The organism is Enterobacter sp. 01-M-02-SI-ECC, assembly GCF_047530595.1.
Classification (GTDB): Bacteria; Pseudomonadota; Gammaproteobacteria; order Enterobacterales; family Enterobacteriaceae; genus Enterobacter; species Enterobacter cloacae_M.
On sequence record NZ_JBLKCZ010000001.1, the window covers coordinates 1 to 364,760 of the forward strand.

Annotated in this window: 340 protein-coding genes, 2 tRNA genes, 8 pseudogenes and 2 riboswitches; of the genes and pseudogenes, 201 read left to right on the plus strand and 149 right to left on the minus strand. The window is 56.2% G+C overall.

The features are described from left to right. Positions 1 to 98: 98 nt before the first annotated feature. Both ACMWLG_RS00005 and ACMWLG_RS00010 read right to left on the minus strand, forming a co-directional pair. Positions 99 to 350 (minus strand): annotated as a pseudogene (locus ACMWLG_RS00005) (HAD-IIB family hydrolase); the annotation flags it as partial. Between the two features lie 160 nt (positions 351 to 510). Further along, positions 511 to 723 (minus strand): annotated as a pseudogene (locus ACMWLG_RS00010) (HAD-IIB family hydrolase); the annotation flags it as partial. A 140-nt stretch (positions 724 to 863) separates the two neighbouring features. Here ACMWLG_RS00010 and pgl point away from each other — a divergent pair. After that, positions 864 to 1,859, plus strand: coding sequence for a 6-phosphogluconolactonase (gene pgl, locus ACMWLG_RS00015; protein ID WP_023310837.1), 996 nt, complete (start codon positions 864 to 866; stop codon positions 1,857 to 1,859). Positions 1,860 to 1,936: 77 nt separating this feature from the next. Here pgl and ACMWLG_RS00020 read toward each other — a convergent pair whose 3' ends face one another. Further along, positions 1,937 to 3,220 (minus strand): putative acyl-CoA thioester hydrolase, encoded by a 1,284-nt coding sequence (locus ACMWLG_RS00020; RefSeq protein ID WP_045403801.1) that lies wholly within the window; start codon positions 3,218 to 3,220, stop codon positions 1,937 to 1,939. 226 nt (positions 3,221 to 3,446) lie between these two features. Between ACMWLG_RS00020 and hutI the strand changes: the two genes are divergently transcribed. From hutI to hutH, 5 genes are all read left to right on the plus strand, one after another. Next, a complete protein-coding gene (gene hutI / locus ACMWLG_RS00025) occupies positions 3,447 to 4,670 on the plus strand; it encodes an imidazolonepropionase (RefSeq protein WP_045403798.1) in 1,224 nt (407 codons plus the stop codon). After that, positions 4,667 to 5,605, plus strand: coding sequence for a formimidoylglutamase (hutG, locus tag ACMWLG_RS00030; RefSeq protein ID WP_045403796.1), 939 nt, complete (start codon positions 4,667 to 4,669; stop codon positions 5,603 to 5,605). The genes hutI and hutG overlap by 4 nt, the downstream gene beginning before the upstream one ends. Before the next feature lie 19 nt (positions 5,606 to 5,624). Then, positions 5,625 to 6,359 (plus strand): histidine utilization repressor, encoded by a 735-nt coding sequence (locus ACMWLG_RS00035; protein ID WP_023310841.1) that lies wholly within the window; start codon positions 5,625 to 5,627, stop codon positions 6,357 to 6,359. Positions 6,360 to 6,486: 127 nt separating this feature from the next. Then, positions 6,487 to 8,172: a urocanate hydratase gene (gene hutU, locus ACMWLG_RS00040; RefSeq protein ID WP_045355747.1), complete on the plus strand. Its 1,686-nt coding sequence runs from the start codon at positions 6,487 to 6,489 to the stop codon at positions 8,170 to 8,172. After that, the gene (gene hutH / locus ACMWLG_RS00045; RefSeq protein WP_023310843.1) at positions 8,172 to 9,692 is read left to right on the plus strand and encodes a histidine ammonia-lyase; all 1,521 of its coding nucleotides are present in this window, start codon (positions 8,172 to 8,174) and stop codon (positions 9,690 to 9,692) included. The genes hutU and hutH overlap by 1 nt, the downstream gene beginning before the upstream one ends. 98 nt (positions 9,693 to 9,790) lie before the next feature. Here hutH and ACMWLG_RS00050 read toward each other — a convergent pair whose 3' ends face one another. Both ACMWLG_RS00050 and bioA read right to left on the minus strand, forming a co-directional pair. Then, complete coding sequence (locus ACMWLG_RS00050) at positions 9,791 to 10,267, minus strand: kinase inhibitor (protein WP_008501131.1); 477 nt, start codon at positions 10,265 to 10,267, stop codon at positions 9,791 to 9,793. 48 nt (positions 10,268 to 10,315) lie between these two features. Further along, positions 10,316 to 11,605 carry an adenosylmethionine--8-amino-7-oxononanoate transaminase gene (gene bioA, locus ACMWLG_RS00055; protein WP_072254530.1) on the minus strand — a complete coding sequence of 430 codons (1,290 nt, stop codon included), beginning with the start codon at positions 11,603 to 11,605 and terminating at the stop codon, positions 10,316 to 10,318. Between the two features lie 86 nt (positions 11,606 to 11,691). On the opposite strand from bioA, the gene bioB reads away from it, so the two are divergent. The 4 genes from bioB to bioD are packed head-to-tail and all read left to right on the plus strand — an operon-like array spanning position 11,692 to position 15,319. Beyond that, positions 11,692 to 12,732 (plus strand): biotin synthase BioB, encoded by a 1,041-nt coding sequence (bioB, locus tag ACMWLG_RS00060; RefSeq protein ID WP_033144975.1) that lies wholly within the window; start codon positions 11,692 to 11,694, stop codon positions 12,730 to 12,732. Further along, entirely contained in the window at positions 12,729 to 13,886 is a 1,158-nt protein-coding gene (gene bioF, locus ACMWLG_RS00065) for an 8-amino-7-oxononanoate synthase (RefSeq protein ID WP_045403790.1), read from the plus strand. The genes bioB and bioF overlap by 4 nt, the downstream gene beginning before the upstream one ends. After that, entirely contained in the window at positions 13,870 to 14,625 is a 756-nt protein-coding gene (gene bioC, locus ACMWLG_RS00070) for a malonyl-ACP O-methyltransferase BioC (protein WP_045403788.1), read from the plus strand. Before bioF ends, bioC begins: the two co-directional genes overlap by 17 nt. Beyond that, positions 14,618 to 15,319, plus strand: coding sequence for a dethiobiotin synthase (gene bioD / locus ACMWLG_RS00075; protein ID WP_045403786.1), 702 nt, complete (start codon positions 14,618 to 14,620; stop codon positions 15,317 to 15,319). Before bioC ends, bioD begins: the two co-directional genes overlap by 8 nt. Here the strand turns inward: bioD and ACMWLG_RS00080 are convergent. Continuing rightward, on the minus strand, positions 15,282 to 16,004 hold the full coding sequence (locus ACMWLG_RS00080; protein WP_023310849.1) for an ABC transporter ATP-binding protein: 723 nt from the start codon (positions 16,002 to 16,004) through the stop codon (positions 15,282 to 15,284). The genes bioD and ACMWLG_RS00080 overlap by 38 nt on opposite strands. A 752-nt stretch (positions 16,005 to 16,756) precedes the next feature. Here ACMWLG_RS00080 and uvrB point away from each other — a divergent pair. After that, positions 16,757 to 18,772 carry an excinuclease ABC subunit UvrB gene (gene uvrB, locus ACMWLG_RS00085; RefSeq protein WP_045403784.1) on the plus strand — a complete coding sequence of 672 codons (2,016 nt, stop codon included), beginning with the start codon at positions 16,757 to 16,759 and terminating at the stop codon, positions 18,770 to 18,772. Between the two features lie 72 nt (positions 18,773 to 18,844). Here the strand turns inward: uvrB and yvcK are convergent, their stop codons facing one another. Then, positions 18,845 to 19,753 carry a uridine diphosphate-N-acetylglucosamine-binding protein YvcK gene (gene yvcK, locus ACMWLG_RS00090; RefSeq protein WP_023310851.1) on the minus strand — a complete coding sequence of 303 codons (909 nt, stop codon included), beginning with the start codon at positions 19,751 to 19,753 and terminating at the stop codon, positions 18,845 to 18,847. 225 nt (positions 19,754 to 19,978) lie between these two features. After that, positions 19,979 to 20,112: riboswitch (molybdenum cofactor riboswitch) on the plus strand. Between yvcK and moaA the strand changes: the two genes are divergently transcribed. The 6 genes from moaA (at position 20,100) to ACMWLG_RS00120 (ending at position 23,579) form a co-directional block, all read left to right on the plus strand. Beyond that, the gene (gene moaA, locus ACMWLG_RS00095; protein WP_045619210.1) at positions 20,100 to 21,089 is read left to right on the plus strand and encodes a GTP 3',8-cyclase MoaA; all 990 of its coding nucleotides are present in this window, start codon (positions 20,100 to 20,102) and stop codon (positions 21,087 to 21,089) included. Its footprint overlaps the riboswitch before it by 13 nt. Before the next feature lie 24 nt (positions 21,090 to 21,113). Beyond that, entirely contained in the window at positions 21,114 to 21,626 is a 513-nt protein-coding gene (gene moaB, locus ACMWLG_RS00100) for a molybdenum cofactor biosynthesis protein B (RefSeq protein ID WP_045403780.1), read from the plus strand. A gap of 3 nt (positions 21,627 to 21,629) precedes the next feature. After that, positions 21,630 to 22,115 (plus strand): cyclic pyranopterin monophosphate synthase MoaC, encoded by a 486-nt coding sequence (gene moaC / locus ACMWLG_RS00105; RefSeq protein WP_023292962.1) that lies wholly within the window; start codon positions 21,630 to 21,632, stop codon positions 22,113 to 22,115. Continuing rightward, entirely contained in the window at positions 22,108 to 22,353 is a 246-nt protein-coding gene (gene moaD, locus ACMWLG_RS00110) for a molybdopterin synthase sulfur carrier subunit (RefSeq protein WP_008501143.1), read from the plus strand. The genes moaC and moaD overlap by 8 nt, the downstream gene beginning before the upstream one ends. Before the next feature lies 1 nt (position 22,354). Further along, positions 22,355 to 22,807 (plus strand): molybdopterin synthase catalytic subunit MoaE, encoded by a 453-nt coding sequence (gene moaE, locus ACMWLG_RS00115; RefSeq protein ID WP_045403777.1) that lies wholly within the window; start codon positions 22,355 to 22,357, stop codon positions 22,805 to 22,807. A gap of 64 nt (positions 22,808 to 22,871) precedes the next feature. Further along, positions 22,872 to 23,579, plus strand: a complete 708-nt coding sequence (locus tag ACMWLG_RS00120) for a Bax inhibitor-1 family protein (protein WP_008501145.1) — start codon at positions 22,872 to 22,874, stop codon at positions 23,577 to 23,579. 105 nt (positions 23,580 to 23,684) lie between these two features. On the opposite strand, the gene ACMWLG_RS00125 is transcribed toward ACMWLG_RS00120, so the two are convergent. Genes ACMWLG_RS00125 through ACMWLG_RS00135 form a run of 3 tightly spaced genes read right to left on the minus strand, consistent with a single transcriptional unit; the run spans position 23,685 to position 26,643 of the window. Then, positions 23,685 to 24,647 (minus strand): lysylphosphatidylglycerol synthase transmembrane domain-containing protein, encoded by a 963-nt coding sequence (locus ACMWLG_RS00125; protein ID WP_033144983.1) that lies wholly within the window; start codon positions 24,645 to 24,647, stop codon positions 23,685 to 23,687. Beyond that, positions 24,647 to 25,885, minus strand: coding sequence for a cardiolipin synthase ClsB (gene clsB, locus ACMWLG_RS00130; protein WP_045403774.1), 1,239 nt, complete (start codon positions 25,883 to 25,885; stop codon positions 24,647 to 24,649). Before clsB ends, ACMWLG_RS00125 begins: the two co-directional genes overlap by 1 nt. Then, positions 25,882 to 26,643 (minus strand): endonuclease/exonuclease/phosphatase family protein, encoded by a 762-nt coding sequence (locus ACMWLG_RS00135; RefSeq protein ID WP_023334979.1) that lies wholly within the window; start codon positions 26,641 to 26,643, stop codon positions 25,882 to 25,884. The genes clsB and ACMWLG_RS00135 overlap by 4 nt, the downstream gene beginning before the upstream one ends. A gap of 133 nt (positions 26,644 to 26,776) precedes the next feature. On the opposite strand from ACMWLG_RS00135, the gene ACMWLG_RS00140 reads away from it, so the two are divergent. Next, a complete protein-coding gene (locus ACMWLG_RS00140; RefSeq protein WP_014883088.1) occupies positions 26,777 to 27,187 on the plus strand; it encodes a YbhQ family protein in 411 nt (136 codons plus the stop codon). Here ACMWLG_RS00140 and ACMWLG_RS00145 read toward each other — a convergent pair. The 5 genes from ACMWLG_RS00145 to cecR are packed head-to-tail and all read right to left on the minus strand — an operon-like array spanning position 27,149 to position 32,789. Next, entirely contained in the window at positions 27,149 to 28,255 is a 1,107-nt protein-coding gene (locus tag ACMWLG_RS00145) for an ABC transporter permease (RefSeq protein ID WP_045403772.1), read from the minus strand. The two genes, ACMWLG_RS00140 and ACMWLG_RS00145, sit on opposite strands and share 39 nt — an antisense overlap. A gap of 9 nt (positions 28,256 to 28,264) precedes the next feature. Then, positions 28,265 to 29,398, minus strand: coding sequence for an ABC transporter permease (locus ACMWLG_RS00150; protein WP_023310861.1), 1,134 nt, complete (start codon positions 29,396 to 29,398; stop codon positions 28,265 to 28,267). After that, a complete protein-coding gene (locus ACMWLG_RS00155) occupies positions 29,388 to 31,127 on the minus strand; it encodes an ATP-binding cassette domain-containing protein (RefSeq protein WP_045403770.1) in 1,740 nt (579 codons plus the stop codon). The genes ACMWLG_RS00150 and ACMWLG_RS00155 overlap by 11 nt, the downstream gene beginning before the upstream one ends. Further along, positions 31,120 to 32,115 (minus strand): secretion protein HlyD, encoded by a 996-nt coding sequence (gene hlyD / locus ACMWLG_RS00160; RefSeq protein WP_045355736.1) that lies wholly within the window; start codon positions 32,113 to 32,115, stop codon positions 31,120 to 31,122. Before hlyD ends, ACMWLG_RS00155 begins: the two co-directional genes overlap by 8 nt. Then, entirely contained in the window at positions 32,112 to 32,789 is a 678-nt protein-coding gene (cecR, locus tag ACMWLG_RS00165) for a transcriptional regulator CecR (protein WP_045403768.1), read from the minus strand. The genes hlyD and cecR overlap by 4 nt, the downstream gene beginning before the upstream one ends. A gap of 207 nt (positions 32,790 to 32,996) precedes the next feature. On the opposite strand from cecR, the gene rhlE reads away from it, so the two are divergent. Next, positions 32,997 to 34,382, plus strand: a complete 1,386-nt coding sequence (gene rhlE / locus ACMWLG_RS00170; RefSeq protein WP_023334986.1) for an ATP-dependent RNA helicase RhlE — start codon at positions 32,997 to 32,999, stop codon at positions 34,380 to 34,382. A 97-nt stretch (positions 34,383 to 34,479) separates the two neighbouring features. Next, on the plus strand, positions 34,480 to 36,657 hold the full coding sequence (gene dinG, locus ACMWLG_RS00175) for an ATP-dependent DNA helicase DinG (RefSeq protein WP_045403767.1): 2,178 nt from the start codon (positions 34,480 to 34,482) through the stop codon (positions 36,655 to 36,657). On the opposite strand, the gene ACMWLG_RS00180 is transcribed toward dinG, so the two are convergent. From ACMWLG_RS00180 to ACMWLG_RS00200, 5 genes are all read right to left on the minus strand, one after another. Then, complete coding sequence (locus ACMWLG_RS00180) at positions 36,644 to 37,147, minus strand: fimbrial protein (RefSeq protein ID WP_045403764.1); 504 nt, start codon at positions 37,145 to 37,147, stop codon at positions 36,644 to 36,646. The two genes, dinG and ACMWLG_RS00180, sit on opposite strands and share 14 nt — an antisense overlap. Then, the gene (locus tag ACMWLG_RS00185; RefSeq protein ID WP_045403826.1) at positions 37,144 to 38,136 is read right to left on the minus strand and encodes a fimbrial protein; all 993 of its coding nucleotides are present in this window, start codon (positions 38,134 to 38,136) and stop codon (positions 37,144 to 37,146) included. Before ACMWLG_RS00185 ends, ACMWLG_RS00180 begins: the two co-directional genes overlap by 4 nt. A 20-nt stretch (positions 38,137 to 38,156) precedes the next feature. Beyond that, on the minus strand, positions 38,157 to 40,700 hold the full coding sequence (locus ACMWLG_RS00190; RefSeq protein ID WP_080298631.1) for a fimbria/pilus outer membrane usher protein: 2,544 nt from the start codon (positions 40,698 to 40,700) through the stop codon (positions 38,157 to 38,159). 25 nt (positions 40,701 to 40,725) lie between these two features. After that, a complete protein-coding gene (locus tag ACMWLG_RS00195) occupies positions 40,726 to 41,400 on the minus strand; it encodes a molecular chaperone (RefSeq protein ID WP_045403762.1) in 675 nt (224 codons plus the stop codon). Between the two features lie 68 nt (positions 41,401 to 41,468). Next, the gene (locus tag ACMWLG_RS00200) at positions 41,469 to 42,005 is read right to left on the minus strand and encodes a fimbrial protein (RefSeq protein WP_023310872.1); all 537 of its coding nucleotides are present in this window, start codon (positions 42,003 to 42,005) and stop codon (positions 41,469 to 41,471) included. A 265-nt stretch (positions 42,006 to 42,270) separates the two neighbouring features. Here ACMWLG_RS00200 and ybiB point away from each other — a divergent pair, with 265 nt between their 5' ends. Further along, positions 42,271 to 43,233 (plus strand): DNA-binding protein YbiB, encoded by a 963-nt coding sequence (gene ybiB / locus ACMWLG_RS00205; RefSeq protein ID WP_045403759.1) that lies wholly within the window; start codon positions 42,271 to 42,273, stop codon positions 43,231 to 43,233. A gap of 115 nt (positions 43,234 to 43,348) precedes the next feature. Here ybiB and ybiJ read toward each other — a convergent pair whose 3' ends face one another. The 3 genes from ybiJ to mcbA form a co-directional block, all read right to left on the minus strand. Beyond that, positions 43,349 to 43,609, minus strand: coding sequence for a DUF1471 family protein YbiJ (gene ybiJ, locus ACMWLG_RS00210; RefSeq protein WP_023310874.1), 261 nt, complete (start codon positions 43,607 to 43,609; stop codon positions 43,349 to 43,351). Between the two features lie 285 nt (positions 43,610 to 43,894). After that, on the minus strand, positions 43,895 to 44,161 hold the full coding sequence (locus ACMWLG_RS00215; RefSeq protein WP_029739810.1) for a DksA/TraR family C4-type zinc finger protein: 267 nt from the start codon (positions 44,159 to 44,161) through the stop codon (positions 43,895 to 43,897). Between the two features lie 122 nt (positions 44,162 to 44,283). Then, positions 44,284 to 44,550 carry a DUF1471 family periplasmic protein McbA gene (gene mcbA, locus ACMWLG_RS00220; protein ID WP_023310876.1) on the minus strand — a complete coding sequence of 89 codons (267 nt, stop codon included), beginning with the start codon at positions 44,548 to 44,550 and terminating at the stop codon, positions 44,284 to 44,286. A gap of 243 nt (positions 44,551 to 44,793) precedes the next feature. Between mcbA and rlmF the strand changes: the two genes are divergently transcribed. Continuing rightward, complete coding sequence (gene rlmF / locus ACMWLG_RS00225) at positions 44,794 to 45,705, plus strand: 23S rRNA (adenine(1618)-N(6))-methyltransferase RlmF (protein WP_023310877.1); 912 nt, start codon at positions 44,794 to 44,796, stop codon at positions 45,703 to 45,705. A gap of 48 nt (positions 45,706 to 45,753) precedes the next feature. On the opposite strand, the gene ybiO is transcribed toward rlmF, so the two are convergent. The 5 genes from ybiO to ACMWLG_RS00250 form a co-directional block, all read right to left on the minus strand. Beyond that, complete coding sequence (gene ybiO, locus ACMWLG_RS00230; RefSeq protein WP_414762933.1) at positions 45,754 to 47,967, minus strand: mechanosensitive channel protein; 2,214 nt, start codon at positions 47,965 to 47,967, stop codon at positions 45,754 to 45,756. Positions 47,968 to 48,091: 124 nt separating this feature from the next. Then, positions 48,092 to 48,814 (minus strand): glutamine ABC transporter ATP-binding protein GlnQ, encoded by a 723-nt coding sequence (glnQ, locus tag ACMWLG_RS00235; protein ID WP_023310879.1) that lies wholly within the window; start codon positions 48,812 to 48,814, stop codon positions 48,092 to 48,094. After that, positions 48,811 to 49,470 (minus strand): glutamine ABC transporter permease GlnP, encoded by a 660-nt coding sequence (gene glnP, locus ACMWLG_RS00240; RefSeq protein ID WP_014169254.1) that lies wholly within the window; start codon positions 49,468 to 49,470, stop codon positions 48,811 to 48,813. The genes glnQ and glnP overlap by 4 nt, the downstream gene beginning before the upstream one ends. An 83-nt stretch (positions 49,471 to 49,553) precedes the next feature. Then, positions 49,554 to 50,297 carry a glutamine ABC transporter substrate-binding protein GlnH gene (gene glnH / locus ACMWLG_RS00245; protein WP_013097464.1) on the minus strand — a complete coding sequence of 248 codons (744 nt, stop codon included), beginning with the start codon at positions 50,295 to 50,297 and terminating at the stop codon, positions 49,554 to 49,556. Between the two features lie 609 nt (positions 50,298 to 50,906). Continuing rightward, positions 50,907 to 51,647, minus strand: coding sequence for an SHOCT domain-containing protein (locus ACMWLG_RS00250; RefSeq protein ID WP_226855144.1), 741 nt, complete (start codon positions 51,645 to 51,647; stop codon positions 50,907 to 50,909). 87 nt (positions 51,648 to 51,734) lie between these two features. Between ACMWLG_RS00250 and ACMWLG_RS00255 the strand changes: the two genes are divergently transcribed. Both ACMWLG_RS00255 and ACMWLG_RS00260 read left to right on the plus strand, forming a co-directional pair. Beyond that, a complete protein-coding gene (locus ACMWLG_RS00255; RefSeq protein WP_045403751.1) occupies positions 51,735 to 52,466 on the plus strand; it encodes a hypothetical protein in 732 nt (243 codons plus the stop codon). Positions 52,467 to 52,666: 200 nt separating this feature from the next. Further along, positions 52,667 to 52,871 (plus strand): annotated as a pseudogene (locus ACMWLG_RS00260) (IS4 family transposase); the annotation flags it as partial. 45 nt (positions 52,872 to 52,916) lie between these two features. On the opposite strand, the gene dps reads toward ACMWLG_RS00260, so the two are convergent. After that, on the minus strand, positions 52,917 to 53,420 hold the full coding sequence (gene dps / locus ACMWLG_RS00265; RefSeq protein WP_010428924.1) for a DNA starvation/stationary phase protection protein Dps: 504 nt from the start codon (positions 53,418 to 53,420) through the stop codon (positions 52,917 to 52,919). A gap of 299 nt (positions 53,421 to 53,719) precedes the next feature. Beyond that, entirely contained in the window at positions 53,720 to 54,607 is an 888-nt protein-coding gene (gene rhtA, locus ACMWLG_RS00270) for a threonine/homoserine exporter RhtA (protein WP_023310883.1), read from the minus strand. Between the two features lie 354 nt (positions 54,608 to 54,961). Between rhtA and ompX the strand changes: the two genes are divergently transcribed. Then, the gene (ompX, locus tag ACMWLG_RS00275; protein ID WP_023310884.1) at positions 54,962 to 55,480 is read left to right on the plus strand and encodes an outer membrane protein OmpX; all 519 of its coding nucleotides are present in this window, start codon (positions 54,962 to 54,964) and stop codon (positions 55,478 to 55,480) included. 145 nt (positions 55,481 to 55,625) lie between these two features. Here the strand turns inward: ompX and ACMWLG_RS00280 are convergent, their stop codons facing one another. Together ACMWLG_RS00280 and mntS are read right to left on the minus strand one after the other, a co-directional pair. Beyond that, complete coding sequence (locus ACMWLG_RS00280; protein WP_045403749.1) at positions 55,626 to 57,209, minus strand: phosphoethanolamine transferase; 1,584 nt, start codon at positions 57,207 to 57,209, stop codon at positions 55,626 to 55,628. Between the two features lie 283 nt (positions 57,210 to 57,492). Continuing rightward, positions 57,493 to 57,621 carry a manganase accumulation protein MntS gene (gene mntS, locus ACMWLG_RS00285; protein WP_014831181.1) on the minus strand — a complete coding sequence of 43 codons (129 nt, stop codon included), beginning with the start codon at positions 57,619 to 57,621 and terminating at the stop codon, positions 57,493 to 57,495. Between the two features lie 183 nt (positions 57,622 to 57,804). On the opposite strand from mntS, the gene mntR reads away from it, so the two are divergent. The 9 genes from mntR (at position 57,805) to ACMWLG_RS00330 (ending at position 68,445) form a co-directional block, all read left to right on the plus strand. Further along, a complete protein-coding gene (mntR, locus tag ACMWLG_RS00290; protein ID WP_045355726.1) occupies positions 57,805 to 58,278 on the plus strand; it encodes a manganese-binding transcriptional regulator MntR in 474 nt (157 codons plus the stop codon). Continuing rightward, positions 58,275 to 59,384, plus strand: a complete 1,110-nt coding sequence (locus tag ACMWLG_RS00295) for an anion transporter (protein ID WP_045403747.1) — start codon at positions 58,275 to 58,277, stop codon at positions 59,382 to 59,384. Before mntR ends, ACMWLG_RS00295 begins: the two co-directional genes overlap by 4 nt. A gap of 101 nt (positions 59,385 to 59,485) precedes the next feature. After that, positions 59,486 to 60,580, plus strand: a complete 1,095-nt coding sequence (locus tag ACMWLG_RS00300) for an HlyD family secretion protein (RefSeq protein ID WP_045403745.1) — start codon at positions 59,486 to 59,488, stop codon at positions 60,578 to 60,580. Continuing rightward, positions 60,577 to 62,148 (plus strand): DHA2 family efflux MFS transporter permease subunit, encoded by a 1,572-nt coding sequence (locus ACMWLG_RS00305; RefSeq protein WP_033145003.1) that lies wholly within the window; start codon positions 60,577 to 60,579, stop codon positions 62,146 to 62,148. Before ACMWLG_RS00300 ends, ACMWLG_RS00305 begins: the two co-directional genes overlap by 4 nt. Beyond that, positions 62,148 to 63,671 (plus strand): efflux transporter outer membrane subunit, encoded by a 1,524-nt coding sequence (locus ACMWLG_RS00310; RefSeq protein WP_045403743.1) that lies wholly within the window; start codon positions 62,148 to 62,150, stop codon positions 63,669 to 63,671. The genes ACMWLG_RS00305 and ACMWLG_RS00310 overlap by 1 nt, the downstream gene beginning before the upstream one ends. A gap of 102 nt (positions 63,672 to 63,773) precedes the next feature. After that, a complete protein-coding gene (locus ACMWLG_RS00315) occupies positions 63,774 to 64,814 on the plus strand; it encodes an aldo/keto reductase (RefSeq protein WP_045619664.1) in 1,041 nt (346 codons plus the stop codon). Between the two features lie 148 nt (positions 64,815 to 64,962). After that, complete coding sequence (locus tag ACMWLG_RS00320; protein WP_045403741.1) at positions 64,963 to 66,339, plus strand: glycoside hydrolase family 1 protein; 1,377 nt, start codon at positions 64,963 to 64,965, stop codon at positions 66,337 to 66,339. A gap of 51 nt (positions 66,340 to 66,390) precedes the next feature. After that, positions 66,391 to 67,713 (plus strand): PTS sugar transporter subunit IIC, encoded by a 1,323-nt coding sequence (locus ACMWLG_RS00325; RefSeq protein WP_045619667.1) that lies wholly within the window; start codon positions 66,391 to 66,393, stop codon positions 67,711 to 67,713. Positions 67,714 to 67,728: 15 nt separating this feature from the next. After that, positions 67,729 to 68,445: a GntR family transcriptional regulator gene (locus ACMWLG_RS00330; protein WP_045403739.1), complete on the plus strand. Its 717-nt coding sequence runs from the start codon at positions 67,729 to 67,731 to the stop codon at positions 68,443 to 68,445. Between the two features lie 42 nt (positions 68,446 to 68,487). Here the strand turns inward: ACMWLG_RS00330 and ldtB are convergent, their stop codons facing one another. Further along, the gene (ldtB, locus tag ACMWLG_RS00335; protein WP_045403737.1) at positions 68,488 to 69,408 is read right to left on the minus strand and encodes a L,D-transpeptidase; all 921 of its coding nucleotides are present in this window, start codon (positions 69,406 to 69,408) and stop codon (positions 68,488 to 68,490) included. Between the two features lie 222 nt (positions 69,409 to 69,630). Here ldtB and ACMWLG_RS00340 point away from each other — a divergent pair, with 222 nt between their 5' ends. After that, positions 69,631 to 71,226 (plus strand): ABC-F family ATPase, encoded by a 1,596-nt coding sequence (locus ACMWLG_RS00340; protein ID WP_045403734.1) that lies wholly within the window; start codon positions 69,631 to 69,633, stop codon positions 71,224 to 71,226. 91 nt (positions 71,227 to 71,317) lie between these two features. On the opposite strand, the gene ACMWLG_RS00345 is transcribed toward ACMWLG_RS00340, so the two are convergent. Further along, positions 71,318 to 73,681 carry a glycoside hydrolase family 31 protein gene (locus tag ACMWLG_RS00345; RefSeq protein WP_045403732.1) on the minus strand — a complete coding sequence of 788 codons (2,364 nt, stop codon included), beginning with the start codon at positions 73,679 to 73,681 and terminating at the stop codon, positions 71,318 to 71,320. Between the two features lie 17 nt (positions 73,682 to 73,698). After that, the gene (locus ACMWLG_RS00350) at positions 73,699 to 75,000 is read right to left on the minus strand and encodes an MFS transporter (RefSeq protein WP_045355718.1); all 1,302 of its coding nucleotides are present in this window, start codon (positions 74,998 to 75,000) and stop codon (positions 73,699 to 73,701) included. A 288-nt stretch (positions 75,001 to 75,288) separates the two neighbouring features. Between ACMWLG_RS00350 and ACMWLG_RS00355 the strand changes: the two genes are divergently transcribed. After that, on the plus strand, positions 75,289 to 76,362 hold the full coding sequence (locus tag ACMWLG_RS00355) for a LacI family DNA-binding transcriptional regulator (protein WP_045403730.1): 1,074 nt from the start codon (positions 75,289 to 75,291) through the stop codon (positions 76,360 to 76,362). On the opposite strand, the gene ACMWLG_RS00360 is transcribed toward ACMWLG_RS00355, so the two are convergent. The 4 genes from ACMWLG_RS00360 to ACMWLG_RS00375 form a co-directional block, all read right to left on the minus strand. Beyond that, positions 76,359 to 77,615 carry a DUF1479 domain-containing protein gene (locus ACMWLG_RS00360; RefSeq protein WP_045403728.1) on the minus strand — a complete coding sequence of 419 codons (1,257 nt, stop codon included), beginning with the start codon at positions 77,613 to 77,615 and terminating at the stop codon, positions 76,359 to 76,361. The genes ACMWLG_RS00355 and ACMWLG_RS00360 overlap by 4 nt on opposite strands. 149 nt (positions 77,616 to 77,764) lie before the next feature. Further along, positions 77,765 to 78,580 (minus strand): Cof-type HAD-IIB family hydrolase, encoded by an 816-nt coding sequence (locus ACMWLG_RS00365; RefSeq protein WP_045403726.1) that lies wholly within the window; start codon positions 78,578 to 78,580, stop codon positions 77,765 to 77,767. 206 nt (positions 78,581 to 78,786) lie between these two features. Then, a complete protein-coding gene (locus tag ACMWLG_RS00370) occupies positions 78,787 to 81,219 on the minus strand; it encodes a formate C-acetyltransferase/glycerol dehydratase family glycyl radical enzyme (protein ID WP_045403723.1) in 2,433 nt (810 codons plus the stop codon). A gap of 4 nt (positions 81,220 to 81,223) precedes the next feature. Beyond that, a complete protein-coding gene (locus ACMWLG_RS00375) occupies positions 81,224 to 82,123 on the minus strand; it encodes a glycyl-radical enzyme activating protein (protein ID WP_045619669.1) in 900 nt (299 codons plus the stop codon). A gap of 128 nt (positions 82,124 to 82,251) precedes the next feature. Between ACMWLG_RS00375 and fsa the strand changes: the two genes are divergently transcribed. Then, positions 82,252 to 82,914: a fructose-6-phosphate aldolase gene (fsa, locus tag ACMWLG_RS00380; protein ID WP_045403718.1), complete on the plus strand. Its 663-nt coding sequence runs from the start codon at positions 82,252 to 82,254 to the stop codon at positions 82,912 to 82,914. An 89-nt stretch (positions 82,915 to 83,003) separates the two neighbouring features. Here the strand turns inward: fsa and moeB are convergent, their stop codons facing one another. Both moeB and moeA read right to left on the minus strand, forming a co-directional pair. Next, a complete protein-coding gene (gene moeB / locus ACMWLG_RS00385) occupies positions 83,004 to 83,756 on the minus strand; it encodes a molybdopterin-synthase adenylyltransferase MoeB (protein WP_045403717.1) in 753 nt (250 codons plus the stop codon). Between the two features lies 1 nt (position 83,757). Then, entirely contained in the window at positions 83,758 to 84,990 is a 1,233-nt protein-coding gene (moeA, locus tag ACMWLG_RS00390; protein ID WP_045403716.1) for a molybdopterin molybdotransferase MoeA, read from the minus strand. Positions 84,991 to 85,178: 188 nt separating this feature from the next. Here moeA and iaaA point away from each other — a divergent pair, with 188 nt between their 5' ends. From iaaA to gsiD, 5 genes are read left to right on the plus strand one after another with little or no spacing between them, the layout of a single operon-like run. Continuing rightward, positions 85,179 to 86,117: a beta-aspartyl-peptidase gene (gene iaaA, locus ACMWLG_RS00395; protein WP_045403822.1), complete on the plus strand. Its 939-nt coding sequence runs from the start codon at positions 85,179 to 85,181 to the stop codon at positions 86,115 to 86,117. An 11-nt stretch (positions 86,118 to 86,128) separates the two neighbouring features. After that, positions 86,129 to 88,000 (plus strand): glutathione ABC transporter ATP-binding protein GsiA, encoded by a 1,872-nt coding sequence (gene gsiA / locus ACMWLG_RS00400; protein WP_045355710.1) that lies wholly within the window; start codon positions 86,129 to 86,131, stop codon positions 87,998 to 88,000. Positions 88,001 to 88,023: 23 nt separating this feature from the next. Then, positions 88,024 to 89,562 (plus strand): glutathione ABC transporter substrate-binding protein GsiB, encoded by a 1,539-nt coding sequence (gene gsiB, locus ACMWLG_RS00405; protein ID WP_045403713.1) that lies wholly within the window; start codon positions 88,024 to 88,026, stop codon positions 89,560 to 89,562. Positions 89,563 to 89,567: 5 nt separating this feature from the next. Continuing rightward, positions 89,568 to 90,488 carry a glutathione ABC transporter permease GsiC gene (gsiC, locus tag ACMWLG_RS00410; RefSeq protein ID WP_045619672.1) on the plus strand — a complete coding sequence of 307 codons (921 nt, stop codon included), beginning with the start codon at positions 89,568 to 89,570 and terminating at the stop codon, positions 90,486 to 90,488. A gap of 1 nt (position 90,489) precedes the next feature. Next, positions 90,490 to 91,401: a glutathione ABC transporter permease GsiD gene (gene gsiD, locus ACMWLG_RS00415; protein WP_024908682.1), complete on the plus strand. Its 912-nt coding sequence runs from the start codon at positions 90,490 to 90,492 to the stop codon at positions 91,399 to 91,401. Positions 91,402 to 91,464: 63 nt separating this feature from the next. On the opposite strand, the gene rimO is transcribed toward gsiD, so the two are convergent. Continuing rightward, positions 91,465 to 92,790, minus strand: coding sequence for a 30S ribosomal protein S12 methylthiotransferase RimO (gene rimO / locus ACMWLG_RS00420; RefSeq protein ID WP_045403707.1), 1,326 nt, complete (start codon positions 92,788 to 92,790; stop codon positions 91,465 to 91,467). Positions 92,791 to 93,006: 216 nt separating this feature from the next. Here rimO and bssR point away from each other — a divergent pair, with 216 nt between their 5' ends. Beyond that, on the plus strand, positions 93,007 to 93,390 hold the full coding sequence (gene bssR, locus ACMWLG_RS00425) for a biofilm formation regulator BssR (RefSeq protein ID WP_045355708.1): 384 nt from the start codon (positions 93,007 to 93,009) through the stop codon (positions 93,388 to 93,390). Between the two features lie 106 nt (positions 93,391 to 93,496). Next, positions 93,497 to 94,615, plus strand: coding sequence for a PQQ-dependent sugar dehydrogenase (locus ACMWLG_RS00430; protein WP_045403706.1), 1,119 nt, complete (start codon positions 93,497 to 93,499; stop codon positions 94,613 to 94,615). On the opposite strand, the gene ACMWLG_RS00435 is transcribed toward ACMWLG_RS00430, so the two are convergent. Continuing rightward, a complete protein-coding gene (locus ACMWLG_RS00435; protein ID WP_045403705.1) occupies positions 94,616 to 95,242 on the minus strand; it encodes a glutathione S-transferase family protein in 627 nt (208 codons plus the stop codon). Positions 95,243 to 95,482: 240 nt separating this feature from the next. On the opposite strand from ACMWLG_RS00435, the gene dacC reads away from it, so the two are divergent. Further along, on the plus strand, positions 95,483 to 96,688 hold the full coding sequence (gene dacC, locus ACMWLG_RS00440) for a serine-type D-Ala-D-Ala carboxypeptidase (RefSeq protein WP_023310917.1): 1,206 nt from the start codon (positions 95,483 to 95,485) through the stop codon (positions 96,686 to 96,688). A 97-nt stretch (positions 96,689 to 96,785) separates the two neighbouring features. On the opposite strand, the gene deoR is transcribed toward dacC, so the two are convergent. From deoR to ACMWLG_RS00455, 3 genes are all read right to left on the minus strand, one after another. Next, positions 96,786 to 97,544, minus strand: a complete 759-nt coding sequence (deoR, locus tag ACMWLG_RS00445) for a DNA-binding transcriptional repressor DeoR (protein WP_008503427.1) — start codon at positions 97,542 to 97,544, stop codon at positions 96,786 to 96,788. A gap of 67 nt (positions 97,545 to 97,611) precedes the next feature. Further along, the gene (gene ybjG, locus ACMWLG_RS00450) at positions 97,612 to 98,220 is read right to left on the minus strand and encodes an undecaprenyl-diphosphate phosphatase (protein WP_023310918.1); all 609 of its coding nucleotides are present in this window, start codon (positions 98,218 to 98,220) and stop codon (positions 97,612 to 97,614) included. Between the two features lie 7 nt (positions 98,221 to 98,227). After that, positions 98,228 to 98,956 (minus strand): phosphatase PAP2 family protein, encoded by a 729-nt coding sequence (locus ACMWLG_RS00455; RefSeq protein WP_045403704.1) that lies wholly within the window; start codon positions 98,954 to 98,956, stop codon positions 98,228 to 98,230. Positions 98,957 to 99,124: 168 nt separating this feature from the next. Between ACMWLG_RS00455 and ACMWLG_RS00460 the strand changes: the two genes are divergently transcribed. Next, positions 99,125 to 100,357, plus strand: a complete 1,233-nt coding sequence (locus ACMWLG_RS00460; protein WP_045355703.1) for an MFS transporter — start codon at positions 99,125 to 99,127, stop codon at positions 100,355 to 100,357. A gap of 90 nt (positions 100,358 to 100,447) precedes the next feature. Here the strand turns inward: ACMWLG_RS00460 and ACMWLG_RS00465 are convergent, their stop codons facing one another. Both ACMWLG_RS00465 and ACMWLG_RS00470 read right to left on the minus strand, forming a co-directional pair. Beyond that, the gene (locus ACMWLG_RS00465) at positions 100,448 to 101,260 is read right to left on the minus strand and encodes a Cof-type HAD-IIB family hydrolase (RefSeq protein ID WP_045403703.1); all 813 of its coding nucleotides are present in this window, start codon (positions 101,258 to 101,260) and stop codon (positions 100,448 to 100,450) included. Then, positions 101,250 to 102,464 (minus strand): MFS transporter, encoded by a 1,215-nt coding sequence (locus tag ACMWLG_RS00470; RefSeq protein WP_023310922.1) that lies wholly within the window; start codon positions 102,462 to 102,464, stop codon positions 101,250 to 101,252. The genes ACMWLG_RS00465 and ACMWLG_RS00470 overlap by 11 nt, the downstream gene beginning before the upstream one ends. Positions 102,465 to 102,545: 81 nt before the next feature. On the opposite strand from ACMWLG_RS00470, the gene ACMWLG_RS00475 reads away from it, so the two are divergent. Then, a complete protein-coding gene (locus tag ACMWLG_RS00475; RefSeq protein ID WP_414762934.1) occupies positions 102,546 to 103,097 on the plus strand; it encodes a TetR/AcrR family transcriptional regulator in 552 nt (183 codons plus the stop codon). A 21-nt stretch (positions 103,098 to 103,118) separates the two neighbouring features. Here ACMWLG_RS00475 and arsC read toward each other — a convergent pair whose 3' ends face one another. The 4 genes from arsC to ACMWLG_RS00495 form a co-directional block, all read right to left on the minus strand. After that, on the minus strand, positions 103,119 to 103,550 hold the full coding sequence (arsC, locus tag ACMWLG_RS00480) for a glutaredoxin-dependent arsenate reductase (protein WP_023310924.1): 432 nt from the start codon (positions 103,548 to 103,550) through the stop codon (positions 103,119 to 103,121). 12 nt (positions 103,551 to 103,562) lie between these two features. Then, positions 103,563 to 104,852, minus strand: coding sequence for an arsenic transporter (locus ACMWLG_RS00485; RefSeq protein WP_045403700.1), 1,290 nt, complete (start codon positions 104,850 to 104,852; stop codon positions 103,563 to 103,565). Between the two features lie 40 nt (positions 104,853 to 104,892). Further along, entirely contained in the window at positions 104,893 to 105,213 is a 321-nt protein-coding gene (locus ACMWLG_RS00490) for a metalloregulator ArsR/SmtB family transcription factor (RefSeq protein ID WP_045403696.1), read from the minus strand. A gap of 251 nt (positions 105,214 to 105,464) precedes the next feature. Then, positions 105,465 to 107,150: an aspartate:alanine antiporter gene (locus tag ACMWLG_RS00495; protein ID WP_045403694.1), complete on the minus strand. Its 1,686-nt coding sequence runs from the start codon at positions 107,148 to 107,150 to the stop codon at positions 105,465 to 105,467. 273 nt (positions 107,151 to 107,423) lie between these two features. Between ACMWLG_RS00495 and ACMWLG_RS00500 the strand changes: the two genes are divergently transcribed. Continuing rightward, positions 107,424 to 107,798 carry an inner membrane protein YbjM gene (locus tag ACMWLG_RS00500; protein ID WP_023310928.1) on the plus strand — a complete coding sequence of 125 codons (375 nt, stop codon included), beginning with the start codon at positions 107,424 to 107,426 and terminating at the stop codon, positions 107,796 to 107,798. Between the two features lie 30 nt (positions 107,799 to 107,828). Here ACMWLG_RS00500 and ACMWLG_RS00505 read toward each other — a convergent pair whose 3' ends face one another. Next, positions 107,829 to 108,098 (minus strand): GrxA family glutaredoxin, encoded by a 270-nt coding sequence (locus ACMWLG_RS00505; protein WP_006809455.1) that lies wholly within the window; start codon positions 108,096 to 108,098, stop codon positions 107,829 to 107,831. Positions 108,099 to 108,282: 184 nt separating this feature from the next. Here ACMWLG_RS00505 and nfsA point away from each other — a divergent pair, with 184 nt between their 5' ends. The 13 genes from nfsA to ACMWLG_RS00570 all read left to right on the plus strand — a co-directional run bounded on the left by nfsA (position 108,283) and on the right by ACMWLG_RS00570 (position 122,199). Further along, complete coding sequence (gene nfsA, locus ACMWLG_RS00510; RefSeq protein WP_045403691.1) at positions 108,283 to 109,005, plus strand: nitroreductase NfsA; 723 nt, start codon at positions 108,283 to 108,285, stop codon at positions 109,003 to 109,005. Positions 109,006 to 109,074: 69 nt separating this feature from the next. Further along, on the plus strand, positions 109,075 to 109,977 hold the full coding sequence (gene rimK / locus ACMWLG_RS00515) for a 30S ribosomal protein S6--L-glutamate ligase (RefSeq protein WP_024907857.1): 903 nt from the start codon (positions 109,075 to 109,077) through the stop codon (positions 109,975 to 109,977). Between the two features lie 63 nt (positions 109,978 to 110,040). Then, entirely contained in the window at positions 110,041 to 110,517 is a 477-nt protein-coding gene (locus tag ACMWLG_RS00520) for a YbjN domain-containing protein (RefSeq protein WP_014169308.1), read from the plus strand. Between the two features lie 351 nt (positions 110,518 to 110,868). After that, a complete protein-coding gene (gene potF, locus ACMWLG_RS00525) occupies positions 110,869 to 111,981 on the plus strand; it encodes a spermidine/putrescine ABC transporter substrate-binding protein PotF (protein WP_045403683.1) in 1,113 nt (370 codons plus the stop codon). Positions 111,982 to 112,124: 143 nt separating this feature from the next. Further along, positions 112,125 to 113,258: a putrescine ABC transporter ATP-binding subunit PotG gene (gene potG, locus ACMWLG_RS00530; protein ID WP_024907855.1), complete on the plus strand. Its 1,134-nt coding sequence runs from the start codon at positions 112,125 to 112,127 to the stop codon at positions 113,256 to 113,258. Positions 113,259 to 113,268: 10 nt separating this feature from the next. Next, entirely contained in the window at positions 113,269 to 114,222 is a 954-nt protein-coding gene (potH, locus tag ACMWLG_RS00535) for a putrescine ABC transporter permease PotH (protein ID WP_045403679.1), read from the plus strand. After that, positions 114,219 to 115,064, plus strand: a complete 846-nt coding sequence (gene potI, locus ACMWLG_RS00540) for a putrescine ABC transporter permease PotI (protein WP_023310934.1) — start codon at positions 114,219 to 114,221, stop codon at positions 115,062 to 115,064. The genes potH and potI overlap by 4 nt, the downstream gene beginning before the upstream one ends. 65 nt (positions 115,065 to 115,129) lie before the next feature. Continuing rightward, the gene (locus tag ACMWLG_RS00545; protein ID WP_045403675.1) at positions 115,130 to 115,603 is read left to right on the plus strand and encodes a YbjO family protein; all 474 of its coding nucleotides are present in this window, start codon (positions 115,130 to 115,132) and stop codon (positions 115,601 to 115,603) included. Positions 115,604 to 115,643: 40 nt separating this feature from the next. Further along, positions 115,644 to 116,771 (plus strand): 23S rRNA (uracil(747)-C(5))-methyltransferase RlmC, encoded by a 1,128-nt coding sequence (gene rlmC / locus ACMWLG_RS00550; protein WP_045403672.1) that lies wholly within the window; start codon positions 115,644 to 115,646, stop codon positions 116,769 to 116,771. A 72-nt stretch (positions 116,772 to 116,843) separates the two neighbouring features. Further along, positions 116,844 to 117,551, plus strand: a complete 708-nt coding sequence (locus ACMWLG_RS00555) for a response regulator transcription factor (protein ID WP_023310937.1) — start codon at positions 116,844 to 116,846, stop codon at positions 117,549 to 117,551. After that, the gene (locus ACMWLG_RS00560) at positions 117,535 to 119,004 is read left to right on the plus strand and encodes an ATP-binding protein (protein WP_045403670.1); all 1,470 of its coding nucleotides are present in this window, start codon (positions 117,535 to 117,537) and stop codon (positions 119,002 to 119,004) included. The genes ACMWLG_RS00555 and ACMWLG_RS00560 overlap by 17 nt, the downstream gene beginning before the upstream one ends. Before the next feature lie 61 nt (positions 119,005 to 119,065). Further along, positions 119,066 to 121,321: a hypothetical protein gene (locus ACMWLG_RS00565; protein WP_052135642.1), complete on the plus strand. Its 2,256-nt coding sequence runs from the start codon at positions 119,066 to 119,068 to the stop codon at positions 121,319 to 121,321. After that, positions 121,318 to 122,199 carry a formylglycine-generating enzyme family protein gene (locus tag ACMWLG_RS00570; protein ID WP_045403668.1) on the plus strand — a complete coding sequence of 294 codons (882 nt, stop codon included), beginning with the start codon at positions 121,318 to 121,320 and terminating at the stop codon, positions 122,197 to 122,199. The genes ACMWLG_RS00565 and ACMWLG_RS00570 overlap by 4 nt, the downstream gene beginning before the upstream one ends. A 58-nt stretch (positions 122,200 to 122,257) precedes the next feature. Here the strand turns inward: ACMWLG_RS00570 and artJ are convergent, their stop codons facing one another. The 6 genes from artJ to ACMWLG_RS00600 all read right to left on the minus strand — a co-directional run bounded on the left by artJ (position 122,258) and on the right by ACMWLG_RS00600 (position 126,779). Continuing rightward, positions 122,258 to 122,989, minus strand: coding sequence for an arginine ABC transporter substrate-binding protein ArtJ (gene artJ / locus ACMWLG_RS00575; protein ID WP_021240923.1), 732 nt, complete (start codon positions 122,987 to 122,989; stop codon positions 122,258 to 122,260). A 174-nt stretch (positions 122,990 to 123,163) separates the two neighbouring features. Then, positions 123,164 to 123,832: an arginine ABC transporter permease ArtM gene (gene artM, locus ACMWLG_RS00580; RefSeq protein ID WP_023310940.1), complete on the minus strand. Its 669-nt coding sequence runs from the start codon at positions 123,830 to 123,832 to the stop codon at positions 123,164 to 123,166. After that, the gene (gene artQ, locus ACMWLG_RS00585) at positions 123,832 to 124,548 is read right to left on the minus strand and encodes an arginine ABC transporter permease ArtQ (protein ID WP_025756069.1); all 717 of its coding nucleotides are present in this window, start codon (positions 124,546 to 124,548) and stop codon (positions 123,832 to 123,834) included. The genes artM and artQ overlap by 1 nt, the downstream gene beginning before the upstream one ends. A gap of 6 nt (positions 124,549 to 124,554) precedes the next feature. Further along, positions 124,555 to 125,286, minus strand: coding sequence for an arginine ABC transporter substrate-binding protein ArtI (gene artI, locus ACMWLG_RS00590; protein WP_008500032.1), 732 nt, complete (start codon positions 125,284 to 125,286; stop codon positions 124,555 to 124,557). A gap of 19 nt (positions 125,287 to 125,305) precedes the next feature. Further along, complete coding sequence (gene artP, locus ACMWLG_RS00595; RefSeq protein ID WP_023310942.1) at positions 125,306 to 126,034, minus strand: arginine ABC transporter ATP-binding protein ArtP; 729 nt, start codon at positions 126,032 to 126,034, stop codon at positions 125,306 to 125,308. Positions 126,035 to 126,260: 226 nt separating this feature from the next. After that, positions 126,261 to 126,779 (minus strand): lipoprotein, encoded by a 519-nt coding sequence (locus tag ACMWLG_RS00600; protein WP_045403666.1) that lies wholly within the window; start codon positions 126,777 to 126,779, stop codon positions 126,261 to 126,263. A 97-nt stretch (positions 126,780 to 126,876) separates the two neighbouring features. On the opposite strand from ACMWLG_RS00600, the gene ACMWLG_RS00605 reads away from it, so the two are divergent. The 3 genes from ACMWLG_RS00605 (at position 126,877) to ACMWLG_RS00615 (ending at position 128,908) form a co-directional block, all read left to right on the plus strand. Then, entirely contained in the window at positions 126,877 to 127,200 is a 324-nt protein-coding gene (locus ACMWLG_RS00605; protein WP_023310944.1) for a heavy metal-binding domain-containing protein, read from the plus strand. Further along, entirely contained in the window at positions 127,197 to 128,027 is an 831-nt protein-coding gene (locus tag ACMWLG_RS00610; RefSeq protein ID WP_045403664.1) for an N-acetylmuramoyl-L-alanine amidase, read from the plus strand. Before ACMWLG_RS00605 ends, ACMWLG_RS00610 begins: the two co-directional genes overlap by 4 nt. A gap of 257 nt (positions 128,028 to 128,284) precedes the next feature. Beyond that, on the plus strand, positions 128,285 to 128,908 hold the full coding sequence (locus ACMWLG_RS00615; RefSeq protein ID WP_045403662.1) for a helix-turn-helix domain-containing protein: 624 nt from the start codon (positions 128,285 to 128,287) through the stop codon (positions 128,906 to 128,908). A gap of 18 nt (positions 128,909 to 128,926) precedes the next feature. Here the strand turns inward: ACMWLG_RS00615 and ACMWLG_RS00620 are convergent, their stop codons facing one another. Next, a complete protein-coding gene (locus ACMWLG_RS00620; protein WP_045403660.1) occupies positions 128,927 to 129,541 on the minus strand; it encodes a hypothetical protein in 615 nt (204 codons plus the stop codon). Continuing rightward, positions 129,541 to 131,115 (minus strand): ExeA family protein, encoded by a 1,575-nt coding sequence (locus tag ACMWLG_RS00625; RefSeq protein WP_045403657.1) that lies wholly within the window; start codon positions 131,113 to 131,115, stop codon positions 129,541 to 129,543. The genes ACMWLG_RS00620 and ACMWLG_RS00625 overlap by 1 nt, the downstream gene beginning before the upstream one ends. A 300-nt stretch (positions 131,116 to 131,415) precedes the next feature. Here ACMWLG_RS00625 and gspC point away from each other — a divergent pair. From gspC to ACMWLG_RS00700, 15 genes and pseudogenes are all read left to right on the plus strand, one after another. After that, positions 131,416 to 132,147 (plus strand): annotated as a pseudogene (gene gspC, locus ACMWLG_RS00630) (type II secretion system protein GspC). A gap of 13 nt (positions 132,148 to 132,160) precedes the next feature. Further along, positions 132,161 to 134,086, plus strand: coding sequence for a type II secretion system secretin GspD (gene gspD, locus ACMWLG_RS00635; RefSeq protein ID WP_045403651.1), 1,926 nt, complete (start codon positions 132,161 to 132,163; stop codon positions 134,084 to 134,086). A 12-nt stretch (positions 134,087 to 134,098) separates the two neighbouring features. Beyond that, positions 134,099 to 135,577 carry a type II secretion system ATPase GspE gene (gene gspE / locus ACMWLG_RS00640; RefSeq protein WP_045403648.1) on the plus strand — a complete coding sequence of 493 codons (1,479 nt, stop codon included), beginning with the start codon at positions 134,099 to 134,101 and terminating at the stop codon, positions 135,575 to 135,577. Continuing rightward, on the plus strand, positions 135,577 to 136,785 hold the full coding sequence (gene gspF / locus ACMWLG_RS00645) for a type II secretion system inner membrane protein GspF (RefSeq protein ID WP_023310952.1): 1,209 nt from the start codon (positions 135,577 to 135,579) through the stop codon (positions 136,783 to 136,785). Before gspE ends, gspF begins: the two co-directional genes overlap by 1 nt. A 2-nt stretch (positions 136,786 to 136,787) precedes the next feature. Next, a pseudogene (gene gspG, locus ACMWLG_RS00650) lies at positions 136,788 to 137,236 on the plus strand (type II secretion system major pseudopilin GspG). Further along, entirely contained in the window at positions 137,236 to 137,721 is a 486-nt protein-coding gene (gene gspH / locus ACMWLG_RS00655; RefSeq protein ID WP_045403644.1) for a type II secretion system minor pseudopilin GspH, read from the plus strand. Before gspG ends, gspH begins: the two are co-directional and overlap by 1 nt. Then, positions 137,714 to 138,097 (plus strand): type II secretion system minor pseudopilin GspI, encoded by a 384-nt coding sequence (gene gspI, locus ACMWLG_RS00660; protein ID WP_045403643.1) that lies wholly within the window; start codon positions 137,714 to 137,716, stop codon positions 138,095 to 138,097. Before gspH ends, gspI begins: the two co-directional genes overlap by 8 nt. Continuing rightward, positions 138,090 to 138,770 carry a type II secretion system minor pseudopilin GspJ gene (gspJ, locus tag ACMWLG_RS00665; protein ID WP_045403642.1) on the plus strand — a complete coding sequence of 227 codons (681 nt, stop codon included), beginning with the start codon at positions 138,090 to 138,092 and terminating at the stop codon, positions 138,768 to 138,770. The genes gspI and gspJ overlap by 8 nt, the downstream gene beginning before the upstream one ends. After that, on the plus strand, positions 138,767 to 139,786 hold the full coding sequence (gene gspK, locus ACMWLG_RS00670; RefSeq protein WP_045403639.1) for a type II secretion system minor pseudopilin GspK: 1,020 nt from the start codon (positions 138,767 to 138,769) through the stop codon (positions 139,784 to 139,786). Before gspJ ends, gspK begins: the two co-directional genes overlap by 4 nt. Positions 139,787 to 139,801: 15 nt before the next feature. Beyond that, positions 139,802 to 140,947 carry a type II secretion system protein GspL gene (gene gspL, locus ACMWLG_RS00675; RefSeq protein WP_045403817.1) on the plus strand — a complete coding sequence of 382 codons (1,146 nt, stop codon included), beginning with the start codon at positions 139,802 to 139,804 and terminating at the stop codon, positions 140,945 to 140,947. After that, positions 140,944 to 141,429 (plus strand): type II secretion system protein GspM, encoded by a 486-nt coding sequence (gspM, locus tag ACMWLG_RS00680; protein ID WP_045403637.1) that lies wholly within the window; start codon positions 140,944 to 140,946, stop codon positions 141,427 to 141,429. The genes gspL and gspM overlap by 4 nt, the downstream gene beginning before the upstream one ends. After that, the gene (locus ACMWLG_RS00685) at positions 141,426 to 142,223 is read left to right on the plus strand and encodes a prepilin peptidase (protein WP_045403635.1); all 798 of its coding nucleotides are present in this window, start codon (positions 141,426 to 141,428) and stop codon (positions 142,221 to 142,223) included. The genes gspM and ACMWLG_RS00685 overlap by 4 nt, the downstream gene beginning before the upstream one ends. A 259-nt stretch (positions 142,224 to 142,482) precedes the next feature. Further along, a complete protein-coding gene (locus tag ACMWLG_RS00690; protein ID WP_045403632.1) occupies positions 142,483 to 145,251 on the plus strand; it encodes a glycosyl hydrolase family 18 protein in 2,769 nt (922 codons plus the stop codon). Positions 145,252 to 145,383: 132 nt separating this feature from the next. Next, the gene (iagB, locus tag ACMWLG_RS00695; RefSeq protein ID WP_045403629.1) at positions 145,384 to 145,836 is read left to right on the plus strand and encodes a type III secretion system invasion protein IagB; all 453 of its coding nucleotides are present in this window, start codon (positions 145,384 to 145,386) and stop codon (positions 145,834 to 145,836) included. A 140-nt stretch (positions 145,837 to 145,976) separates the two neighbouring features. Beyond that, positions 145,977 to 147,800 (plus strand): chitinase, encoded by a 1,824-nt coding sequence (locus ACMWLG_RS00700; protein ID WP_045403626.1) that lies wholly within the window; start codon positions 145,977 to 145,979, stop codon positions 147,798 to 147,800. A 69-nt stretch (positions 147,801 to 147,869) separates the two neighbouring features. On the opposite strand, the gene ACMWLG_RS00705 is transcribed toward ACMWLG_RS00700, so the two are convergent. The 4 genes from ACMWLG_RS00705 to poxB form a co-directional block, all read right to left on the minus strand. Next, complete coding sequence (locus tag ACMWLG_RS00705; protein WP_045354430.1) at positions 147,870 to 148,883, minus strand: NAD-dependent epimerase/dehydratase family protein; 1,014 nt, start codon at positions 148,881 to 148,883, stop codon at positions 147,870 to 147,872. A gap of 92 nt (positions 148,884 to 148,975) precedes the next feature. Further along, positions 148,976 to 150,412 (minus strand): SDR family oxidoreductase, encoded by a 1,437-nt coding sequence (locus ACMWLG_RS00710; protein ID WP_045403622.1) that lies wholly within the window; start codon positions 150,410 to 150,412, stop codon positions 148,976 to 148,978. 10 nt (positions 150,413 to 150,422) lie between these two features. Next, the gene (ltaE, locus tag ACMWLG_RS00715; RefSeq protein ID WP_045403619.1) at positions 150,423 to 151,424 is read right to left on the minus strand and encodes a low-specificity L-threonine aldolase; all 1,002 of its coding nucleotides are present in this window, start codon (positions 151,422 to 151,424) and stop codon (positions 150,423 to 150,425) included. Positions 151,425 to 151,462: 38 nt separating this feature from the next. Further along, positions 151,463 to 153,181: a ubiquinone-dependent pyruvate dehydrogenase gene (poxB, locus tag ACMWLG_RS00720; protein WP_023310968.1), complete on the minus strand. Its 1,719-nt coding sequence runs from the start codon at positions 153,179 to 153,181 to the stop codon at positions 151,463 to 151,465. Between the two features lie 151 nt (positions 153,182 to 153,332). Between poxB and ACMWLG_RS00725 the strand changes: the two genes are divergently transcribed. Continuing rightward, complete coding sequence (locus ACMWLG_RS00725; RefSeq protein WP_045403617.1) at positions 153,333 to 153,767, plus strand: DoxX family protein; 435 nt, start codon at positions 153,333 to 153,335, stop codon at positions 153,765 to 153,767. A gap of 90 nt (positions 153,768 to 153,857) precedes the next feature. Here the strand turns inward: ACMWLG_RS00725 and hcr are convergent, their stop codons facing one another. From hcr to aqpZ, 4 genes are all read right to left on the minus strand, one after another. Beyond that, positions 153,858 to 154,826 carry an NADH oxidoreductase gene (gene hcr, locus ACMWLG_RS00730; protein WP_045403614.1) on the minus strand — a complete coding sequence of 323 codons (969 nt, stop codon included), beginning with the start codon at positions 154,824 to 154,826 and terminating at the stop codon, positions 153,858 to 153,860. Between the two features lie 10 nt (positions 154,827 to 154,836). Beyond that, on the minus strand, positions 154,837 to 156,489 hold the full coding sequence (gene hcp / locus ACMWLG_RS00735; RefSeq protein WP_045403612.1) for a hydroxylamine reductase: 1,653 nt from the start codon (positions 156,487 to 156,489) through the stop codon (positions 154,837 to 154,839). Between the two features lie 144 nt (positions 156,490 to 156,633). Further along, positions 156,634 to 157,533, minus strand: a complete 900-nt coding sequence (locus ACMWLG_RS00740; RefSeq protein ID WP_045403610.1) for a lysine exporter LysO family protein — start codon at positions 157,531 to 157,533, stop codon at positions 156,634 to 156,636. A gap of 181 nt (positions 157,534 to 157,714) precedes the next feature. Beyond that, the gene (aqpZ, locus tag ACMWLG_RS00745; RefSeq protein ID WP_014883193.1) at positions 157,715 to 158,410 is read right to left on the minus strand and encodes an aquaporin Z; all 696 of its coding nucleotides are present in this window, start codon (positions 158,408 to 158,410) and stop codon (positions 157,715 to 157,717) included. A gap of 372 nt (positions 158,411 to 158,782) precedes the next feature. Between aqpZ and ACMWLG_RS00750 the strand changes: the two genes are divergently transcribed. Then, complete coding sequence (locus ACMWLG_RS00750) at positions 158,783 to 160,441, plus strand: ATP-dependent endonuclease (protein WP_029739481.1); 1,659 nt, start codon at positions 158,783 to 158,785, stop codon at positions 160,439 to 160,441. Here the strand turns inward: ACMWLG_RS00750 and ACMWLG_RS00755 are convergent. After that, a pseudogene (locus tag ACMWLG_RS00755) lies at positions 160,438 to 161,394 on the minus strand (VirK/YbjX family protein). The gene ACMWLG_RS00750 and the pseudogene ACMWLG_RS00755 overlap by 4 nt on opposite strands. A 159-nt stretch (positions 161,395 to 161,553) precedes the next feature. Between ACMWLG_RS00755 and macA the strand changes: the two are divergent. Together macA and macB are read left to right on the plus strand one after the other, a co-directional pair. Continuing rightward, a complete protein-coding gene (gene macA / locus ACMWLG_RS00760) occupies positions 161,554 to 162,669 on the plus strand; it encodes a macrolide transporter subunit MacA (RefSeq protein ID WP_045619541.1) in 1,116 nt (371 codons plus the stop codon). Continuing rightward, positions 162,666 to 164,606, plus strand: a complete 1,941-nt coding sequence (gene macB, locus ACMWLG_RS00765) for a macrolide ABC transporter ATP-binding protein/permease MacB (RefSeq protein WP_045403603.1) — start codon at positions 162,666 to 162,668, stop codon at positions 164,604 to 164,606. Before macA ends, macB begins: the two co-directional genes overlap by 4 nt. Positions 164,607 to 164,676: 70 nt before the next feature. Here the strand turns inward: macB and cspD are convergent, their stop codons facing one another. Then, positions 164,677 to 164,898, minus strand: coding sequence for a cold shock-like protein CspD (cspD, locus tag ACMWLG_RS00770; RefSeq protein ID WP_006809408.1), 222 nt, complete (start codon positions 164,896 to 164,898; stop codon positions 164,677 to 164,679). Between the two features lie 267 nt (positions 164,899 to 165,165). Between cspD and clpS the strand changes: the two genes are divergently transcribed. The 3 genes from clpS (at position 165,166) to ACMWLG_RS00785 (ending at position 168,715) form a co-directional block, all read left to right on the plus strand. Beyond that, a complete protein-coding gene (gene clpS / locus ACMWLG_RS00775) occupies positions 165,166 to 165,486 on the plus strand; it encodes an ATP-dependent Clp protease adapter ClpS (RefSeq protein ID WP_006174393.1) in 321 nt (106 codons plus the stop codon). A gap of 27 nt (positions 165,487 to 165,513) precedes the next feature. After that, positions 165,514 to 167,793, plus strand: a complete 2,280-nt coding sequence (gene clpA, locus ACMWLG_RS00780; RefSeq protein ID WP_008499992.1) for an ATP-dependent Clp protease ATP-binding subunit ClpA — start codon at positions 165,514 to 165,516, stop codon at positions 167,791 to 167,793. Positions 167,794 to 168,277: 484 nt separating this feature from the next. Next, on the plus strand, positions 168,278 to 168,715 hold the full coding sequence (locus tag ACMWLG_RS00785; RefSeq protein ID WP_045403601.1) for a hypothetical protein: 438 nt from the start codon (positions 168,278 to 168,280) through the stop codon (positions 168,713 to 168,715). Positions 168,716 to 168,861: 146 nt separating this feature from the next. On the opposite strand, the gene ACMWLG_RS00790 is transcribed toward ACMWLG_RS00785, so the two are convergent. Then, positions 168,862 to 170,127 carry a hypothetical protein gene (locus tag ACMWLG_RS00790; RefSeq protein WP_157844809.1) on the minus strand — a complete coding sequence of 422 codons (1,266 nt, stop codon included), beginning with the start codon at positions 170,125 to 170,127 and terminating at the stop codon, positions 168,862 to 168,864. A 130-nt stretch (positions 170,128 to 170,257) separates the two neighbouring features. Between ACMWLG_RS00790 and ACMWLG_RS00795 the strand changes: the two genes are divergently transcribed. Further along, positions 170,258 to 171,811: a bifunctional metallophosphatase/5'-nucleotidase gene (locus ACMWLG_RS00795; RefSeq protein WP_045404105.1), complete on the plus strand. Its 1,554-nt coding sequence runs from the start codon at positions 170,258 to 170,260 to the stop codon at positions 171,809 to 171,811. Between the two features lie 22 nt (positions 171,812 to 171,833). Continuing rightward, positions 171,834 to 173,360 carry an aryl-sulfate sulfotransferase gene (locus ACMWLG_RS00800; RefSeq protein ID WP_045404107.1) on the plus strand — a complete coding sequence of 509 codons (1,527 nt, stop codon included), beginning with the start codon at positions 171,834 to 171,836 and terminating at the stop codon, positions 173,358 to 173,360. A gap of 208 nt (positions 173,361 to 173,568) precedes the next feature. On the opposite strand, the gene infA is transcribed toward ACMWLG_RS00800, so the two are convergent. From infA to trxB, 5 genes are all read right to left on the minus strand, one after another. Beyond that, positions 173,569 to 173,787: a translation initiation factor IF-1 gene (infA, locus tag ACMWLG_RS00805; RefSeq protein ID WP_002211347.1), complete on the minus strand. Its 219-nt coding sequence runs from the start codon at positions 173,785 to 173,787 to the stop codon at positions 173,569 to 173,571. A gap of 284 nt (positions 173,788 to 174,071) precedes the next feature. After that, positions 174,072 to 174,776: a leucyl/phenylalanyl-tRNA--protein transferase gene (gene aat, locus ACMWLG_RS00810; RefSeq protein WP_045354452.1), complete on the minus strand. Its 705-nt coding sequence runs from the start codon at positions 174,774 to 174,776 to the stop codon at positions 174,072 to 174,074. A gap of 45 nt (positions 174,777 to 174,821) precedes the next feature. Next, positions 174,822 to 176,543 carry a heme ABC transporter ATP-binding protein/permease CydC gene (gene cydC / locus ACMWLG_RS00815; RefSeq protein ID WP_045404109.1) on the minus strand — a complete coding sequence of 574 codons (1,722 nt, stop codon included), beginning with the start codon at positions 176,541 to 176,543 and terminating at the stop codon, positions 174,822 to 174,824. Further along, positions 176,543 to 178,309 carry a heme ABC transporter permease/ATP-binding protein CydD gene (gene cydD, locus ACMWLG_RS00820; protein WP_045354456.1) on the minus strand — a complete coding sequence of 589 codons (1,767 nt, stop codon included), beginning with the start codon at positions 178,307 to 178,309 and terminating at the stop codon, positions 176,543 to 176,545. The genes cydC and cydD overlap by 1 nt, the downstream gene beginning before the upstream one ends. Positions 178,310 to 178,423: 114 nt before the next feature. After that, the gene (gene trxB / locus ACMWLG_RS00825) at positions 178,424 to 179,392 is read right to left on the minus strand and encodes a thioredoxin-disulfide reductase (protein ID WP_023616696.1); all 969 of its coding nucleotides are present in this window, start codon (positions 179,390 to 179,392) and stop codon (positions 178,424 to 178,426) included. Positions 179,393 to 179,936: 544 nt separating this feature from the next. Here trxB and lrp point away from each other — a divergent pair. From lrp to ACMWLG_RS00875, 10 genes are all read left to right on the plus strand, one after another. Next, positions 179,937 to 180,431 carry a leucine-responsive transcriptional regulator Lrp gene (lrp, locus tag ACMWLG_RS00830; RefSeq protein ID WP_000228469.1) on the plus strand — a complete coding sequence of 165 codons (495 nt, stop codon included), beginning with the start codon at positions 179,937 to 179,939 and terminating at the stop codon, positions 180,429 to 180,431. 135 nt (positions 180,432 to 180,566) lie between these two features. Then, entirely contained in the window at positions 180,567 to 184,277 is a 3,711-nt protein-coding gene (gene ftsK / locus ACMWLG_RS00835; protein ID WP_414762935.1) for a DNA translocase FtsK, read from the plus strand. A 128-nt stretch (positions 184,278 to 184,405) separates the two neighbouring features. Continuing rightward, entirely contained in the window at positions 184,406 to 185,020 is a 615-nt protein-coding gene (lolA, locus tag ACMWLG_RS00840; protein ID WP_023310983.1) for an outer membrane lipoprotein chaperone LolA, read from the plus strand. A 9-nt stretch (positions 185,021 to 185,029) separates the two neighbouring features. Continuing rightward, positions 185,030 to 186,373: a replication-associated recombination protein RarA gene (gene rarA / locus ACMWLG_RS00845; protein ID WP_045404113.1), complete on the plus strand. Its 1,344-nt coding sequence runs from the start codon at positions 185,030 to 185,032 to the stop codon at positions 186,371 to 186,373. 92 nt (positions 186,374 to 186,465) lie between these two features. Continuing rightward, on the plus strand, positions 186,466 to 187,758 hold the full coding sequence (gene serS, locus ACMWLG_RS00850) for a serine--tRNA ligase (protein ID WP_045404115.1): 1,293 nt from the start codon (positions 186,466 to 186,468) through the stop codon (positions 187,756 to 187,758). 212 nt (positions 187,759 to 187,970) lie between these two features. Continuing rightward, positions 187,971 to 190,415: a dimethylsulfoxide reductase subunit A gene (dmsA, locus tag ACMWLG_RS00855; RefSeq protein WP_045404117.1), complete on the plus strand. Its 2,445-nt coding sequence runs from the start codon at positions 187,971 to 187,973 to the stop codon at positions 190,413 to 190,415. Between the two features lie 10 nt (positions 190,416 to 190,425). After that, a complete protein-coding gene (locus ACMWLG_RS00860) occupies positions 190,426 to 191,043 on the plus strand; it encodes a DMSO/selenate family reductase complex B subunit (RefSeq protein WP_023310987.1) in 618 nt (205 codons plus the stop codon). A 1-nt stretch (position 191,044) separates the two neighbouring features. Further along, positions 191,045 to 191,908 carry a dimethyl sulfoxide reductase anchor subunit family protein gene (locus ACMWLG_RS00865; protein ID WP_045404119.1) on the plus strand — a complete coding sequence of 288 codons (864 nt, stop codon included), beginning with the start codon at positions 191,045 to 191,047 and terminating at the stop codon, positions 191,906 to 191,908. A 274-nt stretch (positions 191,909 to 192,182) separates the two neighbouring features. After that, complete coding sequence (locus ACMWLG_RS00870; RefSeq protein ID WP_045404121.1) at positions 192,183 to 193,331, plus strand: MFS transporter; 1,149 nt, start codon at positions 192,183 to 192,185, stop codon at positions 193,329 to 193,331. Between the two features lie 123 nt (positions 193,332 to 193,454). Beyond that, positions 193,455 to 193,976: an anti-virulence regulator CigR family protein gene (locus ACMWLG_RS00875; protein ID WP_045404123.1), complete on the plus strand. Its 522-nt coding sequence runs from the start codon at positions 193,455 to 193,457 to the stop codon at positions 193,974 to 193,976. 36 nt (positions 193,977 to 194,012) lie between these two features. Here the strand turns inward: ACMWLG_RS00875 and pflA are convergent, their stop codons facing one another. The 4 genes from pflA to ycaO form a co-directional block, all read right to left on the minus strand. After that, a complete protein-coding gene (gene pflA, locus ACMWLG_RS00880; protein WP_023310991.1) occupies positions 194,013 to 194,753 on the minus strand; it encodes a pyruvate formate lyase 1-activating protein in 741 nt (246 codons plus the stop codon). 203 nt (positions 194,754 to 194,956) lie between these two features. After that, on the minus strand, positions 194,957 to 197,239 hold the full coding sequence (gene pflB, locus ACMWLG_RS00885) for a formate C-acetyltransferase (RefSeq protein WP_023310992.1): 2,283 nt from the start codon (positions 197,237 to 197,239) through the stop codon (positions 194,957 to 194,959). A gap of 51 nt (positions 197,240 to 197,290) precedes the next feature. Further along, a complete protein-coding gene (gene focA, locus ACMWLG_RS00890) occupies positions 197,291 to 198,148 on the minus strand; it encodes a formate transporter FocA (RefSeq protein ID WP_045404125.1) in 858 nt (285 codons plus the stop codon). Between the two features lie 406 nt (positions 198,149 to 198,554). Next, positions 198,555 to 200,315 carry a 30S ribosomal protein S12 methylthiotransferase accessory factor YcaO gene (ycaO, locus tag ACMWLG_RS00895; RefSeq protein WP_045619534.1) on the minus strand — a complete coding sequence of 587 codons (1,761 nt, stop codon included), beginning with the start codon at positions 200,313 to 200,315 and terminating at the stop codon, positions 198,555 to 198,557. Positions 200,316 to 200,442: 127 nt separating this feature from the next. Between ycaO and ACMWLG_RS00900 the strand changes: the two genes are divergently transcribed. From ACMWLG_RS00900 to ACMWLG_RS00960, 13 genes are all read left to right on the plus strand, one after another. After that, on the plus strand, positions 200,443 to 201,135 hold the full coding sequence (locus ACMWLG_RS00900; protein ID WP_045404129.1) for a DUF421 domain-containing protein: 693 nt from the start codon (positions 200,443 to 200,445) through the stop codon (positions 201,133 to 201,135). Positions 201,136 to 201,297: 162 nt separating this feature from the next. Further along, positions 201,298 to 202,386 (plus strand): 3-phosphoserine/phosphohydroxythreonine transaminase, encoded by a 1,089-nt coding sequence (gene serC, locus ACMWLG_RS00905; RefSeq protein WP_029739497.1) that lies wholly within the window; start codon positions 201,298 to 201,300, stop codon positions 202,384 to 202,386. A 69-nt stretch (positions 202,387 to 202,455) separates the two neighbouring features. Continuing rightward, positions 202,456 to 203,739: a 3-phosphoshikimate 1-carboxyvinyltransferase gene (aroA, locus tag ACMWLG_RS00910; RefSeq protein WP_045404130.1), complete on the plus strand. Its 1,284-nt coding sequence runs from the start codon at positions 202,456 to 202,458 to the stop codon at positions 203,737 to 203,739. 185 nt (positions 203,740 to 203,924) lie between these two features. Continuing rightward, the gene (gene cmk, locus ACMWLG_RS00915; RefSeq protein ID WP_013097305.1) at positions 203,925 to 204,608 is read left to right on the plus strand and encodes a (d)CMP kinase; all 684 of its coding nucleotides are present in this window, start codon (positions 203,925 to 203,927) and stop codon (positions 204,606 to 204,608) included. Between the two features lie 111 nt (positions 204,609 to 204,719). Then, positions 204,720 to 206,393: a 30S ribosomal protein S1 gene (gene rpsA, locus ACMWLG_RS00920; RefSeq protein WP_008499966.1), complete on the plus strand. Its 1,674-nt coding sequence runs from the start codon at positions 204,720 to 204,722 to the stop codon at positions 206,391 to 206,393. Positions 206,394 to 206,563: 170 nt separating this feature from the next. Beyond that, positions 206,564 to 206,851 (plus strand): integration host factor subunit beta, encoded by a 288-nt coding sequence (gene ihfB, locus ACMWLG_RS00925; protein ID WP_008499965.1) that lies wholly within the window; start codon positions 206,564 to 206,566, stop codon positions 206,849 to 206,851. A 215-nt stretch (positions 206,852 to 207,066) separates the two neighbouring features. Next, the gene (locus tag ACMWLG_RS00930; RefSeq protein WP_045404132.1) at positions 207,067 to 209,331 is read left to right on the plus strand and encodes a ComEC family protein; all 2,265 of its coding nucleotides are present in this window, start codon (positions 207,067 to 207,069) and stop codon (positions 209,329 to 209,331) included. A gap of 36 nt (positions 209,332 to 209,367) precedes the next feature. Continuing rightward, the gene (gene msbA, locus ACMWLG_RS00935) at positions 209,368 to 211,116 is read left to right on the plus strand and encodes a lipid A ABC transporter ATP-binding protein/permease MsbA (RefSeq protein ID WP_023310998.1); all 1,749 of its coding nucleotides are present in this window, start codon (positions 209,368 to 209,370) and stop codon (positions 211,114 to 211,116) included. After that, positions 211,113 to 212,090 carry a tetraacyldisaccharide 4'-kinase gene (gene lpxK, locus ACMWLG_RS00940; RefSeq protein WP_045404133.1) on the plus strand — a complete coding sequence of 326 codons (978 nt, stop codon included), beginning with the start codon at positions 211,113 to 211,115 and terminating at the stop codon, positions 212,088 to 212,090. Before msbA ends, lpxK begins: the two co-directional genes overlap by 4 nt. A 44-nt stretch (positions 212,091 to 212,134) precedes the next feature. After that, positions 212,135 to 213,364: a winged helix-turn-helix domain-containing protein gene (locus tag ACMWLG_RS00945; protein WP_414762936.1), complete on the plus strand. Its 1,230-nt coding sequence runs from the start codon at positions 212,135 to 212,137 to the stop codon at positions 213,362 to 213,364. Positions 213,365 to 213,409: 45 nt separating this feature from the next. Beyond that, positions 213,410 to 213,592, plus strand: coding sequence for a protein YcaR (ycaR, locus tag ACMWLG_RS00950; protein ID WP_006174474.1), 183 nt, complete (start codon positions 213,410 to 213,412; stop codon positions 213,590 to 213,592). Continuing rightward, the gene (gene kdsB, locus ACMWLG_RS00955) at positions 213,589 to 214,335 is read left to right on the plus strand and encodes a 3-deoxy-manno-octulosonate cytidylyltransferase (RefSeq protein ID WP_045404136.1); all 747 of its coding nucleotides are present in this window, start codon (positions 213,589 to 213,591) and stop codon (positions 214,333 to 214,335) included. The genes ycaR and kdsB overlap by 4 nt, the downstream gene beginning before the upstream one ends. 142 nt (positions 214,336 to 214,477) lie before the next feature. After that, complete coding sequence (locus ACMWLG_RS00960) at positions 214,478 to 215,371, plus strand: YcbJ family phosphotransferase (RefSeq protein ID WP_023311002.1); 894 nt, start codon at positions 214,478 to 214,480, stop codon at positions 215,369 to 215,371. Here ACMWLG_RS00960 and elyC read toward each other — a convergent pair. Then, entirely contained in the window at positions 215,348 to 216,127 is a 780-nt protein-coding gene (gene elyC, locus ACMWLG_RS00965; protein ID WP_032658191.1) for an envelope biogenesis factor ElyC, read from the minus strand. The genes ACMWLG_RS00960 and elyC overlap by 24 nt on opposite strands. Before the next feature lie 124 nt (positions 216,128 to 216,251). On the opposite strand from elyC, the gene cmoM reads away from it, so the two are divergent. From cmoM to ACMWLG_RS01000, 7 genes are all read left to right on the plus strand, one after another. Continuing rightward, on the plus strand, positions 216,252 to 217,031 hold the full coding sequence (gene cmoM / locus ACMWLG_RS00970) for a tRNA uridine 5-oxyacetic acid(34) methyltransferase CmoM (protein ID WP_023311004.1): 780 nt from the start codon (positions 216,252 to 216,254) through the stop codon (positions 217,029 to 217,031). Between the two features lie 3 nt (positions 217,032 to 217,034). Continuing rightward, a complete protein-coding gene (mukF, locus tag ACMWLG_RS00975; RefSeq protein ID WP_045404137.1) occupies positions 217,035 to 218,357 on the plus strand; it encodes a chromosome partition protein MukF in 1,323 nt (440 codons plus the stop codon). Next, the gene (gene mukE / locus ACMWLG_RS00980; RefSeq protein WP_008499954.1) at positions 218,338 to 219,042 is read left to right on the plus strand and encodes a chromosome partition protein MukE; all 705 of its coding nucleotides are present in this window, start codon (positions 218,338 to 218,340) and stop codon (positions 219,040 to 219,042) included. The genes mukF and mukE overlap by 20 nt, the downstream gene beginning before the upstream one ends. After that, positions 219,042 to 223,493: a chromosome partition protein MukB gene (gene mukB / locus ACMWLG_RS00985; protein ID WP_045404138.1), complete on the plus strand. Its 4,452-nt coding sequence runs from the start codon at positions 219,042 to 219,044 to the stop codon at positions 223,491 to 223,493. Before mukE ends, mukB begins: the two co-directional genes overlap by 1 nt. A gap of 178 nt (positions 223,494 to 223,671) precedes the next feature. Further along, a complete protein-coding gene (gene ldtD / locus ACMWLG_RS00990; protein ID WP_045404140.1) occupies positions 223,672 to 225,495 on the plus strand; it encodes a L,D-transpeptidase in 1,824 nt (607 codons plus the stop codon). A gap of 174 nt (positions 225,496 to 225,669) precedes the next feature. Beyond that, a complete protein-coding gene (locus ACMWLG_RS00995) occupies positions 225,670 to 226,221 on the plus strand; it encodes a YcbK family protein (RefSeq protein WP_023311008.1) in 552 nt (183 codons plus the stop codon). Positions 226,222 to 226,241: 20 nt separating this feature from the next. Next, positions 226,242 to 226,889 (plus strand): MBL fold metallo-hydrolase, encoded by a 648-nt coding sequence (locus ACMWLG_RS01000; protein ID WP_045404141.1) that lies wholly within the window; start codon positions 226,242 to 226,244, stop codon positions 226,887 to 226,889. Positions 226,890 to 226,937: 48 nt separating this feature from the next. Here ACMWLG_RS01000 and aspC read toward each other — a convergent pair whose 3' ends face one another. The 18 genes from aspC to ACMWLG_RS01090 form a co-directional block, all read right to left on the minus strand. After that, positions 226,938 to 228,128 carry an aspartate transaminase gene (gene aspC, locus ACMWLG_RS01005; RefSeq protein ID WP_045404142.1) on the minus strand — a complete coding sequence of 397 codons (1,191 nt, stop codon included), beginning with the start codon at positions 228,126 to 228,128 and terminating at the stop codon, positions 226,938 to 226,940. A gap of 184 nt (positions 228,129 to 228,312) precedes the next feature. Beyond that, entirely contained in the window at positions 228,313 to 229,419 is a 1,107-nt protein-coding gene (locus ACMWLG_RS01010; protein WP_023311011.1) for a porin, read from the minus strand. Positions 229,420 to 230,024: 605 nt separating this feature from the next. Then, positions 230,025 to 231,425, minus strand: a complete 1,401-nt coding sequence (gene asnS, locus ACMWLG_RS01015) for an asparagine--tRNA ligase (RefSeq protein WP_029739509.1) — start codon at positions 231,423 to 231,425, stop codon at positions 230,025 to 230,027. A 166-nt stretch (positions 231,426 to 231,591) separates the two neighbouring features. Further along, the gene (gene pncB / locus ACMWLG_RS01020) at positions 231,592 to 232,794 is read right to left on the minus strand and encodes a nicotinate phosphoribosyltransferase (protein ID WP_045404143.1); all 1,203 of its coding nucleotides are present in this window, start codon (positions 232,792 to 232,794) and stop codon (positions 231,592 to 231,594) included. A gap of 184 nt (positions 232,795 to 232,978) precedes the next feature. Next, a complete protein-coding gene (locus ACMWLG_RS01025; RefSeq protein WP_045619524.1) occupies positions 232,979 to 234,271 on the minus strand; it encodes a tyrosine-type recombinase/integrase in 1,293 nt (430 codons plus the stop codon). A gap of 44 nt (positions 234,272 to 234,315) precedes the next feature. Then, on the minus strand, positions 234,316 to 234,564 hold the full coding sequence (locus ACMWLG_RS01030; protein ID WP_044901828.1) for an excisionase family protein: 249 nt from the start codon (positions 234,562 to 234,564) through the stop codon (positions 234,316 to 234,318). A 62-nt stretch (positions 234,565 to 234,626) separates the two neighbouring features. Next, complete coding sequence (locus tag ACMWLG_RS01035; protein ID WP_023337025.1) at positions 234,627 to 234,959, minus strand: hypothetical protein; 333 nt, start codon at positions 234,957 to 234,959, stop codon at positions 234,627 to 234,629. Continuing rightward, positions 234,952 to 235,308 (minus strand): hypothetical protein, encoded by a 357-nt coding sequence (locus tag ACMWLG_RS01040; RefSeq protein WP_045619521.1) that lies wholly within the window; start codon positions 235,306 to 235,308, stop codon positions 234,952 to 234,954. The genes ACMWLG_RS01035 and ACMWLG_RS01040 overlap by 8 nt, the downstream gene beginning before the upstream one ends. A gap of 118 nt (positions 235,309 to 235,426) precedes the next feature. After that, positions 235,427 to 235,849 carry a hypothetical protein gene (locus ACMWLG_RS01045; protein ID WP_044901830.1) on the minus strand — a complete coding sequence of 141 codons (423 nt, stop codon included), beginning with the start codon at positions 235,847 to 235,849 and terminating at the stop codon, positions 235,427 to 235,429. Between the two features lies 1 nt (position 235,850). Continuing rightward, positions 235,851 to 236,102, minus strand: coding sequence for a Lar family restriction alleviation protein (locus ACMWLG_RS01050; RefSeq protein ID WP_045619517.1), 252 nt, complete (start codon positions 236,100 to 236,102; stop codon positions 235,851 to 235,853). Beyond that, positions 236,102 to 236,962: an ORF6N domain-containing protein gene (locus ACMWLG_RS01055; RefSeq protein ID WP_045619515.1), complete on the minus strand. Its 861-nt coding sequence runs from the start codon at positions 236,960 to 236,962 to the stop codon at positions 236,102 to 236,104. Before ACMWLG_RS01055 ends, ACMWLG_RS01050 begins: the two co-directional genes overlap by 1 nt. Positions 236,963 to 236,974: 12 nt before the next feature. Then, positions 236,975 to 237,481 carry a hypothetical protein gene (locus ACMWLG_RS01060; RefSeq protein WP_006811082.1) on the minus strand — a complete coding sequence of 169 codons (507 nt, stop codon included), beginning with the start codon at positions 237,479 to 237,481 and terminating at the stop codon, positions 236,975 to 236,977. Beyond that, the gene (locus tag ACMWLG_RS01065) at positions 237,478 to 237,696 is read right to left on the minus strand and encodes a hypothetical protein (protein WP_045619513.1); all 219 of its coding nucleotides are present in this window, start codon (positions 237,694 to 237,696) and stop codon (positions 237,478 to 237,480) included. Before ACMWLG_RS01065 ends, ACMWLG_RS01060 begins: the two co-directional genes overlap by 4 nt. Further along, complete coding sequence (locus tag ACMWLG_RS01070; protein ID WP_045619511.1) at positions 237,696 to 238,049, minus strand: hypothetical protein; 354 nt, start codon at positions 238,047 to 238,049, stop codon at positions 237,696 to 237,698. Before ACMWLG_RS01070 ends, ACMWLG_RS01065 begins: the two co-directional genes overlap by 1 nt. After that, entirely contained in the window at positions 238,042 to 238,263 is a 222-nt protein-coding gene (locus ACMWLG_RS01075; RefSeq protein WP_045619509.1) for a hypothetical protein, read from the minus strand. The genes ACMWLG_RS01070 and ACMWLG_RS01075 overlap by 8 nt, the downstream gene beginning before the upstream one ends. A 106-nt stretch (positions 238,264 to 238,369) precedes the next feature. Further along, positions 238,370 to 238,756, minus strand: a complete 387-nt coding sequence (locus ACMWLG_RS01080) for a helix-turn-helix transcriptional regulator (RefSeq protein WP_045619508.1) — start codon at positions 238,754 to 238,756, stop codon at positions 238,370 to 238,372. Positions 238,757 to 238,822: 66 nt separating this feature from the next. After that, positions 238,823 to 239,254 carry a helix-turn-helix domain-containing protein gene (locus ACMWLG_RS01085; RefSeq protein ID WP_006811077.1) on the minus strand — a complete coding sequence of 144 codons (432 nt, stop codon included), beginning with the start codon at positions 239,252 to 239,254 and terminating at the stop codon, positions 238,823 to 238,825. 175 nt (positions 239,255 to 239,429) lie between these two features. Next, on the minus strand, positions 239,430 to 240,215 hold the full coding sequence (locus tag ACMWLG_RS01090; protein WP_006811075.1) for a helix-turn-helix transcriptional regulator: 786 nt from the start codon (positions 240,213 to 240,215) through the stop codon (positions 239,430 to 239,432). Between the two features lie 49 nt (positions 240,216 to 240,264). Between ACMWLG_RS01090 and ACMWLG_RS01095 the strand changes: the two genes are divergently transcribed. From ACMWLG_RS01095 to ACMWLG_RS01275, 37 genes and pseudogenes are all read left to right on the plus strand, one after another. Continuing rightward, positions 240,265 to 240,495, plus strand: coding sequence for a transcriptional regulator (locus ACMWLG_RS01095; RefSeq protein WP_072051414.1), 231 nt, complete (start codon positions 240,265 to 240,267; stop codon positions 240,493 to 240,495). A 1-nt stretch (position 240,496) separates the two neighbouring features. After that, entirely contained in the window at positions 240,497 to 240,706 is a 210-nt protein-coding gene (locus ACMWLG_RS01100; protein ID WP_045404153.1) for a DUF4222 domain-containing protein, read from the plus strand. Then, the gene (locus ACMWLG_RS01105; protein ID WP_414762937.1) at positions 240,699 to 241,064 is read left to right on the plus strand and encodes an HNH endonuclease; all 366 of its coding nucleotides are present in this window, start codon (positions 240,699 to 240,701) and stop codon (positions 241,062 to 241,064) included. The genes ACMWLG_RS01100 and ACMWLG_RS01105 overlap by 8 nt, the downstream gene beginning before the upstream one ends. Continuing rightward, the gene (locus ACMWLG_RS01110) at positions 241,051 to 242,061 is read left to right on the plus strand and encodes a hypothetical protein (RefSeq protein ID WP_023150201.1); all 1,011 of its coding nucleotides are present in this window, start codon (positions 241,051 to 241,053) and stop codon (positions 242,059 to 242,061) included. Before ACMWLG_RS01105 ends, ACMWLG_RS01110 begins: the two co-directional genes overlap by 14 nt. Before the next feature lie 103 nt (positions 242,062 to 242,164). After that, positions 242,165 to 244,036, plus strand: a complete 1,872-nt coding sequence (locus ACMWLG_RS01115; protein WP_045619506.1) for an AAA family ATPase — start codon at positions 242,165 to 242,167, stop codon at positions 244,034 to 244,036. Between the two features lies 1 nt (position 244,037). Next, a complete protein-coding gene (locus ACMWLG_RS01120; protein WP_045619504.1) occupies positions 244,038 to 244,349 on the plus strand; it encodes a hypothetical protein in 312 nt (103 codons plus the stop codon). Next, the gene (locus tag ACMWLG_RS01125; protein ID WP_045619502.1) at positions 244,346 to 245,128 is read left to right on the plus strand and encodes an antitermination protein; all 783 of its coding nucleotides are present in this window, start codon (positions 244,346 to 244,348) and stop codon (positions 245,126 to 245,128) included. Before ACMWLG_RS01120 ends, ACMWLG_RS01125 begins: the two co-directional genes overlap by 4 nt. A 700-nt stretch (positions 245,129 to 245,828) precedes the next feature. Next, the gene (locus tag ACMWLG_RS01130; RefSeq protein ID WP_023622516.1) at positions 245,829 to 246,053 is read left to right on the plus strand and encodes a class II holin family protein; all 225 of its coding nucleotides are present in this window, start codon (positions 245,829 to 245,831) and stop codon (positions 246,051 to 246,053) included. Further along, positions 246,031 to 246,525: a lysozyme gene (locus ACMWLG_RS01135; RefSeq protein WP_045619499.1), complete on the plus strand. Its 495-nt coding sequence runs from the start codon at positions 246,031 to 246,033 to the stop codon at positions 246,523 to 246,525. Before ACMWLG_RS01130 ends, ACMWLG_RS01135 begins: the two co-directional genes overlap by 23 nt. Further along, positions 246,522 to 246,983: a lysis protein gene (locus tag ACMWLG_RS01140; RefSeq protein WP_045619497.1), complete on the plus strand. Its 462-nt coding sequence runs from the start codon at positions 246,522 to 246,524 to the stop codon at positions 246,981 to 246,983. Before ACMWLG_RS01135 ends, ACMWLG_RS01140 begins: the two co-directional genes overlap by 4 nt. A gap of 233 nt (positions 246,984 to 247,216) precedes the next feature. After that, the gene (locus tag ACMWLG_RS01145) at positions 247,217 to 248,149 is read left to right on the plus strand and encodes a phage tail tip fiber protein (protein WP_045619495.1); all 933 of its coding nucleotides are present in this window, start codon (positions 247,217 to 247,219) and stop codon (positions 248,147 to 248,149) included. Then, a complete protein-coding gene (locus ACMWLG_RS01150) occupies positions 248,149 to 248,505 on the plus strand; it encodes an HNH endonuclease (protein ID WP_045619493.1) in 357 nt (118 codons plus the stop codon). The genes ACMWLG_RS01145 and ACMWLG_RS01150 overlap by 1 nt, the downstream gene beginning before the upstream one ends. Positions 248,506 to 248,519: 14 nt before the next feature. Further along, positions 248,520 to 249,170: an HNH endonuclease gene (locus ACMWLG_RS01155; protein ID WP_052952341.1), complete on the plus strand. Its 651-nt coding sequence runs from the start codon at positions 248,520 to 248,522 to the stop codon at positions 249,168 to 249,170. Positions 249,171 to 249,325: 155 nt separating this feature from the next. Further along, on the plus strand, positions 249,326 to 249,799 hold the full coding sequence (locus ACMWLG_RS01160) for a phage terminase small subunit P27 family (protein ID WP_032636952.1): 474 nt from the start codon (positions 249,326 to 249,328) through the stop codon (positions 249,797 to 249,799). Then, positions 249,799 to 251,535, plus strand: a complete 1,737-nt coding sequence (locus ACMWLG_RS01165; RefSeq protein ID WP_042889604.1) for a terminase large subunit — start codon at positions 249,799 to 249,801, stop codon at positions 251,533 to 251,535. The genes ACMWLG_RS01160 and ACMWLG_RS01165 overlap by 1 nt, the downstream gene beginning before the upstream one ends. Continuing rightward, entirely contained in the window at positions 251,535 to 252,839 is a 1,305-nt protein-coding gene (locus tag ACMWLG_RS01170; RefSeq protein WP_045619491.1) for a phage portal protein, read from the plus strand. The genes ACMWLG_RS01165 and ACMWLG_RS01170 overlap by 1 nt, the downstream gene beginning before the upstream one ends. A 13-nt stretch (positions 252,840 to 252,852) precedes the next feature. Beyond that, on the plus strand, positions 252,853 to 253,701 hold the full coding sequence (locus ACMWLG_RS01175) for a head maturation protease, ClpP-related (protein ID WP_045619490.1): 849 nt from the start codon (positions 252,853 to 252,855) through the stop codon (positions 253,699 to 253,701). A 9-nt stretch (positions 253,702 to 253,710) separates the two neighbouring features. Further along, positions 253,711 to 254,922, plus strand: a complete 1,212-nt coding sequence (locus tag ACMWLG_RS01180; RefSeq protein ID WP_045619488.1) for a phage major capsid protein — start codon at positions 253,711 to 253,713, stop codon at positions 254,920 to 254,922. A 39-nt stretch (positions 254,923 to 254,961) separates the two neighbouring features. Further along, complete coding sequence (locus tag ACMWLG_RS01185) at positions 254,962 to 255,198, plus strand: hypothetical protein (RefSeq protein ID WP_045286828.1); 237 nt, start codon at positions 254,962 to 254,964, stop codon at positions 255,196 to 255,198. Beyond that, entirely contained in the window at positions 255,198 to 255,524 is a 327-nt protein-coding gene (locus ACMWLG_RS01190) for a head-tail connector protein (RefSeq protein ID WP_045286829.1), read from the plus strand. Before ACMWLG_RS01185 ends, ACMWLG_RS01190 begins: the two co-directional genes overlap by 1 nt. Before the next feature lie 9 nt (positions 255,525 to 255,533). Then, on the plus strand, positions 255,534 to 255,872 hold the full coding sequence (locus ACMWLG_RS01195) for a phage head closure protein (RefSeq protein ID WP_045286830.1): 339 nt from the start codon (positions 255,534 to 255,536) through the stop codon (positions 255,870 to 255,872). Beyond that, entirely contained in the window at positions 255,869 to 256,318 is a 450-nt protein-coding gene (locus ACMWLG_RS01200; protein ID WP_045619484.1) for an HK97-gp10 family putative phage morphogenesis protein, read from the plus strand. Before ACMWLG_RS01195 ends, ACMWLG_RS01200 begins: the two co-directional genes overlap by 4 nt. After that, entirely contained in the window at positions 256,315 to 256,662 is a 348-nt protein-coding gene (locus tag ACMWLG_RS01205; protein WP_045619482.1) for a DUF3168 domain-containing protein, read from the plus strand. Before ACMWLG_RS01200 ends, ACMWLG_RS01205 begins: the two co-directional genes overlap by 4 nt. 59 nt (positions 256,663 to 256,721) lie before the next feature. After that, positions 256,722 to 257,141, plus strand: a pseudogene (locus ACMWLG_RS01210) (phage tail tube protein); the annotation flags it as partial. A 32-nt stretch (positions 257,142 to 257,173) separates the two neighbouring features. Beyond that, entirely contained in the window at positions 257,174 to 257,557 is a 384-nt protein-coding gene (locus tag ACMWLG_RS01215; protein ID WP_001549114.1) for a phage tail assembly chaperone, read from the plus strand. An 8-nt stretch (positions 257,558 to 257,565) separates the two neighbouring features. Beyond that, positions 257,566 to 257,844: a DUF4035 domain-containing protein gene (locus tag ACMWLG_RS01220; RefSeq protein WP_032624421.1), complete on the plus strand. Its 279-nt coding sequence runs from the start codon at positions 257,566 to 257,568 to the stop codon at positions 257,842 to 257,844. 54 nt (positions 257,845 to 257,898) lie between these two features. Then, positions 257,899 to 258,234: a zinc ribbon domain-containing protein gene (locus tag ACMWLG_RS01225; protein WP_016240210.1), complete on the plus strand. Its 336-nt coding sequence runs from the start codon at positions 257,899 to 257,901 to the stop codon at positions 258,232 to 258,234. 46 nt (positions 258,235 to 258,280) lie between these two features. Continuing rightward, the gene (locus ACMWLG_RS01230; RefSeq protein ID WP_045619478.1) at positions 258,281 to 261,772 is read left to right on the plus strand and encodes a phage tail tape measure protein; all 3,492 of its coding nucleotides are present in this window, start codon (positions 258,281 to 258,283) and stop codon (positions 261,770 to 261,772) included. A 2-nt stretch (positions 261,773 to 261,774) separates the two neighbouring features. Next, positions 261,775 to 262,113, plus strand: a complete 339-nt coding sequence (locus tag ACMWLG_RS01235) for a phage tail protein (protein ID WP_022648745.1) — start codon at positions 261,775 to 261,777, stop codon at positions 262,111 to 262,113. After that, positions 262,110 to 262,868, plus strand: coding sequence for a phage minor tail protein L (locus ACMWLG_RS01240; protein WP_006809150.1), 759 nt, complete (start codon positions 262,110 to 262,112; stop codon positions 262,866 to 262,868). The genes ACMWLG_RS01235 and ACMWLG_RS01240 overlap by 4 nt, the downstream gene beginning before the upstream one ends. Before the next feature lie 2 nt (positions 262,869 to 262,870). Then, positions 262,871 to 263,581 (plus strand): C40 family peptidase, encoded by a 711-nt coding sequence (locus tag ACMWLG_RS01245; protein WP_022648744.1) that lies wholly within the window; start codon positions 262,871 to 262,873, stop codon positions 263,579 to 263,581. Further along, positions 263,581 to 264,168, plus strand: a complete 588-nt coding sequence (locus ACMWLG_RS01250; protein WP_001549121.1) for a tail assembly protein — start codon at positions 263,581 to 263,583, stop codon at positions 264,166 to 264,168. Before ACMWLG_RS01245 ends, ACMWLG_RS01250 begins: the two co-directional genes overlap by 1 nt. A 53-nt stretch (positions 264,169 to 264,221) precedes the next feature. Then, a complete protein-coding gene (locus tag ACMWLG_RS01255) occupies positions 264,222 to 267,680 on the plus strand; it encodes a host specificity protein J (protein WP_414762938.1) in 3,459 nt (1,152 codons plus the stop codon). After that, the gene (locus ACMWLG_RS01260) at positions 267,680 to 267,982 is read left to right on the plus strand and encodes a hypothetical protein (RefSeq protein ID WP_022648742.1); all 303 of its coding nucleotides are present in this window, start codon (positions 267,680 to 267,682) and stop codon (positions 267,980 to 267,982) included. Before ACMWLG_RS01255 ends, ACMWLG_RS01260 begins: the two co-directional genes overlap by 1 nt. Then, entirely contained in the window at positions 267,982 to 268,656 is a 675-nt protein-coding gene (locus tag ACMWLG_RS01265; RefSeq protein WP_022648741.1) for a hypothetical protein, read from the plus strand. Before ACMWLG_RS01260 ends, ACMWLG_RS01265 begins: the two co-directional genes overlap by 1 nt. A gap of 111 nt (positions 268,657 to 268,767) precedes the next feature. Next, positions 268,768 to 269,001 carry a phage exclusion lipoprotein Cor gene (gene cor, locus ACMWLG_RS01270; protein ID WP_022648740.1) on the plus strand — a complete coding sequence of 78 codons (234 nt, stop codon included), beginning with the start codon at positions 268,768 to 268,770 and terminating at the stop codon, positions 268,999 to 269,001. A 58-nt stretch (positions 269,002 to 269,059) separates the two neighbouring features. Beyond that, complete coding sequence (locus ACMWLG_RS01275; RefSeq protein ID WP_045619475.1) at positions 269,060 to 270,370, plus strand: tail fiber domain-containing protein; 1,311 nt, start codon at positions 269,060 to 269,062, stop codon at positions 270,368 to 270,370. Positions 270,371 to 270,488: 118 nt separating this feature from the next. On the opposite strand, the gene ACMWLG_RS01280 is transcribed toward ACMWLG_RS01275, so the two are convergent. Then, positions 270,489 to 270,755: a DinI family protein gene (locus tag ACMWLG_RS01280; RefSeq protein WP_045619473.1), complete on the minus strand. Its 267-nt coding sequence runs from the start codon at positions 270,753 to 270,755 to the stop codon at positions 270,489 to 270,491. A gap of 424 nt (positions 270,756 to 271,179) precedes the next feature. On the opposite strand from ACMWLG_RS01280, the gene pepN reads away from it, so the two are divergent. Beyond that, positions 271,180 to 273,792 carry an aminopeptidase N gene (gene pepN / locus ACMWLG_RS01285; RefSeq protein ID WP_045619471.1) on the plus strand — a complete coding sequence of 871 codons (2,613 nt, stop codon included), beginning with the start codon at positions 271,180 to 271,182 and terminating at the stop codon, positions 273,790 to 273,792. 96 nt (positions 273,793 to 273,888) lie between these two features. On the opposite strand, the gene ssuB is transcribed toward pepN, so the two are convergent. Genes ssuB through ssuE form a run of 5 tightly spaced genes read right to left on the minus strand, consistent with a single transcriptional unit; the run spans position 273,889 to position 278,129 of the window. After that, a complete protein-coding gene (ssuB, locus tag ACMWLG_RS01290; RefSeq protein WP_045401640.1) occupies positions 273,889 to 274,659 on the minus strand; it encodes an aliphatic sulfonates ABC transporter ATP-binding protein in 771 nt (256 codons plus the stop codon). After that, a complete protein-coding gene (ssuC, locus tag ACMWLG_RS01295; RefSeq protein WP_023311016.1) occupies positions 274,656 to 275,447 on the minus strand; it encodes an aliphatic sulfonate ABC transporter permease SsuC in 792 nt (263 codons plus the stop codon). Before ssuC ends, ssuB begins: the two co-directional genes overlap by 4 nt. A 9-nt stretch (positions 275,448 to 275,456) precedes the next feature. Continuing rightward, positions 275,457 to 276,602 (minus strand): FMNH2-dependent alkanesulfonate monooxygenase, encoded by a 1,146-nt coding sequence (gene ssuD / locus ACMWLG_RS01300; protein ID WP_045619469.1) that lies wholly within the window; start codon positions 276,600 to 276,602, stop codon positions 275,457 to 275,459. Then, positions 276,599 to 277,561 carry a sulfonate ABC transporter substrate-binding protein gene (locus tag ACMWLG_RS01305; protein WP_045401648.1) on the minus strand — a complete coding sequence of 321 codons (963 nt, stop codon included), beginning with the start codon at positions 277,559 to 277,561 and terminating at the stop codon, positions 276,599 to 276,601. Before ACMWLG_RS01305 ends, ssuD begins: the two co-directional genes overlap by 4 nt. After that, on the minus strand, positions 277,554 to 278,129 hold the full coding sequence (gene ssuE / locus ACMWLG_RS01310; RefSeq protein ID WP_008499940.1) for an NADPH-dependent FMN reductase: 576 nt from the start codon (positions 278,127 to 278,129) through the stop codon (positions 277,554 to 277,556). The genes ACMWLG_RS01305 and ssuE overlap by 8 nt, the downstream gene beginning before the upstream one ends. A gap of 248 nt (positions 278,130 to 278,377) precedes the next feature. Here ssuE and pyrD point away from each other — a divergent pair, with 248 nt between their 5' ends. Together pyrD and zapC are read left to right on the plus strand one after the other, a co-directional pair. Continuing rightward, complete coding sequence (pyrD, locus tag ACMWLG_RS01315; RefSeq protein ID WP_023311019.1) at positions 278,378 to 279,388, plus strand: quinone-dependent dihydroorotate dehydrogenase; 1,011 nt, start codon at positions 278,378 to 278,380, stop codon at positions 279,386 to 279,388. A 165-nt stretch (positions 279,389 to 279,553) separates the two neighbouring features. Next, positions 279,554 to 280,096, plus strand: coding sequence for a cell division protein ZapC (gene zapC / locus ACMWLG_RS01320; RefSeq protein WP_023311020.1), 543 nt, complete (start codon positions 279,554 to 279,556; stop codon positions 280,094 to 280,096). Here zapC and ACMWLG_RS01325 read toward each other — a convergent pair. Further along, positions 280,093 to 281,202 (minus strand): YcbX family protein, encoded by a 1,110-nt coding sequence (locus tag ACMWLG_RS01325; protein ID WP_045401653.1) that lies wholly within the window; start codon positions 281,200 to 281,202, stop codon positions 280,093 to 280,095. The genes zapC and ACMWLG_RS01325 overlap by 4 nt on opposite strands. Before the next feature lie 98 nt (positions 281,203 to 281,300). On the opposite strand from ACMWLG_RS01325, the gene rlmKL reads away from it, so the two are divergent. From rlmKL to rmf, 6 genes are all read left to right on the plus strand, one after another. After that, on the plus strand, positions 281,301 to 283,409 hold the full coding sequence (gene rlmKL, locus ACMWLG_RS01330) for a bifunctional 23S rRNA (guanine(2069)-N(7))-methyltransferase RlmK/23S rRNA (guanine(2445)-N(2))-methyltransferase RlmL (protein WP_045619460.1): 2,109 nt from the start codon (positions 281,301 to 281,303) through the stop codon (positions 283,407 to 283,409). A gap of 12 nt (positions 283,410 to 283,421) precedes the next feature. After that, positions 283,422 to 285,329: an ABC transporter ATP-binding protein gene (locus tag ACMWLG_RS01335; protein ID WP_045619459.1), complete on the plus strand. Its 1,908-nt coding sequence runs from the start codon at positions 283,422 to 283,424 to the stop codon at positions 285,327 to 285,329. 13 nt (positions 285,330 to 285,342) lie between these two features. Continuing rightward, positions 285,343 to 286,596, plus strand: a complete 1,254-nt coding sequence (pqiA, locus tag ACMWLG_RS01340) for a membrane integrity-associated transporter subunit PqiA (protein WP_023311024.1) — start codon at positions 285,343 to 285,345, stop codon at positions 286,594 to 286,596. 4 nt (positions 286,597 to 286,600) lie between these two features. Further along, positions 286,601 to 288,241, plus strand: a complete 1,641-nt coding sequence (gene pqiB, locus ACMWLG_RS01345; protein ID WP_023311025.1) for an intermembrane transport protein PqiB — start codon at positions 286,601 to 286,603, stop codon at positions 288,239 to 288,241. Continuing rightward, the gene (gene pqiC, locus ACMWLG_RS01350) at positions 288,238 to 288,804 is read left to right on the plus strand and encodes a membrane integrity-associated transporter subunit PqiC (RefSeq protein WP_024907767.1); all 567 of its coding nucleotides are present in this window, start codon (positions 288,238 to 288,240) and stop codon (positions 288,802 to 288,804) included. Before pqiB ends, pqiC begins: the two co-directional genes overlap by 4 nt. 255 nt (positions 288,805 to 289,059) lie before the next feature. Further along, positions 289,060 to 289,227 (plus strand): ribosome modulation factor, encoded by a 168-nt coding sequence (rmf, locus tag ACMWLG_RS01355; protein WP_013097261.1) that lies wholly within the window; start codon positions 289,060 to 289,062, stop codon positions 289,225 to 289,227. Between the two features lie 71 nt (positions 289,228 to 289,298). On the opposite strand, the gene fabA is transcribed toward rmf, so the two are convergent. Further along, a complete protein-coding gene (fabA, locus tag ACMWLG_RS01360; RefSeq protein WP_008499931.1) occupies positions 289,299 to 289,817 on the minus strand; it encodes a 3-hydroxyacyl-[acyl-carrier-protein] dehydratase FabA in 519 nt (172 codons plus the stop codon). A gap of 68 nt (positions 289,818 to 289,885) precedes the next feature. Continuing rightward, the gene (locus ACMWLG_RS01365) at positions 289,886 to 291,646 is read right to left on the minus strand and encodes an AAA family ATPase (protein ID WP_045401666.1); all 1,761 of its coding nucleotides are present in this window, start codon (positions 291,644 to 291,646) and stop codon (positions 289,886 to 289,888) included. Positions 291,647 to 291,832: 186 nt separating this feature from the next. Between ACMWLG_RS01365 and matP the strand changes: the two genes are divergently transcribed. Beyond that, complete coding sequence (gene matP / locus ACMWLG_RS01370) at positions 291,833 to 292,285, plus strand: macrodomain Ter protein MatP (protein ID WP_008499929.1); 453 nt, start codon at positions 291,833 to 291,835, stop codon at positions 292,283 to 292,285. A gap of 63 nt (positions 292,286 to 292,348) precedes the next feature. Here the strand turns inward: matP and ompA are convergent, their stop codons facing one another. Next, a complete protein-coding gene (gene ompA, locus ACMWLG_RS01375) occupies positions 292,349 to 293,404 on the minus strand; it encodes a porin OmpA (RefSeq protein ID WP_023311028.1) in 1,056 nt (351 codons plus the stop codon). 354 nt (positions 293,405 to 293,758) lie between these two features. Continuing rightward, positions 293,759 to 294,268, minus strand: coding sequence for an SOS-induced cell division inhibitor SulA (sulA, locus tag ACMWLG_RS01380; RefSeq protein ID WP_032668147.1), 510 nt, complete (start codon positions 294,266 to 294,268; stop codon positions 293,759 to 293,761). 217 nt (positions 294,269 to 294,485) lie between these two features. On the opposite strand from sulA, the gene ACMWLG_RS01385 reads away from it, so the two are divergent. Beyond that, on the plus strand, positions 294,486 to 295,112 hold the full coding sequence (locus ACMWLG_RS01385; RefSeq protein WP_023311030.1) for a TfoX/Sxy family DNA transformation protein: 627 nt from the start codon (positions 294,486 to 294,488) through the stop codon (positions 295,110 to 295,112). Here the strand turns inward: ACMWLG_RS01385 and yccS are convergent. Continuing rightward, positions 295,069 to 297,231, minus strand: a complete 2,163-nt coding sequence (gene yccS / locus ACMWLG_RS01390) for a YccS family putative transporter (RefSeq protein ID WP_045401669.1) — start codon at positions 297,229 to 297,231, stop codon at positions 295,069 to 295,071. The two genes, ACMWLG_RS01385 and yccS, sit on opposite strands and share 44 nt — an antisense overlap. Before the next feature lie 19 nt (positions 297,232 to 297,250). Continuing rightward, positions 297,251 to 297,697: a YccF domain-containing protein gene (locus tag ACMWLG_RS01395; RefSeq protein WP_023311032.1), complete on the minus strand. Its 447-nt coding sequence runs from the start codon at positions 297,695 to 297,697 to the stop codon at positions 297,251 to 297,253. A gap of 123 nt (positions 297,698 to 297,820) precedes the next feature. Here ACMWLG_RS01395 and helD point away from each other — a divergent pair, with 123 nt between their 5' ends. Continuing rightward, positions 297,821 to 299,875 (plus strand): DNA helicase IV, encoded by a 2,055-nt coding sequence (helD, locus tag ACMWLG_RS01400; protein ID WP_045401671.1) that lies wholly within the window; start codon positions 297,821 to 297,823, stop codon positions 299,873 to 299,875. A gap of 58 nt (positions 299,876 to 299,933) precedes the next feature. Here helD and mgsA read toward each other — a convergent pair whose 3' ends face one another. Continuing rightward, positions 299,934 to 300,392, minus strand: coding sequence for a methylglyoxal synthase (gene mgsA / locus ACMWLG_RS01405; protein WP_023311034.1), 459 nt, complete (start codon positions 300,390 to 300,392; stop codon positions 299,934 to 299,936). An 80-nt stretch (positions 300,393 to 300,472) separates the two neighbouring features. Further along, positions 300,473 to 301,135: a curli synthesis inhibitor gene (csgI, locus tag ACMWLG_RS01410; protein WP_023311035.1), complete on the minus strand. Its 663-nt coding sequence runs from the start codon at positions 301,133 to 301,135 to the stop codon at positions 300,473 to 300,475. A gap of 173 nt (positions 301,136 to 301,308) precedes the next feature. On the opposite strand from csgI, the gene ACMWLG_RS01415 reads away from it, so the two are divergent. Next, positions 301,309 to 301,722, plus strand: a complete 414-nt coding sequence (locus ACMWLG_RS01415) for a CoA-binding protein (RefSeq protein WP_023311036.1) — start codon at positions 301,309 to 301,311, stop codon at positions 301,720 to 301,722. Positions 301,723 to 301,756: 34 nt separating this feature from the next. Here the strand turns inward: ACMWLG_RS01415 and hspQ are convergent, their stop codons facing one another. Both hspQ and rlmI read right to left on the minus strand, forming a co-directional pair. Continuing rightward, on the minus strand, positions 301,757 to 302,074 hold the full coding sequence (gene hspQ / locus ACMWLG_RS01420) for a heat shock protein HspQ (RefSeq protein WP_008499919.1): 318 nt from the start codon (positions 302,072 to 302,074) through the stop codon (positions 301,757 to 301,759). Positions 302,075 to 302,134: 60 nt separating this feature from the next. Continuing rightward, entirely contained in the window at positions 302,135 to 303,325 is a 1,191-nt protein-coding gene (rlmI, locus tag ACMWLG_RS01425) for a 23S rRNA (cytosine(1962)-C(5))-methyltransferase RlmI (RefSeq protein ID WP_032668149.1), read from the minus strand. 173 nt (positions 303,326 to 303,498) lie between these two features. On the opposite strand from rlmI, the gene ACMWLG_RS01430 reads away from it, so the two are divergent. Genes ACMWLG_RS01430 through yccX form a run of 3 tightly spaced genes read left to right on the plus strand, consistent with a single transcriptional unit; the run spans position 303,499 to position 305,148 of the window. Continuing rightward, positions 303,499 to 304,056 (plus strand): kinase inhibitor, encoded by a 558-nt coding sequence (locus ACMWLG_RS01430; protein WP_023311038.1) that lies wholly within the window; start codon positions 303,499 to 303,501, stop codon positions 304,054 to 304,056. Positions 304,057 to 304,066: 10 nt separating this feature from the next. Beyond that, positions 304,067 to 304,855 (plus strand): AraC family transcriptional regulator, encoded by a 789-nt coding sequence (locus ACMWLG_RS01435; protein WP_045401676.1) that lies wholly within the window; start codon positions 304,067 to 304,069, stop codon positions 304,853 to 304,855. Positions 304,856 to 304,866: 11 nt separating this feature from the next. Then, a complete protein-coding gene (gene yccX, locus ACMWLG_RS01440; protein WP_029739909.1) occupies positions 304,867 to 305,148 on the plus strand; it encodes an acylphosphatase in 282 nt (93 codons plus the stop codon). Here yccX and tusE read toward each other — a convergent pair. Next, on the minus strand, positions 305,145 to 305,474 hold the full coding sequence (gene tusE / locus ACMWLG_RS01445) for a sulfurtransferase TusE (protein ID WP_045401679.1): 330 nt from the start codon (positions 305,472 to 305,474) through the stop codon (positions 305,145 to 305,147). The genes yccX and tusE overlap by 4 nt on opposite strands. Before the next feature lie 87 nt (positions 305,475 to 305,561). Further along, positions 305,562 to 306,221, minus strand: coding sequence for an FtsH protease modulator YccA (gene yccA / locus ACMWLG_RS01450; RefSeq protein ID WP_045401684.1), 660 nt, complete (start codon positions 306,219 to 306,221; stop codon positions 305,562 to 305,564). 270 nt (positions 306,222 to 306,491) lie between these two features. On the opposite strand from yccA, the gene ACMWLG_RS01455 reads away from it, so the two are divergent. The 4 genes from ACMWLG_RS01455 to ACMWLG_RS01470 all read left to right on the plus strand — a co-directional run bounded on the left by ACMWLG_RS01455 (position 306,492) and on the right by ACMWLG_RS01470 (position 309,612). Further along, positions 306,492 to 308,120, plus strand: a complete 1,629-nt coding sequence (locus ACMWLG_RS01455; protein WP_045401691.1) for an ABC transporter substrate-binding protein — start codon at positions 306,492 to 306,494, stop codon at positions 308,118 to 308,120. Positions 308,121 to 308,250: 130 nt separating this feature from the next. Further along, positions 308,251 to 308,338, plus strand: a tRNA-Ser gene (locus ACMWLG_RS01460). A gap of 290 nt (positions 308,339 to 308,628) precedes the next feature. Continuing rightward, entirely contained in the window at positions 308,629 to 308,886 is a 258-nt protein-coding gene (locus tag ACMWLG_RS01465; protein ID WP_045401694.1) for a YjhX family toxin, read from the plus strand. A 9-nt stretch (positions 308,887 to 308,895) separates the two neighbouring features. After that, on the plus strand, positions 308,896 to 309,612 hold the full coding sequence (locus ACMWLG_RS01470; RefSeq protein WP_045401697.1) for an SAM-dependent methyltransferase: 717 nt from the start codon (positions 308,896 to 308,898) through the stop codon (positions 309,610 to 309,612). Positions 309,613 to 309,647: 35 nt separating this feature from the next. Here ACMWLG_RS01470 and ACMWLG_RS01475 read toward each other — a convergent pair whose 3' ends face one another. From ACMWLG_RS01475 to ACMWLG_RS01495, 5 genes are all read right to left on the minus strand, one after another. Further along, positions 309,648 to 310,484, minus strand: a complete 837-nt coding sequence (locus ACMWLG_RS01475; RefSeq protein ID WP_023311045.1) for an alpha/beta fold hydrolase — start codon at positions 310,482 to 310,484, stop codon at positions 309,648 to 309,650. A 251-nt stretch (positions 310,485 to 310,735) separates the two neighbouring features. Continuing rightward, positions 310,736 to 310,954 (minus strand): acyl carrier protein, encoded by a 219-nt coding sequence (locus tag ACMWLG_RS01480; protein WP_008499867.1) that lies wholly within the window; start codon positions 310,952 to 310,954, stop codon positions 310,736 to 310,738. Between the two features lie 17 nt (positions 310,955 to 310,971). Then, entirely contained in the window at positions 310,972 to 312,405 is a 1,434-nt protein-coding gene (locus tag ACMWLG_RS01485) for an AMP-binding protein (RefSeq protein ID WP_045401701.1), read from the minus strand. Continuing rightward, on the minus strand, positions 312,402 to 313,520 hold the full coding sequence (locus ACMWLG_RS01490; protein WP_045401704.1) for an MBOAT family O-acyltransferase: 1,119 nt from the start codon (positions 313,518 to 313,520) through the stop codon (positions 312,402 to 312,404). The genes ACMWLG_RS01485 and ACMWLG_RS01490 overlap by 4 nt, the downstream gene beginning before the upstream one ends. A 128-nt stretch (positions 313,521 to 313,648) precedes the next feature. After that, entirely contained in the window at positions 313,649 to 314,785 is a 1,137-nt protein-coding gene (locus tag ACMWLG_RS01495; RefSeq protein ID WP_045619454.1) for a D-alanyl-lipoteichoic acid biosynthesis protein DltD, read from the minus strand. 277 nt (positions 314,786 to 315,062) lie between these two features. Here ACMWLG_RS01495 and ACMWLG_RS01500 point away from each other — a divergent pair. Further along, positions 315,063 to 315,150, plus strand: a tRNA-Ser gene (locus tag ACMWLG_RS01500). Positions 315,151 to 315,193: 43 nt separating this feature from the next. Here ACMWLG_RS01500 and ACMWLG_RS01505 read toward each other — a convergent pair. From ACMWLG_RS01505 to hpxO, 3 genes are read right to left on the minus strand one after another with little or no spacing between them, the layout of a single operon-like run. Next, positions 315,194 to 316,129, minus strand: a complete 936-nt coding sequence (locus ACMWLG_RS01505; RefSeq protein ID WP_045401931.1) for a PDR/VanB family oxidoreductase — start codon at positions 316,127 to 316,129, stop codon at positions 315,194 to 315,196. Positions 316,130 to 316,140: 11 nt separating this feature from the next. After that, entirely contained in the window at positions 316,141 to 317,175 is a 1,035-nt protein-coding gene (gene hpxD, locus ACMWLG_RS01510) for a molybdenum cofactor-independent xanthine hydroxylase subunit HpxD (RefSeq protein WP_045401711.1), read from the minus strand. Positions 317,176 to 317,192: 17 nt separating this feature from the next. Then, complete coding sequence (gene hpxO, locus ACMWLG_RS01515; protein WP_045401715.1) at positions 317,193 to 318,347, minus strand: FAD-dependent urate hydroxylase HpxO; 1,155 nt, start codon at positions 318,345 to 318,347, stop codon at positions 317,193 to 317,195. Between the two features lie 238 nt (positions 318,348 to 318,585). Between hpxO and uraD the strand changes: the two genes are divergently transcribed. Both uraD and uraH read left to right on the plus strand, forming a co-directional pair. Next, the gene (gene uraD, locus ACMWLG_RS01520) at positions 318,586 to 319,086 is read left to right on the plus strand and encodes a 2-oxo-4-hydroxy-4-carboxy-5-ureidoimidazoline decarboxylase (protein WP_045401719.1); all 501 of its coding nucleotides are present in this window, start codon (positions 318,586 to 318,588) and stop codon (positions 319,084 to 319,086) included. After that, entirely contained in the window at positions 319,083 to 319,406 is a 324-nt protein-coding gene (gene uraH / locus ACMWLG_RS01525; protein WP_045401724.1) for a hydroxyisourate hydrolase, read from the plus strand. Before uraD ends, uraH begins: the two co-directional genes overlap by 4 nt. Here uraH and guaD read toward each other — a convergent pair. Both guaD and ACMWLG_RS01535 read right to left on the minus strand, forming a co-directional pair. Then, complete coding sequence (guaD, locus tag ACMWLG_RS01530; RefSeq protein WP_045401729.1) at positions 319,386 to 320,702, minus strand: guanine deaminase; 1,317 nt, start codon at positions 320,700 to 320,702, stop codon at positions 319,386 to 319,388. The two genes, uraH and guaD, sit on opposite strands and share 21 nt — an antisense overlap. A gap of 102 nt (positions 320,703 to 320,804) precedes the next feature. Continuing rightward, entirely contained in the window at positions 320,805 to 322,301 is a 1,497-nt protein-coding gene (locus ACMWLG_RS01535) for an NCS1 family nucleobase:cation symporter-1 (protein WP_045401732.1), read from the minus strand. A gap of 144 nt (positions 322,302 to 322,445) precedes the next feature. Between ACMWLG_RS01535 and ACMWLG_RS01540 the strand changes: the two genes are divergently transcribed. From ACMWLG_RS01540 to puuE, 3 genes and pseudogenes are all read left to right on the plus strand, one after another. Next, positions 322,446 to 323,162 carry a GntR family transcriptional regulator gene (locus ACMWLG_RS01540; RefSeq protein ID WP_045401736.1) on the plus strand — a complete coding sequence of 239 codons (717 nt, stop codon included), beginning with the start codon at positions 322,446 to 322,448 and terminating at the stop codon, positions 323,160 to 323,162. Then, a pseudogene (gene hpxA, locus ACMWLG_RS01545) lies at positions 323,162 to 324,036 on the plus strand (allantoin racemase). Before ACMWLG_RS01540 ends, hpxA begins: the two are co-directional and overlap by 1 nt. Further along, positions 323,954 to 324,853 (plus strand): allantoinase PuuE, encoded by a 900-nt coding sequence (gene puuE, locus ACMWLG_RS01550; protein WP_226855263.1) that lies wholly within the window; start codon positions 323,954 to 323,956, stop codon positions 324,851 to 324,853. The pseudogene hpxA and the gene puuE overlap by 83 nt, the downstream one beginning before the upstream one ends. Positions 324,854 to 324,968: 115 nt before the next feature. Here the strand turns inward: puuE and hpxZ are convergent, their stop codons facing one another. Genes hpxZ through hpxW form a run of 4 tightly spaced genes read right to left on the minus strand, consistent with a single transcriptional unit; the run spans position 324,969 to position 328,528 of the window. Next, positions 324,969 to 325,355 carry an oxalurate catabolism protein HpxZ gene (gene hpxZ, locus ACMWLG_RS01555; protein ID WP_045401744.1) on the minus strand — a complete coding sequence of 129 codons (387 nt, stop codon included), beginning with the start codon at positions 325,353 to 325,355 and terminating at the stop codon, positions 324,969 to 324,971. Then, positions 325,352 to 326,749, minus strand: a complete 1,398-nt coding sequence (locus ACMWLG_RS01560) for an AtzE family amidohydrolase (protein WP_047633697.1) — start codon at positions 326,747 to 326,749, stop codon at positions 325,352 to 325,354. The genes hpxZ and ACMWLG_RS01560 overlap by 4 nt, the downstream gene beginning before the upstream one ends. Next, positions 326,746 to 326,934: an oxalurate catabolism protein HpxX gene (gene hpxX / locus ACMWLG_RS01565; protein ID WP_028012637.1), complete on the minus strand. Its 189-nt coding sequence runs from the start codon at positions 326,932 to 326,934 to the stop codon at positions 326,746 to 326,748. Before hpxX ends, ACMWLG_RS01560 begins: the two co-directional genes overlap by 4 nt. 10 nt (positions 326,935 to 326,944) lie before the next feature. Next, positions 326,945 to 328,528, minus strand: coding sequence for an oxamate amidohydrolase (gene hpxW / locus ACMWLG_RS01570; protein ID WP_045401752.1), 1,584 nt, complete (start codon positions 328,526 to 328,528; stop codon positions 326,945 to 326,947). Positions 328,529 to 328,671: 143 nt separating this feature from the next. Here hpxW and hpxU point away from each other — a divergent pair, with 143 nt between their 5' ends. The 7 genes from hpxU (at position 328,672) to hpxK (ending at position 335,043) form a co-directional block, all read left to right on the plus strand. Then, complete coding sequence (gene hpxU, locus ACMWLG_RS01575; RefSeq protein ID WP_045401756.1) at positions 328,672 to 329,511, plus strand: MurR/RpiR family transcriptional regulator HpxU; 840 nt, start codon at positions 328,672 to 328,674, stop codon at positions 329,509 to 329,511. Between the two features lie 191 nt (positions 329,512 to 329,702). After that, positions 329,703 to 330,485, plus strand: a complete 783-nt coding sequence (locus ACMWLG_RS01580; RefSeq protein ID WP_023311064.1) for a transporter substrate-binding domain-containing protein — start codon at positions 329,703 to 329,705, stop codon at positions 330,483 to 330,485. A 4-nt stretch (positions 330,486 to 330,489) separates the two neighbouring features. Beyond that, complete coding sequence (locus ACMWLG_RS01585) at positions 330,490 to 331,155, plus strand: amino acid ABC transporter permease (protein WP_045401934.1); 666 nt, start codon at positions 330,490 to 330,492, stop codon at positions 331,153 to 331,155. Beyond that, positions 331,155 to 331,811 carry an amino acid ABC transporter permease gene (locus tag ACMWLG_RS01590; protein WP_049008460.1) on the plus strand — a complete coding sequence of 219 codons (657 nt, stop codon included), beginning with the start codon at positions 331,155 to 331,157 and terminating at the stop codon, positions 331,809 to 331,811. Before ACMWLG_RS01585 ends, ACMWLG_RS01590 begins: the two co-directional genes overlap by 1 nt. Next, positions 331,792 to 332,529 (plus strand): amino acid ABC transporter ATP-binding protein, encoded by a 738-nt coding sequence (locus ACMWLG_RS01595; RefSeq protein ID WP_045354547.1) that lies wholly within the window; start codon positions 331,792 to 331,794, stop codon positions 332,527 to 332,529. The genes ACMWLG_RS01590 and ACMWLG_RS01595 overlap by 20 nt, the downstream gene beginning before the upstream one ends. A 13-nt stretch (positions 332,530 to 332,542) precedes the next feature. Beyond that, a complete protein-coding gene (locus ACMWLG_RS01600) occupies positions 332,543 to 333,784 on the plus strand; it encodes a pyridoxal-phosphate-dependent aminotransferase family protein (RefSeq protein WP_045401763.1) in 1,242 nt (413 codons plus the stop codon). Continuing rightward, positions 333,781 to 335,043 (plus strand): allantoate amidohydrolase, encoded by a 1,263-nt coding sequence (gene hpxK / locus ACMWLG_RS01605; RefSeq protein WP_023311068.1) that lies wholly within the window; start codon positions 333,781 to 333,783, stop codon positions 335,041 to 335,043. The genes ACMWLG_RS01600 and hpxK overlap by 4 nt, the downstream gene beginning before the upstream one ends. Here hpxK and ACMWLG_RS01610 read toward each other — a convergent pair. After that, on the minus strand, positions 335,009 to 336,010 hold the full coding sequence (locus ACMWLG_RS01610) for a magnesium transporter (protein ID WP_023311069.1): 1,002 nt from the start codon (positions 336,008 to 336,010) through the stop codon (positions 335,009 to 335,011). The genes hpxK and ACMWLG_RS01610 overlap by 35 nt on opposite strands. A gap of 60 nt (positions 336,011 to 336,070) precedes the next feature. After that, positions 336,071 to 336,240, minus strand: a riboswitch (M-box (ykoK) riboswitch). A 159-nt stretch (positions 336,241 to 336,399) separates the two neighbouring features. Here ACMWLG_RS01610 and ACMWLG_RS01615 point away from each other — a divergent pair. Further along, positions 336,400 to 336,903, plus strand: a complete 504-nt coding sequence (locus tag ACMWLG_RS01615) for a DedA family protein (protein ID WP_045401766.1) — start codon at positions 336,400 to 336,402, stop codon at positions 336,901 to 336,903. A gap of 1 nt (position 336,904) precedes the next feature. Here the strand turns inward: ACMWLG_RS01615 and ACMWLG_RS01620 are convergent, their stop codons facing one another. Continuing rightward, positions 336,905 to 337,654, minus strand: a complete 750-nt coding sequence (locus ACMWLG_RS01620; protein WP_414762939.1) for an SDR family oxidoreductase — start codon at positions 337,652 to 337,654, stop codon at positions 336,905 to 336,907. A gap of 100 nt (positions 337,655 to 337,754) precedes the next feature. Between ACMWLG_RS01620 and ACMWLG_RS01625 the strand changes: the two genes are divergently transcribed. Further along, positions 337,755 to 338,114, plus strand: a complete 360-nt coding sequence (locus ACMWLG_RS01625; protein WP_033145157.1) for a winged helix-turn-helix transcriptional regulator — start codon at positions 337,755 to 337,757, stop codon at positions 338,112 to 338,114. Position 338,115: 1 nt separating this feature from the next. Here ACMWLG_RS01625 and ACMWLG_RS01630 read toward each other — a convergent pair whose 3' ends face one another. Both ACMWLG_RS01630 and ACMWLG_RS01635 read right to left on the minus strand, forming a co-directional pair. Beyond that, entirely contained in the window at positions 338,116 to 338,910 is a 795-nt protein-coding gene (locus tag ACMWLG_RS01630; protein WP_023311073.1) for an SDR family NAD(P)-dependent oxidoreductase, read from the minus strand. A gap of 122 nt (positions 338,911 to 339,032) precedes the next feature. Continuing rightward, positions 339,033 to 339,479 (minus strand): winged helix-turn-helix transcriptional regulator, encoded by a 447-nt coding sequence (locus tag ACMWLG_RS01635; RefSeq protein ID WP_045401772.1) that lies wholly within the window; start codon positions 339,477 to 339,479, stop codon positions 339,033 to 339,035. Between the two features lie 152 nt (positions 339,480 to 339,631). Here ACMWLG_RS01635 and agp point away from each other — a divergent pair, with 152 nt between their 5' ends. Then, positions 339,632 to 340,873 carry a bifunctional glucose-1-phosphatase/inositol phosphatase gene (gene agp / locus ACMWLG_RS01640; protein WP_045401775.1) on the plus strand — a complete coding sequence of 414 codons (1,242 nt, stop codon included), beginning with the start codon at positions 339,632 to 339,634 and terminating at the stop codon, positions 340,871 to 340,873. Positions 340,874 to 340,906: 33 nt separating this feature from the next. On the opposite strand, the gene ACMWLG_RS01645 is transcribed toward agp, so the two are convergent. Continuing rightward, positions 340,907 to 341,134, minus strand: coding sequence for a YccJ family protein (locus ACMWLG_RS01645; RefSeq protein WP_008499832.1), 228 nt, complete (start codon positions 341,132 to 341,134; stop codon positions 340,907 to 340,909). Positions 341,135 to 341,154: 20 nt separating this feature from the next. Next, complete coding sequence (gene wrbA / locus ACMWLG_RS01650) at positions 341,155 to 341,751, minus strand: NAD(P)H:quinone oxidoreductase (protein WP_023311076.1); 597 nt, start codon at positions 341,749 to 341,751, stop codon at positions 341,155 to 341,157. A gap of 391 nt (positions 341,752 to 342,142) precedes the next feature. On the opposite strand from wrbA, the gene ACMWLG_RS01655 reads away from it, so the two are divergent. Beyond that, positions 342,143 to 342,313 carry a general stress protein gene (locus ACMWLG_RS01655; RefSeq protein WP_023311077.1) on the plus strand — a complete coding sequence of 57 codons (171 nt, stop codon included), beginning with the start codon at positions 342,143 to 342,145 and terminating at the stop codon, positions 342,311 to 342,313. A gap of 117 nt (positions 342,314 to 342,430) precedes the next feature. Continuing rightward, positions 342,431 to 343,354 carry a DMT family transporter gene (locus ACMWLG_RS01660; protein WP_045401780.1) on the plus strand — a complete coding sequence of 308 codons (924 nt, stop codon included), beginning with the start codon at positions 342,431 to 342,433 and terminating at the stop codon, positions 343,352 to 343,354. Here ACMWLG_RS01660 and rutG read toward each other — a convergent pair. Genes rutG through rutA form a run of 7 tightly spaced genes read right to left on the minus strand, consistent with a single transcriptional unit; the run spans position 343,342 to position 348,776 of the window. Continuing rightward, positions 343,342 to 344,664 (minus strand): pyrimidine utilization transport protein G, encoded by a 1,323-nt coding sequence (gene rutG, locus ACMWLG_RS01665; RefSeq protein ID WP_023311081.1) that lies wholly within the window; start codon positions 344,662 to 344,664, stop codon positions 343,342 to 343,344. The genes ACMWLG_RS01660 and rutG overlap by 13 nt on opposite strands. 21 nt (positions 344,665 to 344,685) lie before the next feature. Continuing rightward, entirely contained in the window at positions 344,686 to 345,180 is a 495-nt protein-coding gene (rutF, locus tag ACMWLG_RS01670; protein ID WP_045401783.1) for an NADH-dependent FMN reductase RutF, read from the minus strand. A 9-nt stretch (positions 345,181 to 345,189) separates the two neighbouring features. Next, the gene (locus ACMWLG_RS01675; RefSeq protein ID WP_045401786.1) at positions 345,190 to 345,780 is read right to left on the minus strand and encodes a malonic semialdehyde reductase; all 591 of its coding nucleotides are present in this window, start codon (positions 345,778 to 345,780) and stop codon (positions 345,190 to 345,192) included. A 9-nt stretch (positions 345,781 to 345,789) separates the two neighbouring features. Further along, entirely contained in the window at positions 345,790 to 346,590 is an 801-nt protein-coding gene (gene rutD / locus ACMWLG_RS01680; RefSeq protein WP_045401789.1) for a pyrimidine utilization protein D, read from the minus strand. A gap of 7 nt (positions 346,591 to 346,597) precedes the next feature. Then, a complete protein-coding gene (gene rutC / locus ACMWLG_RS01685) occupies positions 346,598 to 346,984 on the minus strand; it encodes a pyrimidine utilization protein C (RefSeq protein WP_045401792.1) in 387 nt (128 codons plus the stop codon). A gap of 11 nt (positions 346,985 to 346,995) precedes the next feature. After that, complete coding sequence (gene rutB / locus ACMWLG_RS01690; protein ID WP_045401795.1) at positions 346,996 to 347,685, minus strand: pyrimidine utilization protein B; 690 nt, start codon at positions 347,683 to 347,685, stop codon at positions 346,996 to 346,998. Continuing rightward, entirely contained in the window at positions 347,685 to 348,776 is a 1,092-nt protein-coding gene (rutA, locus tag ACMWLG_RS01695) for a pyrimidine utilization protein A (protein ID WP_023617762.1), read from the minus strand. The genes rutB and rutA overlap by 1 nt, the downstream gene beginning before the upstream one ends. 245 nt (positions 348,777 to 349,021) lie before the next feature. Between rutA and rutR the strand changes: the two genes are divergently transcribed. After that, a complete protein-coding gene (gene rutR / locus ACMWLG_RS01700; RefSeq protein WP_023311087.1) occupies positions 349,022 to 349,660 on the plus strand; it encodes an HTH-type transcriptional regulator RutR in 639 nt (212 codons plus the stop codon). Here rutR and ACMWLG_RS01705 read toward each other — a convergent pair. Together ACMWLG_RS01705 and putA are read right to left on the minus strand one after the other, a co-directional pair. Continuing rightward, the gene (locus ACMWLG_RS01705) at positions 349,657 to 350,052 is read right to left on the minus strand and encodes a lysozyme inhibitor LprI family protein (RefSeq protein WP_045401798.1); all 396 of its coding nucleotides are present in this window, start codon (positions 350,050 to 350,052) and stop codon (positions 349,657 to 349,659) included. The two genes, rutR and ACMWLG_RS01705, sit on opposite strands and share 4 nt — an antisense overlap. Positions 350,053 to 350,103: 51 nt before the next feature. After that, positions 350,104 to 354,066 (minus strand): trifunctional transcriptional regulator/proline dehydrogenase/L-glutamate gamma-semialdehyde dehydrogenase, encoded by a 3,963-nt coding sequence (putA, locus tag ACMWLG_RS01710; protein WP_045401802.1) that lies wholly within the window; start codon positions 354,064 to 354,066, stop codon positions 350,104 to 350,106. Between the two features lie 422 nt (positions 354,067 to 354,488). Between putA and putP the strand changes: the two genes are divergently transcribed. Both putP and ACMWLG_RS01720 read left to right on the plus strand, forming a co-directional pair. Beyond that, positions 354,489 to 355,997, plus strand: a complete 1,509-nt coding sequence (gene putP, locus ACMWLG_RS01715) for a sodium/proline symporter PutP (RefSeq protein ID WP_045401805.1) — start codon at positions 354,489 to 354,491, stop codon at positions 355,995 to 355,997. A gap of 116 nt (positions 355,998 to 356,113) precedes the next feature. After that, the gene (locus ACMWLG_RS01720; protein ID WP_045354576.1) at positions 356,114 to 356,533 is read left to right on the plus strand and encodes a DUF3574 domain-containing protein; all 420 of its coding nucleotides are present in this window, start codon (positions 356,114 to 356,116) and stop codon (positions 356,531 to 356,533) included. Positions 356,534 to 356,606: 73 nt separating this feature from the next. Here the strand turns inward: ACMWLG_RS01720 and ACMWLG_RS01725 are convergent, their stop codons facing one another. Then, the gene (locus ACMWLG_RS01725; RefSeq protein WP_045354577.1) at positions 356,607 to 357,791 is read right to left on the minus strand and encodes a NupC/NupG family nucleoside CNT transporter; all 1,185 of its coding nucleotides are present in this window, start codon (positions 357,789 to 357,791) and stop codon (positions 356,607 to 356,609) included. A 251-nt stretch (positions 357,792 to 358,042) separates the two neighbouring features. On the opposite strand from ACMWLG_RS01725, the gene efeU reads away from it, so the two are divergent. The 5 genes from efeU (at position 358,043) to ACMWLG_RS01750 (ending at position 364,524) form a co-directional block, all read left to right on the plus strand. Further along, entirely contained in the window at positions 358,043 to 358,876 is an 834-nt protein-coding gene (gene efeU, locus ACMWLG_RS01730) for an iron uptake transporter permease EfeU (protein ID WP_045401808.1), read from the plus strand. Between the two features lie 40 nt (positions 358,877 to 358,916). Further along, a complete protein-coding gene (efeO, locus tag ACMWLG_RS01735) occupies positions 358,917 to 360,044 on the plus strand; it encodes an iron uptake system protein EfeO (protein ID WP_045401811.1) in 1,128 nt (375 codons plus the stop codon). Positions 360,045 to 360,049: 5 nt separating this feature from the next. Then, a complete protein-coding gene (gene efeB, locus ACMWLG_RS01740) occupies positions 360,050 to 361,333 on the plus strand; it encodes an iron uptake transporter deferrochelatase/peroxidase subunit (RefSeq protein ID WP_045401815.1) in 1,284 nt (427 codons plus the stop codon). Between the two features lie 500 nt (positions 361,334 to 361,833). Next, positions 361,834 to 362,625, plus strand: a complete 792-nt coding sequence (phoH, locus tag ACMWLG_RS01745) for a phosphate starvation-inducible protein PhoH (RefSeq protein ID WP_029740192.1) — start codon at positions 361,834 to 361,836, stop codon at positions 362,623 to 362,625. A 393-nt stretch (positions 362,626 to 363,018) separates the two neighbouring features. After that, on the plus strand, positions 363,019 to 364,524 hold the full coding sequence (locus ACMWLG_RS01750; protein ID WP_045354582.1) for an alanine/glycine:cation symporter family protein: 1,506 nt from the start codon (positions 363,019 to 363,021) through the stop codon (positions 364,522 to 364,524). The last annotated feature ends 236 nt before the right edge of the window (positions 364,525 to 364,760 follow it).

Consider the following 364,760-nt stretch of genomic DNA (forward strand, 5'->3'; position numbering starts at 1 on the left):
ACCGTCTGAATTTGCAGCGGGCTGGAGAAAGGGTCATTCTGAGAATGAAGATTCCGACGTTACTAACTGAGTGTTGTATCTAATCGTGGGGGCAGGTCAGGGTCTGAGGCAATAACTCTTTTTTCGGCGTAATCGTACAATAAAGCACCGTTACAACATATAGCTGGTGTATTCAGTGCTAATGCCTGATAAAAAGGATGGATGGCTACAAAGTGCCGTCCGGTAACTATGACAACCTTTGCCCCTGATTTACGGGCATTCTGTAGGGCAGTTAATGAGGCTGGTAAAATAGTTTTTTCTGGCGTCAATAAAGTGCCGTCCAGATCAAGGGCGATTACCTGATAGTCCATGTAGAGATTCACCTGATTTTGGTATGTAGTTTTTCCGATAGTACACCGCTTTGCGGGTACGACGAAACAAGGTGAAGAGTCTTGTTGAGCACTGGAACAGCGTTGGATACTGGCGTATTGCCCTGGATGGGTAAAAATGTTGTAATAAGCGTCACACACTCAAATAAGTGCCATTACAACAAATTGCAGGTGTATCTAACGCCAGTGCCTGATAAAAAGGGTGAATGGCAACGTGATGTCGACCCGTTACGATAAGGAGTTGATATCCCGCTTCCTGCGCGCGTTTTAGCGCCTCAAGGGAGGAGGGGAGAAGGGTTTTTTGCGGCGTCAGTAAGGTACCGTCTAAATCCAGAGCAATCACACGCGAGGTCATCTGTTTTCCCGGGTTAATATTGAATTTACGTTTTGATGGGATGGTACACCGAGAGGCGAACGCTTCAAAACTCCTGTCGACAATTCAGCATTCACCGTCAAAAGTTAACTACTTTCATGCGCAGTGAGGAGTGAATATTCATGAAACAAACCGTTTATACCGCCAGTCCTGAAAGCCAGCAGATCCACGTCTGGCGTTTAAATACCGAAGGGACACTCACGCTGGTTCAGGTTGTAGATGTGCCAGGCCAGGTGCAACCGATGGTCATCAGCCCGGATAAACGTTTCTTGTACGTGGGTGTGCGCCCGGAGTTTCGCGTGCTGGCCTATCGCATTTCTCCGGACGATGGCGCGCTGACGTACACTGCCGAAGCCCCGTTGCCGGGCAGCCCAACCCATATCTCGACCGATCGTAAAGGCAACTTTGTCTTCAGCGGCTCTTATAATGCGGGCTGCGTCAGCGTAACGCGTCTGGAAGAGGGCATTCCGGTCGAAACCGTGGATGTGGTGGAAGGGCTTGAAGGCTGCCACTCGGCGAATATCTCTCCGGATAACCGCACGCTGTGGGTGCCTGCGCTGAAGCAGGATCGTATCTGCCTGTTCACCCTGAGCGACGATGGTCACCTGGTGGCGCAGAATCCTGCCGAAGTGACTACCGTTGAAGGTGCCGGCCCGCGCCATATGGTCTTCCATCCGAACCAGCAGTACGCCTATGTGGTTAATGAACTGAACAGCTCGGTGGACGTATGGGAGCTGAAAGATCCTAACGGCCAGATCGAGTGCGTGCAGACGCTGGACATGATGCCGTCTGATTTCTCCGATACCCGCTGGGCGGCGGATATCCACATTACGCCAAATGGTCGCCATCTGTACGCCTGTGACCGTACCTCCAGCCTCATTACCGTGTTTAGCGTCTCTGAAGACGGCAGCGTGCTGGCGATTGAAGGGTTCCAGCCAACGGAAACCCAGCCGCGCGGCTTTAATATCGATCACAGCGGTAAATACCTGATTGCGGCGGGGCAGAAATCCCACCACATCGCGCTGTATGAAATTAAAGGCGAGCAGGGGCTATTGGAAGAGAAAGGACGTTACGCCGTAGGCCAGGGGCCAATGTGGGTCGTGGTAAACGCTCACTAAGCGGCTACAAACAAAAAACCTCGCGAATGCGAGGTTTTTTTATGCCCGGTAAACGCAGCGCCACCCGGCAAAACAGCTTACTGCTTCGGCTCAGCAACCACTTTGCTACCCAGACCGCGGTTGTTGTATTCCCACATGCGGTTGAAGTTAGCGTCGTTCAGGTTGCGCTGCACGTTCCCTTTATCATCCACCGCACCGGTATTACCGGAGAATGGACGTTTGGAGATCGCGGCATCAGCCCACGGCTTCGCCATGTTGAAGCCTTCGTTGATCACGCTGTCGCGGATCACGACCTGACCGTTGGTCGCAGAGTCCACGTCCAGGGAGCGTCCCAGCTGCGCCACGCCGTCACCGGCAGCGTTAAAGCGGCTATTCACGGCCAGGAAGCCGTAGAAGAGGTTAGACTGGGTTGCCGGAGCAAACACGTAACCTTCCTGCTGAGTACGTGAGTTCACCACGCGGAAATCGGTATTATCAAACACCACCGCGCCGCGACCGGACACCAGATCCACGTCACCTTCAACGTAGCTGTTGGTCACCAGGGTACGGGTCAGGCGGTTATTCTGCAGGGTGTTCTGCACGCCGCTGTTGGTCACGAAGAAGGTGTTCTGACGGCCAAGAAGGTTGACGTTGTTAATCTGCACCTTATCGCCATCGCTACGCAGCGCAACGGCCTGGTGGCTGCCGGCATCAACGCTGTCGCCCAGGGTATTCTGAATGGTCAGGTTCTGCAGCTGCAGACCGTTATTCTGAGACCAGAACACCGCCGAGCACATCACGCCAATGGTGGCGGAACGCTTGCTCTGGCAGTTATCAAACATATACCACGCCGGTTTGCCCGGCATATATTTACCGGCCGGGTTCACCAGGTGACGCCAGGTGTTGCTGTCGATTTCGGAATCAATCGCCAGGCCAATTTTTACGTCGATCGCTTTTTCGCCCAGACCATAAAGCGTAATGCTGCCCGGTGCCGCCGGAACATACACGGTGCCTTCATATTCACCCGGCAGGATCGCGATGTACTGGCGAGACGCGCTGTGTTTAGTGATGGCAGCATCAACCGCAGCCTGAATAGAGGTGTGCGTTACGCCCTGCGCACCCGCCGGGCCAACCACGAAGTCAGGCTGTTTAGGCAGGTTGATAGAAGACGGTGTCCACGGCGCAGCGTTAGGATCCATCGCCGAGAAGTAGTGCGCACGATCGAAGTTCTTCGCTTCATCAGCGGACAAAATCGGGCGGGAGGCGGTACCGGGCGCAACCTGCTCAGAAGGGCGCTGATCCGGTGGTGTTGAACTGCATGCGGATAAGGTCACGCCAAAGGCGAGTGCTAACGCCAGACGGGAAATCCTGGAAATGTTCAAGGTAGAGCTCCTGGGTATGCAAGTCTTAAACGGGATAGACGAAATAGCCTGCTTTTTTATACTAAGTTGAGCGAAACGGGAAGATAAAAAGGGTAAAAGTTGCATTTTTAGCCCCGGAGCGGCAGGTAAGTGATCACAAATAAATAACATTTTCAGTCAAGGCGGTTGACAGTAGACGGTGGATGCAAATAAATGTCTATACAACCTAAGACAAGTGGAATGCCCCATGCAGCAGATTCATCCCGACGATGTAATATGGCGAAATGCGCGACTGGCTACGATGGCTCCGGACGTACCTGCGCCTTATGGACTGAAAGAGCAACATGCCCTGGTCGTGCGCGGCCACACTATTCTGGCCGCGATCCCTGAATCTGACATTCCTTCCGGACTCCGTCACTGTGTCGATCTTCAGGGTCGTCTGGTCACGCCTGGCCTGATTGACTGCCATACCCACCTGGTATTTGGCGGCGATCGCGCGGCGGAATGGGAGCAGCGTCTGAACGGTGTCTCTTATCAAACCATCAGCGCCCAGGGGGGCGGGATTAACGCGACCGTGACGGCGACGCGCAGCAGTTCAGCCGAAACCTTGCTGAAACTGGCGCAGCAGCGGCTCCAGCGTCTCATGAATGAAGGCGTGACGACCGTTGAAATCAAATCGGGATACGGGCTCAACGCCGAGGCCGAAGAGAAGATGCTGCAGGTTGCCCGCCAGCTGCGCCTCAATAATCCGATCGATATCAGCCCAACGCTACTTGCGGCCCATGCGGTTCCGCCGGAATACCGGCAGGATCCTGATGCGTACCTCACGCTGGTCTGTGAGCAGATACTGCCCACGCTGTGGCAAAAAGAGTTATATGAAGCAGTCGACGTGTTTTGTGAAAACGTCGGCTTTACCCCGTCGCAAACCGAGCGACTCTTCAAGGCCGCCGCCGCGCTGGGTATCCCGGTGAAAGGGCATGTCGAACAGCTGTCGAATCAGGGCGGCGCGTCGCTGGTCAGCCAGTATAAGGGCCTTTCCGCCGATCATATTGAGTATCTCGATGACGCAGGCGTTCAGGCGATGGCGCAAAGCGGCACGGTTGCCGTCCTGTTGCCGGGTGCGTTCTATTTTCTTCAGGAGCGCCAGCGTCCACCGGTTGAACAGCTCAGAAAACGGGGCGTGCCGATGGCGGTCGCCACCGACTATAACCCCGGCACCAGCCCATTTGCGAGCCTGCACCTGGCGATGAACATGGCCTGCGTCCAGTTTGGCCTGACCCCGGAAGAAGCCTGGGCTGGCGTCACGCGCCATGCCGCGCAGGCGCTGGGCCGCGGGGAAACTCACGGACAGCTGCGGGCTGGGTTTGTCGCCGATTTTATCGTCTGGGATGCGCATCATCCGGTAGAGATGGTCTACGAGCCGGGACGCAACCCGCTGTATCAACGTATTTTCCGTGGGGAGGCAGTATGAGGTTATGGCGGCCCGTAGCCGAAACCGTCTGGCAGGGGCGCGATGACAGCGCCGAGGCCAGCAGCGCAAAGCGCATTTTCCAGACGATAAAGCAGCAGGGCCAGTTCACGCCGCTTTCATCCGGCATCGCGCTGATAGGCTTTGAATGTGATGAAGGGGTAAAACGCAATCAGGGCAGGCCCGGCGCCGTGCAGGCGCCTGATGTGCTGCGTAAGGCGCTGGCAAATATGGCAAGCCATCTGGGACACGAGCGGCTGGCGGATATGGGCTCGGTGTACGTTGAAGGCGGCGAGCTGGAAGCGGCACAGCAGGCGTTAAGCGATGCCGTCACGGCCTGTCAGCAGTCCGGGATGCGGACGCTGGTGTTTGGCGGCGGGCACGAAACCGCGTGGGCGCACGGTCGCGGCGTGCTGGACGCCTTCCCGAGCGAGCGGGTTGTCATTATCAACCTTGATGCCCATCTCGATCTGCGCAAGGCCGACCGGGCCACATCCGGCACCCCGTTTCGCCAGCTGGCGCGCTACTGCGATGAGCGCGGGCGGGAATTTCACTACGCCTGCCTTGGCGTGAGCCGGGCGGCGAACACGCAGGCTTTGTGGGATGAGGCCGAACGCCTGAACGTCACGCTGGTGGAAGATCTCCATTTCAGGCGCGATGCGCTATCCGCCCTGGAAAGGGTGCTGGCGCAGGCCGATCGTATCTATCTGACAATCGACCTGGACGTCCTGCCCGCCAGCGAAATGCCTGCCGTGTCCGCACCGGCTGCGTTAGGCATACCGGCGCTGGATCTTCTCCCGGTTATCGAACAAATCTGCCGCAGCGGTAAGCTACAGGCCGCCGATCTGGTAGAGTTTAACCCGCAGTACGATCGGGACGGGCAGGGCGCTAAGCTCGCCGCCCGCCTGGCCTGGCAAATTGCTCACTGGTGGGCATAACACTATTCAAGGAGTCACGATGTTTTCACGCTCACCTCTGCCGCAGTCGAGCCCTCCCGCGCCTTTCTATGAAAAGGTGAAGCAGGCAATTAGCGAAAAAATCGCTACCGGCGTCTGGCGCCCGCACGATCGCATTCCTTCCGAGGCCGAGCTGGTGGCGCAGTTTGGTTTTAGCCGGATGACCGTCAACCGGGCGCTGCGCGAGCTGACCGACGAAGGGCTTCTGGTGCGCCTGCAGGGCGTGGGGACGTTTGTGGCGGAACCGAAAGGACAGTCGGCGCTGTTTGAAATCCGCAGCATTGCGGACGAGATAGCCGCGCGTAATCATCAGCACCGCTGCGAGGTGCTGGTGCTCGAAGAGACCCAGGCCAGCGCCGAGCAGGCCACAGAGCTTAACGTCAAGGAGGGAAGCCGCATCTTCCACTCCGTGATGGTGCATTTCGAAAACGACATTCCGGTGCAGATTGAAGATCGCTGCGTTAACGCTGAGCGGATACCGGACTATCTGAACCAGGATTACACCCAGACCACGCCGCATGCCTATCTCTCGCTCGTCGCACCGCTGACTGAAGGGGAGCACATTGTGGAGGCCGTGCGCGCCACGCCGCAGGAGTGCGAAAGGCTGCGCATTAAAGAGCACGATCCGTGCCTGCTGATCCGCCGCCGTACCTGGTCCTCGTCGCACATTGTGTCGCATGCCCGGCTGCTTTTCCCGGGGAATCGCTACCGGCTGCAGGGCCACTTCATGTCATAAGTTTTATAAGCGTGATCGCTAACGCAATATAACAAAATTGTATCTTTTTTGTTAAATCTGACCTTGTGTGTGCTTGTCTATACAAGTATATCTAAATGCATCATCTGTCCCCTATGAGGAGCACACAATGTCGTCAGGTAAATACCGCCAGCAGGACGTCCGCGCCGCGCGCGGCACCACGCTTACCGCCAAAAGCTGGCTCACCGAAGCCCCGCTGCGCATGTTGATGAACAACCTCGACCCTGAGGTGGCGGAGAACCCCCACGAGCTGGTGGTCTACGGCGGCATAGGCCGCGCCGCGCGCAACTGGGAATGCTATGACGCGATTGTAAAATCTCTGACCGAACTCGAACACGACGAAACCCTGCTGGTGCAGTCCGGCAAGCCGGTTGGCGTGTTTAAAACGCACAAAAACGCGCCGCGCGTGCTGATCGCTAACTCTAACCTCGTGCCGCACTGGGCCACGTGGGAACACTTCAACGAACTGGATGCGAAAGGGCTGGCGATGTATGGCCAGATGACCGCCGGGAGCTGGATCTACATCGGCAGCCAGGGGATCGTGCAGGGCACCTACGAAACCTTCGTGGAAGCCGGTCGCCAGCACTATAACGGCTCGCTCAAAGGTCGCTGGGTGCTGACCGCGGGTCTCGGCGGCATGGGCGGCGCGCAGCCGCTGGCCGCCACGCTTGCCGGCGCGTGCTCGCTCAACATTGAGTGCCAGCAGAGCCGCATTGATTTCCGTCTGCGCACCCGCTACGTCGATGAGCAGGCAACCGATCTGGACGATGCGCTGGCGCGCATCAAAAAATACACCTCCGAAGGCAAAGCGGTGTCGATTGCCCTGTGCGGCAACGCGGCGGACATTCTTCCTGAACTCGTCGCCCGCGGCGTGCGCCCGGATCTGGTCACCGACCAGACCAGCGCCCATGACCCGCTGCACGGCTATCTGCCAAAAGGCTGGACGTGGGAAGAATATCAGCAAAAAGCGGAAACCGACCCGGAAGGCACGGTGCTTGCCGCGAAACGCTCTATGGCGGAACACGTCTCAGCGATGCTGGCCTTCAGCCAGATGGGCATTCCGACCTTTGACTACGGCAACAACATTCGCCAGATGGCGAAAGAGATGGGCGTGAATAACGCCTTTGACTTCCCGGGCTTCGTTCCTGCCTATATTCGCCCGCTGTTCTGCCGCGGTATCGGTCCGTTCCGCTGGGTTGCCCTGTCCGGTGACCCGGAGGATATCTACAAAACCGACGCCAAAGTGAAGGAGATCGTCGCTGATGACGAACATCTTCACCACTGGCTGGATATGGCCCGCGAGCGCATTAACTTCCAGGGCCTGCCGGCGCGTATCTGCTGGGTAGGGCTGGAGTGGCGTCAAAAACTCGGCCTCGCCTTCAACGAAATGGTGCGCAGCGGTGAAGTCTCCGCGCCGATCGTCATCGGCCGCGACCACCTGGACTCCGGCTCCGTCGCCAGCCCGAACCGCGAAACCGAAGCCATGCGCGACGGCTCGGATGCGGTCTCCGACTGGCCGTTGCTGAACGCTCTGCTGAATACCGCCAGCGGCGCGACCTGGGTGTCGCTGCACCACGGCGGCGGCGTGGGGATGGGCTTCTCCCAGCATTCCGGGATGGTCATCGTCTGCGACGGAACCGATGAAGCCGCCGCGCGTATCGCTCGCGTACTGCACAACGACCCGGCAACCGGCGTGATGCGTCACGCGGATGCGGGTTACGAAATTGCCATTGACTGTGCCAAAGAGCAGGGCCTTAACCTGCCGATGATCCCTGCCACACAAGGAAAGCATTAATGAACGCATTAACACTCACTCCCGGCTCGCTGACGCTCAAGCAGCTGCGTAACGTCTGGCGCAAGCCGGTCACCCTTTCGCTGGATGCAAGTGCCCATGCCGCCATTAACGACAGCGTCGCCTGCGTCGAAGCCATCGTTGCCGAAGGGCGCACCGCCTACGGGATTAACACCGGCTTTGGCCTGCTGGCGCAGACCCGCATCGCGACACACGATCTGGAAAACTTACAGCGTTCGCTGGTGCTGTCACACGCGGCGGGCGTGGGTCAGCCGCTGGATGATGAGATTGTCCGTCTGATGATGGTGCTCAAAATCAACAGCCTGGCCCGCGGCTTCTCCGGCATTCGACTGAGCGTGATTCAGGCGCTGATGGCGCTGGTCAATGCGGAAGTCTATCCGTGGATCCCGGCAAAAGGTTCCGTCGGTGCCTCCGGCGATCTTGCGCCGCTGGCGCACATGTCGCTGCTGCTGCTGGGGGAAGGCAAAGCGCGCTGGCAGGGCGAGTGGCTTCCTGCGAAAGAGGCGCTGAAAAAAGCCGGGTTAAACCCGATCACCCTGGCGGCGAAAGAGGGGCTGGCGCTGCTGAACGGCACGCAGGCATCGACCGCTTTCGCGCTGCGCGGCCTGTTTGAAGCGGAAGATCTGTTTGCCTCAGCGGTGGTGTGCGGTGCGCTGACCACCGAAGCCGTGCTGGGCTCGCGTCGCCCGTTCGATGCCCGCATCCACGAGGTGCGCGGTCAGCGCGGGCAGATTGATGTCGCCGCGATGTACCGTCACGTGCTTACCGACACCAGCGAGATCGCGGATTCACACCACAACTGCGAGAAGGTTCAGGATCCCTATTCCCTGCGCTGCCAGCCGCAGGTGATGGGCGCGTGCCTGACGCAGCTGCGCCAGGCGGCAGAAGTGCTGCTGGTGGAGGCCAACGCGGTGTCCGATAACCCGCTGGTGTTCGCCCAGGAAAACGAGGTGGTCTCCGGGGGCAACTTCCATGCCGAGCCGGTGGCAATGGCGGCGGATAATATCGCCCTGGCGATTGCCGAAGTCGGCGCGTTGTCCGAGCGCCGCATCGCGCTGATGATGGATAAACATATGTCCCAGCTGCCGCCGTTCCTGGTGCGTAACGGCGGGGTCAACTCGGGCTTTATGATTGCCCAGGTGACCGCGGCGGCGCTGGCGAGCGAGAACAAAGCCCTGTCGCACCCGCACAGCGTGGACAGCCTGCCAACGTCAGCGAACCAGGAAGATCACGTTTCGATGGCGCCGGCTGCCGGGCGTCGTCTGTGGGAAATGGCCTCCAACACCCGCGGCGTGCTGGCGGTGGAGTGGCTGGCGGCATGTCAGGGTGTCGATCTGCGTGAAGGGCTAAAATCCAGCCCGCTGCTGGAGCAGGCGCGTCATGTGCTGCGCGAGCACGTATCGCACTACGATGATGACCGCTTCTTTGCGCCGGATATTGATAAGGCGATGCAGCTTCTGGAAGAGGGAAGCCTTGTAGGACTGTTACCTTCGGTGCTGTGATTTTTTGCCCTCACCCTCTCCCACAGGGAGAGGGAATTGCCCGGTTTTCACCCTCTCCCTGTGGGAGAGGGCTGGGGTGAGGGCATCAGCCCGCACTATTATGAATACATCGCCGTAATCGACGCGCTGCCCAGCGAATGGAAATGCACGTTAAACCCTACCATCGCGCCGCTCGCCCCTTCATCGACCTCAATCTTCTCCACATCCAGCGCGTGCACCGTGAAGATATAGCGGTGGGTTTCCCCTTTTGGCGGCGCCGCGCCGCCGTAGCCCGCTTTACCAAAATCGGTGCGCGTCTGAATGGCGCCTTCAGGCAGGGCAACCAGGTCTGAACCTGAACCCTGCGGCAGGACGCGCGTGTCGGCAGGCAGGTTCGCCACAATCCAGTGCCACCAGCCGGAGCCGGTCGGCGCATCCGGGTCGTAGCAGGTCACGACAAAGCTTTTTGTTCCGGCCGGAACCTCATCCCACGCCAGGTGCGGGGAGATGTTGTCTCCCTGATACCCCATGCCGTTGAATACGTGGCGTTCCGGCAGTTTTTCACCGTCGCGCAGATCTTTACTGATGATTTTCATACGGTTTACCCTTGTTGATCGCTCGTTCAGCAAGTGTAATGCATAGGGTTACATCGTGAAATGCGCGGGAATGTTAACGGCTGTTACAACCGCGTCGGTTAATTTACGCAGCTGCTCTGGCGTAATGCTGTACGGCGGCATCAGGTAGATAAGCTTGCCGAAAGGCCGCACCCAGACGCCCTGCTCAACGAAGAAGCGCTGCAGCGCCGCCATATTCACAGGATGGGTGGTTTCAATCACGCCGATGGCGCCCAGCACGCGCACGTCTGCCACGAAATTTGCGCCAGAGGCGGCGCTCAGCTCCTCTTTCAGCTGCGCCTCAATCGCCGCCACCTGCGTCTGCCACTCGCCGCTCTCCAGAATGGCGAGGCTTTCGCTTGCGACGGCGCAGGCCAGCGGGTTGCCCATAAACGTCGGGCCGTGCATAAAGCAGCCGGCCTCGCCGTCGCTGATGGTGTCGGCCACCTGGCGGGTCGTGAGCGTGGCGGAGAGCGTCATGGTGCCGCCGGTCAGCGCCTTGCCCAGACACAGTATATCCGGCGCAATGCCCGCATGTTCGCAGGCAAACAGCTTGCCGGTGCGGCCAAAGCCGGTGGCGATCTCATCGGCAATCAGCAGAATGCCCTCGCGGTCGCACATCTTGCGAATACGCCTCAGCCATTCCGGATGGTACATCCGCATTCCGCCTGCGCCCTGCACAATCGGCTCCAGGATCACGGCGGCGATTTCATGGCGATGCGCCGCCATCAGCCGCGCGAAGCCGACCATGTCCATCTCGTTCCACTCGCCGTCGAAACGGCTCTGCGGGGCAGGGGCAAACAGGTTTTCCGGCAGATAGCCTTTCCACAGGCTGTGCATCGAGTTGTCCGGATCGCACACCGACATCGCCCCGAAGGTATCCCCATGATAGCCGTTGCGGAAGGTGAGGAAGCGCTGGCGCGTTTCACCCTTCGCGTGCCAGTACTGCAGCGCCATTTTCATCGCCACTTCCACCGCCACGGAGCCGGAATCGGCCAGGAACACGCACTCCAGCGATTCAGGCGTCATCGCCACCAGGCGACGGCATAAATCCACCGCGGGCTGATGGGTGATTCCGCCAAACATCACGTGCGACATCTGGTCAATCTGGGCCTTCATCGCCGCATTCAGGCGCGGGTGGTTGTACCCGTGAATGGCCGCCCACCACGAAGACATCCCGTCAACGAGCTGTTCGCCGCTGGCGAGGTGCAGCTCGCAGCCGTGGGCCGAGGCCACCGGATAAACGGGAAGAGGGCGGGTAGTGGAAGTGTAAGGGTGCCAGATATGCTGCTTGTCGAAGGCGAGATCGTCCTGGGTCATAATCGACTTGTAAACCATTTTGAAAAGTTTTAGGTTTACGAGTATAAACCGAACCGAAAATTAACAAAACCCTTTGGAGAAGCCCGATGGCTCACCACGCACGCTGGACGATGTCGCAAGTCACTGAATTATTCAACAAACCTTTCCTTGAGCTGATGTTCGAAGCCCAACAGGTGCATCGTCAGCACTTCGATCCGCGCCATGTTCAGGTCAGCACGCTGCTGTCGATCAAAACCGGTGCCTGTCCTGAAGACTGCAAATATTGCCCGCAGAGCGCGCGCTACAAAACCGGTCTCGAATCCGAACGGCTGATGGAAGTGGAGCAGGTGCTCGACTCCGCTCGCAAGGCGAAAAACGCCGGCTCGACCCGCTTCTGCATGGGCGCGGCGTGGAAGAACCCGCACGACCGCGACATGCCGTATCTGGAGCAGATGGTGAAGGGCGTGAAGGAGATGGGCCTCGAAGCCTGTATGACGCTCGGCACATTAAACGAGGAGCAGGCGCAGCGCCTCTCCGCCGCAGGGCTGGACTACTACAACCACAACCTCGACACCTCGCCGGAGTTTTACGGCAACATCATCACCACGAGGACCTATCAGGAGCGTCTGGACACGCTGGATAAAGTGCGTGACGCGGGGATCAAGGTCTGCTCGGGCGGTATTGTCGGCTTAGGCGAAACGGTGAAAGACCGCGCGGGCCTGCTGCTGCAGCTGGCAAACCTGCCGACCCCGCCGGAAAGCGTGCCGATCAACATGCTGGTGAAGGTTAAGGGAACGCCGCTGGCGGACAACGACGACGTGGATGCGTTTGATTTTATTCGCACCATCGCGGTGGCGCGCATCATGATGCCGACCTCTTTCGTGCGCCTCTCTGCCGGTCGCGAGCAGATGAACGAGCAGACCCAGGCGATGTGCTTTATGGCCGGAGCCAACTCCATCTTCTACGGCTGCAAGCTGCTGACCACGCCGAACCCGGAAGAGGACAAAGACGTTCAGCTGTTCCGCAAACTGGGGCTTAACCCGCATCAGACCGAGGTGCTGACGGGCGATAACGAGCAACAGCAGCAGCTGGAGCAGCAGATTTTCAACGCCGACACCGACCAGTTCTACAACGCGGCAGCCGTATGACCTGGCAGGCACGCATTAATACCGCGCTGGACGAACGCCGGGCGGCAGAGGCGTTTCGCATTCGCAGGGTGGTGGAAAACGGCGCGGGCCGTTTTCTTACCCGCGAGGGGCGGCAGTTTTGTAATTTCTCCAGCAACGACTATCTCGGGCTGAGCCAGCATCCTGCCATCATCCGCGCCTGGCAGCAGGGTGCGGAGCGGTTTGGCGTGGGCAGCGGCGGCTCGGGACACGTCAGCGGCTACACCACGGCGCATCAGGCGCTGGAAGAGGCGCTTGCCGACTGGCTCGGCTACCCGCGCGCGCTGCTGTTCATCTCCGGCTTTGCCGCCAACCAGGCGGTCATTACCGCCCTGATGGGAAAAGAGGACCGTATTGTCGCTGACCGCCTGAGCCACGCCTCGCTGCTGGAGGCGGCAAATTTAAGCCCGGCGCAGCTGCGCCGCTTTACCCATAACGATGCGGGGCAACTCGCCGCGCTGCTGGATAAACCCTGCGACGGACAGCAGCTGGCGGTCACCGAAGGGGTGTTCAGCATGGACGGCGACAGCGCGCCGCTTGCCGCGCTGCACGAGGCCGCAAAGCGGCAAAACGCCTGGCTGCTGGTTGACGATGCCCACGGCATTGGCGTAATGGGTGGCGAAGGTCGCGGCAGCGCGCATCAGCAAAACGTAAAGCCGGAGCTGCTGATCGTCACCTTCGGCAAAGGCTTTGGCGTCAGCGGCGCCGCCGTGCTGTGCAGCGAGTCCGTCGCCGACTATCTGCTGCAGTTTGCCCGACACCTGATCTACAGCACCAGCATGCCTCCGGCGCAGGCCGTGGCGCTGTCTGCGTCGCTGGCGGTGATCCGCAGCGCGGAAGGGGATGTACGTCGTCAGCGGCTGGCAGAGCATATCTCCCGCTTCCGCAAGGGGCTAGCGGCGCTGCCCTTCCACAGCCCCGATTCGCAGAGCGCCATCCAGCCGGTGATCGTCGGCGAAAACGGCCGCGCGCTGGCGCTGGCACAGGCGCTGCGCGAGCGCGGCATGTGGGTTACAGCCATTCGCCCGCCAACGGTCCCGCCGGGTACCGCGCGGCTGCGTTTAACCCTGACGGCGGCGCATGACGCTCGGGATATCCAGACGCTGCTGGAGGCGCTCCATGACGCAGGTGAATAAGCAGGCCGTCGCGGCAGCATTTGGCCGGGCCGCGCAGAGCTATTCGCAGCACGATGAGCTGCAGCGTCAGAGCGCGCAGGGGCTTCTGGCCGCGCTTGGCGAGAACCGTTTTCCGCAGGTGCTGGACGCCGGCTGTGGTCCCGGCGGCAACAGCCGCTACTGGCGCGGGGCGGGAAGCCAAGTCACGGCTATCGACCTCTCAGAGCAGATGCTCGACGAGGCGCGTCAGAGGCAGGCAGCGGATCGCTATCTGCTGGCGGATATCGAGGCGATCCCGCTGGCGGATGCGCAGTTCGATCTGGTCTGGAGTCATCTGGCGGTCCAGTGGTGCAGCAGCCTGCCGCAGGCCTTGCGAGAGCTTTATCGCGTTGCGCGACCGGGCGGGAAGGTGGCCTTTACCACCCTGCTGGAAAGTTCGCTGCCGGAGCTGAATCAGGCGTGGAAAGCGGTGGATGAGCAGCCGCACGCTAACCGATTTTTATCGCATGAGCAGGTGACGCAGGCGCTGGCAGGCTGGCGCTATTGCAGCACGGTGCAGACCATCACCCTCAATTTTAGCGATGCGTTGAGCGCGATGCGCTCGCTGAAGGGCATCGGGGCCACGCACCTGCATACCGGACGCGAGAAAAAACCGTTGACCCGGGGACAGCTGCAGCGTCTGGAGCTGGCCTGGCCGCAGCAGCGGGGACATTTCCCGCTCTCTTATCAACTTTTTCATGGGATTATCGAACGTGAGTGAACGTTATTTTGTCACCGGAACGGATACGGAAGTGGGAAAAACGGTGGCCAGCTCGGCGCTGCTGCAGGCGGCGCGAAAGCTTGGGAAAAACACCGCCGGATATAAGCCGGTTGCTTCCGGCAGCGAGATGACGGCGGAAGGGTTACGCAATACCGACGCGCTGGCGCTCCAGCGTAACAGCACGCGTGAGCTTGCCTATTCAGCGGTGAATCCGTACACCTTTGCCGAGCCGACCTCGCCGCACATCATCAGCGCTGACGAAGGTCGTCCGATTGATTTCACCGTGCTGTCAGCCGGGTTACGGACGCTGGAAAGCCAGGCCGACTGGGTGCTGGTGGAAGGCGCAGGCGGCTGGTTTACGCCGCTTTCGGACACGCAGACGTTTGCTGACTGGGTGCAGGCCGAGCAGCTTCCCGTCATTCTGGTCGTCGGCGTCAGGCTGGGCTGCATCAATCACGCCATGTTGACCGCGCAGGCCGTACAGCAGGCCGGGCTGACGCTGGCGGGCTGGATAGCCAACGACGTGGTTGCGCCGGGGAAACGACACCAGGAGTATCTGGCGACGCTCAGGCGAGTACTTCCCGCCCCGTGCCTCGGGGAAATTCCCTGGCTTGCTGACGGCGTGGAAAATGCCGACACCGGGCGTTATCTCGATCTCAGCGTCTTGCTTCCCGCGACATCCAGTGCGCGATAAGCTCGTCATCCAGCTCGTTAACGTGGCCCTGCGCCACGTTACGCCCGCGATAGAGCATGCAGAAGCGGTCCGCAACCCGGCGGATAAACGACAGCTGCTGCTCCGCTAATAGCACCGTCATACCAAACTCCCGGTTTAAGCGCACCAGCAGCTGCCCCAGCTTCTGGGCGAAGCTGTGTCCTGCGCCGTGCAGAGGCTCATCGAGGATCAGCAGGTGCGGACGGTTCACCAGCGCATTAGCCAGCGCCAGCTGGTACTGGTCGTCCGGAGAGAGCGTGTTCGCACGGGCCAGTCGCAATGCGTAGAGCGCCGGAAACAGGTCGTAAACGTCATTTTTCGCCTCCGGGTTGGGTTTCCCCATCGCCCGCATGGCAATATGCAGATTCTCCTCAATCGTTAACTGGGAGAAGATCCGCCTGTCCTGCGGGACATAGCCTATCCCCGGTCCTGAGCGCTGTTCTGGCGGCAGGTTAAGCAAGTCGCGCGGCGGTGCGCCCGCCTCGTGCCAGATGATGCTACCGCTTTCAACGGGCACTCTCCCGGCGATGCAATTCATGAGGGTGGTTTTCCCCATCCCCGGCAGGCCAACGACGCCTGTACACATCCCTTGCGGAAAATCCAAATTCACGTTCCATAGCGTATGTTGGCTTCCGTAAAACTGATTCACAGCACGCAGACTCAACATCTTTTTCTCCTTAAAAATGTGTGTAGGTGAGGCTCGCGTTTGAATCTGCAAAACCCCTGCCAGAAACCGAAAAGTGTTCAAAAAAACGGCTTTTTTAGGAATAAGTCACCAGAGAGGGGCTGAGATAAAAGGGAATTGCACATCGACGGTGCTGGAGGTGGTGAGTTGTGGTGCAGAACCCGAAATGATGAAAATGTGAGCAAGATCCCATCGGTTGGTTATGAATGACGCAACTGTTAATCATCAAAAAATAGCTATAAAATTTTTTTACTGCCGTCTCGTGGGAAAAACCGGGAATTTGCCGAGCGCCAGTCTGCATGGGCTGGAAGCAGTTATCCACTATTCCTGTGGATAACCATGTGCATTAGAGTTAGAAAACACGCGATAAGCGAGAGAAGACGCGGCTTACGCCCAAATTGGCGCGAAACGCGGCTTTAGAAAATATCGTTTATTATTTAATTGCTTAGATAAAAGCAATTCCCGTCATGAAAGTGTCACCCGTTGCCACAAAACTATCATTACCTGGCTTGACAAATGTTAAAAAAGAAAAAGTTCTGGGGATAACCTGACCTGACTGGTGTTTTATATTGTCACAGTCCAAATTTTGGCCGCTATCGCGCTAATCATTCAGGCGCTATGCTAAATATCCTGACATGCCACTGGTTTTTCATCCAGTGTTTTTTACTGGCATTCCTGGCAACAACGAGTAAAATTACTCACCTGCCGCTTATAACGTCATCAGGTTGTCGCCCATGAGTAAACCGTTCAAATTGAATTCTGCTTTCCGTCCATCTGGCGATCAGCCTGAGGCGATCCGTCGTCTGGAAGAGGGGCTGGAAGACGGGCTGGCGCACCAGACGCTGCTGGGGGTAACCGGCTCGGGTAAAACGTTCACCATCGCCAACGTGATTGCGGATCTCCAGCGCCCAACGATGGTGCTGGCACCCAACAAAACCCTGGCCGCGCAGCTTTACGGCGAGATGAAAGAGTTCTTCCCGGAAAACGCGGTGGAGTATTTCGTCTCCTACTACGATTACTACCAGCCTGAAGCCTACGTACCGAGCTCTGACACCTTCATCGAGAAGGATGCCTCGGTGAACGAGCACATCGAGCAGATGCGTCTGTCGGCCACGAAGGCGCTTCTGGAGCGTCGCGATGTGGTCGTCGTCGCGTCGGTTTCCGCGATCTACGGTCTGGGCGATCCGGATCTCTATCTCAAGATGATGCTGCACCTGACGCAGGGGATGATTATCGACCAGCGCGCCATCGTTCGCCGTCTGGCGGAGCTGCAGTATGCCCGTAACGATCAGGCGTTCCAGCGCGGCACCTTCCGCGTACGCGGTGAGGTGATCGACATCTTCCCGGCGGAATCGGACGATATGGCGCTACGCGTCGAGCTGTTTGACGAAGAGGTTGAACGCCTGTCGCTCTTCGACCCGCTAACCGGACACATTGAATCGGTGATCCAGCGCTTCACCATCTACCCGAAAACGCACTACGTGACGCCGCGCGAGCGTATCGTGCAGGCGATGGAAGAGATCAAAGTGGAGCTGGCCGAGCGCCGTAAGGTGCTGCTGGCGAACAATAAGCTGCTCGAAGAGCAGCGCCTGAGCCAGCGTACCCAGTTTGACCTTGAGATGATGAACGAGCTGGGCTATTGCTCCGGCATTGAAAACTACTCGCGCTTCCTCTCCGGGCGCGGGCCGGGCGAGCCGCCGCCGACGCTGTTTGACTACCTTCCGGCAGACGGTTTGCTGGTGATCGACGAATCCCACGTCACGATCCCGCAGATCGGCGGGATGTACCGCGGTGATCGGGCGCGTAAAGAGACGCTGGTAGAGTACGGGTTCCGCCTGCCGTCAGCGCTGGATAACCGTCCGATGAAGTTTGAAGAGTTTGAGGCATTAGCGCCGCAAACCATTTACGTCTCGGCCACGCCGGGCAACTACGAGCTGGAGAAATCCGGTGAAGACGTTGTCGATCAGGTTGTGCGTCCGACCGGGTTGCTCGACCCGATTATTGAAGTTCGTCCAGTGGCTACGCAGGTGGACGATCTGCTCTCAGAGATCCGCGCCCGTTCCGCCATCAACGAGCGCGTGCTGGTGACCACGCTCACCAAGCGTATGGCGGAAGACCTCACCGAGTATCTCGAAGAGCACGGCGAGAAGGTGCGCTATCTGCATTCGGATATCGACACCGTGGAGCGCATGGAGATTATCCGCGATCTGCGTCTGGGCGAGTTTGACGTGCTGGTGGGGATCAACCTGCTGCGAGAAGGTCTGGATATGCCGGAAGTCTCGCTGGTGGCGATTCTGGATGCGGACAAAGAGGGTTTCCTGCGTTCTGAACGCTCCCTGATCCAGACCATCGGCCGCGCCGCGCGTAACGTCAACGGGAAAGCGATTCTGTACGGTGACAAAATCACCCCGTCGATGGCGAAAGCGATTGGCGAAACGGAGCGCCGCCGCGAGAAACAGCAGCGCTACAACGAAGAGCACGGCATTATCCCGCAGGGGCTGAACAAGAAGGTGGTGGATATTCTGGCGCTGGGTCAGAACATTGCCAAAACCAAAGCGAAAGGTCGCGGCAAGGCGCGTTCAGTGGTGGAAGAGGATGCCGTCGTGCTGACGCCGAAAGCGCTGCAGCAGAAAATCCACGAGCTGGAAGGGCAGATGATGCAGCACGCGCAGAACCTGGAGTTCGAAGAAGCGGCGCAGATCCGCGACCAGCTTCATCAGCTGCGGGATCTTTTCATCGCGGCATCGTGAGTAAAGCGTTGTTTTCTCCCTCTCCCTGAGGGAGAGGGCCGGGGTGAGGGCATCAGGCCGCACAAAACGAATCTAGCCCAGCGCCTGAATCGCCTTCTCCAGCGCCTCGCGCAGCAGGTGACGGTCATGGCGATACTTAATGTCACTCGCTTCCAGCGGCTCCTGCACCACCACGCGGTCGCCAATACCCGACACATCCACCTTCGGCCCGACCACGACGCCGTCGATAATTTTTTTGCCGACGTACTGCTCCATTAATTCAAGCTTATCTGCCAGCGACAGGCTCGCCGCCGCCGGACTCAGTTCACGTCCCAGGTTACCGATGTAAACCATCGGGGCAGGGGTGCGGCGCAGCGCCTGCGCCAGCTCTTTCACCAGCAGAATGGGCATCAGGCTGGTATAAAAACTGCCCGGACCGATCAGGATAAGATCCGCTTCTCCGATGGCCTCCACCGCTTCTCGCGTGGCGGGTACGCTCGGATAGGTCATTAACTCCGTGGGCGGCAGAATGAGCTGGTCGATATTCACCTCGCCGTAAACTTCATGCCCTTCGGCGTCGATGGCCATCAAGTCAACCGGTTGTTCAGACATGGGGATCAGGAATGCGTCCACTTTGAGCAGATTACGGATTAAGTTGATGGCTTCCAGAGGCCTTACGCTCAGGTGATCGAGCGCCTTTAACATCAAATTTCCGAGGTTATGTCCGGAAAGTTCGCCATTACCGCCAAAACGGTACTCAAACATCGCCGACGCGACGCTTGGCTCGGTAATTAACTGGTTCAGGCAGTTGCGCATGTCTCCCCAGGCAATACCGCCTTCGGCACGACGAATGCGTCCGGTTGAGCCGCCGTTGTCGGTGGTGGTCACTATCCCTGTCAGCCTTGAGCCGAGTGACGACAAAGAGGACATAACCCGGCCTAAGCCGTGTCCTCCGCCAAGAGCGACCACTCGGTCAAGATCCGCAAAAGTGCGATTGCGCATACGTATTCCTTATCACGTTCGATCGCGTAACAGTAACCTAACTACCCCTAAAAGACGATGCCTCACCCGACGCAAAATGACGTATATCAATGTGAAAATGCGGTTTTTAGGTATTCTGTAGCGAAAATGCAGGATTGATTCGCTATATACGTAACTATATAGCGAAAGGCGATAATGGCGTCGTGAGAATTTCCGCGCTACTATCGCCCTAACCACGTTTTCAAAATTGAAAACATACACTCTAGCCCTTGTGCCTGTGTCGAAAGATATGGCGCTCTGGCCGTGGCGAATTTGCCACCAGGGTACAGAAAGAAATGACTGTGCCTCCCGATCTGGAAAGGTGTACATGGCTTCACAACTTACTGATGCTTTCGCGCGTAAGTTTTATTACTTACGTCTGTCGATTACCGAAGTGTGCAACTTCCGTTGCACCTACTGCCTGCCCGATGGCTACAAACCGGGCAGCGTCACCAATAACGGCTTTCTCTCCGTGGATGAAGTGCGCCGCGTCACGCGCGCCTTCTCTGAGCTCGGCACCGAAAAAGTGCGCCTTACCGGCGGTGAACCCTCGCTGCGCCGCGATTTCCCCGACATCATTGCCGCCGTGCGTGAAAACGAACGTATCCGCCAGATTGCGGTAACCACCAACGGTTACCGTATGGCGCGCGACGTAGCCACCTGGCGCGATGCGGGCTTAACCGCCATTAACGTCAGCGTGGACAGTCTGGACGCCCGCCAGTTTCACGCCATTACCGGCCAGGATAAATTCCAGCAGGTCATGGACGGTATCGATGCGGCATTTGCGGCCGGCTTCGAAAAAGTCAAAGTCAACACGGTGCTGATGCGTGATGTAAACCATCACCAGCTCGATACTTTCCTGGCGTGGATCAAAACCCGCCCCATTCAGCTGCGTTTTATTGAGCTGATGGAAACCGGCGAGGGCAGCGAGCTGTTTCGCCGCCATCACATCTCCGGCATGGTGCTGCGCGACGAGCTGCTCAGGCGCGGCTGGATCCACCAGATCCGCCAGCGCAGCGACGGTCCGGCGCAGGTCTTCTGCCATCCTGATTATGAAGGCGAGATCGGGCTTATCATGCCTTACGAGAAAGACTTCTGCGCCAGCTGCAACCGCCTGCGCGTCTCTTCCGTGGGCAAACTCCATCTCTGCCTGTTCGGCGACGGCGGCGTGGACCTTCGCGATCTGCTGGAAGACGATGCGCAGCAGGAGGCGCTTGAAGCGCGCATTTCTGAAGCACTGACGCATAAAAAACAGACCCACTTCCTGCATCAGGGCAATACCGGCATTACTCAGAACCTGTCTTACATTGGCGGGTAACCAGTCTTAAGAAGGAATCAGAAGATGAGTCAGGTCAGTGCAGAATTTATCCCGACACGCATTGCGATCCTTACCGTTTCCGACCGCCGTGGCGAAGAGGATGATACTTCCGGCCACTGGCTGCGCGAGGCGGCCCATGACGCGGGGCATAACATTGTTGATAAAGCGATCGTGAAGGAGAACCGCTACGCCATTCGCGCGCAGGTCTCGCAGTGGATCGCCAGTGATGAGGTGCAGGTGGTGCTGATCACCGGCGGCACCGGCTTTACCGCGGGCGATCAGGCGCCTGAAGCGCTGCTCCCGCTGTTCGACCGCGAGGTGGAAGGCTTCGGCGAGGTGTTCCGCATGCTCTCCTTTGAAGAGATTGGCACCTCCACGCTGCAGTCGCGCGCCGTTGCCGGGGTGGCGAACAAAACCCTGATTTTCGCCATGCCGGGCTCGACGAAAGCCTGCCGCACCGCGTGGGAAAACATCATCGCCCCGCAGCTGGACGCCCGTACCCGTCCGTGTAATTTCCATCCCCATTTAAAGAAATAAGCTATGTCACAACTGACCCACATTAACGCCGCTGGCGAAGCGCATATGGTGGACGTCTCCGCCAAAGCGGAAACGGTGCGCGAGGCGCGCGCCGAAGCGTTCGTCACCATGCTGCCGGAAACGCTGGCGATGATTATCGACGGCAGCCATCACAAGGGTGATGTCTTTGCGACCGCGCGCATCGCGGGTATTCAGGCCGCCAAGCGCACCTGGGATCTCATCCCGCTGTGCCATCCGCTGATGCTGAGCAAGGTGGAGGTGAACCTGCAGGCGCAGCCGGAGCAGAGTCGCGTGCGCATTGAGTCACTCTGCCGCTTAACCGGCAAAACCGGCGTGGAGATGGAGGCGCTGACGGCGGCCTCCGTTGCCGCGCTGACCATCTACGACATGTGCAAAGCGGTGCAGAAAGATATGGTGATTGGCCCGGTTCGCCTGCTGGCAAAAAGCGGCGGCAAATCCGGTGATTTTAAGGTGGACAGCCATGATTAAGGTGCTCTTTTTTGCGCAGGTGCGCGAGCTGGTGAATACCGACAGCCTGACGCTGGATGCCTCTTTTGAAAACGTTGCGGCCCTGCGCGCGCATCTGGCGGCACAGAGCGACCGCTGGGCGCTGGCGCTCGACGAAGGCAAGCTGCTGGCCGCCGTTAACCAGACGCTGGTGGAGCTTACCCATCCGCTGAAGGCCGGGGATGAAGTGGCCTTCTTCCCGCCGGTCACAGGGGGCTAAGATGGCTGAAACCCGAATTCTGGTGAGTCCTGAGCGTTTTAACGTAGGGACCGAATACGGCTGGCTGGCGGAACGCGATGAAGACGGCGCGGTCGTGACCTTTACCGGCAAGGTGCGCAATCACAACCTCGGTGACAGCGTGAAGGCGCTGACGCTGGAGCACTATCCCGGCATGACGGAGAAATCGCTGGCGGAGATTGTCGACGAGGCGCGAGGCCGCTGGCCGCTCGGGCGCGTCACGGTTATTCACCGTATCGGCGAGATGTGGCCCGGCGAGGAGATTGTCTTCGTCGGCGTGACCAGCGCCCACCGCGGCAGCGCGTTTGCGGCAGGGGAGTTCATTATGGATTTCCTCAAAACCAAAGCCCCGTTCTGGAAGCGCGAAGCCACGCCGGAAGGGGATCGCTGGGTAGAATCTCGCGACAGCGATAAGCAGGCCGCCAGCCGTTGGTAGTTGGTTTACGTGGATGTGTTACTCTTAACGAGTGTGTCTACTTAATCTTAATCAGGAGTGAATCATGGACCGATTTCCGCGTTCCGATTCAATAGTACAGCAGACCCGTAGCGGCCTGCAGACGTATATGGCTCAGGTGTACGGCTGGATGACGGTTGGCCTGCTGCTTACCGCGTTTATCGCGTGGTATGCAGCGAACACGCCGGAGCTGATGATGTTTATCTTCTCCAGCAAAATCACCTTCTTTGGGCTGATTATTGCGCAGCTGGCGCTGGTGTTTGTGCTTTCTGGTCTGGTGCACAAGCTGAGTGCCGGCATGGCAACGACCCTGTTTATGCTCTATTCGGCGCTAACGGGCCTGACGCTTTCCAGCATTTTCATCGTTTACACCTATTCATCCATCGCCAGCACCTTCGTGGTGACCGGCGGGATGTTTGGTGCGATGAGCCTGTACGGTTACACCACGAAGCGCGATCTGAGCGGCTTCGGCAGCATGCTGTTTATGGGGCTGATCGGGATTGTGCTGGCGTCGCTGGTGAACCTGTGGCTGAAGAGCGACGCGCTGATGTGGGCTGTGACCTATATCGGGGTGGTGCTCTTCGTGGGGTTAACGGCCTATGACACCCAGAAGCTGAAAAACATCGGTGAGCAGATCGACGTGCGCGACAGTTCCAACCTGCGCAAATACTCCATTCTGGGCGCGCTGACGCTGTATCTGGACTTCATCAACCTGTTCCTGATGCTGCTGCGAATTTTAGGCAACCGTCGTTAAGGTTGTTTTGCCGGGTGGCGGTGTGGTCTGGTGCCCTCACCCTGACCCTCTCCCACGGGAGAGGGAACAAACATCAAAAACGGCAACAAGGTTGCCGTTTTGCTTTTATTTCGCCAACGCCTTCTCGTTCTTCGCTCTCAGCTTCTTCGCCCGACTCTCCAGCACCAGATAACAGACCGTTGCCAGCGCCAGCGGCAGGAAATAATACAGCATGCGGTACGCCAGCAGGGCGGCGATAATCGTTCCCTGAGAGACATGCTCCCCGGCCAGCAACGCGATAAATACCGCCTCCAGCACGCCGATCCCGGCAGGAATATGCACAATTACGCCCGCAATACTGCTCACCAGCAGCACGCCCAGCACGAAGAAGTAGTTCACGTCCTCGCCAATCAGCAGCCAGATAATGGCCCCCATTGCCATCCAGTTGGCGCTGGAGACCGCCATCTGCAGCACCGCAAACTTCCACGAGGGCAGAACCAGCTTTTGCCCCTTGATGGTCATATGGCGGCGTCTGGCAAACGCGCAGGCCCACAGATAAACGGCGATAATCAGTAGCAGCACGATGCCCAGAATGCGCAGCGTCGCCTCATCGATATACCAGTGCGCGGGCAGTTGCACCACGCCGATGGTGAAGATCACCCCGCCGAGCAGAATATAGCCCAGCCAGTTGGTGGTGATGCTTAACGAGAAAATGCGCGTGATGGTCCCGCCCGGCAGTCCGAGCCGCGAGTAAAGGCGATAGCGCATGCCAATGCCGCCGACCCAGGTGCTCAGCGTCAGGTTAAAGGCGTAGCAGATAAACGACACCAGCATAACCTGACGTTTGGCCAGCTTGTGGCCGCAGTAAGCGCGGCCCAGCAGGTCATAGCAGCCGTACATCAGGTAGCTGACAATAACCAGCCCCACAGCGCCCAGCAGCACCATCCGGTTATAGTTGCGGATGACTTTCCACACCTCTTCCCAGTCAACTTTCTGCGCGTAGACCACCAGCAGAACCGCGACCGCAATAAAAAACAGCCAGGTCAGGATCTTTTTTGCCAGCCGCCAGCGCGGATGCGATTTCGACATCAGGGTTTGCCTCCATCTTCCGCTTCAATACGGTCCTGGGTTTCCATTTCCGGTTGTACCGGCGGGTCCACCTGCGCCAGCTTAGGCGTATGCGCCGGAAGCCAGCCGACCATCGCCGGGAAATGGCGCAGGAAGTGGAACACCACCACGCTGATGCCCAGGTTCCACCAGGTACGTTTGGGGACCATGGACTCGTCCACGCGCACGCTGTCGTTAACGATTAGCGCCTGCAGGTTATCCCGCAGGGTCTGGTTAAACTGGCGATCGTGAATGATCAGATTAGCCTCGAGATTGAGCGATAAGCTCAGCGGATCGAGATTACTCGAACCCACGGTGGCCCAGTGATCGTCCATCAGCGCCACTTTGCCGTGCAGCGGTCGGCGGCGATATTCGTAGATCTGTACGCCGCCCTTCACCAGGTAGTTATACAGCAGGCGTGCGCCCACTTTGACAATCGGCATATCCGGCTCGCCCTGCACAATTAGCTTCACGCGTACCCCGCGTCGGGCCGCATTGCGCATGGCGTGCAGCAGACGATAGCCCGGGAAAAAGTAGGCGTTAGCAATAATCACTTCGCGCTTCGCGTTGGCGAGCATCTTGAGATAATGACGTTCTATGTCGTCCCGGTGCTCGCCGTTATCCCGCCAGACGAAAAGGGCCTGCGCTTCGCCGGGCTTCCGGTTCTCTTCCGGGCGATGGCGGCGTCTCCACCAGCGGCGAACGGCCTCTTTACCCGGCAGGTTCTCCAGCTCAAACAGTAAGATGTCCTGCACCACCGGGCCTTCAATGCGAATGGCGTAGTCCTGCTTCGCCTCCGGGCCGTAGTCGGACATATGCTCAGCGGAGTAGTTAATGCCGCCGACAAACGCCACCGTCTCATCCACCACCACAATTTTGCGGTGCATCCGGCGGAAAAGGTTGGTCCGCATGCCGAACAGGCGAGGGCCGGGATCGTAGTAGCGAAACACCACGCCCGCGGAGGTCAATTCATTCACAAACGCATCGCTGAGATCCGGCGAGCCATAGCCATCAAGCAGCACTTCAATTTTGACGCCGCGCCGGGCGACGCGCAGCAGCACGCTATGCAACTGCTTGCCCACGTCGTCTTCGAACCAGATAAAGGTTTCGAGGATCACCTTCTGCTGTGCATGGTCAATCGCTTTAAATACGGCCGGATAATACTCGTCCCCGTTGACCAGCAGCGTGATCCGGTTGCCTTCCTGCCAGGAACATTTCATAGGTGGATCTCCGCGCTGAGCGGGGCGTGGTCGGAAAGATGTCGCCAGTTAAGGAGCGCCAGGGCGGTCGGGCTGCTGGCGTGGGCATTTTTCACGTAGATGCGGTCAAGCCGAAGCAGCGGGAAACGGACCGGGAAGGTACGCGCAGGCCTGCCGTTGGCGCGAGTAAAAATCTCTTCCAGCCCGGCATCCACCTTCAGCGGATGGTTTGCCCGCTGTCGCCAGTCGTTGAAATCGCCCGCCACCACCACCGGTTCACCTTCGGGAAGCGCGTTGGCCCATTCGGCCAGCATTTTCAGCTGCGCCTGACGATGGGCTTCGCGAAGGCCCAGGTGAACACAGCCGACATGGACAGGTCGCTCGAGGTCTGGCGGCGTAATGCGACAGTAAAGCAGGCCGCGTTTTTCGCTTTCCCCGACGGAAACGTCGCGGTTTTCGTAATGTTCAATGGGGTAACGGGACAGTACCGCGTTTCCGTGATGTCCTTCCGGATAGACCGCGTTGCGGCCGTAGGCGTAATCACTCCACATGGTGTCGGCCAGAAATTCATAGTGCGGGGTGTCGGGCCAGTTCTCAAAGTGGAGCGGATGCACTTCGTGTGCGCCCATCACCTCCTGCAGGCAGACAATATCCGCGCTGACTGTGCGTACCGCGTCGCGCAGCTCCGGTAAAATGAAGCGGCGATTAAATGCTGTGAAGCCCTTATGAATGTTTATCGTCAGCACCTTAAGCGAGAAATGCTGCATTTTTTGAGTCATAAGCTCCTTCCTGAGTGACTATCCCAATGAAAATAAAGTGTAGTCGTCGTCACAAAAAGATGCGGCGTTACGGAATTTTCCGTAAAGTGCGGTAGTCTGATTAAGCAGAGAAAAATCCTTCAGGAGAGAAGCCATGAAGTGGCAACAACGTGTTCGTGTCGCAACTGGCCTGAGTTGCTGGCAGATAATGTTGCATTTACTGGTCGTGGCCGTACTGGTGATGGGCTGGATGAGCGGCACGCTGGTGCGTGTTGGCCTGGGGCTATGCGTCCTTTATGGCGTCACCGTGCTGTCGATGCTGTTCCTACAGCGCCACCATGAAGCGCGCTGGCGCGAGGTGGGTGATGTGCTCGAAGAGCTCACCACCACCTGGTATTTTGGCGCGGCGATGATCGTGCTTTGGCTGCTGTCGCGCGTGCTGCAAAACAACCTGCTGCTGGCCCTGGCGGGTCTGGCTATCCTCGCTGGGCCTGCGGTGGTCTCGCTGCTGACCAAAGAGAAAAAGCTACGCAATGTTGCGTCTAAACATCGCGTACGCCACTGAGCCCGTCGTGGCCGCTATGACCAGTAGCGGCCACAAACTTCCCCAGACAATATCCAGACTCGCATCCTTCAGATAGATTTGCTTGGTGATGTCCGTAAAGTGCCGAATCGGGTTTACCCACGTCAGATCCTGTAGCCACACCGGCATGTTCTCGACGGGTGAAACATAACCCGAGAGCAAAATCGCGGGCATCATAAAGACGAACACCCCGATAAACGCCTGCTGCTGCGTCGAGCAGAGCGCCGAGATCAGCAGTCCAAACCCCACCAGCGACAGCCCGTAAATCACCATAGTGAAGTAAAACAGCGCCAGCGAACCGGCGAACGGGATCTGATAGGCCCAAATTCCCACCCCCAGCACGATGGTGGCCTGGAACGTCGCGACGATCAGTGCCGGGACCGCTTTGCCGACGAAAATTTGCCAGGTGGCGAGCGGGGAGACCAGCAGCTGGTCCAGCGTGCCCTGTTCGCGCTCGCGGGCGACGGAAAGGGAAGTCACGATCATCACCCCAATAGTGGTAATCATGGCGATCAGCGACGGCACCACGAACCACTTGTAGTCCAGGTTCGGGTTGTACCAGTTACGCACCACCAGCTCGCTGTTGTTGGGCTTCGGTTTGCCCTCCATCAGCTCCTGCTGGTAATCCTTCACCACCTGCTGCAGGTAGTTGGCGGCAATCTGGGCGCTGTTGGAGTTACGCCCGTCGAGGATCAGCTGCATCGGCGCGGTCTGGAAGGTATCCAGATTGCGGGAGAAATCCGCCGGGAACCGCACCAGCAGTAGCGCTTTTTGCGTGTCGATGGTGGGCGGGATCTCCTGCGGGCTTTTCAGCAGCAGGATGTGGGTAAAGGCTTTCGCACGGGCAAAGCGCTGCGTCAGCTCGACGGAATGTTTGCCGTTATCTTCGTTGTAAATGGCAATGGTGGCGTTGGTCACCTCAAGGGTGGCGGCAAACGGGAACAGTAAAACCTGGATCAGTACCGGCAAGACCAGAATGGCGCGGGTTTGCGGCTCGCGCAGCAGGGATTGCAGCTCTTTGCGTATCAACGTCCATAATCGGTGAAACATGTTCGCTCCTTAATCCAGTCGCCGTTTGGTTTTCATCCACGTCAACCCAATAAACATCGCCGCTGACGCCATTAAAAACAGCGTGTTGACGATCAGCACCACCGGAATATTCCCCGCCAGGAACAGGCTTTGCAGCGTGCTCACAAAGTAGCGTGCCGGGATGATGTAGGTCACGGCGCGGATCACCGCAGGCATACTGTCAATCTGGAAGATAAACCCGGACAGCATAATCGACGGTAAAAAGGCGGCATTGAGGGCCACCTGCGCGGCGTTGAACTGGTTGCGGGTGATGGTGGAGATGAGCAGCCCCATGCCCAGCGTACTGAGTAAAAACAGGCTGGTGATAAAAAACAGCACCACCAGCGAGCCGCGATACGGCACGCCGAGGATAAAGACTGACACCAGCATACAGAGCAACATTGCCAGCATGCCGAGGAAGTAGTAGGGAATGAGCTTGCACAGCAGCAGCTCGACGCGCGTCACTTCGGTTGAAAGCAGCGCCTCCATGGTGCCGCGCTCCCACTCGCGGGCGATCACCAGCGAGGTCAGGATCGCGCCAATCACCGTCATGATAATCGTCACCGCGCCCGGAATAATAAAGTGCTGGCTGATGGCAGCGGGGTTAAACCAGTAGCGGGTCTGTACGTCGATCAGCGGTTTAAATTCTTCACCCCGATCTTCCGCCCGCTGCATCTGCCACAGCTGCCAGATCCCCTCCGCGTAGCCCTGCACGAAGTTCGCGGTGTTTGGCTCGCTGCCGTCGGTAATCACCTGGATCGGCGCATCGGTATTTGCCCGCGCCATGTTGGCGGCAAAATCCACCGGAATGACGATCAGGCCGCGAATTTTCCCGGCCTGCATTTTCTGGATCAACTCCTGCCTGTTATCGCTGATGGTGGCGTCAATGTAGGGCGATCCGGTCATGGCGTGAGTAAAGTCCAGCGCATCTTCACTCTGCTGCTCCAGCAAAATCCCGACCCGCAGCTTGCTGGAGTCCAGGTTAATGCCGTAGCCAAAGATAAACAGCAGCAGCAGGGGGATCACCACCGCAATCAGCCAGCTGCTGGGGTCACGCACGATCTGCCGCGTCTCTTTAATGCACAGCGCGCGCACCCTGCGCCAGGAAATGGCATTACTGCGCATGGGCATTCTCCTTATCCCAGTCGTGGATGAGGGTGATAAACGCCTGCTCCATGGTCGGGTCCGGAACTTCATCATCGGCGGCCTGGTTTTTCAGGTCGTCCGGGGTGCCGTGGGCAATCAGCTTGCCGCGATACACCAGCCCGATGCGGTCGCAGTACTCCGCCTCGTCCATGAAGTGGGTGGTCACCATCACGGTCACCCCTTTTTCCACCATGCTGTTGATATGCAGCCAGAACTCGCGGCGGGTAATGGGATCAACGCCAGACGTGGGTTCATCCAGAAACAGAATATCCGGCTCGTGCATCAGCGAGCAGGCCAGCGCCAGCCGCTGTTTAAAGCCGAGCGGCAGCTCGTCGGTGGCGTGTGAAGCAATGTTCGTTAACCCGAAGGCATCGCTCATGCGGCGGATTTTGTCGTTCTGCGCCCGCCCGCGTAGGCCATACACGCCGGAGAAAAAGCGCAGATTCTGCTCGACCGTCAGGTTGCCATACAGGGAGAACTTCTGCGCCATGTAGCCCAGGTGCTGGCGCGCCTTGCCGGAGCTGACCTTCAGGTCCATGTCCAGCACCAGCGCCTTGCCGGACGTCGGCACCAGCAGGCCGCACATCATCTTAAATGTGGTCGATTTTCCCGCACCGTTCGGCCCGAGCAGACCAAAAATCTCGCCGCGCTTCACGGCAAAATTCACGTTATCGGTGGCGGCGAAATCCCCGAACTTTTTGGTGAGGGATTTGGCTTCGATCACCGTTTCGCCCGGCGTGCCTTCCACCGTGTGCAGAATCGCCCCAAGCGGCGATTCTGACGTGCCCGCGCCGCCCAGCAGGTCGATAAACGCGTCCTCAAAGCGCGGCGCGGTCTCTTCCATCTCTATCGTCGGCATGCCGGGCGCATGGCGAATATCGTCGACTGTGGTCTCTTTTTTGAGGATCACCCGTACCGAGCGGCCCTGAATCATCCCGTCGCTGACCTGCGGCAGCCTGAGCACCCGCTGCAGCAGCCTGCGGTTGGACTCCTGCGGGCTGTGCAGCAGGAAGCTGCGCCCGGCCATGCTCTGCGTCAGCGTCGTCGGCTCGCCCTGATACAGCAGTTCGCCTTCGTTCATCAGCAGCACGTCCCGGCACTGTTCCGCTTCGTCGAGGTAGGAGGTGCTCCAGAGGATCAGCATCCCGTCGCCCGCCAGCTCGTGCACCATCTGCCACAGTTCGCGGCGCGAAATCGGATCTACGCCGACGCCGGGCTCGTCCAGCAGCAGCACTTTCGGCTCGCCGACCAGCGTGCATGCCAGCCCCAGCTTCTGCTTCATCCCGCCGGAGAGCTTGCCTGCCAGCCGGTCGGTGAACGGGCCGAGGGAGGTAAACTCCAGCAGGCGCGCGAAGGTTTTCTGCCGCGTTTCGCCGGTGACGCTGCGCAGGTCGGCGTACAGGTTGAGGTTTTCCATCACCGTCAGGTCTTCGTACAGGCCAAACTTCTGCGGCATATAGCCGAGCATGGCGTGAAGGGCTCCGTCATCCTCGATCGGGTCAAGACCGAGCACGCGGGCCGATCCTTCATCCGGCTTCAGCAGCCCGGCCAGCATCCGCATCAGCGTAGTTTTCCCCGCGCCGTCCGGGCCGACCAGCCCGGTCACATAGCCTTTCTGGATAGTGCAGTTCAGCGGCGCGACGGCCGGTTTGTCCATTCCCGCGAAGCGTTTAACCAGATTATTGAGCTGAATAACCGCGTCATTCATGTCGTTCCCCGTTGTCTACTTTTACGGTGACGGGCATGCCCTGACGCAGCGCGTCGTCCGCATCGGTCACGATGATGCGCAGGCGATACACGAGGTCGGTACGCAGGTCCGGTGTTTCAACGGTTTTCGGTGTGAATTCGGCGGTAGGGGAGACAAAGCCCACTTTGCCGTGATACGGCTTGTCCGGGCGGCCGTCGGTATAGAGCAGCAGCTCGCGGCCCGGCTGCATCTGGCCGAGGTTTGGCTCATCAACGTAGGCGCGTACCCAGACCGGGCGGGTCAGGGAGAGCGTTAAGACGGTGCTGCCGGCGCTGAGCATGCTTCCCGGCTCCACGGCGCGGGTCATCAGCATGCCGTCAGACGGCGCGATTAAGGTGGTGTCGTGCAGATCCAGCTCTGCCTGGGCCAGCTGCGCCTGCGCCTGTTCAAGGCTGGCCTTCGCCTGGGCGATGTCCTGCGGTCGGTTACCGGTGTGGTACTGGCTTAATTTATCCTGCGCGGACTTCAGCGTGGCCTGCGCCTGGTCGCGGGACGAGCGTGCATTTTCCAGATCGTTGGCGGAAATGGTGCGGCTTTTCCACAGCCCCTGCTGGCGCGCGTAGAAGTTCTGCGCGTAGTCATAGGCGGCTTGCGCCTGCTTAACGGCTGCGGCGGCCTGGGCGATCTCTTCGTCGCGATAGCCTGCCAGCATCAGGTCATACTGCGCCTGGGCGACGGACACGCCCGCTTTGGCCTGCAGCAGCGCATTTTCATAGGGCGCTTTATCCAGCATCCCCAGCGTCTGCCCGCTTTTAATGGCATCACCTTCGTCCACGCTCAGCGAGGCGAGACGTCCGCCCACGCGGAAGCTCATATTCACCGTACGAATATCCACGTTACCGTACAGCGTCAGGCCTTTATCCTGATGGCTCTGATACCACAGCCATCCACCGACTCCGGCGGCAAGCAAAACAACAACCACCAGAATGATGGCGACAGGTTTTTTCATGACTTCAGGCTCCTTTGCGTTAAGCCTTGCAGGATCAGATCGACGTGACAGGCGATCACCTTGCTAATCTGCGCGACTTTATCCTCATCAAATTGTGTCCAGCCGGTGCGTAACAGGATGGTTTCCCTGCCCAGACGGAAGGCAAGGATTTCACCCAGCAGGGCGTGGGTATGCAAAACTGTCTCGGTATCACTGGCGTCCCGCCCGGTATAGGCGGCGATCAGCCGGGTCAGGTGCGAGTGCATTGGCTCAATCACCCGATCGTGTACCCGCTGGTAGGCGACGGTCGGGGAGAGCTGCTCCCGGGAGATAAACTTGCTCAGGTTGAGCGTATCGTCGTGCGTCAGCAGGCGGATCATATCGTGACAGGCATTGAGAATAAGCTGGCGAACGGCGGCGCGATCCGGCGACGGCTGGCCGAGCAGCGCGGTGGCTTCCTCAACGTGCGGGTGAAACTGCGTGCCGATAAAATCGGCGATCCACTCGGCGCAGGCGAGGTATAAATCCTCTTTTGAGCCAAAATAGTAGGTAATCGCCGCAATGTTCTGCCCGGCCAGCGCGGCAATATCGCGCGTGGTTGCATGCAGCCCGTACTCACCAAACTGCGCCAGCGCGGCGGCGATAAGCTGATTTTTGGCCTGTTCACCTTTGGTTGTTGTGGGTGTCGTATTCATGGCGGCATTAAGAATTAATCAATCGATTGATTAATATTATGCCTGATTGCCGCTAACGTCGAGGGAACGCTGAGGGATATTTTATGCGCTACGTCACAAAAGCTGCTACACTCCGCTCCTTCGCGACATTGTGGTTTTTGTCCTCCCCTATTCGTTATATCTCCCTGAAAACTACACCTGTGATGGTCGGGGCGGTTCGGAGTTTTTATGTCTTTTGATTCCCTTGGCCTGAACCCGGAAATTCTGCGCGCGATCGCAGAGCAGGGCTACGTTGAGCCAACCCCAATCCAGCAGCAGGCGATCCCCGCCGTTCTTCAGGGCCGTGACCTGATGGCGAGCGCCCAGACCGGTACCGGCAAAACCGCGGGCTTTACCCTGCCGCTGCTGGAACTGCTGGTAAAAAATCAGCCGCACGCCAAAGGCCGTCGTCCTGTCCGCGCCCTGATCCTGACCCCAACCCGCGAGCTGGCGGCGCAGATTGGTGAGAACGTGCGTGACTATAGCCGCTATCTCAACATCCGCTCGCTGGTGGTTTTCGGTGGCGTCAGCATTAACCCGCAGATGATGAAGCTGCGCGGCGGCGTGGACGTGCTGATAGCAACGCCGGGCCGTCTGCTGGATCTCGAACACCAGAACGCGGTGAAGCTCGATAGCATTGAAATTCTGGTGCTGGACGAAGCCGACCGCATGCTCGACATGGGCTTCATCCATGATATTCGTCGCGTGCTGGCCAAGCTGCCCGCGCGTCGTCAGAACCTGCTCTTCTCTGCGACCTTCTCCGACGAGATCAAGGCGCTGGCGGAAAAGCTGCTGCATAACCCGCTGGAAGTGGAAGTGGCGCGCCGCAACACCGCCTCCGAGCAGGTGACGCAGCACGTTCACTTTGTGGATAAAAAGCGCAAGCGGGAACTGCTCTCCCAGATGATAGGCCAGGGTAACTGGCAGCAGGTGCTGGTCTTTACCCGCACCAAGCACGGTGCCAACCACCTGGCTGAACAGCTGAACAAAGACGGCATCCGCAGTGCGGCGATCCACGGTAACAAGAGCCAGGGCGCGCGGACCCGTGCGCTGGCGGACTTCAAGTCCGGCGACATCCGCGTGCTGGTGGCCACCGACATCGCTGCCCGTGGTCTCGACATTGAAGAGCTGCCGCACGTGGTGAACTACGAGCTGCCGAACGTGCCGGAAGATTACGTTCACCGTATCGGCCGTACCGGCCGCGCGGCGGCAACCGGTGAAGCGCTCTCTCTGGTCTGCGTGGACGAACACAAGCTGCTGCGCGACATCGAGCGCCTGCTGAAGAAAGAGATCCCGCGCATCGAAACCCCGGGTTACGAAGTGGATCCGTCGATCAAAGCCGAGCCGATTCAGAACGGTCGTCAGGGCGGCGGTGGACGCGGTCAGGGCGGCGGCGGTCGCGGTCAGCAGCCGCGTCGTGCCGAAGGCGGTGCGCCGAAATCATCCGGCAAACCGCCGCGTCGTAACAACGACAGCAAACCGGCGGGTGAAAACCCGTGGCGCAGCGGCGAAGGGAAACCGGCAGGAGAAGGGCAGCGTCGACGTCGCCCGCGCAAGCCTGCTAACCCGCAGTAATCTGGAAGCCCGGTCGTAAAGCCGGGCTTTTCTTTTTGCGGCAGCGAAGAGAAAGTGCCACAATAGTGGCTGTTTATACAGTGTTTCAGGTTTTCCAATGGCTTTAACCGCTGCGCTCAAGGCGCAAATTGGCGCATGGTATAAGGCGCTACAACAGCAGATCCCCGATTTTATCCCCCGAGCGCCGCAGCGGCAGATGATTGCTGACGTGGCAAAAACGCTCGCCGGGGACGACGGGCGACATCTGGCGATTGAAGCCCCGACCGGCGTCGGGAAAACCCTGTCGTATCTCATTCCCGGCATCGCGATTGCGCGGGAAGAGGACAAAACGCTGGTGGTCAGCACCGCCAACGTGGCGCTGCAGGACCAGATCTTCAGCAAGGATTTACCCCTGCTGCGCAAAATTATCCCCGACCTGCGGTTTACGGCAGCCTTTGGGCGCGGGCGTTACGTGTGTCCGCGTAACCTGGCGGCGCTGGCCAGCAGCGAGCCGAATCAGCAGGATCTGCTCGCGTTTCTGGATGACGAGCTGACGCCAAACAATAAAGCCGAGCAGGAGCAGTGTGCAAAACTCAAAGCCGAGCTCGACGGCTATAAGTGGGACGGCCTGCGGGATCACACCAGTCAGGCCATCAGCGATGACCTGTGGCGCAGGCTCAGCACCGACAAAGCCAGCTGCCTGAACCGCAACTGCCACTACTACCGCGAATGCCCGTTCTTTGTCGCCCGGCGCGAAATTCAGGAAGCCGAAGTGGTGGTGGCTAACCACGCCCTGGTAATGGCGGCGCTGGAGAGCGAAGCGGTGCTGCCGGAGCCGAAAAACCTGCTGCTGGTGCTTGATGAAGGTCATCATCTGCCGGACGTGGCGCGTGACGCGCTGGAGATGAGCGCCGAAATCACCGCGCCCTGGTTCCGCCTGCAGCTGGATCTCTTCTGCAAGCTGGTGGCGACCTGCATGGAGCAGTTCCGCCCGAAAACCACGCCGCCGCTGGCGGTGCCGGAGCGGCTGAGCGACCACTGTGAAGAGGTCTATAGCCTCATTTCATCCCTGAACAACATCCTGAATCTTTATCTTCCGGCAACCCAGGAAGCTGAACACCGCTTTGCGATGGGTGAGCTGCCGGAAGAGGTGATGGAGATTTGCCAGCAGCTGGCGAAGCATCTGGAAAAGCTGCGCGGGCTGGCGGAGATGTTCTTAAACGATCTCAGCGAGAAAACCGGCTCGCATGACGTGGTACGTCTGCACCGCGTTCTGCTGCAGATGAACCGCGCGCTGGGGATGTTCGAAGCGCAAAGCAAGCTCTGGCGGCTGGCCTCGATGGCGCAGGCGTCCGGCGCGCCGGTCACCAAATGGGCCACTCGCGAAGTGCGGGACGGGCAGGTTCATCTCTTTTTCCACTGCGTGGGCATCCGCGTGGCCGATCAGCTGGAAAAGCTGATCTGGCGCAGCGTGCCGCATGTGGTTGTCACCTCTGCCACGCTGCGCTCCCTGAACAGTTTTTCAAGGCTGCAGGAGATGAGCGGGCTAAAAGAGAAAGCGGGCGACCGCTTTGTGGCGCTGGACTCGCCGTTTAACCACTGCGAGCAGGGCAAGCTGGTCATTCCGCGCATGAAATTCGAGCCGCTTATTGATAACGAAGAGCAGCACATCGCTGAAATGGCGGCCTACTTCCGCGAGCAGGTCGAGAGTAAAAAGTACCCCGGTATGCTGGTGCTGTTTGCCAGCGGGCGGGCGATGCAGCGCTTCCTCGAACACATCACCGATCTGCGTTTACTCTTGCTGGTGCAGGGGGATCAGCCGCGCTACCGGCTGGTGGAAACCCACCGTAAGCGTATTGATAGCGGCGAGCGCAGCGTGCTGGTGGGGTTGCAGTCGTTTGCTGAAGGTCTGGATTTGAAAGGCGATTACCTGACGCAGGTGCATATCCATAAAATAGCCTTCCCGCCTATCGACAGCCCGGTGGTGATTACCGAGGGGGAGTGGCTGAAAAGCCTCAACCGCTATCCGTTTGAGGTGCAGAGTTTACCTGCGGCGTCGTTTAATCTGATTCAGCAGGTCGGCCGCTTGATACGTAGCCACGGCTGCTGGGGCGAGGTGGTGATTTATGACAAACGCCTGCTCACCAAAAATTACGGCCAACGGCTCCTGAACGCCCTGCCGATCTTCCCGATCGAACAGCCAGAGGTGCCCGAGGTAAAAAAACGCCCGGCAAAACCAGCCGCCGGGCGCAAGAAAAGCATCCGTGCTAAGGGGCGCAGTCCTACTGGTAAATGAAGGTCACCTGTACCACGCTGCTGAACGTTCCTGCCGTGACCGGCAATGAGGTGGCGTAATAGCGGGCGGCCAGCGGGAAATCCGCCGTGTGATTGTTCTGGTTGATCAGCACGCTGAAGCTGGCGTCCGGGGCAAGCGAGATCTGATCCTGCGGGTCGGCAAGCTCCAGCGCCAGTCCTTTCGCGGTTCCGGTGCTGGCGAATTTAGTCGGATGAAGGCTGTCTGGTTGACCGAGAAAGGTGGCCGTGGCCAGCACGGAAGTGGTTGGGCATTTCGACAGGGTTAAGTCGAATGATTTCCATTGTCCGGTATCGCCCACATCCTTAAAATCGCTGGTATTCGCTTTGCCCATATTGACCGTCAGGTTCTGGCTGGCGCTGTCCACCTGGCAGGCGTTGGCATAAATGTTTCCGCGAACATCGAGTTGAATTTCTTCCGCCAGGCTCTGGCTGGCCACACCAAGCAGTAAAAGGGTTAATAACGTTTTCATTTGTAGGCTACCGTAATGGTTGCGACGGCATTCGCCGTTCCGGGCGTCACCTCCGAACTGGTTTGTTCGTAAGAGACGCTGAAGGGATATTGCGACTGGACATTGGCATAGGCGGTAAAGGTATTCATATATTGCCCGAAAACAGGTATCTGACCGTCAAAGAGCATTTTCACCCCCACGCCGGTGGCGACGCCGCTTTCCGGCGTTAATTTGATCACGCCGGGAAAATTCGTTTCATAGCCATTGGCGCTGGTGATCATCATTTCCGGCTGTACATCCCGATCGCAGAGCATGCCGATATTGAATACCGACTGTGAGACCAGGGTTCCCGGACCGGTAAAACGGCTCACCGGAAAATCACCCAGCGTGACGGTCAGGGATTTAGGTGACACCGAACAGGTCACTGCTTTTACCTGAACATTGCCTGAGTAAGAGAGGGTATTAGGGTCACCCAGGGCCTCAACGCGTCCCACTGCAAGGTTGAATTGCGTATTGCTCATTGTCAGTGCGCCCGAAGCCACGGTTTCGCTGGTTTTTACCAGTTCCAGCATCACGTCAAAGCTAAAGGGGATGGTAGAGTCACTGTTTATCGTACCGGAGACCTGGCCTACGGGCATGTTCGCCGAACAAATCTGGTCCGCAGCGCCGGTCACGCGCTGTCCTTTATCATTTTTTAGCGAGATACCGATACCAGCAACGCCTGTTTCATAGACGCCAGGGAGCCCGGGGATCTCTTTGCCGAAGCCGTTGTAGCACGCGATGATTGGCTGACCCGCATCCGGCGCGTAGTAACAGTTTCCCGATATGTGCACGGTGCGTTCAGTTCCCGGAATGGTCGAACCCACGGGCAGGCTGGTGGAGACCGAAATCGACGTTAATGATAGTAGCGCGGGCAGGCTCGGCGATTGGCAAGAAGCTTTTGCGTGCGGCATAAAGAGTGCTGCCGTCGCCAGAACTAAAAGTAAGAAAAATGATTTTGCTATCTGCATCATGATCGGTCCGGTGTTAATCAGTGACACTGCGCCGCAGCATTAATAATGTTGGTGTTATCCTTCTCTTGCATCAGGGCGTAATCGGCGACGCAATGCTCGCTCCCCTCCTTGCCCCAGGAAACGAAAAGGCGTCCGTGCTGCGGCAGTCCGGTGAGATACACCAGGCCGTCGTTACCGACGATAAATTCACTGCTCTTATCTTCCGTGGTAACCGTTGCGCCGAAGGGCAGCGGTTTATCATTCCAGGCGAGGGTCATTAAGACGCGGTTGCCCACGCGAGTATCGAAGCTGGCGCGAACTACCGCGCCGCGTGATGGTGTTACCGTCTGCGAGGCGTGCGTGACGTCGGCATCGTCTGGCAGTGTCTCCGTGTCCAGTGAAATGGGGTTGTGACGCCACGGCGTGACAAAGGGCACCAGCGTATAGCCGCGAGAGTCCGTTTCCACGCCCGTCTGGTTGGCAACGTGCGTGCCGTGTGTTCCCGGCGCTTTAATCAGCACCACGGTTTCGCCCAGGGTCTGACCGAAGGTGACGCCGTCAGAGTGGGCGACGATGCCGCCCTGGATCCCGGCGCTCACGGTGTGCTGATGGCTGTCCTGGCTGACGCCCCCGCGTATTTCACCGTAGGTACCTTTGTAATCCGCATTCATACTGGTAGAAGTGTTGTTATTGGCGCTGTCCAGTCCCTGCTGAACGTTCCAGCTCAGCTTGTCTCCCTCCAGCGCGGTACCATTCAGGCCCAGATTGTGGGTGGTGCCGTCTTTACCGTTGTTCAGGCTGTAGTTTGCCCAGGTGTCAGGCAGCCAGCGGTCGAGCGGAACCGACACGTTGAGGCCGATTTGTCGGTCATCGCTGATGGATTTACCGTCCTCGTCCGTGTCGTCGCTGTTTTTATTGACGCTGTAGCTCAGGCTATAGCTCACGCCGTGCCAGCTGTTGTTGTAGCTCACGCTCAGGGAGGTCATATCCTGACTCTGGCTCCAGTAACGCTCTTTCACCAGGCTTAGCGTCACCGAACCCCACTTATCGCCCAGCGTCTGGTCGATGGTGGCCTCCGCTCGTGCGCGGCGCTGCTGTGGAGCGGACCAGTCGTTTGCACGAGTCCAGGACTCCATAGTGTCCTGCAGGGTGTAAAAGCCTTTGCTGTTGTAGCGATAACCCGCCAGCGAGAAGCTAGTGCCGGTCGCGGTAAAATTTTTGCTATAGCGCAGACGAAGGGATTGCCCTTTGCTGGTTTTGCGCTTTTTCAGTAACGCTTTGGCGCGGGTAACGTCTAAGGAGAACGCGCCGAGGTCGCCAAGGTTTTTCCCTGCGCCGAGCGCGGCGGAGTGGTAATGCGAACTCTGCTGCGTACCGCCGTAAAGGGTGACCCCGTGTGACAGGCCATAGATGGCGCTGCCCTGGGCGAAAGGGGTCTTCTCAACCTCTTTATCGTATGAACGGTAACGCCCTGCCGCGACGCTGTATTTCAGGTGTTTTTCCCGCTGCAGCACCGGCACGGAGGCAAACGGCACCACGAAATGACTCTCGCTGCCGTCGGTCTCTTTTACCGTGACGTTCAGATCGCCGCTGCTGCCGGTGGGGTAGAGATCGTTAATCTCAAACGCGCCGGGGGCCACGGTGTTTTGATAGATAACGTAGCCATTCTGGCGAACCACCACCTGGGCATTACTGTGCGCCGTGCCGCGTACCACCGGGGCATAACCGCGCTCGCTGTCCGGCAGCATGTCGCTTTCGGTAGCCAGCTGTGCGCCAGTGTAAGAGACGCTGTCGAAAACGTCGGCCTGGGTGCTGCTCTGCCCCACGGTCAATTCGCTCTTCAGCCCCACGATATCGCGCTGGGCATAGGTATAGACCGGGGTCAGCTTGCCGTCGTCCTGACCCCCGTCCGAATTGTGGTTCCAGGTACTGTAATTACGCACGCGCCAGGCACCGGCGTTAAAGCCGGGGCGCAGATTAATAAACTGGCTGCTGTTGTCCGCTTTCCCCTGCTGGCGGGCGCGGCTTTGGCTGGCGTTAACGCTATAGTTCAGGATGCCCGCGGTGATCCCTTCGTCATACTCTTTCGGATCGATGTAGCCGCGAGGCACCTGGCCCAGCGCCGACTGGGGAATACTCAGCAGTAGTTGCTGGTTTTTGATGCGGAAAGTCGCCGAGGCCGAAGGGATGGCGCTGAGATCCGCGCATTCCCCTTTTGCCGCCAGCTTTGGATAATCTTTTGTTTTGATGCCCAGATGCGTTAATTCATCCAGACTCAGGCAGGGCTGCATGGAATCATCTCCCTGCGCATCTTTTTGTAATGTAAAAAGGACGTCACGGGTGTCGATTTTATTGTTATTGACGAACATCGTTACCTGATATTTGCCTGGCGCCTGACCGGGACCTTTTTCATAAACAGAGAGATCGGTCTTTGCCTGCTCTGGATTATCAATATCCAGCAGGGCAGGGTTAAAATAATCATCAGCGTGGGCCTGGAGCGCGCAGCATGTCACCGCTATCCCACAAAAAGTGGGCAGCATTTCACGCAGTCGACGTAATAGCGGCTTAGTTGTGCTGTACATGATTATCCAGGCGTCGAATAGAGTATTAACGAACGGATGCAGACCAGGTTTTACTGATGCTTCCGTAATCGTTAATGACCGACCAGCTCACGGTGTTACCGCTCATATTTGACGGAAGGGCAAAGCGGGTAGCGGTATTTGGCACAGCCCAGGTCGCTTTTGTTACTTTTTGGCCGTTCAGCGTTACGCTCTGGAAATTCATATAAAAAGGAGTAGGGTTGTTGACCACCAGATCGTTGCCTTCGCGGTGCCATTCCAGTTTATCAGCCACCGCTTCGGGTTTGCCTTTAATCGAAGTAGGGCGATACAGCAATTTAATACGGGTATTAATGGCGATTTGTAATGTATTAACGCCCTCTTCATGGCTTGAAGAAGGAATGGCTTTAATATTTAACCAGTACAACGACTCGCGATCTTCCGGCATATTTCCGCCGGTGCGTACCACGCGCAGCACGTTATCTTCTTTAGCATTCAGACGGAACAGCGGCGGGGTAATCAGAAACGGTGCTTTACCGCCTTTTTTCAAACCGGTATCCACCCAGGATTGTACCAGATAGTTAATATCATCCGGATTGGAAACCCCAATCGAAGACTCTTTTTTCTCTCCCTGATAAACCAGTCGGGTGCCATTAATGATCACACCTGCATGGGCTGTTACTGCGGTCAGTAAAAGCGCGCTTAATAAATAACTGTGTCGCATAAATATGTCTCAAAGAAAGAGGAGATAGTAACCTTTGCGTGAAGGCGAATATCTCCTCATTAAACGTATCAGTTATAAATAACGGTAAAAGTAGAGGCTGAGTTAGCCTGCCCGGCCGTGATCGCAGCCTGAGTCTGAATATAACGTGCGCCAAACTCCAGATTAGTTACCGTCGTTCCAGGAGTTAAAGGATACTGCTTTGAAGGCGTATACAGACTGACGGGCTGTTCGGATGAATCAACCAGCTGAATCGCCACGCCGGTTGCAGTTGTCGCACCCGGGGTTAAGGCCAGCGTGGTATTATTATCCGCATCGGGCGTACCACCGAAGTTGATGGCTGCAGACGTGACCGTTTCCGGGCAGTCTTTTAACTGAATATCAAATTTCGTTAAGGTGCTGGTAGAGCCTGCGCCGGTAAATGTTGTTTTGGATACTTTGCCCAGCGCAACATTCAGCGGACTGCTTAAACCGTTCACCACCTGACAGGCGGAATCGATAATTTCACCCGTGAAGTTAATTTGCCCTTCGCCGGTGGATGCCGCGAAAGAAGATGCAGAGCATCCCAAAGCTGCAGCAATGAATAAACCTAAAATGACTTTTTTCATATTTAAACCTGTATGTTTCTCCTTTCGACCTCTGCGTCCCGCATTATTCGAAGTTATGTCTCAACTACTCACCGCTGGCTATTTAATCAGAAAATTCAGGCCGGGAAAGATCCCGCGAAGCTTCCAAATAATTCAATTAATTCTTGCAAAATAATTTTTTTACTAAAACAATTGATTATAAAAATCCGCAGGGCGGGCAAAAAAACTAACAGCGGAGTCATCATCAGGGCTATATTGTTGATAACCTGCTGTAAGGAGAAATGTCGTGGATTATCGCAAAATTATCAAAGAGGTAGGGCGCGGGAAAAATCATGCCCGCGATCTGGACCATGAAACCGCGCGTGCGCTTTATACCCGCATGCTGGAGGGCGACGTCCCAGACCTGGAGATGGGGGGCATTCTGATCGCGCTGCGTATCAAAGGCGAAGGTGAAGCGGAGATGCGCGGGTTCTATGAAGCCATGCAGGCGCAAACGCTGTGCTTAACGCCGCCGGTGGCAAAACCCATGCCGATCGTGATCCCGAGCTACAACGGCGCGCGCAAGCAGGCAAATTTAACTCCATTGCTCGCAATCTTATTACACAAGCTGGGATTTCCGGTGGTGGTGCACGGCGTAAGCGAAGATCCCACCCGCGTGCTGACGGAAACCATTTTCGGGATGTTGGGCATCGAGCCAACGCGTCATGCCGGTCAGGCGCAGGCGAAGCTGGATGGCCATCAGCCTGTTTATATCCCGGTCGGCACGCTCTGTCCGCCGCTGGAAAAGCAGCTCGATATGCGCTGGCGCATGGGCGTGCGCAACAGCGCGCACACGCTGGCGAAACTGGCCACGCCGTTTGGCGAAGATGCCGCCCTGCGTCTCTCCAGCGTTTCGCACCCTGAATACGTGGCGCGCGTGGGGCAGTTCTTTGAGGCAATTGGCGCAAGGGCGTTACTGATGCACGGCACGGAAGGCGAGGTTTATGCGAACCCGCAGCGCTGTCCGCAGGTGATGCTGATCGATTCTGCCGGAACGCGCGCCGTTCTGGAACGCGGGGAAGAGAATAGCGGTGTGATATTGCCTGAGGCAAAAGATCCCCATACCACAGCCCACTGGATTGAGCAGTGCCTCGCCGGAAATGTTCCTGTTCCGCATTCCATAAAGCTGCAGATGGCCTGCTGTTTGCTGGCAACCGGAGAAGTGGAATCCGTCCAGGCCGGCCTTGAACGCGTGGCGCAGGCGTTTTAGACAAAAAAAGCCCGTCCAGTGGCGGACGGGCAAGCAAGGGTAACAACAACAGGGTCAATGAGGGTGGAGCAGCTCACCAGAGGGTATGGCGAGGGTACAGCATTCGTTCAGTCGATTATTTGTAGATAACCGCGGTACCGCTCAGCTTGTTATTGCCGTTAGCGGAGGTAATGGTGTATCCGCTTGCACCGGCAGCAGCGGCTTTCTCAGCCAGTTTGGCTTCCAGACCGTCCAGGGTGGTTGCGCCATCAGCACTCACCACACCGACTTTGTTCATGTTCTGTGCCTGAGTAGAAGAGACAGGCTCGACGGCGAAAGCGCCGAAAGACAGAGCGGACAGGGCAACAGCAGCTACAGCATATTTGATGGTTTTCATAATTAATCTCTCGCAGGTGTTTCTGTTAAGGGGACGATGTTCCGTCGATGTGATAAGTATCACGGTTTTTTGCGAGTGATAAAATCGAAGAGAATTGACGTGGTTGCTCAAAAAAATTGAATGACAAATAACTTATTGAATATTAATAAATTCAAAGCACCACTTTACACTTCTTGCGGATGCGCTTTACAGAAGCGATACGAAGGGCACGTTTTGCTACGCGTCTGGCTAAAAACCGTGAGCGTAAAGGAACGCGCGCGCTCGGTTAGCTTTGGTAAAGCAAAGTCAACGTAACTGGCTATCTTTCGAACCTCTGCGATTATATCCCGAGTGTGATGCATTTTTTGAATCTTTATGCTGCTGGCACGTAATGCAAAGCCGCACGCCGGGAATGGCTTTTCGGCGCGCCTCCGGAATGGGTTCTCCGCATTCTTCGCATTCCGTTAGGCTTTCACCGCGCGGAATTTCACCGCGGGCACGCGCAACCGCATCTTCAATAGTACTGTTGATCTGTTCGTTAACAGCGTCGTCATTTGCCCAGCCGGAAGCCATAGCGTCCTCCTGAAATCGGTTTAGGCCATATGTTTACTATGGGGTTAAAAAATGAACAATCAAGGCGAAGAGAGAAGTGAACTGCACCCGTTGAGCAGATGCAGTCTTGTGGAAGAGACAGATTATTTATAAATGGTCGCAGTGCCGTACATATGGTTATCTCCGCCAGCGGAGTTCACCACGAATCCTTTTGCACCTTCCTGACGGGCTTTTTCGGCGAGCTTATCCTGTAGATCGTCAAGGTTACTGGCACGGCTTACCGAAACGGTGCCCGCAGCACGTAGCTGGCTCGTATCGGTACTTTGGGTCAGTGACTGAACGGCCATGGCAGAGAAGGACGCGGTCGCCAGGGCGGCTGCGATAACAGCAAGGGTCAGGTACTTTTTCATAATCACATCCTCATGAGGAAACAACAGGTGATTCCCTTTAAGTTTAGAAGCCTGACGAGTGTGACTTAGCGCAAATATTTGATGATGATCTGCTTATTTTTTGAACAATGTAAATTGACAATTCGCTGACGGATCATAGACATAAAGGTGTTTGATTTATGGCGGGTTTTTGAGTGTAGCAGAGAAAGATTTACCGTTGGGCCAGCAAAGAGTATCTTACGCCGCTGTTTAAAGGAGAATGCCATGACTGCCCAAAAGCCGGGATTGCACCCGCGAAATCGCCACCGCAGCCGCTACGACATGAACGCGTTATGCCTGAGCTGCCCGCCGCTGCAGGACTATCTTGTTCAGACCCCTGCGGGTGAATCCTCGGTCAACTTTGCTGACCCGCAGGCGGTTAAAATGCTGAACAAAGCCCTGCTGGCGCATTTTTACGGTGTAGCTCACTGGGATATCCCGGAAGGCTTTCTCTGTCCACCTGTGCCGGGCCGCGCTGACTACGTACATCACCTTGCCGACCTCCTTGCCGAAGGCAATGAGGGTGTCGTTCCACAGCAGGCCACCATCCTGGATATTGGCACCGGTGCGAACCTGATTTACCCGCTGATAGGGGCGCATGAATATCAGTGGCGCTTTACCGGAAGCGAAATCGGTGACGAGGCCTTTGCCAGCGCCCAGGCGATTATCAGCGCTAACCCGGGATTGAGCCGCGCCATTCGCCTGCGTCGTCAGAAAGACGCGGCGTCGATATTCAACGGCATTATTCACAAAAACGAAAGCTATGACGCCACGATGTGCAACCCGCCGTTCCATGATTCGGCGGCATCGGCCCGTGCGGGCAGCGAGCGCAAGCGCCGTAACCTGGGTCAGGCTGAAGATGCCGCGCTGAACTTCGGCGGACAGCAGCAGGAGCTCTGGTGTGAAGGGGGCGAAGTGGCGTTTATCCTGCGCATGATTGCGGAAAGCAAACAGTTTAGCCGTCAGGTGAAGTGGTTTACGACGCTGGTTTCCCGGGGGGATAACCTGCCGCCGCTCTACCGCGCGCTGACCGAAGCGGGCGCCGTAAAAGTGGTGAAAAAAGAGATGGCGCAGGGCCAGAAACAGAGCCGCTTTATCGCCTGGACGTTTATGGACAACAACAAACGTCGCAAATAGCACTCCGTCGTAGGCCGGGTAAGGCGAAGCCGCCACCCGGCAACCAGGTCACAGCGTCGGCTCCTGCGGAGGGAGCGGCGATGCGGGCGGCGGCAATACCTGATACGTCTGCACGGGCATCCGCACGTTCGCCAGATCAAAGTGTTTTTTCACCATGCTGTCGAGCGCAAAGCGCACCGTCCACTGCTTCAGCGGCTGGGTGGTGAACGACACGCGCAGGGTAAAGGCTGTGTTCGTCAGCCCGACGATGCCGGCAAATGACGGCTCTCCGATCACCAGCCCGCGAATATCCTCCATCTCCATCAGTTCTTCTACCGCATCGCGCAGTGCCTGCTTCGCTTTGTCCGCATCCTCGTGGCGATCCACATCGTAGTTCGCCACAACGGAACCAATGCCGCGCACAAAGTTGGCGAAGGTGGTGATCGAAGACCAGGGAATGATGTGGTACGCCCCGGTGTCCTGACGCACGCCAACCGAGCGGATGGACATCCTCTCCACGGTGCCGGTTAACGGCCCGATGGTCACCAGATCGCCCGTGTTCATCCCGTTTTCAAACTGAATGAAGATACCGGTAATAATATCCTTCACCAGCGTTTGAGAGCCGAAGGAGATGGCCAGCCCCAGGGCACCGGCACCCGCCAGCAGCGGGGCGATATTCACGCCGATTTCCGACAGCACGATCATGATGGTGATGGTGCTGATAATCACCGCCAGCGCGTTGCGGAACAGGGTTAACAGCGTTCTTGCCCGTGCGCTGGGCAGGGGCCTGCCGTGAATATCCGATACCAGGCGGTTCTCAATAAGGCTCGCCAGCAGCGTCCAGCCGACGGCGGAGAAGAATAAAATCAGCGCGATGCGAATCAGGATATCGACCGTTTTTTCACCCGCACCGTTGTGCAGCCAGTTCCAGAAATCAAACAGGCTCCATGCATTCAGGAGCAGCATAATCGCCACGCAGACGGTGAGAATGCGCGCCACCTTGAGCGATACCGACATCCAGCCGTTTACCCGCTTTTGCAGTTCCGGGTAATTACGCTGGACCTGCGGCGACAGGGTGATGGTTTTCGAGATCCAGCGCGACAGCAGCCCTGACACAAACGCCGCGATGCCGATAATGGCCAGGCTTTTGAACGTCGCTCCCATCATAAACTTCAGGCTATTGCCCGGGTCGAACAGCGAGAAGAAGCACAGCACGATGAAGTAATCGCTTGCCAGCCAGTGCCACACCAGGGCGAACGCGCGGATAAAGAGGCTAAAGAACGAGAGGGAACGATCGGCCAGATTCAACAGGCTTTGGGTAATGGTTTTTTTATTGTGGAAGATAAGGTACAGCGACCAGACGGTAATGCAGATCATGATTAGAACGTTTGCCAGCGCGCCAAACTGGACGTTCACCTGGTTGGAGATGATCGGCACGGCAACCAGCAGGCCGTAGCCAATCAGCCCGCTGAGCACGCTCAGGCGCAGCGCCCAGTACTTCGCGCTCGCATCCCGAATGGAGAAAGGCCGCAGCTCCGGCACGTGCGGACAAAAGAGTAACCGCAGCAGCGCCTTGAAGAACTCAATCAGGGCAAAGGCATTCAGGAAAAGCGACTGCTGGAAGGCGATGGTTTTGTTGCCGGCATTCAGCGTGTCGGCCAGCATCTGGCCTAAAAACAGCGTCAACGCCAGCAGCAGTAAATCGATGATGAACGCGGAGGCGATCATCAACGGCAGGTGCAGCCAGCTGCTTTTATGCTGATTCTTTCTGCGTCCCCATTGCCCCATTTTGCGGTACAGCGGCCACGCGCACAGGCGCACCAGCCAGTAAAAAAGAAACACCGCCCCCGCCAGCATCAGGAACTGCGTGGCGGCGGCGGTAAACGTTTGCGGGTTAAACGGCTTATGCGGGGAGCCAATCAGGTTGCGGTAAAGCTGAGCGAAGCGCGAGGAGAGCGCTTCCCCATAGTGACGGCTCACGTCGGTGACGTTTTCCAGCACCGTTTTTTGCTCCTCAGCCTGCGGAGGGGTGAGGGTTGGCACCGACTCCTGCGGCGGCGTGGCGGCGGCTTTGCGCAGCTGGCCAATGAGCTCCTGCCGGGAGGTGTCGTTTTCAAGGACGTCGGCAAGCGCGCCGTAGGCGGCTTTTTTCTGTTCAACATCGGGTTCCGGAGGCGGCGTACTTTGCTGGGTAGCGGTGTTCCCGGTGGTCACTCCAGGGATCGCGACGGCGAACGATGGCGCACTAAACAGGCTAATCAACAGCAGCAGGATCCACGGCACGGCGTCCTCCGGTGAAAATGTCGAACAAAATGATAAGTATAGAAGTCGGGACGCGGAGGGGGATTTTTGGGAACAATCTGGCGTAAAAAAGCCGGGCTTGCCCGGCTTAGCGTAAAGCGATGGATCAGGAGACGTGCTGCAGGAACTCCTGCAAACGCTGGCTCGGCGGGTTCGCAATCAATTCCTGCGGGTTACCGTCTTCCGCGATACGGCCTTTATCAATAAAGATCAGGCGGGACGCCACTTTTTCAGCAAAGCCGATTTCGTGGGTCACGATAACCATCGTCATCCCTTCTTCCGCCAGATCCTGCATGACTTTCAGCACCTCGTGGCGCAGCTCCGGGTCGAGTGCGGACGTAGGCTCATCAAACAGCATCATTTTCGGTTTGACCGCCAGGGCGCGAGCAATCGCCACACGCTGCTGTTGGCCACCTGACAGCTCGGAAGGGTAGTGGTGCGCACGTTCTGCCAGGCCGACTTTCGCCAGCAGATCTTTTGCCAGCGCTTCCGCCGCCGCTTTGCTGGCACCGCGCACGCGCAGTGGGCCAAACATCACGTTTTCCAGCGCCGTGAGGTGCGGGAACAGGTAGAACTGCTGGAACACCATGCCCGCTTCCTGACGAATCAGACGGTCGTCCACTTTTGGGTCGTTTACCTTCAGGCCGTCGACGATCAGATCGCCGCTGGTGATCTCTTCCAGCTTGTTGATGCAGCGCAGCAGGGTGGATTTACCGGAGCCGGATGGCCCAATAATCACCACCACTTCACCCTGTTTGATGTTCAGATCGATATTGTGCAGCACCTGGGTTGGGCCAAAGTGCTTGGAAACGTTTTTAAATTCAATCACAGGATTTTCATCCTTCTTTCAAGACGACGCAGAACGAAGCTCAGAACCAGAGTAATGATCAGGTAGACAACGGCTACCGCACTCCAGATTTCCAGCGCGCGGAAGTTGCCTGCAATGATCTCCTGCCCCTGACGGGTCAGCTCGGCCACGCCGATAACAATGAACAGCGACGTATCTTTAATGCTGATGATCCACTGGTTACCGAGCGGCGGCAGCATGCGACGCAGCGCCAGCGGCAGAATAACGTGGCGGATCGTTTCGCGACGAGAAAGACCTAGCGCCAGACCGGCTTCACTGAAACCTTTATGAATCGACAGCACCGCACCGCGGGTGATTTCCGCAATATAGGCACCTGAGTTGATCATAATGGTGACAACGGCCGCGCTGAACGGGTCGATGCGCAGGTCGGTGAATGCCATTGGCAGGGCGAAGTAGATGAACATGACCTGCACGACAATAGGCGTGCCGCGGATCACTTCGATGAAAACCAGTGCGATGTGGTTTGCGATCCAGCCGCCGTAGGTGCGGGCGAAACCGGCGACAAGACCGATAATCAACCCACCAACCAGACCCAGGACCGAAATCCACAGGGTCATTTTAGCGCCTTCAAGCAAGATAGGAATGGCAGGCCAGATGGCGCTCCAGTCAAACTGCATGATAATTTCCTGTTACTGTTACCGTGTTTCAAAAATAGCAGGGGCGAAAGGTCGCCCCCGAGTGAACGTGATTTTACGTCTTATTATTTAGGCTCGGTGCCGAACCATTTTTTGTAGATTTCGTTATAGGTGCCGTTCTCTTTCAGCGTTTTCAGCGCGCCGTTAACTTTCGTGCGCAGGTCGTCGCTGCCTTTCGGGAATGCGATACCGTACTGCTGCGCTTCCAGAGACTCGCCAACGGCTTTGAACTTGCCGTTACCGGCTGTCTTAATGAAGTACAGGATGTTAGGCGTGTCGTGCAGAACAGCGTCAGCACGGTTGGTGCCGAGTTCCATGTACGCGTTGTCGATGTTCGGGAACTGACGCAGGTCTTTGGTTTTGATATTTGCTTTCGCGTAATCAACAGAACCGGTGCCGCTCTTCACTGCCACCACTTTGCCGTCGAGATCTTTCACGCTTTTTACGTCGTTATTATCGGCTTTGACCATGACCAGCAGGCCGCTTTTGTAGTAGCCGTCAGAGAAGTCGATCGCTTTTTTACGTTCATCGGTAATGGTGATGCCTGCCAGTGCCAGATCAACGTTTTTGGTTTGCAGTGCCGGGATGATGCCGCTGAAGTCCATAGGCTTCAGGGTGTAATCCAGCTTGAGTTCTTTTGCGATAGCGGCCCACAGATCCACATCAAAACCAACGTATTTATCACCCTGTTTGAATTCAAACGGAACGAACGCCGTGTCGGTCGCCACAACCAGTTTGTCGGCAGCCTGAGAGGACACTGCAAAAGCCAGGGTAAGTGCAGCCAGTGAAACTTTTAATACAGACTTCATAGCATTTCCTTTTATATCCACGGGGCGATCCCCTGCGAGAACAGGTGGCACAATGAAAAAATCGTGCCAACTTTACAAGCTATTGTTTTGCAAAGGGGATGATGTCATGCATTGCACAATAAATGGGGCAATGAGGTGTTATTGCACCATACTGGAGCACCGTTTTGGTGCGCTTCGTTTGGCTCAACTGACGGGGAGATATTTAGCGTAAATTCTGACGAAAAAACAATCTTCCGTTAACGGTTGTGTGAGGTGATTATTACATTTCGTTCACTTTTGCAGGTGTGCAGGCAAAAAGTGTGCACCATAGATGTGCAAAACCCTCACCAATGGCACAGGTGACAGGCAGCTGAAACTGAAAGTGTCAAAACAGGCACGGAAAGAGAAACCTTCACTGCCAGAGTACTGATATGTCTGAGGGATATCTTGTGAGGTGCACGGCGTGGAGAAAATGGTGCTGACATCGCTGCCGCGGACCGCTATTACGGCGTGAGGCAACAAACGCCCCCGACCAGCAAGGCCGAGGGCGATTAAGATAGCAAAAACCGTTATCCGGTGAATTGGCTGCGGAATCCAATAATTTCCCCAGTTAACCCGGAGGAAGGAACGTTAAATCAGCTCCATTAATTTGCTTTTTTTGGCCTGGAATTCTTCTTCCGAAATGATCCCGCTCTCTTTGAGTTCGGAAAGCTTTTTGAGCTGCTCATAGGGATCCTGATGGGTCATAGCCGGTTCGGCTATTGGTGTTTCCGTCTTTACTCCGCGGCCAGCTTCAATCGCCTCAATCAGGGCGAGTTCTGCATCCTTGCTGAACATCTTAAATTCCAGATCGTCGTGGGAAGTATGGATCCGAATGACCCGGTGACCCAGCGTGGACTTGCGTTCAATCGACGTAATGGATTTTAACGGGATAGTCTCAATCACCTCGCCGAGAAAACCTTTACGGTAGAATGCCACTCGCTGGCCCGTAACGATCAGTGCACCGTTGTGCTGTTTGTCCTTACCCTGTCCCATCACTTTGCCGATATAACCTTCTCCCCACTGCAGAACGGCTTCACCAGGATTGAGATGGTTTGCTTCGAATTTGCTGACGTGCTTATTTTCTTTCATCAAAAAACTCCCTTTAAGAAGACCGATGCATTTGGCCTGCATCGGATTGAAGTCACTGCAAAATGAATCATCTATCATATTGCATACCCGGGATAACTGCACTTCTTGAAAGGCGATTTTGTACACGGTATTTACCGGATGATCTGCTTCAGACGCGGAGGGGTCAGCGAGCGGATGCGAAGAAAGAATCCTGCCGGCAGAATGAAGACGACCGCCACGTCTCTTCCGGTGCTGGCGCATAAGAGTGAATTACTCCCTAATTAGATCTTATTTTTCTGATAATATGACATTGTTTTTTAATGGATATATACAGTCAAAAGGATAACGATGAGCACTTTTCTTTCTTTAATCGCATTTATTCTGTTTGTAGCCTTTATTATTGGCCTGATTAAACCTTCGCTGGTCAAAATGCCCGGTCGTAAGCAAGTCAGTGCCATTTATCTGGGCGGTTTTCTGGGCCTCTGCGTAATCAGTGCCATCCTGCTACCGGCCGACCGCAGTCCGGCCGTCGTGAAAAAACAGGATCAGCCGCAGAATGCGGACGTCTCCCCGCCGCCTTTCAAATATGCCGATAAAACCCTTACCGAGTATCGTAGGGAGCGTAAGGATACGCGACACAAGATTGTGGCTGCTTATATGGCATATCGTCAGGTGCCCGTCGCGTCAGAAGAGGGGTTTTATGCCTGCGTGAGCCAGAACAGCTACACCACGCAGGGTGACACACCGTTTGCCGTGATAGCGAACTGGTGTTTCACTGAATACCGTTCCAGTCCTGAGATGCTGGCAAAACGCATCAACTTCGATACATTTCAGGATAATTTTAGCGGTTGGAACGGGGCTTATCGTCCGTTAGAGGCCATGATCAAAGCCGACATGCATGATGATTCCTCCTACAAACACCTCTCCACACGGTATCATCTGGTTCTGACCGACGATCCGCATGCCACGATAGATACCACATTCCGTGGCACCAACGCCTTTGGTGGCGTAGTCAAAGAGACTGTCTCTGCGCGGGTAGATCTGCGAACCGGGAATGTTATTTCGATCGTTGAACAGTAAGGGCAGCAAGCTTCCTCGTCTGTTCGTGCGAGTGAAGGGCCAACAGCGAGGCTGCTTTTTTAACATTCATTGAAAATATGATTTGTATCATATGTCTTGCTCTCTTTTTTCGCCGAAAAATTAAGCATTAGCGTTTGGCGGCAGAGCGATTATGCGCTCTGCCGTTTTTTTATCCTCGACCCGACGTTAACACCTTGCTCAAGATCGCGTCCTGGCTTATAGCGACGGACATGCCAGTGCTGGAAATAGAGCGTCACCAGGAACCGTCTCGAAAAAGCTGGAACATCTGCGTGGAAATCTGGAAGCGTTGTTCATAATAAAACGCCCCCGACCATGAAGGCCGCGGGCGGTTAAGATATCAAAACCATTTATTCAGTGAAACACAGTGCCGCTCCGCTTATGTGAACGGCATCGCGTCATGGCGAGGGTTTAATAGAGCAATTATATGAATTACTCGATGTTAGATTCGATAAACCACAGGAATTGATCAAGGTCGCGTGACGCGGCGGTGAAAATGTCTGCGGTATCTTCGTCTTTGGCTTCGCCAATCGCTTTGCGCACGTCATTGGCCACAATCGCATAGCGGTCCGCCAGCTCTTTAAGGTGATCCTGAACGGTATGGATATCCAGCGGATAACTCTTCAGTGGCGTTTTGCTGTTGATCACCTGTGTGGTACCAAGCGCCACGCCGCCCAGCTGAACGGCACGTTCAGCCATCGTATCGAGGTGGGTTACCAGTGCTGTGCGGAAGCCATCCAGCATTTCATGAACGGCAATAAAGTTTGCACCGCGCATATTCCAGTGGGCCTGTTTGGTGATCAGCGAAAGATCGATGAACTGGATCACCTGGCGATTCAGCAACTCAATGGTCGCCTTCTTGTCGCTATCCGATACATCGTTACGGGTATAAAGCAGATTAGACGCTTTCGTTTTCACCAGTTTAGCGGTACTCATAATCTCATATCCTCTTGATGTTTATGTCCCAGGTAATTACGGAACTAAGTATAGCACCGGATTTTTTCTCTGCGGTTTGGCTATGCCTATCGGTTTAATAGCGAGAAGTGGCTTGAGAATTTAATTTATTGAAATCAATGGGTAATTTTTAAATTGATACAGATCAATCTTAATTGCTGATTGGGGATGTAAACGCAGAGGGATATTTCGAAAATAGCGCAAAGTGTGTAAGAAATTATAACGTCTGTCTTTCTGGCCTTTATTCTGCATGGCGTGGAAGCCATGCAGAATATATGGCCTTAGCTGATATCCACTTTCTCAACTTTAGGCTCCGGGCGCATGGTGAGCGTCGAGCCCATTGATGCCGCGATAATCGAGCAGAGCGCCAGCGTCTGGGTCAACGTGAGGGTTTCGCCGAGAAACACCATTCCGGAAATGGCGGCTAGCGCAGGCTCCATGCTCATCAGCGTGCCAAATATGCGCGTCGGCAGACGCGTAAGGGCAATCATCTCCAGAGAGTAGGGGAGTGCGGTAGAAAGAATCGCGACCGCCAGCCCGATGGGCATGACGGACCATTGCCAGATAGATTCGGTTGCCTGCGCCATGCCGATAGGCACGAAGACGATGGCTGCGATCAGGGAACCTAAGGCGACGGTCGCCGGACCGTGCTCTTCTCCTGCACGCTGGCCCGTAAGTATATAGACGGCCCAGCAGGCGCCTGCACCCAGCGCCAGGGCTGCACCCGTCAGATCGATCTCAGCGACGCTCTGGCCCAGCGGCAGCAGGAACCATAAACCCAGAACGGCTAACACGACCCAGATAAAATCGACCGGACGTCGCGAGGAGAACAGCGCCACCGCCAGCGGGCCGGTAAACTCCAGCGCGACGGCGATCCCCAGCGGTATCGTCTGAATAGAGAGGTAGAACAGATAGTTCATTGCCCCAAGGGAGAGTCCATAAAACAGCAGGGGTAAACGCTGCTCCTTTTTGAAGCGCAGACGCCAGGGTTTGAAAATGACCACCAGTATCACCGTGCCCAGCACGATACGCAGGGCAGTCACCCCAGGCGCACCGACCAGCGGAAAAAGTGATTTTGCAAGCGAAGCACCGCTTTGAATGGACAACATGGCAATGAGTATGACTGCTACCGGCAACCAGACCGACGACGTGCGGGATAACCCAGGCATCCTTTCTCCTGTCAGCTTATGTCAAATGAGGTAAAGGTTGCAGTGTAAAGGAAATAAGCGGCAACGGTTGAGGTGCTGTTGAAAAAAAACCTCGTGAAATCCGTAAAATGGTTAAGCGCTGGTGGATTTATCGCCTGATAGATTAGGAATAATCTGGATGAATGTAACGGCGCTTGCGCGCACTATGCGCATTTAGTAGTGAAAATTGCATGTGATTTGAAAGAGATAGCTGACGCTGGAAACGTTCTGTTACAGGAAAGGTTTCATTAGACATCACGAATCACAAAGAGTTTCGCAAATTTTTTTGATATATTTAAAACTTACGGACTTACTTGAAGCACATTTGAGGTGGTTATGAAAAAAATTGCATGTCTTTCAGCACTGGCCGCTGTACTGGCTGTTTCCGCAGGTACCGCTGTAGCTGCTACTTCTACTGTTACTGGTGGTTACGCTCAGAGCGACTATCAGGGCGTGATGAACAAAGCTAACGGTTTCAACCTGAAGTATCGCTACGAGCAGGATAACAATCCACTGGGCGTGATCGGTTCTTTCACCTACACCGAGAAAGATCGTTCTGAAAACGGCGCATACAACAAAGGCCAGTATTACGGTATCACCGCTGGTCCAGCTTACCGTCTGAATGACTGGGCGAGCATCTACGGTGTTGTAGGTGTTGGCTACGGTAAATTCCAGCAGACTGAAAACCAGAGCGAAAGCCGCACTGCAAGCAACAGCGACTATGGCTTCTCCTATGGCGCAGGCCTGCAGTTCAACCCAATCCAGGACGTTGCTCTGGACTTCTCCTATGAGCAGAGCCGTATCCGCAACGTTGACGTTGGCACCTGGATCGCGGGCGTAGGTTACCGCTTCTAATCACTCCGGTGAGCTAATAAAAAATCCGCCCAATGTGGCGGATTTTTTTTGTGGAAAGTAAAAGCAAAACGGCAACCCCAGGTTGCCGTTTTTAGTGTTGTTCCCTCTCCCCGTGGGAGAGGGTCAGGGTGAGGGTATCGGACCGCTACTTACTCTTAATATCGAAAATATCCGTACCCAGATGGTTGTAGTCAACTTTCTGTAACTTGAAGTTGGTAACGTACACTGGGGGAGCTTTCTTGTTAGAGACAAACGGGTAAGCCGTTTTTATCTGCCCGGCTGTAATTCCCGTCCACTGCGAGAAGAACTGCAGGAAATCATTTGCCGAACGGCGCGCTTTAATCACGCGATGCGTTTTATCATCACTCGACAGCACCATAAACGGCACCTGGAAGTTCTGCTGGAACTTGTCATCGTGCGCCAGGTACTGCACCTCTTTACCACGCTCTTTAAACGCCAGCCCATGATCCGAGAAATAGACCATGGAGAAGCTGTCGCCCGTATTGCGTAGCTGATCGTACAGCTTGCTCAGCAGGTCGTCGGTTTGCGTCATGGTGTAGAGATAGCAAGAGGTCTCTTTGGACTGCACGAACTCCGCGTACTTCCCGCCGGTCCGATCGCAGGCCTGCGGGTGCGACCCCATCAGGTGCAGGACGATCAGCTGAGGCTGGGTGCGCGGAGTGGCGAAGACCTGTGCCGTCATTTTCAACAGCGCTTCGTCTTTGGTATTTTTGTCGGCTTCAAAGTCGCCGTTCTTCAGGAACTGCACTTCGTCGGCACGTTTGGCGATACTGGCGATGGCCGTATCGTATTCGCCAATTTGCCCCTGATTGGAGAACCACCAGGTCTGATAACCCGCGCGGTTTGCCAGGGTGACAAAATTATCCTGATACTGAGGTTTGCCGTCGACGACCCGGTTAAGCGTCAGGCCGAGCGATTTCTGCGTCGAGCCGCTGGCCGCAACATAATCGGTAAACAGCGTGCCTTTGACCGAACTGGCAAACGGTGTGTTATCCCAGTGTCCGCCGAAGGCTCCCATTGCATCGCGACGGGCACTTTCCCCAATCACCACCACATAGGTGTGATACTTCGGCTTAACGGCCAGCACGTTCCAGGTGTCTTTCATATTGGAAAGCTCAGCCATGCGCGCCTGTTCGTCGAGAACCTCTTTATTATTGACAACGACGTCCTTCACGAAGCGAAAAACCGGATAGCCGATATTGGTGAGCCTGAGCTTACCGTCCCAGGGAATATTCTGGATGGGGGCGACAAACGCCACGGCAACGCTGAACACCAGACAGAGTATTTCGATCTTACCCCAGGATTTTTTCTCGCCCGGCTGACGGCGGATGGCGATAACGCCCAACGCGAAGATAAAGATCCCGACCACGTAGCTGTACCACGGGAAGATCGTCAGGATCTCCGTTGACTCTTCCATATTGGTCGAGTGCAGCGCCAGCAGGGTATTAAAGTTTGGCGCGCCGTAAGCCTGGCCAAACGGGAAATAGAGTGCAGCGACCAGCGAGCAGATCCCGATTAACGCTTTTTGCACGCGCGGTGCGGTTCGCCACAGCACATGCAGAACGCAGGTGAAAGCCACCGCGTAGAGCAGACTAAAGGGATAACCCAGCGCAAAGTTAATCAGCAATGACTGCAAAAAGTAAAAACCCGTCCACGGGCTTAAGGCCCGGCTGCGGGTCACAACGGTATCTATCAGGGTTACATTCATAGGTCACTATCATGGATGAAAACGCCATGTGCTCACCCTGGCGTCAAGGGTCATAACCTGCCTGACAGTGCGTGGAGAGGGAATGAGGGTCCGCTTCAGCGAGCCGCAAATTGTGCAGGGCTGCAAGAAGATAGTGCGAGCGCTAAATAATATCAACAGTTGCTAAGCAGATGTTTTGCGAAGGGGATTGCAAATCCGCAAAAAAGATCGGGAATAAGGCGGCTGGAAGCCAGTTTACAGCGTGATTGTGACGGGAAAATGAAGCGGCGTACCGCAACGCCGCTTAGTGGGAAGGTTTGTCGTCCTGATGCGGTTTGTTGTTAAACATATCGCACAGCATGTTCAACAGCATTAAGCGCACTTTAAAGGGAGAGTGGGTAAACACGGTCATGCACCTCTTGAATTCGTTCATAAGACCTCCTGAGTTTTGATCCCTTCGATCCGTGAAGGGTGACTGCATTACATACAGATATAGCACAGGCTATATTGTATAGCTATGGCTATTTCGTTAATTTTTTGTGCTTGCGGAGCTATGGTTTACAATGTGCGCTCTCGAAACCGGGCGCTGGAAGCGTCACCCCACTGAGGAAGTACAATGAACCGTCGCGCAGGTCATCCGACAATCAGGAAAACGACGCAACTGGTGAATGTTGAAGAACATGTCGAAGGTTTTCGCCAGGTCCGTGAAGCGCACCGGCGTGAACTGATTGATGACTATGTTGAACTCATTTCCGATCTGATCCGTGAGGTTGGTGAAGCGCGCCAGGTCGATATGGCCGCCAGGCTGGGGGTTTCACAGCCAACTGTCGCTAAAATGTTAAAACGCCTGGCCTCCGTGGGCTTAATTGAAATGATCCCCTGGCGCGGTGTTTTTCTGACGCCGGAAGGGGAGAAGCTCGCGCAGGAGAGCCGCGAGCGCCACCAGCTTGTCGAGAATTTTTTACTGGTGCTGGGCGTCAGCCCGGAGATCGCCCGCCGGGATGCGGAAGGCATGGAACACCACGTCAGCGAAGAGACGCTGGTGAAGTTTCGCGAATTTACCCTTAAATATGGTCCCTCCGCTGAATGAAAATCCCTGGACTGCAGGCCCTGGCACGCGATCGTTTCTTCCATCTCTTATTACTCATTGGCGCAGGGTTAAGCCTTTTTGTGCCGTTTGCGCCACACGCTTGGCCCGCCGCGATTGACTGGCGAACCATCATTACCCTGAGCGGCCTGATGATGCTCACCAAAGGGGTCGAGCTGAGCGGCTATTTTGACGTTCTGGGCCGTAAAATGGTGCGCCGCTTTGCCACCGAGCGCAGGCTGTCCCTGTTTATGGTGTTCTCCGCCGCGGTGCTGTCGACGTTTCTGACCAACGATGTGGCGCTGTTTATCATCGTGCCCCTCACGCTCACGCTGCGTAAGCTGTGCGAGATCCCGGTCAGCCGGCTGATCATCTTTGAAGCGCTGGCCGTCAATGCGGGCTCGCTTCTGACGCCTATCGGCAACCCGCAAAATATCCTTCTGTGGGGACGGTCCGGTCTGTCGTTTGCCGCCTTTACCTGGCAGATGGCCCCTCTGGCGCTGGTGATGATGCTTTCGCTGATGGCGGTGTGCTGGTTCGCGTTTCCGGATAAAAAGCTGCAGTACCACAGCGGCACAACCGGCCCGCAGTGGCAGCCGCGTCTGGTGTGGAGCTGCCTTGGGTTATATATCGTCTTTCTGTTCGCGCTGGAGCTGAAGTATGAGCTGGCGGGCGTCCTGCTCGTTGCCGCGGGGTTTGTCGTCCTGGCGCGTCGCGTGCTGGTGAGCGTGGACTGGACGCTGCTGCTGGTCTTTATGGCGATGTTCATCGACGTGCATCTGCTTATTCAGCTCCCGGTGCTGCAAACCGTTCTGCACAGCGTCAGCAGTCTGCCGCAGGCAGGGCTGTGGCTGACGGCGATTGGCCTGTCGCAGTTTATCAGCAACGTGCCTTCCACCATTCTGCTGCTCAACTACGTTCCGCCGGACACGCTTCTGGCCTGGGCGGTGAACATCGGCGGGTTTGGGCTGCTGCCCGGCTCGCTGGCAAACCTGATAGCCCTGCGCATGGCCAACGATCGTCGTATCTGGTGGCGTTTCCACATCTGGTCGATTCCGATGCTGGTTTGGGCCGCGGCGATCGGTTTCGGAATATTCCTTCTCATATAGTGCGCAATTTGTCAGTTTTTCCTGGCAAACGTATAGCAACGTCCTAGCTTTAGTGAACGGCATAGTGTGATGCCGCTCACTGACAGGACCGTTGCTGAACTATGGCTGAAGATCAAAACTCGCCTGCTGACGAGCAGGACAAAAACAATAATGAGCGTAAGCGCCCGGGCAAGAAACCGTTAATTATCCTCGGCATTGTCGTCGTGGTAATGGTCGTCGTGGCGCTGGTCTGGTGGTTTTTAACCCGTAACGAAGAGACGACCGACGACGCCTTTACCGACGGCGACGTGGTGACGATTGCCCCCAAAACGGCGGGCTACGTTACCGAGCTGCGCGTGCGCGATAACCAGCGCGTGAAAAAGGGCGATCTGCTGGTGGTTATCGATCCGCGGGACACCACCGCGCAGCGCGATCAGGCTCAGGCCCAGCTTGGGCTGGCTATCGCGCAGCTGCATCAGGCCCAGGCGCAGCTGGCGCTTTCAAAAGTCCAGTATCCCGCCCAGCGTGACGAAGCCAAAGCGCAGGTGCTGAAAGCGCAGGCCGATCTGGCGAACGCGCAGGCGGAGTACCGTCGTCAGCGCGGCGTCGACCCGCGTGCGACCACCCAGCAAAGTATTGATTCCGCGAATGCTCAACTGCGCAGCGCGCAGGCAGGGCTGGCCAGCGCTCAGGCGCAGCTGGAAGTGGCAGAGCAGGTACAGCTGCAAATCCGCCAGCAGGAAACCAACGTTGAAGCGCGCGAGCGTCAGGTCGATCAGGCTAAAGCGCAGCTGGAAACCGCCAACCTTAATCTCTCCTATACCGAAGTCCGCGCCCCGTTCGACGGTTTTGTCACCAAACGCAACGTGCAGCCCGGCACGCTGGTGCAGGCGGGAACGGCGCTGTTCTCGCTGGTTTCCCCGAACGTGTGGGTGGTCGCGAACTTTAAAGAGTCGCAGCTTGAACGCATGAAGCCGGGCGATAAGGTCACCGTGTCCGTGGACGCGTGGCCGGATATGGAGCTTGAGGGCCACGTAGACAGTATCCAGCAGGGCAGCGGCTCGCGCTTCTCCGTCTTCCCGGCTGAAAATGCCACCGGTAACTTCGTCAAAATTGTGCAGCGCGTGCCGGTCAAAATCGTGATTGATAAGGGCCTGGATCCAAACAAACCGCTGCCGCTGGGGCTGTCGGTTGCACCGAAGGTGACGGTGGAATGACGGATCACAGCCACGACAGCTGGAAACCCGCCAGCAATCCGTGGGCGGTGGCGATTGTCGTCACCCTGGCGGTGTTTATGGAAATTCTGGACACCACCATCGTCAACGTGGCGCTCCCCCACGTGGCAGGCTCGCTCTCGTCCAGCTATGACGAATCGACCTGGGTGTTAACCAGCTACCTGGTCGCGAACGGCATCGTGCTGCCCATCTCGGCGTTTCTGAGCCGGGTGTTTGGCCGCAAGCAGTTCTTCCTGATCTGCATCGTCATGTTTACCGTCTGCTCGTTCCTGTGCGGGATTGCCACCGAGCTGTGGCAGATCATCCTGTTCCGCGTGATGCAGGGCTTTTTTGGCGGCGGGCTGCAGCCCACGCAGCAGTCGGTACTGCTCGACTACTTCAAACCCGAAGACCGGGGCAAAGCGTTTGGTCTGTCCTCCATTGCGATTATCGTTGCGCCGGTGCTCGGCCCGACGCTGGGCGGTTGGATCACCGACAACTATTCCTGGCGCTGGGTGTTCTTTATCAATATTCCGGTGGGGATTGTTACGGTGCTGGCGATCTACCAACTGCTGGAAGATCCGCCGTGGGAGAGCAAGTCTAAAGAGAAGCTGACTATCGACTGGACGGGGATCGGCCTGATCGCCTTAGGGCTTGGCTGTCTGCAGGTGATGCTCGACCGGGGAGAAGATGAGGACTGGTTCTACTCGAACTTTATCCGCACCTTCGGCGTGTTGACGCTTGTCGGCATTATCGGCGCCATCTACTGGCTGGTATATGCCAGAAAGCCGGTGGTGGATCTGCACTGCATGAAGGACCGCAACTTTGCCATCTCCAGCCTGCTGATGGCGGGGATGGCGATGATTTTGTACGGCAGCTCGGTTGTTATCCCGCAGCTGGCGCAGCAGGACCTGGGCTACACCGCTACCTGGTCGGGGCTGGTGCTGTCGCCCGGCGCGGTGCTGATTGTGTTAACCATTCCGCTGGTGCTGAAGCTGATGCCGGTGGTGCAGACGCGCTGGATTATCGCCTTTGGCTTTACCTGTCTGGCGGTGTCGTTCTTCTGGTCGCGAACGCTGACGCCGGATATCGACTTCGAAACGCTGGTGCTGTTCCGCAGCGCCCAGTCGATAGGGCTGGGGTTCCTGTTTGTGCCGCTCACGACTATTGCGTTTATCTCGATACCGAGGCGGCTGAATGCCGATGCGGCGGCGCTGTTTACCATGTTCCGCAACGTAGCGGGTTCGATTGGCATATCCCTTTCGACGGCGGCCATCACCGAACGCGCGCAGGCGCACAGCGCGCATCTGGCGTACCACGCCTCGCCGCTTAACGAGCAGTTCCAGCAGGCGATACGCGAAAGCGCCCAGGCGATCCAGAACTTCACCACCCAGGTGGGCGACCCCACCGGCATCGCCACCGGACGCATGTACCAGACGATGATCGAGCAGTCGCGCTTCCTGGCCTACATCGACGTCTTTACCATTCTGAGCGCGGTGGCCTTGTTACTGATTCCGTTTTGTTTGTTGCTCTCGCCGGTTAAGAGCGAGGGGAGTGCAGGAGCACATTGATGATACACAGACGTTTACACCCCCTGATGATAATGATGCTGCTGGCGGGCTGCGCCGTCGGGCCGGACTACCAGCAGCCTGCGCCGCCCGCCGTTACGCACTGGAACGATAAGGGCGACAGCGCGGTGAAATCGCAAACTACCTCCGCCGCGACCAACCCGCGCTGGTGGAAGACCTTCGGCTCGCCGCAGCTCGACAGCCTGGTTGAACGTGCGATCGCCGGAAACCTGACGCTGCAGCAGACGGTGCTGCGCATCGCCGGGGCACGAGAGCAGATTCACCAGGCGGGCGGGGCGTTTTATCCGTCGGTCAACGGCAATCTGCAGGCGACGCGCCAGCAGCTTGGCCTGGAAGGAGAGCTGAAATCTCACGGCGTGTACGACCAGGTGGATAGCATCGATCCCAACCTGAAAGGCGCGCTGGGGCCGCTGACGCAGCCGATTAACCTCTACCAGGGCAGCTTCGACGCCCAGTGGGAAATTGACCTGTGGGGCAAGGTGCGTCGTCAGGTGGAAGCCGCCGAAGCGCAGCAGAAAGCCGCCATCGAGCAGCGTAACGACGCGCTGGTGTCGCTGGAGGCCGAAGTGGCGCGCGCGTGGCTCCAGCTGCGCGGGGCGCAGAGCATTATCGCCACGCTGAACACCCAGATTAAAAGCGCGCAGCAGACGCTGGATCTGACGGAAAGCCGCCAGCGCGGCGGTCTGTCGCCGCAGATGGATGTGGAAAATGCCCGGGCGCAGTTAGGCAACCTTGAGGCCCAGCTTCCGCAATATCAGGCGCAGGAGCGGCAGGCGATGAACGGCCTGGCGATCCTGCTCGGTAAGCCGCCGGGGGCGCTGGATGCGGAATTGCAAAGCGTGCAGCCGATGCCGGCCCTGCCGGATATCGTGCAGACCGGCATTCCATCCACGCTGGCGCGACGCCGTCCGGACGTGCGCGAAGCGGAGGCGAACCTCCACGCCGCCACGGCGCAAATCGGCGTCTCGGTGGCGGAGCTGTTCCCGAGCTTTACGCTCTCCGGGCAGTTTGGCCTGCGTAACAGCGAAACCAACTGGCTGACCGACTGGAGCAGCCACTTCTACAGCTTCGGCCCGCAGGTCTCCATTCCCATCTTCCAGGGCGGTCGACTGGTCTCCAGCGTCAAGGTGGCGCGCGCGCAGCAGGGAGCGGCGGTGCTGGACTATCGGCAGACGGTGCTGACCGCGCTCGGGGATGTGGAAAACGCGCTGGTGAGCTATCGCACCGACCAGCAGCGTGAAGCGGGTCTCGCAAAAACGATCGACGCCCTGCAAAACGCCTTTGACCTGGCAAGCGACAGCTACCGGCAGGGGATTGCCAGCTTTATCGACGTGCTGGACGCCCAGCGTCAGCTGGCGCAGGCCCAGCAGCAGCGCGCACAGGCGCAGGTGCAGAGCGCGCTCGATCTGGTGGCGCTCTACAAGGCCCTCGGCGGCGGCTGGGAGCCGTATCAGCAGGTGCAGTTACCGGACTACAGCGTCTTTGGCGACGCCCCGCGCGGATAAATTCAGAGGATTGGGCAAGAAACGGACAGGAACACCACATTCGCGATGGCTGAGCGGCGGGTATAACTATCGGATACCCAATCGACATGCGAGGAATAAGTTATGCGTTATCAAAAACTGGGCAACACCGGTCTGTTTGTTTCTGAACTATGCCTCGGCACCATGACCTTCGGCGGCGAGGGCGGCATGTGGGGCAAGATTGGCCAGCTCCAGCAAAGTGAAGCCGAGCAGCTGGTGGGCCGCGCGCTGGATGCCGGGATCAACTTTATCGACACCGCGGACGTTTACTCGGAAGGACGCTCGGAGGAGATCACCGGTCAGGCGCTGAAAAACCTGAAGATCCCGCGCGAGAACGTGGTGGTCGCCACGAAAGTGTTCGGCGAAACGGGAACGGCCGGGGTGAACTCGCGCGGCAGCTCGCGCTATCACATCATCAGCAGCGTGAAGGAGAGCCTGCGCCGCATGCAGCTCGATCATATCGATCTCTACCAGCTGCACGGCTTCGACCCGGCCACGCCGATTGAAGAGACGTTGTATGCGCTGGATAACCTGGTGCAGCACGGCCACGTGCGCTACATCGGCGTATCGAACTGGGCGGCGTGGCAGATTGCCAAAGCGCTCGGTATTTCTGAACGTCTTGGGCTGGCGCGCTTCGCATCCCTCCAGGCCTATTACACCATCGCCGGACGCGATCTTGAGCGCGAGCTGGTGCCGATGATGCAGAGCGAAGGCGTCGGGCTGATGGTCTGGAGCCCGCTGGCGGGCGGCCTGCTGAGCGGAAAATATGGCCGCGACGGGCAGAGCGAAGCCGGTGGTCGCCGTCTGGAGTTCGACTTCCCGCCGGTGAATAAAGACCGCGCCTTCGACTGCGTGGACGTAATGCGCACTATCGCCGAAAGCAAGGGTGTCTCCGTCGCGCAAATCGCGCTGGCGTGGCTGCTGCACCAGAAAGCGGTGACCAGCGTCATCATTGGCGCGAAACGCGTTGAACAGCTGGACGACAACATTGCCGCCACCGGGATCCGCCTGAGCGAAGACGAGCTTAAGCAGCTTGATGCGGTGAGCGCGCTGCCGCGCGAATACCCGGGCTGGATGCTGGAGCGGCAGGGTGAATATCGCCGCAATCAGCTCGCGCAACAATAACCTTCCTTGCCCCGGTAGTGCATCGCTAACCGGGGCTTTTTTTCCCGCATTGCTCACAAAAAACGCTCCTCCTCTTTGATCGTCCTTTCATCTTCGCCTATATGACTAGTCATTATATTTTAAATGACTAGTCATATAGGGAGGAAACATGAACAATCAGCTGCCGGCCAATTTTTTATGGGGCAACTCGGTGTCAAGCATGCAGACGGAAGGTGCCTGGAATGAGGGCGGGAAGGGGATGTCGGTGTATGACATTCGCGAAGCCGGGGAGAACGTCTCCGACTGGAAAGTCGCGACCGACTCCTATCACCGCTACCGGGAAGATTTCGACCTGATGCAGGATCTGGGCATGAACTGCTACCGCTTCCAGATCTCCTGGAGCCGCGTCTGCCCGCAGGGCGACGGCGCGTTCAACGACGAAGGCATCGCGTTTTACGACCGTTTTATCGACGATCTGATCGCCCGCGGCATCGAGCCGATGATCTGCCTGTACCATTTCGATATGCCGCTGGCGCTGGCGCAGGAGTACAACGGCTTCAACGACCGCCGCGTGATGGAGGCCTTTATCCGCTACGGCAAAAAGATGATCGACTGCTATGGCGACCGCGTGAAGTACTGGCTGACCTTCAACGAGCAGAACATCTTCCATATGCCGGAAGCGTTCCGCATTTCCGGCTATATGAAAGGCGAGAAAACCCTGCGCGAGCTGTACGAGCTGCAGCACCATACGATGGTGGCGCACATGGCGCTGACCGAGTATCTGCACCAGACCAGACCGGGCCAGCTGATGGGCGGCATGCTGGCGCACCAGCTGATCTACCCGGCCACCTGCAAACCGCGCGATATCTTCTGCGCCCAGCAGTACGACGAGTTCCTCAACCAGAACCTGCTGCGCGTATTCGCAGGGCAGGGCTACAGCCCGGCGGTGATGGCGGTGGTGGAGCAGGAGGGCTTTGGCGATATCTACCGCGCCGAGGATTTAGCGCTGCTGGCGCGCACCAGAAACGACTATATGGCCTTCAGCTACTACGCCAGCAAAACGCTGGACAGCGATGCGATCCCGGAAGGCACGCCGGTGAACTATTACCTGCTGCACGGCGAGAAAAACAACCCGTACCTGAAGGCCACCGAGTGGAACTGGCAGATCGATCCGCTGGGCTTTCGCACCATCATCACCCGCTACGCCAACGACTGGCGGATGCCGGTCTTCCCGATCGAAAACGGCATCGGGGTGATTGAGTCCTGGGACGGCGTCAATCCGATCGAGGACACCTACCGCATCGACTACCACCGGGCGCATATCAATGCCATGAAGGAGGCGATGTTCGAGGACGGGGCAGAGGTGATCGGCTACCTCGGCTGGGGGTTAATCGACATTCTCAGCTCCCAGGGCGACATGCGTAAGCGTTACGGCGTGGTCTATGTCAACCGGGAAAACCACGACCTGAAAGACCTGAAGCGCGTGCCGAAGAAGAGCTACGCGTGGTTAAAACAGGTTATCCATACCAACGGACGCGAGATGTAAGCCGTACGCTGCCGGGCCGTTTTTGTGACTGATTGATGGGAACTATCCGCTATGTCTGAAACAAAAATAACACCGCACATGCAGTCTTTTGTCGATAAGTTTGTTGAGTTCTCGGCGCGCCTGGCAAACCAGGTGCACCTTCGCTCCCTGCGCGACGCTTTCGCCACGGTGATGCCCATTTTCATCCTCGCCGGTCTGGCGGTGCTGGTAAACAACGTGGTATTTCCGTGGATTTTTCACGGCGACACGCTCGCGCAGTTTAAGGTGTGGGGCGAGGCGATTATCAACGGCACGCTGAACATCGCCGCGCTGCTGCTGGCCCCGATGATTGCCTGGTCGCTGGCGCGCAACAAAGATTTCGACAATCCGGTCTCGGCAGTGGTTATCGCCGTCAGCAGCTTTATCATCATGATGCCGATGCGCCTGCAGATTACGCCCGTCGGCAGCGATGCCGCGGTGAACGTCACCCAGGTGCTGACGTTCGCCAATATCGGCTCAACCGGGATTTTCGCCGGGGTGCTGATCGGGCTGCTCTCAACGGAAGTGTTTATCGCCATTTCGCGGCTGAAGGCGCTGCACATTTCCCTCGGGGAAAACGTGCCTCCGGCGGTGAGCAAATCCTTTACCGCGCTGATCCCGACCATCCTCACGCTCTCCCTGTTCGCGGTGCTGGCGGCGATACTGGCAAACGTGCTGCACACGGACCTGATCCATCTTATTACGACCTTTATCCAGCAGCCGCTGCGGCTGATCAACACCAGTCTGCCGGGGACGATTTTCATCTACAGCTTCGGTAACTTCCTGTTCACGCTCGGTATTCATCAATCTGTCGTTAACAGCGTGGTGCTGGAGCCGTTCCTGCTGATCAACACCAACGAGAACATGCTGGCTTTCGCCAACGGCCAGCCCATCCCGCATATCATCAACAACATCTTCGTGCCGACGTTTGGCATGGTGGGCGGCACGGGCAGCACGATCTCGCTGCTGATTGCCATCTTTATCTTCTCCAGACAAAAATCGGCGAAGCAGGTGGCGCGTCTGTCGCTGGCGCCGGGCCTGTTTAACATCAACGAGCCGGTGATTTTTGGCCTGCCGATCGTGTTTAACCTGCCGCTGATGATCCCGTTCATGCTGCTGCCCGCCATCGGCATTTACTTCGCCTGGCTCTGTACCACGCTGGGGTTAATGTCGCGCTGCGTGGTGATGATCCCGTGGACCACGCCGCCCATTCTCAGCGCCTGGCTTGCCACGGCGGGGGACTGGCGGGCGGTGGTGGTGCAGTTGGCAATCATCGTATTTGGTGTATTCTTCTACCTGCCTTTCCTCAAGATTGCCGAGAGAGTGGCGTTGAAAAACAGCGGGATAGAAAACTAACTGAAAGGAAGGACGATGGCGGCGAAGTACATCACCATAGCGCGGGAAATTAAGAAACGCATTATCAGCCAGCAGTACGCCGCCAATGAACCGCTGCCGGACCAGTTTGCGCTGGCGGCGGAGTTCAACTCCAGCCGGATGACCATTCAGCAGGCGATGCGCCAGCTGATCGTCGAAGGTCTGGTCTATACCCGCCAGGGGCAGGGCACGTTCATCCGTAAAAACTTCCTTCAGCTCTCGCAGTGGGATCTCTCCGGCAGCGACTACTTTGGTGCGACCAAAACCTGGGAACATCTGGGCACGGTGACCAGCCGGGTGGTGCATTTCGAGCTGCGCTTCCCGAACGAAAAAGAGCAGGCGTCGCTGATGATTAACGCCGATGCGCCGATCTATGACTTCATTCGACTCCGCCTGCTGAACGGCGAACCGATGTCGCTGGATTCCACGGTGATGCCGATGAATCTGGTGCCGGGCCTGACGAAAAACCATCTTGAAGGGTCGGTGTTTCAGTACGTTCAGGAGACCCTGGCGCTGAAAATTATGGGGTCGTATCGGGTGGTGCGGGCGCTTAAGCCCAACGCGCTGGACAGGGAGCATCTGGTCTGCGAGCAGACCGATCCGGTGCTGGAAGTGGAGCAGGTGATTTATCTGGAGGACGGCACGCCGCTGGAGTATGCCCACTGCCACTATCGGTACGACCACGGTGGGATCGTGATCGTGAATAACGGATAAAAAAAAGCGGGCAACGAGGCCCGCTTTTTTAATGCTTCTCTGTCAGTTCAGACGCACCGGCATACCGGAGCGGTTCTGCACGGCCTGGTCAACAATCGCTGTTTCAACGTCTGGCTGAGACGTTACCGCCTGTACCGCGCTGTTCAGCGTAACAGGAACGACTTCGTTGTTGTTGATCTGGTCTTCGCTGGTGGACAGCGGGTTGTGCACTTCGATGTAGCGGCTGCCGTCTGGCTCAGAGGTCGCTTTCACCGGTTCGTTGATGAACTGCACGCGCGTACCGACCGGCACGTTTTCAAACAGGAATTTGATGTCGTCGTTACGCAGGCGCACGCAGCCGTGGCTTACGCGCAGGCCGATACCGAAGTTGGCGTTGGTACCGTGGATAGCGTACAGGCGGCCAATGTACAGCGCGTACAGACCCATTGGGTTATCCGGGCCTGCCGGTACAACGGCTGGCAGCGGTTCGCCCGCAGCGATGTATTCCGCGTGCATTTTGGCAGTCGGCGTCCAGGTTGGGCCCGCTTTCTTACGCTCAACTTTGGTGGTCCAGTTCATTGGGGTGTCTTTACCCAGCTGGCCGATACCGATTGGCAGCACGATAACGGTGTTGGTGCCTTTCGGGTAGTAATACAGACGCATTTCGGCGCTGTTAATCACGATACCTTCATGAACGGTATCCGGCAGGATCAGCTGCTGCGGAATATTCAGCACGGTACCCGCTTTCGGCAGATACGGGTCAACGCCCGGGTTCGCTTCCAGCATGTTAGACAGGCCCAGCTGGTACTGCGCAGCGAAATACTCCAGCGGCTGAGAGTTACCTTCTGGTACCGTCACAACCTGGTTCTGGCCTACCAGACGGCTACCGTCTGTTGGCAGGGGATACGTCACCGCAGACGCGGTCTTACAAAAACCTACTACGGCTAACGCCGCCGCTAAAAGCGTTGTTAATTTCATGTTCATGTTGTGCGAGGTATCTAAGCCATTCTGGCGATGAGTTGATAAGTCTGAATCTGTGATGGGAGCGCATTATATGTGCATTCCCGCTAACAGGGAATTCAGATGTGTACGAAATCACATTTTTTTCGATTTTGTTAAAGTTTAGTGGATTGCCGCAACACGGGATCTCAATTCGGAATTGTGGCATAATGCCGTGTTTATCACACTTTTCGCAGGAATCTCCCCGTGTTAGTTACCAGCAACGTCACTATGCAGTTTGGCAGTAAGCCGCTGTTCGAAAACATTTCCGTCAAATTTGGCGGCGGCAACCGTTACGGCCTGATTGGTGCCAACGGTAGCGGAAAATCCACCTTTATGAAGATCCTCGGCGGTGACCTGGAGCCGACGCTCGGCAACGTATCGCTCGACCCTAACGAGCGTATCGGTAAGCTGCGTCAGGATCAGTTCGCCTTCGAAGAGTTCACCGTGCTGGACACCGTGATCATGGGGCATGGGGAACTGTGGGAAGTGAAGCAGGAGCGCGATCGCATATACGCGCTGGCCGAAATGAGCGAAGAAGACGGCTATAAAGTGGCCGATCTGGAAACGCAGTACGGTGAGATGGACGGGTACTCTGCGGAAGCGCGCGCGGGCGAGCTGCTGCTGGGCGTAGGCATTCCCGTTGAACAGCATTACGGCCCGATGAGCGAAGTTGCGCCAGGCTGGAAGCTGCGTGTGCTGCTGGCACAGGCGCTGTTCTCTAACCCGGACATCCTGCTGCTCGACGAACCGACGAACAACCTGGACATCGACACCATCCGCTGGCTGGAGCAGACGCTGAACGATCGCGACAGCACCATGATCATCATTTCGCACGACCGTCACTTCCTGAACATGGTCTGTACGCACATGGCGGATCTGGACTACGGCGAGCTGCGCGTTTACCCGGGCAACTACGACGAGTACATGACGGCGGCTACCCAGGCGCGTGAACGTCTGCTGGCGGATAACGCCAAGAAGAAAGCGCAGATTGCTGACCTGCAGTCCTTCGTCAGCCGCTTTAGCGCCAACGCCTCTAAGTCGCGTCAGGCGACCTCGCGCGCGCGTCAGATTGATAAAATCAAGTTGGAAGAGGTTAAAGCCTCCAGCCGTCAGAACCCGTTCATCCGCTTCGAGCAGGACAAGAAGCTGTTCCGTAACGCGCTGGAAGTGGAAGCCCTTACCAAAGGCTTCGATGAAGGCCCGCTGTTTAAAAACTTCAACCTGCTGCTGGAAGTGGGCGAGAAGATTGCCATCCTCGGTGCCAACGGCGTGGGTAAATCCACCATGCTGAAAACCCTGGTCGGCGAACTGCAGCCGGACAACGGCACCGTGAAGTGGTCTGAAAACGCGCAGATTGGTTATTACGCGCAGGACCATGAGTACGAGTTCGAAAATGACCTGACTGTCTTCGACTGGATGAGCCAGTGGAAGCAGGAAGGCGACGACGAGCAGGCGGTGCGCAGCATTCTGGGTCGTCTGCTGTTCAGCCAGGACGACATTAAAAAGCCGGCTAAGGTGCTCTCCGGTGGTGAGAAGGGCCGCATGCTGTTCGGCAAGCTGATGATGGAAAAACCAAACATCCTGGTGATGGACGAACCGACTAACCACCTGGACATGGAATCTATCGAATCCCTGAACATGGCGCTGGAGATGTATCAGGGTACCCTGATCTTCGTCTCTCACGACCGTGAGTTCGTCAGCTCGCTGGCGACCCGCGTGATCGAAATTACGCCAGAGCGCGTGGTGGACTTCACCGGTAACTATGAAGATTACCTGCGCAGTAAAGGTATCGAGAACTAAAAAAAAGCCGGGTGGCGGCTTCGCCTTACCCGGCCTACGTTCTGTTCCCTCTCCCTGTGGGAGAGGGTCAGGGTGAGGGCATCAGGCCGTACTAGATCACCCACTCGCCCCCTTCAACCCCGTTCACCAGCAGCGTACGTTTTTCCCCTGCAGGCAGCGACACCTTAAGCGATTTCCACGCCGGACGATAATCCCCGCGCGCGTTGACCTTCAGGTTGATGGTTGCGCCGTCGCACACCATTTCCCACTCCACCCACAGCGCGTTGCCGTCCTGGTAGCCCCAGCTTTCGCCGTCGTCTTCAAACAGCATTCCGGAGGTTGTCCCGACGCCTTTTACCGGGAACAGCTTCAGCTCGCGTGCCGTATCTTTTTCGGCATTCACATGCGTGATGCGCTCGCTCAGCGGCAGACCGGCACCGGCGCGCACCAGCAACGGCAGTTTTTCCAGCGGCGCGTCGAGGACGATTGACTGGCCGCCCGCATACCACGCGTGGGTGTAAAAATCATACCAGCCGGTGGCGTTATCCGGCAGCCAGACGCGGCGCTCGCGCTGCTCGGCTTCGACGACGCTGGCCACCAGCAGGTCGCGGCCCAGCAGGAAGTCATCGCACTCCTCAAACGTCTGCGCATCATGCTCGTGGTCGAGGAAGGTCGGGCGTAGCATCGGCTCGTCGTCGGCGTGCGCCTGCCAGAGCAGGGTATAAAGGTACGGCAGCAGGCGGTAGCGCAGCTCAACCGCGCCGCGAACGGCTGGCGTGACGCCCGGGTACATCCACGGCTCGTTCACGGTGTGGTCATCGTTCCACGAGTGAATGGTAAAGCGCGGGTGCATCACGCCGTTCTGCACCCAGCGTACGAACAGCTCGGCGTCAGGCTTGTCGCCGGAGAAACCGCCGACGTCGTGGCCGACGTTGAACAGGCCGGACAGGCTCATGCCCAGCCCCATGCGGATGTTATAGCGCAGGGTGTCCCAGCTGGTGCGGTTGTCGCCGCTCCAGGTCTGAACGTAGCGCTGCATCCCGGCGCAGCCGGAGCGGGAGATGAGATACGGACGTTTTTCCGGCGCGAAACGCTGCTGCGCTTCCAGCGAGGCGCGCATCATCAGCAGCGGCATCACCGGGCGAATGTGCTTGATGGCGATCTCCTTGCCAAAGCCAAAGCAGCGCGCTTCTCCGTCCCACACTTCATATTCGTTGTTGTCGTTCCAGGTAGAGTCGATGCCCATCTCCAGCAGCTGCGTGGTCACGCCGTTCTGCCACCACTGCACCGTCTGCGGGTTGGTAAAGTCGAGGTGCGAGCCTTCGTCATCCCAGAAGCTGGAACGTTCCGGTGCATCGGTTTCTGAATCGCGAATGAACAGGCCGCTCTCCGCCACTTCGTTATAGCGCGGATGGTCCTGCAGCAGGCACGGCTTGATGTTTGCCGCCAGCTTCAGCCCCGCGTCGTGGAACGCCTGACTCATCACCTTCGGCTGCGGCACCTTGTCATAGTTCCAGTTAAAGACGTAGCGCTTGCCGTTGATAGAGGTATAGCCGGAGGAGAGCTGGAACGAGTCGCACGGGATGGCGTGCTCTTCGCACAGGCGGATGAAGTTCATCAGCTGGTTCTGGGCGTCCGGCGCGTCGGTGTAGTGCATGGTCGAGCCGCTGTAGCCCAGACTCCATTTCGGTCCGAACAGCGTTTTCCCGGTCAGGCGCACGAAGGCTTTGGTGACGTCCAGCACGCGCTTGCCGGTAAAGATGTAGTAATCGATATCGCCCGCTTCCGCCTGCCAGCGACGATAGGCGGTGTGGTAGTTGTCGATTTCGTTACCCAGATCCAGCCAGCAGCTGCTCAGGTTGTCGTAGAACAGGCCGTAGCTGACGTCGTCGCGGCGGGCGATAGTGAACGGAATATGCTTGTAGAGCGGGTCGGTGCTGGCCGCGTTGTACCCCATTGCGTCGAGGTTGCGCATCTCATAGCGCTTGCCGTTGCGCTGCAGATCGCCCGCTTTTTCGCCCAGGCCATAGAAACGCTCGTCCTTGCGGCGGCTGAGGTAGTGCGCCACGCCGTCGCCGTGGGCGTTCAGCAGGTAGGCGCTGGTTGGACGGTCGTTGACCAGCGGCTGCCACTCGCCCGCCTCATTGCGGTAGTGCCACTCCAGCCACAGCGGCTGGTGGACCGTCACGCGCAGCTGTTCGGTTGCCACGGTGAGCGTCTCATCCTGCTGCGTCAGGGTCCAGGCCGGGCAGGAGAAGCCGCTTATATCGTCACGACGGCGGCCTTCCCACGGCACGTCTTTTTCCGGCGCGATGCTCCAGGTGCGGTCCAGCGCCAGCTCGCCTTTGCGTTTGATCAGTACGCGGAACAGGTTCTCTTCCAGCACATACAGGCACAGGCGGTGCTGGTTATCGACCAGCAGTTCCAGATGGTTTGCCGACTGCGTATCAAGGGTCCAGTTTTTCAGGGTTTTCATATGCAATACATCCACTATCAGGCGCGCTTGGCGCGACGTTCAGCAATAAATGCTACCAGGAAGAGAGCGCCAATCAGGTCAAAGAAGCCCATGGCAATAAAGAGCGGGTTAAAGCCGATTTTGTCGGCGGTCACGCCGATTAACAGCGAGAACAGGAAGCTGGCGATCCACGCCGCAGAGCCGCGCATGCCGTTTACGGTCGCCATCTGGCCTTTGTCGAACGACTCAACGACCAGGGCGCTCAGCATGCAGGAGATAATCTGGTGCCCGAAGCCGCCGATGGAGATCAGCACGATGGTGATATACGGGTCGCGGGTAATGGCCACGATGCCCAGCGAGATCATCAGGAACGCGCCCGTCACGGAGCTGGCAACGACCGAGTTAACGCGCGAGCAGCCGAACAGACGGGTGTACAGACGCGTCAGGTAGCCACTCGCCACGCTGCCGAGGTCGGCGGCGAGGAACGGCAGCCAGGCAAACATCGCAATCTGCTTCAGGTCCATGCCGTGCTCTTTGGCGAGGTACAGCGGCACCCAGAAGCTCAGCACCGCCCAGGCCGGTTCCGCCATAAAGGCCGGGATGGCGATCCCGTAGAAGCGTTTGTTTTTCGAGACGGTTTTCAGCGCGGTCAGGAAGGGCAGTTTCACCGCAGGCGGTTCGTTATCCTGCTTGATGAACGCCAGTTCGTCCTTGCTCAGGTTCGGGTGCTGCTCCGGGTTGTGGTAGAACGCCCACCAGAGGATCACCCACAGCAGCGCCAGCACGCCGGTAAACATAAACGCGCCCTGCCAGCCGAACGATGCGTGAGCAAAGTAGATGATAGGCGGAGCCAGCATTGCGCCGATGGAGAAGCCCACGCCAGCCCAGCCGGCGGCAACGGGTCGCTCTGATTTCGGGAACCATTCGCCGATGGTTTTGGCGTTCGCCGGAGTAGCGGCGGCCTCAGAGGCACCCATAAAGAAGCGCAGAATAGCGAGGTGCAGCCAGCTTCCGGCACCCGCGTGGAAGATACACATCAGCGCCCAGATCCCGGCGCAGACCATAAAGCCAATCTTCAGGCCGATGACGTCAATCAGCCAGCCGCACAGGGGCTGGAAAATGGTATAGGCGATCTGGAACGCGCCGACGATCCAGGAGTATTGCTCGGTGGTGATCCCGAGGCTCTCTTTCAGTTCCGGGGCGAGGATCCCGAGTGAGTTTCGGGTGATGTAGTTAACGGTGACGCCAAGTAAGAACAGCACCAGCACGTACCAGCGCAGGTTCTTGATGACGCGACGGGTTTTGCTTGTCGCTACGGTGTTATTGATGTCCTGACTCATTTTACTCTCCACAAGACGGACGGTAAGGGAACGGAGGTTCAGGTGTCACACGGATTTTTATGCCTTTGATTTCTATCCGTTTAAACTACTTAAGTTGGTATACAACTAGTATGGAAGTTGTGTGACAAGTTCACCTTAAGGAAGAAAATGAGTGGGCAAAAGTGGATTTTGTGCAAAATTTCTCATAACTGACGTAAACCCTCTGGCATGATGGCTTTTATGTCAGCTATTACCTGACCAATACGCTATGAAAATTTTTTCATTTCGCAAATGGAGCCAGATCACAAAATGGACAAAAGGCTAAAAATCACCGAAATCGCGGCCCGGACGCAGCTCTCGATCAGCACCGTATCGCGGGTGCTGGCGGGAAAAGCGAATACCAGTGAAAAAGCGCGCGCGAAGGTGCTGGCGTGCGCGCGGGAGCTGGGGGTGATGGACGGCATGGCGGCAGGGCGTCTGCTGCTTAATAGCCTGGTGGTTTTTGCCCCGCAGCGGGCGTTTGACGAACGGTCCGATATCTTTTACTACCGCGTGATCCAGAGCGTGAGTAAAGGCCTGGCGTCCCACGATGTGCGCCTTCGCTACTGCGCGCTGGAGGAGAACGACAGCGACGCCCAGCTGTTTCTGGCACGCATGAACGAAGCGGACACTCAGGCGGCAATCCTTCTTGGCATCGACGATCCCCATATCCACGATCTGGCGGTGGACGTGGGTAAACCCTGCATGCTGATTAACTGCCGCGACCGGCACATGCGTCTGCCTGCCGTCGCGCCGGACCATCGCGCCATCGGCGAGCGGGCGGCGGAGTACCTGTTCGAGATGGGGCACCGCGAGGTGATGAACGTGCTGTGCCTGCGTCGCTACACCATGGAGCTGCGCCTGTCGGGGATCCGCGACGCGTGGCAGTCTCACAACCTGAAATTCAACGATAAACGCGATCTGCTGGTGGTGCCCAGCTTCAGCGCGCGCGAAACGGAACAGATGGTCAGCAGCTGGCTCAGTGAAGTGCAGGGGAAGGATTTACCTACCGCGTTCCTGGTCGGCGGCGACTTTATGGCGGCGGGCACCATTAGCGCCTTACAAAACCACGGCCTGCGCGTGCCGCAGGACGTGTCGGTGATGAGCATTGACGGCTTTAACCTGGCCGCAATCCAGGATGTGCCTCTGACGGCCGTGCATGTCCCCCGCGATGAGCTGGGAACCGAAGCGGTATATATGCTCCAGCAGCGGCTGATGCGCCCGGACGCGCCGGTCGGGACGTTACTGCTTAACGGCACGCTGGCCGTGCGGGAATCGGTACGGCGGATACGTCAGGGGAAACGACGCACCGCCGTGGAGCGGGAAGGGCTGTACGACAATTAAACCATGCCCAGCGCGCGCTTGCCGTGGATGTTGAGATCGTTCACGGTAAAGCGGTTCTGCCAGCTTTTTTCATAATCCTCGCGCGGGAAGTCTCCCGGCGACGCGCCGGTTTCCAGCGCTTCTTTGACCTTCTTAGCGTAGGCGAGGTTTTTCTCGCACATCGGCGCGGCAGGGATGTACATCACGTTGCCCCAGCCCTGCTGATTTTCCACCGGCGCCACGGAGTGGATCACATCGCAGTGCCACCACACGGAATCACCCGCCTCGAGTGCCGGTATGCTGCTTAATGCCTCGATCAGCAGCGGGTGCCACTTCTCGGAAACCGGCAGCACGCGCCCCGGAGCTACGCCGCACAGCTCGTCTTCCGGCACGTCGTCCAGCAGCGGCCGCAGCAGAATGTAGGCCATCGCTTCCGGGATCGGCACCACGTGCAGCAGCCCCTGACCTGGGATCATGTCCGACAGCGCCGTCCAGCCCTGGAAGGTGCGGAATACCGAGCATTTAGTGGTGTTATCGACGGTGTACTCTTCCACTTCGGTACGGTGCGCGGCGTTCCACGGATCGTATTTCTCGACGTTGCCCTCAAACACGCGGGCAAACACCTGTTGATAAGCAGGAAGCAGCCAGCGCTCCAGCGCGCCGGAGTCGGTATGCGCCCCAAGCCCTTTTGAGGTCGTTCCCGGCGGGCGGCGGCGGATACGGTCCGGGTAAATCACGCTCACGTCCGGGTTGAACCACTGCTTGCCGTTGCTCTCGAATGTCCATAAACGGTTCAGGAACGACTGCACCTGCGCCATCTCTTCGCTCTGGCGCGCCTGCATTTGCGCCTGAGACCAGTAAATCGGGTAAATCTCCGGACGAGAGGCCGTCAGGGTGCCGAAGAAGTTATCGCCCGGGCCTTTGTAGACCTCATCAAACTTATTCAGATCGAGGTAGTCGAGCATCGACTGATCCCACGCCAGCGCCTGCTCGCGCGGGAAATGACCTTTAATCACCGCGCAGCCGCGGCGTTTAACGGCCTCGCGCTGTGCGTCGGTAATCGTGCCGTTTGTCACATCCGCAAACGGAATTACCGGCCAGACGGATTCGCCTTTGTTCTTAAGCGCGTTGATTTCCGCCACGCGGGTGGCAATTTTGTCGCTGAGCTTATTAAACACCGCCTGCACGTCGCCGATCTGCGCGCGCAGCTCACGTTTTAACTGACGGATTGCCGCTTTGTGGTCCGCTGGTAAGGTTTCACTGGTAAAGGTCATAACTGCCTCGCATCTTTCATTCGAAAGTAAAAATGTCTACAAGTGATACTTTAAGTTAAAATTAAGTTAATGCAAGTTTAAAAACTTGACGCAAGCCACAGGTCGGAAAAAGAGTGAGAGGCCGGAGCAAGGCTCCGGCGAGGAAAGGTTCAGAGATCGAACGGGGAATGGTTGTCGAGCACGGCCTGAATGACGTTCAGCGCGCCCTGATGGTTGTTGTCGTCTGTGCCGTAGCGGCTGATTTCTTTGATGCTCTCTGCCGCGTTGCCCATCGCAAAGGAATATTTCACCAGCTTCAGCATCTCGGTATCGTTGCCGCTGTCCCCAATGGCCACGCACTCCTGCGGGGAGATTTTCCAGCGTTTCAGCAGACGACTGATGCCGTTGGCCTTGTGGAGGCCGGGGATAATCAAATCGACAAAACCAAAGCCGCTGGTGACCGGCTTCATAATGCCGTCCAGGGAGACGTGCAGTTTATCCACCAGATTAGGGATATCGCTGTCCGGCAGGTTCAGGGAGAACTTAAACAGTACGTCGTCAATTTCGCGGTAATCGCTGATGCGCTTTAAGCGGTGATAGTGCTTTGACATCAGCGCCACGAACGCGTCCGGGGCTTTATCGCTCACGTACGCGCTCTCCAGCCCGCAGGCCACAAAGTTCAGCCCTTTATCTTTCAGCAGCTCGCCAATCACGATTTGCGATTCATGCCGCGTCAGCTCGCCGTGGAAAATCTGTTCGCCGCGATCGAACACCAGCGCGCCGTTTTCCGCGACGAAGGAGATCCGATCTGTGAGCTCCGGAAAGAAGGAGATGAGCTGGTAATACTGATTGCCGCTGGCGACAACGAATTCAATGTCGCGGGCTTTAAGCTGTTCAAACTGTGCCTGGAAGCGGTCACGATCGTACTGCTTGGCATCATCAAGGAAAGTTCCGTCCATATCGGTGACGATAACTTTAACGGTCATACTGTGCTCCTGGGTCACTGCGTTTTGAAACATTCTAATAACAAGGTGACGGGGAGCACAAATTTAATTTCATTCGAAAGTAAAAGCAAAACGGCAACCGAGGTTGCCGTTTTTAGTGTTTTCTCCCTCTCCCCGTGGGAGAGGGCCGGGGTGAGGGCATCAGCGTGCGCATATCCTCTCACCATCAAGAGTGAGGGGATATGCCGTTACAGCGTATGCTCAGTACGGGCGATAATATCGTCCTGCGCATCCGGCGACAGGGCGGTGAAGAACGCCGAGTAGCCCGCGACGCGCACCACGAGATCGCGATACTGGTTAGGATGTTTCTTCGCTTCCAGCAGCGTTTCGCGCGAGACGATGTTGTACTGAATATGCCAGCCCTTATGCACCTCGAAGAAGGTGCGCAGCAGCACCATCAGCTTCTGGCGATCGCTGTCGTTTTCCAGCGTCGACGGGTTCAGCTTCTGGTTAAGGAGCACGCCGCCGAGAATCGCTTCCGTCGGCAGTTTACCCACCGAGCCAATTACCGCCGTCGGGCCGAGGTGGTCCGTACCGGAAGCCGGGCTTGCTCCTTCCGCCAGCGGGGTATGCGCCTTACGTCCGTCCGGCGTGGCCATCGTTGCCGCGCCAAACGGCACGTTTGCGGAGATGGAAGAGGTGCCCGCGTAGTAGTTACCGCCAATCGGGCCGCGGCCGTGGCGCGGGTTGTGGTACTGCTTAAGCTCTTCGATGTAGGTCTGATAGGCGCGCGTCAGCAGCATGTCCACGCTGTCGTCGTCGTTGCCGTACTTCGGCGCGCCGTTGATCAGGCGCTGACGCAACTGCTCGTGGGTCAGCCCGTCGAAGTCATCCGCCAGCGCCGCCGCCAGCTGCTGCTGACCGATAGTGCCCTGTTCGAACACCAGCTTCTTCACCGCCGCCAGGCTGTTGCCGAGGTTGGCGATGCCCACCTGCAGGCCGGAGACCCAGTCGTACTTCGCGCCGCCCTGCTTGATGCTTTTCGCGCGTTCGATGCAGTCGTCCACCAGCGCCGAGCAGAGAATATCGTGGACGTTCTCTTCCAGCATGGTGTCCACCACGTACTCAATCTCGATGGACTTGCGGGTGTAGTAGCGGATCTGGCTATCCCACGCCGCCATCACTTCGTCGAAGTTGTCGAAGTTACCAGCGGAGAGCGCTTTTTCCTGCGGCAGGAACACCTTGCCGCTGGTGGCGTCGCGGCCGCCTTCCAGCGCGGCCAGCATCACGCGGGCGAAGTTGATAAAGCTCATGCCGGTACAGCGGTAGCCCCACTTGCCGCCCACCGCGGTTTCGATGCAGCCGATGGCCGCGTAGTCGTAGGCGTCGTTTCGTTCAACGCCGAGCTTGATGAATTCCGGAATGACGATTTCATCGTTGTTGAACGCGGGCATCCCGAAGCCGCAGCGGATCACCTGCACGCAGGCGTCGAGGAAGTCATTGCTCATGCCCGCGTGGTAGCGCACGCTCAGGTTCGGCTGGGTGGAGCGCAGGCGACCGCAGGATTCCAGAATCGCGTAGGAGAGCGGGTTCACCGCGTCCATCGGCTCGCCGTTGACCAGCTTCTGGCCGCCGATGGTGACGTTCTGGTACAGCGGGCTGCCGGCGGAGGCTTTGGAGTGCGAGCCGGAGCGGATCTTATTCACTTCAAGCAATTTCAGCCAGCAGCTGTGCAGCAGCTCAATGGCGTGCTCGCGGTCCAGGCTCTGGTTCAGCTCCACGTCGCGGCGGTAGTACGGATACAGGTACTGGTCCATACGCGCGAAGGAGACGGAGTGGCCGTTGGACTCAATCTGCAGGATCAGCTGAATGAAGTAGCACAGCTGCAGCGCCTGCCAGAAGGTTTTTGGCGGCTCGTGGGCAATGATGTCGCAGTTTTCCGCCATCGCCAGCAGCTCGTCGCGGCGGCTTTCGCGGGTTTCCGTAGATGCCATCTCGCGCGCCAGGTCGGCGAAGCGTTTGATGTGCAGGCTTACCGCTTCCAGCACGATATCAATCGCCTTCAGGAACTGCTCACCGTGCAGGTCTTCCAGCACCGTCAGGTTGATGCGCGAGCGGCGTTCGGCCACTTTGGCGCGCAGGCCGTCGAGGCCTTTCTCCAGCACCAGCGGGAAGTTGACCGCCAGGTGCGCGTCGCCGGAGGTCATGTTGCCTTCGGCTTTGATAATGCCGGTTTCCAGCAGGCCTTTCTGCTCGTCGGTGAACATGCCGTAGCAGCGATCCTGCACCGTCTGGCCGCGCCACCACGGGCAGATGTCGTGCAGCACGCGCTTGTTCTCTTCGCTCACCGCAAAGCCCGCGCCCGGGCGGTCCGCCAGATCGTCGATCTCTTTCTCAATCCAGGAGACGGTGTATTCCGGGAAAATCGGCGCGGCGCGCACTTCGCTTGCCTGGTTACCGATAATTAGCTCATCGTGTTTGATCCAGATGGTGCGCTCGGCCAGGTGATGCGCCAGCGCGAGGGCGCGGCGCACCGGGATCGGCTTGTCCATGTGCTGCTGGTACATTTCGGTGTAATGCTGCGCGCGCTCGGTACAGACCGGCGGCTTGACGATATGCACCAGCGCCGTTTTGTGCGCCTTAATGCGCTCGCTGAGGGTGTTGAGATTCAGGGTCGTCATAGGTTTATCCTCGTAAGGTCGCGGTTAACCCTTTCTGGCAGGCGTACTGCTGCGCGAAGTCCAGCAGGTCAGGGTTATCCAGCGGTTTGTCAGGGGCAGAGTAGGATTGGCCGAGCAGGGTGTATTTGTTCATGCCCAGCGTGTGATACGGCAGAAAATGAATATCGTCGACGCCGAGCTCGTCGGCAGCGAAGTTGGTAATGGCGGTTATGGACGCTTCGTCAGCGTTAAAGCCCTGGATCAGCGGCACGCGAATGGTGATTTTTTTCCCGGCGGCGGCAAGGCGCTTCAGGTTGTCCAGGATTCGCTTAGCCGAACCGTCCGTCCACCGCTTAAATACCTCACCGTCAACATGCTTCAGGTCGGCGAGGAACAGATCGACGTAGGGTAATGACGGCTCGATGTAATGCCACGGCACGTGGAGGCAGGTTTCCACGGCAGTGTGGATCCCCTGTTCGTGGCTGGCTTTAAACAGGGCCTGTGCCAGTTCGGGGTTCATAAACGGCTCGCCGCCGGAGAGGGTGATCCCGCCGCCGCTGCGGTCGTAAAAGGGCTTGTCGCGCAGTACGGTTGCCATGATCTCCGAGACCTGCTGTTCTTCACCGCAGACGGTCAGCGCCTGCGTCGGGCAACAGTTAGTAAGGGCGTTGAGCGCGGCTTCATCAAGCTTCTCGCGGTGGATAACCAGACCGTTCAGCGCGCGTTCGATGTAGCCCGGCGCCGCCTGCTGGCACAGGTCGCAGCCGTCCAGGCACAGGCGCGCATCAAACAGCACGTCCCGGCTGCGGGAGCGGCTTTCCGGGTTCTGACACCAGCGACAGCCCAGCGAGCAGCCTTTCAGGAACACCACGGTTCGAATACCGGGGCCGTCGTGGGTAGAGTAACGCTGAATATTGAAGATCATGATTTCGCCTCTCGTATTGCATATGAAGATTAAATTACTTTCGAATGAAAGTTATCTTGATACAGGTCAACTCCTGAGCAGGTTTTGTCGTGATAGGGTAAGTGCAGGCTAATTTTGAGGGTGACATCATGGAACTTTATCTCGACACATCTGACGTTGCGGCAGTCAAAAAGCTGGCGCGTATCTTCCCGCTGGCGGGCGTAACCACCAACCCAAGCATTGTGGGGGCAGGTAAAACGCCGCTGGACGAGCTGCTGCCGGCGCTGCACGACGCGCTGGGCGGTAAAGGCCGTCTGTTCGCCCAGGTGATGGCTACCACCGCCGAAGGGATGGTGGAGGACGCGCGTAAGCTGCGCGCCATCATTAACGACCTGGTAGTAAAAGTGCCGGTGACCGCCGAAGGGCTGGCGGCGATCAAGATGCTGAAAGCGGAAGGGATCCCGACGCTGGGTACGGCGGTTTACGGTGCCGCACAGGGGATGCTCTCGGCGCTGGCGGGGGCGGAGTATGTGGCGCCTTACGTTAACCGCGTGGACGCGCAGGGCGGGGACGGGATCCAGACCGTGGTTGAACTGCAACAGCTGCTGACGCTGCACGCCCCGCAGTCAAAGGTGCTGGCCGCGAGCTTCAAAACGCCGCGTCAGGCGCTGGACTGCCTGCTGGCAGGCTGCGCGTCAATCACGCTGCCGCTGGACGTGGCGCAGCAGTTTATTACCTCTCCGGCCGTGGATGCGGCGATTGTGAAGTTTGAGCAGGACTGGCAGGGGGCGTTTGGACGGACGTCGATCTGACGGGTGCAGCCTGATGCCCTCACCCCAACCCTCTCCCACAGGGAGAGGGAGCAAACACTAAAACGGCAACCTGAAGGTTGCCGTTTGCTTTAACCTCCGCAAACCTCACACCCCGGGTTACGCATCAGCTTCATCTCGCGGAACTGGCAGGTCATCGCGTCATACATCACGATTTTCCCCGCCGCAGGCGTGCCGTAGCGCGCCAGCACTTTGATCGCTTCCATCGCCTGCAGGGAGCCAATCACGCCGACGAGCGGCGCCATCACGCCCGCCTCAACGCAGGTCAGCGCGTTCTCGCCGAACAGGCGGCTCAGGCAGCGGTAGCAGGGTTCGCCTTCCGCGTACGTGAAGACGCTGATTTGCCCCTCCATGCGGATCGCCGCGCCGGAGACCAGCGGGATTTTGTGGGCAAAACAGCCCGCGTTCAGCTGGTTACGGACGGCGACGTTATCGGTGCAGTCCAGCACCAGGTCATGCTGCGCAATCTGCGCCGACAGCGCGCCGTCATCCAGCATCGCGTCAATCAGGGTGAACTGAACGTTGGGGTTGATGCGCGCCAGCACCGAGCGGGCAGAGTCCACTTTCGGCTGGCCAACCGTCGCGTCGCTGTGCAGCGTCTGGCGCTGGAGATTTGACACCGACACGGTATCGAAATCCAGCAGCGTCATCCTGCCCACGCCTGCCGCGGCAAGATACTGCGCGGCGGCGCAGCCAAGACCGCCCAGACCGACAACCAGCACGCTTGCTGCTTTAAGCGCTTCCTGGCCCTCGAAGTCAAACCCGCGCAGCACAATCTGGCGGTTGTAGCGCATCATCTCCGGGTCGCTCAGCTCCACCGTCATGTCAGCCTCCGAACAGGTGGTTAAAACGCTCGATCTCAACCCACTCGCCGGCTTCCACATTGCCGCGCTCGCGCTCCAGGACGATAAAGCAGTTGCCCTGGCTGAAGGAGCTGAAAATGTGTGAGCCCTGGTGCCCGGTGGTGCTCACTTCCTGCTCGCCGTCCGCGTTGCGCGCCAGAATGCCGCGCTGGAAATCGAGACGACCCGGCGATTTTTTCAGGCGCGTGGCGGCGCGCACGCGCTGGCGTTCCGGTAGCGGGCTGGCGCTGTTGCCGGAAAGCTTCGCCAGCAGCGGGATCACCAGCTGGTAGAAGGTGAGTGCCGCAGAGACCGGATTACCCGGCAGGCCGCAGAACCAGCCGTGCGTGAGCTTGCCAAACGCGAACGGTTTGCCCGGCTTGATGGCCAGCTTCCAGAAGGCGATTTCCCCCAGCTCTTCAAGGATGGTTTTGGTGTAATCCGCTTCGCCCACGGAGACGCCGCCAGAGCTGATAACCACGTCGGCGGCGTTATCCGCCTCGATAAACGCGGCGCGCAGTTTTTCCGGATCGTCAGGAATAATGCCGAGGTTAATCACCTCGCAGCCCAGCTGCTCCAGCATCAGGTGTACCGCCAGGCGGTTGGTGTCGTAAATCTGACCGTCCTGCAGCGGCTGGCCCGGAAGCTGCAGCTCGTCACCGGTGGAGAAAACGGCAACGCGCACTTTACGGATAACGTCGATTTCAGCCACGCCGAGCGACGCCAGCACCGGCAGCTCACCTGCCGTCAGCTTCTGCCCGGCAGAAAAGACCGTCGCGCCAAGGGTGATATCTTCGCCCGTGCGGCGGATGTTCTGGCCCGCTTTAACGTTCGCGGTAAAACGCACGCCGCCGTCGGTCTGTTCTGTCTCTTCCTGCATCACAACGGCGTCGCAGCCGGCCGGAACCGGCGCGCCGGTCATGATGCGCACGCAGGTGCCCGCAGGCCATTCACCGCTAAACGGCTGGCCCGCAAAGGCTTTACCCGCCACCGGCAGGGCGTCACCCGTCTGGAGATCCGCCAGGCGTACCGCGTAACCGTCCATCGCGGAATTATCAAACCCCGGCACGTTGAGCGGAGAGACGATATCGCGTGCGGCAATACGGCCAAAACAGCGCACGAGGGGCAGCGTCTCAACGTCATGCAGCGGGGAAACTCGGTCAAGCATCTGCGTGAGTGCCGTCTCAAGCGGCATCAGTCCTGCGGTAAAATCCATGGTGGGCTCCTGCGGAGTAACAACGAAAGCGCTCATTATGGCAGAAAAGTGCGGCTAACTGTATGACCCGATGGGTGTACGCTTTACATCACAGTTACGTCTTTCTATATTCAAAAATCATCTGAAGTTTCGTCGACGATAATGATATTTATAGAAAAAGCCGCAAATCAGGCTAACGGGTGATGCGAATGGTTAATGCGGTAATCGCAATTCATGGTGGCGCCGGGGCAATCACCCGAGCACAGCTCAGTCCCGAGCAGGAAAAGCGCTATATCGACGCGCTGTACGCCATTGTGGAAACGGGCCAGAGAATGCTGGAAGCGGGCGAAAGCGCGCTGGACGTGGTCACCGAGGCGGTGCGCCTGCTGGAAGAGTGTCCGTTATTTAATGCCGGGATCGGTTCGGTCTTTACCCGGGATGAAACGCACGAGTTGGATGCCTGCGTGATGGACGGCGTCACCCTGAAAGCGGGCGCCGTGGCGGGCGTGAGCCATCTGCGTAATCCGGTGCTGGCGGCGCGTCTGGTGATGGAGGCGAGTTCGCACGTGCTGCTGACGGGGGCCGGGGCGGAGGCGTTTGCCTTCGAGCACGGGATGGAACCGGTATCGCCGGATCTGTTTTCCACGGAGGAGCGCTACCAGCAGCTGCTGGAGGCCCGTTCGGCGGGCATGACGCAGCTTGACCATACAGCGCCGCTGGATGAAACCACTAAAATGGGCACGGTCGGCGCGGTGGCGCTGGATAAGGCCGGAAACCTCGCGGCGGCAACGTCAACGGGCGGGATGACCAACAAGCTGCCCGGGCGCGTCGGCGATAGCCCGCTGCCGGGCGCCGGCTGCTACGCCAATAATGCGACGGCGGCGGTGTCGTGTACCGGAACCGGGGAAGTGTTTATCCGCGCCCTTGCGGCCTATGACATTACCGCGCTGATGGATTACGGCGGCTTAAGCCTGAGCGAGGCCTGCGAGCGCGTGGTGATGGAAAAACTGCCCGCCCTGGGCGGCGTCGGCGGGCTCATTGCGGTGGATCGTGAGGGCAACGTGGCCCTGCCGTTCAACAGCGAAGGCATGTACCGCGCCTGGGGCTATGCCGGTGATGAACCGAGCACGGGGATCTATCGTGAATAAGGGGGCAGCGCGTGCCGCACAGTGAAGAACTGGACAACCGCGAAGTGCTGGCTGTCCATCAGCTCAATATTGCGTTTCAGGAAGAGCGGCAGTTCATCCCCGCAGTACAGAATTTATCGTTCACGCTCAGGCGCGGCGAGACGCTGGCGATTGTTGGCGAGTCCGGTTCCGGGAAATCGGTCACCGCGCTGGCGCTGATGCGCCTGCTGGAACAGACGGGCGGGCAAATCAGCAGCGAGAAAATGCTCCTGCGCCGCCGCAACCGTCAGGTCATTGATTTAAACGAGCTGAGCGGCGCGCAGATGCAGGGCGTGCGCGGGGCGGATATTGCGATGATCTTCCAGGAGCCGATGACCTCCCTGAACCCGGTTTTTCCGGTCGGGGAACAAATCGCCGAGTCCATCCGCCTGCATCAGGGGCTGAGCGGCGATGAAGCGCTCAAAGAGGCCCGGCGGATGCTGGAGCTGGTGCGCATTCCGGAGGCGCAGGCCATTCTGGGTCGCTACCCGCATCAGCTTTCCGGCGGTATGCGCCAGCGGGTGATGATTGCCATGGCGCTCTCGTGCCGTCCGGCGGTGCTGATTGCCGATGAACCGACGACGGCGCTGGACGTGACGATTCAGGCGCAGATCCTGCAGCTCATCAAAGTGCTGCAGCAGGAGATGGAGATGGGGGTGATCTTTATCACCCACGATATGGGCGTGGTCGCCGATATCGCCGATCGGGTGCTGGTGATGCACAAAGGCAGCGCGGTGGAAACCGGCCCGGTCGAGCAGATTTTTCACGCGCCGGTTCATCCTTACACCAAAGCGCTGCTGGCGGCGGTTCCGCGCCTGGGGGCGATGAACGGCAGCGATTTGCCGCGCCGCTTCCCCCTGATTTCTCTTGAGGCATCTGAGCAGCAGGAGGATGAGCGCGAGCAGGACACCGTGGTGCCGGGCAAGCCCATTCTGGAAGTGCGCGATCTGGTCACCCGTTTTCCGCTGCGCAGCGGCATACTGAACCGCGTTAAGCGCGAAGTGCACGCGGTGGAAAACGTCAGCTTCGATCTCTGGCCGGGCGAAACGCTGGCGCTGGTGGGGGAGTCCGGCTGCGGTAAATCCACCACCGGGCGCGCGTTGCTCCGTCTGGTGGAATCTCAGGAAGGCAGCATCACCTTTAACGGCGAGCGCATTGATACCCTTCCGGACAGCAGGCTGCAGGCGGTGCGGCGGGATATTCAGTTTATTTTCCAGGATCCGTATGCCTCCCTCGATCCGCGCCATACGGTGGGGTATTCGATCATGGAGCCGCTGCGGGTGCATAACCTGCTCGACGGCGAAGCGGCCCAGCGCCGCGTGGCCTGGCTGCTGGAGCGCGTCGGCCTGAAGCCGGAGCACGCCTGGCGTTATCCGCACGAGTTTTCCGGCGGACAGCGACAGCGTATCTGCATCGCCCGCGCGCTGGCGCTGAACCCGAAAGTGGTGATTGCCGATGAGTCCGTCTCGGCGCTGGATGTCTCTATCCGGGCGCAAATCATCAACTTACTGCTGGATTTACAGCGGGATATGGGCATTGCCTTCCTGTTTATCTCGCACGATATGGCGGTGGTCGAGCGCATCAGCCATCGCGTGGCGGTGATGTTTATGGGGCAGATCGTGGAGATTGGTCCACGAAGGGCGGTGTTTGAAAACCCGCAGCATCCGTACACCCGCAAGCTTATCGCGGCGGTCCCTGTAGCCGATCCCGCGCATCGTCACGGCCAGCGCGTGCTGCTGCAGGATGAAATGCCGGGCAATATTCATAAACGCGGCGAGGCCGTGGAGCGCGTGACGCTGCGCGAGGTCGAGCCGGGTCATTTCGTCGCTCCCCCGCGTCAGGACAACGCTTTTTCGCGGTTATAACTTACAACAGGCAGGAGAACACAATGGTTACATTTGTAGCGCGTAGATGGTTGTTAGCCGCGAGCGTGACGGCAGCCCTGGCCGCTGCCCCCGCGTTCGCTGCCAAAGACGTGGTGGTTGCCGTCGGCTCGAATTTCACCACGCTCGATCCGTATGACGCTAACGACACGCTCTCTCAGGCGGTGGCGAAATCGTTCTATCAGGGCCTGTTTGGCCTCGATAAAGAGATGAAGCTCAAAAACGTGCTGGCGGAGGGGTACACCGTTTCGGATGACGGGCTGGTGTACACCATTAAGCTCAAAACTGGGGTGAAGTTCCAGGACGGCACCGACTTTAATGCGGACGCGGTGAAAGTAAACCTCGACCGCGCCAGCAATCCTGAGAACAGCCTCAAGCGTTACAACCTCTATAAAAACATCGCCAAAACCGAGGTGGTCGACCCGGCGACGGTTAAAATCACCCTGAAAGAGCCGTTCTCCGCGTTTATCAATATTCTGGCGCATCCGGCAACGGCGATGATTTCCCCTGCCGCGCTGAAGAAATACGGCAAGGAGATCGGTTTCCACCCTGTTGGCACCGGCCCTTATGAACTGCTTACCTGGAACCAGACCGATTTTGTGAAGGTGAAGAAATTCGCCGGATACTGGCAGCAGGGGCTGCCGAAGCTCGACACCATCACCTGGCGTCCGGTGGTGGACAACAACACCCGCGCGGCGATGCTGCAAACCGGCGAGGCGCAGTTTGCCTTCCCGATCCCGTACGAGCAGGCCGCCATTTTGCAGAAAAACAGCAAGCTGGAGCTGGTCGCCAGCCCGTCGATCATGCAGCGCTACATCAGCATGAACGTCACGCAAAAGCCGTTCGATAACCCTAAGGTGCGTGAGGCCATCAACTACGCCATTAACCGTCAGGCGCTGGTGAAGGTCGCCTTTGCCGGATATGCCACTCCGGCCACCGGCGTGCTGCCACCGGCGATCGCCTATGCGCAAAGCTATCAGCCGTGGCCGTACGATCCGGCTAAAGCGCGCGAGCTGCTGAAAGAGGCGGGCTTCCCGAACGGTTTCAGCACCACGCTGTGGTCCTCGCATAATCACAGTACCGCCCAGAAGGTGCTGCAGTTTACCCAGCAGCAGCTGGCGCAGGTGGGTATCAAGGTACAGGTGACCGCGATGGATGCCGGACAGCGTGCGGCAGAAGTTGAGGGGAAAGGGCAAAAAGAGAGCGGCGTGCGGATGTTCTACACCGGCTGGTCAGCCTCGACCGGTGAAGCCGACTGGGCGCTGTCGCCGCTGTTTGCCTCGCAAAACTGGCCGCCAACCCTGTTCAACACCGCGTTTTACAGCAACCCGCAGGTGGACAAAGACCTGGCCGATGCCCTGAAAACCACCAAACCGGAAGAGAAGGCGCGCCTCTACAAAGACGCGCAGGATATTATCTGGAAAGAGTCACCGTGGGTGCCGCTGGTGGTTGAGAAACTGGTGTCAGCCCATAACAAAGCGTTGACCGGGTTCTACATCATGCCGGACACGGGCTTTAGCTTTGACGATGCGGATTTAAAATAAACCTCATGCTGAATTATGTTTGTAAACGCCTGCTGGGGCTTATTCCGACGCTGCTGATTGTGGCGGTCCTGGTGTTTTTGTTTGTCCATATGCTGCCGGGCGATCCGGCGCGTCTGGTCGCCGGGCCTGAGGCGGATGCCACCGTTATTGACCTGGTGCGTAAGCAGCTTGGCCTCGACCAGCCGCTATATATGCAGTTTATCCACTATGTCTGTAACGTTCTGCAGGGCGATTTTGGTATTTCGATGGTGTCGCGCCGTCCGGTGTCGGAGGAGATTGCCAGTCGCTTTATGCCGACGTTCTGGTTAACGATAGCCAGCATGAGCTGGGCGGTCGTGTTTGGGCTTGGCGCCGGAATTATCGCGGCCGTCTGGCGCAACCGCTGGCCGGACAAGCTCGGCATGGCGCTGGCGGTGACCGGCATCTCCTTCCCGGCGTTCGCGCTGGGAATGCTGCTGATGCAGATCTTCTCCGTCGAACTGGGCTGGCTGCCGACCGTCGGGGCCGATACCTGGAAGCATTACATCCTGCCTTCCATGACGCTGGGGGCTGCCGTTTCGGCGGTAATGGCGCGCTTTACCCGCGCCTCGTTCGTTGACGTGCTGAGCGAAGATTATATTCGCACCGCGCGGGCGAAAGGGGTCAGCGAGAAGTGGGTCATTCTCAAGCACGGGTTTCGCAATGCGATGATCCCGGTGGTGACGATGATGGGGCTGCAGTTTGGCTTCCTACTCGGCGGCTCGATCGTGGTGGAAAAGGTCTTCAACTGGCCGGGGCTGGGACGCCTGCTGGTCGATTCCGTCGAGATGCGCGACTACCCGGTGATCCAGGCGGAAGTCCTGCTTTTTTCGCTGGAGTTTATTCTTATCAACTTAGTGGTGGACGTGCTCTACGCCGCCATTAACCCGGCCATCAGGTATAAGTAAGATGCGATTGTTGAACTGGCGACGTCAGGCCGTTTTAAACGCGATGCCGGGGCTAAAACCGGACCACGTCCGCACCCCGTGGTCTGAATTCTGGCGGCGTTTTCGCCGTCAGCCGGTCGCGATGACCGCGGGGCTGTTTGTGCTGCTGCTTATTGCAGTGGCGGTGATTGCGCCGTGGGTGGCGCCATTTGATGCGGAAAACTATTTTGACTACGACCGTCTGAACGACGGACCGTCGATGCTGCACTGGTTCGGCGTGGACTCCCTCGGGCGCGATATCTTTAGCCGCGTGCTGGTCGGGGCGCAAATCTCGCTTGCCGCCGGGGTGTTCGCGGTGCTGATCGGCGCGGCTATCGGTACCGTGCTGGGGCTCGTTGCCGGATATTACGAAGGCTGGTGGGACCGCATCATCATGCGCATCTGCGACGTGCTGTTTGCTTTTCCCGGCATTCTGCTGGCGATTGCCGTGGTGGCGATCATGGGCAGCGGCATGGCCAACGTCATCATAGCGGTCGCGGTGTTTTCGATTCCGGCGTTTGCGCGCCTGGTGCGCGGCAACACGCTGGTGCTGAAACAGCAGACCTTTATAGAATCTGCCCGCAGCATGGGGGCCAGCGACGCCACCATCCTGTTCAGCCATATTCTGCCGGGTACGGTGTCGTCCATCGTGGTCTATTTCACCATGCGCATCGGCGTGTCGATTATCTCGGCGGCCAGCCTGTCGTTTTTAGGGTTGGGGGCTCAGCCTCCAACGCCGGAGTGGGGCGCGATGCTGAACGAGGCGAGGGCGGATATGGTGATTGCACCGCACGTGGCGATCTTCCCGAGCCTGGCGATTTTTCTGACCGTGCTGGCGTTTAACCTGCTGGGTGACGGTCTGCGCGACGCGCTGGATCCGAGGATTAAGGGATAGCGCAGTGAAATGTGCCGGGTGGAGGCTACGCCTTACCCGGCCTACAAAAGAGGAGCAGGAAGATTAAACCCGGCTACCCCACAGGTCATACTCGTCGGCGTTTTCAACCTTCACGCGAATAATATCACCTGGCTTAACGTTGGTTTCGCCATTCAGGTACACCGCACCGTCGATTTCAGGGGCGTCCGCCATGCTGCGGCCAATCGCGCCTTCTTCGTCAACTTCGTCGATGATAACCATTATCTCGCGGCCCACTTTTTCCTGCAGACGCTCGGCAGAAATCTGCTGCTGCAGCTGCATGAAGCGGTTCCAGCGCTCTTCTTTCACCTCTTCCGGCACCTGGTCCGCCAGCTCGTTGGCGGTTGCGCCTTCTACCGGGCTGTACTTGAAGCAGCCTACGCGGTCCAGACGCGCTTCTTTCAGGAAGTCGAGCAGCATCTGGAAGTCTTCTTCGGTTTCACCCGGGAAGCCGACGATGAAGGTGGAGCGCAGGGTCAGATCCGGGCAGATTTCACGCCACTGCTTGATGCGCGCCAGCTGGCGATCAACGGAGCCAGGACGCTTCATCAGCTTCAGGATACGCGGGCTGGCGTGCTGCAGCGGGATATCCAGGTACGGCAGAATTTTGCCTTCCGCCATCAGCGGGATCACGTCGTCAACGTGCGGGTACGGATAGACGTAGTGCAGACGCGTCCAGATACCGAGTTTAGACAGCTGCTCGCACAGGCCGACCATGCTGGTTTTCACCGGCTCGCCGTTGTGGAAACCGGAGCGGTGTTTAACGTCCACCCCGTAAGCCGAAGTGTCCTGGGAGATGACCAGCAGCTCCTTCACGCCCGCGTCGGCCAGACGTTTAGCTTCCGCCAGCACTTCGCCAATCGGACGGCTCACCAGATCGCCACGCATGGACGGGATAATGCAGAAGGTGCAGCGATGGTTGCAGCCTTCGGAAATTTTCAGGTACGCGTAGTGGCGCGGCGTCAGCTTAACGCCCTGCTCCGGCACCAGGCTCAGGAACGGGTTGTGCTTTGGTTTTGGCACGTAGTGATGAACATGTTCCAGCACCTGCTCGTAGCTGTGCGGGCCGGTGATCTCCAGCACCTTCGGGTGCACTTCGCGGATCTGGTCTTCTTTCGCGCCCAGACAGCCGGTAACAATCACTTTACCGTTTTCCGTCAGGGCCTCACCGATGGCTTCCAGTGATTCCTGAACCGCGCTGTCGATAAACCCGCAGGTGTTCACGATCACCATATCGGCGTTGTCGTAGCTTGGCACCACGTCATAGCCCTCGGTGCGCAGTTCGGTCAGGATGCGTTCGGAATCCACGAGGTTTTTCGGGCAGCCCAGGGAGACGAAGCCGATTTTCGGCTGGTGCGTAACATTGCTCATAGGTTAAAAATTCATCAATTATGGAGTTATCAGGGCGGGATTTTACAGCGTATCGCGGGGGATTTATACACTCTTTGCAAGGCGGATGCGCCGGGCGGACGTTGTAACATTGTAAATAATGTTAATCAGTTAATAAAAATTGATCCCAGGCATTAAACTGTACAAAAAATGTACTTATCCTGACTATGCACAATGGCTGACAGAGGAGGAAAGAGCATGACCGTTGACAGACTTAAACGCGATCTGCTTACCAAGCTGATCAACGCCCGAATCGACCTGGCCGCGTACCTGCAGTTGAGGAAGGCAAAAGGGTATATGTCAGTCAGCGAAAGCGAACATCTGCGTGATAACCTGTTTGAACTTTGCAATTTCATGCGTGAAAAAGCACCGACCCTGAAGGCGAAATACGGCGAAAGTGAGCTGATCGCCCTGCGCCGCGCCGCTGAGGTGCTTTCCATCGCTGGGGTATGTTTGATGAACGGACGCCACGACTGCCCGAATTTTATCGCTGTTAACGCGGAGAAGCTTGAAAACTGCCTGACCACGCTCTCTCTATGCATCATGTGCCTGAACGAGCACGAGAAGCTTGAACAGCACTGACCCAGGGGGAGGCAACTCCCCCTTCTGATTAAGCTTTTGTAAAAGTGGTAACGCGTCCGGATGCAGTGGCTAACCTTTATGCCATATGCCGATAAAGGAGCGCGTTATGCCTCGATCCTTGCTAATTTCCCTGCCTGCGCTGTTCATTCCGTTTTCGCTTCTTGCTGCCCCGGAGGCGGTCAAGGTCGAGGTGCTGCAAAACAAACTCGATCATCCCTGGTCTCTGGCGTTTCTGCCGGACAATAAAGGCCTGCTGGTGACCCTGAAGGGCGGTCAGCTCAAACGCTGGCAGGCCGGAAAAGGGCTGTCCGATCCGATTGTCGGCGTGCCGAAGGTCTGGGCAAACGGTCAGGGAGGATTGCTGGACGTGGTCCTCGCCCCGGATTTTGAAAAATCGCGCCGCGTCTGGCTGAGCTTCGCCGAAGCCGGAAGTGACGGCAAAGCCGGAACGGCGGTGGGCTATGGCCGGTTAAGCGATGATTTTACGCGCATTGAAACCTTCCAGGTGGTGTTCCGCCAGATGCCGAAACTCTCCACCGGTAACCATTTTGGTGGGCGGCTGGTATTCGACGGCAAAGGCTCGCTCTTTATCGGACTCGGCGAGAACAACCAGCGCCCGACGGCGCAGGATCTGGATAAATTGCAGGGTAAAGTGGTGCGCCTCACCGAAGACGGAAAAGTGCCGCCGGATAACCCGTTTGTGAATACCCCCGGCGCGCGACCCGAAATCTGGTCTTACGGCATTCGCAACCCGCAGGGGATGGCGATGAATCCCTGGAGCGACGCGCTGTGGCTGAACGAGCACGGCCCGCGCGGCGGGGATGAGATCAACATTCCGGAGAAAGGAAAGAACTACGGCTGGCCGCTGGCGACGCACGGCATTAACTACAGCGGTCTGAAAATTCCTGAAGCCAAAGGCGAACACGTTGAGGGAACCGAAAAACCGCTGTTCGTCTGGAAAGTGTCGCCCGCCGTGAGCGGTATGGCGTTTTACAACAGCGACGTCTTCCCGCAGTGGAAAAACAAGCTGTTTATCGGCGCGCTGAAGGAAAAGGACGTTATCGTGCTGAGCGTGGAGGGCAATAAGGTAACGGAGGACGGGCGAATTCTGGGCGACCGGGATAAACGTATTCGCGATGTGCGGGTGGGGCCGGACGGCTATTTATATGTGCTGACCGACGAGACGGACGGGCAGCTGTTAAAAGTCAGCCCGTCCGGTGCGTAATCAGGTGACCGGGATCATTACCACGTTGCGGTACGCCGGGCGATCGCTCAGCTGTTTCAGCCAGCGCTCAAGGTGAGGGCGCGGCGTCCACTTCAGGCCCATGTTGGTCAGGTTCCAGACGAACGGCGCCACGGCGATATCGCCTGTGCCGAACGCCTCGCCGGAGAACCAGGCGTGCTTCGCCAGCTCGTCATCCATCATCGCGAAAAGATTTTCGCAGGCATCCTGCGCGGCGTGAATCGCGGGATAATCGCGTTCGGCTTCCGGCGTGCGGATAAGTCCCATCAGGATCACGCGGTGGGTCGGGGATAGCGTCTGGTTCGCCCAGTCCATCCACTTTTCACCCTGGGCGCGCTGCGCCGGGTTTTCTACCCACAGACGCCCTTGACCATACTGGGCGGCGAGGTAACGCACAATGGTGTTAGATTCCCAAAGCGTCGCGTCGGTTTCATCATCGCGCAGCAGCGGCACCAGGCCGTTCGGGTTCATGGCCAGATAGTCGGCCTCTTTATTCACGCCGAACGACATGCCGGCCATGATTTGATTGAACGGTAAATCCAGCTCCTCAAGCGTCCAGAGCACTTTCTTAACGTTGGTCGAGTTGTTCCTGCCCCAAAGCGTAATCATATTTACTCCTGATGAGATGTGAATCCGGGTCAGCTTTCGCCATGGTGAGATAAACCTAACAATTACGCAACAGAAGACAAAAAAATCGTCTGAATCAAAGCGTATCTGAATGTTATTGCATAAACTTTAATAACTTTACCCTCGTTGGGTTTCTTTAACCGTTTTAGTGCGCTATTACTCATCGCTTCTTGCGACACGGTGATGTGACGTAATTTTTGAATGGACACTCGGGTGGCATTTATGACGCGTAAAATGACTTCTCTGCGCAGCCTTGCGACAGGCTCTGCGCTCCTTTTCCTGTTTGCACCAACGCTCTACGCAGCTGAACAGGCTGCGCCCGAAGCGCCGCCTGTGGATGCGCGCGCCTGGATCCTGATGGACTATTCCAGCGGTAAAGTGCTGGCGGAAGGCAATGCGGATGAGAAACTCGATCCGGCAAGCCTGACCAAAATCATGACCAGCTATGTGGTAGGCCAGGCGTTGAAAGCGGGCAAGATCAAGCTGGACGATATGGTGACCATCGGTAAGGACGCGTGGGCGACCGGCAACCCGGCGCTGCGGGGTTCTTCGGTGATGTTCCTGAAGCCGGGGGATCAGGTCTCCGTTTCCGATCTGAACAAAGGGGTAATTATTCAGTCGGGAAATGATGCATGTATCGCGCTGGCCGATTACGTTGCCGGCAGTCAGGATTCTTTCATTGGTTTGATGAATGGCTACGCGCAGAAATTGGGCTTAACCAACACCACGTTCAAAACGGTTCACGGTCTGGATGCACCGGGACAGTTCAGTACCGCGCGCGACATGGCGCTGCTGGGGAAAGCGCTGATCCACGACGTGCCGGATGAATACGCCATCCACAAAGAGAAAGAGTTTACCTTCAATAAAATCCGCCAGCCGAACCGCAACCGCCTGCTGTGGAGCAGCAACGTTAACGTGGACGGAATGAAAACCGGCACCACGGCGGGCGCAGGCTATAACCTTGTGGCCTCCGCGACCCAGGGCGACATGCGCCTGATTTCGGTGGTGCTGGGTACTAAAACCGATCGCATCCGTTTTAACGAATCAGAAAAACTCCTGACCTGGGGCTTCCGCTTCTATGAGACCGTGACGCCGATTAAACCGGATGCCACGTTCGTCAGCCAGCGCGTCTGGTTTGGCGACAAGAGTGAAGTCAATCTCGGGGCGGGTGAAGGCGGCTCGGTGACCATTCCGCGCGGTCAGCTAAAAAACCTGAAGGCCAGCTATACCCTGACCGACCCGCAGCTCACGGCTCCGCTGAAAAAAGGCCAGGTGGTCGGGACGATTGATTTCCAGCTAAACGGGAAGTCGATTGAACAGCGTCCGCTGATTGTGATGGAAGCGGTGGAAGAGGGCGGCTTCTTCAGCCGGATGTGGGATTTCGTGATGATGAAATTCCACGGGTGGTTTGGCAGCTGGTTCAGCTAAGTTTTTTGCCGGGTAGCGCTGCGCTTACCCGGCCTGTGTTTTTTCTCCCTCTCCCTGTGGGAGAGGGCCGGGGTGCGGGCATCAGACTGCACCCCTCTTAATACATCAACTTCACCTGCTGCGCCTTTGCGTGGGCCACAATCTCGTCGTCCGGGCGGCAGTCGCTGACGATGGCGTCAAACTGCGCCAGCTCCCCCATTCTTGCCGAACGCACCTTGCCAAACTTGCTGTGATCGACCACCAGCACATGATACTGCGCCGCGCTTAACGCCCAGTGCTTCACCGGCAGCTCTTCCAGGTTAAAGCAGGTCGCGCCCTGACGCACGTTGACGCCTGCGGCGGAATAAAACGCAATGTCCGGGCAGAGATTGCTGAGCGTATCTTGCAGGTTAAGCGGCTTAAAGATGGCGTTGCTGGCGTGAAACTCGCCGCCGCAGAGGATCACCCGGCACTCGGGTTTCTCCTGCAGCGCCAGAAAGGTGTTCAGGGAGTAGCACACGGCGGTAAAAGGGATGCTGCTGTCGATAGCTTCGATAATCCACGGCGTGGTGGTTCCGCAGTCAAAAAACAGCGTCTGGTGCGGCTGTACCAGTGAGGCCGCAAGCCGGGCGGCCTTACGCTTCTCTTCCACCAGGCGCGTCTTCTGGTCGCTGATCAGGTAATGGCTGGCGCTACGCGGCTCAAGCACAATATACCCGCCCAGCAGCACGACGGGCGCGCTTTCGCTGTTCAGATCCCGACGAATGGTCATCTCTGAGACGCCGAGGAGGTTGGCGGCTTCCTTAAGATGCAGCTTATCGCTGCGCTTCAGCGCCTGTAGCAGCTGAGCAATGCGGTCATCGCGACGTGTTTCCATAGTTCCTCGGGATAAAAAAGTGAACCCCCGCAGGGCGGGGGTTCAAGTGTAACCTGTCAGGTTGGGGTTAGTCACGTATCCAGCCTTTGCGGATCGGGATAGCGAAAATGGCGCGATAGAGCGAAGACAGCGTGCGGTAGAGCGCTTCACCGAAGAGGCTCCACAGGATAGCCGCGCTCACGCAGCCAATCATCCCGACCAGGAAACCGCCCACCATATCCAGCGGCCAGTGAACGCCCAGGTAAACGCGAGACCAGGCGATTGCCAGGGCCGCCACCATCAGGACCGCGCCGGACCACAGGCGATGCCAGAACAGGAAAGCCAGCGCGAAGGTGAAGATCACCGTACCGTGATCGCTCGGGAACGAGTCATCCGGCGCGTGGTGCAGGAAGGTATAGCCGACGTGATCAACAAAAGGACGATCGTGCGGGAAGACATGGCCGAGAATGTAGCTGACCAGGACGCTTACCCCGAGCGCCATCGCCACTTTAATCACCAGCTGGCGCTGCGCCTTCACCTGGCTGCGGGGCCCCCACAGCCAGAGAATCGCAGCCAGTGCAGGCACGATGCTGATCAGATCTTTTGCCAGAAAGGTGGCAAAATCGATCGTCCACTCAGGCGAGGCTGGCGTGGCGTTGATCAGATAAAACAGCTGATAATTCAGATTCTCTAACATAGCGTTATCACTCTTTAGCAAACCGGGTGGAAATAAGTCCGTAGACAACCACCTGGGAAAACCAGACCCACCACCCGGCCCACAGGTTGTGAGAGAAAAAATGCGCCCCGCGCATGACCTGGCCGTAGCCCATCGCCAGACCTAACACCACGCCCAGCGCGACGAAGCACCAGGCGAGACGCGGACGCTCGCGCCAGAAGGCAAAAAACAGCCCCATCACCATAAAGCCGCTGGAGGCATGACCGCCGGGAAAACAGCGCCCCGGACCGCTGTCAGCAGGGACGGCGCTGAACAGGGGATAAGACATAGCCTTACCGCCATATTCCACCAGATCCCACGGGCAGCTGTGATGGCTCACGCTTTTCAGCACGCCTACCACCAGCGCGCCAACGCCCATCAGCAGCGCCGCCGTGACCAGCCTTGCGTTGCGCTTGTAGGCGCCGTAAAACAGCGCCACGGCACCTAAGCCGATGGCGATGTACTTCGCCAGGCGGTGGTTCAGCAGATCCAGCAGGTGGTCCTTCTGTAGCGGAAAGCTCTGCGTTGCCGCGTCATACCAAAAGGAGGTGATCCATCTGTCGAGAGCTTCACTGCGCGATAGCCACGTAAACACCACGGCAAGGGCGATCAGTACGAAAAGCTGATAACCATAAAAGCGGCCCGGTAAGCGGTAAAGTCGTTTTGTCTTATTTGTCTGTAAGTTAGACAATTCTGAACGGCTGGAGGTGAGTGCCATAATTTGGGATCGTTGACGAGTAATCGGGCTATCATAGAAGCGTCAACTTAAGGAAACCTTAAACGAAGACGATATGTGCTTTATTTCTGTTTATCCTCGATAAATCACTATCTCGGGCTGCGGCATTTCATTAAACTCGTCGCGATTTTGTCATTATAAAGAGATTGCATGTTAAACCGTTCTTCTTCTGGTTCACGTCTGGGTCGTCAGGCGTTGCTTTTCCCTCTGTGTCTGGTGCTCTACGAATTCTCTACCTATATCGGCAACGATATGATCCAGCCCGGTATGCTGGCCGTTGTGGCGCAGTACAACGCGGGTATTGAGTGGGTGCCGACCTCCATGACCGCCTATCTGGCCGGCGGCATGTTTTTACAGTGGCTGTTAGGGCCGCTGTCGGATCGTATTGGCCGCCGTCCGGTAATGCTCACGGGCGTGGTGTGGTTTATCGTCACCTGTCTCGCCACGCTGCTGGCGCAAAACATTGAACAATTTACCCTGCTGCGTTTCCTGCAGGGGGTGAGCCTGTGCTTTATCGGCGCCGTGGGGTATGCCGCCATTCAGGAGTCGTTTGAAGAGGCGGTGTGTATCAAAATTACCGCGCTGATGGCGAACGTGGCGCTGATCGCCCCCTTACTCGGGCCGCTGGTGGGTGCCGCGTGGGTGCACGTTGCGCCGTGGGAAGGGATGTTTGTGCTCTTTGCGGTTCTCGCCGCCTTCGCGTTCTTTGGCCTGCACCGGGCGATGCCGGAAACGGCCACCCGCATCGGCGAGAAACTCTCGCTGAAAGAGCTGGGTCGGGATTACAAAGAGGTGCTGAAGAACGGCCGCTTTGTGGCGGGCGCGCTGGCGACCGGGTTCGTTAGCCTGCCGCTGCTGGCGTGGATCGCGCAGTCGCCGGTCATTATCATCAGCGGTGAAAAGCTCAGCAGCTACGAGTATGGCCTGCTGCAGGTGCCGATCTTTGGCGCGCTGATTATCGGGAACCTGGTGCTGGCACGTTTGACGTCACGACGCACCGTGCGTTCGCTGATTATCATGGGCGGCTGGCCGATTGCGGCAGGGCTGATTCTGGCTGCGGTGGCTACCGTCGCGTCATCCCACGCCTACCTGTGGATGACGGCGGGGCTCAGTCTTTATGCCTTCGGGATTGGCGTGGCCAACGCCGGGCTGGTGCGCCTGACGCTGTTTGCCAGCGAGATGAGTAAAGGCACGGTGTCAGCTGCGATGGGGATGCTGCAGATGCTGATTTTTACCGTCGGTATCGAAGTGAGCAAGCATGCCTACGCGATGGGCGGCAACGGGCTGTTCAGCCTGTTTAACCTCGCCAACGGCGTGCTGTGGGTTGGCCTGATGGTGGTGTTCCTGAAAGACAAACGCGTCGGGAACGCCCTGCAACCTTAACCTGTTTATTCCCTCTTCCTGTTGGCGAGCACGGAACAGTCCCCTCTCCCTGTGGGAGAGGGCTAGGGTGAGGGCACCAGACCGCACCGGTCAATTAAACGGTGCCTCCCCGTTCAACACCTTCTCAATCACGTTTAAAACGCCTTCATCATTATTATGCGGCGCTTCAAAACGCGCTGCCGCTTTGATATGCGGTCTGGCATTCGCCATCGCAAAGCTGAAACCGGACTGGCGCAGCATCTCCACGTCGTTGCCGCTGTCGCCGAAGGCCACCACTTCGCTATCGTCAATGCCCCAGCGCTTTTGCAGGATCCGCAGGCCGTTGGCTTTATGCACGCCGGGGATGATCAGGTCGATACTGCCGTGGCCGGTGGTGACGGGGACCATGATGTCACTCAGCTTTTCATGCAGCAGCGCCTGAATACGCGGAATTTCATCGTCAGACACGTTGAGTCCGAACTTGAAGAAAATATCGTTCAGGTTGTCGAAATTACTCACCATTTCCAGACGGTGATAGTACTTCGCCGCGATCTCCTTAAAGCCCTCGTCATAGCATTTCAGCGTGTACGCGCTGCTTTTCCCGCAGGCGATAATCTCAATGCCCGTAACCTCGTTTAACACGTTCGCGACGGTCTCGAAATGGGCTTTCGACAGTTCGCCGTTAAAAACATCTTCACCTTCGCTTACGACCCAGCCGCCGTTTTCGGCGACGAACGCAATTTCATGCGCAATCTCCGGGAAAAAGGAGATCAGCTGGTAATACTGGTTGCCGCTGGCGACCACGAAGCGAATGCCTTGCGCCTTCATGCGGGCATACTGCGCCAGAAAGCGCGGCCGATTATAGGTCTTGGCATCGCTCAGAAAAGTGCCATCCATGTCGACGGCGATCAGTTTAACGCTCATATCCCTTCTCCAGTGTCGTTTGATTTGTTTCCGGCTTTGCCACCGCGCGCGCCACCAGCGCGGCGATGATGACCAACCCTAACACCACCAGCATGGCGCTGCGCAGCCCGTAGTGCTCGCCGAGGAAGCCGAGCAGCGGCGGCCCGACCAGGAAGGCGAGATAGCCCGTGGTTGCCACCACGCTGACGCGCGTCGGGGCATCCGGGCCGGTATCGCTGGCGGCTGAAATGGTCAGCGGGAAGCCGAGGGACGCGCCCAGCCCCCAGAGGATCACCGAGACGCCGGCAATCCAGTCCACATCCACAAAGATGATCATCGCGATACCCAGGCCGCCCAGCAGGGCGCTGGCGCGTACCACCGCCACGCGGCTGTAGCGGTCGATAAACCAGCCGCCGGTGAAGCGCCCGACGGTCATCCCCAGCGTAAACCCGGCGTAAATCAGCGAGCCGGAGGTCGGGCTGAAGCCGTGACCGTCCACCATCAGCAGCGGCAGCCAGTCGTTGGCGGAGCCCTCTGCGAAGGCCATCGCCAGCACCACCACGCCGATCAGCATCAGCTGGAAGTCGCGGTAGAAGGGCAGCCCTTTTTCAGCCGAGTGCTGTTCGTCAGCGGAGTTCTTACCGGTGCCGTCCGGGATGGCCCGGATGCCGGTCAGGATCGGAATGATGCACACCAGCGCCGCCAGCAGGATATGCAGATTCGCGCTCACGCCGGTGGCCGTCAGCGCCATCCCCACGCCCGCACCGGCCAGCGTGCCGAGGCTGTAAAAACCGTGCATCATTGGCAGCACGGTTTTATTCATTTCACGTTCGACCGCCGCCCCTTCCACGTTGATAGCAACTTCCGCCGAACCGAAGCTGCCGCCAAATACCGTCAGGCCCAGGGCGAACAGCACCGGCGAGGCAAACCACAGCGCCACGCTTAATATTCCCATTCCGAACACGGCAAAGCACATGGTGGTGCGGATCACCGCTCGCGTACCAAAGCGCTTTACCAGCCACGCGGAGCAGAGAATGCCGCTCATGGAGCCTATCGACAGGCCGAACAGTACGATGCCCATCTCGGCGGTAGAAACGGACAAAATATCGCGAATGGCGGGGGTGCGCGTGGCCCAGGAGGCCATCAGCAGGCCGGGAATGAAGAAGAACATAAACAGCGCCCACAGGCGTCGCTGCAGGGCTTTACGGGGAGAGGTCAGCGTCATCGGGATAGCACCAGAAGTACAACAATAGCGACAACACTAGCAAGTTTGTGTACATTTGTACACAAACCACGTGAGGAATTTATGAGCAGACCACCGAACGATCCGCATCGCCGGGAGAAGATCCTGCAGGCAACGCTCGATACCATCGCCGAACACGGCATTCACGCCGTCACGCACCGTAAAATCGCCACCTGCGCGGGCGTGCCGCTGGGGTCGATGACCTACTATTTCGACGGCATGGAGCCGCTGCTGGAGGAGGCCTTCACGTGGTTTACCCGGCTGATGTCGCAGCAGTATCGGGATTTCTTCGCGGGCGTCACCGGGCCGGAAATGGCGAGCGAAGCCATCACCACGCTGATCCACAGCTCGCAGGTGACCACGCCGCACAACATGGCGCTGATGTATCAGCTCTATGCCTTTATGCACCGCAGCGCGGCGCTCAAAACGGTGATGCAGGACTGGATGAAGATGAGCCAGACCACGCTGGAGCAGTGGTTCGACCCGGTGACCACCCGCGCGCTGGACGCGTTTATTGAAGGGATGACGCTGCACTACGTGACCGACCGGGCGCCGTTAACCCGCGAAGAGATCCGGGCGATGGTGGGGAGAATTGCGGGCGAGGGGAATCCTTAGGTAACACTCGCCCTGCCAGTTTTACCTGTGTTCGATTTTTTTCCCGCTGGCGTCCACCACCGCTTCGCCATCCTCTTTCGTAAACGCCCCTTTCTGCGCATCCGGCAGGATGTCGAGGACGACTTCAGACGGGCGGCACAGGCGGGTGCCCAGCGGCGTCACCACGATCGGACGGTTAATCAGGATCGGGTGTTGCAGCATAAAATCAATAAGCTGGTCGTCGGTGAAGTTATCTTCAGCAAGGCCGAGCTGTTCATAGGGCTCCACGTTTTTACGCAGCAGATCTCGCACTGAAATGCCCATCTCGGCAATCAGAGCGGTCAGCGTATCGCGCGACGGCGGGGTTTCCAGATAGAGGATAATCTCTGGCTCGGTGCCGCTGTTGCGGATCATCTCCAGCGTGTTGCGCGAGGTTCCGCAGGCCGGGTTGTGATAAATGGTGATGTGGCTCATATCAGTGGCTCATTACAGTGTGAAGGATAGACGTAGCGCCAGCGCGGCGAGCGTCACAAACAGGACCGGCAGCGTCATAATGATGCCCGTCCGGAAATAGTAGCCCCAGGTGATCGTCATGTTCTTCTGCGCCAGCACGTGGAGCCAGAGCAGGGTGGCGAGGCTGCCGATAGGCGTGATTTTCGGCCCCAGATCGCAGCCAATCACGTTGGCGTAAATCATCGCTTCCTTAATCAATCCTGTCGCCGTACTGCCCTCGATGGAGAGCGCGCCAATCAGCACCGTGGGCATATTGTTCATTATGGATGACAGAAACGCAGTGATGAACCCGGTTCCCAGCGTGGTGGCCCACAGACCGTGTCCGGCCAGGCTATCCAGTACGCCTGAGAGATATTCCGTCAGCCCGGCATTGCGCAGGCCATACACCACCAGATACATACCCAGCGAGAAGATGACGATTTGCCACGGTGCGCCGCGCAGCACTTTTCCGGTGTTTATCGCATGTCCGCGTTTTGCGACGGCGAATAAAATCAGCGCGCCGACGGTCGCAATGGCGCTGACAGGAATGCCGAGCGGTTCAAGCACGAAGAAGCCGACGAGAAGTAGCAGCAGCACAATCCAGCCCGTTCTGAACGTCGGGAGATCGTGAATGGCCCGAGTGGGCTCGCGGAGTTTTGCCAGGTCATATTTCGGGGGGATTTCCTTGCGAAAGAACAGATGCAGCATGACCAGAGTTGCGGCAATCGCGGCGATATCCACCGGGATCATTACCGAAGCGTATTCGCTGAACCCCAGCTTAAAGAAGTCTGCCGACACGATGTTGACCAGGTTGGACACAATCAGCGGCAGGCTGGCGGTATCGGCGATGAAGCCCGCCGCCATCACAAACGCCAGCGTGGCCTGCTTGCTGAACCCCAGCGCGAGCAGCATGGCGATGACGATAGGCGTCAGGATCAGCGCCGCGCCGTCATTGGCAAACAGCGCCGCCACGGCTGCACCCAGCAGCACAATATAAGTAAACAGCAATCGCCCGCGACCGTTCCCCCAGCGGGCGACGTGCAGCGCCGCCCACTCGAAAAAGCCGGACTCGTCCAGCAGCAGGCTGATGATAATGACGGCAATGAACGTCGCCGTAGCGTTCCAGACGATATTCCACACCACAGGTATATCGTTAATGTGAATCACGCCGCTGGCCAGCGCCAGCACGGCACCGATGGTCGCGCTCCAGCCGATACTGAGTCCCCTGGGCTGCCAGATGACCAGTACCAATGTGAATAAAAAAATCGCTCCTGCCAGAAACATCGCTTACTCCGTTATATCTGTTTTTGTGAATGTATTGTTATCAACACGAGCCTGAAAGTCGGTTTTTCAGCTTCATGCGCGTCTCTTCCCGCAGGCAGTTCCAGCTGTTGTCGATAACGACTGCCGCCCACGCAGGCATGTTGGGAGAGAGACGGTAATGGACCCATTTCCCTTCACGGCGATCGATAACCAGCCCGGACTCGCGCAGCAGCGCCATGTGGCGGGAGACCTTAGGCTGCGACTCGGCGGTCGCGGCGCAGAGATCGCAGACGCACAGTTCGCCCGCTTCACGGAGCAGCATGACGATGGCGAGCCGCGTTTCGTCGGAGAGGGTTTTGAAGAGCTGGAGCGGGTGGAGCATGGGATTTCCTGCAGGTGTGATTTTATATATGTTTAATCATATGTGTTTTCGTGGCAAGAGAGAAGAAAAGAATAGAGGAAGGTGAATTTCAGGCAACAAAAAACCCATCAACCTTGAACCAAAACGGCGGGGTTGATGGGCTCCACAAATTGGGGACATCAAAGAAAAGCAGTGGCACTAGTTATGACTGCCCCCTGATAAAAAAGTTCTGCGCGTAACGAAAATATTTTCCCCGCGCGCAAACTTAGGAGTTATCCGAGTCCAGGCCAGATGATAACGATCAGCGTACCCGCCAGCGTCAGCAGCACGTTAGCGATAGCATATGTGCCCGCATAGCCCAGCGCCGGGATGTTGCTGCGTGCGGTATCGCTGATGATTTCCATGGCTGGCGCACAGGTACGCGCGCCCATCATTGCCCCAAAGAGCAGGGCGCGGTTCATGCGCAGCACGTAGGCGCCGAACAGGAAGCAGATAACGACCGGCACCAGGCTGACGATCAGTCCGGACACCAGCATCTGCCAGCCGACGGCGCCCAGGCTGTGGCCGATACCGCTTCCCGCGCTTAAGCCCACGCCCGCCATAAAGACCATCAGACCGAACTCTTTCACCATGTTCAGCGCGCCCTGCGGAATGTAGCCGAAGGTTGGGTGGTTGGCTCGCAGGAAGCCCAGCATGATCCCGGCAAACAGCAGCCCGGCGGCGTTACCGATGCCGAAACTGAAGTTGCTGAACTGGAAGGTGATCATCCCGATCATCAGGCCAACGATAAAGAAGGCGCAGAAGGCCAGCAGGTCGGTGACCTGGCTGTGAATGGAGATAAAGCCGATGCGGTCGGCAACGGTTTTCACGCGTCGTGCGTCGCCGCTAACCTGCAGTACGTCGCCTTTGTTGAGCACGACGTTGTCGTCGATCGGCATCTCTATCTGGCTGCGGATCACGCGGTTGAGGAAGCAGCCGTGGTCGGTCAGCTTCAGCTGCGCCAGACGGCGGCCCACGGCGTTATGGTTTTTCACCACGATCTCTTCGGTGACGATACGCATGTCGAGCAGGTCTCGGTCGAACACCTCTTTGCCGTTACGGAAGCTCGGGTCGAGACGGGCGTGGGCGTCCGGGTAACCCACCAGCGCGATGTCGTCGCCCATCTGCAGCACCGCGTCGCCGTCCGGGTTCGCCAGAATGCCGTTGCGGCGGATACGTTCGATATAGCAGCCCGTCTGGCGGTAAATTCCCAGCTCGCGCAGATTTTTGCCGTCTGCCCATGCCACCAGCTCTGGCCCAACGCGATAGGCGCGGATCACCGGGAGATAGACTTTACGTTTGGAATCGGTATCCAGACCGCGCTCGCGGGCGATTTGCTGGGCGCTGGTCTGCAGATCCTGATGCTGCAGTTTTGGCAGATAGCGCGCGCCGACAATCAGGCTCACCAGACCAATCAGATAGGTCAGGGCATAGCCCAGGCTCAGGTGGTCGAGTGCGGCAGAAAGTTGTGCGCCGGCCATGCCGGAATGACGCAGGGTATCACCGGCACCCACGAGCACGGGAGTGGAGGTCATGGAGCCTGCCAGCATACCGGCCGTTAACCCGATATCCCAGCCAAACAGTTTACCCAGCCCTAACGCGATCAGCAGCGCGCTGCCGACCATCACCAGCGCCAGCATCAGATAATTTTTGCCGTCGCGGAAGAAAATTGAAAAAAAGTTCGGTCCCGCTTCCACGCCAACACAAAAAATAAACAGCATAAAACCTAAGTTGAGCGCGTCCGTGTTAATGCTGAAGTGCTGTTGACCTAATAATAAGGAGACGACTAAAACGCCAATGGAATTACCAAGTTGAACTGAACCCAGGCGCAATTTACCCAGGCAAAGGCCCAGCGCCAGTACCACAAATAATAACAGGATGTAATTCCCATTTAACAAGTCTGCGACGTTTATATTCACGGAGGCTAACTTCTTGTTTACCAGTAAGTTGTTGAATGAAAGGACTATTTGGGCTACTGTTTTCTGGGCCAGGGAACGCGTTCAACCCTCCCTGTTACCTAATTTATTCCCTAAAACATTAGCTGGCCGATAGTTTAATCGTATTAGCTACTGACAGCTACCTATTATCGCATCACCCTGTGCGTACTTTGGCAAGGATTGCCGCACTGCTTTATCTGACTGGGCGTCTACCCGACGAAGGTGTATTTGATAGAGATAAGTCAGGAGGATAGTTTGAACATTAAACGAAACTGGGCGGGGGTGATCAGCTGCTTTTTGCTGTTTACCGTCGTGTGCATGTCGCTCGCTTTTAATGTGAAAGGGGCATTCAGGGCTGCCGGACATCCGGAGCTGGGGCTGCTCTTTTTTACCCTGCCGGGAGCGGCTGCCAGTTTTCTTTCCCGTAAAGGGGAGGTGGTCAAGCCGCTTATTGGCGCAATGCTGGCGGCACCGCTGTGTCTGCTGCTGATGCGCATGCTGTATGTATCAACGCGAAGTTTCTGGCAGGAGCTGGCGTGGTTGCTGAGCGGCGTCTTCTGGTGCGCCCTCGGCGCGCTGTGCTATTTGTTTGTGTGCAGTCTGATTAAGCATCGACGGCACCATAATTAAAAACGCCCTCAGGGTGAGGGCGTCTTCGCATTACTGAGCGGCAAACAGGCCCAGATGCTCTTTGGCGTAAGCTTCAAAGTCAGTGCAACCGCCGATGTGTTTCTGATCGAGGAAGATCTGCGGTACGGTTTCAACCGGCTTGCCGACGGTTTTTTCAAGATCCGCTTTGGTGATGCCTTCCGCGTGGATATCCACGTAGCGGAAGTTGAAGTCATCGCGCTCTTCGGTCAGTTTCTCAGCCAGCTCTTTCGCGCGCACACAGTAAGGGCACCCTGGACGACCAAAAATTACTGCAAACATTTCTCTCTCCTCAAAAAACAAGCCTGACGGCGAATAGGACATATAGTGCCCGATAACCTGCCGCCATTAAAGAAGGTTTCGCCTGTCGCTTTGATACAGTAAGGCTATGTTTCGCCAATTACACCGCGCAAATCATTGCCTATACTGGCTGCCATACGGTTTAAGCAAGACAAAGAGAGACAAGATGACGCCAACCATAGACCTGCTCACATCCCACCGTTCCATCCGCCACTTCACCGACGAGCCGATTACCGAGGCGCAGCGCGAAGCGATCATTAACAGCGCCAGGGCGACCTCCAGCTCCAGCTTCCTGCAGTGCAGCTCGATTATCCGCATCACCGATCCGGCCATGCGTGAACAGTTGGTCACGCTGACCGGCGGGCAGAAGCATGTGGCCCAGGCCGCGGAGTTCTGGGTGTTCTGCGCCGACTTTAACCGCCACCTGCAGATCTGCCCTGAGGCAGAGCTGGGGCTGGCCGAACAGCTGCTGCTGGGCGTGGTGGATACCGCACTGATGGCGCAAAACGCCTTTACGGCGGCGGAGTCGCTGGGTTTGGGCGGCGTCTACATCGGTGGCCTGCGTAACAACATTGAAAGCGTGACCGAGCTGCTGAAGCTGCCAAAACACGTTCTGCCGCTGTTCGGCCTGTGCCTCGGCTGGCCTGCGGATAACCCGGATCTGAAGCCGCGCATTCCTGCCGCCATGCTGGTGCACGAAAACCACTACCAGCCGGTCGATCAGGACGTCCTGAATCAATATGATGAAGAACTGGCGAACTACTACCTGACGCGCGGCAGCAATAACCGTCGCGATACCTGGACTGACCATATTCGTCGCACCATCATTAAAGAAAATCGCCCGTTTATTCTTGATTACCTCCACAAACAGGGATGGGCGACGCGATAGTCCATTCCTCCTGCGCTTGCCTGCGTATATGATACGCAGGCTTTTTCCATGTCTTCAGAGAGGTGCAGGGTGAAAATTGCCATATTGTCCCGGGATGGAACGCTCTATTCATGTAAACGCCTGCGTGAGGCGGCGGCGAAACGCGGGCATCAGGTTGAGATCCTCGACCCGATGTCCTGCTATATGAACATTGACCCGGCCGCCTCGTCGATTCACTACAAAGGCCGGAAGCTGCCGCACTTTGATGCCGTGATCCCGCGCATCGGCTCTCAGATCACCTATTACGGCACCGCCGCGCTGCGCCAGTTCGAGATGCTGGGCAGCTATCCGCTCAACGAATCCGTCGCCATTTCGCGCGCCCGCGACAAGCTGCGCTCGCTGCAGCTGCTCGCCCGTCAGGGGATCGATCTCCCCGTCACGGGGATTGCCCATTCACCGGACGACACCAGCGATCTTATCGACATGGTGGGCGGCGCGCCTTTGGTGATTAAGCTGGTGGAAGGCACGCAGGGCATTGGCGTGGTGCTGGCGGAAACGCGTCAGGCGGCGGAGAGCGTGATTGACGCCTTTAGGGGCCTCAATGCGCACATCCTGGTGCAGGAGTACATCGAAGAGGCGAAAGGGCGCGATATTCGCTGCTTCGTGGTCGGCAATGAGGTGGTGGCGGCCATTGAGCGCCAGGCGAAAGAGGGCGATTTCCGCTCTAACCTTCACCGGGGCGGCATTGCAAGAATCGCGGATATCAGCGATCGCGAACGGGAAATTGCCGTCAAAGCGGCGCAAACCCTGGGGCTGGACGTGGCGGGCGTAGACCTTCTGCGGGCGACGCGCGGGCCGCTGGTCATGGAGGTGAACGCCTCGCCGGGGCTAGAAGGCGTGGAAAAAACCACAGGTGTCGATATTGCGGGTAAAATGATCTCATGGATCGAGCGTCATGCCACGCCGGGCTACTGTCTGAAAACGGGCGGTTAAATGGTATTGAACGCACTTTTTGCGTACCCTATGCACAGATTATATTGAAGAGGCTGCACAGCGATGGATTTACAGGTCGTACCTACACTGGATACGTTACGTCAATGGCTTGATGATGCCGGAATTACGTTCTTCGAATGCGATTCCTGCCAGGCGCTGCATCTGCCTCATATGCAGAATTTCGACGGCATTTTCGATGCCAAAATCGATCTCATTAACGACGTCATCCTTTTCTCCGCGCTGGCCGAAGTGAAGCCGTCCGCGCTGCTGGCGCTGGCCTCCGACCTGTCAGCGATCAACGCCAGTTCTTTGACGGTGAAAGCATTTCTCGACATACAGGATGATAATCTGCCAAAACTGGTCGTTTGCCAGTCTTTATTCTCCGGTGCCGGGCTGTCGTTCAAGCAGTTCTCCTGGTTTATGCGCTTGAGCGAAGAGCAAATTTCCATGGTCATGATGGAAGCCAATGCACACCATCTGCTGTATAGCGCGGAAGATGATGCAGAGAATAATGATGCATCTCCCAATTTTCTTCACTAAGCATGTCTGACTTTTGCGCAGTCGCTGCCATAGCGGCTGCAGAAGGCCATTTTTTCTGCTGCTTTTAACCTTTCTTTAAAGAGTTTTTCACCTCCCTGAAGGCCGTTTCGGCTTATCACGTAGACTTAACCTGCATAAAAAATTGATAAAAGGCGTTTTTTCGTCTGGGCTATAGCCGGAGACACGGGCTACAGTTATTCTTGCGATGCTTAAAAAAGCGAGCGGAAGCTGCCGGGTAAAGAGGTTTCTTTTTATTTTGGGCAGAGCGACAAACTATGCATGATTATTGCATATCTTCAGATTGCACAGTTTTAGTTCGTTTGTTAACGAGCTTTCAGAAGGAATAAAGATATGATCGCCTTGAATAAAAAATGGTTATCGGGTCTGGTTGCGGGTGCTCTGATGGCCGTCTCTGCCGGCTCGCTCGCTGCGGAACAAAAAACGCTGCACGTTTACAACTGGTCTGACTATATTGCGCCGGACACGGTGGCGAATTTTGAAAAAGAGACCGGCATTAAAGTGGTCTACGACGTATTCGATTCCAACGAAGTGCTGGAAGGAAAACTGATGGCGGGCAGCACCGGGTTTGATCTCGTGGTGCCTTCTGCAAGCTTCCTGGAGCGTCAGCTGACGGCAGGCGTCTTCCAGCCTCTGGACAAGAGCAAGTTACCGAACTGGAAAAACCTCGATCCGGAAGTGCTGAAGCTGGTGGCGAAGCATGACCCGGACAACAAATACGCGATGCCTTACCTGTGGGCGACCACCGGTATCGGCTACAACGTGGATAAAGTCAAAGCGGTGCTGGGCCCGGACGTCAAGCTGGACAGCTGGGACGTGGTGCTGAAGCCAGAAAACCTTGAGAAGCTGAAAAGCTGCGGCGTCTCCTTCCTCGATGCGCCGGAAGAGATTTTCGCGACCGTGCTGAACTACCTGGGCAAAGACCCGAACAGCAGTAAAGCCGATGATTACACCGGCCCGGCGACCGATCTGCTGCTGAAGCTGCGTCCAAACATTCGTTACTTCCACTCGTCTCAGTACATTAACGATCTGGCTAACGGCGACATCTGCGTCGCGATCGGCTGGGCTGGAGACGTGTGGCAGGCGGCTAACCGCGCGAAAGAGGCGAAAAACGGCGTGAACGTCTCTTACTTCATTCCGAAAGAGGGGGCGCTGGCCTTCTTTGACGTCTTAGCGATGCCGGCTGATGCGAAGAACAAGGACGAAGCGTATCAGTTCCTCAACTACCTGATGCGTCCTGAGGTGATCGCCCACATCAGTGACCACGTTTACTACGCGAACGGTAACAAGGCCTCCCTGCCGCTGGTGAGCGAAGAAATCCGTAATAACCCGGCTATCTATCCGCCAGCGGATGTGTTCGCCAAGCTCTTCACCCTGAAAGTTCAGGATCCAAAAATTGACCGCGTGCGTACCCGCGCGTGGACAAAGGTGAAAAGCGGTAAATAACGGCGTTGGGTATTGTTGCCCGGTGGCGCTATCGCTTACCGGGCCTTTACAACCCGTAGGCCGGGCAAGCGTTAGCGCCGCCCGGCGATGCGCACCCTGACGGTGCGTTTGCACCAGTACTGATCTATGCCGGAGAACACCCCGTGAATGACGCGATCCCCCGCCCGCAGGCGAAAGTCCGTAAAGCGCTGACCCCGCTTCTTGAAATTCGTAACCTCACCAAATCTTTCGATGGTCAGCATGCCGTGGATGACGTCAGCCTGACTATCTATAAAGGCGAAATTTTTGCCCTTCTGGGGGCTTCTGGCTGCGGTAAATCGACCCTGCTGCGTATGCTGGCCGGTTTTGAACAGCCCACCGCCGGGCAAATCATGCTCGATGGCGTGGACCTCTCCAGCGTGCCGCCGTATCAGCGCCCGATTAACATGATGTTCCAGTCCTACGCGCTGTTCCCGCACATGACGGTGGAGCAGAACATCGCCTTTGGCCTGAAGCAGGACAAGCTGCCGAAGGCCGAAATTACCGCGCGCGTGGCCGAGATGCTGAGCCTGGTGCACATGCAGGAGTTCGCGAAGCGTAAGCCTCACCAGCTCTCCGGCGGCCAGCGCCAGCGCGTGGCCCTGGCTCGCAGTCTGGCAAAACGCCCGAAACTGCTGCTGCTCGATGAGCCGATGGGCGCGCTGGATAAAAAACTGCGCGACCGTATGCAGCTCGAAGTGGTGGATATCCTGGAGCGCGTGGGGGTGACCTGCGTGATGGTCACCCACGACCAGGAAGAGGCGATGACCATGGCCGGACGCATCGCGATCATGAACCGCGGGAAGTTCGTGCAGATCGGCGAGCCGGAAGAGATTTATGAGCACCCGACGACCCGCTACAGCGCGGAGTTTATCGGCTCGGTCAACGTTTTCGAAGGGCTGCTGAAAGATCGTCAGGAGGATGGCCTGGTCATCGAATCGCCGGGGCTGCAGCATCCGCTTAAGGTCGATCCTGATAACTCGGTGGTGGATAACGTGCCGGTCTACGTCGCGCTGCGTCCGGAGAAAATCATGCTCTGCGAGGATCCGCCTGCCGATGGCTATAACTTTGCCGTGGGCGAAGTGGTCCACATTGCCTATCTGGGCGATCTCTCTATCTATCACGTGCGTCTGAAAAGCGGGCAGATGCTCAGCGCACAGCTACAGAACGAACATCGCTATCGCAAGGGGCAGCCGACCTGGGGCGACGAAGTGCGCCTGTGCTGGGACGCTGACAGTTGCGTCGTGCTGACGGTATAAGGAGCGGCCAATGAGTACACTTGAACCTCCAGCCCGCGCAGAAAAGCCGGGCGGCCTTGCCCAGTGGCTGACGCGCATGCAGATGAACCACGGCCGCAAGCTGGTGATTGCCATGCCGTACGTGTGGCTGATCCTGCTGTTCCTGCTGCCGTTTCTGATTGTTTTCAAGATAAGCCTGGCGGAAATGGCGCGGGCGATACCGCCTTACACCAACCTGCTGGACTGGGCCGACGGGCAGCTTACGCTGACGCTTAACCTCGGCAACTTCCTGCAGCTCACCGACGACCCGCTCTATTTCGAAGCCTATCTGCAGTCGCTGCAGGTGGCGGCGATCTCGACGCTCTGCTGTCTGGTGATGGGCTACCCGCTGGCGTGGGCGGTGGCGCACAGCAAACCGTCGACGCGCAACATCCTGCTGTTGCTGGTGATCCTGCCGTCGTGGACCTCGTTCCTGATCCGCGTTTACGCCTGGATGGGGATCCTGAAAAACAACGGCGTGCTGAATAACTTTCTCATGTGGCTTGGGGTTATCGATCAGCCGCTGACGATCCTGCACACCAACCTCGCGGTCTATATCGGCATTGTGTACGCCTATCTGCCGTTTATGGTGCTGCCGATCTATACGGCCCTGACGCGCATTGATTATTCGCTGGTGGAAGCGTCGCTCGATCTCGGCGCCCGCCCGTTAAAAACCTTCTTCAGCGTCATTGTCCCGCTGACCAAAGGCGGCATTATCGCCGGGTCAATGCTGGTCTTTATCCCGGCGGTCGGGGAGTTTGTGATCCCGGAACTGCTCGGCGGCCCGGACAGCATCATGATTGGCCGCGTGCTGTGGCAGGAGTTCTTCAATAACCGCGACTGGCCGGTGGCATCGGCGGTGGCGATCGTGATGCTACTGCTGCTGATCGTGCCGATCATGTGGTTCCACAAGCATCAGCAGAAACAGATGGGAGATCACGGATGAACAACTTACCGGTAGTGCGCTCCCCGTGGCGAATTGCGATCCTGGTGATCGGCTTTACCTTCCTGTATGCGCCGATGCTGATGCTGGTGATCTACTCGTTCAACAGCTCTAAGCTGGTAACGGTCTGGGCGGGCTGGTCGACGCGCTGGTACAGCGAGCTGTTCCACGACGATGCGATGATGAGCGCGGTGGGGCTGAGCCTGACGATTGCCGCCCTGGCGGCGACAATGGCGTCGGTGCTGGGCACGATCGCCGCGCTGGTGATGGTGCGCTTCGGGCGTTTTCGCGGCTCAAACGGGTTCGCCTTTATGATCACCGCGCCGCTGGTTATGCCGGACGTGATCACCGGACTCGCGCTGCTGCTACTGTTCGTGGCCCTGGCGCACGCCATCGGCTGGCCGGCGGATCGCGGCATGCTCACCATCTGGCTGGCGCACGTCACCTTCTGTACGGCCTACGTGGCGGTAGTGATCTCCTCGCGCCTGCGCGAGCTGGATCGCTCCATTGAAGAGGCGGCGATGGATCTTGGCGCGACGCCGCTGAAGGTCTTTTTCATCATTACCCTGCCGATGATTATGCCGGCGGTGATCTCCGGCTGGCTGCTGGCGTTTACGCTGTCGCTGGACGATCTGGTTATCGCCAGCTTTGTCTCCGGACCGGGCGCGACGACGCTGCCGATGCTGGTCTTCTCCAGCGTGCGCATGGGGGTCAACCCGGAGATTAACGCTCTGGCTTCCATCATCCTCGGCGTGGTCGGAATTGTCGGATTTATCGCCTGGTATTTGATGGCGCGCGCGGAAAAGCAGCGCGTGCGCGATATCCAGCGTGCAAGACGCGGCTGAAGGATTTAAAATTTCCAGTGAAGTGCCGCGCATGACGCGGCACTGTTTTTCAGGGAAGTAAAACATTGGGATTATTAAAAAAATCACGTACTACGCACGCGCGTCCTAACGTACCTGCTCTGGTTCAGGTGGCGGCGCTCGCCATTATTATGATCCGCTGCCTGGACGTGCTGATGATTCTGAACACCCTGGGCGTGCGCGGCATCGGTGAATTCATTCACCGCAGCGTGCAGACGTGGAATCTGACGCTGGTCTTTTTGAGCAGCCTGGTGCTGGTGTTTATCGAGATCTACTGCGCGTTTTCGCTGGTCAAAGGGCGCAGCTGGGCGCGCTGGGTCTATCTGCTGACGCAAATTACCGCCGCCAGCTATCTGTGGGCCGCCTCTCTGGGATACGGCTACCCGGAGCTGTTCAGCATTGCCGGGGAATCCAAGCGCGAGATCCTGCGCGCGCTGTTTATGCAAAAACTTCCGGATATGCTGGTGCTCTGTCTACTCTTCGTTCCGGCCTCAAGCCGGCGGTTCTTCCGCCTGCAATAATGTGTATAATCGCAGCCCTCGTGATTCTTAAGGTTTTCATATGCAGTGCGCACTCTATGACGCCGGACGCTGCCGCTCCTGTCAGTGGATAGAACAGCCGGTTTCTCAACAACTCACCGCCAAAATGGCCGACCTGCAACAGCTGCTGGCAGCACACGCGGTGGGCGAGTGGTGCGCACCCGTCAGCGGCCCGGAGCTTGGCTTTCGTAATAAAGCCAAAATGGTGGTCAGCGGCAGTGTTGAAAAACCGCTGCTGGGGATGCTGCACCGCGACGGCACGCCGGAAGACCTGACCAGCTGCCCGCTGTATCCCGCCTCCTTTGAGCCCGTATTTGCCGCCCTGAAACCATTTATTGCGCGCGCGGGGTTAACGCCCTACAGCGTTGCCCGCAGGCGCGGCGAGCTGAAATACCTTCTGCTGACGGAAAGCCAACTCGACGGCGGCATGATGCTGCGCTTCGTGCTGCGTTCGGAAGCCAAGCTCGAGCAGCTGCGCGCGGCGCTGCCGTGGCTGCAGGAACAGCTGCCGCAGCTGAAGGTCATTACGGCGAATATTCAGCCGGTGCATATGGCGATCATGGAAGGGGAGAAAGAGATTTTCTTCACCGACCAGCACGCGCTGGCCGAAAGCTTCAACGGCGTGCCGCTGTGGATCCGCCCGCAAAGCTTCTTCCAGACTAACCCAACCGTGGCTAGTAGTCTGTACGCTACCGCCCGCGACTGGGTACGTGCGTTAAACATCCATCATATGTGGGATCTCTTCTGCGGCGTGGGCGGCTTTGGTCTGCACTGCGCCACGCCCGAGATGCAGCTCACCGGAATAGAGATTTCTGCTGAAGCGATTGCCTGCGCGAAACAGTCTGCCGCCGGGCTGGGGTTAACGAATCTGCACTTCCAGGCGCTGGACTCCACGCAGTTTGCGACCAGCCAGGGCAACGTGCCGGAGCTGGTGCTGGTCAACCCGCCGCGCCGCGGCATCGGCAAGGCGCTGTGCGACTACCTGAGCCAGATGGCGCCCGAGTACATCGTCTATTCCAGCTGTAACGCCCAGACCATGGCGAAAGACATTGCTAGCCTGCCGGGCTACCGCATTGAACGCGTTCAGCTTTTCGATATGTTCCCGCATACCGCGCATTATGAAGTGTTGACGCTGCTCGTGAAATCTTAAACAAAATGTGAACTCTTCCCCCGCTCGAAATCAGGTAAGCTTACGTCATAAGAAATGATTGAAGGCTTACCCATGAAGCAGATCCTGCTGGTGGAAGACGACCATGATATCGCGGCGCTTCTGCGACTCAATTTAGAAGACGAAGGCTATGCCATCACCCACGAGCCCGACGGGGGCAAGGCCTTACTGCGTCTTGAAAAACAGCCGTGGGATGCGGTGATCCTCGACCTGATGCTGCCCAGCGTTGACGGTCTGGAGATTTGCCGCCGTATCCGTCAGATGACGCGCTACCTGCCGGTGATCATCATCAGCGCCCGCAGCAGCGAGACCGACCGCATTACCGGGCTGGAAACCGGCGCCGATGATTATCTGGCTAAGCCGTTCTCGGTGCAGGAACTCATTGCGCGCATCAAAGCGCTGTTCCGCCGCCAGCAGGCGATGGGGCAGGTGCAAACCGACGGTCAAATTCAGGCCCACGGTCTGACCATCGATCCGCTGGCGCGCAGCGTGCTGCTTCACGGCCAGGTGGTGGATCTCACTCCGCGTGAATTCGAGCTGCTCTACTTCTTTGCCCGTCATCCTGGCGAGGTCTTTTCGCGTCTGGCGCTGCTGGAGCAGGTCTGGGGCTATCAGCACGAAGGCTATGAGCATACCGTTAACACCCATATCAACCGCCTGCGCATCAAGATTGAGAAGGACGCCGCCGAGCCGGAGATTATTCGCACCGTCTGGGGCAAGGGCTATAAATTTGCGGAGCCAAATCATGATGCGCCGCTTTAGCCTGAGCCAGCGTCTGACGCTGCTCTTTATCCTGCTGATGATGCTCTGCGCCGCCGTCGCCTGCGCGGTACAGCTCTACAGCAGCATGCAGTATGGTAATGCGATGGTGCAGCGTTTGTCGGGCGGGCTGGCGCAGCAGATCGTTCAGCGCGAACCGATTCTGGACGCGCAGGGCAGGGTCGACCGCAGCGCGCTGAAACCGCTGTTTGGCCGGCTGATGACCTTTAATCCGAGCGTTGAGCTCTACGTTGTCTCCCCGGACGGCGATATCCTCGCCGATGCCGCCCCGCCGGGCCATATTCAGCGGCAAAAAATCGATCTGGCTCCGGTGCAGAGCTTCCTCAGCGGCACCGCGATGCCGGTATTGGGCGACGATCCGCGCAGTCAAAATCAAAAAGTCTTTAGCGCCACGCCGCTGCGGCAGGACGGCGAGCTAAAAGGCTATCTGTACATTATTTTGCAGGGCGAGGAGTCAAACGCTCTTGCGGAGATGGCCTGGCATAAGGCGCTGTGGAGTACAATCCTGTGGTCACTGCTGTGGGTCGCGCTGTTTGGCCTTCTGGCAGGTTTGCTGGTCTGGTACTGGGTCACGCGTCCGGTTAAACAGCTGACGGTGGAAGTCGCCGGGCTGGAGCAAGACAGCATAAGCGCTATCAGACAGCTGGCGGCACAGACGCCGGACGCGGCGGCAAAAGATGAAGTGGCGATCCTGCGCAACAGCTTTATCGAGCTGGCGCGCAAAATCACCCAGCAGTGGGATCGGCTGTCCGACAGCGATCGCCAGCGCCGGGAGTTTATCGCCAACATTTCGCACGATCTCCGCACGCCGCTCACCTCGCTGCTGGGCTATCTCGAAACCCTGTCGCTCAAATCCGCCACCCTGACGCCGCAGGAGCACCAGCAGTATCTCGCCACCGCCCTGCGTCAGGGACAAAAGGTCCGTCATCTTTCTCAGCAGCTGTTTGAGCTTGCGCGCCTTGAGCACGGCGGCATCAAACCCCAGCGCGAGCGTTTCGCGATGGGGGAGCTGATTTCCGACGTGGCGCAGAAGTTTGAGCTCACCGCCCGCACACGAGAAGTGAATCTGCATATTGACGTGCCGGGACCGCTGCCGCTGATTAACGCCGACGTGTCGATGATCGAACGCGTGGTGACCAACCTGCTCGATAACGCGATGCGCCATACGCCATCTGGTGGGGAAATTCGTCTGGCGGTCTGGCAGGAGAATGAACGGCTTCAGGTCGAAGTGGCTGACAGCGGAACGGGCGTGGACGCCTCGCTGCGCGACGATCTGTTCCAGCGGCCGTCGGCATTGAATACCCAGGCATCGCGGGAGAATCGCGGCGGGTTGGGGCTGTTAATCGTGAAACGTATGCTGGAGCTGCACGGCGGCGGAATAAAGCTGATGGAGGCACAAAAGGGAGCGATTTTTCGTTTTTATGTACCGCTTTGAGATGGTGTTCGTTGGAAGTATGATAGAGGAGAATAACCGCTCAAACTAAAAGGATTTAGTGATGACTGTAAAAGTCATACCCTGGGATGGATGCTACAGCGTGATGACACGCCCAGGCGGGGTCTGCAAAGAAGTCGTTGTCCCCTCTTATCCCCGTCTTTATTTTCATCCCGACAGTGAAACCCTTTTGGCAGTTGACCAATGCGACTGGAACGAACTTGAGCAGGAAAGTAACCGACTCACTCACTGCCTGGCGCAGAGAGCGGATGCGTTACAGCGTATTGAGCAACTCCAGAAAGACGTCACTACTCTGGGCTGGGTCGATGTACCAGAGCGTAATCGCTTTCAGAATCTGTTGAAGGATGAGTATCGACATCTTGATGAAGCCTGTCAGACCTTACGGGCCGAACTTGCAGCATTGACCCCTACAGAAAACCTCCCTGCCGCAACATTACTGGATGAAAATAGCAAAAAGAACGCACTTGGGCTGATGGAACTTATAGACGTAATGGGTGGGAAAAACGGAACCAAATATGTCTACGTCCGCTCAAATAAAATTCGTAGCCACTGGCGCCGATACAGATTGAACAGCGCGGAAAAGAAAAGCGGCGGTAAGAGCTTTTTAAGGGCGGTTGAATATACCGACAAAGATGGCCAGAACCATACCCGCCATGAAATCGACCCGGAAAAGCTAAAAGGACAACTAGCAAAACTGAAGCCGTCAATGAAAGCGTGGGAAGTGAAACTGCTCGATGATAACTCTGGCGTCTGGAGCGTATGGGCACAAGAATTTAACCGAAGCCTGAAACATTCACCTTATGAAGGTTCTGGCATGGCATTTGATGCACAGGCTCAGCTATTACGTTGGGCGTATGGCGCGAGCATGAAGGGGTTATTGAATCCGTTCGAAATTGATATCCGCACCGGACAATACAAGCCAAAAGCAGAGCTGCACGGTAAGACCAGCTTTTACGCCAACCTTGCGCTTGCAGAGGCAAAAAGCAGCGGCAGGCTTCACCTTCCGGGTAATGTCGGCGTAAAAATTTGCTATCCGTTAGATCCGGCGAAAATTCCCGGTGGAGGAATGGGGATACTCGGTACATTCCGTTTTGATATTGAGCTGACATTGTCGGGGAGCGTTGGGGCAAGTCTGGGTATAGAGGCGGGGGTCAATATTACTGGCGATCGGGCAAAAGGGTTGCCTGTAAAAGCTATGCCGGATGAGGGTTACGGATTTTGGCGGCAGATAGACGTTACTAAAGAAGGGCATATGCCCTTAGGCGGTGGGGCGGAGCTAGGCGTATTTGTCGGGGCAGAAGCTGGGGCGAATGTGTCTGGTGCACTGGTCTGGCTCAATCCTGATCACGACGAAAAATACAGTACGTTGGCGAAGGTTGGGGTGGGGGTGGCTGCTCAGGCTGGTGGCGGTCTTAGCGGGCAGCTTAAGTTCAGATGGCAAGATGGTAAGGTGCGTATAGAGGTTGGCGGCGGGTTGTGCTGGGGGACGGGGGGGAAAGGCTCGATGAGCTTTGAGGTTGACGGTCCCGCAATCATGTCTGAGTTTATGCCCTGCCTGACCTATATGCTGCGAAATGCGGATTATATCCGGCTGATGCAGATTATGATGGCGGACGATTATTATGCTTTCTGCGCCATTCCGTTACTAGTGGGGATGTATGGGATCAATCGTGTGATTGATGCTGGGGGAAATATAGCCGCTGAACTTAAAAAAAGTTGGGATAAAAAAGAATCCCGCGTGGCGCTGATGACTAACATACTGAATACAAAAGGAGATTGTTTAAAGTTTACTCCGCCGGAGAGCAAAGGCGCAGCCATTGCTGCACTGATTGATACAAACCTTTGGGATAATGTCGCCAGTCCAGTGAGTCATGAAGAGACGACCTGTGAGGGCGGAGCTGTTTTTAGCGCTCGTAAACGAGCCATTATTTATGCTCTTCGCTGGGTACAGTCGCAGCGAGAATATGAAAATGTAATGCAGCATCTTTCAAAAATGCCTGGAGAGGAAAAAAGTAACTGGCGTATTAATGAACAAAGGGTCATTGCTTTTCTGGCACAAGGTGAGACACCCAAAACCTATGGTTTTGCTGGTTCGTTGGTCCCCGCAGCGCGGAACATCACGATTGAACCCAGCCATTATGCCGATAATCTGAGAAACCTTTACCTCCACCTGCCAGAAGCCCCCGCTATCCCTCCAGGGCACATCAATATGTCTACCTTACCATTAAGAGAAGTGCTGCCGACGTATCTCCATAGCTGTACGCGGCTGATTTACTCCATGCATGGAGATACAGCATGACGTATACAGGCTATGGTGTGACAGGATTACTGATTACTCTGGTGCTGACTGGCTGCCGGGATGATCAAAAAATGAAGACTGAGCAGACAGATCTGGTTAACAGGGCGCTGGAAAATATGGTCACAGTGAAAGGTGGCCGTTTTCAGATGGGTGATTTTGGTGCTCTCATTGGTGAGAAACTGCCGTTCAGTGCAGATGCTGACAATAAACCGCTTCACTGGGTGACATTGTCTGATTTCCGTATCAGTAAGTACCGGGTGACGTGGGGAGAATTTAACCGCTGGCTGGAGATCCAGGGGCGGGAGCCGAACGATTATTTTCGGAAGACGGCCAATGATAGCGATTCAGATTATGCCTCACTGAAAATTGCGCTTGGCTATAATTATCCAGCATCGGCTAACTGGCAGGATGCGCAGGCCTACTGCCGGTGGCTGGGTCAAGTCAGCAAGCGTCACACCGACCTGCCAACGGAAGCGCAGTGGGAGTACGCAGCACGCAGCCGAGGTCAGTTCCTGATTTTTGGCAACAGTGATAACTGGTATCACTACGAAAATGACATCAAACGTAACATCGCCCCCTCTACGGAAAACCGTCCGGTAGGAAATTATGCCCCGAATCCGCTCGGTTTATATGATATTCAGGGAAATGGGGCTGACTGGGTCAAAGATTGGTATGCGGCGGATTATTACAGTCATTCTCCTGAGCAAGATCCTCAGGGGCCAGAGAAAGGTGATAAACGGGTTATCCGGGGACTACCCAGAGATGCCGGAGAGGGTTACACCATTACCAGAGGAAGTATGAGACCTGAAACCGTTCAGGGGCCTCCCTCGCGCTCAATAGGTTTTCGCTGTGTTGAAAACAGCCTGTTAGCGAATTAAAAAGGCTACGCCTCTGGCATAGCCTTTTATAGGTGATTGTTAACTCAGCATTCTGAGATTACTGCGGGAACCACTGCTCGCTGATTTTCTGATACGTACCGTCCGCTTTAATCGCTTTCAGCGCGCCGTTCAGTTTTTCCAGCAGGGCCTTGTTATCCGGACGTACCGCGATGCCCAGACCCGTACCGAAGTACTGCGGATCGGTCACTTTCTCGGTTGCGGTGCCCAGCTGCGGATTGGTTTTCAGCCATTCGTTCACCACGGCGGTATCGCCGAACACGCCGTCGATGCGGCCATTTTTCAGGTCGATAATCGCGTTCTGATAGCTGTCATAGGCTACGGTTTTCACTTCCGGATGCTTGTCCTGGAGGTATTTCTGGTGAGTGGTGCCGTTTTCCATCCCGATGCGTTTGCCTTTCAGCTGATCGAAAGAGGTATAGGCGCCTTTCTTCGCAATCACGACCGCCGAGTTGGCGTAGTACGGGTCGGTAAACGCAACCTGCTTGCTGCGCTCAGGCGTGATGTCCATTCCGGAGATCACCGCGTCGTATTTTTTAAATTTCAGCGACGGGATCAGGCTGTCGAAGGCATGGTTGGTAAAGGTGCAGTCGGCCTGCATTTGTTTGCACAGCGCTTTCGCCAGATCGATATCGAAACCCACGATCTGGTTGCTGGCATCCAGCGATTCAAACGGCGGATAGGTGGCGGACACGCCAAAATTGATTTTATCAGCTGCGGATGCGCCAGCGGCGAAGGTGGCGAGTAATGCGGCCAGAACTAACTTTTTCATTGTAATGCTCCCGTCTGTCTTATTTATGCGCCGTGTCTGCGGCATGGATGTACAATGCCATTTAATGAATTTATATGCAATAAAAATGATTAAGTATTGTTTGTGTGGTAAAAAAAAAGCGGATAACCCATCAGGTTACCCGCTTCATGCATACAGTTTTATGCACTCGCGTAGTTAATTTCTGCGCTCAAACGCCAGCGCTTTACGCTCGATCAGGCGCATCATCAGCGTCAACAGGCCGTTAACCACCAGATAGACCACGCCTGCCGCACCGAACACCATCACGTCATAGGTGCGTCCATACAGCAGCTGTCCGTGACCCATCACCTCCATCAGGGTGATGGTGTAGGCCAGGGAGGTACTCTTGAACACCAGCACCACTTCGTTGGAGTAGGAGGAGAGCGCGCGCTTAAAGGCGTACGGCAGCAGGATCGCCAGCGTGTCTTTCTTGCTCATGCCCAGCGCTCCGCAGGACTGCCATTGTCCTTCCGGAATGGCGCGGATCGCGCCGTAGAACAGCTGGGTGGTATAGGCCGCACTGTTAAGCGAAAGGGCAATCAGGGCACACAGCCACGGTTCAGAGAGCAGATGCCAGATAACCGGATATTCCTGCAGCGACGGGAACTGGCCCGGGCCGTAGTAAATCAGGAAGATCTGCACCAGCAGCGGCGTACCGGTAAACAGGGTGATGTAGCCGCGCACAATCCACACCAGCACCGGCGTTTTCAGCGTCAGGATGATGGTGAAGATAAGGGCCAGGATCAGCGCCACGATAATGGACGCCACGGTCAGCGTCAGGCTGGTATGCAGCCCTTTCATCAACTCGGGGAAATATTCAAGCATCAGCCTGGTCTCCGTTCAAAGCGCGTCGCACGCAGGTCAATACGCTTGAGGATGTACTGACTGAGCAACGTGATCACCAGGTAGATTGCCGCCGCCACAATGTACCAGGTAAACGGCTCCTGGGTACGGGTGGCGATGCTTTTGGTTTGCAGCATCAGATCGTTAACGCTGATCAGGCTCACCAGCGCGGTATCTTTCAGCAGCACCAGCCACTGGTTGCCGAGGCCCGGCAGGGCATGACGCCACATCTGCGGCATCACCAGACGGAAGAAGATGGCGGATTTTGACAACCCTAACGCCTGACCCGACTCCCACTGTCCCTGCGGCACGGCCTTCAGCGCACCGCGCAGGGTTTGCGACGCGTACGCGGAGTAGAGCAGGGAGAGGGCAATCACGCCGCACAGGAACGGGCTGACGTCGAAGTTTTCAATCTGCATCTGCACCGGGATCTGCGCAAAGCCGAGATTAAGGGTGAAGCCGTCCGACAGCGTGAGCAGCAGCTGTGAGGAACCGAAATAGATAAACAGGACCACCAGAATTTCCGGTAGCCCACGCAGCACGGTGACCAGCGCGGAGCCTGTCCAGGCGACGGGGAACCATTTCGCGGATTCCCACACCGCAAAGAACATCGCCAGCACGAGGCCGATAATCAGTGCGCAAACGGCAAGGCCGACGGTCATCCCGGCGGCGCTTGCTAAAGGAAAAATTTCATTCATCAGGAATTACTTCTGGAACCATTTTTTGTAGATGGTTTCGTAGGTGCCGTCTTTCTTCACTTTTTCCAGCGCAGCGTTGAATTTCTGCTGCAGCTCAGTGTTGCCCTGACGAACGGCAATCCCCAGACCGGTACCGAAGTAATCCTTATCGGTCACTTTATCGCCCACTGGCGCCAGCTTGTCGTTGGCTTTCAGCCACTCGGTAACAACCGCGGTATCACCAAATACGCCGTCGATACGGCCATTTTGCAGATCCAGCTTCGCGTTCTGGTAGCTGTCATACGGAACGGTGGTGATTTCCGGATGTTTATCCATGATGAATTTCTGGTGCGTGGTGCCGTTCTGCACGCCAACTTTTTTGCCTTTCAGCTGATCGACAGAGGTGAATTTACCTTTCTGACCAATGAACAGAGCGGAGTTGTCGTAGTAAGGGGTGGTGAACAGCACCTGCTTTTCACGCTCCGGGGTGATGTCCATACCGGCCATCACGGCGTCGATACGGCGGAACTTCAGGCTTGGGATCAGGCTGTCGAACGCCTGGTTGCTGAAGGTACAGGTCGCGTCGATCTCTTTACACAGGGCGTTAGCCAGGTCCACGTCGAAGCCAACAATTTTATTGTTCGCATCAATCGACTCAAACGGAGGGTAAGAGGCTTCCGTGGCGAAACGAATGGTCTGGGCTGCGGTAGCAGAAAGGGTAACGCCAGCAAGCAGCACGGCAAGTAATACTTTTTTCATTATATTTCCCCTGACACAATCAATGAGATAAATAGTTTTTGAAGGCATCGGTTTGCGGGTTCGCGAAGCAGCTCGCATCACCTTGCTCAACGATATACCCGTTTTCCATGTAGACCACACGGCTGGCGGTTTTACGCGCCACTTCCACTTCGTGGGTGACGATAACCTGCGTAATATTGGTTTCCGCCAGCTCGCGAATGATGCTGACGATCTGGGCGGTAATTTCCGGGTCCAGCGCCGCGGTTGGCTCATCAAACAGCAGTACCGCAGGCTCCATCATCAGCGCGCGGGCAATGGCTACGCGCTGCTGCTGACCACCGGAAAGGTGCAGCGGGTAGCGGTCGCTGTAGGGCTTAAGGCGCAGACGATCCAGCAGCTTTTCAGCGCGCGCGATCGCCTGATCCTTACTTAATCCCAGCACGCGGCACGGCGCTTCAATCAGGTTTTGCAGGACGGTCAGATGCGGCCAGAGATTGTATTGCTGGAAGACCATGCCGACGTTTTGACGCAGTTCGCGAATCGCTTTATCAGACGGCGTTTTCGCGAAATCAAAATGGTTACCGGCAATTGCCAGCGTACCTGAACGGGGCATTTCAAGCAGATTAAGGACGCGCAGAAGGGAGCTTTTGCCTGCACCGCTTGGGCCAAGCAAAACCAGCGTTTCGCCTTCCGGGCAGTTCAGCGTGATGTCAAACAGCGCCTGGTGTGCGCCGTAGAAGCAGTTAATGCCGTTTAGTTTAATACTCATCGGGGCAGTCTTTACTCATCCAGGCAATCTATAGCAATTGAGGCCGCAGATAGTACCGTTGACAGAATAGTTATGCAATATTTATGCGTTAAAAGTTAAATATAACCCGCGTTTCCTCTTAAACATAGCACAAAATAGCGAACGGTAAGGTCGGCGAGTATAAATGTCGGCATTCCGCATGAAATGCCGCACATTTTACGGGGGTTACCAGGTTATATCGGCGGGTTTAGCGATTCTCAATCGACTGTCGAAGCGTGCCTGCCGGGGCATGAACGCTACCGCCAACGTAGCGCACGTCGTCTACCGCCCAGCACTGTCCTTCACGGATCATCAGTACTTCATCCTGCCAGGTTTGGGTTCCCTGCGTCAGCTTCACGCGCAGCGGAATATTGCGGGCATCGGTATTCGGGATGGTTGACGCGCTGGCCACTTCGGCGCTGTCCGGCAGCGTGGTGCGGCTGGAGAACGGATCGGATTTCAGCAATGTGTTGTGCTGAGGATCGCGGGTGGCGTCGTTAAGCAATTTTGCCAGACCGTCGCTCAGATACGGGCGCAGGCCGGTGAGATCGTTGCTGCGATGCTGGATGCGATAATCATAGAACTGCTGCGCCACGGCGTCCGGGCCGCCCTCAATGCAGGGGCCGCTGCGGGTACCGATATCCTTAAAGGCTGGCGTGACCGTGGTGGTACAGGCGCTGAGCACCAGCGCGCAGGGCACCAAAAGTGTTAAAGCAGAATAGCGCATGTTGATTTCCTTATTTATTAACTATCCTTTCAATCATAGCGTAACGAACCGATAATGCTGTGCCTAAGGCATTGAACGCTAAAGAAGGAGAGAAACCATGCAGTTTTCAACAACCCCAACCCTGGAAGGGCAGACAATAACCGAGTATTGCGGTGTGGTTACCGGCGAAGCGATTCTCGGCGCCAATATCTTCCGCGACTTTTTTGCCGGTATCCGCGACATCGTTGGCGGCCGCTCGGGCGCATACGAAAAAGAGCTGCGCAAAGCGCGTGAAATCGCATTTAAAGAGCTTGGCGAGCAGGCGGAAGCCCTCGGCGCTGATGCGGTCGTAGGGATTGATATCGACTACGAAACGGTCGGAAAAGATGCCAGCATGCTGATGGTGAGCGTAAGCGGTACGGCGGTGAAAACCCTCCGATGACGCGTTCGCTTGCCACGCTCCTGCTGGCTCTGCTGCTGGCAGGATGCGTCACGGAAAAAGGGATTATCGACAAAGGCGCCTACGAGCTGGACACGCGCCATCAGGCGCAGGCGGCTTACCCGCGCATCAAGGTGCTGGTGATCCACTACACCGCGGATGACTTTGACAGCTCGCTGGTCACGCTGACGGATAAGAACGTCAGCTCTCACTATTTGATCCCGGCTAAACCCCCTGCTCCGGACGGTAAGCCGCGCATCTGGCAGCTGGTGCCCGAAAGCGAACTGGCCTGGCATGCGGGCATCAGCTTCTGGCGCGGCACTAACCGCATCAACGATACGTCTGTCGGCATTGAGCTGGAGAACCGCGGCTGGAAAAAAACGTCGGGCGTTAAGCACTTTACCCCTTTTGAGCCAGCGCAGATTGCGGCGTTGGTGCCGCTCGCCAGAGACATTATTACCCGCTACAACATCAGACCTGAAAACGTGGTGGCCCATTCGGACATCGCCCCGCAGCGCAAAGACGATCCCGGCCCGCAGTTCCCCTGGCGTCAGCTGGCGCTGCAGGGGATTGGCGCATGGCCTGACCCGGTGCGGGTGGCGTTTTACCTGAACGGCAAGCCGCGAGATGAGCTTGTGGAGCCGAAGGTGCTGCTCGATCTGCTGGCGCGCTACGGCTATGAGGTGACCGACAACATGACGAACGCACAGCAGAAGCGCGTGATCGTCGCGTTTCAGATGCATTTTCGCCCGGCGCGCTGGGACGGCGTGGCCGATCGCGAAACGCTGGCTATCGCGGAGGCGCTGTTAGAGCGCTACGGGCAGGGGTAATCCCTCGGGTTACCCGACTCCACCTTTACACGGTCTTCTTTTGGACATTTTTTAATCACATTCACAGCGTAAATACTTTATAGTTTCCTCAGTCGAAATTACTCGCAAACGTGTTTGACAATATATCAGCACGACAAATAAGAAATACTGATACGCTAACGTCTTAGCGTTACTTACATTTGTTAAATGGAATTCGCATTTATGCGCTGTGATTGCACACGTTCACCTTTTCCAACTTAATATTAATAGGTCTAACTATGTTAAGTATCTACAGTAAAAATAGCCGTCCAAAAGATGAACTCGACGCCATTATTGCGGTAACTGAAGGTTTTGAAGAAAGAACCTTACGAAAATGGCAGCGTATTAGTACAGAGAGTAACGAAGATATTCATTTTATCATTAGCGGTGAGGTTGAATTCCGCCGCGAGTCGGATGAACTTTGTATGTTTACCTTACAGAATAAATGTATTTTCGGTCTCTCCTCTATTTATTACAATTCAACGCATATGTACGGTCTGGTACGTGCAAATACCGTGGTGCGCACCATTAAAAAAGATGATTTTGTCCGTCTGATGAGCGAAAAAAACCTGTGGGAAGCCTTGAGTAAAGTCCTTTCCTGGTATATTTGCCTGCTCAGCAAGCGTGACGAAGTGTTGGTCGCCCGCAGCGCGTACTCGATTGTTCGCGAGTTCTTGCTGGAAATTAACGAACTGATGGTGCACCATCAGCGCGATATCAATATTTACGACTATATTCAGGAATACACCAGCCTGGCCCGCAGTACCATTATTAAAATCCTCGCTGACCTGAAAAAAGGTAATTACATTCAGGTTGATAAAGGCCGTCTTATGTATTTGTCGGCGCTGCCGGAAAAATATTAATCTCCTTTCATCCCCTTTTTAACTGAAAGGGGGACTATGTTTCAGTGAGTTATTTGCCTGCGTTCCTGCCGTGGTTTCATCCACGGGAGGCGCGGGCATTTTCCCTTGCGAATAATCTTTTTCCTGCTCTTTTAACGCCTTCATCAATAATGCCTTTATTGCCCCGTCATCAGCGGCCTGTTCGGTATTATCCTGTTTGGGTATCGCTGAGCTATTCACTTCGACTCCCGGCAACGTATCCCGGGAAATATCATGCGGCATTTCACCGTCAGGCGCCTGCTGCCAGTCGGCATCGCTGCTATCAATTGGCATCTCCTGCAGCGGCGGCATCTCTTTTGTCACCGGCTCATGTTTTGGTTCAGGCTGCGGGAACGGTTTACTCACATAGACATAATGCATATCCGATAGCTGCGTTTCTGGTTTAACGGCGCTCGCTTTTATCGGCTCAGGCGCCGGATGGCGTAGATCCCAGTAGAGATGGGCGTAAAGTCCTGCGGCGATCGTCATCACTATTCCCACCACCCAGATCAGGGAGGCGCAGAACACTTTTTTCAGCGAGGGGCGCCGGTAAGAAAACCAGACCGGCGCGTTCAGGGTATAGCTGCGCTGGGCAGCCAGTGTAATCGTCGACATTATGAATGCTTCTCCTGTGTGCTGGAGGTCGCAGATGTATTCGCAGACTGAATAAGTACGCTTGGCGTGGTTTTGGTTTCACGCATTAACTGCATCAATGTATCTTCGCCCGCAATCCCGTCCACATGCAGATGCATTTTCTGCTGGAACTCGCGGGTACGTTGCATCAGTTCGGCCGTCCACACCTGTGCGTGGGTTTCCGGCAGATTCAGCGCCAGGCTAAGCTGCTGATCCATCCAGCCCAGATCTTTGGTGCTACTTTCCGCACTGATGGTGTCTTTACCCTGCGGCGTCAGGCGGTGCAACTGGGTGTAATTGCCGGTTGCATGCTGGTTAAACCAGCTGCGGCTGACCTGCCAGGTGCGATTATTCATCAGCAGATCCAGCGAGTTATCATCAACTCTGGCCACCACGGCATAGTTCAGGTGATCGCCGGTTTTGATCTCGCCGATCCACGGGTAACCCTCTTTCGCCAGCTCTTCAAGCGGCGCGCTGCCCTCCTTACACATCAGGTTGACCCGCCCGGCATTCTGGCAGAGCGCCTCTTCCGCCGTGGCGTCATAACCCCACATGGTATAGAGCTGATGCATCGCATCGGGCTTATTCACCACTTCATTCTCAATAACCGGCATTACGGGGGCGTCGGTTTTTGGCGTCTGTGGTTTCCAGCTGGCCATCACGGGCAGCTGTACCGGCAGTCTGGCGGTGATGGCGGGCATCAATGTCCAGCCGCAGGCGGCAAACAGCACAGAAGCAAAAAGGCCCATAACGGCAAGGCGTTTGCCCTTCGGTTTCGCCGGCAGAACTTCTCCTGCAGCGAGACGCAGATGGCGAGGCGATACCTGCGCTGAACGCTCGGTCCAGGCGGCTAGCATGGCGAGGTGTGCCAGCTCGTTGAGTTTGCCTGTCTGTCCTTTGGCCAGCGCGTGCATTTTGCGCACGCGGGTCGGGGTGAACGGCGTCGCGTCGCTGCCATGCGCGTCACACTGGGCCTGAACATAGCTCAGGGACTCGCGGCAGGTGAGGGGCCGGAGCGTGTGATGCGTATGAAGAGATTCACGCAACCCGGACTGCTGGAGGGCGGCTTCCTGGTCGGCCGATCCCATCAGCACAACCGACAGAGGCACATCCAGCTCCTGCGCGCGGGTTAACAGCATGGACAGTGCGTCATGGCAATTCGCTTTCATCGACTGAATATGCGAGATGACCAGTACTTTACGCGTGGTTTTGCGGGACAACATCTCGTCCTGCCACTGACGCAGCACAGCATCAATAGCCTGGATCCGGGTTTTGCTCTCTTTAGTGGTGGTGTTGAGTTTATAGAGCATGCCGCTGGCGCTGAGTTTTGGGAAGGCGTTAATGGCAATCAGCGTGCCGTCATGCTTTTTAAGCGCATCGCAAAACTGCGAGGTGAGATAGCTGTCGTCGCTAAAGAGCGCAGTAACGCCTGCTGTCTGGCACTTCTCTTTCAGCAAACCGAACACATCCTGATGATACGGAACAAAAAAATCACCTGGCATCCGGCTTATAGTCCGGAAAGGCTGGGTAGTGAAATTAAAATGGCGCATATACATAGCGTATTACCGTCTCTTTCATTCATAACAAGGAGACGGAAAAGTAAAGGATACAGGCGGAAGGGGCAATTTGAATGCAGGATAAAAATATTCGGCCTGCGCTTTTAACATAGGTTTATTTAACGTTCAATCTTTTTCTAAATTATTGTTGGTGGAAGTATACATGGGCGGGGGAGAGGAAACTCATTAGTATTTACGCCACTCACTCATACAGCCCTGTGCTGTGAATTACTGACTGGCAGAAAGGCTCGTTAAAAAATGCGGATGTCATTTGTTACTCAATTGATTGTGCCCTGCGTCATGTTTGTGCTGCTTATATTCTGCGGCCAGCAAGGGTATATGGTTTATAAAGATTATAAGAAAGTTACGAACAGATTATCTGATTCAAAGCAGAAGATGCAAAAAAAAAGTCATGATGAAACTCAGTTTGTACTTTTTACACCGGCGGTGATGCCAGAGAAACAGCCGGCGGCAGTGAAAAAGCCGCTCAGTGCGGAAATCGAAGGTATTCTCAGCAGCGACGAAGCCTAGCTGTCCTTTGCGGTGATAAAAACCCCCGCGGGACAAAAGAGCTATCGCGAGGGCGAAATGCTCGCCGGTTTTGACAATGCCTATATTGCGGAAATTCATCCTGATAATGTGATGGTGAATTATGAAGGCGCGCCGCAGGTTATTTCACTTAAAAAACCAGACTATTTCAAAGGCGGCGTTGACAGCGCCCCGGTAACCAAATCGAAGAAAGATGCAGGGTTGGATAATCTGCATCTGGATGATTATCTGGTGTTAAAACCAATAATCGAAAAAGGCCAGCTGGAAGGCTACAACATTAATCCACGCAATGCGTCCCCTTTCTACAGCCATGCTGGCCTGGAAAAAGGTGATGTGGTGGTGAAAGTTGACGATGTGGATATGACTAAAGAGGCGCAGGCAAAAGAGATCGTTGCCCGCTGGTCAAAAATGAAAGCAGCGGATGTCATTATTCGACGTCACGCTCACCTTGAAAATATTCGGGTCAATGTTCTAAACAATTAATAAGTGTACAGACATGAAGAAATTTCCATGGGCGTGCGTAGCGCTGACCGCATTGTCGTTATATTCAGGTTCGCTGTTCGCGGCGAACTTTAGCGCCAGTTTCAAAAATACCGATGTCCGCGAATTTATCGATACCGTCGGACGTAACCTTAATAAAACCATTCTGGTCGATCCTTCCGTTCAGGGAACGGTGTCGGTTCGCACCTACAACGTACTGACGGAAGAGGAATATTATCAGTTCTTCCTGAGCGTGCTGGATCTCTATGGTCTGTCGGTGATCCCGATGGATAACGGGATGGTGAAAGTCGTGCGCTCTTCGGTGGCCCGCATGTCGGGCGCACCGATTGCCGACAGCAAAAACCCCGGCAAAGGCGACGAAATCATCACCCGCGTGGTGCGAATGGAGAACGTCCCGGTACGTGAGCTGGCCCCCCTGTTGCGTCAGTTAAACGACGCCTCCGGCATCGGCAACGTGGTCCATTTTGAACCGTCAAACGTGCTGCTGTTAACCGGCAAAGCCTCGGTGGTAAACCGCCTGGTCGATCTGGTGCAGCGAGTGGATCAAAGCGGCGTCCAGCGTCGTGAAATCGTGCCGCTGCGTTTTGCCTCGGCCAAAGATCTTTCTGACATGTTGAACAATCTCAACAACGAAGAGCAGAAAGGGCAAAACGCCCCGCAGCTGGCGACCAAAGTGGTCGCCGACGATGAAACCAACAGCCTGGTGATCAGCGGCAGCCCGGACGCGCGTCAGCGCACCCGGATGCTGATCTCCCAGCTCGATCGCGAGCAGAACAACGAGGGCAACACCCGCGTCTTCTATCTGAAATACGCCAACGCCACCAAAGTGGTGCCGGTGCTGACGGGGATCGGCGAGCAGCTGAAAGATAAAGCGGGCGGCGGTAAGAGCAAAGCCGCGCCGATGGCAGGCGACCTGAATATTACCGCCGACGAGTCTACCAATTCGCTGGTGATCACCGCCCAGCCAAACGTCATGAACTCGCTGGAAAAAGTGATCGACAAGCTGGATATCCGCCGTCCGCAGGTGCTGGTGGAGGCGATCATCGCCGAAGTTCAGGACGGTAACGGTCTTGATCTGGGCGTGCAGTGGACCGGTAAACACGGTGGGGTTCAGTTTGGTTCGACCGGCCTGCCGATCAGCCAGATCAAGAAGTCAAAAGTCATTGGCAGCTATACGGGCCTGGCGACCGGTTTCTTTAACGGCGACTTTGGCGCGCTAATGACGGCGCTGTCCACTAACGGTAAAAACGACATTCTGTCGACGCCGAGCGTGGTGACGCTGGATAACAAAGAGGCGTCGTTCAACGTCGGTCAGGACGTGCCGGTACTCTCCGGTTCGCAGACCACCAGCGGCGATAACGTGTTTAACTCGGTGGAACGTAAAACCGTTGGTACGAAGCTGAAAATCGTACCGCAGATCAACGATGGCGACATGATCCATCTGAAGATCGAGCAGGAAGTTTCCAGCGTGGATAACACCTCGACGGCCGATGCCAGCCTGGGCCCAACGTTCAACACCCGCACTATCAACAATGAAGTGATGGTCCACAGTGGGCAGACGGTGGTACTGGGCGGCCTGATGGAAAACGTCACCAAACAGTCGGTCTCGAAAGTACCGTTGCTGGGCGATATTCCAGTGGTGGGACAGCTGTTCCGCTACACCTCGCAGGACAGCGCCAAGCGTAACCTGATGGTGTTTATCCATACCACCGTACTGCGCGACGACGACAACTACAGCGCGGCGTCGAAAGAGAAATATGACCAGATCCAGGCGCGTCAGCAGCAGCGTATGGAGGAGCATAAGCTGGGTATTATCGAGAATGCGGACAATCCAATACTGCCGGCCTATCCGTCCCAGAGCCACGCCGCACCGGTGAGCGCCAGTGCGCCGGTGTTGTCCCGCAACCCGTTTAAAGAGTAAGGCGCAAGCGACATGACCGAGATGAGTAATGCGCTCTGTACCAGCACCTGGGCGAAAGAGAACGGGGTCCTGTTCTATAACGATGAGGTTTATATCCGCGAGGATGCGCAAGCGTATGCCCTGCTGGAGATGCGCCGCGTGCTGGGGCGCTCCTATGCCCCGACGATCCTGACGGCGGAAGCGTTTGACGAACTGCTGACCAAAATCTGGCAGCAGAACAGCGGCGTCTCGCAGCAGCTGGTGGACGACATGGACGCCGATATTGACCTGATGGCGTTAACCGAGGAGATCCCTGACAACGAAGATCTGCTTGATAACGACGAGAACTCGCCGGTGATCCGCCTGATCAACGCCATTATGAGCGAAGCGGTGAAAGAGGGGGCCTCCGATATTCATATCGAAACCTTCGAGCGCACCCTGAGCATTCGTTTTCGCGTTGACGGCGTGCTGCGTCCGGTGCTGCAGCCGGCGCGCAAGCTCGCGCCGCTGCTGGTGTCGCGTATCAAAGTGATGTCCAAACTGGACATCGCCGAAAAACGTCTCCCCCAGGACGGTCGTATCTCGCTACGCATTGGTCGTAAGGCTATTGACGTTCGTGTCTCCACTATTCCGTCTCAGTACGGCGAACGCGTGGTGATGCGTCTGCTGGACAAAAGCAATCTTAAGCCGGACATCAACAAGCTCGGTCTGATTGACGAAGAGCTGGTGAAGTTAAAGGGACTGATTGAACGTCCGCACGGCATCATCCTGGTGACCGGCCCGACCGGTTCGGGGAAAAGTACCACCCTGTACGCGCTGCTGTCGGCGCTTAACGGCCATGAACGCAACATTCTGACCGTGGAAGATCCGATCGAGTATGAACTGGAAGGGGTAGGGCAGACCCAGGTCAACCCGCGCGTGGAAATGACCTTTGCGCGCGGACTGCGCGCCATTCTGCGCCAGGACCCGGACGTGGTGATGATCGGGGAAATTCGTGACGGTGAAACCGCGCAAATCGCAGTACAGGCCTCGCTCACCGGTCACCTGGTGATGTCCACGCTGCACACCAACAGTGCCGCGGGCGCCATTACCCGTCTGCGTGATATGGGGCTGGAGTCATTTTTAATTGGTTCGTCGCTACTTGGCGTCATTGCCCAGCGTCTGGTGCGTCGGCTGTGTCCGCACTGTCGCACGACCAGTCCGCTGGATGACAATGAGAAAGCGCTGTTCACCTTTATGGAAACGCCGCCGAAAGCGATTTATCGCGCCGTGGGCTGTGAACAGTGTCGCCAGAGCGGCTACCAGGGGCGCGCAGGCATCCATGAATTTCTGGTGGTCGACAGCGCCATGCGCCGTGCGATCCATGAAGACAAAGATGAGATGTCCATCGAAACGCAGCTTTTCAAAGAGGCCTACAGCCTGCGTGAAAACGGTCTGCTGAAGGTGATCTCCGGCGTGACCTCGCTGGAAGAGGTGATGCGCGTCACCGCCGAGCGCGGGGGGGATGCGTAATGGCCTGGTATGCGTGGTCCGCAACGGACGCTGCGGGGAAAACCCAGCGCGGCACCCTTCAGGCCGAAGGGCCAAAGCAGGTGCGCCAGATGCTGCGCGAACAGAAGCTGATGCCAGTGAACATTGCGCCGACCAGCGATCCGGCGGCGGGAAAAAACGCCCGTAAAGGGGCAAAACTGTCGATTCCGGTGCTGTCGATGTTTACCCGACAGCTCGCGACGCTGGTCAATGCCGCGCTGCCGCTGGAGAGTGCGCTGAAGGCGATTGCGAAGCAGACGGAAGATAAAACCCTGGCGGCGATGGTGACCGAGATCCGCGACAAGATTGTGGAAGGTCACACGCTGTTCGATGCCTTCAGCCAGTTTCCGCGTAGCTTCGACAAGCTCTACTGCACCCTGGTGATGGCCGGTGAAAAGACCGGCCATCTCGGCGGCGTGCTGGAAAAGCTCGCCGAGTACAACGAGCAGCGCCAGAAGATGAAAAGCAAGCTCACCCAGGCGATGGTCTACCCCATCACCCTGACGGTGGTGGCGATCGCGGTGATCTCCATTCTGCTGGTCGCCGTGGTGCCGCAGGTCATCGACCAGTTCACCCACATGAAACAAGAGCTGCCGGTGACCACCCGCACGCTGATTGCGGTGAGCGACTTTCTACAGGCCTGGGGCATCGTTATCGCCGGCGGCCTGTTCGGGGCGTCGGCGAGCTTTAAATTTTGGATAAAAGTAGAAAAGAACCGGTTTGTTTATCATCGGTGGCTGTTGCTAAAGTCACCGCTGAAAAAACTGGTCTGCGCCATCAACAGCGCGCGCTACATCCGTACGCTGAGTATTTTGCAGGCCAGCAGCGTTCCGCTGCTGGAGGGGATGTACATCGCGATGGACGGGATTGAAAACCTCTATGCCCGGCAGGTGCTTGAGCAGGCAGCGGACACCGTGCGCCAGGGGGCATCCCTCTACAACGCGCTGGAACAGGCGAGAATTTTCCCACCCACCATGCTCTACATGGTGGCCTCCGGGGAGGAGAGCGGCGAGCTGGGCTCGTTGATGGATCGTGCGGCGGAAAACCAGGAATCTGCATTACAGCATCGAATTACGTTAACGCTGTCGGTATTTGAACCGGCACTGGTAGTAACTATGGCGACCGTTGTTTTATTTATCGTTCTTTCAATATTACAACCGCTTCTTCAACTTAATAATATGGTGGGTTAATCATGTCTTTGAAAAAAAATAGCCTGAAGCGTCAGGCGGGGTTCACGCTGCTCGAATTAATGGTAGTTATCGTTATTCTCGGCGTGCTGGCCAGTATGGTCGTGCCTAATTTAATGGGAAATAAAAAAAAGCCGATATTCAGAAAGCGACCAGCGATATTGTGGCGCTGGAAGGTTCGCTGGATATGTACAAACTCGACAACCATCGCTATCCGACCACCGAGCAGGGGTTGCAGGCGCTGGTAACCAAACCTGAAATTGCGCCCATTCCGAAAGGCTACCGTGACGATGGCTATATTCGCCGCCTGCCGCAGGACCCGTGGGGCAATGACTATATTCTGGTTAGCCCGGGTGAGCATGGCGCTGTCGATATTTTCTCAGCCGGTCCGGATGCAGAAGCTAATACTGCCGACGATATCAGCAACTGGTCTTTTGATAAAAAAGATAAGTAATGAATAAGCAACGTGGATTTACCCTGCTGGAAATTATCGTGGCGCTGGTGATATTCGCCCTGAGCGCCATGATGGTGGTCACGACCATTCCATCACGCAGCGGCGCAGATACATTTGGTCAGCAGCTAAAATCCCTCGTTGAATATGGTTCTGACCGTGCGGTAATGGACGGAAATATTGTCGGGCTGGTGATGACCTCGTCAGAATTTGAACTGGTGACGCAGGTTGTAAATAACGGCGAGCGCCACTGGGCACCGTTAAAATCGGGGCGGATCGCCACCCGCGGCGAGTTTCCTGAGGAGATGCATGTCTCCCTCTCATCGCGAACGCTGGCGGCCACGCTGGACGATGAACCGCAAATCATTTTTTTGCCGGACGGCGAGCTGAGCCGCTTTACGCTCAGCTTCGAAAGCCTCGATAAAAAGCAGCGCTTTCACGTGACGTCACAGGGCTCTGTTCCCGTGGTGGTGGAAAACGATGACTAAACGCAAAACCAAAGAGCAGGGGATGACCCTGCTGGAAGTGATGGTGGCGCTGGTGATTTTCTCCACCGCGGCGCTGGCGCTGATGAACTCCGTCACCCTGAACGTGCGCTTTACCCACAGCCTGTCGGAAACGCTGCAGGCCGGCTGGGTGGCGGAAAATCAGCTGGCGCAAGCGCAGCTGGCTCAGACCGATTTCCCGGACGCCGAGCAGGTGGGTACCGAAACCATGGGCGGACAAACCTGGACCTGGCATATCCAGCGGGTGAAAACCGCCGAAAATACCTTTGCCGATGAGGTACGGGTTTACAGCGAAGCAAGCGATGCGCAACCGGTGGTGGCGCTTCAGCTCGCCGAACCGGAGGGGGATCGTGAGTAAGGTGCAGCGTCAGCAGGGCTTTACCCTGCTGGAAATTATGATTGCGCTGGCCATCTTCGCGGTGATCGGCATTCTCGCCTGGCAAACGCTCGACGGCGCGATGCGCACCTCGACGGCCAGCGACGAGGCGGCGACAAAAGTTACGGTGCTTCAGCGCACGTACAACCTCCTCTCGCGTGACTTTTACCAGCAGCAGGCGCGCGCGCCGCGCAACAGCGGCGAGGTGTTCGTCCAGCAGCAGAATGGTGTGGAAATGACAACCCTGAACGGCATCAGCGGCCAGGTGCAGCTGGAGCGGGTGCGCTGGACGTTAAAGGACAAGCGCCTGTGGCGCAACGTCTGGGCTGCTATCGACGGTCCCGCCAGCGCGCAGCCGGAAGAAGTGCCGATTTTGAGCGATGTGAAAGAGATGAAATGGCGCTTCTGGCACGAAGGCTGGCAGGAAAAATGGACCGACATCGCCCATCAGCCTGATGGCGTTGAGCTGAATCTGACCATGGAAAACGGCGAAACCTGGCGCTGGGTTTTTATCACTCCCGGCGATATGCCTGAGATCCAGACCGCGCCAAAAGAGACGAATGCGGATCCGACGCAGCCGGCTGCGGAGAATGCGGCCCAGCCCGTAACAACCCCGCAGCCCGATACGACAGCAGAGCCAGGAGTGAGTTCATGAGCGGCAAAACAGCGCGAAAAGAGCGTGGCGTGGCGCTGCTGGTGGTGCTGATCCTGCTGGTGATGATGTCCGCCCTGGCGGCGAAGATCAGTCAGCAGTTCTGCCGCCACCTGCAAAAAACGCATTATCAGGTCAGCCAGCAGACGCTGCGCTGGGCCATTGCCCGTCAACAGAAGGTACTGGAAAACGTGTTGCAGAAAGCGGCCAGTTCAGAAGGGGCGGGGCTTTCACCGCGAGGTGACTGGGCGCAGCCGCTGGAAACCCACGGGGATAATTACACCGTGGTGAGTCAGGTGGAGGATGCCCGGACCTGCTTTAACGTCAATAGTCTGCTGGCCGGTGATGCGGCGCCAGCGGCCCCGGCCGACCCTACTGCGCTGCCGGAAAAACCGGTCAAAGAGCAGATTATTGAACAACTGCTGACGGAAAGTGGCGTCGGTACGCTGGCGGCAGAAGAGATTTACCAGCAGCTGGTGGATTATCTTGACGCCGACGACGTGACGGCGAAACAGGGCCAGGAAGTCGATAGCTGGGCGAGCGTGACGCCCGCCCGCGGTCCGGCGAATCAAATGATGCGCACCATCAACGAAATCAGACTGCTGCCCGCCTTTCCGCAGGCTGCGTGGCCGAAGGTCAGCAAGCTGCTGTGCGCCTTGCCGGATACGGAGGGCACCATAAATGTGAATACCTTAACACGCGAACAGGCGCCGCTGCTGGCGGCGGTTTTTACCGGCGTGTTAAACACGGACGACGCTGCCCGCCTGATCGATTCACGCCCGGAGGAGGGGTGGGCATCGCTCGAGGCATTCAGCAAAGTGCTGGAGAGCAACTATCCGCAGACCAAAGATATCCTGGCGCAGATCCAGGACAGGGTTGCGGTCAACAGTCGCTATTTTCGGGTGGATACAACCGGCAATACCGATGATTTAACGCTGCGCGTCGTCAGCCAGCTTCACGTTGACAGTGAGGTGGGCAAGGTCGTTACCTGGCAACGCCGCTACCGAATGGTTGAATAAGATAAGTAGAAGATGATGAAAAAGGTGCTTTTTATTCGTCCCGATACCCGTGAGGACGGCAAAATTTGGTGGTGTGAATCCGGTAACGATCGGGTGGAATATCTGACGGGCTGGAGCGCACTGAGCGAACTTTCCTGCCATCCGCTTTCTCAGCAGGTGTGCCTTTTGCTGCCGGCGAGCGAGACGATCTTTCGTCATTTTACCCTGCCGAAAAAAGGACTTTCAGCCCAGACGGCGCAGTTCTCGTGGATGGCGGAAGAGACATTGCTCGGCGAGGTGGAGACGCTGCACTGGACGGTGCTGAACAAAAAGGGGCCAGAAGTGGATGCCGTGGCCATCGACGCTGAACGTCTGCGCCACTGGCTTGAGCTGTTCGCTCAGGCGGGGCTCACGGTGGTCCAGGCGCTGCCGGATGCCTGGCTGCTGCCGGTGAGCGAGGGGGGTACTACGCTGGTGAGCCTGGAAGAGAGCTACTGGCTGCGTTTTTCTCCCAGCAGCGCTGGCGAAGCCGATGCGCTCCTGCTGCCGCTGCTGTTGAGTAAATGCCCGACGGGTGAGGTGTGCTGCTATGGCGATGCGCCGCAGGAGGTACAGGTGGATGAGCTGCTGGCGTGGCAGCATCCGCTGGTGCTGATCCAGACCCAGTGGCAGGGCTGTCGTATCAACATGCTGCACGGAGAGTTTTCCGGGCGCAGCGCCAGCGGTCCGCGTTTTCGTCACGCGAAAACGGCCCTCGCTGCGGCGGCGCTGGTTTGTGTCGGCCTGCTGATCGGCCCCCGCGTAGGTATGGCGTTGATGCTCACTCACCAGCAAAACGAGATCCACCGTGAGATGACCACCGTAGCGCAGCACTATTTCCCGACCCTGCGCCAGACCAGCAACCTGAAGTACTACTTCGGGCAGAATATCAGCAAGGCGAAGAAAGGGATCTTCCTGCAGCTCGAAGCGCTGAATCAAATCAAGCAGTCATTGCCGTCTCTGGAGATCAATAACGTGGAATATGACGAAACGCAAAATCAGCTGACGTTGAATGTGAAATCCATGGATAAACAGACCCTGCAGGATTTTGTCGCCCGCAGCGCCGAAACTTTTGAATTTGCGATGCAGCCAATTTCCGGCGAGGCGCCTTATACCGCCATTATTACCGGGAGCTATAAATGAAAACGCAAATAGCCCAGTTAAAAAACCGCTGGCAAAATTATAGTCCACGCGAGCGTAATTTATTTAAACTCTGCGGCGGGGCACTCTGCTGTGCGATGGTTTATTACGGCGCGATGATGCCGCTCGATACTCTGATCAAAAATAACGAGGCCGTGTTATTTAAGCAGAAGCAGACGCTGAACTGGATGCGCCAGGAAATTGATAAAAACCATCTCCAGTCCAGAATAGTCAATACCCCGAATCCGCGCAGCGTGGTGGAAGAAAGTGCCAAAGTCGTGCACGTCGCGTTGACAGACGTGCGTCAGGAAGAGCAGTCGCTAACCTTTGTTATCGAGCGCGTCAACATTTCTGCCCTGCAAAACTGGCTGCGTGAGATGAACGTCTCTTCCGGTATACGTCTGGAGAAACTCGCGTTAACGCCGGTGGATCGTCAGAGTGACGTCAAGGCACACATTACGCTGAGCTGGGCGAAAAGCGCATGAACCCGCTAATGCTGTTGCAGCAAGCGAATCTGCCGGGACTGTGCGCGATGAGCGGAGCGCTGGGCGCGATCCTCGGCAGTTTCCTGGGCGTAGTCGCGGAGCGTATTCCGCCGCTGGTAATGGAAGAAGAGGGGGCAGGCAATCTGCTGTTTCCCGCCTCTCACTGTCCGGAATGCCACCATTCCCTGAGCGCGTGGGAAAATATTCCCATCATTAGCTGGTGTGCGCTGCGCGGTCGCTGCCGCCACTGCCATTGCGCGATTCCGCTGCGACTGCTGCTGGTGGAAGTCTGTAGCGCTGCCTTTTTCGCCGCCAGCGCCGCGCTGGCACCGTCGTTTTCGGCGCTCATCGCGCTGTGGGTGATGTGGAGTTTTCTGCTGCCGCTGGCGGTGATCGATGCGCGCCATATGCTGCTGCCGGACTGCCTGACCCAGCCGCTGCTGTGGACGGGGCTGATGTTCCATGCCCTGTTCCGGACGCTACCGCTGACCGATGCTATCTTTGGCGCGGTGGCGGGATATCTGTCGCTCTGGCTGGTTTACTGGGCATTCCGCCTGCTGACCGGCCGGGAAGGGTTAGGCTATGGTGATTTTAAGCTGCTGGCTGCGCTAGGCGCGTGGTGCGGATGGCAGGCGTTGCCCTCTATTTTGCTGATCGCGGCGCTGGGGGGCATTATTATGCATTGCCTTTTAAAGCCCTTTGAGAATAAAAATAACCTTATTTCCTTTGGTCCATATATTGCGTTTTCCGGGCTGGCTATATTAATTGCGCAAATTTCGCATTTTATCATTTAAATAATGCAGTCAAGTTTTTTTTGATGTTTTTTCATTTGGGGAATGAAAGGAAAAATTAAATTCCCCACTGTATTCTCCTCTCCGCAATAAAATATTTGTTGAAGGTTTTATGAGTGGAGGAAAGTACGGCGTAATAATAAGAAGGTCTTTCGTGAACCAGAAGCGTTCATGATTAATTTATCAGTCAATAACGTTCGTCCATGTTTAATGGAAAAGCATGGGTATTTAATTTCACAAATCGTATTATCAGGATCAAATAATGAAATTTCTGAAGCCTAAATATCTGGCACTCTTCGTTGCAGCGGCTGCAAGCCCGGTGTTCGCAGCAGTGCCCGGTAAAGCAACTATCGCCAGTGGTAATGATAAATTTGCCATTGTTGAAGTTGATCAGTCTGCTTCTGCTTACAACAACCTCGTCAAAGTTCATGATGGCGCCGATGTTAAAGTGCAGTGGGACGTCTGGAGCGGCGCGGCGCCGACTTCAGCGAAAGTGCTGCTTGACGGCAAAACCGTCTGGACCGGCGCAGGCAGCATGTCCGGCACGGCTACGTTTAAAGTGAAGAAAGGCGGTCGCTATCAGGAAACGGTTGAGCTCTGCAATGCCAGCGGCTGCAGCACCAGTGCCAGCAAACTGATTATCGTCGCGGATACCGACGGTAGCCATCTGCTGCCACTCAACACCACCATGCAGGAAAATAACAAAACCCTCTCTAAGCACACCGATAAAGTGGTGGGGGCTTATTTCCCTGAGTGGGGTGTTTACGACCGTAACTTCCCCGTGGACAAAATTCCGGCGGCTAACCTTAACCACATTCTGTATGGCTTCATTCCAATCTGCGGCGGCGACGGCATCAACGACAGCCTGAAAACCATTGAGGGCGGTAACAGCTTCGAAGCGCTTAAGCGCGCCTGTGCGGGCCGTCAGGACTTCCAGGTGGCGATCCACGACCCGTGGGCCGCACTGCAGAAGCCTCAGGCTGGCGTAAGCGGCTGGGACGATCCCTACAAAGGTAACTTCGGCCAGCTGATGGCAATGAAGAAAGCCAACCCGGGCCTGAAAGTGCTGCCTTCTATCGGTGGCTGGACCCTTTCCGATCCGTTCTTCAAAATGCATGACAAAGCGATCCGCGATCGCTTCGTGGCTTCCGTTAAAGATTTCCTGAAAACCTGGAAATTCTTCGACGGCGTAGACATCGACTGGGAATTCCCGGGCGGCGGCGGTCAGAACGAAACGCTGGGCAACCCGCAGCAGGATAAAGAAACCTATACCGCACTGATGCATGACCTGCGCACCATGATGAATGAGCTGTCAGCCGAAACGGGTCGTACCTATGAACTGACCTCTGCGATCGGTTCCGGCGGCGATAAGATTGAAGACGTGGATTACACCACTGCCCAGCAGTACATGGACCACATCTTCCTGATGAGCTACGACTTCTACGGCGGCTGGAGCAACACCGAGCTGGGTCACCAGAACGCGCTGCGTGCGCCTGCGAATAAACCGGATACCAAATACACCACCGAAAACGGCGTGAACGCGCTGCTGGCCCAGGGCGTACAGCCCGGCAAGATCGTTGTGGGGACGGCCATGTACGGTCGCGGCTGGACCGGCGTTCACGGTTACAGCAATAACAACCCGTTCACCGGCACGGCAACGGGCATGGTGAAAGGGACCTGGGAACCGGGCGTGGTTGACTATCGTCAGATCGTTAACGAGTACAAAGGCAAAGCGGGCTGGGAATACAACTATGATGCTACCGCTGAAGCGCCGTATCTGTTTAACAAAACCACCGGCGATCTGATTACCTATGAAGACGCGCGTTCCGCAACGGCGAAAGGTCAGTATGTGCTGGCGAAAAACCTGGGCGGTCTGTTTGCCTGGTCCATCGACTCCGATACCGGAGACATTCTGAACGCGATGAATGAAAGCCTGACGGGCGGCGGCGCTGCGCCGGTTGATCCGGTAGTAACCAACCATGCGCCTGTGGCGACTGCCGCTGACCAGAGCGTAACCGGTCCGGCGACGGTGACGCTGGATGGCTCGGCTTCCACCGATCCGGATGGCGATGCCATCACCTACAAGTGGACGCAGATCTCTGGTCCATCCGTGACCATCACCAACAGCACCAAAGCGAAAGCGACCTTTAACGTTGCCGCTGTCGCCAGTAACCAGACTCTGGCGTTCCGCCTGACGGTTACTGACGCGAAAGGGTTGAGCAGCACTGCTGACGTCCAGGTCGTGAACAAAGCGCCGAAAGCAAACCAGGCGCCGGTTGTGAACCAGATGGAAGCCGTGACGCTGGAAGCTGGCCAGAGCTACTCTCTGCACGCTCAGGCGAGCGATCCAGATGGCGACGCGCTGACCTACTCCTGGAGCGTTCCTGCGAATATGCAGGCGACAGGCGCAGACACCGCGAACCTGAACATCACCGCACCGGACGTGGACACGGAATCAACTTACACGCTGACCGTGGTGGTAAGCGATGGCAAGTCCAGCGTACAGACTAACGTACAGGTGACGGTAACGCCTAAAGCGGCGGAAGCGCCGTCTGACGAAGGCAACACCCCATCCGATGAAGGCAACACGCCGTCTGACGAAGGCAACACCCCTTCCGATGAAGGGAATACGCCGTCTGACGAAGGTAACACCCCATCCGATGAAGGTAACACGCCGTCTGACGAAGGTTCTGCCATCAATAGCTGCGATAAGCCAGTTGACGCTAACGCCAGCAAATATGCGGCCTGGAGCGCAAGCAAGGTTTACAACGCGGGGAATACCGTCAGCTTCGACAACCTGGTCTGGAAAGCAAAATACTGGACTCAGGGCAACCAGCCGGGCTTCGGTGTGGATGCATGGGAGCTGGTAAGTCAGGTGAAATTCAACTGGCGCTCCGACGTGGTTTATAACGGCGGCGACACCACTACCTACAACGGTTACACCTACACCGCGAAATGGTGGACGAAGGGTGATAAACCAGGTAGCAGCGATGTATGGGTGAAAAAAGGCCCGGCGACTGACTGCCAGTAAGCCACTGCTATAACGATGCGGGTAAGAAATTTGCCCGCTATTACGGTCCACGTCCCGAGACGGACGTGGGCCGTAAATCAGGAAAAGAGTAATAACCGCGTAAGGAGACAATGAAAAAGAGCCGGACTGAAAATGAAAACGTTATTTTTATTGTTGCTGGTAATAAGCCATAGCGTCTTTGCCAACTGCTGGGATAAAGCCGCCAGTTATTATCATGTGGATCCTTATCTGTTATATGCGATTGCTAACGTTGAATCAGGAATGAATCCCAATGCGATTGGACTGAATCATGATGGCACGCGTGATGTCGGACTGATGCAGATTAACAGCTCACATTTTTCCGAGCTGGAGCGCAAAGGCATTAATGAATACCGGTTAATTACCGAGCCCTGCACCTCGATTATGGTTGGCGCATCGATATTATCCGGAATGATTAAAATTTATGGCTATAACTGGGAGGCGGTCGGCGCCTATAACGCGGGTCTGAAAAAAGAGAATTTCGCGCAGCGCATGGTCTATGCCCGCAAGGTCTGGAATAAATATCAGAAGTTAAAACGTAGCACCAGCAACCGTTATTATTATTGATTTTTGTTTTTTGAAGAGTACCGACTGGTGTTCTTCATAAAACGAAACTGCTCCCGGGTTTATTTATTAAATGATTAATAAATAAACCGCGAAAAAATTAACTTTTATTGACCCTTAATATAATTAAGAGGACTATTGACATGAACAAAAGGACATTACTCAGTGTTCTTATCGCGGGCGCATGCGTTGCACCGTTTATGGCTCAGGCAACCCTGCTGCAGGCCAGCAGCGAACCTTACACCGTTAAGGCCAGCGATCTGCAGAAGAAAGAGCAGGAGTTGACCAACTTCCCGCTTATGGCTTCAGTGAAGTCAACCATCCGCACGCTGGACAACAGCCTGGTGGAACAAATTGAGCCGGGGAAATCGACAAACCCGGAAAACGTCAAGCGCGTGGAAGGGATTATCAAGGCCAGCGACTGGGATTACCTCTTCCCACTGCGTGCGCCGGAATATACTTACAGCAACTTCCTGAAAGCGGTCGGTAAATTCCCGGCACTGTGCCAGACCTATACCGATGGTCGTAACAGCGATGCCATCTGCCGTAAGTCTCTGGCAACCATGTTTGCGCACTTCGCGCAGGAAACCGGCGGCCACGAGTCGTGGCGTCCGGAAGCCGAGTGGCGACAGGCGCTGGTCTACGTGCGTGAGATGGGCTGGAGCGAAGGTCAGAAGGGCGGCTACAACGGTGAATGTAACCCGGATGTCTGGCAGGGTCAGACATGGCCGTGCGGTAAAGACAAAGATGGCGATTTCGTTAGCTACTTTGGTCGCGGTGCGAAACAGCTCTCCTATAACTACAACTACGGCCCGTTCTCTGAAGCGATGTACGGCGACGTCCGTGTACTGCTGGACAAACCTGAGCTGGTGGCGGACACCTGGCTGAACCTTGCTTCCGCGATCTTCTTCTTCGCCTACCCGCAGCCGCCAAAACCGAGCATGCTGCAGGTTATCGACGGCACCTGGCAGCCGAACGATCACGATAAGGCGAATGGTCTGGTACCGGGCTTCGGCGTGACCACGCAGATCATCAACGGCGGCGTGGAGTGCGGTGGTCCGACTGAGATCGCCCAGTCTCAAAACCGTATCAAATATTACAAAGAGTTCGCCAACTACCTGAAAGTACCAGTTCCTTCTAACGAAGTGCTGGGCTGCGCCAACATGAAACAATTCGACGAAGGCGGTGCCGGCGCGCTGAAGATCTACTGGGAACAGGACTGGGGATGGAGCGCGGATACTCCGTCAGGCCAGACCTACTCTTGCCAGCTGGTGGGTTACCAGACGCCATTCAGCGCCTTTAAAGAGGGTGACTACACCAAATGCGTGAAGCATTACTTCAATGTCAACGTGGTGGGTGAAGACGGGACTTCCGACGGCGGTAGCGTCACGCCAACGCCGACCCCTGTCGACCCAACGGACGAAGGCAATACCACGCCGGTGCCAGACGATAACACCCCGGCTCCGGACGATAATACGCCAGCGCCGGTAAACCATGCGCCGGTAGCAAAAATCGCCGGTCCGGTGGGTGCGGTTGAAGCGGGTAAATCTGTTTCTCTGAACGCGTCTGGCTCGACTGACGAAGACGGTGACCACCTGACTTATACCTGGACGGCTCCGAACGGTCAGACCGTAAGCGGCGAAGATAAAGCGATTATTACCTTCAATGCGCCGGAAGTGGCTGCGGCGACGCAGTACCCGATCAACCTTACCGTCAGTGACGGCGAGCTGAGCAGCACCACAACCTATACGCTGAACGTACAGGCTAAGCAGACCAACGGCGGCCAAACCGGGACTTACCCGACCTGGACCTCCAAAACCAAATGGAAAGCGGGCGATATCGTGAACAACCGCGGCCAGCTGTTCCAGTGCAAACCTTATCCGTACAGCGGCTGGTGCAATAACGCGCCATCCTACTACGAGCCAGGTAAAGGGATTGCATGGCAGGACGCGTGGACTGCGCTGTAATCAGCAAAATGACAAACGGCAACCTTCGGGTTGCCGTTTTTTTCTCGTCGTAAAAATGCAGGACCCGATCTACCGATGAAGCTTCCCGTGATCCCGCAGCCACGCCGCCGTACGCGTAATCCCTTCATCCAGCGTCACGATCGGTTTGTACCCAAGCTCGTTCTCCGCTCGCGAAATATCCAGCGTGAAATCAAAGTTAAGCTTTGATACGCCGTAATGCGTCAGCGCAGGCTCTTTGGCCGATTTACTACCAAAACGCTCCATGCTGCGGGCAATCATATCCAGCATTGGGTAAGGGACTGAACGGATGCGGCAGTCGATCTGCAGCTCGTCAATTAAGCGCTGCACAATGCTGCGCAGCGTGCAGGGTTCGCCGTTCGTGATGTTGTAGGCGCGACCGGAGATGAGCTTATCGCAGTCCGGCTGGCTTGCCAGCCACATGGCGTGGACGGCGTTTTCGTAATAGGTCATATCCACCAGCGCATCGCCGCCGCGCGGCAGCAGCACGCTGCCGTAGTGGTGCATCATCTGCGCCAGGCGCGGAATAAACACTTTGTCGTGCGGCCCGAACAGGCTCTGCGGACGTAAGACCGTAAAACGGGTGTGCGGGTTCGACTGTGCCAGCAGGTCAATCACCTCTTCGCTGGCCGCCTTGCTGCGGGCAAACTCGCAGGCAAAGCGAGCAGGGCGGAAATCTTCCTGCACGTCACGATGGTGGTGATAGTCGAAATAGAGTGACGGTGACGAGATATGAATAAAGTTACGCACGCCCCAGGCAACGGCCCATTCACCCAGACGGCGGGTAGCCCGCACGTTGGCGAGATCGAAGGCTTCCTGGGTCCCCCATGGGGAGGTAAAACTGGAACAGTGCCACAGCGTGTCGATACCGGCGAGCATCACTTTCGCCTGCGAGGAGACCAGCTCCGTCAGGTCAGCATGGACGAACTCCGCGCCCATTTTTTGCAGCAGTTTTCCCATCGCTTCGTTGCGACCTGTAGCCCTGACGCTGATGCCCTTGTTGCGCAGAAATTCGACCGCATTTCGGCCTAAGCCGCTGGTCGCCCCGGTAACCAGTACCTTCATAGCTATCCACTGTGTTGAAAAGAATTTCGTGCGCATTCTTTCGTGAATTACGGCGCTATGCAATGGGAAAGGTGAAAGAAAGAGAGTTTTATTTAGATCTTTTCCGTCTTTTGTTCTGCCCGTTGCGCAATGCGTTTCGCCATTCCCCGGAAGATAAACAGGTGGGCAGGGATCATCAACAGCCAGTAGAACAGACCCGGCATTCCGTGGGGATGCCACCAGGCGCGGACGTCCAGTTCACGACAATCGCCTTTGTCTTTCAGGGTAAAGCAGAGCCGGCCCAGCCCCGGGGCTTTCATACCGAACAGCAGTGCCAGCTGTTTTTCCGGCTCGACGATGATGACCTTCCAGCTGTCAACCGCATCGCCCAACTCAAGATACGGGCGTGCCGGGCGGCCTTTTGCCAGCCTGTGCCCCACCAGCAGATCCATTGCCCCGCGCGTTTGCCAGAGGATATTGCCGAAGAAATAACCGTCTTTGCCACCAATCTGGTTCACCACCTCCCACAGCGCGGCCAGGCTGGTGTGGGTTCTCACCGTGCAGCCCGCCTGTTTCGGGTAATAGCCGTACTCCGGGCGCCAGCGGGCAAACGCCTGGGCGTCGTAACCCCAGTCGCTGGAGTTCACCAGCTGCTCTTCTTCTTTCAGCGTATTGCGCACGGCATCGTCAAAGCGGATCAGGTCCTGGGGAATGAGTGCCCGCAGTTCGCGATCGTCCGCCAGTAAATCGTGTTTGAGCCCCTGGATCAGCGCTTTGGCGGTCGTCGGCGGCACCGAGGTGATGACATTCAAAAACCATACCGAAATCCAGCGGGTCGGAAAGGGGATGGGGATCAGCCAGCGGCGGCGGCCGCTGACGCGCATGAAATGCTCGAACTGCTCCTGATAGCTCAGCACTTCAGGACCTGCCGCCTCGAGCACGCGGTGTTGCTCCGCCGGGTGATCCAGCAGGGCCACCAGATAATGCAGTAAATTCTCAAGCGCAATCGGCGTGGTGCGCGAGCGCACCCAGCGCGGCGGCGTGAGCACCGGCAGGTTGTAAACCATATCGCGCATCACTTCGAAGGCGGCGGAGCCTGCGCCGACGATGATTCCGGCGCGCAGTTCGGTGACGGGGATATTCGCCCCGCGCAGGGTTTCAGCCGTCAGCTGGCGGGCGCGCAGGTGATCGGACTGCTCGCGTTCAGGTGCCTGGAGCGAGCTTAAAAAAATGACCTGCTTCACCGGGGTTTGCAGCAGGGCATCGCGGACGTTCATCGCCACCTGCCGCTCGTGGGCGATAAAATCCCCGCCTTCGCCCATGCTGTGCACAAGGTAGTAAAGCGTATCGACCCCTTCCAGCAGGGCGGGAAGTTCCTTCGGCCAGTTGAGGTCAACGCTGTGGCAGGTAACGCCAGGCAAACTAAGCTTTTGCAGGCGTTCGGTGTTGCGTGCCGCTGCCAGCACCTGGTGCCCCTGCTGGCTTAACGCCGCGGTGAGATGCTGACCGATGTACCCGCTGGCGCCGAGCACCAGAATGCGTTGCGGCACGTGATGCTCCTTATCGCTGTAAAAACGCCTGCCAGTGTTTCACCACGTCAGCCAGCTGTTCGCGGCTCACGTCGAGATGCATGACCAGACGCACGACGGGTGAGGCGTTGATCAGCACGCCACGTGATTTCATGAATTCGCCAAGCGCAGCGGCGCGATCCTCGCCCGCGCGGACGAACAGCATGTTGGTGTCGTGGCGCATCACGTCGGCGCCAATTTCGCGCAGCTGCGCCGCCATCCACGCGGCGTTGTCGTGATCGTCCTTCAGGCGCGCCACGTTGTTTTTCAGGGCATACAGCCCGGCCGCCGCCAGAATACCCGCCTGACGCATGCCGCCGCCGGTCATTTTGCGCCAGCGGTTGGCGCGCTTGATGTAGTCCGCGTTGCCCACCAGCAGAGAGCCCACCGGCGTGCCCAGCCCTTTGGAGAGGCAGATGGTGAACGAGTCGCAGTATTGCGCAATCTCTTTCAGCTCGCAGCCGTACTCCACCACGGCGTTGAAGATACGCGCGCCGTCCACATGCAGGCCGAGCCGGCGCTCGCGGGTGAATTCCCACGCTGCTTTCAGGTATTCGCGCGGCAGCACTTTGCCGTTGTGGGTGTTTTCGAGGCTGAGCAGCCGGGTGCGGGCGAAGTGAATATCGTCGGCTTTGATTTTCGCCGCAACTTTATCGAGCGGCAGGGAGCCGTCCGGCGCGGCGTCAATCGGCTGCGGCTGAATGCTGCCGAGCACGGCGGCACCGCCTGCTTCATACAGATAGTTATGCGCGCCCTGACCGACGATGTACTCTTCACCGCGCTCGCAGTGGCTGAGCAGCGCGACCAGGTTAGCCTGCGTTCCGGTCGGCAGGAACAGCGCGGCCTCCTTGCCGCTCAGTTCAGCCGCGTAGCGCTGCAGTTCGTTAACCGTCGGGTCATCGCCGTAGACGTCGTCCCCGACCGGGGCGACCATCATCTCTTCGAGCATGGCGCGGCTCGGGCGGGTTACGGTATCACTGCGTAAATCAATCATTTCACATCCCTTTATTTTAAGAGGTCGTGCGAAATGTTTTACCTGAGCCAGTTGGTTTTTGCCAGTTCGATCACCTCGTCGCCGCGCCCGCTGATGATGGCGCGCAGCATATACAGGCTAAAGCCTTTAGCCTGCTCAAGCTTGATCTGCGGCGGGATCGCAAGCTCCTCTTTGGCGACGACAACATCCACCAGCACAGGGCCGTCAATGGAAAACGCACGCTGCAGGGCTTCGTCCACCTCTGAGGCTTTCTCCACGCGAATACCGGTGATGCCGCAGGCTTCGGCGATGCGCGCGAAGTTGGTGTCGTGCAGCTCGGTGCCGTCCGTGAGATAGCCTCCGGCCTTCATCTCCATCGCCACGAAGCCCAGCACGCTGTTGTTGAAAACCACAATTTTCAGCGGCAGCTTCATCTGCACCACCGACAGGAAATCCCCCATCAGCATGCTGAACCCGCCGTCGCCGCACATCGCCACGACCTGACGCTCCGGCGCCGTCGCTTTTGCGCCCAGCGCCTGCGGCATGGCGTTGGCCATCGAACCGTGGTTGAACGAGCCGAGCAGGCGGCGTTTGCCGTTCATCTTCAGATAGCGTGCCGCCCAGACGGTTGGCGTGCCCACGTCGCAGGTAAATATGGCATCGTCGTCAGCGAAATGGCTGATCTGCTGCGCCAGATACTGCGGGTGAATGGCTTTGTCGCTCGGTTTGGCGAGGTCGTCCAGCCCCTTGCGGGCGTCGCGATAGTCGCTCAGGGCTTTATCAAGGAACTTGCGGTCCGTTTTTTCTTCCAGCAGCGGCAGCAGGGCGGCAAGGGTGGATTTGATGTCGCCCACCAGCGCCATATCGACCTTGCTGTGCGCGCCGATGCTGGCCGGGTTGATATCAATCTGAATGATTTTCGCATCCGTCGGGTAGAACGCGCGATACGGGAACTGGGTACCCAGCAGGATCAGCGTGTCGGCGTTCATCATGGTGTGGAAGCCGCTGGAGAAACCGATCAGACCGGTCATCCCCACATCAAAGGGGTTGTCGTACTCGACGTGCTCTTTGCCGCGCAGGGCGTGGACAATCGGCGCTTTCAGCTTCCCGGCAAATTCAAGCAGCTCCTTGTGCGCGCCCGCGCAGCCGCTGCCGCACATCAGGGCGATATTGCTGGAGTAACGCAGCAGCTGTGCCAGCTTTTTCAGCTCTTCTTCCGCAGGGGTTACGACGGGCTGCGGGGCGTGATACCAGTGGGTGCTGGCCCCTTCCGGCGCGGCCTTGAGGGCCACATCGCCCGGGATAACGACCACAGAAACGCCGCGGTTCAGCACGGCCTTGCGCATGGCGATCGCCAGCACCTGCGGGATCTGCTCCGGGGATGAAACCAGCTCGCAATAGTGGCTGCATTCACGGAACAGCTCCTGCGGATGCGTCTCCTGAAAATAGCCGCTGCCGATTTCGGAAGAGGGGATATGGGCGGCAATCGCCAGCACCGGCACGTGGTTACGGTGACAGTCGAACAGCCCGTTAATCAGATGCAGGTTGCCGGGACCGCATGAGCCCGCACACACGGCCAGTTCGCCCGTGAGCTGTGCTTCAGCGCCTGCGGCGAAGGCGGCAACCTCTTCATGGCGGGTAGGCATCCATTCGATAGTCTTCATCTTGTTGAGGCTGTCGCTAAGTCCGTTCAGGGAATCGCCGGTTACGCCCCAGATACGTTTCACGCCAGCCTGTTCGAGCGTTTTCGCAATATATGCAGCCACGGTTTGTTTCATGGTTGTCCGTCTCCTTTTTGTGATATCGCTTACAAGCTTAGAAGAAAGTCTCCGTATTGCCCGTCATCTCCCCCTAATTAAAAGGTGCTTTTCACGCGCAATTATTCGGCATAATCTGGTTATACCTCGGTGAAAACAGGAATTATTTCAAATGGTTAAATCATTGTTAATTGCTGTTAATGAAAAGCTATCGTGCGACGATCTTGGCAAACTCTTGTTACGACTTGCCGTCGGCGGGCTGATGCTTTTTCATGGTTTGCACAAGCTTTTTGGCGGCGTGGGCTTTATCAGCGGCATGCTGGTGGAAAAAGGGCTACCGGGATTTATCGCCTACGGCGTGTTGGTTGGAGAAGTGGTGGCACCGGTTCTGATTATTGTCGGGCTCTTTACGCGTCCGGCCGCGCTGGTGCTGGCCTTTACGATGATTGTGGCGTGGCTGATGGTGGGAATGGGTGAAACGCTCGCCCTCGATAAGGTAGGCGCATGGGCGATTGAAAGCCTGGTGTACTTCTTTATCGGCTCGCTGGCGATCGCGTTTTTAGGGGCGGGGCGGTTTGCCCTGGGTAAAGCACCCGCGTGGCGGTAGGGTTGTTGTCGGTCGGGTAAACCCAGTGCCACCCGACAAAAAGCCCGGTGGCGTTGACGCTTACCGGGCCTACGATCGAACGTTTACCGTTTATGCGAGGACGAGATCGCCCTGCGGATGGCACGAGCACGCCAGCACGTAACCCTCGGCAATTTCCGCATCGGACAGCGTCATGGTGCTGGTGACGGTGTACTCTCCGGAAACCACCTTCGTCTTACAGCAGCCGCACACGCCCGCGCGGCAGGCCGCCGCTACCGGCACCTTGTTGCTTTCCAGCGCCTCCAGCAGCGTGGTCCCTACGCGGCCAAAGAAGGTCCGCGCAGGCTGCAGCTTGGTGAACTTAACGCCGCCGGTGGCCGCTTCCGCCACCGGCGTGAAGAACTGCTCTTTGAAGAAGCGGGTCACGCCAAGCGCTTTCACCTCTTTTTCCACGATATCCATGTACGGCGCCGGGCCGCAGGTCATCACGGTGCGGTTCGCGATATCCGGCACGCTTTGCAGGAGCTCGCGGCTCAGGCGACCGGGCACAAAGCCGTGGGTCGCGTTGTGCTCCGCCACCAGCGTCACCGGATAATTACGCCACTCCCCGGCAAAAATCACATCTTCCGGGGAACGGACGCTGAAGATCGCCTGCACGTCGGCCTGCGGGCGGTTCTTCGCCAGCCAGCGGCGCATCGACATAATTGGCGTTACGCCACAGCCCGCCGCCAGCAGCAGGAATTTATCGTCTGCTTTGTCGTCACAGGTGAAATCGCCCTGCGCGTCAGACAGCCAGATATAATCCCCGCGCTTGACGTCCCGCGTCAGCCACTGCGAGCCCGCGCCGTCGTTAATACGACGGACGGTGAGCGTAATGTACTCGCTCACGCCCGGCGTGGAGGAGATCGTGTAGGCGCGCAGCGTGTCCGCCGAATTGCGAACGCTGACCAGCGCATACTGGCCTGCACGGTACGGATAGTAGTCATGGCACAGCAGCGACAGCGTCCACACATCCGGCGTCTCCTGATGGATGTGATGAACCTGCATCCGCCACGGACATTGTGAGGTTGGCATGGTCATGAATAACTCCTTACGCGCTCAGCAGCTGCTTCATATCATCTTCAACGTTGGTCACGGAACGCAGGCCGAATTTCTCGTTCAGCACGGCCAGCAGGTCCGGCGTCAGGAAGCCCGGCGCGGTCGGTCCGGTCACGATGTTGGTGACGCCGAGAGAGAGCAGGGTCAGCAGAATGACAATCGCCTTCTGCTCAAACCATGACAGCACCAGCGACAGCGGCAGGTCGTTCACGCCGCAGCCCAGTTTCTCCGCCAGGGTGACCGCCAGAATGATGGCCGAGTAAGCATCGTTACACTGGCCCGCATCGATCAGGCGCGGCAGACCTTCGATGTCGCCGAAATCCAGCTTGTTGAAACGGTATTTGCCACACGCCAGGGTCAGGATCAGGCAGTCTTCCGGCACGCGGGTGGCGAAATCGGTGAAATAGTTACGCTCGCCGCGCGCGCCGTCGCAGCCGCCGACGAGGAAGATGTGGCGCAGCTTTTCACGGCTGACGAGATCGATCAGCGAATCAGCGGCACCCAGCAGGGTTTTACGACCAAATCCGACGGTGATGAGATGTGGGATCTCGGTGTACGGGAAGCCCGCCATCTGCTGCGCCTGGGCGATAACCGGACCGAAATCGTCACCTTCAAGATGGCTCACGCCCGGCCAGCCGACGATGCTGCGGGTCCAGATGCGGTCATCGTACGCGCCGACGGTCGGGTCGATGATGCAGTTAGAGGTCATCACGATAGGGCCAGGGAAGCGGGCGAACTCCACCTGCTGGTTCTGCCAGCCGCTGCCGTAGTTACCGATCAGATGCTTAAATTTACGCAGTTCCGGGTAGCCGTGTGCCGGCAGCATTTCGCCGTGGGTATAAACGTTAACGCCGGTGCCTTCGGTTTGCTTCAGCAGGTTGTAGAGATCTTTCAGGTCGTGACCGGAAATCAGAATGCACTTGCCTTCGGTTGCCTTGACGTTGACCTGCGTCGGCGTCGGGTGGCCGTAGGTGCTGGTTTCACCGGCGTCAAGAATGCTCATCACGCGGAAGTTCATCTGGCCGATTTCCATTGAGCATTCCAGCAGGGCATTCATATCGGCAGGCCAGGTACCCAGCCACGCCATGATTTTGTGGTACTGGGCGTAAATCTCATTGTCGTACTGACCCAGAACGTGCGCGTGTTCCATATAGGCCGCAGCGCCTTTCAGGCCGTACAGGCACAGCAGGCGCAGGCCGAGAATGTTCTCGCCAATCGCCGCTTTGTCTTTATTCGGGGTGAACTCTGCCGCCTGACGCTGGAGGTCGCCGAGATCGTCGCTGACCAGCTGCAGTTCAGACATCGGGTTTTCCACGCGGGCGCTGGCGTCCGCCTTCAGGCACTGGGCTTTCAGCGCTTCACGCAGGGCAATCGCTTCGCGGGCATAGCCGACAATGCGCGGAGAGTCGAAGTTAACGTTGGTCAGCGTGGAGAAGAAGGCGCGCGGGGCGAAGCTGTCGACGTAGTGGTCGACAATGCCGTATTCGCGGGCTTTGAACGCCCATGCGGAAAGGCCTTGCAGGGCGGCAATCAGCAGGTCCTGCAGGTCAGATGTTTCTGCGGTTTTGCCGCACATACCCTGTGCGTAAGAGCAGCCATTGCCTGCCGGGGTACGGATGGTTTGTTCACATTGCACACAAAACATAATCACACCTGTTAAAGTTATATTTAATATACATGTTTAAGGTTATGCCTGTGCCAGAACGGAGAAAAGGGCTTTCTGCTACAAAATAGAGGGAGATTGATTTAGCGCAATTTTGGCGGCAGGAAACCTACCGCCAAAGAAGTATCAGGCAGAGAAGAAGGCCATCAGGACCGGAACCAGCAGGCTTAAAATAAAGCCGTGCACGATAGCCGCGGGAACCATCTCCAGCCCTCCTGAGCGTTGTAGTACCGGCAGGGTAAAGTCCATCGACGTTGCGCCGCACAGGCCCAGCGCGGTAGAACGACTGCGGCGAACCAGGCTCGGGATCAGCATGATGGCAATCAGCTCGCGCGCCAGATCGTTAAAGAAGGCGGCGCTGCCGATCACCGGGCCGAATGATTCGGTCAGCAGAATACCGGAGAGGGAGTACCAGCCAAAACCGGATGCCATCGCCAGGCCGGTTTTCAGCGGCAGATCGAGAATAAAGGCGTTGATGACGCCCGCCACCATTGAACTGGCGACAACCATAACGGCAACCATCATCCCCCGACGGTTCAGGACAATTTGTTTCAGCGTCATGCCATTATTTCGTAGCTGAATACCAATCAGGAACAGCAGGAAGATCAGCGTATATTCACTGGCCTCTGTCGCGTGCTGTAAAAATGCCCAACCTGTCAGCCCAAGAAGAAAACCGATCACCACGACGCCGCATAATTTTAATGATTCAAGCGCCATTGCAATTCGAGAAGGGAGCTTTTCCTGATGATGGTGATTTTTCCATGGAATAGTGCGTTCCAGCCACAGCAGCGCGGCAATATTGCACAGCAAAATAACCACCACGGTGACGACAGAATAATGGAGGATGGAGAGTAAATTCGCCGACAGGTTGTCCAGAAATGCCAGGCTAATCCCCATAAAGAAAAGAATAACGTAGACAATCCAGCTCAGGAATCGATTAATGAGCCTTAATGCGGATTCACGATGCAGCGGAATAAGATAGCCCACGATCAAGGGCAGCAAAATGATGAGGAGTCCTGAAAACATGAACAGCCGGTCCTTTTGAGTATCGGTTAAGCGCCAGTGACACTACCCAATAAAGGCTGTTCAGTAAAGCGGCAAAAGAAAGCCGGGTGGCGGCTACGCCTTACCCGGCTTGTGTCTATGTGGGGTGTGCGGCCTGTGGCCCTCCCCGTGGCCCTCTCCCACGGGGAGAGGGAGGGAAAGATTAATCGCGTTTTTCCAGCAGGGTGCGATACAGCACGCCACCCAGGATACCGCCGATAATTGGCATTACCCAGAACAGCCACAGCTGCTCAAGCGCCCAGCCGCCCTGGAAGATGGCGACGGCGGTGCTGCGTGCCGGGTTAACGGAGGTGTTGGTGACCGGAATAGAAATCAGGTGGATAAGCGTCAGCGCCAGACCAATGGCAATCGGGGCAAAACCGGCTGGCGCGTGTTTGTCCGTTGCGCCGTGGATCACCAGCAGGAAGCCGGCGGTCAGCACGATTTCAATCACGATGGCAGACAGCATGGAGTAACCGCCCGGAGAGTGTTCGCCGAAGCCGTTAGAGGCAAAGCCGCTGGCCGCCGCGTCGAAGCCGGCTTTACCGCTGGCAATCACGTACAGAACGCCCGCCGCAATAATACCGCCAACTACCTGCGCCACAATGTAGCCAATTACGTCTTTCGCCGGGAAACGGCCGCCCGCCCATAAACCTAACGTCACTGCCGGGTTAAAATGACCGCCGGAAATATGTCCCACGGCAAATGCCATGGTTAATACGGTTAAACCAAACGCCAGCGCGACGCCGACAAAACCGATACCTAATTCCGGGAATGCTGCTGCCAGAACGGCGCTACCGCAGCCACCAAATACCAGCCAGAATGTACCAAAGCATTCTGCTGCCAATTTTCTAAACATAACCACCTCAAATAATTTTCCGCACGCTTTCCCGCGCACGGGATATATCGCCATAAAGGGATGACGACTCAAAGAGCCCGTATTTTAAAAACCAACAACACCCCTTCGCCACTTAAATAAATTCGATTAATTTGATTTAAGGCAATGTGATGTCAATCCTTGTTCAAATCAGCGGTAAATAGAGCATAGACCAATTTGCGGGCGGTAGTATCTTGTGAGATGTGGGTTATTTCAAATGAAACCTGATGGATAAATTCTGAATTTTTCGTGCTTCCGCTAGGTTATGGAGTCGGATTGCAGTGTCAAGCCCGTGTGCATCCCGCTATACTGCTGATTACTTGAAGGAAAAAGTGATCATATCGCGGGGGATTTATGCTTCTCGAACGTGTGGAAATTGTCGGGTTTCGCGGTATTAACCGCCTGTCGCTGCAGCTGGAGCAGAACAACGTCCTGATCGGCGAGAACGCGTGGGGTAAGTCCAGCCTGCTGGATGCATTGACGCTACTGCTTTCGCCCGAAGACGATCTGTATCACTTCGTTCGCGACGATTTCTGGTTTCCGCCCGGCGACGTAACGGGGCGCGAGAAGCACCTGCATATCATCCTGACGTTCCGCGAATCCGAGCCCGGACGTCACCGCGTGCGTCGCTTCCGCCCGCTGTCACCCTGCTGGGTGCCGTGCGACGACGGTTTCCACCGGATTTTCTATCGGCTTGAAGGTGAGATGGCGGAGAACGAAGGGGTACTCACCCTGCGTGATTTTCTCGATGAGAAAGCCAACCCGATCCCGCTCGACAATATCGACGATCTTGCCCGCCACCTGATCCGCCTGACGCCGGTGTTACGCCTGCGCGATGCGCGCTTTATGCGGCGTATTCGTAACGGAACCGTACCCAATATGCCGGAAGTTGAAGTCACCGCCCGCGAGCTGGATTTTCTGGCCAGAGAGCTGGTGTCGCGTCCGCAGAATCTGACCGATGGTCAAATTCGTCAGGGGTTGTCCGCAATGGTGCAACTCCTGGAGCACTATTTTTCCGAGCAGGGAACCTCGGAGTCGCGCCACCGTCTGATGCGCCGCCGCTCTCATGATGAGCAGCGAAGCTGGCGTTATCTCGACATCATTAACCGGATGATCGACCGGCCCGGCGGCCGTACCCATCGGGTGATTTTGCTGGGTCTGTTTTCAACGCTTCTGCAGGCCAAAGGCACCGTTCGTCTTGACCGGGACGCCCGGCCTCTGCTGCTGGTGGAAGACCCGGAAACGCGCCTGCATCCCATCATGCTCTCCGTGGCATGGCATCTGCTGAACCTGCTGCCGCTCCAGCGCATTACGACCACCAATTCCGGAGAGTTATTATCGCTGACGCCGGTTGAACACGTCTGTCGCCTGGTGCGTGAATCCTCCCGCGTCTCCGCTTTCCGGCTTGGGCCGGGCGGTTTGAATGCGGAAGACGGGCGGCGCATCGCGTTTCATATTCGCTTTAACCGGGCGTCGTCGCTCTTTGCCCGCTGCTGGCTGCTGGTGGAGGGGGAAACGGAAACCTGGGTCATCAACGAGCTGGCGCGCCAGTGCGGCCACCATTTTGATGCGGAAGGCATTAAGGTAATCGAATTCGCCCAGTCGGGATTAAAGCCGCTGATAAAATTCGCCCGCCGGATGGGGATCGAGTGGCACGTTCTGGTAGACGGTGATGAGGCGGGTAAAAAATATGCCTCGACCGTGCGGAGCCTGCTGAATAACGAGCGCGAGGAAGAGCGCGACCATTTAACCATGCTCCCCGCGATGGACATGGAACACTTTATGTATCGTCAGGGGTTCGACGACGTCTTCCACCGTATTGCCATGGTGCCGGTCGATGTCCCGATGAACATGCGGCGGGTGATCGCCAAAGCCATTCACCGTTCGTCAAAACCGGATTTAGCCATTGAAGTGGCGACGGAAGCGGGCAGGCGGGGCGTGGAGGCGGTACCGACCCTGCTGCGGAAGATGTTCTCCCGCGTGCTGTGGCTGGCACGCGGGAAAGCGGATTAGCGTTGGGTCGCCTGTTTCATCTGCTGAATCAGGCTATCCAGCAGCGCGTAGCGGCGGCGATATTCGGAGCGTTTTTTGCTGGCGATCTCTTCCATCGGTTTACGCGGCATGACGAGTGGCAGCATAAAATTACCGTTATCCTGCTTTTCACCGCCGATGGAGAGCCAGAAACTGTCGTAATCGGCCAACAGTTTGCCCTCTTTTTTCTTGCGGTAGCGCCAGCTGCGATAAATATGGGTATCGTTACTGACGGCGACAATCTGCTCTACCGGGAACGCGGCGCCGAGCGTCATGGCGGCCTCGACCAGCAGACGTTTCGGGAACAGGCCGTGGCAGGCTTTCGTCGCTCCCTGGATCAGCTCATGGGGAACATGCGCTTTTGCGCCCTGCAAGCCGCCAATGAACAGCGTCGATTTTCCCTCAAACTGGCATAGCGTAAAGGTCATCTCCGCCAGCGCCGTATTTTGACTGTCACAGAAAACGAGGGTAGCTTCTCCCTCTTTATCCATAAACGCGTCGGCACACAGGCGGACGGTAAATTGCTGTTCATCTTTTCCGGTTAAGGTCAGCAGAGTCACGCCCTGCTTTGAAAGGTAACCCTTTGTCAGCGTCGCCGGCAGCTGGCGGCACATCATCTGATAGTGCCAGGACAGCGCTTCCAGCACACGCTGTCGATCCATATTGACCGTTAACCACGGACGATGAAGGCGGCAGGGCAGCCCAGGCTGAACCTAGAGCATTTGCATCAGGTACGGATGTTTCGCAAGATCAGACAGCAGTCGAGCGGTGCTGAGCGGTGTCGCCAGTGAGCGCAGCATGAACTTGCGTCGATAGGCGGGTTTTTCCCATGCCAGCCCGGGTGCGATCTCACCGAAAGCCAGGTTTTTGAAGAGCTGCCAGCCGGATTTTGGCTGCGGCAGGTTTGAAAGTGATGTATCGACGATAGAAGACATGGTAGATCCTGATCCTTTTGGAATATCGCTATTTCAGCAGGAGAAATGTCAACATCTCGTAAACAAATTAGGACGATTTCGGAGAACAGGGCTTTCGTTGAAGAGTCGTTTAGTTAGAATCAACGCTTATCATTGCCAGAACATTTATTTGGAATATTTATGAACCTCAAGGGAAAACGCAGAACGCTGTTTCTGCTGCTGGCGGTCGTGGTTTTAGCCGGTGGGTACTGGCTATGGCAGGTGCTGAATGCGCCGGCGCCGCAGTATCAGACGCTGATTGTTCGCCCGGGCGAACTGCAGCAAAACGTCCTCGCGACGGGCAAGCTTGACGCTTTGCGCAAGGTTGACGTCGGGGCGCAGGTCAGCGGCCAGCTGAAAACGCTGTCGGTTGAGATTGGCGACAAGGTGAAAAAAGGCCAGCTGCTCGGCGTTATCGATCCTGAGCAGGCTGAGAACCAGATCCGCGAGGTGGAAGCCACGCTGATGGAGCTGCGCGCGCAGCGTGCGCAGGCGCTGGCAGAACGTAACCTGGCTCAGGTAACGTTGACCCGTCAGCAGGCGCTGGCCAAAACCCAGGCTATTTCGAAACAGGATTTAGATACTGCCACCACTGAACTGGCGGTAAAACAGGCGCAAATTGGCACGATTGACGCGCAGATCAAACGCAATCAGGCCTCGCTGGATACGGCAAAAACCAACCTCGACTACACCAAAATCGTCGCGCCGATGGCGGGTGAAGTGACCCAGATCACCACGCTGCAGGGCCAGACGGTGATTGCCGCGCAGCAGGCGCCGAACATTCTGACCCTGGCGGACATGAGCACCATGCTGGTCAAAGCCCAGGTTTCAGAGGCGGATGTGATCCATCTTAAGCCGGGGCAGAACGCCTGGTTTACGGTGCTTGGCGACCCGCAGACGCGCTACGAAGGCGTGCTTAAAGACATTCTGCCGACGCCGGAGAAAGTTAACGACGCTATCTTCTACTATGCCCGCTTTGAGGTGCCAAACCCGCAGGGCGTGCTGCGTCTGGACATGACCGCACAGGTGCATATCCAGCTGACCGGCGTGAAGAACGTGCTGACCATTCCGCTCTCTGCGCTCGGCGAGTCCGCCGGTGATAGTCGTTATAAAGTGAAAGTGCTGCGCAACGGCGAAACGCGCGAGCGCGAGGTCGTGATCGGCGCGCGCAACGACACCGACGTGGTGGTGGTGAAAGGACTGGAAGAGGGCGAGGAGGTTGTTGTCAGCGAAACCCTGCCCGGAGCCGCTAAATGACGGCGCTGCTTGAGCTAAATAACATTCGTCGCAGCTATCCGTCAGGCGACGGCCCGGTGGAGGTGCTGAAGGGCATCTCCCTGCGCGTGGAGGCGGGCGAGATGGTGGCGATTGTCGGCGCGTCGGGTTCCGGTAAATCGACGCTGATGAACATTCTCGGCTGTCTGGATAAACCGACCAGCGGGACCTATCGCGTGGCCGGGACGGATGTCTCCACGCTGGACGGCGACGCGCTGGCGAAGCTGCGCCGGGAACACTTCGGCTTTATCTTCCAGCGTTACCATCTGCTTTCTCACCTTAACGCGGCCCAGAACGTGGAAGTGCCTGCGGTGTATGCGGGCGTCGAACGGAAAAAGCGCCTTGAGCGCGCGCAGATGCTGTTAACGCGTCTGGGGCTGGCGGAGCGGGTGGAGTACCAGCCGTCGCAGCTGTCCGGCGGCCAGCAGCAGCGCGTGAGTATTGCCCGGGCACTGATGAACGGCGGGCAGGTGATCCTCGCGGATGAACCGACCGGCGCGCTCGACAGCCATTCCGGCGAAGAGGTGATGGCGATCCTGCACCAGCTTCGCGATCGGGGGCACACCGTCATTATCGTGACCCACGATCCGCAGGTGGCGGCGCAGGCGGAGCGAATCATTGAGATCCACGACGGCGAGCTGGTCAGCAACCCGCCGCCGCGTGAGTCCAGGGCTGCGGCGCCGAAAGAAGCGCTACCGGCATCAACCGGCTGGGGACAGTTCTCCAGCGGCTTTCGCGAAGCGCTGACCATGGCCTGGCTGGCGATGGCGGCTAACAAAATGCGTACCCTGCTGACGATGCTCGGCATCATTATTGGTATCGCCTCGGTGGTATCGATCGTGGTGGTGGGCGACGCGGCCAAGCAGCTGGTGCTGGCCGATATCCGCGCCATCGGCACTAATACCATTGACGTCTATCCGGGCAAAGATTTTGGTGACGACGAGCCGCAGTATCAACAGGCGCTGAAGTATGACGATCTGGCGGCAATTCAGAAGCAGCCGTGGGTGAACTCCGCCACGCCTGCGGTTTCGCAGAACCTGCGTCTGCGCGTGGGCAACGTTGACGTGGCCGCCAGCGCTAACGGCGTCAGCGGAGACTATTTCAACGTCTACGGCATGACCTTCAGCGAAGGCGCCACCTTCAACGCCGAGCAGCTGGCGGGCCGGGCGCAGGTGGTGGTACTGGACGCGAACTCGCGCAGGCAGCTCTTCCCCAATAAAGCCAGCGTGGTGGGCGAAGTGATTCTGGTCGGCAACATGCCTGCCACGGTCATCGGCGTGGCGGAAGAGAAGCAGTCTATGTTCGGCAGCAGCAAGATCCTGCGTGTCTGGCTACCCTATACCACCATCTCCGGGCGGATTATGGGGCAGTCATGGCTCAACTCCATCACCGTGCGCGTGAAGGAGGGCTACGACAGCGCGCTGGCCGAACAGCAGCTTGAACGGCTGTTAACCCTGCGCCACGGGAAGAAAGATTTCTTCACCTGGAATATGGACGGCCTCTTGAAAACGGCGGAAAAGACCACACGTACTCTTCAGCTGTTTCTCACGCTGGTGGCGGTGATCTCGCTGGTCGTCGGCGGCATCGGGGTGATGAATATCATGCTGGTGTCGGTCACCGAGCGCACGCGAGAGATCGGTATTCGCATGGCGGTCGGCGCCCGGGCCAGCGATGTGCTGCAGCAGTTTTTGATTGAGGCGGTTCTGGTGTGTCTGGTCGGCGGGGCGATGGGCATTGCGCTCTCGATGATGATCGCGTTTGCGCTCCAGCTCTTTTTACCCGGCTGGGAGATTGGCTTCTCGCCGGTTGCCATTATCACCGCGTTTTTGTGTTCGACCTTTACCGGCATTTTGTTTGGCTGGTTGCCCGCCCGCAACGCGGCGCGGCTGGATCCGGTGGACGCGCTGGCTCGGGAATAACCCGAAAATAAAAATGCCAGCCGATCGGGCTGGCATTTTGACTGCGGGATGTACACAATAAAACAGAGAGCTATGCAACCGTCTCTGCTTCAACGGGTACGATTAGGCTTGCATGATTGCCTTTTGGTCCCTGATGTACATCGAACCGGACGGACTGCCCGGCTTTGAGCGTTCTGTAACCATCCATCTGAATGGTGGAATAGTGAGCGAAGATATCCTCGCCGCCGCCTTCGGGGCAGATGAAGCCAAACCCTTTGGCGTTGTTGAACCACTTAACAGTACCCATTTCCATGCTTCGACATCCTTCGTAAATCTTATAAGTTAAGATGGAATGAACCGGTGGTGGAGTGGGGGCTGTTCAAAACCTCGCCATCTCACGCTTGTACAATTTAGAGAAACGAAAGAAGTCGTCAAGCGTTTGGCGCTGGAGATGGGACAATAATCAACCAAAGTTTGAAGCAGTTAACGCTATTGCAACAGTTTGTGACAGACATCGCGGATGACAGTAATAGATGATTGTTATCTAACATCTGAGGTAGATTCAAAGTGGTTATGCATAATGGGTAAGACCAACGATTGGCTGGATTTCGACCAGCTGGCGGAAGACAAAGTGCGCGACGCGCTAAAACCGCCATCTATGTATAAAGTTATGTTAATGAACGATGATTACACGCCGATGGAATTTGTTATTGACGTGCTACAAAAGTTCTTTTCTTATGATGTAGAACGTGCAACGCAACTGATGCTTACCGTTCATTATCGTGGCAAAGCTATCTGCGGCATCTTCACAGCCGAAGTGGCGGAAACCAAAGTGGCGATGGTGAACGACTATGCGAGGGAGAACGAGCATCCGTTGCTGTGTACGCTGGAAAAGGCCTGATAAGGCATAAAATTGGGGGAGGTGCCTATGCTCAATCAAGAACTGGAACTCAGTTTAAATATGGCTTTCGCCAGAGCGCGTGAGCACCGACATGAGTTTATGACCGTCGAGCATTTACTGCTCGCACTGCTTAGCAACCCATCTGCCCGCGAAGCGCTGGAAGCCTGCTCCGTGGATCTGGTGGCGCTACGTCAGGAACTCGAAGCCTTCATCGAACAAACCACACCGGTGCTGCCAGCCAGTGAAGAAGAGCGCGACACGCAGCCGACGCTCAGCTTCCAGCGCGTGCTGCAGCGCGCGGTATTCCACGTCCAGTCTTCCGGACGTAGCGAAGTGACTGGCGCAAACGTCTTAGTCGCCATCTTCAGCGAGCAGGAGTCACAGGCTGCCTACCTGCTGCGCAAACACGAAGTCAGCCGCCTCGACGTGGTTAACTTTATTTCTCACGGAACGCGCAAAGACGAGCCTAATCAGGCATCGGATTCCAGCAATCAGGTCAATAACAATGAAGAGCAAGCAGGCGGGGAGGATCGTATGGAAAACTTCACCACCAACCTTAACCAGCTTGCTCGCGTTGGCGGTATCGACCCGCTGATTGGTCGCGATAAAGAGCTGGAGCGCGCGATCCAGGTGCTGTGCCGTCGCCGCAAGAACAACCCGCTGCTGGTGGGTGAGTCAGGCGTGGGTAAAACCGCGATTGCCGAAGGGCTTGCCTGGCGCATTGTCCAGGGTGACGTGCCGGAAGTGATTGCCGACTGCACCATCTACTCGCTGGATATCGGCTCGCTGCTGGCGGGCACTAAATACCGCGGTGATTTTGAAAAACGCTTCAAGGCGCTGTTAAAACAGCTGGAGCAGGACACCAACAGCATCCTGTTTATCGATGAGATCCACACCATCATCGGCGCAGGTGCGGCCTCCGGTGGCCAGGTGGATGCCGCGAACCTGATCAAACCGCTGCTCTCCAGCGGCAAGATCCGCGTGATTGGCTCCACGACCTACCAGGAGTTCAGCAACATCTTTGAGAAAGACCGTGCGCTGGCGCGCCGCTTCCAGAAAATCGACGTGACCGAACCGTCCGTCGAGGAAACGGTGCAGATCATCAACGGCCTGAAGCCGAAGTACGAAGCGCACCACGACGTGCGTTACACCGCGAAAGCGGTCCGTGCGGCGGTGGAGCTGGCGGTGAAATACATCAATGACCGTCATCTGCCGGACAAGGCGATTGACGTGATTGATGAGGCGGGGGCGCGTGCGCGCCTGATGCCGGCCAGCAAGCGTAAGAAAACCGTTAACGTGGCGGATATCGAGTCCGTGGTGGCCCGCATCGCGCGTATCCCTGAGAAGAGCGTTTCTCAGAGCGACCGCGACACGCTGCGCACCCTCGGCAATCGCCTGAAAATGCTGGTCTTTGGTCAGGATAAAGCCATTGAGGCCTTAACCGAAGCGATCAAGATGGCCCGCGCCGGGCTGGGGCATGACCACAAGCCTGTCGGTTCCTTCCTGTTCGCTGGCCCAACCGGTGTGGGGAAAACCGAGGTGACGGTTCAGCTCTCCAAAGCGCTGGGCATTGAGCTGCTTCGCTTTGATATGTCCGAGTATATGGAGCGTCACACCGTCAGCCGTTTGATTGGTGCGCCTCCGGGCTACGTGGGCTTTGACCAGGGCGGCCTGCTCACCGACGCGGTGATCAAGCATCCGCACGCGGTACTGCTGCTCGATGAAATCGAGAAAGCGCACCCGGACGTGTTCAACATCCTGCTGCAGGTGATGGACAACGGGACGCTGACCGACAACAACGGGCGCAAGGCGGACTTCCGCAACGTGGTGCTGGTGATGACCACCAACGCCGGCGTGCGTGAAACCGAGCGTAAATCCATCGGCCTGATCCACCAGGATAACAGCACCGATGCGATGGAGGAGATCAAGAAGATCTTCACGCCGGAGTTCCGTAACCGTCTGGACAACATTATCTGGTTCGATCACCTGTCTACCGAGGTGATCCATCAGGTGGTGGACAAGTTCATCGTCGAACTGCAGGTTCAGCTGGATCAGAAAGGCGTGTCGCTGGAAGTGAGCCAGGAGGCCCGCAACTGGCTGGCCGAGAAAGGCTACGACCGAGCGATGGGTGCCCGTCCGATGGCGCGCGTGATTCAGGACAACCTGAAGAAACCGCTGGCGAACGAGCTGCTGTTTGGCTCGCTGGTGGACGGCGGTCAGGTGACCGTGGCGCTGGATCAGGCGAAAAACGAACTGACGTACGATTTCCAGAGCGCGGCGAAGCACAAGCCGGAAGCGGCTCACTGAGTGAGTTGAACGTTAATGTTAAAAACCGGGCATTTGCCCGGTTTTTTTATGCCTGCCAAGGTAAAACAAAACGACAACAGTGTTGTCGTTTTTAGTGTTTTCTCCCTCTCCCTGTGGGAGAGGGCTGGGGTGAGGGCAACAGACCGCAGAGGAATTTTGCGAGGCGCTTTCCAGTTTCTTTCGAAGTCAGTTGCTGGATAAATCCACAGTAATAAAATGGCGGCGCACCTGCAAAATCAGGTGTCAGGATTGGCGTCCTGATTACACACGAGAAATGATGTTGATACGTCAACTATCATCAGGTTCGTTCACACTTTTGAAAGCTAGCGATATAATCCGCAGACTCAATTATGGTGGGCTGAACCGGGGCTTCTTTTGAAGCGCCGATTTTCCCGTGTGGGTCGGTACGCCAAACCGGTTCAGTCTGCCGCCTGAGTTGGCGTTCGGGTGGAGATCTCATCATTTCACACGGAGTCATAATCAAATGGAACATAACAATCTTTCACCGCTTTATAGCGAACTCTCCCTCAACCCCGATCTCCCAACCCTTGCAGAGCGCTGCAAATTGCTCACCGAAATCCTCCTCGATTGCACATCACTCCCACAAACGCAGCCCATCTGTCGCTGCCTTGGGGCGTATCTGGAAGAAATGAAATCCGGCCTCACAGAGTCAATGCATGATTTTCAGGTGGTGGAATTTGAGGACGAAGCGGAACAACCGAGACAAAAAAAGTGGCTGCCTGAAGACACCGAAGCACAGTGTGATTACTGTCGGGCGTTAAACCACATACTGCTGGTATCGCATTTTGACCGCGATATGTTGCCGCACCTGACTGGGCTACTCCATAACATTACGCATTCGATGGCCGCAGATGTCGTTGCACCTCAAAGTGCAGAAACGGTAATTCACATTATTTCCTGACGTCGATCCGAGGCGTCGGGGGAGTTGCTCTGACGCCAAATGGATTAATTCTCGGAAAAGTGGGTGTTACAGGAAGACGTTAATAACTTTTGATGACACTAAAAAAAAGTGCAGTTCGCCGCCGTACAGCTCGCGTTATGTGGCCCTTAACTGCCTGAATTTTCCTTCATCTGTTGGTTATAAATACAGCCAAGACCCACTAAATGCTGGCTCACTACCCGTGCCCCATAGTTATGACACTGTAATGACCATGGATGGGATTTCAGCCAGACAGCAAACGCAGTGCAGTATGCAAGTGAAATCAACGCGGGCTCCGCTGTACTTTGCTGTCCGGTCAGTAGGCCAATCATCTTGCATACCTCGCCATTATCCCAACGCTGCCACACATTTTTCCACCATCCCATTTTCCAGCTACCTGTAAGGCAAAATGCTTTGTCAGAGAGGTTGGCCTTTTCATTCTTTTCAGATACAAACCAAAGATCGGTTTTTCCAAGTCGGACTTCTGTTGACCAGGCAGTTATAGCCCCGCCGCGCAAAACGCACTCATGGGCGAGATAATGATCGGTTACACCCGGGAAGCGTCGTTTTAATCGCTGGAAATGACTGTGTATGGTAATGACAGGACGGACTATGCTTCCCCGGTCGTTTCGCTTAAGCTCGGCACTACCGTACTGAATTTCATCAAATTGACTCCGTTTAAGAAATTGCATTTCTTGCTCCCGAATAAGATCGGTATCGCTCGACGGTAGTATCGAAGAAGAGAAAGACTTAGAACCCTGATAGAGCAATGAATCACCTGCCTTCCAGTCGCAATAGTTGGTTGTTATTTGAATAATTTTGCCGGAGTCAGCATCGGCACTGATCACAACATACAGTTTCTGCCTGGTTGAATGACCCTGAAACGGTATAACCATTGTGGTCGTTGACACCCTTGTTAGCGCAGGGAGTGAAACATGCAGATCGCGCTCGAACCCGTTAACCGCTTGCGCAAGCACCCTTTGGTTTGTCGTTTCACCAGAGTGCACCCCTTGTTCGAGCTGGGAAAGAAGGGTGATATTTTTATTCAGGCCTACAGCATTGTCATAGTGTGGAGTAAATACATAACGACAGGTACAACATTGAAAGCGGGGTGTTCTGGCTTTTGTGTATCCATAGCGAATGATGTGCGCTGTAAAACAGCGGGGACAACCTTGTCCTGTATTTCCTAATTTTCGTTGCATGAATTGACTGAACCACTCGTCACATTCTTTTGTATTAAACAGTGGAGGAAGACTGCCACATTTTTGACATTCAAGTGCTGCGTAGCCCAGACGATAAACAGGAAAAACATAATCACTCGCATCTGGTATTCCGAGATTTGGACATGACCAGCTTTTGCAAACATTGAGATCTATTTTTTGAGCGGATTCCATGTGCTTCACCAACTGATTCTGTTAGTCGTAAATTTTCGCGTCTCCCTTTTCCATATGTCGTGAGAAGGTTCACAAAATCTGTTTTTTGCTAATCGATAATGAAATTCTTTCTTTAATTCGAGAGTTAAAAATGAAAAAAACAGTAATCGCGGTTTTATTACTATCGGGATATGCTTCGCTAAGTCCAGCGCAGGACGTTACCGTCATTTATACCAATGACCTGCATGCACATGTTGAGCCCTATAAACTCCCTTATGTTGCAGAAGGTAAAAGAGCTGTCGGTGGCTTCGCAAATATTGCGACTTACGTTAAGCAAGAAAAGCAAAAAAATAAGGCTACTTTTTATTTCGATGCTGGAGATTACTTTACCGGTCCATACATTAGCAGCCTGACAAAAGGGCGGGCAATCATAGATATTATGAATACAATGTCATTTGATGCTGCGTCTGTCGGCAATCATGAGTTCGACCATGGTTGGGATAATACGCTGATACAGCTCAGTCAGGCTAAATTCCCGATACTGTTAGGTAACGTGTTTTATAAAAATAGCAATGTCCTTTTCTGGAATAAGCCGTATACAATCCTTGAAAAGGGTGGCGTTAAAATTGGGGTCATTGGGTTGCATGGCGTATTCGCTTTCGATGATACCGTTTCATCGTCAATGCGTCAGGGTATTGAAGCGCGTGACGAGGTGAAATATCTCCAGCGTTATTTGGATGAACTAAGTGGAAAAGTAGATATAACCGTTGCACTCATTCATGAAGGTTTCCCTGCACGCCAGTCCAGTATCGGCAATACTGATGTCAAACGCGCCCTTGATAAGGATATCCAGACGGCGAAACAGGTGAAAGGACTGGATATTCTGATTACCGGACATGCGCATGTTGGGACGCCGGAGCCGCTTAAAGTAGATAACACGCTGGTGCTTTCGACTGATAGTGGTGGGATTGATATTGGTAAACTGGTCCTGGATGTGGATCTAAAAAAACATCACAACAAAATAAAAAGCTTCGAACTTAAAACCCTTTACGCTGATGAATGGAAACCCGATCCGGCAACTCAGAGTGTTATTGATAGCTGGAATAAAAAGCTCTCCGAAACGGTTCGCCAAAAAGTTGGAGAGACGCCTGTTACGCTTACGCGCGCCTACGGGGAATCATCTTCGCTGGGCAATTTATTTACCGATGCAATGCTTGCTGCTGCGCCTGATGCGCAACTGGCGCTCACTAATTCAGGTGGTCTGCGTGCTGATTTGAATGCCGGTCCGATAACCCTCGGCGATGTTATTAGCGCGTTCCCGTTTCCAAATGAGCTAACCATAATGGATTTGAAAGGGAAATCCTTACGAAATCTTATGGAGCACAGTGCATCACTCACTAACGGTGTTTTGCAGATGTCGAAAGGACTGGAGATGCGCTACGACCAACATAAACCTGTCGGGCAACGCGTTGTGCTACTTACGCTTAATGGCAAGCCAATTGTAGACTCTGATACCTATCGCGTAGCGACAAATAGTTTCCTTGCCCCTGGTGGTGATGGCTTTACTGCATTCATTGATGGTCAGAACAAACAGGTAAAAGGTGGATATAACCTTTCCAATGCGGTTATTGATTATCTGGTGAAAGGAAATAAGATCATTCCCCAACAGGTGAATGAGATGCGAGTAAAAGAAGTTACACAGTAATAATTAACAACAGGTGAATAATATGGCAATTACCTATCTTGGAATGGATCTCGCTCCTGCTAACAACCAGCTTGCGGTCTATCTGAAGTTTATAATTGATGAAGAGGCAACATATTCCTATACGGTTCTGGGAAGATCGACTAGCACGACAAGTTTAGATTTTACGTATTCTTCAAGTGACATTATCACTTTACCTGAGATAAAAGTTCCAGTTATTGGGCTGTACGCAAACTACCTTAACCAAGTGCAGGTTATCTTTAAAAACCTTAGCGGAGTGGAAATTTTTAATCAAATCATCCAAGTAAGCACACAGGAACAACTCTACCGCGATGGGACAATTTTCCATATCGATATTGAGCAAACGGATCCCGCTAACTTCACGACCGTATGGGGAAACAGTTGGTTAATGACAACCAATTGTGATGGCTACGACCGGAACGGCGATCTTCGCTGCTATTATGCTCAGCCCTACCGTAACCAGATGCTAAAAACGCATAAAGGTTATTTCTATATCGGCAGTGATGAAGATGAACATTGGTATGGGCGACGCTTTTTCAAAATCGATATTTTGGGCAACGAGATTCTGGAATTTGATTTACGTGACCGCGATGGCAACCGCTATGCTAACACCCACGATCTGATCTGGGATTCAGCTGGTAATCTCTTCATGATTGGTAATGATAACCCGGACCGTTCTACCAATACTATGCGACAGGATGCATCAATATTAAAATTTGATGAAAAGACAGGCGTGTTGCTGTGGGCAAAAAATTACACTCGTGCTTTTGATAATACGAAGATCCTGAATAATAGTCCCACAAACGATGCTCACCTTAACTCGCTTTCCTGGATCCCCGCGGGTGAGGCAAATGCTGAAGCGATTGTTGTTCATACTCGCTCTGCAGGCCTGACGTTTGGTATTTCTCCTGCCGATGGTAAGATGCTGTGGAGTATTAATACAGGGGGGTTTAACAGTAATTTCGCTGCAGGACAGGGCGTTACGCAGATAGATACTTCCGGTATAGCGGATTTTGAAAATGGTGCTCATACCGTATTTGTCACTAAAAATAGCGCTTTTGCTGGGTTAAGCAATGAGACTGAAGGGAAATTTGTTCTTTCGCTATTTGATAATCGCTCCTGCGTCGATAATGAAGGCAATGCAGTTACTCGAGATATTACGCTTGATTCAACGGCTGTTTTTTACAAAACCGATCCTGCGAGAGTCGTTTTCTATGCTGTTGATCTCGTCGCCAATACAGCAACCCAGGCTCACGAAAGTTTCGAGTTACCTTCCGATCGTGTTCCTCAACTCACTGATTTTATGGGGGCAGCAATAGATTATGGTGACTACTATGGCATCTACACCAACCATGCGCGCTCTTTCTTTATCAGCGATGTGACAGGCCATATTATTGCCACAATCTACGATTTGATTTGCTCGCTGGATGGCTATCCAGAGTTCCCTGGCGAATGCTATCGGGCAAGGTTGTTTGCAAAAGACGAGCTTGATGCTTTGATAAATATAGGTTATCAGGTGGCAAACGGCTGATAGCATAGCCAGACACAGCCATTAAAAGGGCATTGCGGCTGCTAATGTCGGTCACTTACAGTGGCTGGCCTTGCTGTCGACCAGACAGCCTGACGCTGAAACGAACGGCTAAATAATTGTTCAAATAATCACCTGCAGCACAAAAAAAGTAAGGCCGGGAAAATCCCGGCCTTATTTAATATTCATCTGCCATTACAGGCGAAAACAATTAGCGACTACGGAAGACAATGCGGCCTTTGCTCAGGTCGTACGGGGTCAGTTCAACAGTCACTTTGTCGCCCGTCAAAATGCGGATGTAGTTTTTGCGCATTTTACCGGAGATGTGCGCAGTTACCACGTGACCGTTTTCCAGCTCTACGCGAAACATGGTATTAGGCAACGTATCAAGTACGGTACCCTGCATTTCAATATTGTCTTCTTTGGCCATCTAATCCTCTGGGGTATCACTACCAAGTTTTGAACCGGCAAGATAATGCCGAAATTCATCAATTAAGTAAAGAATTGCGCGATTAAAACGCAGCAAAACAGTTTCGGCGCATTGCCCAAGCGTCACGGTACAACCGAACAGGAAGCGCATTCGTAAAGGGGAGACAACAGGATAAACGTCAGGACGTTATCTGAAGCGAGGGTCCCAAACGGCGGCGGGGCAACAGGCAGAAGCTACTCTGCGGCATAATTATAACACCCTCACAAAAAATATGCGGAAAACATTTAGGCATTGGGCATAAAGAGCGTTCTCGGTATCCAGAAGTCGCGCGGGAGCTTCTCCTGACGGCTGGCATCCAACTGTTCGATGTACTGGCGTCGCGGGATTTCAACAGCACCCAGGGAGGCCGTGTGCTCGTTGAGCACCTGACAATCGATCAGGCGTCCGCCGCGCTGGGCAAACGCCTCGCAGAAGACCAGCAGCGCGGTTTTCGAGGCGTTAACCGCACGAGAGAACATCGACTCGCCGCAAAACAGCGTCCCCTGCGCCACGCCGTACATGCCGCCGACGAGTGCTCCGCCTTCCCACACCTCGATGGAGTGGGCGTAGCCAAGCTCATGGAGCTGGAGGTAGGCGGTAATGATATCGCGGGTTATCCATGTCCCTTCATAGCGGTCTTCGGCACAGCCTTCAATGACCTGACCAAAGGCGTGATTGAGGGTGACGCGGTAGGGTGATTTCGCATGGAAACGCTTCATGCTGCGGCTCGCGTGAAACTGCGCTGGCCACAGCACGGCACGCGGATCGGGGGACCACCATAAAATCGGATCGCCGGGGGAAAACCAGGGGAATATACCGCGCTGGTACGCCATTAATAGTCGAGCGGGACTGAGGTCACCGCCGAGGGCCAGCAGCCCGTTGGGCTCACGCAGCGCCCCTTCCGGAGAAGGGAACGCGATGTTATGACGAGAAAGCTGGACCAGGCGCATGACAGCAAAACTCCAGTACGCGAGTGAGGACGCTACAAATATAGTCTACAGACGCTGTTTAAACTGGTAGTAGCGACCTTGTTTCGCCAACAGCTCTGCGTGACTACCTTGCTCAATAATGTGTCCGTTGTCCATCACAATTATCCGATCAAAACTCGCCAGTCCGCGCAGGCGGTGTGTGACCATCAGCACGGTTTTGCCTGTCATGACATTCGCCAGTAAATCAAGGATTTGGCTTTCGGTTGTGGCATCCAGCCCTTCGGTGGGTTCGTCGAGCAGCATCAGCGGCGCATCGTGCAGCAGCGCGCGCGCAATAGCCAGACGGCGCAGTTCACCGCCCGAGAGCTGACGGCCGCCTTCGCCCAGCCAGCTGTTCAGCCCGTCGTCCTCAAGCAGTTTTTGCAGCCCGACCTGCTCCAGCACGGCGCGAAGCGCATCATCAGAGGCCTCTGGCGCGGCCAGCAGCAGGTTATCGCGCAGGGTGGCGCTAAACAGATGCACGCGCTGCGGAACGACGCTCACCGTCTTGCGCAGGGCCTGCTCGCTGAAATCGGTCAGCAACGTGTTATTAAAACGAATATGGCCGCGCTGCGGATCCCAGGCGCGGGTCAGCAACTGCAGCAGCGTCGATTTACCGCAGCCGGTACGGCCGAGGATCGCCATCCGCTGACCTGCGTTAACAGAAAGGTTGATACCGTCCAGCGCGTTCTGCGCCTGTTTGTCATAGGCGAAGGTGACATCTTCAAGCGTCAGCGCAACCTGCTCTGGTACCGCGGTCTGCCCGGCACTGAACGTGACTTCAGGCTCCTGCTCGGCAATCTGCGTGATGCGCAGGGCAGAGGCGATCACCTGGCCCAGATGCTGGAAGGCGCCCGTTACCGGGGCTAGCGCCTCAAACGCCGCCAGCGCGCAGAAGACGAAAAGGGCAATAAGTGGACCCGGCTGTGGATTCCCCCCGACATCGCCGGAAGCCAGCCACAGCATGGCAATCACCGCCACGCCGCCGATTAACATCATCAGCGCCTGAGAGAAGGCCGTCAGCTCCGACTGGCGGCGCTGTGCCTCATGCCAGTTAAGCTCCGTACTTTCCATCCGGGCGCGATAGCGCTTGCTGGCGCCAAAAATCGTCAGCTCTGCCTGCCCCTGAAGCCAGGAGGTGAGCTGCTGGCGGTAGTCTCCGCGCAGGCGCGTCAGGTTTTCCCCGGTCGATTTCCCGGCGCGGTAAAACAGCGGCGGCAGAATGATGAGCGTCAGCAGCATGATCCCGCCCAGCGTCAGCGCAACGGAAACATCCAGAACAGACAGCCCCAGCGTGACCACCACAATCACCACAAACGCGCCCACGATCGGGGAAATCACGCGCAGGTAAAGGTGATCCAGCGTGTCGACATCCGCAACGACACGGTTAAGTAGCTCACCCTGACGAAAACGCGCCAGCCCGGCAGGGGAGAGGGGCAGCAGTTTGCTGAAGGTGTAGATGCGCAGGTGCTGCAGCACGCGGAAAGTGGCGTCGTGGCTGACCAGCCGTTCGAAATAGCGTCCGGCAGTCCGCGTGATGGCGGTACCGCGAACACCGGCAGCCGGGAGCATATAGTTGAAGCTGTATAAACCGGCAAAGCCCGCAACGGCCGAGGCCGACAGGAACCAGCCGGAAAGCGTGAGCAGGCCAATGCTGGCGAGCAGTGTGACAATCGCCAGCACAATCCCCAGCGTCAGCATCCATTTGTGGCGTTTATAGAGCGCAAGATAAGGCAGCAGAGCACGCATCAGATGTCCTCCTGACGGTTCGCCAGCAGGGCGGCAAACGGTCCCTGCGCGGCAACGAGAGAGGCGTAATCGCCTTGCTCAACAATACGGCCGTTCTCCATGACCCAGATCTGGTCCCAGTCGGCAATCCCCTCCAGCTGATGGGTGACCATCAGGGTGGTTTGCTGCCGGGAGGCGGCGTTCAGGGCCTCCATTACGCGCTGTTCGCTGTGGGCGTCCAGGCTGGCGGCGGGCTCATCCAGCAGCATCAGTTGGCAAGGATTCAACAACGCGCGGGCAACCGCCACACGCTGCGCCTGTCCGACCGACAGCCCGGCGGACTGATCGCCGACAACGGTATCTACCCCCTGCGGAAGCAGCGGCAGAAACTCGCTGACCCAGGCGCGATCGAGCACCGATTGCAGTTCATCTTCACGCGCGTCCGGGCGCGCCAGCAGGACGTTTTCACGCAGCGTAGAGGCGGGAAGCTGGGGGTTTTGTCCTACCCAGCTGAGCTGTTTACGCCAGGCGTCTGGATCGAGGTTGCGCAGTTCGGTTTTGTTGATCCGCAGTGAACCCGTGTAGGCCATAAAGCCGGATAGCGCATTCAGCAGAGAACTTTTACCGGAACCGCTGGTGCCGACGAGCACCACCCGTTGTCCGGCAGGTAAGGTAAAGTTCAGCGGACCCGCGAGCACTTTGCCTTCCGGTGACAGAATGGAAAAGTCCTGCGCTTCAATGGTCACGGGATCTTTAGCATTCAGCGTCACGTCACCCCGCTCCGGGTGTGCCAGCGGCGTTTCCAGGAACGTTTTCAGGCTATCGGCTGCGCCAACCGCCTGCGCTTTGGCGTGATAGAAGGTCCCCAGATCGCGGAGCGGCTGGAAAAATTCCGGGGCCAGGATCAGCGCCAGGAAGCCGGCAGAAAGGGTCACCGCCGTGCCGTAATGGCCGAAATCCAGCGCGCCAAGGTAGGAGAAGCCAAAGTAGACCGCCACGAGGGCAATCGACAGCGAGGTAAAGAATTCCAGTACGCCGGAGGATAAGAAGGCAAGGCGTAACACTTCCATGGTGCGCTGACGAAAGTCCTGCGATGCCCGGCGAATATTTTCGGTTTCCGCTTCACCGCGGCCAAAAATGCGTAACGTCTCCATGCCGCGCAGACGATCGAGGAAATGGCCGCTCAGGCGACCCAGTGCCAGGAAGTTACGGCGGTTGGCATCCGCTGCCCCCATACCGACCAGCGCCATAAACAGTGGGATCAGCGGGGCGGTGCCCATCAGAATCAGCGCAGCCATCCAGTTCACCGGGAAGATGGCGATCACAATCAGCAGCGGAACGAAGACGGCAAGGGCCATTTGCGGCAGATAGCGCGCATAGTAGTCGTGCATATCGTCAATCTGCTCAAGGATCAGCGTCGCCCAGCTACCGGCCGGTTTACCCTGGATCCACGCGGGCCCCGCTTCCTGAAGACGATCGAGCACCTGACGGCGGATCTCGTAGCGGATGTGCTGTCCGGCGTGAAAACCGACGCGCTCACGCAGCCACACCACCCAGGCGCGCAGGATAAAAATCAGGATCAGGACAATAAAAGGCAGCAACAGCGCTTCGCGCGGGATGTTCTCCATGATCATGTGATTAAGAATGCGGGCCAGCAGCCATGCCTGGGCAACAATCAACAGACCGCTAACGAACCCCAGGAGACGGGAAATCGTAAGCCAGCGGCGGGAAATAACGCTTTGCTGTTTCAGCCAGCGTGTTAACTCTTGTTGACGGGTTTTTTCCATTGCGTACTTTGCAGGTGACGTTATTAGAAATTGGGCAGCGCAATGTTACAACGGGGAGACAATAAAGGCGACTTATCGCCGCCTTTATTTACGTTTGTTACTGACTTGTAAAGATTATTTACCTTGTTCAGCCAGTCCATCGAGGTAGCGCTCAGCGTCCAGCGCGGCCATACAGCCGGTGCCAGCAGAGGTAATCGCCTGACGATAAATATGGTCCATCACGTCGCCAGCCGCGAACACGCCCGGGATGCTGGTCTGGGTCGCGTTACCGTGAATGCCGGACTGCACTTTGATGTAGCCATTTTCCAGCTCCAGCTGACCGTCGAAGATCGCGGTGTTCGGGCTGTGACCGATCGCCACAAACAGACCCGCCACTTCAAGCGTTTCGACGTTGTCAGTGTTCTGGGTATCACGGATACGCAGACCGGCAACGCCCATCTGGTCGCCCGTCACCTCTTCCAGGGTACGGTTGGTATGCAGCACGATGTTGCCGCTGGCCACTTTATCCATCAGGCGTTTGATCAGGATCTTCTCCGCGCGGAAGGTTTCGCGACGGTGGATCAGGTGCACTTCAGAGGCAATGTTCGCCAGGTAGAGCGCTTCTTCTACGGCGGTGTTGCCGCCGCCGATGACCGCGACTTTCTGATTGCGGTAGAAGAAACCGTCACAGGTTGCGCAGGCAGAGACGCCGCGACCTTTGAACGCTTCTTCGGATGGCAGACCGAGATAACGGGCAGAGGCGCCGGTGGCAACGATCAGCGCGTCACAGGTGTATTCGCCGCTGTCGCCCGTCAGGCGGAACGGACGGTTCTGCAGATCGACCTTATTGATGTGGTCGAACAGAATTTCAGTTTCGAATTTAGCGGCATGCTCGTGCATACGTTCCATCAGCAGCGGCCCGGTCAGGTCGTTCGGGTCCCCTGGCCAGTTTTCCACTTCGGTGGTGGTGGTCAGCTGACCGCCTTTTTCCATTCCGGTGATGAGTACCGGGTGCAGGTTAGCGCGTGCAGCATAGACCGCTGCGGTATATCCCGCAGGTCCAGAACCAAGGATTAGCAGCTTACTGTGTTTGGCCGTGCCCATGAGATCCCCATTGTTGTTGGCAGACATTTGGCTGGATTGTAGGGAATTTGTTGTCGTAAAAAAAGAGCGCAGCAATTTTGATATCAATCTGTGTAATAGCCACGGACGATGAGTGGCGCGCTATAACATCACGCTTTCGCCTGAAAACCGGTCGTTTGTAAGGCAATAAAATGAGGATTAATACCCTGCCGTAATGAATATCCGGCATGTTGTACTAAAAAACGATGTTTTGCTTTGACAATCCCCTGCGCTTTTGCGAAAACATTCAAGGAAGAAAAAAAACCGCGTTAACCGTATGCCGCATAGGCATGCACGTAAATGCCATTTTTACCGGGTCAGTGAAATCTACGCATGGCGTGGACAGACGCCATACGTGATGTCGGTGACTGCCTTCGGGCAACGGTCTTCTTACCAACAGAACCCGAATCCGCATCGCGTCTAATACAAAACCAGGCGATGTGATGACTAACGGGTACAGGCTCTGAACAGTGATGTGCACAGGGTCCAGGCAGGAGTAGGGAAGGAATACAGAGAGACAATAATAATGGTAGATAGCAAGAAGCGCCCTGGCAAAGATCTCGACCGTATCGATCGTAACATTCTTAATGAATTGCAAAAGGATGGGCGTATTTCCAACGTCGAGCTTTCAAAACGTGTGGGACTTTCCCCGACGCCGTGCCTTGAGCGTGTGCGCCGACTGGAAAGACAGGGTTTCATTCAGGGCTATACTGCTCTGCTGAACCCGCATTATCTGGATGCCTCACTTCTGGTATTTGTTGAGATTACTCTGAATCGTGGTGCGCCGGATGTGTTTGAGCAATTTAACGCCGCTGTACAAAAACTTGAAGAAATTCAAGAGTGTCATCTGGTATCCGGTGATTTCGACTACCTGTTGAAAACCCGTGTACCTGATATGTCCGCCTACCGTAAGCTGCTGGGGGAAACCCTGCTGCGTCTGCCAGGCGTGAACGACACCCGTACGTATGTGGTGATGGAAGAGGTCAAACAGAGCAATCGTCTGGTTATTAAGACGCGCTAACACGGAACAGGTGCAAAATCAGCGTAGTTTGATTACACTCCTGTTAATCCATACAGCAACAGTGCCGGGGAGTCCCGGCGCTGTTGTCCGTTTTAGCAAAAAGGCAGGATATGCCTGATACCTGGAGAGCCTTTTTTGAGCCAGGAATACACTGAAGACAAAGAAGTCACACTATCGAAGCTAAGCAGCGGACGTCGTCTCCTCGAGGCTTTGCTGATTGTTATTGCCCTTTTTGCCGTCTGGCTGATGGCAGCCTTACTCAGTTTCAACCCCTCAGATCCCAGCTGGTCACAAACTGCATGGCATGAGCCTATCCATAATTTAGGCGGTGTCCCCGGTGCCTGGCTTGCGGACACGCTGTTTTTCATTTTCGGTGTGATGGCCTACACCCTTCCCGTTATTATCATTGGCGGATGCTGGTTTGCGTGGCGTCATCGTCAGAACGATGATTACATCGACTATTTTGCCGTGTCGCTGCGCCTGATTGGCGCGCTGGCGCTGATCCTCACCTCGTGCGGGCTGGCGGCAATCAATGCGGATGATATCTGGTACTTCGCCTCTGGCGGGGTGATCGGCAGTTTACTCAGTTCTGCGCTGCAGCCGATGCTGCACAGCAGCGGCGGCACGCTGGCGCTGCTGTGTATCTGGGCGGCCGGGCTGACGTTGTTCACCGGCTGGTCCTGGGTGAGCATTGCCGAGAAAATCGGCAGTTTTATCCTCACCATTCTGACCTTCGCCAGCAACCGTACCCGTCGTGACGATACGTGGGTTGATGAAGACGAATACGAAGATGAAGAGGAAGATGACGCGCCTGTGCAGCGTCGCGAGTCTCGTCGTGCGCGTATTCTGCGCGGCGCGCTGGCCCGTCGTCAGCGTGTTGCTGAGAAATTTGCCAACCCGCTGGGTCGTAAAACCGATGCGGCGCTCTTCTCCGGTAAGCGCATGGATGAAGACGAGCAGGTGGCGTATCGCGCTGCAGGTGTCGCCGTCGATCCTGACGATGTGCTCTTCTCCGGGAGCCGGGCCACTCCGGGTGCCTTCGACGAATACGATCCGCTGTTAAATGGCCATTCGGTTACCGAGCCGGTTGCGGCCGCCGCAGCCGCGACGACCGCTGCGCAGGCGTATGCCGCGCCTGTCGACGCCGTGATGCCATCCGCGCCGGTTTCGCCGCCGGAATCCGTTATTCAGCAGCCTCAGGTTGACTGGCAGACTGCGCCAGGCGTTCACACGCCGGAGCCGGTTATCGCGCCTGAACCTGAAAGCTACATTCCTGTGCAGCAGGAGCAGTGGCAGCAGCCTTATCAGCCGCCGCAGCCTGCGTATGAACCGCAAGATTACCCGCACTATGAACAGCCTGTGGCCCAACCTTATCAGGAGTATGTGCCTGATAAGGTTGAACCTGTGCAGCCTTATGTAGAGCCGCAGCCTGAAGCTGAAATAGTGGAAGAGGTAAAACCCTCTCGTCCACCGATGTACTATTTTGAAGAAGTTGAAGAGCGTCGCGCGCGTGAACGCGAGCAGCTGGCGGCCTGGTACCAGCCTGTGCCTGAACCGGTGCAGGAGCCGGTGACGAAAGCGCCTTCTGTTTCCGTTCCACCGATCGACCCGACGCCTGCAGTCGCACCCGTAGCGGAAAGCGTGAAGCAGGCTACCGCGGCCGCTGCCGTAGCTGCACCTGTATTTAGCCTGGCAACAGGGGGCACGCCACGTCCTCAGGTGAAGGAGGGGATTGGTCCGCAACTGCCTCGCCCTAACCGCGTTCGTGTACCCACCTGCCGTGAGCTTGCCTCTTATGGCATCAAGCTGCCTTCCCAGCGTATGGCCGTAGAGAAAGCGCGCGAGCCAGAGTATGAAGATGACGCCGATGAAATGCAGCAGGACGAGCTGGCCCGCCAGTTCGCCGCGCAGCAGAATCAACGCTACGGTGAAGAATATCAGCACGATGAACCGGTGCTGGAAGACGAAGAGGACGCGGCTGAAGCAGAACTGGCGCGCCAGTTTGCTGCCACTCAACAGCAGCGCTATTCCGGTGAGCAACCGGCTGGTGCAAATCCGTTCTCGCTGTCGGATTTTGAATTCTCGCCGATGAAGGATCTGGTGGATGATGGCCCGAGCGAGCCGTTATTTACCCCGAGCGTGATGCCGGAAGCGGAGCCTGTGCGCCAGCAGCCAGCACCACAGGCCTACGCGCAGCCGCACCAGCCTGTTCAGCAGCCGTATGCGCAGCAGCATCAACCTGTTCAGCAACCGCAGCAATCGCAGCAGCCACCGCAGTTCCAGCAGCCTGCGCCTCAGCCGCAGGAAAGTCTGATTCACCCGCTGCTGATGCGTAACGGTGACAGCCGTCCGCTGCAGCGTCCAAGCACGCCGCTGCCGTCTCTGGATCTGTTAACGCCGCCGCCGTCAGAAGTTGAGCCGGTCGATACCTTCGCGCTTGAGCAGATGGCGCGTCTGGTGGAAGCTCGTCTGGCTGACTTCCGCATCAAGGCGGACGTGGTGAACTACTCGCCGGGTCCGGTGATCACCCGGTTTGAACTGAACCTGGCACCCGGCGTTAAAGCCGCGCGTATTTCCAACCTGTCCCGCGACCTGGCGCGTTCTCTGTCGACCGTGGCGGTGCGTGTGGTGGAAGTGATACCGGGTAAACCTTACGTTGGTCTTGAGCTGCCGAACAAGAAACGTCAGACCGTCTACCTGCGCGAAGTGCTGGATAACACCAAATTCCGCGATAACCCCTCTCCGCTGACGGTGGTGCTGGGTAAAGATATCGCTGGCGATCCGGTCGTTGCGGATCTTGCCAAAATGCCTCACCTGCTGGTAGCGGGTACTACCGGTTCCGGTAAGTCTGTCGGTGTGAACGCCATGATCCTCAGCATGCTCTATAAAGCGCAGCCGGAAGATGTGCGTTTCATCATGATCGACCCGAAAATGCTCGAACTTTCGGTCTACGAAGGCATCCCGCATCTGCTGACCGAAGTGGTCACCGACATGAAAGACGCCGCCAACGCCCTGCGCTGGAGCGTCAATGAGATGGAACGCCGCTACAAGCTGATGTCTGCGTTAGGCGTGCGTAACCTGGCCGGTTATAACGAGAAAATCGCCCAGGCTGTGCGCATGGGGCGTCCGATCCCGGATCCTTACTGGAAGCCGGGTGACAGCATGGATGCTCAGCATCCGGTGCTGGAAAAGCTGCCTTATATCGTCGTGCTGGTTGATGAATTCGCTGACCTTATGATGACCGTCGGTAAGAAAGTAGAAGAGTTGATTGCCCGTCTGGCGCAGAAAGCGCGTGCGGCCGGTATTCACCTTGTGCTGGCGACCCAGCGTCCTTCCGTGGACGTTATCACCGGTCTTATCAAAGCGAACATTCCGACGCGTATCGCCTTTACCGTATCCAGTAAAATTGACTCCCGTACCATTCTTGACCAGGGCGGCGCAGAGTCGCTGCTGGGTATGGGTGACATGCTCTATTCAGGCCCGAACTCCACCTCTCCGGTGCGCGTTCACGGTGCGTTCGTCCGCGATGAGGAAGTACACGCCGTCGTGCAGGACTGGAAAGCGCGCGGTCGTCCGCAATATGTTGACGGCATCACCAGCGATACGGAAAGCGAAGGCGGCGGCGGTGGCTTCGACGGCGGCGAAGAGCTGGATCCGTTATTCGATCAGGCGGTTAACTTCGTTACCGAAAAACGCAAAGCGTCAATCTCTGGCGTGCAGCGCCAGTTCCGAATTGGCTATAACCGCGCAGCGCGTATCATCGAGCAGATGGAAGCGCAGGGCATTGTGAGCGAGCAGGGGCATAACGGTAACCGCGAGGTGCTGGCACCGCCGCCGTTTGATTAGCCTTCAGCGATTGCAAAGAAGGGTAAATCAGCCAAAATTAAGCATTTTCTTCTGTCGCCTGCCTTCGGGCAGGTCCAGAATAGAAGACGGAAACCCCATATCGGGAAGACGTATTTTAAGGAATAACAATGAAAAAAATCGCCATCGCCTGTGCATTACTCACCAGTTTTGTCGCCAGCAGCGTCTGGGCTGATGCGGCCAGCGACCTTAAAAGCCGACTGGATAAAGTAAGCAGCTTCCACGCCAGCTTCACGCAAAAAGTGACGGACGGCAGCGGCAACGCGGTGCAGGAAGGTCAGGGAGATTTGTGGGTAAAACGCCCGAATCTGTTCAACTGGCACATGACCCAGCCGGATGAAAGCATCCTGGTCTCTGACGGTAAAACCTTATGGTTCTTCAACCCGTTCGTTGAGCAGGCAACGGCGACCTGGCTGAAAGATGCCACCAGCAATACGCCGTTTATGCTGATTGCTCGTAACCAGTCCAGCGACTGGCAGCAGTACAATATTAAACAGACGGGTGACGAGTTTGTCCTGACGCCGAAAGGCAGCAACGGCAACCTGAAGCAGTTCACCATTAACGTAAGCACCAACGGTACGATTAATCAGTTCGGCGCGGTTGAGCAGGACGATCAGCGCAGCAGCTACCAGCTCAAGTCTCAGCAGAACGGCGCCGTTGATGCTTCGAAATTCACCTTTACCCCGCCGCAGGGCGTAACGGTGGACGACCAACGCAATAAGTAAGAGGCATGAGTGGGCAATCTGTCGCTCGATTTTTCAGATAACGCGTTTCAACCTCTGGCCGCCCGTATGCGGCCAGAAAATTTAGCGCAGTACATCGGCCAGCAGCATCTGCTGGCTGCCGGTAAGCCATTGCCGCGCGCCATTGAGGCGGGGCATCTTCACTCCATGATCCTCTGGGGACCCCCTGGCACCGGCAAGACTACGCTTGCAGAAGTGATCGCCCGCTATGCCAACGCGGACGTCGAACGTATCTCGGCGGTCACCTCCGGCGTGAAAGAGATCCGTGAGGCGATCGAGCGTGCGCGGCAGAACCGCAATGCCGGGCGGCGCACCATCCTCTTCGTGGACGAAGTCCACCGCTTCAACAAGAGCCAGCAGGATGCCTTCCTGCCGCATATTGAAGATGGCACGATCTTCTTCATCGGTGCGACCACCGAAAACCCGTCGTTTGAACTGAACTCGGCGCTACTTTCCCGCGCGCGCGTTTACCTGCTCAAATCGCTCACCACCGATGATATCGAAAAGGTTCTCACCCAGGCGATGGACGACAAAGCGCGCGGCTACGGCGGACAGGATATCGTTCTGCCTGACGACACGCGTCGTGCAATTGCCGAGCTGGTCAACGGCGATGCGCGTCGTGCGCTGAATACGCTGGAAATGATGGCCGATATGGCCGAAATCGACGATGCAGGGAAGCGGGTGCTGAAATCGGAACTGCTCACCGAAATTGCGGGGGAGCGCAGCGCGCGTTTCGATAACAAAGGCGACCGTTTTTACGACCTGATCTCGGCGCTGCATAAGTCCGTGCGCGGCAGCGCGCCGGATGCGGCGCTTTACTGGTACGCGCGTATTATCACTGCGGGCGGCGATCCGTTATATGTCGCGCGTCGCTGTCTGGCGATTGCGTCAGAAGATGTCGGCAATGCCGATCCTCGCGCCATGCAGGTTGCACTGTCGGCCTGGGATTGCTTCACCCGCGTTGGGCCCGCGGAAGGCGAACGAGCCATTGCGCAGGCAATTGTCTATCTGGCCTGTGCGCCGAAAAGTAATGCGGTTTATACCGCGTTTAAAGCGGCGATGTCCGATGCGCGTGAACGTCCGGACTACGATGTGCCGGTTCACCTGCGTAACGCGCCGACCAAACTGATGAAAGAGATGGGATATGGGCAGGAGTATCGTTACGCTCATGATGAACCCAATGCCTACGCTGCCGGGGAGGAATATTTCCCGCAGGAGATGGCACAAACGCGCTATTATCACCCCACAAACAGAGGTCTTGAAGGCAAGATTGGTGAAAAGCTCACCTGGCTCGCCGGACAGGATCAAAATAGCCCTATAAAACGCTACCGTTAGTTCAATCGTTGCGGTAATGTTGGCAATGTATCCTTGTGGCCGCAGGCTGTGGTCACATTTTCCTATTTTAATTCGATAAGCACAGGATAAGCATGCTCGATTCCAATCTGCTGCGTAATGAGCCAGACGCAGTCGCTGAAAAACTGGCACGCCGGGGCTTTAAGCTGGATGTAGATAAGCTGCGCGCTCTCGAAGAGCGTCGTAAAGTTCTGCAGGTACAAACTGAAAATCTGCAGGCAGAGCGTAACTCTCGATCGAAATCCATCGGCCAGGCGAAAGCGCGCGGGGAAGATATTGAGCCATTACGCCTGGAAGTGAACAAACTGGGTGAAGAACTGGATCAGGCAAAAGCTGAGCTGGACGTTCTTCAGGCCGAGATTCGTGATATTGCCCTGGCTATCCCGAATATTCCTGACGACAGCGTGCCTGTCGGCAAAGATGAAAACGACAACGTTGAAGTGAAACGCTGGGGTACGCCTCGTGAGTTTGACTTCGAAGTGCGCGATCACGTGACGCTGGGCGAAATGCACGCGGGGCTGGACTTTGCGGCAGCGGTTAAGCTGACCGGCTCCCGTTTTGTGGTGATGAAAGGCCAGATTGCCCATCTGCACCGCGCGCTGGCGCAGTTCATGCTGGATCTGCACACCGAGCAGCATGGCTACAGCGAAACCTACGTGCCGTATCTGGTCAACCACGATACGCTGTACGGTACGGGTCAGCTGCCGAAATTTGCCGGCGATCTGTTCCATACCCGTCCGCTGGACGAGGAAGCAGACAGCAGCAACTACGCGCTGATCCCAACCGCTGAAGTGCCGCTGACTAACCTCGTGCGTGATGAGATAATCGATGAAGACGACCTGCCAATTAAGCTGACGGCACACTCTCCGTGCTTCCGTTCTGAAGCAGGTTCTTACGGTCGCGATACGCGCGGTCTGATCCGTATGCACCAGTTCGACAAAGTTGAGATGGTGCAGATCGTCCGTCCTGAAGAGTCCATGGACGCGCTGGAAGAGATGACCGGTCACGCTGAGAAAGTGCTGGAGCTGCTGGGTCTGCCGTACCGTCGTATGGCCCTGTGCACCGGTGATATGGGCTTTGGCGCCTGCAAAACCTTCGATCTGGAAGTGTGGGTGCCTGCGCAAAACACCTACCGTGAAATCTCCTCCTGCTCTAACGTCTGGGATTTCCAGGCGCGTCGTATGCAGGCACGCTGCCGCAGCAAATCTGACAAGAAAACCCGTCTGGTGCATACCCTGAACGGTTCTGGTCTGGCTGTGGGCCGTACGCTGGTTGCCGTGCTGGAAAACTATCAGCAGGCAGATGGTCGTATTGAGATCCCTGAAGTGTTGCGTCCATACATGAAAGGCCAGCAGTACATTGGCTAATTCTTTGCCTCACAACAAAAAAGCGCCTTTAGGCGCTTTTTTTATGCCGCGGAATTGATACGACGCAATACCCCCTCCCTCTAAAGTAGTAATACTCCTCCGAATGAAAGTCAGCATAAAAAGCTGATTACGTAGAAATTCGTTGTATATAAAACTAAATAGCGGTTTTGCGCCGCCACTCTTTTCTTTGTGAGCAACCAAAGTGAGTCTCTATGAAAATCAACGCGCCTGAAGCATTAATGGCTGCCGAGGTCACTCGCCGTGGGTTGATGAAAACCACGGCAATAGGCGGCCTGGCCGTAGCCAGCAGCGCTTTCACGCTCCCTTTTACCCGACTGGCCTCAGCGGCGGATGCATTATCCCCAGCTTCAGCTCCGGAAAAAGTGGTGTGGAGTGCCTGTACCGTTAACTGCGGTAGCCGTTGTCCGCTGCGTATGCACGTGGTGGATGGCGAAATTAAATATGTCGAAACCGACAATACCGGGGACGATAACTATGAAGGGTTACATCAGGTTCGCGCCTGCTTGCGCGGCCGCTCCATGCGTCGTCGCGTGTATAATCCGGACCGCCTGAAATATCCGATGAAGCGCGTCGGTAAGCGTGGGGAAGGGAAGTTCGAGCGGATTAGCTGGGATGAAGCCTACGACATTATCGCCACCAATATGCAGCGCCTTATCAAAGAGTACGGCAACGAATCCATCTACCTGAACTACGGCACCGGGACGCTCGGCGGTACGCTGACCCGCTCCTGGCCACCGGGTAAAACGCTGGTGGCACGCCTGATGAACTGCTGCGGCGGTTATCTCAATCACTATGGTGACTACTCATCGGCGCAGATTGCTGCGGGACTCAACTACACCTACGGCGGCTGGGCGGACGGCAACAGCCCGTCTGATATCGAAAACAGTAAGCTGGTGGTGTTGTTCGGTAATAACCCGGGCGAAACCCGCATGAGCGGCGGCGGGGTAACCTATTACCTTGAACAGGCCCGCGCCAAATCCAATGCCCGCATGATCATCATCGACCCACGCTATACCGATACCGGCGCCGGACGTGAAGACGAGTGGATCCCAATCCGTCCGGGTACCGATGCAGCGCTGGTCTCCGCGCTGGCGTGGGTGATGATCACCGAAAACCTCGTCGATCAGCCTTTCCTGGATAAATACTGCGTCGGCTATGACGAGAAAACCCTGCCAGCCAGCGCGCCTGCTAACGGTCATTACAAAGCCTATATTCTCGGGCAGGGCAGCGACGGCGTGGCGAAAACGCCCGAGTGGGCGTCCACCATCACCGGTATTCCGGCCGAGCGTATCGTTCAGCTGGCGCGTGAGATTGGCTCGGCCAAACCGGCCTACATTAGCCAGGGCTGGGGACCGCAGCGCCATGCGAACGGCGAAATCGCGACCCGTGCGATCTCCATGCTCTCCATTCTGACCGGCAACGTCGGTATTCACGGCGGTAACACCGGCGCGCGTGAAGGCTCGTATGAAGTGCCGTTTGAACGTATGCCGACGCTGGATAACCCTGTTCAGACCAGCATCTCCATGTTTATGTGGACCGATGCGATCGAACGTGGTCCTGAAATGACCGCCCTGCGCGACGGCGTGCGCGGCAAGGACAAGCTGGACGTGCCGATCAAGATGATCTGGAACTATGCCGGTAACTGTCTCATCAACCAGCACTCCGAAATCAACCGCACCCATGAAATCCTGCAGGATGATAAGAAGTGCGAGATGATTGTGGTGATCGACTGCCACATGACCTCCTCGGCGAAATATGCCGATATCCTGCTGCCGGACTGCACCGCCTCTGAGCAGATGGATTTCGCGCTGGACGCCTCCTGCGGCAACATGTCCTACGTGATCTTCACCGATCAGGCGATCAAACCGCGCTTCGAGTGCAAAACCATTTATGAGATGACCTCTGAGCTGGCGAAACGTCTTGGCGTTGAGCAGCAGTTTACCGAGGGACGTACACAGGAAGGGTGGATGCGTCATCTGCATGAACTCTCCCGTAAGGCGGTCCCTGACCTGCCGGATTTCGATACCTTCCGCAAGCAGGGTATGTACAAACAGCGCGATCCGGAAGGGCACCACGTGGCTTACAAAGCGTTCCGTGAAGATCCGCAGGCGAATCCGCTGACCACGCCGTCGGGCAAAATCGAAATCTACTCCGAAGAGCTGGCAAAAATCGCGTCGACCTGGGAGCTGCCGGAAGGGGACGTTATCGATCCGCTGCCGATCTACACGCCAGGTTTCGAAAACTACAACGATCCGCTGACGGCGAAATTCCCGCTGCAGCTGACCGGTTTCCACTACAAAGCGCGCGTGCACTCCACCTACGGTAACGTCGACGTACTCAAGGCCGCCTGCCGTCAGGAGATGTGGATCAACCCGATGGATGCCAAAGCGCGAGGCATCAGCAATGGCGATCGCGTGCGTATCTTCAACGGTCGCGGCGAGGTGCACATTGAAGCTAAGGTGACGCCGCGCATGATGCCAGGCGTAGTGGCGCTGGGAGAAGGGGCCTGGTACAGCCCTGATGCCAACCGTATCGACCAGGCGGGCAGTATTAACGTACTGACCACGCAGCGTCCGTCGCCGCTGGCGAAGGGCAACCCATCCCACACAAACCTTGTCCAGGTTGAAAAGGTTTAAGGAGTAGCCGATGACAACCCAGTATGGATTTTTTATCGATTCCAGCCGTTGCACCGGGTGCAAAACCTGCGAGCTGGCCTGTAAAGATTACAAAGACCTGACCCCGGACGTCAGCTTCCGCCGCATCTACGAATACGCCGGGGGCGACTGGCAGGAAGATAACGGCGTCTGGCATCAGAACGTCTTTGCCTATTACCTGTCGATTGCCTGCAACCACTGTGAAGATCCGGCCTGCACCAAGGTCTGCCCGAGCGGGGCGATGCACAAGCGTGAAGACGGTTTTGTGGTGGTGGATGAAGATGTCTGCATCGGCTGCCGGTACTGCCACATGGCGTGCCCGTATGGCGCGCCGCAGTACAACGCCGCCAAAGGTCATATGACCAAATGCGACGGTTGCCACACCCGCGTGGCGGATGGCAAAAAGCCGATTTGCGTTGAGTCCTGCCCGCTGCGCGCGCTGGACTTCGGTCCTGTTGAAGAGCTGCGTCAAAAACACGGTCAGCTTGCCGCAGTGGCACCGCTGCCGTCTGCGCACTTCACGAAGCCGAGCATTGTGATTAAACCTAACGCCAACAGCCGTCCTACAGGTGACACTACCGGCTACCTGGCAAATCCGAAGGAGGTGTGAGATGGGAAGTGGATGGCATGAATGGCCGCTGATGATCTTCACGGTCTTTGGTCAGTGCGTGGCGGGCGGTTTCATTGTGCTCGCGCTGGCGCTGTTGAAGGGGAATCTCAACGCTGAACAGCAGCAGCGTTTAGTGTTGAGTATGTTTGGCCTGTGGGTGCTGATGGGGATTGGCTTTATCGCCTCTACGCTGCACCTGGGTTCGCCGATGCGCGCGTTTAACTCTCTGAACCGCGTGGGCGCCTCATCCCTCAGTAACGAGATTGCCAGCGGGGCGATTTTCTTTGCCGTCGGTGGGCTGGGCTGGCTGCTGGCCGCTTTGAAGAAATTGCCTGCGGGTCTGCGCAGCCTGTGGCTGATCGTGACCATGGTACTGGGCGTGGTGTTCGTGTGGATGATGGTGCGCGTCTATAACACCATAGATACCGTTCCAACCTGGTACAGCGTCTGGACGCCGATGAGCTTCTTCCTGACGATGTTTATCGGCGGGCCGCTGCTGGGCTACCTGCTGCTGCGCGTGGCGGGCGTAGACGGGTGGGCAATGCGTTTGCTGCCCGCTGTTTCTCTGCTGGCGCTGGTGGTGAGTGCGATGGTCGCCCTGATGCAGGGGGCTGAACTGGCAACCATTCACAGCTCTATCCAGCAGGCTTCTGCCCTGGTGCCGGACTACGGTGCGCTGATGGCCTGGCGTATCGTTCTTCTGGTCGCCGCGCTGGTATTCTGGATTGCCCCTCAGCTCAAAGGCTATCAGCCGGCGCTGCCGCTGCTGTCACTGGCTTTTGTGCTGGTACTGGCGGGTGAACTGATTGGCCGCGGCGTGTTCTACGGGTTGCATATGACCGTTGGTATGGCTATCGCCAGCTAACGTTGCATTGAGTTATATCAAGCCGGGCCTGAGTGCCCGGTTTTTCTTTTTTCGATCATGAAATTTTTCGACTGTCGTTTTGTTTTAATTTCGCCCATTAATAAATAAAAACAGACACATAATTAATATCTATAGCAGGCGTGGCATTAGCAGGATAAGTTTTTTAAATCGACAGGGAACATATTGTGCGAGGCGGCTAAATCAGTGGATTGACTTTGTTTTTGCCAGTGGCATGATGCGCACGAAATCTGAACTTCCTCACGGTTTTTAATCCATGACCACCTATACCCGGCCAGTGCTTCTGTTGCTCTGTGGCCTGCTTCTGTTGACCCTGGCGATCGCAGTGTTAAATACGCTCGTCCCGCTATGGCTCGCCCATGAAAACTTACCGACCTGGCAGGTGGGTATGGTCAGCTCGTCCTTTTTTACCGGGAACCTGCTGGGTACGCTAATGACCGGGAGCCTGATTAAGCGCTTTGGCTTTAATCGCAGCTATTATCTGGCTTCGCTGATTTTCGCCGCCGGGTGTGCCGGGCTGGGCCTGATGGTCGGCTTCTGGAGCTGGATGGCGTGGCGCTTTATCGCTGGCGTAGGCTGCGCGATGATTTGGGTGGTGGTTGAAAGTGCGCTGATGTGCAGCGGCACCTCCCGCAACCGTGGACGCCTGCTGGCGGCCTATATGATGGTTTATTACGTCGGCACCGTGCTGGGGCAACTGATGGTCAGCAAGCTGCCAACCGATCTGATGAGCGTTCTGCCGTGGGTAACGGGCATGGTGCTGGCCGCGATCCTGCCGCTGCTCTTCACGCGCATTGTGAACCAGAACAGCGAGCATCAGGAAGCGACCCACGTCTGGCCGATGCTGAGACTTCGTCATGCGCGTCTGGGCGTTAACGGCTGCATTATCTCGGGGATTGTACTGGGCTCGCTCTACGGCCTGATGCCGCTCTATCTTAATCATCAGGGCGTCAGCGATTCCGGAATTGGCTTCTGGATGGCGGTCATGGTGAGCGCGGGTATTGTCGGGCAGTGGCCGATAGGCCGTCTGGCGGATCGTTTCGGTCGTCTTCTGGTGCTGCGCGTCCAGGTCTTTGTGGTGATTATGGGATGCCTTGCGATGCTCAGCAACGCCGCGATGGCGCCTGCGCTGTTTATTCTCGGGGCCGCCGGCTTTACGCTCTATCCGGTTGCGATGGCCTGGGCCTGTGAGAAAGTAGAACATCACCAGCTGGTGGCAATGAACCAGGCGCTGTTACTGAGCTATACCATCGGCAGTTTATTAGGGCCGACGTTTACCGCGATGCTGATGCAGAATTACTCTGATAATTTATTGTTTATCATGATCGCCAGCGTATCGTTTATTTATCTTTTAATGCTGCTGCGCAAAGCGGGAGAGCACCCAACGCCTGTGGCTCATGCCTGATTAATTAAAAGCCTGTCGATGACAGGCTTTTTTGTCCCTGTCACAACTAAGAGTTTTACTTATTGTTTGTTTATTACGCCAGGCGATAATTCATGTGAGTCCTACCACTATAAGGCAGCAATCATGTCTATTCGTCGTTTTTCCGCTACCGCACTTGCCGTAGTGTTGTCTTTAACGTTTGCAACGGCTCCGGTCATGGCTAATCCTGGTAACGGGAATGGCGGTGGTCACGGGAACGGTGGCGGGCAAGGTAATGGCGGTAATCATGGTAACGGGAATTCTGGTAACCATGGCAATAAGCAAAATAACGGCCAGGATAACCCTGGGAAATCGGATAAAAGTTTTAAAAGCAGTAAAGATGTCGGTAACGATGTCGACGCTCGCGTGAGCTTCGATCATGCCCGCCATCTGGCGCTGAATTATGGCTTAACGGGCTATGACTCTCTGCCTCCGGGTATCGCGAAAAACCTGGCGCGCGGTAAGCCGTTGCCTCCGGGCATTGCGAAGAAAACCGTGCCGGCCTCAATGCTGGGCCAGCTTCCTTCCTACCCGGGCTATGAATGGCGCGTGGTCGGAGATGACCTGGTCTTAATTGCGCTGAGTACAGCCATTGTGACCTCCGTTATTAACGGCGTCTTTAAATAGAATATAAAAAGGCCCGGTTCTCACCGGGCCTTTTCTTTAATACATCACCTTGTGGCCGTACTGTTCAAGAATACCTTTGACGCGTTCCATCGTCTCTTTCTTCGGCGGCTTCACGCCATCGAGTTTGTACTCTTCGCCCATTGCCACCCATTTATGTTTACCCAGCTCGTGATAGGGCAGAAGCTCAATTTTCTCGACGTTGCCCATGTCGCGGGTAAATTCCCCCAGGCGGTGCGCGGAGTCGTCATCATCTGACCAGCCGGGAACCACCACGTAGCGGATCCAGGTTTTGATGCCTTTATCGGCAATGTATTTGGCGAATTCCAGCGTGCGGTGGTTTGAGACGCCAACGAGGTTCTGGTGGATCTCATCGTTCATCTGTTTGAGATCGAGCATGACCAGATCGGTCACTTCAAGCAGCTCGTCGATAACCGGATCGTAGCGGCGTACAAAGCCGTTAGTGTCGAGGCAGGTATGAATGCCTTCTTTATGGCAGGCGCGGAACCAGTCGCGGACAAATTCAGCCTGCAGAATGGCTTCACCGCCGGATGCGGTGACGCCGCCGCCGGACGCGTTCATAAAGTGGCGGTAGGTCACCACCTCTTTCATCAAGTCTTCAACGGTAACTTCTTTACCGCCGTGCGTATCCCAGGTGTCACGGTTATGGCAGTACAGGCAGCGCATCAGGCAGCCCTGGAAAAAGGTGATAAAGCGGATACCCGGGCCATCGACGGTGCCACAGGATTCAAAGGAGTGAATGCGACCAATAATTGACATTGCGGTGATATCTCCATCATCGGCCCGTCCCGGGCCTGTGTATGCACAGCTCAAAGCCGGCTGTGTTAAGTCTGTTTTGGCTGTTATCCATTCAGTATAGATAGCGGACAAAAGAGACTGAGGTGGAGAGGGTGCTAAAAAGGCCCCACTGACGTGGAGCCTTTATTGTACGCTTGTTAACGCGTGATTTCAGTCAATTCCACTTACATGGACTGAGTGAAAGTACGGGTGATAACGTCCTGCTGCTGTTCTTTAGTCAGGGAGTTAAAACGTACTGCGTAGCCAGATACGCGGATGGTCAGCTGAGGATATTTCTCAGGGTGTTCCATCGCGTCGAGCAGCATTTCACGGTTCATGACGTTCACGTTCAGGTGCTGACCACCTTCGATGGACGCTTCGTGGTGGAAGTAACCATCCATCAGACCCGCGAGGTTAGTTTTACGCACTTCGTCGTCTTTACCCAGCGCGTTTGGCACGATAGAGAAGGTGTAAGAGATACCATCTTTCGCGTAAGCAAACGGCAGTTTAGCAACGGAAGTCAGAGAGGCAACCGCACCTTTCTGGTCACGACCGTGCATTGGGTTAGCACCTGGGCCGAATGGCGCGCCAGCACGACGACCGTCTGGGGTGTTACCGGTTTTCTTACCATACACAACGTTAGAGGTGATGGTCAGAACAGACTGAGTCGGGATAGCGTTACGGTAAGTAGTCAGTTTCTGAATTTTCTTCATGAAACGTTCTACCAGGTCAACCGCCATGTCATCAACGCGAGAGTCGTTGTTACCAAACTGCGGATATTCACCTTCGATTTCGAAGTCGATAGCCAGACCGTCTTCGTCACGAATTGGCTTAACTTTCGCATATTTGATTGCAGACAGGGAGTCAGCTGCAACGGACAGACCAGCGATACCACACGCCATGGTGCGGATAACGTCACGGTCATGCAGCGCCATCAGAGAAGCTTCGTAGCTGTACTTGTCGTGCATGTAGTGGATAACGTTCAGCGCAGTGACGTACTGTTTCGCCAGCCAGTCCATGAAGTGATCCATGCGGTCCATCACTTCGTCGAAGTTCAGAACGTCGCCTTTGATCGGTTCAGACTTAGGACCAACCTGCATTTTCAGTTTTTCATCAACGCCGCCGTTGATTGCGTACAGCATGGTTTTCGCCAGGTTTGCACGCGCACCGAAGAACTGCATTTGCTTACCAACAACCATTGGGCTTACGCAGCAAGCGATAGCGTAATCGTCGTTGTTGAAGTCCGGACGCATCAGGTCATCGTTCTCGTACTGCAGAGAAGAGGTGTCGATGGACACTTTAGCGGCGAATTTCTTGAAGTTCAGAGGCAGTTTTTCAGACCACAGAACGGTGATGTTCGGCTCCGGAGAAGGACCCATGGTGTACAGGGTGTTCAGGAAGCGGAAGCTGTTTTTGGTTACCAGAGTACGGCCGTCAACGCCCATACCGCCGATGGATTCAGTTGCCCAGATTGGGTCACCGGAGAACAGCTCATCGTATTCAGGGGTACGCAGGAAGCGAACCATACGCAGTTTCATGACCAGGTGGTCAATCATTTCCTGAGCGTCTTGCTCGGTGATTTTGCCTGCTTTCAGGTCACGTTCGATGTAGGCATCCAGGAAGGTGGATACGCGACCGAAGGACATTGCTGCACCGTTCTGAGACTTAACTGCGGCCAGGTAGCCGAAGTAGGTCCACTGGATAGCTTCCTGAGCGTTGGTAGCCGGACCAGAGATATCGCAGCCATATTTCGCCGCCATCTCTTTGATCTGACCCAGCGCGCGATGCTGTTCAGCGATTTCTTCACGCAGACGGATAGTCGCTTCCAGGTTTACGCCGTTTTCCAGATCGGACTGCAGGGAAACAAACTGCGCGTACTTGTCTTTCATCAGGAAGTCGATACCGTACAGCGCAACGCGACGGTAGTCACCGATGATACGGCCACGGCCATACGCATCTGGCAGACCAGTCAGAACGCCAGATTTACGGCAGTTCAGAATGTCTTTGGTGTAAACATCGAATACACCCTGGTTGTGGGTTTTGCGGTATTCGGTGAAGATTTTTTTCAGCATTGGATCCAGCTCGCGGTTATACGCTTTGCAGGAACCTTCAACCATTTTGATACCACCGAACGGGATGATTGCGCGTTTCAGTGGTGCTTCAGTCTGCAGACCAACGATTTTCTCAAGGGCTTTGTTGATGTAGCCAGCATCGTGAGAAGTGATGGTGGAAGCAACGGAGGTGTCAAAATCAACTGGCGCGTGAGTGCGGTTTTCCAGTTTAACGCCTTCCATTACGCTGTCCCACAGCTTGGTGGTCGCGTCAGTTGCGCCAGCCAGGAAGGATTCGTCACCTTCATACGGGGTATAGTTTTTCTGAATGAAGTCACGTACGTTTACTTCATTCTGCCAGTCACCTTTCGCAAAACCTTCCCAGGCTGTGGCTAACTTTTCATTAAGCTCGGACATGTAACACCTACCTTCTTAAGTGGATTTTTTATTTACTGCCTGAGAAAACCATCAATGATGATCGTCGCCACGCAGGTAAATGACCCAGTATGTCAACCCAACTAACAGACCCCCACCGATAATGTTCCCGATAGTGACAGGGATCAGGTTATCAGTAATGAAATTCATAATAGTCAGGTGAGAGAAACTTTCCGGGGATGAACCAACTGCGGTCCAGAACTCCGGGCTCGCAAAGTCGCGGATGACAATGCCCATTGGGATCATGAACATATTCGCGATACTGTGCTCAAAGCCGCTGGCAACAAACATCGCAACCGGCAGAACCATAATTAAGGCTTTGTCCATCAGGCTACGACCCGAGTAGCTCATCCATACAGCCAGGCAGACCATCAGGTTAGCGAGGATGCCGAGAGCAACGGCTTCGATAAATGTGTGGTGCATTTTGTGGTCGGCGGTTTGCAGGACGTTAAGGCCCCAGCCACCGTTGGCGGTCATGTACTCGCCAGAAAGCCACATCAACAAAACAAAGAGCAGACAGCCAACCAGGTTACCCACGTAGACGTTAAGCCAGTTACGTGCCAGCTGACCCCAGGTAATTCTTCCGCTGGCCCTTGCCACGACAATCAGCACCGTTGAGGTGAAGAGGTCGGCGCCGCAGATGACGCAGAGAATCAGACCCAGTGAGAAGCAAATACCGCCAATCAGTTTGGCCATGCCGAAAGGCATTCCGGCAGTACCGGTGGTGGCGGTGATGTAGAAGACGAAAGCGATAGAGATGAACACACCAGCCGTGATCGCCAGATAGAACGTCTTCATCGGGTGTTTCGTTGCTTTATAGACACCCGCTTCTTCGGCAACTTTGGCCATCGCAGCAGGGAGTAAAAGATCAAAAGGGTTGTCAGCTTTCACACTAACTCTCTCTTTATTAAGTCGGCGACGAGATACTAACAAAGCATTATAGAAGAGAAATTGATATAGATCATATCTCGCCTGGCTTATAGGCCCGCAGTATGTATGGTTTTACAACAAATGCGGAGTAAGTAATTGATTATCCGTATAAAAATAAATTTTAAAAGTTATGAAAAGAGTTGAATTTTTTCGTTCGGCCACCCCTGACGCAGTTAATTAATATGGAGTATTTACCATAAAAAGTAACAGTAAAGCCCAGGTAAATATTATTATATTTACCCATGTTTAACTTTATTATTACAATCAACAGTCATTGCCGAAGAAAATAAAAAACGGGGCAATGAAATTGCCCCGTAATATAGCCCAGACGATTGAATACGCCTACTGCTGGTAATGTTATGTGCGCTTATTTTAACCAGTAAGCGGCTTTTGCTTTCTGCAGCTTTTCGTAGGCCTTCAGCAGCGACTGATGCGCCGGGAAGGCTTTCAGATCGCTATCAACAGCCTGCAGGCCATAGAACGGCCCTTCGCCGCTCAGGGCCGCGCTGGCTGCTTCAACGGCTTCAGCACCGTACATACGCACGAAAGCGTTGAGGTATTGCAGCGGCTCGCGATCTTCTTCCTGGGCCAGCAGCAGCAGGGTTTGCAGGCAGCGGTAATAATTGGTGCGTTCGGCAGAGAAGACAGACTGGTTGAATTCCATGGTCCACTCGGTCCAGGCCAGGGCCTGATCCAAATCGCCACCCGCCAGGGCCAGCATCGCTTTCAGCTCACCGATGCGCAGGGTATACCAGCCGTTGTCTTTACCGGTCGCCAGGCCCAGCAGTTCGCGTACGCGGGTGAAGTCATCGTGGCCTTCTTCGTCCAGTTGGGCGATCAGGTTCAGATAATCTTCTTTCTCCCACTCGCTGCCCGGCAGAGCCAGCAGCGTTTCGCGCAGATGGGCACCCATGCTGTTGTTCGCCAGCCACAGATCTTCAGCCGGGTAGATGTCGGACATGCCCGGAACGATAATGCGGCACGCGTAGACGCCAAGATGTTCGTAGTCGGCAATGTAGACTTCCTGATCTTCCGCGTCGAAGATAGCCATCAGCGTGGCGAACTCTTCTTCCGTGGTACCGGCAAAGCTCCAGTCCACGAACGGATAGTCGGCGTCCTGCTTGAACATATCCCAGGAAATTAAACCGCTGGAGTCAATGAAGTGGGTTTCAAGGTTGGTGTGCTCGGCCACTTCTTCATCGTCAAACGTTGGCGGAGTGAAGACGTCGAGATCTTTCAGGCTACGGCCCTGCAGCAGCTCGGTAACGGTACGCTCCAGCGCCACGCCGAAGTCAGGGTGCGCCCCGAATGAGGCGAAGCAGGTGCCGTTGGCCGGGTTAAACAGCACCACGCAGATAACCGGATACTTGCCGCCCAGCGAGCCGTCATAGGCAAAGATTGGGAAACCTTCTGCTTCGAGCTTAGCGATGGACTCCACTACGCCCGGATAGCGCGCCAGCACCTCTGCCGGAATTTCAGGCAGGCTGATGGATTCAGCGATGATGCGGTTTTTAATGTGGCGTTCAAAGACTTCAGACAGACCCTGCACGCGCGCTTCATTGCGGGTGTTACCGGCGGACATACCGTTGGACACATACAGGTTGCCGACGATGTTCATCGGAATATACACGGTCTGCTCGTCAGACTGACGGGTGAACGGCAGGGCGCAGATCCCACGGTCTTCATTGCCAGACTGCAGATCGATCAGCATGCTGGCGGTCAGTTCGTTTTCCGGATCGTAGAAAGCACGCAGGCGCGCGTCGAGAATACCTTCCGGCAGCTCGTCATCTTCGGTCAGCGGGAACCATTTTTCATTTGGATAGTGAACGAACGGGCCGTTAGCGATGGTTTCGCCCAGCCAGAAGTCAGCGAAGAAATAGTTGGTGGACAGACGCTCAAAATACTCACCCAGCGCAGAGGCCAGTGCCGCTTTTTTTGTCGCGCCTTTACCGTTGGTAAAGCACAGGGCACAGTCTTTATCGCGAATATGCACGGACCAGACATGAGGCACCGGATTGAGCCAGGAGGCTTCTTCGATGTTAAAACCCAGGTTGGTCAGTTTCTGCTGGAAGCGAGCGATGGAGTCTTCCAGAGCGGCGTCTTTGCCGGGGATAAACGTTTGAGTCATGGCGTTCACTTTTATCGTACGTAAAGCGCGCAATGATACGGGTTTTGCGTGACGGGTGCTATCTTCGGCGAAAATAAAAGGCTGGGCTATGCTTAGTGGCAGTAACTGACTGTTAAGGCATAGAAAAATGAAAGCATTTGATCTCCAGCGGATGGCGTTTGATAAAGTTCCTCCTGAATTTCTGGGCGAAGTGGCGCTGCGCAGCCTGTATACCTTCGTCCTCGTCTTCCTGTTTCTTAAAATCACCGGCCGCCGCGGCGTGCGGCAGATGTCGCTCTTTGAGGTGTTGATCATCCTGACGCTGGGCTCGGCGGCGGGGGACGTCGCCTTTTATGACGATGTGCCGATGGTGCCGGTGTTTATCGTTTTTGTCTCACTAGCGCTACTTTACCGTCTTGTCATGTGGCTGATGTCGAAAAGCGAAAAGCTGGAAGATCTGCTTGAAGGGAAGCCTGTCGTTATCGTCGAGGACGGACAGCTGGCCTGGGAAAATTTACAAAGCGCCAATATGACCGAGTTTGAGTTCTTTATGGAGCTTCGCCTGAACAGCGTTGAACAGCTCGGACAGGTGCGTCTGGCGATCATGGAAACCAACGGGCAGATCAGCGTCTATTACTATTCTGACGACGAGGTGAAGCCGGGGCTGTGTATCCTGCCGGATATGCTGATCGAGCGTTTCAGAACCGTACCGGAATCAGGCGAGTATGCTTGCGTACAATGTAGCCATGTTGTCGCGATGCAGCCGGGGGATCGTCAATTATGCCCCCGCTGTGCAAATCCGGAATGGACGAAGGTTAGCCGGGCCAAACGCATCACCTGACAGCCATTTTGTCGGTTTTGTCTTAGCGAGGCGGCAGATTGTTTTGTGTGACGCGGGGCACATTTAACGGGTCATAAGTTTTAGACATTGCGGCGCGTGTCACTGAATGATAAAACCGATATCCACAGTTATAACTTATGGCTTTTAGCGTGGTGAGGGGAAATGGCTCAAGTCTTTAATTTCAGTTCAGGTCCGGCAATGTTACCGGCAGACGTACTTAAACAGGCTCAACAGGAACTCTGTGACTGGAACGGTCTCGGTACGTCGGTGATGGAAATCAGCCACCGTGGTAAAGAGTTTATTCAGGTGGCGGAAGAGGCAGAAAAGGATTTTCGCGATCTGCTGAATATTCCCTCGAACTACAAAGTATTGTTCTGTCACGGCGGTGGACGCGGCCAGTTTGCAGGCGTTCCGCTGAATATCCTCGGTGACAAAACGACGGCTGACTACGTTGACGCGGGTTACTGGGCAGCAAGCGCTGTTAAAGAAGCGCATAAATACTGCACGCCGAATGTTATCGACGCCAAAGTAACCGTTGACGGTCTGCGCGCCGTGAAGCCAATGAGCGAGTGGCAGCTTTCCGATAACGCAGCGTATCTGCACTACTGCCCGAACGAAACCATTGACGGGATTGCCATCGACGAGACGCCAAACTTCGGCAGCGATGTCGTGGTTGCCGCCGACTTCTCCTCCACCATTCTGTCTGCGCCAATTGATGTCAGCCGCTACGGTGTTATCTATGCGGGCGCGCAGAAAAATATCGGCCCGGCCGGTTTGACTATCGTCGTCGTGCGTGAGGACCTGCTGGGTAAAGCGCATAAATCCTGTCCGTCGATTCTCGATTACACCGTGCTGAACGATAACGATTCGATGTTCAATACCCCACCAACGTTTGCCTGGTATCTCTCCGGCCTGGTCTTCAAATGGCTGAAGCAAAACGGCGGCGTGGCGCAGATGGACAAGGTCAATCAGCAGAAAGCTGAACTCCTGTATGGCGTGATCGACAAGAGCGATTTCTACCGCAACGATGTGGCGAAAGCTAACCGTTCCCGCATGAACGTGCCGTTCCAGCTGGCGGACAGCAGCCTGGACAAAGTGTTCCTGGAAGAGTCCTTCGCGGCAGGCCTGCATGCGCTCAAAGGTCACCGTGTCGTTGGCGGCATGCGTGCCTCCATCTATAACGCGATGCCGCTGGAAGGCGTTAAAGCCCTGACGGATTTCATGATCGACTTCGAACGTCGTCACGGTTAATTTGCTGTTTTTCACCCCCGCAGCGTCCCTGCGGGGTTTTTATTATGTTGAGTTGAGAGTTTAGTTTTCATGGAATCCCTGACGTTACAACCTATCGCGCGGGTAGATGGCACCATTAATCTGCCTGGTTCAAAAAGTGTCTCGAACCGCGCTCTGCTGCTGGCAGCTCTGGCAAACGGCACCACCGTCCTCACAAACCTGCTGGACAGCGATGACGTGCGCCATATGCTCAATGCGCTGAAAGCGTTGGGCGTTCATTACACTCTCTCCGACGATCGTACCCGCTGCGAAGTGACCGGCAACGGCGACGCGCTGCGCTCGGGCGAAGAGCTTGAGCTGTTTTTGGGCAACGCGGGTACCGCGATGCGTCCGCTGGCGGCGGCCCTGTGCCTGGGTAGCAACAACATTGTGCTGACCGGCGAGCCGCGCATGAAAGAGCGTCCGATTGGTCACCTTGTGGATGCTTTGCGTCAGGGCGGCGCGCAGGTTGAGTATCTTGAGCAGGAAAACTATCCGCCACTGCGTCTGCGCGGCGGTTTTACCGGCGGTCACGTCGAGGTGGACGGCAGCGTCTCCAGCCAGTTCCTGACGGCACTGCTGATGACCGCGCCGCTGGCACCGCTGGATACGGTTATCACAATTAAAGGTGAGCTGGTCTCCAAACCGTACATTGATATCACGCTGCACCTGATGAAAACCTTCGGCGTTGAGGTGGAAAACCAGTCCTATCAGCGCTTCGTGTTGCGCGGGGCGCAGCAGTACCAGTCTCCGGGCAACTACCTGGTTGAAGGGGATGCGTCATCCGCGTCCTACTTCCTTGCCGCGGGTGCGATTAAAGGCGGCACGGTAAAAGTGACCGGTATTGGCCGTAACAGCGTGCAGGGCGACATCCGTATTGCGGACGTGCTGGAAAAAATGGGCGCCATTGTCACCTGGGGCGATGACTTCATCTCCTGTACCCACGGTGAGCTGAACGCCATCGACATGGACATGAACCATATCCCGGATGCGGCGATGACCATTGCCACGGCGGCGCTGTTTGCCAAAGGCACTACCACGCTGCGTAACATCTACAACTGGCGCGTAAAAGAGACGGACCGCCTGTTCGCGATGGCGACCGAGCTGCGAAAAGTCGGTGCCGAGGTGGAAGAGGGCGAAGACTACATTCGCGTGACCCCTCCGGCAAAACTGCAGTTTGCGGAAATCGGCACCTACAACGATCACCGCATGGCGATGTGCTTCTCGCTGGTGGCGTTGTCAGACACGCCGGTTACTATTCTTGATCCGAAATGTACGGCGAAAACCTTCCCGGACTACTTCGAACAGCTGGCACGCATTAGCACGCTGGCCTGATAACGTATTGCCGCATCGCCCGATGCGGCATTTCCTTACGCTTCATTACGAACACCTCCGCTCATTTCTTCTACACTCTGCTTCAATCATTCCGTAATTTGCACGCAAAGGTAACAGTTGCGCACGTTGGCGCGTATAATGCGCGGCGTTCATATAAACGGTATGCCTTATTTAAGGAGAAAAAGATGACGGCAGTTGCCCCGGTAATCACCATTGATGGGCCGAGTGGCGCAGGGAAAGGTACTCTGTGCAAAGCGATGGCGGAAGCATTGCAATGGCATCTTTTAGATTCGGGAGCAATCTATCGCGTGCTGGCGCTGGCCGCGCTGCATCACCATGTGGATGTCGCGTCTGAAGAAGCGCTGGTTCCGCTGGCTGCGCATCTGGATGTGCGTTTCGTATCGACCGATGGCAACCTGGAAGTCATCCTTGAAGGGGAAGACGTGAGCGGCGAAATCCGTACGCAGGAAGTGGCTAATGCGGCCTCTCAGGTCGCTGCGTTCCCGCGCGTTCGTGAGGCGCTGTTACGTCGTCAGCGCGCTTTCCGTGAAGCCCCGGGGCTGATCGCTGACGGACGCGATATGGGAACGGTGGTATTCCCTGATGCGCCAGTGAAAATTTTCCTTGACGCCTCTTCGGAAGAACGTGCTCAACGCCGCATGCTTCAGTTGCAGGAAAAGGGGTTTAGTGTTAACTTTGATCGCCTTTTATCCGAGATAAAAGAGCGCGATGACCGCGATCGTAACCGCGCCGTCGCCCCACTTGTTCCTGCAGAAGATGCATTAGTTCTGGATTCAACCAGTTTAACTATTGAGCAAGTGATTGAAAAAGCGCTACAATATGCGCGCCAAAAACTGGCACTCGCGTAATCGCGACCGATTTAGCAGTACCCCCGCTGCAATGGATTGACGGCGGGTATGTGAAACAACCCCATCCGGCACGGAGCCAGGTGGACGTTAATATTAACCTGAAGATTAAACATGACTGAATCTTTTGCTCAACTGTTTGAAGAATCCTTAAAAGAAATCGAAACCCGCCCGGGTTCCATCGTTCGCGGTGTTGTTGTTGCTATCGACAAAGACGTAGTACTGGTTGACGCCGGTCTGAAATCTGAGTCCGCCATTCCGGCAGAGCAGTTCAAAAACGCCCAGGGCGAGCTGGAAATCCAGGTTGGTGACGAAGTTGACGTTGCTCTGGACGCAGTAGAAGACGGCTTCGGTGAAACCCTGCTTTCTCGTGAGAAAGCTAAACGTCACGAAGCATGGATCACGCTGGAAAAAGCTTACGAAGAAGCTGAAACTGTGGTCGGTGTTATCAACGGCAAAGTTAAAGGTGGCTTCACTGTTGAGCTGAATGGTATTCGTGCGTTCCTGCCAGGTTCTCTGGTAGACGTTCGTCCAGTTCGTGACACTCTGCACCTGGAAGGCAAAGAGCTTGAGTTCAAAGTAATCAAGCTGGACCAGAAGCGTAACAACGTTGTTGTTTCCCGTCGTGCCGTTATCGAATCCGAAAACAGCGCAGAACGCGATCAGCTGCTGGAAAACCTGCAGGAAGGCATGGAAGTCAAAGGTATCGTTAAGAACCTCACTGACTACGGCGCATTCGTTGACCTGGGCGGCGTTGATGGCCTGCTGCACATCACCGACATGGCGTGGAAACGCGTTAAGCACCCAAGCGAAATCGTGAACGTGGGCGACGAAATCACTGTTAAAGTGCTGAAGTTTGACCGCGAGCGTACTCGTGTATCCCTCGGCCTGAAACAGCTGGGCGAAGATCCATGGGTAGCTATCGCTAAGCGTTACCCAGAAGGTACTAAACTGACTGGTCGCGTAACCAACCTGACTGACTACGGCTGCTTCGTTGAAATCGAAGAAGGCGTTGAAGGTCTGGTGCACGTTTCCGAAATGGACTGGACCAACAAAAACATCCACCCATCCAAAGTTGTTAACGTTGGTGATGTAGTGGAAGTGATGGTTCTGGATATCGACGAAGAACGTCGTCGTATCTCCCTAGGCCTGAAACAGTGCAAAAACAACCCATGGCAGCAATTCGCGGAAACCCACAACAAGGGCGACCGTGTTGAAGGTAAAATCAAGTCTATCACTGACTTCGGTATCTTCATCGGCCTGGACGGCGGCATCGATGGCCTGGTTCACCTGTCTGACATCTCCTGGAACGTTGCAGGCGAAGAAGCAGTTCGTGAATACAAAAAAGGCGACGAAATCGCTGCAGTTGTTCTGCAGGTTGACGCAGAGCGTGAGCGTATCTCCCTGGGTGTTAAACAGCTCGCAGAAGATCCGTTCAACAACTGGGTTGCACTGAACAAGAAAGGCGCAATCGTAAACGGTAAAGTGACTGCAGTTGACGCTAAAGGCGCAACCGTAGAGCTGGCTGACGGCGTTGAAGGTTACCTGCGCGCTTCTGAAGCTTCACGTGACCGCGTTGAAGATGCCACTCTGGTTCTGAACGTAGGCGACGACGTTGAAGCTAAGTTCACCGGTGTTGACCGTAAGAACCGTGCAATCAGCCTGTCTGTTCGTGCTAAAGACGAAGCTGATGAGAAAGATGCAATCGCAACTGTTAACAAACAGGAAGATGCAAACTTCTCTAACAACGCAATGGCTGAAGCTTTCAAAGCAGCTAAAGGCGAGTAATATCAGGTTCTCAGCATCATTTGCGCTGTAACGCATTTACAGCGTGAAGGATGAGGAGCAAACTTGACAGATTGCAGGATTCGTCCTGTAATCAATAACAAAGGGCGGCTACGGCCGCCCTTGTTTAATGAGCTGTTCAGCTAATTGGTTTGAAAGGAACCGGAGGAATCATGACCAAGTCAGAATTGATTGAAAGACTTGCCAGTCAGCAACCGCATATCCCTGCCAAGGCAGTGGAAGATGCCGTAAAAGAGATGCTGGAGCATATGGCCTCCACTCTTGCCCAGGGCGAGCGCATTGAAATCCGCGGTTTCGGTAGTTTTTCTCTGCACTATCGTGCTCCACGTACCGGGCGTAACCCGAAAACTGGCGATAAAGTCGAGCTGGAAGGCAAGTACGTTCCACACTTTAAGCCGGGTAAAGAACTGCGCGATCGCGCCAATATTTACGGCAACTGAGTTTAGCCAGCCGGTTAAACTGGGTTCGAAAGAAAGCACCTGCGGGTGCTTTTTTTGTCTCTGTCGCTTTCCTTCTGAAGGTGCCCCGCATTTTTCCGTTTCGTTTTCTGCAAACCGATAAAAACAGAACAGCGCGCGCTGTAAAACGTACTTTTCCCATCTGACAATTCGCTCTGCCTGATTAGATACTGCCCCTCTGAAACAGGGAGGTAGCAATGGGAATTCCCGCGCTTAGCGTCTGCGTCATTCTGGCAATAGCCCCGTTACTCTGGTTACCTGAACTGCCATCACGCCACACCGTGTGGATAATGATTGTTGGCGGGGTCGTGCTGGCCGCACGGCGAAACGTACGACTGAAGTATGCGGGTCTCACGCTGTTATTTTGCGTGTGGGGTATTCTGGCTGCGAAGGAGAGCGTCTGGCCGATGCAGCATTTAACGACGGGGGCCGTGCAGGCTGAGGTAGCAATTACCGCCACAGATGGCGCAACGCAGCATCAGGGAAACATTCTCCGCGTTGATGGCAAGCGCTGGTGGGCCTCTACAGGTGTAACGCTGTATGGAAATTATCTGCCAAAGAAAGCGTGTGCCGGCCAGCGCTGGAGTATGACGCTCAGGCTCAGGCCTGCTCATGGCGAACTGAACGACGGCGGCTATGATTCCCAGCGCAGCGCTTTTGCCCGGCACCAAACGCTGAGCGGGCGCTTCATCCGTGCGGAACTCGTCGATGGACGCTGCAGCCTTCGATCGCAATATCTCATGTCACTGCAAAACCGCCTTTCTGCTTACCGCTGGGGGGCGGTTATCCTCGGACTGGGAATGGGTGAACGTCTGGATGTGCCCCGGGAAATACAAGACCTGATGCGTGAAACCGGGACGCTGCATCTGATGGCGATTTCGGGACTGCATATCGCGCTGGCGGCATCCCTCGCCTGGTTACTCGCACGTGGGCTACAGTTTTTATTACCCAGCCACCGTATCCACTGGCAAATGCCTCTCCTGGCCGGGTTATGCTTTGCCGCTTTCTACGCCTGGCTTACCGGTCTGCAACCTCCTGCGCTACGCACGGTCATCGCGCTTGCTGTGCTTGCAATGTTGCGGATCGCTGCCAGGCAATGGTCTCCATGGCAGGTATGGGGGGGCTGTATCGCAGCGATCCTGATAAGCGATCCCTTAGCCATACTCTCGCAGAGTCTGCTTTTGTCTGCATTTGCTGTCGCCGCGCTGATTTTCTGGTTTCAGTGGCTGCCTCTTCCTGGCTGGCACCGGGTACGACGTATACGGCCGCTGCTGAACCTGATCTATCTGCAGGTCGGTATGCTGATGCTGCTGATGCCGCTACAGGTTCTGATTTTCCATGGATTCAGCATCTCCTCCCTGGTCGCGAATCTCTTTGCCATTCCCCTGGTGACGTTTGTCTCCGTGCCGCTGATCCTGCTCGGCATGCTGCTTCATCTGCTGCCGCTGGCGGCACCGGAAAGCGTCGTCTGGTTCGCAGCCAATAAGTCACTTGCGGGGCTGTTCTGGCTCCTCATGCGCCTGCCTGACGGCTGGCAAAATGTCGACCAACGCTGGCAGTACATGACATTACTGCCCTGGCTTATCATCACCGGATGGCGCTTTCGTGCCTGGAAAACCCTTCCTGCCGTTTGTCTTGCAGGAAGTGTTTTACTCACATTTCCTCTCTGGAGAACGGAAAAAAACGAGAGCTGGACGCTGCATATGCTGGATGTAGGGCAGGGGCTGGCGATGGTCATTGAACGGCAGGGAAAAGCCATTCTCTATGATACCGGGCTCGCCTGGCCGGGCGGGGATAGCGCGCAGCGGTTGATTATCCCGTGGCTTCGCTGGCATCACCTGCGTCCTGAAGGCGTTATTCTCAGTCATGAACACCTCGACCATGCGGGAGGACTCGCATCGTTGCAAAAAGCGTGGCCGGACGCGTGGGTAAGAAGCCCGTTGCGCCAGGCGGGACATCGGCCCTGTTTTCGCGGGCAGAGATGGAAATGGCAGGGAATCTCCTTCACTGTCCACTGGCCCCCCGAAAATTACCCGGCTCAGGGAAATAACCATTCCTGCGTGGTAAAGGTGGACGACGGTGAGCAGAGCGTTCTGCTAACGGGGGACATTGAAGCGCAAGCGGAACAGGCTATGCTTAGCCATTACTGGCGTTATCTGACGTCCACGCTTATACAGGTGCCCCATCATGGCAGCAATACTTCGTCGTCATTGCCGCTGGTACAGCGGGTGGAAGGTCAGATCGCACTGGATTCCGCGGCCCGCTATAACGCATGGCGATTCCCGTCGGCAAAAGTTGTCCGACGCTATCGAAAAGAGGGGTACATCTGGCACGATACCCCTCATTCTGGACAAATATCGGTGACATTCTCGCAACATCACTGGCAAATCCGGCGCTTGCGAGAGCAATTTTTACCCGTTTGGTATCATCAGTGGTTTGGCGAGCCCGTCGATAACAGGTAGAATATGCGGCTATTTCAACGAATGCTGGTTTTTTGAATGCATAACGACAAAGATCTCTCCACGTGGCAAACCTTCCGCCGACTCTGGCCGATGATTGCACCCTTTAAAGCAGGCCTGATCGTGGCGGGTGTAGCGTTAATCCTCAACGCAGCCAGCGATACTTTTATGCTATCGCTCCTCAAACCGTTACTGGACGACGGTTTTGGTAAAACGGATCGCTCAGTGTTGCTATGGATGCCTCTGGTGGTTATCGGACTGATGATCTTACGCGGCATCACCAGCTATATCTCAAGCTACTGTATTTCCTGGGTATCAGGGAAAGTGGTGATGACCATGCGCCGTCGCCTGTTCAGCCACATGATGGGCATGCCGGTTTCGTTCTTTGACAAGCAGTCTACCGGGACGCTGCTGTCCCGTATTACCTACGATTCTGAGCAGGTTGCCTCCTCTTCCTCAAGCGCGCTGATCACCGTTGTGCGTGAGGGCGCGTCAATCATCGGCCTGTTCGCGATGATGTTCTATTACAGCTGGCAGCTGTCGATCATCCTTATCGTTCTGGCGCCGATAGTTTCTATTGCTATCCGCGTCGTCTCAAAGCGCTTCCGCAATATCAGTAAGAATATGCAGAACACGATGGGGCAGGTGACGACCAGCGCGGAACAGATGCTGAAAGGGCATAAAGAAGTTCTGATTTTTGGCGGTCAGGACGTCGAAACCAAACGCTTTGATAAAGTCAGCAACAAAATGCGTCTGCAGGGGATGAAAATGGTCTCGGCCTCTTCCATTTCTGACCCGATTATTCAGCTGATTGCCTCCCTGGCGCTGGCATTCGTCCTGTATGCAGCAAGCTTCCCAAGCGTGATGGAGACGCTGACGGCGGGTACCATTACCGTGGTCTTCTCCTCGATGATCGCCCTGATGCGTCCGCTGAAATCCCTTACGAACGTGAACGCCCAGTTCCAGCGCGGGATGGCCGCCTGTCAGACGCTGTTCAGCATTCTGGATTCCGAACAGGAAAAAGATGAAGGTACACGCGAGATTGAGCGCGCCCGTGGCGACGTTGAATTCCGCAATGTCACTTTCGCCTATCCTGGACGTGAAACGCCGGCGCTGCGTAATATCAACCTGTCCATTCCGGCGGGTAAAACCGTGGCGCTGGTGGGCCGTTCCGGCTCGGGTAAATCAACTATTGCCAGCCTGATCACCCGTTTCTACGATATTAACGAAGGTGAGATCCTCCTGGACGGTCATGATCTGCGGGAGTATACCCTGCAGTCGCTGCGTAACCAGGTGGCGCTGGTCTCCCAGAACGTGCACCTGTTCAACGATACTGTGGCAAACAACATTGCGTATGCGCGCACGGATGAATACAGCCGCGAGCAGATTGAGAATGCTGCGCGTATGGCCTACGCAATGGACTTTATCAACAAGATGGATAACGGTCTGGATACGATAATCGGTGAGAACGGGGTGCTGCTCTCCGGCGGTCAGCGTCAGCGTATCGCCATTGCGCGTGCGCTGCTGCGCGATAGCCCAATTCTGATTCTGGACGAAGCGACCTCCGCACTGGATACGGAATCTGAACGCGCTATTCAGTCTGCGCTGGATGAGCTGCAAAAGAACCGTACCTCGCTGGTGATTGCGCACCGTCTGTCGACTATCGAGCAGGCTGACGAAATCGTCGTGGTTGAAGACGGCATCATTGTTGAACGCGGAAGCCATGCTGATTTGCTGGAACACCGCGGCGTTTACGCCCAGCTTCATAAGATGCAGTTTGGCGAATGATTGCACGCATCTGGTCCGGTGAATCCCCGCTGTGGCTGCTGCTTTTGCCGCTCTCCTGGCTATACGGCCTGGTGAGCGGCATTATCCGTCTGCTTTACCGTCTGGGGCTGAAGCGTGCCTGGCGCGCGCCGGTTCCGGTGGTGGTGGTCGGTAATCTTACGGCGGGCGGCAACGGTAAAACGCCGGTGGTGATCTGGCTGGTGGAGCAATTGCAAAAACGCGGTATCCGCCCGGGGGTGGTATCGCGCGGATATGGTGGTAAAGCGGGGCGTTATCCGCTGCTGCTGACGGCGGAAACCACGACTGCCGAAGCGGGTGATGAGCCGGTATTGATTTTCCAGCGTACCGGCGCGCCGGTTGCGGTCTCCCCGGTGCGCAGCGACGCCGTTCAGGCACTGCTTGCCGAACATGCGGTACAAATCATTATCACTGACGATGGCCTGCAACACTACGCCCTGGCGCGTGATAAAGAAATTGTGGTGATCGACGGGGTTCGCCGTTTCGGTAACGGCTGGTGGCTGCCGGCCGGACCCATGCGCGAACGCGCTTCGCGCCTTAAGTCCGTTGATGCGTTGATTGTGAACGGTGGTGAGGCAAAAGCGGGTGAAATCCCGATGTACCTGCAGCCAGGCCTGGCGATCAACCTGGTGACGGGTGAGCGCCGGTCGGTTGCTGAGCTGCCTTCACTGGTGGCGATGGCGGGGATTGGCCATCCGCCGCGCTTCTTTGCGACGCTGGAACAGTGTGGTGCCCGGCTGGAAAAACGCGTTCCGCTGGCCGACCACCAGGCGCTGGTGGAAGGGCAGGTAGACGCCCTGACCGTACCCGGGCAGTCGCTGATCATGACCGAAAAAGATGCGGTGAAATGCCGTGCCTTCGCGAAAGAAAACTGGTGGTATCTGCCGGTTGACGCTGAACTCAGCGGCGAGCAGCCGGAACGTTTGCTCAAGGAACTGATTGCGTTGGTGAAATAAACGCTTACGCGGTTCTGGTGGCGCTTTGACTGACAGGATAACGCATGTCTTTACCGCAACTCTCGCTTTCAGCCGCACGTCATTTACACCTTGCCGCGCAGGGGCTGCTTAAAAAGCCCCGCCGCCGCGCGCAGCCTGCCGATATTCTCTCTACCGTCCAGCGCATGTCGCTGCTTCAAATCGACACCATTAACATCGTGGCGCGAAGCCCTTACCTGGTGCTGTTTAGCCGCCTGGGGAATTATCCTTCGCAGTGGCTGGATGAGGCGCTCAGCAAGGGGGAGTTAATGGAGTACTGGGCGCACGAAGCCTGCTTCCTGCCCCGCAGCGATTTTGCCCTGGTTCGCCACCGTATGCTTGCTCCGGAAAAGATGGGCTGGAAATACCGTCAGGCGTGGATGCTGGAACATGCGGCCGAAATTGAGCAGCTAATCGCGCATATTCAGGATAACGGTCCCGTACGCTCCGCCGATTTTGAACACCCGCGCAAAGGCACCAGCGGCTGGTGGGAGTGGAAACCGCATAAGCGTCATCTCGAAGGGCTGTTTACCTCAGGCAAAGTCATGGTGATTGAGCGGCGTAATTTTCAGCGCGTGTACGACCTGACGCATCGCGTGATGCCGCACTGGGACGACGAGCGTGACCTGCTTACCCAGGAGGTGGCCGAGGCCATCATGCTTGAAAACAGCGCCCGCAGCCTGGGGATTTTCCGCACGCAATGGCTGGCAGATTACTATCGCCTTCGCCAGCCCGCGTTGAAACAGCTGCTGGACATCTGGCAACGCGAACAGCGCGTCATCCCGGTCACGGTGGACACGCTGGGCGAAATGTGGCTGCATGCGGATCTCCTCCCGCTACTGCCTCTGGCCCAGGAGGGGAAACTTCAGGCAACCCACAGTGCGGTGTTGTCGCCATTCGACCCGGTCGTCTGGGACAGAAAACGCGCCGAGCAGCTGTTCGACTTTAGCTACCGGCTGGAATGTTATACCCCGGCGCCAAAGCGCCAGTATGGTTACTTTGTACTCCCGCTGCTGCATAAGGGGCAACTGGTCGGGCGCATGGACGCCAAAATGTACCGCAAGACCGGCACGCTTGAAATCATTGCGCTTTATCTGGAAGAGGGCGTCAGGGTGACGGCGAACCTGGAAAAAGGGTTAACGTCCGCTATTAGCGAATTCGCGCGCTGGCAGGGCGCCCGCGACGTGACGCTGGGCCGGTTACCCGACGGGCTGTTTACATCCTGTCGAAGTGGCTGGGAAACAGGCACTCCCTGAAAAGGGAATGTGTTAAGCTTTAGCGATTACCCATACGGAGGAACTATGGATCACCGTTTACTTGAAATTATTGCCTGCCCGGTATGCAACGGCAAACTCTACTACAGCCAGGACAAACAGGAGCTGATTTGCAAGCTGGACAGCCTGGCTTTCCCGCTGCGTGACGGCATTCCGGTACTGCTGGAAAATGAAGCTCGTTCCCTGGTGGCAGAAGAGAGCAAACCATGAGTTTTGTTGTCATTATTCCTGCGCGTTATGCCTCAACGCGTCTGCCTGGTAAACCGCTGGTGGATATCAACGGCAAGCCGATGATTGTGCATGTTCTTGAGCGTGCGCGTGAATCCGGTGCCGATCGCGTGATTGTTGCTACCGATCATCCTGACGTCGCCCGAGCGGTTGAGGCAGCAGGCGGTGAGGTATGCATGACCCGCGCCGATCACCAGTCCGGAACCGAGCGTCTGGCGGAAGTGGTTGAGAAATGTGGTTTCAGTGATGATACGGTCATCGTTAACGTGCAGGGTGACGAGCCAATGATCCCGGCGGTGATTATCCGTCAGGTTGCAGAAAACCTGGCTCAGCGTCAGGTTGGTATGGCGACGCTCGCGGTGCCTATTCACCACGCCGAAGAGGCATTCAATCAGAATGCCGTGAAGGTGGTCATGGATGCCGAAGGCTATGCGCTCTATTTCTCGCGCGCCACCATTCCGTGGGATCGCGATCGCTTTGCGCTCTCTAAAGAGACCATCGGCGATACTTTCCTGCGTCATATTGGGATTTACGGCTATCGGGCCGGTTTTATTCGTCGATATGTTACCTGGGCGCCGAGTCCGCTGGAGCATATCGAAATGCTGGAGCAGCTTCGCGTGCTCTGGTATGGCGAAAAAATTCACGTTGCCGTTGCCAGCGAAGTGCCTGGAACGGGCGTTGATACGCCGGAAGATCTTGAGCGCGTTCGCGCCGAGTTGCGCTGATATAGCCTGCATCCCTCCTGACGGGGGGATGCCCTCTCCCTCGCTAATTCCCCTTTCTTTTCCCTAATTGTTCTCTTCCGGGTGACATCTTCCTTCTGGACGCTCATTATAAAAGCAGTAGTCTTAATGGGGGTAATCTCATATGGAACAGCTGCGTGCCGAACTTAGCCATCTGCTGGGTGAGAAATTAAGCCGGGTCGAATGCGTGAGTGAAAAGGCCGATACCGCGCTTTGGTCGTTGTATGACAGTCAGGGCAACCCAATGCCGCTGATGGCCAGAAGTTTCACCTCGCCGGGCGTTGCCAGGCAGCTGGCATGGAAAATGTCGATGCTGGCGCGTGAGGGAACCGTTCGTATGCCGACGGTGTACGGCGTGATGACCCACGAGGAACACCCCGGCCCGGACGTGCTGCTGATTGAGCGTTTACGCGGCGTGCCCGTTGAAGCGCCCGCGCGCACGCCGGAACGCTGGGAGCAGTTAAAAGACCAGATTGTCGAGGCGCTGCTGGCCTGGCATCGTCAGGATAGCCGCGGGCTTGTCGGTCCGGTCGACAGCACTCAGGAAAACCTGTGGCCGCTGTGGTATCGCCAGCGGGTGGAAGTGCTGTGGGGAACGCTTAACCAGTTCAACAATACCGGTTTAACCATGCAGGACAAACGTATTCTGTTTCGCACCCGCGAGTGCTTACCGGCGCTGTTCGACGGTTTTAATGACAACTGCGTGCTGATCCACGGTAATTTCACCCTGCGCAGCATGCTCAAAGACTCCCGTAGCGATCAGCTTCTGGCGATGTTGGGGCCGGGTATCATGCTCTGGGCTCCGCGCGAATACGAGCTGTTCAGGCTCAGCGACAGCGGGGCGGCGGAAGGTTTACTGTGGCACTACCTTCAACGCGCGCCCGTTGCAGAGGCGTTTCTCTGGCGGCGCTGGCTTTACCTGCTCTGGGACGAAGTCGCGCAGCTGGTGAATACCGGACGTTTTAATCGCGCAAATTTCGATCTGGCAACAAAATCACTCTTGCCCTGGCTCGCCTGACGATCCTTTCAGCCACTGCCAGAGGCGTCCGAGCGTCTCATAACCGACGCGATCGCTATGCATCAGCCAGGCCGGGGAGGGGATCGCCCGTTCCCACGGGTTGAGCGGCGCGTCGATGGCCATCTGGTTTGCCGGTGCGGGAAGCGGGTGCAGGCCTTGCTTCTCAAAGAAAATCATCGCGCGCGGCAGGTGTGAGGCGGAGGTCACCAGTAAGAACGGGACATCGCCTATTGCCTGCTTCACTGCGGCAGCCTCTTCTTCGGTATCTTTTGGGCTGTCGAGAGTGATAATTGAGGAACGCGGCACGCCGAGTGATTCCGCTACTCTGGCACCTGCCTCAGCCGTACTCACCGGGTTCGTTTTGGCTGCCGCGCCGGTGAAGATCATTTTTGATCCCGGATTTGCCAGCCAGAGGCGAATGCCTTCGTTTAGCCGTGGCAGGCTGTTGTTGATCAGGTTTGAACTGGGGGCCCAGTCAGGATCCCAGGTATATCCGCCGCCCAGCACCACGATATACGCCACTTTCTGATTTCCCTGCCATGTTGGGTACTTATTTTCGATGGGGCGTAACAGACCATCCGCGACCGGCTGCAGGCTCAACAGCAGCAGGACAAACCAGCCGAGCGTAATAAGCGTTTTGCCACTCTTCTGAAAGCGACTGAACCACACCAGCGCCAGCCCCAGCGCGATGATGATGAGCAGCAGCGGAAGGGGAAGCATCATCCCTCCAATGTATTTCTTAAGGGTAAAAAGCATCCTTTTTGGTTCCTTTTTTGACCATATAGCAGGTGATTACCCGTGATATTACACCAGAGAGGTTCATTCTCCGCGCGGGTGTGACAAAATAGCGGTTTTGCAGTTAGCGAGTGGAACTCTCCCAATGCGGGATCGCAATTTTGATGACATCGCGGAAAAGTTTTCGCGCAACATTTATGGCACCACGAAAGGGCAGCTCCGTCAGACGATCCTCTGGCAGGATCTGGACACCATTCTGGCTACCTTTGGTGGGCAAACGTTGCGCGTGCTGGACGCCGGTGGCGGTGAAGGGCAGACGGCGATAAAAATGGCCGAGCGCGGTCATCACGTCACGCTTTGCGATCTTTCTGCTGAAATGGTCGCCCGCGCGACGCGTGCTGCAGAAGAGAAAGGTGTGAGCGACAACATGCATTTTATACAATGCGCCGCTCAGGACATCGCGCAGCATTTGGAAACCCAGGTTGATCTGATATTGTTTCATGCGGTGCTGGAGTGGGTTGCCGATCCGCAAAGCGTGTTACAAACCCTGTGGTCGATGTTGCGCCCGGGCGGCACGCTGTCGCTGATGTTCTACAATGCTAACGGCTTCCTGATGCACAACATGGTTGCAGGCAACTTCGACTATGTGCAGGTCGGGATGCCCAAAAAGAAAAAGCGCACGCTTTCCCCGGACTATCCGCGCGATCCACAGCAGGTTTATGGCTGGCTGGAAGCGATTGGCTGGCAGATCGTCGGGAAGACGGGCGTCAGGGTGTTTCATGATTATCTGCGTGAAAAACACAAACAGCGTGACTGTTTTGACACCTTAACAGAATTAGAAACGCGGTATTGCCGTCAGGAGCCTTTTATCAGCCTTGGCCGCTATATTCACGTCACCGCGCACAAGCCGCAGATGCAAGGATAACCTATGAGTGAATTTTCCCAGACAGTCCCCGAACTGGTTGCCTGGGCCAGGAAAAACGATTTCTCCATCTCGCTGCCGGTAGACAGACTCTCTTTCCTGCTGGCGGTTGCCACGCTGAACGGCGAACGGCTGGACGGTGAAATGAGCGAGGGTGAACTGGTGGATGCGTTCCGCCATGTCAGTGATGCGTTTGAGCAAACCAGCGAAACCATTAGCGTGCGTGCCAACAACGCGATCAACGATATGGTGCGTCAACGTCTGCTGAACCGCTTTACCAGCGAACAGGCGGAAGGAAACGCCATCTATCGCCTGACGCCGCTGGGCATCGGCATCACCGATTACTATATTCGCCAGCGTGAATTTTCCACGCTGCGTCTTTCCATGCAGCTCTCGATCGTGGCGGGTGAGCTTAAGCGTGCCGCCGATGCCGCGGATGAAAACGGTGACGAATTCCACTGGCACCGTAACGTCTACGCGCCGCTGAAATATTCGGTGGCCGAGATTTTCGACAGTATCGATCTGACCCAGCGTCTGATGGACGAACAGCAGCAGCAGGTGAAAGACGATATTGCCCAGCTGCTGAATAAAGACTGGCGAGCGGCCATCTACAGCTGTGAACTTCTGCTGTCAGAAACCTCCGGCACGCTGCGCGAACTCCAGGATACGCTGGAAGCCGCAGGGGACAAGCTGCAGGCGAATCTGCTGCGCATCCAGGACGCGACGCTGGCGCACGACGATCTGCACTTTATCGATCGTCTGGTCTTCGATCTGCAGAGCAAACTCGACCGCATTATCAGCTGGGGCCAGCAGTCAATCGATCTGTGGATCGGCTACGACCGACACGTGCATAAATTTATCCGTACCGCGATTGATATGGATAAAAACCGCGTCTTTGCTCAGCGTCTGCGTCAGTCGGTGCAGACCTATTTCGATGCGCCGTGGGCGCTGACCTACGCCAATGCCGATCGTCTGCTGGATATGCGCGACGAAGAGATGGCGCTGCGCGATGAAGAGGTGACCGGTGAACTGCCGCCGGATCTGGAATACGAAGAATTTAACGAAATTCGCGAGCAGCTTGCGGCGATGATCGAAGAACAGCTCGCTGTCTACAAAACCAGACAAGTGCCGCTGGATCTTGGTCTCGTAGTGCGCGACTATCTGGCGCAATATCCTCGCGCGCGCCACTTCGACATTGCCCGCATTGTGGTAGACCAGGCGGTGCGCCTGGGCGTCGCGCAAGCAGATTTCACCGGACTGCCGCCGAAGTGGCAGCCAATTAACGATTACGGAGCCAAGGTACAGGCGCATGTCATTGACAAATATTGAACAAGTGATGCCCGTTAAGCTGGCACAGGCGCTGGCGAATCCGTTATTTCCGGCGCTGGACAGCCAGCTGCGTGCCGGTCGTCACATTGGCTTAGACGAGCTGGATAATCACGCCTTTTTGATGGACTTCCAGGAGTACCTGGAAGAGTTTTACGCGCGCTACAACGTGGAGCTTATCCGCGCGCCGGAAGGGTTTTTCTACCTGCGCCCGCGCTCCACGACGCTGATCCCGCGTTCCGTGCTCTCCGAGCTGGATATGATGGTCGGTAAAATTCTCTGCTACCTCTACCTCAGCCCGGAACGTCTGGCGAATGAAGGGATCTTCACCCAGCAGGAACTTTACGACGAGCTGTTGACGCTGGCGGATGAGAGCAAGCTGCTCAAGCTGGTGAACAACCGCTCCACGGGGTCGGATCTTGACCGTCAGAAATTACAGGAAAAGGTTCGCTCTTCCCTGAACCGTCTGCGTCGTCTGGGGATGGTCTGGTTTATGGGCCACGACAGCAGCAAATTCCGCATTACGGAATCTGTCTTCCGTTTCGGCGCAGACGTGCGTGCGGGCGATGACGCGCGTGAAGCGCAGCTTCGCATGATCCGCGACGGTGAAGCGATGCCGGTTGAAAACCATTTGCAGCTCAATGACGAGCATGAAGAGAATCTGCCGGATAGCGGGGAGGAAGAGTAATGATTGAACGCGGTAAATTTCGCTCACTGACGCTGATTAACTGGAACGGCTTCTTTGCCCGAACGTTCGATCTGGATGAGCTGGTCACGACGCTCTCCGGCGGTAACGGTGCGGGTAAATCCACCACCATGGCGGCCTTTGTTACGGCGCTGATCCCTGACCTGACGCTGCTTCACTTCCGTAACACCACCGAAGCGGGGGCCACAAGCGGCTCACGTGATAAAGGTCTGCACGGTAAGCTGAAGGCCGGCGTCTGTTATTCGGTTCTGGACGTTATTAACTCCCGTCATCAGCGTGTGGTGGTGGGCGTGCGCCTGCAGCAGGTCGCCGGTCGCGACCGTAAAGTGGATATCAAACCGTTTGCAATCCAGGGGCTGCCAACCTCCGTGCAGCCGACGGCGCTGCTCACGGAAACCCTGAACGAACGCCAGGCGCGCGTGTTGACGCTGCAGGAGCTGAAAGACAAGCTTGAGGCCATCGAAGGCGTGCAGTTCAAGCAGTTCAACTCGATTACCGACTACCACTCGCTGATGTTCGATCTGGGCGTGGTGGCGCGTCGTCTGCGCACGGCATCAGACCGTAGCAAATACTACCGCCTGATTGAAGCGTCGCTGTACGGCGGTATCTCCAGCGCGATTACCCGCTCCCTGCGCGACTACCTGCTGCCGGAAAACAGCGGCGTGCGTAAGGCCTTCCAGGATATGGAAGCGGCGCTGCGCGAAAACCGCATGACGCTGGAAGCTATTCGCGTTACCCAGTCTGACCGCGACCTGTTTAAACACCTGATCAGCGAAGCCACCAACTACGTGGCGGCGGACTACATGCGCCACGCCAACGAGCGCCGCGTGCATCTCGATCAGGCATTAGAATACCGCCGCGAGCTGTTTACCTCCCGTAAACAGCTGGTGGCCGAACAGTATAAGCACGTCGAGATGGCGCGCGAACTGGGCGAGCACAACGGTGCTGAAGGCGACCTGGAAGCCGATTATCAGGCTGCCAGCGATCACCTGAACCTGGTGCAGACCGCGCTGCGTCAGCAGGAAAAAATCGAGCGCTATGAAGCGGACCTCGATGAGCTGCAGATTCGTCTCGAAGAGCAGAATGAAGTGGTGGCTGAAGCCGCCGACATGCAGGAAGAGAACGAAGCCCGCGCCGAAGCGGCCGAGCTGGAAGTGGATGAGCTGAAAAGCCAGCTTGCCGATTACCAGCAGGCGCTTGACGTGCAGCAGACGCGAGCGATTCAGTACACCCAGGCATTGCAGGCATTACAGCGTGCAAAAGAGCTGTGCCATCTGCCTGACCTGACGCCGGACAGCGCCGACGAGTGGCTGGATACCTTCCAGGCCAAAGAGCAGGAAGCCACCGAGAAACTGCTCTCCCTCGAACAGAAAATGAGCGTCGCGCAAACGGCGCACAGCCAGTTTGAACAGGCTTATCAGCTGGTAGTCGCGATTAACGGCCCGCTGGCGCGTAACGAAGCCTGGGACGTTGCCCGTGAACTGCTGCGCGACGGTGTGAACCAGCGCCATCTGGCCGAGCAGGTTCAGCCGCTGCGTATGCGTCTGAACGAGCTGGAGCAGCGCCTGCGCGAGCAGCAGGAAGCCGAGCGTCTGCTGGCGGAATTCTGCAAGCGTCAGGGAAAAAATTACGATTTCGACGAGCTTGAGGCCCTGCATCAGGAGCTGGAAGCGCGTATTGCGGCCCTGTCCGATACCGTATCAAACGCCAGCGAACAGCGTATGACCCTGCGTCAGGAGCTGGAGCAGATTCAGTCCCGTTCGAAGACGCTCCTGGAGCGTGCGCCGGTCTGGCTGGCGGCCCAGAGCAGCCTGAACCAGCTCAGCGAGCAGTGCGGCGAACAGTTCGAATCCAGCCAGGAAGTGACCGAATACCTGCAGCAGCTGCTGGAGCGCGAGCGCGAAGCCATCGTTGAGCGTGACGAAGTGGGCGCCCGCAAGCGCGACGTCGATGAAGAAATTGAGCGCTTAAGCCAGCCGGGCGGGTCAGAAGATCCGCGCCTGAATGCATTAGCCGAGCGTTTTGGCGGCGTGCTGCTGTCCGAAATTTATGACGACGTTGGCCTGGACGATGCTCCGTACTTCTCCGCGCTGTACGGTCCATCCCGCAACGCGATTGTGGTCCCGGATCTGTCGCTGATTTCTGAGCAGCTTGCCGGCCTGGAAGATTGCCCGGAAGATCTCTACCTGATCGAAGGGGATCCGCAGTCGTTCGATGACAGCGTGTTCAGCGTCGACGAGCTGGAAAAAGCGGTGGTGGTGAAAATTGCCGACCGTCAGTGGCGTTACTCCCGCTTCCCTGAGCTGCCGCTGTTTGGCCGCGCCGCGCGCGAAAGCCGCATCGAGAGCCTGCACGCCGAGCGTGAAACACTGTCTGAACGTTTTGCGACCCTGTCGTTTGACGTGCAGAAAACCCAGCGTCTGCATCAGTCGTTCAGCCGCTTTATCGGCAGCCATCTCGCCGTAGCGTTTGACGCAGATCCGGAAGCCGAAATCCGCAAGCTGAACACCCGCCGTAGCGAGCTGGAACGTGCGATTGCAAGCCATGAAAGTGATAACCAGCAAAGTCGCGTTCAGTTTGAACAGGCGAAAGAGGGCGTCGCTGCCCTTAACCGCATTCTGCCGCGCCTGAATCTGCTGGCGGATGACACGCTGGCTGACCGCGTGGATGAGATCCAGGAGCGTCTGGATGAAGCGCAGGAAGCCGCGCGTTTCGTTCAGCAGCACGGCAATCAGCTGGCGAAGCTGGAGCCCGTCGTGTCTGTCCTGCAGAGCGACCCGGAACAGTTCGAGCAGTTAAAAGAAGATTATGCCTGGTCGCAGCAGGTGCAGCGCGAAGCGCGTCAGCAGGCGTTTGCTCTGACGGAAGTGGTGCAGCGTCGCGCGCACTTTGGCTACTCCGATTCGGCTGAAATGCTGAGCGGTAACAGCGATCTGAACGAAAAACTGCGTCAGCGCCTTGAGCAGGCGGAGGCGGAACGTACTCGCGCCCGCGAAGCGATGCGCAGCCACTCCGCTCAGCTGAACCAGTACAATCAGGTGCTGGCCTCGCTGAAAAGCTCCTTCGATACCAAGAAAGAGCTGTTAAACGATCTGCAGAAAGAGCTTCAGGACATTGGCGTTCGTGCCGACAGCGGGGCGGAAGAGCGTGCGCGTATTCGTCGTGACGAGCTGCATTCTCAGCTCAGCAATAACCGCGCGCGTCGCAATCAGCTGGAAAAAGCGCTGACCTTCTGCGAAGCCGAAATGGATAACCTGACCCGTCGCCTGCGCAAGCTGGAACGCGACTATCACGAAATGCGCGAGCAGGTCGTGACCGCCAAGGCGGGCTGGTGCGCGGTGATGCGCATGGTGAAAGACAATAACGTTGAGCGTCGCCTGCACCGTCGCGAGCTGGCGTATCTCTCTGCCGATGAGCTGCGTTCCATGTCGGATAAGGCGTTGGGTGCGCTGCGTCTGGCGGTGGCGGATAACGAACACCTGCGCGACGTGCTGCGTATGTCGGAGGATCCGAAACGTCCGGAACGTAAAATTCAGTTCTTCGTGGCGGTTTACCAGCACCTGCGCGAGCGTATTCGTCAGGACATTATCCGTACCGACGATCCGGTCGAAGCCATCGAACAGATGGAAATCGAGCTGGGCCGCCTGACGGAGGAGTTGACCTCCCGCGAGCAGAAGCTGGCGATCAGCTCCCGCAGCGTGGCGAACATCATTCGTAAAACTATTCAGCGCGAGCAGAACCGTATCCGCCAGCTGAACCAGGGTCTGCAGAGCGTGTCGTTTGGCCAGGTGAACAGCGTGCGCCTCAACGTCAACGTGCGTGAGGCCCACGCGATGCTGCTGGAAGTGCTCTCAGAGCAGCACGAGCAGCATCAGGATCTGTTCAACAGCAACCGTCTGACCTTCTCCGAAGCGCTGGCGAAGCTGTATCAGCGCCTGAACCCGCAGATTGATATGGGGCAACGTACGCCGCAAACCATCGGTGAAGAGCTGCTGGACTACCGTAACTACCTGGAAATGGAAGTTGAGGTAAACCGTGGCTCAGACGGCTGGCTGCGTGCGGAATCCGGGGCGCTCTCTACCGGTGAAGCGATCGGTACCGGGATGTCAATTCTGGTGATGGTGGTACAGAGCTGGGAAGATGAAGCGCGCCGCCTGCGCGGCAAAGATATCTCGCCATGCCGACTGCTGTTCCTGGATGAGGCGGCGCGACTTGATGCCCGCTCAATTGCCACGCTGTTCGAGCTTTGCGAACGTCTCGATATGCAGCTCATTATCGCGGCGCCGGAGAACATCAGCCCCGAGAAGGGCACCACCTACAAACTGGTGCGTAAGGTGTTCCAGAACAGCGAACACGTTCACGTTGTCGGTCTGCGTGGCTTTGCGCCGCAGCCGCCGGAGTCATTGCCGGAAACCACGGCGGACGCTTCCTGAAGCATGTTCTGTCCCGAAGCGGCGCACTGGCGCCGCTTTTTTTTTAAACTTAACTTGTGCTTGGGGCTGCGTTATCTTTAAACTTCTTTACATAAGGTAAGGCAACAGCTTAGCCGTCTACCTATAATGAAAGAAAGCCCCAGCGTGATGGGCATGTCGTGAAAACAGGGGGCAAGGGATGTTGCTAAAGAAAGAATGTGGTCGTCAGCTGTCTGCGCTGAGTTTATGCCTGGCAGTGATGTTTGCTCCGCTGTTAACCGCCCAGGCCGACGAGCCTGAAATTGTGCCGACTGACAGCTCGGCAACGACAGGCGCTCAGCCAACGTCGTTGTCCCAGCCGCTGGAGCAGTCTCCGGCGACGGCTATCATGGCCGGAATTAAACCGCTGCCGGAAGGCATCGACGCGGAATCGCTCAGTCAGCAGCTGCAGTCGGGGCTGCCATCAGGCTACACGCCTGTCTATATCAATCAGCTCACGCTCCTCTATGCCGCCCGCGATATGAAACCGATGTGGGAAAACCGCGATGCCGTGCGCGCCTTCCAGCAGCAGCTGGCGGAAGTCGCGATTGCAGGGTTTCAGCCGCAGTTTACAAAGTGGGTTGAGCTGTTAACCGATCCTGCCGTCACCGGGCAGGCGCGTGACGTGGTGCTTTCCGATGCCATGATGGGCTACCTGCAGTTCGTGGCGGGTATTCCGGTCAACGGCAACCGCTGGCTATACAGCGATAAGCCGTACAAGCTGGCGACGCCGGCGCTGTCGGTGATTAACCAGTGGCAGCTCGCGCTGGACAATGGCGAACTGCCGCGCTTTATTGCCAGCCTGGCACCGGCGCATCCACACTATGCCACTCTGCACCAGTCGCTCCTCGCGCTGGTGGGGGACACGCGTCCATGGCCGCAAATGCGCGGTACCGCGACGCTGCGTCCAGGGCAGTGGAGCAGCGATGTTCCTGCCCTGCGCGAGATCCTGACGCGTTCCGGTCTTCTTGACGGCGGGCCAAAGATTGCACTTCCGGGTGACGATCCACAAAACGTCGCCGTCAGCCCATCAGCGCCAGTAAAAGAGAAGAAAGCCGTTGTTCTGAGCAACAAACCCGCGGCTTACGATCGCGAGCTGGTAGCGGCCGTTAAACAATTCCAGGCGGCTCAGGGGCTGGGGGCCGATGGCGTCATTGGCCAGACGACGCGCGACTGGCTGAACGTATCGCCTGCGCAGCGGGCAGGGGTGCTGGCGCTCAATATCCAGCGTTTGCGCCTGCTGCCGGGAACGCTCTCTACCGGGATTATGGTAAACATCCCGGCGTATTCCCTGGTCTATTATCAGGATGGTAGCGAAAAACTGGCGTCGCGCGTGATTGTCGGGCGTCCGGATCGTAAAACACCGATGATGAGCAGCGCGCTGAATAACGTGGTGGTTAACCCGCCGTGGAACGTGCCGCCGACCCTGGCGCGAAAAGACATTCTGCCGAAGGTCTGGAACGATCCGGGTTATCTGGAACGTCATGGCTATACGGTGATGCGTGGATGGAACAGTAAAGAGGCTATCGATCCTTATATGGTCGACTGGTCGACAATCACGGCGTCAAACCTGCCGTTCCGTTTCCAGCAGGCACCGGGGGCGCATAACTCTTTAGGGCGTTACAAATTCAACATGCCGAGTTCTGACGCTATCTATCTGCACGATACGCCGAACCACAATCTGTTCCAGAAAGATACGCGCGCGCTGAGTTCTGGCTGCGTGCGCGTGAACAAAGCCTCGGAGCTGGCCAATATGCTGCTGCAGGATGCGGGCTGGAACGATACGCGCATTTCGGATGCCCTGAAGCAGGGGGATACGCGTTACGTGAATATTCGGCACAATATTCCGGTCAATCTTTACTATCTGACTGCGTTTGTGGGCGAAGACGGGCGTACTCAGTACCGTACAGATATTTACAATTATGATCTCACCGCGCGATCCGGCGCACAAATTTTGCCAAAAGCGGAACAATTAATCAGGTAAATGAAGCAGTTCGGGAAAAATGATTGTCGTAAGTTAGGGTGAATAGGGGGCTATATCGCTGCAAGCCGCGTATTCACTGGGGTTGGGCGCCTTGACGTACCCGGTTTTGCCAGTTAAGGTGCCCTTCGTGCGCTAAGCATATTACGATTTCTTTTACCTGTAGACCTGATTATCATGGACAAATTTGACGCTAATCGCCGCAAACTGCTGGCGTTAGGTGGTGTTGCGCTTGGCGCAGCGGCCATCTTGCCGACGCCAGCATTTGCCACCCTCTCGACACCTCGTCCGCGAGTTTTAACGCTCAACAATCTCCATACCGGTGAGTCGCTAAAAGCGGAATTCTTCGATGGCAGAGGCTATATTCAGGATGAATTAGCAAGACTTAACCATTTTTTCCGTGATTTCCGCGCGAATAAAATAAAAGCCATCGATCCAGGACTGTTTGATCAGCTTTTCCGCCTTCAGGGCCTGCTGGGCACCAGCAGGCCGGTGCAGCTCATTTCTGGCTATCGCTCGATTGATACCAATAATGAACTGCGCGCCCACAGTCGCGGGGTAGCCAAAAAAAGCTATCACACGAAGGGACAGGCAATGGATTTCCATATTGAAGGCGTTTCGTTAGCCAATATTCGCAAAGCCGCGTTATCTATGCGCGCAGGTGGTGTAGGATATTACCCCAGCAGCAACTTTGTGCATATTGATACCGGTCCGGTTCGGCACTGGTAATAACGAAACACAGGAGCAGTATGAACTATCGTATTATTCCGGTTACCGCGTTCTCCCAGAATTGTTCATTGATCTGGTGCGAACAGACTAAACTGGCCGCGCTTGTCGATCCCGGCGGTGACGCTGAGAAAATCAAGCAGGAAGTCGCAGCAAGCGGCGTCACGCTGATGCAGATTTTGCTCACTCATGGTCATCTTGACCATGTAGGTGCTGCGGCTGAACTGGCTGAACACTATGGTGTGCCGGTGATCGGCCCGGAAAAAGAAGATGAGTTCTGGCTGCAGGGGTTACCCGCCCAAAGCCGCATGTTTGGCCTTGATGAGTGTCAGCCCCTGACGCCCGATCGCTGGCTGAACGAAGGAGAGCGCGTTAACGTAGGGAATGTGACTTTACAGGTGTTGCATTGTCCTGGGCATACGCCAGGCCATATCGTCTTCTTTGATGACCAGTCTCGTCTGCTGATTTCCGGCGATGTGATCTTCAAAGGTGGCGTAGGACGCAGCGATTTTCCCCGCGGCGATCATGGGCAGCTGATCCAGTCGATTAAACAAAAGTTATTGCAGCTGGGTGATGACGTTACGTTTATTCCAGGACACGGTCCGATGTCGACGCTGGGCTATGAACGGCTCCATAATCCGTTCCTTCAGGATGAGATGCCTGTCTGGTAACCAGAATAAAAAAAGCCTGCATAACGCAGGCTTTTTTATGGGCGCAAATTACAGTACGGCGACAATCGCTTCGCACAGTGGCGCCATGTTGTCAGGCGTCATACCAGCAACGTTCACGCGGCCAGAGGCCACGGCGTACACGGCAAACTCTTCACGCAGACGCAGAACCTGCTCTTTGGTCAGGCCGCTGAACGAGAACATGCCGTTCTGTTTGATGATAAAGCTGAAGTCGCGGTCCGCGCCTTTCTCAGCCAGGGTATTCACAAACAGCAGGCGCATGCGCTGAATGCGCTGGCGCATATCGTTCAGCTCTTGTTCCCAGATAGCGCGCAGCGCATCGTTGCTCAGGATAGTGGCAACAACAGACGCACCGTGTGCCGGTGGGTTAGAGTAGTTAGCGCGGATAACCGATTTCATCTGGCTGAACGCGCGATCGACGGTCTCTTCGTTAGCGGCAACCAGCGTACAGGCACCCACACGCTCATTGTACAGACCGAAGTTCTTGGAGTACGAGCTTGCGACAATCAGCTCCTGATGCACGGCTGCGAACGCGCGCAGGCCTTCGGCATCTTCTTCCAGACCACGGGCGAAGCCCTGGTAGGCAAAGTCAAACAGCGGTAGCCAGCCTTTTTCAACGGACAGCTTCGCCAGGTGTTGCCACTGCTCAAGCGTCGGATCGATACCGGTTGGGTTGTGGCAGCAGCCGTGGAACAGCACCACGTCACCTGCCTGCGCTTCGCTCAGGCTCGCCAGCAGGCCGTCAAAGTCAAGAGAGTGGTTTGCCGCGTCGTAGTAAGCATATTCACGCACTTCCAGACCCGCAGAGTTAAACACGCTCTTGTGGTTCGGCCAGCTTGGGTTGCTCACCCATACGCGCTTAACAGAGGTGTTTTTCGCAAGGAAATCCGCCGCCACGCGCAGCGCACCGGTACCGCCCGGGGTCTGTGCCGTACGGGCACGTTTGTCACTCACAATTGCGCTGCCTTTACCGAACAGCAGCTCCTGGGTGCAGCGACCAAATTCAGGGATACCATCAATACCGAGGTAGTTTTTGGTGGTTTCGTTTTCCAGCAGATACTGCTCAGCTTTCTTAACGCTGGTCAGTACCGGAGTTTTGCCGGTTTCATCTTTATATACACCAATACCCAGGTTGATTTTGCCAGGGCGGTCGTCGGCACGAAACAGATCGGCCAGGCCCAGAATAGGGTCGGCAGGAGCGGCGGTAATGTTCTCAAACATGACGAAGTTCCATTGTGATTACAGAAGTGAAATCCGCTATCAGGTTAACGGTAGATTTACAAAATGCCAACCGTTTGCGACGAAAAGCGTGCGGCTTTTCAAAAGTCGCCATTATTTTCTGTCTGGCATAAAAAAACAGGGCCGAAGCCCTGTTCATTAAGCATATAACAAAGTGGTGTTCTGATTAGAACTGGTAGGTTACGCCCACAGCAGCCATATCGTCGTTGCCGTTCAGACCGCCAACAGCTTTCGCGTAGTCGGAGTCTTTGTCCAGCAGGTTGATATAGTAGTCAGCCCACACGTTGAAGTTCTTGTTGAAGTAGTAAGTGGTACCAACCTGGATGAATTTAGCCAGGTCTGCATCGCCACCGCTGAAGCCGTTGACCGCAGCCAGGTCTTTACCTTTGGTCTGCACGTAGGAGATTGCTGGGCGCAGGCCGAAGTCGAACTGGTACTGAGCAACCACTTCGAAGTTCTGCGTTTTGTTAGCGAAGCCAGCGTCACCGTTAGAACCGGTACGAGTGGTGTTACGGGTTTCTGCATAGGTGGTTGCCAGGTAGATGTTGTTAGCGTCGTATTTCAGACCAACACCCCATGCTTCAGCTTTATCACCTTCCCCATCAGCTTTCTGGTTCAGAGTACGGTTAGCGTTGCTGTAAGATGCGATTGCACCGAAGCCTTCGCCGAAATCGTAGCCCAGGGAGTAGCCTACGCCGTCACCGTTAGAGGTTTTAACGTCAGCACGGTCGTTTTTGCCCTGGTACTGAACGCCGAGGCTCAGACCGTCAACCAGACCGAAGAAGTTGCTGTTACGGTAGGTCAGCAGACCGGTACTGCGGCTGGTCATAAAGTTATCAACATAGTTACCGCCCCAGGTCATACCAGAGAAGGACGGCGCCATATCGGTGTATGATTCTACGTCGTAAACGATACCGTAGTTACGACCATAGTCGATGCTGCCAGCATCGCCCGCTTTCAGGCCAGCGAATGCCAGACGGTTTTTGTTAGTCTGAGCACCATTTTCAGCCTGGTTGGCCAGGAAACGGTATTCCCACTGGCCGTAACCGGTCAGCTGGTCGTTGATCTGAGTTTCGCCTTTGAAACCGATCTGCGCGTAGGTAGCGTCGTTATTGTTGGTGTTATCACCGGAAGTCACGAAATCGTGCTCGGCGTTAACTTTACCGTAGAAGTCCAGCTTGTTGCCGTTCTTGTTATAGATTTCTGCAGCGTTAGCTGCACCGGCTACCAGCAGGGCAGGGATTACCACTGCCAGAATATTGCGCTTCATCATTATTTATTACCCTCATTGGTTTTTTATGACACTCGCCACTGCCGTCAATAAATTCTGTCAATAAATATTTCCGGAACTATTGATGAGAGTTTGGTGTCTTTATGTATCTGACAGGCATCTTTCCATTCGGCGAAGCGTTTCGCTAGCCTGAAAGTGCTACAATTCTCAAGATTAAGTAAGCAAAAGAAATTATGTGTAACTAAATATGTATTTTTGGGAACTTTGTGAACCACCTCAAACTTCAGAACGCCCTGGCGAATTAAACAACAAGCACTATCCTATATATATGAATTCCTTATGATTAATTGAGATAAAGGCGATTCATATAAACAGACGCTAAACGGCTCGTTTTTTCTTATGACTCCAAAAGGCCTTCCGGACGGCTGTAAAAGTGGTTGAAATTTGTGCTATCACTTGAGGATGTAATAATCGCAATAAGAATGGGGTTTATTTTTTGTGGCTGGATATTTCGCGGAAACAAAACGTAACAGGTAGTGGTTGTGACGGGGTGAAGGTTTAAAGACGCTGACTTTGCGCTGACGAAAACTGACAATACAGAATAAAATAATGGCCAGCATAAGCTGGCCATTTTAGTATTGTATCGATTAGAAGCTGGCGTTACGTGGAGTACGTGGGAAAGGAATCACGTCACGTACGTTCTGAACACCAGTAACGTAGGCAATCAGACGCTCGAAGCCCAGACCAAAACCGGCGTGCGGTACGGTACCGTAACGACGCAGATCGCGGTACCAGCTGTAGTCAGCTGGGTTGAGCCCCATCTCTTCCATACGCGCGTCCAGCACGTCAAGACGTTCTTCACGCTGAGAGCCACCGATGATTTCACCAATGCCCGGTGCCAGAACGTCCATCGCTGCCACGGTTTTACCGTCTTCGTTAAGGCGCATATAGAAGGCCTTAATGTCTTTCGGGTAGTTTTTAACGACAACCGGCGCTTTGAAATGCTTCTCGGCCAGATAGCGTTCGTGTTCAGACGCCAGGTCAACGCCCCAGTAAACCGGGTTCTCGAACGTCTCACCGCATTTCTCGAGGATCGCCACCGCGTCGGTATAGTCCACCTGCGCAAAGTCGGCAGAGACGAAACGCTCCAGACGCGCCACAGCATCGCTGTCTACGCGTTCTGCGAAGAATTTCATGTCGTCAGGACGCTCTTCCAGCACCGCTTTGAACACATACTTCAGCATCGCTTCCGCCAGACCCGCAACATCGTCCAGGTCGGCGAAGGCCACTTCAGGCTCCAGCATCCAGAATTCCGCCAGGTGACGGCTGGTGTTGGAGTTTTCGGCGCGGAAGGTTGGGCCAAAGGTGTAGATCTTAGACAGCGCACAGGCGTACGTTTCGCCGTTGAGCTGACCAGACACCGTCAGGAAGGCTTCTTTACCAAAGAAGTCTTTGTCATAGTCCACTTTACCTTCTGGCGTGCGCGGCAGGTTTTCCATGTCCAGCGTCGAAACGCGGAACATCTCACCGGCACCTTCCGTATCGGACGCGGTGATCAGCGGGGTAGACACCCAGAAGTAACCCTGCTCATCGAAGAAACGATGCAGCGCCTGCGCCAGCGTATGACGCACGCGCGCCACCGCACCAATCAGGTTGGTACGCGGACGCAGGTGGGCGACTTCACGCAGATATTCGATGCTGTGGCGTTTTGCCGCCATCGGGTAGGTATCCGGATCTTCAACCCAGCCGGTGACTTCAATGGCAGAGGCCTGAATTTCGAAGCTCTGGCCCTGGCCCGGTGACGCCACAACCACGCCGGTAACAATGACGGAGCAACCGGTTGTCAGTCGCAGAACGTCATCATTGTAATTGGGCAGAGAATTATTAATGACGGCCTGTACAGGATCAAAGCAGGAACCGTCATAGACGGCAAGGAAGGAGATGCCAGCTTTAGAATCTCGGCGGGTACGCACCCATCCGCGCACGGTGACTTCCTGGTCAACGGCGACACGGCCCTGGAGTACGTCGGCTACAGGCACAACGCTCATAATATTCTCTCTGTTAATAGTCGGAAAAAATAAACACTTGTCCACCCTTATGGGGGGATATCTATGTTACCTGCCATCCGCTATCAGACAAGTAAATTTCGCAGTCAAAAGAGAAGAATTGAGAAATAAATAAGGAGAAGGGAGCCATAAAGGCTCCCGTAAGCGCTTAACTGGCTTTTTTGATCAAGGGGAGATCGAACGCTTTGCGCAATGCGCGGACAAACGCTTTGTCATGGCAGATGGTTTTACCCGGGCTGTCGGAGAGTTTTGCCACCGGCTTGCCGTTACATTCCACCAGTTTGATGACGATATTCAGAGGTTTTACCTGAGGAATATCGCAGGTCAGACGGGTACCAATCCCGAAGCTCAGGTTCACACGGCTATTGAAATGGCGATAGAGGTCGACCGCTTTCGCCAGGTCGAGATTATCCGAGAAGACCAGCACCTTGCTCATCGGATCGATGCCGAGTTTTTCGTAATGGGCAATGGCTTTCTCGCCCCATTCAACCGGATCCCCGGAGTCGTGGCGTAATCCCTGGTAACGTTCAGCGAACTCGGGACCAAAGTCGCGCAGGAAGGCATCCATCGTAATACAGTCGGTGAGGGCAATCCCGAGCTGATTCGGGTACTCCTCAAGCCATGCGGCCAGTGCCGCGCGCTGGCTGTTAGCCAGATCGGGGCTGATCTGCTGATGCGCCTGGAACCACTCGTGTGCCTGGGTGCCCATTGGCGTCAGGCTGAGGCGGCGTGCCAGATCGTAGTTGCTGGTGCCAACGAACCACGGCTCCTGCTGCAGACGTTTAACGATGGCCTCCTGAACGTCACGCGAGAAACGGCGACGCGTGCCAAAGTCCATCAGGCGGAAGCGGGACATGTCCAGCCCTTCGGTCAGCGTGGAGAAGGCTGCGAGTTTATTTTCCAGCGCGGCGACCGCCTGCTCGACGCCTTTTTCCGGCGAACGGTAGCGGTGAGCCAGTTCACTGATCACCGCCAGAAGCGGCACTTCCCACATGATCACTTCCCGCCACGGGCCTTCAAGGCGAATATCCAGTTTGCCGTTATCGTTAAGCACGGTGACCTGCTCCGGCTTATAGCGGAAATCGCGCAGCCAGTTCAGGTAATCGGCTTTGAAGAAAGGCAGGCCAGAAAGCCACTGATATTCCTCGTCCTGCAGCGTCAGATGCTGCATAGCATCGACCTGTTCACGAATGGCGTCTGCGTAGATACCGAGCAAGTCGTCGCCGCGACAGCGGAATTCCGCCGCGACGTGAACGTCATAGTAGTGGTGGAAAACGGCTTGCTGCATATGCAGTTTATACGCGTCGGTATCCAGCAACGTATGCAGAACTGGAGAAGCGAATTGAGTCATAGGTGCGCAGTAGCATCCTCTCACAGGAGCGTTTAGTACAATAAACAACTCCGGAGTATACCTTGTTTAGTGATTTATTGAACCCCGATCACAACATAAGCGCGTTTTATGGTCGAGGGCATTTTGTGCCCCGTGTTATACAAATGTAGCAGTAACTATGCTAACCACTTGAATTTAAGGTTTTCTACTGCGCTACTACCATGCTTTGGGGCAGTGATGGGGCAGTGTGTGAAAGCGCCTGGTTGAGCAGAGCAACCTGCTCTCCACTCTTCTCTGACATCCACTTTCCATACACCTTGTAAACCATCTGTGCATCGGTATGCCCCATCTGAGTTGCTATAAAGTTCGGGTTAGCACCAGCTGATAATGACCAGCACGCATAGGTATGCCGTGACTGATAAGCGTTGCGGTAACGAATACCGGCGCGCTTGATTATCGGAGCCCAAATTTTATTAATCGAATTAACCGCGTAGTGATATCCTGTGTGAGACCCACGTTTGACGCATTGAGGGCTGAAAACGAAAGTGCATGGATGTATGACTGACTGGCCATATTCACGCAAATTCACTTCAACCTCATGCTGCCGGCCAAGGCGCGTCAGTTGGGCCTGATTCCTGAGGGCATCAATAGCTGGTTGTATGAGATAAATCACCCTGTCAGTGCCTGCCTCGGTTTTTGGCAGGGTGAACTCATACGTTTGGGTAAGGTTGCGCTTAACCGTAATGGTTCCCGCGGTGAGATCGATGTCTTCCCATGCAAGACCACATAATTCCCCATGCCTCATTCCGGTATAAACGGCGACGGTCCAGAGATTTCGCATCTGCTGGTGGCCGCATGCCTGAATGAACCTGATGAACTCGTCTGTCGTGAGTGGATCTGGTTCGTCTTTTGCCTTCCTGAGACGGTTAATTCCGCTAAACGGGTTTTCCTTTGCGTAGCCATTATCAGTTCCAAACTGGAAGATCTCGGCCATCAGCATCATGTAATTATTCACCGTTGAAGACTTCCGGCCTTTTACCTGTGTACGGTGATCCTTCTTCATTACATGGAAGCCCGTCAGCAACTCCTTCCTGACATACAGCAAATCTTCAGTGGTAACCGCAGAAACCATTTTATTTTCGCCGATGCGCGGAAGCATGTTTTTTATGATGGATTCGTACCTACTCATGGTATTAGAGCTGATCTCCATTCTCTTCAGCTCTGACCATCTTTCGGTAAGCTCCAGCACAGTAATTTCCTTTCTATCCTGACCGAACCGGGCAAGGTTCGGTGAGTTTGGGAATTTTTCCGCATAGTTAAAATTCCCCATCCTTATCGCAAAACAAACCGAAGAACGCAGCTCACCAGCTATCTTGCGATTTTTTGCAGTGTCAGGGACACCGAGGTTTTCCCTGACACGTTTACCTTTATACAGAAACCAGATGCGGAGCGAACCGCCGTGGTTTTCGACGCCTGTCGGGTATGATGCATTAGCCATTAATCCCTCCTGACGTCCAGGAGCGTTGACGAGTGTACTGCTTTTCATGCTGTCTTCGCACCTGGTTGATTTTTTTTCTGAGCCTCGATCCACTGATCAACTGCTTTTCTGTTGTACATGCATTCGCTCGAAGGCTTTGGATTGCCATCTGGTGAAATGTGCAGGTACTCGCGACCAAGCATCCAGGATTCTTTTCTGGCTCGGGTGATGGTTCCGGGCTTAAGCCCGGTAACCGCAATCAGAACCTTTTCGCTAACCCAGTCATTCGGTACCAAAAGAACAACATCGCTCATACCCACCTCACATCACAATCAGATCACGGCAGTGGAACCACACATTATTCAAATTGACCATTTCATCCATTGGCGGCCTCCTTGCTGAATCCAGCATTGATAACGCTTTTGGCAATTTCGCTGGCGGTGGCGTAGGCCAGCTCTCCATCCTCACCACCAACAGCTTTCATCAGTTCATTCTTGAGAACGCTCTCGTAATCGCGTGGCCAGAATTCCGTGGGCATGTCGAAGGCCATGCAGTAGAAGAAGGTGTCGATCGTTATTTTGGCGGCCTCCTCCTCTGTTCTCTCAGGCTGGCGATAACCAGCTTCCCAGATAGCATCGGTCATTGCAGAGGGATCGCCGGCAGCGGATTTAATCAATTGAACAAGCTCGAACAAATTCGACTCACTCATTGCACACCTCCATTTCCCTTTCTACGGACTCACAGCAGCGGCGGAAAATTTCAGCTGATACCTCATTCCTCAGGGCCCTGATGAGCAATTCATCCCGCGATTTTTGACGCTCAATATTTCTCTCTCGCTCCAATTGACGCAATACGGCCAGGCGGGCAGTGATACGTTTCCGTGTGTTCTGCCACTTAACCCGCGCTACATTTGCCCGGTGCCGCCAGCCGTAGTCGTTGTCGATAACGGTTTCAAGCTGCGAATTGATACTGGCAATGACATCTTCAGCCGTGACCAGCGCCTGCAGGTGGTCGTTTATTGTGACCAGTTGGTTAACATCAATGGATTCAGCTTTCATCCAACAATCCTCCAAAGCAGCTTGCATACTCCGATAAAACAGTAGAACCCCGCTGTTAACCCAATCCCCGTAAGGCTGGAGAAGAAAAGAGTAAACATCACCAGCTCAGATACTTTTTTCATTGGCCCGCACCTTTCTTAGTAGCAGTGATGTAACCTTCCCATCCGCCATAACTGTTCACCATATCCCCCAGTCTTGAGAAACAGGCGTTCAACCAGCGAATTCCACGAGGGGTTAGCGTTGGCACCGTGCCCCAGTCGATGAAATCCGAGTTTTTTCGACCCATATAGCGGATGAGATCGAGAATGTTGATGTAATGTGCACGGCGACGCTCCATACTCCATCCCTTATCAGCGAGGTACGAGTCGATGAATCCCTGTAATGCTGTCTGATTAAGCGAAATATCACCGTACTGGTGGCGATATACAGGGCGACGGTGCAGGCTGACCAAATGAAACAAGTAGGCATCACATACACATGTCAGAGCCTGCCGGTGGGCCAGCTCAATAGAGCCAGCCGGATTCCAGATATCATTATTCACTTCAGAAGCCCTCCGGCTTAATGATCTGAAATCGCCCCACTGATGGGTGCTCAAGAATTTGGTATGAATCTGTCGCTTCTTTCTGCCGTGGTGCTCGCTGGTTCCAGATGGCCGCAGCCATATCACGAGCTTGCGGAGCTAGACTCACACTGCAGCAATCGCAACGGACTACAAACATTGGCTCGCCTTCATAAAGCACAGAATCGAAATCTATTTCATCGTTGCCACAAAGTGGGCAAGGAAGCAGTTCCATTATTTGGCCTCCGGTGAATAAATCGCTTTGTCGTGGCTGTACTCGCCATTCCAAGTCTTTTTCATTGGCAGCTCACCTTTCATGTACAGCTGATACAGACGGTGACAGCCTTTCTCCAGCAGTACTGGCGTAAACTTCGTGAAAGCATCCTTGCCGTGCGGGGTGATCTGCGTCTGGTCTTCCGTCAGATATTTGTCGCGGGCATATGAGGCGACGCGCCAGCGCGGATCTTTCTCTGGGTCGCGTTGCTCGTTAAACACCCAGCCACGCTCGGACGCCCACCACATCATTTTGTTGATGTTGACGCCGTTCAGCGCCTTGCTGAATGCTGGGATCGTCATGCCTTTGGTGAAGTGCTTCTCCAGGCTTTCAACAGTGGCGCTGAGGGTCCTGGTTTCGAGTGCAGCGGCTTCGGCGCGTTCTTCGGCTTCAATTACCATCAAGGCAAGTTCTTTTCGGCTAAGTGTCAGCGGTGTTGCCGGCGTTGCAATAGAGGCGCGGCGGGTGAAATAAAACTCAGCCATATCGTCGTAGAATTCCCAGGACTGATCTGTCTCGAGAATTTTGGCGTGGTTAGCTGCACCGCGTTCAGTCCAAAGAGTCAGGGTGCGAGCTTTGCTTGAGATTTGCAGTCCGCTGAAAGAGTTGCGCAAAATTTCAACATCTCCGCTAGAAAGCTTGAAGTAATGTTTACCTTCAACGAACCGGGATTTGTTGCGGTTGAAGTTGTTGGTGATCATCTGCTCGGTTGCGCCATATCCTGCCGCCAGCTGTTCAGTGGTCACAACTCGCTGACCGCGATACTCGATGATCTGCAGGTCACGGGCCGCTACTGGTGCTAATTCTGCTTTCATTGCCATCTTCATTGCTCCTTAATGCAAAACGTGATTGGCTGGCATTGTTTTACCGGTGCGCAGCTGGGCAGCGAGATCTACAAAAATCTCGTCGAGAAACTCTGCGAACCACGAATGACCGACTTCTTTCAGGCGCTGATCGTTGGCGTAGTAGAACTGGTAAACCGCCAGATAGCGTTCCTCAGGCTTGTGCTCGATCAGTGCGCACTCCACATGCTTAATCAGCAGATTTTCAATAAGTTCCCGGGTTAAGCCGAAGGTAAACTCCTCGGTTTTAAACTGGTATTGCCCGTCACGGAGTCCCCAGCGGTTTTCGCAGCTGATGAGATAAAGAAGGGCGACCGTACCGCGCATGGACTGGACGACGGTTTGAGCCCACTCATGCTGCTCTTCTAAAGTAAGGGAGCCCTTGCCATAGCGGTTTTCGTCAAGCATCCAACCAGGAATCGTTACGTCGGATTGCTTCTGGATTTCCTTCAGGCGAGCAACAAGCTGCTTCACGTTATCTTTTTCAAAGTCAGTCATCTGTCTTTCTCCCGGTTATAGGTTTCATGGCTCATTACTTCCCAGTTCTTGCCGCCATCGCGGGATAGTAGCCGCCAGCGGTGATTTACCTTCAGGCTCAGATTCCCGGTGCCGATCATGCGGCAGGGGTGAATCCTCCTCGCTCTGAACTGGCTTAAAACGTGTGCTGCTTTGAGGTGAACCCACTCAGGAATTCGTATCGCTGTCAGCGCCATCAGATCCGGGCCTCCACTTTTTGTTTTTTGACGAACTCAACCAGCTCAGAAATGAGCTCGTCGATTAATTCCTTCCCGCTATCCGTAAGAAATTCACCGCTGCCATTAACATCAACAGCGCTGCTGTAAATTCCCTTAATAGCTTTTACGCCTTCGACATTTCCGTACTCACTGAACGCGAGCCTTTCGAATTTTCGTAATAATCCATCAAGTAAAATCTCTGTTAACTCGACTGTGTTAATGCCGCCTTTATTGAGCTTTATAACAAGGCAGTTACTGCCTGTTTTACGCTGGTGGCGTAATAACGCTGCTTTTAAAATTCGTCGACGATATGTCTCGATTAATTTATCCATTGCGCTGTTCCTCCTCCAAACTCATAACTATTTCCTCTTCTTTTTCGGTCCACCCATGAATCTCAGCGGCGAGGTCATAAACCAGAGCGCATATTGTTTTGAGTTGAAATCTGTCTAACTCGTCGTGATATTCAAATAATGTTTGCGACAAGCCAGACAACTTCTCCGCTTTGATATTCACTTCCTGAATATCCTGTCTTTTTAAAAGGCCCATAATTAACGACCATATGCTTTTTTAAGATAAAGACGAGCGATTACCTCGTAACCGCAGGCCGCATAAAGGCATGCTGTTCTATATGCCGATTTATCAATGATGAAAGTCATACGAAGTGCCTCACAGCCAAAGAAGCGACTACCCGACCGTGAATTTTGATTTCTTTCTGTTCATCGGTGTTAGGGGTGAAAGTTACGTAATGATGGTTATCAGAGATGATTTTTAATGAGCCATCAGCTAATGGCTCGATTCTCTTAATGAAAAGGCATGGGCGACCAAAAGCATCCATTGTGTAAACATAAATGCCAGAGGTAAGCGCACTTCCACCGCAATCAACGAAAGCCACAACCTCACATGGTTCGATGGTCGGCTGCATTGAATCACCTTCCATCCGGCAGCTTTGAACGCGGTTGCCAAAGTCATTAATGTTGTCAGATCCGAACAGCATCTGAGGTGTTTTAACTGGCTGATTAATTGCGACGGAATTTTGCATTTTCATTTCCTAAGGGTGAGTTTGTCCCCACCAAGAAAGGTGTTAATTAAATAATGTTAATTAATTTTAAATTTTGTCGGCTTGCTTGCAGATGGTTTCTTGCAAGTCGTCTAATTTTTCATAAACGATAGTTAGTGTACCGATAGCCGACAATTCCGGAGGCATGCAATCCATAGCGTTAGATAAAGCCATTCTGCAATTGCCAATATCAGCAGACCATGAGTTAAGTTGATTGGACGTTATAATACTTGTTGGTTCTGTAAATTCACCGCACTGCTCGTTTCCTGAAATGAGCCACAGAACATCAGAATGAAGAATGTTAGCCAATTGGATTAACTGGTCAGCAAACGGAACAGTTTTTTCCGTTTCCCAGTTGTTAATGGTTTCGGTTGTTAAACCAAGATGATCAGCCAAAAAATCCTGAGAGAGTCGAAGCGAAGATCTTTGATTTAATATTCTTTTGCCGATGGTTTTGGCTACGGTGATTTGAGTATTCATTTCATTGGCTCCGTTGTTTGCCGATGAATGAACTTTATCTCAAAGATAAATTTTGGTAAATATCTTTTTGATAAATTATGATAAATTAATGGTTATGATATTGATATATATAGTAAATTATTTTGTGCAGGGCATAAAAAAACCAGCAGAAGCTGGTTTTTTATATGTATGAGTCTCACCCCAAACGGTTGTATGACATTTGCCATCTACCGACAACTAAGCCCTGAATGTGAAACTCGCTTTGATCAGTTTCAGATACAAACCATTTTTCGTAAGTTGAATTATCGCTGATGACTACCAGCTTGTCCTTAAGCAGCTGTAAGCGTTTGATATGAAAGTTGTCACCATAAACGAACGCATAAATCCCATCACCTATCAACCGGTTTACCGTAACGTCTATAACGACAAGATCCCCAGGGAAAATAGTCCCGAGCATGCTATCGCCGACAACCGTGCAGATTTTCAGGGAGGTAGGGCTACGCCCACCAAACATCCTTTTAGCCTCCTCTGGATCAAGTTCAATCGATTTAACTATTTCAGGATAGTCCATGTTCATCCTGCCACTTCCGCAACTGAACTCAGTGTCCAGCACCTCAATTCGGTATTGTTGCTGATTTTTTGTCAGTGGATTTATGAAAAAGTTAGGCTTGGTACCAGATGCATCAACATCTGCTCTCTTTGAATCCATCCAGCCATGGGGCAGGCCCATACTTGACTCAATTCTCCTAGCTATTATGTCACCAATGTTACGAGAGGCGTTAGAGCCAGATAACTGACTCAGTTGAGAAGGGGGTATACCAATTTTTTCAGCAATTTGTGCCTTGGTATAACCTTCCACGATGTACTCACCAATCAACCTGTTTAGGTTCTGACGTCGAATGTTTTTTATGTCCATGACCAAATACTCCCACTTTTTAGCAATATGATAAATACCCAATTTGATAAATTTATCTTGCCTCATAGTTATCGTAAAGATAAACTTTACCAAAATGATAAATTGAGGTGTGGGTATGGAAAACGAACTTCTTTCCTGGCGTCGTGCTTCCACTAAAGAAGAATGGCACGCTTTGGCAGTTAAGAGCGGTACATCAATAGGATATTTGAATCTTATTGCCTACGGATACAGAAATGCGTCACCAAAACTTGCAACTTCTATTGAAGCAGCAAGTAGAACTTTTGTGGGTAAAAAACCCATCAAGCGAGAAATGCTTGTTTTCCCACATCCGGGCAATGAGGTGTGACATGTCACATCCAATCACTACCGAAAACCAAGTTAAGCCATTGGATATCGATTATCGCGATCCGCGCGGGGTGATTGTGCATGTCACCGGCTGGAATCGGGATAAGCAGCAGGTGTATTTCACCAGGCAGAATTATCCGCATGAATGCATGCAGCCTGTCTGGAAGTTCCAACAATATTTTACAAAGGTCTCGGAGGCGCAAAATGCGTGATTACGGAAAGGTGTCGTCTGAGTTTTGGTTAGACCAGAACGGCAACAAATGGAAAGTGCCCACGATCAAAGGTCGCCTGAAAATGCGCGTACCCTGCCATCGCGCACTACGCGAATTTGTTCTTTGGCGCGACGGTTTCAAATGCCGTCATTGTGGTAGTCAAGACCGCATTAAATTGGTCGCAGATCACATTGTATCGCGACGTAACGGTGGGGCTCACCACCCAGACAACATGCAGTTTTTGTGTGATTCCTGCAATGCGCGCAAGGCATCCCTGGTTGATGCCAAATTCCAGCCAAGGCCTGATGTAAGTGAGGTTATTTGTTCTGATGGAGGGGTGATTGATGGCACGCATTAGAACAATTAAACCTGAGTTCTGGACTGATGAGAAGATTGTCGAATGCTCATTTGAGGCGCGCCTGATGTTTATCGGAATGTTCAATTTTGCCGACGACAAAGGCAATCTGGTGCGCTCCCCGAAGCGTATCAAGATGCAGATTTTCCCTGCGGACATGATCGACTGCGAGCCGTTAATTAAAGAACTTAGCCTGGCTGGGTTAATCAGTGAGTATTCAGTGAATGGTGTTGAATATATTCACATTGATGGTTTTTCTAAACACCAGAAAATTAACCGACCATCCGCAACAACAATACCTACTCCAGAAGAAGTCGCTGATAGCTCACGGAAACCAGCACCTAATTACATGGATGGTTCAGTGAATGATGATGAAAAACAAACATATGATTCACATGCAAGCAATGGAGTTAACACTGAGGACTCACTGAGTGCTCACGGCGAACTCACTGACGGAAGGGAAAGGAAGGGAAGGGAAGAGGAAAGGAATAAAACTAATTTGTCCGATTCGAATCGGACTGATGGCGATAAACCTGACGAGTCGAAAGGGAAACCTTCACAGGAAAAACCTGATTCAGAATCAGATGATGCTGAAGGCCAAGATCCAGTCGATGTCGCTTTCGAAAATATTTTTTGGGGGGCAGGTCTGAGAAAGGATGCCAAGGTCAAGGCTAAGTCAGCGTTCAGGACCAAATATCGCGACTGGAAAAAAGCGAACCGAGGTACGCCTGAGAACTTCGCCGTTATGCTGGCTGAAGATATCAGCCTCCGGGTGAAAACACAGCAAATGGGGTTCGACAAACTCCTGCCAGCGTCATACCTGAACGGAGAGCGCTGGAACGATGAAAAACCAAATGGAGCTCCTCAGATATCCGCAAGCGCAAACGCCATCGGCGGGACAGGGGCTTCCTGGTTCGCAAAACCAAGTGACGGTTCGGCTGAGGTATTTATCAGCCAGGCAGCCATTGACCGCATGAAGCGCGGAGCTAACCGCCCATGAAAAGAATCCTCAAACGTCTACTGGTTACTGGCTATAACCGCGGTTTTTTGCGTGAGGAATTCGTGACTATGTGCTTTATAAAATTCGATTTACGGAGTGTGTGATGACCCCTGCTGAGTTATCTGAAAAATTGTGGGACAACGCCGAAAGAGTTGCGAAATACCTGCTTCCACGAGGACACCTCGAGGGCAAGGAGTGGTGCGCTGGTAATACCAATGGTGATGCCGGTAAGAGCCTGAAAATCAATCTCGGTGGTAAGAAGACTTGGGCAGATTTTGCAAGCGGCGACAGCGGAGACCTGCTTGATCTTTGGGTGCTGGTGCGTAACTGCCAGCTGCACGACGCTATGCGGGAAGCGAAAGAGTTCCTTGGGCTGAAGGACGACGATAACCACTTCGAGGTGAAGAAAAAAACCTTCTCACGGCCAACCAAAAAAGGCGTTAAAAAGGCGAGCCATTGCTACGACTACCTCTCTTCCCGTGGCATCACCCGAGAGACAGCTGATCAATTCCGTGTTTCAGACGCAGTCGTCTGGTACCACGATGAAAACCGCGAAATTCCGGCAGTGGCGTTTCCGTATCTTCGCAACGGTGAGCTGTTGCAGGTAAAGCGAATCGGCACTGAACGACCAAATGGCAAAAAGTTGATCATGGCTGAAGCTGATTGCGAGCCATGTCTGTTTGGCTGGCAGGCTATGGACGCGAAAGCTCGTGCTGTTGTGCTTTGCGAAGGAGAGATTGACTGTATGACCTACTCGCAATTCGGTATCAGTGCTCTATCGGTACCGTTCGGCGGTGGAAAAGGGGCCAAACAGCAATGGATCGAATACGAGTATCACAACCTCGACCGATTCGAAGAAATTTGGTTAAGCCTCGATAACGATGATGTAGGGCGCGAAGCCGCAAAAGAAATTGCTCGTCGTCTAGGGGAGCATCGTTGCCGCCTGGTAGAGCTGCCGCACAAAGATATCAATGAATGTCTGACCTCCGGGATGAGCGAGGATGAAATCTGGCACTACTTGGGGACCGCTAAATTCTTCGACCCTGATGAACTCTGCTCTGCGGGTGATCTCCTTCAGGAAACACTGGATGCGTTCGAGCATCGAGATGTTGGATTATTTTCCAGCCCGTGGGATTCGCTGAACAGTAATTTCAAATTCCGCGCCGGCGAGCTGACGCTGGTTAACGGAGTAAACGGCCACGGAAAAACCGAGCTGGTGGGACATATCGCCGTCAATGCCATGAGCCAGGGAGTCCGGGTATGCATTGCCTCGCTGGAGCTTAAGCCTGGGAAAATGTTGGCTCGTCTTACCCGGCAAACCATTTGTAGAAAAAACCCAGAACGTACTGAAATCATCATGACTAACGAGTGGTTTTCTGATCGTCTTTGGGTGTTCAAACTCACTGGAACAGCCAAGGCCGATCGACTGCTGGAAATATTTGCCTATGCCAGACGCCGCTATGGAATCGATCTTTTCGTTATCGACAACTTGGCAAAATGTGGACTCGATGAGGAGGACTACGGTGGACAAAAAGAATTTATCGATACCCTCTGCGACTTTAAAAACGAGCACAACTGCCATGTTCTGCTGGTAACGCATGCCAGAAAAACAAACGAAGCTGCACCAACAGGGAAAATGGATGTTAAAGGCACTGGCGCTTTAACTGACATGCCCGACAACGTTATGGCCGTCTGGCGTAATATCCCGCGCGAACTGGCCCAGCGCAAAGCTGAAAGAATGGGGTATGAGAGTCTTGATAAGGACGAACAGACTGCTATCCAAATGCCCGCCTCGATGATCCGCCTGTTGAAACAACGTGAAGGAGAAGGCTGGATCGGAGACATAGGGGCTAACTTTGATTCCCGCTCACACCAGTTTATCGAGGGTGATAAAGGGCCCTTCAATTATTTGGCCGGCAAACAGCAAAGTGAAATTGATATTGAGTGGGAAGCCACCAACGCAACGAGGTATTAAAATGGATCGTCTAATTAGAGAAATGTCGTATCTCTTTACCAAGCAGCGTTTTTTGGAGCTTCAGGAAACGGCAAAAGACATCGCAATCGGTCATAGTGATTTCCCTGAGTGTTTCGGTCTTATTGCTGACGCCATCGCTGAATTTGTTGAAGACACTCCTGATGATGAGTGGCGAGAGCATGAAAAAATCCTTATGCACTACGTTGCTATGCGTGTTCTGACGCTGTGGGGTAACGGCGATAAAATGACTGATGTCCAGTGGGCGCACCCTGGCTGGTTTGGCACTGCTGAAAAGGGGGAAACCATTCAATGAAGTTGGAAACATCACTCAAACATTTCAGCCCTCAGGGAATGCACATCAGCGACGACGTGAAAGGAACCTCTCCGGACCGCCTTACAGGAACAGATGTAATGGCGGCGATTGGCACCACCAGCAGCCGTGCGCGCTTCGGCCTGGCTGCTTTCTTTGGCAAGGCCGGCATCAGCAAAACAGATGAACAGCTCGCAGTTCAGGCGCTGGCTCGTTACGCGATGGAAACGGCACCAAAGAATGTTCGCAAAGCAGTTGGTGGGCATTTTGGATGGTGCATGCAGATGCTGGCGCAATTTGCCTTTGCTGATTACTCCCGTTCGGCGGCTACCAGCGTGACATGCCACAGTTGCAGCGGTACCGGGTTTATCTCCGGGAATGAGGATGTGGTTAAACATCCTGGTATTTTCGACGCCGACGGTGCCGAAGTAGTGGCCCCAAAGATTAAAAATGAGCTGGTGAAAAGAGTTTGCGAAACATGCGGAGGAAAGAAAGTGATCCTTGCCCGGTGCAGGTGTGGCGGTAAAGGAGAAGTGTTGGACCGCAAAGCGACTAAAGACCGCGGCGCACCGGTTTTCAAAACGTGTGAACGTTGCTCTGGTAATGGCTTCTCTGCTATCTCCTCGGCGACGGTACACCGTGCCATTCTGAAGCGCCTACCGGACCTCCATCAATCCTCATGGTCACGCAACTGGAAACCCTTTTTTGAAATGCTGGTGGACACTCTGCGCCAGGGGGAGCGTCACGCGGCGGTAGAATTTGAGAAGGCAACAACTTATTAATATGATCGGAGCAAATAGCGACACTTTTTTGCACGTTAGTGTTGACTTTGCATAAAAGTGTCCTGTATGCTTCTAATCGTGGAAGATACCGTCCAAACGAAATTAATCATTGAAACCCTGCCTCGGCGGGGTTTTTGCTTTTCTAAGGCTGCCAATGGGTGGCCTTTTTTGTTTCCCCTCGTTCTGAGAGGACTCATGGCGATGATGTATTGACCGCTAGAATGGATTAGTCGTAACTTATTATTGTGGTGAATCCTTTCTAAGCGAAAGGGCGTTCCAGTCAACTGCTATCTGCAGGTATGCGCGCGGCTTTGCTGACTGGGGTTGAGTCACCGGGAGGCACCCGGCACCATGACAATAACAATATAAGTTTCAAATTCCTTGAGAGCCTGCTATAAAAAGCAGGCCTTTTTTTATGGTTTTGTAATCTGCTGCTACGCTTTGAGTTGTGGGAAGTAACTGAATGCCCGATGGTTCTCTTGAACCGATAGTGAATCAGCCGATACAGCTTCACTTCTGAGCATAGGTCTTACTCACACCTACCTTACAAATAGTCAACTCATTGGCCCGCCATCAAAAGCGGGCTTTTTTTATTTCAGGCTCAAGGAAACATCATCGACACGCCTACTTGTTAAATCGTCCCGAGGGCCTGACCCTTTTCAAACAAACACAGCACCCGCTAACTACGCGAGGTGAGAGCATGTATCGCATGGAAAAAATAACCACTGGTGCTGCCTATGGCGCTTCAGCCGGGAGCATCCTAAACGGCATGCTTAATGCCTACAGCCCCGAGCAGTGGAACGCTATCGGCGTGCTGGTGGGTATCATCATTGCCGTACTGACGTATCTGACAAATCTCTATTTCAAGATCCGCGAAGACAACCGCCGCAGCAGGAGCCGAGATGAACCCAACGTTGAGGAATAAGCTGGTGGGTGCCATCGTTGGCGGATCAGGGGCAATCACTATTGCTGCAGTAATGCTGGGCAATGCGGATGGACTCGAAGGTCGGCGTTATTACGCCTATCAGGATGTGGTCGGCGTCTGGACTGTTTGCGATGGGCACACCGGAGCGGACATTCGCCGCGGTCACCGCTACACCGACAAAGAGTGCGACAACCTGCTTAAGGCAGATCTGCGAAAGGTGGCAAACGCCATCGACCCGCTGATCAAGGTTCGCATCCCTGATCCAACCCGCGCCGCGCTTTACTCCTTCACCTATAACGTGGGCTCTGGTGCCTTCGCCAGTTCCACGCTGCTGAAGAAGTTGAACGCTGGTGATGTGCCGGGGGCATGCAAAGAACTGCAGCGCTGGACGTATGCCGGTGGTAAGCAGTGGAAGGGGCTGATCACCCGTCGTGAGATTGAGCGTGAAGTATGCGAGTGGGGCCAGAAATGAGCCGATTAACAGCAATCATCTGCGCTGTCGTTATCTGCCTGCTGGTCTCCATGGCCTGGGCGATTAACCATTACCGCGATAACGCCATCACCTACAAAGACCAGCGCGACAAAGCCACCAAGAACCTCCGCCTGGCTAACGCCACCATCAAAGATATGCAGACCCGCCAGCGTGATGTCGCTGCACTGGATGCCAAATACACGAAGGAATTAGCAGATGCGAATGCTGAGAATAACAGGCTTCGTGCTGATGTTGTCGCTGGTAAGCGTCGGCTGCAAATCGCCGCCACCTGCTCCAAAGACGAAACCACCGGATCCTCCGGCCTGGTTGATGGTTCAAGCCCTCGACTTACAGCAGATGCTGAACTCAATTATTGGCGTCTCAGAGACGGGATCGCCGCCGTCACAAAGCAACTGACCGGCCTGCAGGAATACGTTCGGACTCAGTGCCTGAAATAATACGGAGGTGAGCATGTATTCGTATGGCGAAAGACCGCCTACGCATTCCACACTGCAATGCCGGGGTCATGCATCCGTTACCACATGAATAACCAAGCCTCGCAATAGCGGGGCTTTTTAATGCGCATCGCACGCGCACATCAAAGAAAGTCTTTCAGCTGTGAGCCTGGGCAAACCGTTAACTTTCGGCGGCTTTGCCGTGCGACAGGCTCACGTCTAAAAGGAAAATTAAAATGTCAGAACCTTCAATCGTCCCTTACGTAAAAACCACTCCCAAACCTTTTGGTGTGGACGTCGAATGGAAATGGCCGGGTGGCTGCGCGGTGCTAGAACTGCAATGCCTTCATGAAGATGGCCGACTTATGAAAGAACGCATCTTCTGGCCAGCTACCGTATGCCTTATTTCCGGCCTCAAAGCTGGTGAGAGATTGCAGGTGCGCCTGCGTCCAATTGCAGAAGATGGCTCAGCACGAGATTGGCGAGCCGGTGACTGGATCGAAGGGGTTTCTTCTGTCGATACCGAAGAGATTATTGAGGCGCTGGACGAAGAGATCCGTAACAGCGATGCATTCAAAGTCCTGAAAGATGGCTGGTCTTTCGAAAAGAGCGGGGTGCTGATTATTAATAACGGCGAGGTGTTCGTTACCGATGCGAAGATCGACGATGCCGTATTGTCTAAGAGCTACATCGTTAAATTAAACGTCGCCGGCAAAGGCAAGCCGCACGAAGCTGGCATGACCCTCGGAGTTGAAGAAGGAAAGCAGCAGGCAACGTTTAAGGCTGATCGCTTTAAGGTCCATGAAGCCGCTCAATCAGCCAGCAATAATGAAGAGACGGCCTTCAATGGTGGTCTGGCTTTTGGTGGTTTCCCTGGGGCAATTAGTCATGATGGAGCTAATCCCGCTGATGGCAATAATGCCACCGCTGAACCAATCAGTTCAATTGCTTCAGCGACAGGCACAGCCACCAAGGCGCGACTAACCGACGAGATGCAAGAACTGGTTCTCAAGGCTGTACGTGAAAGCGATCTGTTCACATCCCTTCAGACTGCGATAGCTGCCAAGGCAGCGTCAACCGCCGGCCTGCAACAGGCAGTGAATGACGCAGTGAGCAATGCTATTCGCAACGCACTGAAGCCTGGCGGTCTGCTCTATGGTAAGTGCTAATGCCAGCGGCCATCCCCCGCGCCTGTCGTAAGCGTGGCTGCTCCGGGACTACAACCGACCGCTCTGGATATTGCGAACATCACCGCAATGAAGGCTGGCAGCAGCATCAGCGAGGGCAGAGCAGGCATCAGCGAGGTTATGGCAGTAAGTGGGACAGGCTGCGCCAAATCGTTCTCGACAGAGATAAACACCTTTGTCAGGAATGCCTGCGAAATGGAAGGTATACACCCGCTGAGACGGTGGACCACATCAAGCCGAAAGCTCACGGCGGTACTGACGATCTCTCTAATCTGGAATCAATTTGCCGCGGCTGCCATAAAGCCAAGACAGCACGCGAACGCCTGAACAGAAATTAAGTAACGAGGTGAAGATGACTGAATCGAAATATGGTTCAGGGCTTCCGCACGCCCATGCTGCCTGCATTGTGGATGGATGCGAATTATCGGTACGATCCCGTAACAGCCACTACTGTGAAAAGCATTACATGCGCGTCCGGCGTCATGGAACGACAGAGAAGCTCAGCACAAGAAAGGATGGCAAGCTGGAGCACACTGGCGGATATCTGCTGGTGTATGCGCCCGATCATCCTTTGGCATGTGGGAGTCCTCGTGTTTACGAGCACCGGAAAGTCTATTACGACAAACATGGGGCTGGACCGTTCCGTTGTCACTGGTGTGCAAAAACCGTTGGCTGGGACACCCTTCACATCGACCACCTCGATGACTGTAAGACCAATAACGAGCCTGACAATCTTGTGCCAAGTTGCCCTGTGTGCAATCAGAAGCGAGGCGTAGACAAGATGAGAAAGACAATGCGAGAGAACTCCGACCGCAGATATACCGCTCACGGCAAGACGATGTGTCTTAACGAATGGGCGGATTACCTGGGTATTTCGAGAAACTCCATTGAGTATCGACTGAAGGCAGGCTGGGACATCAGTATGGTGTTCAGCCCTCGCATTGGTAACAGTGGTCCCCCGAGCCGGAAACTGGCGAAAATCGTGCATGAGTCGGTTAAATGATATCTGCTCTCATTTGCGCGGTCTGGGGGAGGGCGGGTAAAAACCTCAGGGAAATCACCCTAAAGGACCGCCGCCTAACCTCTTTTCACATCGCCGCAGGTTAGAAAACTTTTTTTAGGGGTCCCCCACTCGATGATTAATAGGAGTTTTCGATTATGTCTGGACCACCGAAAACCCCGACCCATCTACGTTTGGTGAGGGGTAACCCATCAAAACGCCCGATTAATGAAAACGAACCTAAGCCAGCTGCAGGGGTACCCCCAACGCCGAAGCATTTCGACAAGCAGGGGAAGTACTGGTTTAAACGGATGGCCGACGAGCTCGATGCTATCGGTGTGATGTCTCAACTGGACGCCAGAGCCCTTGAGCTGCTGGTTGAGGCTTATACCGAATACCGGCACCACTGCGACACGCTTGAAATTGAGGGGTACACCTACCGGACCGAAACACAGAGCGGGGATGTGATGATCAAAGCTCACCCGGCAGCCATCATGAAAGCTGATGCCTGGAAACGCCTTCGCGCCATGCTCGGAGAGTTCGGGATGACACCAGCCAGCCGCTCGAAAGTGAATGCAAAAGGTCCTGATGCGGTTGACCCGCTGGCCGAGTTTATGAAAGCGAGGGATTAATGGCTAAGGTTGCAGAAGGCATCCGCTACGCCGAGAGGGTGGTGGCGGGGGAAATAATTGCCTGTGAGTATGTGCGCCTTGCCTGCCAGCGTTTTCTTGACGATCTGGCACACGGCGAAGAGCGCGGTATTTTCTTCAGTGAGCCACGCGCGCAGCACATTCTGAATTTCTATAATTTTGTTCCTCACGTAAAGGGCGCGCTGGCAGGCCAGCCTATTGAGCTGATGGACTGGCATGTTTTCATCCTGATTAATATTTTTGGTTTTGTTATCCCGCTGGTTAACGAAGAGACGGGGGAAACCGTTCTGCGTAACGACGGCAGCGGTCGGCCGGTGATGGTTCGGCGTTTCCGTACAGCAGATGTTGAGGTGGCCCGTAAAAATGCCAAATCAACACTTTGCTCCGGCGTTGGGCTCTATATGGCTGGCGCTGACGGCGAGGGTGGTGCGGAGGTTTATTCCGCTGCAACCACCCGTGACCAGGCGCGAATTGTTTTTGAAGACGCGAAAAATATGGTCAAGAAGGCGAAAGCCACTCTTGGGCGGATCTTCGAATTCAACAAGCTCGCTATCTACCAGGAGCAAACGGCCTCCAAATTCGAGCCTTTATCATCAGATGCGAACAACCTCGACGGCCTGAACATCCACTGCGCCATCGTCGACGAGCTGCATGCACATAAAACCCGTGATGTATGGGACGTTCTGGAGACGGCAACCGGCGCGCGCCTGCAGTCGTTGCTTTTCGGCATTACCACAGCGGGCTTCAACAAAGAGGGTATCTGCTACGAACTGCGTGATTACGCCATCAAGGTGCTGCGTGGACTGGTAAAAGACGATACGTTTTTTGCCATCATCTACACCTTAGATGAAGGTGACGATCCCTTTGATGAAAAAGTCTGGCAGAAGGCGAATCCGGGGCTGGGTATCTGTAAGCGCTGGGATGACCTGCGCCGCCTGGCTAAAAAGGCGAAAGAGCAGGTTTCGGCCAGGATTAACTTTTTCACCAAACACATGAATATCTGGGTAACAGCTGAGTCTGCCTGGATGGACATGATGAAATGGGAAAAATGCGAGTTTATCGCCCCGCAGCACGAACTTAAAACCTATCCCTCCTGGGTAGGCGTTGACCTTTCAAACAAAATTGATATCTGTGCAGCCGCTAAAGTCTGGCGCGCGCCAGGTGGCCACGTTCATGCGGATTTTAAATTCTGGCTGCCCGAAGGACGCCTTGAGAAATGTTCACGCCAGATGGCAGAGCTCTATCGTAAGTGGGCCGAGATGGACAAGCTGATCCTTACCGACGGGGATGTAATCGACCATGCTCAGATTAAAGAAGAGCTGCAGGTGTGGGTTGCTGGCGAGAGTCTGAAAGAAATTGGCTTCGACCCGTGGAGTGCGACGCAGTTCAGCCTTGCGCTGGCAGAAGAAGGGCTGCCGCTGGTGGAAGTACCGCAGACGGTTCGCAATTTCTCTGAGGCGATGAAAGAGGTCGAAGCACTGGTATACGGTGGCCGCTTCCATCACAGCGATCACCCGGTAATGAACTGGATGATGTCCAACGTAACCGTCAAACCTGACCGGAACGAGAACATTTTCCCGAACAAGTCCACACCAGAGGCCAAGATTGATGGCCCGGCGGCATTGTTCACAGCAATGAGCCGCGTTCTGGTTAACGGTGGTAACGACCAGCAGGATCTCTCCGGATTCTTCAATAATCCCATCATGGTAGGTTTCTGATGAAAAAAAACAAACAGCCAGGCAGGGTGAAAAGCGCTCTGCTTAACTGGCTTGGTGTGCCTATCAGCCTGACTACCGGCACGTTCTGGGAGGAATGGTTTGGCACCAGCAGCAGCGGAAAGGTGGTCACGGCCGATAAAGCCATCCAGCTATCGGCTGTGTGGGCATGCGTAAGACTGTTAAGCGAGTCTATTTCAACCCTTCCGCTGAAAATATACGTTCGACAGCCTGACGGTTCGCGCAAAGCGGCAACCGATCATCCGGCCTATTCGATACTGTGCCGCCGCCCCAATTCAGAAATGACACCATCACGCTTTATGTTGATGGTGGTCGCCAGTATTTGCCTGCGCGGGAACGCCTTCATTGGGAAGAAATTCATCGCAAACCGCCTGGTTTCGCTGGTGCCTTTACTGCCGCAGAACATGGTGGTTAAACGTCTCGTGACCGGGGCGCTGGAATACAAATACACTGAAAACGGTAACGAGCGCGTCATTCCCGTCAAAAACATCATGCACATTCGCGGGTTCGGTCTGGATGGCGTTTGCGGCATGATGCCGATGAAAACAGGCCGGGATGTGATCGGTTCTGCAATGGCGGTTGAGGAGTCTGCTGCGAAGATATTTGAACAGGGGCTTCAGAGTTCAGGTTTTCTCTCCGCTGAGAATGCGCTGACAGACGACCAACGTGAAAGACTTCGTGGCTATATGGCATCATTCACCGGCTCCAAAAACGCCGGAAAAATTATGGTTCTTGAAGGCGGCCTGAAATATCAGGGCGTGACCATGAACCCGGAAGATGCTCAGATGCTCGAAAGCCGCGCATTTAGCATTGAGGAGATCTGCCGCTGGTTTCGCGTTCCGCCTTTCATGGTTGGTCACACCACGAAACAAAGTAGCTGGGCATCCAGCCTTGAGGGGATGAACCTGCAGTTTCTGACTCATACCCTTCGACCGCTGCTGGTAAATATTGAGCAGGAAATTGGCCGGTGCTTACTCGACAGCGATGATGACGTGTTCGCGGAATTCTCCGTTGAAGGACTGCTGCGCGCCGACAGCGCAGGTCGTGCTGCATACTATACCAGCGCGCTTCAAAATGGCTGGATGTCCCGTAATGACGTTCGTCGTCTTGAGAACATGCCGCCGATTGAAGGTGGCGACATTTACACCGTTCAGCTCAACCTGACGCAACTTAAAAATCTCGAAAGCAGTAACCCTGCAGTTCAGGCACTTGCCCTGCGAGAGCTGCATAACCACGTATTCCCCGATATTTCCTTTGAACAATCTCCGCTGAAACAGGCCGCTTAGGAGCAATTTCCTGATGAGCAAAAAACAACTTCCGGTAGCACCGGCGGGTCGCCCCTGCGCGCGCGTTACCTGTGAAACATTACCGTCCGCACTGGACCGCTGGGACGGCGGGATCAAAGCGGCGTCCACCGACGATAACAGCATTTCTGTTTTCGATGTTATCGGGCAGGACTATTGGGGCGAAGGGGTAACAGCTAAACGTATTGCCGGTGCGCTTCGGGCGATGAATGGCGCCGACGTCACGGTCAATATTAACTCCCCTGGCGGTGACATGTTCGAAGGCCTGGCAATCTACAACCTTCTGCGTGAATACGAAGGCCGTGTGACGGTGAAGGTGCTCGGTATTGCCGCCAGCGCCGCCTCGGTCATTGCGATGGCCGGGGATGATATTCAGATCGGTCGTGGTGCCTTCCTGATGATCCACAACTGCTGGGTCTACGCGATGGGTAACCGCCATGATTTTGCTGAACTGGCACAGTCACTGGAACCCTTCGATACCGCTATGGCTGATATCTACGCGGCGCGCTCCGGCCTTGATATGGCCGCCGTGCAGAAGCTGATGGACGCGGAAAGCTATATCGGTGGCAGTGATGCTGTGGCGAAGGGACTGGCAGATAGCCTGCTTTCTGCTGATGCGGTCAGCGACGGCGACGAATCGCCTGCAGCCGCGCTTCGCAAACTTGATGCATTGCTGGCCAAGACCAACACCCCGCGCTCTGAGCGCAGAAAACTCATTAAAGCCTTATCCGGTGGCATGCCTGGCGCTGTCACCACCAACGACGGTACGCCGGGCGCTGCCGAAGACATCAAACCTGAAACCATCAATTCACTTGAAAGCGCCCTGGCGGCGTTAGTCAAATAAGGACCCTTTATGTCTGAAGTAAACGATATTCTGAAAAAAGTCACTGCCAGCATTGAAGAAGCAACCGGCAAGTTCAACGCGAAAGCAGAAGAAGCCGTCAAAGAATCGCAGAAGTCTGGCAAGCTGTCAGAAGAAACAAAGGCAGCCGTCGATAAAATGGCTTCTGAGTTCAACGCCCTGCGTGAGGCAGAAAAAACGCTGAAGGCAGCGATGGGCGAACTGGAGCAACATGTTGCCCAGATGCCGCTGGCAAACGCGAAGCATGTTGTGGAATCAATCGGCCAGCAGGTGATCTCTGCTGAAGCGCTGAAAACCTTTGCTGCAGGTATTGAAGGTGGCAAACGTATCAGCATCCCTGTGAAGGCTGCTTTGACTTCTGCGGATGTTACTGATGGTGTTGTGGAGCCTCAGCGCCTGCCGGGTATTGATACGGCGCCGAAGCAGCGTCTGTTTATCCGCGATCTGATTGCGCCTGGTCGCACTTCTTCCCCGGCTATTTTCTGGGTGCAGCAGACGGGCTTTACCAACAACGCGAAAGTGGTTCCTGAAAATACGCAGAAACCATACAGCGAAATTGAGTTCACGCCGAAAATCACTGGCGTCAGCACCATCGCCCACCTGTTCAAAGCATCTAAGCAGATCCTTGATGACTTCGCACAGCTGCAGTCCACCGTTGATGCCGAAATGCGCTACGGGCTGAAGTATGCAGAAGAGCAGGAAATTCTCTTCGGTGATGGTACCGGCGTTCATCTGCATGGCATCGTTCCTCAGGCGTCGGCGTTTAATCCAGCGTTCACTGTCGAACAGCAGAGCGGGATTGATGATCTGCGTCTGGCAATGTTGCAGGCGCAGCTGGCGCGCTTCCCTGCATCCGGTCACGTTCTTCACTTCATTGACTGGGCGCGGATCGAGCTGACAAAAGACAGCCTGGGCCGTTACATCCTGGCTAACCCGGCGGCACTGACTGGCCCGACTCTGTGGGGTCTGCCGGTTGTTGCAACGGAAGCGGCAGCCTTCCAGGGTAAATTCCTGACCGGTGCATTCAACGCTGGCGCGCAAATCTTCGACCGCGAAGATGCGAACGTGGTGATCTCCACGGAGAACGCCGACGACTTCGAGAAAAACATGATCACCATCCGTTGCGAGGAACGTCTGGCGCTGGCCGTCAAACGCCCTGAGGCATTTGTATACGGTGCATTCCGCACTGGCGCTGGTAGCTGATGAAATAGCGGCCTTCGGGCCGCTTTTACAGGTGGGAAAATGAAACTGATTGCACTTAAACCGATTTATTTCGGCGGTACCGTCGTTACTGAGGGGCTTCCGCTGGAAACTCTGGAACAGCACGGTCGCGAGCTCATCAAAAAAGGCTATGCGATGCTCGATGAATCAGAAAATCCTGCAGAGCAGGAACAGCAGCAGGAACAGCAGCAGGAACAGCAGCAGGAACAGCAGCAGGAACAGCCGGAAGTAAAAGCGGACAAGAAGGCGAAAAAATAATGGTCGACCTTGATGTGGTGAAACAGCACTGCCGCATTGATACCGATTTTTCCGGAGACGATGCCCTGCTGACTTTATACACCGGTGCGGCGGCGCGTTACGTCCAGACATGGACAAGGCGAACGCTCTATGAAAACCAGAGCTCCCCTGGCTACGCAGATGACCCGGACCCGATTCTACTGAATGATGATGTTAAAGCGGCCATGTTATTGCTGATAGGTCACTGGTATGCCAACAGAGAATCAGTTTCCGTCGGTCAGACTGTTGCAGAGGTCCCGTTTGCAGTTGAAGCCTTGCTGCAGCCATACCGAATTTACGGGGTATAGGAGGACTTTATGCAGGCCGGAAGACTGAGAGACAGGGTGGTGGTTCAGAACCTCACAACATCCAGAGATCCTTCTGGCCAGCCTGTTGAAGCATGGCATGACGGCGCAGAAACCTGGGCAGAAGTAAAGGGCATTAGTGGCCGCGAGCTGGTAGCCGCTGGTGCTGAAACCGCAGTCGCCACTATCAGGGTATGGACACGATTTCGTAGCGATATAACTGCTGCGTCCAGACTCAGGGTTATGACTGGCGCGTTCAAGGGGGCCATTTTGAATATCATTGGTCCGCCAATCCCTGACTCTCGCGGTGTTCAGCTCGAAATTCTTTGCAAACAGGGTACCGAAAAATGATTGAGACGAGCCTCGATTTTTCCGGGCTGAATGACATCGCAAAGGATCTGGAGGCGCTTAGCCGCGCTGAAAACAACAAGGTTCTGCGTGATGCCACGCGCGCTGGCGCCGAAGTGCTTAAGGAAGAAGTGATCGCCCGCGCTCCGGTGCGTACTGGGAAACTGAAAAAAAACGTGGTGGTGGTGACCCAAAAAAGCCGTCGCCGAGGCGAAATTTCTTCCGGCGTCCATATTCGTGGTGTTAACCCGCGCACCGGGAACAGCGATAACACGATGAAGGCGAATAACCCGAGAAACGCCTTTTACTGGCGCTTTGTGGATCTTGGCACTGCGAACATGCCTGCGCATCCTTTTGTGCGACCCGCTTACGATACGCGCGAGGAAGAGGCCGCCAGCGTCGCCATTGCCAGGATGAATCAGGCTATTGATGAGGTACTGAGCAAGTGAATGAAGATAATATCTACGCTTTGCTTTCTTCCCTGGCAGAAGGGCGGGTATATCCCTACGTTGCGCCATTAGGTAGTGACGGAAAACCGTCTGTCTCGCCACCCTGGATTATTTTTTCCATCGTCGATGATGTTTCCGCTGACGTGCTGTGCGGCCAGGCAGAGAGCAGGGTTTCCATTCAGGTAGATGTGTATTCCACTACGATCACTGAATCACGCACCCTGAGAGATTTGGCGCTCGCTTCGCTTAAGCCCTTAAACCCTACAGAGGTGGTAAAAATCCCCGGTTACGAGCCAGATTATCGGCTCTACCGTGCCACCCTGGATTTTAAAGTTACCCCCTGACAATTAATTCACCCAACGAACCCGCTTAATGGCGGGTTTTCTTTTTCCAGGAGACAGCTATGTCTGCACTTTATGAAAAATCGCAGCTGACGAAGATCCTTATTTCCTCCCTGCCAGCCACCAAAGAAACGATGGATTCCGCAACCTTCCTCGATCTGAGTTGCACCATCAAAGAAATTCAGTTCACCGGTGGTCAGAAGCAGGATATCGACGTAACAACACTTTGCTCTACCGAGCAGGAGAACATCAACGGCCTGCCTTCTCCGTCAGAAATCTCTCTGTCCGGCAACTTCTACAAGAATCCGGCGCAGGACGCCTTGCGTGATGCGTATGACAACGATACGACCTACGCTTTCCAGGTCATCTTCCCGTCCGGCAAGGGCTTTAAGTTCATGGCTGAAATCCGCCAGCACACCTGGTCTTCCGGTACCAACGGCGTAGTGGCGGCAACGTTCTCCCTGCGCCTGAAAGGTAAGCCTGAAAACATCGAGTCTGGCTCCTGAGAGGTCGCATGAAGAATATTAAAAATCTCGCCCTGGCTAAGATGTCGGGTTTTCGTCATAAGACGGTCGCCGTTCCTGAGTGGGAAGGCGTCAAAGTGGTTCTGCGTGAGCCGTCTGGTGAAGCCTGGCTGCGCTGGCAGGAAGTGGTGAAAGCGGGTGCTGATGATGAAAATGTGTCGGTATCGGAAAAGGCACACCGTAATCTTTGCGCTGACGTGGTGCTCTTCATTGACGTTCTGTGTGACACCGATAAGCAACCGGTATTCAGCGTAGACGAAGAAGAGCAGGTGCGTGAAATCTACGGACCCGTCCATTCACGCCTGCTCAAACAGGCGCTTGACCTGATCAACAACGCGGACGAAGCGCGGGAAAAGTCTCAACCCCCGGCGTAAAGTTTCTGATGTCGCTTGCGCTCCGGATGGGGCGCACGCTCTCAGAGCTTCGGCAGAATATGACGGCAAGCGAGCTTCTGATGTGGATTGAGTACGACAGGCAAAGTCCGGTTGGCGATATTCGCGGTGACATTCAGGCCGCCCAGATCGTCTCTGCCATCTACGGTTCGCAGGGGGCAAAAGTACCGCTGGACGATGCGATCCTGCGCTGGGGTGGTGAGGAGCAATCAGAACCGAATGACCCGTTTGCAGGGCTTGAGGCTGCACTTACTGCCGCGACGCAGTGACTTTTGACCCAGATAATATTAGGATTCTTAGACTGATAATGCTGGGGAACCAAAATGGAAATTTTACTAGTTTCAATTGTTATAGGCTTAATTCCAGCCTTAATTGCTCAAAGCAAAGGAAGATCTTTCTTTGCATGGTGGGTGTATGGTGCTCTGCTATTTATAATTGCTTTTGTACATTCTTTGGTAATAAAGAAGGATGTTGCGGCAGAAGAAAAAGACTTAATTGAAAACGATGGTATGAAGAAGTGCCCATTCTGTGCAGAGTTAATCAAAAGCGAAGCTATTAAATGTAAGCACTGTGGTAGTGATTTAGCAGTCGATTCCCCACCGGTTAAGACTGATGAAGAATACCTCGAAGAAGCCAGGCAAAAGGTCTGGAAACAATAAAAATAAAACCGCTTCGGCGGTTTTTTTACGTCTGGAGTTAGACTAAATGGCAACTTTACGTGAGTTAATAATCAAAATTTCCGCTAACTCGCAATCATTCCAGACGGAAATTTCCCGCGCTTCACGTATGGGGCAGGATTATTACCGCACCATGCAAAATGGTGGCCGTCAGGCTGCCGCTGCCGCCCGAGAGAGCGAAAGGGCGTTATCTGATCTGACCGCTGGGTTTGCATCGGCAGGAAGAGCCGCTGCTGCTGCTACGGCCGCTTTTGCGACTGGTAAGCTCGTGCAGATTGCTGATGAGTGGAATTCAGTAAACGCCCGTCTTAAGCAGGCATCATCTTCAGCTGATGATTTTGCTGCCTCTCAGCGCCAGTTAATGGAAATCAGCCAAAGAACTGGCACCGCGTTTTCAGACAACGCAAACCTTTTTTCACGCGCAGCTGCTTCAATGCGTGAGTTTGGGTATAGCTCTGACGAAGTTCTGAAAATTACCGAAGCTGTTTCTACCGGCCTTAAACTTTCGGGGGCTAATACTCAGGAAGCGAGTTCTGTTATCACTCAATTCAGCCAGGCTCTGGCGCAGGGCGTTCTTCGCGGTGAAGAATTCAACGCCGTTAACGAAGCAGGTGATCGTGTTATCCGCGCACTTGCCGCCGGAATGGGCGTGGCCCGCAAAGACCTGAAGAGCATGGCTGACCAGGGGCAACTTACGATTGATAAGGTTGTTCCTGCATTAATGAGCCAGTTGGGCTCATTACAGGGTGAGTTTGCCAGCATGCCGCAAACAGTTTCCGGATCCCTGCAAAAAGTCACAAACTCGTTCATGGCATGGGTTGGAGGTGTCAACCAGGCTACAGGTGCTACCGATGCGCTATCTGGTGGCCTAGACGGAGTTGCCCAAACGCTTGATTCATTTACCTCTTCGGCAGTAAGCGGCGCACTAAGTGACGTTGCTGACAATATGTCAACAATTACAACAGTCGCTGGGGCGCTTGTTGGCGTGGGACTGGCACGCTACCTAAGCGGAGTTGTAACCAGTGCCACGAGTGCAACAGGTGCGCTAATTTCAGCTGCGAAATCAGAGGTTGCCCTTGCAGTCGCGCAGGATAAAGCGGCGCAGTCTGCTGTTGCGGCTTCCAGGGCTGAAGTTTATCGGGCTCAGCAAGCAGTACAGAGTTCAAGAAGTGCAGATGTTCAGGCGGCTCAGCAAGAAAAGGTCGCGGCGGCTGAAGCAAAAGTCACTGCGGCCCATACCAGACTGACTACCGCTCTTGCCAGTGGTACAGCTACGGAAAAGGTGCGAGCCAGAACAGCACTTGAACGCGCGCAGGCAGGGCTGGTAGCAGCTAAAAATGCCGACGCTCAGGCTGTCGCTGAAAGGCGTCTGGCTGCCGCTCAGGCTGCTTTAAACCGTAACATCTCAAATCGTGTTTCGACTCAAAGCAATATCAATAGCGTAACATCTGTCGGCACTCGCCTGATGAGTGGTGCGCTTGGCCTGATTGGCGGCGTGCCGGGTCTGGTGATGCTGGGAGCAGGAGCCTGGTATGCGATGTATCAGAATCAGGAGCAGGCTCGGCGTTCGGCGCAGGAATACGCCACCACGATTGATGAAGTCAGTAAAAAGTCGAAGGCAATGTCTTTACCTGAAGCTTCAGACAATGCTGAGAAAACGCGCGCAGCATTGAATGAGCAGAACAGGCTGATAGATGAACAAAAGAGCAAGATAGAAAATCTGAAAGAGCAGATAGCTGGTTATCAGTCAGTGATCAGTAATCCCGGTCCAACGACCAGCGGTGGTTTCATGATTAACCACATGACATCTTTGGATACCGTGACCCGTGGACTGGCTACAGCCACTGAACAGTTATCTGTTGAGCAGGAAAGGCTTGCCCAGATGCAGGAGAAATCTGCCTCTATCCAACAGGTTCTTGAAGGTCTTGAGCATCGGCGTGTGACGCTAATTCGGGAGGAGGCAGCGAATCAGAACCGGGCTTATCAATCACTTCTGTTGATGAATGGGCAGCACGATGAACTTAATCGATTACTCGGACTGGGTAACCAACTCCTTATGGCGCGTCAGGGGCTGGCTAACGTCCCGCTCAGACTTCCGCAGGCCGATCTCGACAAAAAGCAAACCGATGCCCTCGAAAAGAGCCGCCGGGATCTGGAGTTGTCACGCCTGAAGGGTGAGGCCAAAGAGCGCCTGCGTCTGAGTTATGCAGCCGATGACCTGGGGTTAACCAGTGATCCGCAATTCCAGACAGGCCGTCAGGAGTTGATTAATAACGGTCTTGCTGAATGGCGGAATAATGAGGCCAACAAACCTAAGGCGAAGGGCGGTAAAACCGAAGGCGAGAAAACCGAGGATGTATATAAGCGCCTTATCAAGCAGCAAAAAGAGCAGATTGCCCTGCAAGGCCAGAATACTGAACTGGCGAAGGTTAAATACCAGGTCAGCCAGGGCGAACTTGCTTCTCTGACAGAAGCCCAGAAAAAGACGGTATTGCAGAATGCTGCGCTGATTGACCAGGTTAAATTACGTGAGCAACTGCGAAATTACGAAGCCAACCTTGCCGACAGTAACGCCAGCGCCCGCGCAGCCAATGAAGCGCAACTGCTGGGATACGGGCAGGGAACCAGGTTCCGTGAAAGACTTCAGGAGCAGTTCAATCTGCGTAAGGAGTTTGAGCAGAAGAATACCGATCTTCTCCGCCAGCGTCAGGCTGGTGAAATCGACGAGACGTTCTATCAGCAGGGGCTGGCACTTAATAAGCGCTACCTCGAAGAGCGCCTGCGCGACCAGGAGGGATATTACGCAGCTTCTGATGCGCAGCGTGACGACTGGATGACGGGACTGTCTGAGGGTTATGCGAACTGGGTGGACGAAGCTACTGATTATTCTTCCATGGCCGCTGACGGCATGAAGCAGGCCATGGGTGGCGCGGTCACCACGATCACCGACATGCTCAATGGCAACGTTGACAGCTGGAAGGACTGGGGCGTGAGCGTACTGAAGATTATCCAGAACGTTCTGGTGAACATGGCTGTTGCTAATGGCGTCAGCTCAATTGGATCACTGTTCAGTTTTGGTGCCTCGTCAGCCGCAACCGCCAGCAGCGGTACCGCTATTCAGAATGCTGGCGCGAACTTTACCTTTAATGCAAAGGGTAATGTTTACGACTCTCCGTCCCTGAGCGCTTACAGCAATGGCGTTTTTCAGACACCTCAACTGTTTGCTTTTGCTAAAGGCGCAGGGATTTTCGGCGAGGCAGGTCCTGAAGCAATCATGCCCCTCACGCGGGCACCTAATGGTGATCTTGCCGTTCGCGCAGTGGGGATGCCGCAGGTCTCTGGCGGTGTGCCTTCAGTTAACTTCGGCGATATCAATATTCAGGGCGGATCTCCACAGGCGTCCAGTCAGGGTACTGCCGGAGCAGCAGGCAGGCAGCTTAAGGATGCCATCACTGGTGTCATTAACGAACAGGCCAGCATGCCGGGCTCGCCTCTGTGGCGATTAATCAAGGGAGTTTAACCATGGCAGTCGAAACCTTCAGCTGGTGCCCAAAGGTTGCCTCTCAGGTTGATACAAGTTTTCGTACCCGAAAGGCGCAGTTTGGTGATGGCTATACACAGGTGGCCGGGGACGGCATCAACCCGGTAACACCTCAGTGGAGCGTGAGCTTTACCGGCGACGAGGCTTACATTCAGGCCATTAAAAACTTTCTCAACAGACATGCAGGGTGGAAGTCATTTATCTGGAAGCCGCCGCTTGAGCCCTCAGGCTTATGGCGCGCGGAATCCTTCCAGATATCTACCCACGGCAACAAGAAATACACCCTCAGCAGCACATTCATACAGGCATACCATCCATGAGCATTTCATCTGATGTCCAGAAACTGGAACCGGGTAAGCGCGTCCGCCTGATCGAGGTGGACGGCTCAGCGTTCGGTGCGGGTATTCTTCGCTTTCACAACGAGACAATCCCGCATACCGAGGCGGAAATCATCGCCGCAGGCGGCGACGAGTCAAAACTTGAGCCGAAGTCGGTGTGGTGGCAGGGGCAGGAGTATGGCGCGTGGCCGTATGAACTGACCGGCATATCTGTAAGCAGTGACGGCCAGAGTTCACGGCCGTCTCTCACCGTGGCAAACATCAGTGGCACGATTGGCGCGCTGTGCCGAAGGTTTCAGGGGATGGCTAAGGCAAAGGTGATCATCCATGACACTTTCGCCCACTACCTGGACGCAAGAAATTTTCCTGACGGGAACCCAACTGCGAATCCCAACGAGGAGCGCAAACAGGTTTATTACATCGACCGTAAATCAGGATCAGACGATGAAACCGTAGAGTTTGAGCTTTCCAGTCCAGCCGATTTGCGCGGGCAACTCATTCCGACCCGGCAAATTCAGCCAATGTGCACGTGGTGCATGCGGGGCTGGTACAAAACGGGGAACGGCTGCACCTACGCCGGGCAAAACGGCTGGTTCGATAAAGACGGCAACCGGGTGGACGATCCTTCACAGGATGTTTGCTCCGGACTGCTGTCAACAGGCTGTAAACCTCGCTTCGGAGAGAATGAACAGCTGGATTATGGCGGGTTTCCTGGGGCTTCACTTCTGAGAGGATAATTATGCGCGACAAAACAGTTAGCGCCATTCTGGCACATGCCGCCGCATCCTTCCCTGAAGAGTGCTGTGGCGTGGTTATCCAGAAGGGGCGGGTGGAGAAGTACATCCCCTGCAAAAATAATGCTGAGTCGCCGACTGAGCAATTCGAACTCAATCCTGAGGATTATGCGGCCGCCGAAGAGCAGGGCACTGTGGTGGCGATCGTCCACAGTCACCCCGGCGACGGTGCAACAACCCAACCGAGCGAGCTCGACATGCTGATGTGTGATGCCACGGAACTGCCGTGGATTATTGCATCGTGGCCGGAGGGCGACATTCGCACCGTCATGCCTCGCGGAGACCGTCCCCTCACAGGGCGCCAGTTTGTACTCGGGTATGCAGACTGCTGGTCTCTCATCATGGACTATTTCCGCATCGAGCACGGCATTGAACTGCCCAACTACAGCGTAGATCGCCACTGGTGGGAGCAGGGCGAAAACCTCTACATGGACAACTGGTATGAGTGTGGATTCAGGGAGTTCGACGGGCCTTCCCAGCCAGGTGACATGGTGATCATGCAGGTACAGTCCGCAGTCCCAAACCACGCGGGTATTTTGCTTGAGGGTAATGTGCTCCTTCACCACATGTATGGCCAGCTAAGTCAGCGCATTCCATACGGTGGCTATTATCGTGACCGTACCATCAAAATTCTGCGCTATAAGGATTTGATGTAATGGAAAGAAAAACCGTCATTAAACTCAGTGGTTCAATGGCTCAGCGATTTGGCAGGACCCACCGCCGCGCGTTAACGTCTGCCAGTGAGGTATTCAGGGCGCTATCTAACACAATTGATGGATTTGATGCCTACCTGCGTGAGACCAGAGCGAAGGGGCTGGACTTTGTCATCTTCCGAAACCAAATAAACATAGGAAAGGAAGAGTTTGATCTTCTTGGACCTGGCGATGAACTTCGCATTATCCCTGTAATACGCGGCAGTAAAAGGGCTGGCCTCTTTCAAATTGTTACTGCCGCCGCAATTGCGGCTTTTACCTGGTGGAACCCAATAGGATGGGCAGCAGGTACACAAATGGCGCTATATGCCGCAGCTGGTTCTATGGCTGTGGGTGGTGTAGTGCAAATGCTTTCCCCTCAGGTTGCTGGTCTGAGGATGCGACAGGACCCAGATAATAAGCCTTCCTATGCGTTTGGCGGACCCGTCAATACTACGGCATCCGGTAACCCCGTTCCTTTGCTTTACGGACAGAGGGAAATAGGCGGTGCGATTATCTCAGCCGGGATTTATGCAGAAGATCAGCAATAAACCAAACTACCCATTTCAAGCCACCTGACGGTGGCTTCTTTTATGGACGCGATATGACGACGACGATCATCAAAGGCCGCGGTAAAGGTGGCAGCAATCAGACCCGAACACCCGTTGAAGCACCGGACAGCATTCAGTCCATTGCAAGGGCAAAGGTGCTGATTGCGCTTGGAGAGGGTGAGTTCGCTGGCGGGCTTGATGGTAAAAACATTTTTCTTGGTGACTCATCTTCGTACACGCCTCTTCAGAACGCCGACGGAAGTTATAACTTCAATAATGTGAAATATGAGTTCCGTTCCGGTACTCAGGACCAGGACTACATTCAGGGCTTCCCCGGCATTGAAAACGAACTTCAGGTTTCATACGAGCTGAAACAGGCTGTGCCGTACGTGCGCGCGGTATCCAACACGCAGCTCTCTGCGCTGCGAATTCGCCTGGGATGGCCAACTCTTTTACTCCAGAAAAACAACGGTGATAAAGTCGGCACCCGCGTCGAGTATGCTATCGATCTGTCGGTCGATGGCGGGCCGTATGAAACGGTGGTTAACGGTGCTGTTGATGACAAAACCACGTCGCTTTATGAGCGCAGTCACCGCGTTAACCTTCCAAAATCCTCGACTGGCTGGCAGTTACGGGTTCGCAGAATCACGCCGGATTCCACGAGCGTGAATATCGTGGACACCATGCGCGTTGTAGCTGTAACTGAAATTATTGACGCCAAACTTCGCTACGTTAACACAGCGCTGCTGTATGTAGAGTTTGACGCAAAGCAGTTCCCTAATGGCATTCCTCAGGTTGTGTGCAATCCGAAGGGGAGAATCATCCGTGTACCTGATACCTACGATCCTGAAACCCGCACTTACTCTGGTACATGGGAAGGTGTGTTTAAATGGGCATGGACGGATAACCCCGCCTGGATTTATTACGACATCATTCTGAACGAGCGTTTCGGGCTGGGGCAAAGAATCGATGCGACTCAGATAGACAAGTGGGAACTTTATCGCATCGCCCAGTATTGCGATCAGCTGGTACCAGACGGCAAGGGCGGCAGCGGGACGGAGCCGCGTTTTCGTTGCAACGTTTATATCCAGGACCGTAATGACGCCTGGACCGTACTTCGTGATCTGGCGGGTATATTTCGCGGCATGACGTACTGGGGTGACAATAAGATGTATGTCCTGGCTGATATGCCCCGCGATGTGTGGCATATCTATAACCACGCCAGCGTAGTTGAGGGTAAATTTACCTTTGCGGACCCGAGTGAAACCACCCGAAACACTGCCGCGCTGGTGAACTGGTCAGACCCTGCCAACCACTACAAAGATACGCCTGAGCCTGTTTACGATAGCGATCTGGCCATGCGCTTCGATTATCGTCAGCTCGAAATGACTGCGATCGGCTGCACCAGGCAGTCAGAGGCAAACCGGCGGGGGCGCTGGGCGCTGCTTACCAACGGTATCGGCGAGGTGGTGACCTTCAGCACAGGCATGGACGTCCCCCCTGTTGGTGAGGTGATCGGCGTGGCTGCTAACGAGCTGGCCGGAAGAACTATCGGCGGCAGGGTGAGTGCGGTTAACGGCCGCAACATAACCCTCGATCGCGCTGCTGATGTGAAAGCCGGTAACAGGCTGTTTTTGAATCTTCCGTCAGGCACAGCTCAGGCCAGAACCGTCCAGGCCGTTAACGGAAACACAGTCACTGTCATCACACCCTACAGCGAAACGCCGGAGGCTGAATGTAACTGGGGTGTGGACTCTGACGATCTGTTTATAGCGCTTTTCCGTGTTACGGGAACGCGGGACAACAACGACGGTACTTTCGAGGTCACCGGGACGACTTACAACCCTGATATCTATTCCGCTGTTGATACCGGCGCAAGACTGGACGAGCGGCCAGTCAGTGTCATTCCGCCAGGGGTTCAGGCTCCCCCAGGAAATATCGTCGTAGACAGTTACTCTACGGTTAACCAGAACATTGCGATTACCACCATGCGCGTTGCCTGGGATGCTGTTCAGGGTGCAGTTGCGTACGAGGCGGAATGGCGGCGTGACAGCGGCAACTGGATTAGTGTGCCCCGAACGTCTTCTCTCGGCTTTGAAGTGCAGGGTATCTACTCGGGTCGCTATCTGGTCCGCGTCAGGGCGGTGAACGCCAGCGACGTTTCATCAGTGTGGGCGACATCACCAGAAGTAAATCTTACGGGTAAAGTGGGCAATCCACCGAAGCCGGTTGGCTTCATCGCTTCTGAAAATGTGGTTTTCGGCATCGAGCTAAACTGGGGATTCCCGGCGAATACCGACGACACGCTGAAGACGGAAATTCAGTACAGCCTGACCGGTTCTGAAGACGATGCGATGCTGCTGGCCGATGTGCCTTACCCGCAGCGCAAATATCAGCAGATGGGCCTTAAGGCTGGGCAGATTTTCTGGTATCGCGCGCAGCTGGTGGACCGAACCGGCAACGAATCAGGTTATACCGAATGGGTGCGAGGACAGGCCAGCATCGATGTTTCCGACATCACAGACGTGATCCTGGAGGAAATTAAGGACTCCGATACGTTCAAAGACCTGATCGAGAACGCGGTGGACAGCAACGAAAAAATTGCTGGCATGGCTGACGAAATCAAAAACCATGCTGACGAACTCGAGCAGCAGGCGAAAGACATCCAGGAGAACGCTGACGGGCTGGCTCAGGCCGAAGTGAAGATAGACGAGATCTCTGTGTCGATGGACGGCATGACGGGAGGTGTGAAGAACTCGGCAATTGCGATAATCCAGGCCAATCTCGCTCAGGTGGCCACGCGTAAAACGCTGTCGGCATCGGTAGCCGGTAACAGCGCGCAGCTGGACCGCATTGATGAGGTGATCGTCACTGACAGGGAGGCAACGGCACGCGCATTGCTGAGCCTGCAGACGAACGTCAACGGCAATACGGCATCCATCAACAGTCTGAGCCAGACGGTTTCGAATTACCAGCAGACCACGGCGACGCAGATAAACGCCATCACTGCGACCATAAACGGAAATACGGCGGCGATAACAACGAACGCCCAGGCAATTGCGAACGTAAACGGCCAACTCAGCGCGATGTACAACATCAAAGTTGCGGTAACGAGTAATGGCCAGTATTACGCCGCAGGCATGGGGATCGGGGTGGAGAATACGCCATCAGGGATGCAGTCGCAGGTAATCTTCCTGGCCGACCGTTTTGCCGTCACTACGGCAGCAGGAAACAGCGTGGCGTTGCCATTTGTGATCCAGAATGGTCAGACGTTCATCAGGGCCAGCTTCATTCAGGACGGTACCATTGAGAACGCCAAAATCGGTAACTATATCCAGTCGAATAACTATGTGGCTGGCTCGGCAGGCTGGAAACTTGATAAAGGCGGCACCTGGGAAAACTACGGCAGCGACGGTCAGGGAGCAAGAAAATCCACCAATGTCACTGACAGTATCAGGGATTCAAATGGCGTGCTCCGCGTGCAAATCGGCAAACTTACAGGGGTGTTTTGATGTCATGGGGTATACAAACATGGGATGCGTCGGGTAAACCCAACAACTACGGTATCAAGCCAGTTTCAGTTGTTGGGCGTATACAGCTGGCTGCCGGACAAAACTCCGGCAACTGGTCTTTCGCGGTGCCCTCAGGAATGAAGGTCGGCTTTGTGCTCACACTTGATGAAGGAGGAAGCAGCGTAGGGAGGCGCATTGTCGCGTCAGGGAACACAATAACTGTAACTGCTGCCTCTTCTGTAGGCCTGGGAAATTACCCGGCCTCTAAGTGTGAGGTGATCGTTTTCATGGAGAAAGCATAGTGTCTGACTTTGGCGCAATGATATTAATGGAGAACGGCAATCCCTTTGTTACACCACAATCAACGCCTTTCTGCCTCTACGGAAAATACTCCTTCAATTCCTCAGCTAATGGCAGCTCTCAGCAGGTGGCGCAATATCTTTCGGTTCCTGACGATTATCCGGTAATGGTCTTCATAAAAACGACTAATACTGCGCAGCCGACTCCGGCCATGTCATATCGGATAGGAGGAAATGTCTATATTAGTGGCGTAAATCCCTATAACCAGGGCTTTACGCTGACAGCATATGTATTTGCAATTTTTCCGCAAACACTTCCCGCGTGGGGATTTGCTATCTGGGATGCCTCCGGGAAGCTTGTTCTGACGAACGAATCAAGGGTGCTTTCTGATCTTCAAACAGTGGGCACGCCAGGTGCAAGCGGCGGGATTAATATTGACCAGACGCTGAGCGGGTCATGGGCTGTTGCGCCTGCACAGCTTGGGCAGACCATCGTTGTGAATAACTCCACCCAGCCTCCGACCATCTACACCATCAATGCTTATTCGGCTTGCAGGTTTGACGGGACTAATACGAGGATAAATGCAGGGGGAACCTCCACCGGAACAGGTTCTCCGGGAGGGGGAACGAATACTGGCATTTCCTTGACCGCGATAAATACAGCGGCCTATGACTGATTGATCGTTTTGAGCGATCAATAACAAATAATTGATCTATCTAATCAATTATACCCGTTTCTTTCATGTTGGTATTGTCTAAGTTCATGAATACCTCTGGATACCATCAATATGATTAAGCTACTTATCTGCATGGCTGGCGCTGTCATGCTTTCAGGCTGCGCTGGAGTAATTGAGAAACAGGAACCAATTTGCAGCGGAACGGCCATCGTTGGCGGTCAGGAAAATACCGTCCAGATTTACGGTGTTCGTAAACAAAATAACCAGACGCAGTACCGAGCCGGTGATCCCTTTAACTGGCGCTGGGTAGGTGCAAATACATTCACTGGCACTACCTGTAAATAACCCACCTCATTCGAATACAACTTCGCTCCGGCGGGGTTTTTTGTTGCCTGGAGAAAATATGCTTTATAACACTGGCACCATTGCTATCAACGGAAATACCGCCACCGGGACGGGTACAAACTGGACGGCACCCGCCAGCCAGGTTCGCGCTGGCCAGACGATTATCGTCATGTCGAGCCCGGTACAAATTTTCCAGATCTCAAGCGTGGACAGTTCCACCTCAATGACGGTTACACCTGCCGCCGCTCCGGCACTTAGTGGCCAGAAGTATGGAATCCTGGTGTCCGACAATATCTCTGTCGACGGACTGGCACAGGCCATGTCGCAACTCATCAAAGAGTATGACGAGAATATTGGCGCGTGGGAGACGTTCGCCACAACCTCAGCCAATCAGAGCATCACTGTAACCATCAACGGCACCTCCGTAACCATCCCTGGCATCGGTAAGCTGGCACAGAAAGGGAGCAACGGCGCGCTAGCTGTCGAAGACGGCGGAACCGGGGCAACCACGGCAGAAGGCAGTCGCACAAACCTCGGTTTGGGAAACAGCGCCACCAGGAGTGTTGGGACGGTAACTGGTACCGTAGCTGCTGGCGATGATTCTCGCATCACTGGTGCCCTTCAAAAAACTGGCGGGACACTAACAGGTCAGCTGAATTTGAAAAGCGCGCCAATCGCTGCCGATGCTAACTCTGTTATTTCTGCCAACGGTGGGCTTGATGTTGATCTTTCTAAGGGGTTCGTTTTAAAAGGAAAGGTGCAGCAGGGGGCAGGTAGGGACAATAATATACTTACAATCTCGGGTGATGGAGATACGCCAACAACAGGATATGTAGGCGCATTTCAGTACAAATGGTACAGCGATAGCTGGGTTGCGGGTATTACTCGAGGGTCTGGAACGGACACTCTGGCTTACACAATTTACTATTATGGACCAGGCACTACAAAATACTGGGCATTCAATTACGATGGTTCTGCTACTTCGCAAGGACCCTGGGTTAATGGTTCTGATGAACGTCACAAGTCGAATATTGAGGCGGTAGCGCAACCTCTTGCTGCCATACTCTCTCTTCGCGGGGTTACTTATAATATTAAGGATGGTGGTAGGGGTGTCGGGCTCATTGCTCAGGATGTAGAAAAGTGGTGTCCTGATGCTGTCAAAACATACGGAGACCGCAGGTTTAGCGACGGCACGGTGATTGAGAATTTTAAGTTTCTCGATACATCAGGCGTGGCTGCCGCGTACCATACTGAAGCAATCAAAGAACTATTTAACCTGGTGGAACTGGCGCTTAACGATCCGGACAAGGCTCGTGATGTTATTAAAGCGGTGAAAGCTGCCTCTGAGCTTAGCAAGTCAGGTTCGTAAATAATTTACGCAGGCACCAGGTGAGGAAGCCGCCTCCCATTGTATGCAAGAATGGGCGGCGGCTGATTGCTCAGTGTTCATGCCCGAGCAAACGTCGGGAATATTACCCGAACAATATCTACAGGCCAACCTGGCGAACGGTCGGGAACTCTGAGACCAGCCACATATCGGACTCTTCAAACATTTCCTCCAGCATGCGGTTCAGTTTTTCCCGATCGCTTTTGCTGGCATCGCTATTTAAGGCGTTTGCCTGCATCGGCTTCACCTTCACTTCGGCATCAGGGAAAATCTGGTGCACCCGCTTCGTCAGCTCGGCCAGTATGATCTCTCTGGCCCCTTCGAGCCCCTCAACATTACGCTTGTCATAAATCAGTTCTACGAACATACGTGCTCCGCTAACTACTGTTTTAATATACAGTATTTTTGCTTTGGCAGTTTTGTCTGTCAAGGCATCAACCATTTGTTTTTAAATTTTGGGAAATTTACTGCGGGTGAGCATGCTGCCTTTTTGGCGTGTAGGGCCGATGCTGCCTGAGGTTGGCTAAAATTATCTGTGGGGCATGGATGGGGCAAAAGTGGTCTGTGAAGTTCGTTAAAGTTCGTTAATCAACCTTTATCTCGATCTCTCTCATCCCTTGTTTAAAGCGCTCCTGGACGATCTTTATCGATTTTAAAAACTATGAGTTCATATTATACAAATGTAGCAAAAAAGGGTTTTGACCCTGAAAAGATGAACATTCTGCATAGCGCGATTTGCGCAACAGGAATATATTGAAACGTTACTCGACAAACGATGCATAAGGTTTTCTATGACACAACAGCCACAAGCCAAATACCGCCACGACTACCGTGCGCCGGATTACCTGATTAGCGAAATCGATCTGACTTTTGACCTGGATGCCACAAAAACCGTTGTCACGGCGGTGAGCCAGGTGACGCGCCATAGCGCAACTGCGGTGCCGCTGCGTCTGGATGGTGAAGACCTGACGCTGGTCTCCCTGCATATTAATGATGAAGCCTGGTCGGACTATAAAGAAGAAAACAACCAGCTGGTCATCGACAACCTGCCGGAACAGTTTACGCTGCGCATCGTGAATGAAATCAGCCCGGCCGCCAACACCGCGCTGGAAGGGCTTTACCAGTCGGGCGTGGCGCTGTGTACCCAGTGTGAAGCGGAAGGGTTCCGCCATATAACCTGGTATCTCGATCGTCCGGACGTCCTGGCGCGCTTCACCACCAAAATCATCGCCGATAAAACCCTGTATCCCTTCCTGCTCTCCAACGGTAATCGCGTAGGCGAAGGCGAGCTGGAGAATGGCCGTCACTGGGTGCAGTGGCAGGATCCCTTCCCGAAACCGTGCTACCTGTTTGCGCTGGTGGCGGGGGACTTCGACGTGCTGCGCGATACATTCAAAACGCGCTCAGGCCGCGAGGTGGCGCTGGAGCTGTTTGTTGACCGCGGCAACCTTGACCGCGCGCCGTGGGCGATGACCTCTCTCATCAACTCCATGAAGTGGGACGAGGAGCGTTTCGGCCTCGAATATGACCTCGACATTTATATGATCGTCGCCGTCGATTTCTTCAACATGGGCGCAATGGAGAACAAGGGCCTTAACGTCTTTAACTCCAAATACGTGCTGGCTCGTACCGATACCGCAACGGACAAAGACTACCTTGATATCGAACGCGTTATCGGCCACGAATATTTCCACAACTGGACCGGTAACCGCGTCACCTGCCGCGACTGGTTCCAGCTGAGCCTGAAAGAGGGCCTGACCGTCTTCCGCGATCAGGAGTTCAGCTCCGATCTGGGTTCACGCGCGGTGAACCGCATCAACAACGTGCGTACCATGCGCGGCCTGCAGTTTGCGGAAGATGCCAGCCCAATGGCGCATCCGATCCGCCCGGATAAAGTTATCGAAATGAACAACTTCTACACTCTGACGGTGTACGAGAAGGGCGCTGAAATTATCCGCATGATCCACACCCTGCTGGGCGAGGAGAACTTCCAGAAAGGGATGCAGCTGTACTTCGAGCGTCATGACGGCAGCGCGGCCACCTGCGACGATTTTGTGCAGGCGATGGAGGATGCCTCTAATGTCGATCTCTCTCACTTCCGCCGCTGGTACAGCCAGGCCGGGACGCCAGTTGTCACCGTCAAAGACGATTACAATCCGGAAACCGAGCAGTACACCCTAACCATCAGCCAGCGCACGCCGCCGACGGCGGAGCAGGAAGAGAAATATCCGCTGCATATTCCGTTCAGCATCGAGCTGTACGATAACGAAGGCAAAGTCATCCCGCTCCAGAAGGGAGGCCACCCGGTACACCACGTGCTGAACGTGACTCAGGCCGAGCAGACCTTTATCTTCGATAACGTCTACTTCCAGCCGGTGCCTGCGCTGCTGTGTGAATTCTCCGCGCCGGTGAAGCTGGAATACAAGTGGAGCGATCAGCAGCTGACGTTCCTGATGCGTCACGCGCGTAACGACTTCTCCCGCTGGGATGCGGCGCAAAGCCTGCTGGCGACCTACATCAAGCTCAACGTAAACCGCCATCAGCAGGGCCAGCCGCTGTCGCTGCCTGTCCATGTGACTGACGCGTTCCGCGCGATCCTGCTGGATGAGAAGATTGACCCGGCCCTGGCCGCTGAAATTCTGACCCTGCCGTCAGCGACTGAAATCGCCGAGCTGTTTGACATCATCGACCCGATTGCCATCGTGGCGGTGCGTGAAGCGCTGACCCGTACGCTGGCTGCAGAACTGGCCGATGAGTTCCTCGCCATTTATAACGCCAACAAGCTTGACGCTTATCGCGTAGAGCACGCGGACATTGGTAAACGTTCTCTGCGCAATACCTGCCTGCGCTATCTGGCGTTTGGCGAAACCGAGCTGGCGAACACTTTGGTGAGCAAGCAGTATCACGAAGCGGATAACATGACCGACGCGCTGGCCGCGCTGGGCGCAAGCGTTGCCGCCGAACTGCCGTGCCGCGATGCGCTAATGCAGGAGTACGACGACAAGTGGCATCAGGATGGCCTGGTGATGGACAAGTGGTTCATCCTGCAGGCGACCAGCCCGGCGGCTGATGCGCTCAGCAACGTGCGCAGCCTGCTGAAGCATCGCTCCTTTACCCTGAGCAACCCAAACCGCGTGCGTTCTCTGATTGGCGCATTTGCCAGCAGTAACCCGGCGGCGTTCCACGCCGAAGACGGCAGCGGTTATCAGTTCATGGTGGAAATGCTGACCGAGCTGAACAGCCGTAACCCGCAGGTGGCGTCGCGTCTGATTGAGCCGCTGATCCGTCTGAAACGCTACGACGCGAAGCGTCAGGCGAAGATGCGTGCCGCGCTTGAGCAGCTGAAAGGGCTGGAGAACCTGTCTGGCGATCTATACGAGAAGATTGCTAAGGCGCTCGCCTGATGTAAAAAATGCCGGTGGGCAGGTAAACGCAAAACGGCAATCTCGGTTGCCGTTTTTTGTGTGTTCTCCCCGCGGGAGAGGGCTGGGGTGAGGGCATCAGGCATTAGCCTTAACTCGCTCTAACTCCGTCCCCCCGCGCTTCATCACCCGATCCAATACCTCAGCTTCCAGCTCCGCCAGCCTTGCAGAGCCCACGCGGCGAGGGCGCGGAAGATCCACCGTCAGATCCAGGCCTATTTTCCCGTCCTCAATTAAAAGCACCCGGTCAGCCATCGCGACGGCTTCGCTCACGTCATGCGTCACCAGCAGTACCGTAAAGCCGTGCGCCTGCCAGAGGGATCCAATCAAATCCTGCATTTCGATCCGCGTCAGGGCGTCGAGCGCGCCGAGCGGTTCATCAAGCAACAGCAGGCCCGGACGGTGAATCAACGCACGCGCCAGCGCCACGCGCTGCTTCTGCCCACCCGAGAGGGCTGCCGGCCATTCGCCCGCACGATTTTCCAGCCCAACGGCGGCCAGCGCCTGGCGGGCTTCATCCCGCCAGCTGCCCTTAAGACCGAGCCCGACGTTGTTGATAACCGTTTTCCACGGCAGCAGGCGTGCATCCTGAAACATCATGCGGGTATCGTCCTGAATATTCGAAAGCGGCGTCGTTCCTGCCAGAATGTCACCGCCGTTGGGGGCTTCCAGCCCGGCCAGAAGCCGTAGCAGGGTACTCTTGCCGCCGCCGCTGCGACCAACAACGGCCACAAATTGTCCGGCGGGAATGTGCAGATCCAGCCCGTTAAGAATGGTGTTTTCGCCGTAGCGTTTGGTCACGCCGTTCAGCAGTAACGGCGTTCCCTGATTCAGTCGTGCAGTGTTCATGCTTTCGCCTCCTGAAGGGTATAGGCCGGGTTCCAGCGCAGCCAGCTGCGCTCCAGCCACTGGGCGCTGACGTCGGCGAGCTTGCCGAGCAGGGCATACAGAATGATGGCAACCACCACCACGTCCGTTTGCAGGAACTCGCGGGCGTTCATTGCCAGGTAGCCTATGCCTGAGTTGGCCGAGATGGTCTCTGCCACAATCAGCGTCAGCCACATCAGGCCGAGCGCAAAACGCACCCCGACCATAATGGAGGGCAGGGCACCCGGCAAGATCACGTGTATAAAGAGAGAAAAACCCGATAAGCCGTAGCTGCGCGCCATCTCCACCAGACCGCGATCGATGTTGCGGATGCCGTGCCAGGTGTTGATGTAGATCGGGAACAGTGTGCCCAGCGCCACGAGGAAGATCTTGGCGCTCTCATCAATCCCAAACCACAGGATAACCAGCGGGATCAGCGCCAGATGCGGCACGTTGCGCAGCATCTGAATGGAGGTATCCAGCAGCCGCTCGCCCCAGCGGGAAAGGCCGCTGATCAAGCCCAGAACCAGACCGATGCTGCCGCCGATGGAAAACCCAATCACGGCGCGCCAGGAGCTGATCGCCAGATGCTGCCACAGCTCACCGCTCACGCTCAGCGACCAGAACGCTTCTACGACGCCCTCCGGAGAGGGCAGAATGCGGCTCGACAGCCAGCCGGTGGATGACGCGAGCTGCCAGAGAGCCACAATGCCGACGGGTAAAAACCACGGCGCGGCGCGCAGCAGCCATTTTTGTGAGGTGGCAGACATGGTCACTCCTTAGCTCTGTGCGGCTTTGCGTGGAATAAACTCGTTCGCCACGGCTTCGCCCTGAAGCTGAAGCCGCTGCGGCTGCGGAATCTCCGGGATGGCGATATCCAGATGCGGGAATAACAGCTCGCCCACCTTGTACGCCTCTTCCAGATGCGGATAACCGGAGAGAATAAAGCTGTCGATACCCAGGTCTGCGTATTCATTAATGCGGGCGGCTACGGTCGGACCGTCGCCGACCAGCGCCGTGCCCGCACCGCCGCGCACCAGGCCGACGCCCGCCCACAGGTTCGGGCTGATCTCCAGATTCTCGCGCTTGCCGTTGTGCAGGGACGCCATTCGGTGCTGTCCGACGGAGTCGGTTTTGGCAAACGCGGCCTGCGCCCTGGCGATGGTCTCATCGTCCAGATGGGAAATCAGACGGTCGGCGGCCTGCCAGGCTTCTTCATTGGTTTCGCGCACGATTACGTGCAGGCGAATACCGAAGCGCACCTTGCGGCCATGGGCGGCCGCCTTCGCGCGTACCTGGGCAATTTTTTCTTTCACCAGCTCAGGCGGTTCGCCCCAGGTAAGATAGAGATCGACCTGCTCTGCCGCCAGATCCTGGGCCACATCCGACGATCCGCCAAAATAGAGCGGCGGGCGCGGCTGCTGAACCGGTGGGAAGTAGAGTTTCGCGTCACGAACGTGAATATGCTTGCCTTCAAAGGTGACGGTTTCACCTTCCAGCAGACGTCGCCAGACGCGGGTGAACTCGGCGGAGGCTTCATAGCGCTCGGTATGGTCGAGGAACACCCCATCGCCCGCCAGCTCCTGCGGGTCGCTGCCCGTCACCAGGTTAAACAGGGCGCGACCGTTGGATAGCCTGTCCAGCGTTGCCGCCTGACGCGCCGCCACGGTAGGGGAGACAACGCTCGGGCGTAAGGCAACCAGGAACTTCAGACGCTGGGTGACCGGGATCATCGATGCGGCCACCAGCCAGGCATCTTCACATGAACGTCCGGTCGGGATCAGCACCCCGGTGAAACCGATTCGGTCCGCCGCCTGCGCAATCTGCTGCAGGTAGCCGTGGTCAACCGGGCGCGAGCCCTCTTCTGTACCAAGATAGCGTCCATCACCGTGGGTGGGTAAAAACCAGAAAAGATTCAGACTCATGATTTAGCTCCTTCTTTGCCTGCGGGCTGCCAGATGCGTTCGCGGATAGTGACCTGTTTTGGCACCAGGCGGTTTTGATAGAAAAGGTCAGCCGTTTGTTGCTGAAGCGCGGCGACGTGCGCGTCCACGGGCGTAATGGTGGTCGGCGGACGGTGGTTGAGATAGCTCGCGATCACCGGCTCAGGTAAGCCCATGGTTTTCGCCAGCAGGGCAATGCTCTCCTGACGCTGGGTCTGGGTCAGCGCATCGGCCTGGGTAAAGGTATCCAGTACGCCCTGAATAAATGCGCCGTTCTTTTCCGCATAAGGACGCGCGGCCAGATAGAACGAGCCGGTCTGCTTCAGCGTGGTACCGTCTTTCAGCACGCGAACGCCGCCCTGCAGCAATGCGGCGGAGTAGTACGGATCCCAGATGGCCCAGGCATCAACGTCCTTCTGCTGGAACGCGGCGCGGGCGTCGGCAGGCGTCAGGTAAACAGGCTGAATGTCAGTGAACTTCAGCCCGGCTTCCTGCAGGGCACGCAACAGCAGGTTGTGTGAGCTGGAACCTTTCTGGAAAGCCACTTTGTGCCCTTTGAGGTCGGCGACGCTTTTAATGTCGCTGTTTTCAGGCACCAGAATCACTTCGGCCTTCGGTTTGGGCGGCTCAACGCCAACATAGACGAGGTCCGCTCCCGCCGCCTGGGCAAATATCGGCGGAATATCGCCCGTGCTGCCGAGATCGATACTGCCGACGTTCAGGGCCTCCAGCATCTGCGGGCCAGCAGGGAACTCCACCCAGGAGAATTTGGTGTTCGGGAAGCGTTTTTCCAGCAGCTGGTGGCTTTTCGCCAGCACCATGCTGACGCTGCCTTTCTGATAGCCAATGCGCAAACTTTCCGGAGCCGCTTCTGCGGCATGGGCCAGCGAGGTAAGCGCCATCAGACCTGCCAGGCCGATGCGGGTTAACGTTTTAAACATGTGCGACTCCTTGAGGCTGACCAAACGCCGGGGCCTGGATATCCCTGCGGTGCAGAGCGTGCCAGAAGGTTTCCAGAGCGTTATCGAGGCGGGTTTGCAGGTTGGGCGTAAAATGAGGTTTATGTTGATAATCGATAACCTGGGAGTCATCTGCGAAAACGCCGTGGAGGATCTCCTGCGCTTTCAGCGCGTTCAGCACCGGCTTCAGGGCATAATCCACGGCCAATAAATGGGCAACCGTACCGCCCGTTGCCAGCGGCAGCACGACTTTGCCGTCCAGCGCGCGCTCCGGAAGCAGATCGAGCAGGGTTTTCAGCGCCCCGGAAAAGGAGGCTTTATAAATAGGCGTTGCCACAATTAAGCCGTCAGCGCCGTTAAGCTGCTCGATCAGCGTTTTAAGCGCAGGGCTGTCGAAACGGGCATAGAGCAGATCTTCAGGTTCGAAGTTATGCAGGTTCCAGTGGCACACTTCCACATCCAGAGCATTGAGTTTTTCGCGGGCATATTCCAGCAGGGCGCTGGAGCGCGAAGGGAATCGTGGACTTCCGGCCAGGGTAATGACGCGCATACTTCCTCCTTATAACCAATTGTTTGCTTTTATCTAACATTCATAACAATTTTCAGGAGTGTGACACCGCGCGGTTATTCCACTAAATGATTTATCTGCAATTAAAATGCGAAAAAGTGCATAAGAAATAGACGTGAAGGTAAACGATTGCGTTTTGCGCTGATTTTTTGCCGCAGGTCAATTCCCTTTCGCGCGTGGATCGCCCATAATCCCCTCCCGGTTTGCACACCGGGAATCCAGGAGAGTTCATGTACTACCCCTTCGTTCGTAAAGCCCTTTTCCAGCTCGACCCTGAGCGCGCTCATGAATTTACATTCCAGCAATTACGTCGTATTACCGGAACGCCGCTGGCCGCTCTGGTGCGTCAGAATGTGCCGGAAAAACCTGTGCAGTGCATGGGTCTGACCTTTAAAAATCCGCTGGGTCTGGCGGCCGGTCTGGACAAAAATGGCGAGTGCATTGATGCCCTGGGCGCGATGGGCTTTGGCTCCATTGAAATCGGCACCGTCACGCCGCGCCCGCAGCCGGGAAATGACAAGCCGCGCCTGTTCCGCCTGGTTGAAGCAGAAGGGCTGATAAACCGCATGGGCTTTAATAACCTCGGTGTTGATCACCTGGTTGAGAACGTAAAAAAAGCCCATTTTGACGGGATATTAGGCATCAATATTGGCAAAAATAAAGACACGCCGGTTGAGCAGGGTAAAGATGACTATCTGATTTGTATGGAAAAAGTCTACGCCTATGCCGGTTATATCGCGGTGAATATTTCTTCACCCAATACTCCGGGTCTGCGTTCCTTACAATATGGCGAAGCGCTGGACGATCTTCTGAGTGCCATTAAAAATAAACAAAATGAACTCCAGACGATCCACCATAAATATGTTCCGGTCGCGGTTAAGATCGCCCCGGATCTTTCTCCTGAAGAATTGATCCAGGTTGCCGACAGTTTGGTTCGCCATAATATTGATGGTGTTATTGCGACCAATACCACTCTCGATCGTTCCCTCGTGCAGGGAATGAAAAACTGTGACGAAGCGGGTGGGTTAAGTGGACGTCCGGTGCAATTAAAAAGCACCGAAATTATTCGCGCCCTGTCTGCGGAATTAAAAGGACGTCTGCCGATTATTGGCGTCGGCGGCATTGACTCAGTGATTGCTGCGCGCGAGAAGATGGCAGCAGGTGCGTCACTGGTGCAAATCTATTCCGGCTTTATTTTTAAAGGACCGCCGCTGATTAAAGAAATCGTTACTCATATCTAATCTTTTCTCTTAATCAGACAACCAGGGCTTTATTTCCAGCCCTGGTTGTTTTATATTCCGTCACTGTTGCTTATTTAGTCATTATAGTCTTTTATTAATGGTGTTATAAACGAGGCGGCAAACAGGACATTTTTAGTACAGGACGTTTGGGGACGGGAGAGACACATGCGAATTAAACCTGACGATAACTGGCGCTGGTATTTTTGCGACGAGCATGACCGAATGATGCTCGATTTAGCCAATGGCATGTTGTTTCGTTCTCGTTTTGCCCGCCGAATGTTAACCCCGGATGCATTTTCCCCGTCGGGCTTTTGCGTTGACGATGCGGCGCTTTATTTCTCCTTTGAAGAAAAATGCCGGGATCTGGTGCTCTCTAAAGAACAGCGTGCCGAGTTGGTATTAAATGCGCTGGTGGCTATCCGCTTCCTGAAACCGCAAATGCCAAAAAGCTGGCATTTTCTTGCGCATGGTATGAGCTGGACCCCGGCAACGGGTGACGCGGCCAGCGTCAATCTGAGCGATACCGCAGAAGAGGTGAGCCTGCTGGTGGTTGAGCCAGGCGAAAATGCTGCGCTCTGCCTGCTGGCACAGCCCGGCGTAACCATTGCCGGGCGGACGATGCAGCTTGGCGATGCCATTAAAGTGATGAACGACAGGCTGAAGCCGCAGCTGCGCGTAGATTCCTTCAGCCTTGAACAGGCGGTTTAAGCTTCCAGCTGTACGGACGTTTTCGGTATGCAGCTACAGCACAGAATTGTGCCGTCATTTCCAATTGCCGATTTTTTCAGCGCACTGACCTCTCCATCCACCAGCCTGATGCGGCAGCATCCGCAAATGCCTGCGCGACAGGAATAGGGTACGCGAATACCTGCCTGCTCCAGTTGCTCCAGTAATACCTGCTGGTTGTTGCCACGGATGACGTTGCCCTGCCAGTGAATATCTACCGCAGAGGCGACATTCGTCACAACGTCGACCATTTCTTCTTCCTGACCTGAGCCGTACGCTTTTGCAGGCCCTCGGGCAAGAATTTCTACCTCATCACCGACGCGGATTGCGCCGCTGGAGCGCGGGATCAGGTTCTGGCCGAAATCCACATCGCCGTTGTCCTGCGCGGTGCGGAACGACTGCAGCGTCTTCAGCGGTTCGCCGGAAGGGTGTTTCTGACCTTTCTCAGGGCTCACCGTGGTGAAAATGCAGCGACTGCAGGGTTTTACGACATCAAAGATGACGCTACCGATGCGGATCACTTTCCAGGTGTCTTCTTCCCAGGCGTCGGCGCCCGTGACCACCAGGTTCGGACGGAACTGTTCCATCTGAACGCTAGCCTTGCAGCGGCTTTGTAAATCACGCAGCGAGGCTTCGTTAGTCAGCAGGAACGGGAAACCATCGGCGAAGGAGAGGGGAACGGCGTCATGGCGCTTCACGCGACGCGTCAGTTCAGGACCTACCCAGCGCAGCTGCACGTCACGAGAGAAGAAACCGCTCAGCCAGCGGTTAATCTCATCCGGGGCGATGCGCGCGGTAAAATGATTGCCCCACACTTCCGTTGGCGCATCGACAGGCGCAAAATCAGCAAAGCGAATTACCGCGCTGGAACCGTCCGGCGCGGTAAGGTGTAAACCGTCATGAAGCGGGGAAGGGGTAAAGCGAACCATCTGCGGGAACTGGCGTGCGGTAATGAACGTGCCGTCAGGCTCGGTGACCATAAAAATGCGATCGAAGGCGAATCCGCTCATGTCGGCCAGCGCGTGAGAGATGCCGATGCCGCGCATGGATTTCACCGGATGAATAAAAAGCCTGGATAACGTCGCCACTGCACACTCCCACAAATGAAAATAAGCCTTCAACTTTATGACATACACGCCATATTAGCTATAATGCGCGACAATTTTCTAAGAGTAAAAGTGACGATATGAATTCTCTGTTTGCCAGTACGGCCCGTGGGCTGGAAGAGCTGTTAAAAACTGAACTGGAAAGCCTGGGCGCGCAAGAGTGCCAGGTGGTTCAGGGTGGTGTCCATTTTGAGGGCGACACGCGGCTTATTTACCAGAGCCTGATGTGGAGCCGTCTGGCGTCGCGCATCATGCTGCCGATGAAGGAGTGCAAGGTCTATAGCGACCTGGACCTCTATACCGGCGTACAGATGATCGACTGGACAGAGATCTTCACGCCCAATGCCACCTTTGCGGTGCATTTCAACGGCGTGAACGACGAGATCCGCAACAGCCAGTACGGTGCCCTGCGCGTAAAAGACGCCATTGTGGACTGCTTCACGCGTAAAAATAAGGAACGTCCAAACGTCGATCGCGAAAATCCGGATCTGCGTATTAACGTCTGGCTCAACGGTGACACGGCGAGTATTTCTCTCGATCTGAGCGGCGCAGGCCTGCACCTGCGCGGCTACCGCGATCGTACCGGTATGGCGCCAATTAAAGAAACGCTGGCCGCCGCCATTGTAATGCGTTCCGGCTGGCAGCCGGGCACGCCGCTGCTCGATCCGATGTGTGGTTCCGGTACGTTACTGATTGAAGCGGCCATGCTGGCAACCGACCGCGCGCCGGGCCTGCATCGCGGTCACTGGGGCTTTAAAGGCTGGGCGCAGCACGACGAAGCGCTCTGGAAAGAGGTCAAAGACGACGCGCAGACCCGCGCGCGTAAAGGTCTGGCGGAGTACACCTCCCACTTCTACGGTTCGGACAGCGACCCGCGCGTAATCGAACGCGCGCGCAGCAACGCCCGTCGCGCCGGTATCGGCGAGCTGCTCACCTTTGAAGTGAAAGACGTGGCGAATCTGACCAACCCGCTGCCAAAAGGTCCGTACGGTACCGTGATCAGCAACCCGCCATACGGCGAGCGTCTGGACAGCGAACCGGCGCTGATTGCCCTGCACAGCCTGCTGGGGCGCAATATGAAGGACTACTTCGGCGGCTGGAACCTGTCGCTGTTTAGCGCCTCGCCGGAGCTGCTGAGCTGCCTGCAGCTGCGTGCCGATCGCCAGTTTAAAGCGAAAAACGGCCCGCTGGACTGCGTGCAAAAAAACTACCATCTGGCGGAGAAAGCGGCGGACAGTAAGCCATCCGGCGTGGCGGAAGATTACGCCAACCGCCTGCGCAAGAACCTGAAGAAATTTGAGAAGTGGGCGAAGCAGGAGGGCATTGAATGCTATCGCCTGTACGATGCCGATCTGCCGGAGTACAACGTGGCGGTTGACCGCTACGCGGACTGGGTGGTGATTCAGGAATATGCGCCACCGAAAACCATTGATGCGCAAAAAGCGCGTCAGCGCATGCTGGATGTGATTGCGGCCACCATCGCCGTGCTCGGCATTGCGCCTAACAAGCTGGTGCTGAAAACCCGCGAGCGTCAGAAAGGGAAAAATCAGTACCAGAAGATGGGCGAGAAGGGTGACTTTATCGAAGTGGGCGAATACAACGCTCGCCTGTGGGTGAACCTGACCGACTATCTGGATACCGGCCTGTTCCTCGACCACCGTATCGCCCGTCGCATGCTGGGTCAGATGAGCAAGGGCAAAGATTTCCTCAACCTGTTCTCATATACCGGCAGCGCGAGCGTGCATGCTGGTCTGGGCGGCGCGCGGAGCACCACCACGGTGGATATGTCCCGTACCTATCTGGAGTGGGCGGAGCGCAACCTGCGTCTTAACGGGCTGACCGGACGTCAGCACCGACTGATGCAGGCCGACGTGCTGGGCTGGCTGCGTGATACCGACGAGCAGTTCGACCTGATCTTTATCGATCCGCCGACCTTCTCCAACTCCAAGCGCATGGAGGATAGCTTTGACGTTCAACGCGATCACCTGCGCCTGATGACCGACCTGAAGCGCCTGCTGCGTAAGGGCGGCACCATTATGTTCTCGAACAACAAACGCGGCTTCCGTATGGATCATGACGGCTTAGCAGCCCTGGGACTGAAAGCACAAGAAATCAGCCAAAAAACGCTGTCTCAGGACTTTGCCCGTAACCGTCAAATTCATAACTGCTGGTTGATTACCGCGGTCTGAAAGGAAAAATAAATGTCTTTAATTAGTATGCACGGCGCGTGGCTCTCTTTCAGCGACTCGCCGCTTCTCGATAATGCAGAGCTGCATATCGAAGATAACGAGCGCGTCTGTCTGGTGGGCCGTAACGGCGCGGGTAAATCCACGCTGATGAAAATTCTCAATCGCGAACAGGGGTTGGATGACGGCCGCATCGTTTACGAGCAGGATCTGATCGTCTCCCGCCTCCAGCAGGACCCGCCGCGTCACGTGACCGGCAGCGTTTACGATTTCGTGGCGGAAGGGATCTCTGAGCAGGCCGAATACCTGAAGCGCTATCACGAGATTTCGCATCTGGTGATGACCGATCCGAGCGACAAGAACCTCAACGAACTGGCGAAAGTGCAGGAGATGCTCGATCATCACGGTCTGTGGCAGCTTGAAAACCGCATTAACGAGGTTCTGGCCCAGCTTGGTCTGGAAGCGGACATGGAGCTGTCGGCGCTCTCCGGCGGCTGGCTGCGTAAAGCGGCCCTAGGCCGCGCGCTGGTCAGCGGGCCGAAGGTGCTGCTGCTGGACGAACCGACGAACCACCTGGATATCGAAGCGATTGACTGGCTGGAAGGCTTCCTGAAAACCTTCAGCGGCACCATCATCTTTATCTCGCACGACCGTTCGTTTATTCGCAACATGGCAACGCGTATTGTCGATCTCGACCGCGGCAAGCTGGTCACTTATCCTGGCGATTACGACACCTATCTGCTTGAGAAAGAAGAAAACCTGCGCGTGGAAGAGCTGCAGAATGCGGAGTTCGACCGCAAGCTGGCGCAGGAAGAGGTGTGGATCCGCCAGGGCATCAAGGCCCGCCGTACCCGTAACGAAGGCCGCGTGCGCGCTCTGAAGGCAATGCGCCGTGAGCGCAGCGAACGCCGTGAAGTGATGGGCAGCGCCAAAATGCAGGTGGAAGAAGCGTCCCGTTCCGGCAAAATTGTCTTCGAAATGGAAAACGTCAACTATCAGGTTGATGGCAAAGTGCTGGTGAAAGATTTCTCCGCCCAGGTTCAGCGCGGTGACAAAATTGCGCTTATCGGCCCGAACGGCTGCGGTAAAACCACGCTGCTGAAGCTGATGCTGGGCCAGCTGCAGGCCAACAGCGGCCGCATTCACTGTGGGACTAAGCTGGAAGTGGCCTACTTCGACCAGCACCGCGCGGAGCTGGATCCGGACCGCACGGTGATGGATAACCTCGCCGAAGGCAAGCAAGAGGTAATGGTAAACGGCAAGCCGCGCCACGTGCTGGGCTATCTGCAGGACTTCCTGTTCCATCCGAAACGTGCGATGACCCCAGTCCGTGCGTTATCTGGCGGAGAGCGTAATCGTCTGCTGCTGGCACGTCTGTTCCTGAAACCAAGTAACCTGTTGATTCTCGATGAACCAACGAACGACCTTGATGTCGAAACGCTGGAATTACTCGAAGAACTGATTGACGGTTATCAGGGGACCGTAATGCTGGTCAGCCACGATCGTCAGTTCGTGGATAACACCGTAACCGAGTGCTGGATCTTCGAAGGTGAAGGGCGAATTGGACAATACGTAGGCGGTTATCACGATGCAAAAGGGCAGCAATCGCAGTCTCTGGCGCAGAAACAGGCTAAATCCAGAAATGTACCGGAACCTGCTGTAACAAAATCAGAAACTGTTAAAAAATCTCCTGCTAAAATGAGTTATAACCTGCAGCGCGAACTTGAGGGGCTGCCTCAGCGTCTTGAAGAGCTGGAGGCAGCTCTGGAAACGTTGCAGATGCAGGTCGCTGATGCGTCATTCTTTACGCAGCCGCACGACTATACTCAGAAAGTACTGTCAGAACTGTCCGCGGCTGAAAAAGCCCTGGAAGAAGCATTTGAGCGCTGGGAGTACCTTGAGTCTCTGAAAAACGGCGCATAAACAGGGATAACATATGTGTGACCAGCACCATGCCGACAGGCATATTTTATGCTCGCAATGCGATATGCTCGTGGCGTTGCCAGAGCTTGGTCACGGACATAAAGCCCTGTGTCCACGTTGCGGCGCAACGTTGACAACCGAGTGGGACGCGCCGCGGCAGCGTCCCACTGCTTACGCTCTGGCAGCATTGTTCATGCTGCTGCTCTCTAATCTCTTCCCCTTCATCTATATGAAGGTGGGAGGGATAACCAGCCAGGTGGATCTGCTTGAAATCCCGGGCGTGATGTTCTCGGAAGATTACGCCAGCCTCGGCACCTTTTTTCTCCTGTTTGTCCAGATAGTCCCGGCTTTTTGCCTGGTCGTTATCCTTTTGCTGGTCAACCGCGTCAGGATGCCCTCATCACTGAAAATCCGGCTCGCGCGTATCCTATTTCAGCTCAAAAGCTGGGGTATGGCCGAGATCTTTCTGGCGGGCATTCTGGTCAGTTTCGTGAAGCTCATGGCGTACGGTGATGTGGGGATCGGCAGCAGCTTTATTCCGTGGTGCCTGTACTGTGTCCTGCAGCTGCGCGCCTTCCAGTGCGTGGACAGGCGCTGGGCGTGGGATGATATCGCCCCGGCACCGACGCTTGCGCAGACGGTAAAAGTCGGCGTGCCCGGAATTCGTCAGGGGCTGCGTTCCTGCCCATGCTGCACCGCCGTGCTGCCCGCCGATCTCGACGTTTGTCCGCGCTGCGAAACGAAAGGTCACGTACGCCGTAAAAATAGCCTGCAGTGGACGATGGCGCTGCTGGTCACCTCCATCATGCTGTATCTGCCTGCCAATATTCTACCGATCATGATCACCGATTTGCTCGGCGACAAAATGCCCTCGACGATCCTGGCCGGGGTGATCCTGCTGTGGGGAGAAGGTTCCTATCCTGTCGCCGGCGTGATCTTTATCGCCAGTATTATGGTGCCAACCTTAAAAATGATCGCCATCGCCTGGCTCTGCTGGGATGCGAAGGGGCATGGAAAACGCGACAGCGAACGCATGCACCTGATTTATGAAGTGGTCGAGTTTGTCGGACGCTGGTCAATGATTGACGTGTTTGTCATCGCCGTTCTCTCTGCACTGGTGCGGATGGGCGGTTTGATGAGTATTTATCCCGCGATGGGGGCTTTAATGTTTGCACTGGTCGTGATTATGACCATGTTTGCGGCCATGACCTTCGACCCTCGTTTATCGTGGGATCGTGAGCCTGAATCAAGCCATGAGGAAGAGTAAGAGCATGGAAAATAAGAGTGGAGAGGCGAAAGTGCAGAAGGTCAAAAACTGGTCGCCGGTGTGGATTTTTCCCATCGTGACCGCGCTGATCGGTGCATGGATCCTGTTTTATCATTACAGCCATCAGGGACCGGAAGTCACGCTGATAACCACCAATGCCGAGGGGATTGAGGGCGGTAAAACGACCATCAAAAGCCGTAGCGTGGACGTGGGCGTGGTCGAAAGCGCAACCCTGACCGACGATTTAACCCATGTGGAAATTAAGGCGCGCCTTAATGCCGGCATGGAAAAACTGCTGCATGGCGATTCCGTTTTCTGGGTCGTTAAACCGCAGGTGGGACGTGAAGGGATCAGCGGTTTAGGGACGCTGCTCTCCGGAGCCTATATTGAACTGCAGCCCGGCACGAAGGGTAGCCAGCCGGGAAAATACCAGCTTCTGGATTCACCGCCGCTTGCGCCGCCTGATGCCAAGGGTATCCGCGTGATCCTCGACAGCAAAAAAGCGGGTCAGCTCACGGCGGGTGACCCGGTACTGTTCCGCGGCTACCGCGTCGGTTCCGTTGAAACCAGCACCTTCGATGCGCAAAAGCGTACCATTAGCTATCAGCTTTTCATCAATGCGCCAAACGATCGTCTGGTGACCAGCAACGTTCGTTTCTGGAAGGACAGCGGGATCGCGGTCGATCTTACGTCGGCGGGGATGCGCGTAGAAATGGGATCATTAACCACGCTGTTTGGCGGCGGGGTGAGCTTTGATGTTCCGGAAGGGCAGGATCTCGGGCAGCCGGTTGCCGAGAAAACGGCGTTCAGACTCTTTGACGATCAACGAAGCATTCAGGACGCGCTTTATACCGATCACATCGACTTCCTGATGTTCTTTAAAGACTCCGTCCGCGGTCTGCAGCCGGGCGCGCCCGTTGAGTTTCGCGGTATTCGTCTTGGTACGGTTGGACAAGTTCCGTTCTTTGTCCCGGGCCTGAGCCAGATGCTGGACGATGATTATCGTATTCCGGTGCTGATCCGTATCGAGCCGGAGCGTCTGCTGAACCAGATTGGCGAGAACCAGGATATCGCGGCGCATATTAACGAACTGATGAACCGTGGTCTGCGCGGGTCGCTGAAAACGGGTAACCTGGTGACGGGCGCGCTGTATGTGGATATGGACTTCTACCCGAAAGCACCGCCGATTACCGGTATTCGTGAATTCGGTGGCTACAAGATCATCCCAACGGTGAGCAGCGGTCTGGCTCAGATCCAACAGCGCCTGATGGAGACGCTGGATAAGATCAACAATCTGCCGCTGAATCCGATGATTGAAGCGGCGACGAACTCACTGAGCGAAAGCCAGGCAACGATGCGTCGTCTGCAAACCACGCTGGATAACATCAACAAGATCACGGCGAGCCAGAGCATGCAGCAGCTGCCGCAGGATATGCAGAAAACGCTGCGTGAGCTGAACCGCAGTATGCAGGGCTTCCAGCCGGGTTCAGCGGCCTACAACAAGATGGTGGCAGATATGCAGCGTCTTGATCAGGTCTTACGTGAACTGCAGCCGGTGCTGAAAACGCTCAACGAGAAGAGCAACGCGCTGGTGTTCGAAGCGAAAGATAAAAAGGATCCTGAGCCGAAGAGGGCAAAAGAATGAAAAAGTGGCTATTGATGGTTGGTGCTCTGCTGTTAACGGCGTGCAGTTCAGGGGTAGATAATAAAAGCTACTATCAGCTGCCTGTGGCTACCCACAGCGGTGGGCAAAGCACGGCCAGCCAGGGAAACCGTCAGCTGTGGGTTGAGCAGGTTGCCGTGCCGGATTATCTGGCAGGAAACGGGGTGGTCTATCAGACCAGCGACGTTAAATACGTGATTGCGACGAACAACCTGTGGGCCAGCCCGCTGGATCAGCAACTGCGCAACACGCTGGTGGCCAATCTGGGCAGTCAGCTTCCGGGCTGGGTTGTCGCGTCGCAGCCGCTGGGTAACGACCAGGATACGCTTAACGTCACGGTAACGGGCTTCCACGGCCGTTATGACGGTGCGGTGGTGATTAGCGGGGAGTGGTTGCTGAACCATCAGGGGCAGCTGATTAAGCGTCCTTTCCATCTGGAGCTGAAGCAGCAGAAAGATGGCTATGACGAAATGGTGAAAGTCCTGGCTCAGGGTTGGGCACAGGAGTCGGCCAGCATCGCGAGAGAAATTTCCCGGCTGCCATAAGTAAAATTCATCATTAAAAACCGCAGTTGGCCTCTCGCTGATTGCGGTTTTTTTTCGTTTTCAGTTCAGTTTGTTACTTGTGCCACGTCACAATTTTTGTACAAATGAACTTCCAGCTAGCTCACAAATATGACACCCGTATGAATTTTGAACATTGACGATGCGACTGATTCGGGGTATTCGTTATCTGTGCCTGTGCATTTAGTGCAGACACTGTTTTCTTTCCACCAGACAAAAGAATGAGGGAAACGAGGCATGAAGAGACAGAAACGAGATCGCCTGGAACGGGCTCATCAACGTGGTTATCAGGCCGGCATCGCTGGACGTTCTAAAGAAATGTGTCCTTATCAGACGATAAATCAAAGGTCACAATGGCTTGGAGGCTGGCGAGAAGCCATCGGCGACAGGGCACTCATAGCCTGATAACGTCTCTTTCAAAAAAGAAACCTCCGCAATGCGGAGGTTTCGCCTTTCTGGGGGTGCCAAAAGCACGATCAGAAGGCTGAAGTATCCTGGAACAGGCCAACTTTCAGGTCGCTTGCGCTATAGATCAGACGACCGTCGACCAGCACTTCGCCATCTGCCAGGCCCATAATCAGGCGGCGGTTAACGATGCGCTTGAAGTGAATGCGATAGGTCACTTTCTTCGCCGTAGGCAGAACCTGGCCAGTGAATTTTACTTCGCCCACGCCCAGCGCGCGGCCTTTACCTTCGCCGCCCAGCCAGCCCAGATAGAAGCCAACCAGCTGCCACATGGCATCCAGGCCCAGACAGCCAGGCATTACCGGATCGCCAATAAAGTGGCAACCGAAGAACCACAGGTCCGGGTTGATATCGAGTTCTGCTTCTACGTAACCCTTATCGAAGTTGCCGCCGGTTTCGGTCATTTTCACGACACGGTCCATCATCAGCATGTTCGGGGCCGGTAACTGTGGGCCTTTAGCGCCAAACAGTTCACCGCGACCAGAGGCAAGAAGATCTTCTTTTGTATAGGATTCGCGTTTATCTACCATGTTCTCAGTAAGCCTTATTTTAGTGAAGGACGCAGGATAGCTAACACGTGTACGCTGAACAAGTCCGATCAGTTCGAACTAAACCAGCCCAGCCAGCGTAACGGCCATGGATAACGATGACGAGCATCCTGCTGTGTCGCCTGAGCTATGCGCTCCTGGATAGTCTGCATCAGGGAGGTTTGCCCTTCGCCATCCCAAACCAGATTTGTCAGTAAGGGTAGAGCATCCTCAATCCCTTCGATGGCCCAGATGGCGAATTGCTCTTGCTCAACCGCATCCAGAATATCCTGACTGAGGCTCAAATGGCGTGCGTTGGGAGCAGGAATAATCACACCCTGTTTGCCGTTTAAACCGCGCTGCTGACAGATAGAGAAGAAGCCTTCAATTTTTTCGTTGAGGCCTCCCACTGGCTGTGCACGACCGAACTGATCCACCGAACCGGTGATCGCGATGTTCTGATTGATGGGCACTTCCGCCAGGGCGCTGATTAAGGCGCACAGCTCGGCCATAGAGGCGCTATCGCCATCCACTTCGCTGTAGGACTGCTCAAACGTCAGCGAGGCGGAGAAGGGGATCTGTTGCTCAAGCTGCAGCTCTGACATCAAAAACGCCTGCATGATCATCATGCCTTTCGCGTGAATGTTGCCGCCCAGCTCGGCTTTCCGTTCGATATCGGTGAACTCGCCATCGCCAATGTGCACAACGCAGCTGATACGGGACGGTTCCCCGAATGCGCGCGGATGACCGGGAAATTCAATCACCGACAGGGCGTTGATCTGCCCGACGCGTTCGCCTTCGGTTTCCACCAGAATTTGTTCCAGCAGAATTTCATCCTGCATACGGTCGGCAAGATAGCCTTCTCGCCACTCACGCTGAGCCAGCATCTGAGTGAGCTGTTCGCCGGTGAACGCCCCGTTACCGCTGATCACACCCACTTCACGCAGCTGTTTGCCGATCCAGAGCGGGCAAAGCGGCAGCGTTTCCTGGTCACCGGTGTAGCGTACCGCTTCGCGGATTAAGCCCGGCCACGCGTCAGCCGCAGGGGTTGGCAGCGCAAAACGTTCAGCAACGGCCATTACCCACTGGCACCACTGCGCCATATCGTCGGCGTCAGCAATCTGGGTGTTGTCTTCGTATTCGCTATACACCGCCTGCTCAGCCAGTTCTGGCTCCATTTCCTGGAAGTCCGCCAGTGATTCACGGTCGCCCGTCAGCACGACGGTCAGCGACAGCGGCATAGACGGAACAGAGACAGGCAGAGGACGTGACTCATCGTAGCCGACCCAGTCGAAACGCTGCTGGTGCACGATAGTTTTCAGACGCATCCACAGCAGCGGCTGCGAGAGCAGGGTACGCAGTGAGATGATGAGAACACCGCCATTTGCGCGATGTACCAGCCCCGGCTGCAGCGAAAGTTCGCCATTAAACTGGCGCAGACAACCAAAGAGTTGTTCCGCCTCGACCCAGTTAGCGGTAATCACTTCGCCCTTAGCGGCAAAACGGCCATCGGCCTGCGCCGCCGGTTCGAAAGTGACATCATGTCCCGCAATACGATACTGGCCGCCAAAAACTGCGTTCGCTTCCGGCTTCAGCTGGCGCACGGCATCTCCGAGCAGCGTCAGGTATTCCGCTTCTTCCGGGGCCTTGAGCAGCATGAAGGGCGCTGTTGCCCATGGGCTTAACACCTGCTCCAGCGCATAATGCAAACGAGGCTGCGTATCGCTAAGGATTAATTCGTGTTCTTTTGCGAGTTCGGGCTGTGCAAACAGTTCCTGGTAACTTTCGGTATCCGGAACAAGGTCACGCCATGCAAGTTTCGTAATGGTCAAAGTTGATGTTTTTTAGTCAGATGTAAAAGCGTGGAGTATACCGTAAGCGGGGGGCTGTACCCAAGCAGGATTGGGGATTTCGACAGGGCGATTGGCTGCATTCACTCACAGGATATGATTTCTTTTCAGCAGATTGCTAAAAAACTGATATTCTGAACAGAGTTACGTGGTAACACTGAGATCGCAATGAAATATCAACAACTGGAAAATCTCGAAAGCGGCTGGAAATGGAAGTACCTGGTCAAAAAGCACCGTGAAGGGGAGCTGATCACCTGCTACATCGAAGCCAGCGCTGCGCAAGAAGCCGTGGATATTTTGCTGACCCTCGAAAATGAACCGGTACAGGTTAACGGCTGGATTGAGAAACACATCAATCCTGCGCTGTTGAACCGGATGAAGCAAACTATCCGTGCCCGACGCAAACGGCATTTTAATGCTGAGCATCAGCACACGCGCAAAAAATCAATCGATCTGGAGTTCGTTGTCTGGCAACGCCTGGCTGGGCTGGCACAACGACGGGGCAAAACGCTTTCGGAAACCATCGTGCAGCTGATTGAGGATGCCGAACATAAAGAGAAGTACGCCAACCAGATGTCGACGCTGAAGAACGACCTTCAGGCTCTGTTGGGTAAAAAATAGATTTTTCTTTTCTTCAGACAATAAAAAACCCCGCATGGCGGGGTTTTTTTATAAGACGATAACTTATGCCGCTGGCTGAGTTACAACGTCTTTGATGCCTTTAACTTCGATCTCTACGCGACGATCTGGAGCCAGGCAGTCGATCAGTGCAGCGCGAGCTTTCACGTTGTCACAGGTGTTGCCAGTAACTGGGTTAGATTCGCCCATACCACGTGGGGAGATCTTGTTAGCTGGGATACCTTTAGAGATCAGGTAATCAACAACAGACTGAGCACGTTTCTCAGACAGTTTCTGGTTGTAAGCGTCAGAACCGATACGGTCGGTGAAGCCCAGAACCACTACGGAACCGTCTTTAGGATCCAGGTTGCTCAGCTGGGTGTACAGCTGATCCAGTGCCTGCTGGCCTTCTGGTTTCAGAGTCGCTTTGTTGAAGTTGAACAGAACGTCAGACTTCAGAGTGAAGTGCTTGGTCTGTACTTCTGGAGCTGGAGCCGGCGCTGGAGCAACAACTGGTGCTGCTTCTTCCTGCTGACCGAAACGGTAGGAAACACCTACGCTCAGCATGCCGTTGTCTGGACGAACACCAACGGTGTTGCCGTCGCCGATGTTGTTAACCCACTGGTATTCCAGACGGGTAGCGATGTCACGGGTCATAGCCCACTCAACGCCACCAGCGAATACTGGGGAAACACCGGTGTCATGGTTGTCACCAGAGATGTTGTTGCTGGAATCTGCGCGCCATACCATGCCGCCCAGACGGGTGTACACGTCCAGATCGTCAGTGATTGGGTAGCCCAGTTTAGCGGTCAGCTGAACGCCCTGTGCTTTGAAAGCGCCGTTGATGGTGTCGCCTTTGTATGGCATACGACCTAACCAGTCGTAACCCATTTCAAAACCAACATACGGGTTAACCTGATAGCCACCGAACGCACCTGCACCAAGCTGGCTCTCGTGAGTTGGGCCATCATTGTTCAGGCTGCTGTTGTACCAGCCGGTGTCATGGAACTGAGACCAGCCCAGTTTACCACCTGCATACCAGGTATTATCTTTCGGAGCGGCCTGCGCTACGGTAGCGAAGCCAGCCAGTGCCACTGCAATCGCGATAGCTGTCTTTTTCATTTTTTGCGCCTCGTTATCATCCAAAATTCGCCATGAAAGTCTCAGGAGAGAATCACGGTTAAATCCTTCACCGGGGGGCGTGGTCAAATATAAATCTACCGATATCTTCGGCTTAGGCCGAGCACCCCTGGCGATGTAAAGTCTACAACGTAGCTGAAAACTTACAAGTGTGAAGTCCGTCAGGCATATGAAAAAAAAAGTTCCGTATACCGATTATTTAACATTTTTCGAACGAATTTTGTGCAATAAAATTAAGGAGAACCGCACCAGACAAGCCTTGCCGCAATTTTGTGACCGGGAACTTTAATGCCATCTTGAGGTCAAAAAAAATTCCAGGAAAAATCTTAATTTCACTCAATGATACAAATTTGAGTGAATTTTTAGCCCAGAAAGTTGTCCTCTGCGGTAAGAATCCGATCGAACCGGACGCATAATGAATCCGATCGCATTCCCTTCTTCGGCTGCTTCAGTCAGACGGTAATGCTCCTCTTCCGTCAATTCTTCTGGTAACCATCCAATCACCACGCTGTAATTTCCGGTGCGTAAGGCGCGGATCATCGATTCTACGGTATCGCACGGCGGGAGCTGATTAATTTGCATGACCTTGGTAAGCGGAAGGCCTGCGGACTGAACCCACTCACGGCTCAGTTTTTGCTGAGGCGTGAGCCAAAGCTGCCAGCGCGATTGCTGACCAAGCTGTTGTAATAACGGCAACAACAGAAGTTGCGTCAACAGGGGCTGGTCTTCACGATAAACCACTTCACTGATAAGCCCCGTGGAAACACGCTCGACGGAATTCTGCGCGACATTGCCTGCGGTAGAAGAGAGAGAGGTTGAGCGATTTGCATAGCCTGAAGTGTGCATATTCATTCCAGCCCTGTGGTTACTGTATGGATATACAGTAACCCCTGTATGCATAAAGATCAACCTCATTTTCGGAAAGCGACTCGCAAAATTCATTCAATGTTGATGTCCCTCGAAAAATCATCTTGCTCATCGGCGATAAGTTGCCTATTTTCCTGCTAACGGATCCGCTAGTAGGAAATTTCGTTGTTACTTTATGATTTTGAAGGGAAATATCATGAAAAAGATATCTTATGAACGGATTTATAAATCCCAGGAATACCTCTCCCCGTTGGGCGAGATTCATCATCGCGCGCTGTTTGGAGGCTATACCCTGGCGGTGGATGATGCGGTTTTTGCCATGGTGTCAGACGGAGAGCTTTATCTTCGCGCCTGTGAGGAGAGTGCGAAATACTGTGTAAAAAATGCCTCCTCTTTTTTAACGTTGATGAAGCGAGGCCGCCCGGTGCTGCTCAACTATTATCGTGTGGATGATGGATTATGGCAGGACAGGGAGCGGTTGCTTCAGCTCTCCTCGTTTGCGCTCAGTGCGGCAAGAAAAGAACGCTATCAGCGCCATCAACGAAACCGACTTAAGGATCTGCCAAACCTGACCTTTCAGCTTGAAGTCTTGCTCTTTGAAGCTGGCATCACCAATGAGGAAACGCTGCGGGCGCTGGGTGCAAGAGCGAGCTGGCTAAAGATGCGGGCAAAAAACAAAGCGCTCAGTATTAAAGTTCTCTTCGCGCTGGAAGGGGCTATCGAGGGGCTGCATGAGGCGGCACTCCCGGCAGGCATTCGCCGGGAGCTAACGGAGTGGTTTAATGCGCTGCCTGAGCCACAGGAGAATCACTCCTCCAGGTAGCGATTTGCTGTTGCAGCCGGCAAATTTCAGGCAGCAGAGCGATAAGCAGGCCTATCTGCTGAAGTACCAGCGGCGCTTTGCTGTCGTTTCCAGGGTCAAGATGCGCAATGCGTTGAGCCAGTTCATCCAGCGCCTGTTGAACGCGCGGCTCATCGGCCGGTCGGTGATGAAGTGCGTCATCGACATAACAGACGGCATCATCGAGCAGGTTGAGAATGCCCGGGTTGGTGAGTTTCTCACGGTGGGCACCGAGCGTCGAAATATAGCTGGTGAACGTATGGTTCAGGCAGAGCAGGCGGAACGCAGTCTCACGGATCTCCGCCGTGGCCCGAGGCTCCGTTGACATGTTAGAGACAACGGAGGCCAGTTCTGCGTCACTGTTATGCGCGTCGCGACGGGCTATCCGATAAGCCAGGCGGTTATCACGCCCCTGGTGGTACTGCTCCAGGATTGCGTCAAGGTATCGACAGTTGGCGTTCATCGCCCTGTCCACTACGCGCGGCAAATTGCGGAAACGCCAGTCCGGCCAGATAAAGCTGACCGCGGCCCAGGCAATCGCACAGCCAATCAGGGTATCGATCACGCGGGGCAGGGCAACTTCAAACCCTTCACCCAGCAGGTTAAAGCAGAGCAGCACCAGCAGCGTAATGAACATGGTGGCGTGGGCGTACTGCACGTTGCGAAACGCGAAGAACAGCACGCCGGTGATCACAATCAGGATCAGTTGACCTTCAACGGAGGGCACGAAATAGAGCACCGGAAGGCCAATCGCGACGCCGACCAGCGTGCCGATAATACGCAGCGCAAGACGGTGTCGGGTGGCGTTATAGTTCGGCTGGCAGACGAACAGGCTGGTCAGCAGGATCCAGTAGCCGTGGTGCAGCCCGGTTATCTGGATAAAGGCATACCCCACGCACAGCACAAGCGACATTCTTACCGCGTGGCGAAAGAGTGCCGACTCAGGCGTAAAGTTGCGGCTCAGCCGCAGCCACATATCGCTAACGCTGTGCACGCTGTCATCAGCAAGCTGATTTTCCACCTCACTGCCCGGCAGCGCCATCGCCTGTTCGGACTCAATGGTTGCCAGCTGAGCATCAATCGCCCGCAGGTTGTTAAGCAGAAAGCCCAGCGCTTTGATGTGCTCCGGTGACGTTCCGCTGGCCTGAACGCGGTCGAGCGCCGCATCAAGATGGCTGAATACGCGTTCAAAGCGGGGGTCATGCTGATAGGGCGTGCGCAGCAGAATAGACCGCGAGAGCTGCTGACACGCCTGGGACTGCATGGACAGCAGGCGCTGGAAGCGGAACATCACGTCGCTGTAGCGGAACTTCTCGCGCAGGGCAGCATACTGAACGTGCGAGGAGCTGGCGCGTTCATGAATATCCTGGGCGGCAAAATAGTAGTGTAAGGTCCTTCGGGTTCCGCGCTGGCCGCGATCGCCGCGCAGACGGGTAAGTAGAGAGGCTTTTGTCTGGTTAAGGGTGGCGACCAGCTGGCCGTTTGCCAGCGCCAGATCGTAGAGCGGAGCCTGGCTTTCTTCCTCGATATCCGGGTCGAACAGCCGGGATTTCAGTTCCAGATAGTGGGCTAACTGCTCAAAGCTGCGGGCAAGGTTATCCTGCAGCGGGCGAACCGGGAAGATCAGATGACCGGTTAGCGTCAGCAGATTATACCAGATGGCGCCCAGCATCAGGAGAACCGGCTGCTGGTACCACTGGTCATACAGGGAAACGCCCAGCATGGTGTAGATGGCGATCAGCAATGCACCAAACGCGATGGTGGCATAGCGTTGCCCGAGGCCGCCCAGCAAAATAAACCCGCTGGTTGAGAGCGTAAGGCCCAGGGCAAACAGCCAGGGCCACGGGAAAAGCAGCTCAACGGACGCTGAAGCAATGAAAAAGCAGACGAGCGTAATGACCAGGTTACGTAAACGCCCGGCCAGACGATCGTCCAGGTCCGCCAGCGCCCCGGCCACCACCCCCAGCGTGAGCGGAATGGTGAGTTTGACATCATTCAGCCACCAGGGCAGGGCAGCCGTGCCGCAAAGCGAGATAAATATCCTGACGTTGTATAGCCAGGTGCTGTTCCAGGTATAACGGCGAAGCAGTGGGCTTAGCATAAACGCGGCCGGTCCTTATTTACTGAAAACGACGACGCGCGTTTGCTTCACGCGCCGCCTGGGCCACTTCTACCGGAACAACCCTGCGACCGACGGGCCAAAGGGCGATGGCGGCGATCTTAAAGTTCGCGATCCCCACCGGAATGCCAATAATCGTGATGCACTGTGCAATACCGGCAAAAATATGCATGATGCACAGCCACCAGCCGAAGAAAATCAGCCACAGAATGTTCAGCAGGGTTCCGCCCGTATTCATCAGGGCGTTTTTGCTCTCCGGATTCAGCTCGTCAACGTGGATGGCTTCATTCCCGTAGGGGATTAAGGAGAGTTTTGTGATTTCCCAGCAGGAACGGGTCAGGGGAAGCGTGAAAATCAGGACGATGCTCACCAGCGTGGCAAAAAGCCAGGAAAGGGTGGTGGCAAAACCGCCCAGCACAAAATTCAACACATTCAGAACGGTACGCATAAACCCTCACTTCCTTTCGATAAAATTAACGCCCAATGATTGTAACGTTTTTTTAGGCTGGAGCACCTTAAAACTGGCAGTTAAACTGTCAGGTAAATTATCTCTTCGTGGACTTGGCGGAACATGGAACTGAAAGCAACCTCGTTAGGCAAACGCCTGGCGCAACACCCTTACGACAGGGTGGTTCTCCTTAATGCCGGGGTGAAAGTCTCCGGGGAACGCCACGAATACCTTATTCCGTTTAACCAGCTTCTGGCTATCCACTGTAAACGCGGGCTGGTGTGGGGCGAGCTGGAGTTCGTTCTGCCTGACGATAAAGTCGTGCGTCTTCACGGCACCGAGTGGGCGGAAACCCAGCGTTTCCATCATCACCTGAATGCGCTGTGGCAGCAGTGGAGCCAGGATATGAGCGTAATTGCCGCCCAGGTGCTGCAGCAGGTGCTGGACGATATCGCGCAGAGCAACGCACAACACGCGTGGCTGACCCGTCAGCAGACCGCCGGGCTGCAGCAAAAGATCCGACACGCACTCTCGGCGCTGCCGCTCTCCGTGACGCGTCTCGACGAGTTTGACAACTGTCGCGACGCCTGGCGCCAGTGTCAGGCCTGGCTGAACGATAAGGGTAAAAGCCGTCTCGCTCATAATCAGGCCTGGACGGACGCCATGCTCACCCAATACGCCGACTTTTTCAGTACGGTGGAATCTTCACCGCTCAATCCGGCCCAGGCGCGCGCGGTGGTCAACGGCGAGCAGTCGCTGCTGGTGCTGGCGGGGGCCGGTAGCGGTAAAACGTCGGTGCTGGTGGCGCGTGCCGGCTGGCTGCTGACGACCGGAGAAGCGGTAGCCGATCAAATACTGCTTCTGGCCTTTGGCCGCAAGGCTGCCCGGGAGATGGACGAACGTATCCAGGAGCGCCTGCACACCCGGGATATCACGGCCAGAACCTTCCATGCCCTTGCGCTGCATATTATTCAGCAGGGCAGTAAAAAAGTGCCTTCCATCAGTAAGCTGGAAAACGACGCGCAGGCGCGTCAGGCGCTGTTCATCAAAACGTGGCGCCAGCAGTGCAGTGAGAAAAAAGCGCAGGCGAAAGGGTGGCGTCAGTGGCTGGAGGAGGAGCTCGGCTGGGAGGTGCCAGAGGGCAGCTTCTGGCAGGATGACCAACTGGCGCGTCGTCTGGGTTCGCGACTTGACCGCTGGGTCAGCCTGATGCGAATGCACGGTGGAACGCAGGCAGAGATGATTGAAAGCGCGCCGGAGGCGATCCGCGATCTGTTTTCGAAACGGGTCAAGCTGATGGCTCCGCTGCTGAAAGCCTGGAAAACCGCGCTGAAAGAGGAAAATGCCGTCGATTTCTCCGGTTTAATCCATCAGGCCATCATCATTCTTGAAAAGGGACGTTTTGTCAGCCCGTGGAAACACATTCTGGTGGATGAGTTCCAGGACATCTCTCCGCAGCGTGCTGCACTGCTCTCGGCGCTGCGGGCGCAAAATAAACATACCTCGCTGTTTGCGGTGGGTGACGACTGGCAGGCCATCTATCGCTTCAGCGGGGCGCAGCTCTCCCTGACGACCGCGTTCCACCACTATTTTGGCGAAGGGGATCGTAGCGATCTGGACACCACTTACCGCTTCAATTCACGCATTGGTGAGATCGCCAACCGCTTTATCCAGCAAAACCCGCATCAGCTGGCCAAGCCGCTCAATAGCCTGCGCCCAGGGGATAAAAAAGCGGTCACCCTGCTGGCGGATGACCAGCTGGAGCCGCTGCTGGACAAGCTCAGCGGCTACGCGAAGCCCGATGAACGTATTCTGGTACTGGCGCGCTACCATCACCTTAAGCCCGCGGCGCTGGAAAAAGCCGCCACCCGCTGGCCGAAACTGCAGCTTGAATTTATGACCATTCACGCCAGCAAAGGGCAGCAGGCTGACTATGTGATTGTGGTGGGGCTGAAAGAGGGGAGCGACGGTTTCCCGGCTCCGGCCCGCGAGTCGGTGATGGAAGAGGCCCTGCTGCCGGTGCCGGAAGATTTCCCGGATGCCGAAGAGCGGCGTTTGCTGTATGTGGCAATCACCCGCGCGCGGCATCGCGTGTGGCTGCTGTTCAATAAAGAGGAGCCATCCGTGTTTGTCGATATCCTGAAGAGTATTGATGTGCCGGTAGCGCGTAAGCCATAACGATGTCAGGCAAGATTTTCCAGGCCGGGTAAGGCGTAGCCGCTACCCGGCAAAAAAGCTACTTCAGTCTATCGGAAAGATAACGCTGATAGTCCGGAATAAGGATATCAACCGGCGAGTTAAACTGCGGTGATTCGATGATGAAATCCGCCGTCGACAGGTTCGTCGCCACCGGAATATTCCACACCGTCGCCAGGCGCAGCAGCGCTTTAACATCCGGATCGTGCGGAACCGCGTTCAGCGGGTCCCAGAAGAAGATCAGCACATCAATTTTCCCTTCGGAAATCTGCGCGCCGACCTGCTGATCGCCGCCCATCGGACCGCTCAGCATGGCATTCACCTGCAGACCCGTTTCGCGCTGGATCAGGTTACCGGTGGTGCCGGTCGCCGACAGGGCGTGCTTTTCCAGCGAAGACTGATGGCGGCGAACCCAGTTAAGCAGCATTTGTTTACAGTGATCGTGCGCCACAAGAGCAATGTGTTTGCGCTCAGGCAGCGTGCGTGTTGTCAATTCCATAATCATATCCATCAGGTTAACTGACTACACGATGACGGGAACCGTCTGACGCTGCAAGAGAAAGGCGTAAAAAATGTGGCTTATGATGAAGGTTGTTGTTTTGCCCACTGTAAAAATCGGGCCCGCGTGTCGGGATCGGCCTGCTGGAACCAGAATTTAAGGCGCTGTTCCGTCAGGGTCTGGGACTGGGGAGGAATAACGTCCAGTTCAGAGACGCCGGATAAAAGCGTACTGTCGTCCGCCATCATGGTGGCAAACTGCGGAAGCGAGGCGCGTTTCCCCGCTTTATTATAGGTCTGGGTCGCGGCCTCGTAATCCGGGCCTTTCGGTGAGGTGGTTAACGCCAGAATATCCAGCTTCACCGGAATCGGCATCGCATCCCCGTCCAGCAGTTCAACGCGGGGTGACGCGTCGAAGGCCGCAGATTCCTTCTCCGTTTCAAGGCGAGGCAGGGTGATATTCACCTGACTGATTTGCCGGGTATTAAAGCTGACGATCAGCGGCGGGGAGATGTACATCCGTTGCTCGTGATTAGCCAGACCGATCGGCTTTTCTACCCGGAAGACCAGCTGATGCGGCCCGTTATCTAACTCGATACTGTCCGCACCGCGCAATAACGAGCTGGAGACCTTTTTTCCGTCCAGTACAAGGAGATCAATGTCGGTAGAGAGCCGGAGCGTGGTAGCAAAAACGCAGACCGGCATCACTAACGCAATCAGAGCAGTGGCAATACCGGTTTTCATAGAAGGCTCCCGTCAGAAATCCTGTCGCCGCATTAATGTATCTAAATTTTTCGATAATCACGTTTACTAACATATAGACATATTTCACCGTTTTGCCCTCATGCATCTGTATGGGATGGATGGTTGAGATGTGCGGTTTGGCGTACACTTTCAAAAAAGCCAGGAGAAAAACCATGAAAGAGAACGATATTGCCGAGATTCTGACATCCACGCGTACCATTGCGCTGGTGGGCGCGAGCGATAAACCCGATCGCCCAAGCTATCGGGTGATGAAATACCTTCTCGATCAGGGCTATCACGTTATCCCGGTCTCGCCAAAAGTGGCGGGGAAAACCTTATTGGGCCAGCAGGGTTATGCCACGCTCGCTGAGGTGCCGGAAAAAATTGATATGGTCGATGTCTTCCGTAATTCCGAGGCGGCGTGGGAAGTGGCGCAGGACGCTATCGCCGTAGGGGCAAAAACGCTGTGGATGCAGCTGGGTGTGATTAACGAGCAGGCCGCCGTGCTGGCGCGGGATGCGGGGTTGAAGGTTGTCATGGACCGCTGTCCCGCGATTGACATCCCCCGTCTGGGGCTGGCGAAGTAATAAAAAAAGCCCGTATCGGGCTTTTTTTACACGCTTAGTTCCGCAGGCGCGGGGCCTGTAACTGTTTGCGGATAGTCTGAGCAAGTTCATCCATTGTGGGTTGCTCCGGATGCTCTTCCTGCAGCTCGCTACTCAGCTGCGCTTCGGCCAGATAGGTGTGAACGGGTTGTCCATCATCACCTTCCATTACCACGTGGTACCAGGGCGCGGCGCGAAGCTCTGCGTTCACCGCCAGCTCGTCTGCTGACGGTTCATCAAGGGAATACTCCGGGTCGATATCCACGACCACACCCAAATACCCTAGCAAAGTGTGGCGGACCTGCTGGCCGATACCGAATTTGCTGGCAATCATAGTCACCTCCCGGGAAATACGACTTACACGTTATGTGCGGGCAATATTTCTCTTTTCAAGTTACATGACGCGACAGGCAAACCCTTTCAGATACAGTCCTTCCGGGTAGGTAGCAATCACGGGGTGATCGGCTGCCTGACGGAACTGCTCTATAAATTGTACATCACGGCCAGCATCTATTGCGGCATCGGCGATGATTTTCTGAAATAAATCTGTGGTCATCAGGCCGGAGCAGGAGAAGGTGAGCAGAACCCCGCCCGGGTTCAGCAGCTGGATAGCCAGCATGTTGATATCTTTATACCCGCGGCACGCGCCCATCAGCTGGCTTTTGTTTTCCACAAACTTTGGCGGATCCATCACGATGACGTCGAACTTCTCGCCCTGATCGCGATATTTACGCAGCAGCTTGAAGACGTCATCGCGGACAAACTCCGCTTTGCTCAAATCCAGCTTGTTGAGCTCGACGTTCTGTTTTGCCACGTCCAGCGCTTCCTGCGAGGTGTCCACGCTCACCACCTGAGCACAGCCGCCCATCAGCGCCGAAACGGCAAAACCGCCGGTATAGGAGAAGCAGTTCAGGACGCGTTTGTCGGCAACGTACTGACGCGTAGCCAGACGGCTGTCGCGCTGGTCGAGGTAGTAACCCGTTTTGTGCCCGCCCTGAATATCCACCAGCAGCTTCATGCCGTGCTCTTCAATCGGCAGCAGGGCCGGTGGCAGTTCGCCCGTTACGGGCCCCTGAGTCAGCTCCATGCCTTCTTTTTTGCGCACCGCCACATCGCTGCGGTCGTAAATGGCACATTCCGGGAACAGCGTTTGCAGCGCGCCGATCAGCGCGGCACGCTGGTATTCCGCTCCGGCGCTCAGGAGCTGCAGTACCAGGAAGTCACCGAAGCGATCGATGGTCACGCCCGGCAGGCCGTCGGACTCACCGGCGATCAGGCGGTAGCTGTCCAGCCCGTCACGTTTTGCCAGCCAGTCGCGCCACTGCTGCGCCTGCTGCAGGCGGCGAACGAAGAAGTCGATGTCGATGGTTTCATCTTTATCAAACGTCCAGACGCGAGCACGGATCTGGGACGCTGGCGAGTAGGCGCCGCGCGCTAACCATTTCCCCTGATGGTCAACGATATCAATGGTTTCACCGAGGCTGGCTTTGCCTTCCATACGGGCAACCGCGCCGGAAAAGACCCAGGGATGACGGCGCAGTAATGATTTCTCGCGCCCTTTGGCTAACACTAAACGTACACTCATAATTTGCTGTTCTGTCGATTTCAGGAAATGGCGCGTAGATTACCACATTCAGCAAGGCGCAATCATCTGCGGATGCCGTTGAGCGTTTCGGCACAAAATCAAATCGCTTAGGCACATTACGATATTGCCGCTGGGTTTAGAGTGGGGCTTCCGGTACAGCAGAGGGAGCACCCATGAAAAAGCGCAGTGTGATAGCAATAACCGCTCTGGCGGCGATGAGTTTTCAGGTTTTAGCAACAACGCCTTTCGGCGTCACCAGCCGGGATATTTCCGGCGAAAAGCGGCTGGCGCAACAGCAGGTATTTGAGGGATTTGGCTGCCACGGTGGGAATATTTCTCCACAGCTGGCGTGGAAAAATCCGCCCGCCGGTACGAAAAGTTTTGCCGTTACGGTATATGACCCGGATGCGCCCACCGGCAGCGGCTGGTGGCACTGGACCGTAGCCAATATCCCGGCGAAGACAATGACGCTGCCCGCGGATGCCGGTAACCCGAACGGCGAGAAATTACCTGCCGGCGTTGTGCAGGGGCGTAATGATTTCGGCTATTCTGGATTCGGCGGCGCATGTCCACCCGAAGGGGACAAGCCTCATCGCTATCAGATTACCGTCTGGGCCCTGAACGTGGATAAACTGCCCGTCGACAACAATGCCAGCGGTGCGCTGGTCGGTTTTATGCTCAATAGTCACGTTCTGGCAAAGGCTCAGTTAACAGCAACCTACAGCAGATAAGGATGGCAGGGTGCAGGAGTTTCATTTTCGACATAACCATCTTACCGCGGGTGAAGTGACCGCCAGCAAAATGCATCGCCTGCACCAGGTTAAGCTCTTTTTTCCGGCTATTTGTCATATCACTCACGGCACTAAGGTGATAGTTCAGGATGATAACCGTCTGGAAGCGACACGGGATAAGCTCATCATTATCCCGGCCAATACGGCGATGGAGATAATCAATCAGCCTGTAAATGGTCTGTTTCACTCGGATTTGCTGATGTTGTCCCCGGAGATTGTCGCCGAGTTTAAAGCGCATTACCTGAAGTCCTGGCCGCGCACGACGCTGCATTCGCTCTGCGCCCCGCTGAGCGAGGGGCTGGCGTTTATGTGGGACAACCTGCTGCACGCCGTGCGTCAGGATTTACCGAAGGCGCTACAAAAGCATCAGACTTTCGGTCTTTTGCTGGCCCTGCTGCACGATGGCGTGGCGGGTCCGCTGCTTGTTGAGCGAAACAGTAACCTGACCGAGCAGGTGCGGCAGTTCATTATGCTGTCGCCCGCCAGAGACTGGACCGCGCAGGACGTTGCCAGCCGTCTGGCCTTAAGCGTGCCGACGCTGCGCAGACGCTTGCGTGAAGAGTCGCAGAGTTTTCGTCAGATCGTGGAGGAGGTGAGGATGGCCGTTGCTTTGTCACAGCTCCAGTCAACCCGATTACCAATTGGCGAAATCGCATTACAATGTGGGTATCTTTCCAGCTCTCGTTTCACCGCCCGTTTCCGGCAGCACTATGGCTGTTTGCCGAAAACGCTACGTTAAGGAGAAGAAAAATGTCAAAAGTCTGCACCATTGCCTGGGTTCACGGCGTTGTTCAGGGCGTGGGGTTCCGCTACAGCACCCAGCGCGAAGCGGTTGAGCTTGGGCTAACGGGATACGCGCGAAATATGGACGACGGCAGCGTTGAGGTGGTCGCCTGCGGCGAAGCGGAGCAGGTCGACAAGCTGGTGGCGTGGCTGAAAGCGGGCGGGCCGCGCAGCGCGCGGGTTGATAAGGTCTTAACGGAACCGCATCAACCCGGGCGAGAATACGTAAACTTCGGTATTCGCTATTAAATACACTTCACCGGCTTAGGCAGGCCGGCAATTTTGGTGGCCTGTTTTGCCGGGCCTTTCGGGAACAGACGATACAGATAGCGGCTGTTGCCTTTCTCTTCGCCGAACTTATTGGCCATGGCTTTAACCAGCATGCGGATCGCCGGAGAGGTGTTGAATTCCAGATAAAATTCGCGGACAAAACGCACCACTTCCCAGTGTTCGGGGGAGAGGGTAATCGCCTCTTTTTCAGCAATCACTTCCGCCAGCGCTTCGCTCCACTGGGCACTTTCTTTCAGATAACCTTCGTTATCGGTCTCGATCTCTTTGCCTTCAAAACTCAACATAGTCATTCACGCGTTAGTCAAAAACCGCGGCAGTGTACCAAAAAACAAAGCCCCGCATAAGCGGGGCCAGGTTCACAGCGCCGTAACTTAATCGCGGCTGGCGAAGCCCAGGATGCTCAACAGGCTGACGAAGATGTTGTACAGCGACACGTAAAGGCTGACGGTGGCGCGGATATAGTTCGTCTCACCGCCGCGAATGATGTTGCTGGTTTCAAACAGGATCGCGCCGGAAGAAATCAGAATAAACACGGCGCTGATCGCCAGGTGCAGGGCAGGCAGCTGCAGGAAGATGTTAGCCACCATGCCCACCAGCACCACAACAATACCCGCCATCAGCATACCGCCGAGGAAGGACATGTCCTTACGGGTGGTCAGCACGTAGGCCGAGCAGCAGAAGAATACCAGCGCGGTACCGCCCAGCGCCATGCCGATAAGGTCGCCCATACCGGCAGACAGATACGCGTTCAGCATCGGTCCCAGGATGTAGCCCAGGAAGCCGGTGAAGGCAAAGGCCGACAGAATACCGACCGGTTTGTCAGCGGTTTTGTAGGTCAGGAACATCAGACCGTACATACCCACCAGCGTCAGAATGAGCCCCGGAGACGGCAGCATCAGCAGGGTGCTGGCGGTGGCGGTGATCGCCGAAAACGCCAGCGTCAGGCTGAGCATGAAATAGGTATTGCGCAGCACCTTGTGGGTGCTGAGTAGCGATGTGCGGTCGCGTGAGGAAGTAATTATACGATCCATGAGTCACTCTCTTATGACAGATGTAATTAACGGAAAGAATAGAAAACGGGGCGCCAGTCTCAAAGTGGTTTTACCCATCTTTACTCAGCAGGTTAGCGCTGGAGCTGGTTGTTTCTTCTGCATAAATACATTTCACCAGTATGAACAGCGGTTTGGCGCGATTAATCAGATCAACCTCTTATAGGTTACTGAAAATTATTGCGTTATTACCATAAGGCCGCTAAGAGTTATTTCCGGATCGTCACAAAAACAGACAATAAGGCGAAGGAAATGAAACCACAAACACGCACGCGCTTTACGCTCTCTTTACTTACCGCAGGGATCCTGTGCGCCAGCACGGCTACCTGGGCGGCTAACGTGCCGGCAGGAACGCAGCTGGCCGATAAGCAGGAACTGGTCAGGAACAACGGTAATGAGCCCGCTTCGCTCGACCCGCATAAAGTCGAAAGCGACGTCGAATTCAATATTATCAGTGATTTATTCGACGGGCTGGTCAGCGTTTCCCCGTCGGGTGAAGTTCAGCCCCGACTGGCGGAAAAATGGGAGAACAAGGACAACACCGTCTGGACGTTCCATCTGCGCCCGGGCATCACCTGGAGCGACGGCACGGCGATTACCGCTGAGGATGTGCTCTGGAGCTGGCAGCGCCTGATCGATCCGAAAACGGCGTCGCCGTATGCGAGCTATCCGGGCAACATGCATATCGTCAACGCGGCCGATATTGCTCAGGGAAAAAAAGCGCCCGATACGCTGGGCGTAAAAGCGATTAACGACACCACGCTGGAAGTGACGCTCACGCAGCCAAACGCGGCCTTCCTCGCGATGCTGGCGCACCCGTCGCTGGTGCCGGTGGATAAAGTGCTGATTGGCCGATTCGGCGATAAGTGGACCAAACCGGAGCATTTCGTCAGCAGCGGGGCGTATAAGCTGTCGCAGTGGGTGGTCAACGAACGTATCGTGGCGGAGCGCAACCCGCGCTACTGGGATAACGCGCATACCGTGATTAACAAAGTCACCTACCTGCCCATCACGTCCGAGGCCTCGGACGTGAACCGCTATAAGGCGGGCGAAATTGATATCGTGTATACGGTGCCGATTAACCAGTTTGCCCAGCTCAAGAAAACCCTGGGCAGCGAGCTGGACGTCTCTCCGCAGCTGGCGACCTATTACTACGAATTCAATACCACCCGGCCGCCGTTCAACGATGCGCGCGTGCGCAAGGCGCTCAACATGGCGCTGGATAAAGACATTATTGCCGGGAAAGTATTAGGGCAGGGGCAGCGCCCGGCGTGGCTCATCAGCCAGCCGGATATCGGCGGCGTTAAGCTGCAGAACCCGGATTACGCCAGCTGGCCTCTGGACAAGCGCATCGCCGAGGCGAAAAAGCTGCTGAACGAGGCCGGATATAACGCCAGCCATCCTCTGAGCTTTAACCTTCTCTACAATACTTCTGAATCGCACCAGCGCATCGCGATTGCCGCCAGCTCCATGTGGAAGAAAAACCTTGGCGTGGATGCAAAGTTGCAAAACCAGGAGTGGAAAACCATGCTGGATACTATGCATACCCACAACTTTGACGCGGTGCGGTACGCGTGGATTGCCGATTATGACGATGCGGCGACTTTCCTGAACAACTTCCGCACGGGCGACAGTGAAAACACCAGCCAGTACAGCAATCCGGACTACGATCGGGCACTGATCGATGCTGCGAAAGCCAAATCAGCGGAAGAGCGGGGTAAGTACTACCAGCAGGCGGAAGATCTGCTGGGGCGTGATGTACCCGCCATTCCGGTTTATCACTACGTTCGTACGCACCTGGTGAAACCGTGGGTAGGCGGATTTACGCCGGATAAGCTGGGGTACTATTTCACGAAAGACATGTACATCAAAAAACACTAGGTCTGTGCTGATAAAATCGTCGATGTGTCGTCAGTTCAACCGATTAAACACGTTTTGACTATTTTTACAGCGAACGAGTGCAGCCACTCTTTACAGCTCGCGGTGAGGTGTTTATAGTTCGCCTCACTTAGGAAGTGTGGCCGAGCGGTTGAAGGCACCGGTCTTGAAAACCGGCGACCCGAAAGGGTTCCAGAGTTCGAATCTCTGCGCTTCCGCCAGATATAAACCCCAGGTTACTCGTTAACCTGGGGTTTTCCTTTTGGATTTGCCGATCCGCCTCACACTTTTAAGTCCCTGCCATTTCCCTGTAAAAAACAGGCGTTATCATTCACCCTGTAAATATATTGCTATCTCTTACCGAGGCTTTGATGCTGGAGAATGTTTTCATCAGATAATCAGTTTCCCGCCCTTTTCAGGACGGACTGGTTATCGCTGCGCTTAAACCTTACGCGCGCACCTGCGGGTGTGGGCTCGTTTTTACGCATGATGATTACACAGGTTTTCCAGTATGAATTTATCCCGTCAGGAACAACGTACCTTACACGTTCTCGCCAAAGGTGGACGAATTGTCTACGTCCGCGACAGCTCTGGCCGCGTCACTTCCGTTGAGTGCTACACCCGTGAAGGGCTGGTGCTGAGCGACTGCACGCTTAGCGTCTTTAAAAAACTCCGCACCAAAAAGCTGATCCGATCCGTGAACGGGCAGCCATACCGCATCAACACCACCGGGCTGAACAACGTTCGCGCCCAGCTGGATAATCGCTAAGGAGCAGTGATGAATATACCTTACACAGATAGCTATGACCGCGCTTTTTTGCTCGACACCATGATGGGCCCAAACGCCATGCGGCTAACCGAGGAGCTGGTCGCTCAACTGCCGATCGCTCCAGGAATGCGCATTCTCGATCTCGGCTGTGGGAAAGGGATCTCTTCTATCCTGCTCGCCGAAAAATATGACGCCACGGTTTTTGCCGCCGATCTGTGGATTACGCCGGACGAAAATGCAGCACGTTTCAGCGAACGGGGTCTGGACGGAAAAATCTTTCCCCTTCGGGTTGATGCCACGAAAGCAATCCCGTTCGCGCATGACTACTTTGATCTGATCGTCAGCGTGGACGCATATCAATACTTCGGCAACAATGACGCCATGCTGGGTACTCTGCTACCTTTCCTGAAACCCCGCGGTCATATTGCCGTTGCCGTTCCCGGGTTTATCGGAGAGTACAGCGAAACGCATCTCCCGGATGTGGTTAAACCTTTCTGGACCCCAGAGTGGTATTTCTATCCGCTCTCCTGGTGGAAAGCACTGTGGGAAAAAGAGCCCGGTGCGGCGCTGACCACCGTACGGGAGATGGATACCTGCCAGCAGGCGTGGGATGAGTTTATGCAATGCGAGATCGCTCAGGAGATGATGGTGCCCATTATGGACGCGGGGGCCGGGGCGTATTTCAACATGATCCAGCTGGTGGCGCAGAAACGCCAGGGGGAATAAACAACGCCACCCAAGGGTGGCGTTAAACGTGGCCTTTATGAGCGGATAAAGGCCAAAATATCTGCGTTAATGGTATCCGCATGGGTGGTATGCATCCCGTGCGGGAAGCCCGGGTAAATTTTCAGTACGCTGTTCGCCAGCAGCTTGTCCTGCAGCAGGGCAGCATTCTTATACGGCACGACCTGATCGTCGTCGCCCTGCATCACCAGAACGGGAACCGTGATGGTCTTTAAATCTTCCGTCTGGTCGGTCTCTGAAAACGCCTTAATCCCCTCGTAGTGGGCCTTGGCGCTGCCGATCATTCCCTGACGCCACCAGTTCTGGATCGTCCCCTGTGAAACGTCCGCGCCATCCCGATTAAAGCCGTAGAACGGACCGCTGGCGACGTCGAGGTAAAACTGGGCGCGGTTAGCCGCCAGCGCTTTGCGGAAGCCGTCGAAAACCTCGATGGGCGTCCCGCCGGGGTTACCGTCCGTTTTGACCATCAGCGGCGGCACGGCGCTGACGAGCACCGCTTTGGCGACGCGCCCCTGCGGTTGCCCATACTGCGCAACATAGCGGGCGACCTGTCCGCCGCCGGTGGAGTGACCGACGTGCACGGCATTGCGCAGATCCAGGCTTTCAACCACGGCTGACGCGTCGGCCGCATAATGATCCATATCGTGGCCTTCACTCACCTGGTCCGAACGCCCGTGACCGCGACGATCGATAGCGATAACGCGATAGCCTTCTGCAAGGAAGAAGAGCATCTGGTTATCCCAGTCATCGGCACTTAGCGGCCAGCCGTGGTGGAAAACAATAGGCTGAGCCTCTTTTGGGCCCCAGTCTTTGTAGTAAATATTGACGCCATCTTTCGTTGTTACGAATGCCATACCGCAGACTCCTCTGTTAAAGGCAAAACGTTCCCCGGCTGAGCGCACAGCGAATCATTAATGCCTTAATTAAGTTGGCTTTTTTCTGTTTCCCGTACCGACAGTACTCCTAAAGTGTAGGAGAAATAATAAAAGCAGTCGGTTTCATTCCTGTGAAAGGGAGCAGCAGAGCGTTCAGGGGGAGAGGGAAAGAATGAAGGCTCTGGAGAGATCCTCCTGAGCCTTCAGGGCTGCATTAATAGCAGGGGCGTTTAGCGGTTTTCTTCAATATAGCGGGCCAGGTCCGCCGGGGTTTTTAGCACCGTCGCCACGTCAGTTGGCGGGATCATGCAGCCGTAAACGTCCTGCACTTCCAGCACCATATCGACCGCCAGGATGGAGTCGAGAATGTCGGATTCAATCAGTTCATCGTGAAAGCCCACCTTACGGGATAACACTTTTTCGAACAGGGCGAGAATTTCTTGTTCCATAATTTTTCCTGGAGTCATTAATTTGTGCGGGCGTAAGCGTCCAGCAGCTTGCGGTCAATTTTGCCGTTAGGATTCAGCGGCAAAGCGTCTTGTACGATAATTTGTGAAGGCACCATATAGTGCGGTACCACCTTCGACAGCGATGTTTTGATAGTGTCCGGCGCCATATCCGTCACGCAGAACGCGGCTATGCGCAGCACGCTGCCGCAGGATTTCATCAGCGGCAGGACCACCGCTTCGTTGATGCCGGACATGGCCAGCAGGCGGTTCTCGATCTCGTTGATTTCGATACGGTAACCGTTCAGTTTGACCTGGCTGTCGTTGCGGCCCTGGCAGTAAATAAGCCCCGCTTCATAGCCAAGATCGCCGGTCCGGTAGCCGCGAAACGCTTCATCTTCCCGACGGAGTAATTTCGCCGCGTTCTCCTGCGGCAGGCCGAGATAGCCGCGCATGACGTTTTTACCCCAGATAATCAGCTCGCCGTCGGCGGAAATTTCCATTTTGCTCTCAGGCATCATGACGCCCACCGGCAGCACGGCGCTGTCACTGTTCAGGATCGCATCCGTGATTTCAACCACGGTCGTCGCGATGGTCGCTTCCGTAGGGCCATAGGAGTTAATGATTTTGGCCTGCGGGAAACGGCGGCGGAGCTGTTTAACCAGCGCCTTATTTAACACTTCACCAATGAAGATAAAGACGCTCAGCGCTGGCAAATACTCGCTGTTGAACTGCGGGGAAAGCAGCTGCTGGTATGCAAAAGAGGGGGTCGAAACCCAGGCGGAGACCGCGCTGCTTTTCAGTCGTTCCAGCCAGTTCTCTTTCTGAATGTCCTCTTTGGCGTTCAGCACGATATGTCCGCCCATCGCCAGATTGGCCAGCAACGGTATCAGGGAGAGGTCAAAGCTGAATACCGCGTGGTTCATCAGGACCGGTTTTGCCGGCAGCGAAAAGTCCTGGCTGACCCATTTCATGAAGTGCCATACGCTTTCACGCCCAATCTGCACGCCTTTAGGTTTACCTGTGCTGCCTGAAGTAAACATGATGTAGGCCAGATCCTGCTCCTCCAGTACCTTGCCCGATTCCCCGGTGGCGATGAACTGCCGGGTCGCCACGTCGTAATAGTAAGGGGCGCTGGCCAGATGGCAGATCTCCCGAAGGCGCTCCTGCGGATAGATGCAGTCCACTGGGATGTACGGAATGTTGTGCAGCAGGCAGCTATAAATCGCCACGGCGAACTCGGCCTGCTGGTGTCCGTACAATACGACCGGCGTACCGGCAACAGGCTGGCAGCGCTGATAGCGCTGCGCCCAGTCCGTCACGGCAGCGGAAAGCTGTAGCCAGCTTAAGGCTTCGTCGCTGCCGCTGATGGCCAGCTGCTGCGGGGAGGCGGGATCGCATAATGCCGCACGTAAGAAATCCTGCAGTTCCTGAAGATCGGAGTGATTTTTCATAGAGGTGACATTCCACTAAAGATGTAAAGGGATCCCGCGGCGCTTCCCAGCGTCAGAATTCGCCCTAAAAACGCAACGGCCGGATACTGCAAGCCGCGGTGCAATGCCGGGCTGCGTTTGGATGACCACAGCAGCATGTTGTGAGCGACGGAAATCGCGCCAAACAGCGCGCCGCTGATGACGTAATGGCGCTCCAGGCCATTCCATGCCCCCATGCAGAACAGGGTGCAAAAAATACCGATATTTTGCGCCAGCGTTTTGTTCTGACGGAAAAAGTTGAACTTCATCAGGTTCATATAAACGGGCATAAAGACCACATCGCGCAGCCATTCAGACAGGCTGATGTGGAAGCGGCGCCAGAAATCCTGCGGGTTCTTTGCCAGAATCGGCATATTGAAGTTTGCCGGGATGTTGAGCCCAAACAGGCGGCCTGCGCCGATGGCCATATTGCTGTAGCCCGCAAAATCAAAGTACAGGTAGGTGCTGTAGGCAATCGACATCACCACGCCCACGGTCAGCGTAAACGGGTTATGGCTCCAGGGCTGCACGACAAGCGAATCAATCAGCATGGCAAACAGGAACTTCTGCACAATGCCGGTAATGATTTGCTCTAACGCGACTAAAAACTGTTCACGGTTAAGGGCAAATACGGGCTTGCTGACGTCAATCATCCATGTCCGCCAGCGGTACATTGGGCCGGCCAGGATAATAAAGGGCATAAACAGATAGCAGAAATAGTGCAGGAAATTCTGCCCTTCTTTTTTACTGCGATAGAGCAGCACGTCCACCGCGCGGAACGTCATAAAAGAGAGACCGATCATGCCCCAGTGGTTATTTAAGTGTAATTTCACCAGCAGCAACGGCAATAATGTCAGAACGATTGCCTGCCACGTTTTTAACCATCCCTTCTCTTTTAGCGTGGCGAAAATATAAAAACTGATAAAAACGGCGACGGGGACAATATAATCACCCTGAAATATATATCCCCATCCCAGCGCCGTCAGCACCGATAGCGCAGATAACCAGGTCAGACGATGGCGTAATACGCGATTGACCAGCGCAAACGCCAGCGCGGATGAAAATAAATAAACAAAAAACATTCCTGAGCTGTACATTATTCGGCCTCAGAACTTTTGATATTCAAAATGCAGCTGCATACTCATGCTGTCATCGACAGAGGTCCACGCGACGATGGTGATCGCCAGCAGGAGATAAAGGAAAAAAAGACGGATCGCGATTTTCATTATTTAAAGCTCTGTGCAATAAAGCGAATCATAGGAACCCAGGCCAGTTCGGAAGGGTGCAAACGATCCCAGTTCCAGCCATTTTGATAAGGCATGGCGTACATATCTAAATACGGGATCTGGTTCTTTTCCAGAATGGTTTTTATTTGCTTATCAACCGGACGGAAGGTATCGGTATTGTAAAGCGCCCAGGGGTTAACCGGGTCGACGATAGCAATCACCTGCACGTGACGTTCTTTCAACAGCTGGACGGTTTTACTGAACGCGGCGATTTGCGCAGGCACGACGGGCGTGTCATCCCACTGTTGCCGCGTACCGTCCTCCTCGTAAATCGTTTTGTCCATCCACAGCGTGGCCGCGCTCTGCTGGCGTTTTTTATTTAACTCGCGCGCATTCGCCAGCTCTTTATCCCAGTCGGGAGCAATGTGGGCGGCTGTCTGCGGCGGCCACGGCTGTACCGCCTGGGGCGTGACGTTGAGCAGCGCCAGCCAGTCGTTTTTTATCATGGTACAGACGTTGGCAAACTGGAAGCTCAGTTCGTCCCACATCAGATCGGGGTGCCAGCCAAAGACCCGCATTTGGCCAAAGGTTAAATGGCTTATTTCTTTACTATCAATATGCTTTAAATAATTAACCAGCAGCGGGCGCGCCTGCGGATCCTTCATCAGCGGATTAAAAATAGAGCCGGGAAAATTATCGGCATAGATAGCCGGTGGCAGCCCTTTTGAGTAAAAGCTGTCAGGAGCCAGAAGCAAAACAACTTTACTGTTTGCGTTAAGGCTATTTTTAAAACGTGAGAACAGTAAAAATTGCGTTTCATCATCGACGAACGCATCGCCATACGCCACGACGGGTTTGTGCAATTGCTTATTAAAGTAATTATATACGGCGTAATGTTCATCTTCTGAGGTGGCAACCTCAGAGGCGCCAATGAAGAAAATAGCATTCCCTTCTAAGGCATGGGAAATAGTCGCAATTTTTTCCGCTTGTTCTTTAGGCGTGCCCGCCATTGATTTTATCAGCGGCTGGAAGGTGAGCGGCGGATTGAAGCTCGTCACCAGCGGGTGAACACCGAGGAACAAAATGGCCAGAGTCGCCATCAGGATATGTAAGCAAAGCGTATTTTTGATTTTCATCATCAACCCGTAACACTGCATGGCAGTAATGTCTAAAATCTGCGGGAATTCAGATTTATAACAATTACACAACAAATGACCTTCTATTTTTGAGGCATTCTATACCAGAGCGATTTAAAAGGATGAGCGTTGCTATGTTACGGTATGTACAAGGTCGAGGTGAGTGACGTGAGAGCAGCGTATGGGTGATTTTTGCGCAGTCAAACGCCGGTGGGTAAAAATAGAAAAATTCCTGCTTTACAAGGCGCTAATAGATGTTTATAGTGCGCCTCACTTTGGAAGCGTGGCCGAGCGGTTGAAGGCACCGGTCTTGAAAACCGGCGACCCGAAAGGGTTCTAGAGTTCGAATCTCTACGCTTCCGCCAAATTCGAAACCCTGCGATAGCAATATCGCAGGGTTTTTTCGTTTTACAGCGCAATCACCAGTTCCCCGGAATGGCTTCGAGAACAGCACAGCGCCACCTGCTGGTTTGGCGCGCCTTTTTCCGCCTCCGACTGCACGCTATCCCGATGATCCACCACGCCGTCAATCACCGGCGTCAGGCACGCCCCGCAGATCCCCATTTCGCATGAAAGCGGCACGTCTACGCCGTTTTCCTGTAATACCTGAGCGATGGTCTTATCCGCGGGCACCGGCCAGCGCTCCCCGGTCGAGGCGAGTTTGACCGTAAAGATCTCGCCTGCGTCACCGCGTGCGGCAGGGGCCGCGGGCTGAAACGCCTCGCTGTGAAGATGACCATCATCCCATCCCCTGGCCGTCGCCACGTCTCGCACTTTTTCCATAAACCCTGCCGGACCGCAGATCCAGGCGTGAAGCCCCGACTCAGCCACCGGAAGATGTTCTGCCAGCGCCGTACGCGGGCTGGCGGTATGAATCTGGCACTCACCGAACCGGAAGAGTTCGCGCGCAAACGCCGCGCTTTCGCGGCGTTTGACGTAATAGTGCAGCTCAAACGGCGTTCCGGCCGCCTTCAGCTGCAGGGCCATTGCATACAGCGGCGTAATGCCAATGCCTGCCGCCAGCAGCAACACCCGATCAGCCTGATGCAGCGGAAACAGATTGCGCGGAGCAGAAATCGCTAATTTCTGCCCGGGTCGCAGCGTCTCGTGAACGTAGCGCGATCCGCCGCGCGAGGCGGTTTCCCGTCCCACGCAGATAAGATAGCTCTCGTCTCCGCATGCCCCGGTCAGGGAATACTGGCGCACCGCGCCGCAGGGCAGGTGCACATCAATGTGCGCGCCGGGCTGCCACGCCGGCAGCGCGTTACCGTCTTCAGCTACCAGCCTGACGGCGAGGCTTTTGTCGCCCTCGCGCCACAGCCCGTCAACAATTACGCTCAGCATATCGGCCTCCGTCATACGAGGAAAAATTCGCCAAAGCCCATCTTCTTCAGTCCCCGACGGTAGGCAATTGAGCTTTTATCGGCGGGAATATGGGCTTCCAGCGTCAGATCCAGCGGCAGACTTTCCGGGCGCTGGGTTTCGACCATCAGGCGATCCTCTTCAAAAATCCGCAGATTGAAGGCATGCACATCTTCCACCGGGATATGCAGGTCAAAGTTACGCGCGATCGGCGCGAACATGCGGGTTACACGTGACGAGACGGGCGATGCGGCGTTCATAATGACCAGTCTCGATTCTCCCGGAAAATGAATCGTCAGGGTGGCGGTAAACGGCAGATGCATTTCAAAATGGCGCAGCCACTGAAACCCTTCTGGCGCCTGCACGGGTGAACTGGCGGGATAGTTGCTCACGGAGCTCCAGTAATCGGCAACAAAACCGAACGGCGTCTCCTGCGGCTGATAGGTGGGAACCAGCTGATTACTGGGATCGGCAAAGGTATCGGTGTGGATCCAGGCAAAGTGCGCTACGTCCAGAAACCCCTCTACCTGACGACCGGCAAAGCCGTTCACCTCAAACGCCGGGCAGTTGATCTGCTGAAATCCGTCGTCATCCCAGTGCGGCATGGTGGGCAGCGGTACAGGATTGTCCGGGTCAAACGCCAGGCAGGTCCAGATCAGGCCGAAGCGCTCTTCCACGGCGTAGTTTATCAGGTTCAGCTTCGCCGGAACGGGCTGGTCGGGGCTGGACGGAATACGGTTGCAGCGCCCGTCCTCCCCAAAGCGGAGGCCGTGGTAGGGGCAGATAATCCCATGCTCATCGTGAAAGCCGAGCGTCAGCGGCACGCCGCGGTGCGGGCAGACGTCACGGGCGACCACGACCTGGTCGTTAATCCGGTAAATCACCAGCTGTTCATCCAGCAGGGTCGCCTTAACCGGTGCCGGGCCAACGTCGCAGGCGCGCGCGACCGGATGCCAGCATTTCGCCAGGCGGAGCCAGTCCTCTGGCTCAAACGTGCAGTGGGCGGGTGGAGTCGGTTCTCTTTTCATCGTTATCCCTCTTACGTTCAGCCTAACGGGCCGCCCTGAATGGTCTCGCACAGACCGTTGATGATGCGCTCGCCGGTCTCCTCTTTGAGCTCCTGATACCAGGCCTGCGTCAACGCCATGTCTTTACCGTGGGTGACGTCGCAGCGTTTACGCGCCTTCAGCACCAGGTCGCGCACCCGGTCGCAGCGCAGCGCCTCGTACTGCCGCAGCGCCAGCGTGATGTTGTGGTTTTCTCGCAGGCATTCTCCCAGCACCACGGCATCTTCCATCGCCGCACAGCCGCCCTGGCCGATATCCGGCGTGGTGCTGTGTCCGGCATCGCCGAGCAGCGCGACGTTGCCGCGCACCAGGCTGTCGAACGGCTCAATGTCGTGGATTTCAATGCGGTTGGTCGTTTCAGGATCCAGCGCCGCGATAAGCTTCTGCACCGGCGGCGCCCAGCCGCGGAAGTAGCCCGTAAGGTCGGCGCGCAGGGTGGTGCGATCCTCCGCCAGGCCCGCGGGCAGCGGCACGTCAAAAAAGAAGTAGAAGCGTCCGCCGGAGACGGGCATCAGCGACACGCGTTTGCCTTCGCCAACGAAGGTGGTCCACTGGTGCGCCGGGGCGATTTCTTCGTCAATCTTCACCAGCCCGTTCCAGTTCACGTACCCGGCGTAGCGGCGCTCCGGGGTATACCCCAGCACGTACGGGCGCACGGCGGAGTGGCTGCCGTCGGCGGCAATCAGAAAATCGCCGGCTACCGTGGTGCCATCGGTGAAGGTCACGTTCACGCCCGCGTCGTCTTCATGGACGCGTTCGACGCGCTTGCCGAACTGCACCTTGTCGCGCCCCCAGAAGTCCAGCATTTCGCGCTGAAGCTCGGCGCGCGAGACGGGGCAGGGGCGCCCACCGGTACGCTCAACCAGCGGGGCAAGGCTGAAGCGGGTCAGGGTGTCGCCGCGCCGGTAATCCTTGTAGGCCATAAAACGCATCGGCCCGCCGTACGTCTCGATGATGTCGCCCATGCCGAGGTGCTGCATGCATTTCACGCCGTTAGGCCAGATGGAGATGGCCGCCCCGACGGGCCTGATCTCTTTGACGGCTTCAAACACGGTACAGTCGATGCCCGCTTTCTTCAGCGCGACGGCGGCGCTCAGGCCGCCAATACCCGCACCAATGACGATTGCTCTCATGCTTCTCTCCTTTTGCAGGGTGTAAAGACATTCAGCAATTTGCGTACCAGGCTGCAGAGTGGCGAAAACGGCGTTGTGAGGGGGACGTTTGCACTGCTAAGGTGCGCAAACACGGTGAACGTGCCTTTTTTTGAATCAAAAATTTCCAGTTGAGCTATACGGAATCGACTGTTTCACACCCGCGTTCAGAGTGGCGTGGTTTGTGCAATACCCGAAGGAAGACAATAAAGGAGACGCTATGATCGCACTGCACGACTTCAATCATCTTCCCCACGAAAAGGCGTTAGCGCTGATTCATCCCTGCGTGGCGCTCCCCGAGTGGGCCGATGCGCTGGCTCTGAGGCGACCCTACGCCAGCCGGGACGAATTGTTCAGTACGGCAAGCGCGCTGACGCAAAACTGGGATGAAGCGGCGCTGGCGCAGGCCCTGAACGCCCATCCGCGCATCGGGGAAAAGCCCGCAGGTTCACAGGCGGAGGCGGCGCTGTCGCGCCAGGAGCAGGGCGAGGTGAACGATCGCGATGCTGACCTTGTCCGGGCGCTGCGTGAGGGAAATGCCCGCTACGAGGCCCGCTTCGGACGCGTCTTTCTGATCCGCGCGAAGGGCCGCAGCGGCGAGGAGATTTTACAGGCGCTGCACGCGCGGCTGGAGAACAGCGACGCGCAGGAAGTCCGTGCCGCGCTGGAACAGCTGCGGGAAATTACGCTGCTACGGCTGGAAGGAGTCATTAGCGAATGAGCACACTTAGCACCCATATTCTGGATATCTCAACGGGCAAACCCGCAGAGGGCGTGACGGTTCATCTCGAACGGGAGGGCGAAATCATGGCCACGGGCGTGACCAACGCCCAGGGGCGCATCGCCGCGTTCGTTCCCTCTCTGCCCGCGGGCCGCTATCGGCTGGTGGCGGAGATCGGCGCGTGGTTTAGCGAAACCGGTCGCGACACGATCTGGCCCTGCGCGCAAATTGATTTTGTGACGGGAGAAACGGCAGACGAACATTTCCACCTGCCGTTTGTGATTGCGCCCGGCGGGTGGTCAACCTACCGGGGCAGTTGACCACACCCGCTCGCCGTTGACCCAGGTCTCGCTGATGTTGCGCTCGTCGCCGAGGGTCATCAGCACAAAAAGCTGCTCGTAGATATCCTGGCAGCGGCGATTGCGCAGGCGCTGCAGCGGCGTCACGTCGGGGTCAATCACCACGAAATCCGCCTCTTTCCCGGGCGCGAAGTTGCCAATCTTATCTTCGAGCCTGAGAGCGTGCGCGCCGCCCAGCGTGGCGTGATAAAACGCCTCGCTGGCGCGCAGGCGGTAGCTCTGAAGCTGGACGACCTTGTAGGCCTCACCCAGGGTGCGCAGCATGCTGAAGGTGGTACCCGCCCCGACGTCTGTGCCGATGCCCATGCGCACCCTGTGCTGCCAGCAGGCGGGCAGGCGAAACAGCCCGCTGCCGAGAAACAGGTTAGAGGTGGGGCAAAACGCCACCGCCGAGCCGGTGTCGTGCAGGCACTGCCACTCGCTGTGGTGCAGATGGATCGCGTGGGCAAACACGCTGCGCTCGCCGGTCAGGCCGTAGTGGTGATACACGTCCAGATAGCGCTCGTGCTCCGGCCAGAGATCGTTCACCCAGGCCACTTCGTTTGGGTTTTCGCTGAGATGGGTCTGCAGCCAGGTATCCGGAAACTCCTCTCTGAGCAGGCTAACCGCGGCGAGCAGCTCGGGAGAGGACGTTGGGGCAAAGCGCGGCGTAATGGCATACCCCAGCCGCCCCCGATGGTGCCAGCGCTGGATCAACTCCCGCGTCTGCCGGTAGCTCTGCTTTGCATCTTCGCTCAGGTAGTCCGGCGCGTGCCGGTCCATCATCACCTTTCCGGCGATAAGGCGCATGTTCAGGCGCAGGGCTTGGGTAAACAGCGCCTCGACCGATTCCGGATGCAGCGTGCAAAACACCAGCGCGGTGGTGGTGCCGTTGCTCACCAGCTGCTGAATGAAAAATTCGGCGATTTCTTTCGCGTAGGCTTCATTGGAAAACTGGCTCTCCACCGGGAAGGTGTAGGTGGTCAGCCACTCCAGCAGCTGTTCGCCAAAGGCGCCGATCATCTCCGTTTGCGGATAATGGACGTGGGTGTCAACAAAACCGGGCAACAGCAGCCTGCCGCGCAGGTCGGTGTAGCCCTTGTGGGGGTCAAGATACTGCTCACCCTCCTGCCACGGCATGTGCGCCAGAATTTTCCCGCTCTGTATAAACAGCAGCCCGTCCTCAAGGTAGCGCGCGTGTTGGGCAATCGCGTCTGCGCTGTCGCAGACCTGGGCAATATCAAAAAATGCGCCGCGGATCGCTGTCTGGTAATCCATCATGGTTCCTGCCTTAGTGTTTGCGTAGCGGGGGTGAGAAGGCGCAGCAAGAACGGTGCCAGAATGAACGGGCCGCAGATACGCTGCGGCCGGAGGAGGGGGTTACTCTTTTTGCGTTGCCACGCGGGAGCTGAACGACGTCGCGCCCGCCGTCTCGCGCTCTTCCCGCGCCAGCCAGCGGTAGGTGACGCCGCCGAGGAAGACGCCGATAAACCAGCTGAAGTTTGCCACCTCATGCAGGGCCGGGATGAAGCTAATCACCAGGCCCACGGCAACGGACGGGATCAGCGCGCCAATCGCTTTCGGGTTGAAACCGTTGCGGTACCAGTATTTGCCCTTTGGCGTGTCGTCGAACAGATCGTCAACCGACACCTTGCCGCGCTTAATCAGGTAGAAGTCGGCAATCAGAATGCCGAACAGCGGGCCGATAAACGCCCCGAGCACGTCCAGGGTGTAGTGGATAAGCTCCGGCGAGTTGAACAGGTTCCACGGGGTGAGCAGGATCGAGCCGACAGCGGCAATCATGCCCCCGGTGCGGAAGCTGATTTTCTGCGGCGAGCAGTTAGAGAAATCAAACGCCGGGGAGACGAAGTTCGCGACGATGTTGATCCCGATGGTGGCGGTGATCATCGTCAGCAGGCCAATCGCCACGGCCAGATCGTTGCCCACGCGGCTGACGGTTTCGATCGGGTCGGTGATCATGCGGCCAAACAGCGACTGGGTGCCGGAGACAATGACTACGGTGACGATGGAGAACAGCAGGAAGTTAAACGGCAGCCCCCAGCGGTTGCCGCGGCGGATCTCACCCATGCTTTTGCCGTAGCGGGAGAAATCGCCAAAGTTGAGCAGCGGGCCGGAGAAGTAAGACACCACCAGCGCGGTCGCGGTGATCATCTGCCAGGTCTGCTCGCCCGCGCTCAGGGATTTGCTGGCGAGGGTGAAGGAAATGCCGTCAAAACCGGTCTTGTATACAATCCAGCCTGCGAGGGCCAGCATCACCACGTAGACCGCCGGACCGGCGATATCAATAAAGCGCTTGATGGCGTTCATGCCGTGCCAGAAAACCATCGCCTGCAGTACCCACATAATGGCAAAGCAGATCCAGCCCAGATGCGACAGGCCCAGGAACGCGCCTGTGGTAAGCGAAGAGAGCGACGGCCAGAACTTCAGCGCCACCAGCATCAGGGCGTTGGCGGCCAGATAGGTCTGAATACCGTACCACGCGAAGGCAATCAGCCCGCGGATCACCGCCGGAATATTGGCCCCGAAGACGCCAAACGCCTGACGGCTGATCACCGCATAGGGCACGCCAGCCATCTGGCTTGGTTTGGCCACCAGGTTGGCGCACAGCTGCACGATGCAAATCCCCACCAGCAGGCAGAGCAGCACCTGCCAGCTTGCCAGCCCGAGCGTAAAGAAGCTCGCGGCGACAACATAACCCCCCATGCTGTGAACGTCCGACATCCAGAACGAAAAGATGTTGTACCAGCTCCAGTTCTGGTCACGCGTCGGTGCCAGATCCTCATTGCAAAGACGTGGGCTGTAAACCGCACCGGAATCAGCGGCCGTACCTTGCTGTGCGTTTTGACTGTTTGGCATGAAACCTGCTCCTGTGAATGAAAACCCGTTAAGCGGGAGTGCAAACGGTGTTGCAGGATCCAGGCCAAAATAATAAATCTTGTATGCAATATTTTATTTTTATGTATACGATTCGATAACGAAGAGTAAAAGACGGAGTGGTGAATGAACAACATAAACGCCCTGCAGACCGCGCCAGACCTGCATGACAAAGACGAATCGATCTTTCAGGCGCTGATGACCGCGATTGTCGAACATCAGCTGCTGCCGGGGAGCAAATTGCCGGAAGAGGCGCTGGCCGAGGTGTTTGGCGTAAGCCGCACGGGCATCCGCAAGGTGCTTCAACGACTCGCCGCTGTGCAAATGGTCACCCTGACGCCCAAGCGTGGTGCACACGTCGCCAGCCCGACGGTGGAAGAGGCGCGACACATCTTCCGCACCCGCGCCCTGCTGGAGGTCGCCAACCTGCCGGACGTGCTGGCCCGCTGCCAGCCGCCGCACCTTGCCGCGCTGGAGGCCATCATTCGCCAGGAGCAGCAGGCGCACGAGGCGTACGACGGCCCGGCGGCAATTCGCCACTCCGCCAATTTCCACATTCAGCTGCAGGCCATCTCCGGCAACCAGGTGCTGACGGAGATGGTGACCGGCCTGAGCCAGCGCTCGTCGCTGGTGATTGCCACCTGGGGCGCGCCGTGGCGTCAGGGGTGCCGCTGCAACGATCACGAACAGCTTGTGGATCTGCTGCGCCAGAAGGCGCTCCAGCCGCTCAGCGATGCCTTAATGCACCATTTTGAACATATCGTCGCCAGCCTCTGCTTCGAGCGGGCGGGCGAGTGTCTGCCTGATTTTGCCCGGCTGTTTGCCGGCCACAAGGAGTCGTAATGTCCTCTGTCTGTATACAAGTGATCAACCCCAACACCAGCCTCGCGATGACGGAAACCATCGGCGCGGCGGCCCGCGCGGTGGCGGCGCCGGGAACGGAGATCCTCGCGGTCTGCCCGAGCGCGGGCGTGCCGTCTATAGAAGGCCACTTTGATGAGGCCATCGCCGCCGTGGGGGTTCTCGAACAGGTTAAGCTCGGCAGAGAGCAGGGCGTGGACGGTCACGTCATCGCCTGCTTTGGCGATCCGGGCCTGCTGGCGGCGCGCGAGCTGGCGCAGGGGCCGGTTATAGGCATTGCGGAAGCCGCCATGCATATGGCGACGCTGGTGGCGACGCGCTTTTCGGTGGTCACCACGCTGCCGCGCACGCTGATTATTGCCCGCCATCTGCTGCATCAGTATGGCTTTCACGATCGCTGCGCGGCGCTGCACGCTATCGATCTCCCGGTGCTGGCGCTGGAAGACGGCAGCGGTCTGGCGCAGGAAAAAGTGCGTGCGCGCTGTATACAGGCGCTGAAAGAGGACGGCTGCGGCGCCATCGTGCTGGGCTGCGGCGGCATGGCGACGCTGGCGCAGGAGCTGACGCGCGAGCTGCGCGTGCCGGTCATCGACGGGGTCAGCGCGGCGGTGAAGATGGTGGAGTCGCTTGTGGCGCTGGGGCTGTCGACCAGCAAGCACGGGGATCTGGCCTTCCCGGAGAAAAAAGCGTTAAGCGGACAGTTTCAGGCACTGAATCCATTTTAATTTTTGGGGGTGGCAATGGGGCTTTTTGAACAGAATTACCCGCGGGATCTGCGCGGCTACGCGGGCAACCCGCCGCACGCGCGGTGGCCGAATCAGGCGCGCATCGCCGTGCAGTTTGTGCTCAATTATGAGGAAGGGGCGGAGAACCACGTTCTGCACGGCGATGCCGGATCCGAGCAGTTCCTGTCGGACATTATCGGCGCGGCCAGCTACCCGGATAAACACATGTCGATGGACTCCCTCTACGAATACGGCAGCCGCGCCGGATTCTGGCGGATCCACAGTGAATTTCAAAAGCGCGGCCTGCCGCTGACGGTCTTCGGCGTGGCGATGGCGCTGGCGCGTCATCCGGAGATCGTCGAGGCAATCAAGGCAGCGGATTACGACGTGGTGAGCCACGGCTGGCGCTGGATCCACTACCAGAGCATGGATATCAGCCAGGAGCGCGAACACCTGCACAAGGCGGTGCACGTGTTGACCGACCTTTTCGGCAAGCCGCCGACGGGCTGGTACACCGGGCGCGACAGCCCCAACACCCGCCAGCTGGTGGTGGAGCACGGCGGCTTCGACTATGACAGCGATTACTACGGCGATGACTTGCCCTTCTGGACGGAAGTGGCCTGCGGCGACGGCTCCCGCAAGCCGCACCTGATCGTGCCCTATACGCTGGATGCGAACGACATGCGCTTCGCCACCGCGCAGGGGTTTAACACCGCCGAGCAGTTCTATACCTACCTGAAGGACAGTTTTGACGTGCTGTACGAAGAAGGGGAAAGCGCGCCGAAGATGATGTCCATCGGCATGCACTGCCGCCTGCTGGGGCGGCCGGGGCGTTTTCGCGCGCTGCAGCGTTTCCTGGATTACGTGCAGCAGCACGAGCGGGTGTGGGTCTGTACCCGCCAGCAGATTGCCGACCACTGGCGGGAGGTGCATCCGTTTCAGAAATAACTGAGCCGTGTTTAGCCGGGTGGCGGCTGCGCCTTACCCGGCCTACAGGACCCACAGGGCATACGGGACATCGCAGGCCCGGTAAGCGCAGCGCCACCGGGCGGGTTTTTCAGCGTTACACCATCAAACTCACCTGCGCCGCCACAATCCGCCACCCGTAGGCAAACCGCACCCACGTCTGCTGCTGGCGGCCAATGCGATCCGTGCCCTCGCGGGTAAACTCGGTGCTGCACACGGCATAATCCTCCCCGAAGGTGGTAATCACGGTGTGACGCAGCGTCCGCTGCAGCCCGGCGGCGGGGCGCGCCGCGCGAAAGGCGCGGATTTCATCAATCCCATACAGGTTTTCACCCGCCCCCAGACGCACCGTGTTTTTGTCGTGCCAGAACAGCTCGTCCAGCACCGCAACGTTGTTGCTCACCAGCGCGTCTTCATAGCGGTAAAACGCGGCGGTCACCTCGGCAACCACCCACGGCAGGTTAATGTCATCGTGATTCATCATGCGGCCACCTCCGCCGGACGCGCGTCGGCGATCCCACTCTCTTCCAGCACGCGCGCTACGCGCAGGCAGGCCTGCTCGTTAAACGGCGCGGCAATCAGCTGCAGGCCAATCGGCGCACCCTGGGCGGTGCGCAGCGGAACGGTGGTCACGGGCAGGCCCAGAAATGAAATCGGCTGGGTCAGCATCCCCATGCTGGCGCGAATGGGGAGCGGCTGACCGTTAATCTCCATGGTCTGCTCACCCGCGAGCGTGGCGCTGCGCGGCGTTGCCGGAGCGATCAGCACGTCGGCCTGCGCGAACAGGGTTTTAAACGCCTGCCGGGCGTGCGCGCGAAACCGCTGGGCCTGAATGTACCAGGCGGAGGGGATCATTGCGCCTGCCAGCAGGCGTTCCCGGGAGTGCGGCTCAAAACGCTCGGGCTCGCGGCGAAGCGCGGGCAGGTACTGATTTCCCCCTTCGGATGCGCTGATGATAAACGCCGCGGAGCGCGCCAGTTCGGCATCAGGGAACTGCAGCTCATCCTGCACGTCGAGCGCCTTTGCCACCCGCGCCACGGCGTCTCTGGCATCCGCATCGCACCAGGTGGTGAAGTAGCCGCCTAGCACCGCGCAGCGCAGGCCGTCAAGCCCGCGGTCGAGCATGGGGCGCGTCTGCTCGCGCGAGCTCTCTGCCTGAAAAGCGTCGCTGCTGTCCCGGCCCTGCAGCGCATCGTATACGGACGCCAGATCGCAGACGCGGCGGGCAAAGGGGCCGATATGATCGAGGCTCGCGACAAACGGATGGCTGCCGGATCGTGACAGGCGGCCAAACGTGGGCTTCAGGCCATAGATGCCGCACAGGGAGGCCGGAACGCGAATCGAGCCGTTGGTGTCGGTGCCGAGCGAAAAATGCACCAGCCCGGCGGCCACGGCGGCGGCCGAGCCGCCGGACGAGCCGCCCGCAATGCGCGCCAGATCGTGCGGGTTACGCGTCGTGCCGTAGTGGCTGTTTTCGGTCGTGAAGCCGTAGGCGTAGGCGTCCATGTTCACCATCCCGGTCAGCAGCCCGCCCGCGCTGCGCAGCTGGCGCACCGCGAAGCTGTCAGCGGCCGCGGCGGGGCGCTGGCTGAACAGCTCTGCCCCGGCAAGGGTGGTGTGGCCGGCAACGTCGAACAGGTTTTTTACCGCGTAGGGTACGCCCGCCAGCGGCGGCAGGGGGCGCTTTTCGCGGCGGAGGGTATCGATGCTCTCGGCCTCGGCGAGCATGCGTGCTTCCGTCACGGCGGTCCAGGCATTGATCTGCGGGTTAACGCGCGCAATTGCCTCCAGCGTCTGACGGGCTATCTCCTGGGCGCTCAGCTCGCCCGCGCCCAGCGCATGCTGGATCGCGCTGATACTCATCTCGTGTAGCCTCATGCTTTATACACTCCTGCGATCTCCAGACGGTCGTCGAGCGGCAGCGCCATCAGCGGGGCGGCCATGCTTGCTATGCGGCTGAACTGCAGCTGCAGCTCGGCGCGGCGGGCGTCGTCCAGCGTCACGCCGAGCACAGACTCCATTTGCGCCAGATACGCCTGCCAGTCGGGTTGTTGTGTCGTCATTGTTTTCTCCTCAGAATCCGGCGGCCGCGCCGTTGCTGCGCGGGTCAAATGCCCCTTCGAACAGTCCGTTGGGGTGGCGGACAATCGCGCCCGCGTGGCCCATCGCTTCGCTGAAGTCAGGGAACATTTCCACCTCGTGTCCGAGTGCCTGAAGCCGTGAGACCGTCTCAGCGCTAAAGCGTCCTTCCAGCTTTAACGTGTCCGAGGTTTGTCCCCATGTGCGCCCCAGCAGCCAGCGCGGGCGGGAAATGCTCTCCTGCAGTGGCACGCCCTGAATCGCGTAGCGGGTAAAGAGCGCGGCCTGGGTTTGCGGCTGGCCGTCGCCGCCCATCGATCCGTAGACCATCACGCGCCCGTCCTTAAGACGCGCCGCCGCCGGGTTCAGGGTATGGAAGGGCTGCTTGCCCGGCGCGAGGGCCAGAAGACTATCGGGATCGAGGCTGAACGATGCCCCCCGGTTCTGCCAGACGATGCCGGTGTCGGGCAGCACCACGCCGCTGCCGAACTCGTGATAGATACTCTGGATAAACGACACGGCAAGCCCGCTGCTGTCCATCACTCCCATCCACACCGTATCGCCGGGGCCTTTTCCGGTGCCCCACGGCGCGGCGCGGCCGTCGTCAACCCTGTCGGCAAGCGCCTGCAGGGCGGCGGGATCCAGCAGACCCTGAATATCGGTTTTCAGCTCGCGCGGGTCGGTGATGTGGGCATCGCGCAGGCCAAAGGCCAGCTTGGTGGCTTCAACGATGCGGTGAATGGTGTCGGCGTCGTCGGCCTCCGCCATATTCAGGCAGTCGGTGATGCCGAGTATCGCCAGCGAGACCAGCCCCTGCGTCGGCGGGGCGTGGTTAAAGATCTCCCCCTGCTGATGCTGCAGCCTCAGCGGCGCGGTGCGCCGGGCGACGTGCGTGCGCAAATCGGCCAGCGTCACGGGCAGGCCCAGCGTCTCCATGCCGTGCGCCAGGACTTCCGCCAGCGGGCCGCGGTAAAAGCTGTCCAGACCGTCCTCCGCCAGGCGCGTCAACGTCGTGGCCATGGCGGGCTGGTAAAAGCGGCTCCCGACCTCTGGCGGCTTGCCGTCCACCAGCCAGGTTTCCGCGAAGCCGGGGATGTGCTTCAGCTCGTCGAATTTGCTGGCCGTGGCATGGGCCTGCGAGGCCGTGACCGGCGTGCCGTTCTGCGCATAGTCAATGGCGTCGGCCAGCAGGCGGGACAGCGGCAGCGCCTTGCCGGTCAACTCGCGCGAGACCTTCAGCGCCTCGTCCCAGCCGCTCACCGTGCCGGCGACGGTCAGCGCCGCGCGGGGGCCGCGGTGGGGAATATGCGCCAGCCCGTCGTAGGCGGCGAGCGTTGCACGCGATCCCGCCGCGCCGCTGGCATCAATGGCGACAGGTTCGCCTTCCGGCGGCACGATAAGCCAGAAGCCATCGCCGCCCAGCCCGTTCATGTGCGGGTAAACCACGGCAACGGTGGCCGCCGCGGCGACCATCGCCTCTATCGCGCTGCCGCCTTCGCGCAGTACCGCCAGCGCGCTCTGGCTGGCAAGATGGTGGGGCGCAACGGCCATGCCGTGCGTGGAGACATTACTTTGCATAAAGCGTCCTCGTAACCCTGAAAGTCACAAGGTGCTGCAAAAGCTGTTCCAGATCTGAAAGAAAAGTTTCAGTAAACTGGCACGTATAATGAATACGCATAATAAAAGGTACAATGTGATGAAACAAAAGTTACAGAGGCGCTATGGAACAACTGGATGAACGTCTGAAAGCACAGTACCCGTCGCTGTCGCCGCAGGAGCAGCGGGTGGCGGACTTTATTTTCGACCATTTTGACGACCTGATTAGCTACAACAGTGCCGAGCTGGCGCAGCTGAGCGGGGTGTCGAAAGCCACGGTCAGCCGTCTGTTTAAGCGTCTGGGCTATGAGAAATATAAGGACATGCGCGACGAGCTGCGCACCCTGCGCCAGAGCGGGATGCCGCTCACCGATAACCGCGACGCGGTGCAGGGCAATACGCTGCTGGCGCGCCACTATAAGCAGGAGATGGCGAACCTGACCCAGTGGGTCAATGCCCTCGACGCGCAGCAGTTTGCCGACGCCATGGCCTGCATGGTGAAGGCGCGGCGCATCGTCATTATCGGCATGCGTAACGCCTATCCGGCGGCGCTGCACCTGCGCCAGCAGCTGCTGCAGGCGCGCGGTCAGGTGCTGGTCCTGCCGCAGCCGGGGCAGAGCCTGGGCGAGGAGCTGGTGGATTTAACGCCGGACGATCTGGTGGTCATGATGGCCTTTCGCCGCCGCCCGCGCATCATCCGCCCGCTGATGCAGCAGCTTCAGAGCAGCGGTATTCCGGTGCTGCTGATGTGCGAGCCGCAGGCGCACAGCCTGTTTCCGCTGGCGAGCTGGCAGCTCTGCGCCCCGCTGGACAGCGTCTCGGCCTATGACAGCTACTCCTCGGTCAATAGCCTGATCAACCTGCTGGCGAACGCTTTCCTGCATGAGATTCTCGATAAAGGCCGTCCGCGCATTCACGAGATTGCCTTCCTCTACCAGCAGCTGGACGAACTCGAACAACGATAATGGGGCATCAGGGTGGTGCTTTGCATTAAAATGGTGCATGTGGCGGGTCGGGAAAACGCTCGTTTTTTCGACCCTTCCCCGTTTTATCAGGCTTTACAAGAATATTTCCCGCTTCGCCCTATCTGGCACATTAGTTGCAAAATCACATTCAAAGAATCTTTTGTTTCATGTTAACGTTACGGGGAAGCACCATGAAAAAATTGTTGATTGCACTGGCCGGGGCCGCATGTCTCTTCACACAGCTGCCGGCAAAGGCTGACCAGCTTCAGGATATCGAGAAGCGCGGCACCATCCGCATTGCCGTTCCGCAGGACTTCCCGCCGTTTGGCTCGGTGGGGACCGACCTGCAGCCGCAGGGCTATGACATCGACATGGCGCGCTATCTGGCCAAACAGATGAAGCTCAAGCTGCAGCTGGTGCCGGTGACCAGCGCCAACCGCGTGCCGTATCTGCAAACCGATAAGGTTGATCTGGTCATTTCAAGCCTCGGTAAAAACCCGGAGCGCGAGAAGGTGATCGACTTTAGCCGCGCCTACGCGCCGTTCTTCCTCGGCGTGTTTGGTCCGAAAGGCGCCGAGCTGAAAGATGCCGCCGCGCTGAGCGGAAAAACCATCGGCGTGACGCGCGGGGCGGTGGAGGACATGGTGCTGACCGGCCTGGCGCCGAAAGACGCGGACGTGAAGCGCTACGAGGATAACAACACCACGCTCTCCGCCTACCTCTCCGGACAGGTGCAGTACGTGGCAACCGGCAACCTCGTGGTGGCGGCCATTTCGCGCCAGAACGCGGATAAAGCCCCGGTGCCGAGCTTTATGCTGAAAGATTCGCCGTGCTTTATTGGCCTGAAGAAAAACGAACCGGCCCTGAAGGCAAAGGTGGATGCGCTGATTGAGCAGGGCATCAAGGACGGCACGCTGAACGGCCTGTCTGAACAGTGGCTGAAGGCCCCGCTGCCGGCAAACCTTGGCGCCTGAGCCGATGACTGAGCAACTTCATTTCTCCGCGCTCTGGCCGCACTGGCCGGAGCTGCTGGCGGGGCTGTGGGTCACCGTTCAGCTGACGGTGATGGCCACCGTCGGCGGCCTGGCGATAGGGATTTTCGGGGCGGCGATCCGCAGCGGACGCACCACCTGGTTCAGCCGGATCTGGGGCGCGTATGTGGAAATCATCCGCAACACGCCGTTTGTCGTGCAGCTGTTTTTCATCGTCTTCGGCCTGCCGAATCTCGGGCTGAAGATGACGGCGGGGGAAGCGGCGCTGCTGGCCATGGTGGTGAACCTGGGCGCCTACAGCACCGAAATTATCCGCGCGGGCATACAGGTCACGCCGAAAGGGCAGTGGGAAGCCGGACGCGTGCTGGGGCTCACCCGCCTGCAGACCTTTATTCGCGTGGTGCTGCCGCCCGCGCTGCAGCGCATTTACCCGGCGCTGGTGAGCCAGTGCATCATCGTGATGCTCGGCTCGTCGGTGGTGTCGCAGGTCTCCTATGAAGAGCTGACCTTCGCCGCCAACCTGATCCAGTCCAGAACGTTTTTGAGCTTTGAGGTTTATCTGGTGACAACCGGGATTTACCTGGCGCTGTCGATAACCCTGCGCCAGCTGATGATGGCGGCAGGACGCAAATGGCTGGGGGTGCAGGCATGATGACCACCTTTACCGACTGGGACATTATTCGCAACCTGCTGCTGGCCGGACGCTGGACGGTGCTGCTGTCGCTGGTGGCGTTCGTCGGCGGGGCGGTGGTAACGCTGCCGCTCCTGCTGCTGCGCCTGACGGGCGGGCGCACGGTGAAGCGCATTATCCGCGGCTATATTGAGCTGTTTCAGGGCACGCCGCTGCTGATGCAGCTGTTCCTGGCCTTCTTCGGCGTGGCGCTGTTCGGCATCGACGTCTCGCCGTGGACTGCCGCCTCGCTGGCCCTGACGTTTTACACCAGCGCGTTTCTGCTCGATATCTGGTTTGGCAGCATTCGCGCCCTGCCGAAGGGGCAGTGGGAAGCGTCGCGCTGCCTGGGGCTGACCTTCGGCCAGACCCTGTTTCGCGTCGTTGCCCCGCAGGCGCTGCGCATCGGCATCGCGCCGACGGTCGGCTTTGCCGTGCAGGTGATCAAAGGCACCGCGCTGGCGTCGATTATCGGCTTTATCGAGCTGACCAAGGCCGGGACGATGCTGACCAACGTGACGTATCAGCCGTTTAAGGTCTTTGCGCTGGTGGCGCTCGGCTACTTTATTCTGTGTTATCCGCTGTCGCGCTACAGCCGCTATCTGGAGACGAAATTCAATGCCTCTCATCACCATTAATCAGGTGCAGAAGTACTACGGCGATAACCACGTGCTCAAGGGCGTCGATCTGGATATCGACATGGGCCAGGTGATCTCCATTATCGGGCGCAGCGGATCGGGCAAAAGCACGCTGCTGCGCTGCATTAACGGTCTGGAAGGCTATCAGGACGGCAGCATCAAGCTGGGCGGCATGACCATTACCGATCGGGATTCCCAGGCGCGCGAAATCAGCCGCTCGGTCGGGATGGTGTTTCAGAGCTTCAACCTGTTCCCACACATGACGGCGCTGGAAAACGTGATGCTCGCCCCGCGTCGGGTGCTGAAGAAAAGCGCCGCCGAATGCCGCGAGCTGGCGAAGCAGATGCTGGAGAAAGTGGGCTTAGGCGATCGTCTGGATTACTACCCGTCGAGCCTCTCCGGCGGCCAGCAGCAGCGCGTGGCGATTGCCCGCGCGCTGGCGATGTCGCCTAAAGTTTTACTCTGCGACGAGATCACCTCCGCGCTCGACCCGGAGCTGGTGGGCGAAGTGCTCAAGGTGCTGGAGCAGCTGGCGGCCGAGGGGATGACGCTCATACTGGTTACCCATGAAATGAATTTTGCCCGCGAAGTGGGCGACCGCGTGGTGTTTATGCACCAGGGGAAAGTCTGGGAGCAGGGCGACAGCAAAACGCTGTTCGCCAACCCGCAGACCACGGAACTGAAGCAGTTCATCTCCTCCGTGCGCGGCCTCAACTGATAAGGACTGACAAATGGATATCGCACGCTTTCCGCAAATCAACCCGCCCCAGCGCCTGCTGATGGGGCCGGGCCCGATCAACGCCGACCCGCGCGTGCTGCGCGTCATGTCGAGCCAGCTGATCGGCCAGTACGATCCGGCCATGACCCACTACATGAACGAGGTGATGGCGCTCTATCGCGGGGTGTTCCGCACCGAGAACCGCTGGACGATGCTGGTGGACGGCACCTCCCGCGCGGGAATTGAAGCCATTCTGGTCTCCGCCATCCGCCCGGGAGATAAGGTGCTGGTGCCGGTCTTTGGCCGCTTTGGTCATCTGCTGTGCGAAATTGCCCGCCGCTGCCGCGCGGAGGTGCATACCATCGAGGTGCCGTGGGGCGAGGTGTTTACCCCGGACCAGGTAGAGGATGCGATTAAGCGTATTCGTCCGCGCCTGCTGCTGACCGTGCAGGGCGACACCTCCACCACCATGCTGCAGCCGCTCGCCGAGCTGGGCGCGATCTGCCGCCGCTACGACGTGCTGTTCTACACCGACGCCACCGCGTCGCTCGGCGGCAACGCGCTGGAGACCGACGCCTGGGGGCTGGACGCCGTCTCGGCCGGGATGCAGAAGTGCCTCGGCGGCCCGTCGGGCACCTCGCCGATCACCCTGAGCGCGCGCATGGAGGAGGCGATCCGCCGTCGCAAATGCGTTGAGGAAGGCATCCGCACCGACGCCCACCGCGACGGCGACGAGGAGATGATCTACTCCAACTACTTCGATCTCGGCATGGTGATGGACTACTGGGGGCCGGAGCGGCTGAACCACCACACCGAAGCCACCACCGCGCTGTTTGGTGCCCGCGAGTGCGCGCGGCTGATCCTGCAGGAAGGGCTGGATAACGGCATCGCGCGCCATAAGCTGCACGGCGATGCGCTGCTGAAGGGCATTCAGGCGATGGGGCTGGAGACCTTTGGCGACCTGAAGCACAAGATGAACAACGTGCTGGGCGTGGTTATCCCGCAGGGCGTCAACGGCGACCAGGTGCGTAAGCTGATGCTGGAGGATTTCGGGATTGAAATCGGCACCTCGTTTGGCCCGCTGCACGGCAAAGTGTGGCGCATCGGCACCATGGGCTACAACGCGCGCAAAGACTGCGTGATGACCACCCTGAGCGCGCTGGAGTCGGTGCTGAACTACCTGAAATTCTCCACCACGCAGGGGGCCGCCATGCAGGCCGCGTGGGACCACTATCACCGCGAGACGCCGCAATGAGCCCGGCGGCAGAACGGGTGATGGCCCGCGCCGACGCGCTGGCCGCCATCAGCGAAACCCCGGATGCGCTGACGCGGGTCTATCTCTCCACCCAGCATCTGCAGGCCAACCAGCTGGTGGGGCAGTGGATGAGCCAGGCGGGAATGACCGTCTGGCAGGACAGCGTGGGCAACATCTGTGGACGCTATGAGGGCGCGCAGGAAGGGGCGCAGGCGGTGCTGCTCGGCTCGCATCTCGATACCGTGCGCAATGCCGGGCGCTACGACGGCATGCTTGGGGTGCTCACCGCCATTGAGGTGGTGGACAGCCTGCACCAGCAGGGTGTGCATCTGGCGCAGGCCATCGAGATTGTCGGCTTTTGCGACGAAGAGGGGACCCGCTTCGGCATTACGCTGTTAGGCAGCCGGGGCATTACCGGCACCTGGCCGCAGGGCTGGCTGGAGAAAGCCGACGCCAGCGGAATCAGCGTGGCGCAGGCGATGACCCTGGTGGGGCTCGATCCTGCCCGCGTGCTGCATGCCGCGCGCCGTCAGGAGGATTTCAGCGCCTATCTGGAGCTGCATATTGAGCAGGGGCCATGCCTTGAGCAGGAGGCGCTCGCCCTTGGCGTGGTGGAAGCCATTAACGGCGCGCGCCGTCTGAACTGCCGCTTTACCGGCGAGGCCGGGCACGCGGGAACCGTACCGATGCTCCACCGCAGGGACGCGCTGGCCGCCGCCGCCGAGTGGATGGTTATCATTGAAAACGCTACCCGACAGCAGGGCGGCAACCTGGTAGCGACGGTTGGCGAGCTGCGCTGTCTGCCGGGGGCGGTGAACGTAATCCCCGGCGAGGTTCAGCTCTCGCTGGATATTCGCGGTCCGCAGGATGCGCCGCTTGATCGGTTGCTTAACGACCTGCTGGAACATGCCCAGGCGATCGCATCGCGCCGTGGTCTGGACTTCAGCGCCGAGGAGTTTTACCGCATTGCCGCCACGCCGTGCGATATCCACCTGCAAAAGGTGCTGGGGGAGGCCGTCACATCGGTACAGGGGCGCTCGCTATCGCTGCCCAGCGGTGCGGGCCACGATGCGATTGCCATCGCGGAACGCTGGCCGGTCGGCATGCTGTTTGTGCGCTGCAAAGGGGGCGTCAGCCACCATCCGGCGGAATCGGTGATGGCTGAAGATGTCGCCCTGGCGATTGAGGTGTTTTCGCGAGCGGTGATCCAGCTGGCGGACCGCGTTACTCCAGCCCCAGCGTATATTGCGCGATCTTAAAGTAGATAATCAGCCCGGTGCCGTCGATAAGCGTCGCGATAAACGGCGCGGAGACGACCGCCGGGTCAATGCCGCAGCGCTTGAGCACCATCGGGATCACGGACGACACAATCGCACTCCAGAGCGTAATGCACACCAGCGTCAGGCTGACGATAAGCGTAATTTCCAGCCCAATCCCCATCATCCAGGCGCGAATGCACCCGGCGACACCGAGCGTGGCGGCAATCATCAGCGAGGTGGTCATCTCTTTACGCAGCACGCGTCCGACGTCGCGCAGGCGGACTTCCCCCAGCGCCATGGCGCGCACCAGCGTGGAGGTGATCTGCGTCCCGCTGTTGCCGCCCGTGCCGATCAGCAGCGGAATAAAGAACGCCAGCGCGATGGCGGACTCCAGCGCCTCTTCAAAATGCTGGATCACCGAGCTGGTGTAGGCCTCCGCGACAAACAGCAGCAGCAGCCAGACGGAACGTTTCTTCCACAGGCTATACGGGCTGGTGTCCAGATAGGGCTTCTCCAGCGGCAGCGTCGCCCCCTGAAGCTGGGCGTCTTCGGTGACGTCATCTTCCAGCAGATGGGCGATTTCGCGCTCGGTCAGGCAGCCGACGAGCTTGCCGTGGGTGACCACGGGCACCACATCCGCGCCGCCGTGTGCCAGCAGTCCGGCAACGTCGGCACGTTCATCCTCCGGTTTGACCTGCAAAAACTGCGAAATCATCAGCGATTTCACCGGCTGTACCGTATCGGCGGTTTGCAGCAATTTACGCACGGCAATCATGCCCGCCAGGCGGCCATTGTCTTCAATAAAAATATGAGACGGAATATCGTCGTCTTTTAATTTTTCGAAGAATTGCTCGCGCGCCAGCGCCACGCATAATGAAATATCGAGGACAATAAAATCGGTATTCATATATTGCGCAATGGCGCTGTCATTGAATGCCAGATTCTGGTTGTGAATAGCGTAAGACATAGTGAATTCCCTTTGAATAATAACATCTCTCAGGGGCGAGCAAGACAGGGCATGTCGAAGAGGAGATCCCCACGTCCTGGGTTCAGCACTGTACACCGTATCCCGCGAGGGAAGTTATACTGACAAAGCCTTGATTCGACAGTGCCTGTTTTACCCTGTGTCGGTTCTCTCGAACCTACCAGAGCGATAACGTGTATTTGTACAGGAGCCTCGCCATAACGAGATCGTTGTAAAACGAGAGGAATAATACGCTTATTTAAATTTACCGCTCAGAAAATTAAATAATGTTTAAGAACGGTTTAGACGATTTTTATTAATAAAATGTTGAGGGTTTATTTAGGTTAATTCATTTCTAATGGAGGATTAAATAATCAACGAAGGAGAGGGTAATGGCGTGGTTTGATAATCTGCTGAATCATTTTGCGCTGTATCCGGCACATCTTTTCGCGCTGTTATTTGTGATGGCGCTGAGTAAATCGACGGTGCTGATCTCCTCCGTGCTGCCGCCCGCCTCGGTGATGCTGCTGGCGGGCATTACCGTTAGCCAGACGAGCATGCATTCTGCACTGGCGTGGCTGGCCATAGTTTTGGGGGCAACGGCGGGTTCGGTGCTGAACTACCATATCGGCCAGCTGATGGGGCACACCCGGCTGGTCACGCGTTTCACCTCAAAGCATGCCGATAAGTTCTTGCGGGTACAGCATCAGTTGCAAAAGAACGGTGTCATCGTGCTGTTTACGTCGCGTTTTCTGGCGGTGTTGCGCTACATCGTGCCGCTGGCGGCGGGCATGCTCAGGCTGAATGCAGTCAAGGTCTACGCCGTCAGCCTGCTTTCCGCCTGCGCATGGGCGGCGCTGTATGTCGGCATTATCACCGGCATCAGCGCCTTTTGAGTTACAAACTCCCCATTCCGCCGTCCACCAGCAGCTCCGTTCCCACCGTGTAGCTCGACTCGTCGGACGCCAGATAGAGCGCGGCTTTTGCCAGCTCCGTCGTCGAGCCCATTCTGCCGAGCGGCACCAGCTTGATGATCTCCGCAGTCATCGCGTTAAGCGCCTCATCGCTTAAGCCCGTCTTCGTAAACGCCGGAGTTTCCACCGGACCGGGGCTCAGGCCGTTGACGCGGATCCCGCGCGGCAGCAGCTCCGCCGACAGCGTGCGCGCCAGCGACAGCAGGGCAGCCTTGCTCGCGGCATACACGCTGCTGGTGGGCAGGCCGATGCGCGCGCTCACCGAGCCGCAGAGGATCACCGACGACGGGTTATTCAGCAGCGGCAGCAGCGCCTTAATTAAAAAGAACGGCCCCTTCAGGTTGATGCCCATCAGGCGGTCCCACGCCTCCTCCTGCCAGGCTTCCAGCGGCGCGTGCGTTACGTCACCGGCGTTAAGAAACACCGCGTCCAGGCGTGGCCAGCGGGCGGTGAGGGTTTCCGCCAGCGCTTTTTGTGAGGCGATATCTCCTGCATCGGTCGGGATCACCCAGGCCTTATCGCCAAGAATACGTTCTGCTTCGGCGAGGGTGTCCGGGTTGCGTCCGGTCACGGCGACGCGCGCGCCTTCGGCGGTAAACGCCTGCGCGGTGGCAAGACCGATGCCGCTGGTGCCGCCGGTAATCAGCGTATATTTATCTGTTAAACGACCCATGTTCTTCTCCTGAAATGTCTCTGGAGAAAGCACTATAGAAACGTTAGTATCGAAAGGAAACCAGGTACCAAATGGATACTAAAGAGGCAAGAGGTGTGCTATGGCAGAAATGCTGGAGGTGTGCTGCGAAAAAAAAACTGAGGCGTATACCTGCCCGATGACGCAGTTTGTTAACCTGATTTCCGGTAAATGGGCGATCCCCATTCTCTACCGCCTGATTGTCTTTAACACGCCCGTACGCTTTGGCGATCTGCTGCGGGCCGCTGCCCCCATCACGCAGAAAGAGCTGACGAAGCAGCTGCGCCTGTTTGAGCAGCGCGGGCTGGTGACGCGGACGGTCTACCCGGAGATCCCCCCGCGCGTGGAGTATCAAATCACCGCGCTGGGGTTAACCCTGCAGGACGCACTCTCCCCGCTAGCCGCCTGGATGAGCGAGTACGGCGACCAGCTTGAGCGTTAGGCTACTGTTTTGCGTAGCGCGGTGCCGGAATGCCGGTGCGCGCGCTGTTGAACAGCTCAAGACGCGCCGCTTCGTAGCGATCCCACAGGCCGGCATCATGCATCGGCGGGATGGTGATCGGTTCACCCTGATCCAGACCCGCCAGCGATGCATCCACCATATCGTCGGTGGTCATCACCGATCCTTCCGGCAGATCGTTCACCGTGACGCCCGAATGGCTCCAGATTTCCGTCGCCGTGGCGGCGGGCAGCACAGCCTGAATGCGCACGCTGCTGTCGGCAAATTCTTCCTGTAACCCACGGGTAAAGCTCAACACCCACGCCTTGGTGGCGCTGTAGAGCGCGCTACCGGCGCGGACGTGCAGCGCTAACACCGAGGCGATATTGATCAGCGTGCCGCGATTGTTCTGCGCCAGGCGCGGCAGGATGGCGTAGGTCAGACGCATCAGCGCCGTGGTGTTCAGGGTGTTAATGGCCTGATGCTGCGCCACATCGCCTGCGAGGAACGGCGCCATCTGGGCGGTGCCCGCGTTGTTAATGAGCGTATCAATGGCGGTATTGCTGCGCAGCTCCTCTTCCACGGCGCGGATCCCCTGTTCATCGGTAAGATCGGCCACCAGAATATCGACGGCCACGCCGTAGCGCGCGCGAAGGTCGGCGGCAAGGGTTTTCAGGCGATCTTCGCGACGGGCGACCAGTACCAGGTTAGCGCCGCGCGCGGCAAGGCGATCGGCATAAACGGCACCAATTCCGGAAGAGGCGCCCGTAATCAGGGCGGTGGTGATTTGCGTAGTCATCGTGTGTTACCTCAAGGCAAAGTGGGTTATTTGGTTTCAAGATGAAACTGAATAAACTCTCTGCTATTTGGTTTTATAATGCAACCATATTTGCGAGCATTTTGTGCTTTTGCCGTCGGGAACTAGCAGGAGGGGAGTTTCGCCACGATCTCTTCAGGCGTCAGTTCGCGGCCATCGTCGGCGATAAGCGCCAGTTTACGCAGGGGTTTGCGCTGTTCGGTATCGACCAGAACGGTGCCGCATTCGTTTTCAGCAAACAAAAATTCATTCCCCCACTGGGAGAGGGCAACCAGCACCGTTTGCAGGGCGCGCCCCTTCTCGGTCAGGACATACTCCTGCCAGGCGCTGCCGTCGGACGCGGGCTGAAGCCGGAGGATGCCTTCGTCGACCAGCAGTTTTAGCCGCGTGGTCAGCATGTTTTTGGCGATACCAAGGCTTTTCTGGAACTCGCCGAAGCGTTTAATTCCGCGCAGCGCGTCGCGCACGATCAGCAGCGACCACCAGTCGCCGATGATATCCAGCGAACGGGCGACGGGGCAGGTGCTTTCTTCGAGGCGGGTACGTTTCACGGTCAATTCTCCGGTGGGGTGTGGTTTTATTATAAAACTTATTGGTGCACACAGTAAGCACGTTAATCATCAGTTTGAGAAATGCTTCCCGGAAAATTGTCACCAATCTGTCACACTGAAGGCGACATTTTAAAACGAGTGAGGAATTAGGGATGAGAAAAGCACTACTCGCGCTGGCAGTCGCCGGTTCCATTTCAGCAACGTTTGGCGTGCAGGCGCAAGAGACGCCGGAAGGGTATCAGCTGGAGCAAGTTTTAATCATGAGTCGTCACAACCTGCGCGCGCCGCTCGCCAATAACGGCAGCGTGCTGGAGCAGTCCACGCCGAAGCAGTGGCCGGAGTGGGAGGTGCCGGGCGGTCAGCTCACCACCAAGGGCGGCGTGCTGGAAGTCTATATGGGCCATTACATGCGCGAGTGGCTGGCGCAGCAGGGGATGGTGAAGACGGGAGAATGCCCGGCGGCGGATAGCGTTTATGCTTACGCCAACAGCCTGCAGCGTACCGTCGCCACCGCGCAGTTCTTCATCACCGGCGCGTTCCCGGGCTGCGACGTTCCCGTGCACCATCAGGACAAAATGGGCACCATGGATCCCACCTTTAATCCGGTGATTACCGATAACTCGCCGGAATTCCGCGAAAAAGCGCTCAAGGCGATGGAGTCCGAGCGGCAGAAAATGCAGCTTACCGAAAGCTATAAGCTGCTGGAGCAAATGACGAACTACGCCGATTCTCCGTCCTGCAAAGAGAAAAAGGTCTGCTCGCTGGCGGACGCGAAAGATACCTTTAGCGCCGACTATGAAAAAGAGCCTGGCGTATCCGGGCCGCTGAAGGTGGGCAACTCGCTGGTGGATGCGTTCACGCTGCAGTATTACGAAGGCTTCCCGGCCGACCAGGTGGCCTGGGGCGAAATCAAAACCGACCAGCAGTGGCGCGTGCTGTCTAAGCTGAAGAACGGCTATCAGGACTCGCTGTTTACCTCTACCGAGGTGGCGCAAAACGTGGCGAAACCTCTGGTGAAGTATATTGATAAAACGCTGGTCACCGAGCAGGCGAAAGCGCCTAAGATCACCCTGCTGGTGGGGCATGATTCGAACATTGCTTCCCTGCTCACCGCCCTGGATTTCAAACCCTATCAGCTGCACGACCAGCAGGAGCGCACCCCGATTGGCGGCAAGATTGTCTTCCAGCGCTGGCATGACAAAAACGCCAATCAGGAGCTGATGAAAATTGAGTATGTCTACCAGAGTTCAGAGCAGCTGCGTAACGCCAGCGTGCTGTCGCTGAAGTCCCCCGCGCAGCGCGTGACGCTGGAGCTGAAGGGCTGCCCGGTGGATGCGAACGGCTTCTGTCCTGTTGATAAATTCAATGCGGTGATGAATAACGCGGCGAAGTAAGAGAGAACCCCCCGCTACGGCGGGGGGAAACGCTTAGACGTTTTTACGTTCGATGGTTTGCTCGCCCCAGAAGAGCGAGTCTTTATCCGTTTTTTCGAAGGCGCGCACCAGCACCTCATCGTTACCTTCCTCCCAAATCTGCTCGGCCAGCTTTTCATCGTATTTCGCGACTTCAAAGATAGCTTCGGCAATCTCCGGAGAGGTGTTGCGTAAACTTGCCCATTCGCCCACGTGGTGAGCTTTGGATTCTTGAGTTGGCATGCTTGTCCTCCTGTTGGGTGTTAGCCGTTCAGTTTTTTGGCCAGACCCGCGACGTATTCACCCTGATAGCGGGCGATAGACAGTTCTTCATTGCTTGGCTGACGTGAGCCATCCCCACCGGCAATGGTGGTTGCGCCGTACGGCGTACCGCCACGCACCTGGGAAATGTCAAACAGCTCCTGGGCGCCGTAGCCAATCGGCACAATCACCATCCCGTGATGAGCAAGGGTAGTCCAGGTTGAGGTAATCGTCTGCTCCTGACCGCCGCCGGTGCCGGTTGAGCTGAATACGCTGGCGAGTTTCCCGTAGAGCGCGCCGGATGCCCAAAGTCCGCCGGTTTGATCGAGGAAGGTGCGCATCTGGCCTGACATATTGCCGAAGCGGGTCGGTGTGCCGAAGATAATGGCATCATAGTCCGCCAGCTCCTGCGGGGTGGCGACCGGGGCGTTTTGCGTTTTCCCCCCGGCTTTCAGGAAGGCTTCCGCCTGCATGGTTTCCGGTACGCGTTTCACCACAACCTCAACGCCATCAACCCTGTTCGCACCTTCTGCTACCGCGTGAGCCATGGTTTCAATGTGTCCATACATGGAATAATAGAGCACCAGAACTTTTGCCATTTTGCATCACTCCTCGTTTGTTTTTTCTGACAGCGGATCGCTGCGCTCATTTAAAGATATGTCATCACGGCCAGACTGCAAAAATGAACGCCATTTCTTTGATTTATAACAATATGGTTACAAAAAGTCTTTGTAGCAAAATGAAACAACTTTTTGGCGGCGGATTTTTGAAATGATAAGAAAGGTTTATGAATCGCCGTCGCGTCATCTCACCCGAAAGGCTGAGTTCATGTTGCAGAATATTACCTGCGGCTTGCCGGATAGCGGCATTCCACTAAGCTTAGTTTCACGCGGCACAGATAAAGGCTCTGTCCTTGTGTCGCGAGGTGAAAGAATCCTCTTTTACTGAATGCGATATGATGTCTAATGTTTCACATTCTGGAGGTTAGAGATGGCAAACCATCGTGGTGGTTCAGGTAATTTCGCAGAAGACCGTGAAAGAGCATCAGAAGCAGGCCGTAAAGGTGGCCAGCATAGCGGGGGCAACTTCAAGAATGACCCGCAACGCGCATCTGAAGCTGGCAAGAAAGGGGGTAAAAACAGCCACGGCAGCAGTAAGTAACACGCCGGGTTGAACCCCTGCCGCCGGGATCTCCCGGCGGTTTTTTTATTTCTGCAACATTGAACTGTAACCAAAGGCAACGCACACTAGAGAATTGATCTTAACCGCGAGTGCCGCATGTCTGTCTCACGCTTCAAATTCTCCGTTAAACCGCAGGAAGCCATCCTCATTCTCATCACCATGTTCTGGGGCGGGACGTTTCTGGCCGTTCAGTACGCGGTGACCCTCAGCGATCCGTTCTTTTTTGTTGGCCTGCGCTTTGCGACGGCGGCACTTGCCGTGGGGCTAATTTCGCTTAAAACGCTGCGGGGACTGACGCTGAAAGAACTTAAGGCCGGCGTGGCGATCGGGATGGCGATAGCGATGGGCTACAGCCTGCAGACGTGGGGATTGCAGACCATCTCCAGCAGTAAATCCGCGTTTATCACCGCCATGTATGTGCCGCTGGTGCCGCTACTGCAGTGGCTGTGCCTGGGGCGGCTGCCGGGGCTAATGTCCTGTATTGGCATCGTGCTGGCGTTTATCGGCCTGATCTTACTGGCCGGGCCGGAAAACAACCTGCTTGCGCTGGGGCCGGGCGAAATCATCACCCTGATTGGGGCTATTGCCATTGCGGCGGAAATTATTCTGATTAGCGCCTGGGCGGGCAAGGTCGACGTCAAACGGGTGACGGTGGTGCAGCTCGCCACGGCGTCGCTGGTGGCGTTTGCGACGATGGTTCCGGCAGGGGAATCCGTGCCGCCGATGTCCACCGGCCTGGTGGTGGTCGCACTGGGGCTGGGTATCTTCAGCGCCATTATTCAGGTCACTATGAACTGGGCGCAGCGCAGCGTATCGCCAACCCGCGCGACGGTGATTTATACCGGCGAACCGGTCTGGGCGGGGATTTTCGGACGCATTGCAGGCGAGCGCTTGCCGCTTCTGGCGCTGGTGGGCGCGGCATTTATTGTCGCCGGGGTGCTGGTGAGCGAGTTAAAGCTCAAACGGAAGAAAAACGCGCTGCCAGAAAATGACAGCGCGGCGTTAAATCAGGAATCCTGATGCACTACGGCGCCCTGCGGCGCGGCGGCCATCCGGCGGCTCAGCAGGGCGTTAAGCAGGATCGCGCCGAAGGTCGCCGTGCCAATCCCACCAATCGTGAACCCGCCCAGCGTCAGGGCAAAATCGCCCGCGCCCAGCACCAGCGTGACCGCCACCATAATCAGGTTGCCGTTCTGGCTGAGATCGACCCGATGCTGCACCCAGATACGCGCGCCGGCTACGGCGATCAGCCCAAACACCACGATTGAGGCTCCGCCGATGACCGGTGACGGAATAGTGTGGATCAGCGCGCCGAATTTCGGCGAAAATCCGAGCAGCATCGCCATCACCGCCGCCGCCACGAAGACCAGCGTCGAGTAGACCTTGGTCACCGCCATCACGCCGATGTTTTCAGCATAGGTGGTGACGCCGCTGCCGCCGACAGAGCCCGAAAGCATAGTTGCCAGCCCGTCACCGACGAACGCGCGGCCCATGTACGGGTCCATGCTGCGCCCGGTCATTCCCGCAACCGCTTTCAGGTGGCCTAAGTTCTCCGCCACCAGGATCACCGCCACCGGTGCGATAAGCATCATCGCCTGGGTGTTAAAGGTGGGCGAGGTCACCTTAGGCAGGCCGAACCAGGCGGCCTGGTGGAGCAGCGTAAAGTCAACCGGCTTGCCCAGGCCGAAAACGTTGGCCAGCAGGGCGTAGACCAGGCAAGCCACGATGAGTCCGACCAGAATCAGCAGCCGCTGAATCATGCCGCGCGTGAACACCGCCACCAGGCCGATGCACAGCACCGTGATCACCGCCATCCAGCTTTCAAACGGCGAGGCGGAGACGCTCCTGACCGCAATTGGCGCGAGGTTGAGGCCTATCGCCATCACCACGGCGCCCGTCACGACGGGAGGCATCATTCGCTCGATCCAGCGCGTGCCGATTTTCATCACCACCAGACCAATCAGGGTGTAGACCAGACCACAGGCGATGATGCCGCCGAGGGCCACGCTCAGGTTGGGGTTGATCCCCTGGCCGTTAAACCCGGTGGTGGCGATGACGACGCCCACAAAGGCGGCGCTGGAGCCGAGATAGCTGGGCACGCGCCCGCCGGTGACGAAAAAGAACAGCAGGGTACCGATACCCGACATCAGAATAGACAGGTTGGGATCGAGTCCCATCAGCATCGGCATCAGCACCGTGGCGCCAAACATGGCGACCGCGTGCTGGACGCCCATCACCATCGTCTGCCCGAGAGGGAGACGTTCATCCGGCGCGACCACGCCTGCTTCTGTGGAGGTCGATTTCAACTGCCAGTGGGGAAATCCGAACATGGTCTGTCTCCTTAAGGCGGGTTAACAGGCGGGTCGCATAAGCGCGTGGTAGCCGCGGTCAAACCACACCAGCCCTTGCGGCGCGGAGTGGCGAATAATCGAAATAATGTCGCAAAACAGAATGTCGTGGGTGCCGACGCTCACTACCTGGCTGATGCGGCAGTCAAACGAGGCCAGCGCATCTTCCAGGCGCGGACAGCCCGTGTCGCCCGTCTGCCAGCGGGCGGCGGCAAAGCGTTCCGCCATCGGCGTTTTTCCGCCAAACAGGTTAGATAAAGGCTCCTGTCCGGCGCTCAGGGTATTCACGCAAAGGGTGCGGTTTTCGCTAAACGTTGGCCAGACGGACGCGCCGCGGTTCAGGCACACCAGCAGGGTGGGCGGTGAATCCGTTACGCTGCACACCGCGCTGGCGGTGAAGCCTGCCATCCCCGCCGGGCCGTCGGTGGTGATGATATTGACCGCCGCGCCAACGCAGGCCATGGCGTCGCGAAAGGTTTGTTTATCCGGTGTTGTCATCATCGCTCCTTACGCCAGCCCGCAGGCATCCTCGAAGTCCAGGCGCGGCAGACGCCCGTACAGTTTGTTCGTGTCGCCGTAGCCAATATTGATCAGCAGATTGCTTTTAAGCGTCGTGCCGGTGAAAAAGGCTTCGTCGACCTTTTGACGGTCAAAGCCCGACATCGGACCGGTGTCCAGCCCCAGCGCGCGACAGGCGAAGATCAGGTAGGCAGCCTGCAGCGAGCTGTTGCGAAAGGCGGTCTCTTCCGCCAGCGCGGGGCTTGCGGTAAACCAGCTCTTTGCATCGCCGTGCGGGAACAGCTCGGGCAGGCGCTCGTAGAATTCACCGTCCCAGGCGACAATCGCCGTGACCGGGGCGGTGAGCGTTTTCTCGAGGTTGCCGCTGGAGAGCGCCGGGCGCAGCTTCTCTTTTCCCTCCGCGCTTCGCACAAACACAATGCGCGCCGGGGAGCAGTTGGCGGACGTTGGCCCCCATTTCATCAGGTTGTAGATTTCGCGCAGCGTTTCGTCGCTGACGGGCATATTCTGCCAGCCGTTATGGGTGCGGGCGCCGGTGAACAGCGTTTCCAGCGCGGCGGGGGTAATGGCTTCGCTCATTAAAGCTCCTTATAAAGCGGGTTCCGGGCTGTGCAGCAGGCTGGCAAGCCCGTTCAGCAGCAGGGTGTTGAAGGTATCCGGCTCGGTGACGTTGCAGGCATGCCCGCCCTGGCGCATCACCGCGCTGTGGCTGTGCGGGATCGCCGCCTGCAGTTCAGACGAGCAAACCGCGGGCACCAGCATGTCGTCGGCGGAGCAGATGATCTGTACCGGGCAGCGAATGCGCGCCGCATGGCGGCTGAAGTCGGCCTTTTTCAGGGCGCTAAGCCTGTGCAGCAGGTTAGTTTTGCCCTGGAAATGGGCCAGCGCCAGCGCTTCTTCGGCCTCAAGACGGGGGGCGCGGGCGGCCATCCAGTCCGCCGGATAGAGAAACAGCGGCTGCGCCTCGACCCACGCCTGTGCGCCGCCGTAATGCAGCAGGCGCTCGCGGACCTGAAAGCAGCGCCGGGTGTGGGCGTTGAGGGTCAACCAGCCGTTAACGCACACCAGCGCGGCGAGAACGTCGGGCCCGTCGAGGGCCAGCTGCAGGCCGACCAGCGCCCCCAGCGCGTGCCCCACGACGCTGTAGCGTTCAATCCCGGCATCCGCCAGCGCCCGGGCCAGCTCGTCCGCCATCTGCGCAAGGCTGTAGTCTTCCGGCAGGGTGGCGGGGTTATTGCCCGTTCCGAGCTGGTCATAGCACACCACCTGATACTCCGGCTCCAGCGCGGCCAGCTGGGGCAGCCAGTAGCTGCCGCTGCCGCCGAGACCGGAAATAAAGACCACCACGGGCGCGCCTTCATACGGGGGCGGCGAGACGGAAAGTTTCATACCTGCCTCACTTCGCGATGTGCGCAACGGTGGCGATTTCAACCAGCGCCTCTGGCTTCACCAGCCCGCACTGAATGCAGAACCGCGCCGGTTTATCGCCGGGGAAGAACTCGGCGTAAATCTCGTTAATCGCGGCGTAGTTTTTCCAGTCGGTGATAAAGATGCTGTTGAAGGTCACATCCTCCATGGTGCCACCCGCTGTTTCGATCACGTTTTTGATCGTCTCCAGCACGTGGCGGGTTTGCGCCTTTGGGTCGTTGATAAACACCACGTTGTTGTCTTTATCAAACGGCAGCGTGCCGGAGACATACACCACGCCGTCGGCAAGGGTGCCGGGAACAAACGGGGCAATCGGCGTACTGGTGCCCGGCGGAATAATCACGGATTTTGGCATCAGGTGTCTCCTCAGGCGATACGGGCAAGCGGGGGATTCAGGGCGTCGCAGAAATCATTGACGTTACTGACCCAGCCAAAAAAGGTTTCGATATTGAACAGGGCCGCCTTCTGGGCGAATTCCGGCCCGGCCTGGTGGGTCGCGTCTTCCAGCACCACGCCAAAATACTCGAGGAAAAAGCCGTCGCGCAGGGTCGACTCCACGCAGACGTTGGTGGCGATCCCGGTGAATATCAGATGGCGAATGCCCCGGCTGCGCAGCAGGCTATCGAGCGGCGTGTTGAAAAAGCCGCTGTAGCGCGGTTTGGGCAGGACAATATCGCCCGCCTGCGGTACCAGTTCATCCACCAGCTGATAGTCCCAGCCGCCTTTCGCCAGCAGCTTGCCCTGCAGTTCGGGCCGTTTACGCATGGTTTTCAGAGCGTTCGACTTGTGGAAGTTGGGCGAGCCGGGGCCGCCGGCCTCGACGTACTGGTCATCCCAGCCGTTCTGGAACCAGATGATGAGCATGCCCGCGGCGCGCGCGGCGGCGACGGCGGTTTTAATGTTCTCAATCACCGGCCGGGTGGCGGAGACGTCGAACCCCGCCAGATCCAGATAGCCGCCCTGGCTGGCGTAGGCGTTTTGCATGTCCACCACGATCAGCGCGCTCTGCTGGGGCGCGAAGGTAATAGCTTCCGGGCGTGCGTTAAGGGTCGTCATTACGCCACCTCCTTCGTGACGGCGGGGATGTGGGCGCGGCACTGCATCAGCGGCTGGATGCGTTCGCCGAAGGTCTCCACGCCGGTGAGGAAATCGTCGAAGGTCAGCAGAACGCCTTCCGCACCGGGCACGGCCGCCACTTCGTCCAGCATTCTGGCGACGCTGGCGTACGAGCCGACCAGGGTGCCCATGTTGATATTGACGGCGGAGGTCGGATCGGCCATCTGGCGAACGTTGGTATCTGCCCCGGAGCGGGTATCCTTCTGGCTCTGCTCGGTCAGCCAGCTCAGGGCCTCCTCGTCGGCACCATCCTTATAGCGCTCCCATTTGGCGCGCGCGGCGTCGTCGGTTTCGTCGGCAATGACCATAAACAGCACGTAGGAGCCCACGTCGCGCCCGGTTTTATCGGCGGCCTCTTTCATCCGCGCGGCGGTCGGGGCGAAGGCGGCAGGCGTATTCACCCCTTTACCGAAGCAGAAGTTGAAGTCGGCGTATTTGGCGGAAAATTCCATCCCCGCGTCGCTTTGTCCGGCGCAAATCACCTTCATCGGCACCGACGGCTGCGGGCTGACGCGGCAGTCGTTCATGGTGAAGAAATCGCCCTTGAAATCGCTTTTGCCGGTCCCCCACAGGTCGCGCAGCACCTGCACGTATTCGGTCAGGTAGTCGTAGCGACGCGAGAAGTAGTCGTCACCCGGCCAGAGCCCCATCTGCTCGTACTCCGGTTTTTGCCAGCCGGTGACCAGGTTGACGCCAAAGCGCCCGCCGGAGATCGAGTCGATGGTGGAGGCCATGCGCGCGACGATTGCCGGGGGCAGGGTGAGGGTGGCGGCGGTGGCGTAGATTTGGATCCGCGAGGTGACCGCGGCCAGCCCGGCCATCAGGGTAAAGGACTCCAGGTTGTGGTCCCAGAATTCGGTTTTGCCGCCAAAGCCGCGCAGCTTGATCATCGAAAGCGCAAAGTCGAAATGGTAGTGTTCCGCTTTCTGCACGATAGCTTTATTGAGCTCAAAGGTCGGCATGTATTGCGGTGCAGTGGTCGAGATAAGCCAGCCGTTGTTGCCGATGGGTACAAATACGCCAATTTTCATCACGAACCTCTCTTCATTACGTCGCAGGTGTAACGGTGTTTTTGCAAAGGCAGTGCCAGTTTTGAAAATGGCTGTGTTATTAATGTGTTAATTAGAAGTTGGTGGATTGATGCGGCCAAATGTGGACTAACTGGTCAAAAACATTGCACAGAAAACAGGCATTCATGCGCGATCGGAGTGCAGGGTGTCGTGGGGAGACGGGGGTTTTGCTATGCTGAGGGCAACGCAGAATAAGGAGAGCGGGAATGACACAAGGCGCAGTGAAAACACCAGGTAAACGTTCGCAGGCGGTGAGCGCCAAGAAGCAGGCAATCCTCAGCGCGGCGCTGGAGACTTTTTCGCAGTTTGGTATTCACGGCACGCGCCTGGAGCAGGTGGCGGAGCAGTCCGGCGTATCCAAAACCAATCTGCTTTACTATTACCCGTCGAAAGAGGCGCTCTATGTGGCGGTGATGCAGCAGATCCTCGATATCTGGCTGGCGCCCCTCAAAGCGTTCCGCGCAGAGCTGGCCCCGCTGGTGGCGATCAAAGAGTATATTCGCCTGAAGCTGGAGGTGTCGCGCGATTACCCGCAGGCGTCGCGACTGTTTTGTCTTGAGATGCTGCAGGGCGCGCCGCTGCTGCAGGCGGAATTAACCGGAGATTTAAAACAGCTGGTGGACGATAAGTCGGCCATTATTGCCGGATGGGTCGCCAGCGGAAAGCTGGCCCCGGTCGACCCGCATCATCTGATCTTTATGATTTGGGCCTCCACCCAGCATTACGCTGACTTTGCGGCCCAGGTTGAGGCGGTGACCGGTAAAACGCTCCAGGACGAGGCGTTTTTCCACAGCACCCTGGAAAACGTGCAGCGGATGATTATCGAAGGGATCCGCCTGCGCTAGTTTCCCGGCGGGAGAGGGCAGCTTAAGTCGCCCTCTTCACACTGCATCAGCGAGGCCAGAAACGCTTCGCGCTCCACGGTTTTTTCCGCCAGGCACTGGTTAACAATCATTGGCTGGACGCTCCCGCCTTCTGTCCCCGAACCGATAAAAGCGCAGTCCGCATCGCGCAGGGTAATCCACGCCTGCTGCGCTTTTTTCAGCAGGTCGCGCTGGGGTGCAGCAGCGCGCTTAACGGCGGCCTGATACGTCTGGTTGAGTTTTTTATCGGCAGCCTGGTACTGCTGCGCGCTACAGGTATTCAGTTCAAGCTGGGTGGTCGCGTTGTCGCACTCGTCGGCCAGCGCGCTGGCGCTCAGCAGCAGTGCCGCACTGGCGATAAGATATCGTTTCATATACTCCCCAATAAAATAAGGCTCCGTCTCCGGAGCCTTATTAGCACAGCGTTAGCCTATTGTCATCAGGCTGGCGTTACCGCCTGCTGCCGCCGTGTTGACGCTGAGCGAGCGCTCCACGTACAGACGCTCCAGCAGCAGGTTGGTTTCCCCGCGCGCAAAGCCCTGCACGGAAACGATGGCACCGCTGCGGGCCGCCACCTGCTCGCAGAGTTCACGCAGCTGATCGGAATCACCGTGGTAGATCACCGCATCAAACGGCTGGGTTAGCAGGTTATCGGCTTTCGCGAAGCGAATGCGGGCCGAGACCGCCTTCGGCAGCTGTTTGGCGAGATCGCGATGCAGGGCATCTTCCGGCCACAGCACTTCACAGCCGGTTGCCATGGCGGCGGCCAGCTGCACCAGCGCGTCCTGCTCGTTATCGGCCACGCACAGCACGCGCTCGCGCGGCATCAGCGTCCAGGTGTTGCGCTCGCCGGTTGGACCCGGCAGCAGACGCTGCGTGCCCGCCTGCGCCAGCTCGCCGTACTGCTTCGCGACGGCACGCAGTTCAGGGCGTTTTTCCGCCCAGGCGATCAGCGCCTCCAGCGGCTGGGTCAGCACGGTTTTCAGCTGCGCATCCACCGGATAGTCCGCATCCTGGCGTGCCAGGGTGACGCCCAGGGCGTTCTCCGGACGGTTCGCCAGCAGACGGTACAGGTAGAGCGGACCGCCCGCTTTCGGACCGGTGCCGGAAAGGCCTTCGCCGCCGAACGGCTGCACGCCCACGACCGCGCCGACCATGTTGCGGTTGACGTACAGGTTGCCCACTTTGGCGCTGCCGGTCACCTGCGCGATAGTCTCGTCGATACGGGTATGCACGCCGAGCGTCAGGCCATAGCCGGAGGCGTTGATCTGCTCAACCAGCTCGTTCAGGTTGTTACGGTTGTAGCGCACCACGTGCAGCACCGGGCCGAAGACCTCTTTTTTCAGCTCGTCGAAGCTTGCCAGCTCAATCAGCGTTGGCGGCACAAAGGTGCCGGTCCGCCATTCGCGGGCATCTTCGCTGTTCTCGCGCACCGCCTGGAACACCGGACGGCCTTTCGCGCGCATGGTCTGAATGTGGTTTTCGATGTTGGCTTTGGCCTCCGCGTCGATCACCGGCCCGATGTCGGTGGTGAGACGGCCCGGGTTGCCCATGCGGCATTCCGCCATCGCGCCGCGCAGCATCTTCAGCGTGTGGTCCGCCACGTCGTCCTGCAGGCACAGCACGCGCAGGGCGGAGCAGCGCTGACCGGCGCTGTCGAACGCGGAGGCCAGCACGTCGACCACCACCTGCTCGGTGAGCGCGGAGGAGTCAACGATCATGGCATTCATCCCGCCGGTTTCCGCGATGAGCGGCGTAGGACGGCCCTGCGCATCCAGACGGGTGGCAATGTTGCGCTGCAGCAGCGACGCCACTTCGGTCGAACCGGTAAACATCACGCCGCGCACGCGGTTGTCGGAGGTCAGTTTGGCACCGACCGTTTCACCACGGCCCGGCAGCAGCTGAACCACGCCCGCCGGCACGCCGGCTTCCAGAAGAATGTTGATGCCCTGCGCGGCAATCAGCGGGGTCTGCTCTGCCGGTTTTGCCAGCACGCTGTTGCCTGCGGCCAGCGCGGCGGCAATCTGGCCGGTGAAGATCGCCAGCGGGAAGTTCCACGGGCTGATACAGACTACCGGGCCGAGCGGACGGTGGGTTTCGTTATCGAAATCATCGCGCACCTGACCGGCGTAGTAGTGCAGGAAGTCGACGGCCTCGCGCACTTCGGCAATCGCGTTGCTGAAGGTTTTACCCGCCTCGCGCACCAGAATGCCGATGAGCGACTGCATCTGATCTTCCATCAACACCGCCGCACGCTCCAGAATCGCGGCGCGCTCCTGCGGCGGCGTGGCAAACCAGATAGGGGCGTTGTTAACGGCGCTGTCCAGCGCCTGATCCACTTCCGCTTCGGTCGCTTCACGCGCGTAGCCGACGATATCCTTCGGCTCGGCCGGGTTGATCACCGGCTGCATTTCGCCGTCTGCAACGGGCTGCTCCAGCATCGGTTTGGCCTGCCACTTCTGCAGCGCGCTGTTGAGCAGGGCAGAGGAGAGGGACGCCAGACGGTGTTCGTTGGCGAGATCCAGACCCGCCGAGTTGACGCGGCCTTTGCCGTACAGCTCGCTCGGCAGGGCAATCTTCGGATGCGGCAGGCCAACCTGGCCTTCCTGTGCCGCCATCTTCTCAACGGCCTGCACCGGGTCGGCCACCAGCTCGTCGAGCGGCAGGGTGGTGTCGGCGATGCGGTTAACGAAGGAGGTGTTCGCGCCGTTTTCCAGCAGACGACGCACCAGGTACGCCAGCAGGGTTTCGTGCGTTCCCACCGGAGCATAGATTCGGCATGGGCGGTTCAGCTTGCCGTCCGCCACTTTACCGGTGACCTGCTCGTACAGCGGTTCACCCATGCCGTGCAGGCACTGGAACTCGTACTGGCCTGGATAGTAGTTTTGCCCTGCCAGGCTGTAGATCGCCGCCAGGGTGTGGGCGTTGTGGGTAGCGAACTGCGGATAGATCAGGTTCGGCACGCCGAGCAGCTTTTTCGCACAGGCGAGGTAAGAGACGTCGGTGTATACCTTGCGGGTATAGACCGGATAGCCTTCCAGCCCTTCCATCTGGGCGCGTTTGATTTCGCTGTCCCAGTAGGCGCCTTTCACCAGACGGATCATCAGGCGACGGCGGCTGCGGCTGGCCAGGTCAATCAGGTAATCAATGACGAACGGGCAGCGCTTCTGGTAGGCCTGGATAACGAAGCCAATGCCGTTCCATCCCGCCAGCTCCGGCTCGAAGCACAGTTTTTCCAGCAGATCGAGGGAGATCTCCAGACGGTCGGCCTCTTCGGCGTCAATGTTAATGCCGATATCATACTGGCGCGCCAGCAGGGTCAGGGACTTCAGGCGCGGGTAGAGTTCTTCCATCACACGGTCGTACTGCGCGCGGCTGTAGCGCGGGTGCAGGGCAGAGAGCTTGATAGAGATGCCCGGGCCTTCATAAATACCGCGACCGTTGGACGCTTTACCGATGGCGTGGATCGCCTGCTGGTAAGAGACCATGTAGGCCTGCGCGTCGGCGGCGGTCAGGGCCGCTTCGCCCAGCATGTCGTACGAGTAGCGGAAACCTTTATCTTCCAGCTTGCGGGCGTTCGCCAGCGCTTCGGCAATGGTTTCCCCGGTGACAAACTGCTCGCCCATCAGGCGCATCGCCATGTCCACGCCTTTGCGGATCAGCGGCTCGCCGCTCTTGCCGATGATGCGGTTCAGAGAGCGGGAGAGGTTGGCTTCGTTATGGGTGGAGACCAGTTTGCCGGTAAACAGCAGGCCCCAGGTGGCGGCGTTGACGAACAGCGACGGGCTACGGCCAATATGGGAATGCCAGTTGCCGTTGCTGATCTTGTCGCGGATCAGCGCGTCGCGGGTGGCTTTATCCGGAATACGCAGCAGCGCTTCCGCCAGACACATCAGCGCCACGCCTTCCTGAGAGGAGAGGGAAAACTCCTGCAGCAGACCCTGAACCATCCCGGCGCGGCCGGTGGCGGTTTTCTGGTTGCGCAGCTTGTCGGCTAACTGATACGCCAGGCTGTGTGCCTGTGCGGCAATGGCTTCCGGCAGGCGGGCCTGCTCCAGCAGCATCGGCACGGCGTCGGTTTCGGCACGGCGGTAGGCGCCGGTAATGGCGGCACGGCTGACGGACTGCGGCAGGATCTGCTCGGCAAATTCAAGGAACGGCTGATGGTTCTCGTCGCCAGCGGCCGGGGCTTCTTCGCTTTCATTCGCCGCGCCGGCCAGCAGGGCAGGCAGTTCCGGCAGGCCCTCATCGCTCTCGAGTCTTTCGAGATAGTTAAAAATCGCCTGCTTGATTAACCAGTGCGGCGTGCGGTCAATGCGGGTTGCTGCGGTCTTAATCCGTTCGCGGGTTGCGTCATCCAGCTTAACCCCCATGGTGGTCATACCCATGCCAAAGCTCCTGTTGTTCTGTAATAGCGTTCTGTAGATAGCGTGAAATATCCCCTATGTTGCAACTTTGTGCAACCGTGTTAAATGTGACCTGGTTTGCAACCCGGAAAATGAATGGATTGTTAACGAATGGTTAGCTGGGAAAACGCGCTGGCTTTTGTGCGCGAGGCCTGGTTTTATGCGGTAGTTAACACTTTTCAAAGGTGCAACCCGTAAAAGCGTGAGCGAGTGCAACCTATAGGAAACTCGTATCAAACCGGGGATGAAATTGATGTAAATGCAGTGTTAAATCGTTTGTCAGCGGAAGGCGCATACGGCAGGATAGCGCGCCCAACCGAAACACAAGATACATTCACCTCGTTCCGGTGATCATATAACAAGGCAGCCCGGATGGTTGTCGCTCGACATTTTGGAGAATTTGAATGGCTATTAGCACACCGATGCTGGTGACATTTCTCGTTTATATTTTTGGCATGATCCTGATAGGGTTTTTGGCGTGGCGTTCTACAAAGAACTTTGACGACTACATTCTGGGCGGACGCAGTTTAGGCCCGATGGTGACCGCACTCTCTGCGGGCGCCTCCGACATGAGCGGCTGGCTGCTGATGGGGCTGCCCGGCGCGATTTTCATCTCCGGTATCTCTGAAAGCTGGATCGCCATCGGCCTGACCGTCGGCGCGTGGATCAACTGGAAGCTGGTGGCAGGCCGTCTGCGCGTGCATACCGAGGCCAACAACAACGCCCTGACGCTGCCGGATTACTTCACCGGACGTTTTGAAGATAACAGCCGCATCCTGCGCATTATCTCTGCGGTAGTTATCCTGCTGTTCTTCACCATCTACTGCGCCTCCGGCATCGTGGCCGGCGCGCGTCTGTTCGAAAGCACCTTCGGCATGAGCTACGAAACCGCCCTGTGGGCCGGTGCGGCGGCGACCATCCTCTATACCTTCGTGGGCGGGTTCCTGGCGGTAAGCTGGACCGACACCGTGCAGGCGAGCCTGATGATCTTCGCCCTGATCCTGACCCCGGTGATTGTGATTTTCACCGTTGGCGGCTTTGGCGAATCGCTGGAAGTGATCAAGCAGAAGAGCATCGAAAATGTCGACATGCTGAAAGGGCTGAACTTCGTAGCCATCGTCTCCCTGATGGGCTGGGGCCTGGGCTACTTCGGTCAGCCGCATATCCTGGCGCGCTTTATGGCGGCGGATTCTCACCACACCATCGTTCATGCCCGTCGCATCAGTATGACGTGGATGATCCTGTGTCTGGCAGGCGCGTGTGCGGTCGGCTTCTTCGGCATCGCGTACTTCAACAACAACCCGGCGCAGGCGGGCGCGGTCAACCAGAACGCCGAGCGCGTGTTCATTGAACTGGCGCAAATTCTGTTTAACCCGTGGATTGCCGGTATTCTGCTCTCCGCAATCCTGGCGGCGGTGATGTCTACCCTGAGCTGCCAGCTGCTGGTCTGCTCCAGTGCGATCACCGAAGACCTTTACAAAGCCTTTCTGCGTAAAAACGCGAGCCAGAAAGAGCTGGTGTGGGTAGGGCGCTTTATGGTGCTGCTGGTGGCGCTGATTGCCATCGCGCTGGCGGCCAACCCGGAAAACCGCGTGCTGGGCCTCGTGAGCTACGCGTGGGCGGGCTTCGGTGCGGCGTTTGGTCCGGTAGTGCTGTTCTCCGTCATCTGGTCACGTATGACCCGTAACGGCGCGCTGGCGGGGATGATCATTGGTGCGGTGACCGTTATCGTCTGGAAACAGTTCGCATGGCTGGGCCTGTACGAAATCATTCCGGGCTTCATCTTCGGCAGCATCGGCATCGTGGTGTTCAGCCTGCTGGGTAAAGCCCCGTCTGCCTCCATGCAGAAACGCTTTGCTGAAGCCGACGCGCATTACCACACTGCGCCGCCGTCTAAGCTCCAGGCAGAATAATTATTCTCGCTGCACAATGCAGGCCGGGTGAGCGCAAGCGCACCCGGCTTTTTTCTTGCCAAAATCCGTCATTTCCTGTGATATCCATGTGCTTATAACAATGAGGATAGCGAAGCATGACAATCAAAACAGGGGTAATGGCAGCAGCATTATTGATGCTCGCTGGCTGCACGACGCCATCGCAGCAGGCGGCGGTAGAGACCTGCAAAGCGGATAACCAGATGCAGCAAACCACGCTCTATTTCGGCTTAAATCGTCCTGCCGGGGCGCAGATCACCAGCAACGAGTGGCAGCAGTTTGTTGACCAGGACGTGACGCCGCGTTTCCGCGATGGCTTAACGGTGTTTGACGCGCGCGGGCAGTGGCTGGGGAACGACGGGAAAGTGGCGCGCGAACCCAGCAAAGCATTAATGCTGATCCACGGTAAAGATGCGCAGAGCGAGAAGAACATCGAAGCGTTGCGCGGGATTTATAAATCACGCTTCGCGCAGGAGTCGGTGATGCGCGTCGACCAGCCGGTGTGCGTGCAGTTCTAATAAAAACGGCGGGAAATCCCGCCGTTGCTGTATCGTAGGCCCGTGCAAGCGAAGCGCCGCCGGGCAAAAACACTTACAACACCAACCCCGCAAAGCTCGCCGACAGCAGGCTCACCAGCGTCGCGCCGTACACCAGACGCAGACCAAACCGTGACACCACGTTCCCCTGCTGCTCGTTCAGGCCCTTAATCGCCCCCGCCACAATGCCGATGGACGCGAAGTTCGCGAACGACACCAGGAAGACGGATAAGATGCCCAGCCCGCGAGGGGACATCTGATGCGCGATTTTTTGCAGCTCAATCATCGCCACAAATTCATTCGCCACCAGCTTGGTCGCCATAATACTGCCCGCGTTTAAGGCATCACTCAGCGGAATACCAATAAGCCATGCCAGCGGATAAAACACATAGCCCAAAATCTGCTGGAAACTCATGCCAAATACGCTGGAGAAGAGGGCGTTAACGGCGCTAATAAGCGCGATGAAGCCAATCAGCATGGCCAGAATAATCATCGCCACCTTAAAACCGGCCAGAATATACTCGCCGAGCATTTCGAAGAAGCTCTGCGATTCATGCAGCTTTTCCAGCTTGATATCCGGCTCCGCTTCCGGGCGCGCCGGGTTGATGACGGAGAGAATAATAAAGGTGCTGAACATGTTCAGAATCAGCGCCGCGACGACAAATTTGGCGTCGAGCATGGTCATATAGGCGCCGACAATCGACAGGGAGACCGTCGACATGGCCGTGGCCGCCATGGTGAAGAGACGACGCGAGGAGAGATCGCCCAGCACGCCTTTGTAGGCAATGAAGTTTTCCGACTGGCCGAGGATCAGCGAACTCACCGCGTTGAAGGATTCCAGCTTGCCCATACCGTTCAGTTTTGACAGCAGCGTGCCGATGACCCGAATAAAAATCGGCAGGATCCGCCAGTGCTGAAGAATACCAATCAGCGCGGAAATAAAAATAATTGGGCAAAGCACGCCGAGGAAAATGAACGCCAGCCCTTTTTCCCCCATTCCGCCAAAGACGAAATTGGTCCCTTCACCGGCAAATTTAAGCAGTGACTCAAAAAATCCCGAGACGTATTTAATCAGGAATAACCCGCTTTCGGCGTGCAGGAAAAAGAACGCCAGGGCAATCTCAATGACAATAAGCTGTAAAACATAACGAATGCGAATTTTTCGGCGGTCGAAACTCACCAGCCAGGCGAGCGCAAGAATAATCACCAGCGCCAGCAGGAAATGGACAATCTTAAACATGGTTTATTTTCAGTTGGTTTTTGAGAAGGATATTTAGCCACAGCGCTGGTTAACCGTAAATGGGCAATTTTATTATAACTTATAAACTTAACGGTAACGTTGGCAACTATTAACAGGCTTTGCGTTTACAACTCGTCATCAAAACACCACACATTTCGCTTGTGTTTCTTTTCGCCGTAATGATAATCACTATCACAAGAATTTACCTTTCTTTGCATCAGTTGACCGCGATAAACATTTAAGGTGTCGGCATGTTTGTTCCATTTCTCATTATGTTACGTGAAGGGCTCGAAGCTGCCCTCATCGTGAGCCTCATCGCCAGTTATCTGAAGCGAACCCAGCGCGGACGCTGGATTGGCGTCATGTGGGTCGGGGTATTCCTTGCCGCGGCACTCTGTCTGGGCCTCGGTATCCTCATCAACGAAACCACCGGGGAGTTCCCGCAGAAAGAGCAGGAGCTGTTTGAGGGGATCGTCGCCGTGATTGCGGTGGTGATCCTTACCTGGATGGTGTTCTGGATGCGTAAAGTTTCCCGCAACGTGAAGGTGCAGCTGGAGCAGGCGGTGGATAACGCGCTGCAAAAGGGCAATAACCACGGCTGGGCGCTCATTATGATGGTCTTTTTCGCCGTCGCGCGTGAAGGCCTGGAGTCTGTTTTCTTCCTGCTGGCGGCGTTTCAGCAGGATGTGGGGATCTGGCCGCCGCTGGGTGCCGTGATGGGCCTCGCCACGGCCGTGGTGCTCGGGTTCCTGCTCTACTGGGGCGGTATCCGCCTGAACCTGGGCGCCTTCTTCAAGTGGACCAGCCTGTTTATTCTGCTGGTGGCGGCAGGGCTGGCGGCAGGGGCGATTCGCGCCTTCCATGAAGCGGGCCTGTGGAACCACTTCCAGGACGTGGCGTTTGACCTCAGCAACGTTCTCTCCACCCATTCTCTGACCGGCACCCTGCTTGAAGGTATCTTCGGCTATCAGGAAACGCCGAGCGTCAGCGAAGTGGCGATGTATTTTATCTATCTGGTTCCGGCGCTGGTGCTGTTCGCAATGCCGCCGCGTACCGGCACGCAGGCGTCGCGCGTTGCGCCGTAATCTTTGATTTAGTTACAACATACTTATAAAGGGAAGAGTCATGGCAATTCAGTTCCGTCGTAGTGCGTTATGCGCAGGCATTGCCGCGCTGTTCGCTTCTGCATTCTCCGCCTGGGGCGCGGATGTTCCTCAGGTTAAAGTCACCGTCAATGATAAGCAGTGTGAGCCGATGACCCTCACGGTGAACAGCGGCAAAACCCAGTTCATTATTCAGAACCACAGCCAGAAGGCGCTGGAGTGGGAGATCCTGAAAGGCGTTCTGGTGGTGGAGGAGCGTGAAAATATCGCCCCTGGCTTCAGCCAGAAGATGACCGCCAACCTGCAGCCGGGCGAGTATGAGATGACCTGCGGTCTGCTGACCAACCCTAAAGGGAAGCTGATCGTCAAAGGTGAAGCGACGGCCGATGCGGTGAAAGGCGCTGCGGTGCTGAGCCTGGGCGACGCGATTACGGCGTATAAAGCCTATGTCACGAAAGAGACGGCGGACCTGGCGGCGGCAACCAAAGCCTTTACCGATGCGGTGAAGGCCGGTGACATCGAAAAAGCGAAATCCCTCTATGCGCCAACCCGTCAGCACTACGAGCGCATCGAGCCGATTGCCGAACTGTTCTCTGACCTTGATGGCAGCATTGATGCCCGCGAAGATGATTACGAGCAGAAAGCCGCCGATCCGAAATTCACCGGTTTCCACCGTCTGGAAAAAGCCCTGTTTGGCGACAACTCTACCAAAGGGATGGAAAAATACGCCGAGCAGCTGAATGGCGACGTGCTGGAGCTGCAAAAGCGCATCAGCGAGCTGGCCTTCCCGCCGTCAAAAGTGGTGGGCGGCGCGGCCGGCCTGATTGAAGAAGTGGCCGCGAGCAAAATCAGCGGCGAAGAAGATCGCTACAGCCATACCGATCTGTGGGACTTCCAGGCCAACGTCGACGGCGCGCAGAAAATTGTTAACCTGCTGCGTCCTCAGCTGCAGAAGGAGAACGGCGAACTGCTGGCCAAAGTGGATGCCAACTTCAAAAAAGTCGACACCATTCTGGCGAAGTACCGGACTAAAGACGGGTTTGAAACCTACGACAAGCTGACCGATGCCGACCGTAACGCGCTGAAAGGCCCGATTACCGCTCTGGCGGAAGATCTCTCTCTGCTGCGCGGCGTACTGGGTCTGGACTAAGCACGATGAATAAGCATAGCGAGAACGATGTGGTTGAGCCTTCACGTCGTCGATTATTGAAAGGAGTAGGGGCGCTGGGGGGCGCTCTTGCTCTGGCCGGTGGCTGTCCGGTAGCGCATGCGGCGAAACCGCAAAGCGCGCCCGGCACGCTGTCACCCAATGCCCGCATTGAGACGCAGCCGTTTTATGGCGAGCATCAGTCGGGCATCCTGACGCCGCAGCAGGCGTCCATGATGCTGGTGGCCTTTGATTCGCTGGCCAGCGATAAAGCCGATCTGGAGCGCCTGTTCCGCCTGCTGACGACGCGCATCGCGTTTCTCACCGCGGGCGGACTGGCACCCGATACGCCGAACCCGCGTCTGCCGCCAATGGACTCCGGCATTCTGGGGCCGTTCATCGCCCCGGATAATCTGACCATTACCGTTTCGCTCGGCGAGTCGCTGTTTGATGCCCGCTATGGGCTGGCAAAACAGAAGCCGAAAGCGCTGCAGAAAATGACGCGTTTCCCGAACGACTCCCTGGACGCGGCGCTGTGTCATGGCGACCTGCTCCTGCAAATTTGTGCCAATACCCAGGACACGGTGATCCACGCCCTGCGCGATATCATCAAGCACACGCCGGATCTGCTGAGCGTGCGCTGGAAGCGGGAAGGTTTTATCTCGGACCACGCCGCCCGCAGTAAAGGGAAAGAGACGCCGGTGAACCTGCTGGGCTTTAAGGACGGTACGGCCAACCCGGACAGCAGCGATGCGGCGTTGATGAAAGACGTGGTATGGGTGACGGCGGATCAGGGCGAACCGGCGTGGGCGGTGGGCGGCAGCTATCAGGCGGTACGGATTATCCAGTTCCACGTGGAGTTCTGGGACCGCACGCCGCTGAAAGAACAGCAGACGATCTTTGGTCGCGATAAGCAAAGCGGCGCGCCGCTCGGCATGAAGAACGAGCATGACGTGCCCGACTACGCCAGCGATCCCAATGGCGATACCATCGCGCTGGACAGCCACATTCGTCTGGCTAATCCGCGCACCAAAGAGACGCAGTCCAGCCTGATGATGCGTCGTGGCTACAGCTATTCGCTCGGCGTGACCAATGCCGGTCAGCTTGATATGGGCCTGCTGTTCGTCTGCTATCAGCACGATCTGGAAAAAGGCTTCCTGACCGTGCAGAAGCGGCTCAACGGCGAAGCGCTGGAAGAGTACATTAAGCCTATCGGCGGCGGCTATTTCTTTGCCCTGCCGGGCGTGCGCGATCGGAACGCGTACCTCGCTCAAGGTCTTATTGAAGCCTGATAATTGTCCCCGCAACCGTTCGCGGGGACATTATTTTTTCATATGACTATCCTCCTGTTATATTTCTGTAATATTTCTATATGAGACTGATTTCACCTGTAGGGACAGTCTTAAAAGTTGCATTCAGGTAAAATAAATGTTGCATTTATGATAACTCCTGATGTACTTAAGATAAGACAGCGGTAGTTCCCGGCAGTGATGCTGAATCACTATGGAGATCGCGAATGGTTGCGTCCTGTACTGGACAAGGTAAACATAACAACCGCAGCACCCGGCGCGGAGGCTCAGACTCCGGCAGCGATTTCCTCACCACTAAATTCTCCCCCCTTCCTCAAGAATCTGATTCGACCGACGTGCAGAACGGTGCGCGTAGCTGTTCCGTATCGTTATCCGATAAAGCAAGCAATGGCTTACAAGGAAGCCAACCCTCTGATGTTCGTGCGCATAATCGTGCCGAAGCTGGCGCGTGTGATGAATACCAACAACTCAAGGTGCTATCCATGGGAAGACAAAAAGCAGTGATCAAAGCTCGTCGCGAAGCAAAACGTGTGCTGAGACGGGATTCACGTAGCCATAAACAGCGTGAAGAAGAATCGGTCACCTCGCTTGTGCAGATGAGTGGCGTAGAAGCAATTGGCATGGCCCGAGACAGCCGTGATAATTCTCCAATTGTGGCGCGCAATGAGGCTCAGGCGCACTACCTGAATGCTATCGAGAGTAAACAGCTCATCTTTGCAACCGGTGAAGCCGGATGCGGGAAAACCTGGATTAGTGCAGCCAAAGCGGCGGAGGCGCTGATTCATAAGGACGTGGAGCGCATTATTGTTACCCGTCCGGTACTGCAGGCTGATGAAGATCTCGGCTTCTTGCCCGGTGATATTTCGGAGAAGTTTGCTCCGTACTTCAGGCCCGTCTATGACGTGCTGGTGAAGCGACTGGGTGCATCCTTTATGCAGTACTGCCTGCGACCAGAGATTGGTAAGGTGGAAATCGCGCCGTTCGCCTATATGCGCGGACGTACATTTGAAAATGCGGTCGTCATTCTTGACGAGGCTCAGAACGTGACCGCTGCGCAAATGAAGATGTTTTTAACGCGCCTCGGGGAGAACGTGACGGTTATCGTTAACGGCGATATTACCCAGTGTGACCTGCCATCCGGCGTGAAATCCGGGCTGAGCGACGCCATGTCACGTTTTGAGGAAGATGAGATGATTGGGGTGGTACGCTTCACCAAAGAGGACTGCGTGCGTTCAGCGCTCTGTCAGCGCACGCTGCAGGTCTATTCCGACTAAAGGTAAAGCATTATCGCTTTGCCTCTTTCCTGTAATGTCTTCCCGGCGTAATGCCGGGAAGTGTCGTTTATACTCCACAGAAATTCTCCTTATTTAAACACCAGGTTGCTGAATTAATAATTTCGATTATTAAGCGGGTGGGTGTTTTTATTCTTTTTTGCAGAAGTGTGATGTGAGGTGATAATACCCACAAAATACCTGTGAATATAATGAGTGCGCTAATTGTTAGTTAAAAATTAAACGTGAATGTAGTCACAGAACATTACTACGAAGTAAAAATTAAGTTGGTGTCTTCAGGTGAGTTATCTATGTTTCGTACTTGTTCGAACAAAATTCTAAGAAGAAACACAACAGGGGAGCCTTTTCCCTGAAACATCACGCTGAGGGTCATACATGAACGAACTGGTTGGTGCTATTAATGGTGTAATCTGGAGCCCTGCGTTAATATTTTTATGTCTGGGTGTCGGCCTCTATTTCTCGCTGCGTAGTCGCTTCCTGCAATTACGGCATATCAAACATATGATTACCCTGATGTTCCAGGGGCGTCCTACCGATGCAGGCGTATCGTCGTTTCAGGCGCTGACGATGACGCTGGCAGGCCGCGTGGGGACAGGGAATATCGCCGGTGTGGCCACGGCAATTACCTTTGGCGGTCCGGGCGCGCTTTTCTGGATGTGGATAGTCGCTTTTTTAGGTGCCAGCTCCGCATTTGTCGAATCCACCCTGGGACAAGTTTATAAAGAAAAAATTAACGGTGAATATCGCGGCGGCCCTGCCTTTTATATTGAAAAAGGTTTAGGCGTTAAGTGGTACGCATGGTTATTTGCTATTGTGACTATTTTCTCCTGCGGATTATTACTTCCGGGCGTGCAGGCAAACTCGATAGGAGCGAGCCTGGATATTGCTTTTGGTCTGAGTCCGAACGTTACGGCGGCATTACTTGCGGTGCTGTTAAGTTTTATTATATTCGGCGGTGTGAAAAGGATCGCCAGCTTTAGCAGCATGGTCGTTCCATTTATGGCGCTGGGGTATATTATTGTCGCCTGCGTGATTATCGCTATTAATATTAACCAGCTCCCTTCGGTTATTCTGCTGATCTGGAAAAGTGCGTTCGGCCTTGAAGCAGGTTTCGGTGCCATCCTGGGTCAGGCCATCATGTGGGGCGTTAAGCGCGGCGTCTATTCCAACGAGGCCGCGCAGGGGACCGGGCCGCATGCATCCTCTGCGGCGGCAGTAAGCCATCCGGTGAAGCAGGGGCTGGTTCAGGCGTTCTCGGTCTACATCGACACGCTGTTTGTCTGCTCCGCGACCGGGTTTATGCTGCTGATCACCGGGCTGTATAACGTCCAGGGCGTCGACGGTGCAGCGCTTTATACCGGGATTGCTGGCGTGGCCGCGGGTCCTGGCTATGTGCAGACGGCGATGGAAAGTATGATGCCAGGCTTTGGTAATTACTTTGTTGCCATTGCGCTGTTCTTCTTTGCCTTCACGACGATTATTGCCTACTACTATATTGCCGAAACTAATATCGCCTTCATTAACCGTAAAATTCACCGTCCATGGCTGACATTCCTGCTCAAGCTATGTCTGATGGCCTCCACGGTATATGGCACGGTTCGCACCGCGGATCTGGCATGGGGACTGGGGGATATCGGGGTAGGGCTGATGGCGTGGCTCAACATTATTGCCATTGTTCTGTTGCATAAAAAAGCGTTTGCCAGCCTTAAGGATTATGAAATCCAGAATGCGCAGGGGCTGGATCCACAGTTTGACCCGGTTCGGCTGGGAATTAAAAATGCGGATTACTGGCTTGATGGGCGTAAGGATGAGGATGGTGTTCAGCCTGAACAGGTTTCATCGCTTGAAAGAAAGCAGCCTGCAGCAAAGTTGAATAGCTGAGTAATCGAATAAAAAAGCCCGGGCATTAGTTCGGGCTTTTTTTTGTGAGGCGGCTCAGTCCGCACCGGGGGGGATTGACTCGCTTCGCTCGCCCTACGGGCAGCCTGTTCGCTGCGCTCTCAGTCTGTCCAACTGGCTGTCGCCAGTTGTCGGACCCCGGTCCGGGGTTCGAATCCCCCCCTTTTCGGAGAATATAAAAGAAAAAAGCCCGTACTTTCGTACGAGCTCTCATCTTA

Bases quoted from the DNA above. Each gene is read 5' to 3' on its own strand.
- yvcK (WP_023310851.1), bottom strand. From the start codon at position 19,753: ATGCGCAATCGCACTTTTGCGGATCTTGACCGAGTGGTCGCTCTTGGC.
- ACMWLG_RS00960 (WP_023311002.1), top strand. From the start codon at position 214,478: ATGGAACAGCTGCGTGCCGAACTTAGCCATCTGCTGGGTGAGAAATTA.
- ACMWLG_RS01430 (WP_023311038.1), top strand. From the start codon at position 303,499: ATGAAAAAGCGCAGTGTGATAGCAATAACCGCTCTGGCGGCGATGAGT.
- ACMWLG_RS01480 (WP_008499867.1), bottom strand. From the start codon at position 310,954: ATGGAACAAGAAATTCTCGCCCTGTTCGAAAAAGTGTTATCCCGTAAG.
- ACMWLG_RS00120 (WP_008501145.1), top strand. From the start codon at position 22,872: ATGGACCGATTTCCGCGTTCCGATTCAATAGTACAGCAGACCCGTAGC.
- tusE (WP_045401679.1), bottom strand. From the start codon at position 305,474: ATGTTGAGTTTTGAAGGCAAAGAGATCGAGACCGATAACGAAGGTTAT.
- rutG (WP_023311081.1), bottom strand. From the start codon at position 344,664: ATGTTCGGATTTCCCCACTGGCAGTTGAAATCGACCTCCACAGAAGCA.
- ACMWLG_RS01385 (WP_023311030.1), top strand. From the start codon at position 294,486: ATGAAAAAGATATCTTATGAACGGATTTATAAATCCCAGGAATACCTC.
- ACMWLG_RS01130 (WP_023622516.1), top strand. From the start codon at position 245,829: ATGTATCGCATGGAAAAAATAACCACTGGTGCTGCCTATGGCGCTTCA.
- cecR (WP_045403768.1), bottom strand. From the start codon at position 32,789: ATGAATACGACACCCACAACAACCAAAGGTGAACAGGCCAAAAATCAG.
- ACMWLG_RS01190 (WP_045286829.1), top strand. From the start codon at position 255,198: ATGGTCGACCTTGATGTGGTGAAACAGCACTGCCGCATTGATACCGAT.
- pgl (WP_023310837.1), top strand. From the start codon at position 864: ATGAAACAAACCGTTTATACCGCCAGTCCTGAAAGCCAGCAGATCCAC.
- ACMWLG_RS01150 (WP_045619493.1), top strand. From the start codon at position 248,149: ATGCCAGCGGCCATCCCCCGCGCCTGTCGTAAGCGTGGCTGCTCCGGG.
- ACMWLG_RS01175 (WP_045619490.1), top strand. From the start codon at position 252,853: ATGAGCAAAAAACAACTTCCGGTAGCACCGGCGGGTCGCCCCTGCGCG.
- ACMWLG_RS01110 (WP_023150201.1), top strand. From the start codon at position 241,051: ATGGCACGCATTAGAACAATTAAACCTGAGTTCTGGACTGATGAGAAG.
- ACMWLG_RS00465 (WP_045403703.1), bottom strand. From the start codon at position 101,260: ATGAGCGTTAAACTGATCGCCGTCGACATGGATGGCACTTTTCTGAGC.
- rmf (WP_013097261.1), top strand. From the start codon at position 289,060: ATGAAGAGACAGAAACGAGATCGCCTGGAACGGGCTCATCAACGTGGT.
- ACMWLG_RS00360 (WP_045403728.1), bottom strand. From the start codon at position 77,615: ATGACCTTTACCAGTGAAACCTTACCAGCGGACCACAAAGCGGCAATC.
- ACMWLG_RS00610 (WP_045403664.1), top strand. From the start codon at position 127,197: ATGACGCGTTCGCTTGCCACGCTCCTGCTGGCTCTGCTGCTGGCAGGA.
- lrp (WP_000228469.1), top strand. From the start codon at position 179,937: ATGGTAGATAGCAAGAAGCGCCCTGGCAAAGATCTCGACCGTATCGAT.
- ACMWLG_RS00900 (WP_045404129.1), top strand. From the start codon at position 200,443: ATGAAAGCATTTGATCTCCAGCGGATGGCGTTTGATAAAGTTCCTCCT.
- rpsA (WP_008499966.1), top strand. From the start codon at position 204,720: ATGACTGAATCTTTTGCTCAACTGTTTGAAGAATCCTTAAAAGAAATC.
- ACMWLG_RS01395 (WP_023311032.1), bottom strand. From the start codon at position 297,697: ATGCGTACCGTTCTGAATGTGTTGAATTTTGTGCTGGGCGGTTTTGCC.
- ltaE (WP_045403619.1), bottom strand. From the start codon at position 151,424: ATGATTGATTTACGCAGTGATACCGTAACCCGCCCGAGCCGCGCCATG.
- ACMWLG_RS01225 (WP_016240210.1), top strand. From the start codon at position 257,899: ATGGAAATTTTACTAGTTTCAATTGTTATAGGCTTAATTCCAGCCTTA.
- ACMWLG_RS01590 (WP_049008460.1), top strand. From the start codon at position 331,155: ATGACCACCTTTACCGACTGGGACATTATTCGCAACCTGCTGCTGGCC.
- efeB (WP_045401815.1), top strand. From the start codon at position 360,050: ATGAATAAGCATAGCGAGAACGATGTGGTTGAGCCTTCACGTCGTCGA.
- ACMWLG_RS00875 (WP_045404123.1), top strand. From the start codon at position 193,455: ATGTCTATTCGTCGTTTTTCCGCTACCGCACTTGCCGTAGTGTTGTCT.
- ACMWLG_RS01560 (WP_047633697.1), bottom strand. From the start codon at position 326,749: ATGAGGCTACACGAGATGAGTATCAGCGCGATCCAGCATGCGCTGGGC.
- bioA (WP_072254530.1), bottom strand. From the start codon at position 11,605: ATGACCCAGGACGATCTCGCCTTCGACAAGCAGCATATCTGGCACCCT.
- ACMWLG_RS01180 (WP_045619488.1), top strand. From the start codon at position 253,711: ATGTCTGAAGTAAACGATATTCTGAAAAAAGTCACTGCCAGCATTGAA.
- yccA (WP_045401684.1), bottom strand. From the start codon at position 306,221: ATGGATCGTATAATTACTTCCTCACGCGACCGCACATCGCTACTCAGC.
- ACMWLG_RS00435 (WP_045403705.1), bottom strand. From the start codon at position 95,242: ATGATTACGCTTTGGGGCAGGAACAACTCGACCAACGTTAAGAAAGTG.
- ACMWLG_RS01260 (WP_022648742.1), top strand. From the start codon at position 267,680: ATGTCATGGGGTATACAAACATGGGATGCGTCGGGTAAACCCAACAAC.
- csgI (WP_023311035.1), bottom strand. From the start codon at position 301,135: ATGAAAACCGGTATTGCCACTGCTCTGATTGCGTTAGTGATGCCGGTC.
- ACMWLG_RS00625 (WP_045403657.1), bottom strand. From the start codon at position 131,115: ATGTATATGCGCCATTTTAATTTCACTACCCAGCCTTTCCGGACTATA.
- ssuB (WP_045401640.1), bottom strand. From the start codon at position 274,659: ATGAACACTGCACGACTGAATCAGGGAACGCCGTTACTGCTGAACGGC.
- infA (WP_002211347.1), bottom strand. From the start codon at position 173,787: ATGGCCAAAGAAGACAATATTGAAATGCAGGGTACCGTACTTGATACG.
- artI (WP_008500032.1), bottom strand. From the start codon at position 125,286: ATGAAAAAAGTATTACTTGCCGTGCTGCTTGCTGGCGTTACCCTTTCT.
- dacC (WP_023310917.1), top strand. From the start codon at position 95,483: ATGACGCGTAAAATGACTTCTCTGCGCAGCCTTGCGACAGGCTCTGCG.
- potI (WP_023310934.1), top strand. From the start codon at position 114,219: ATGAACAACTTACCGGTAGTGCGCTCCCCGTGGCGAATTGCGATCCTG.
- poxB (WP_023310968.1), bottom strand. From the start codon at position 153,181: ATGAAACAAACCGTGGCTGCATATATTGCGAAAACGCTCGAACAGGCT.
- cor (WP_022648740.1), top strand. From the start codon at position 268,768: ATGATTAAGCTACTTATCTGCATGGCTGGCGCTGTCATGCTTTCAGGC.
- ACMWLG_RS00740 (WP_045403610.1), bottom strand. From the start codon at position 157,533: ATGTTTTCAGGACTCCTCATCATTTTGCTGCCCTTGATCGTGGGCTAT.
- yccX (WP_029739909.1), top strand. From the start codon at position 304,867: ATGTCAAAAGTCTGCACCATTGCCTGGGTTCACGGCGTTGTTCAGGGC.
- ACMWLG_RS01155 (WP_052952341.1), top strand. From the start codon at position 248,520: ATGACTGAATCGAAATATGGTTCAGGGCTTCCGCACGCCCATGCTGCC.
- iaaA (WP_045403822.1), top strand. From the start codon at position 85,179: ATGGTTAATGCGGTAATCGCAATTCATGGTGGCGCCGGGGCAATCACC.
- ACMWLG_RS01115 (WP_045619506.1), top strand. From the start codon at position 242,165: ATGACCCCTGCTGAGTTATCTGAAAAATTGTGGGACAACGCCGAAAGA.
- ACMWLG_RS00365 (WP_045403726.1), bottom strand. From the start codon at position 78,580: ATGACCGTTAAAGTTATCGTCACCGATATGGACGGAACTTTCCTTGAT.
- ACMWLG_RS00485 (WP_045403700.1), bottom strand. From the start codon at position 104,852: ATGTTTCTGGCAGGAGCGATTTTTTTATTCACATTGGTACTGGTCATC.
- nfsA (WP_045403691.1), top strand. From the start codon at position 108,283: ATGACGCCAACCATAGACCTGCTCACATCCCACCGTTCCATCCGCCAC.
- ACMWLG_RS00215 (WP_029739810.1), bottom strand. From the start codon at position 44,161: ATGGCTTCCGGCTGGGCAAATGACGACGCTGTTAACGAACAGATCAAC.
- rutD (WP_045401789.1), bottom strand. From the start codon at position 346,590: ATGAAACTTTCCGTCTCGCCGCCCCCGTATGAAGGCGCGCCCGTGGTG.
- kdsB (WP_045404136.1), top strand. From the start codon at position 213,589: ATGAGTTTTGTTGTCATTATTCCTGCGCGTTATGCCTCAACGCGTCTG.
- ACMWLG_RS00800 (WP_045404107.1), top strand. From the start codon at position 171,834: ATGGCAATTACCTATCTTGGAATGGATCTCGCTCCTGCTAACAACCAG.
- dmsA (WP_045404117.1), top strand. From the start codon at position 187,971: ATGAAAATCAACGCGCCTGAAGCATTAATGGCTGCCGAGGTCACTCGC.
- ACMWLG_RS01660 (WP_045401780.1), top strand. From the start codon at position 342,431: ATGTCTGTCTCACGCTTCAAATTCTCCGTTAAACCGCAGGAAGCCATC.
- rlmF (WP_023310877.1), top strand. From the start codon at position 44,794: ATGACTGCCCAAAAGCCGGGATTGCACCCGCGAAATCGCCACCGCAGC.
- ACMWLG_RS00320 (WP_045403741.1), top strand. From the start codon at position 64,963: ATGAACAATCAGCTGCCGGCCAATTTTTTATGGGGCAACTCGGTGTCA.
- ACMWLG_RS01080 (WP_045619508.1), bottom strand. From the start codon at position 238,756: ATGCAAAATTCCGTCGCAATTAATCAGCCAGTTAAAACACCTCAGATG.
- ACMWLG_RS00355 (WP_045403730.1), top strand. From the start codon at position 75,289: ATGGACAAAAGGCTAAAAATCACCGAAATCGCGGCCCGGACGCAGCTC.
- serS (WP_045404115.1), top strand. From the start codon at position 186,466: ATGCTCGATTCCAATCTGCTGCGTAATGAGCCAGACGCAGTCGCTGAA.
- mukB (WP_045404138.1), top strand. From the start codon at position 219,042: ATGATTGAACGCGGTAAATTTCGCTCACTGACGCTGATTAACTGGAAC.
- pflA (WP_023310991.1), bottom strand. From the start codon at position 194,753: ATGTCAATTATTGGTCGCATTCACTCCTTTGAATCCTGTGGCACCGTC.
- glnP (WP_014169254.1), bottom strand. From the start codon at position 49,470: ATGCAGTTTGACTGGAGCGCCATCTGGCCTGCCATTCCTATCTTGCTT.
- ACMWLG_RS00865 (WP_045404119.1), top strand. From the start codon at position 191,045: ATGGGAAGTGGATGGCATGAATGGCCGCTGATGATCTTCACGGTCTTT.
- ACMWLG_RS01600 (WP_045401763.1), top strand. From the start codon at position 332,543: ATGGATATCGCACGCTTTCCGCAAATCAACCCGCCCCAGCGCCTGCTG.
- ACMWLG_RS01100 (WP_045404153.1), top strand. From the start codon at position 240,497: ATGTCACATCCAATCACTACCGAAAACCAAGTTAAGCCATTGGATATC.
- hcr (WP_045403614.1), bottom strand. From the start codon at position 154,826: ATGACCATGCCAACCTCACAATGTCCGTGGCGGATGCAGGTTCATCAC.
- rutR (WP_023311087.1), top strand. From the start codon at position 349,022: ATGACACAAGGCGCAGTGAAAACACCAGGTAAACGTTCGCAGGCGGTG.
- moaA (WP_045619210.1), top strand. From the start codon at position 20,100: ATGGCTTCACAACTTACTGATGCTTTCGCGCGTAAGTTTTATTACTTA.
- ybjG (WP_023310918.1), bottom strand. From the start codon at position 98,220: ATGTTAGAGAATCTGAATTATCAGCTGTTTTATCTGATCAACGCCACG.
- ACMWLG_RS01000 (WP_045404141.1), top strand. From the start codon at position 226,242: ATGAACTATCGTATTATTCCGGTTACCGCGTTCTCCCAGAATTGTTCA.
- ACMWLG_RS00560 (WP_045403670.1), top strand. From the start codon at position 117,535: ATGATGCGCCGCTTTAGCCTGAGCCAGCGTCTGACGCTGCTCTTTATC.
- zapC (WP_023311020.1), top strand. From the start codon at position 279,554: ATGCGAATTAAACCTGACGATAACTGGCGCTGGTATTTTTGCGACGAG.
- ACMWLG_RS01725 (WP_045354577.1), bottom strand. From the start codon at position 357,791: ATGTTTAAGATTGTCCATTTCCTGCTGGCGCTGGTGATTATTCTTGCG.
- ACMWLG_RS00790 (WP_157844809.1), bottom strand. From the start codon at position 170,127: ATGGAATCCGCTCAAAAAATAGATCTCAATGTTTGCAAAAGCTGGTCA.
- ssuE (WP_008499940.1), bottom strand. From the start codon at position 278,129: ATGCGCGTCATTACCCTGGCCGGAAGTCCACGATTCCCTTCGCGCTCC.
- aqpZ (WP_014883193.1), bottom strand. From the start codon at position 158,410: ATGTTTAGAAAATTGGCAGCAGAATGCTTTGGTACATTCTGGCTGGTA.
- mntR (WP_045355726.1), top strand. From the start codon at position 57,805: ATGAACCGTCGCGCAGGTCATCCGACAATCAGGAAAACGACGCAACTG.
- gsiD (WP_024908682.1), top strand. From the start codon at position 90,490: ATGCGATTGTTGAACTGGCGACGTCAGGCCGTTTTAAACGCGATGCCG.
- hpxW (WP_045401752.1), bottom strand. From the start codon at position 328,528: ATGCAAAGTAATGTCTCCACGCACGGCATGGCCGTTGCGCCCCACCAT.
- ACMWLG_RS00725 (WP_045403617.1), top strand. From the start codon at position 153,333: ATGGTTAAATCATTGTTAATTGCTGTTAATGAAAAGCTATCGTGCGAC.
- hutU (WP_045355747.1), top strand. From the start codon at position 6,487: ATGTCGTCAGGTAAATACCGCCAGCAGGACGTCCGCGCCGCGCGCGGC.
- helD (WP_045401671.1), top strand. From the start codon at position 297,821: ATGGAACTGAAAGCAACCTCGTTAGGCAAACGCCTGGCGCAACACCCT.
- ACMWLG_RS00135 (WP_023334979.1), bottom strand. From the start codon at position 26,643: ATGACTCAAAAAATGCAGCATTTCTCGCTTAAGGTGCTGACGATAAAC.
- gspM (WP_045403637.1), top strand. From the start codon at position 140,944: ATGAAAACGCAAATAGCCCAGTTAAAAAACCGCTGGCAAAATTATAGT.
- gspD (WP_045403651.1), top strand. From the start codon at position 132,161: ATGAAGAAATTTCCATGGGCGTGCGTAGCGCTGACCGCATTGTCGTTA.
- potH (WP_045403679.1), top strand. From the start codon at position 113,269: ATGAGTACACTTGAACCTCCAGCCCGCGCAGAAAAGCCGGGCGGCCTT.
- dps (WP_010428924.1), bottom strand. From the start codon at position 53,420: ATGAGTACCGCTAAACTGGTGAAAACGAAAGCGTCTAATCTGCTTTAT.
- ACMWLG_RS00350 (WP_045355718.1), bottom strand. From the start codon at position 75,000: ATGAGTCAGGACATCAATAACACCGTAGCGACAAGCAAAACCCGTCGC.
- ACMWLG_RS01610 (WP_023311069.1), bottom strand. From the start codon at position 336,010: ATGTCTTACGCTATTCACAACCAGAATCTGGCATTCAATGACAGCGCC.
- ACMWLG_RS01275 (WP_045619475.1), top strand. From the start codon at position 269,060: ATGCTTTATAACACTGGCACCATTGCTATCAACGGAAATACCGCCACC.
- ACMWLG_RS00195 (WP_045403762.1), bottom strand. From the start codon at position 41,400: ATGCGACACAGTTATTTATTAAGCGCGCTTTTACTGACCGCAGTAACA.
- ACMWLG_RS00155 (WP_045403770.1), bottom strand. From the start codon at position 31,127: ATGAATGACGCGGTTATTCAGCTCAATAATCTGGTTAAACGCTTCGCG.
- ACMWLG_RS00310 (WP_045403743.1), top strand. From the start codon at position 62,148: ATGATACACAGACGTTTACACCCCCTGATGATAATGATGCTGCTGGCG.
- cspD (WP_006809408.1), bottom strand. From the start codon at position 164,898: ATGGAAATGGGTACTGTTAAGTGGTTCAACAACGCCAAAGGGTTTGGC.
- msbA (WP_023310998.1), top strand. From the start codon at position 209,368: ATGCATAACGACAAAGATCTCTCCACGTGGCAAACCTTCCGCCGACTC.
- hspQ (WP_008499919.1), bottom strand. From the start codon at position 302,074: ATGATTGCCAGCAAATTCGGTATCGGCCAGCAGGTCCGCCACACTTTG.
- yccS (WP_045401669.1), bottom strand. From the start codon at position 297,231: ATGCTAAGCCCACTGCTTCGCCGTTATACCTGGAACAGCACCTGGCTA.
- ACMWLG_RS01250 (WP_001549121.1), top strand. From the start codon at position 263,581: ATGGAAAGAAAAACCGTCATTAAACTCAGTGGTTCAATGGCTCAGCGA.
- uraD (WP_045401719.1), top strand. From the start codon at position 318,586: ATGATCGCACTGCACGACTTCAATCATCTTCCCCACGAAAAGGCGTTA.
- serC (WP_029739497.1), top strand. From the start codon at position 201,298: ATGGCTCAAGTCTTTAATTTCAGTTCAGGTCCGGCAATGTTACCGGCA.
- pqiA (WP_023311024.1), top strand. From the start codon at position 285,343: ATGTGTGACCAGCACCATGCCGACAGGCATATTTTATGCTCGCAATGC.
- ACMWLG_RS01625 (WP_033145157.1), top strand. From the start codon at position 337,755: ATGGCAGAAATGCTGGAGGTGTGCTGCGAAAAAAAAACTGAGGCGTAT.
- ACMWLG_RS01070 (WP_045619511.1), bottom strand. From the start codon at position 238,049: ATGGATAAATTAATCGAGACATATCGTCGACGAATTTTAAAAGCAGCG.
- artM (WP_023310940.1), bottom strand. From the start codon at position 123,832: ATGCTTGAATATTTCCCCGAGTTGATGAAAGGGCTGCATACCAGCCTG.
- gspK (WP_045403639.1), top strand. From the start codon at position 138,767: ATGAGCGGCAAAACAGCGCGAAAAGAGCGTGGCGTGGCGCTGCTGGTG.
- hpxZ (WP_045401744.1), bottom strand. From the start codon at position 325,355: ATGATGAATCACGATGACATTAACCTGCCGTGGGTGGTTGCCGAGGTG.
- cmk (WP_013097305.1), top strand. From the start codon at position 203,925: ATGACGGCAGTTGCCCCGGTAATCACCATTGATGGGCCGAGTGGCGCA.
- cmoM (WP_023311004.1), top strand. From the start codon at position 216,252: ATGCGGGATCGCAATTTTGATGACATCGCGGAAAAGTTTTCGCGCAAC.
- ACMWLG_RS01170 (WP_045619491.1), top strand. From the start codon at position 251,535: ATGAAAAAAAACAAACAGCCAGGCAGGGTGAAAAGCGCTCTGCTTAAC.
- ldtB (WP_045403737.1), bottom strand. From the start codon at position 69,408: ATGAACATGAAATTAACAACGCTTTTAGCGGCGGCGTTAGCCGTAGTA.
- ACMWLG_RS01505 (WP_045401931.1), bottom strand. From the start codon at position 316,129: ATGCTGAGCGTAATTGTTGACGGGCTGTGGCGCGAGGGCGACAAAAGC.
- bioC (WP_045403788.1), top strand. From the start codon at position 13,870: ATGACGCAGGTGAATAAGCAGGCCGTCGCGGCAGCATTTGGCCGGGCC.
- cydD (WP_045354456.1), bottom strand. From the start codon at position 178,309: ATGGAAAAAACCCGTCAACAAGAGTTAACACGCTGGCTGAAACAGCAA.
- gspL (WP_045403817.1), top strand. From the start codon at position 139,802: ATGAAAAAGGTGCTTTTTATTCGTCCCGATACCCGTGAGGACGGCAAA.
- ACMWLG_RS00795 (WP_045404105.1), top strand. From the start codon at position 170,258: ATGAAAAAAACAGTAATCGCGGTTTTATTACTATCGGGATATGCTTCG.
- hutI (WP_045403798.1), top strand. From the start codon at position 3,447: ATGCAGCAGATTCATCCCGACGATGTAATATGGCGAAATGCGCGACTG.
- ACMWLG_RS00325 (WP_045619667.1), top strand. From the start codon at position 66,391: ATGTCTGAAACAAAAATAACACCGCACATGCAGTCTTTTGTCGATAAG.
- ACMWLG_RS00600 (WP_045403666.1), bottom strand. From the start codon at position 126,779: ATGCGCTATTCTGCTTTAACACTTTTGGTGCCCTGCGCGCTGGTGCTC.
- ACMWLG_RS01465 (WP_045401694.1), top strand. From the start codon at position 308,629: ATGAATTTATCCCGTCAGGAACAACGTACCTTACACGTTCTCGCCAAA.
- bssR (WP_045355708.1), top strand. From the start codon at position 93,007: ATGACCGTTGACAGACTTAAACGCGATCTGCTTACCAAGCTGATCAAC.
- pncB (WP_045404143.1), bottom strand. From the start codon at position 232,794: ATGACTCAATTCGCTTCTCCAGTTCTGCATACGTTGCTGGATACCGAC.
- bioB (WP_033144975.1), top strand. From the start codon at position 11,692: ATGGCTCACCACGCACGCTGGACGATGTCGCAAGTCACTGAATTATTC.
- aroA (WP_045404130.1), top strand. From the start codon at position 202,456: ATGGAATCCCTGACGTTACAACCTATCGCGCGGGTAGATGGCACCATT.
- uraH (WP_045401724.1), top strand. From the start codon at position 319,083: ATGAGCACACTTAGCACCCATATTCTGGATATCTCAACGGGCAAACCC.
- guaD (WP_045401729.1), bottom strand. From the start codon at position 320,702: ATGGATTACCAGACAGCGATCCGCGGCGCATTTTTTGATATTGCCCAG.
- matP (WP_008499929.1), top strand. From the start codon at position 291,833: ATGAAATATCAACAACTGGAAAATCTCGAAAGCGGCTGGAAATGGAAG.
- ACMWLG_RS01540 (WP_045401736.1), top strand. From the start codon at position 322,446: ATGAACAACATAAACGCCCTGCAGACCGCGCCAGACCTGCATGACAAA.
- moaC (WP_023292962.1), top strand. From the start codon at position 21,630: ATGTCACAACTGACCCACATTAACGCCGCTGGCGAAGCGCATATGGTG.
- rutA (WP_023617762.1), bottom strand. From the start codon at position 348,776: ATGAAAATTGGCGTATTTGTACCCATCGGCAACAACGGCTGGCTTATC.
- ACMWLG_RS00870 (WP_045404121.1), top strand. From the start codon at position 192,183: ATGACCACCTATACCCGGCCAGTGCTTCTGTTGCTCTGTGGCCTGCTT.
- hcp (WP_045403612.1), bottom strand. From the start codon at position 156,489: ATGTTTTGTGTGCAATGTGAACAAACCATCCGTACCCCGGCAGGCAAT.
- ACMWLG_RS01585 (WP_045401934.1), top strand. From the start codon at position 330,490: ATGACTGAGCAACTTCATTTCTCCGCGCTCTGGCCGCACTGGCCGGAG.
- putA (WP_045401802.1), bottom strand. From the start codon at position 354,066: ATGGGTATGACCACCATGGGGGTTAAGCTGGATGACGCAACCCGCGAA.
- ACMWLG_RS01195 (WP_045286830.1), top strand. From the start codon at position 255,534: ATGCAGGCCGGAAGACTGAGAGACAGGGTGGTGGTTCAGAACCTCACA.
- ACMWLG_RS00490 (WP_045403696.1), bottom strand. From the start codon at position 105,213: ATGCTCCACCCGCTCCAGCTCTTCAAAACCCTCTCCGACGAAACGCGG.
- pepN (WP_045619471.1), top strand. From the start codon at position 271,180: ATGACACAACAGCCACAAGCCAAATACCGCCACGACTACCGTGCGCCG.
- ACMWLG_RS00570 (WP_045403668.1), top strand. From the start codon at position 121,318: ATGACGTATACAGGCTATGGTGTGACAGGATTACTGATTACTCTGGTG.
- ACMWLG_RS01475 (WP_023311045.1), bottom strand. From the start codon at position 310,484: ATGGCATTCGTAACAACGAAAGATGGCGTCAATATTTACTACAAAGAC.
- rhtA (WP_023310883.1), bottom strand. From the start codon at position 54,607: ATGCCTGGGTTATCCCGCACGTCGTCGGTCTGGTTGCCGGTAGCAGTC.
- hlyD (WP_045355736.1), bottom strand. From the start codon at position 32,115: ATGAAAAAACCTGTCGCCATCATTCTGGTGGTTGTTGTTTTGCTTGCC.
- artQ (WP_025756069.1), bottom strand. From the start codon at position 124,548: ATGAATGAAATTTTTCCTTTAGCAAGCGCCGCCGGGATGACCGTCGGC.
- ompA (WP_023311028.1), bottom strand. From the start codon at position 293,404: ATGAAAAAGACAGCTATCGCGATTGCAGTGGCACTGGCTGGCTTCGCT.
- agp (WP_045401775.1), top strand. From the start codon at position 339,632: ATGAGAAAAGCACTACTCGCGCTGGCAGTCGCCGGTTCCATTTCAGCA.
- ACMWLG_RS01245 (WP_022648744.1), top strand. From the start codon at position 262,871: ATGCGCGACAAAACAGTTAGCGCCATTCTGGCACATGCCGCCGCATCC.
- ACMWLG_RS00280 (WP_045403749.1), bottom strand. From the start codon at position 57,209: ATGAATGTAACCCTGATAGATACCGTTGTGACCCGCAGCCGGGCCTTA.
- ACMWLG_RS01085 (WP_006811077.1), bottom strand. From the start codon at position 239,254: ATGAATACTCAAATCACCGTAGCCAAAACCATCGGCAAAAGAATATTA.
- ACMWLG_RS00180 (WP_045403764.1), bottom strand. From the start codon at position 37,147: ATGAAAACGTTATTAACCCTTTTACTGCTTGGTGTGGCCAGCCAGAGC.
- wrbA (WP_023311076.1), bottom strand. From the start codon at position 341,751: ATGGCAAAAGTTCTGGTGCTCTATTATTCCATGTATGGACACATTGAA.
- ACMWLG_RS00250 (WP_226855144.1), bottom strand. From the start codon at position 51,647: ATGCGCCAGCACCGGAAGAGACGTGGCGGTCGTCTTCATTCTGCCGGC.
- ACMWLG_RS00255 (WP_045403751.1), top strand. From the start codon at position 51,735: ATGAGCACTTTTCTTTCTTTAATCGCATTTATTCTGTTTGTAGCCTTT.
- ompX (WP_023310884.1), top strand. From the start codon at position 54,962: ATGAAAAAAATTGCATGTCTTTCAGCACTGGCCGCTGTACTGGCTGTT.
- ACMWLG_RS00685 (WP_045403635.1), top strand. From the start codon at position 141,426: ATGAACCCGCTAATGCTGTTGCAGCAAGCGAATCTGCCGGGACTGTGC.
- gspH (WP_045403644.1), top strand. From the start codon at position 137,236: ATGAATAAGCAACGTGGATTTACCCTGCTGGAAATTATCGTGGCGCTG.
- artP (WP_023310942.1), bottom strand. From the start codon at position 126,034: ATGAGTATTAAACTAAACGGCATTAACTGCTTCTACGGCGCACACCAG.
- moaB (WP_045403780.1), top strand. From the start codon at position 21,114: ATGAGTCAGGTCAGTGCAGAATTTATCCCGACACGCATTGCGATCCTT.
- potF (WP_045403683.1), top strand. From the start codon at position 110,869: ATGATCGCCTTGAATAAAAAATGGTTATCGGGTCTGGTTGCGGGTGCT.
- hpxK (WP_023311068.1), top strand. From the start codon at position 333,781: ATGAGCCCGGCGGCAGAACGGGTGATGGCCCGCGCCGACGCGCTGGCC.
- putP (WP_045401805.1), top strand. From the start codon at position 354,489: ATGGCTATTAGCACACCGATGCTGGTGACATTTCTCGTTTATATTTTT.
- ACMWLG_RS01620 (WP_414762939.1), bottom strand. From the start codon at position 337,654: ATGGGTCGTTTAACAGATAAATATACGCTGATTACCGGCGGCACCAGC.
- ACMWLG_RS00505 (WP_006809455.1), bottom strand. From the start codon at position 108,098: ATGTTTGCAGTAATTTTTGGTCGTCCAGGGTGCCCTTACTGTGTGCGC.
- ACMWLG_RS01215 (WP_001549114.1), top strand. From the start codon at position 257,174: ATGAAGAATATTAAAAATCTCGCCCTGGCTAAGATGTCGGGTTTTCGT.
- hpxD (WP_045401711.1), bottom strand. From the start codon at position 317,175: ATGAAAAGAGAACCGACTCCACCCGCCCACTGCACGTTTGAGCCAGAG.
- ACMWLG_RS00315 (WP_045619664.1), top strand. From the start codon at position 63,774: ATGCGTTATCAAAAACTGGGCAACACCGGTCTGTTTGTTTCTGAACTA.
- ACMWLG_RS01705 (WP_045401798.1), bottom strand. From the start codon at position 350,052: ATGAAACGATATCTTATCGCCAGTGCGGCACTGCTGCTGAGCGCCAGC.
- rhlE (WP_023334986.1), top strand. From the start codon at position 32,997: ATGTCTTTTGATTCCCTTGGCCTGAACCCGGAAATTCTGCGCGCGATC.
- phoH (WP_029740192.1), top strand. From the start codon at position 361,834: ATGGGAAGACAAAAAGCAGTGATCAAAGCTCGTCGCGAAGCAAAACGT.
- ACMWLG_RS00185 (WP_045403826.1), bottom strand. From the start codon at position 38,136: ATGCAGATAGCAAAATCATTTTTCTTACTTTTAGTTCTGGCGACGGCA.
- ACMWLG_RS01230 (WP_045619478.1), top strand. From the start codon at position 258,281: ATGGCAACTTTACGTGAGTTAATAATCAAAATTTCCGCTAACTCGCAA.
- hutG (WP_045403796.1), top strand. From the start codon at position 4,667: ATGAGGTTATGGCGGCCCGTAGCCGAAACCGTCTGGCAGGGGCGCGAT.
- ACMWLG_RS01145 (WP_045619495.1), top strand. From the start codon at position 247,217: ATGTCAGAACCTTCAATCGTCCCTTACGTAAAAACCACTCCCAAACCT.
- ACMWLG_RS00345 (WP_045403732.1), bottom strand. From the start codon at position 73,681: ATGAAAACCCTGAAAAACTGGACCCTTGATACGCAGTCGGCAAACCAT.
- rlmC (WP_045403672.1), top strand. From the start codon at position 115,644: ATGCAGTGCGCACTCTATGACGCCGGACGCTGCCGCTCCTGTCAGTGG.
- ACMWLG_RS01490 (WP_045401704.1), bottom strand. From the start codon at position 313,520: ATGTACAGCTCAGGAATGTTTTTTGTTTATTTATTTTCATCCGCGCTG.
- ACMWLG_RS00555 (WP_023310937.1), top strand. From the start codon at position 116,844: ATGAAGCAGATCCTGCTGGTGGAAGACGACCATGATATCGCGGCGCTT.
- ACMWLG_RS01645 (WP_008499832.1), bottom strand. From the start codon at position 341,134: ATGCCAACTCAAGAATCCAAAGCTCACCACGTGGGCGAATGGGCAAGT.
- ACMWLG_RS00140 (WP_014883088.1), top strand. From the start codon at position 26,777: ATGAAGTGGCAACAACGTGTTCGTGTCGCAACTGGCCTGAGTTGCTGG.
- ACMWLG_RS01675 (WP_045401786.1), bottom strand. From the start codon at position 345,780: ATGAGCGAAGCCATTACCCCCGCCGCGCTGGAAACGCTGTTCACCGGC.
- ACMWLG_RS01495 (WP_045619454.1), bottom strand. From the start codon at position 314,785: ATGAAAATCAAAAATACGCTTTGCTTACATATCCTGATGGCGACTCTG.
- ACMWLG_RS00150 (WP_023310861.1), bottom strand. From the start codon at position 29,398: ATGCGCAGTAATGCCATTTCCTGGCGCAGGGTGCGCGCGCTGTGCATT.
- ACMWLG_RS01165 (WP_042889604.1), top strand. From the start codon at position 249,799: ATGGCTAAGGTTGCAGAAGGCATCCGCTACGCCGAGAGGGTGGTGGCG.
- moaE (WP_045403777.1), top strand. From the start codon at position 22,355: ATGGCTGAAACCCGAATTCTGGTGAGTCCTGAGCGTTTTAACGTAGGG.
- hutH (WP_023310843.1), top strand. From the start codon at position 8,172: ATGAACGCATTAACACTCACTCCCGGCTCGCTGACGCTCAAGCAGCTG.
- ACMWLG_RS00690 (WP_045403632.1), top strand. From the start codon at position 142,483: ATGAAATTTCTGAAGCCTAAATATCTGGCACTCTTCGTTGCAGCGGCT.
- lpxK (WP_045404133.1), top strand. From the start codon at position 211,113: ATGATTGCACGCATCTGGTCCGGTGAATCCCCGCTGTGGCTGCTGCTT.
- ACMWLG_RS00615 (WP_045403662.1), top strand. From the start codon at position 128,285: ATGTTAAGTATCTACAGTAAAAATAGCCGTCCAAAAGATGAACTCGAC.
- ACMWLG_RS01125 (WP_045619502.1), top strand. From the start codon at position 244,346: ATGAAGTTGGAAACATCACTCAAACATTTCAGCCCTCAGGGAATGCAC.
- rimO (WP_045403707.1), bottom strand. From the start codon at position 92,790: ATGAGCAATGTTACGCACCAGCCGAAAATCGGCTTCGTCTCCCTGGGC.
- ACMWLG_RS01200 (WP_045619484.1), top strand. From the start codon at position 255,869: ATGATTGAGACGAGCCTCGATTTTTCCGGGCTGAATGACATCGCAAAG.
- ACMWLG_RS00295 (WP_045403747.1), top strand. From the start codon at position 58,275: ATGAAAATCCCTGGACTGCAGGCCCTGGCACGCGATCGTTTCTTCCAT.
- rutB (WP_045401795.1), bottom strand. From the start codon at position 347,685: ATGACGACCCTTAACGCACGCCCGGAAGCTATTACCTTCGCGCCCCAG.
- ACMWLG_RS00995 (WP_023311008.1), top strand. From the start codon at position 225,670: ATGGACAAATTTGACGCTAATCGCCGCAAACTGCTGGCGTTAGGTGGT.
- ACMWLG_RS00700 (WP_045403626.1), top strand. From the start codon at position 145,977: ATGAACAAAAGGACATTACTCAGTGTTCTTATCGCGGGCGCATGCGTT.
- lolA (WP_023310983.1), top strand. From the start codon at position 184,406: ATGAAAAAAATCGCCATCGCCTGTGCATTACTCACCAGTTTTGTCGCC.
- aat (WP_045354452.1), bottom strand. From the start codon at position 174,776: ATGCGCCTGGTCCAGCTTTCTCGTCATAACATCGCGTTCCCTTCTCCG.
- dinG (WP_045403767.1), top strand. From the start codon at position 34,480: ATGGCTTTAACCGCTGCGCTCAAGGCGCAAATTGGCGCATGGTATAAG.
- hpxX (WP_028012637.1), bottom strand. From the start codon at position 326,934: ATGACGACACAACAACCCGACTGGCAGGCGTATCTGGCGCAAATGGAG.
- ACMWLG_RS01120 (WP_045619504.1), top strand. From the start codon at position 244,038: ATGGATCGTCTAATTAGAGAAATGTCGTATCTCTTTACCAAGCAGCGT.
- ycaO (WP_045619534.1), bottom strand. From the start codon at position 200,315: ATGACTCAAACGTTTATCCCCGGCAAAGACGCCGCTCTGGAAGACTCC.
- rutF (WP_045401783.1), bottom strand. From the start codon at position 345,180: ATGACAACACCGGATAAACAAACCTTTCGCGACGCCATGGCCTGCGTT.
- ACMWLG_RS00705 (WP_045354430.1), bottom strand. From the start codon at position 148,883: ATGAAGGTACTGGTTACCGGGGCGACCAGCGGCTTAGGCCGAAATGCG.
- ACMWLG_RS00330 (WP_045403739.1), top strand. From the start codon at position 67,729: ATGGCGGCGAAGTACATCACCATAGCGCGGGAAATTAAGAAACGCATT.
- ihfB (WP_008499965.1), top strand. From the start codon at position 206,564: ATGACCAAGTCAGAATTGATTGAAAGACTTGCCAGTCAGCAACCGCAT.
- cydC (WP_045404109.1), bottom strand. From the start codon at position 176,543: ATGCGTGCTCTGCTGCCTTATCTTGCGCTCTATAAACGCCACAAATGG.
- elyC (WP_032658191.1), bottom strand. From the start codon at position 216,127: ATGCTTTTTACCCTTAAGAAATACATTGGAGGGATGATGCTTCCCCTT.
- ACMWLG_RS01185 (WP_045286828.1), top strand. From the start codon at position 254,962: ATGAAACTGATTGCACTTAAACCGATTTATTTCGGCGGTACCGTCGTT.
- ACMWLG_RS00520 (WP_014169308.1), top strand. From the start codon at position 110,041: ATGGATTTACAGGTCGTACCTACACTGGATACGTTACGTCAATGGCTT.
- gspI (WP_045403643.1), top strand. From the start codon at position 137,714: ATGACTAAACGCAAAACCAAAGAGCAGGGGATGACCCTGCTGGAAGTG.
- ACMWLG_RS00455 (WP_045403704.1), bottom strand. From the start codon at position 98,956: ATGGCACTCACCTCCAGCCGTTCAGAATTGTCTAACTTACAGACAAAT.
- ldtD (WP_045404140.1), top strand. From the start codon at position 223,672: ATGTTGCTAAAGAAAGAATGTGGTCGTCAGCTGTCTGCGCTGAGTTTA.
- pyrD (WP_023311019.1), top strand. From the start codon at position 278,378: ATGTACTACCCCTTCGTTCGTAAAGCCCTTTTCCAGCTCGACCCTGAG.
- clpS (WP_006174393.1), top strand. From the start codon at position 165,166: ATGGGTAAGACCAACGATTGGCTGGATTTCGACCAGCTGGCGGAAGAC.
- ACMWLG_RS01535 (WP_045401732.1), bottom strand. From the start codon at position 322,301: ATGCCAAACAGTCAAAACGCACAGCAAGGTACGGCCGCTGATTCCGGT.
- ACMWLG_RS00050 (WP_008501131.1), bottom strand. From the start codon at position 10,267: ATGAAAATCATCAGTAAAGATCTGCGCGACGGTGAAAAACTGCCGGAA.
- ACMWLG_RS01160 (WP_032636952.1), top strand. From the start codon at position 249,326: ATGTCTGGACCACCGAAAACCCCGACCCATCTACGTTTGGTGAGGGGT.
- ACMWLG_RS01105 (WP_414762937.1), top strand. From the start codon at position 240,699: ATGCGTGATTACGGAAAGGTGTCGTCTGAGTTTTGGTTAGACCAGAAC.
- ACMWLG_RS00750 (WP_029739481.1), top strand. From the start codon at position 158,783: ATGCTTCTCGAACGTGTGGAAATTGTCGGGTTTCGCGGTATTAACCGC.
- ACMWLG_RS00035 (WP_023310841.1), top strand. From the start codon at position 5,625: ATGTTTTCACGCTCACCTCTGCCGCAGTCGAGCCCTCCCGCGCCTTTC.
- ACMWLG_RS01035 (WP_023337025.1), bottom strand. From the start codon at position 234,959: ATGAGTGAGTCGAATTTGTTCGAGCTTGTTCAATTGATTAAATCCGCT.
- uvrB (WP_045403784.1), top strand. From the start codon at position 16,757: ATGAGTAAACCGTTCAAATTGAATTCTGCTTTCCGTCCATCTGGCGAT.
- arsC (WP_023310924.1), bottom strand. From the start codon at position 103,550: ATGAGCCACATCACCATTTATCACAACCCGGCCTGCGGAACCTCGCGC.
- ACMWLG_RS00860 (WP_023310987.1), top strand. From the start codon at position 190,426: ATGACAACCCAGTATGGATTTTTTATCGATTCCAGCCGTTGCACCGGG.
- ACMWLG_RS00785 (WP_045403601.1), top strand. From the start codon at position 168,278: ATGGAACATAACAATCTTTCACCGCTTTATAGCGAACTCTCCCTCAAC.
- ACMWLG_RS00605 (WP_023310944.1), top strand. From the start codon at position 126,877: ATGCAGTTTTCAACAACCCCAACCCTGGAAGGGCAGACAATAACCGAG.
- ACMWLG_RS01040 (WP_045619521.1), bottom strand. From the start codon at position 235,308: ATGAAAGCTGAATCCATTGATGTTAACCAACTGGTCACAATAAACGAC.
- ACMWLG_RS01455 (WP_045401691.1), top strand. From the start codon at position 306,492: ATGAAACCACAAACACGCACGCGCTTTACGCTCTCTTTACTTACCGCA.
- macA (WP_045619541.1), top strand. From the start codon at position 161,554: ATGAACCTCAAGGGAAAACGCAGAACGCTGTTTCTGCTGCTGGCGGTC.
- mukE (WP_008499954.1), top strand. From the start codon at position 218,338: ATGTCATTGACAAATATTGAACAAGTGATGCCCGTTAAGCTGGCACAG.
- iagB (WP_045403629.1), top strand. From the start codon at position 145,384: ATGAAAACGTTATTTTTATTGTTGCTGGTAATAAGCCATAGCGTCTTT.
- ACMWLG_RS01235 (WP_022648745.1), top strand. From the start codon at position 261,775: ATGGCAGTCGAAACCTTCAGCTGGTGCCCAAAGGTTGCCTCTCAGGTT.
- ACMWLG_RS01595 (WP_045354547.1), top strand. From the start codon at position 331,792: ATGCCTCTCATCACCATTAATCAGGTGCAGAAGTACTACGGCGATAAC.
- ACMWLG_RS01030 (WP_044901828.1), bottom strand. From the start codon at position 234,564: ATGAGCGATGTTGTTCTTTTGGTACCGAATGACTGGGTTAGCGAAAAG.
- efeO (WP_045401811.1), top strand. From the start codon at position 358,917: ATGGCAATTCAGTTCCGTCGTAGTGCGTTATGCGCAGGCATTGCCGCG.
- rlmI (WP_032668149.1), bottom strand. From the start codon at position 303,325: ATGAGTGTACGTTTAGTGTTAGCCAAAGGGCGCGAGAAATCATTACTG.
- gsiC (WP_045619672.1), top strand. From the start codon at position 89,568: ATGCTGAATTATGTTTGTAAACGCCTGCTGGGGCTTATTCCGACGCTG.
- ACMWLG_RS01050 (WP_045619517.1), bottom strand. From the start codon at position 236,102: ATGGAACTGCTTCCTTGCCCACTTTGTGGCAACGATGAAATAGATTTC.
- ACMWLG_RS01415 (WP_023311036.1), top strand. From the start codon at position 301,309: ATGAAAGAGAACGATATTGCCGAGATTCTGACATCCACGCGTACCATT.
- ACMWLG_RS01140 (WP_045619497.1), top strand. From the start codon at position 246,522: ATGAGCCGATTAACAGCAATCATCTGCGCTGTCGTTATCTGCCTGCTG.
- ACMWLG_RS00475 (WP_414762934.1), top strand. From the start codon at position 102,546: ATGAGCAGACCACCGAACGATCCGCATCGCCGGGAGAAGATCCTGCAG.
- fabA (WP_008499931.1), bottom strand. From the start codon at position 289,817: ATGGTAGATAAACGCGAATCCTATACAAAAGAAGATCTTCTTGCCTCT.
- aspC (WP_045404142.1), bottom strand. From the start codon at position 228,128: ATGTTTGAGAACATTACCGCCGCTCCTGCCGACCCTATTCTGGGCCTG.
- ybiJ (WP_023310874.1), bottom strand. From the start codon at position 43,609: ATGAAAACCATCAAATATGCTGTAGCTGCTGTTGCCCTGTCCGCTCTG.
- ACMWLG_RS01090 (WP_006811075.1), bottom strand. From the start codon at position 240,215: ATGAGGCAAGATAAATTTATCAAATTGGGTATTTATCATATTGCTAAA.
- sulA (WP_032668147.1), bottom strand. From the start codon at position 294,268: ATGCACACTTCAGGCTATGCAAATCGCTCAACCTCTCTCTCTTCTACC.
- ACMWLG_RS00200 (WP_023310872.1), bottom strand. From the start codon at position 42,005: ATGAAAAAAGTCATTTTAGGTTTATTCATTGCTGCAGCTTTGGGATGC.
- ACMWLG_RS01220 (WP_032624421.1), top strand. From the start codon at position 257,566: ATGTCGCTTGCGCTCCGGATGGGGCGCACGCTCTCAGAGCTTCGGCAG.
- ACMWLG_RS00190 (WP_080298631.1), bottom strand. From the start codon at position 40,700: ATGTACAGCACAACTAAGCCGCTATTACGTCGACTGCGTGAAATGCTG.
- ACMWLG_RS01580 (WP_023311064.1), top strand. From the start codon at position 329,703: ATGAAAAAATTGTTGATTGCACTGGCCGGGGCCGCATGTCTCTTCACA.
- moeA (WP_045403716.1), bottom strand. From the start codon at position 84,990: ATGGATTTTACCGCAGGACTGATGCCGCTTGAGACGGCACTCACGCAG.
- efeU (WP_045401808.1), top strand. From the start codon at position 358,043: ATGTTTGTTCCATTTCTCATTATGTTACGTGAAGGGCTCGAAGCTGCC.
- fsa (WP_045403718.1), top strand. From the start codon at position 82,252: ATGGAACTTTATCTCGACACATCTGACGTTGCGGCAGTCAAAAAGCTG.
- ACMWLG_RS01055 (WP_045619515.1), bottom strand. From the start codon at position 236,962: ATGGCAATGAAAGCAGAATTAGCACCAGTAGCGGCCCGTGACCTGCAG.
- mgsA (WP_023311034.1), bottom strand. From the start codon at position 300,392: ATGGAATTGACAACACGCACGCTGCCTGAGCGCAAACACATTGCTCTT.
- mntS (WP_014831181.1), bottom strand. From the start codon at position 57,621: ATGAACGAATTCAAGAGGTGCATGACCGTGTTTACCCACTCTCCCTTT.
- ACMWLG_RS01630 (WP_023311073.1), bottom strand. From the start codon at position 338,910: ATGACTACGCAAATCACCACCGCCCTGATTACGGGCGCCTCTTCCGGA.
- macB (WP_045403603.1), top strand. From the start codon at position 162,666: ATGACGGCGCTGCTTGAGCTAAATAACATTCGTCGCAGCTATCCGTCA.
- clpA (WP_008499992.1), top strand. From the start codon at position 165,514: ATGCTCAATCAAGAACTGGAACTCAGTTTAAATATGGCTTTCGCCAGA.
- ACMWLG_RS00305 (WP_033145003.1), top strand. From the start codon at position 60,577: ATGACGGATCACAGCCACGACAGCTGGAAACCCGCCAGCAATCCGTGG.
- ACMWLG_RS01750 (WP_045354582.1), top strand. From the start codon at position 363,019: ATGAACGAACTGGTTGGTGCTATTAATGGTGTAATCTGGAGCCCTGCG.
- rutC (WP_045401792.1), bottom strand. From the start codon at position 346,984: ATGCCAAAATCCGTGATTATTCCGCCGGGCACCAGTACGCCGATTGCC.
- hpxO (WP_045401715.1), bottom strand. From the start codon at position 318,347: ATGAGAGCAATCGTCATTGGTGCGGGTATTGGCGGCCTGAGCGCCGCC.
- ycaR (WP_006174474.1), top strand. From the start codon at position 213,410: ATGGATCACCGTTTACTTGAAATTATTGCCTGCCCGGTATGCAACGGC.
- ACMWLG_RS01075 (WP_045619509.1), bottom strand. From the start codon at position 238,263: ATGGGCCTTTTAAAAAGACAGGATATTCAGGAAGTGAATATCAAAGCG.
- moaD (WP_008501143.1), top strand. From the start codon at position 22,108: ATGATTAAGGTGCTCTTTTTTGCGCAGGTGCGCGAGCTGGTGAATACC.
- ACMWLG_RS01485 (WP_045401701.1), bottom strand. From the start codon at position 312,405: ATGAAAAATCACTCCGATCTTCAGGAACTGCAGGATTTCTTACGTGCG.
- glnH (WP_013097464.1), bottom strand. From the start codon at position 50,297: ATGAAGTCTGTATTAAAAGTTTCACTGGCTGCACTTACCCTGGCTTTT.
- gspE (WP_045403648.1), top strand. From the start codon at position 134,099: ATGACCGAGATGAGTAATGCGCTCTGTACCAGCACCTGGGCGAAAGAG.
- ACMWLG_RS01470 (WP_045401697.1), top strand. From the start codon at position 308,896: ATGAATATACCTTACACAGATAGCTATGACCGCGCTTTTTTGCTCGAC.
- hpxU (WP_045401756.1), top strand. From the start codon at position 328,672: ATGGAACAACTGGATGAACGTCTGAAAGCACAGTACCCGTCGCTGTCG.
- clsB (WP_045403774.1), bottom strand. From the start codon at position 25,885: ATGAAATGTTCCTGGCAGGAAGGCAACCGGATCACGCTGCTGGTCAAC.
- ACMWLG_RS01655 (WP_023311077.1), top strand. From the start codon at position 342,143: ATGGCAAACCATCGTGGTGGTTCAGGTAATTTCGCAGAAGACCGTGAA.
- trxB (WP_023616696.1), bottom strand. From the start codon at position 179,392: ATGGGCACGGCCAAACACAGTAAGCTGCTAATCCTTGGTTCTGGACCT.
- moeB (WP_045403717.1), bottom strand. From the start codon at position 83,756: ATGACGGTGGAGCTGAGCGACCCGGAGATGATGCGCTACAACCGCCAG.
- ACMWLG_RS00145 (WP_045403772.1), bottom strand. From the start codon at position 28,255: ATGTTTCACCGATTATGGACGTTGATACGCAAAGAGCTGCAATCCCTG.
- ACMWLG_RS00620 (WP_045403660.1), bottom strand. From the start codon at position 129,541: ATGTCGACGATTACACTGGCTGCCCAGCGCAGCTATACCCTGAACGCG.
- ACMWLG_RS00930 (WP_045404132.1), top strand. From the start codon at position 207,067: ATGGGAATTCCCGCGCTTAGCGTCTGCGTCATTCTGGCAATAGCCCCG.
- asnS (WP_029739509.1), bottom strand. From the start codon at position 231,425: ATGAGCGTTGTGCCTGTAGCCGACGTACTCCAGGGCCGTGTCGCCGTT.
- ACMWLG_RS00375 (WP_045619669.1), bottom strand. From the start codon at position 82,123: ATGATCTTCAATATTCAGCGTTACTCTACCCACGACGGCCCCGGTATT.
- rlmKL (WP_045619460.1), top strand. From the start codon at position 281,301: ATGAATTCTCTGTTTGCCAGTACGGCCCGTGGGCTGGAAGAGCTGTTA.
- artJ (WP_021240923.1), bottom strand. From the start codon at position 122,989: ATGAAAAAGTTAGTTCTGGCCGCATTACTCGCCACCTTCGCCGCTGGC.
- ACMWLG_RS01095 (WP_072051414.1), top strand. From the start codon at position 240,265: ATGGAAAACGAACTTCTTTCCTGGCGTCGTGCTTCCACTAAAGAAGAA.
- mukF (WP_045404137.1), top strand. From the start codon at position 217,035: ATGAGTGAATTTTCCCAGACAGTCCCCGAACTGGTTGCCTGGGCCAGG.
- gspF (WP_023310952.1), top strand. From the start codon at position 135,577: ATGGCCTGGTATGCGTGGTCCGCAACGGACGCTGCGGGGAAAACCCAG.
- ACMWLG_RS00300 (WP_045403745.1), top strand. From the start codon at position 59,486: ATGGCTGAAGATCAAAACTCGCCTGCTGACGAGCAGGACAAAAACAAT.
- ACMWLG_RS00470 (WP_023310922.1), bottom strand. From the start codon at position 102,464: ATGACGCTGACCTCTCCCCGTAAAGCCCTGCAGCGACGCCTGTGGGCG.
- mcbA (WP_023310876.1), bottom strand. From the start codon at position 44,550: ATGAAAAAGTACCTGACCCTTGCTGTTATCGCAGCCGCCCTGGCGACC.
- ACMWLG_RS01060 (WP_006811082.1), bottom strand. From the start codon at position 237,481: ATGACTGACTTTGAAAAAGATAACGTGAAGCAGCTTGTTGCTCGCCTG.
- ACMWLG_RS01010 (WP_023311011.1), bottom strand. From the start codon at position 229,419: ATGATGAAGCGCAATATTCTGGCAGTGGTAATCCCTGCCCTGCTGGTA.
- ACMWLG_RS00080 (WP_023310849.1), bottom strand. From the start codon at position 16,004: ATGTTGAGTCTGCGTGCTGTGAATCAGTTTTACGGAAGCCAACATACG.
- ACMWLG_RS00945 (WP_414762936.1), top strand. From the start codon at position 212,135: ATGTCTTTACCGCAACTCTCGCTTTCAGCCGCACGTCATTTACACCTT.
- ACMWLG_RS01615 (WP_045401766.1), top strand. From the start codon at position 336,400: ATGGCGTGGTTTGATAATCTGCTGAATCATTTTGCGCTGTATCCGGCA.
- ACMWLG_RS01720 (WP_045354576.1), top strand. From the start codon at position 356,114: ATGACAATCAAAACAGGGGTAATGGCAGCAGCATTATTGATGCTCGCT.
- bioF (WP_045403790.1), top strand. From the start codon at position 12,729: ATGACCTGGCAGGCACGCATTAATACCGCGCTGGACGAACGCCGGGCG.
- ACMWLG_RS00125 (WP_033144983.1), bottom strand. From the start codon at position 24,647: ATGTCGAAATCGCATCCGCGCTGGCGGCTGGCAAAAAAGATCCTGACC.
- pqiC (WP_024907767.1), top strand. From the start codon at position 288,238: ATGAAAAAGTGGCTATTGATGGTTGGTGCTCTGCTGTTAACGGCGTGC.
- ACMWLG_RS00430 (WP_045403706.1), top strand. From the start codon at position 93,497: ATGCCTCGATCCTTGCTAATTTCCCTGCCTGCGCTGTTCATTCCGTTT.
- ACMWLG_RS01335 (WP_045619459.1), top strand. From the start codon at position 283,422: ATGTCTTTAATTAGTATGCACGGCGCGTGGCTCTCTTTCAGCGACTCG.
- ACMWLG_RS01280 (WP_045619473.1), bottom strand. From the start codon at position 270,755: ATGTTCGTAGAACTGATTTATGACAAGCGTAATGTTGAGGGGCTCGAA.
- ACMWLG_RS00370 (WP_045403723.1), bottom strand. From the start codon at position 81,219: ATGACGACCCTGAATCTCAACACCCTCAGCGAGCGCATTAAGGCGCAC.
- pflB (WP_023310992.1), bottom strand. From the start codon at position 197,239: ATGTCCGAGCTTAATGAAAAGTTAGCCACAGCCTGGGAAGGTTTTGCG.
- ACMWLG_RS01025 (WP_045619524.1), bottom strand. From the start codon at position 234,271: ATGGCTAATGCATCATACCCGACAGGCGTCGAAAACCACGGCGGTTCG.
- ACMWLG_RS01255 (WP_414762938.1), top strand. From the start codon at position 264,222: ATGACGACGACGATCATCAAAGGCCGCGGTAAAGGTGGCAGCAATCAG.
- deoR (WP_008503427.1), bottom strand. From the start codon at position 97,544: ATGGAAACACGTCGCGATGACCGCATTGCTCAGCTGCTACAGGCGCTG.
- ACMWLG_RS00460 (WP_045355703.1), top strand. From the start codon at position 99,125: ATGTTAAACCGTTCTTCTTCTGGTTCACGTCTGGGTCGTCAGGCGTTG.
- ACMWLG_RS01305 (WP_045401648.1), bottom strand. From the start codon at position 277,561: ATGTTTAAAACGTTAACCCGCATCGGCCTGGCAGGTCTGATGGCGCTT.
- ssuD (WP_045619469.1), bottom strand. From the start codon at position 276,602: ATGAGTCTGAATCTTTTCTGGTTTTTACCCACCCACGGTGATGGACGC.
- gsiB (WP_045403713.1), top strand. From the start codon at position 88,024: ATGGTTACATTTGTAGCGCGTAGATGGTTGTTAGCCGCGAGCGTGACG.
- pqiB (WP_023311025.1), top strand. From the start codon at position 286,601: ATGGAAAATAAGAGTGGAGAGGCGAAAGTGCAGAAGGTCAAAAACTGG.
- ACMWLG_RS00565 (WP_052135642.1), top strand. From the start codon at position 119,066: ATGACTGTAAAAGTCATACCCTGGGATGGATGCTACAGCGTGATGACA.
- ssuC (WP_023311016.1), bottom strand. From the start codon at position 275,447: ATGTCTGCCACCTCACAAAAATGGCTGCTGCGCGCCGCGCCGTGGTTT.
- ACMWLG_RS01240 (WP_006809150.1), top strand. From the start codon at position 262,110: ATGAGCATTTCATCTGATGTCCAGAAACTGGAACCGGGTAAGCGCGTC.
- ACMWLG_RS01065 (WP_045619513.1), bottom strand. From the start codon at position 237,696: ATGGCGCTGACAGCGATACGAATTCCTGAGTGGGTTCACCTCAAAGCA.
- ACMWLG_RS01135 (WP_045619499.1), top strand. From the start codon at position 246,031: ATGAACCCAACGTTGAGGAATAAGCTGGTGGGTGCCATCGTTGGCGGA.